289 protein-coding genes, 1 pseudogene and 2 riboswitches are annotated in these 324,558 nt (G+C 67.8%); of the genes and pseudogenes, 168 read left to right on the forward strand and 122 right to left on the reverse strand.

What is annotated here, in order from left to right; translation table 11 throughout:
* Window positions 1-805: dimethylsulfone monooxygenase SfnG (gene sfnG / locus DTA15_RS09095; RefSeq protein ID WP_111990719.1), on the forward strand; the 805-nt coding region annotated here is incomplete at its 5' end.
* Between the two features lie 69 nt (window positions 806-874).
* Here the strand turns inward: sfnG and DTA15_RS09100 are convergent.
* The gene (locus DTA15_RS09100; RefSeq protein WP_006490923.1) at window positions 875-1,522 is read right to left on the reverse strand and encodes a LysE family translocator; all 648 of its coding nucleotides are present in this window, start codon (window positions 1,520-1,522) and stop codon (window positions 875-877) included.
* 111 nt (window positions 1,523-1,633) lie between these two features.
* On the opposite strand from DTA15_RS09100, the gene DTA15_RS09105 reads away from it, so the two are divergent.
* The gene (locus DTA15_RS09105; RefSeq protein WP_006490930.1) at window positions 1,634-2,482 is read left to right on the forward strand and encodes a LysR substrate-binding domain-containing protein; all 849 of its coding nucleotides are present in this window, start codon (window positions 1,634-1,636) and stop codon (window positions 2,480-2,482) included.
* A gap of 20 nt (window positions 2,483-2,502) precedes the next feature.
* On the opposite strand, the gene DTA15_RS09110 is transcribed toward DTA15_RS09105, so the two are convergent.
* Entirely contained in the window at window positions 2,503-3,393 is an 891-nt protein-coding gene (locus tag DTA15_RS09110; protein ID WP_006492443.1) for a LysR substrate-binding domain-containing protein, read from the reverse strand.
* Between the two features lie 153 nt (window positions 3,394-3,546).
* Between DTA15_RS09110 and ydiJ the strand changes: the two genes are divergently transcribed.
* Entirely contained in the window at window positions 3,547-6,594 is a 3,048-nt protein-coding gene (ydiJ, locus tag DTA15_RS09115; RefSeq protein ID WP_006490961.1) for a D-2-hydroxyglutarate dehydrogenase YdiJ, read from the forward strand.
* Between the two features lie 86 nt (window positions 6,595-6,680).
* Here ydiJ and DTA15_RS09120 read toward each other — a convergent pair whose 3' ends face one another.
* From DTA15_RS09120 to DTA15_RS09130, 3 genes are all read right to left on the reverse strand, one after another.
* Window positions 6,681-6,983, reverse strand: a complete 303-nt coding sequence (locus tag DTA15_RS09120; protein ID WP_006490931.1) for a hypothetical protein — start codon at window positions 6,981-6,983, stop codon at window positions 6,681-6,683.
* Window positions 6,984-7,070: 87 nt separating this feature from the next.
* Window positions 7,071-8,225 carry a branched-chain amino acid ABC transporter substrate-binding protein gene (locus tag DTA15_RS09125; protein ID WP_006490927.1) on the reverse strand — a complete coding sequence of 385 codons (1,155 nt, stop codon included), beginning with the start codon at window positions 8,223-8,225 and terminating at the stop codon, window positions 7,071-7,073.
* A gap of 652 nt (window positions 8,226-8,877) precedes the next feature.
* Window positions 8,878-9,777 carry a DMT family transporter gene (locus DTA15_RS09130; protein WP_006490937.1) on the reverse strand — a complete coding sequence of 300 codons (900 nt, stop codon included), beginning with the start codon at window positions 9,775-9,777 and terminating at the stop codon, window positions 8,878-8,880.
* Window positions 9,778-9,834: 57 nt separating this feature from the next.
* Between DTA15_RS09130 and DTA15_RS09135 the strand changes: the two genes are divergently transcribed.
* The 3 genes from DTA15_RS09135 to DTA15_RS09145 all read left to right on the forward strand — a co-directional run bounded on the left by DTA15_RS09135 (window position 9,835) and on the right by DTA15_RS09145 (window position 12,224).
* Window positions 9,835-10,812 (forward strand): LysR substrate-binding domain-containing protein, encoded by a 978-nt coding sequence (locus DTA15_RS09135; protein ID WP_034178557.1) that lies wholly within the window; start codon window positions 9,835-9,837, stop codon window positions 10,810-10,812.
* Between the two features lie 221 nt (window positions 10,813-11,033).
* A complete protein-coding gene (locus DTA15_RS09140; RefSeq protein ID WP_006490963.1) occupies window positions 11,034-11,699 on the forward strand; it encodes a hypothetical protein in 666 nt (221 codons plus the stop codon).
* 57 nt (window positions 11,700-11,756) lie between these two features.
* Window positions 11,757-12,224 carry a hypothetical protein gene (locus DTA15_RS09145; protein WP_006490948.1) on the forward strand — a complete coding sequence of 156 codons (468 nt, stop codon included), beginning with the start codon at window positions 11,757-11,759 and terminating at the stop codon, window positions 12,222-12,224.
* A gap of 117 nt (window positions 12,225-12,341) precedes the next feature.
* Here the strand turns inward: DTA15_RS09145 and DTA15_RS09150 are convergent, their stop codons facing one another.
* Together DTA15_RS09150 and DTA15_RS09155 are read right to left on the reverse strand one after the other, a co-directional pair.
* On the reverse strand, window positions 12,342-12,986 hold the full coding sequence (locus DTA15_RS09150) for a glutathione S-transferase family protein (RefSeq protein ID WP_006490953.1): 645 nt from the start codon (window positions 12,984-12,986) through the stop codon (window positions 12,342-12,344).
* Window positions 12,987-13,088: 102 nt separating this feature from the next.
* Window positions 13,089-14,261 carry a porin gene (locus DTA15_RS09155; protein WP_006490934.1) on the reverse strand — a complete coding sequence of 391 codons (1,173 nt, stop codon included), beginning with the start codon at window positions 14,259-14,261 and terminating at the stop codon, window positions 13,089-13,091.
* A gap of 485 nt (window positions 14,262-14,746) precedes the next feature.
* Here DTA15_RS09155 and DTA15_RS09165 point away from each other — a divergent pair, with 485 nt between their 5' ends.
* The gene (locus DTA15_RS09165) at window positions 14,747-15,700 is read left to right on the forward strand and encodes a GlxA family transcriptional regulator (protein WP_006490968.1); all 954 of its coding nucleotides are present in this window, start codon (window positions 14,747-14,749) and stop codon (window positions 15,698-15,700) included.
* A gap of 16 nt (window positions 15,701-15,716) precedes the next feature.
* Here the strand turns inward: DTA15_RS09165 and DTA15_RS09170 are convergent, their stop codons facing one another.
* Entirely contained in the window at window positions 15,717-16,682 is a 966-nt protein-coding gene (locus DTA15_RS09170) for an IS110-like element ISBcen8 family transposase (protein ID WP_006476181.1), read from the reverse strand.
* Between the two features lie 680 nt (window positions 16,683-17,362).
* On the opposite strand from DTA15_RS09170, the gene DTA15_RS09175 reads away from it, so the two are divergent.
* On the forward strand, window positions 17,363-17,998 hold the full coding sequence (locus tag DTA15_RS09175; protein ID WP_012493665.1) for a response regulator transcription factor: 636 nt from the start codon (window positions 17,363-17,365) through the stop codon (window positions 17,996-17,998).
* Between the two features lie 18 nt (window positions 17,999-18,016).
* On the opposite strand, the gene DTA15_RS09180 is transcribed toward DTA15_RS09175, so the two are convergent.
* Window positions 18,017-19,366 carry a PAS domain-containing sensor histidine kinase gene (locus DTA15_RS09180; RefSeq protein WP_006490924.1) on the reverse strand — a complete coding sequence of 450 codons (1,350 nt, stop codon included), beginning with the start codon at window positions 19,364-19,366 and terminating at the stop codon, window positions 18,017-18,019.
* Window positions 19,367-19,671: 305 nt separating this feature from the next.
* Between DTA15_RS09180 and DTA15_RS09185 the strand changes: the two genes are divergently transcribed.
* The 10 genes from DTA15_RS09185 (at window position 19,672) to DTA15_RS09230 (ending at window position 28,297) form a co-directional block, all read left to right on the forward strand.
* The gene (locus DTA15_RS09185) at window positions 19,672-20,049 is read left to right on the forward strand and encodes a DUF3331 domain-containing protein (protein WP_020979990.1); all 378 of its coding nucleotides are present in this window, start codon (window positions 19,672-19,674) and stop codon (window positions 20,047-20,049) included.
* A 180-nt stretch (window positions 20,050-20,229) separates the two neighbouring features.
* Window positions 20,230-20,556, forward strand: a complete 327-nt coding sequence (locus DTA15_RS09190; protein WP_229699545.1) for a response regulator transcription factor — start codon at window positions 20,230-20,232, stop codon at window positions 20,554-20,556.
* A 105-nt stretch (window positions 20,557-20,661) separates the two neighbouring features.
* On the forward strand, window positions 20,662-21,516 hold the full coding sequence (locus DTA15_RS09195; protein ID WP_006490933.1) for an alpha/beta fold hydrolase: 855 nt from the start codon (window positions 20,662-20,664) through the stop codon (window positions 21,514-21,516).
* Window positions 21,517-21,629: 113 nt separating this feature from the next.
* On the forward strand, window positions 21,630-22,307 hold the full coding sequence (locus DTA15_RS09200) for a hypothetical protein (protein ID WP_227743136.1): 678 nt from the start codon (window positions 21,630-21,632) through the stop codon (window positions 22,305-22,307).
* A gap of 10 nt (window positions 22,308-22,317) precedes the next feature.
* Entirely contained in the window at window positions 22,318-23,364 is a 1,047-nt protein-coding gene (locus DTA15_RS09205) for an alcohol dehydrogenase (RefSeq protein ID WP_006490967.1), read from the forward strand.
* Window positions 23,361-24,080: a hypothetical protein gene (locus DTA15_RS09210; protein WP_006490962.1), complete on the forward strand. Its 720-nt coding sequence runs from the start codon at window positions 23,361-23,363 to the stop codon at window positions 24,078-24,080. Before DTA15_RS09205 ends, DTA15_RS09210 begins: the two co-directional genes overlap by 4 nt.
* A gap of 45 nt (window positions 24,081-24,125) precedes the next feature.
* On the forward strand, window positions 24,126-24,980 hold the full coding sequence (locus DTA15_RS09215; RefSeq protein ID WP_006490929.1) for an alpha/beta fold hydrolase: 855 nt from the start codon (window positions 24,126-24,128) through the stop codon (window positions 24,978-24,980).
* 31 nt (window positions 24,981-25,011) lie between these two features.
* On the forward strand, window positions 25,012-26,019 hold the full coding sequence (locus DTA15_RS09220) for a zinc-binding alcohol dehydrogenase family protein (protein WP_006490957.1): 1,008 nt from the start codon (window positions 25,012-25,014) through the stop codon (window positions 26,017-26,019).
* Between the two features lie 32 nt (window positions 26,020-26,051).
* Window positions 26,052-26,873 (forward strand): alpha/beta fold hydrolase, encoded by an 822-nt coding sequence (locus DTA15_RS09225; RefSeq protein ID WP_006490960.1) that lies wholly within the window; start codon window positions 26,052-26,054, stop codon window positions 26,871-26,873.
* 59 nt (window positions 26,874-26,932) lie between these two features.
* Window positions 26,933-28,297: an FAD-dependent oxidoreductase gene (locus tag DTA15_RS09230; protein ID WP_006490954.1), complete on the forward strand. Its 1,365-nt coding sequence runs from the start codon at window positions 26,933-26,935 to the stop codon at window positions 28,295-28,297.
* An 88-nt stretch (window positions 28,298-28,385) separates the two neighbouring features.
* On the opposite strand, the gene DTA15_RS09235 is transcribed toward DTA15_RS09230, so the two are convergent.
* Both DTA15_RS09235 and DTA15_RS09240 read right to left on the reverse strand, forming a co-directional pair.
* Entirely contained in the window at window positions 28,386-30,239 is a 1,854-nt protein-coding gene (locus DTA15_RS09235) for an ABC transporter ATP-binding protein (protein WP_006490970.1), read from the reverse strand.
* A 93-nt stretch (window positions 30,240-30,332) separates the two neighbouring features.
* Entirely contained in the window at window positions 30,333-31,352 is a 1,020-nt protein-coding gene (locus tag DTA15_RS09240) for an alpha/beta hydrolase family protein (RefSeq protein WP_006490969.1), read from the reverse strand.
* Window positions 31,353-31,500: 148 nt separating this feature from the next.
* Between DTA15_RS09240 and DTA15_RS09245 the strand changes: the two genes are divergently transcribed.
* The 7 genes from DTA15_RS09245 (at window position 31,501) to DTA15_RS09275 (ending at window position 36,424) form a co-directional block, all read left to right on the forward strand.
* Window positions 31,501-32,097, forward strand: a complete 597-nt coding sequence (locus DTA15_RS09245; protein ID WP_006490952.1) for a TetR/AcrR family transcriptional regulator — start codon at window positions 31,501-31,503, stop codon at window positions 32,095-32,097.
* 126 nt (window positions 32,098-32,223) lie between these two features.
* The gene (locus DTA15_RS09250) at window positions 32,224-32,790 is read left to right on the forward strand and encodes a TetR/AcrR family transcriptional regulator (RefSeq protein WP_006490955.1); all 567 of its coding nucleotides are present in this window, start codon (window positions 32,224-32,226) and stop codon (window positions 32,788-32,790) included.
* Window positions 32,791-33,013: 223 nt separating this feature from the next.
* Entirely contained in the window at window positions 33,014-33,439 is a 426-nt protein-coding gene (locus DTA15_RS09255) for an organic hydroperoxide resistance protein (protein ID WP_006481042.1), read from the forward strand.
* 57 nt (window positions 33,440-33,496) lie between these two features.
* Window positions 33,497-34,531 carry an alpha/beta hydrolase gene (locus tag DTA15_RS09260; protein ID WP_006490920.1) on the forward strand — a complete coding sequence of 345 codons (1,035 nt, stop codon included), beginning with the start codon at window positions 33,497-33,499 and terminating at the stop codon, window positions 34,529-34,531.
* Window positions 34,532-34,786: 255 nt separating this feature from the next.
* Window positions 34,787-35,158 carry a CidA/LrgA family protein gene (locus DTA15_RS09265; RefSeq protein WP_006490951.1) on the forward strand — a complete coding sequence of 124 codons (372 nt, stop codon included), beginning with the start codon at window positions 34,787-34,789 and terminating at the stop codon, window positions 35,156-35,158.
* On the forward strand, window positions 35,155-35,889 hold the full coding sequence (locus tag DTA15_RS09270) for an LrgB family protein (RefSeq protein WP_006490940.1): 735 nt from the start codon (window positions 35,155-35,157) through the stop codon (window positions 35,887-35,889). The genes DTA15_RS09265 and DTA15_RS09270 overlap by 4 nt, the downstream gene beginning before the upstream one ends.
* Before the next feature lie 229 nt (window positions 35,890-36,118).
* On the forward strand, window positions 36,119-36,424 hold the full coding sequence (locus tag DTA15_RS09275; protein WP_006490956.1) for a hypothetical protein: 306 nt from the start codon (window positions 36,119-36,121) through the stop codon (window positions 36,422-36,424).
* A 105-nt stretch (window positions 36,425-36,529) separates the two neighbouring features.
* Here the strand turns inward: DTA15_RS09275 and wrbA are convergent, their stop codons facing one another.
* Together wrbA and DTA15_RS09285 are read right to left on the reverse strand one after the other, a co-directional pair.
* Window positions 36,530-37,132: an NAD(P)H:quinone oxidoreductase gene (gene wrbA / locus DTA15_RS09280; RefSeq protein WP_006490964.1), complete on the reverse strand. Its 603-nt coding sequence runs from the start codon at window positions 37,130-37,132 to the stop codon at window positions 36,530-36,532.
* A gap of 61 nt (window positions 37,133-37,193) precedes the next feature.
* A complete protein-coding gene (locus DTA15_RS09285; RefSeq protein ID WP_006490939.1) occupies window positions 37,194-37,919 on the reverse strand; it encodes a pirin family protein in 726 nt (241 codons plus the stop codon).
* A gap of 126 nt (window positions 37,920-38,045) precedes the next feature.
* Here DTA15_RS09285 and DTA15_RS09290 point away from each other — a divergent pair, with 126 nt between their 5' ends.
* From DTA15_RS09290 to DTA15_RS09320, 7 genes are all read left to right on the forward strand, one after another.
* The gene (locus DTA15_RS09290) at window positions 38,046-38,963 is read left to right on the forward strand and encodes a LysR family transcriptional regulator (protein ID WP_006490943.1); all 918 of its coding nucleotides are present in this window, start codon (window positions 38,046-38,048) and stop codon (window positions 38,961-38,963) included.
* Window positions 38,964-39,053: 90 nt separating this feature from the next.
* Window positions 39,054-40,178 carry a Fic family protein gene (locus DTA15_RS09295; protein WP_012493668.1) on the forward strand — a complete coding sequence of 375 codons (1,125 nt, stop codon included), beginning with the start codon at window positions 39,054-39,056 and terminating at the stop codon, window positions 40,176-40,178.
* Window positions 40,179-40,410: 232 nt separating this feature from the next.
* Window positions 40,411-40,608 (forward strand): DUF3311 domain-containing protein, encoded by a 198-nt coding sequence (locus DTA15_RS09300; RefSeq protein ID WP_006490947.1) that lies wholly within the window; start codon window positions 40,411-40,413, stop codon window positions 40,606-40,608.
* Between the two features lie 82 nt (window positions 40,609-40,690).
* Window positions 40,691-42,085 carry a sodium:solute symporter family protein gene (locus tag DTA15_RS09305; RefSeq protein ID WP_006490932.1) on the forward strand — a complete coding sequence of 465 codons (1,395 nt, stop codon included), beginning with the start codon at window positions 40,691-40,693 and terminating at the stop codon, window positions 42,083-42,085.
* 21 nt (window positions 42,086-42,106) lie between these two features.
* On the forward strand, window positions 42,107-43,774 hold the full coding sequence (locus tag DTA15_RS09310) for an amidohydrolase (RefSeq protein ID WP_006490926.1): 1,668 nt from the start codon (window positions 42,107-42,109) through the stop codon (window positions 43,772-43,774).
* Window positions 43,771-44,799, forward strand: a complete 1,029-nt coding sequence (locus tag DTA15_RS09315) for a CobW family GTP-binding protein (protein WP_034178555.1) — start codon at window positions 43,771-43,773, stop codon at window positions 44,797-44,799. Before DTA15_RS09310 ends, DTA15_RS09315 begins: the two co-directional genes overlap by 4 nt.
* A 131-nt stretch (window positions 44,800-44,930) precedes the next feature.
* A complete protein-coding gene (locus DTA15_RS09320) occupies window positions 44,931-46,001 on the forward strand; it encodes a lysozyme inhibitor LprI family protein (protein WP_006490959.1) in 1,071 nt (356 codons plus the stop codon).
* A 15-nt stretch (window positions 46,002-46,016) separates the two neighbouring features.
* On the opposite strand, the gene DTA15_RS09325 is transcribed toward DTA15_RS09320, so the two are convergent.
* The gene (locus tag DTA15_RS09325; RefSeq protein ID WP_006490950.1) at window positions 46,017-47,108 is read right to left on the reverse strand and encodes a LacI family DNA-binding transcriptional regulator; all 1,092 of its coding nucleotides are present in this window, start codon (window positions 47,106-47,108) and stop codon (window positions 46,017-46,019) included.
* A 240-nt stretch (window positions 47,109-47,348) separates the two neighbouring features.
* Between DTA15_RS09325 and rbsK the strand changes: the two genes are divergently transcribed.
* Genes rbsK through DTA15_RS09340 form a run of 3 tightly spaced genes read left to right on the forward strand, consistent with a single transcriptional unit; the run spans window position 47,349 to window position 50,646 of the window.
* Entirely contained in the window at window positions 47,349-48,275 is a 927-nt protein-coding gene (gene rbsK, locus DTA15_RS09330; RefSeq protein ID WP_041494545.1) for a ribokinase, read from the forward strand.
* A gap of 60 nt (window positions 48,276-48,335) precedes the next feature.
* Entirely contained in the window at window positions 48,336-49,655 is a 1,320-nt protein-coding gene (locus tag DTA15_RS09335; RefSeq protein ID WP_006485868.1) for an MFS transporter, read from the forward strand.
* 43 nt (window positions 49,656-49,698) lie between these two features.
* Entirely contained in the window at window positions 49,699-50,646 is a 948-nt protein-coding gene (locus DTA15_RS09340) for a dihydrodipicolinate synthase family protein (protein ID WP_006485867.1), read from the forward strand.
* A 185-nt stretch (window positions 50,647-50,831) separates the two neighbouring features.
* On the opposite strand, the gene DTA15_RS38990 is transcribed toward DTA15_RS09340, so the two are convergent.
* Window positions 50,832-51,122: a hypothetical protein gene (locus tag DTA15_RS38990; RefSeq protein ID WP_226245005.1), complete on the reverse strand. Its 291-nt coding sequence runs from the start codon at window positions 51,120-51,122 to the stop codon at window positions 50,832-50,834.
* On the opposite strand from DTA15_RS38990, the gene DTA15_RS09350 reads away from it, so the two are divergent.
* A complete protein-coding gene (locus DTA15_RS09350; protein WP_012493672.1) occupies window positions 51,064-51,711 on the forward strand; it encodes a hypothetical protein in 648 nt (215 codons plus the stop codon). The genes DTA15_RS38990 and DTA15_RS09350 overlap by 59 nt on opposite strands.
* A gap of 126 nt (window positions 51,712-51,837) precedes the next feature.
* Here DTA15_RS09350 and fliD read toward each other — a convergent pair whose 3' ends face one another.
* A complete protein-coding gene (fliD, locus tag DTA15_RS09355) occupies window positions 51,838-53,352 on the reverse strand; it encodes a flagellar filament capping protein FliD (protein WP_006485861.1) in 1,515 nt (504 codons plus the stop codon).
* A gap of 337 nt (window positions 53,353-53,689) precedes the next feature.
* On the opposite strand from fliD, the gene DTA15_RS09360 reads away from it, so the two are divergent.
* The 18 genes from DTA15_RS09360 (at window position 53,690) to DTA15_RS09445 (ending at window position 71,553) form a co-directional block, all read left to right on the forward strand.
* Entirely contained in the window at window positions 53,690-53,893 is a 204-nt protein-coding gene (locus DTA15_RS09360; protein WP_006485863.1) for a hypothetical protein, read from the forward strand.
* Window positions 53,894-53,927: 34 nt separating this feature from the next.
* Window positions 53,928-54,128 carry a hypothetical protein gene (locus DTA15_RS38225; RefSeq protein ID WP_077020527.1) on the forward strand — a complete coding sequence of 67 codons (201 nt, stop codon included), beginning with the start codon at window positions 53,928-53,930 and terminating at the stop codon, window positions 54,126-54,128.
* A 216-nt stretch (window positions 54,129-54,344) separates the two neighbouring features.
* Window positions 54,345-55,310, forward strand: coding sequence for a dTDP-4-dehydrorhamnose reductase family protein (locus DTA15_RS09365; RefSeq protein WP_006485864.1), 966 nt, complete (start codon window positions 54,345-54,347; stop codon window positions 55,308-55,310).
* Window positions 55,311-55,449: 139 nt separating this feature from the next.
* Window positions 55,450-56,847 (forward strand): DUF389 domain-containing protein, encoded by a 1,398-nt coding sequence (locus DTA15_RS09370; RefSeq protein ID WP_006485862.1) that lies wholly within the window; start codon window positions 55,450-55,452, stop codon window positions 56,845-56,847.
* 60 nt (window positions 56,848-56,907) lie between these two features.
* On the forward strand, window positions 56,908-57,825 hold the full coding sequence (locus tag DTA15_RS09375) for a LysR family transcriptional regulator (RefSeq protein ID WP_006491816.1): 918 nt from the start codon (window positions 56,908-56,910) through the stop codon (window positions 57,823-57,825).
* 183 nt (window positions 57,826-58,008) lie between these two features.
* On the forward strand, window positions 58,009-59,337 hold the full coding sequence (locus DTA15_RS09380) for an MFS transporter (RefSeq protein ID WP_006484828.1): 1,329 nt from the start codon (window positions 58,009-58,011) through the stop codon (window positions 59,335-59,337).
* A gap of 90 nt (window positions 59,338-59,427) precedes the next feature.
* Window positions 59,428-60,411: a M14 family metallopeptidase gene (locus tag DTA15_RS09385; protein ID WP_006484839.1), complete on the forward strand. Its 984-nt coding sequence runs from the start codon at window positions 59,428-59,430 to the stop codon at window positions 60,409-60,411.
* Between the two features lie 363 nt (window positions 60,412-60,774).
* Window positions 60,775-61,635, forward strand: a complete 861-nt coding sequence (locus DTA15_RS09390) for a transporter substrate-binding domain-containing protein (protein WP_012493673.1) — start codon at window positions 60,775-60,777, stop codon at window positions 61,633-61,635.
* Window positions 61,636-61,727: 92 nt separating this feature from the next.
* Window positions 61,728-62,450 carry an ABC transporter permease gene (locus DTA15_RS09395; protein ID WP_006481063.1) on the forward strand — a complete coding sequence of 241 codons (723 nt, stop codon included), beginning with the start codon at window positions 61,728-61,730 and terminating at the stop codon, window positions 62,448-62,450.
* Window positions 62,451-62,462: 12 nt separating this feature from the next.
* A complete protein-coding gene (locus DTA15_RS09400) occupies window positions 62,463-63,209 on the forward strand; it encodes an ABC transporter permease (protein ID WP_006484844.1) in 747 nt (248 codons plus the stop codon).
* A 27-nt stretch (window positions 63,210-63,236) separates the two neighbouring features.
* Window positions 63,237-64,028: an ABC transporter ATP-binding protein gene (locus DTA15_RS09405; RefSeq protein ID WP_006484818.1), complete on the forward strand. Its 792-nt coding sequence runs from the start codon at window positions 63,237-63,239 to the stop codon at window positions 64,026-64,028.
* Window positions 64,029-64,035: 7 nt separating this feature from the next.
* Window positions 64,036-65,529, forward strand: a complete 1,494-nt coding sequence (locus DTA15_RS09410; protein WP_006484825.1) for an HAL/PAL/TAL family ammonia-lyase — start codon at window positions 64,036-64,038, stop codon at window positions 65,527-65,529.
* 50 nt (window positions 65,530-65,579) lie between these two features.
* Window positions 65,580-66,335 carry a histidine utilization transcriptional repressor HutC gene (gene hutC / locus DTA15_RS09415; RefSeq protein WP_006484819.1) on the forward strand — a complete coding sequence of 252 codons (756 nt, stop codon included), beginning with the start codon at window positions 65,580-65,582 and terminating at the stop codon, window positions 66,333-66,335.
* Window positions 66,336-66,569: 234 nt separating this feature from the next.
* Window positions 66,570-67,142 (forward strand): plasmid fertility inhibition factor family protein, encoded by a 573-nt coding sequence (locus DTA15_RS09420; protein ID WP_006491826.1) that lies wholly within the window; start codon window positions 66,570-66,572, stop codon window positions 67,140-67,142.
* A gap of 253 nt (window positions 67,143-67,395) precedes the next feature.
* Complete coding sequence (locus tag DTA15_RS09425; RefSeq protein WP_006484833.1) at window positions 67,396-68,745, forward strand: reverse transcriptase family protein; 1,350 nt, start codon at window positions 67,396-67,398, stop codon at window positions 68,743-68,745.
* A 325-nt stretch (window positions 68,746-69,070) separates the two neighbouring features.
* Window positions 69,071-69,400 (forward strand): H-NS histone family protein, encoded by a 330-nt coding sequence (locus tag DTA15_RS09435; RefSeq protein ID WP_006484840.1) that lies wholly within the window; start codon window positions 69,071-69,073, stop codon window positions 69,398-69,400.
* 303 nt (window positions 69,401-69,703) lie between these two features.
* The gene (locus DTA15_RS09440; RefSeq protein WP_006484831.1) at window positions 69,704-70,951 is read left to right on the forward strand and encodes an MFS transporter; all 1,248 of its coding nucleotides are present in this window, start codon (window positions 69,704-69,706) and stop codon (window positions 70,949-70,951) included.
* Window positions 70,948-71,553: an SLOG cluster 4 domain-containing protein gene (locus DTA15_RS09445; protein WP_006484848.1), complete on the forward strand. Its 606-nt coding sequence runs from the start codon at window positions 70,948-70,950 to the stop codon at window positions 71,551-71,553. The genes DTA15_RS09440 and DTA15_RS09445 overlap by 4 nt, the downstream gene beginning before the upstream one ends.
* Before the next feature lie 212 nt (window positions 71,554-71,765).
* Here DTA15_RS09445 and DTA15_RS09450 read toward each other — a convergent pair whose 3' ends face one another.
* A complete protein-coding gene (locus tag DTA15_RS09450; protein WP_006484850.1) occupies window positions 71,766-72,854 on the reverse strand; it encodes a porin in 1,089 nt (362 codons plus the stop codon).
* Between the two features lie 236 nt (window positions 72,855-73,090).
* Between DTA15_RS09450 and DTA15_RS09455 the strand changes: the two genes are divergently transcribed.
* Entirely contained in the window at window positions 73,091-74,437 is a 1,347-nt protein-coding gene (locus tag DTA15_RS09455; RefSeq protein WP_227739750.1) for an MFS transporter, read from the forward strand.
* Window positions 74,438-74,452: 15 nt separating this feature from the next.
* Window positions 74,453-75,292 carry an IclR family transcriptional regulator gene (locus DTA15_RS09460; protein ID WP_006484835.1) on the forward strand — a complete coding sequence of 280 codons (840 nt, stop codon included), beginning with the start codon at window positions 74,453-74,455 and terminating at the stop codon, window positions 75,290-75,292.
* Window positions 75,293-75,329: 37 nt separating this feature from the next.
* On the opposite strand, the gene DTA15_RS09465 is transcribed toward DTA15_RS09460, so the two are convergent.
* From DTA15_RS09465 to DTA15_RS09480, 4 genes are all read right to left on the reverse strand, one after another.
* On the reverse strand, window positions 75,330-76,436 hold the full coding sequence (locus DTA15_RS09465) for a polyamine ABC transporter substrate-binding protein (RefSeq protein ID WP_012493677.1): 1,107 nt from the start codon (window positions 76,434-76,436) through the stop codon (window positions 75,330-75,332).
* 240 nt (window positions 76,437-76,676) lie between these two features.
* Window positions 76,677-76,898, reverse strand: a complete 222-nt coding sequence (locus tag DTA15_RS38995; protein ID WP_077176053.1) for a hypothetical protein — start codon at window positions 76,896-76,898, stop codon at window positions 76,677-76,679.
* Between the two features lie 368 nt (window positions 76,899-77,266).
* A complete protein-coding gene (locus tag DTA15_RS09475; RefSeq protein WP_012493678.1) occupies window positions 77,267-77,995 on the reverse strand; it encodes a pentapeptide repeat-containing protein in 729 nt (242 codons plus the stop codon).
* A gap of 93 nt (window positions 77,996-78,088) precedes the next feature.
* Entirely contained in the window at window positions 78,089-79,069 is a 981-nt protein-coding gene (locus DTA15_RS09480; protein ID WP_012493679.1) for a bifunctional helix-turn-helix transcriptional regulator/GNAT family N-acetyltransferase, read from the reverse strand.
* A 244-nt stretch (window positions 79,070-79,313) separates the two neighbouring features.
* Between DTA15_RS09480 and DTA15_RS09485 the strand changes: the two genes are divergently transcribed.
* Entirely contained in the window at window positions 79,314-79,691 is a 378-nt protein-coding gene (locus DTA15_RS09485) for a hypothetical protein (RefSeq protein WP_006484823.1), read from the forward strand.
* 81 nt (window positions 79,692-79,772) lie between these two features.
* Here the strand turns inward: DTA15_RS09485 and DTA15_RS09490 are convergent, their stop codons facing one another.
* From DTA15_RS09490 to DTA15_RS09505, 4 genes are read right to left on the reverse strand one after another with little or no spacing between them, the layout of a single operon-like run.
* Window positions 79,773-80,948: an ABC transporter ATP-binding protein gene (locus DTA15_RS09490; RefSeq protein WP_006484826.1), complete on the reverse strand. Its 1,176-nt coding sequence runs from the start codon at window positions 80,946-80,948 to the stop codon at window positions 79,773-79,775.
* Complete coding sequence (locus tag DTA15_RS09495) at window positions 80,945-81,598, reverse strand: ABC transporter permease (RefSeq protein ID WP_006484832.1); 654 nt, start codon at window positions 81,596-81,598, stop codon at window positions 80,945-80,947. The genes DTA15_RS09490 and DTA15_RS09495 overlap by 4 nt, the downstream gene beginning before the upstream one ends.
* Before the next feature lie 10 nt (window positions 81,599-81,608).
* Window positions 81,609-82,520 (reverse strand): glycine betaine ABC transporter substrate-binding protein, encoded by a 912-nt coding sequence (locus DTA15_RS09500; RefSeq protein WP_006484838.1) that lies wholly within the window; start codon window positions 82,518-82,520, stop codon window positions 81,609-81,611.
* Window positions 82,517-83,233: an ABC transporter permease gene (locus tag DTA15_RS09505; RefSeq protein ID WP_006484827.1), complete on the reverse strand. Its 717-nt coding sequence runs from the start codon at window positions 83,231-83,233 to the stop codon at window positions 82,517-82,519. The genes DTA15_RS09500 and DTA15_RS09505 overlap by 4 nt, the downstream gene beginning before the upstream one ends.
* Between DTA15_RS09505 and DTA15_RS09510 the strand changes: the two genes are divergently transcribed.
* Entirely contained in the window at window positions 83,232-83,414 is a 183-nt protein-coding gene (locus DTA15_RS09510) for a hypothetical protein (protein WP_006484836.1), read from the forward strand. The genes DTA15_RS09505 and DTA15_RS09510 overlap by 2 nt on opposite strands.
* 382 nt (window positions 83,415-83,796) lie before the next feature.
* Here DTA15_RS09510 and DTA15_RS09520 read toward each other — a convergent pair whose 3' ends face one another.
* A complete protein-coding gene (locus DTA15_RS09520) occupies window positions 83,797-84,726 on the reverse strand; it encodes an agmatinase (protein ID WP_006484846.1) in 930 nt (309 codons plus the stop codon).
* A 48-nt stretch (window positions 84,727-84,774) separates the two neighbouring features.
* Window positions 84,775-86,076, reverse strand: coding sequence for an MFS transporter (locus tag DTA15_RS09525; RefSeq protein ID WP_006484820.1), 1,302 nt, complete (start codon window positions 86,074-86,076; stop codon window positions 84,775-84,777).
* 163 nt (window positions 86,077-86,239) lie between these two features.
* On the opposite strand from DTA15_RS09525, the gene DTA15_RS09530 reads away from it, so the two are divergent.
* A complete protein-coding gene (locus DTA15_RS09530; protein WP_006484834.1) occupies window positions 86,240-87,190 on the forward strand; it encodes a LysR family transcriptional regulator in 951 nt (316 codons plus the stop codon).
* A gap of 10 nt (window positions 87,191-87,200) precedes the next feature.
* Here the strand turns inward: DTA15_RS09530 and DTA15_RS09535 are convergent, their stop codons facing one another.
* Window positions 87,201-88,295 carry an AraC family transcriptional regulator gene (locus DTA15_RS09535; RefSeq protein WP_006484842.1) on the reverse strand — a complete coding sequence of 365 codons (1,095 nt, stop codon included), beginning with the start codon at window positions 88,293-88,295 and terminating at the stop codon, window positions 87,201-87,203.
* A gap of 293 nt (window positions 88,296-88,588) precedes the next feature.
* Between DTA15_RS09535 and DTA15_RS09540 the strand changes: the two genes are divergently transcribed.
* The 3 genes from DTA15_RS09540 to DTA15_RS09550 are packed head-to-tail and all read left to right on the forward strand — an operon-like array spanning window position 88,589 to window position 92,853.
* Window positions 88,589-89,935 (forward strand): APC family permease, encoded by a 1,347-nt coding sequence (locus tag DTA15_RS09540; protein ID WP_043033095.1) that lies wholly within the window; start codon window positions 88,589-88,591, stop codon window positions 89,933-89,935.
* A 50-nt stretch (window positions 89,936-89,985) separates the two neighbouring features.
* Entirely contained in the window at window positions 89,986-91,383 is a 1,398-nt protein-coding gene (locus DTA15_RS09545; RefSeq protein ID WP_006484830.1) for an aspartate aminotransferase family protein, read from the forward strand.
* Between the two features lie 30 nt (window positions 91,384-91,413).
* Entirely contained in the window at window positions 91,414-92,853 is a 1,440-nt protein-coding gene (locus DTA15_RS09550) for an aldehyde dehydrogenase family protein (RefSeq protein WP_006484845.1), read from the forward strand.
* 78 nt (window positions 92,854-92,931) lie between these two features.
* Here DTA15_RS09550 and DTA15_RS09555 read toward each other — a convergent pair whose 3' ends face one another.
* A complete protein-coding gene (locus DTA15_RS09555) occupies window positions 92,932-93,789 on the reverse strand; it encodes a FadR/GntR family transcriptional regulator (protein WP_006485201.1) in 858 nt (285 codons plus the stop codon).
* 229 nt (window positions 93,790-94,018) lie between these two features.
* Here DTA15_RS09555 and DTA15_RS09565 point away from each other — a divergent pair, with 229 nt between their 5' ends.
* The 10 genes from DTA15_RS09565 (at window position 94,019) to DTA15_RS09610 (ending at window position 106,317) form a co-directional block, all read left to right on the forward strand.
* Window positions 94,019-95,227 (forward strand): ABC transporter substrate-binding protein, encoded by a 1,209-nt coding sequence (locus DTA15_RS09565; RefSeq protein ID WP_006485185.1) that lies wholly within the window; start codon window positions 94,019-94,021, stop codon window positions 95,225-95,227.
* Window positions 95,228-95,297: 70 nt separating this feature from the next.
* Complete coding sequence (locus DTA15_RS09570) at window positions 95,298-96,158, forward strand: branched-chain amino acid ABC transporter permease (RefSeq protein ID WP_012493680.1); 861 nt, start codon at window positions 95,298-95,300, stop codon at window positions 96,156-96,158.
* Window positions 96,155-97,198, forward strand: a complete 1,044-nt coding sequence (locus tag DTA15_RS09575; RefSeq protein ID WP_006485208.1) for a branched-chain amino acid ABC transporter permease — start codon at window positions 96,155-96,157, stop codon at window positions 97,196-97,198. The genes DTA15_RS09570 and DTA15_RS09575 overlap by 4 nt, the downstream gene beginning before the upstream one ends.
* Window positions 97,195-97,962, forward strand: coding sequence for an ABC transporter ATP-binding protein (locus DTA15_RS09580; protein ID WP_006485184.1), 768 nt, complete (start codon window positions 97,195-97,197; stop codon window positions 97,960-97,962). Before DTA15_RS09575 ends, DTA15_RS09580 begins: the two co-directional genes overlap by 4 nt.
* The gene (locus DTA15_RS09585; protein ID WP_006485194.1) at window positions 97,959-98,660 is read left to right on the forward strand and encodes an ABC transporter ATP-binding protein; all 702 of its coding nucleotides are present in this window, start codon (window positions 97,959-97,961) and stop codon (window positions 98,658-98,660) included. The genes DTA15_RS09580 and DTA15_RS09585 overlap by 4 nt, the downstream gene beginning before the upstream one ends.
* Before the next feature lie 34 nt (window positions 98,661-98,694).
* Entirely contained in the window at window positions 98,695-99,984 is a 1,290-nt protein-coding gene (locus tag DTA15_RS09590) for a Zn-dependent hydrolase (protein ID WP_006485190.1), read from the forward strand.
* Window positions 99,981-101,483, forward strand: a complete 1,503-nt coding sequence (locus DTA15_RS09595; protein WP_006485205.1) for a M81 family metallopeptidase — start codon at window positions 99,981-99,983, stop codon at window positions 101,481-101,483. Before DTA15_RS09590 ends, DTA15_RS09595 begins: the two co-directional genes overlap by 4 nt.
* A 127-nt stretch (window positions 101,484-101,610) precedes the next feature.
* Window positions 101,611-102,798: a beta-propeller fold lactonase family protein gene (locus tag DTA15_RS09600; RefSeq protein WP_006485203.1), complete on the forward strand. Its 1,188-nt coding sequence runs from the start codon at window positions 101,611-101,613 to the stop codon at window positions 102,796-102,798.
* A 653-nt stretch (window positions 102,799-103,451) separates the two neighbouring features.
* A complete protein-coding gene (locus DTA15_RS09605; protein ID WP_006485191.1) occupies window positions 103,452-105,947 on the forward strand; it encodes a GH92 family glycosyl hydrolase in 2,496 nt (831 codons plus the stop codon).
* 28 nt (window positions 105,948-105,975) lie between these two features.
* Complete coding sequence (locus DTA15_RS09610) at window positions 105,976-106,317, forward strand: beta-mannosidase (protein WP_227743143.1); 342 nt, start codon at window positions 105,976-105,978, stop codon at window positions 106,315-106,317.
* Here the strand turns inward: DTA15_RS09610 and DTA15_RS39000 are convergent.
* Entirely contained in the window at window positions 106,271-106,405 is a 135-nt protein-coding gene (locus DTA15_RS39000; RefSeq protein WP_006767081.1) for a hypothetical protein, read from the reverse strand. The genes DTA15_RS09610 and DTA15_RS39000 overlap by 47 nt on opposite strands.
* Window positions 106,406-106,817: 412 nt before the next feature.
* On the opposite strand from DTA15_RS39000, the gene DTA15_RS09620 reads away from it, so the two are divergent.
* Window positions 106,818-107,294: a hypothetical protein gene (locus tag DTA15_RS09620; RefSeq protein WP_006485202.1), complete on the forward strand. Its 477-nt coding sequence runs from the start codon at window positions 106,818-106,820 to the stop codon at window positions 107,292-107,294.
* Between the two features lie 72 nt (window positions 107,295-107,366).
* A complete protein-coding gene (locus DTA15_RS09625; RefSeq protein WP_006485207.1) occupies window positions 107,367-108,176 on the forward strand; it encodes an alpha/beta fold hydrolase in 810 nt (269 codons plus the stop codon).
* 46 nt (window positions 108,177-108,222) lie between these two features.
* On the opposite strand, the gene DTA15_RS09630 is transcribed toward DTA15_RS09625, so the two are convergent.
* The 3 genes from DTA15_RS09630 to DTA15_RS09640 are packed head-to-tail and all read right to left on the reverse strand — an operon-like array spanning window position 108,223 to window position 112,309.
* Window positions 108,223-110,211: a DUF4034 domain-containing protein gene (locus tag DTA15_RS09630; RefSeq protein ID WP_227743137.1), complete on the reverse strand. Its 1,989-nt coding sequence runs from the start codon at window positions 110,209-110,211 to the stop codon at window positions 108,223-108,225.
* Window positions 110,212-110,225: 14 nt separating this feature from the next.
* Entirely contained in the window at window positions 110,226-111,008 is a 783-nt protein-coding gene (locus tag DTA15_RS09635; protein ID WP_006485199.1) for a DUF1266 domain-containing protein, read from the reverse strand.
* On the reverse strand, window positions 111,002-112,309 hold the full coding sequence (locus DTA15_RS09640; RefSeq protein ID WP_006485195.1) for a hypothetical protein: 1,308 nt from the start codon (window positions 112,307-112,309) through the stop codon (window positions 111,002-111,004). Before DTA15_RS09640 ends, DTA15_RS09635 begins: the two co-directional genes overlap by 7 nt.
* Before the next feature lie 611 nt (window positions 112,310-112,920).
* Between DTA15_RS09640 and ampC the strand changes: the two genes are divergently transcribed.
* On the forward strand, window positions 112,921-114,090 hold the full coding sequence (ampC, locus tag DTA15_RS09645) for a class C beta-lactamase (RefSeq protein ID WP_006485212.1): 1,170 nt from the start codon (window positions 112,921-112,923) through the stop codon (window positions 114,088-114,090).
* Between the two features lie 91 nt (window positions 114,091-114,181).
* Window positions 114,182-114,844 carry an ankyrin repeat domain-containing protein gene (locus DTA15_RS09650; protein ID WP_006485182.1) on the forward strand — a complete coding sequence of 221 codons (663 nt, stop codon included), beginning with the start codon at window positions 114,182-114,184 and terminating at the stop codon, window positions 114,842-114,844.
* A 207-nt stretch (window positions 114,845-115,051) separates the two neighbouring features.
* Here DTA15_RS09650 and DTA15_RS09655 read toward each other — a convergent pair whose 3' ends face one another.
* Window positions 115,052-115,396 (reverse strand): DUF4148 domain-containing protein, encoded by a 345-nt coding sequence (locus DTA15_RS09655; protein WP_006485188.1) that lies wholly within the window; start codon window positions 115,394-115,396, stop codon window positions 115,052-115,054.
* A 330-nt stretch (window positions 115,397-115,726) separates the two neighbouring features.
* Between DTA15_RS09655 and DTA15_RS09660 the strand changes: the two genes are divergently transcribed.
* Together DTA15_RS09660 and DTA15_RS09665 are read left to right on the forward strand one after the other, a co-directional pair.
* Complete coding sequence (locus DTA15_RS09660) at window positions 115,727-116,746, forward strand: aldo/keto reductase (RefSeq protein WP_006485206.1); 1,020 nt, start codon at window positions 115,727-115,729, stop codon at window positions 116,744-116,746.
* A 17-nt stretch (window positions 116,747-116,763) separates the two neighbouring features.
* Window positions 116,764-117,180, forward strand: a complete 417-nt coding sequence (locus DTA15_RS09665; RefSeq protein ID WP_006491822.1) for an SRPBCC family protein — start codon at window positions 116,764-116,766, stop codon at window positions 117,178-117,180.
* 224 nt (window positions 117,181-117,404) lie between these two features.
* On the opposite strand, the gene DTA15_RS09670 is transcribed toward DTA15_RS09665, so the two are convergent.
* From DTA15_RS09670 to DTA15_RS09690, 5 genes are all read right to left on the reverse strand, one after another.
* Window positions 117,405-118,316, reverse strand: coding sequence for a LysR family transcriptional regulator (locus DTA15_RS09670; RefSeq protein ID WP_006485193.1), 912 nt, complete (start codon window positions 118,314-118,316; stop codon window positions 117,405-117,407).
* A 137-nt stretch (window positions 118,317-118,453) separates the two neighbouring features.
* Window positions 118,454-119,236 (reverse strand): ABC transporter substrate-binding protein, encoded by a 783-nt coding sequence (locus DTA15_RS09675; RefSeq protein ID WP_006485210.1) that lies wholly within the window; start codon window positions 119,234-119,236, stop codon window positions 118,454-118,456.
* A gap of 40 nt (window positions 119,237-119,276) precedes the next feature.
* Entirely contained in the window at window positions 119,277-120,713 is a 1,437-nt protein-coding gene (locus DTA15_RS09680) for an FAD/NAD(P)-dependent oxidoreductase (protein WP_012493683.1), read from the reverse strand.
* Window positions 120,710-121,009, reverse strand: coding sequence for a (2Fe-2S)-binding protein (locus DTA15_RS09685; protein ID WP_006485198.1), 300 nt, complete (start codon window positions 121,007-121,009; stop codon window positions 120,710-120,712). The genes DTA15_RS09680 and DTA15_RS09685 overlap by 4 nt, the downstream gene beginning before the upstream one ends.
* Window positions 121,002-122,126 carry an NAD(P)/FAD-dependent oxidoreductase gene (locus DTA15_RS09690; protein ID WP_006485211.1) on the reverse strand — a complete coding sequence of 375 codons (1,125 nt, stop codon included), beginning with the start codon at window positions 122,124-122,126 and terminating at the stop codon, window positions 121,002-121,004. The genes DTA15_RS09685 and DTA15_RS09690 overlap by 8 nt, the downstream gene beginning before the upstream one ends.
* Window positions 122,127-122,275: 149 nt before the next feature.
* Between DTA15_RS09690 and DTA15_RS09695 the strand changes: the two genes are divergently transcribed.
* Entirely contained in the window at window positions 122,276-123,190 is a 915-nt protein-coding gene (locus tag DTA15_RS09695; protein ID WP_006485209.1) for a LysR substrate-binding domain-containing protein, read from the forward strand.
* 67 nt (window positions 123,191-123,257) lie between these two features.
* Here DTA15_RS09695 and shc read toward each other — a convergent pair whose 3' ends face one another.
* Window positions 123,258-125,297 (reverse strand): squalene--hopene cyclase, encoded by a 2,040-nt coding sequence (gene shc / locus DTA15_RS09700; protein ID WP_012493685.1) that lies wholly within the window; start codon window positions 125,295-125,297, stop codon window positions 123,258-123,260.
* 52 nt (window positions 125,298-125,349) lie between these two features.
* On the opposite strand from shc, the gene DTA15_RS09705 reads away from it, so the two are divergent.
* Window positions 125,350-126,036, forward strand: coding sequence for a TetR/AcrR family transcriptional regulator (locus tag DTA15_RS09705; RefSeq protein ID WP_006483360.1), 687 nt, complete (start codon window positions 125,350-125,352; stop codon window positions 126,034-126,036).
* 197 nt (window positions 126,037-126,233) lie between these two features.
* Here DTA15_RS09705 and DTA15_RS09710 read toward each other — a convergent pair whose 3' ends face one another.
* Window positions 126,234-127,142, reverse strand: coding sequence for a LysR family transcriptional regulator (locus DTA15_RS09710; protein ID WP_006483380.1), 909 nt, complete (start codon window positions 127,140-127,142; stop codon window positions 126,234-126,236).
* Between the two features lie 130 nt (window positions 127,143-127,272).
* Between DTA15_RS09710 and DTA15_RS09715 the strand changes: the two genes are divergently transcribed.
* The 5 genes and pseudogenes from DTA15_RS09715 to DTA15_RS39430 form a co-directional block, all read left to right on the forward strand.
* Window positions 127,273-127,683 (forward strand): (R)-mandelonitrile lyase, encoded by a 411-nt coding sequence (locus DTA15_RS09715; RefSeq protein ID WP_012493687.1) that lies wholly within the window; start codon window positions 127,273-127,275, stop codon window positions 127,681-127,683.
* Window positions 127,680-128,606, forward strand: coding sequence for a carboxymuconolactone decarboxylase family protein (locus tag DTA15_RS09720; protein WP_338010763.1), 927 nt, complete (start codon window positions 127,680-127,682; stop codon window positions 128,604-128,606). Before DTA15_RS09715 ends, DTA15_RS09720 begins: the two co-directional genes overlap by 4 nt.
* 28 nt (window positions 128,607-128,634) lie before the next feature.
* Window positions 128,635-129,372: an SDR family oxidoreductase gene (locus DTA15_RS09725; protein ID WP_006483394.1), complete on the forward strand. Its 738-nt coding sequence runs from the start codon at window positions 128,635-128,637 to the stop codon at window positions 129,370-129,372.
* A 48-nt stretch (window positions 129,373-129,420) separates the two neighbouring features.
* Window positions 129,421-129,648, forward strand: a complete 228-nt coding sequence (locus DTA15_RS09730; RefSeq protein WP_006483372.1) for a tautomerase family protein — start codon at window positions 129,421-129,423, stop codon at window positions 129,646-129,648.
* Window positions 129,649-129,748: 100 nt separating this feature from the next.
* Window positions 129,749-129,894: pseudogene (locus tag DTA15_RS39430) on the forward strand (LysR family transcriptional regulator); the annotation flags it as partial.
* 41 nt (window positions 129,895-129,935) lie between these two features.
* Here the strand turns inward: DTA15_RS39430 and DTA15_RS09740 are convergent.
* From DTA15_RS09740 to DTA15_RS09750, 3 genes are read right to left on the reverse strand one after another with little or no spacing between them, the layout of a single operon-like run.
* A complete protein-coding gene (locus DTA15_RS09740) occupies window positions 129,936-130,301 on the reverse strand; it encodes a hypothetical protein (RefSeq protein WP_006483389.1) in 366 nt (121 codons plus the stop codon).
* A complete protein-coding gene (locus tag DTA15_RS09745) occupies window positions 130,298-131,245 on the reverse strand; it encodes an alpha/beta hydrolase (RefSeq protein ID WP_006483376.1) in 948 nt (315 codons plus the stop codon). Before DTA15_RS09745 ends, DTA15_RS09740 begins: the two co-directional genes overlap by 4 nt.
* Before the next feature lie 49 nt (window positions 131,246-131,294).
* Window positions 131,295-132,188, reverse strand: a complete 894-nt coding sequence (locus DTA15_RS09750) for a LysR substrate-binding domain-containing protein (RefSeq protein ID WP_006483383.1) — start codon at window positions 132,186-132,188, stop codon at window positions 131,295-131,297.
* A gap of 167 nt (window positions 132,189-132,355) precedes the next feature.
* Between DTA15_RS09750 and DTA15_RS09755 the strand changes: the two genes are divergently transcribed.
* From DTA15_RS09755 to DTA15_RS09780, 5 genes are all read left to right on the forward strand, one after another.
* Window positions 132,356-132,886 carry a hypothetical protein gene (locus tag DTA15_RS09755; RefSeq protein ID WP_006483378.1) on the forward strand — a complete coding sequence of 177 codons (531 nt, stop codon included), beginning with the start codon at window positions 132,356-132,358 and terminating at the stop codon, window positions 132,884-132,886.
* Window positions 132,879-133,205: a hypothetical protein gene (locus DTA15_RS09760; protein ID WP_006483371.1), complete on the forward strand. Its 327-nt coding sequence runs from the start codon at window positions 132,879-132,881 to the stop codon at window positions 133,203-133,205. Before DTA15_RS09755 ends, DTA15_RS09760 begins: the two co-directional genes overlap by 8 nt.
* Before the next feature lie 18 nt (window positions 133,206-133,223).
* Window positions 133,224-134,069: an MBL fold metallo-hydrolase gene (locus DTA15_RS09765; protein WP_006483377.1), complete on the forward strand. Its 846-nt coding sequence runs from the start codon at window positions 133,224-133,226 to the stop codon at window positions 134,067-134,069.
* A gap of 257 nt (window positions 134,070-134,326) precedes the next feature.
* Window positions 134,327-134,581: a VOC family protein gene (locus tag DTA15_RS09775; RefSeq protein ID WP_006491564.1), complete on the forward strand. Its 255-nt coding sequence runs from the start codon at window positions 134,327-134,329 to the stop codon at window positions 134,579-134,581.
* A gap of 191 nt (window positions 134,582-134,772) precedes the next feature.
* A complete protein-coding gene (locus DTA15_RS09780; RefSeq protein ID WP_006483390.1) occupies window positions 134,773-136,338 on the forward strand; it encodes a methyl-accepting chemotaxis protein in 1,566 nt (521 codons plus the stop codon).
* 9 nt (window positions 136,339-136,347) lie between these two features.
* On the opposite strand, the gene DTA15_RS09785 is transcribed toward DTA15_RS09780, so the two are convergent.
* Window positions 136,348-136,755 carry a DUF3224 domain-containing protein gene (locus DTA15_RS09785; protein ID WP_006483387.1) on the reverse strand — a complete coding sequence of 136 codons (408 nt, stop codon included), beginning with the start codon at window positions 136,753-136,755 and terminating at the stop codon, window positions 136,348-136,350.
* Between the two features lie 239 nt (window positions 136,756-136,994).
* Here DTA15_RS09785 and DTA15_RS09790 point away from each other — a divergent pair, with 239 nt between their 5' ends.
* The gene (locus DTA15_RS09790; RefSeq protein WP_006483364.1) at window positions 136,995-137,912 is read left to right on the forward strand and encodes an acetoacetate decarboxylase family protein; all 918 of its coding nucleotides are present in this window, start codon (window positions 136,995-136,997) and stop codon (window positions 137,910-137,912) included.
* Window positions 137,913-137,955: 43 nt separating this feature from the next.
* On the forward strand, window positions 137,956-139,206 hold the full coding sequence (locus DTA15_RS09795; protein WP_006483363.1) for a saccharopine dehydrogenase family protein: 1,251 nt from the start codon (window positions 137,956-137,958) through the stop codon (window positions 139,204-139,206).
* An 82-nt stretch (window positions 139,207-139,288) separates the two neighbouring features.
* On the opposite strand, the gene DTA15_RS09800 is transcribed toward DTA15_RS09795, so the two are convergent.
* Window positions 139,289-140,170, reverse strand: a complete 882-nt coding sequence (locus DTA15_RS09800) for a LysR substrate-binding domain-containing protein (protein WP_012493689.1) — start codon at window positions 140,168-140,170, stop codon at window positions 139,289-139,291.
* A gap of 128 nt (window positions 140,171-140,298) precedes the next feature.
* Between DTA15_RS09800 and DTA15_RS09805 the strand changes: the two genes are divergently transcribed.
* Entirely contained in the window at window positions 140,299-140,928 is a 630-nt protein-coding gene (locus tag DTA15_RS09805; protein ID WP_006483359.1) for an FMN-dependent NADH-azoreductase, read from the forward strand.
* A gap of 34 nt (window positions 140,929-140,962) precedes the next feature.
* Here DTA15_RS09805 and DTA15_RS09810 read toward each other — a convergent pair whose 3' ends face one another.
* Window positions 140,963-141,580, reverse strand: a complete 618-nt coding sequence (locus tag DTA15_RS09810; protein WP_006483366.1) for a LysE family translocator — start codon at window positions 141,578-141,580, stop codon at window positions 140,963-140,965.
* 67 nt (window positions 141,581-141,647) lie between these two features.
* Between DTA15_RS09810 and DTA15_RS09815 the strand changes: the two genes are divergently transcribed.
* Window positions 141,648-142,571 (forward strand): LysR family transcriptional regulator, encoded by a 924-nt coding sequence (locus DTA15_RS09815; protein WP_006483361.1) that lies wholly within the window; start codon window positions 141,648-141,650, stop codon window positions 142,569-142,571.
* 98 nt (window positions 142,572-142,669) lie between these two features.
* Here the strand turns inward: DTA15_RS09815 and DTA15_RS09820 are convergent, their stop codons facing one another.
* Entirely contained in the window at window positions 142,670-142,903 is a 234-nt protein-coding gene (locus DTA15_RS09820; RefSeq protein ID WP_006483382.1) for a hypothetical protein, read from the reverse strand.
* Window positions 142,904-143,470: 567 nt separating this feature from the next.
* Here DTA15_RS09820 and DTA15_RS09825 point away from each other — a divergent pair.
* Complete coding sequence (locus DTA15_RS09825; protein ID WP_006483368.1) at window positions 143,471-143,803, forward strand: cupin domain-containing protein; 333 nt, start codon at window positions 143,471-143,473, stop codon at window positions 143,801-143,803.
* A gap of 172 nt (window positions 143,804-143,975) precedes the next feature.
* Here the strand turns inward: DTA15_RS09825 and DTA15_RS09830 are convergent, their stop codons facing one another.
* Complete coding sequence (locus DTA15_RS09830) at window positions 143,976-144,275, reverse strand: H-NS histone family protein (protein ID WP_006483375.1); 300 nt, start codon at window positions 144,273-144,275, stop codon at window positions 143,976-143,978.
* Between the two features lie 228 nt (window positions 144,276-144,503).
* Here DTA15_RS09830 and DTA15_RS09835 point away from each other — a divergent pair, with 228 nt between their 5' ends.
* The gene (locus tag DTA15_RS09835; protein WP_006483369.1) at window positions 144,504-144,992 is read left to right on the forward strand and encodes a RidA family protein; all 489 of its coding nucleotides are present in this window, start codon (window positions 144,504-144,506) and stop codon (window positions 144,990-144,992) included.
* Window positions 144,993-145,033: 41 nt separating this feature from the next.
* On the opposite strand, the gene DTA15_RS09840 is transcribed toward DTA15_RS09835, so the two are convergent.
* Together DTA15_RS09840 and DTA15_RS09845 are read right to left on the reverse strand one after the other, a co-directional pair.
* A complete protein-coding gene (locus DTA15_RS09840) occupies window positions 145,034-146,023 on the reverse strand; it encodes an AraC family transcriptional regulator (protein ID WP_006483393.1) in 990 nt (329 codons plus the stop codon).
* Complete coding sequence (locus tag DTA15_RS09845; protein WP_006483392.1) at window positions 146,020-147,078, reverse strand: NAD-dependent epimerase/dehydratase family protein; 1,059 nt, start codon at window positions 147,076-147,078, stop codon at window positions 146,020-146,022. The genes DTA15_RS09840 and DTA15_RS09845 overlap by 4 nt, the downstream gene beginning before the upstream one ends.
* Before the next feature lie 155 nt (window positions 147,079-147,233).
* Here DTA15_RS09845 and DTA15_RS39005 point away from each other — a divergent pair, with 155 nt between their 5' ends.
* The 3 genes from DTA15_RS39005 to DTA15_RS09860 all read left to right on the forward strand — a co-directional run bounded on the left by DTA15_RS39005 (window position 147,234) and on the right by DTA15_RS09860 (window position 149,471).
* On the forward strand, window positions 147,234-147,428 hold the full coding sequence (locus DTA15_RS39005) for a hypothetical protein (protein WP_020980006.1): 195 nt from the start codon (window positions 147,234-147,236) through the stop codon (window positions 147,426-147,428).
* Between the two features lie 389 nt (window positions 147,429-147,817).
* The gene (locus tag DTA15_RS09855; RefSeq protein WP_006483379.1) at window positions 147,818-148,069 is read left to right on the forward strand and encodes a hypothetical protein; all 252 of its coding nucleotides are present in this window, start codon (window positions 147,818-147,820) and stop codon (window positions 148,067-148,069) included.
* Window positions 148,070-148,385: 316 nt separating this feature from the next.
* On the forward strand, window positions 148,386-149,471 hold the full coding sequence (locus tag DTA15_RS09860) for a helix-turn-helix transcriptional regulator (RefSeq protein ID WP_227743139.1): 1,086 nt from the start codon (window positions 148,386-148,388) through the stop codon (window positions 149,469-149,471).
* 35 nt (window positions 149,472-149,506) lie between these two features.
* On the opposite strand, the gene DTA15_RS09865 is transcribed toward DTA15_RS09860, so the two are convergent.
* Complete coding sequence (locus DTA15_RS09865) at window positions 149,507-149,701, reverse strand: hypothetical protein (RefSeq protein ID WP_006483370.1); 195 nt, start codon at window positions 149,699-149,701, stop codon at window positions 149,507-149,509.
* A 90-nt stretch (window positions 149,702-149,791) separates the two neighbouring features.
* Window positions 149,792-151,969, reverse strand: coding sequence for a glycoside hydrolase family 28 protein (locus tag DTA15_RS09870; protein WP_012493691.1), 2,178 nt, complete (start codon window positions 151,967-151,969; stop codon window positions 149,792-149,794).
* A 577-nt stretch (window positions 151,970-152,546) separates the two neighbouring features.
* Between DTA15_RS09870 and DTA15_RS09875 the strand changes: the two genes are divergently transcribed.
* Genes DTA15_RS09875 through DTA15_RS09885 form a run of 3 tightly spaced genes read left to right on the forward strand, consistent with a single transcriptional unit; the run spans window position 152,547 to window position 155,459 of the window.
* Window positions 152,547-153,533, forward strand: coding sequence for a TRAP transporter substrate-binding protein (locus DTA15_RS09875; protein ID WP_006481984.1), 987 nt, complete (start codon window positions 152,547-152,549; stop codon window positions 153,531-153,533).
* The gene (locus tag DTA15_RS09880) at window positions 153,530-154,102 is read left to right on the forward strand and encodes a TRAP transporter small permease (protein ID WP_012493692.1); all 573 of its coding nucleotides are present in this window, start codon (window positions 153,530-153,532) and stop codon (window positions 154,100-154,102) included. The genes DTA15_RS09875 and DTA15_RS09880 overlap by 4 nt, the downstream gene beginning before the upstream one ends.
* Before the next feature lie 4 nt (window positions 154,103-154,106).
* Entirely contained in the window at window positions 154,107-155,459 is a 1,353-nt protein-coding gene (locus DTA15_RS09885; protein ID WP_006482542.1) for a TRAP transporter large permease, read from the forward strand.
* 102 nt (window positions 155,460-155,561) lie between these two features.
* Here the strand turns inward: DTA15_RS09885 and DTA15_RS09890 are convergent, their stop codons facing one another.
* From DTA15_RS09890 to DTA15_RS10000, 23 genes are all read right to left on the reverse strand, one after another.
* Window positions 155,562-155,804 carry a hypothetical protein gene (locus DTA15_RS09890; protein WP_006482540.1) on the reverse strand — a complete coding sequence of 81 codons (243 nt, stop codon included), beginning with the start codon at window positions 155,802-155,804 and terminating at the stop codon, window positions 155,562-155,564.
* Between the two features lie 32 nt (window positions 155,805-155,836).
* Window positions 155,837-157,255 carry an FAD-binding oxidoreductase gene (locus DTA15_RS09895; protein ID WP_012493693.1) on the reverse strand — a complete coding sequence of 473 codons (1,419 nt, stop codon included), beginning with the start codon at window positions 157,253-157,255 and terminating at the stop codon, window positions 155,837-155,839.
* Between the two features lie 2 nt (window positions 157,256-157,257).
* Window positions 157,258-157,800: a hypothetical protein gene (locus DTA15_RS09900; RefSeq protein WP_006491295.1), complete on the reverse strand. Its 543-nt coding sequence runs from the start codon at window positions 157,798-157,800 to the stop codon at window positions 157,258-157,260.
* Between the two features lie 37 nt (window positions 157,801-157,837).
* Entirely contained in the window at window positions 157,838-158,917 is a 1,080-nt protein-coding gene (locus tag DTA15_RS09905; RefSeq protein ID WP_012493694.1) for an ABC transporter permease, read from the reverse strand.
* Window positions 158,910-159,923 carry an ATP-binding cassette domain-containing protein gene (locus tag DTA15_RS09910; RefSeq protein ID WP_020980038.1) on the reverse strand — a complete coding sequence of 338 codons (1,014 nt, stop codon included), beginning with the start codon at window positions 159,921-159,923 and terminating at the stop codon, window positions 158,910-158,912. The genes DTA15_RS09905 and DTA15_RS09910 overlap by 8 nt, the downstream gene beginning before the upstream one ends.
* 11 nt (window positions 159,924-159,934) lie before the next feature.
* A complete protein-coding gene (locus DTA15_RS09915) occupies window positions 159,935-160,999 on the reverse strand; it encodes a TauD/TfdA family dioxygenase (RefSeq protein ID WP_006490906.1) in 1,065 nt (354 codons plus the stop codon).
* 3 nt (window positions 161,000-161,002) lie between these two features.
* Window positions 161,003-161,665, reverse strand: a complete 663-nt coding sequence (locus DTA15_RS09920; RefSeq protein ID WP_006490905.1) for a class I SAM-dependent methyltransferase — start codon at window positions 161,663-161,665, stop codon at window positions 161,003-161,005.
* A 29-nt stretch (window positions 161,666-161,694) separates the two neighbouring features.
* A complete protein-coding gene (locus tag DTA15_RS09925; protein ID WP_012493696.1) occupies window positions 161,695-162,939 on the reverse strand; it encodes a citrate/2-methylcitrate synthase in 1,245 nt (414 codons plus the stop codon).
* 1 nt (window position 162,940) lies between these two features.
* Window positions 162,941-164,791 (reverse strand): acyl-CoA dehydrogenase family protein, encoded by a 1,851-nt coding sequence (locus DTA15_RS09930; RefSeq protein WP_012493697.1) that lies wholly within the window; start codon window positions 164,789-164,791, stop codon window positions 162,941-162,943.
* Entirely contained in the window at window positions 164,791-165,882 is a 1,092-nt protein-coding gene (locus DTA15_RS09935) for a hypothetical protein (protein ID WP_012493698.1), read from the reverse strand. The genes DTA15_RS09930 and DTA15_RS09935 overlap by 1 nt, the downstream gene beginning before the upstream one ends.
* Window positions 165,879-167,462, reverse strand: a complete 1,584-nt coding sequence (locus tag DTA15_RS09940) for an acyl-CoA ligase (AMP-forming), exosortase A system-associated (RefSeq protein ID WP_006487272.1) — start codon at window positions 167,460-167,462, stop codon at window positions 165,879-165,881. Before DTA15_RS09940 ends, DTA15_RS09935 begins: the two co-directional genes overlap by 4 nt.
* A 16-nt stretch (window positions 167,463-167,478) precedes the next feature.
* On the reverse strand, window positions 167,479-168,654 hold the full coding sequence (locus DTA15_RS09945; RefSeq protein WP_006493646.1) for a PLP-dependent decarboxylase: 1,176 nt from the start codon (window positions 168,652-168,654) through the stop codon (window positions 167,479-167,481).
* The gene (locus tag DTA15_RS09950; RefSeq protein WP_006487266.1) at window positions 168,644-169,627 is read right to left on the reverse strand and encodes a beta-ketoacyl-[acyl-carrier-protein] synthase family protein; all 984 of its coding nucleotides are present in this window, start codon (window positions 169,625-169,627) and stop codon (window positions 168,644-168,646) included. The genes DTA15_RS09945 and DTA15_RS09950 overlap by 11 nt, the downstream gene beginning before the upstream one ends.
* Window positions 169,628-169,630: 3 nt before the next feature.
* Window positions 169,631-170,614, reverse strand: a complete 984-nt coding sequence (locus tag DTA15_RS09955) for a ferritin-like domain-containing protein (protein ID WP_006487258.1) — start codon at window positions 170,612-170,614, stop codon at window positions 169,631-169,633.
* 1 nt (window position 170,615) lies between these two features.
* Window positions 170,616-171,245: a hypothetical protein gene (locus DTA15_RS09960; protein WP_006487268.1), complete on the reverse strand. Its 630-nt coding sequence runs from the start codon at window positions 171,243-171,245 to the stop codon at window positions 170,616-170,618.
* A 1-nt stretch (window position 171,246) separates the two neighbouring features.
* A complete protein-coding gene (locus DTA15_RS09965) occupies window positions 171,247-172,122 on the reverse strand; it encodes a hypothetical protein (RefSeq protein ID WP_006493647.1) in 876 nt (291 codons plus the stop codon).
* Between the two features lie 7 nt (window positions 172,123-172,129).
* A complete protein-coding gene (locus DTA15_RS09970; protein ID WP_006481176.1) occupies window positions 172,130-172,384 on the reverse strand; it encodes an acyl carrier protein in 255 nt (84 codons plus the stop codon).
* Window positions 172,385-172,442: 58 nt separating this feature from the next.
* A complete protein-coding gene (locus tag DTA15_RS09975; RefSeq protein WP_006482239.1) occupies window positions 172,443-173,528 on the reverse strand; it encodes a hypothetical protein in 1,086 nt (361 codons plus the stop codon).
* 13 nt (window positions 173,529-173,541) lie between these two features.
* Complete coding sequence (locus tag DTA15_RS09980; protein ID WP_012493699.1) at window positions 173,542-174,870, reverse strand: hypothetical protein; 1,329 nt, start codon at window positions 174,868-174,870, stop codon at window positions 173,542-173,544.
* On the reverse strand, window positions 174,860-175,603 hold the full coding sequence (locus DTA15_RS09985; RefSeq protein ID WP_006482245.1) for an outer membrane lipoprotein-sorting protein: 744 nt from the start codon (window positions 175,601-175,603) through the stop codon (window positions 174,860-174,862). Before DTA15_RS09985 ends, DTA15_RS09980 begins: the two co-directional genes overlap by 11 nt.
* A complete protein-coding gene (locus DTA15_RS09990) occupies window positions 175,600-176,817 on the reverse strand; it encodes an ABC transporter permease (RefSeq protein ID WP_006482237.1) in 1,218 nt (405 codons plus the stop codon). The genes DTA15_RS09985 and DTA15_RS09990 overlap by 4 nt, the downstream gene beginning before the upstream one ends.
* Window positions 176,789-177,418, reverse strand: coding sequence for an ABC transporter ATP-binding protein (locus DTA15_RS09995; RefSeq protein WP_006482229.1), 630 nt, complete (start codon window positions 177,416-177,418; stop codon window positions 176,789-176,791). Before DTA15_RS09995 ends, DTA15_RS09990 begins: the two co-directional genes overlap by 29 nt.
* A gap of 76 nt (window positions 177,419-177,494) precedes the next feature.
* Window positions 177,495-179,258, reverse strand: coding sequence for a fatty acyl-AMP ligase (locus DTA15_RS10000; RefSeq protein WP_006482233.1), 1,764 nt, complete (start codon window positions 179,256-179,258; stop codon window positions 177,495-177,497).
* 380 nt (window positions 179,259-179,638) lie between these two features.
* On the opposite strand from DTA15_RS10000, the gene DTA15_RS10010 reads away from it, so the two are divergent.
* From DTA15_RS10010 to DTA15_RS10025, 4 genes are all read left to right on the forward strand, one after another.
* A complete protein-coding gene (locus tag DTA15_RS10010; protein ID WP_006482247.1) occupies window positions 179,639-180,586 on the forward strand; it encodes a fatty acid desaturase family protein in 948 nt (315 codons plus the stop codon).
* A 23-nt stretch (window positions 180,587-180,609) separates the two neighbouring features.
* Entirely contained in the window at window positions 180,610-181,470 is an 861-nt protein-coding gene (locus tag DTA15_RS10015) for a ferritin family protein (protein WP_034178508.1), read from the forward strand.
* Window positions 181,471-182,088: 618 nt separating this feature from the next.
* Window positions 182,089-183,081 carry a LysR substrate-binding domain-containing protein gene (locus DTA15_RS10020; RefSeq protein WP_006482230.1) on the forward strand — a complete coding sequence of 331 codons (993 nt, stop codon included), beginning with the start codon at window positions 182,089-182,091 and terminating at the stop codon, window positions 183,079-183,081.
* 148 nt (window positions 183,082-183,229) lie between these two features.
* Complete coding sequence (locus DTA15_RS10025; RefSeq protein WP_006482236.1) at window positions 183,230-184,054, forward strand: alpha/beta fold hydrolase; 825 nt, start codon at window positions 183,230-183,232, stop codon at window positions 184,052-184,054.
* Between the two features lie 55 nt (window positions 184,055-184,109).
* Here the strand turns inward: DTA15_RS10025 and proP are convergent, their stop codons facing one another.
* Complete coding sequence (gene proP / locus DTA15_RS10030) at window positions 184,110-185,579, reverse strand: glycine betaine/L-proline transporter ProP (RefSeq protein WP_006482246.1); 1,470 nt, start codon at window positions 185,577-185,579, stop codon at window positions 184,110-184,112.
* A gap of 273 nt (window positions 185,580-185,852) precedes the next feature.
* Window positions 185,853-186,881 (reverse strand): DNA topoisomerase IB, encoded by a 1,029-nt coding sequence (locus tag DTA15_RS10035; RefSeq protein WP_006482240.1) that lies wholly within the window; start codon window positions 186,879-186,881, stop codon window positions 185,853-185,855.
* 373 nt (window positions 186,882-187,254) lie between these two features.
* Between DTA15_RS10035 and DTA15_RS10040 the strand changes: the two genes are divergently transcribed.
* From DTA15_RS10040 to DTA15_RS10060, 5 genes are read left to right on the forward strand one after another with little or no spacing between them, the layout of a single operon-like run.
* A complete protein-coding gene (locus DTA15_RS10040) occupies window positions 187,255-188,217 on the forward strand; it encodes an ABC transporter substrate-binding protein (RefSeq protein ID WP_006482235.1) in 963 nt (320 codons plus the stop codon).
* 60 nt (window positions 188,218-188,277) lie between these two features.
* Entirely contained in the window at window positions 188,278-189,792 is a 1,515-nt protein-coding gene (locus DTA15_RS10045) for a sugar ABC transporter ATP-binding protein (protein WP_006482243.1), read from the forward strand.
* The gene (locus DTA15_RS10050) at window positions 189,789-190,832 is read left to right on the forward strand and encodes an ABC transporter permease (protein WP_006482238.1); all 1,044 of its coding nucleotides are present in this window, start codon (window positions 189,789-189,791) and stop codon (window positions 190,830-190,832) included. Before DTA15_RS10045 ends, DTA15_RS10050 begins: the two co-directional genes overlap by 4 nt.
* Window positions 190,829-191,917 carry a galactofuranose ABC transporter, permease protein YjfF gene (gene yjfF / locus DTA15_RS10055; RefSeq protein ID WP_006498029.1) on the forward strand — a complete coding sequence of 363 codons (1,089 nt, stop codon included), beginning with the start codon at window positions 190,829-190,831 and terminating at the stop codon, window positions 191,915-191,917. Before DTA15_RS10050 ends, yjfF begins: the two co-directional genes overlap by 4 nt.
* A 16-nt stretch (window positions 191,918-191,933) precedes the next feature.
* Window positions 191,934-192,239 (forward strand): hypothetical protein, encoded by a 306-nt coding sequence (locus DTA15_RS10060; RefSeq protein WP_226244984.1) that lies wholly within the window; start codon window positions 191,934-191,936, stop codon window positions 192,237-192,239.
* Window positions 192,240-192,258: 19 nt separating this feature from the next.
* Here DTA15_RS10060 and DTA15_RS10065 read toward each other — a convergent pair whose 3' ends face one another.
* Both DTA15_RS10065 and DTA15_RS10070 read right to left on the reverse strand, forming a co-directional pair.
* Window positions 192,259-194,601, reverse strand: a complete 2,343-nt coding sequence (locus DTA15_RS10065; RefSeq protein WP_034178505.1) for a sensor histidine kinase — start codon at window positions 194,599-194,601, stop codon at window positions 192,259-192,261.
* Window positions 194,594-195,427: a response regulator transcription factor gene (locus DTA15_RS10070; protein WP_006485588.1), complete on the reverse strand. Its 834-nt coding sequence runs from the start codon at window positions 195,425-195,427 to the stop codon at window positions 194,594-194,596. The genes DTA15_RS10065 and DTA15_RS10070 overlap by 8 nt, the downstream gene beginning before the upstream one ends.
* A gap of 23 nt (window positions 195,428-195,450) precedes the next feature.
* Between DTA15_RS10070 and DTA15_RS10075 the strand changes: the two genes are divergently transcribed.
* The 3 genes from DTA15_RS10075 to DTA15_RS10090 all read left to right on the forward strand — a co-directional run bounded on the left by DTA15_RS10075 (window position 195,451) and on the right by DTA15_RS10090 (window position 202,179).
* On the forward strand, window positions 195,451-195,738 hold the full coding sequence (locus tag DTA15_RS10075; RefSeq protein ID WP_143275515.1) for a hypothetical protein: 288 nt from the start codon (window positions 195,451-195,453) through the stop codon (window positions 195,736-195,738).
* A 1,163-nt stretch (window positions 195,739-196,901) separates the two neighbouring features.
* A complete protein-coding gene (locus DTA15_RS10085; protein WP_006485575.1) occupies window positions 196,902-201,392 on the forward strand; it encodes a YadA-like family protein in 4,491 nt (1,496 codons plus the stop codon).
* A 124-nt stretch (window positions 201,393-201,516) separates the two neighbouring features.
* Window positions 201,517-202,179, forward strand: a complete 663-nt coding sequence (locus DTA15_RS10090; protein ID WP_006485570.1) for an OmpA family protein — start codon at window positions 201,517-201,519, stop codon at window positions 202,177-202,179.
* Window positions 202,180-202,382: 203 nt separating this feature from the next.
* Here DTA15_RS10090 and DTA15_RS10095 read toward each other — a convergent pair whose 3' ends face one another.
* Entirely contained in the window at window positions 202,383-202,571 is a 189-nt protein-coding gene (locus tag DTA15_RS10095) for a hypothetical protein (protein ID WP_020980031.1), read from the reverse strand.
* Window positions 202,572-202,730: 159 nt separating this feature from the next.
* On the opposite strand from DTA15_RS10095, the gene DTA15_RS10100 reads away from it, so the two are divergent.
* Complete coding sequence (locus DTA15_RS10100; RefSeq protein WP_012336985.1) at window positions 202,731-202,946, forward strand: DUF3820 family protein; 216 nt, start codon at window positions 202,731-202,733, stop codon at window positions 202,944-202,946.
* A 276-nt stretch (window positions 202,947-203,222) separates the two neighbouring features.
* Complete coding sequence (gene uvrA / locus DTA15_RS10110) at window positions 203,223-209,117, forward strand: excinuclease ABC subunit UvrA (RefSeq protein ID WP_006485580.1); 5,895 nt, start codon at window positions 203,223-203,225, stop codon at window positions 209,115-209,117.
* Between the two features lie 80 nt (window positions 209,118-209,197).
* Here uvrA and DTA15_RS10115 read toward each other — a convergent pair whose 3' ends face one another.
* The 3 genes from DTA15_RS10115 to DTA15_RS10130 all read right to left on the reverse strand — a co-directional run bounded on the left by DTA15_RS10115 (window position 209,198) and on the right by DTA15_RS10130 (window position 212,565).
* A complete protein-coding gene (locus DTA15_RS10115; protein ID WP_006485578.1) occupies window positions 209,198-210,139 on the reverse strand; it encodes an amino acid ABC transporter substrate-binding protein in 942 nt (313 codons plus the stop codon).
* A 13-nt stretch (window positions 210,140-210,152) separates the two neighbouring features.
* Window positions 210,153-211,460 carry a dicarboxylate/amino acid:cation symporter gene (locus tag DTA15_RS10120; RefSeq protein WP_006485551.1) on the reverse strand — a complete coding sequence of 436 codons (1,308 nt, stop codon included), beginning with the start codon at window positions 211,458-211,460 and terminating at the stop codon, window positions 210,153-210,155.
* Between the two features lie 370 nt (window positions 211,461-211,830).
* On the reverse strand, window positions 211,831-212,565 hold the full coding sequence (locus tag DTA15_RS10130; protein ID WP_006498040.1) for an ABC transporter substrate-binding protein: 735 nt from the start codon (window positions 212,563-212,565) through the stop codon (window positions 211,831-211,833).
* 131 nt (window positions 212,566-212,696) lie between these two features.
* Between DTA15_RS10130 and DTA15_RS10135 the strand changes: the two genes are divergently transcribed.
* Complete coding sequence (locus DTA15_RS10135) at window positions 212,697-212,963, forward strand: hypothetical protein (RefSeq protein WP_034178504.1); 267 nt, start codon at window positions 212,697-212,699, stop codon at window positions 212,961-212,963.
* On the opposite strand, the gene DTA15_RS10140 is transcribed toward DTA15_RS10135, so the two are convergent.
* From DTA15_RS10140 to DTA15_RS10160, 5 genes are all read right to left on the reverse strand, one after another.
* Window positions 212,947-213,153 carry a hypothetical protein gene (locus tag DTA15_RS10140; protein WP_006485583.1) on the reverse strand — a complete coding sequence of 69 codons (207 nt, stop codon included), beginning with the start codon at window positions 213,151-213,153 and terminating at the stop codon, window positions 212,947-212,949. The two genes, DTA15_RS10135 and DTA15_RS10140, sit on opposite strands and share 17 nt — an antisense overlap.
* Before the next feature lie 9 nt (window positions 213,154-213,162).
* Window positions 213,163-213,375: a 30S ribosomal protein S21 gene (gene rpsU / locus DTA15_RS10145; RefSeq protein ID WP_006485562.1), complete on the reverse strand. Its 213-nt coding sequence runs from the start codon at window positions 213,373-213,375 to the stop codon at window positions 213,163-213,165.
* A 35-nt stretch (window positions 213,376-213,410) separates the two neighbouring features.
* Window positions 213,411-213,620 carry a hypothetical protein gene (locus DTA15_RS10150; RefSeq protein WP_006485579.1) on the reverse strand — a complete coding sequence of 70 codons (210 nt, stop codon included), beginning with the start codon at window positions 213,618-213,620 and terminating at the stop codon, window positions 213,411-213,413.
* A gap of 47 nt (window positions 213,621-213,667) precedes the next feature.
* Entirely contained in the window at window positions 213,668-213,952 is a 285-nt protein-coding gene (locus DTA15_RS10155) for a hypothetical protein (protein ID WP_034178507.1), read from the reverse strand.
* A 260-nt stretch (window positions 213,953-214,212) separates the two neighbouring features.
* Window positions 214,213-214,497 (reverse strand): hypothetical protein, encoded by a 285-nt coding sequence (locus DTA15_RS10160; RefSeq protein WP_006485538.1) that lies wholly within the window; start codon window positions 214,495-214,497, stop codon window positions 214,213-214,215.
* 334 nt (window positions 214,498-214,831) lie between these two features.
* On the opposite strand from DTA15_RS10160, the gene DTA15_RS10165 reads away from it, so the two are divergent.
* The 3 genes from DTA15_RS10165 to DTA15_RS10175 are packed head-to-tail and all read left to right on the forward strand — an operon-like array spanning window position 214,832 to window position 217,462.
* On the forward strand, window positions 214,832-215,794 hold the full coding sequence (locus tag DTA15_RS10165) for a chromate resistance protein ChrB domain-containing protein (protein ID WP_012493704.1): 963 nt from the start codon (window positions 214,832-214,834) through the stop codon (window positions 215,792-215,794).
* A gap of 19 nt (window positions 215,795-215,813) precedes the next feature.
* Window positions 215,814-216,986 (forward strand): chromate transporter, encoded by a 1,173-nt coding sequence (locus tag DTA15_RS10170; RefSeq protein ID WP_006485582.1) that lies wholly within the window; start codon window positions 215,814-215,816, stop codon window positions 216,984-216,986.
* Between the two features lie 14 nt (window positions 216,987-217,000).
* Window positions 217,001-217,462 carry a chromate resistance protein ChrB domain-containing protein gene (locus tag DTA15_RS10175; RefSeq protein WP_006485541.1) on the forward strand — a complete coding sequence of 154 codons (462 nt, stop codon included), beginning with the start codon at window positions 217,001-217,003 and terminating at the stop codon, window positions 217,460-217,462.
* 96 nt (window positions 217,463-217,558) lie between these two features.
* On the opposite strand, the gene DTA15_RS10180 is transcribed toward DTA15_RS10175, so the two are convergent.
* Window positions 217,559-217,720 (reverse strand): hypothetical protein, encoded by a 162-nt coding sequence (locus DTA15_RS10180; RefSeq protein ID WP_085964409.1) that lies wholly within the window; start codon window positions 217,718-217,720, stop codon window positions 217,559-217,561.
* 60 nt (window positions 217,721-217,780) lie between these two features.
* A complete protein-coding gene (locus tag DTA15_RS10185; RefSeq protein WP_006485553.1) occupies window positions 217,781-218,938 on the reverse strand; it encodes a DUF4382 domain-containing protein in 1,158 nt (385 codons plus the stop codon).
* Between the two features lie 431 nt (window positions 218,939-219,369).
* On the opposite strand from DTA15_RS10185, the gene DTA15_RS10190 reads away from it, so the two are divergent.
* Window positions 219,370-219,969, forward strand: a complete 600-nt coding sequence (locus DTA15_RS10190; protein WP_006485564.1) for a DJ-1/PfpI family protein — start codon at window positions 219,370-219,372, stop codon at window positions 219,967-219,969.
* 135 nt (window positions 219,970-220,104) lie between these two features.
* On the opposite strand, the gene DTA15_RS10195 is transcribed toward DTA15_RS10190, so the two are convergent.
* The gene (locus tag DTA15_RS10195) at window positions 220,105-221,001 is read right to left on the reverse strand and encodes an oxidoreductase (RefSeq protein ID WP_006485534.1); all 897 of its coding nucleotides are present in this window, start codon (window positions 220,999-221,001) and stop codon (window positions 220,105-220,107) included.
* Window positions 220,998-222,221 (reverse strand): MFS transporter, encoded by a 1,224-nt coding sequence (locus tag DTA15_RS10200; RefSeq protein ID WP_006485556.1) that lies wholly within the window; start codon window positions 222,219-222,221, stop codon window positions 220,998-221,000. Before DTA15_RS10200 ends, DTA15_RS10195 begins: the two co-directional genes overlap by 4 nt.
* A 138-nt stretch (window positions 222,222-222,359) precedes the next feature.
* On the opposite strand from DTA15_RS10200, the gene gcvA reads away from it, so the two are divergent.
* A complete protein-coding gene (gcvA, locus tag DTA15_RS10205; RefSeq protein WP_006485586.1) occupies window positions 222,360-223,292 on the forward strand; it encodes a transcriptional regulator GcvA in 933 nt (310 codons plus the stop codon).
* Between the two features lie 98 nt (window positions 223,293-223,390).
* Here the strand turns inward: gcvA and DTA15_RS10210 are convergent, their stop codons facing one another.
* Window positions 223,391-224,557 carry a porin gene (locus DTA15_RS10210; RefSeq protein WP_006485558.1) on the reverse strand — a complete coding sequence of 389 codons (1,167 nt, stop codon included), beginning with the start codon at window positions 224,555-224,557 and terminating at the stop codon, window positions 223,391-223,393.
* Window positions 224,558-225,400: 843 nt separating this feature from the next.
* A complete protein-coding gene (locus DTA15_RS10220; RefSeq protein WP_012493705.1) occupies window positions 225,401-225,865 on the reverse strand; it encodes a GNAT family N-acetyltransferase in 465 nt (154 codons plus the stop codon).
* Window positions 225,866-226,015: 150 nt separating this feature from the next.
* On the opposite strand from DTA15_RS10220, the gene DTA15_RS10225 reads away from it, so the two are divergent.
* The 6 genes from DTA15_RS10225 (at window position 226,016) to DTA15_RS10250 (ending at window position 232,719) form a co-directional block, all read left to right on the forward strand.
* Entirely contained in the window at window positions 226,016-226,678 is a 663-nt protein-coding gene (locus DTA15_RS10225; protein ID WP_006485559.1) for a GntR family transcriptional regulator, read from the forward strand.
* Entirely contained in the window at window positions 226,662-227,900 is a 1,239-nt protein-coding gene (locus DTA15_RS10230; protein WP_006485544.1) for a dicarboxylate/amino acid:cation symporter, read from the forward strand. Before DTA15_RS10225 ends, DTA15_RS10230 begins: the two co-directional genes overlap by 17 nt.
* Before the next feature lie 173 nt (window positions 227,901-228,073).
* Entirely contained in the window at window positions 228,074-228,478 is a 405-nt protein-coding gene (locus DTA15_RS10235) for a hypothetical protein (RefSeq protein ID WP_006485531.1), read from the forward strand.
* A gap of 400 nt (window positions 228,479-228,878) precedes the next feature.
* Window positions 228,879-229,328 carry a GNAT family N-acetyltransferase gene (locus DTA15_RS10240; RefSeq protein WP_006485568.1) on the forward strand — a complete coding sequence of 150 codons (450 nt, stop codon included), beginning with the start codon at window positions 228,879-228,881 and terminating at the stop codon, window positions 229,326-229,328.
* Between the two features lie 121 nt (window positions 229,329-229,449).
* Window positions 229,450-230,862, forward strand: a complete 1,413-nt coding sequence (nosR, locus tag DTA15_RS10245) for a response regulator c-di-GMP phosphodiesterase, NosR family (RefSeq protein WP_006485550.1) — start codon at window positions 229,450-229,452, stop codon at window positions 230,860-230,862.
* 87 nt (window positions 230,863-230,949) lie between these two features.
* Window positions 230,950-232,719 carry a histidine kinase gene (locus tag DTA15_RS10250; RefSeq protein ID WP_006485591.1) on the forward strand — a complete coding sequence of 590 codons (1,770 nt, stop codon included), beginning with the start codon at window positions 230,950-230,952 and terminating at the stop codon, window positions 232,717-232,719.
* 47 nt (window positions 232,720-232,766) lie between these two features.
* Here the strand turns inward: DTA15_RS10250 and DTA15_RS10255 are convergent, their stop codons facing one another.
* Entirely contained in the window at window positions 232,767-233,882 is a 1,116-nt protein-coding gene (locus DTA15_RS10255; RefSeq protein ID WP_006485585.1) for an extracellular catalytic domain type 1 short-chain-length polyhydroxyalkanoate depolymerase, read from the reverse strand.
* Window positions 233,883-234,277: 395 nt separating this feature from the next.
* Here DTA15_RS10255 and DTA15_RS10260 point away from each other — a divergent pair, with 395 nt between their 5' ends.
* A complete protein-coding gene (locus tag DTA15_RS10260; RefSeq protein WP_006485565.1) occupies window positions 234,278-235,399 on the forward strand; it encodes a sensor histidine kinase in 1,122 nt (373 codons plus the stop codon).
* A 262-nt stretch (window positions 235,400-235,661) separates the two neighbouring features.
* Complete coding sequence (locus DTA15_RS10265; protein ID WP_006485584.1) at window positions 235,662-236,462, forward strand: phosphodiesterase; 801 nt, start codon at window positions 235,662-235,664, stop codon at window positions 236,460-236,462.
* A gap of 142 nt (window positions 236,463-236,604) precedes the next feature.
* Here the strand turns inward: DTA15_RS10265 and DTA15_RS10270 are convergent, their stop codons facing one another.
* Complete coding sequence (locus DTA15_RS10270) at window positions 236,605-237,627, reverse strand: ABC transporter substrate-binding protein (protein ID WP_006485590.1); 1,023 nt, start codon at window positions 237,625-237,627, stop codon at window positions 236,605-236,607.
* Between the two features lie 140 nt (window positions 237,628-237,767).
* Window positions 237,768-237,889, reverse strand: a riboswitch (guanidine-I (ykkC/yxkD leader).
* Between the two features lie 432 nt (window positions 237,890-238,321).
* A riboswitch (guanidine-I (ykkC/yxkD leader) is annotated at window positions 238,322-238,453 on the forward strand.
* A 56-nt stretch (window positions 238,454-238,509) separates the two neighbouring features.
* On the opposite strand from DTA15_RS10270, the gene DTA15_RS10280 reads away from it, so the two are divergent.
* The 7 genes from DTA15_RS10280 (at window position 238,510) to DTA15_RS10310 (ending at window position 248,452) form a co-directional block, all read left to right on the forward strand.
* The gene (locus DTA15_RS10280) at window positions 238,510-239,265 is read left to right on the forward strand and encodes an urea amidolyase associated protein UAAP1 (RefSeq protein ID WP_006485567.1); all 756 of its coding nucleotides are present in this window, start codon (window positions 238,510-238,512) and stop codon (window positions 239,263-239,265) included.
* An 11-nt stretch (window positions 239,266-239,276) separates the two neighbouring features.
* Complete coding sequence (locus tag DTA15_RS10285) at window positions 239,277-239,933, forward strand: urea amidolyase associated protein UAAP2 (RefSeq protein WP_006485537.1); 657 nt, start codon at window positions 239,277-239,279, stop codon at window positions 239,931-239,933.
* 88 nt (window positions 239,934-240,021) lie between these two features.
* Window positions 240,022-243,642 (forward strand): urea carboxylase, encoded by a 3,621-nt coding sequence (uca, locus tag DTA15_RS10290; RefSeq protein ID WP_006485552.1) that lies wholly within the window; start codon window positions 240,022-240,024, stop codon window positions 243,640-243,642.
* Window positions 243,639-245,510, forward strand: a complete 1,872-nt coding sequence (gene atzF, locus DTA15_RS10295) for an allophanate hydrolase (protein WP_006485576.1) — start codon at window positions 243,639-243,641, stop codon at window positions 245,508-245,510. The genes uca and atzF overlap by 4 nt, the downstream gene beginning before the upstream one ends.
* A 64-nt stretch (window positions 245,511-245,574) precedes the next feature.
* The gene (locus DTA15_RS10300; protein ID WP_006485545.1) at window positions 245,575-246,549 is read left to right on the forward strand and encodes an ABC transporter permease; all 975 of its coding nucleotides are present in this window, start codon (window positions 245,575-245,577) and stop codon (window positions 246,547-246,549) included.
* Window positions 246,550-246,594: 45 nt separating this feature from the next.
* Window positions 246,595-247,506 carry an ABC transporter ATP-binding protein gene (locus tag DTA15_RS10305; protein WP_006485561.1) on the forward strand — a complete coding sequence of 304 codons (912 nt, stop codon included), beginning with the start codon at window positions 246,595-246,597 and terminating at the stop codon, window positions 247,504-247,506.
* Between the two features lie 208 nt (window positions 247,507-247,714).
* Entirely contained in the window at window positions 247,715-248,452 is a 738-nt protein-coding gene (locus tag DTA15_RS10310) for a transporter substrate-binding domain-containing protein (protein ID WP_006485530.1), read from the forward strand.
* A 257-nt stretch (window positions 248,453-248,709) separates the two neighbouring features.
* Here DTA15_RS10310 and DTA15_RS10320 read toward each other — a convergent pair whose 3' ends face one another.
* From DTA15_RS10320 to DTA15_RS10330, 3 genes are all read right to left on the reverse strand, one after another.
* Window positions 248,710-250,158, reverse strand: a complete 1,449-nt coding sequence (locus tag DTA15_RS10320; RefSeq protein ID WP_006485571.1) for an aldehyde dehydrogenase family protein — start codon at window positions 250,156-250,158, stop codon at window positions 248,710-248,712.
* 3 nt (window positions 250,159-250,161) lie between these two features.
* Complete coding sequence (locus DTA15_RS10325) at window positions 250,162-251,265, reverse strand: tartrate dehydrogenase (protein WP_006493819.1); 1,104 nt, start codon at window positions 251,263-251,265, stop codon at window positions 250,162-250,164.
* A gap of 296 nt (window positions 251,266-251,561) precedes the next feature.
* Window positions 251,562-252,482 carry a LysR family transcriptional regulator gene (locus tag DTA15_RS10330; protein ID WP_006485547.1) on the reverse strand — a complete coding sequence of 307 codons (921 nt, stop codon included), beginning with the start codon at window positions 252,480-252,482 and terminating at the stop codon, window positions 251,562-251,564.
* A 365-nt stretch (window positions 252,483-252,847) separates the two neighbouring features.
* Here DTA15_RS10330 and DTA15_RS10340 point away from each other — a divergent pair, with 365 nt between their 5' ends.
* The 3 genes from DTA15_RS10340 to DTA15_RS10350 all read left to right on the forward strand — a co-directional run bounded on the left by DTA15_RS10340 (window position 252,848) and on the right by DTA15_RS10350 (window position 255,474).
* Window positions 252,848-254,176: an MFS transporter gene (locus tag DTA15_RS10340; RefSeq protein WP_006485577.1), complete on the forward strand. Its 1,329-nt coding sequence runs from the start codon at window positions 252,848-252,850 to the stop codon at window positions 254,174-254,176.
* A gap of 56 nt (window positions 254,177-254,232) precedes the next feature.
* Window positions 254,233-255,135, forward strand: a complete 903-nt coding sequence (locus tag DTA15_RS10345) for an NAD(P)-dependent oxidoreductase (protein WP_006493817.1) — start codon at window positions 254,233-254,235, stop codon at window positions 255,133-255,135.
* Window positions 255,136-255,240: 105 nt separating this feature from the next.
* Window positions 255,241-255,474, forward strand: a complete 234-nt coding sequence (locus DTA15_RS10350) for a hypothetical protein (protein ID WP_006493818.1) — start codon at window positions 255,241-255,243, stop codon at window positions 255,472-255,474.
* 150 nt (window positions 255,475-255,624) lie between these two features.
* Here DTA15_RS10350 and DTA15_RS10355 read toward each other — a convergent pair whose 3' ends face one another.
* Complete coding sequence (locus tag DTA15_RS10355; RefSeq protein ID WP_006485560.1) at window positions 255,625-256,518, reverse strand: LysR substrate-binding domain-containing protein; 894 nt, start codon at window positions 256,516-256,518, stop codon at window positions 255,625-255,627.
* Between the two features lie 95 nt (window positions 256,519-256,613).
* On the opposite strand from DTA15_RS10355, the gene DTA15_RS10360 reads away from it, so the two are divergent.
* Window positions 256,614-257,810: an MFS transporter gene (locus DTA15_RS10360; protein ID WP_006485566.1), complete on the forward strand. Its 1,197-nt coding sequence runs from the start codon at window positions 256,614-256,616 to the stop codon at window positions 257,808-257,810.
* Here DTA15_RS10360 and DTA15_RS10365 read toward each other — a convergent pair.
* Both DTA15_RS10365 and DTA15_RS10370 read right to left on the reverse strand, forming a co-directional pair.
* Window positions 257,794-259,002, reverse strand: coding sequence for an ATP-grasp domain-containing protein (locus DTA15_RS10365; protein WP_006493816.1), 1,209 nt, complete (start codon window positions 259,000-259,002; stop codon window positions 257,794-257,796). The genes DTA15_RS10360 and DTA15_RS10365 overlap by 17 nt on opposite strands.
* A gap of 37 nt (window positions 259,003-259,039) precedes the next feature.
* On the reverse strand, window positions 259,040-259,984 hold the full coding sequence (locus DTA15_RS10370) for a hypothetical protein (RefSeq protein WP_006493813.1): 945 nt from the start codon (window positions 259,982-259,984) through the stop codon (window positions 259,040-259,042).
* 166 nt (window positions 259,985-260,150) lie between these two features.
* On the opposite strand from DTA15_RS10370, the gene DTA15_RS10375 reads away from it, so the two are divergent.
* Complete coding sequence (locus tag DTA15_RS10375; protein ID WP_006491158.1) at window positions 260,151-261,026, forward strand: LysR family transcriptional regulator; 876 nt, start codon at window positions 260,151-260,153, stop codon at window positions 261,024-261,026.
* A 17-nt stretch (window positions 261,027-261,043) separates the two neighbouring features.
* On the opposite strand, the gene DTA15_RS10380 is transcribed toward DTA15_RS10375, so the two are convergent.
* Entirely contained in the window at window positions 261,044-262,312 is a 1,269-nt protein-coding gene (locus DTA15_RS10380) for an ATP-grasp domain-containing protein (protein ID WP_006491160.1), read from the reverse strand.
* Between the two features lie 51 nt (window positions 262,313-262,363).
* The gene (locus DTA15_RS10385) at window positions 262,364-263,806 is read right to left on the reverse strand and encodes an MFS transporter (protein ID WP_012493709.1); all 1,443 of its coding nucleotides are present in this window, start codon (window positions 263,804-263,806) and stop codon (window positions 262,364-262,366) included.
* Between the two features lie 405 nt (window positions 263,807-264,211).
* On the opposite strand from DTA15_RS10385, the gene DTA15_RS10395 reads away from it, so the two are divergent.
* Window positions 264,212-265,333, forward strand: a complete 1,122-nt coding sequence (locus tag DTA15_RS10395) for a TauD/TfdA family dioxygenase (RefSeq protein WP_006483186.1) — start codon at window positions 264,212-264,214, stop codon at window positions 265,331-265,333.
* Window positions 265,334-265,429: 96 nt separating this feature from the next.
* Window positions 265,430-266,371, forward strand: coding sequence for an ABC transporter substrate-binding protein (locus DTA15_RS10400; protein ID WP_006483190.1), 942 nt, complete (start codon window positions 265,430-265,432; stop codon window positions 266,369-266,371).
* Between the two features lie 72 nt (window positions 266,372-266,443).
* On the opposite strand, the gene DTA15_RS10405 is transcribed toward DTA15_RS10400, so the two are convergent.
* The 6 genes from DTA15_RS10405 to DTA15_RS10430 all read right to left on the reverse strand — a co-directional run bounded on the left by DTA15_RS10405 (window position 266,444) and on the right by DTA15_RS10430 (window position 271,927).
* Window positions 266,444-266,983 carry an AidA/PixA family protein gene (locus tag DTA15_RS10405; protein ID WP_006483188.1) on the reverse strand — a complete coding sequence of 180 codons (540 nt, stop codon included), beginning with the start codon at window positions 266,981-266,983 and terminating at the stop codon, window positions 266,444-266,446.
* A 65-nt stretch (window positions 266,984-267,048) separates the two neighbouring features.
* Window positions 267,049-267,552: an inclusion body family protein gene (locus DTA15_RS10410; protein WP_006483191.1), complete on the reverse strand. Its 504-nt coding sequence runs from the start codon at window positions 267,550-267,552 to the stop codon at window positions 267,049-267,051.
* 295 nt (window positions 267,553-267,847) lie between these two features.
* Entirely contained in the window at window positions 267,848-268,231 is a 384-nt protein-coding gene (locus tag DTA15_RS10415) for a GtrA family protein (RefSeq protein WP_006483189.1), read from the reverse strand.
* Window positions 268,232-268,244: 13 nt separating this feature from the next.
* The gene (locus tag DTA15_RS10420; RefSeq protein WP_006492870.1) at window positions 268,245-269,288 is read right to left on the reverse strand and encodes a glycosyltransferase family 2 protein; all 1,044 of its coding nucleotides are present in this window, start codon (window positions 269,286-269,288) and stop codon (window positions 268,245-268,247) included.
* 24 nt (window positions 269,289-269,312) lie between these two features.
* Window positions 269,313-270,692 carry a glycosyltransferase family 87 protein gene (locus DTA15_RS10425; protein ID WP_006481986.1) on the reverse strand — a complete coding sequence of 460 codons (1,380 nt, stop codon included), beginning with the start codon at window positions 270,690-270,692 and terminating at the stop codon, window positions 269,313-269,315.
* Window positions 270,689-271,927, reverse strand: coding sequence for a glycosyltransferase family 87 protein (locus DTA15_RS10430; RefSeq protein ID WP_012493711.1), 1,239 nt, complete (start codon window positions 271,925-271,927; stop codon window positions 270,689-270,691). Before DTA15_RS10430 ends, DTA15_RS10425 begins: the two co-directional genes overlap by 4 nt.
* Window positions 271,928-272,979: 1,052 nt before the next feature.
* Between DTA15_RS10430 and DTA15_RS10435 the strand changes: the two genes are divergently transcribed.
* From DTA15_RS10435 to DTA15_RS10505, 15 genes are all read left to right on the forward strand, one after another.
* Window positions 272,980-273,171: a Flp family type IVb pilin gene (locus tag DTA15_RS10435; protein WP_006483618.1), complete on the forward strand. Its 192-nt coding sequence runs from the start codon at window positions 272,980-272,982 to the stop codon at window positions 273,169-273,171.
* 140 nt (window positions 273,172-273,311) lie between these two features.
* Window positions 273,312-273,503, forward strand: a complete 192-nt coding sequence (locus DTA15_RS10440; protein ID WP_006483622.1) for a Flp family type IVb pilin — start codon at window positions 273,312-273,314, stop codon at window positions 273,501-273,503.
* A gap of 82 nt (window positions 273,504-273,585) precedes the next feature.
* Window positions 273,586-273,804, forward strand: a complete 219-nt coding sequence (locus DTA15_RS10445) for a Flp family type IVb pilin (RefSeq protein ID WP_006498088.1) — start codon at window positions 273,586-273,588, stop codon at window positions 273,802-273,804.
* A gap of 28 nt (window positions 273,805-273,832) precedes the next feature.
* Window positions 273,833-274,372 (forward strand): A24 family peptidase, encoded by a 540-nt coding sequence (locus DTA15_RS10450; RefSeq protein WP_006483615.1) that lies wholly within the window; start codon window positions 273,833-273,835, stop codon window positions 274,370-274,372.
* Between the two features lie 43 nt (window positions 274,373-274,415).
* A complete protein-coding gene (locus DTA15_RS10455) occupies window positions 274,416-275,816 on the forward strand; it encodes a DUF8689 domain-containing protein (protein ID WP_006483623.1) in 1,401 nt (466 codons plus the stop codon).
* Between the two features lie 35 nt (window positions 275,817-275,851).
* Window positions 275,852-276,691 (forward strand): Flp pilus assembly protein CpaB, encoded by an 840-nt coding sequence (gene cpaB / locus DTA15_RS10460; RefSeq protein WP_006483619.1) that lies wholly within the window; start codon window positions 275,852-275,854, stop codon window positions 276,689-276,691.
* A gap of 104 nt (window positions 276,692-276,795) precedes the next feature.
* Complete coding sequence (locus tag DTA15_RS10465) at window positions 276,796-278,730, forward strand: type II and III secretion system protein family protein (protein WP_012493712.1); 1,935 nt, start codon at window positions 276,796-276,798, stop codon at window positions 278,728-278,730.
* Window positions 278,731-278,750: 20 nt separating this feature from the next.
* Window positions 278,751-279,047 (forward strand): hypothetical protein, encoded by a 297-nt coding sequence (locus tag DTA15_RS10470; RefSeq protein ID WP_006486293.1) that lies wholly within the window; start codon window positions 278,751-278,753, stop codon window positions 279,045-279,047.
* Between the two features lie 25 nt (window positions 279,048-279,072).
* Complete coding sequence (locus DTA15_RS10475) at window positions 279,073-280,344, forward strand: pilus assembly protein TadG-related protein (protein WP_006486279.1); 1,272 nt, start codon at window positions 279,073-279,075, stop codon at window positions 280,342-280,344.
* A gap of 13 nt (window positions 280,345-280,357) precedes the next feature.
* On the forward strand, window positions 280,358-280,894 hold the full coding sequence (locus tag DTA15_RS10480; RefSeq protein ID WP_006486283.1) for a TadE/TadG family type IV pilus assembly protein: 537 nt from the start codon (window positions 280,358-280,360) through the stop codon (window positions 280,892-280,894).
* Window positions 280,891-281,334, forward strand: coding sequence for a TadE/TadG family type IV pilus assembly protein (locus DTA15_RS10485; RefSeq protein ID WP_006486285.1), 444 nt, complete (start codon window positions 280,891-280,893; stop codon window positions 281,332-281,334). The genes DTA15_RS10480 and DTA15_RS10485 overlap by 4 nt, the downstream gene beginning before the upstream one ends.
* Window positions 281,335-281,356: 22 nt before the next feature.
* Complete coding sequence (locus DTA15_RS10490) at window positions 281,357-282,565, forward strand: CpaE/TadZ family protein (RefSeq protein WP_006486290.1); 1,209 nt, start codon at window positions 281,357-281,359, stop codon at window positions 282,563-282,565.
* A gap of 18 nt (window positions 282,566-282,583) precedes the next feature.
* Entirely contained in the window at window positions 282,584-283,951 is a 1,368-nt protein-coding gene (locus tag DTA15_RS10495; RefSeq protein ID WP_006486287.1) for a TadA family conjugal transfer-associated ATPase, read from the forward strand.
* 35 nt (window positions 283,952-283,986) lie between these two features.
* Window positions 283,987-284,964 (forward strand): type II secretion system F family protein, encoded by a 978-nt coding sequence (locus tag DTA15_RS10500; RefSeq protein WP_006486281.1) that lies wholly within the window; start codon window positions 283,987-283,989, stop codon window positions 284,962-284,964.
* 36 nt (window positions 284,965-285,000) lie between these two features.
* Entirely contained in the window at window positions 285,001-285,975 is a 975-nt protein-coding gene (locus tag DTA15_RS10505; protein WP_006486292.1) for a type II secretion system F family protein, read from the forward strand.
* Window positions 285,976-286,254: 279 nt separating this feature from the next.
* On the opposite strand, the gene DTA15_RS10510 is transcribed toward DTA15_RS10505, so the two are convergent.
* The 5 genes from DTA15_RS10510 to DTA15_RS10530 form a co-directional block, all read right to left on the reverse strand.
* Complete coding sequence (locus DTA15_RS10510) at window positions 286,255-287,205, reverse strand: SphA family protein (protein WP_012493713.1); 951 nt, start codon at window positions 287,203-287,205, stop codon at window positions 286,255-286,257.
* 36 nt (window positions 287,206-287,241) lie between these two features.
* Entirely contained in the window at window positions 287,242-287,769 is a 528-nt protein-coding gene (locus DTA15_RS10515; RefSeq protein ID WP_006486282.1) for a flavin reductase family protein, read from the reverse strand.
* A 5-nt stretch (window positions 287,770-287,774) separates the two neighbouring features.
* Window positions 287,775-289,013: a styrene monooxygenase/indole monooxygenase family protein gene (locus tag DTA15_RS10520; protein WP_006486286.1), complete on the reverse strand. Its 1,239-nt coding sequence runs from the start codon at window positions 289,011-289,013 to the stop codon at window positions 287,775-287,777.
* Window positions 289,014-289,080: 67 nt separating this feature from the next.
* Window positions 289,081-289,869 carry an SDR family oxidoreductase gene (locus tag DTA15_RS10525; RefSeq protein ID WP_006486288.1) on the reverse strand — a complete coding sequence of 263 codons (789 nt, stop codon included), beginning with the start codon at window positions 289,867-289,869 and terminating at the stop codon, window positions 289,081-289,083.
* Window positions 289,870-289,909: 40 nt separating this feature from the next.
* On the reverse strand, window positions 289,910-291,157 hold the full coding sequence (locus tag DTA15_RS10530) for a dienelactone hydrolase family protein (protein ID WP_006486280.1): 1,248 nt from the start codon (window positions 291,155-291,157) through the stop codon (window positions 289,910-289,912).
* 350 nt (window positions 291,158-291,507) lie between these two features.
* Here DTA15_RS10530 and DTA15_RS10535 point away from each other — a divergent pair, with 350 nt between their 5' ends.
* Window positions 291,508-292,533 carry an AraC family transcriptional regulator gene (locus tag DTA15_RS10535; protein ID WP_012493714.1) on the forward strand — a complete coding sequence of 342 codons (1,026 nt, stop codon included), beginning with the start codon at window positions 291,508-291,510 and terminating at the stop codon, window positions 292,531-292,533.
* Window positions 292,534-292,729: 196 nt separating this feature from the next.
* On the opposite strand, the gene DTA15_RS10540 is transcribed toward DTA15_RS10535, so the two are convergent.
* Window positions 292,730-295,222, reverse strand: coding sequence for a xanthine dehydrogenase family protein molybdopterin-binding subunit (locus tag DTA15_RS10540; protein ID WP_012493715.1), 2,493 nt, complete (start codon window positions 295,220-295,222; stop codon window positions 292,730-292,732).
* 21 nt (window positions 295,223-295,243) lie between these two features.
* Window positions 295,244-295,702 carry a (2Fe-2S)-binding protein gene (locus DTA15_RS10545; RefSeq protein ID WP_006489065.1) on the reverse strand — a complete coding sequence of 153 codons (459 nt, stop codon included), beginning with the start codon at window positions 295,700-295,702 and terminating at the stop codon, window positions 295,244-295,246.
* Between the two features lie 736 nt (window positions 295,703-296,438).
* Between DTA15_RS10545 and DTA15_RS10550 the strand changes: the two genes are divergently transcribed.
* Together DTA15_RS10550 and DTA15_RS10555 are read left to right on the forward strand one after the other, a co-directional pair.
* Complete coding sequence (locus DTA15_RS10550) at window positions 296,439-309,155, forward strand: autotransporter-associated beta strand repeat-containing protein (protein WP_041494546.1); 12,717 nt, start codon at window positions 296,439-296,441, stop codon at window positions 309,153-309,155.
* A 285-nt stretch (window positions 309,156-309,440) separates the two neighbouring features.
* Window positions 309,441-313,238, forward strand: coding sequence for a beta strand repeat-containing protein (locus DTA15_RS10555; RefSeq protein ID WP_012493717.1), 3,798 nt, complete (start codon window positions 309,441-309,443; stop codon window positions 313,236-313,238).
* Between the two features lie 337 nt (window positions 313,239-313,575).
* On the opposite strand, the gene DTA15_RS10560 is transcribed toward DTA15_RS10555, so the two are convergent.
* Window positions 313,576-314,589 carry a LacI family DNA-binding transcriptional regulator gene (locus DTA15_RS10560; RefSeq protein ID WP_006490776.1) on the reverse strand — a complete coding sequence of 338 codons (1,014 nt, stop codon included), beginning with the start codon at window positions 314,587-314,589 and terminating at the stop codon, window positions 313,576-313,578.
* Between the two features lie 235 nt (window positions 314,590-314,824).
* Here DTA15_RS10560 and DTA15_RS10565 point away from each other — a divergent pair, with 235 nt between their 5' ends.
* From DTA15_RS10565 to DTA15_RS10590, 6 genes are all read left to right on the forward strand, one after another.
* Complete coding sequence (locus DTA15_RS10565) at window positions 314,825-315,979, forward strand: ABC transporter ATP-binding protein (RefSeq protein ID WP_006490778.1); 1,155 nt, start codon at window positions 314,825-314,827, stop codon at window positions 315,977-315,979.
* 64 nt (window positions 315,980-316,043) lie between these two features.
* Entirely contained in the window at window positions 316,044-317,282 is a 1,239-nt protein-coding gene (locus tag DTA15_RS10570) for an ABC transporter substrate-binding protein (RefSeq protein ID WP_006490779.1), read from the forward strand.
* Between the two features lie 77 nt (window positions 317,283-317,359).
* Complete coding sequence (locus tag DTA15_RS10575; RefSeq protein ID WP_012493718.1) at window positions 317,360-318,277, forward strand: carbohydrate ABC transporter permease; 918 nt, start codon at window positions 317,360-317,362, stop codon at window positions 318,275-318,277.
* A 23-nt stretch (window positions 318,278-318,300) separates the two neighbouring features.
* Window positions 318,301-319,152, forward strand: a complete 852-nt coding sequence (locus DTA15_RS10580) for a carbohydrate ABC transporter permease (RefSeq protein ID WP_006482010.1) — start codon at window positions 318,301-318,303, stop codon at window positions 319,150-319,152.
* A 36-nt stretch (window positions 319,153-319,188) separates the two neighbouring features.
* Window positions 319,189-321,159, forward strand: a complete 1,971-nt coding sequence (locus tag DTA15_RS10585; protein WP_006482009.1) for a beta-galactosidase — start codon at window positions 319,189-319,191, stop codon at window positions 321,157-321,159.
* A gap of 4 nt (window positions 321,160-321,163) precedes the next feature.
* Complete coding sequence (locus DTA15_RS10590) at window positions 321,164-322,453, forward strand: sugar efflux transporter (protein ID WP_006482007.1); 1,290 nt, start codon at window positions 321,164-321,166, stop codon at window positions 322,451-322,453.
* Between the two features lie 43 nt (window positions 322,454-322,496).
* Here the strand turns inward: DTA15_RS10590 and DTA15_RS10595 are convergent, their stop codons facing one another.
* The 3 genes from DTA15_RS10595 to DTA15_RS10605 form a co-directional block, all read right to left on the reverse strand.
* Window positions 322,497-323,660 carry a glycoside hydrolase family 53 protein gene (locus DTA15_RS10595; protein WP_006482011.1) on the reverse strand — a complete coding sequence of 388 codons (1,164 nt, stop codon included), beginning with the start codon at window positions 323,658-323,660 and terminating at the stop codon, window positions 322,497-322,499.
* 301 nt (window positions 323,661-323,961) lie between these two features.
* Window positions 323,962-324,132 (reverse strand): hypothetical protein, encoded by a 171-nt coding sequence (locus tag DTA15_RS38525; RefSeq protein WP_006397039.1) that lies wholly within the window; start codon window positions 324,130-324,132, stop codon window positions 323,962-323,964.
* Window positions 324,133-324,303: 171 nt separating this feature from the next.
* Window positions 324,304-324,558 (reverse strand): DUF72 domain-containing protein (locus DTA15_RS10605; protein WP_146774342.1); only part of this gene is annotated, 255 nt, incomplete at its 5' end.

Raw genomic sequence — 324,558 nt, forward strand, 5'->3', positions numbered from 1 at the left:
GGGCGTGGTCGCGAAACAGCTCGCGACGATCGACCACATCTCGAACGGGCGCATCGCGATCAACGTCGTGAGCGGCTGGTTCAAGGGCGAATTCACCGCGATCGGCGAGCCGTGGCTCGAGCACGACGAACGCTATCGGCGCTCGAAGGAATTCATCCAGGCGCTCAAGGGTATCTGGACCCAGGACAACTTCACGTTCAAGGGCGATTTCTATCGCTTCAACGATTACACGCTGAGCCCGAAGCCGGTGCAGAAGCCGCATCCGGAAATCTTCCAGGGCGGCAGCTCGCGCGCGGCGCGCGACAACGCGGCGAGCGTGTCCGACTGGTATTTCACGAACGGCAATACGCCGGAGAACCTGAAGGCGCAGATCGACGACATCCGCGCGAAGGCGGCCGCGAACAACCATCGCGTGCGGATCGGCGTCAACGCGTTCGTGATCGCGCGCGACACCGAGGAAGAAGCGCAGGCCGTGCTCGACGACATCATCCGGCATGCGCACGTCGAGGCCGTGCACGCGTTCGGCGATGCGGTGAAGCAGGCCGGCAAGGCGTCGCCCGAAGGCGAGGGCAACTGGGCGAAGTCGACGTTCGAGGATCTGGTGCAGTACAACGACGGCTTCCGCACGAACCTGATCGGCACGCCGCAGCAGATCGCCGAGCGGATCGTCGCCCTGAAGGCAATCGGCGTCGATCTCGTGCTGGCCGGGTTCCTGCACTTCATCGAGGAAGTCGAATACTTCGGCAAGCGCGTGCTGCCGCTCGTGCGCGAACTGGAGGCGCAGCGGCAGGCCATCGCCGCGTGACGCTTACGCTGCTTGTCCGCCGCACGCGCGCGGCCCGCGACTGTGCGGGAGCGTGCGGCGGCGTGACGCTCACGCGACGCCCGCGAGCTTCGATGCTTCGATCACCATCTGCACGCCGAGGCTGCCGAGGATGATGCCCATCACCCAGCGCTGCGCGAGCAGCAGCGCCGGGCGGCCGTGCAGGAACGTCGCGAGGCTGCCCGAGCAGATCGCCACCAGCCCGTTGGCCGACGCGAATGCGGCAATCAGCAGCGAGCCGAGAAACAGCGACTGGCCGAACACGCTGCCATGCCCGTAGTCGATGAACTGCGGCAACAGCGACACGAACAGCATCGCGAGCTTCGGGTTCAGCACGCTGGTCGTCGCGCCCATCGCGAGCAGCCGCAGCGGCTGCTCGTTCGGCAGCGTCTTCACCTCGAACGGCGAGCGGCCGCCGGGCCGCACCGCCTGCCATGCGAGGTACAGCAGATAGGTCGCCCCGACCGCGCCCAGCACGCTGCCCGCATAGGGCACGCTCATGAACAGCGTCGTGATGCCGAACGCCGCGGCGAACATGTAGAACAGGTAGCCGATCATCACGCCGGCGAGCGAAATGAGTCCGGCCGCCCGCCCTTGCGCGATCGAGCGCGACATCACGTAGACCATGTTCGGCCCCGGCGTCACCGCGAGCATGCCGCCGATGACGAGAAACCCGTAGAGCGATCCGGACGTATGCATGTTTTCTGCTTCCTGCATCGAGTGAGTGCCGACGGAATGCATTGTCCGGCGATGGAGATGAACAGTAAAACGGGATAAACTGAATCGATTGATCAGTTTTTCTGAATCGACATGAAGAAGCTCGACCTCGATGTGCTCGCGATGGTGGTCGCCGTCGCGGATTCCGGATCGTTCGCGCAGGGCGCGCAGGCCGTGCATCGGTCGCCGTCGGCGGTGAGCATGCAGATCAGGACGCTGGAAGACGCGCTCGGCAAGCCGCTGTTCATCCGCGACACGCGCAACGTGACGGCGACCGACGACGGCAGGATGCTCGCCGACTACGGCCGCCGGATGCTCGCGATGCGCGACGAGGCGTGGGCGTCGGTCGTGCGCCCGGAGATCCGCGGCCGCGTGACGATCGGCGTGCCCGACGACTACATCTCGTCGCTGCTGCCGCAGGTGCTCGGCAAGTTCGCCGCGATGCATCCGCGCGTGGAAGTGCGCGTGATCGGCCAGCCGAGCAGCGCGCTCGTGCCGATGCTGAAGGACAACACGGTCGACCTCGCGTGCCTGACCCGCGTCAAGGGCGTGTCCGGCGAGTTGATCCGGCTCGAACCGATCGTCTGGACCGGATCGGCGAAGCGCAACGTGTGGGAAGAGCGGCCGCTGCCGGTTGCGCTGTTCTCGCACGGCAGCATGGCGCGCGATCATGCGATCAAGGCGCTGAACCGGCGGAAGATTCCGTACCGGATGTCATACGAAAGCCCGAGCTTTCTCGGGCTGCTCAGCATGGTCGAGGCCGGCCTCGCCATCGCGCCGCTTGCGCGCTGCTGCGTGCCCGATCACCTGTTGCAGCTGTCGGAGAGCCACGGGCTGCCGTCACTCGGCGAACTCGAGGTCGTGCTCGCGCGCAGCGCGCAGTCTGCGCGCCCGCCGTGCGACTACCTGGCCGAGCAGATCCTCGGCGAGTGGCGTGCCTGAAGCCCGCTACGGGCGGCACGTCAGCACGACGTCAGCAGCCATTCGCGGAACGCGACGAGCGACGGCAGCGTCTCGTTGCCCGGCGGATAGACGAGGTAATAGCTGCGCTGGCTGGTGATCGCGTCGCCGATCGAGTCGAGTTCGCCGCGGCTCAATTCATCCTCCACCAGCACCTTCGGCACCAGCCCGATCCCCATTCCGGCGCGCACGGCCTGGATCAGGTGCGACGTCAGCTCGAAACTCGGACCGATCCGCATCTGGCGATGATCGAGCCGATAGTGCGAGAACCACTCGGCCCAGGCCTGCTGATTGCTCGTCACGCCCAGCAGCGTCTGCTTCGCCGCCCATGCCGGCGTGCGCGCGTCGGCCTTGCGGCGGCCGCCGGCGTCGGGCGGCGCGATCGCGATCAGGAACTCGTTGTACAGCCGGTGCGCGTGCAGGCCCGGCCAGTCGCCCGCGCCGACGGTGATCGCCGCGTCGAGGTCGTCGTTGAGGAAATCGAGCGCGCCGATCCGCGAATGAAGGTGCACGGTCACGCCCGGATGCGCGGCGTAGAAGCCGTGCAGGTGCGGCAGCAGCCATTTCGACCCGAACGTCGGCAGGGTGGCCAGCCGCAGCGTGCCGGCGCCGGCCTGATGCGACATCGCCTGCAGCGTCGCGCCGCGAATGCGCCCGAGCGCGCCGCTCAGCTCGGCGAAGTAGCGGCGGCCGACTTCGGTCAGCTTGACCGAACGGCCTTCACGCCGGAACAGCGGCACGCCGAGCTGATCCTCGAGCGTCTGGACCTGCCGGCTGATCGCGCTCTGGCTCAGTGACAGCTCGTCGGCCGCGCGCGTATAGCTTTCATGCCGGGCGGCGGCCTCGAACACGAGCAGCAGCGACATCGACGGGGTGAGACGGCGGTAATTCATGAGTTTTATGCAAGCTTCGCCGGGTAAGAATTCGTTTGTTTCTGAAGGAATATCCAAAGATACTGGAATTCCCGGTCGAGCGGAAACTTGCCAAAAAATCATGTTTTGGCGTGCGCGAACCGGCCGGCCCCACCCACATTGCGCCTTTGCCCCATGTCGATCGTCCCGTTGCCCCGTCCCGCCAGCCCGTCCACGACCGTTTACCGCGATTTTCTCGTCGCGCTGCAGGCCGCCGGCTTCGCCGGGGAAATCCGCGCGGACCATGCGAACCGGACCGTGCAGGCCACCGACAACTCGATCTATCAGCGCCTGCCGCAGGCGGTGATCTGCCCCGCGCACGCGGATGACGTCCAGCTGCTGGCCCGGCTGCTGGCCGAGCCCGCGCACCGCGACGTCGCGGTGGCCGCGCGCGGCGGCGGCACCGGCACCAACGGGCAGTCGCTGACCGACGGCATCGTCGTCGACCTGTCGCGCAACATGAACCGGATCCTCGAAATCAACGCGCAAGCGCGCTGGGTGCGCGTGGAGGCGGGCGTCGTCAAGGATCAGCTCAATGCGGCGCTGAAGCCGCACGGGCTGTTCTTCGCGCCGGAGCTGTCCACGTCGAACCGCGCGACCGTCGGCGGGATGATCAACACCGACGCGAGCGGGCAGGGCAGTTGCACGTACGGCAAGACGCGCGACCACGTGCTCGAACTCGATTTCGTGCTGATGGGCGGCGAGCGGCTGCACAGCGACGCGCTCGACGAAGCAGAACTGGAGCGCCGCTGCGCGCGGCAGGACCGCGTCGGCAAGGTATATCGCACCGCGCGGCGCATCCGCGACGACAAGGCCGCGTTGATCGACGCGAAGTTTCCGAAACTCAACCGCTGCCTGACCGGCTACGACCTCGCGCACCTGCGCGAAGCGGACGGCCGCTTCAACCTGAACAGCGTACTGTGCGGCGCGGAAGGGTCGCTCGGCTTCGTCGTCGAGGCGAAGCTCAACGTGCTGCCGATCCCGAAGTTTTCGGTGCTGGTCAACGTGCGTTACGCGGGCTTCATGGACGCGCTGCGCGACGCGCGCGCGCTGCTCGAACACCGGCCGCTGTCGATCGAGACGGTCGACTCGAAGGTGCTGATGCTCGCGATGAAGGACTTCGTGTGGAGCAGCGTGGCCGAGTATTTCCCGCAGGACGACGCGCGTCCGACGCTCGGCATCAACCTGATCGAATTCAGCGGCGACGACGAACACGACGTCGATGCGCAGGTGCGCGCGTTCGTCGAGCATCTGCGCACCGATACGAGCGTGGAGCGTCTCGGCCATACGCTGGCGGCCGGCGACGATGCGGTGAAGCGCGTGTATGCGATGCGCAAGCGCGCGGTCGGCCTGCTCGGCAACGTGCAGGGCGAAGCGCGTCCGCAACCGTTCGTCGAGGACACCGCGGTGCCGCCGGAGAACCTCGCCGCGTACATCGCCGAATTTCGCGCGCTGCTCGACGGCCACGGGCTGCAGTACGGGATGTTCGGCCACGTCGACGCGGGCGTGCTGCACGTGCGTCCGGCGCTCGACATGAAGGACCCGAAGCAGGCGGCGCTGGTGCGGCCGGTGTCGGATGCGGTGGCCGAACTCACGCAGCGTCACGGCGGCTTGCTGTGGGGCGAGCACGGCAAGGGCGTGCGCTCCGAATATGCGCCGGCGTTTTTCGGCGAGCTGTATCCGTCGCTGCAGCAGTTGAAGGCCGCGTTCGATCCGCACAACCAGTTCAACCCGGGCAAGATCGCGACGCCGCCGGACCCCACGCTGCGGCTGCTGAAGATCGACGAGGTGCCGACGCGCGGCGACCACGACCGGCAGATCGACGAGCGCGTGTGGCAGAGCTACGGCACCGCGATGCATTGCAACGGCAACGGTGCGTGCTACAACTTCGATCCCGACGACGCGATGTGCCCGTCGTGGAAGGCGACGCGCGAACGCGTGCAGTCGCCGAAGGGGCGCGCGTCGCTGATGCGCGAATGGTTGCGCCTGCAAGGGCAGGCCGGCGTCGACGTCGTCGCGGCGGCGCGCACGCGGCAGCCGTTGCTGCGCGGTCTGGCCGAGCGCTGGCGCAACAGCCGCAACGCGCGTCGTCGCGACGCGGATTTCTCGCACGAGGTGTACGACGCGATGGCCGGATGTCTCGCATGCAAATCGTGCGCGGGGCAGTGCCCGGTCAAGGTGAACGTACCCGAGTTTCGCTCGCGCTTTCTCGAGCTGTATCACCAGCGCTACCTGCGACCGCTGCGCGATTACCTGATCGGCTCGCTCGAATTCACGATGCCGTGGATGGCGCGCGTGCCCGCGCTGTACAACGGGTTGATGGGCGCCAACTGGGTAAGGACGCTGCTCGAGCGCCAGGTCGGCATGGTCGACAGCCCGCTGCTGAGCCGCTTCGATCTCGCGGCCGTGATCCGCGCATGGAACGTGAAGCCGGCCGATCCGCATGCGCTCGCCGCGCTGAGCGAGGCGCAGCGCGCGCGCAGCGTCGTCATCGTGCAGGACACGTTCACGCGCTATTTCGATACCGAGCAACTGGCGACGCTGATCGAGCTGGCGGCGCGCGTCGGTTTCCAGGTGTGGCTCGCGCCGCTCGCTCCGAACGGCAAGGCGCTGCACGTGCAGGGCTTTCTTCACGCATTCGCGAAGGCGGCGATCCGCAACGCGACGCAACTGGCCGCACTGGCGCGCTCGGGCGTCGCGCTGGTCGGTCTCGATCCGGCGATGACGCTGACGTATCGGCAGGAATACCTGAAGGTGACGGGGCTCGCCGATGTGCCGACCGTCGCGCTGCCGCAGGAGTGGCTGCTGGGCGCGTTGCCGGAAGCCGGTGCGGGCAAGGCGACGGTTTCATATCGGTTGCTGCCGCACTGCACGGAGAAGACCAATGCGCCGGACAGCGGCAAGCAATGGGCGCAGGTGTTCGCGCGTCGCGGGTTGCGCTTGCAGGTTCAGGCGACCGGGTGTTGCGGGATGTCGGGCACGTACGGGCACGAGGCGCGCAATCTCGCGACGTCGAAGACGATCTATGCGCAGTCGTGGGCCGCGCACGTCGACGGGCCGGAGCAGGAGGGCGAGGCGCTGGCGACCGGGTATTCGTGTCGCAGCCAGGTGAAACGCCTGTCGTCGAAGCAGGTGCGCCATCCGTTGCAGGCGCTGCTCGATCATGTGCGCGCGGTAGGGTGATGCGGTAGCGGTGCGGCGCGTAAGGGCGCGTCGATCGCGCGTCGAGCGGCCATCCCCGTGCCGCTTTCGACCTGGGCCGGCGCGGGTCAGGCGTCGGCTTTCGCCGCTTTCCGCGGACGCGGTTTTTCCGCGGCGGGAAACACGCCGACGCCGCGCGGCCGTTTCGGCTCGATCCGCATTTGCCGGATCACGCGCCGGAAGTCGATCTCGTGCGCGGCCAGCGTGCCGATCAGTTTCGCGATGACCGCGAGGTGGGAAGGAACGGTGCCCTTGCTCGAATAGTTGGTGATCGAACTTTCGTTCATCCGGATCAGGCGGGCGAACTCGCGCGCCGTCAACTGCGCCTTCTTCAACTCCTGTTGGAATTCCGCATACGCCATTGCACACATGATGCTTCGTCTCCGTGAATCAGAATCCGGCCCGCGCGGCGCCGGCGCCGACGGGTGGCGTTCCCGTCGTGCCGACGCCGCGTCGGGTTACATCTTCACCTGGTCGAGGAAGGTCTTCTTGCCGCTCTTGTAGCCGTAGATCGAGATGATCCCGTGCGTCAGGTCGCCCTTCGCGTCGAACGTCGTCGTGCCGATCACGCCGTCGTACTTGGTCGCCGGCATCGCCGCGAGGATCTTCGCCGGGTCCGTCGAATTCGCGCGCTTCATCGCGTCGACCGCGATATAGACCGCGTCATACGCGAACGGCGCATCGAACTTGATGCCCTGGTTGAAGCGCTTCTGGTACTTCGCGAGGAAGTCCGCGCCGCCCGGCATCTTCTCGAGCGCAGCGCCTGCCTGCGAGCACAGCACGTTGTCGGCCGCCGGGCCGGCCAACTCGGCCAGCGAGTCGGTGCACACGCCGTCGCCGGACAGGATCTTCGCGCGCAGGCCGAGCTGCTTCGCCTGCTTCGCGAGCGGGCCGCCGGTGGCGTCCATGCCGCCGTACATGATCGCGTCGGGGTTCTCGCCCTTGATCTTCGTCAGGATCGCGCGGAAGTCGACCGCCTTGTCGTTGGTCGCGTCGTGCGACAGCACCTTCAGGCCGAGCGCCTTCGCCTTCTTCTCGAATTCGTTCGCGAGGCCCTGGCCGTACGCGGTCGAATCGTCGATCACCGCGACGCTCTTCACGCCCTTCGACTGCGCATAGCTCGCGAGCGCCGGGCCCTGCTGCGCGTCGGTCGCGACGACGCGGTAGGTCGTTTTGAAACCTTGCTGCGTGTAGGTCGGGTTCGTGGCCGACGGCGAGATCTGCACGATGCCCGCGTCGCTGTAGATCTTCGACGCCGGGATCGACGTGCCCGAGTTCAGGTGGCCGATCACGGCGACGACCTTGTCGTCGACCAGCTTCTGCGCCACCTGCGTGGCCTGGCGCGGGTCGGCCGCGTCATCCTGCGCGTCGAGTTGCAGCGTGATCTTCTTGCCGCCGATCGTCAGGCCCTTCGCATTGATTTCCTCGACCGCGAGGCGCGCGCCGTTCTCGTTGTCCTTGCCGAGGTGCGAGATGCCACCCGTCGTCGGTTCGACGCTGCCGATCTTCACGACCTGGTCGGCCAGCGCGGTCGACGCGGCCGCGAACGCGGCGGCGGCCAGTGCAACGGTGATCAGGGGTTTGCAGCGCATGCCGACAGTGCTTCGTTCCATCTGCCATCTCCGAATTGAATGTCTTTCTATTGACGTCTCGACCGGCCGGCTGCGGGGCCGGGGCGATCGGACGAGTCTCCATACCCTCGCGGGCTTCACTTGCATCGCGCCGGGCCGCATGACGTGCCGCCCGGGGCGAGCGGGCAGGCCGGTACCCGACGCGGTGCAATTCATATGAATATATCTGAAGCCGGTTTTGCGCGCTGCGGCGAATCCCGTAGCGGGCCGGCGCGACACGGGTCGGCGCCCGGAGATCGAAGGTGCCGGATGCCGGAAATCGTGCGCTGCGGCGGCCCGAAGGCTGCGATTCGCTGTCGTCGGCCTTACGGCCACATCCATTATTCGGCCGGTCGCCGGGGCGAAGCCATGGACACTGACGCGCGGTCAATCGGGAACTGTTCGGTCGATTTGTCTGCACAGTTTGGTCACGCGAGAATCGTGTATCCCGTTTCATCCGCCGTGCCGCATCGAGCGCGATGTCCGTCTTTATGCAACTAACGGTCAAGTTCGGCACGCGCCCACGAGTGGGTGCCGATTCCACGGGCCGGACCGTTCATCCGGATCGGCAGAAGCCGAGGCGTTTTGGGACCGGCTCGCTTCTGCCGTCGGATCGTCGCGTCAGCCGCGCAATTCGCTGCCGGCTCGACTTCAGCTAGGCACGTCCGCGCAACGCGACGACGATCACTCCCGCAATCGCGAGCAGGCCGCCGCACGCCGTCGCGATGCCCGGCCGCTCGCCCGTCAGCACCACCGACAGGAGCGTCGCGACCGCCGGCGTCAGGTAGAGAAAGCTGGCCGCGCGCGCCGCGCCGAAGTAGCCGAGCGCGAAGGTCCAGGTGGCGTAACCGAGCGCGGCGGGAAAGACGCCGAGTACGACGACGGCCAGCGCCGTATCGCGCGATCCGCCGCCGAGCGACACGAGCGCGCCGGGCAGCCAGGGCGCGAGCAGGACCGCGCCGGCCAGCAGCGTGTACGCGGTGCACGGCAGCGCGCCGTACACGGGGATCAGCCGCCGCTGCAGCACGAAATAGCTGGCCGAACACAGCGCCGCGCCGAGGATCAGCGTGCTTCCCGAGCCGAGGACGAGGCCGCCGGGCTGCCCTTGCGCGATCACCGCGATGCCGGCCAGGCTGACCAGCGAACCGAGCCAGCCCCAGCGATTGAAGCGCTCGCGCAGGAACACGGCGGCCAGCAGCGCGGTGAAGATCGGCAGCGTATTCACGATGAAACTCGCGGCGCCGGCCGACACGGTCTGTTCGCCGGTATTGAGCAGCGCGTTGTAGAGTGCGATGCCGAGCAGGCCGCACGCGAGAAAGCGCCACGCATCGGCTTTCGTCGGCCGCGGTGGCCGTCGCCACGCGAGCCATGCGATCACGAGCAACGCGGCGGTCGCGAAGCGCGCCGCCGCGAGCTGCAGCGGTGCGAGGCCGTGCAGGCCGATGCGGATGAACGGGAACGCGGACGCCCACGAGACGATCGTGAACGCAACCGCGGCTGCCGCGACGAGCGGTTGTCGCGCGCTGCGCGACGTCGGTGACGAAACGGTATTCATGCGGCAATGGTGCGGTGTGCCGAGATGCTAAGCTAGCGCACAGATCAACACCCGGATATGAATATGGCTCACAGCTCGGGCGCGCGGCGCGCCGGCGGTCCGGCGCGGGTGCGCCAGATGGCCGGCGGGTTGGCGGCCGCCGCGTCGATGCCGGTCCCGCGGCCGCCGCTCGCGAGCCTGGAGACGGTCTGCACGGTGGCGCGCGAAGGGTCGTTTCTCGCGGCTGCCGACGTCTCCGGCGTCACGCACGGTGCGATCAGCCGACGGGTGGCCGCCGTCGAAAACTGGCTCGGGATGGCGCTGTTCGAGCGGCATGCGCGCGGCGTGCGCCTGACGCCGGACGGGCAGCGCTTCGTCGGCCGGATCGAGCAGGCGTTCGCGATCATCGACAGCGCGGCCGATCAGTGGCGCTCGCCGCGCACGCCGCGACTCGTCCGGATGAGTGTGGTGCCCGCATTCGCGCAGCTGTGGCTGTTCGAGCGGCAACCCGCGCTCGAAAGCGAAGCGCCCGCGCTGCGCATCGAACTCGGCATCGAGCTGCGCAACGTGGATATCGCCGGCGGCGAAGCGGATCTGTCGATCCGTTACGGTCGCGGCAACTGGCGTCAGCTCGAAACCCGCCCGTTCATGCCGGAACGGCTGTATCCGGTCGCGCATCCGCGGCTCGCCGCGCAACTGGCAAGGATGCGCCGAGGAACAGGCGACGCGGCGTTGCTCGACATGCCGTTGCTGCACGATTCCGACGTGACCGGCTGGCGTACGTGGTTCGATGCGCTCGGCATTCCGTTCAAGCCGCGTGCGCAGGATCGCCGGTTCGAGGATTACAACCTCGTGCTGGCGGCGGCCGAAGCCGGGCTCGGCGTGGCGCTCGCGCGCACGCCGCTTGCTGATGCGTATCTGCAGCGCAGCGCACTCGTGCGCGTGAGCCGTCACGAGGTCGATTCGTTGCTCAGCTATCACTTCGTGCATGCGAAGGGCGAGAATCGGCCGGAGGTCCTCGCGTTGATGGAGCGCATGGTGAAGGCGCTGCGCTAGCGCGCAGCCGCGGCTCGCGCGGGCAAGCGCTTCGGCACGCGCGTCACGAATGCGGGCGGCCACGCGTTCCGGTTCGTTCGGCCGCTACCGCCAAATCGTTACAATGCAGCCGCGGAAAACGGCGAGATCGCCGGAGTGAGGCAGAATCGCGCCTTTGGCCAGCGGATGGGCCAATCACCAACCATTGCAGTACGGGTTCAAATTTGCACAAAAGGGAACCGATGAATAGACCAGACAAATCGTCGAAGGCGCGTGCGGCGCTGGATCAGCTTTTTTCCGGCCTGGCGCCTGCGGACGCGAAGCGCGAATCGCCGCGTCCGGGCAATCCGTTCGAAGCGGACGACGAGGTGTCGAGCGCATCCGGCGGTCGCGGCGGGGTGGAAGTCACGCTGTCGACCCGCATCCAGCTGCGCGGTTATCCGAGCGCCGACGCGTTCATGAAGCGCATGGCCGAAGCGTGGGGCCTCGAGTGGGGCACCTACGACAGCGTCCGTGCGGTGGCGACGCTACCCGCCGGATGGCGCTCGCGCCGGCTTCCGGAAGTCACGCAGATCGTCGACGAGCGCGACGTGCTGCGCGCGGAGAGCAGCCTGCAGGGCGGCGAGATGTCGTATCTGAAGGTGCATCCGCGCTACTACATCGATGCGCGCAAGCGTTTCGGCTGGAGCAAGTCGTCGAAGGCATCCGACGATCCGGATCTCGACGGCCCGGACTGGAACTGCTTCGTGATGGATCGGGAAAAGTCCATCGAACTGCACGAACTGACGACGTCGTCGTTGAAGGCCGACATCGACAATGCGCGGGCGACGCTGCTGAAATGGCTCGACGAGCACTATCCGAAACATCGTGATCCGTTCGCGTACTGGTCGGACTGTGAAGGGGCGTAAGCCATATTGCATGGCGGCCGCCTCGATCCGTCGACTCGTTCGCCACGAGGGCGACCATTGAAACGAGCGAGTGCGGTCCCGATTCTCTGCGCGGCGGTTGGCGCGGCGATCGCATCGACCGTCATCGAGTTGCTGCTCTGGGCGATGAGCGGCGATGACGCCGTCCGGAACCTGTTGCGCGACGCGCGCCTCACGGCCGCGATCGTGATGGGGCCGCGCGTGCTCGGTGCGCCCGGCGGGTTCGATCCGCTGGTCATGGGCGTGGCGACGCTCGTGCATGCGGTGCTTTCGCTGGTCTATGCGGCCGTGCTGGTACGTGTCATCCGGCACCTGTCGCTCGGGCCCGCGTTACTCGCCGGCGACGTGTTCGGGCTCCTTCTGTACGGCGTGAACCTGTACGGGTTCACGACGATCTTTCCGTGGTTCACCGCGGTTCGCGACACGATCACGCTGATCGCTCATCTGATGTTCGGGATCACGGCGGCGGCCGTTTATTGCGTTGCCCAGCGCCACGCTACGCGCTGATCCCGGCATCGACCGCCGCGGGCGTCAGCCATCTTCATCGGTGTCCCGACCTGCCGAAGCGAGAGGCGGGAAATCAGGCAGTACGCGACATGCCGATGCGACCGGCCTCGCACCCGCTCAGTCGAGCTTGCCGCGCAGCTCGTCGAACGGGATCATCACGTGCGCGCGATACGCAGGCCGCGCCTTCAATCGTTCATACCACGCCGTGACGTGCGGCACGTCGGGTCGCGCGATATCGAGCTCGAAATACCGGTAGAGGTGCGTGCCGACCGCGATGTCGGCGAGCGTGATCGCGTCGCCCGCGAGAAACGGCTGCCCGGCCAGCACGGTGTCGAGCAGCCGGAAATACTGCGCGCATTGCGCGATGCTCTGTTCGACGCGCACGGTGTCGCGTTGCTCGGGCGGCGTGCGGTAGTAGCCGCGGAACACGCCGTTGAGGAACGCCGGCTGCAGGGTCGTCTGCGCCCAGTCCATCCAGCGGTCGGCGCGCGACTGCTCGGCGGGATCGTCGCGCCAGAAGCCCGGGCGCCCGTGACGCGCGGCGAGGTAGCGCAGGATGCTGTGCGATTCCCAGACGACGGTTCCGTCGTCGTCGATCACCGGGATGCGCCCGTGCGGGTTCATCGCGAGGAAGTCGGGCGTATCGAGCACGCCGAACCCGCCGCCGGCCGGTACGTGCCGATGCGGGAGCGCGAGCTCGTCGACGAGCCACATCACCTTCTGGACATTGAACGCGTTGCGTCGTCCCCATACCGTCAGCATCGCGGGCTCCCTGTGTCGTGACGAACGTGAAGATGGACAGTGTAAACGCAGCAGGCGCGCCTCGTGGTGCGCGCCTGCGGCGATCGTCGTGCGCCGGGACGATCAGAACTTGTGGCGGATGCCGACGATCGCGAGCTCCTGCGTATCGGTGCCGGAGTTCATGCCGTACGCGCCCACCGATGCGGCGGCCTTCACGGTCGCGCCGCTCGCGTCGAGCGTGTTGCCGCTCGCCTTCTGGTAGCCGAACAGCGCATACAGGTCGGTGCGCTTCGACAGCGCATAGTCCGCGCCGAGGTTGACCTGGTTGTAGTGCGCGGAAGCCGGGCCCGTCAGCGACGTGTAGTTGTAGCCGACGCCCGCGCGCAGCGCCGGCGTGAACTGCCAGTTGAAGAACGCCGAGCCGTTGTTGAACTTCGCGTTCCGGTTGAACGCCGACAGCGTGTCCGCGCCGTACTGCGTGTTCGAATACGCGAGGCCGAAGGTCGCCGGCCCGGCCACGTACTGGCCAGCCACGCGCACGATCTGGATCGACTTCGCGCTCGAGAAGCCCTGGTTGATCACGGTGTTGAACAGCGTGTCGGAGCTGCTCGACCACGTCCGCACGCCATTGGCGAGCGTCGTGCCGCCGTTCGCGTAGAAGTAGCCGGCGCCGAGCGACAGCGGGCCGTTCGCGTAGCTCGCGCCGAAGCTGTAGGTGCGGCCGCTGCCGGTCGCGCCCGCGACGCCGCCGAAGCCGTACAGCGCGGCGAACTGGAAGCCGGAGATCAGCGGGCTCGTGTATTTCACCGAGTTGCTGACGCGCAGGCTGTTGTCGTAGTTGTCGAGGTCGCCCGGCGTCGCGAACACGCCGCCGAAGTAGTTGTCTTCGGTGAGGCCCTGTACGAGATCGACGATCGGATCGTACTGGCGGCCGAGCGTCACGGTGCCGTAGGTGCTGCTCGCGAGGCCGACGACGGCCTTGCGGCCGAATTCGCGCTGGCCCTGGCCGAGCGCGCCGGTGCCGATGTTGAAGCCGTTCTCGAGCTGGAACAGCGCGGACAGGCCGCTGCCGAGATCCTCGATGCCGCGCAGTCCCCAGCGGCTGCCCGACAGGTTGCCGCTGCCGAACTTGACGAGGTTCGACGCGTTGCTGCCGTTCGCGTTCTGCGCGTTGTGGACGTACGCGATGCCCGCGTCGGCGATGCCGTACAACGTGACGCTGCTTTGTGCGTGGGCGCCCGCGACGAAGAGCGCGGCCGGCAGCGCGAGCAACGCGAATGACCGGATCTGTTTCATTGTTGAATTCCCCCGTTGGTCGATTGGTCTGACGAATCGGTGAACGATACGGACGGCGCATCGTCAAGGGAACCAATAAATTGTCGGATCGTTATGAGGCGGCGCGGCGATGGGTGTGCGCGCAACGAGCCGGCGCCTCGCGCGGGCGCCTGCGCGTCGTGGCGTTTCGTACCCGGGCATCCGCTCGATCCGTCGGAGACGATCGATGCGATCGTCGATCGCGCGCAACTCGATCGCGCGGTGGGGTATATCGGGCTCGGGCGAGATGAAGGCCGCCGGCACGCGCCCGCCGGCAGTCGTCGCGCGACGGGCCGGCCCGAACGCGCGGCCATGTGCGCAGCATGGCCATTCTTTCCCGTCTCGAAAATCTTGTAGCATCGCCGGAGTGCCGGTTGGCATGCCGCGATCACAGCCGCATGCCCGCTTTTCCGTTTGTTGTGACCCCGCCGCCATGCGTCGGCGGGGTCGATTCGCATGAGGTCAATATGCGTCGCATTGGGCTTGTCCTCGTTCCTCAGTTTCAGGTAATGAGCCTGCTCGCGTTGTCCGTGTTCGACATCGCCAATCTCCGCGCGGGCCGCTCGCTCTATGAAGTGAGCGTGATCTCGGAGGATGGCGGCCCCGTGGAGGCGTCGTTCGGCATGTACGCATCAACGCAACCGGCGCGGCTGTCGGAATTGCACACGGTATTCGTCGGCGCTTCACTGTCGACGCCGCCGCTCACGGACCGCATGCGCGAACTGCTGGTCGATCTGTCCGGCAAGGTCGAACGCATGGCGTCGATCTGCCTCGGTGCGTTTCTGCTAGCCGAGGCGGGCCTGCTGGACGGGCGCCGCGCAACGACGCATTGGGCGTTTCTCGATCGGTTCAGGGATCGCTATCCCGCGGTATCGGTGGAGAAGGATTGCATCTTCGTGCGCGACGGCATGCTGTGGAGTTCGGCAGGAATGAGCACGGCCATGGACATGGCGCTCGCGATGCTCGAAGAGGATCTCGGCCCGGACGCCGCATTGCAGGTCGCGAAAGACCTGGTGCTCGAGCGCTGGAGGCGCTCGGGGTCGCAGCCGCAGTCGTCCGTGCTGATCGACCACCCCGCACGCAGCAATCGGATCCACGACGTCATCACGCACATCCGGGCGAATCTCGGCACCGATCTGACCGTCGACAAGCTCGCTGACGTGGCGAGGATGAGCAAGCGGCAGTTTACGCGCCGCTTCAAGGATGAAACCGGCCTGACGCCTGCAAAGGCAGTCGAGCGCATCCGGCTCGAAACGGCCCGGGATTTCGTGACGAGTTCGTCGTGGACCATCGACACGATCGCACGGGAAACCGGTTATGCGGATACCGAGCGGATGAGGCGGTCGTTCGTGCGTGCGTTTGGCCATCCGCCACAGGTCTTGCGGCGGCAGCGCAAGCCGGAACACGCGGACGCCGACTGAGTAACCGTCTTCCGAGTCAAGCCCGATGAAGTGAATCGTCCCAAGGCGTGTTGGTTTTGACCATGGCATTGAGCATGGTTAGGAGCTTGCGCATGCAGGCAACAAGCGCGACCTTGGACAGTTTGCCGGCGGCCTTCAGGCGTTGATAGAAGGCTCTGATGGCGGGGTTGTAGCGTGTGGCAGTCAATGTAGCCATGTACAGCACGCGACGGATCGCGAAGCGGCCACCTTGAACCCGTCGTCGCCCATTACGTAAGCCGGAATCGCAAGCAATGGGAGCGACGCCAACGAGGGCTGCAATCTGACGGCGATTGAGCCGGCCCAATTCGGGCAGTTCTGCGATCAGGCAGGCGCTGGATACCGGGCCAATTCCATGTGTGGACTGCAACAGGCGGTCGAGTTCACCGAAGTGCTGGCGTACATGAGCGACCATCTGAGCGTCAATGTCATCGAGTTGTGCCTGGATGGCGGCAATGATAGCCAGCAGACTTGAATGCAGACCAACCGGCGTGATCTGGAGCCGCTGTCGCTCCGAAAGGAGCATGGTGAGTAGTTGGCGCCGTCGGGTCACCAGTGCAGCCAGCCACTGCTGCCGCTCGTCGGGAACGGGACGTAGCAAGCGGGACAGATCGTCCCGACGCAGTAGCACGGAAGCCAGTTCGGCAAGCATACGTGCGTCGATGGCGTCGGTTTTGGCCAGACGTCCCATCGAGCGGGCAAAATCGCGTGCTTGCCGAGGGTTGACGACAGCGACCGGCAAACCCGCACCTTGCAAGGCGCACGCCAGCTCGGTCTCGTAGCCACCGGTCGCCTCCATCACGACCAACTGCACGTTCAGCGGCTGAAGGGCAACAGCCAGGGCCGAGTGGCCCTCGGCATCGTTGTTGAATCGACGGATGTCCAGATTGGCACCCAGTACGGAAACATCGACGTGAGCTTTTGCGACGTCAATGCCGACCGTTACGGCAGAAGGAGCAGACATGATCTTCGGATCCCATGCTTGTACATGCGCACTCGATGTAAATGGCGCGCGTAACCGTTCGGGCTTCAGGAAGACCAGCACGGCAACCGTGCGTTTTGTACTCAGTCACGGGCTCCAACACCCAAGCGCGGGGCAAACTGCACGGTCTCGTCTGGCTACCACCAGACTTTACCGTACTGGTCAGTACTGAACATACAAGCGCGGCCGGCCGATACCGGGTCCCGCGCTGCAACATCATGGCACGAAAGGAGGGAACTGCGTCCCTCCACGCGCGCCCATCGTCAATAGAATGTTCTTTGGGCGGTACCTGCTCGGGTAAGCCGAACCGAAGACTCGTCGACAGCGGACCGCACGCTCGTCCGCCCGCGGTTTTGCGAACCGTCCCTTGCAGCCCGCGTCATGTCGCCAGGCTGGAATCGTCCGTGTGTGCCGCAAGGACGCGCCCGGTCGCCGATTGCGTTGCCGCACGTGCGAAGCGTGTCCGGCATGTGCAGGCACGCCGTGCCGGCGCGCCGCGCGACGCGAATGACGCAACCGCCGAAGTGGCGCGGATCGGCGAAGCGCTGCACGGGTGGCGGTCGGCCTCGCGGGTGGCCGGGACGGCGCGCGTCGTCGGCGCCGTGTCGGGCGACACGCGGTTCGCGATGATGAAAACTGAACGGACGGTTGGGGCGCAGGATATGTCAGATGCAGCGATGAAAGACGACTCGTCGCCTGTTGTATATGTCGTCGACGACGATCCGGCCATACGCGCATCGCTCGATACGTTGTTGCGATCGCTGGGCCTGCGCGTCGTGACCTTCGCGAGTACCGCGGAGCTGCGCGCGACGCACCGGGAGAATGTCACGAGCTGCCTGTTGCTCGATGTGCGGCTGCGCGGGGAGAGCGGGCTGGTGTTTCAGCAGGCGTCGGACCGGCCGTCGATCCCGATCGTCGTCATCACGGGGTTCGCGGACGTCGAAGTGTGTCGCAAGGCGCTGAAGGGCGGCGCGGTCGATTTTCTCGTGAAGCCGTTCACCGACCACGAGTTGATCGACGCCGTGAACCTGGCGCTGTCGCTGGATGCGGCACGGCGAGTCCGCAACGACACGCACGACGAGTTGCGGCAGTCGTTCGAGTTGCTCACGCGCCGCGAGCGCGAAGTGCTTGCGTACGTCGTCAGCGGCGCGCTGAACAAGCAGATCGCGTCGCATCTCGGATTGAGCCTGATCACCATCAAGCAGCATCGCGCAGCGGTGATGCGCAAGATGAATGCGTCGTCGCTTGCGGATCTCGTGCGCAAGTCCGAGGCGATCGGCGTGCAACTGGCGACATGACGCCGCGCGCCGCGAGCGTCATGCGGCCGGGTCGGTCGTGCGCGGGTGGGCCGGCAGTGCGAACGAGAAGCAGCAGCCGGCGCCCGGTTCGCCGCGTGCCCAGATGCGCCCGTGATGGGCGTCGACGATCGAGCGTGCGACCGTGAGACCCATTCCCATGCCGTCGTATTTGCTCGTGAAAAACGGATCGAAAAGCCGATCGATCGATTGCTGTTCGATACCCGGCCCCGTGTCGCATACGTCGAACACGACTTCGGCGTCGCTCAGCCTGGCCGAGACCGTCAGCATGCGCGCGTGCGACGGGCCGCTTTCGATCGCCTGGATGCCGTTCATCATCAGGTTCGCGAGCACCTGCTGGACCTGCACGGGATCGGCGAACAGGCGCGCGTCGGCATCGATGTTGCTGTCGACGCGAACGTTGCGTGCAGCGGCTTCCGGCGCGATCAGGAACAGCGCAGCGTGCACGGCGTCGGCGGCCGCGAAGTCGACGCACTTCGCCGGCGCCTTGCCGATGAAGCCGCGAATCTTGCGGCAGATTTCCGTCGCATCGCGCGCCCACCGGGCGGCCTGCGTGATCGCGGCAGCGGCCTCGGCGACGTCGGGCTCGTCGCGCTCGAGCCAGCGCAGCGCCGCTTCGGCCGACGAACCGACGGCCGACAGCGGCTGGCTGACCTCATGCAGGATCGAGGCCGACATCTCCGCAAACAGCGACACGCGGGCCGCGCGTGCGGCTTCCGCGCGCAATATCGCGAGCCGGTCGCTGTTCTCCTTCTGCTCGGTCACGTCGAACGCATAGAAATGCAGGCGCCGGTAGCCGTCCTCGTGCTTCGGCAGCGAGCAGCGCCATACGATCGGTACGCGGCGCCCCTTGAACGTCACGAGCGTGCGCTCGCCCTGGCAGGCGGTCCGGTTTTCGTAGATCGCGCGCAGCACCGCGCTGTTGCTGAGCCGGTCGGCCGGCAACAGGATCTCCGCGTGCTGTAGGAAATGCTCTTTCGATTCGGCGTCGAAGAGTTGCACCACCGCGTCGTTGGCCGCCACGAACGCATGCAGCGCGCGCAGCCGGGCGACGGCCTGCGGATGCTCGTCGAAATAGCGGTCGATATCCGAGACCCCGGCCATCTTCAGTTCCTTCACCGCGCGATAAACGCGCGACCAGTCTTCGATCAGGATCGGTATCGGCGCCGACAGGAAGAGCTCGCTTTCCGCTGGATGAGGGGCGTCAGGCGGTGCGATCGTCGGGGCTGCGGACGTGGACATGGGGACGTGGTGCTCGCTGAGGTTCGCGCGCGGCGCGAAACCGGATGACCGGAAGTGACGCATCGGGACGACGAACGACGTGCGCGTCCGACGTCGATGTAGCTGCAACTATAAAGCAGATCGCCGCGTGCTGCTGACCGCGACCGCGGGCGGATGCAGGCCGGCGCGACGGTCAGACTTTGGTATGGGAAGGCATCGACCACGGTCTGATGGATCGAAAAAAACCGTTCCTCTAGACTCGATTCCAACGTGAGTGAAGCGCGCGGCGCGGCCGATGGCGAAGCGGCAATGTTCGCGATGCGTCGGTGCGACGGATTGATCGCGCGAGCCGCGCATGCGCATCCAATGCGAGGGGAACGGTAGAGATGACGCAGCCAACGTGTGCATACGACGATGTATTCGAACGCGCGCTGATGGGCCTGCTGGATCCGTCGAGAACGGCGGGCGTGCCCGGCTCGCACCGGCGGCGCGTGCGCGGCAAGCGCAATGACGGCGCGCGCGAGACCGGCGCGCCGGTGGCCTCGCGGATCAGGATCGTCGAGATTCTGTCGGATACCGCTGTCAGCGTGCGCTGGAGCGACCCGAGGTACGGGCATTTCGGCGAACAGCTGTGGCATTGCGTGACCGCGAGAACGGCGTCGCGCTGCGTGCTGACCGGTGCGCCGATCAAGCCGGGCGATCGCGTGTATCGGCCGCGGGGGCGCGGCCGCACCGTTCCGTGCAACTGGGACAGGATGATCCATGCCGCGGCAGTCGCCCCGGCGCCGTGCGCCGGCGCGGACGGCCGGTGACGCGCGAGCGGGTGCGGTCGGTATCGGCTGCACCATACCTCGGCATGATTGTCGGCACCGGGGGCGGTCGGTACGCTGTCCGAAATCCGGTTGCGTTCCCGGCCCTGCCAGCGAGCGTGGCGTCACGCGAGACACTCTGTGCACGACAAGACGGTTTGCATCATCGACGATGAATTGGCGATGAGACAGTCGCTGGAATCGCTCGTGCGCTCGATGGGCGTGCGCGCGAGGCTGTACGCATCGGCCGAGGCGTTTCTCGAACACGGCGCGAGCGGGACGTCGCACTGCATCGTGTGCGATATCCAGATGGCCGGGATGTCGGGCATCGAGCTGCTCGCCGTGCTGCGGGGGGGGTGTTGCGACGTGCCGATCATCTTCGTGACCGCGCACCCGAGCGCGCGCCGGGTGCTCGAGGCGAGACGGCTCGGCGCATTGTGCGTGCTGGAGAAGCCCTTTGATCCGCGCGAACTCGTGCAGTGGGTGATGCGCGCGCTCACGGGATGCTGAAGGGGCGGCACGATGGCCCAGGGCGTAGCGACGCTGCGTTCGTGCCGCGTCATCGCGCCCGGGCATGTCCATTACGCGGTTTTGTATAGAACGATAGGAGAACTTATGGAAAGCGATAGTCCGAGCCTCGGCGCCAGCACGCAGTTCGTCGACGTCGACGGTCGACGCCTCGCGTATCGCACATTCGGCAGCGGTACGCCGCTCGTGTTGTGCGTGCGTTTTCGCGGCACCATGGACACGTGGGATCCGCTGTTCCTCGACACGCTCGTCGGACAGGGCTTCCAGGTCACGATCTTCGATTACAGCGGACTCGGGCAGTCGAGCGGCGAGCGAACCTATCATCCTGCGTCGCTCGCCAAGGACGCGATCGACCTGATCGTCGCGCTCGAGCTCGGCAAGGCGGTGATCGGCGGCTGGTCGGTCGGCGGAATGGCCGCGCAGATCGTGCTCGCAAAGGCGCCGCAGCTCGTCACGCACGCGGTGCTGATCGCGACCACGCCGCCGGGCCAGTTGGTCAGGGCCGGCGAACCGCTGTTCTACACGATGGCGAAGCGCGAAAACGACTTCGAGGATTTCGTCACGCTGTTCTTCGAGCCGGCCTCCGCGGCGAGCCGCACGGCGGCCGAGCTTGCGGCCGCGCGCGTCGCGCAGCGCAAGGTCGACCTGAGCCCGGCGGTACCGGTCGCGTGGGCCAGTGAGCAGGTCGGAGACGGCCCGCGGAACCCGGCCTTCCCGGTCGATGCCGTGCTCGATGCGTTGCGCTCGACGTCGATTCCGGTTCTTCATGTCGGCGGCGATCACGACATCGTGTTCCCGGTGGAGAACTGGTATGCGCTCAACGGCCAGCTGCCGACGCTGCATCTCGTGACGCTGCCGCGTACCGGGCACGGGCCGCAACTTGAGTATCCGGTGGCTTGCGCGAGGCACATCGCGGCGTTCGTCGGCGTGCACGCCGGCTGATCGCGCGCGGCGCCGCCCGGGCCGCGCGGCAGAAGAATGAGGAAGACTTTTCATATCGTTTAGGATGACAAATGGAAGATCTGGTTGATTTGGCGATTCGCGCCGCAGGGGGAATGGAACGCTTCAAGCGCTTTCGCAGCGTATCGGCGCAGTTGCATCACACGGGCGCGATCTGGGCGCTGAAGCAGCGCGACGGCGTGCTCACCGATTCGCGTGTGACGGTGCAGCTGCACGAGCAGCATGTCTCGCATGCTCCGTTCGCCCCAACGACGGATCACTCCGTCTACACGCCCGCGCGCGTCGAGATCCGCCGGGACGACGGTACCGTGGTCGATACGCTCGACGCCCCTCGCGCGTCGTTCGACGGCTACGAAATGGAGACACCGTGGTCCAACGCACAGCTGGCGTACTTCGCCGGCTACACGATGTGGACGTATCTGACGTCGCCGTTCCTGCTGCGCCACGGCGGCGTTCGCAGCCGCGAAATCAAGCCGTGGATCGTCGACGGGCTGCCGTGGCGGCGTCTGCATGTCGAGTTTGCGCCGGAGATCGCCACGCATAGCGCCGTGCAGACGTTCTACTTCGACGCGGACGGGCTGCTGCGCCGGCACGACTACGAGGTCGACATCCAGGGGCGCAACGCGGCTGCGCGGTACATCAGCGACTACGTCGACGTGCAAGGCATCCTGATGCCGACGCGCTTCCGGATTTATCCGCGCACCGATGCGAACGTGGCGCTGCCCGCCCCGTTGATCGTCGGTGTCGATCTGTCGAATTTCCGTTTCGAGTAACGAGGCAATCATGACGAATCAAGCGACTTATCGCGCGGCGGTAGTCAAGGCGCCTGGGCAACTGGAACTGGTCGAGCGGCCGATTCCCGCGCCGGCGCAGGGGCAGGTGCGCATTCGCGTCGAAGCCTGCGGCGTATGCCATTCCGACAGCGCAACCGTGGAGCGCGAAGCGCCTGACGGCGCGCCGCCGCGCGTACCGGGGCATGAAGTCGTCGGCCGAATCGACGCGCTCGGCGAAGGGGTGTCCGGCTGGCGGCTCGGCGAACGTGTCGGCGTCGGCTTTCTCGCCGGTGAAGATCGCACGTGCCCGTCGTGCCGGCACGGCGATGTCGTGAACTGCCAGAACCCGGTCATCACCGGGATGACGACGGACGGCGGCTACGCGGAAATCATGCTGGCCGAAGCTCGCGGGCTCGTGCGCGTGCCGGACGATCTCGACGCGGCCGAGGCTGCGCCGCTGTTGTGCGCGGGGCTCACCACGTTCAACGCGCTGCGCAATGCCGGCGCGCGGGCCGGCGACGTGGTCGCCATCCATGGCCTCGGCGGGCTCGGCCATCTCGCCGTGCAGTTTGCGAACAAGATGGGTTTTCACACCGTCGTGATCGCCCGCGGAGCCGACAAGGCCGCGCTTGCCGCGCAGCTCGGCGCGCATCGCTACATCGACGGGCGGACCGAGGACGTGGCCGCTGCGCTGCGCGCGCTCGGCGGCGCGAAGGTCGTGCTCGGCACGGCGCCGACGGGCTCGGCCATGGCCGACACCGTCGCGGGCCTGTCCGCGCGCGGCAAGCTGATCGTCGTTGCCGTGCCGGGCGAGCCGATCGCCGTGAATGCGGTCGATCTCGTGTTCGGCGGCCGCTCCGTGGTCGGCGCATTGACGGGAACGGTGACGGACAACGAAGAGACGCTCGCGTTCGCGCGGCTGCAGAACGTGCGGCCGATGATCGAAACGTTTCCGCTCGAGCAGGCGCAGGCGGCATACGACCGCATGATGCGCGCGGATGTCCGGTTCCGCGCGGTACTGACCATGAATTACGCATCCAACGGAGCTTCCGCATGAACGCAATCGCCCAATCCATCCTCGACGCCCACGGCGGGCTCGCGCAGTGGCGCAAGTTTCGGCAGGTGCGCGCGCGCCTCGTACAAGGCGGTGCGCTGTGGGGCCTCAAAGGTCACGCCGGCGTGCTCGACGACACCATGGTCACCGTCGCGACGGATCGCCAATGGGCGTCGCATGCGCCGTTCGGTGCGCCGGCCGCGCGCAGCGAATTCACCGGCGAGCGCATTGCGCTGCTCGATTCGGCCGGGCACGTGCTCGCGGCGCGCGAGCAGCCGCGCGGGTCGTTCGACGGGCATACGCTCGAGACGCCATGGGACGAACTTCAACTGGCGTTTTTCGCCGGATGCGCGATGTGGACGTACCTGAACGCGCCGTTCGTGCTTGCATGGGACGGTGTGCATTGCGAAGAAGACGGTGTCTGGAACGAACAGGGCGAAGCATGGCGCCGGATTCGCGTTCACTACCCCGACACGCTCGAAGTGTTCAGCAAAGCGCAGACCATCTACGTCGGGCCGGACGGCCTCGTGCGCCGGCTCGACTACGACGTCGAAATCGCAGGCAACACGCCGGGCGCGCATTACGTCAGCGACTATGTGACCGTGTCGGGGATCCGCTTCCCGACGAAGCGGCGCATCTACCCGCGTGCAGCCGACGGGCAGGCCGTGCCGGAACCGCTCGTCGTCTCGATCGACCTGCACGACATCGCGCTGAGCTGAGCGCGAACCACGGCGCGCGTCGCGCGCCCATCGAGGGAACTCATCATGACGCAATCTGCATCATCCGCCGCTCCGACCCGCTACGTCGATGCAGCCGGCGTGCGCTACGCGTATCGCCGCTTCGGCAACGAAAAGGGTGGGCGGCCGCTTCTGTGCCTTCAGCACTTCACCGGCACGCTCGACAACTGGGATCCGGCGATCGTCGACGTGCTGGCCCGCGATCGCGAAATCATCCTGTTCGACAACGCCGGCGTCGGCCGCTCCGGCGGACAGGTTCCGACGTCGATCGCGCACATGGCGCAGCACGTGCTGCACTTCGTCGACGCGCTGTCGATCGACCGGCTGCATATCCTCGGGTTTTCGCTCGGCGGCTTTCTCGCGCAGGACATTGCGATCGCGCGACCGGAGCTGGTCGAGCGGATGATCCTGTCCGGCACCGCGCCTGAAGGCGGCGAAGGCGCGGGGATGGACCGGCCGGAACTGCTCGCGATCTACACGGACGGCGAGATGCCGATGAGCGAAAAGCTCAAGCGGCTGTTTTTCCCGGCAACGCCCGCGGGCCAGACGGCCGCCGCCGCATTCGTCGACCGCCTCGCCGCGCGCACCGCCGAGCCCGATTTGCCGGCCGGCCCCGAAGTGGCGTCCGCCCAGCTGCAGGCGATGATCGCGTGGGCGAACTGGAGCGGTGACGTGGCAGGCAAGCTGGGCCGGATCAAGCAGCCGGCCCTCGTCACCAACGGCAACGACGACCGCATGATCCCCACCGCGAACAGCTTCGTGCTCGCGCAGGGGTTGCCGAATGCGACGCTGATCGTCTATCCGGATTCAGGCCACGGCGCGCTGTTCCAGCATGCGAGTGCGTATGTCGCGCACGTCGCGGAATTCCTGCGCGGCGCGTGAACGCGTCGCCGCCCCCTTCAAGGAGCCCATCATGAAAGCCATCGTATATGCAAAGGCCGGCGTACCGATCGACGATCCGACGTCGCTGTACGACACGGAGTTGCCCGTGCCGACACCTGGCCCGCGCGATCTGCTCGTGCGGATCGACGCGATTGCCGTCAACCCGGTCGATTCGAAGCTGCGGCTCGGCGTGCAGCCGAGCGGCCCGCGCGTTCTCGGCTGGGACGCGGCGGGAACGGTCGAGGCGGTCGGCGCCGACGTCGAGCTGTTCGCGCCGGGCGACAAGGTCTGGTATGCGGGCGACATCACGCGGCCCGGCAGCTACGCGGAATATGGTCTCGTCGACGAGCGGATTGCGAGCCGCCGCCCGACGACACTGGGCGCTGCCGACGCCGCGGCCCTGCCGTTGACTGCGATTACCGCGTGGGAACTGCTGTTCGACCGGCTGAAGATCGCCGAGCGCGGCGGCGCCGGGCAGAGCGTGCTGGTGATCGGCGCGGGCGGCGGCGTCGGGTCCATTCTCGTGCAACTCGCGCGCCGGCTGACCGAGCTGACAGTGATCGGCACGGCGTCGCGGCCGGCCACGCACGCGTGGGTCGCCGAGCTCGGCGCACACCACGTGATCGATCACGGCCAGCCGTTGCAACCGCAACTGAAGTCACTGGGCATCGACGACGTGGACCACGTGATCAGCCTCACGCATACCGACGCGTACTACGCGCAGATCGTCGACGTACTGAAGCCGCAGGGCCAGCTCGCGCTGATCGACGATCCGGACACGCTCGATGCGATGCCGCTCAAACGCAAGGCCATCTCGCTGCATTGGGAATTCATGTTCACGCGCTCGATGTTCCGCACGCCCGACATGGACCGTCAGCACGCGCTGCTCGCGCGCGTGGCGACGCTGATCGACGACGGCGTGCTCAAGAGCACCGTCGGCGAGCACCTCGGCAAGATCGACGCGGCGAACCTGCGACGCGCGCATGCGCTGCTGGAAGGCGGCCGCGCGAAGGGCAAGATCGTGCTCGAAGGCTTCTGAGCGCACACCGCTACCATTCCAACGGAATCACCATGACCACCATCACCACGCGAGACGGCACCCGGATTTTCTACAAGGACTGGGGCGTCGGTCGCCCGGTCGTGTTCTCGCACGGCTGGCCGCTGAACGCCGATGCATGGGACGCACAGATGCTGTTCCTCGTGCAGCACGGCTACCGCGTGATCGCGCACGACAGGCGCGGTCACGGCCGTTCGGGGCAACCGTTCGCCGGCAACGACATGAACACTTATGCAGACGATCTCGCGGCACTCCTCGACACGCTCGACGTGCGCGAGGCCACGCTGGTCGGCCATTCGACGGGCGGCGGCGAGGTCGCGCGTTACATCGGCCGTCACGGGACGAAACGAGTCGCGAAGGCCGTGCTGATCGGCGCCGTGCCGCCGATCATGCTGAAGACCGATGCGTATCCGGGCGGCTTGCCGCTGGACGTGTTCGACGGCATTCGACGCGGCGTGGCCGCCAACCGGTCGCAGTTCTATCGCGATCTCGCGGTGCCGTTCTTCGGCTTCAACCGGCCGGGCGCGACCGTGTCGGCGGGCACCGTTGACGCATTCTGGGCACAGGGGATGACGGGCGGCATCCACGGCCAGTACCAGTGCATCCGCGAATTCTCCGAAGTCGACTACACGGAGGATCTGAAGAAGATCGACGTGCCCACGCTGATCCTGCACGGCGACGACGACCAGATCGTGCCGATCGACAATGCAGGCCGGCTGTCCGCGCAGATCGTGAAGCACGCGACGCTGAAGGTGTATGAGCGTGCATCGCATGGCATGTGCGTCGTCGATGCCGATCGCGTCAATGCGGATCTGCTCGCCTTTTTGCAATCGTGACGCGGGAACTTGCGCGACTCACACACTTCGAGCGGGACGAACGGAACCTGGAGAGCAGCATGGCAGAGGTCAAACGGGTCGAATACCTGTTTCTGGGCGGCGGCAAGGGCGGAAAATCGCTTGCGATGGAGATGGCCCGGCAAGGCAAGCGCGTCGCGGTGATCGAGCGCGGGATGATCGGCGGCTCGTGCATCAACGTCGCGTGCATCCCGAGCAAGGCATTGATACACCGTGCGCGCGCGACGCATGCGTGGCGGGATGCGGCGCAACGGGAAGACGTGACGGCCGACATGGCGGGCGTTTCCGCGTATGTCGCGTCGGTCGTGAACGGGATGGTCGACGTCAATCGCCGCGCATTCGAGCAGTCGGGTCTCGAACTCGTGATCGGGGCGGGGCGGTTCGTCGCGCCGCGCACCGTCGCGGTGCGCGGCGCCGACGGGGCCGAAACGATCTACGAGGGCGAGAACGTCTACATCAACACGGGTACGGTCGCGTCGATCCCGGACGTGCCGGGACTGCGCGATGCGCAGCCGCTCACGCACGTGGAGGCGTTGCGGCTGACGACGCTTCCCGGGCATCTGGTTGTCATCGGCGGCGGTTATATCGGGCTCGAGATGGCGCAGGCGTTTCGGCGGCTCGGCAGCGCGGTTACGCTCGTCAGCGATACGCCGCGCGTCGCGATGCGCGAAGACGAGGACGTCAGCACGGTCATCCAGCAGGCGCTGACCGACGACGGCATTCGCCTCGAACTCGCCGCGCGGCTCGTCGGCGTCGAAGGCAGAAGCGGCGAGCGCGTCACGGTGCGGCTGGCCGACGGTCGTGCGATCGAAGGTTCGCACGTGCTCGTGGCAACCGGGCGCACGCCGCAGGCGGCCGGCATCGGGCTCGAGCTCGCCGGCGTCGAGACGAACGAGCGCGGGTTCATCAAGGTCGACCACCGGCTCGCGACGACGGCGGAGCGCACGTGGGCGATCGGCGAAGTCGCGGGTACGCCGATGTTCACGCATGCGTCGTTCGACGACTACCGTGTGCTGAAAGCCGGTATCGAAGGCCGTCCGGCGAACACCGCGGAGCGCGTCATTCCTTATGCACTGTTCATCGACCCGGAACTCGGTCGAATCGGCTTGAACGAAACGGACGCGAATGCCCGACAGATCGACGTCGGGGTCGCGAAGCTGCCGATGGCTTCCGTGCCGCGGGCGCGCACCGACGGCAACACGCGCGGGTTCATGAAGGCGCTCGTGCATCCGGGCACCGGCGCGATTCTCGGGTTCACGATGGTCGGCACGGGCGCCGGCGATGTGACGACCGTGGTCCAGATGGCGATGCTCGGGGGCCTGCCGTACACGGCGGTGCGCGATGCGATCATCGGTCATCCGATTGTTTCGGAAGGACTGAACCTGCTGTTCGCGACGTTGCATTGACCGGGCGGCGGAGGGGGCACGCATTGTGCCCCCGGTTCGTCCGACCGGCGATGATCGAAGTGCCGCCATGTTGCCATGGCGGCCCCGCTCACTGCTCGACGCTTTCCGCTTCCGCCGTCTCCCCGAGGAACCCACCGCTCTGGTGCGCCCACAGCGCGGCGTAAATGCCACCCGCCTGCAGCAACTGCTGGTGCGTGCCTTCCTCCACGATGCGCCCTTCGTCGAGCACGATCAGCCGGTCCATCGCGGCGATCGTCGACAGCCGGTGCGCGATCGCGATCACCGTCTTGCCGCTCATCAGGCTGTCGAGGCTGCGCTGGATCGCGACTTCGACCTCGGAATCGAGCGCGCTGGTCGCTTCGTCGAGCACGAGGATCGGCGCGTCCTTGAGCATCACGCGCGCGATCGCGACGCGTTGCCGCTGGCCGCCCGACAGCTTCACGCCGCGCTCGCCGACCTCGACGTCGTAGCCGCTGCGGCCGTGGCGGTCGCGCAGCCGGTCGATGAACTCGGACGCTTCCGCGCGCACGGCCGCGTCCTGCATCTCGCGCTCGGTCGCGTCGGGGCGGCCGTACAGCAGGTTCTCGCGCATCGTCCGGTGCAGCAGCGACGTATCCTGCGTGACCATCCCGATCGCGCCGCGCAGGCTGTCCTGCGTCACGTGCGCGATGTCCTGCCCGTCGATCCGGATCGCGCCGCCGCCGACGTCGTAGAAACGCAGCAGCAGGTTCACGAGCGTCGACTTGCCGGCGCCCGAGCGGCCGATCAGGCCGATCCGCTCGCCCGGCCGGATCGTCAGGTTCAGCCCGTCGAATACCGCGCGATCGTTGTCCTCGTGCGCGAACTGCACGTTGTCGAACACGATTTCGCCGCGCTGCACCACGAGCGGCTTCGCATCGGGCGCGTCGACCACACTGCGCACCTTCGTCAGCGTGTTGATGCCGTCCTGGATCGTGCCGACGTTCTCGAACAGTTCGGTCATTTCCCACATGATCCAGTGCGAATAGCTCGACAGGCGCAGTGCCATCGCGATCACGGCCGCGACCACGCCCGCGCTCGCCTCGCCGTGCATCCACAGCACGAGGGCGAGGCCGGCCGAGCCGATCAGCAGCAGCGTCGACAGCAGGTGGTTGACGATCTCGAACGCGCTGACGAGCCGCATCTGCGCGTCGCCGGTCGCCTTGAACGCTTCCATCGCGCGCCGCGCGTGGTCGGCTTCGCGCCGCGTATGCGAGAACAGCTTCACGGTCGTGATGTTCGAATACGCGTCGGTGATGCGGCCCGTCATCAGCGCGCGCGCGTCGGCCTGCCGGCTGCCGACCGCACCGAGACGCGGCACGAAATACGCGCACGCCGCGCCGTAGCCGAGCGCCCACAGCGCGAGCGGAATCATCAGCCGCCAGTCGAAGCTGGCGGCGAGCACGAGGATGCCGATCAGGTAGGCGGTGACGCCGATCACGACGTCGACCGACATGAACAGCGCGTCGCGCACCGCGAGCGCGGTCTGCATGATCTTGGTCGTCACGCGGCCCGCGAACTCGTTCGCATAGAACGACAGGCTCTGGTCGAGCATCAGCCGGTGAAACAGCCAGCGCAACCGCATCGGAAAGTTGATCGCGAGCACCTGGTGCTTGACCATCGTGTGCAGTGCGATCAACAGCGCGCTGCCGGCGAGGATCGCCGCGAAGCCCGCGAGCGCGCCGAAGTGGCGACCGCCGAATTCGGCCGGCGTCGACGACGACAACCAGTCGACCACGTGCCCCATCATCGCGAACAGCGCGGCTTCGTACGCGGCCAGCGCGGCCGACGTCAGCGCGATCAGCAGGAGCCAGCCGCGCGCGCCTTTCGTGCACGCCCAGACGAACGAGAAGAATCCCTTCGGCGGCGTGACGGGATCTTCGAGCGGGAAAGTCGGCAGGCGCCGTTCAAACCACGAATACATTGAAAACCTCTCCTTGATGCGATCGCGCGAGCGGGCGCGACCGATATTGCCTGATGCCTGTTCCATGTGCGGCGGCGCGCGCGGCGCACGCGTTCACTGCGACCGGATCCACGCTTCGATCGGACCGAGCGTGTCCGGCGCGTACGCGTGGCGCCCGAGCGCCATGTACAGCCACGTCTTCCATTTCGGCCAGTCGGACTCGAGCTGATAGTCGAACCAGCGGCCGAGCAGCAACGCATGCGTCGCGCCCGGCACCACGACGACGCGCCGGTCGGGCCGGTTCCCGAAGGCGTGCGCATAGGCATTCGCTTCGTCGGCCGGATCGACGTTGCGGTCCAGTGCGCCCCACACGGCCAGCACCGGCCCTTGCATCGTCGCCAGCGCCTGCGATGCGTCTTCCAGGTAGTTGAGCGCGATGAAACCGAAGCGGCGCGGCTCGATGTCCGGGCGCCGGGCCGGATCGGCCGGCGCGTCCGCCCGGCCGAAGATGGCGTCGTTCTCGCGTCGCTCGGCGGCCAGTGTCGCATCGATTCGATCCGGCTGCAGGCCCGTTGCCGCGAGTTGCTGGCGCGTCAGGTAGGTGCCTTGGCGGCGCCAGTTGACGGCGCCGCCGACGATCACCGAGAACGCGGGCCGCACCGCATTCGCCACGCGCGGAATCACCCAGCTGCCCTGCGAGAAGCCGAGCAGGCCGATCTTGTGCGCGGGGCCGGCCGCGGCGCGCACGCGCGCCATCGCGGCGACCGTTTCGTTCGCGCGGTCCTGCATCGATTGCGCGAGCCAGTCGCCGCTGCTGCGGCCGGTGCCCTGCTTGTCCCACGCGAATACGCCGATGCCGGCGTCGAGCAGGCTGTTGACGAGCGGCAGCATCGCGTCGTCCGCGAAGCGCGTGCGCGGCCCGTCGCCGTGCACGAGCAGCGCGATCGGCGCGTCGGGGGCGTGCGCCGGCAGCGCAAGCGTGCCGACGAGGTGGGCGTCGCCCGCATGGAACGTCAGCGTCGACACGGTCGCGCCCTTCAGCTCGAAGTCGGACAGGCCGCGTAGCGCAAGCGCGCCCGCCGCGACGCAAGCGAACGCGACGAGCGCGATACCGACGATGACGATGCGTTTCATGGGCCCTCTGATTGTTCGTGTGAGCGGATGTCGTGAGCGACGCATGCGAAGCGCACGCTGCCTTGACGGTTCCGAGATCTCGCAGAGATAATAGATCGACTGATCAGTCTAATAAATATTTGAGCCATCGTCGAGCACGGAGTTCCCGTTGAGAAAGATCGATCCTGAAAGAGTGGAAGCGAAGCGGCGCCAGATCCTGGATGCCGCGATCGACTGTTTTGCGCGCGACGGCTTCCATGCGACGTCCACGGCCGCGATCTGCAAGGCGGCCGGGATGAGCCCGGGCAACCTGTTTCACTATTTCCCGACCAAGGCGGCGATCATCGAGGCGATCGCGCAGGACGACCAGCGCGAGATGGCCGAGTTGTTCGCGAAGCATGCGGACGCCGACGATGCGCTGGCCGCGATCGAGGAGATCGCACTGACGTTGATGGAACTGTCGAGCGATCCCGTCTATGCGCGCATCTGCGTCGAGACCGCGGCGGAGGCGACGCGCAATCCGGACGTCGCCGCGTTGTTCGCGGCGAACGAGGCGCAGGTGAAGGGGCGCATGGTCGCGCTGATCAAGCGGGGTGTCGCGCAAGGGCGGATCGACGGGAGCCTGAAGCCGGATCTCGTCGCGACCTGGCTACTCGCGCTGGCGGAAGGGGCGGTCGGGCGCGTCGTGTTCGAGCCGGGATTCAAGCCGCGCGCGCATCGCGCGATGCTGCGGACGATCATTCGGCGGATGTTGAAGCCGCAGTGAGCGGAAGGGCGCGGCCCGGACCCGATTTGCGCGGGACACGGCCCACCGGCAGCCATCGACACGCATTCCGCCGGGGCCGTAAAAAAGTGCTTGACTATCTATCTATGAGTAGATAAAGTTCGACCCATGGAAACGAAACCGACCGTCCGCGAACAGATTCTCGACCACGCGATCACGCTGATGATGCAGCGCGGTTACAACGGCTTCAGCTATCGAGACCTGTCCGACCTGGTGGGCGTGAAGACGTCGAGCATCCACTACTACTTCCCGTCGAAGGACGATCTCGTGCTGGAAGCGGTGGCGGCTTATAGCGACGAAGTCCTCGCGGCCATGCGGGCGATCGATCCGGCGTTGCCGGCCGACGTGAAGCTGAGCCTGTACACGAAGATGTTCGGCCGCACGCTCGGCGACGGCCACCTGATCTGCCTGTGCGGGATGCTCGCGGCCGACATCGAGACGTTGCCGGACAACGTGCGGCAGGCCGTGCAGGCGTTCTTCAGCGCCAACGAGCGCTGGCTCGCGGAATTGCTGGCGCAAGGCGCGAAGGAAGGCACGCTGCAGTTCAGCGGCGAGCCCGACACGGCGGCGCGCACGTTGTACGCGGCGTTCCAGGGCAGCGTGCTGGCCAGCCGGCTGTTTCACACGCGGGCGCGTCTCGAGGATGTCGAGGCCGTCTGGAAAACGCGGTCCTGACGGACGGCGCCAGCAGTCAGGCGGTTCGCCGCCTTTTATTGGATCTCGTTATCTATCATGTAGTAGATAGATGGCTGGCGCAGATGGATCGACCATCTGCATTTTTTGGGGATATTTGTCTATCTATGAGTAGATAAATTAACGCAATGTCGGCGAGAACCCGCCGGCACGCGGTCCCCGGTTCGAAGGCTGTTTCATTCATTTGCTGAAAAAGGAGTCTGTCATGTCGATCGAAAAAGTGCTGTACCGCGCCCATGCAAAAGCCACCGGCGGCCGTGACGGCCGTGCGACGGTGCCCGAAAGCGGTCTGGACCTGAAGCTGACCACGCCGCGCGAACTCGGCGGCGCGGGCGGGGCGGGCGCGAACCCCGAGCAACTGTTCGCCGCCGGCTACAGCGCGTGCTTCATCGGCGCGATGAAGTTCGTCGCGGCGCGCGACAAGATCGCGATCCCCGCGGACGCGGCGATCGAGGGCAGCGTCGGCATCGGCGCGATCCCGAACGGGTTCGGCATCGAAGTCGAACTGAAGATCTCGCTGCCCGGCCTCGATCGCGATATCGCGCAAACGCTGATCGACCGCGCGCACGTCGTCTGCCCGTACTCGAACGCGACGCGCGGCAACATCGACGTCACGCTCACGCTCGTCTGATCGATCGCAGCACCAAACATTCATCGCCATTCGAAGCATCAACCAAGGAGTTGCACCATGAAGATCGTCAAGCCGCTGCTGATCGCCGCCGCCGTTGCAGCCGCGCTGTCCACCGCACCTGCCGCGTTCGCCGCGGGCGCCGACGCCGTCCGTCCCGATACGAAGACGAGCGCGTTCCTCGCCGCGCTGAACGGCCAGAAGGGCCCGGGCCTCGAAACGCTGAGCCCCGCGAAGGCGCGCCAGGTGCTGGTCGACGCGCAAAACGGCGTGAAGGTCGATCTGTCCGGCATCGACGTGTCGAACCGCACGATCGAGCAGGACGGCCTGTCGGTGCCGGTCACGATCGTGCGCCCGCAAGGCGTGACGGGTACGCCGCCGGTATTCGTGTTCATCCACGGCGGCGGCTGGGTGCTCGGCGATTTTCCGACGCACGAGCGGCTCGTGCGCGATCTCGTCGTGCAGTCGGGCGCCGTCGCGGTGTTCGTGAACTACACGCCGTCGCCGGAAGCGCGTTACCCGGTCGCGATCAACCAGGCGTATGCGGCGACCAAGTGGGTGGCCGCGCACGGCGCGGAGATCGGCGTCGACGGCAGCCGCCTCGCGGTGGTCGGCAACAGCGTCGGCGGGAACATGTCGGCTGTCGTCGCGCTGATGGCGAAGGACAAGGGCGGTCCCGCGATCCGCTTCCAGGGGCTGATGTGGCCGGTCACGGACCACGACTTCAACACCGGTTCGTACAACGCGTATCAGCAGGGCCACTTCCTGACGCGGCCGATGATGAAGTGGTTCTGGGACGCCTATACGAAGAACGAAGCGCAACGCAACGAGATCTATGCGTCGCCGCTGCGCGCGAGCATCGCGCAGTTGAAGGGCCTGCCGCCCGCGCTGATCCAGGTCGCGCAGTTCGACGTGCTGCGTGACGAAGGCGAAGCGTACGGCCGCAAGCTCGACGCGGCTGGCGTGGAGGCGACGACCACGCGCTACGACGGCACGATTCACGATTTCGGCTTGCTGAACGCGCTGGCCGACGATGCGCCGACGAAGGCCGCGACGAAGGCGATGGCCAACGAAATCGCGACGCGGTTGAAGTAACGCGACCGGTGGTCGTTCGAACCTGAACGGTGGGACGGCGGGCATCTGCCCGCCGTTTTTCCGTATGTGGGCGTTTCATCGCTGCCCGCAGCGTGTCGCGCGCAACGGTGGAATGGCGATCGCGAAATCGGGCGACCGCGAAGGCCCGCGCCGCCGTCATTGTTGGTACGATCGCGCGTATCGTTCACGCCGGCGTCGCACGCCGCCGGCTCATCGGCCGCACGGTCGCGCGGCCACGTTCGGGAGAAGCGGTTCATGTTGCAGGCGTTCGCGGTCTTGCTGATCTTCCAGTGTCTCGGGGAAGGCGTGTCCTATCTGTTCGGCCTGCCGGTGCCGGGCCCGGTGATCGGCATGCTGTTGCTGTTCGGCTTCGTGATGCTGCGTCCGCAGGTGGCCGATGCGATCGAGCCGACCGCGCTCGAGCTGCTGCGTCACCTGTCGCTGCTGTTCGTGCCGGCCGGCGTCGGCATCATGGTGTCGGCCGACCGCGTGCGCGGCGACGCGGTCGCGGTCGTCGTCGCGCTGGCCGTCAGCACCACGCTCGCGATCGCGGTGACGGCGCTCGTCACGCGCGCGCTGCTGCGGCGCCAGCGCCACGCGGGCGACACCGCGGAGGGCGCGCAATGACGGCCTTCCCGAAGCTCGGCGCGATCTGGGTCTATCTCGCCGCGAGCCCGTTGCTTGGCCTGACGATCACGCTGGTCGCGTATCTGTTCGCACAGGCCGTCTATGCGCGGGCACGTTTCAATCCGCTGGCGAATCCGGTGCTGATCGCGGTCGCGGTGATCGTCGTGCTGCTGACGCTCACGCATACGCCGTATCCGACGTATTTCGAAGGCGCGCAGTTCGTCCACTTCCTGCTCGGCCCGGCGACCGTCGCGCTCGCGCTGCCGCTGTACCGCCAGTGGTCGAAGCTGCGGCGTACCGCGCTGCCGCTGCTCGTCGGCCTGCTCGCGGGCTCGCTGACCGCGATCGTGTCGGCGGTCGGCATCGCCGCGCTGTTCGGGGCGTCGCACCAGACGATCGCGTCGCTCGCGCCGAAATCGGCGACGACACCGATCGCGATGGCCGTCGCCGCCGAGATCGGCGGCATTCCGTCGCTCACGGCCGTGCTGGTGATCTCGACCGGGATCTTCGGCGCGGTGTGCGCACGCGGGATTCTCAATCTGCTGCGGATCGACGAGCCGGCCGTGCGCGGTTTCGCACTCGGCGTCGCGTCGCACGGCATCGGCACCGCGCGCGCGTTCCAGGTCAGCGAGGAAGCCGGCGCGTTCGCGGGGCTCGGGATGGGCTTGAACGGCGTGCTGACGGCATTCGTCGTGCCGATCCTGCTGCCGGTGCTGTCGCGCTGGATCTGAGGGCGCCGGCCGGCCGCGGGGTATCGGTTTCCCTGATGGCGCGCATGACAGGCCGAAAGGACGGCGCATACGGCGCGCATGTATCGTAGGCGTTATCAGGAGAATTCAGGAATCCGCGGGGACATTTGCGTAGCGATCGGCTAACGTTGCATCGGCGCCGTTTGTCGCAAGCCGTCGCGTGCGCACTGGTGTCCGATCCACATTCAACAATCGACAAGGAGATCCGGCCATGAAGCAGTCTCGCGTGGTTTCGGTGGCAGTAGCAGTAGCGGCGTCGTTCGGTCTGTCGTTGATCGCCGCGCCGGCGGCCTATGCGCAGGACCCGGCGTCCGCGCCGGCGCAGAAGCAGCTCGACAAGGCGCAGAAGAAAGCGGCGCGCAAGGCGGCCCGCGCGCGGCACGCGTCGGACCTGAAGGCGATCGGCACCGGCAGCGGTTACCGGCTGACCAACGACCAGAGCAACTATCCGCAGAACGCCGTGCAGCAGGCGCCCGCGACGAAGGCGGCGCCGGCCGTGCCGGCTTCGGGCCAGTAACGGCTGAACGCGTTGCACAGGACGAACGGCGCCGGTCGAACCGGCGCCGTTCGTTCATCTGCGAACGGCAGCGCGACGGAAAGGTGGGGCCGCGAGGCCGCCGCGTTACGACGCGAGCTTGTTCGCGAGTTCCGCCACGTGCTTGCCCTGGTAGCGCGCGATGTCGAGCTCGTTCGCGCTCGGCTGGCGGCTGCCGTCCGCACCGGCGAGCGTGGTCGCGCCGTACGGCGTGCCGCCGGTGATTTCGTTCATGTTGACGAGGCCGCTGCACGCATACGGCACGCCCACGATCACCATCCCGTGATGCAGCAGCGTCGTATGGAACGACGTGATCGTCGTTTCCTGGCCGCCGTGCTGCGTGCCGGTCGACGCGAACACGCTGCCGATCTTGCCGACGAGCGCGCCTTTCATCCACAGGCCGCCGGTCTGGTCGAGGAACGTGCGCATCTGGCCGGCCATGTTGCCGAAGCGGGTCGGCGTGCCGAAGATGATCGCATCGTAGTCGGCGAGTTCGTCCACCGTGGCGACCGGCGCGGCCTGGTCGACCTTCACGCCGATCGCGCGGGCCTGGTCGACGGGGATCGTTTCCGGCACGCGCTTGAGCGTGACCTCGACGCCGGGCACCGATTTCGCGCCCTCCACGATGTGCTGCGCCATCGTTTCGACGTGCCCGTAGGACGAGTAGTAAAGAACGAGAACCTTGGCCATGTTGCGAATCTCCGATTAAAAGGGCCCCGCACTCAGCGGGGCCCGGTTTCCCGAACGGGCGTCACGCCCATTCGGCCGTCACTTCGACCGGACGCAGGTCGAACACCAGCACTTCGGCATCCTTGCCGTCGGCGATCGTCAGCGCCTGTTCGCCGCGGATGCGCGCGCCGTCGCCTTCGCCGAGCGTCACGCCGTTGACCGTCACGCTGCCGCGTGCCACGTGCACGTAAGCAAAACGGCTCGGATCCAGTTCCAGCGTAGTGCTTTCGTCGCCATCGAACAGGCCCGCGTAAATCCGAGTGTCCTGCCGGATCTTCAGCGAACCGGCGTCACCGTTCGGCGATACCACGAGCGCGAGCTTGCCGCGCTTGTCGTCGGCCGCGACATTCGTCTGCTGATAACGCGGCTCGGCACCCTTTTCGGCCGGCCCGACCCAGATCTGCAGGAAGTGGACCGGCGCGTCCGGCGAGTGGTTGAACTCGCTGTGGCGCACGCCCGTGCCCGCGCTCATCAGTTGCACGTCGCCCGGCACGATTACCGAACCGGTGCCCATCGAGTCCTTGTGTTCGAGCGCGCCGTCGAGCACGTACGACAGGATTTCCATGTCGCGGTGCGGGTGCGTGCCGAAGCCGCGGCCCGGGGCGACCCGGTCGTCGTTGATCACGAGCAGGTCGGAGAAGCCGACTTGCTTCGGATCGTAGTAATTCGCGAACGAAAACGTATGACGGGAACTGAGCCAGCCATGCTCCGCACGGCCACGTTGGTTTGCTGCACGGATTTCGATCATGATTTTTTCCTTAAGTCGCCGGACCTCGGAAGTGGGCCCGGCCGTTCGTTGAGATGAATCTTAGGTCAATCGATTTGACAAATAAATCGCCGTGAAGATAATGACTGTCGCTATGGAGTGGACAATATGGAACTCAACGACCTGCGGATCTTCGTCGCGACCGTCGATGCGGGCAGCTTCACGGCGGCGGCCGACCAGCTGATGCTGTCCAAGCAGTTCGTCAGCCGGCGCACGATGGCGCTGGAGGCGTCGCTCGGCGTGCGGCTGCTGCACCGGAATACGCGCAATCTCGCGGTGACCGAATCGGGGCAGGAGTTTTACGTGCGCGCGCAGCGCATCCTCGCGGAGATCGCCGACGCCGAGCAGGCGATGTCGGTACGCAGCACCGAGCTGCATGGTTCGCTGAAGATCAGCGCGCCGCTGTCGTTCGGGATCACGCACGTGTCGCCGCTGATCGCCGAATTCCTGTCCGCGCACCCGGCCGTGCGGCTGAACCTCGATCTGACCGACCGGCGCGTCGACCTGATCGGCGAGGGCTTCGACCTCGTGCTGCGGATCGGCTCGCTCGAGGATTCGACGCTGATCGCGCGTCCGCTGGGTGCATGGCGGATGGTCGCGTGCGCGAGCCCCGCGTACCTGAAGCGGCACGGCATGCCGCAGACGCCGGCCGATCTCGCTGGCCACACGTGCGTGCTGTACGGGCGCGAGCGGCGGGTCGGCTGGGAATTCCGCGTCGACGGCGCGGTGCGGACGTTCGACGTGCAGGGGCCGCTCGTCGCGAACAACGGCGAAGTGGTGCGCGATGCGGCGATCGCGGGGCTCGGCATCGCGCTGCTGCCGCACTTCATCATCGGCGCGGCGCTCGACAGCGGTGCGCTCGTGCCGGTGCTCGACGCCTACGTGCCGCCGCCCATCACGCTCAATGCGGTGTTTCCGCAGCATCGGGAAGGGTTCGTCACGCTGCGTACGTTCATCGGCTTTCTCGCGGAGCGGCTCGCGGAGCCGGCGCCGACGGGGGCGAGCGGGGCAGGCCGGGTACGGTAGCGGGCCGCGTTGCGGTGAATAGGGTGAATAATCACCGCAAAATATGCGGATATTGTTGAGTCGTGCGGCGAATGCGTGGATAATCTGCGCATGATGAGCGGAGATTACACCTTTATCTGGGAATCGGCCGACTGGCCGGCATGGCGCTTCGACCTCGCGGCCCTCGCCACGCCGCTCGCCGACGTCAGCCGTGCGCAAGGCATGCTGGCCGGGCGACTGGCGGATATCGGCCTTGCGCTGCGCGACGAAGCGAGCCTCGCCGCGCTCACGGATGACGTCGTCAAGACCAGCGCGATCGAGGGCGAGAACCTGAATGTCGCCTCGGTCCGGTCGTCGATCGCGCGCCGGCTCGGCGTCGACATCGGCGCGCTGGCGCCGGTCGATCGGCACGTCGAAGGCGTCGTCGACATGGTGCTGGATGCGACGACCCACTCGGCCGCGCCGGTCACCGAGGCGCGGCTGTTCGGATGGCATGCCGCGCTGTTCCCGACCGGCTATTCGGGGCTGTCGCGGATCACGGTCGGCGGCTGGCGCTCGGACGCGAGCGGGCCGATGCAGGTGGTTTCCGGGCCGATCGGCCGGCAGCGCGTGCATTTCGAGGCGCCGCCGGCCGCGCGGTTGACGCACGAGATCGGGCGCTTTCTCGCGTGGCTCAATGCGCCGCCGGCCGAGCCGTTGCTGATCCGGGCCGGGCTCGCCCATCTGTGGTTCGTCACGCTTCACCCGTTCGACGACGGCAACGGTCGTATCGCGCGTGCGCTCGGCGATCTGGTCCTGGCGCGCGCCGATCGGAGTCCGCAGCGTTTCTACAGCCTGTCCGCGCAGATCCAGCGCGAGCGCAATGCGTATTACGACGTGCTGGAGCGCACCCAACGCGGCTCGCTCGACGTCACCGAGTGGCTCGCGTGGTTTCTGAATACGCTGGGCCGGGCCATCGATCACGCGCACACGACGCTCGACGCGGTGCTGATCAAGGCGCGTTTCTGGCAGCGATACGCCGGCGTCGCGATGAACGAACGCCAGATCAAGGTCATGAATCGCCTGCTCGACGGCTTCGAAGGGAAGCTGACGACCACCAAGTGGGCCGCCCTCGCGAAATGTTCGCAAGACACGGCGCTGCGCGACATCACGGAGCTCGTCGAGCGCGGCATGCTGCGTCGCTCGTCGTCCGGCGGCCGGAGCACGAGCTACGAACGGGTGCCGTTCGACGGCTGACGTCGTCGCGGCGGCTCGCACCGGCCGAGGTGGCCTGCCGTGGCGGTGTGCCGCCGATCGCTCCCGCGCCGCGCCGGCGGCCCGTCGCTGGCCCAAGCGATTGCCCGCGTCTGGCACTATCGCGCGCCTTTTTGTCTTCGAATACTGGGTTCGCCGCCGGATGTCGCGCAGGCGCCGCCTGCCGCGTCCGCGCACCGGCTTTCCGTACGAACCCGCATTCGAGGAGACACGCATGCTCAGGTATCTGATCGGCATCGGTATTCCGTATCTCGGCGTGATGGGCGTGCTGCCGTGGGTGGCCGCGCAGGATCGCTACGTGCTGGGCGTGCCGTTCATCTTCATGTGGATCTTCGCGTGGTTCGTGCTGACGTCCGGCTGCCTGTTCGCATGCTGGATGCTGTTCGACCGCCGCGCGGGCGGCGCAGCGTAGCGCTCGTCGTGTCGCGGTCCGCCGGCCGCTCCCCGCGCTTTCCGGCGAACCCCGTGCTTTCCGTCCTTTCGCAGAGGTGCGCATGTCAACGGTCGTCTTCGCCGCGCTGATCGCGCTGTCGCTCTATCTCGCCGTTCGATCCGGCCGCGGCCGCGGCCAGCAGAGCGTGCATGACTTCTTCGTCGCGTCGCGCCAGTTCGGCACGGCGCTCGTGTTCTTCCTGACCGCCGGCGAGATCTACAGCATCGGCACGATGGTCGGCTTCCCCGGCGGCATCTACGCGAAAGGCCCGACCTACGGCGTGTGGTTCCTCGGCTACATCCTGCTGGCCTACCCGATCGGGTATTTCGTCGGCCCGAAGATCTGGGAGGCCGGCAAGCGCCACAACGCGATCACGCTGCCCGATCTGTTCAAGGGCCACTATCGCAGCCGCGGGCTCGAACTAGTGGTTGCGTGCGCATCGATCCTGTTCCTGATTCCGTGGGGGCAACTGCAGTTCACGGGGCTCGTCGCGGCGCTCAAGGGGCTCGGCTGGCACGTCGAGCCGCTGTACCTGATCCTCGTGTGCGCGGCGCTCGCGTTCACGTACATCGCGATTTCCGGCGTGCGCGCGTCGGCCTATATCGCGATCCTGAAGGACATCCTGATGCTGCTCGCGATCGTCGTGACGGGCATCGCCGTCGCGTGGCAGGTCGGCGGCGTGCATCCGGTGTTCGACGCCGCGAGCCGGCAGGTCAGCAACACGATGAGCGGCTCGCAGTTGCGCTTCTCGATGAGCACGATGCTGTTCCAGTCGCTCGGTTTCTACCTGATGCCGTTCGCCGCGCAGAATTTCTTCACCGCGCGCGGGCCGAACGCGATCCGGCGCACGCAGGTCGTGATGCCGCTGTACATGCTGATGTATCCGTTCCTCGTGATCGCGTCGTACTACGCGATCACCGCGAACCTGACGCTCGCATCGCCGAACGACGCGTTCTTCGCGGCCGTCACGCACCTGTTGCCCGGCTGGCTGATCGGCCTCGTCGCGGCCGGCGCCGCGCTGTCGGGATTGCTGGTGCTGGCCGGCATCTGCCTCGCGATCGGGCCGATCGTCACGCGCAACCTGATGCCGAACCTGCCCGAGTCGCGCCAGAAGCGCGCGGCGAAATACGTGATCGTCGGCTACCTGCTGCTGTCGATCGCGACCACGCTGCTCACGCCGAACCTGATGCTCACGCTGATCAACACCACGTACTACGGCGTCACGCAGTTCCTGCCGGGCGTGCTGATCCTGCTCGCGCGGCGCCAGGTGCGGCCGGTCGCGGTGGGCGCCGGGATGATCTGCGGCCAGGTGCTCGCGATGGTGTTCTACGTGTTCCATGTCGATTTCGGCGGCATCAACCTCGGGCTCGTGTGCCTCGTCGTCAACGTGCTCGTCGTCGTGGCCGTGCATGCGATGCTGCATGGCCGCCCCGTCAAGCAATACGCCGTATCCTGACGCAAAGGAGAAACGCGCCCCATGCACGCATTCGCAACTTCGGCCGCGCCCGTGACGATCTTCACGGCGCGCCGCATCCTGACGATGAACCCGGCGCAACCGTCGGCCACGCACGTCGCCGTGCGCGACGGTCGCATTCTCGCGGTCGGCGACGCCGCCGACGCGGCTGCATGGCCCACACGCTTCGGCGCCTGCGCGGCGGACGACACGCTGCGCGACAAGGTGCTGATGCCAGGGCTCGTCGAAGGGCACTGTCATTTGATGGAAGGCGCGATGTGGGACGCCGTGTACGTCGGCTACTACGACCGGCGCGGCCCCGACGGCACGCTGTGGCCGGGCCTGCGCTCGCTCGACGCGGTGCTCGACCGGCTCATGGAAGCCGAACGCGCGATCACCGACGACGGTCCGCTGCTCGCATGGGGTTTCGATCCGATCTTCTTCGGTACCGCGCGGCTGACGGTGCGCGAACTCGATCGCGTTTCGGCGGCACGGCCGATCGCGATCCTGCATGCGAGCGTGCACCTGATGAACGTGAACGGCGCGATGCTCGCGCGTGCGGGCATCGACGAGGATACCGACATCGATGGCGTGTCGCGCGACGCCGACGGTCGCCCGACCGGCGAGCTGCAGGAGTTCGCGGCGATGCTGCCGGTGTATCAGACGATCGGCGGCAAGCTCGCGATTTCCGCGAGCGAGAAGCCGCACGCGGTCTGGAATTTCGGGCGCGTCGCGCAGCTCGCGGGCGTGACGACGGCCACGGATCTCGTCAACGACCTGTCGCCCGACGGCAATCGCACGCTGCACGAGGTGACCGCCGATCCCGACTACCCGGTGCGGATCGTGCCGGCGTTCGCGCCGCAGCGCAATCCGGCGCGCTCCGTCGACAGCGTGCTCGCGGAGATCGAACGCAATACCGACAAGCTGCATGTCGGGCCGGTGAAGTTCATCGTCGACGGCTCGATCCAGGGCTTCACCGCGCGCGTGCGCTGGCCCGGCTACGCGGGCGGGCAACCGAACGGGCTGTGGCTGATCCCGCCCGCGCAGCTCGTCGACGTGTTCGAGCCGTTTCATCGCGCCGGGCTGCAACTGCACGTGCACACCAACGGCGACGAGGCGACCGACGTCGTGCTCGATGCGATGACGACGCTGCTCGCCCGCCATCCGCGCCCCGACCATCGCCATACGCTGCAGCATTGCCAGATGGCGGACGCCGCGCAGCTCAAGCGCGTGCGCGCACTCGGGATGTGCGTGAACTTCTTCGCGAATCACCTGTACTACTGGGGCGACGCGCACTACAGCCAGACCATCGGCCCCGATCGCGCGAACCGGATGGACGCGGCCGGCTCCGCGCGGCGGCTCGGCATTCCGTTCGCGCTGCACTCGGATGCGCCGATCACGCCGCTGAACCCGCTGTTCACCGCGTGGTGCGCGGTGCAGCGCGAGACGGCGTCAGGGCGCGTGCTCGGCGAAGGCGAACGGCTGTCGGTGGACGACGCGCTGCATGCGATCACGCTCGGCGTGGCCTATACGTTGCGGATGGATCATCTCGTCGGTAGCATCGAGGTCGGCAAGTTCGCGGATTTCGCGGTGCTCGACGACGATCCGTCGGTGTGCGCGCCCGCCCGCCTCAAGGAACTCGCGGTGTGGGGCACCGTGCTCGGCGGGCGCGTGTTCCGGTCGCCGCGATGAATGCGCACGCCGATGCAGCCGGGGTGACTGCTCGCACGCCGATCGACCTCGCGGTGATCGGCGGTTATCTCGGCGCGGGCAAGACGACGGTCGTCAACGCTATCCTGCAGGCGCCGCACGGCCGGCGCATCGCGGTGCTCGTCAACGATTTCGGTGCGGTGAACATCGACGCGCGTCTCGTGCGAGCCCGCGGCGACGACGTGATCGAACTCGACAACGGCTGCATCTGCTGCACGATCGGCGGCGCGCTCGTCGATGCGCTGACGCGCGTCGCGACGCGCGACGTGCAGCCCGACCTGCTGCTCGTCGAAGCGAGCGGCGTGGCGGATCCCGCGAAGATCGCACAGATCGGACTGCTGAACGGTGCGTTCCGGCTGACGTCGGTGCTCGTCGTCGCCGACGCGCTCGCGTGGCGCGACACGCTGGCCGACCCGCTGGTCGGCGCGATGGCGCAGCGCCAGCTCGACGGCGCGGGCGCGATCGTCGTGACCAAGCTCGATCTCGTGGCGCCCGAGCGGCGCGATGCGGTGCTCGACGACGTGCGTGCCCATGCGTCGACCGACATCGTCGTTGCGGCACGACATGGCGAGATTCCGCTCGCGTTGCTGTTCGATGGGGCCGTGCCGGATCGTCGCGCGACGACCGACCTCGCGCGTTCGCACCGGGCGATCGGGCATCACGCGATGCCGGCGTTCGCGAGTCTCACCGTCACCGTGCGGGCCGTGCTCGACAAGGCGCGGCTGCGCGCATGGCTGAAGGCGTTGCCACGCACGATCCTGCGTGCGAAGGGCATCGTGCGCGTGGCCGATGCAGACGGGGCGATCGCCACGCGCGCGTGTCAGGTCGCCGCGCGGCGCATCCGGTTTTCATCGCTGGAAGACGAAGGCTTGACCGCGCGCGACGGCGACGGCGTGATGGTGTTCATCGGGTTCATCGACCCCGCGACGGAAGCGGCGTTGCGCGACGGCATCGCGCACTGCGGCGTGGCTGACGAAGCGGTTGCGACGGCATCGAACGTCGATTGATCGGCGTCGCGCATTCGGGTTACGCTTCGGCGGGGCGGCCGCATGCGCTGCATGCCGGGCCGGGTGTTTTTACCTCGAATGTCGCGCACCGGTAGCTTCTACGGGCGCGCGACCCAGCGACGATCAAGCCGATGACCATCCACAACCGATCGAATGTGCGCGGGCAAGTCGCGATTCCCGCATGTGAAACGCAGCGTCCGCACTGGCCATCCGTCGCGGCGGCCGCGCTGCTGATGCTGCTGCCGGTCGCCGCGCATGCGGCCGGCTTCGACTGCGCGAAGGCCGCGTCGCCCACCGAGAAGACGATCTGCGCGAACCCCGCGCTGTCGAAGCTCGACGGCGAGCTGTCGACGGCGTGGAAGCGGGCGCTCGCGCAGGGCGGCGATACGGCCGCGCTGAAGCAGGCGCAATTGAAGTGGCTCAAGCAGCGCGACCAGTGCGGCGGTGATGCGTCGTGCCTGCGCGACCGTTATCGCGAACGGCTTGCGAGCCTGAACGGCACGCCGCTCGCGGCCGATCGCTGGCAGCAGACGTGGTATCTCGACAGCGACAACCCATCGTTGGGCGGTGTGCTGACGTTCACCGGCACGGCGCCGCGCCTGCATTTCGCGTTGAGCGCCAACAACGGCGCGCACGATGGCGGGCTCGACGGTGACATCGTGCTGCACGGCGAAAGCGGCACCTATCGCCGGGACAAGTGCCGGCTCGATTTCGACCGGAAGGGCGGACGCATCCGCGTCACGCAGCAGGGTGCCGATATCGATTGCGGCGCAGGCATGGGCGTCATGTACGCAGGCGACTACGTGACCGCCGCGCAGTCGCAGTCAAAGCCGCCGGCCGACCTGCTGAGCCTCAAGGTCGTCGCCGACGCACAGCAGAACGCGACCGCGCACAAGCTGCTCGGCGCCGACTATCAGACGCTCGTCGACGTGGTCAATCTCAGCGCGGACGAAAAGGATCTCGACGGCCTCAACGCACAGGTGACGTCGTACTGGGTGCGCGGCATCGCGACGACGAACGCGGCGATCGTGATGCGCCGCGGCACCGATCTGTGGATCGGGCTGCTGGTGTTCGATGCGAAGAACAACGTCCGGATGCGTTATTACTCGAACGTGCCGGCGTGGAAGAAAACCGTGCCGAAGACGATCAACGCGTGGCACGACCGTCTCGACAAGACACTGCCGATCGACGTGATGCAGTAAGCACGCGCTGCTTCGCTATTTCTTGCGTGCCGCACGCGCGCGGGTCTGCGCCGGCGCCGCCGCGGATGCCCGGATGCGCAACTCGGGCTGGACCGCGTGGCCAGGCCCCGTAGCGCCGTTCTCGAGCGCATCGAGCAGCGCATGCGCGGCCTGGCGCCCGATCGCGTCGGTGTCGACCCACATCGTCGTCAGCGGCGGCTGGATCTCGCGCGCGAGCGCGATGTCGTCGAATCCAGTGATCGACAACTGCGCGGGCACGTCGATGCCGAGCGCCTGTGCTTCGAGCAACGCGCCGAGCGCGAGCGCGTCGTTGCCGCAGATCACCGCGGTCGGCCGCGTCGCCGCGTCGCTGCCGACGATCGCGCGCAGGCTCGCCCGCCCGAACGCGATCGTGGCCGCGCCTTCATGCTGATGCACGGGGCGCACCGCGAGCCCATGCGCGGCAAGCGTGTCGTGAATGCCGCGCAGGCGAGCCTGGACGCGGTCGTTGTCCGTCGACGGCTGCATGATGATCGCGAAATCGCGGTGGCCGAGGTCGAGCAGATGGGTGGTGAGCCGCGCGAATGCCGCGCGGTTGTCGAAGCCGATGCAGCAGTGCGGGCTGTCGTCGCGATACGCATACGTGACGACGTACGGTACGCGATGCATCGCCAGGAGTTCGAACAGTTCCGGCGGATACGCTTCGCCGACCAGCGACACGGCCTCCACGCCGCGCGACAGCATCGCGCGCACCTGCGAGAGCGCCTGCGCGGGGTCGTAGTTCGAGCAACCGAGGAACAGCGTGATGCCGTGCTCGGCCATGACCGTCTGCATGCCGGCGACCTGCGATGCGAACACCTGGTCGTCTAGCGTCGGGATGATCGCGCCGGTGATGTGGGTGCGCGTGGACGCCAGCGCGCGGCCGGCCGCATTCGGGATCCAGTTCAGCGCGAGCGCCGCGTCGCGCACGCGCTGTTGCACGTCGGCCGAGACCTTGCCGGGATCGTTGTACACGCGCGAGACGGTCGCGGTCGACACGCCGGCCAGTTTCGCGACGTCGCCGAGTACCGAGCGGCCGCTGCCGCGGCGTGCCCGCGACGCGCCACCGCGGGACGGGGGCGAGCTCATCGGCGGTCTCCCGGCGGCGTGGGCCTGCCGGCGCGGTGCGTTGCCAGTCGCGTCATTGTTTACCCTCGATTCATGGTGGTCCCGCTTGCATCCTCATTCGATCCTGTGAGAATGTAAGCGCTATCTTGCTGCTATCCGTATTATGTCAGACATGGATTTCACCCGCATCGCGGAATTTTCAGAGGCGATGGCCTGTCCGGCCATTTTGTCGGCTTTAAATGTAAGCGGTTACATTTGAGCATGAGCGACACCACGTCACCGCGTATCGCCGTCGTCGGCAGCATTAACATCGACCTCGTCACGCGCGCGCCGCGCCTGCCGGTGCCGGGCGAAACGCTGCTCGGCACGACGTTCGAGACCGTCCACGGCGGCAAGGGTGCGAACCAGGCGGTCGCGGCCGCGCGCCTCGGTGCATCGGTCACGATGATCGGTTGCGTCGGCGACGACGCGTTCGGTGCGCGCCTGCACGGCGCGCTGGCGGCAGAGCGCATCGACGTGACGCACCTGCACCGGATCGGCGGCACGGCGACCGGAGTCGCGACGATCACGGTCGACGACGGCGGCGCGAACAGCATCGTCGTCGTGCCCGGCGCGAATGCATGCGTCGATGCCGACCGGATCGATGCGGCGCGCGACGCGATCGCCGGGGCCGCGCTGCTCGTGTGTCAGCTCGAGGTGCCGGTCGCCACCGTGGCGCGCGCGATTGCCTGTGCAAGCGCGCACCACACGCAGGTGCTGCTGAATCCCGCCCCCGCACGGCCGCTCTTCGATGCGTTGCTGGCGCGGGTCGACTATCTGGTCGTCAACGAAACCGAGGCCGAGTCGCTGACCGGCATCGCGGTCGGCGACGACGCGTCGGCCGCGCGCGCCGCCGAGGCGCTGTGCGCGAAGGGCGTCGGCAACGTGCTCGTCACGCTCGGCGCGCGCGGCGTCTGCTGGCGCGGCAGCGCAGGCAGCGGCCGCCATCCGGCGATCGCGGTGGCGGCCGTCGATACGACCGCGGCCGGCGACACGTTCGTCGGCGGGTTCGCGGCCGCGCGAGCCGGCGGCGCGTCGATGGACGACGCGATCGGCTTCGGCCAGCGTGCGGCCGCGATCAGCGTCACGCGCCACGGCGCGCAGACGTCGATTCCGACGAGCGACGAAGTCGACCGTATGGAGAGCTGAATTCCGCATGCGACGGAACGGCCGAATCCGGCCGAAACCAGTGACATGGAGACAATCGACATGAACGACAACCCACCTGTTCCGCACGCGCCGCCACGGATTCGACGCGGTCAACGCATCGCGCTCGCGCTGTTGATGGCGAGCGGGATCGTCAACTATCTCGATCGCGGCACGCTGGCCGTCGCGAGTTCGGCGATCCGCGGCGATCTCGGCCTGTCGCTCGCGCAGATGGGGCTGCTGCTGTCGGCCTTCTCGTGGAGCTATGCGCTGTGCCAGTTTCCGGTCGGCGGGCTGGTCGACCGCATCGGCCCGCGCCGGCTGCTCGGCATCGGGCTGATCGTCTGGTCGTTCGCGCAGGCGGCGGGCGGCATCGTGTCCACCTTCGGCTGGTTCATCGTCGCGCGCATCGTGCTCGGCATCGGCGAGGCGCCGCAATTCCCGTCGGCCGCGCGCGTGGTGAGCAACTGGTTTCCGCTGCGCGCGCGCGGCACGCCGACCGGCATTTTCAATGCCGCGTCGCCGCTCGGTACCGCGCTTGCGCCGCTGCTGCTGTCGGTTCTCGTCGCCTCGTTCGACTGGCGCTGGGCGTTCATCGTGACCGGGGCGCTCGGTCTCGTCGTCGCCGTCGTGTGGTTCGCGCTGTATCGCGACCCGGTGCGCGCGGAACTGTCCGTCGCCGAACGCGGTTATCTCGATGCCGATGCGCAAAGCGTCGTCGCCGCGCCGAAACTGACCTTCGTCGAATGGCGCAGCCTGTTCTCGCACGGCACGACCTGGGGCATGCTGATCGGCTTCTTCGGCTCCGTGTACCTGAACTGGGTCTACCTGACCTGGCTGCCGGGCTACCTGACGATGGAGCGGCACATGAGCCTGGTTCGCACGGGGTTTGCCGCATCGGTGCCGTTCCTGTGCGGGTTCGTCGGTTCGCTGGTCGCGGGCTGGCTGTCGGATTTCGTCACGCGCCGCAGCCGGTCGCCGGTCGCGAGCCGGCGCAATGCGGTCGTGGCTGCGATGCTCGGGATGGTCGCGTTCACGATTCCGGCCGCGCTCGTGCAGAGCAATACGGTTGCGCTCGCATGCATTTCGGTCGTGATCTTTCTCGCCAACGCGGCGTCGGCGTGCTCGTGGGCGCTCGCGACGGCGGCCGCGCCGCCGAGCCGCATCGCGTCGCTCGGCGCGATCCAGAATTTCGGTGGCTTCATCGGCGGTGCGCTGGCGCCGATCCTGACCGGCATCATCGCGCAGAGGTGGTCGTTCGTGCCCGCGCTGCTCACCGCGGCCGCGATCGCGTTCACCGGTGCGATGGCGTACCTGCTGCTCGTGCGCAAGCCGATTCCCGAACAGGCCGCGAACGCCGCGCCCGGGCCGTTGCCGGCTTGAGCATGCCGCCTGCATCCGCATTCATTGAAGCAAGGAGAAACAGATGCAACACCCGCAGCAATCGAACGTGACCATCGAAGGGATCGTGCCGGTGATGCTGACGCCGTTCGACGACGCCGGTGCGATCGACTACGCCGGACTCGAGCGGCTCATCGAATGGTATCTGGCGCACGGCTCGGACGCATTGTTCGCGGTCGCGCAGTCGAGCGAGATGCAGTTCCTGAGCCTGGCCGAACGCGCGGCACTCGCGCGCTTCGTGGTCGAACGGGTGGGCGGGCGTGTGCCGGTCGTCGCGTCCGGGCACATCAGCGACGATCTCGATGCGCAGGTCGCCGAACTGTGCGCGGCGGCCGAATCGGGCGCGCAGGGCGTCGTGCTCGTGACCAACCGGCTCGATCCGCAACGCAAGGGCAGCGCCGCATTGCTCGACCATCTGCACCGGCTGCTTGCGCGGTTACCGTCGGATCTCCCGCTCGGTCTGTACGAATGTCCGGCGCCGTACCGGCGGCTTCTGTCGGATGACGAACTGCGCGCGTGCATCGACACGGGCCGGTTCGTGATGCTCAAGGACGTGAGCTGCGATCTCGCGACGGTGAAGCGCCGCGTCGCGCTCGCCGCAGGATCGCCGCTGAAGATCCTGAACGCGAACGCCGCGATCGCCTGGGACGCGATGAAGGCCGGGTCGGCCGGTTTCAACGGTGTGTTCACCAACTTCCATCCCGATCTCTACCAGTGGCTGCGCACGCGGGGCGAGTCGAATCCGGCGCTGGCCGACGAACTGTCGACGTTCCTGGTCGTCTCGGCGGTATCGGAGGCGCTGGGCTACCCGGCGCTCGCGAAGCTCTATCACCAGCGGATCGGTACGTTCGGGTCGATCAAATGCCGTGCGATCGACTACGACGTGCGCGAACGCTTCTGGGCGCTCGACGCGGTGCTCGACAAGATCGTGGCCGGCACCGAACATTTCCGCCGGCGGATTGCCGGGTCATAACGGAGGGCGCGTGCCGCGCCAGCCGCGCGGCGCGTGATCGCATCGCGTGCCGTGCATGCGGCGGCACGCTCGGTGCCTGCAAGCACGAGCCGCTTTGCGCGATGCGCCGCAATCGCGGCGCACTCGTTGCGATCCCCTTCCGTCGATGGCGGCAACGCCTGCCGCCGCGCCCCTCCTGCCGTCAGTCACGACATCACGAACTCGAACCGCCCACGGTCCGCGAGCGCGCTGTCGACGTTCGTCTCGTCCATCCGCCACGCCGCGCATTTGCCGTGTCCGACGAACTGTCGACATGTCTTGCGCGAGGCGACGAAAGCGCACAAATCTGCGCAATTCCGCGGCCGTGCGTTGTAACGGTTCGTCATACCATGCTCCGGAGTGATTTTTGCCGATGAACCGCTGAAGCCGCATTCGCCCATGCAACACGTGACGACGACAAGCCAGCCGCCGATCCTGGCGGCGCCGGTTGATCCCATGCTGCACGCCGTGATCGATGAAGTCGTCCACCGGAGCGTGTCGGAAGCGACGACGCGTAGCGGCTACATGCGCTGCGCCGACTATGCGATCGTCGGCGCGCGGGTGCTGACGCTGTTGACCGGCCAGTCTTATCGGCCGTTCGCCGGCGGTGAAGTGATGGATTTCGGCGGCGGCAACCTGTACGCGCTGTGCACGACGCGCGAGCGGCGCCGCACCGCGCGGCATCTGTCGCAACTCGCGCGGTATCACTGCTGGATCGAGGCGCGCCACGACGACGTGAGCGGCCGCACGCGCAAGGAGATCGTCGACTTCACGCTGCGCCATGACGAGACCGTCGCGCAACAGCTGGGCATGCCGTTCGCCCGTGCCTACCAGGCCTATTTCTGGGGCTGGGAGGACGAGCACGCGGTGCCTGCCGAGTTGCGCGACCATCCGGTATTCGAGAAGCAGGGGCCGGTGTGGCGCTGGGCCGAGCGCGAATGCACGTCGCTGCTGCGCGCGTACGAGCACGAACGTCCCGGCTATTTCGGGCGTCAGGTATCACGTGCAATCGATTGGTTCGCCGATCGCGTCGAAGGTCTCGGCTGACGCGCGCCTGCGTCGAGGACGACTGCGGGCCGGCTGCCGGCCGCGGTGACGTCGATCCGGCGGCCGCTGGCGCGCCGCCGGGCATGGGCGACGTCTGCGGGGCCGCGCGTACCGCGACCCGGCCGTTCACCTCTTGGACAGCGTACCGTTACTGTTCGCACCACCAAACAAACGCGTCAGGTATTGCGAGTTGGTATTCATCCGGGTCATCAGCGTATTGAGCGCGGTGAACTGGGCCTGATACTGCTTGGTCAATTGCGCGGCATAGTCGGACAGATCCGACTGCTGCTGCGCGACACGTTTCAGATCGGCGTTCAGCGCGGTCGTGCGCACGTCGATCATTCCGTTCTTCCTCGTGAACTGCGTGATCTGGTCGGCCAGGCGCGTGCCGATCCCGTTCTCCGGATTGAACAGGCGCGCGACGCCCGACGGATTGGCGGATAGCGCGCTATCGAGCTTTGCACTGTCGACGTTCAGCGTGCCGTCCCGCTCGAGCTTGATGCCGATCGACAACAGGTTCACGTGTCCGTTGCCCTTTTCGGTGGCGCCGCCGCCGTCGACGCCGCGCGCGACGATCGACGCCAGCGCGTTGCGGATCGTGTTCAGCGTCGAATCGCCGATCAGCGCGCCTTGCGAGCTCGCGCCGGCCGTGTAGCTCGACAGTGCGCCCATCGTCTTGACGACCGTGTTGTACAGGCTCACGAAATTCGTGATCGTGGCGGCCTGCGATTTCGTGTCGGTGCTGACCGTCAGCGTCTGCGTATCGGTCGCGCTGACCGCGGCCGCCGACAGGTTCAGCGTGATGCCGGTCAGCACGCCCGACACCGTGTTGCTCGCGCTGGTCGATGCGATCCCGTTGAGCGTGAATTTCGCATCCTGCGCGACGGCGCTCTGCCGCCAGGCGGCCGCGCCGTTTGCCGAATCGATCTTCGACGCGCCACCCGACGGATCGGCCGTCGACGTGACGCCGAGGTTCGACAGGCCGCTGTCATTGGCAACGTTGGCCACGGCGACGCTGATCGCGTTCGCCGAGCCCGTCTTCGACGACGCGAGCACGAGGTGCGCGCCGTCCGTGCCGTTGATGACCGTCGCGCTGATTCCCGGGTTGCCCGACGCGCCGTTGATCGCCGCCGCGATGCCCGCCAGCGTGTTGTTGGTGCTGCCGACCTCGACCTTGAACGACTGGCTGCCGAGCGACAGTGTCAGCGTGCCGGTGCCGAGCGCCTTGCTGCCGTTGAAGCCCGAGGACGACAGCGCCTGCGCGGTCGCGATCTGCGTGACGCCGACCGTGTAGGTGCCGGCCACCGCGCCCGCGCCCGCCGTCGCGGTCAACCCCTTGCCGCTCGCGACGGCATTGAACGTCGACTGCAGTGCGCCGTTCTTCAGCGACGTCAGGCCCGCCTCGAGCGCGCCGAGCGCCGACGACAACGCGCCGAACGCGGAAATCCGCGTGTTGCCGCTCGCTTGCGAAGCGGCCAGCGTCGCGACCCGGCCAGCTGTTTTCGCGTTCACCAGCGTCTTGACGAGCGCGCCGACGTCCATCGCCGGATTGCCGGTCGAGCCGTTGATGATCGACTGCGCCGCCTGTTGCATCAGGCTGTTCGCGTTCGCGCTGCTGTTGACGGGCGTGTTCGTTGGCATGGGTGGGCTCCGGGTTGAAAGGCGATCCAGTCGCGAACGGCGGTCCAGCCGGCCGGCGGCGATCCGGGCGGGCGCGTGGCGATCCGCGTGCATGCCGCTTCTCGCGCGCCGCGGATGGCTGGGGTGTCGGGGAAACGTAAGAATGAATCGGTGCGCTATCGTATTCTTAAATCGGTATTGGTTGGTAATTTTTTGTAATGACTCTTGCGGAAAGTGTGGCCGGGGGAAGGGTTGGTGCAGGTTCGGTGAAAACGAGCGGCGTTTCAGTCCAAGTGCATGATTATGTTTGTATTTATCAAGGAATTTCGCCGGATTTTAAAACCTGCCGGAAACATGAATGTTCGATGACATGTTTTTCGTCGATTTTGCTAAACAGCACGCGGATGGGCGGTGTGCTGAAGGGGAGTCATTTCTTGCGAGTATTCGATACGCTCTCGGATTCGAGGTATCCGTCGTCTTTGAATCATATGGATTTTTTATCAAAAATATTTCATCGTGGTTCGACCCACTGGGATACTTCTTCTTCGCTGGCGTCGATTGACCGAGTGTGACCCTTAGGACAAGGAGCGTAAAGAATGCGATACGAGGTGTTGAGTGGCGGTCCGACCAAAACCGCGGGTGAAACGGTGGTGGCTCTCCAACGCAAGGTCAACGAAGCGGTGAGCATCGGAGCGGTATTAGTGGGTGGGATTAGCGTTGTTTTTGGGCGTGCACCGGGATTCATCGCCAAGGACGCACATGAAGCATTTCAGGCCGTCACATATCCGGACCAATAGGGGAAAAGTGCCAGTTGGCCCTACCGAAGGGGCAGGCCGGGGCTGTTACAGTGGATACGCCTCAGGCGAAGATGAAACCATTCCGGATCGAGCGTTGACGTTGGCGGTCGCGACGCCGCTGGACACCTCGTTCCGTATCCTGCCGAACCGGCGCACGGCCAATGTACCGACCACGAAGGTGCGTTGATCCGCGCGGCTTTTACACGAATGCACTCAATGACAGCAATCGATTCGTCGACTTCTCTCCCCACCATCCTCCTCGTCGGCGCCTCCGGCCTGCTCGGCCGCGCGGTCGCCGCGTCCTTGTCCCGCGAACCGTCGCTGACGCTGCTCGCGACCATCCGGAACCCGCAAGGCGCCGGTGCGAAACGGCTCGCATTGCCGCCGGACAACATCGCCGAACTCGACGTCCTCGACTCGCCGTCCCTCGAACGCCTTTTTGAAATCCACAAGCCGGCAGCGGTGATTCTTTGCGCCGCCGAACGTCGCCCCGACGTCTGCGAACGCGACCCGGCCGCCGCCCGCGCCATCAACGTCACGGCGCCGGCCCGCATCGGCGCACTCGCCGCGCGATACGGCGCATGGACGCTCGGCATTTCGACCGACTACGTCTTCGACGGCAAGGCCGCCCCCTACAGCGAGGACGCCACCCCGAACCCGCTGAACATCTACGGTCGCACCAAGCTGGAAGGCGAGGCCGCGCTGCTCGCCGCCTCGCCGCTGTCGTGCGTGCTGCGTCTGCCGTTGCTGTTCGGCCCGATCGTCGACTGGAGCGAATCGGCCGTCACGAGCCTCGTTCCGGCCGTCGTCGCGTCGGCGCGCCCGGGCGCCGACGCGGTCGGCATGGACGCATGGGCGATCCGTTACCCGACCTACACGCCCGACGTCGCGCAGGTCATCCGCGATCTGACGCTGCGCCATCTCGCGGGTGACACGGTCACGGGCATTCGCCATTGGTCGAGCGAGGAGCCGATGACGAAGTACGCCATCGCGCAGCGAATCGCGGCCGCGCTCGGCATCGAGGCGTCGCTCACGCCGATCACCCAGCCGACCGACGCGACGCCGCGTCCGTACGACTGCCATCTCGACGCGACACGCGTGCGCGCGCTCGGGATCGATTACGCGACGCCGTTCGATACGGCGCTGCACGCGATCCTGCACGACGGCCGCCCGATGCCGTAAAGCCGCACGCGGGCGGCCGATTGTGCGAACGCCGCCCCTATGCGATGCTTGTCGCGCTGCGCGCGCGGGTTCCCGCGGGTCGCGCGACGCAGGATGACGCGATACCCGCGCCGTTCCCACGGCTCAACGAACAACAACCATGACCACCGTATCCCCCCGTCCGACGACGCGCACGCTGGCGCGTGTGCGTACCACGTTTCGCCAGTACTTCAGCCTGCGCGAAGGCCAGGCCGACCGGGAAACGATCGATCAGGACATCCGCGGCGGCGTCGGATTGCGCGGGACCAACCTGTGGATCCTGATGTCCGCGATTTTCATTGCGTCGATCGGCCTCGACGTGAACTCGACGGCCGTCATCATCGGCGCGATGCTGATCTCTCCGCTCATGGGGCCGATCATGGGCCTGGGCTACGGGATCGGCATCTACGACTTCGCGTTGATCCGGCGCTCGCTGAAGACGCTGGCCGTCGCCACGCTGATCAGCCTTGCGACTTCGGCGCTGTATTTCTCGCTGAGTCCGCTGACGGGCGAACACTCCGAACTTCTCGCGCGCACGTCGCCGAGCATCTGGGACGTGTTGATCGCGCTGTTCGGCGGGCTCGTCGGGATGGTCGGCGCGACGCGCAGCGAAAAGACCAACGTGATCCCCGGCGTCGCGATCGCGACCGCGCTGATGCCGCCGTTGTGCACGGCCGGCTACGGGCTCGCGCATGGCAGCCTCGCGTATTTCGCGGGCGCGTTCTACCTGTTCTCGATCAACTGCGTGTTCATCGCGTTCGCGACCGTGGTGGTCACGTGGGTGATTCGCGCGAAGCCGGCCGCGCGCGTGGACGAGGCGATGCAGCGGCGCGTGCGGCGCTTCGTGCTCGCGGCGGTCGTCCTGACCGCCGTGCCGAGCGTGATCCTCGCGTACCGGCTCGTCACGCAGGAAGTGTTCAACGCGCGTGCCGACCAGTTCATCAAGGCCGAACTGTCGCTGCCGTTGTCGGTGGTCGCGAGCCGGCATATCGATCCGCGCGGCCGCGTGATCGAGGCGATGCTGGTCGGCCGGCGTGTCGACCAGGCGATGCTCGACCGGCTGGCGGACAAACTGCCGGCCTACGGTTTGCCGAACAGCCGGCTCGTCGTGCGGCAGGCCGGCGACGAACGCATCGACACCGGGGCGCTCGCGTCGTCGCTGAAGGCGAGCATCGCGCAGGACCTGATCGCCGCGAACCATGCCACGCGCACCGAGATGGACGTGAAGGACCAGACCATCGCGCGCCTGCAGCACGAAATCGACGGCCGAGCGGCGCAGCAGGCCGAACTGGCGCGCGTCGCGCGCGAACTGCGCACGCAGTATCCGCAGATCCGCGAGATCCTGTATGGCGCGACCGATGCGTGGGACAGCGGCGCAAGCGCGCCGGACGCCGAGCCGCTCGTGACCTTCGTGGTGTCGACCGCGAAGCCGCTGCCGCGCACCGACCGGCAGCGAATCGAACGCTGGCTGAGCGTGCGGCTCGATTCGCCGCGCGTGCGGGTCGTGACGGCCGGCTGATGCGACGCGCATGCCGATGATTCAGCGTCGCCCCGTGCCGTTGACTGCAGGAGCCCTGCCATGCAACTGAAATGGCTCGAAGACTTCGTCGAACTCGCGCGCACGCGCAGTTTCACGCGTGCAGCGGAAAACCGCTTCGTCACGCACCCGGCGTTCGGCCGCCGCATCCGTTCGCTCGAGGAATGGGTCGGCACGCGCCTGATCGCGCGCACGAAGCCGCTCGAACTGACGGCGGCCGGCACCGTGTTCCTCGATGCCGCATCGAACGCGCTCGACATCCTGCACGGTGCGCGCACGCAACTGCAGGAAGCGTCGCCGGTGCCGGAAAACACCCTCCGGATCGCGACCGGCCGCACGCTGTCGGCCACCTTCTTCCCCGACTGGTACGACGAGACGGTTGCGCGCGCAGGCTTTTTCACGGCGACCGTGTCGACCGGCAGCGCGGAGGAGGCGATCCTGCAGCTGACGGCCGGCGAGGCCGACATGCTGATCGTCTATTCGAGCCCGCACACGCGGCTGCTGATCGACCGCGACCGCTTCGACTGGCTGTCGGTCGCGCGCGAGGTGCTGGTGCCCGTCAGCGCGCTCGATGCGCGCGGCAGCGCGCGCTACCGGCTGCCGGCCGGGCAGGCGCCGGTGCCGTGGCTCGCGTTCGCCCGTACGCTGACGCTGCGCGCGGTGCTCGCGCGCCATCTCGCCGAAATGCCGAACCGGCCGACGTTGCGCCCGGTGTACCAGGCCGACTCCTACGAAGCGATCCTCGCGATGGCGCGGCGCGGGCTCGGCCTCGCGTGGCTGCCGCAGCGGCTCGTCGCGGACGACGTGCGGCGCGGCGAACTCGCGATCGTCGGCGGCGCGGACTGGCAGATCGGTTTCGACGTCGCGCTGTATCGCCGCCGGAACGAATCGCATCCGGTCCTCGACGCGATCTGGCGCACCGCGCCGTCCCGCGACGAGGGCGAGGTGCCGGCCGGCTGAACCCGCGGCCCGGGTCGCCCCGGCGCGCGATGCACCGATCAGCACGATCGCGTGCCGAAACGGCACGAACGCACGCGCCGCGGTGCCTACACTCCGCGCTTGACTGGCCCGGACGCACGCCGGCAACCGCCGCGCGCCGTCTTTCACAATCCTGACGGCCAGCATCAACGGAGGAGCACAGGCATGACCCGCAACCCGCACGCCGCGCAGCCGGCCCCGCACAATCCGTGGCGCGAGATCTGCGCCGCGAGCATCGGCAACGCGCTGGAATTCTACGATCTGCTGATCTACGGCTATTTCGCGATCGTCATCGGTCAACTGTTTTTCCCGACGCACGACGCGGCCACCTCGCTGCTGCTGTCGGTCGGCACGTTCGGCATCTCGTTCGTCACGCGGCCGCTCGGCTCGATCGTGCTCGGCAGCTATGCGGATCGCGCGGGCCGCAAGGCATCGCTGACGATTTCGATCGGGCTGATGATGCTCGGCACCGCGATGATCGCGTTCGCGCCGACGTATGCGCAGATCGGCATCGCGTCGCCGCTGCTGATCATCGTCGCGCGGATGCTGCAAGGCTTCTCGACGGGCGGCGAATTCGGCGCGGCGACCGCGTTCATGGTCGAGCAGGCCGACGCGAGGCGGCGCGGCTTCTTCGCGAGCTGGCAGATGTCGACGCAGGGGCTCGCGACGGTGCTCGCGGCCGGCGTGTCCGCGCTGCTGAGCCTGCTGCTGACCGCCGACCAGCTGCATGCGTGGGGCTGGCGCGTCGCGTTCGCGGTCGGACTGCTGATCGGCCCGGTCGGGCTGTATATCCGCCGCAACATCGACGAACCGGCCGATTTCCGCCGGCTCGGCGAGGCGGGGCGCGCGAAGTCGCCGCTGCGCGACGTGTTCGTGCGCGACCGCGCGAACATGCTGCTCGGCGCGGGCGTGGTTGCGACGGCCACGGCGTTCAACTACGTGCACAAGCTCTACATGCCGACGTACGCGGTGAAGCAGCTGCATATCCCGGCTACGTCGTCGTATCTCGGCGCGGTCGTCACGGGCGCGATGCTGATGATCGCGGCGCCGGTCGTCGGGCACCTGTCGGATCGGTTCGGCCGTATTCGCGTGATGCTGATCGCGCTGATTCTCGTGGGCGTGACGACGTGGCCGCTGTTCGTCCTGCTGAACCGCTATCCGACGGTCGAAACGCTGCTCGCGGTGCAGGCGCTGGTCGGGCTGCTGATCGCGGTGAGCCTGGCGCCGCTGCCGGCGCTGCTCGCGGACATCTTCCCGACCAGCACGCGCGGCACGGGCCTCGCGCTGTCGTACAACTTCTCGGTGACGCTGTTCGGCGGCTTCGCGCCGCTGATCGTGACCTGGCTGATCGACGCGACGCACGACAAGCTGGCGCCGAGTTTCTACGTGATGGCGACGGCCGTGCTCGGCATCACGTCGGTGATCTCGCTCGGCCGCCGGATGCGCGGCGCGGCGGCCGGTTCCGCGCCGGCGACGCGCGCGACCGAGGCGTGATCCGTCACGCCCGAACCCGATTCCGGCGCAGCCGGCCGACGCCGGTCGCGCCTTTCCCGAACCCAGACGAATCCTTCCGACACTTCCGACATGACCACGCTTGAAGCCATCCGCGCCGCGCTGCCGGCCTATCCGATCGAAGTGACGTTCCCGGACATCTCGCGCTGGCGCGCGGGCAACACGGGCATCGACTATCTGCACACGTTCGACAGCGGCAAGCCCGGCAAGCACGTGATGATCCTCGCGCTGACGCACGGCAACGAAGTCAGCGGCGCGATCGCGGTGGACGCGCTGCTGACGGCCGGCCTGCGGCCGGTCGCGGGCCGGCTGTCGCTCGGCTTCGGCAACGTCGGCGCGTACGAGCATTTCAGCGCGGAGAATGCCGACGCGACGCGCTACCTCGACGAAGACATGAACCGCGTATGGACGCCGGCCGCGCTCGACGGCACGCGCGACAGCCGCGAGCTCGCGCGGGCGCGGGCGATGCGGCCGCTGCTGGATACGGTCGACCTGCTGCTCGACATTCATTCGATGCACGAAGCATCCGCGCCGCTGATGATGACGGGGCCGCTCGACAAGGCGATCGCGCTGGCCGCCGCGCTCGGCACGCCGGAGCACGTGATCGTCGATCGCGGCCATGCGAACGGCACGCGGCTGCGCGACTACGGCGGCTTCGGCGATCCGGCGAGCGCGAAGAACGCGCTGCTGATCGAGACGGGCCAGCACTTCGCGGCGAGCGCGCGCGCGGTCGCGCTCGACAGCGCCGCGCGCTTCCTGCTGCACGCGGGCGTCGTCGCACGCGACGACGTCGCGGCGTTCCTGACGCAGGCCGCGCCGGTGCGGCAGAAGTTCATCGAGATCACGCAGCCGGTCGTCGCGCGCTCGATGGATTTCCGGTTCTCGCAGCCGTTCACCGGGCTCGAAGTGATCGCGAAGGCGGGCACCGAGATCGCCCGCGACGGCGACGACGTGATCGTCACGCCGTACGACGACTGCGTGATCGTGCAGCCGTCGATGCGCCATCTCGGCGTGAACGTCACGATGATGCGGCTCGGGCGCCTGCTCGAACGCTGAGCCGGGCGGGTCGGCGCCGGCCCGTGTCGACATGCTGCAATGCAGCGCTTGCGATGCTCCCGGCAAGCGCGCATTTGTCGTCGGGTCGAAAAGCGGCCGGAGGGGCATGGCCTGACGATCGAATTCGGAATTTGTCTAGTCATCCTTGCGATTCGGCCACCCGAACTGCACCAAACATGTGCCGGAATTCCCCGCGACGGCGCACGCCGGATGCCTGTAATTAGGGGATTTCCCGCGTTTGCTTCGTTTTTATTGATCGCTGCTTGTCGCGCTGTTTTTCTTCTTGCATGCTTGTATAGACAAATTCCTGAGGCGGCTTGCTGCACCGAAGGGATGGCGAACTTCAACGCAAGGAGAAATCTCGTGAATGGCAAGCGCATCAAGTGGGCAATCAGGACGATCGGCATCATCGCGGCTGCGGCGGCCACGCTCGCGGCACCGGTGCAGGCAAAGGAATGGAAGACGGTGACGGTCGCGCTCGAAGGCGGCTACGCGCCGTGGAACCTCACGCTGCCGGGCGGCAAGCTGGGCGGTTTCGAACCGGAGCTGCTCGCCAACGTGTGCGAGCGCATCAAGGTGCAGTGCAACATGGTCGCGCAGGACTGGGACGGGATGATCCTCGGCCTGCAAGCCGGCAAGTTCGATGTCCTGATGGATGCGATTTCCATCACGCCGGAGCGCGAAAAGATCCTGCTGTTCTCGCGCCCGTATGCGGCGACGCCGGCGACGTTCGCCGTCACCGATACGAAGATCCTGCCGAAGGCCGCGCCCGGCGCGCCGATCGTCAAGCTGACGGGTGACGCCAACGCGGACAAGCCGACCGTCGACACGCTGCGCAAGCAGCTGAAGGGCAAGACGATCGGCATCCAGTCGGGCACCGTCTACACGAAATTCATCAACGACAGCTTCAAGGACATCGCGTCGATTCGCGTATACAAGACGTCGCCCGAACGCGATCTCGATCTGGTCGCCGGGCGCATCGACGCATCGTTTGACGACGTCACGTACTACGCGGCGAACAACGCGAAGAAGGACAACGCGTCGATCGTGCTCGCGGGGCCGAAGCTCGGCGGCCCGATCTGGGGGCCGGGCGAGGGGCTCGCGTTCCGCAAGCAGGATGCCGACCTGAAGACGAAGTTCGATACGGCGATCGCCGCGGCGCTCGCGGACGGCACCGTGAAGAAGCTCGCCGACAAGTGGTTCAAGACCGACGTCACGCCGTAAGCGCGTGTTCGGCTGCCGCCGCGTGAGCCGGTCGAACGGCACACGGCGGCACGCATCCAGTGGCTTCACCCAACGCATGCCGGGAGGCACGCATGGCGATTCTTGAAATGCTCGGTTTCGGAACCGAAGGCTGGGGCGGTGTGCTGCTGCTCGCCGCACTGATGACGGTCGCGCTGACGCTTGCCGCGCTCGCGGTCGGGGCGGTGATCGGCGCGGCGATCGCGGCCGCGAAGCTGTCGCGCTACCGCACCCTCCGCCTGCTCGGCGATCTGTATACGACGGTATTTCGCGGCGTGCCCGAACTGCTCGTCATCTATCTGTTCTACTTCGGCGGCTCGACGCTCGTGACGGCCGTCGGCCAGTGGTTCGGCGCGGAAGGCTTCATCGGCGTGCCGCCGTTCGTGATCGGTGCGCTCGCGGTCGGGATGATCTCGGGCGCCTATCAGGCAGAGGTCTATCGCGCGGCGGTGCTCGCCGTGTCGAAAGGCGAGCTCGAGGCGGCGCGCTCGATCGGCATGCCGCGCAGCATGGTGCTGCGGCGCATCCTGGTTCCCCAGGTGCTGCGCTTCGCGTTGCCCGGGATCGGCAACGTGTGGCAACTGAGCCTGAAGGATTCCGCACTGATCTCGGTCACCGGTCTTGCCGAGTTGCTCCGCACGAGCCAGATCGCGGCCAATTCGACGCACCAGTACTTCGTGTTCTTCGTCGCGGGCGGTGCGTTGTATCTGCTGATGACGGGCTTGTCGAACCGCGTGTTCAACCGGGCGGAAGCGATCGTCGGCCGGTCGTTCCGCCGCAATTTCGCGCGCAACTGACGGAGAACGGGCATGTCCATCGATTTCGCTTTTCTCGTCGATACGCTGCGCCAGTTGCTCGCGGCCGTGCCGACCACGCTCGGCCTGTTCTTCGCGTCGCTCGTGCTCGGCGGCCTGCTGTCGCTCGTGATCGTCACGATGCGCGTATCGCCGCGCTGGTTGCCGAACCGTTTCGCGCGTGCCTATATCCTCGTGTTTCGCGGCTCGCCGCTGCTGATCCAGATGTTCCTCGTGTATTACGGGCTCGGCCAGTTCGGCGTGATCCGCGAGAGCTTCATGTGGCCGCTGCTGCGCGAGCCGTACGTTTGCGCGGTATTGTCGCTCGCGCTGTGCACGGCCGGCTACACGGCCGAAATCCTGCGCGGCGGGCTGATGGCCGTGCCGATCGGGCAGATCGAGGCCGGCTATTCGATCGGCCTGTCGGGCTTCGCGCTGCTGCGGCGCGTGATCGGCCCGATCGCGCTGCGCCAGTGTCTGCCCGCGTATTCGACCGAAGCCGTGCTGCTGGTCAAGTCGACCGCGCTGGCGAGCCTCGTCACCGTATGGGAAGTGACGGGCGTCGCGCAGCAGATCATCCAGCAAACCTACCGGACGACCGAAGTATTCGTCTGCGCGGCCGTCATCTATCTGGGCCTGAACTTCATCGTCGTGCGCCTGCTCGGCGCGCTCGAATGGCGGCTCTCGGGGCACCTGCGTGCGCCGAAGCCGTCCGGTGCGCCAGCCGCCGCGACCCGAAATGCCCGGCGCGTCGCGTCCTGAGCGCGCCATTCCTTCCAGGAGAATCCGATGAACACCGCTGCTCCCGTTGCGCTGTCGGTCAGAAACATCCACAAGTCGTTCGGCGATCATCATGTGCTGAAGGGCATTTCGCTCGACGCGCACGAGGGCGACGTCATCTCGATCCTCGGCGCGAGCGGATCGGGCAAGAGTACGTTCCTGCGTTGCCTGAACCTGCTCGAGACCCCCGATGACGGTTCCGTCGCCCTGGCCGGGGAGGAACTGGCGATGAAGCGCGCGCGCGACGGCAAGCTGCATCCGCGCGACCGGCGCCAGGTCGACCGGATCCGCTCGCAGCTCGGGATGGTGTTTCAGAACTTCAATCTGTGGTCCCACATGACGGTGCTCGACAACCTCGTCGAGGGGCCGCTGCGCGTGCAGAAGCGCAGTCGCGCAGAAGCGGTGGAGGAGGCCGAGGCGCTGCTGGCGCGCGTGGGCCTCGCGGACAAGCGTGGCTACTATCCCGCGCACCTGTCGGGCGGCCAGCAGCAGCGGGTCGCGATTGCACGCGCGCTCGCGATGCATCCGAAAGTGATGCTGTTCGACGAACCGACGTCGGCGCTGGACCCGGAACTGGTGGGCGAGGTGCTGCGCGTGATGCGCTCGCTCGCGGAGGAGGGGCGCACGATGCTGGTCGTCACGCATGAAATGGGATTCGCGCGCCACGTGTCGAATCGCGTGATGTTCCTGCATCAGGGCGAGGTCGATACGGACGGCACACCCGACGAAGTCTTCGGCGGCCAGACATCCGAGCGCTTCCGGCAATTCGTGTCGAGCCACCACGACCGCACCGCGAACTGAGGCTGCCATGACCGTATTCCGTGCGGCTCGGCCGCTTGACTGGCGGCAGGTTGCGGCGGTGGCGGCCGGCGCGCCGCTGGCGTTGGCCGACGATACGCGCGCGCGCGTCGTGGCCGCTCGCGAACTCGTCGACGAGATCGTCGCGCGCGGGATTCGCGCCTACGGCGTCAATACCGGCGTCGGTGCGCTGTGCGACGTGATCGTGTCGCCGGCGCAGCAGAGCACGCTGTCGCACAACATCCTGATGAGTCACGCGGTGGGCGTCGGCATGCCGCTCGGCGCAGCCGAAACCCGCGCGATCATCGCGGCCGCGATCAACAACTATGCGCACGGGCATTCGGGCGTCCGTCCCGATGTCGTCGAACAGCTCGTCGCGCTGCTCGAGCACGATTGCCTGCCGGAAGTGCCGGCGCACGGCTCGGTCGGGTACTTGACCCACATGGCGCATGTCGCGCTCGTGTGCGTCGGGCACGGCCATGCGCGCCATCGCGGCGAACGCATGCGCGGCGACGAGGCGCTGCGGCGTATCGGCCGCGAACCGCTGGTGCTCGGCGCGAAGGAGGGGTTGAGCCTGGTCAACGGAACGCCGTGCGTCACGGGGCTGGCTGCGCTCGCGCTCGCCCGCGCCGAACGGTTGCTCGACTGGGCCGACTGGATCGCGGCGATGAGCTTCGAGAACCTGGGCGGGCAACTCGCCGCATTCGATCCGGCTTCGCTCGCGCTGCGGATTTCCCCCGGTATCGGGCAGGTCGGCGCCCGTGTGCGTGCGCTGCTGGCGGACAGCGGCATGCTTGCCGCGGCGAGCGGCCGGCATACGCAGGATCCGCTCAGCCTGCGCACGATTCCGCACGTGCATGGCGCGGCGCGCGACGTGTTCGACGTCACGGCGGAGGTCGTCGATCGCGAACTCGCATCCGTGACCGACAATCCGGTCGTGGCCGGCACGCGAGACGCGCCGGCCGTGCATTCGCAGGCGCACGCGGTCGGCGCCGGCATCGCGCTCGCGATGGACAGCCTCGCGGCGGCGATGGCGCAAGTCGCCGCGATCGCCGAGCGGCGTCTCGACCGGCTCGTGAATCCGCTCGTCAGCGGGCTGCCGGCGTTTCTTGCCGCGCCGGGCGGCAGCTGTTCGGGTTTCATGATCGCGCAGTACACGGCGGTCGCGCTGGTCGCGCAGAATCAGCGGCTTGCCGCGCCGGCGAGTCTCGACGGCGGCATCACGTCGGGGCTGCAGGAAGATCACCTGTGTCATGCGACGCCGGCCGCGCTGAAGGCGCTCGACATCATCGAGAATACGACCCGCGTGCTCGCGATCGAGCTATTGGCCGCCGCGCAGGCGTACGACCTGCAGCCGGGCGACACCGCGCGGGCCGCATCGACGGACGCGCTGTGGCGGCATGTACGCACGCGCGTGCCGGTCTATCGCGACGACCGGCCGCTCGCGGACGATATCGCGATCGCGGCCGGCATCGTCGCAGGCGTGCCGCCTTCGTTGCAGTGACGACAGGCGAGGACGGGCCGATTACCCAACATTCATTCGGTCGAGGGCGCATGAGCGAAACGGAACGCAAGCTTTTCGCACGGCCGGCGCAGGCGTCGGCCGGCACCGTGCCGGCGCGGGCACTACCGGCCTATCAGCAGATCAAGCGCTACGTCGTCGAGCGGATCGCGAAGGGCGACTGGAAGCCCGGCGCCGCGATCCCGACCGAGGCCGAACTGGTCAAGGAATTCGGCGTGGCCCGGATGACGGTGTCGCGCGCGCTGCGCGAACTGACGGCCGAGCGCGTGCTGACCCGCATCCAGGGGGCCGGCACGTTCGTCGAGCGCCGGCATTACGAGTCGACGGTGCTGGAGATCCGCAACATCGCGGACGAGATCGCCGAGCGCGGCCATCGGCACAGCGCGCGTGTGCTGCTGATCGAGCGCAGCGTCGAGCCGGACGCGATCGATGCGCTCGGACTGCGCGCCGGGCCCGTGTTTCATTCGCGTATCGTGCATTACGAGGAAGACGAGCCGATCCAGTTCGAGGATCGCTACGTCAATCCGGCCTTGTTTCCCGCGTATCTGGAACAGGACTTCACGCTCGAGACGCCGAATCATTACATGGTGCGACTCGCGCCGATCCAGCGGGCGGAGTTCCGGATCTACGCGGAGAAGCCCAACGCGCAGGTGCGTCGGCATCTCGTGATGGAAATCGGTGAACCGTGTTTGCTGCTACGACGCCGCACGTGGGTCGGCGAGCATGTCGCCACGTCGGTCAGGCTGTGGCATCCGGCGTCGCGGTTCCATCTGGCGGGCAAGATGTAGGGACGTGCGGCGGCCCTGGGCGGGGCGCACATTTGCCGCTGCGGCCGGCGCTGGCGATGTACCCGTATGGGTCGTGATGGCGCGATGTCGCACCTGCATCGAAAGGCGATACACTGCGCGGGTTCCCGATCCGGTCGGGAGCGTCGGGGAACCGGGCGACCGCATCGCGGCACCCGCGCGGAGCATGCCACGGGCCCGGACTCATTCGAAAAAATCGAGAGAAAGAGAGGGCCCATGCTGACACGTCTTCGTAACGGCATCCTTCGTGCACAGGACCTGCGCGAATCCGGAGCCGCTTCACCCACCCAGCGCCCGTCGATGGCGTGCGAACTGGTCGAGCTGAGCGCGAAGCGCGCGACGTGGCGCGTCCCCGTGCCGAATCAGGCGGACTGCTATCTGAAGGCCGAGCCGGGTGGACCCGAGCGGTTTGTCGTCCATATCGACGCGGAGACGTTCTATCGCCGCTGGCTCGAGACGAGCCCCACGTTCCCGAAACAGAATTCGCAGGATTGCGTACCGCGCCGGGCCATGTCGCTCGACAGCAAGTTCGCGGTAGCGGCCACCGCGTTCAGGGGCGGCCGCGACGCACCTGTGACGCTGCCGTCGGTCGGCTACTGGGCGGCGGCAAGCGGCTACGAGGTCGCGATGAGCGACGGCATAACGCGCACCTTCTGGCTGCTCGCCCATCGCGTGCGGTCGTTTCCCGTCAGCGTGGCCGACGCGAGCTGGGCGACGATACTGAACGGCATGGCCGGCATCGGCGTGGCGCCGATCGCGTTCAGCGAACTGTTCGCCCGGCGCGCATAAGCGCGCCGCCGCCGCGCAGCGCGCATCGTCCGGCTCGATTTGACACCTGGCGTCGCCGCCCATTAAAGTCGCGACGCGGGGCGGTGGGTCAAGCACACGCCCGGAACAGGCAGCCGATGTTCCAGGACTACGGGGCTACCCCGTGGATCAGATCGATACGCCGATGCGTCGCAAGTGCGCAAGTTGCGCGTTGCGCAACGACCGCTCTCGCAGCACCAGCCACGTTGGCTCATCGTCCCGCCTTCCTTTTCCCATGCACTCATCCCTGCGCGATACCACCCGCACGATTGCCGAGGCGATGCTCGCCGGTCCGCCCGAACGCGACGGCGTCGTCGCGCGGATGGCCGCCGTGCTCGGCGAGGCACAGCCGTGGGCGCCCGAATGCGCGGGCACCGCGCTCGCCCGCTTCGGCGCGGACTGGGCCGATACCGACACCGACGCGCTCGCGGCGCTCCTGGCCGAGGCGCCCGCGTTCGTGCGCGCATGGTATGGCGAGCGTCGGCCGGTGGTGATCCGCATCGTGCGGCGGCCGCTGGTCCAGCGACCGTTGCCGGCGCCGCTCGCGGGCTGCGATGTGCCGCAATGGCCGACGCCCGGCGATCTCGCCGGCTGGCTCGGGGTGAGCGCGCCGGAGCTCGACTGGCTGTCCGACCACTGGCGCGTCGACGCGCGCAGCGGCGCCACGCCGCTGCATCACTACACATACGTCGCGGTCGACAAGCGCAGCGGCGGGTGCCGCCTCGTCGAAATCCCGAAGGGGCGGCTGCGCGAAGCGCAGCGCCGCATCCTGCGCGGGCTGCTCGATCGCATCGCGCCGCATGGCGCGGTCCACGGTTTTCGCAAGGGGCACGGGATCGTGTCGTTCGCGACGCCGCATGCGGATCGCGATGTCGTCGTGCGTTTCGATCTCGCGGACTTCTTCGTGTCGGTGCGCGCCGCGCGCGTCCATGCGCTGTTCGCGACGCTCGGCTATCCGGCCGAAGTCGCGCGGATCCTCACCGGGCTCTGCACCAATCGCGTGCCGTCGGCGCGGCTGCTCGCGCCGGACCTGCGCGACCGGTTCGACTGGATCGGCCGTCAGCGCTATCGCGAACGGCATCTGCCGCAGGGCGCGCCGACGTCGCCGGCGCTCGCGAACCTGTGCGCGTTCCGGCTCGACCTGCGGCTCGCCGCGCTCGCGCGTTCGGTCGATGCGACCTATACGCGCTATGCGGACGATCTCGCGTTTTCCGGCGGCGGCGCGCTTGCGCGCGACGTCGAGCGGCTGCAAGTCCGGGTCGCCGCGATCGCGCTCGAGGAAGGGTTCGCGCTGCAATTGCGCAAGACCCGCGTGATGCGGCGGGGCACGCGGCAGCAACTGGCCGGCGTGGTCGTCAACCGGCATCCGAACCTGTCGCGCGACGCATTCGATCGACTGAAAGCGATCCTGACCAACTGCATCCGGCGCGGCCCGGCGTCGCAGAATCGCGATGCGCATCCGGATTTCCGTGCGCATCTGGCCGGGCGCGTCGCGCATGCGACGGCGCTGAATGCGGCGCGCGGCGCGAAGCTGCGCGCGCTGTTCGACCGGATCGTGTGGGACGCCGGCGGCGCGGGCCGCTGACCCGTCGGCCCGCGTCGGCGCCGGTCGGCAGACTTCTGCAACACGACGCCGCGCACTGCTATCATTCGCGCCATGCCGCGCCCGTGCCAGGGGCGGCGAATCACTTGCCGCCGCCGTTCGCTTCATGCATGCGTACGCGGCGTGCCGCCCGTTGCCGGCTTGGTTCAAGCTGCCAGTGACGCACGACGTCGTTTAGTGCGCATCGCGCAAATCACGCCGGCTCAGGTGGACGATTCACCTATTTGACAGCCCCGATCGGCGGAACTTCGTGGTAGGTTCGGCCATCGGAGCTTTTTGCAAAAACATGCCCAAAGAGGATGAATACATGACCCAGGCCCTGCAGGAACTCGAAGCACAACTTCGGGACCTGAACATCAAGCTGTCAGAGGCGAAGCAGAAGGAGAAGCAAGCCGCGCTCGCGGCCTTCAAGGAACAGGTCGAGCTTTTGGGAATTTCGCAGCAGGAAGTGCTGAGCGCGCTCGGCTACATCGTCCAGCGCAAGCGCAAGGCGCCTGCCAAGTACTACGATCCGTCGACCGGCCGCTCGTGGTCGGGGCGCGGCCCGCGGCCGAAATGGCTCGAAGGCAAGGATCTCGAAGCGCTGGCGGTCGATCGCGAGGCCAAGACCTGGTGGCCCGGGGACGATCAGGGCTGAAGCCCGGCGCGCCGCAAGGCGATCGGGCGCCGTCCGGTTCGCGCAGGCGGGCCGGCCGGCAATTCGCCGCCCGCCCGCCATCTTTCATTCGGTGTCCGGCCTGATCGCGACATCGCCGGCCTCGCCGCCGACACCGGATCGACGTTTTCCCTTTTCTTTTCTTTTCCTTTTCCCGCTCGTTGCCTCCGTTGTTGCCTCCGTTGCCCGCGCGCCGTCCGGCCAGCGCGGGCGCGACGCGCGTCCGCCGCCGTCGTTCGCCGGCACAGGCCTTAGAATGTCGCCGGACATTCGTGGCAGGACACCATGGCAGCAAACATGAAATCTTCGACGCTCGGCGGCCCATCGGCCCCGCGCGTGGAGCAGGTCGGCGCGTACGCGTGGAAAGCGCTGGCCGGATCGGCGATCGGCTACGCGATGGACGGCTTCGACCTGCTGATCCTCGGCTTCATGCTGCCGGCGATCACGGCGGCGCTGCACCTGACGCCCGGACAGGGCGGCGCGCTAGTCACGTGGACACTGATCGGCGCGGTCGCGGGCGGCATCGTGTTCGGCGCGCTGAGCGATCGCTACGGACGCGTGCGCGTGCTGACCTGGACGATCCTGCTGTTCGCGATCTTCACCGGCTTGTGCGCATTCGCGCGCGGCTTCGAGGATCTGCTCGTCTATCGCACCATCGCGGGCATCGGCCTCGGCGGCGAATTTGGGATCGGCATGGCCCTCGCGGCCGAAGCGTGGCCTGCAGCCAAGCGCGCCCGCGTGTCGTGCTACGTCGCGCTCGGCTGGCAGGCCGGCGTGCTGCTGGCCGCGCTGCTGACGCCGTTTCTGCTGCTCCACATCGGCTGGCGCGGCATGTTCGTGGTCGGCGTGCTGCCCGCGCTGCTCGCGTGGGTGATGCGCAACAAGCTGCACGAGCCGGAAGCGTTCGTGCAGCGCGCGACGCAGCCCACGTCCAACGCGTTCCGCATGCTCGTCGCCGACGGCCGCACCGCGCGCACGAGCCTCGGCATCGTGATCCTGTGTTCGGTCCAGAATTTCGGCTACTACGGGATCATGATCTGGCTGCCGACCTTCCTGTCGAAGCAGATGGGCTTCTCGTTGACGAAATCGGGGCTGTGGACGGCGGCGACCGTCGTCGGGATGATGATCGGCGTCTGGGTGTTCGGCCAACTGGCCGATCGCATCGGCCGCAAGCCGACGTTCCTGCTGTATCAGCTCGGCTCGGTCGTGACGGTCATCGCGTATGCGCGGCTGTCGCACCCGACGACGATGCTGTGGGCCGGCGCGCTGATGGGGATGTTCGTCAACGGGATGGTCGGCGGCTACGGGACGCTGATGTCGGAAGGCTATCCGACGGCCGCACGCGCGACCGCGCAGAACGTGCTGTGGAACATCGGCCGCGCGGTCGGCGGCTTCGGCCCGGTCGCGGTCGGCGCGCTCGCCGCGCACTACGGGTTCCAGACGGCCATCGCGCTGCTCGCCGGCCTGTACGTGCTCGACATGATCGCGACGCTGTTCCTGATCCCCGAGCTCAAGGGCGTCGAGCTCGAATGAGCGCGGCGCGCGTACGCGCCGCCACGATTTCACCGGAAACCACGATGCAACGGAAAACCAGGACGATTGGCGTGATGGGCTCGGGCAAGGAGCCGTGGGCCGCATTTTCGGAACCGCTCGGCGCGTGGCTCGCGCAGGCCGGGTTCAACCTGCTGACGGGCGGCGGGCAGGGCGTGATGCTGGCGGTCGCGCGCGCGTTCGCCGGCGTGCCCGGTCGGACCGGACGATCGATCGGCATCGTGCCGACGCAGGCCGATCCGGTCGCGGGCTTCGTGCCGCTCGACGGCTATCCGCATCCGTTCGTCGACATTCCGGTCCTCACGCCGCTGCCGCGCCGCGAGCCGGGCGCGGCTCCGGACACGATCAACCGCAACTACGTGAACGTGCTGAGCAGCGACCTGATCGTGGCCCTGCCGGGCGGGCACGGGACGGCGGAAGAGATCGCGCTCGCGCAGCGCTGGCGCAAGCCGCTCGTCTGCTTCGGGCCGGACGGTGCGTTTCGGTCGCTTGCCGCGGACGCGGTGTGCACGTCGTCGCTCGACGACGTGATCCGGTTCGTTGGCGATGCGTTTGCGGCGGAGCGGGGGCAGGCGTTGCGGTAGGTCAGGGCCGGTGTCACCGCATCGAGGTCGATGAAGGTCGACCCGGGCCGCATGCATGCAACCAAGGCTTCGACGACGTCGGCCGCGGACGCCGCCGCGACGGCGGAAACGATCCACCATGCGTCGCGATTGCCATGCACTTGCCCGATCGCACGAGACAGTGTGCGGCGCGCGCGAATGGTCGTCCGTCGCACCCGGCCCGGTCGATGGGCTCAGAATGAATGCGTCATCCCCACATGCGCGAGCAGTTGCGAGCGCCCCGACGACGGGCCGTTCGGATAGGTCGCCGCCGTCGCCCCGTTGCCCGATGCGAGCTGCCACGTCAGCGTCGCCTGCAATTGCGTGCGTTTCGACAGCGCGTACAGGTTGCCGGCCTCGAGCGTGTTCCAGTGCATGCCGTCCAGGCGCGAATACGTGTAATCGAGCGTGACCGCTTCCGCCGCGGTGAACTGGTAAAGCGTGCCGACGTCGATGTTCTGCATGTGCGTGGCCGTGCGTGCGCCCTTGATGTCCGTCCGCGTGTACAGCACGTTGACGTGCCACGGTTCCGTGATCCGGTACGTGAGCCCGATACCCAGGTTGTTGACCTCGTTCGACTGGAAAGTCTTTTGCGCGGATAGCGTCTGGTCGAGGAACCGGGTCCAGCCGAAGTAGTTGTACAGGTCGAGCACGCGACGCTGGGTCGTCATGTACGTGACGCCGACCGACAGCGGGCCGCGATCGTAGGTGGCGTACGCGCCCGCACTGTGGCCGGTCGCGTCCGACCCGGTGAAGCCGTACAGGGCACCGACGCGTATGCCGTACCATTCCGGACTCCGATATTTCACCGCATTCTCGATCTGGTAGCCGTTGGTCAGGCTGTCCAGGTTACCCGCATGGAACGCGTACAGGCTGCGATTCCAGAACGCGTTCGAATAGCGGATCGCGACGTCGTCCATCAGGTCGGCCTGGCGGCCGAACGTGATCGTGCCGAACGGACCGTCGAGGCCGACATACGCCTGCCGGTCGAATAACGTGTTGGACTTGATCAGCATGCCCGTATTGACGTTGAAGCCGCTCTCCAGCGCGAACACCGCGCGATAGCCGCCGCCGAGCGCCTCGTTGCCGCGCAGTCCCCAGCGCGTCGGCGCGCCGATCCCGGACGCCGTGCCCCACGACGCGCCACCGCGCTTGTTGCTGATGTAGGTAACGCCGGAATCCACCTGGCCCCACATGGTGACCGAACTGCTTTGTGCGTGTGCGAGCGAAACCAGCGAGGCGCCGCATCCGGCGATCAGAAAGGTGCGAGGCAGGATTTTCATGTGTCAGGGACCGGGAAGCGGGCGGACAGACCAACCGAGCGATATATACAAATGACCACTGGTGGACATTTTGTTATCAGGTGGAAAAATCATAGGGCCCGGTTTTGATATGAATCAAGCGGAAAATAATTAAACGCGCCTTGACCCGTGCTTTTGTCCACGCGATCATCGCGTCTCATATGGTCGAAATGTCCATTCATGGACATGTGGGACCAGGAAAAGACAAGGGACGACCGATGCCTGACACCTCCTCCCGGAAGCCCACCCGCATCCGCTTCCTGATGCTGTTTCTCGTGTTCGTCGGCACGGTCGTCAACTACGTCGATCGCGCGAACCTGTCGGTCGCGGCGCCGCTGCTCAAGCACGAATTCGGGCTCGACCCGGTGGCGATCGGCGTGCTGTTCTCCGCGTACTCGTGGACCTACGTGCTGGCCAACCTGCCGGGCGGCTGGGTCGTCGACCGTTTCGGCTCGCGCGTGATGTACGCGGTGGCGCTGCTGACCTGGTCGAGCTTCACGCTGCTGCAGGGTTTCGCGGGCCGCTTCGCGACGCTGTTCGGGCTGCGCCTGGGCGTCGGCATCGCGGAGGCGCCGACCTTCCCGATCAACAACCGCGTCGTGTCGATCTGGTTTGCGCAGCGCGAACGCGGCATCGCGACCAGCGTGTATCTGGTCGGCCAGTACGTCGGCATGGCCGCGCTGACGCCGGTGCTGTTCTGGATCGCCGGCACGTTCGGTTGGCGCGAGATATTCTTCGCGACGGGCCTCGTCGGCGTCCTGTGGGCCGGCGTCTGGTATCTGCTGTATCGCGACCCCGAGCAGTGCAAGTGGGCGAACGATGCCGAACTCGAGCACATCCGCACCGGCGGCGCGGTGGTCGAGATCGGCAAGCCCGCGCGCGGCGAGCCGTTCCCGTGGCGCAAGCTCGCGATCGTGTTCCGCAACCGCCAGATCATCGCGATCTGCGCGGGCAAATTCGCGTCGCTATCGTCGTTGTATTTCTTCCTGACGTGGTTCCCGAGCTACCTGATCACCGAGCGTCACATGACCGTGCTGAAAGCGGGCGGCGCGGCGTCGGTCCCGTTCATCTCCGCATCGGTCGGCGTGCTTGCGGGCGGCGCATTGTCCGACTGGCTGCTGCGGCGCGGCGCGAGCGTCGGTGCCGCGCGCAAGACGCCGATCATCACCGGTCTGCTGCTGGTCCCGACGATGTCGTTGGCGGTGCTGACGGACACCAACTGGGTCGTGATCGCGATCATGTCGTTCGCGTTCTTTGCGCAGGGCGTCGCGTCGGCATCGTGGTCACTGATCGGCGACATCGCGCCGCGCAGCATGCTCGGGGTCACGGGCGGCGCGGTCAACTTCGTCGGCAACCTGTCTGGTATCGTTACGCCCATCGCCATCGGCTTCATCGTTCGCGAGACGGGTTCGTTCGGATGGGCGCTCGGGTTGATCAGCGTGTTCGCGGTGATCGGCGCGTTGTGCTACACGTTCCTGCTCGGCGAGGTCAAGCGCATCGAGCTCGATCCGCCGGCCACGGGCGGCAGCGCGCCCGAACCGCTGAAGTCGACGGTGCAGGACTGACGACGCAAGGCCACGATGAACCCAGATACGCCCGATACCACCGGCACGCTTTCCGACGACGACACCTATCTCGTTCCCGCGCTCGAGCGCGGCCTGCGGATCCTCGAACTGTTCAACGCACGCGATCCGGTTCTGACGCCGAACCTGATCGCGCAGCGGCTGGGCTTGCCGCGCACTACGGCGCTGCGACTCGTGCAGACGCTGCAGACGCTCGGCTATCTTGAACGCGCGAACCGCGATCGCGACGTGCGGCTCGGCGCGCGCGTCATGAAGCTCGGCTTCGATTACCTGAGCTCGCTCGCGTTGACCGACATCGGCACGCCGGTGATCGAGCGGCTGCGTGATGCGACCGGTTTCGCGAGTCATCTGGTGGTGCGCGACGGCCGCGACGTCGTGTTCGTCGCGAAGGCGTGGACGCACGATTCGGTGATGAGCGCGATCAAGGTCAACATCGGTACGCGCATTCCCGCACATGCTTCGGTGCACGGCCACGTGCTGCTTGGCGATCTCGACCAGGCGGAACTCGACGCGCTGTTCCCGGAGCCGATGCTGCCGACCTATACGCCGCACACGCCGCGTACCGCGACGGAAGTATATGCGCGCGCGCAGAAGTATGCGGCCGACGGCTACGCGCTCAGCGAATCGTCGTTCGAGCCCGGCATCTCGGTGATCAGCGCGCCGGTGCGCGACAGCAGCGGCTTGATCGTCGCCGCGGTCACGCTGACGGTCGCGCGGCCGTTCCTCGAGAAGTCGATGATCGACCAGGGGCTCGTCGGGCAGGTCCGGCAGGCGGCCGCCGATCTGTCGGCGCGGCTCAACTACCACGCTGCCGAGCACGGCGCCGACCACGACTGAGCCGGCGACCGGGCTGGTGCCTCGCGTCGCCCCGCGCTCACCGCCCCGTCTTCAACTGCGCCCACAACCGGTTCTGCAGCCGGCGAATCTCGGGCGGCATCGGCTTGAGCAACGTCATCCTGCTCAATACCTCGTCGGACGGATACACTGACGGATCGCGCGCGATCGCGGGCTTCACGTACTGACGCGCGGCCTTGTTCGCGGTCGGGTAGAACACCGCGTTGGTGATGCCCGCATTGACCTTCGGGTCCTGCAGGTAGTTGATCCACTTCAGCGCGGCATCGCGGTTCGGCGCGTCCTTCGGGATCACCATCATGTCGAACCACAGCAGGCCGCCTTCCTTCGGATTCGCGAAGCGGATCTCGTACGGGCGTTTCGCTTCGGCCGCGCGGCGGTGCGCGATGCCGACGTCGCCCGAGTAGCCGAACGACACGCACAGGTCGTTGTTCGCGAGATCGTTGATGTAGCCCGACGAGTTGAACTGCGTGATGTACGGGCGCACCTTCTTCAGCACGTCGTAGGCGGCGCGGTAGTCGGCCGGGTTCGTGCTGTTCGGATCCTTGCCCATGTACTGCAGCGTCGCGGCGAACACGTCGACGGCCTGGTCGAGGAACGACACGCCGCACCCCTTCAGCTTCGCCATATTGGCCGGATCGAACACCAGCGCCCAGCTGTCGACCGGCGCCTTGTCGCCGAGCGCCTTCTTCACGGCCTGCACGTTGTAGCCGATGCCGTCGGTGCCGTAGGCCCACGGCACGCCGTACTGGTTGCCCGGGTCGGCGTCGGCGACCATCTTCATCAGCAGCGGGTCGAGATGCGACAGGTTCGGCAGCTTCGATTTGTCGAGCGGCTGGTAGACGCTCGCCTGAATCTGCTTGGCCATGTAGTTCGACGTCGGCACGACGATGTCGTAGCCGGAGTTGCCGGACAGCAGCTTCGCCTGCAGCGTGTCGTCGCTGTCGTAGTTGTCGTAGCGAACGTGAAGGCCGGTCTGTTTCTGGAAGTTCGGGATCGTGTCCGGCGCGATGTAGTCGGACCAGTTGTAGATGTTCAGTTCGCCGGCTGCGTGGGCGGCAGTGCCGGCGGCGGCGATCGACAGGATGGCGGCGGCTGAAAGGGTACGGTGGAGCGGGCGGATTCGCATGACGAAGTCTTTCCTGGCGGAGCGCGTCGAGCCCGGCGTACGGGCCATCGCGCGACGGTTCATCGGATGGAACAGGCGTGCGTGATCCGTGCTGTCGACGAGCACGGGCAGTGCAATGCAATCAGGAGTGCGTTCGATGTCGCGCGGGGCTTGCGGCCAAACGCGGCGCGAGCCGATCCCGTCGCCGCTCGGGCGACACGATGCGCAGGTCGAACGGACACGAAGAAGGGGAAAGGCGCGCTAAGGCAGCAGCGACGCCACGTCGTCGGTATGGATCGCGACGGACGCACGGGCGGCGACGGCGTTGTGACGGCGAACGGAACGGCGGGACAGGATGGTGTAGATCGACGGAGACAGGCGAGGACTTCGCCAGCCGTCACGGTCGTCGAGGGACGGCAGCGCGGCGCGCAGGTTTCGCGCATCGCCTCGTCTCCATCGCACCAGCGGGCCACGGATTCTCACGATTACTCTCGACCGGGTTGTTGAAAGTATTGAACACCCGACGCTTCGCCAACGGCTGCCGTTTCAGGCTGCGGTCATCGCGATTGCCGCGGGGCGGCATCGGCTGCATGGCGCGGACTGAAAGCTTGGCATTCAGCGAAATCGCCGAAACATGACGCTCTCGTGAATCATCGGATAAATCGCTGTAAGGATGTCTCCGGATTTTCCCTAGTGATGGGCAGGGTGGCGACGCGGTGCGGCAGCGTGCACATCGCGCTTGCGAGCGTACTGGCGGTGGCCGGAATGCGGTCGAAGTGATGAGAATATTAGACGGCTGGATAGCCCGCGCCGTCTCGCGACGACGAAGCGGGCGCGGGTGTGGCGGCGCGTTATGCGACCCGAATCCCGAAGTTCTCGATCAGCATGGCCGCCTGATCGTAGGAGACGGTCGCGCCGCGTAGCACGCCGGACGCGAGCAGCCTGGGCGTGCCGCCCAGATCCACGTCGCGCAGGTCGGCACCCTCGAAGCGGGCGTCGTTCAGATGTGCGTTGCGCAGGCTGCCGCCTTCGAACACGGCATCGCGGAAGTCCGCGCCGGCGAGATCGGCGTCCGAGAAATCGAGCGCCACGAGCCGGGTTTTACGGAACGAAAAGCGCCGCAGGCTCGCACCGACCAGCAGCGTGCTGGCGAATTCGAGTCCAAGCGATTTGCATTCCTCAAAATCGGCACCGGTCAGCCGGCATTCGTTGAAGCGGACCGATCCGAGCTTGCTGCGCCGCCAGCTCGTATTGTTGAGGTCGCACGACCGGAACGCGGCGTCCTCGAGATCCGACGACGCAAAGTCGGTTTGGCGGGCCCGGCAGCGAATCCACGTGGTGTGCGCGAGCGTGGCGCCGACGAACGACGCTTCCGCGAGCGCGCAGCGCTCGAATCGCGCGCCGCGCAGATCCAGGCGCGACAGATCGGCGCTTTCGAGGTCGCAATCCTCCAGGTGGAGGGGCGCAGGTGAGCCTTCGATGAGCTGCATCAATTCGGCGCGATCCAGCGTGCGGCCGGTCACGAGGACACCGGGAGTCATGAGCGGATCCATTGTCGGGCGAATGTTCGGGGCAGACATTATCCGGATTTCGCGCGCGTCGTGCATCGGGCGGCGTGCGACAGCTAACGCCGGGCTGCTGCCCCCCACGCACGGCGAAGCTGTCCGCCGATATCAATCGCCGGACGGCCCGGGCCGGCTGAAGCGCTGCTCGACGACCTTGGTTCCCCAGTGCGTGCCTGCCGACTCGTTCGTCAACGCAAAGCCGAACGACTCGTACAGATGGCGCGCCGCATCGAGCCCCTTGAAGGTCCACAGGTAGGTTTCGCGAAACCGGTGTTCGTCGACGAAACGCATCGCCAGCGTCATCAATTGACGCCCGACGCCAGAGCCGCGCAACGCGTCGTTGACGATGAACCAGCGCAGGTGCGCGACGCCCGTCGCCGGGTCGCCGTCGATCGCGAGCGACGCGAGTGTCCGGCCGTCTTCCTGGCACAGCCACAGCGCCTTGCCGGCGGCCGGCAGCGTGCCCGCGAAGGCGGCCAGCTCGGTCGCCACCCGCTGTTCGAAGAAGGCGCCGAAACCCCAGTGTTCCGCATAGAAGCGCGCATGCAGGCTCGCGATGTCGCCGATGCAGCCCGGCTGATAGCCTTCGCGAATCGACGGCGCATCGGTGGGTGCGACGGGCGCGCGGGCCGCGTTGTCCTGGGCGAGCGCATCGGCATACAGCGCGAGCGAACGCAGCAGCGCCTGCTGGTCGGCCGGAATCATCCGGCGCAGCGCGTTCGACACCTGATCGGTCGCGAACGTATCGATTCTTTTTCGGAGCTTTTTGCCTTCGGCGGTCAGGTACAGCTCGATCGCCCGCGCGTCTTCGCTCGACACGCGCCGCTCCACGATACCGGCGGCTTCGAGCCGCGCGAGTTGCCGGCTCGTGTTCGATTTGTCGAGCCGCAGGATGGCGCCCAGATCCTTCGCGTTGATGCCGGGCGCCATCCCGATCTCGAGGATCGCGTGCACGGCCGACGGCGCCCAGTCGCTGTCGGCCAGCGTCGCGCGCATGAAGCCGAGCTCGCGCACCAGTTTGCGCGAGAAGTCGCGCAATTCGAGGATGGTCGCATCGCGCGGCTTGGCCGGCGCGTCGATGAGGTCCATGGTCTGCCCCTGAAAAGGTTGCGTATCGCAATCGATAATAGTTGCGGGTCGCAACTTGATCAAGGCGGATTTTCACGTAATCGATTGCTTCGGGGCGGCGCATCCGTGCGGCCGCCACCGCGACGGGTACTGAAGCGGATGGCCGGGCGCGGCGAAGTGGCTGCATACTGGGCGGCGCTGGCCGAACTGCGAGCAGGGGCATCGACCGATTCTCGATCGACGACCGCGGACCACGGAGATCACCATGAACAAGCTGTTGCCGATGACGATCGCGTTGCTGGCCGGGAGTGGCCTCGGCGCGGTGCCGCTCCATGCGGCCGGCGTGATGGATGCGGCGCCGTGCAGCGCCGCGCATGCGGCGGATCAGCGCGGCGGGAACGCCGCGATGCCGGGCACGTCGGTCCGCAGCTTCTCGACCGCCGGTTGTTCGGGTGCGGTTTTGCAAGGCGACCGGGCCACGGCGACCGTCAACGGCGACAGGGTGGAGTTGCGCGACGGCGTCGTCTATGTGAACGGCCGATCGTATGGTGCCGTTACACCCGCGCAGACCGTCGAATACGAAGTCGCGCGCGATCGGCGCACATTGAAGGTCGACGGAAAAACGCGCGCGCCGCTGCGCTGATGCGTCTGGTTGCTTTCTGCAACGCGCGATGTCGATTCACTTCCCGAAGCCGGTGCAACGAAGCACCGGCCCGGGCGCGACTCAGGACGTGGCGACCGAGGCGACCGTCTCGGCCGGGCTGCCCGGCGGCTGGCCGGTTTGCCGGCGCGAGCGGCCCGAGCTGAGGTACGCGGCGATCGAGTCCTGCGTGATCTCGCCGAGCCACGCACCGTCGGGGTCGAGCACCGGCATCCACGACGCGCTGTACTGGTACATCTTCGACAGCACGATGCGCAGGTTGTCGTCCGCCGCGACGCCGGCCGGGAACGGCGTCACGCGTTCGCCGCACACGCCGCCGTCGGTGCGTGCCGCGCGGCGCGTCACGTAGCCGAGCGCCCGGCCCGCGTCGTCGAGCACGGTCAGGTAGCGGCAGTCGGTTTCGTCCATCACCGCCAGTGCGTGTGCGAGCGGCGTATCGACGCGCGCGGTTTCGGGTTGCGTGGCGGCGTCGCCGGCCTTCACGAGCAGCAGGCGCTTGAGCGTGCTGTCCTGGCCGACGAACTGCGCGACGAATTCGTCGCGCGGGCGGGCGAGCAGCGTGTCGGGGTGATCGTACTGAACGAGCTGGCCGCGCCGGAACACGGCGATGCGATCGCCGAGCTTGATCGCTTCGTCGATGTCGTGGCTCACCATGATCACGGTCTTGTTCAGTTGCCGCTGCATCTGGAAGAACTCGTTCTGGATCGATTCGCGATTGATCGGATCGACCGCGCCGAACGGCTCGTCCATCAGCAGCACGGGCGGATCGGCGGCCAGCGCGCGAATCACGCCGATGCGCTGCTGCTGCCCGCCCGACAGCTCGCGCGGATAGCGCTTCAGGTACAGCTTCGGATCGAGCGCGACCATCGACATCAGGTCGCGCGCGCGTTCGGCGCAGCGCTTCTTGTCCCAGCCGAGCAGGCGCGGCACGACGGTGATGTTCTCCTCGATCGTCATGTTCGGGAACAGGCCGATCTGCTGGATCACGTAGCCGATGTGGCGCCGCAGGTCGACTTCGTTCAGCTGCGCCGTGTCCTCGCCGTTGATGAGCACGCGGCCCGACGTGGCGGCGATGAGCCGGTTGATCATCTTGAGCGTGGTGGTCTTGCCGCAACCCGACGGGCCGAGGAACACGCAGATTTCCCCTTCGGGCACCGACAGGCTCACGGAGTCGACCGCGCGCACGGCCTGGCCGTCCTTGCGCGTGAAGGTCTTGGTCAGTTGGTCGAGTTCGATCATGTCTTCTGCACTCCCTTCGGTGTCAATGCACGTTGCAGCATCTGCAGCAGCCGGTCGGCGACGATCGCGAGCAGGCTCACGAGCACCGCGCCGACCAGCAGCTTCATCATGCTGCTCTGCCCGATCGCACGCAGGATCAGCGTGCCGAGGCCGCCCGCGCCGATCACGGCGGCGATCGTCATCACGCCGATGTTCATTACGACCGCGGTGCGCACGCCCGCGAGAATCACCGGCACCGCGAGCGGCAAGTCGACGAGACGCAGGCGCTGCCACGAGGTCATCCCGATGCCGGTGCCGGCTTCCTTGATCCCCGCATCCACGTTGTGCAAGGCCAGGTACGTGTTGCGCATGATCGGCAGCAGCGAGTAGAGGAATACGGCCGTGATCGCGGGCGCGGCGCCGATGCCCTGGCCGAAGCGCGAGAAGAACGGGATCATCAGGCCGAACAGCGCGATGGACGGCAGCGTGAGCACGAGCGTGGCGATGCCGAGCAGCGGCCCGGCGAGCCAGTCGTGGCGATTGATCAGGATGCCGAGCGGTACGCCGGCGACGATCGCGCAACCTACGGCGATCGCGACGAGCCACACGTGCTGCAGCGTGAGCTGCAGCAACTCGGGCCAGCTCGAAGCGAGATAGTCGAATACGTTCATCGGTTCTCCTTCATGGCAGCGGGTGGGTGCGCAGGAACGCATCGGCGACGTCGCGCGGCGACTTGCCGTCGAGATCGACGGCCTTGGCCATCGCCTGCATCGCGTCGTTGTCGAGCGCGGCCGACAGCGCGTTGAGCTGCGTCGCGAGCTTCGGATTGCTTTCAAGCGTGCCCTTGCGGACCACGGGCGTCGCGTTGTACGGCGGGAAGAAGTGCTTGTCGTCCTCGAGCGGCACGATGCCGAAGCCCTTCACGCGGCCGTCGGTCGTGTAGACGAGGCCGATCTTCAGCTGATTGTTGTGCAGGGCCGTATAGACGAGCCCCGGATCCATCTGCTTCAGTTGCGCGCGGCTGAACTGCATGCCGTAGGCGGCGAGCAGCGGCTTCAGGCCGTCGGGGCGATTCGCGAATTCCGCATCCATGCCGAATACGTAATGCTTCGCGGCGGGATCGTTCTTCAGGTGCTCGGCGAGCTGCGACACCGTGCGGATGCCGGTGGCCTGCGCGAGTTCGCTCGGCAGGCCGATCGCATAGGTGTCGTTGAGCGGCGACGCATCGAGCCACACGAGCCCGCGCGGCACGTCGAGCGCCTTGACGCGCCGGTACATCTCCTCGGGCGACAGCTTGTCCTGGATCTTGTTGTAGACGAGCGCCGCCGTGCCCGTGTAGTCCCACATCAGGTCGAACTGGCCGTTCTCCAGCGCGCTGCGCGCGAGCGTGCTGCCGAGCCCGGCGCGGACTTCGACGTCGTAGCCGCGCGAGCGCAGGTATTGCGACGTGAGTTCCGCCAGCACGTACTGCTCGGTGAAGTTCTTCGCGCCCAGCACGAGCTTCGCGGCGAACGCCGGCGTGCTCGCGGCGACGCACAGCGCGCCGACGGTGCACAGGCGTGCGAACGATCGAAGGATGCGATGAAGCGTCATGCGGCACCTCCGTGGCGTGCCAGCCAGTGACGGCTGCCGGCCGCGACGATGCCGTCCAGCACCAGTGCCAGGATCGCGGTGAGCGACGCGCCGAGCAGCAGCAGCGGCTGGTTGTCGAGGTAGATGCCGGGAAAGATCAGCGAGCCGAGACTGTCCGCGCCGATCAGGTAGGCGAGCGGCGCCGTGCCGACGTTGATCGCGAGCGCGGTGCGCACGCCGCCGACGATGATCGGCAAGGCGTTGGGCAATTCCACGCGAACCAGCGATTGCCAGCCCGTCATGCCGATGCCCTTGGCGGCTTCGCGCAGCGCGGCCGGTACGTTCTTCATCCCTTCGTAGGCGTTACGCGTGACGGGCAGCAGCGAGGCGAGAAACAGCGCGACGATCGCCGGCACGTTGCCGATGCCGAAGATGCCGAGCGCGATGGCGAGCACCGCGAGCGACGGGATCGTATTGCCGATGTTGAAGACCTGCATGAAGCGCTCGGCCTGGCGCTGGAATCGCGGCCGGCTCAGCAGCACGCCGGCCGGCACGCCCACGGCGATGGCCAGTGTCATCGAATAGACGACCAGCAGCATGTGCTGGCCCGCGTAGTAGGCGAGATCGTCCGAGCGCTGCTTGAACGTCTCGGCGCCGATGCCGCGCGCCAATGCCCATCCCACGGCGATGATGGCCACCAGGCTGCCCACCAGCTGGACAGTGCGTCGAGTCATGAAGATACGCCTCCTCGATTCGGTGCGGCGCGCGCAGGCGCACGCCGCGATGACGCCGCATGGCGTCGCGATGGAAGTTCGTGATCCCGGCATGGCCGCGATTGAACTGACGGAAACAGTGCTGCCGGCTGCACCGAGGTGCGGCTGGCGGTCGGTTGAACGCGACGACGCGTTCGTCTGATTGTCAGGTTCAGCCCGGCGGCGCCGTAACGGCGAGGCGCGTTCGAGCAGGGCACCGTCCTGTGAAGACGGCATGGATGCGGGCGGCTTGGCGCCGACCGCTGGGGCCGGAGGCCCCTTTGACGTGGCGAAACGGATGCATGCGCAACGAAGTGCGAAATGACATCACGTTGCGCACGAGATCATGCGTTTTGTGATGAAGTTGAGGCGAGTATAGAACAATCGATCGAACGCGTCTACCGTGGGGAGCGATCGCGGCGATGCGTGGCCGGTCGTGCGAGGGCCACGAGCAGGGTGCGTGAAAATTGATTCGAAGCCCGAATCAGTGCACGAGACCGGCGTGGCGACGGGCGATGCGCGAGCGGTCTCGCCGCATGAAATCGTTACCGCGCGATGCGGCGCGCGGTGGTGCCGATCACGTTGGTCAGCAGCCGCACGATCGTCAGCGCGGTCATCTCGCGCACATCGAGCGCCGGGTGATATTCGACGACGTCGATTCCCGCGAGGCGCGTGTTCGCGCACAGGTGCCGCAGTACGCCGCGCGTCTGGTGGAACGTCAGGCCGCCCGGCATCGGCGCGACCACGCCCGGCGCGATGCTCGGGTCGAGGCCGTCGATGTCGACGGTCACGAACCACGGCGCGTCGTCCACGAGGTGCCGCGTGACGGCTTCGATGCCTTCATCGTGCACGACGTCGGCCGGCACGAGCACGTTGCCCGAGCGCAGCGCGTCCTCCACGTCGCTCGGGCGCGCGCTGCCGCTGCCGCGCAGGCCGACCTGGACGATCCGCCTGACGAACGGCATCTCGCGGATGCGCCGGATCGGGCTCGAATAGCCGTGCCGTTCGCCGTTCACTTCGTCGCGGAAGTCGAGATGCGCGTCGAACTGCAGCACGTTCAGCGGTCCGTACGCGTCGAACGCGCGCACGCACAGCGCCGGAATCGAATCGTCGCCGCCGAGCACCACCGGAATCGCGCCGCGCTCGAGCAGCGACGCGACGGCGGACGTCACGGCCGCCGCGTTGCGCGCGACGTCCAGCGTGCCGGGCAGGTTGCCGCAATCGACGCAGGTCGCGCCCGTGTCGCCGAACAGCGTGCCTTGCAGGTCGAAGTCATAGTGTCCGATCTGGCGCCCGTAGCGGAAGCTGCGCTCGCGCACCTTGTCGGGCGCGTTGGACGCGTCGCAGTGCAGCAGCGCCGGGCCGTACGGCACGCCGTACGGCGCGCCGAGGACGGCGAACGTGGCGGAGACTCGCTCCGTATCCGGCTCGCAACCCTGAGCAAGAAACGGCACCTTCGGTGAATCGCAAAGCATGTTTTCCTCGTTGAATAAGCGGGCCGAACGCGTGTGAACGTGTGACCGTCAGTCGGCGACCACGTGTTCGAGCACGTCGGAGCGGATCGGCCCGAGCATGAAGATGTAGATCAGGCATCCGATGATCGCCATGATCGACGCCGAGATCAGGCCGGGCGTGAACGAGCCGGTCGCGTCCTTCAGCAGGCCGATCACGGCCGGGCTCGCGATGCCCGCGAGATTGGAGATGCAGTTCTGGAACCCGGCGACCGTGCCGGCCACCGAGCGTTCGCCGCGTGCGGACACGTCGGCCGGCAGCGCGAGAATGCTCGACGTGGCGACCGACACGCCGAAGAACGCGATCGACAGGAGCAGCAGCGCGAGCCATGCCTGCGACGCGAGCCCCGCCAGACCGATCGTCGCGCTCAGCGCCATCCCGACGACGATGCAGAACTTGCGCGCAAAGTTCAGGCCGTAGTGGCTTGCCGCGATGCGGTCGGAGATCCAGCCGCCGACCCACGAGCCGACCAGCCCCGCGAGGCCCGGCAGGATGCCGTAGAAACCGAGCTGCAGCAGGCTGAAACCGCGTTCCTTCACCAGGTAGGTCGGGTACCACGTGATGAAGAAGTAGACGACGTAGCCCTGGCAGGCGAAGCCGAGCGACATTGCCCACACCACACGCGACGTGAACAGCCGGCCCCACTTGATGCGGACCGGTGCGTGCTTTTCGGTGGGTGCGTCCTGGTCGACGTGCTTGGCTTCGGCCGCGTTGACGAAGCGGTTCTGCGACGGAAACTCGCTCGCGACCAGCAGCCAGACGACGACCCACACGAGGCCGATCGCGCCGGTGAAGATGAACGACGCGCGCCAGCCGTACGCGGTGATGATCGCGGTGCAGATCGGCAGCGCGATCAGTGTGCCGCCGCGCGCGCCGCAATCGTAGATGCCGGACGCGAGGCCGCGTTCGGTCGGCGGGAACCAGCGCTCGACGAATTTCGTCGCGGACGGGAACGCGCCGGCTTCGCCGACGCCGAGCAGGAAACGCAGGCCGAGCAGCGACGCGCCGCCGCGCGCGAGGCTCGTCGCCATCGTGAATGCCGACCACCACACGACCGCGCCCGCGAACACGAGTTTCGCGCCGAACCGGTCGACGAGCATGCCGGCCGGGATCTGGCAGGCCGCATAAGTCCAGAAGAACGCCCCGAGGATCAGGCCCGATTCGGCGGACGACAGGTGCAGCTCCGTATTCATGTACGGCAGCGCGACCGCCAGGTTGGCGCGGTCCATGTAGTTGGTGACGATCGCGAGAAACGCGAGGAACACCATGAACCAGCGGAATTTGGTGGGCTTGTGCGCCCGTGAGCTCGACATTGTCTGCATCGTAGTGTCCCCTGACCTGCCCGTTGCGGCCGCTTTTGTGTTCAAAGCCGTGATTTCATCGAATTCCGGCCTGTTCCGCCAATACATTGTCGGACCGCGACCTATAACCGTGGGTTATGCTCTCGCGATCGTGCGGCGTCGAAAGGAGGGGAACATGGCAAGGCGAACGCTGAACTATCACCAGGTCGAACTGCTGTACGAGGTGGTCCGGTGCCGGACACTGACGGCGGCGGCGCGCAATCTGCACATCTCTCAGCCGGCGGTCACGAAGCAGTTGAAGGTGCTGGAAGAAAGCCTCGGCGTCGAGCTGTTCAAGCGCGAGAAAGGCCGGTTGCTGCCGACGGCCGAAGCGATCCTGCTGTTCGAGCAGACCGAGCGGACCAACGCGAGCCTGCATGCGCTCAACGAACTCGCGGACGGCTTGCGCGCGGGCACGCTCGGCCGCCTCGGCATCTGCGCGTATCCGGCGGTCACCGAACGGCTGCTGCCGGAAGCGATCACCGTGTTCCAGGCGAAGTACCCGAAGGTGTTCGTCGAAGTCGCGATCGAGAACGCGGAGCGGATGCTCGATCTCGTCGAGAGCCAGCAAGTGGATCTCGGCATCTGCGCGCCGTTTCGCGCGATGCGCAACGTCACCGAACAGCATCTGCTCGATTCGACGATCGTCTGCGCGATGCGCGCCGACGATCCGCTGGCCGTGCGGCAGACGGTGACGCTCGCCGATCTCGAAGCCGGCGGGCTGACGAGCGTCGATGCGCTGGAAGGCATCCCCGAACTGGAGGCGCTGCTGTCGGCGTCCGAGAACCGGCACACGATTCACGCGCGCGTGTCGAGTTCGGCGCTTGCGTGCCGGATGGTGCAACTGGCCGGGCGGCGCGCGATCGTCGACAGCCTGACCGCCGCGTCGATCGATGCGGCCGGCCTCGCGTTCGTGCCGATCGACACGATTCCGCCGCGCCGTATCGCGATGCTGCGCCCGTCGCTGCGGCCGGGTAGTGCGTTCACCGAAGCGTTCTGCCGGATCCTCGAAAGCCAGGCGAAGCGACTTCAGGTCGACATGACGCGCCGGTGCGCGAGCCGGCGGCGCGTCAGGGCGAAGCGGTAACGCATCCCCGTCACGCGTCGGTGTCCGACGCCGAGCGCGGCGTTTTGCCGGTCCAGCGCCGGTACGCGTGACGAAAGCTGCGCGGTTCGCTGTAACCGAGTCGCTCGGCGATCGCGGCGACGCTCAACGCATGATCGTCGAGCAACCGCACGGCTTCGTCGCGACGCACGTCGTCGAGCAACGACTGGAACGTGATGCCGTCCTTGTCGAGCCGCCGGCGCAACGTGCGTTCGGTCAGGTGCAGCGCGCCGGCGAGCGCCGTCATCGACTTGAACCGCACGAGGTCGCGCGCCATCAATTCCTTCGCGCGATCGGCGAAGCGCGTGCCGACCGACGCGGCCCACTGCCGTTCGAGCACCTCGCACTGGCCGTGCAGCGCATTGAAGCTGACTTCGTTCGCGAGGCGCGGCGCTTCCGTGCCGTTCACCGACGTGAACACGAGCCGGTTGTCGGCCGCATTGAAGACGACCGGGCAGCCGAAGTGGCGCGCGTAGTCGGCCGCGTTGCGCGGCGTGCGGCGCGCGAGCTGAACCTGCTCGGGCCACACCGGCTTGCCGACGAGGTCGGACACGATCAGGCGCAGGCTCGACAGGCACATGTCGGCCTGGAACACCTCGAGATCGGGCTCGCCGTTGTAGCGGCCGATGGTCACGCTCATGCCGCCGGCATGCGCGTCGATACGCACGTCGAAATACAGCCCCATGAACAGCGGAAACTGGCCCATGCAGCGGAACGCCTGCATCACCGAGCCGCTGATCAGCATCGCGTAGCCGGCGAGACCCAGCGTCGACACATGCAGCCGCGCGCCGATCGACAGCCCGATCGACGGCACGCCGCTGCAGCGCAGCAGGTTGCGAAAGCAACGTTGCTCCTGGCCGCGATTCACGTGCAGGTTCGGCGATGCGACTTCGTCCGCGCCGAGCCCGGTGCCTTCGAGCAGTGCGGCGCCGTCGATGCGCCGCACGCGGCACTCGTCCAGCGCGACAGCGATCGCGTGAACCGTGGCGGGAATATCCTCCTGGCGTCCGGCCGGACGCGCGAGGCCGAGCGCCGAACGCAGGCTGCGTTCGGCCCGGCTCTGGTTTCGTTGGGAACGGCTGTCCATGGTGCCGATGCGGTGACGGGGTCGCACAGAACATAGCCGGAATGTCCGCAAAACGCCAGTGCCGCACAGCAGCATGCAGGGCGGCAGGGCACCATGCCCGACGATGTGTCCGGAAATATCCCTCGATTACGTCCGCTTTTCTCATTCGTCGTCGATTTTTTGGCGCACCACACTTTCTTCCAGTCGTGCCCCGCCGGCAGCGCCGGACGCACGCGTGTTGAAGTCATGGACGCCACCCACGTGAGGACAGCATGGACAACGACAGGCCAGGTCGAACCGCATCAGCCGCCGCGATGCACGAGTTCGAGGCGTACGCGCCGCGCGGCGACACCGACGCACGCAAGCCGCACCTGCTCGGACTCTCGACGCTGGTGATCTTCGGCCTCGCGTACATGCTGCCGATGACGGTGTTCACGACCTACGGCCTCGTCACGAGCGAGACGAACGGGCATCTGACGGCCGCGTACGCGGTCACGCTGATCGCGATGCTGTTTACCGCGCGCAGCTACGGCCACATGGCGCGGCTGATGCCGAGCGCCGGCTCGGCCTACACGTTCGCGAGCCGCAACTTCGGCACGTCGGCCGGTTTCATGGTCGGCTGGGCGTTGCTGATGGATTACCTGTTCATTCCGATGATCAGCTATCTCGCGATCGGCATCTACATGAAACAGATTTTTCCGACGGTGCCGGCCAGCGTGTGGATCATCGGCAGCATCGCGCTGATCACCGGGCTGAACATCGTCGGCATCCGGCTCGTCAATCGCGTGAACCTGATCCTGATCGCGAGCCAGCTCGTGTTCATCGCGGTCTTCGTGATCGCGTCGGCGCACGTCGCGGCGGGCGAAGGGCTGTCGATTGCCATCGCGTTGCCGTCGTCCGGCGATGCACGCGCGATCTTCGCCGGCGCCGCGATTTTGTGCCTGTCGTTCCTCGGCTTCGATGCGGTCACCACGCTGTCGGAGGAAACGCGCGAGCCGCGGCGCACGGTGCCGCGCGCGATCCTGCTCTGCACGCTCGCGAGCGGCCTGCTGTTCATGCTGATCGCGTATGTCGGTCAAGTGGTGTTTCCTGACTGGCACGCGTTCAAGGATCTCGATTCGGCGAGCCTCGAACTGATGCGGCGGGTCGGCGGCCGCACGCTGTCGGCGTTCTTCGTCGCGGTGTACGTGGCCGGCTGCTTCGCGAGCGCGATGGCGGGCCAGGCGAGCGTGACGCGCGTGCTGTTCGCGATGGGCCGCGACCGCGTGCTGCCCGGATGCGTGTTCGGCCATCTGCATGCGCGGTTGCATACGCCGGTGCGGGCGACGCTCGCGGTCGGCGTCGTGTCGCTGTCCGCGCTCTTCATCACGCTCGATCTCGCGTCGACGATGATCAGTTTCGGCGCGCTCGTCGCGTTCGCGATCGTGAACCTGTGCGTGATGCGCAGCTATCTGGGCCGGCCCGAGCATCGCCACGCAGCGGGCTGGATTGCATACGGCCTGATGCCGGCGATCGGCTTCGCGATGAACGTGTGGCTCTGGTCGGGGCTGTCGCGCCAGACGTTCTACGTCGGCATCGGCTGGCTCGTGGTCGGGCTCTGCCAGCTCGTCTGGCTGACGCGCGGTTTCACGCGGCCGGCGCCGACGCTGTCGATGAATTGAATGACCGGCTGCGCGATGCCGGTTTTGAAACCCTGAAGGAGGAGTGATCCATGCACGCTGTTGACGTCAATCTCGATGCGGACCTGCAGGCGCTCGGCAAGCGCCATCTGCTGATGCACTTCACGCATGCCGATGCATACCGCGAGAACGCGCTGACCGTGTTCGACCGCGGCGAAGGCTGCTGGCTCGTCGACCGCAGCGGCAAGCGCTATTTCGACGGGCTGGCCGGGCTGTACTGCGTGCAGGTCGGCTACAGCCACGGCGCGGAGATCGGCGATGCGATTCGCGAGCAGATGGTGCGGCTGCCATTCGCGACCAACTGGGGCTACGGGCACGAACCGGCGATCCGGCTCGCGCACCGGCTCGCGGCGCTCGCGCCCGAGGGCCTGAACCGCGTGTTCTTCACGTCGAGCGGCTCGGAGTCGAACGAATCGGCGATCAAGCTGGTGCGCCAGTATCACCAGTCGCGCGGCGAGCCGCAGCGGCGCAAGTTCATCGCGCGGCGCGTCGCGTATCACGGCACGTCGTTCGGCGCGCTCGCGCTGAACGGGATGACGAACTTCCGCAAGCATTTCGAGCCGCTGATGTCGGGCGTGCGGCACGTGGGCAACACGAAACGCTACGGCCGCCCGGCGGGCGAGACGGAGGCGCAGTTCACGCGCCATCTGCTCGACGAAATCGAATCGCTGATCGTGCAGGAGGGGCCGGACACGGTCGCCGCGATCGTCGTCGAGCCGCTGCAGAACGCGGGCGGCAGCCTGACGCCGCCGGCCGGCTACGCGGCCGGGCTGCGCGACATCTGCGACCGGCACGGCGTGCTGCTCGTGGCCGACGAGGTGATCTGCGGGTTCGGCCGGCTCGGCGAGTATTTCGGGTCGGCGCGCTACGGGCTGAAGCCGGACATCATCACGTTCGCGAAGGGCATCGCGTCGGGCTACGTGCCGCTCGGCGGCGTGATCGCGAGCGACGCGGTCGTCGACACGGTGCTCGACGGGCCGCAGCAGATGTTCCTGCACGGCGCGACCTACGGCGGCCATCCGGTCGCGTGCACGGCCGCGCTCGCGAACCTCGCGATCATGGAGCGCGAAGGAGTGCTCGCGAACGTTCGCGACAACGAAGCGGTGTTTCGCCGGACGCTCGACGGGCTGCTCGAACTGCCGTGCGTCGGCGACGTGCGCGGCGACGGCTATCACTACTCGCTCGAGCTCGTGACCGACAAGGTCGCGCGCCGCTGGGCGGCCGGCATCAGCGCGCAGGCGTTCGTGTCGACGCTGCTCGCGCCGGCGATCTTCGACGCGGGGCTGCTGTGCCGCGCGGGCGTGGATCACGAAGGCACGCCGATCGTGCAGTTTTCGCCGCCGCTGGTGATGTCGCGCGACGAGATCGCATGGTTCGTCGCGCAGATCCGCGACATCCTCGTCGAGACCTACGCGCGGGCGACGCGCTGAGCGCGGCATCCGTCATTCCGGGAGCATTCGATGCGAACCTCACAGCAGTCCTATATCGACGGCCAGTGGCGCGATCCGGCCGAGGCGCGATCGATCGACGTGATCGATCCGGCCACCGCGCGGCCGTATGCACGGCTCGCGATCGGCGGTGCGACCGAGGTCGACCGTGCGGTCGACGCGGCGAAGCACGCGTTCGACACGTATTCGCGCTGGTCGGTGGACGAGCGCGTCGCGTTGCTGAAGCGCGTCCTCGAGATCTACCAGCGCCGCTACGAAGAAGTCGCGCAGACGATCAGCCAGGAGATGGGCGCGCCGATCGCGTTCGCGCGGGCGATGCAGGCCGCGGTCGGCACCGCGCATCTCGAACAGACGATCCGCGCGCTGCAGTCGTTCCGCTTCAGCACGCAGACCGGCTCGCTGCTGGTGTCGCACGAGCCGATCGGCGTGTGCGCGCTGATCACGCCGTGGAACTGGCCGATCAACCAGATCGTGTGCAAGGTCGCGCCGGCGCTCGCGGCCGGCTGCACGATGGTGCTCAAGCCGAGCGAGATCGCGCCGTTCAGCGCGATCCTGTTCGCGGAGATCCTGCACGAAGCCGGTGTGCCGGCCGGCGTGTTCAACCTCGTGCACGGCTACGGACAGGAAGTGGGCGACGCGTTGTCGCGGCATCCGGACGTCGACATGGTGTCGTTCACGGGCTCGACGCGCGCGGGCGTCGAGGTCGCGAAGGCGGCGGCCGATACCGTGAAGCGCGTGCACCAGGAGCTCGGCAGCAAGAGCCCGAACCTGATCCTGCCCGATGCCGACATCGAGGATGCCGTCACGCGCGGCGCGCGCAGCTGCTTCAGCAACAGCGGCCAGTCGTGCAACGCGCCGACGCGCATGCTGGTGCACGTCGATCATCTGGCGCGGGCCGAGCAGGCGGCGCGCCGGGAAGCGGAACGCACCGTCGTCGGCGATCCGCGTTCGACGGAAACCGGCATCGGGCCGGTGGTCAGCCGCACGCAGTTCGAGCGCATCCAGCACTTCATCCGGCTCGGGATCGAAGAGGGCGCGACGCTCGTCGCCGGCGGCCCCGGCCGGCCGGAGGGGCTCGCGGACGGGTTCTACGTGCGGCCGACGGTGTTTTCGAACGTCACGCCGGGCATGACGATCGCCACGGAGGAAATCTTCGGACCGGTGCTGTCGATCATGACCTACCGGACCGAGGACGAGGCCGTCGCGCTCGCGAACGATTCGGTCTACGGGCTCGCGGCGTACGTGCAGTCGAAGGATCTCGAGCGCGCGCGCCGGATCGCCGCGCGGTTGCGCGTCGGCAACGTCCACATCAACTACCCGACATGGAACCCGGCCGCGCCGTTCGGCGGCTACAAGCGCTCGGGGAACGGGCGCGAGTACGCGGAGTTCGGCCTCGTCGAGTATCTGGAAACGAAGGGCACGACCGGGTACACGGAAGGCGACGCGCGATGATGGCCTGAGCGCGCGGAAGAAGTCCGCGGGGCCGCCGCGCAGCGGCCGGCCCCGACGCCACGCCGCCGGTGCCGCCGCTCAGCGCTCTTCCGCGTCCGCCTCGGCCGCATCGGGTCCCGCAACCGGCGCGGCGGCGGCCCGCCGGCGAATCTCGGAATCGAGGATCAACCGCCCGCGCAGCTTCCCTTTCATCCGCTTCACATGCTTGGGCGCCTCGGTCATGTGCTCGACCATCAGCGCCCGGACGCGCTCGGCGTCCCGCTCGCGCGCGGCCTGCAGGATCGCCTTGTGAATCGACACGTTCGCTTCGCCGAAGCGCTTGTGCTCGACGAGCGGCGTATCGTTCCGGAACTCGATCAACTGCCGGATCATCTCGTTGATCAGTTCGCAACTGAAGCGCAGGAACGGATTCGGATTCGCGGCCGCGAGGATATCGTGGAACGTCGTGTCCTCCTGCCGCTGACGCAGCATGTGGCCGCGATCGTGCACGCCCGACGCGCCGTCGCAGCACGCGATGTTCGCTTCCAGCGCCGCGAAGTCGCGCTCCGTCAGGTGCGGCACGGCGCCGGCGGCCAGCTCGGGTTCGAGCAGCTTGCGCACCGTATAGATGTCGTCGATCGTCACGTCCTTGAAGAACAGGTAGTTCTGCAACAGCTGAAGCGCGCGGTCGAGCGGCACCTCGACGACCATCCCGCCGCCCGACGGCCCCGTCGTGACCTTGATGAGCCCCTGCACCTCGAGCGATTTCAGCGCTTCCCGGATCGTGCTCTTGCTCACCGCATAGAGCTGCTGCAGCTCGGCTTCGCGCGGCAGGCGGTCGCCGGGCTTCAGGTCCTTCTCGGTGATCAGCCGCTTGATCTCCTCGGCGACGAGGTCGGCCCGCTTCGGCTGCTTGATTTCGACCGCGAGGCCCGCCCTGGCTCGGTCCATGACCATCTTCACGACTCCTTTGTCTGACCGCGCGCCGCGTCATCGTCGACGATCGGTCCCGGCGCGGGTACGGAATTTTGCCTGATTGACACCAATTTTGATCAACTCTAGCATCAGGTTCATTCTATTTATCATGATAAATAGAATGAACCGGCGGCGCGCATCCAGGAGTGGCGTGGGCACGGTTTGGCAGTCGGTCGTATCGCGTGTGTCCCCCATCATGAGGAGCGTCAACTTGAATCGCCGAGAACTGTTGAAACTGGCCGCGCTGTCGGCCGTGCCGGGCGCGCTCGGCAGCATGTCGTCCCGTGTCGCGTTCGCGCAGGGCTCGCCCATCCAGCTCGCCTGCCCGGTGCCGATGTCCGGCCCGTTCGCCGCCAACGGCAAGTACGCCGATCTCGGCATGCAACTGGTCGTCAAGCAATACGGCAAGGTGCTCGGCGCGCCGCTCGCCTATACGGCGCTCGATACCGAGGGCAAGCCCGCGACCGCCGTGCGGCGCGTGCAGGAGATCGCGCAGCAGAAGGGCGTGCGATTCTTCGCGGGCGGCATCCTGTCGTCCGAATCGCTGGCGATGGGCAAGGAAGTCCAGAAGGCGGGCGGCGTGTTCATCACGACGGCCGGCGCGGACGAGATCACCGGCAAGGACTGCAACGCGGCGACCTTCCGCTGGTCGGTGCCGACCTTCGGCGCGATCGAGCAGACGGTGCGCCCGTTGATCCAGATGCTGCCGAAGGCGAAGCGCTGGTACACGATCACGCCGCAATACGTGTTCGGCGACGGGCTGCTGTCGGCCGCGAAGGCGATCTTCAAGGAAAAGGGCATCGAGCACGTCGGCAACAGCTACCACTCGCTCGCCGAGAAGGAGTTCAGCGGTTACCTGACGAACGCGGCCGCCGCGCAGCCCGACGTGCTGCTGATCCTGAACTTCGGCTCGCAATCGTCGGACACGCTGCGTCAGGCCGTCAGCTTCGGGATGAAGCGCAACTGCACGATCCTGCTCGCGTGGGCGTCGGGCCTCGAACAGTTCGAGGCGCTCGGGCCGGACATCTGCGACGGCGTGTATTTCGGCGCGCAGTACTGGCACGGCATCGATTCGCCGCTGAACCGCGATCTGGTGAAGCGCGCGAACGCCGCGTTCAAGGCGAACCCGAACTACAGCCTCGCGGGTTCGTACATCTGCTCGAAGATCCTGATCGACGCGATGGTGAAGGCCGGCAGCGCCGATCCGAAGAAGGTCGTCGCCGCGATGGAAGGGATGAAGTACGACGGCCTCACGGGGCCGGAGGAAATCCGCAAGGGCGACCACCAGGTGCTGAAGAACTACTACCTGCTGAAAGGCAAGCCGAAGGCCCGGATGAAGAACGCGGACGACTATGCGGACATCGTCAGCTCGGGCCAGTCGTTCCTGCCGCTCGACAAGACGGGCTGCAAGCTCGCTTGACGCCGTGCATGCGTTCGCGGCGCATCGCGCGCCGCGGGCGTCCGTTACCTTCCTTTCCGACACGGAAGCCATGAACGTCTATCTGCTGCAGATCGTCAACGGCATCGGCGTGGGCATGCTGTATTTCCTGCTCGCCGTCGGCCTGTCGATCGTGTTCGGCCTGCTGCGCTTCGTGAATTTCGCTCACGGCGCGTTCTATTTGCTCGGTGCGTATCTCTGCTACCAGGCGCTGCAATGGTCGGCGAATTTCTGGGTCGCGCTCGCGATCGTGCCGCTCGTGGTCGGCGCGTTCGCGTGGGGCGTCGAAAAACTCGTGCTGCGCCACGTGTACGCGCAGCAGCACGAATTCCACATCCTCGCGACGGTGGGGCTCGCGCTCGTGCTGCAGGAGTGCGCGATCCTCGCGTGGGGGCCGCTCGGCGACAACGTGCCGCCGCCCGACGCACTGAACGGCGTCGTGATCTGGGGCGGCTTCGTCTATCCGAAGTACCGGCTGTTCGTGATCGGGTTCACGGCCGTGCTCGCCGCGCTGCTGTGGTGGGTGCTCGACGGCACGCGGCTCGGCAGTACGGTGCGCGCGGGCAGCGAGTCGACGGAGATGGTGTCGCTGCTCGGCATCAACGTGACGCGCGTGTTCAGCCTCGTGTTCGCGCTCGGCGCGGCGACGGCCGCGCTGGCCGGCGTGCTCGCCGCGCCGATCCGCGGCGTCGATCCGTTCATGGGGATCGAGGCGCTCGGCATTGCATTCGTCGTGGTGGTCGTCGGCGGAATGGGGAATTTTCTCGGCGCGCTCGTCGGCGGCCTGCTGGTCGGCATCGTGCAGAGCCTGATGAGCACGCTGTGGCCGGAAGGCGCGCGGCTGATGATCTATGTCGCGATGGCCGCCGTGCTGCTGCTGCGTCCGAACGGTTTGCTGGGGAGGGCCGCATGATCGAATCGTCGAAACCGCTGCCGCCGGGCGCGGCGGCGTCGCAACGCCCGCGGCCGTGGCGCGGAGCGCTGCAGCGGCCGGAAGGCTGGCTCGCGGTGGTGGCCGCGTGCGTGTTGCCGCTCGTGTTGAGTTCGGGCTCGCTCGCGACCGAAGTGCTGGTGTTCGCGCTCGCCGCGCTCGGCTGCAACCTGCTGCTCGGCTACACGGGGCTGCTGTCGTTCGGGCAGGGCATCTTCTTCGGGCTCGGCAGTTACACGGCGGGGCTGGTGCTGACGCGCGGCGTCGCGTCCGTGACGGCCGCGCTGGTCGCGGCCGCGGTGTTCGGCGCGATCGCGGCCGCACTCGTCGGCTGGTTCTCGATCCGGCAGCGCGGTACGTACTTCGTGATGCTGACGCTCGCGTTCGGGCAACTGTTCTACTTCCTCGCGTATACGACGCCGGATGTGACGGGCGGCGACAACGGGTTGCTCGACATCCCGCGTCCGGCGCTGTCCGCGTTCGGCCATCCGCTCGTGTCGCTCGATTCGCCGTGGCGCTACTACGGCTTCGTCGCGGTGCTGTTCGTCGCGGTGTTCTGGCTGCTGCTGCGCGTATCGCGCTCGGTATTCGGCCGGACGCTGCTCGCGATTCGCGACAACGAGGCGCGCGCGGCGGCGGCCGGCTACGACGTGAAGCGCTTCAAGCTCGCGGCGTTCGTGATCTCGGGCGCGGTCACGGGCCTTGCGGGCGCGCTGCACGCGCTGATGACGGGCATCGCGCCGCTGTCGAACATCGACTATCACACGAGCGAGATGATCCTCGTGATGACGGTGATCGGCGGCACGGGCAACCTGTTCGCGTCGGTGCTCGGCGCGGCGTTCTACGTGCTGTTCGCGGACTGGCTGTCGACGCTGTGGCCGCGCTGGCTGCTGCTGCTCGGCCTCGTGCTGATCGCGGTCAGCCTGTTCATGCAGCGCGGGTTGTGGGGGCTGGGCGAACGAGTCGTGGCGTCGCTGCGGCGTGGCGATCGCACGGTGGTCACGGTCAAGGAGCGGCAATGAGCGAAGCGATTCTCGAAGCGCGCGGCATCGTCAAGCGCTACGGCAAGTTCACCGCGCTGGGCGGCGTCGATCTGCGCATCATGCCGCGCACCGTGCATTCGGTGATCGGCCCGAACGGCGCGGGCAAGACGACGCTGTTCCATACGCTGACCGGCACGCTGCCGATCACGTCGGGCTCGATCCTGTTCGACGGGCACGACGTGTCGCACGAACCCGATCACAAGCGCGTGCGGCGCGGCATCGCCCGCTCGTTCCAGGTGACGAGCCTGTTTCCGAACCTGAGCGTGCGCGAAAACCTGCGCGTCGCCGCGCAGGGCGTCGAATCGCGGCGGGCGCTCAATCCGTGGACGCCGCCGCGCGGGGCGCTCGCGCACGACGGCATCATCGACGACGTACTCGAGCGGCTCGGCCTGCAGCGCTTCGCCGACACGGCGTCCGGCGTGCTGTCGCATGGGCAGCAGCGCCGGCTCGAGGTCGGCATGGCGCTGGCGGCGCGGCCGCGCGCGATCTTTCTCGACGAGCCGACGTCGGGCATGGGCATCGACGATCTCGACGACATGAAGGCGCTGATCCGCGGCCTGCGCGACGACTACACGGTCGTGCTGATCGAACACAACATGGGCATCGTGATGGACATCTCGGACACGATCACGGTGATGCAGCAGGGACGCGTGCTGGTCGAAGGCCGACCCGATGCGATTCGCGGCGACGCGCGCGTGCGCAGTGCGTATCTCGGCAACATGATCACGGGAGGCCGCGCATGATGCTCGACGTGAAGGAGGTGCACGCGTGCTACGGCAAGAGCCACGTGCTGCAGGGCATTTCGCTGAACGTGAACGAAGGCGAGACGGTGACGCTGCTCGGCCGCAACGGCGCGGGCAAGTCGACGACGCTCAAGACGATCGCCGGCGTCGTCGCGCCGACCGGCGGCACGGTGACGTTCGCGGGCCGGCCGGTGTCCGGGCAGCCGGCGCACCGGATCGCCGCGCGCGGCCTGTGCTTCGTGCCCGAGCATCGCGGGATTTTCCGGCTGCTGTCGGTCGAGGAAAACCTGCGGCTCGGCGCGCGTCGCGATTCGCCGTGGCAGCTCGACGACATCTACCGGATCTTTCCGCGGCTGAAGGAGCGTCGCCGCAACGGCGGCGCGCAGTTGTCCGGCGGCGAGCAGCAGATGCTCGCGATCGGCCGCGCGCTGATGAATCATCCGCGGCTGCTGATGCTCGACGAACCGGTCGAGGGGCTTGCGCCGGTGATCGTCGAGGAGATCGTCGCGCAGTTGAAGCAGATCAAGGCGGCCGGTGTCGCGATCCTGCTCGTCGAACAGAACCTCGAAGTGTGCACGCAGCTCGCGGATCGCCACTTCGTGATCGAACAGGGCGTGATCGTCTACGAAGGCAGCAACGCGGCGTTCGCGGCCGACCATGACGTGAAGGACCGCTACCTGGGCGTCGGTGTCGCATGAGCGCCGGGCCCTTTCAATGCGAGGAATGGCAACGATGCAAGTACAGGATGTGACTCCGGGCGTCGCGGCGTCCGGCTTGCGCGTCGATGGCGCGCGGCTGTGGGACAGCCTGATGCGGCTCGCGCGGATCGGCGCGACCGACAAGGGCGGCGTGTGCCGCCTCGCGCTCACGGACCTCGATCGCCAGGCGCGCGACCTGTTCGTCGCGTGGGCGAAGGACATCGGTTGCACGGTGCGCGTCGATGCGATCGGCAATATCTTCGCGCGGCGCGCGGGCGAGCGGGACGACCTGCCGCCCGTGGCGACGGGCAGCCATATCGACACGCAGCCGACCGGCGGCAAGTTCGACGGCAACTACGGCGTGCTGGCCGGCCTCGAGGTGCTGCGTACGCTCGACGCCGCCGGGGTGCGCACGCGCGCGCCGCTCGAGGTGGCCGTCTGGACCAACGAAGAAGGGTCGCGCTTCGTCCCGGTGATGATGGGCTCCGGCGTATTCGCGGGCGCGTTCACGCTCGACCATGCGCTCGCGCAATGCGATCGCGATGGCGTGTCGGTGCGCGATGCGCTGGCCGCGATCGGGTACGCGGGCAGTGCGGACGACGGGCGCGGCGCGCATCCCGTCGGCGCGTATTTCGAAGCGCATATCGAGCAGGGGCCGGTGCTGGAGGCGCACGACACGACGATCGGCGTGGTCGAGGGCGCGCTCGGACAACGCTGGTACGACGTGACCGTGCACGGGATGGAGGCGCATGCCGGCCCCACGCCGATGGAACTGCGCCGCGATGCGCTGCTGGTCGCGGCCGATCTCGTGCGCGCCGTGAACGGCATCGCGCGCGCGCATCCGCCGCACGGACGCGGCACGGTCGGCTGGATCGACGTGCACCCGAATTCGCGCAACGTGATTCCCGGCCGCGTGACGCTGACCGTCGACCTGCGCGCGGCCGACGACGCGACGCTGACGGCGATGGACGCGCAACTGCGCGCGGCATGCGCCGACCTGGGCGCGGCGGCCGGGATGCGGATCGACATCGAGCCGGTCGTGTATTTTCCGCCGCAGCCGTTCGATCCGGCGCTGGTCGAGCAGGTCCGCGCCGGCGCGCGCGCGCTCGGGCTGTCGTCGATGAACGTGATCAGCGGCGCGGGCCACGATGCGGTGTATCTCGCGCGCGTGGCGCCGACCGCGATGATCTTCGTGCCGTGCAAGGACGGCATCAGCCACAACGAGATCGAAGATGCCGATCCGGCGCATCTGGAAGCCGGCTGCAACGTGCTGCTGCACGCGATGCTGGGCGCCGCCGGGATCGCGGGGGGCCAAGCGCGATGAAGATCCTGATCGCCCGGATGAACCACGAGACCAACACGTTCTCGCCGGTGCCGACGCCGCTCGCCGCGTTCGGCCGCAACGGCCCCGACCGGGGCGACGACGCGTATCGCGCGAATCGCGGGATGCGCACCGCGATGGCCGCGTTCATCGATGCGGCCGAGCGCGAAGGCGCCGATATCGTGACGCCGGTGTCGGCCGCCGCGAACCCGAGCGGGCCGGTCGCGGCCGACGCGTATGCGGCGATCTGCGATGCGATCGTCGCCGCCGCGCCAGGCTGCGACGCGGTGATGCTCGACCTGCACGGCGCGATGGTCGCCGAGCAGAGCGCGGACGGCGAGGGCGACCTGCTCGCGCGGGTGCGTGCGGCGCTGCCGGCTGCGCCGATCGCGGTCGCGCTCGACCTGCATGCGAACGTCACGCAGAAGATGATCGACAACGCGGACGTGATCGTCAGTTTCAAGACGTATCCGCACGTCGACATGTACGAGACCGGCGAGCATGCGGCGCGGCTGCTGCTGGACCGACTGCACGGCCGCGCGCGGCCCGTGCTCGCGTGGCGGCAGCCGCCGCTGATGACGTCGACGCTGCGCAGCGCGAGCGCCGAAGGCGCGATGCGGCGCGCGGTGGAAGCCGCATGCGCGGCCGAGGCGGACGGCATGCTCGCGGTCTCGGTGCTGCCCGGTTTCTCGCTCGCGGATATTCCCGCGCCGTGCATCAGCGTGGTCGTAGTAGCCGACGGCGATCGCGCCGCGGCCGACGCCGTCGCCGAACGCATCGCGCGGCAGATCTGGGATGCGCGCGACGAATTCGTCTATCGCAGCGCGCCGCTCGCCGAATCGGTCGCCCAGGCCGCGGCGCTCGCCGACGGTGCGGACCGCCCGGTGCTGATGCTCGATCACGGCGACAACTGCATGTCGGGCGGCCCGTGCGACACGATGGACCTGCTCGAAGCCGCGCTCGCGCACGGGCTCGACGGAATCGTCAGCGGGCCGTTGTGCGACCCCGAAGCCGTCGCGGCGCTGATCGACGCGGGCGTCGGCGCTACCGTCACGGTGCCGGTCGGCAACCGTCTGCCGTCGCACGGCGGCGTGCGGCGCGAACCGTTCCGCGCGACGGGCATCGTGCGCGCGATCACCGACGGCGAGTACGTGATCACGGGGCCGACGTACACCGGGCAGCGTGCGTACATGGGCCGCGCGGCGGTGCTTGACATCGGCACGGCCACGCTCGTCGTCACCGAGCGCACGCAGGAGCCGTGGGATCTCGGCGTGTTCGAGAGCGTGGGTGTCGATCCGCGGCGCGCGCGCTTCCTGCTGCTGAAGTCGCGGATGTATTGCCGGCCGGTGTTCGTGCCGATTTCGTCCGCGCTGGTCGAATGCGACAGCCGCGGCGTGACGGGCTCGGACTTCGGGCTGTTTCGCTACGCGCGGCTCGCGCGGCCGGTGTATCCGCTCGACGACGTCGTCGAGTGGTCATCGGGGATGCGACGCACGGATTGACGGAACCGGACCGGGCGCGAGACGCCGGGTCGGCCCGCTTTCGGGCATCATCCGATAGCGCCGGCCCGTCGAGCAGCAGGGCCGGGCAATCCATTGCGTCCGCAACCGATCCGGAGAACCGACCGCCATGCATTCGAATCCTTTCCGCCTGCGCAGCGCGCGCCTGCTCGCCGCGCTGACCCTCGCTACGACGGCCGTTGCCGTGCACGCCGCCGACTGGATCGTGTCCGGCAACGACGGCAAGTACCAGCGCGTCGAGGGCCGCGACACCTATCTGCCTGCCCCGCCCGCCGACACGCTGACGCTGCTCGACGCCAGCACCTTCCCGCCGAAGGTCGCCCTGCAGGTCGACGTCGAGAACGGTATCCAGGGGCCGCCGCAGGCCGTCGCGATCACGCCCGATGCGAAGCTCGCGCTCGTCGGTGCGCCGACGCGCTACGACACGGCCGCGAAGCAGCTCGTATTCGACACGTTTCTACAAGTCGTGAATCTCGACAGCGCGCCGCCGGCGATCACGCGCATCGAGCTCGGCACGCATCCGCAAGGGATCGCGATCGACCGCTCGGGCCGGCTCGCGCTCGTCGCCAACGTCGACGGCAGCGTGTCGATCGTGCGTATCGACGGCACCCACGTGACGCTCGACAGCAACCTGAAAATCGGCAAGAAGCGGCTGGCCGGGATCAGCTTCACGCACGACGGCAAGCATGCGCTCGTGTCGCTGCGCGACGAGCAGGGCATCGCGGTACTGAACGTCGACGACGGCAAGGTGACCGACAGCGGCACGCGCCTGAGCACCGGCGTCGCGCCGTATACGATCGACGTGTCGAGCGACAACCGCTGGGCCGTCGTCAGCAACGTCGGGCTCGCCGGGCTGCCCGGTTACTCCGGCACGCTCGCGGGCGACGCCGATTCGGTCGTGCTGATCGACGTGTCGCGCGTGCCGTTCCGCACGGTCCAGTACCTGACGGTGCCGTCGCTGCCGGAAGGCGTCGCGATTTCGCCGAACGGCAAGTGGATCGCCGTGCAGGCGATGGACGGTTCGAACCTGACGGCCGACAACCCGGGCCGCCACAAACTCGGCAAGGTGCTGCTGTTCGAGATCCGCGACGGGCGGGCCGTGAAGGTGAGCGAGGCGCCCGGCGGCGAAGCCGCGCAGGGCATCGTGTTTACCGCCGACAGCCGGCACGTGATCGTGCAGTTCAACGTCGAACGGCAGCTTGCGCTGTATGCGGTCGACGGCGGCAAGCTGCGCGATACGGGCAAGCGGATCGCGCTGACCGGCGGCCCGTCTTCGCTGAGGACATTGCCGCGCTGACGCGCCGCCGCGCGCTTCGTCAATTCTTTCGCATCCCTGAGTGAACGGGGCGCCCGGATTCGCCGGGCGCCCGTCGCCGCACATCCCGCTCCGGCTGGTTGCAACGCAACAAACGCCGGCAATTTGTGCTCAAAGCCACTTAACTCCCAATTGTTTAGTTAAACAAACTGAAAATTCGGGAAACTTCTTGTGGTGAATAAACAGTCGTTACGGCACTGTAAGTCCCCGGGAAGGGAGAGCCGGATGCGGTGGCGATTCGGTGGGTAGCACGCCCGCGCCCGCCGCGGTAGCGGCGGGCACCGGAAATTCGCAAGCGGAAGTCTGCGCGGCGCCGATTGGGGGACCAGCCGGCGTCGCGCCGCGCAAGGTGGCAAGCCTGGCGGCGCGTCGGAACATCGTCGACGCCGGATGATTCGTTTAATTAACGGTACTAAACGAAAATGAAAAATCCACGACTCTTGATCGTCGCTGCACTGACGTGTGCGGCGCTCGCCGCGTGTGGCGGCGATGACGTGAACGGTACGTCGACCGCCGGCAACGGCGGCACGGACGGGCCATCGACATCGGGGCCATCGCAACCGGGACAAGTGGGACAACCGGGGCAGCCAGCGCAACCGGGCCAGCCGTCCACGCCGACGCCCACGCGTACCAACATGCAATTGACGCAGTTCGTCAATCCGCTGATCGGCACGCAGGTCAACGGCGACTCCGGCTACGCGGGCAACGTGAACCCGGGCGCCACGGTGCCGTTCGGGATGGTCGGTTTCGGGCCGAACACGCCGCGCTACAACTTCAACGGGTCGGGCGGCTACCTGTCGTCGGGCAGATCGACCGGTACGATCGATTTCTTCAGCATCACGCACCTGAGCGGCGTCGGCTGCCCGGGGCAGGGCGCAGTCGCGATGCTGCCCACCGACGGGGCGAACGCCATCGCGCCGGGCGGCAGACCGGCCGGCGTCGGATACAGCTATGCGGATGAAGTGGCTCAACCGGGCTACTACAAGGTGCGCCTCGCGAACGGCATCACGACGGAACTGAGCGCGACCGCGCGTTCCGGCCTCGCGCGCTTCACGTACACGGACAAGAACAAGGGCTTTTTCTCGATCGATGCGAAGCTGAACGGCAACAGCGATTCGGGCAGCACGAGCATCACCGCGAACAACGTGGCGCTCGCGCTCGCCAGCGACGGCCGGTCGATGAGCGGGCAGGCGGTCGCGCCGGCGTTCTGCACGCCGTACGGCACGATCTGGAATGCTCCCGTGTATTTCTATGCGACCTTCGACAAGCCGCTGCGCAAGCAAACGGGTACGTCGTCGGTGAATACCGCGAGCAACGGTGCAGCGACACTGCAGTTCGACCTGACCGATGCGGACAAGACCGTGACCGTGAAGGTCGGCATCTCGTCCGTCAGCGTGTCGAATGCGCAGGCCAACCTCGCGGCCGAGGGCGAAAAACTGGCGTTCGACGATGCGCGGACGAAGGCCTCCGCGGCGTGGAACGACCGGCTCAACACGATCCAGATCGATCAGGCGAAGGACCCGGCTGCGCTGAACGCCACGCAGAAGGCGAACCTCACGAAGTTCTACACGGCGCTGTATCACGTGTTCAGCGCGCCGACGCTCTACAGCGACACGAATGGCGAGTTCCGCAGCATGCGTCAGCCGAAGAACGCGAACGGCAGCTATCCGACCTCGGTGGACCGGACCGGCACCGTCCCGCAGCGTGCCACCGCGAACGTCAAGGACTATGCGTACAAACGTCCGGACGGCTCGCAAGGCGGCGGCGCCAATCACTACACGGGTTTCTCGCTGTGGGATACGTATCGCTCCCAGGCGCAGTTGCTTGCGATGCTCGCGCCGCAGGAAGCGAGCGACATGATGCAGTCGCTCGTCGTCGACGGGCTTCAGTGCGGCGCGTTTCCGCACTGGGTCGACGGCAGTGACGATTCGACGCCGATGGCGGGCGACAACGCGCTGAACGTGATTGCCGGTTCCTACAAATTCGGCGCGACCGATTTCGATCTGGTGTCGGCCGCGCGCCTGACGAAGCAGTCGGTGTTCGATCCGTCGAGCGCGTGCAACGACCGCGCGAGCGCGCCGGGGCTCGCCAATTTCCTGACGGCCCATTATCTGTCGCAGAGCGACGACGGCCACTCGTCGTCGGCGACCATCGAGCGCGTGCTGAGCGACCGCTCGGCGGCCGCGTTCCTGCAGGCGCTGCCTGCCAGCGTGCTGAACGCGCCGTCGGTCGGCGTGACGGCGGACAACATCGGCACGCTGTACACGCGCGCATCGTGGTGGCGCAACATCTTCGACTACCCGAACAAGGTGATCGCCGCGCGTAACGCGCCGCCGGCCGGTGCGGCGCCCGGCACGCTGGGCGCGCTCGTGCCGGGTTCGTTCCACGAATCGACGGAGCCGAACTACTTCTGGTCCTTCGCGCAGGACTGGTCCGCGCTGATCGATGCGATCGGCGGCAAGCAGGCGGCCGTCGCGCGGCTGAACAAGCTGTTCGCGATCACGACGCCGTATTCGACGGTGCCGACTTCGGGCAGCCTGAACGGCGGCGAATCGTCGAACGGCCTCTATATCGGCAACGAACCGTCGTTCCAGTCGCCATGGGGCTACAACTGGGCCGGGCAACCGAGCGGGGCGCAGTACATCCTGCCGATCATCATGGCGCAGACGTTCGGCACCGGCCGCGACGGCCTGCCGGGCAACGACGACATGGGCGCGACGTCGAGCTGGTACGTGTGGGCGACGCTCGGCATGTTCCCGGTCATTCCGTCGGAAGCGGGTCTTGCGTTGTCCACGCCGCAATTCAGCGGCATCACGGTCTGGCTCGGCAACGGCAAGACGCTGCGGCTCGAAAGCGATCAGCAGGTCGCGGCGGACGATACCGGCCGTGCCGCGTTCCCGTATATCCAGTCGCTGAAGGTCAATGGAGCCGACTATGCCGGGTCATGGCTGCCGCTGGGCAAGATCGCCAACGGTGGGACGATGCGCTACGCGCTGTCCGCGACGCCGACGCAATGGGCGGCCGCCGACAACCTGACGCCGCCGTCCGGGCCGAACGCGGACTATACGCAGATGACCGCCGGCGGCGCGTCGACTGCGATGCGCACGCAGCGCCAGGTCGGCGCGCGATAAAGGCAGGGATGCCCGCAGGGCAGCTGCGCTGCGCGCATCCGCGGAGACGATGCCATCACGGAGGACAACTACAATCCTGCCGGCGTTCTGCAGCGACAACTGTCTGAACCTGATGCCGGGCGCGAAGCGGCAGATCACGATCGACCTGCCGCATGCGAACGGCGCCCCGATATCGCGCGTCGCGTTGCGGATCGACGGGTGGCGACTCGATCGGCCGAACTGCAGGCTCGGGCTCGGCGGTGTGCCGGTCGTGTTCAACGAGCGCACGCTGGCGGTCGACCAGGCGGTGGCGACGTTCGCGAGTGCCCGCGTCGCGACGTGCGTCAGGGACGCAGCAGATCGAACCCGCCGAAGACCACGACACCGCTGAGCACGATCATCGCGACGGAGTGCTGGCCGAAGTAGAGAATCGCGGCGGCAAGCCACGTCGTGATGCAGAAGGCGCCGATGCGGGCCATCGTGTGTTCCTCGAATGCGTGATGAAGCGAATGCATGCCGCACGGCGTTCGCCGCTCGCGTGGATGAGCGGGGGGACGCAGGGCAGACGAACGGAAAAGGCGACCCGGAAAGCCGCGATTGCGGCGTCGGCACAGGGTGCATGCCGCGTGCAACGGGGCGGAGAGTCGAAGCCGGCGGCCGTGGCGCGTTCGGGCCCGACGGAGGCGTTCGACGTGCGTATCCTGCCGGCGAAGCAGCGATTCTACCAGCGCCGCCCGCCTGCCAATCTGGCCCTTTCGCGGTCGATTGAAGTGCGCGCGGGGGCAATCCACCCGGCCCCGATATTCAAGTTTCGTGTGACGAATGCCGTAAACGAACTGGAAGGCGATTTTCGCCCTTGTCACTTCGTTTACCGACACACGGACCGACACGATGCAGATCGATTTCTCCACGACCGCGCGATCCCCGCTCGCGGACAGCGGCGTGACCGCGAACGCACCCGCCGCGACGTCGTCCAGCGGCGGCACGACGGATGCAGCGAGCACGACGGGCACGACCGGCGCCACGGGCGCGACCGACACGACCCGTACCACCGGCACGAAGGATTCGACCGGCGCCACCGGCGAAACGCTCGGCGCGGCGGGCGCATCGTCGGAAGACCCGGCGGTCGCGCAGTTGAAGGCGCTGATCGAGCGGCTGCAGAAGCAGCTCGCGACGCTGGAGCGGCAGATGGCCACCGCGGCGCAGCGCGCGAAGGACGACCCGGCCGCGGCCGTCGAACAGCAGTCGCTGAGCGCGGAAGCCAGCGCGATTTCGGCTGCGCTCGCGACGGCCATCTCGCAACTCGCGGCGGCGCTCGAAAAATCCGGCGGCTCGCCGTCGGGCGGGCTGGTGTCGACGCAGGCCTGAGCGCCCGCGGCGGCACGTCGGCCGCCCGCATTACAATCGCAAGCTCGTCTCCCTCTCGAGGACGGCTGAACGATGCATGCGGAACCCGACGACGAACTCGTTCGCTTCGACGCGCACGGCGGCACGCCGCTGCCGGCGGCCGACGCGGAAGGATGGATCGACCACGACGGCGCGCGCATGTGGCACGCGTCGTTCGGCCAGGGGCCGGCGGTCGTGCTGCTGCACGGCGGCCTCGGCCACGGCGGCAACTGGGGCAACCAGGTGCCGGCGCTGCTCGCGGCCGGCTACCGCGCGATCGTGATCGACAGCCGCGGGCACGGTCGCAGCACGCGCGACGACCGACCCTATTCGTACGAACGCATGGCATCGGACGTGCTGGCCGTGCTCGACGCGCTGCACGTCGACCGTGCACGCTTCGTCGGCTGGAGCGACGGCGCGTGCATCGCGCTCGTGCTGGCCGCCCGCGCACCGGAACGCGCGGCCGGCGTGTTCTTCTTCGCGTGCAACATGGATCCGGGCGGCACGAAGGAGATGGTGCCGAGCCCGCTGATCGACCACTGTTTCGCGCGGCATCGCAAGGACTATGCGCGACTGTCCGCGACACCGGACCAGTTCGATGCGTTCGTCGCGGCCGTCAGCGAAATGATGCGCACGCAACCCGATTACACCGCGCAGGACCTCGCGGCGATCGCCGTGCCGGTGGCGATCGTGCAGGGCGAGCACGACGAATTCATCCGGCCCGAGCATGCGGCGTACTTGGCACGCACGATCCCCGGCGCGACGCTGACGATCCTGCCCGGCGTGAGCCATTTCGCGCCGCTGCAGCGGCCCGAACGGTTCAACGCGGCGATGCTGGCGTTTCTCGAGCGGCTGCCGGGATGATGCACGCACGGCCCGCCGGCGAGCGGGCGCGTGCGTCGGCCCGGGTTCAGACCATCGCGTTGTCGGCGCCCGGAATTTCGTGCGCCTTGATCTGCTTGCGCTGCAGCTTGTAGCGCAGCTTCCCGAGCATGCCGTCCTCGTGGCTGACGCGCGTGATGTTCTGCACGTATTCGTCGTCCGGTGCGATGGCCTGCGCGCCCATGATCCATCGCACGCTTTCGCGATAGTCGTACAGCGACTTGTCGTTGATGTCCGCAAGGAAGAACGACAGCGCGGCCATCGCGGCAGGGTGACCGGCTTCGGCATGTCGGCGCAGTTCGTCGACGTAGCGATGGCGCGACGGATAATCCTCGATGTCGCCGATGAACATCAGCATGCACTCGAGGCCGTCCGTATGCCCCATCTCGTGCGCCTTGCGCGCGGCCTCGACGGCCTCGGCCTGCATGCGCACGCGTTCGGCACGGTCCGTGCTGGTCTGCCCGATGTGATGGTACGTGTAGCCGAGCCGGTACGCAGCCATGTTGCCGCCGGCCTCCATCGATTCGCGGAAGTAGTGGGCGGCGCGGTACGGGTCGGCCTCGACATGCGTGCCGTCCTTGTAGAAGCAGCCGAGCAAGTAGCCGCACGAATCGCCGCCCGCCTCGTAGCCGAGCTTGCAGATGGCGAGGGCATCGGCGGGGCGCCGGTTCTCATATTCGAACGCGGTGGCGATCTGGTTCCATGCGAGCGAGCCGGGCTCGTTCTCGCGCGCGGCTTCGAGCCAGGCGTCGCCGCGCGCGTCGTCCCGCGCGAAGCCGAACGTGCCGGTGCGATGCGCATAGCCGCGCAGGATCATCGCCGAGGTGCAGGCGCGCGCGTCCGACGCACGTTCGATCGCGCGGGGCAGCCAGTCGCCCTGTGGATCGAGGCCGAGCGCCAGCCGCAAGCCCATCGCCATCGCGCGGTTGTCGTCGATCGGCTCGTTGCGTTCGGCTTCCTGCAGCCGCGCGTAGGCTTGTTCGTACTCGCTGCGCTTGAAGTGGCTGTACGCGAGCCAGTGCAGCGTTTCCCACCGATGATACGGATGCAGCGCGGCCTGCGCACGCGCGAGCGTCGCGGTCATCGCGTGGCGTGCGTCGTCTTCGTCGTCATTCGCATCGAGCGTGTTGCCGGCGTAGTCGTCGCGCCAGATCTCGTGCAGCAGCCGGTCCTTTTCGACCGCATCGAGGTGCGCGCACGCGTCGGACGCGACGAACGCGCGGATGTGATCGTGCGAGCCGCCCCAGCGCGGCTGCATGTACCAGATGAACGTGCGCATCGGGAAGAACAGCTTCGGGTGGACGTGCAGCGTCGCCTCCATCCAGTACCACTTCTCCTTGCGCAGCTTCTTGCCCTGGACCGGGCCCGGCAACGCGTCCGGAAATGCCGGCGGGCAGGCGACCGGCACGTCGGGATTCAGCCCCGAACGCGCGAACATCTGCTGCAGTTCGGCGCGCGTGGCTTCGTCGTCGGCGCCGGCGTTCAGCTGCAGTTCGGTGACGGGCCAGCGGCGCTCGCGCACGAGCTGCGCGAGCCACTCGGGTTCGCCGAACGACGACACGCTCGTGAAGATCACCATCGGCGCGCTCCACATCGTCGGCGCGAGCGCCAGCGCGCGCAGCGCGGCGACGAGCGTCAGCGTCGCGCACGCATGCGCGCCGATCCAGCCGGCTTCGGTCACCGTTTCGGCCCAGCCGCCGCCGCGGTATTCGTAGGCCCAGTGGTGCCAGTAATGCGCTTCGCACAGCCACGCGTGCGCGGAGCGCGGGTTCGCGGCCTGCCACGCGCGCAGGCGCGCGAGGCCCTCGGCGCCGGCATCGAGGCACGGTTGCACGTCGGCCGGCAGCGCGTCGACGTACCGCCCTTCGGCGATGCGATCGTCGAAGCTCGCGGCGAGCGCGGCATCGAGTTGCGCGTCGAGCGCGGCGAACTCGCCCGCGCGCAGCAGCGCGTCGACGTCGCAAATGAACCAGCGGGATGTCGCGGGCGGAATCAGGTCGGCGGAGGCGGAGGACATGTCGGTATCGGCGGTCATGACGAAACGGGTTGAGGATCGAAGATGCGGTAGCGCTTCCACGGCAGCGAAAGCCAGTTTCCGGACGGATTGCGCAGGTACTCGCGCACTTCCTGCGTGGCGCGCGACGACGCGGGGCCGTCCTGGCCGCTGCCGCGCAGCCACTGCTGGCGCGCCCGCGCATACGCGAGTCCGAAGTCTTCCCAGCTGTCGAAGCTGTCCTGCGCGCGCTGGGCGTTGAGCAGCAGCACGACCCACGCGTGCTGTTCGGACGTCCAGCCGAGCAGCGCGATGCAGCGCACGAGAAATGCGGTGCGCGCGCAGTCGAACGCGAGTGCGTCGCGCACGCGCCCGACGGCGGCGAGTTGTTCGTAGAAGCCGTCGTGCGAGCGGCCGACGCCGCGGATCCAGCCCGCGAGGATCGACGGCACGCGCTGCACGATCTGCCACTCGGGCAGGTCGGCCGGCAGGTCGAGTTCGCGCCTGACCTGGCGCGCGAGCCGTTCGCGCTGCGAATCGGGCAGCGCATGGACGAGATCGTCGCAATCGCAGCGCAGCCCGTTGCGGATCAACAGGATGTCGGCCAGCGCGAGCGCCCAGCGACGGCGGTTCGGCGGCGCCTGCTCGGCCTGCGCATGCGCGAGACGAACGGCCGTGGTTTGCCGCACCGGCACCGCGCTGTCGGCGCCCGCGGCCTGGTCGGCGTCGACTTCGCGCACCATCCGCGCGGCGACCCGGAACGAGCGCCACACGTACCACACGAGCCACAGCGCGACCGCGCCGAGCAGCAGTTTCAGCATGACGGGCTCCCGTCCGCCGGCACGGGCAACGCGAACGCCGCGCACAGCGAGGGATCGATCGCGATGCCTTCGATTTCGAATGCGGTCGTGGCCGGTGGTGCATTCGGTGCGCGCGCGGCCGGCAGCGCATCGGCCGGCAATGCGTGGCGCGCGGACGCCGCGACGGCCGGATCGATCTGCCGCAGCTGGCCGAGCGCATAGGGCGCGTTGCGCAGCAGCAGCCATTGCAGCACGGCCGGCGGCTGCTCGAAATGCTCGATCAGGTGGAAGTTGTCGCTCATCACGCTCAGCAGATGGTCGGGCGAGCGCACGTCGGTGACGAAGGTCCAGGCGCCGGTGGCCGCGCCCGGCGCGTCCGGCTCGAACACGAGGCCCATGCCCTCGCAATCCGGATGGCGCTCGCCGCGCGGCGCGAGCGCGCGCAGGAACTGGCGGACGTCGTCGGCATAGCGGCGCACCGGATGACGATTCTGCTTGCCCTTGATCTGGTCGATGCGCAGGCCGTCGCCGCTGACCTGCAGGCTGATCGTCACGTGCGGCTGGTTGCCCGCGCCGCGCAGCGTGAACAGGCGCAGCCGGCCGTCCTGCGCGGCTTGCGCGTACTGCTCGCCGTAGCCGCCGCGCAACCGGCGGCGATCCGCGAACTGGCCGAGGCAGTGCTGCATGTAGTACGACTCGTACGCGAGCTCCTCGCGCAGCGCCGCATGGCTGCCGACGAATTCGAACACGATTCCGTTCGGCGTGCGCAGCACCTCGCGCAGCGCGAGGCCGCTGCTCGGCACCCAGCCCTTGTCGCGGCGCGCCTGCATCCGCTGGTGCTCGCGTTCCCACATGTCGAGCGCCATCGCGCAGGTGATGCGCTGCAGTTTCTGCGCGAGCCGCGTGCCGGCGCGCGAGCGCAGGAATTCGACCAGCACGCGTTCGCGGTCGATCAGCAGCATGTGCTCGGGATCGATGAAGTAGAGCGGCGCGGGCTCGGCGGCGGGTAGCGGCACAGCGTTGGCCGCCGGGCCGGGAGCGGCAGACGCCGCGGACGCCGGTTGCGCGCGGAACCGGCGCACGAGCCATTCGGGTGCCGGCCGGTCGGCGCCGGCGAGTGCGCGGTAATCGGCGAGCGAATCGAGCGGCTGCGCCTGCTCGAACGCACCGACGACCCAGCGGAAGAAATGGTTGCCGAGCCACGCACGGATCTCGGCGGGATCGTCGCGCTCGGTGCTGCGGCGGGCGATCGCCGCCTTGATGTCGGGTGCATTGACGACGTCGCGCGGCCGATAGGCCGACGCGGCCACGGTTTCGGTCACGGGCTGACTCTCCGGTCGGGCAGGGCGTGCGCGGGCGGTGCGCGCAGGACCCTGACGGTTCTTTTGGCTCAACGGCGAAACGGCGAACATGCGCGCGCAAGAACGCGCTGGCGTCGCGTATTCCGGTTCAGGTCGATCGGTGCGTGAACGTCACGCGAGCGCGCGGGAGCCGATGACGCGGGAGCGGGCGAGCGGGATAGGGCGATTCATGGATTCTCTCAGGTCGGATTTTATTTTTGGCTTTCGCGAGTCTACTTCGATCCGTGCGGATGAATCAATCACGCGGCTGGCCGGCGCCGCTGGATCTGACAAGACTTATCTCTTTTTCATCGATTTTCGACGCGGCGCCACCCGGCCGCCGGATTCGATACTGTTAAAACCGGCAGGTTTTCCCGGAAAACGGGTGAGTGGCCCGGCCATGACGGCGGCCTCGTTCCCGCCTTCCACTTATCTCATAAGTTTTTCTTTCGGCTCGCGCAACATATCGTCGATTGTTGGCGGCCGGGCGGTAGCGGATAGTCCTGCTTCGACAGGCCGGTCGCCACCTTTTTCGCGCGGCGCGGCCGGATCTGTTGTCCATGCAACCATCGGAAAGAGTAGGAACCGCCCCCATGCGATTCAATGCGACACGCTTCGCCGCGACCCTGCTGGTCGCCGCATGCGCGACCGCCACGGCCGGTCGCGCGGCCGCCGTCACGCAGGACGACCTCCGCGACACCGTCACGCGCCAGATCGCGCCGCTGATGAAGCAGTACGCGATTCCCGGCATGGCGATCGGCATCGTCGCCGACGGCAAGCCGTACGTGTTCGACTACGGTGTGATGTCCAAGCAAACCGGCAAGCCGGTGACCGGCGACACGCTGTTCGAGATCGGCTCGGTCAGCAAGACGCTGACCGCGACATTGGCGTCGGACGCGCAGGAGGGCGGCGAACTGTCGCTCGCGGACCCTGCAGGCAAATATCTGCCCGAGCTGCAGGGCAAGCCGTTCGGCGTCGTGACGCTGCTCCAGCTCGGCACGCACACGCCCGGCGGAACGCCCCTGCAGGTGCCGGACAGCATCCGCGACGACGCGGGCCTGATCCGCTATCTCGACGCGTGGCGGCCCGCGTATGCGCCGGGCACGCACCGCAAGTATTCGAACGTCGCGATCGGCATGCTCGGCTGGCTCACCGCGAAGGCGATGCACCAGGATTTCGCGACGCTGATGGAGCAGCGGCTCTTTCCCGCGATCGGGATGACGCATACGTACATCAACGTGCCCGCCGCGCGCATGGCCGACTATGCGCAGGGCTACACGAAGGACGGCAAGCCGGTGCGGATGACGGAAGGCATGCTGTGGCAACCGGCTTACGGCGTGCGGACCACGGCGGCCGACCTGCTGCGCTTCGTGCAGGCGAACATGGGGATGATCCACACCGCGCCGCGCTTGCAGCGCGCGATCGAACGCACGCACACCGGCTACTTCCGCGCGGGGCCGCTGACGCAGGACCTGATCTGGGAACAGTACCCGTACCCGGTCGCGCTGCCGACGCTGCTGGCGGGCAACGCGCCGAAGATGCTGTTCGATGCGGTGCCGGCCAGCGCGATCCAGCCGCCGCTCGCGCCGAACCCGGCGACCTGGATCAACAAGACGGGCTCGACCGGCGGTTTCAGCACGTACGTCGCGTTCGTTCCCGCGAAGCGGATCGGGATCGTGATGCTCGCGAACGGCAACGTGCCGATCGAGGAGCGCGTGAAGGCCGCCTACCGGATTCTCGGGTCGCTCGGCGACGCGCGGTAACGTTGTCGCGCCCGCCCGTCGGGAAATGCTTATGATGGGCGGGCAATCCGGTGGTCGGTGGGCGAGACGCCGGGCGACGGAGGACAGCCGATTGAGCATCGCATGGGACGGAATCACGGGCGCGGACGTGCTCGACGACGCGCAGCTGGCGAGCCGGCATGCGCTGGCCGACGCGGCGCGCGATGGCGCATGGGCGACGCTGCTCGCGCGTATCGCGCAACAGCCCGCGCTCGTCAACGCGACGCGGCCGGGCGGCACGTCGCTTGATGCGCCGCTGCATCAGGCCGCGTATGGCGGCGCGCCGCAGGAGGTCGTCGCCGAACTGCTGCGGCTCGGTGCATCGCGCATGCTGCGCGATGCGCGCCGCGAGCGCGCGGTCGATATCGCCGCGCGGTGCGGACATCGGCATCTGGTCGAGCCGTTGACGCCGCAACCGCGACGCTTCGTGCCCGACGACACGCTGCGCGCCATTCAACGCCATTTCCACGACATGATCGTCGGCCGCATCGCACACCTGCGGGTTGACGCGCTGCGCTTGCCCGAACTCGAACCGCTGCTCGAATACGACGAGCAGGCCGACCGCATGTGGTTCGCGGTGCCCGGCATGTACGGCGGATTCGACTACGCGCTGCGCACGGACGGCGATGCCGCTGTGCTCATGTCCGCGAGCTGGAGCCGCGTGGTCGGCGGCTCGGGCCAGCGACACGAGATCACGGCCGACGGCTGCACGCTGGTCGAAGAAGGATTCGTCTGACGCGCCCCCTCGTTGCGCCGGGCAGTGTCGCGCGATGCATTCGCGCACGTCGTCAACCGTCTGCGTTCCTCCCTTTGTATTTCAAGCCTGACGGTGTGCTGCCCACGGCATTCCACCACGCACGACGCGCGGCCCGAATGCCTGTTCAGGCAATTCGGGCCAGCACTACGGACGGCATGGACGAGTGTCTGCGCGCGTTGAGGCGACTCAATGCCCGCGATAGATCGAGTCGCGGCCGTTGACCGACATCGCGCGGCCGGATTCGCCGGCCGTGCGGGTTTCGCTGCCGTAACCGGTCGCGTCCGCGGCCGGGGTGGCGTTCGGGGCGGATTGCGCGACGGCGTTTTCGCGCACACGCTGTTCGGCGGCGAGGATCGCGGCCGGATACTGGTTGTGATCCAGCGCCGGGGTATAGCCGACGGCCGCGAGGCGGGCCATCTCGGCCTTCACTTCGGCGCGGGTCAGCTGATGGTCGGCCTGCTGCGCGAACGACAGCGCCGCTGCGGCAAGGATCAGGACGGCAAGGGTGGAAGAAACGAGCGTTTTCATCATGGGTACCTGTGTGGTTGAGTGAGCCGCAACCAACGTCGACCACGTCGATGTCGTTGCGCGTGCAGCCAATATAGGTACGCCGACGCCCGGGAAAACGGCTGCCGGACCAAATCATTTTTGATTCTGAGTCACGAATCGAACGTGAATTCGGTCGGCAGCCTTGCCGGCCGGGCGTCTGGCCCGAGCAGCGGCTAGGGGCCGGTGATCGAAACAGGCCGCCAATCGGCCCATTAGACCTCGCGGGACTCAAGTGTGTCGAATTCCGTCTTGGACAGACTTAACCCGTCTCCCTAGACTGAACTCGCTTTCCTTTACTCCCTGGAGAAAATCATGAGTCTCAAAGACAAGCTGCCCGGCAACAAGATCCTCGGTTTCGGTACCGCCCCGCTCGGCAACATGTTCCGCGACATCCCCGACGCGGAAGCCGCGGCCACCGTCGAAGCCGCGTGGCAACACGGCATCCGCTATTTCGATTCGGCCCCGTTCTACGGCGCCGGCCTGGCGGAAATCCGCCTCGGCGACGCGCTCGCGAACCATCCGCGTGACGAGTACGTGCTGAGCACGAAGGTCGGCCGCGTGATCCTCGACGAAATCGAAGACGTGTCGGCGCGCGATCTCGGCGAAAAGGGCGGCCTGTTCGAACACGGCCGGCCGAACCGCATCGTCAACGACTACTCGGCCGACGCGACGCTGCGCTCGATCGAGGACAGCCTGAAGCGTCTGCGCACCGACCGCCTCGATATCGTGTGGGTGCACGACATCGCGCAGGACTTCTACGGCGACGAATGGCTCGCGCAATTCGAAGTGGCGCGCAAGGGCGCATTCCGCGTGCTGAGCAAGCTGCGCGAGGAAGGCGTGATCAAGGCGTGGGGCCTCGGCGTGAACCGCGTCGAACCGATCGAACTGGTGCTCGACCTCGCCGAACCGCAACCGGACGGCATGCTGCTGGCCGGCCGCTACACGCTGCTCGATCACGAGCGCGCGCTGCAACGCGTGATGCCGGCGGCGGCCGCGCAGAACGTCGGGATCGTCGTCGGCGGCCCGTACAGCTCGGGCGTGCTCGCGGGCGGCACGCACTTCGAATACCAGAAGGCGTCGCCGGAAATCCTCGCGAAGGTCGACCGGATCAAGGCGATCGCCGCGCGCTACGACGTGCCGATCAAGGCCGCCGCGCTGCAGTTCTCGATGTCGCATCCGGCGACCGTCGCGGTGATCCCGGGCGCGAGCCGTCCGGAGCGGATCGCGGAAGACCAGGCCGCGCTGAACGTGGCGATTCCGGCCGACTTCTGGCGCGAGATGCGTGAACAAGGCCTGATCGCGGCCAATGCGCCGCTGCCGACCGATCGTTGATCCTGAAAGGTGATGACATGGCACAGGCACATGCAAGTATCGAGATCGCGGCTTCGGCCGACACGGTCTGGCAACTGATCGGCGGCTTCGGGTCGCTGCCCGACTGGCTTTCGTACATTCCGGCCAGCGAGCTGAGCGAGGGCGGGCGCGTGCGGCGTCTCGCGAATCCGGCGGGCGATGCGATCGTCGAGCGGCTGGTCGCGTTCGACGAAGCGGAGCGCAGCTATACGTACGCGATCCTCGAAGCACCGTTCCCGGTCGTGAACTATCGCTCCACGCTGCGCGTGCGCGAGAACGGCCCGAACGCGTCGAAGGTCGAGTGGTCCGGCACGTTCACGCCGCACGGCGCGACCGACGACGAAACGATCCGGCTGTTCCGCGGCATCTACGAAGACGGCCTCGCGGAACTGGCGAAGCGCTTCGCGGTGGCCTGACGGCGACATGTCGCATCGTGTGACGGAGGCGGGACGCGATCGCCAGCCGCCAGCGCCTTCGTTGCGGGCTTCGGCCCGCTGCGAAGGCGTCGGCGCATCTGTTCGTGTGTGTCGATCAGAAGTCGTGCGCCGTGCAAAGAAGGTAAGGGTTGCGAAGCGATCGGTACACGCGCTGTTGACGTGTACGGCGCCGCAATGCAACGGCGCTCCGAGCACTCATGGATTCATTTTCCGACTGTCGCGACGACGTCCTCGCCGGTCAGGATCTCGCGGAAGATGCCGACCAGCGGCCGCAGGTTGACCTTGTGCCACGCGGCCCACAGTGGCGTGCGGTAGCTGAACCACGGCAATTCGCGCAGCACGACGCCTTCCGGCACCTGGTGCCGCAGGCTCTGCTGGATCATCGTCACGCCGAGCCCCGCGGCGACGAGGCCGAGTGCGGCGAGCGGCTCGGTCGCCTCCACCGAAATGTCCGGCGAGAAGCCGGCCTTCGCGCAGGCCGCGACGAATGCGCCGTGACGCGGCGCGCTGTCCTGCTGCGTGACGCCGATCCACGCCTGCGCGGCGAGATCGTCGGCGACGAGCTTTTTTTTCTTCGCGAGCGGATGCCCGTCGGGCATCGCGAGCAGCATCGGATCGTCCAGCACTTTCGTCGATTCGAGTTCGGGATCATCCGATGCGGGCGGCTCGGTGACGAGCGCGATGTCGAGGCTGCGCTCGCGCAAGCCTTCGAGTTGCGCGGCAGATTGATAGTTGTACAGAGCGATATGAACGGACGGGCGCTCGGCGCGCAGCGTTTTCAGCGCGCGCGGCAGCACGCCCGAGTGCGTGGCCGTTTCGAGGTAGCCGATGCACAGGCCGCCTTCGTCGCCCCGGCCGAGCCGGCGCGCGAGCGATTCGAGCCGGTTTGCGTGGCGCAGGAACGCGTGCGCTTCGCTGAGGAACGTGCGCCCGTCGCGCGTCAGACGGATGCGCTGCTGGCTGCGTTCAAACAGCGTGAGGCCCAGCTTTTCCTCGAGCTGGGCGATCTGGCGGCTGAGCGGCGATTGCGAGATGTGCAGGCGTTCGGCGGCACGGCCGACGTGTTCCTCTTCCGCGACCGCGATGAAGTACTGAAGCTGGCGGATGTCGAGCATGTCAGACCTTATGGGACTCAAGTTGTAAATATTATGTCTCAAATGGACTTATTCATGCAACCCGGACCGGATCCATCTGCCTGCCACGACGCGGCGCGCGCGAGCCTCACGAGCGGGGGCCGAGCCCGCCCGCGGCGTCAGTTCCCGTACATGTCGAAGTCGAAATACTTCGACTGGATCGCGTTGTACGTGCCGTCGCCGCGAATCTGCGCGATGGCGCGATTCAGTGCGTCACGCAGGTCGGTGTCGGCCTTGCGCACGCCGGCCGCATCGCCGTTACCCATGATCTTCGCGTCGTACACCACGCCGCCCGCGAACGAGAAGCCCTTGCCGCGCGGCGTCGCCAGGAACCCGAGCTGGCCCTGCACGGCATCCATCAGCACGCCGTCGACGCGCCCGGTGACGAGATCCGCATACGCCTGGTCGTAGCTCGGATACGGCACGACCTCGACCTTCGCGGCCGCCCACTTCTCGCGCGCATAGGTTTCCTGGACCGTGCCCTGTTCGACCGCGACGCGCTTGCCGGCGAGCTTCGCCGCGTCCGGCAGCAGCCCCGACCCGGTACGCGCGATCAGCCGCGTCTGGTTGCGGTACAGGCGGTCGGTGAAGTCGATCTGCTGGCGCCGCTGTTCGGTCGCGGCCATCGACGACAGGATCACGTCGAACTTGCGCGCCTGCAGCCCCGGAATCAGCCCGTCGAAGCTGCTCGACACCCACACGCATTTCGCATTCAGCTTCGCGCACAGCGCGTTGCCGAGGTCGATGTCGAAGCCCTTCACGCTGCCGTCGGTCGCGGTCGACTCGAACGGCGGGTAGGTCGGGTCGACACCGATGCGGATGGTCGTCCATTCCTTCGCCGACGCTAGCGACGCGACAGCCATCGCGGCGGCGGAAAGGAGAATCGTGAGGCGCGTCTTCATGGTCTGGCTCCGTTCGTGTGGGGAAGAGTGGGCGTGCGCGTCAGCTCGGGAATTCGCCGCGCTGAAAATCGTTCGACAGTTCGAGGGCGTCGGCCATCTCGCCGACGGTGACCGGCTTGATCGGCGCGCGGATCCGGTAGTGACCGACGTCGCCGACGCCGCGCTGCTGCACGTCGGCGATCAGTTCGCCGACCGTCGTGCCGCACCAGCGCCCCTGGCACGGACCCATTCCGCAGCGCGTAAACGCCTTCATCTGGTTCGGCCCCTGGCAGCCGAGCGCCGCGAGCTGGCGAATCTCGCCGGCCGTGACTTCCTCGCAGCGGCACACGATCGTGTCGTCGTCGGGGCGGCGCAGCGCGGCGGGCGGCGTATACAGCGCGTCGAGCAGCGGGCGCACCGCGAGATGGCGGCGCCATGCACGCAGCACCGGGCGTTCGCGTGCGGCCTGCCGTTGCGCGTCGAGCGCACCGAGTTGCCGGGCGATGTCGAGCGCCGCCACTTCGCCGGCGAGTGCCGCCGCCTGTGCGCCGCCGATCCCTGCGCCGTCGCCCGCGATCCAGACGTGCGGCACGCTGCTGCGGCCGCGCGCGTCGCGCTGCGGGCGCCAGCATGCCGACGCTTCGTCCCATTCATGCGCGCAGCCGAGCGCGCGCGCGAGCTGCGTCGACGGAATGACGCCCTGATGCAGCAGCACGAGGGACGTGTCGAGCGCTTGCACGACGCCTTCCGCGTCGCGAAAGCGGATGCGTTCGGCGCGATCGTCGCCGTCGATGCGGATGTCGGTGGCGCCGCGATAGACGGGAATCCCGGCGTCGCGCACCGCACGCAGCATGCGCCAGCCCTTGAGCAGATAGTCGACGCCGCGCAGTGCCGGCAGCGCATGGGGAAGCGCGCGGCGCCACGCGTCGCGCGGTGTCGTATCGACCAGCGCGCGCACGCGCCGGCCCGCATTCAGCAATTGCGCGGCGAACAGCCACAGCAGCGGGCCGCTGCCCGCCAGCACGGCGTCGGCCGACGGCGCGAGGCCCGACGCTTTCAGCAGCGTTTGCGCGGCGCCGACGCCCATCACGCCGGGCAACGTCCAGCCGGGCACCGGCCACGGCCGCTCCTGCGCGCCGGTCGCGATCAGCACCGCGCGCGCGCCGATTTCGAGCGTGCCGCGCGACGGGCCGCTCTGCGTGAGCATCGCGACGGGTGTCGGTTCGAATGCGACCTGCCACACGACGCTGCGCGGCAGGTAATGCGCGCCGCTGGCGAGCAGGCCGTCGACGAGCGGCCGGCCGGCCGCATAGTCGGCGCCAAGCCATTGCGCGAGCGGCGCCGGCGCATCGGCCACGTTGCGGTAGATCTGGCCGCCGGGCGCGCGGCCTTCGTCCGCGACGACGACCGACAAGCCGGCCGCACGCGCGGCGATGGCTGCCGCCATCCCGGCCGGCCCGGCGCCGACGATCAGCAGGTCGCACTGGCGGCGCGTCATGCGAGCCTCGCCTTGCCGTGCATCGCGCGCACCTGCATGCCGTCGGCGACGGGCGTCATGCAGCCTTGCACGTTCGGGACGCCGTCGATTTCGACGAGGCAGTCGAAGCACACGCCCATCATGCAGAACGGGCCGCGCGGCGCGCCGCTCACGGCGCTCGTGCGGCACGCGGCCGAACCGGCGGCGAGCATCGCGGCCGCGACGCTGTATTGCGCGGGCACGTCGTGCGGCGTGCCGTCGATATGGATGCGCACGCGTTCGAGCGTCGCGGCGGCGGGAACGAGGGATTCAAACATGCCGGGCTTCCGTGGGCGCGTCAAAGCGCGCGGTGGTAAAGGCGGACAGGTCGGCCGGCGCGGCGCCGCCGGCGATCCACGGCGCGACGAGATCGGCGTGGGTTGCCGCGAGCGTCACGCCGCTGTGGCAGATCGCGATGAACGCGCCGGGATGCGTGGTCGACGCCTCGTAGACGGGCAGGCCGTCGGGCGTCATGATGCGCAGCGCGCCCCACGCGCGCACGATGCGTGCATGCGCGAGCGCGGGGAAGGCGGTGCGTGCGCGACGCGCGATGTCGACCATCGCCGGGCGCGTCTGGCCGTCGTCGAAGCCGACGTCTTCGGCCGAGTCGCCGAGCAGCACCGAGCCTTCCGGCGTCTGCCGGACGACGAGCGTCGGATAGTCGAGAAACGGCGCGAGCCGTTCGGTGACCATGATCTGGCCGCGCAACGGCGAGATCGGTGCGCGCAGGTCGACCATCGGCGCGAGCCGCGCGTTGTCGAGGCCGGCCGCGAGCACCACGCGCCCGGCTTCGAGCCGCGCGTGGCGCGTGTCGATCTCGAAGCGCCCGGCGTGCGGGCGGATTTCGCTGACCTCGCTGCGCGGCAGATAGACACCGCCGCACCGCTGAAACGCCTGCAGCATCGCGCGCAGCGTATAGAGCGGATTCGCGTGACCGTCGTTCGGCGACCACAGCGCGCCGGCCAGCGACGGCGACGCCGACGGAATGCGCCGGCGCAGCGCCGCCGGATCGAGGACTTCGTACGACAGCGCGGCTTCCTGCCGGCGCAGCGATTCGAGCAGGTCGGTCGCGCCGTCGAGTTCCGCGCGGTGTTCGAACAGCTCGATGCCGCCCGGGCGTTCGAACGCGCAGTCGACGCCGGTTTCGCGCTGCAACTGCGCCCCGAACGCATGCCAGCGCTCGGACGATTCGCGCGACCAGCGCGCATAGGGCACGCAGCGGCCGCCTTTGCCCTGCACCCACACGAGCCCGAAATTGCCGCGCGCCGCGCGAAACGCGATGTCGTCGCCGTCGCACACCGCGACGCGCTGGCCGAGACGCGCGATGCCCCACGCGATGGCCATGCCGACGAGACCGCCGCCGGCCACGACGACGTCGAAGCGGCGCACGGTCATGCGCGGCTCCGGTGTCGCGGGTGAGGCGGTTGCGTGTTATATCCCATGGCGGCGCGGCTCCTTGCTTTCGGTACGTTGCGGAACCGATGTTCGGACAGGCAAAATGTGCTGTCCAATACAGCTTGATCAACGCTCCATAATCCAGTGTTATGACCACGCCCTCGCTCAGGATTCGTCAGATCGAAGCGTTTCGCGCGGTGATGCAGCGCCATACCGTCACACGCGCGGCACGCGATCTCCATATCTCGCAGCCGGCCGTGAGCCGGCTGATCGCCGATCTCGAGGACCGGATCGGCTTCGTGCTGTTCGAGCGGCAGCAGGGGCGTTTCACGCCGACCGCGCAGGCGCGCGTGCTGTACGAGGAGGTCGAACGCGCGTTCGTCGGGCTCGACCGCGTCGCGCACGCCGCCGAGCAGATCCGCGCGATGCGGCGCGGCACGCTGCGCGTGGCCGGCTCGCCCGCCGTCGCGCTCGATCTGCTGCCCGAACTCGTCACGCGTTTCTCGCACGCGCATCCGGGTGTCGACATCACGCTGCTCGCGCACAGCGCGTCCACCGTCGTCGACAAGGTCGCGTCCGGGCAATGCGATGTGGGGCTGATCGCGGAACCCGTCCCGCACCCGGCGGTGCGTGGCGAGCGGCTCGCGGAAGCCGCGATGTGCTGCATCGTGCCGCGCGGGCACCGGCTCGCGCGCAAGCGCGTCGTGCAGCCGGCCGACCTGCGCGACGAAGCGTTCATCTCGTTTCCGCCGAGCTTCGAGGCGCGCAGCGCGATCGATCGCGTATTCGTGGAAGTCGGCGTGTCGCGCGTGCTGTCGATCGAGGCGCAACTGTCGCAGACGATCGTCGCGTTCGTCGCGAACGGCGCGGGCGTCGCGCTGATCGATCCGGTGACGGCCGCGTATGCGGGCCAGCGCGTGGCCGTCAAGCCGTTCGAGCCGGCCGTGCCCGATCACTTCTATCTGGTGACGTCCGCGTCGCAGCCGCTGTCGATGATCGGCGACGCGTTCTGCGCGGATTTGCGCGACGCGTTCGCCAGGATGCGGGAGCAGGGGGCCGGGTGATCCGGCCGGGAAGGAATGGCCGCGGCGGTCGCGCCGGGGGCGTCGGCGCACCCCGGCGCGCGACCGCTCAGGCGAGCGCCGTGTCGGCGGCCACCAGCGCGGCCGGGGGCGCCGCGGCAGCACCCGCCAGCCGCCGATAACGCGCGAGCGCCCACAGCGGGAAGTACGCGGTATAGCCGTGATACTTCAGGTAGAAGATGCGCGGGAAGCCCGGCGCATTGTGCGAGCGGTGCCACCAGAAGCCGTCTTCCTGCTGCACCGACTGCAGATACGCGATGCCGCGCTTCACCGAATCGGATTCGCAGTCGCCGAACGCCATCTGCGCGAGCAGCGCCCACGCGGTGCAGTTCGACGTGCTCTCGCCGCCGTTCGTGCCGGCCAGCGTCGGGTCGAGGTAGCTGTCGTTCGTCTCGCCCCAGCCGCCGTCCGCGTGCTGCCGCGCGCGCAGCCAGTCGAGCGCGCGGGCGATATAGGGCTGCGACTTGTCCTCGCCCGCGAGCGCGAGACCGGCCAGCACGCTCCACGTGCCATAGAGGTAGTTCGTGCCCCAGCGCCCCCACCAACTGCCGTCGGGCTGTTGCGTGCGCTTCACGTAGTCGATGCAGCGCGCGAGCGACGCGCGGTCTTCCGCGCGCTTCGTCACGCCGAAGCACAGCAGTACGCGGCCCGATACGTCCTCGGTGGGCGGGTCGAGCAGCGCGCCGTGATCGGCGAACGGGATCGCGTTCAGATACATGCGGTCGCAGTCGGCGTCGAACGCCGCGAAGCCGCCGTTGCGCGATTGCAGCCCGCGCATCCAGTCCAGCGCGCGTGCGACGCGCGGCGCGTACGGATTCGTGCCGTCCGCGTGGCGATGCGTGCGGCCGCGGCGATCGAGCATCGCGGTGACGAGCGCGCTGTCGTCGATGTCCGGGTAGTACGGGTTCGCGTACTGGAACGCCCAGCCGCCCGGTTCGACGTCGGCCGGGACGTTCTCGATCCAGTCGCCGCGCAGGTCGTTCACCTGCCGCGCGGCCAGCCAGTCGTACGCGCGTGCGATGCGCTCGTCGAGTTCGCGCAGCGTGCCGGCAGCCGTCTCGCCGGTTTCCGGCGCCGCGACACCGCGCGCCTGCTCGAGCGCCATCGTGCTCCAGGCGGTATCCCAGACCGGCGACAGGCACGGCTGGCAATACACGCTGCCGTCCGGCCGCGTGACCAGCAGCTTTTCCAGCGCGTTTTCGCAATCGCGACGCAGCGGATGGTCGTCCGGATAGCCGAGCACCTGCATCATCTGGTAGCTGTAGACGATCGGCGGGAAGATGCCGCCGAGCCCGTCCTCGCCGTTCATCCGTTCCGCGCACCACGCTTGCGCATGCCGGATCGCGCGCTGCCGCAGGCGCTTCGGCATCAGCGGCTCGATATGCCGTACCGCGCGGTCGAGCGCGAGGAACAGCCGGCGCATGCCGCGCGCGGGCGGGAAGTAGCGGCGTTCCTGTTCCGGCGGCGTGACGAACAGCTCGCGGATCGAGACGTTGCGCGGATTGCGTGCACGCGCCTTCAGCGAGCACAGCACCAGCAGCGGCACCATCGTCGTGCGCGCCCAGTACGCGACCTTGTACATCGAGATCGGCACCCACTTCGGGAACAGCACGAATTCGATCGGCATGAACGGCGCCGCGCGCCACGGCACCTGGCCGAACGTCGCGAGCAGGATGCGGGTGAACACGTTCGAGCGCGCCGCGCCGCCGAGCTTCAGGATCGCGTCGCGCGCGCGGATCATGTGCGGCGCCTGTTCGCTGTCGCCGGCCGCCTTCAGCGCGAAGTACGCCTTCACGCTGCACGACACGTCCGGCGCGCCGTCGACGTACAGATCCCAGGCGCCGTGCGTGTCGAGCCGCTGGTTCGCGCGCAGGTAGCGCGCCATCTTCTCCTGGCGCACGTCGTCGATCCGGTCCATGAAATGCATCATCAGGATGTATTCCGCGGTGATCGTCGCGTCGGATTCGAGTTCGAAACACCAGCTGCCGTCGGGCTGCTGAAGGCGCACGAGTGCGTCGCGTCCACGGGCGATGGCAGTGTCGAGCGTGGACCAGGGAGAGGGGGCCGATTTGTTCATGCGGCGGATCATACCATCCAGCCGGAATGTTTATCTCGAGACGTGCAGTGCTACCATCCGCACCATGAAAAAACGCCTCGAACCCGCGCCGCGCGACGTGTCCGCGCCCGTCGAACCGACCGGAGCGCCCGACGCACGGGCCCCTGAAGGATCATCGGCGCCGCCGGCTGCCGCCGTGGCCGGCGTGCGGCGAAAAAAAGCGCCGGACCAGGTGCGCGCGCAATTGCTGGCGGCTGCATCGGAGATCGCGACGCATCACGGCGTGGCCGCATTGACGCTCGATGCGGTGGCCGAGCGTGCCGGCGTGACGAAAGGCGCGCTGCAATATCACTTCGCGAACAAGCAGGGGCTGCTGGATGCGCTGTTCGGGCAGGCGACCGAGCGGTTCGGCGCGCAGATGGCCGCGCGGATGGCGACGGATTCCGGCGGCGACGGCGCGGCGGCGCGCGCGTATCTGCATGCGGTGCTCGATGCGGCCAATCCGGCCGCGAGTACCGACGTGCTGCGCGTGCTGGTCGCGTCGATGATCACCGAGCAGGACACGCGCGCGCGCTGGTCGGTGCCGATGCGCGAATGGACGCGGCCCGACCCGGTGCCGCTCGAGCAGGCCGCGACGCTGATGATCTGCCGGCTCGCGGCCGACGGGTTGTGGATTTCCGAACTGCTCGACAGCATCGAGATATCGGACGAATTGCGCGCGGAAATCGTCCGGCAGCTCGATGCGATGAGCCGGGGCGTGTTTCCGAAGTGATGCGCGGCACGGGATCGATGTCGTCAGGCGAGATTCTGTCGCGCGACGGCGGGTTCGACGTGCCACGCGTATCGAGGTCGTGATGGCCGATCACGTTTGGCCGGGACTCCACCCCGTTCCGTTCGATCCCGCGGCAGCGCGTGCATGGGGCATGGCCTTTCGGAAGCTGCCGGCTACTGAACCACGGGCGTGACCGCTCATCCTTGCCGCGGGTTGCGCTGATACCCGGCCCTGAGCGCGTCGACCACGAGTTCCACCGCCCGCGACGATTTGCGCCGGCTCGGGTAATAGACGTGATGCCCGACAAACGTCGGAAACCAGTCCTCCAGCACCCAGCCGAGCCGGCCGGCTTCGACGTGATGCGCGACCAGATCCTTCGGCACATATGCGAGCCCGAAGCCGGCGAGCGCCGCGTCGACCATCTGATAGACGTTGTTGAACGTCAACTGCCCTTCGACGCGAACCTGCAACTCGCGGCGTCCCTTACTCAACTCCCACGATAGCAGCGCGTTTCTGGTCGGCAACCGCAGATTGATGCAGTTGTGTTGTGTCAGGTCCTGCGGCGTTTTCGTCGCGGGCCGGGACGCGAGGTAATCGGGAGAACCGATGATCGACATCGTCATGTCCGGCGCGATACGCTGCGCGATCATGTCCTTGGCAACCTGGTCGCCGAGCCGTATGCCGATGTCGTAGCGACCCGCGACGAGGTCGGTCAGACCATAGTCGTTCACCAGCTCGACCTTGAGCGCCGGATACCGGCGCAGCAGCGGTTGCAGCCGTGGCCACACGTACTCGTTCGCCGCATAGTCGGTCGCGGTGATCCGGACGTTGCCGGCCGGCTGGTCCGTCATCGCGCGCAGCGATTCCAGTTCCACCTCGATTTCCTGAAAGCGTGGGGCGATCGATTCCAGCAACCGCTGGCCGGCCTCGGTCGGCGACACGCTGCGCGTCGTGCGCGTCAGCAACGGAATGCCCATGCGCCCCTCCAGCGCGCGCACCGTTCGGCTCAACGCCGATTGAGACACGCCGAGTTGCGCGGCCGCCCGCGTGAAATTGCGCTCGCGCGCGACGGTCATGAACGCCGCCAGATCGTTGAAGTCTTCCATTGATTCATGCACCACAGCATAGGCCTATGCCGATTTTGCCATCTAGTCGCATGAATCGCGAGTCATTAAAGTGGGATGGCTGGCCGCCGGAGCGATCCATGCGGCACCTTTTTCGGCAGAGGACGACATCATGGAACTGAAGCGCGCGGGCTCGCAGCCCTCGATCAAGGGCCCCGACGAATGGTTCACCGGCGCGGTCCGGATCGACCCGCTGAACGCACCGCCGCCGCCGGCGCGCGTGTCGTGCGCCAGCGTGACGTTCGAGCCGGGCGCACGCACCGCATGGCACACGCATCCGCTCGGCCAGACGCTGCTCGTGACCGCCGGCTGCGGCTGGACGCAATGCGACGGCGAGCCGCGCGTCGAGATCCGCGCGGGCGACGTGATCTGGTGCCCGCCCGGTCACAAGCACTGGCACGGCGCGACGTCGACCACCGCGATGACCCATATCGCGATTCAGGAAGCGCTCGACGGCAAGAACGTCGACTGGCTGGACAAGGTGACGGACGAGCAATACCTCGGTAGCGGCGAACCGCAATGAACGCGCCCGCTGCCCTGACTCCGATGCCAGCTGGAGGTCGTTGGCCGCGTCGGTTGGCGGGGCGAAAAGCGATGGACGCAACGTCAACCGGCCCGAACCCGTCACCGATGTGCAATACGGCGCACGGTGACGATCGCACGCGTCGCCCGTTGCGGTTCGTCGCCGCGACGGGCCTGGCGCTGCTCGCCGCCGCGTGCACTCACATGCAAAGGACCGACACCATGCAGGAACCCTTGTCTTCCCCCGATTTGAAAGCGGTCGCCCCGGCCTTCGAGCGATACACGACGCACACCGTGTTCGACGGCTTGTGGAAGCGGCCGCACCTGTCGCCGCGCGATCGCAGCATCGTGACGCTGTCGGTGCTGATCGCCCGCGGCCAGACCGTCGAGATGCCGCTGCATGTCCGCCTCGCGCTGGATCACGGCGTGAAGCCCGCGGAAATATCGGAAATGATCGCGCACCTGGCCTTTTACGCGGGATGGGCCAACGCGAGCGCCGCGTCGATCGTCGTCAAGCACGTCTATGACGAACGCGGCATCGGGCCCGATCAGCTTGCGCCGGCGGACGCCACGCCGCTGCCGCTGAACGAGGCGGCCGAGGCGCAGCGCGCACGGACGGTCGCGGAAAACTTCGGCGCCGTCGCGCCGGGCGTGGTCGAGTACACGACCGATGCGCTGTTTCGCGACCTGTGGCTTCGCCCGGGGCTCGCGCCGCGCGACCGCAGCCTGGTGACGGTGAGTGCGCTCGTCGCCAACGGCCAGGTGGCGCAGATCCCGTATCACCTGAACCGCGCGATGGACAACGGGCTCACGCAGGCCGAGGCATCCGAGGCGTTGACGCAACTGGCGTTCTACGCGGGATGGCCGAACGTCTTTTCGGCGATGCCCGTGTTCAAGGATGTGTTTTCACGGCGCGCGGCGTGACCTGCGCGCAACTGAAGAGAGGAACATCATGACCGACAACATCGACGGCAAGGTCGTCGTTATTACCGGCGCGAGCAGCGGCCTCGGCGAAGAAACCGCGCGGCATCTGGCGCAACGTGGTGCGAAGCTGGTGCTCGGCGCGCGTCGCGTGGACCGGCTGGAGCGGCTCGCCGACGAAATCGGCGCGGGACGGCAAGCGATGCTCGAAACGGACGTCACCGAACGCGACGCAGTCCAGCGCCTGGTCGACCGCGCGGTCGACCTGCACGGCCGCATCGACGTGATGCTGAACAACGCGGGGCTGATGCCGAGCTCGATGCTCGAACGCCTGCACGTCGACGAATGGGACCGGATGATCGACGTCAACATCAAGGGCGTGCTGTATGGCATCGCCGCCGCGCTGCCGCACATGATCCGGCAGAAGGGCGGGCACATCATCAACGTGTCGTCCGTGGCCGGGCACAAGGTCGGCCCGGGCGGCGCCGTGTACGCGGCGACCAAGCATGCGGTGCGCGCGCTGACCGAAGGCTTGCGGCAGGAGGTCAAGCCGCACAACATCCGCACGACCATCCTGTCGCCGGGGGCGGTGGCGACCGAGCTGACCCGGACCATTACCGACCCGGACGTCGCGAAGGGCATGAGCCAGGTGTATCAGCAGGCCATCCCGGCATCGGCGTTCGCGCGCGCGGTGGAATACGCGATGAGCCAGCCCGACGACGTGGACATCAACGAAGTGCTGTTCCGGCCCACGAATCAGGCCTATTGAGTACGGCCGCGCGCATGCGGCCGTTGTCGAATGTCGGAGAAGAACGCTATGCCCCACATCATCGTCAAAGCGTGGCCCGGGAAAACCGAGGAGCAGAAGCAACGTCTGGCGGACGCCATCACACGCGACGTGATGACGATACTCGGTTATGGTCAGGAGTCCGTGTCAGTCGGCTTCGAGGAAATTCCCTCGGATAGGTGGAAGGAAGAAGTCTATCGTCCGGATATCGAGGCGCGTGCCGCAACGCTGTACAAAAAACCGGGCTACCGGATGTAAGCGCGCATCGCAGGCACGCCGGCTTTGACACGGGTCGCTCTGCAAGTGCAAGTCCCCGTGCCGAAGCCACGATGAAGTGCGGCTGCGCCTATGTCGACGCGGCGCGCTCGTCGAGGTGTTGCCGGGGACTGGCGGCCCGAGCCGCTCGCCGCATCGCTCGCCGTCGCTCATCGGCGTAACCTTTCGCCGTGCGTGCGGGCTTTCATGGACTGGATCGGGGGCGTATTGGCGCCGTATCTGGATTAGCGGGGTAGGGGCGACGTGTCGGGGGATGTGGTCCGTTGGCGTTATGCAAACTTGCCGACATCCGCGGCTTCCTTGACGAATCGTCCGGTCGCCAGCAGCGCCTGTTCGATGTCAGCGACGATGGCCCGATTGTTGACCGGCGCGGTCACGCACCATCCCCAGAGATCGTCGTCGATTTCATAGTGGCCGCGGGCATACGACCAATAGCTGAAATAGCGGTCCTGCGACCCGGCGATCTGCGGGTCGTCGAGGCCGTCCGGATGCGCGAGCCGGACGGAATGCAGCGCATCCCGGAGCATGGCGGCGACGTCGGGAAAGTCGGCCGCACGATGGTCGTCGAGTATTTCGACCAGCAGATCGCTACCGTGATAAACCGGTCGAACCCGGAATCGAATCGTGTGGATCATCGCTCGGTTTTTTGTTGCGGAAACGCGTGGCGCGCGCACCGATCGTCTGGCGATGCCTGAACGAACGCCGCAATGGCTTCCACCACACCGCTTGCCAAAGGGAGATCCGGGTTCGAATACGCGGCAAGATTGTCGTCGAGCGTATCCGTGTGAACGGCCTTGAGCACGTGATTGGCATTCGCGACGATCGTCAGCCGGGCGCCTGGACTCGCGTCCTTCAACCGTTGCGCGTCCTGCACGCCCACCTGAATATCGCGCGCGCCCTGCACGATCAGCACCGGTTTCGCATACCCGGCCAGAAGGGCCGCCGGATCGATGGCCAGTTCGCTCATCAGGAACCGCTGAACCTGCGGCCTGAACAACGGCATCAGTGCAGGATCGATCGTGGCTGCGTCGACCGTCTTCCCGGCTTCGAGCGATTCGAGTATCGACATCGCGTTGCCCAGAACGGCGGCATTCGCGGGGTTCGACCGCAGTTGCTGCGTCAACACCTGTGCGAGCGGCCGCCCCGGCGTGGACACGAGGATCAGGCCGTGGATGTCGGCGGTTTGCCGCGCCGCCGACAACGCGACCCATCCTCCCTCGCTATGCCCCAGCACCCATACGCGGCGCGCACCGGTCCGCGCACGGATGGCCGCCACCCACGCGCGGACGTCTGCCGCGTAGTCGTCGATCGTGACGTCGTCCGCTTCCGCGATCGCCGAAGCGCTACCGTACATGCCGCGCTTGTCGATGCGAACCGACGCGATACCTTGGCCGAGCAATCCTTCGGCGAGCAACCGGTAAGTCGATGCCTGAAGGCCGTTTGGTCCGTTGCCGTTCCGGTCGGTCGGACCCGATCCCGGCACGATCAGCACCACCGGAGCATCGCCCGCCGCTGGAGACGACAGCGTGCCGCTCAGCGGGCCGACAGGCCCCGGTATTTCGATTTCCGTCTGCATCATGTGTGAATGACGTTCCTGATCCGTGTGGTGATGAACTTCGGGCACGGCATCAACGTACCGAATCCCGCGCCTCGCCAAGCACCCATTCCGCAAACGCCTGTACCGGCGCCGCGCTCAATTCGATCGGCTCGGGCAGCACGAGGCAGAAGTTTTTTGTCACCGCTTTGCCGTCCGGCCAGGGCGCGACCAGACGCCCTTGCTCAAGCTCGGCCCCGATGTAAAGGCGCGGCACCAGTGCGACACCGAGGCCGGCCAGCGCGGCCTCGATCAGCATCGAATGGAGATCGTATCGCGGGCCGACCGCCGAATTGGTCAGCACGATGCCGGCCTCCTGCGCATAGATCTGCCACGCATCCGGATTCTGCCGCCGGTGAAGGCGCGGGAGCGCATCCAGCGACGGGTTCGCGCCAGCGTCTTCGAGCAGCGACGGGCTGCAGACGGGCACCAGCACCTCTTCCAGCAGCGGATGCAGATGCATGCCGGCCCACGCCGGATGCGCGAAATGAATGGCTGCGTCGAATCCGCTGCCGGCCAGGAGGAACGGCTCCATCCGTTCGGCGATGTGCACGGTGATGGTCGGATGCCGATCCTGAAAGCGCTTCAGCCGGGGGATCAGCCAGCGGGTCGCGAAGGTCGGAATCGCGGCGATATCGAGACTCGCGCCTGCCACGGGCTGGCCCATCAGATACAGGCTGTCCCGTTCCAGCCGATCGAGAATCTCGCGCACCTGCACCGCGTATCGCGTGCCGTTGGGCGCCAGCCGCACGCGGTTGCCGACGCGCTCGAACAGCGTCACGCCCAGAAACGCCTCCAGCCGGCCGATCTGGCGACTGACGGCGCCCTCGGTGCGGGCCAGTTCGTCGGCGGCGCGGGCGAAACTGCCGTGTCGGGCCGCCGCCTCGAAGGCCAGGAGCGCGGAATTGCTCGGAATCTTGCGTCGCATCGGGATCGAGTTGGTGAGTGCGCTCGACGGCCTGCTTGATCAAATATCACTGAAGGCTGATTTTAAGTCGATATCTGCGCGGAAAACAGCAGATTAGCATTACGTCACTGCACTGAATATCCCGCATTCGAAGCCCAGGATGCACATCCGTCACGAAGGACAATCCGATGATCTACACCGTGGAATGCAGCTTCGCCGACCCTGCCAGCGAAGCCGAATGGAATGACTTCTACAGTGCCGACAAGCTGCCGGCCCTCATCTCGGTGACCGGCTTCCACACGTCGCAGCGTTTCAGGGCGGTAAGCGACGGCTGCCCCGTCTACCTGGCCATTCACACGATCGACGGCCTCGACGTGCTGACCGGAGACGAATATCGGCAGAAGGGCGGCGGCAATTTCGCGCGCTGGCAGCAACACATCACCGACTGGCACCGCAATCTCTACGGCGATATCGGTCGGGCACCGGCGGTCGATGCCGGCGAATTGCTCGCGCTGAGTGCCGGCGGGCCCGATCCGCTGATCGGGCTGGGCCTGAAGCCGCTGGCCATGCAAGCCGTGGCGCTGGCGCAGTGCCCGGCGCGTCGCTGGCTCGCGGTCCTGCCGCGCCGCGACGCCGCGCTTGCCGGGAACCTGCCGGCCGGCCTCGACCTGTATGCGCCGATGACGCCGCAACTGACGAAGCAGGCCCGCGATGCCTAACGTGACGTTCCATATCGATGCGGACCGCATGCCGCCCGATGCGCGCCTCGCCGAACTGTCCGCCGACTGCGTCGAACTCTGTACGGCGGTTCTCCAGGCAGAAGTCCGGAACGTCCACGTCATTTACGTGGCGGTCCGGCACGGATGCGGGCATCCGGTTTACGCGGAAATCCAGTATCGCGAGGCGTCGTGTCGCCCGCTCGCGGTCATGAGCGCGTTCATGGAAGCGCTGGATCGCGCGATCGTTCGCCGCACGGGCCTGACGGCGCGCATCCGTTGTTTCGGTCATGCCGCGCCGAACCTTCACGCCCGAAACTAGCCGCTGCGGAGAAGCAGGATGTCCAACGTTACGTTTCCCGGCCGGCGTGTCGGGGATTTCACGATCACCGCGATCAGCGACGGCTACCTCACGGCCAGCCTCGATTTCCTGTCGAATATCGACGTGTCCGACGCTACCGCGATGCAGCGCGCGGCCGGGCAGCACGAGCCGTCCGCCGTGCATATCAACTGCTACGTGGTGCGCGGTGCGGGCCGCACGATTCTCGTCGACGCCGGGGCCGGCGGCATCAGGCAATGGGGCGGCCGCCTGATGGACAATTTGCGGCTGGCCGGCATCGACGCTGCCGCGATCGACACCGTCCTGCTCACCCACGCCCATCCCGACCATGTCGGCGGGCTGCTCAATGCCGCCGGACAGGTTGCGTTTCCGAATGCGGAACTCGTCGCGCATCGACGCGAGGTCGGATTCTGGCGCGACGACGGCAACCTGAGCCGCGCAAGCGAGCGCGCCCGCGGCAATTTCCGGATCGCGCGTCACGCATTCGATGCTTACGGCGACGCGCTCCGGACCGTCGACGAAGGCGAGGTGCTTCCGGGGATTGCTGCGATATCCCTACCGGGACATACCGACGGACACACCGGCTACCTGCTCGAATCCGGCGATCGGGGCCTGCTCGTGTGGGGCGATATCGTGCATTTTCCGCACATCCAGATCGAACGACCGGACGTCGCGATCGCATTCGATCAGGATGCGTCGCAAGCGGCGACGACGCGTTCGCGGCTGCTGGATCGGGTCAGCTCGGAAGGGCTGCTGATCGCCGGCATGCATCTGGGCGAACCCGGCTTCGCGCGCATCAGGCGAACGCACGGCGAATACGGGCTGTTTTACGAGACCGACGCATGAGGCGATGCACGCGGACGTGCGTGGTCGATACCCGGTGCCCGTGTTGCAGGCTGCCGCTCGAGGAGGACAATCCAGCCTGGACCCTCGTCGGCGGTCGCACGTCATGGCCCCATTCCAGCCCGATGGACGGCATACCGTCACGCCGCGGATCGTCGTTGCGGATCCGCGCAACCTGATCGTCTTCATCCGCGCGGTGTTCGACGCGGGAGGCGAATTCCGTACCGGTTTGCCTGCCGAGATCCGGATCGGCCGCCGTCGTGGTGATCAGCGGCGCAGACGGCCTGCGCGGTCCGATGCCGGCGTTTTTGCACGTGTATGTCCAGGACACCGATTCGACTTGTGGACGGGCGCTCGCGGCGCAAGCGATCCCGCTGGAAGCGCCCGCCGACATGCCGTACCGCGACCGGCGGCCGATGGTGAAGGATGCGTGGAGAAACGTCTGGCAGATCGCCACGCACCAGCGCGACCTGTCGATCGACGAGATTCGTTCCAGGCTCGGCGACGGCCGGTAGCCGCGCTGCTGCCTCCTTCCCTCTGTCGCAATCGTCAAGATTCGCGTCGCGTGCGGATAAAAGCCGCCCGTTCCCCGCGCCGTTAACCCGTTCGCAGCCTTCGCGCCTCGTCTTGCGTCACGGCGCGCGTCGTTCGTGTTCCGGAATTCACATCCGCCGCTGGCCGTGCCCGGCCGGCTCAAGGGAACGTCATGCGAAAACAACTCACTATCCGTGGTGGACTCGTCGCGACCATCGCCGGCTACACCGTGCTGCTCGTGCTGGTGGTCGGCGCAGGCATCGCGGCGCTTTATATGGGCAACGGTTCGCTCGAGGCGATGTACCGCGACGATACCGCGTCGCTGCTGCATCTGAAGACCAGCTCCGAGCGGATGCTGGTGCTGCGCGAACGCATGAGCGACGTCGCGCAGATCATCAGCGCCGGCCAGCCCGCGAAGGCGGAAGTCGCGCAACTCCACACGCTGCTCAAGCAGAGCGACGACGAGCTGGACGCGTACATGCGCCTGCATCCGCGCGACGCCGGCGAGCAGGCGCTGTTCGACACGCTGCAGAATCGCCGGCGCGCGCTGCTCGATCGCGTGTTCCTGAAGGCGCTGTCGCAGCTCGACGGCGACGACGCGTTCAACTTCCTCGACACCCAGCGCACCGCGCCGCCGGCATTGTTCGCCGCCTACCAGGAGGCGATCGATGCGCTCGAATCGTTCCAGGTCACGCGTCAGAAGGCGCGCTACGATGCGGCCGGTGCGAATTTCCACCGGATCGTATGGGGGATGGGGGCGGTCGCGGTGCTGGCGCTCGTCGTCGGCTTCGTTGCGCAGCGCGTGCTCGCGAAGGCGATCATCGGGCCGATCAATCTCGCGGTCGACCAGTTCGAAAAGATCTCGAAGGGCGACCTGACCGGCACCGTCGTCGTGCCGGGCGAGAACGAGATGGCGTATCTGCTGAATGCGCTGAAGCGGATGCAGGACGGCCTCGTCGAGACCGTCAGCCAGGTGCGCGCGAGCACCGAGACGATCGTCGGCGACGTGCGCACGATCGCGAGCGGCAACGTAGACCTGTCCGCGCGCACCGAGCAGCAGGCCGTGTCGCTGCAGCAGGCGGCCGCGAGCGTCGAGCAACTGACGGCGGCCGTGCGCCAGAACGCGGACAACGCGCGCGATGCGCGCACCTACGTCGAGGGCGCGGCCGGCATTGCATCGCGCGGCGGCGAAGCGATGCAGCGCGTCGTCGAGACGATGTCGGAAATCTCGCACAGCTCGACACGCATCTCCGGCATCGTCGGCGTGATCGAGAGCATCGCGTTCCAGACCAACATCCTCGCGCTGAACGCCGCCGTCGAAGCCGCGCGCGCGGGTGAGCAAGGGCGCGGTTTCGCGGTTGTCGCGAGCGAGGTGCGCGGGCTCGCGCAACGTTGCGCGGCGGCGGCGAAGGAAATCCGCGATCTGATCGGCCATTCCGCGCGACGCGTCGAAGACGGCAGCGGCCTCGTCGCCCTGGCCGGCTCGGCGATGGCCGAGCTGGTTGCGGCGGTCGAGCGCGTCAACACGATCATGGGCGAAACCAGCCAGGCATTCGACGAGCAGTCGTCGGGCATCGAACAGGTGAACGCCGCGGTGATCCAGATGGAGCAGACGATGCAGCGCAATGCCGCACTGGTCGAGGAGGCGGCGGCCGCGGCGCTGTCGCTCGACGAACAGGGCGCGCGGCTGAGTGCGGCGGTCGCGCAGTTCCGTCTGCGCGAAGCGGCGCTCGCGTGACGGGCGCGCTTATTGCGGTGCGTCGGGCAACGCGTAGTCGAAGCGGTACGCATGCCGGCCGTTGTCGATGTCGATGTGCATCGAACCGGACAGCCCGAGCAACTCGTCCGTGCCGGAATCGGGCACGACCGTGATCGACTGCGCCGGCTGCCCGCGCGTCATGGTGGAGCTGTGCTGCAGGACAAAACTGCCCTTGCGTCCGCCGAGCACGCCTGTGACGGTTTCCATCGCCACGTACCCGGCCGAACCCTGAACGCTGCTGCGAAACGCGAGCATTTCGCCTTGGCTGACGGCTTCCAGATCGCCGTGAAAATGCTTGCCCAGCGACATGCGGCCGAGCCCGCTGGGTTCGGCGACGCGACTCAGGGATTCCGGATTCAGCTTCACTTCGAATGGACCGCTGGCCTGCAGTTTCATTGGCGTTCTCCTCGTTGAATGGGCACTCCGCACTATAAGCCAAGCGGGTTCCGCCGACGGTGACCGAATGCCGGCCGTGTACGGGACGAGCCGTCGCGCCACCGCAGTCCGACATCTTCCTCTACTCATCGCCTTGACCTTGAAGCTGACTTGAAGCTTAGAGTCCTTGCTGAGGGCAGTGAATCGGCAGGCCGAGGATTTCGCCTGCCACGGTCGAGCATCGACGAGAGGCGACGAACATGGACAGACGTTTTACACAGGTCGAATTCGGGCCGCACACGGTCGACGTGCCCGAGGGCGGGTACTACGACCGGTTCCGGATGAATCCGGACCTGGACGCGGTGGCGCGCGATCCCGCGGCGGGGAACATCGATTTTTTCCGGCGAATTCCGAAGCGTCAGGTGGCGTCACGCGTGGGCCCGACCTGGGCGCCGAACTTCTACTACCGTTCCAGCAGCATTCAACTGCTGTTCCTTGCACCGCTCGACCGCTTGCGGACCATGCTGCCGATCCCGCTCGAACCGCTGCGGGCGCTGCCCGGATACGGGCTCGTCGCGCTGACGTTCTTTTCGTATTCGGTCTGCGACAACGATCCGTATGACGAAGTATCGGTCGCGGTGGTCATTCGCCGGCCCGGCGCGACAGGTTCGCACGCGCTGGAACTGATCGACTCGATGCGGCGCCGGAGTTTCTTCGCGCACGTGCTGGCGCTGCCGGTCACGACGGACATTGCGCGGGTACGTGGCGTACACGGCTATCAGTTGCCGAAGTGGCTCGCCGAGATCGACGTGAACATCGATGCCACCGCGCGCGCGCGTATCGCCGGCCCGGGCGGGCGGCCGGATCTGAGCCTGAGCGTGCCGCTGCCGACGCTGACCCACGTCCCGTCGCAATCGCACATGGGTACGACGACGATGGTCAATCGCATCGACGGCGAATGGCATCAGTCGTCGGTGCAGACCAACATGCTGTCGTTCGCGCAGCGCCTGTTGCCGCGCAACGTCGAGCTGGTGCGGCACGGCGGGCCGCTGAGCCAGTTGCTCGACGGGCTTGGCGCATCCACAATCATGCGTCTCGACGTGGTCAAGGATGCGCAACTGGTCCTGAATCTGCCGACGCCTTTGAGGGCGTTCGACGAATCCGGAAAGCCACGCTAACGATACGGATGCGTGCGACGTGCGCGCACGGAAGGAGTCGTCCATGCCTCAACCGACCTACGATCTCGTCGTATTTGGCGCCACCAGTTTCGTCGGGCAAATCCTGACCCGCTATCTGTCCGACTACCTGTCGGACGCGGGCGCCGGCGATACGTTGCGCTGGGCGATCGCGGGCCGCTCCGACGCGAAGCTCAGGCAGGTCCGGGATACGCTCGGCGCGGCCGGGCAGTCGGTGCCGATCATCGTCGCCGACGCGGCCGACGAAGCGCAGCTTCAGGCACTGTGCGCGCAAACGCGGGTGGTCGTGTCCACCGTCGGCCCCTACGCGCTGTACGGCGAGCCGCTGGTCAGGGTCTGCGCGCAAACCGGCACCGACTATTGCGATCTCACCGGCGAGACGCAGTGGATCAGGCGGATGATCGACCGGTACGAAGCCGCGGCCCGGCAATCGGGCGCGCGCATCGTGCATTGCTGCGGCTTCGATTCGGTGCCTTCCGACATGGGCGTGTTCTTCCTGCAGCAACAGGCGCGGCAGCAATGGGGCGAGCCGGCCGCTCATGTGAAGATGCGCGTCAAAACGCTGAAGGGCGGTGCGTCGGGCGGCACCGTGGCCAGCGTGATCAACGTCGTGCGCGAGGCGGCGGCGGATCCGGCATTGCGCCGCGAACTGCTCGATCCTTATTCGTTGTGCCCGCAACGGCATGGTTTCACGGTGCGGCAGCACGCGGTGCGATCCGCCGAATTCGATCGCGACTGCGGCGCGTGGATTGCACCGTTCGTGATGGCCGCGATCAACGAGCGCGTCGTGCACCGCTCCAATGCGCTGGCGGGCAATGCGTACGGCAGCCGCTTCACCTATGACGAAGCCGTGATGACGGGCACGGGCCTGAAAGGACGCGTGACCGCGCTGACGATGGTGGCGGGCCTCGGCGCATTCATGGTGGGCGTCCTCATCGGGCCGGTGCGCGGCCTGATGGCGCGCTTCCTGCTGCCGAAACCCGGCGAGGGGCCGAGCGTCGACGCCCAACGGGCCGGCCGCTACGATTTGCGCTTCTTCGGTCGCACCGACGACGGGCGAACCTTGCGCGTGAAAGTCACCGGCGATCGCGATCCCGGCTACGGCTCCACCGGCAAGATGCTCGGTCAGGCCGCGCTCGGCCTCGCGCTCGATTGCCGCCGCGACGGCGTGAAGACCGGCCGCGGTGGCGGTTTCTGGACGCCCGCGACGATGTTCGACGAGCGCTATATCGAGCGCCTGGTTCGCCATGCCGGGTTGTGTTTCGAGGTGATTTGAAGGCAGTCGCCATCCGCTATTCGAGCCGGGCGGGACGCCATGCAGGGGCCGGCGCCGGCGAGACGCCCGCGGGCGCTGCCCGCTACGCCCGGTTGCGCGTGCTTGCTCCGGTGCGGGCGGCCGTTTCGTCCAGGATCATTGCGGCGAATTCGACGGCCGCCGGCATCCGCGCGTCGTGCATCATCACGAATTCCATCTCCGGCAGTGCCGGCAAGCCGTCGGGCAAGCCGAGTTCGCGAAGCGTGTCGTCGATCGCGCTGCGCGGCACCGGTGCGATCGCGATGCCGGCCCGTGCGAAGGTGCGGATGCCGGTCACGCTCGGGCTTTCGCACGCGATCCGGTAACGCATGCCGGCCAGCGCGAGCGCCGTGATGGCGGCGCCGCGATACGGGCACGGATCGGGGAAGCACGCGAGCGGCACGTCGCCTTCCGGCAGCGGCTCATGCCGCGCGAACGCCCAGACGAGCGGCTCTTGCCACAACGTCGCGCCATGGCCCGAGTGCGAGCACCGGCTGCCGATCACGAGATCGAATTCGCCGTCGGCATGCCGTCGAAACAGGCTGTCGCCGATATCGACGACGAGCTCCAGCCGCAGGCCGCGTCGCGCGGCGCCATGGCGGCGCATCAGGTCCGGCAGCCAGCCGCCTGCGAAATCCTCCGACACGCCGATCCGCAGCTTGACGTCGACCGCGTTACCCGTTCCCAGCCTGGCGCGCGCTTCCGCGCTCAGGTTGAGCATCGCACGCGCGTAGCCGAGCAGCGTTTCGCCGTGCGGGGTGAGCGTCACGCTGCGCGTATTGCGCACGAGCAGTGTCTGGTCGACCTGTTGCTCGAGGCGCACGATCTGCGCGCTGACCGCGGACTGGCTGAGGTTCAGCCGGCGCCCGGCGCCGGTGAAGCTGCGCACGTCGGCGACTGCAACGAACGTATGAAGCAGCGCGGTGTCGAGAGGGGGGGCATTCATCACCAATCCGGGTTAATTCGATCAATTAATATCGTTTCCGGATTATAGGCCGACCCGCTAGGCTGCGAAGTGCAGTGGGCGAGCGCGCATCCCGCGCGCCGTCGTCACTTCTGGCAAGGACCGGCGTCATGACACGCGTGCTCTATATCGAAGGCTCACCCAACAAGGCATATTCGGCGTCCATCGAGGTATGCGACGCGTTTCTCGACACATACCGGCAAGTGCATCCCGATCACGAGATTCGGAAGCTCGATATCTGGGATCTGCCGATGCCTGAATTCGATGCCGCCGCGCTGGCCGCGAAATATGCGGGATTGAGCGGCACGGCATTGACGCCGGAGCAGGCGGCAGCGTGGCGGCAGATCGAGCGGCTCGCGGCGCCGTTCCACGCAGCGGACAAGTTCCTGTTCGGCGTGCCGCTGTGGAATTTCAGCATTCCGTACAAACTCAAGCACCTGATCGACGTGATCTCGCAGAAGGATGTGTTGTTCACGTTCGATGCAGCGGGTTTTGCCGGCAAGCTGATCGGCAAAAAGGCGGCGGTGGTCTACGCGCGCGGGCTGGCCTATCAGTCGCCGGGGTCGTTGACGCCGGCTGCCGAGTTCGATCTGCAGCGCCCTTACATGGAAACGTGGCTCAGGTTCGTGGGCGTGACGGACGTCACCGGGATCGTCGTCGAGCGCACGTTGTTCCCGGACGGGAAGGTCGACCGCAGCCGCGCGATCGACGAAGCGCGGGCGATTGCGCGCACGTTCTGACGTCGCCGCGCGCTGCATCCGCGCGGGCCGAGGGTCAGCGCCCGCCGCGTGCGATGGCGAGCGCGACGCCGAAGCCCACCAGCAGGCATCCGAACGTGCGATCGATCCAGTGCCGCAGCGCCAGCAGGCGATCGCGGACGGCCGTGGCGGAGAAACAGATCGCCACGAGGCTGAACCAGCCGGCATGTGCGGCCGCGATGAATGCGCCGTAACCGATCTGCACGATCAGCGGCGTGTCGGGGCGCACGGCCTGCATGAACAGGCTGACGATGAACACCGTGGTTTTGGGATTCAGCGCGTTGGTCAGAAAGCCCGTGCGCAGCGCGGCGAGATCGGACAGCGGCGCCACGCGGGTGTCTGCTTGCGCGTCGCCGGCTTTCGTCATGAGCATCTTTGCGCCGAGGTAGATCAGGTACATCGCGCCGATCAGCTTGACGGCGTTGAAGAGCCACAGCGATTGTCGGATCAGGAGCCCGACGCCCAGCAGCGTGTAGCTCACGTGGACCGTCACGCCGAGCCCGATCCCGCATGCGGTGAACACGCCGGAACGACGCGACAGCATCAGGCTGTTGCGCGTGACCATCGCGAAGTCAGGCCCCGGGCTGATGACGGCCAGCAGCGTAATGGTGACTACGACTATCAGTTCGGTCATGGTGTTGCTCCAGCGATGAATGGGTTGATGGCACAATCGTATCCATCGTGCTTCATCGGGGAAAACGATGTTTTCTGACCAGAATGGTGAGTCTGGATCACAGTCGATTCGGACGAACCTGCCGTCGCTGATGGCGCTGCGTTGTTTCGAGGCGGCGGCGCGTCACGAGAATTTCAGCCGCGCGGCCGACGAGCTGTACCTGACCCATGGCGCGGTCAGCCGCGCGGTACGTCTGCTCGAGGACGACCTGGGCGTGGCGCTGTTCGTGCGACGCAGTCGTCGCGTGTTCCTGACCGATGCCGGCCGCACGCTCGCCCAGGCCGTCCATGATGGCCTGGGGCTGATGCGTCACGCCGCCCACGCATTGCGCACCGAGGCCGCCCGTGCGCGACGTCCGGTCCTGTCGTGCGAGCCGACGCTCCTGATGCGCTGGCTGATTCCGCGCTGGCCGGATTTCCAGGCGCGGCATGCGGGCGTCGATATCCATCTGGCCGCCGCGGGCGGGCCGTTCTCGTTCGACGACGGTATCGACATGGCGATTCGTCGCAACGATTTCGCGTGGCCGGCCGGGTATCACGCGGAACGTCTGTTCGCCGAACGGGTGGGGCCGGTTTGCCGGCCGGACAAGGTCGGCGCATGGTTTGCGTCGCGTCGCGGCGGCCGCGCGTTGAAGCCCGACGCTGCGCTGCTGCATACGCAGACCCGGCCGGACGCATGGCACGCGTGGGCGGCGGCGGCGAAGCAGCCGGCCGCGAACGGGCGCGGGCAGCGGTTCGATCACTTCTACTTCAGTCTGCAGGCGGCCGTCGCGGGGCTTGGGGTGGCGATCGGGCCGTGGCATCTGGTGCGCGACGACATCGAAAGCGGTGTGCTGGTTGCGCCGATGGGGTTCGTCGAGGATGGATCGGATTACTACCTGTTGACGCCGGCGCCGGTGGCGGACGGGAGTGCGCAGGCGGCGTTGCTGGGCTGGTTGAGGGGGCGGGTTTGACGGCGGTTGCCAGGCGGGCCTTCAAACAGGCGGCGAAGCGTGTGCCCGAAGCGCCGGGGTGATTCAGGCGATGGCAGGCGTGGCATGCCTCGCCGCTGTCAACGGACCGGCACGGACCGGTCGTCGCGTTGAACCAGGACTCGTGCCGCCCGCACGAGATGGCGATTGATCGTCGGAATCAGCGAGACGGGAATCTCGTGAGGGCCGGCAGTTCGAAAATCGGCTACGTGCATGATATGAACCAACCCGACGTTGAACTGAACGAATGCTTCGATGTCCGGGTCGTCCCGGATCGCGCTGCCCGAGCGCAAGGAAAGTTCAGTCGACGACATAGCGCTCGCGGATTTTTTGGATTGTGGCAAGTTTCGTCGAGCGGCTTCAAGGTCGCCTTGGGCAGGGAGCGACGACTGTCTCTGTATCCGGAATGGGCAGCGCAGTGGTTCCGCGCTACGCTCGTCGGCATTGATCGACGCAGATGCCAGACTGGTCTTTGCCGAATTCAATTGCACGCGACGCGGGGTTTCCCGGGAACAAGCCGTCGCGATCGACATTGCAGGCGACGAACAGAGTTGGCGCAAAGATCGACATCGTCACCATTGCGTGCAAACCTGAGTGTTGCAAGGGCAATACCGGATAGCCGGCCAGACGCACGGGCGTGGCAGATTTCGACCGGCTTTGCCGAAATGGCGCATGATGGCGTGCGCGTCGCTAAAAGATCGTTGCGATGTGCTTTATCGCACCTGTGAATGAGCGTGGATAAAGTTGCACTCATTCTTCATCTTTTTTACAAAACATTTAACGACGCGCGTGCAACCCCGGGCGATGTCGGGCCGCAGCGAACATTTCCCGTCGCCTTTAAACCCGCATCTTTACCCGACCATCCACGACGAGGCGCGGCGATGCTACTTCAAACCGGTAATTTATTCAGCGCCGAAGGGCGGCGCGGCGGCGACGAGCGAATCGACATGCTGGTCACGGGCCCGCACGTGAACGTCGAGCGAATCGTATCGATGGGGCATGCGAGCCCGGACGGGTTTTGGTATGACGACTCGCGCGCCGAATGGGTCGTGCTGCTGTCCGGCGCGGCCGTGCTCGAATTCGAAGCGGATGCAACGCGGCTCGATATGCGCGCGGGAGATTACGTGCTGATCGAGCCGCATTGCCGTCATCGTGTCGCGTGGACGCATGACGAAATGCAAACCGTCTGGCTTGCGATCTATTACGAACGCTGAAGAAAGGATTGGCGTGCGGCACGATCGGTCGATTGACCCGTGCGCGACACGCCGATCGTGCAAAACCTCGTCAACCGGAACGGCCTTGGAAACCCGCCGGTATCGATGCCCGACTCAATGCCCAAATCGCCGGACAGCGCGTTGAATCGCGCGCCGGATCATGCCGGCAATCTTATTCCTGGATCAGGAATCGATTGCGATTCTTCGCATCCTTGATCCATGCGGGCGCGCGACCGCGGCCCGACCAGGTCGCGCCGGTCTTCGGATCGCGATACTTTGCCTGCACGGGAGCGCCCGCTTGTTTGGCCGGCCGACCGCGGCGCGTACCGAAAATGTCTTTTTCGGTAATGCCGTATTCCGCGACTTTGGTGCGGATGTCGTCGACGATCGCCTGGAATTCAGCGACGCGCGCTGCTTCGGCTTTCTCGGCCAAAGCGTCCATTTGAGCTTTCAGTTCCTTGTAAGTTGCCATATATCACTCTTCAGGTTGTGTCCATACATGATAGCGGTTTCAACCGGAAATGATAAAGAAAATTGCGCCGACTACGAATTCCATTGCCGATATGGCAATGCACGACTGCTTCGAACACCTGAGAAGTGGTTTGACTTGAATCGTTTGCGTCCGATCTTCTCCGGCGAGACACGCTGCGGAGACTCAATTATTCTTTATCTTTTTTCAGAGGGATTGGGGAATTCACTGATGAACAGGGATGACACGCTGAAACAAGTTGCAGCCGAATTCGGATTCGATCCGGACGAAACGATCAGGATCGGCGGAAAGTACACGCCCGTGCTGGTCGACGGAAGCACGGCCTACATTGCCGGCCAGGTGCCGCGTATCGGGGAAGTGGTGCATTTCGTCGGCGTCGTGGGCGAATCCGTTTCGCTGGACGATGGCCGCCGCGCGGCCGGCATCTCGGCGCTGCGCGCGCTGTCGCTGATCCGCAAGCATTGCGGCACGCTCGATGCGATCGCGACGGTGCCGCGCATGACCGTGTACGTGCGCAGCGCGCCCGGCTTCACGATGCAAAGCGAAGTGGCCGACGGCGCGTCCGACGTGTTGTACGCGGTGCTCGGCGACGCCGGCGTCCATACGCGTTCGTCGGTCGGCGTGCTGCAATTGCCGAAGGGTGCATCGGTCGAAGCGGATTTCATTTTCGGGCTGAACCGCGGCGGTGCCGCCGGTTGATTCGCCGTGGCTGGCCGACGGAACGCGCCGCCTGGCGTCGATCAGCGCGCCGTGCGCGAACGGGCGGCTTCGGGCGTCATTCCGGTCCATTCACTGAATGCGCGGAAGAACGAATTCGGATCCTGGTAGCCGAGCAGGAAAGCGATCTGACTGTAGGGCAGATCCGAGCGATCGAGGTAATGCCACGCGAGCTTCTCGCGAACTTCCGCGAGCAGCGTTTTGAAGTTCGCGCCTTCATCGCCGAGCCGCCGCTGCAGCGTCCGCTTGCTGATCGCGAGCGTTCGGGCGACGCCGTCCGTGGTGGCGAGCCCGCCCGGGATCAATTCGAGCAGCGCCGCGCGCACGCGCTCGACGATGCCGGCTTCGGCCGACAACGCGTCGAGGCGGCGGCGCAGGTCGGGCTCGAAAATCTGCCACATCGCATGGTTCGCGGTCACGAACGGACGCCGCGCATCCTGCAGCGCCATGCTGACGGAAGGCGCATCGCCGTACTGTGGCGTCACGCCGAAAAAGCGCGCATAGCCGGGGTGCGGGCGAACGTCGCGCGGCAGCGTGACGGCGCGCGCCGGCAACTCGGTGCGGGTCGCGAGCCGTGCCAGTTTCACGAAGAAGCCGAGTTCGGCCGCGACCAGCATGCCGGGCGGCGGCACCTCACGTTCCAGGAAGTCGACGGCGAGGGTGAGTGCGTCGGCCTCGTGCGATACACGCAACCGGATCGGGCCGATCAGCGGCTTGAACTGGCTGATCCGCCGGATCGCGATCTCCAGGTTGGGACTGCACAACGCGGCGAACAGCGGCGGATCGAAGGCTTCGACCGAGAGCAGATCGAGGATGCGCAGTGCGACGGCCGGCATGTTCGCCATGTCCTCCATCGCACGCCACATGCGGAAGTACTCACGGGTCGTCAGCCCGTTCTCCGGCCGCGTGAACAGATCGGCGGGCAATTGCGCGTGCCGCAGCAGTTCGTCGGCGCGCAGGCCGAGATCGACCATCACGACCTGCCAGCCCGGCGAAATCGCGAAGCGGTTCATCGCCGCAATTGCCCGGTTTCGACGAGTTGCTGAAAGAAATCGTTCATCGACTCGGCGAGCGGGCGATAGCGGATCCCCAGTTCGTTGCGGCTGCGGCTGTTGTCGGCGCGCCAGGGCAGCCCGATGTTGCGGGCGACCACGCGGCGCGTCACGCTCTTGTTCGCGAGCGGGCCGACCAACCACACCAGCCATTTGGGCAGGATGCGCCGCGGAATCGGGTAGTCGGCGCCATACCGATCCAGCAGCGTGGCGGCCATCGCCGGCAGGCTCGTGTCGTGCGCCGACACGATGTAGCGGCCGTTGGCGTTCGGCAGGAACGCCGCACGCAGATGCGCGTCGGCCACGTCGCGGACATCCACGGCGCCCAGGCCGAGATCCGGCACGCCGGCCTTCATCGTGCCGTTGCCCATCTGCCGCACGATCTCGAAGCTTTCCGATGTCGCATACGGGTTGATGCCGGACCCGATCACGAGCGACGGGTTGACGGTCACGAGATCCCAGCGTTGCTGCTGGCGGGCGATCTTCCACGCTTCGCGCTCGGCAACCGTCTTCGAATACGAATAGGGCTGATGGGTCAGCGACGAACTGGTGTTCCAGATCGCTTCGGTGAACACACCACCGGGTGTTGCGGCGAGATCGGCGTTGTCGCCGTAGATCGCGGCGCAACTGCTGGTCAGCACGACGCGCCGCACCGACGGCGTGCGGTTGGCCGTCTCGAGCACGTTGCGCGTGCCCAGCAGCGCCGGATCGACCAGCTCCTTCTGCGGATCGGTGACCGTGACGGTGAACGGCGACGCGGTATGGAACACGGTCCCGCAACCGGCCATTGCGTCGGCATATGACCCGGGTTCGAGCAGGTCGGCGCGGAAATAGCGGATCGTGCCGGGCTTGCCGGCCGCGATGCGCTGCAGATGCTCGAGCTTGTCGGGGCTGTCGGGGTCGCGCACGGCCGCGTGGACCGTCAGGCCGGCCTCGAGCAGCCGCTGCACGAGCCAGCCCGCGACGTAGCCGGTTGCGCCCGTCACCATGACGGGCAGGTCGGTATCGATATTCATGGACGGGATTCCGTTGCAGAGATGATGCGCCATGATGCCGCCTTTTGCGCGCCACTTCACTCGCAAAGCGCGCCAATCGACATGCAGGGCGCGACAGCATCGCGACGTACGCAGGCTCATGCGAGCGCCATTCACGCGATCGGATCGACGGCGTCATGCGCATCGGACCGTCTCTGTACGACGCGCTCGCGAGCGACGGCGGGAAATTCCGCGGCGCGCTGTTTCGCGCCAATGCTCGGCCTTCCTATCGAGTGGATGACGACTGGAACGATGCCGCGCTGGAACATCACGAACCTGGTGGTGCATCCGGGCCCCCGGACGGGCGGGAAAGGCTGGAGCCGCGGGACTGACGTGTGACGTGCGCGGCATCGCGTGCGACGAAAAGGCACGTCGTTCTCGGCGGTCGATTCGTCAGATGTGAAAGCGCGCGATTCGTCGTGCGGTAGCGTCCCGCTCCTGTCTTCATCTCCGTCATTTCCGGAAGCCGCGACCTGACCGATATCAACCGGCATCCCCACTTTTGGGGATGCCGGCGCCGCGCGGTACGCCTACGATGATCAACAAGGCACCGGGGACCGGATATCACCAGAACAATCGAGCAGGCCTGTCGTTCCGTGTCGATCGCCACAGTCGTCGCGTAAGCTGATGTGCAACGTAGGCGGTGCGTCGTTGGCGCCGCGAACGACGGCGCGTTGATGACGGAAGGCCTGATGTCGTATTTCGGGGAATTTCGATCAATATGCTCGCACGAGACTATGTGGAACGAGAGCTCTCGCATATCCAGCGCATGGTGGCGCTGCTGGACAGCGAGACGGACGTCGACGACGTGTCGATGTCGGGCGCGGGACGCGTCAGGCATCCGAGTTACTGGCGCGGGCGCATCGAGGAACTGCTGTCGACGCCCGACGTGCCGCGTCACGTCCGAAAGCTGAGCGAAGCGGTGCTCGCGAAGATCGACGAGATGGAAGCGCGATTCGCGACGATGAAGTAAGTGCATCGTCGGGAGCCGGCGCCGAACCGCGTGCCATCGCATCACGATCGGCCTCGAACGCCGCCACTTGCGACAACCTTTCGTTCCGCGCCACCCGCGCCACCCGCGCCACTCGCGCAGGCCGCCATCCGCCGTCTGCGTCAACGCCGATTCCACGGCCGCCGTGTCAAAAACGACCATTACGTCAGACGAGAAACGGTAACAAACGTGGTATTTCGATCAAACCCGCATCGGCAATTTGAACAATGAGGCCGATTGAGTAAGATGCCCGAACGACGTTCGACGAAAACGCACGGCGCGGGGTGGCCAGATGCAGATGAACGGGTTGATTCCATCGGCATGGATCGATGACATCTACGCCGCGGCACTGGGCGATCAACGATGGGAAGCGGTGCTGGACGGGCTGCGCTTGTCGGTCGGCGCACGCATGGCCACATTGCTGTCGTTCGACGATGCGGCGAGGCTGCCGGCGATCGAACAGGCGGCCGGCGACGATCCGTCGTGGGTCGCCGCGTGCCACCACAGCTACAACACCGAGTTCTACCTGTACGACCCGGTCGTGCCGGTTGCCGCCGACTGGCCGGCGGGGCGCTGGTTCGAGGACGTCAAGCACCTGTCGGTGCGCGAGCGCACACATGGCGTGTTCTACCGGGAATTCCTGCAGCCGTTCGGGCTCGGCAGCATCTCGGGCCTGTACATTCATCGCGGCGAAGGCGCCGGCGCGTTCCTGAGCGTACAGGGCGGCCCGGAAGCGCAAGGGCTGTCCGACGCGCAGCGCCGCACCATCGAAATCATGGGCGCTCACATCAGCCGCGCGCTGCGCATCCACGCACGCATCGGCGAGCTCGAAGCGCGCGTGGCCGCCGCGGAGTCGGCGCTCGATGCGGTGCCGGTGCCGGTATTCCTGCTCGGCGCGCAGCGCGAGCTGCGCTATATGAATCGCGCCGCCCAGCAGCTGATCGCCGCTGAACCGGCGCTGCGGATCGTGAACGGACGGTTCGCGCCGGAAGGCTGCGTCGACGATGCGCAATGGCGGCACGCGTTCGCGCGCGGCGGGCTGTTGCTGCGGCGTACCACTGGCGAACCGCTGCCGCTCGCGCTGATTCCCGTTCCCGAACAGTCGCGCCTCGCGCGCGAACGGCCCGGCGTCGCGGCGCTGATGACGGCCGCCGACCTGCGCTCGCCGGTGGCGCGCGCGCAGCGCTTGCGGGTGTTCTACGGGCTGTCGTCGGCCGAAGCCGATCTCGCCGTGCTGCTGTGCTGCGACGGGCATTCGCCGCAGGAATGCGCGGCGCTGCGCGGCGTGTCGATCGGCACGGTCCGCGCGCAGATCAAATCGATCTACACAAAGACGGACGTCGCGCGCGCCGCGCAACTGACGTCGCTCGTCATGCAGACCTGAACGATCGATGCACGCGCGCGCGGCGGCGTTTTGACCTATCCGCCGCCGATTCCCTGCAGTATCTTGCCGGTCCCGCCGCAGACGGTGCATGGCTGACCCTCCACCCGGCCGGTGCCGCGGCAGACGCGGCACGTGTCCTCGCCGATGCCCGGCGCGTCGGCCGGGCCTTCGTCGCCGGCGTTCGGCGAGGCAGCCGGGTCGGGGGTCGCTGATGGCTTCGTGGTCGACATCACAGGCTCCTTTCGCGTTGCGTGATGTCACGGCGAGCATCGCGCGTGCCCACGAGCCGGCACGCGCGACGGCGACGGCAGGGCCGCGCGTTACAGCGCCGGCGCCCACGTCGACCCGAACGGGTTCGACTGGTCGATGCCCGGGAAGTCGACGAACGCCTTGCTGCAGTCGAGCACGCTGGCCGGATCGATCGCATGGACCGCGCTGCCGTTGACGACCACCCGGTTCGCGGTCGACGGGAACACCGGCAGGTTCACGTTGCGCAGCGTGAGGTTCGCGTCGGACGCGATCGTCGCGATGCCGTCGGGCGTATCGGCCACCACGTCGGTCAGCGACATCACGAGCGGGAACGCCGGCTCGCCGTAGCCGCCGGTGTTCGCCTCGAAGCCCTGCAGCTTCACGCCGGCCGCGCCCTCGATCACGACGTTCGCGAGCGAGATGTCGTGGAAGTTCGGATACAGCGGGCCGCTCGCGGGCACGGCCTTGGTGCTGTAGTACGGCGTGAACAGCAGCGCGTTCTTCGCATCGCGGATGCAGATATTCGCGTAGTGGATGTTGCTCACTTCGCCGCCGCGCGCATAGTCGGACTTGATGCGCAGTCCTTCTTCCGAATCGCGGAACGCGTTGTCGTACACCTGAACGTTGGTCACGCCGCCGTTGGTCTCGCTGCCGATCGAGATGCCGTGCCCCCAGTAGATGTGGTTGTGCGCGATCACGACGCCCCATTTGCGATCGGCGCGCACGTCGCGATTGCCGTCGATGCCGAACAGCCCCGAGCCGGCGGGCGCCGGATTGTTGCTGCCCTTGAGCGCGATGTCGTCGTCGCCGGTGCTCACGTAGTTGTACGCGAACACGAAGTTCTTCAGGTAGCCGTCGAACGAGATCGCGGCGGCGGACGTCGTCGTGCTGCCGGTCGACAGCGCCACCGACGTCGGCTTCGACGCGGAGCCCGGGTCGAACGCGTCGGTGTTCTTCACGTTGTCCGCGTTGAACGTCTGCCCGTTGTACAGCGGGTTGCCGTTGCCGGCCGGGTTCGCGAACGCGGCGAGCGTCGGCGTCTGCACCTTCACGTTCCAGATCGTCAGCCCGTCGACGCCGCTCGGCACCACGTGGAAATTCGGGCTGTTGTTCAGCGTGATGCGGTACAGCGTGAGGTTCTTCGCGTAGTTGAACACCATCAGCCGGAAATTCGACTGCGAGCCGAAGCCGGTCGTGCCGTTCTGCACCATGTTGCCGAGATACGCGAGATCCCACCACGTCATGTTGCGCACCGTCGATTTCGAATCGACGACCGTGCCGCCGTCGTCGCATGCGGTGCCGTCGGGCGCCACGGTGCCGCTCTTGTACGCCGCGTAGGTGTTCGAGCAGGTCAGGTCGACCTTCATCAGCGGGTATTTCGCATCGGACGTCACGAGCTCCGCGTAGCCGCGCCCGTCAATCCGGCCGTCGCCGACCACGGCCGCGTTGACGAGGTTGGTGCCGGTGATCAGCGCGGCGCAGTTCGACGAGCTGCCGGCTTTCGTCGCGCTGACGGCCGTGTTGCCGCAGTACGGGCCGGCGGCGTTCGGCGAATACGCCTTCACGTCGCGCGACGCATACAGCGTGGCGCCCTTGTCGATCCACAGCGTGACGCCGGACGGCAGCGTCAGCGGCCCGCTGATGAAGCCGTTGCCGGGCCCCGCGCGATTGACGACGAGCCGCACCGCGAACTTGCTCGCGCGGTACTTCGGCTTCGCGAGTTCCTCGCCGGACGCGCCGGCGAGGTTCGCGTTCGGCGCGGCGGCCGTCTTCTGCGCGGCGGTGGCCGCGGCGTCCGCCGCCGCGATCGTCGCGCCCACTTCGGCGTCGACCGCCGCGCCGCAGGCGTCGAGCGCGGCCTGGATGCGCGCCTGGTCGGGGTTGGCCGTCGCGGTCGACACGGCCTTGCCGACGCCGGCCGTCGACGGATCGGCCTCCGGCGGCAGCGAGCCGTCGGGGCGGCTCACGAGCGTATTGGCGGCTTCGAGCGTGCTGCACACCTGCGTGTCGGCGGGCAACGCCGGTTCGGGTGGCAGGTTCGGGTCGACGGTCGTCGTGCCGACCTGGAACACGCTGGTCGCGGGCGGTGCGGTCGACGCCGCGCCGCCGCCGGTACTCGCGTCGCCGCCGCCGCACGCGGTGAGCGCGGCGGCGGTGGCGAGCAGCGCGGCGAGCAGGCCGAGCGCACGCGGGCGTCGGCTGGGCGGGGAATCCGGCCGGGAATGTGGCCGGGCAACGGAAAGTGTCATGACGGAGATCTCCTGAAGAGGCATCGGCTGCGCGATGCCGGGCTGGTATCGGGTCGTTCGGGCGGCGCGGGTCGCCGCGACGCGAGCGCGGGCGGTGACGGGCAGCGGGCAACGCTGAAGCGGGGGAGAGCGGCCGCCGGCGCGGTTCGTCGGGCCGCGCGCCACGGGCGCGAATCGCGTCGTGCGGGATGCGGGCCGGCGCGCGCTCGTGGCGCCGCGGCGGCGTGACAACATCGTGATCAGTCATCCTATAACGACGGCAAGCGAAGCGAAACAAGGCCGCCGGATGTCGGGAAACCGCCACGTCGGTATCCCGTTTGCATGCCGACCCGTTTCCGGAAAACGTTTCGCGAAAAAGCGCGGAAACAGAGAATGCGATTCCTCGATTCCCGTCAAAAGCCCTTGATAGCAGCGGTTATAGGGGTATGCACCAAGTGAGTTAAACGGTTAACCGACGTACATTCGCTCGACACGTCATACGACGTATGACTCTGCGGTTCAAGGAAGCGTACCGGCGACGCAGGCGCCTGCCGACGGATCGCCGCACAACAACGATCGACCATCAAGGAGACTCACCATGAAGCACCGATTCACCGGCTCCCGTACCGCCCTGGCCGTCGCACTGATGGCCGGTTTCGCGATGTCCGCGCAGGCGCGCGTGTTCCGTTCGGCGGACGTGCACGGCGACACCTTCCCGACCAACATGGCCGTGAAGTTCATGGGCGAGGAACTGTCGAAGCAGACGGGCGGCAAGGATTCGATCAAGGTGTTCGGCAACAGCGCGCTCGGCTCCGAGAAGGACACGGTCGACCAGGTGCGGATCGGCGCGATCGACATGGCGCGCGTGAACGGCGCGTCGTTCAACGAGATCGTGCCGGAATCGCTGATTCCGTCGTTCCCGTTCCTGTTCCGCGACGTCGCGCACTTCCGCAAGGCGATGTACGGGCCGGCCGGCCAGAAGATCCTCGATGCGTTCACCGCGAAGGGGATGATCGCACTGACGTTCTACGAGAGCGGCGCGCGCTCGATCTACGCGAAGCGCCCGGTGCGCTCGCCGGCCGACATGAAGGGGCTGAAGGTGCGCGTGCAACCGTCCGACCTGATGGTCGACGAGATCAAGGCGATGGGCGGCACGCCGACGCCGATGCCGTTCGCCGAGGTGTACACGGGCCTGAAGACGGGCCTCGTCGATGCGGCGGAAAACAACCTGCCGTCGTACGAGGAAACCAAGCACTACGAAGTCGCGCCCGATTACTCGGAGACGCAGCACGCGATGACGCCGGAAGTGCTGGTGTTCTCGAAGAAGATCTGGGACACGCTGTCGCCGCAGGAGCAGGCGGCGATCCGCAAGGCGGCGGCCGATTCGGTGCCGTACTACCAGAAGCTGTGGACCGCGCGCGAGGCGTCCGCGCAGCAGCTGGTGACGAAGGGCGGCGCGAAGATCCTGCCGGCCGCGCAGATCGACCGCGCGGCGTTCGTGAAGGCGATGCAGCCGCTGTGGACCAAGTATGAAAAGACGCCGCAGATGAAGCAGATCGTCGACGAGATCGAGGCCACCAAGTGACGCGTCGCACTTCCCTGAACAGCGCGGCGGCCGCGGGCGCGTCGGCCGCCGCCCCCGACGGCGCGGCGCCGGCGCGGCCGCACGCCGCGCCGCTGCTGCGCTGCGTGAACGACGTGCTGTTCCGCGTGCTGGCGGGAATCGCTTCAGCATGCCTCGCGGTACTCACGGTGCTGGTGTTCTATGCGGTCGTGATGCGCTACGTGTTCGAGAATGCGCCGGATTTCGTCGAGCCGATCGCGCTGTTGCTCGTGATCGTGATCGCGATGTTCGGCGCGGCGATGAAGGTGCGCGACGGCGGCCATATCGGCCTCGATTCGCTGGTGCGCCGGCTGTCGCCGAAGGCGCGCACGGTCGTCATCGCGATCCAGCACCTGAGCCTGATCGCGTTCGCGATCATGATCATGATCGGCTGCGGCAGCATGGCCGCCGAGACGATGGGCGACCGCATCCCGATCATCGGGCTGCCCGAAGGCGTGCGCTACCTGATCACGATGCCCGCGGCGGTTGCGATCATCTTCTTCTCGCTCGAGCACCTGCTCGCGCTTCGTCGTACTTCGTCGGGACAATAACGCCATGGAACTCGCGATCCTGTCCGTCAGTTTTCTGATCTTCCTCGTGCTCGGCGTGCCCGTGTCGTTCGCGCTCGGCATTGCGTGCGTGCTCACCTACCTGGTCGAAGGCCTGCCGATCGCGACCGCGATGCAGGCGATGATCTCGGGGATGAACGCGTTCTCGTTCCTCGCGGTGCCGTTCTTCATCTTTTCCGGCGAACTGATGCTGCACGGCGGCATCGCGGACCGGATCCTGCGCTTCGCGCAGGCGACCGTCGGCCACTTCCGCGGCGGCCTCGGGATGGCGAACGTCGTCGCATGCACGCTGTTCGGCGGCGTGTCGGGCTCGCCGACCGCCGATACGTCGGCGATGGGCGGCGTGGTGATTCCGCTGATGAAGCGCGAAGGCTACAGCGCCGCGTACGCGGTCAACGTGACCACGCACGCGTCGCTCGCCGGCGCGCTGATGCCGACGTCGACCAACATGATCATCTACGCGTTCGCCGCGCAGGGCATCACCGGGATGCTGCACGGCCAGCCGGTGAGCGGCGTGTCGATCGGCGACCTGCTGTTCTCGGGCCTCCTGCCGGTGTTGTGGGTGATGGGCTTCGTGCTCGCCGCCGCGTACTGGCAGGCCGTGCGTCACGGCTATCCGCGCCGCGAGGACGGCTCGTCCGCGCTGCCGCGGTTTCCCGGCTGGTATGCGGTGCTGCGCAGCTTCGTCGGCGCGGTGCCCGGGCTGATGGTGATCGCGATCATCCTCGTGTGCGTCGCGAAGGGCATCGCCACAGCGACCGAGGCGGCCGCGATCGCCGTCGTGTACTCGCTCGTGTTGACCGCGGTGGTCTACCGGACGCTGACGGCCGAGAAGCTGCGCCGCGCGCTGTCGCATGCGGCGCGCACGACGGGCGTCGTGCTGCTGCTGATCGCGGTGTCCAACATGCTGCGCTTCCAGATGTCGTACCTGGAGATCCCGGATGCGATCGAAGGGCTGCTGAAGCAGTCGACCGCCGCGCCGTGGCTGATGCTGCTGTACATCAACATCATCCAGGTGTTCCTCGGCACGTTCGTCGACATGGCCGCGCACATCCTGATCACGACGCCGCTGTTCCTGCCGATCGCAATGGCGTGCGGCGTCGGCCCGGTGCAGTTCGGGATCATGCTGCTGCTGAACTGCTCGCTCGGCCTCGTGCATCCGCCGATCGGGTCGGTGCAGTTCGTCGGCTGCGCGATCGGCAACGTATCGATCGGCGAGACCACGAAGATGGCGTGGCCGTACTACCTCGCGATCTTCAGCGCGATCAACATCGTCACGTACATGCCGTTCTTCTCGACGTGGCTGCCGAGCCTGATCAGCGGGCACGCGGTGTTCTGATTGCGTTGCGCGTTTCGCCCGTCGCGGCGCCGGACGACCGAGGTGGTCCGGCGCCGCGGTTGCATGCGCGGCGCGCTTGCCGCGCCGTCGCGAGCCGGCTGCTCAATCCTGCCGTCCATCCGGTTCGAGGTCGCGAGCGATCGACCGTTCGTCGCGCCAGTCCGCCAATTCGCGCCACAGCGCCGGGCGCGCATGGTCGCGCGGCGGCAACGGGATCACGCAAGCGACGCCCCGCACGTTGACCACCACGCCCGAGTCGGGCAGCGTGGCCGGGATGCCTGAGGACGAAGGATCGGCGTCGGGTTCGGAAGGCGTGCCCGGGCCGGGCGGGTGTCGAAACATCATGCGAAATCTCCGTGGCGCCGTGAAGCGGCGCATCAGTAACGGACCCGCCCGACCAGCCCGAGCGGGTCGATCGCTTGCTGGACGGCGCCGGCGAGTTGCCGGTGCGCGGCCGGCACGTGCTTGCGGTAGTACGCGATATTGACCGGCCCGACGCCATGTTCCGCGCTGAAGCAGCCGCCCGCGCGCACGACGCGGTCGTACAGCGCGCCGCGCAGCGCCACCTGCTGCAGCGGCCCGTAGCGTTCTGCTTCGGCGTGCGGAATCGATACGACGAGATGGCAGCCGCCGTCGCCGAAATGCCCGAACGCATGGCAGCGCAGCGCCGGATGCGCGGCGGCGAGCCATTGCTCGGCGTCGGCGACGAATCCGGCCAGCGCGCCGCGCGGAAACGACACGTCGAACGACAGCGGCACGCCGTCCTGCGCGACCGCGACCGGCAACGCGTCGCGAATCCGCCAGAACCGTTCCGCCGGCGCACACGCCGCGTCGAGCACCCGCCGTTCGCTTGCGAGCGCGTCGAGCGTCGCGACCGTGCGTTCCTCGAGCAGCGCATCGAGCCCCGGCATGCCGGTCGCGGTCTCGACGAGCGCGTAGCACGCGGCAGCGCTCGCGTCGAACGGCGCGCGCAACGCGGGAAACGCGGCGGCGACGCAACCGACCGCCGCCGCCGACATGAATTCGAACGCCGACAGCATCTCGCCGAACGCGCGTTCGAATGCGAGCAGGCCGGCGAGCGCCGCGTCGTACGACGCGAACGCGACGAACGCCGCGCACGACGACCGTTCGAGCGGCGCGAGCGCGAACGACACGGCCGTCACGAGCCCGTTCGCGCCATTCGCGCCGATGAAGCACTGCGCGACGTCGAAGCCCGCGTTGCGCTTGCGCAGCGGCGCGAGCGCGTCGATCACGGTGCCGGCTTCATCCGCAAGAACCACTTCGACGCCGAGCACGTGACGGCGCACGTCGCCGTACTTGATCAGGCGGCTGCCGCCCGCGTTTGCGCCGACGAGGCCGCCGGCCGCCGGATCGCTGCCGAGATCGATCGGCACGCAGAGCCCGGCTTCGCCCGCCACGCGATTGATGTCGGACAGCCGCACGCCGGCGTCGACCGTGATGCTGCGATTCGAAGGATCGAACCCGCGAACGGCGCGCATCCGCTCGAACGACACCACGCATTGCGTGCCGCTGCGATCGGGCACGGCGGCGCCGACGAGCCCGGTGCGCGCCCCCTGGGCGACGAGCACGATCCGGTGCGCGACGGCGACGCGGACGAGCGCGCGCACGTCGGCGGTCGACGCCGGCCGCGCGACGCCGAGCGGCACGCCGCCGTATCGCGCGACGTCGGTCGCATACGGCTCGCAGGCCGCGCCGTCGAGCCAGCCGTCGCCGAGTGCCGCGGCGAGCGCGTGCCGCTGCGCGGCGTGGGCTGCGTGTGCGGGCAGCGCGTTCATCGTCAGCTTGCCCGCGCGAGCTGCTTGCGCAGCCGGCCGCGCACGACGACCAGCGCGATCAGCGGCACGACGCCGCCCCACAGCGGGCTGTGGCGCATCGTGATCGACACCGCGAGCGCGACGACGGTGACGGCGAGCAGCACGAGCGACAGCGAACGCGCGCGCGCATGGTCGACGAACGTGCCGTCGACGAAGCCGCCGTCCGACCACGCGGTATGCACGATGCCGACCACCAGCACGCAGACGAGCATCGCGGCCGGCCCGAGTTCCTCGCCCCACAGACGGCTACCTGTCGGCGAGACGAGCGCGAGCACCGCACCGATCACGAGGAACAGGTCGACGCCGAGCGCGATGCTGTTGCGTTCCGCGCGGCGCATCAGCCACGCGCCGTGCACGAGCGCGAGCACGCCGCCGATCAGGAACGCGTGGGTCCAGCGCAGGTCCGGCTGCTCCGGGCCGAGCCGGCCGTAGAACAGGAACACGATCGCCGGCAGGAAATTGCTCGCGTGCAGCAGGTAGCCGGTTATGGGATGGTTCGATTTCATCGATGATTCTCCTTCGTCGAAACAGCGGGGCGACGCGTCAAGCGTCGTGCCAGCGGAACAGCCGCACGGCGGCGAACAGGAACAGCGCGGTGCACGCGGTCATGCCGAGCAGTTGCGGCGCGAGCTGCGCGTACGGCGCGCCGTCGACCAGCGCGCCGCGCAGCGCGACTGCGAACTGGTTGGTCGGCAGGAACGCGAGCCCGGCCTTCAGCCACGCGGGCGCGTCGTGCATCGGGATCGTCAGGTCGCTGAAGAACAGCAGCGGGTAGTAGGTGACGTTGCACGCGAGTTCGGCCGCGGCGAGCGAGCGGGCGCGGCTCGCCAGCAGCACGCCGATGCTCAGCACCATCGCCGCGCCGAGCAGCACGATCGGCAACGCGCGCAGCCCGTCCGGCGTCGCGATCGGCAGCGCGATGCCGAACGCGACGCGCGCGACCGTCAGCAGCACGAGCGCCGACAGCGCCATCATCGCCATCCGCGCGACGATCAGCGCGGCGAGGAACACGCCGCGCGACACCGGAAAGCACACGTACAGCTTGAACGTATTGCGCTCGCGCAGCGCGGCGATCGCGGTGGTCGTCGAATTGAGGCCGATCGCCATGAACGCCATCACGAGAATGCCGGTCGCGAAGAACGCGCCGTAGTCGAACGGCCGGCGCGTCGGCGCGGCATTCTCGAAGCGCGCCTGCGCGGCCGGCAGCCCGAGCCGCTGCGCGGCGCAGCGCGCAAGCGCGATCTCGACGACCCGCGATGCGGCCTTCACCGCGAGCGGGCCGTTGAAGTCGTAGCGGATCGTCGCCGGCGTGCGCTCGTCGGCGCCGAGCACGACGGTCACGCGATCGGCCGGCGCGCCGCGGCCGCTGAAGGTCGCCTTCACCGTGTCGCTGTGCGACAGGCTGGCGACGATCTGCGCTTCGCATGCGCGGCTGTACGGCGTTGCGCCGCCGGGTACGTCGAACGCGATGTCGGCCGTGCCGAGCGAGCCCGAGCCGCCGAACGCGAACAGCATCACGCTCAGCAGGAACACCGGGAACACGAGCGTCCAGAACAGCGACGAGCGGCTGCGCAGATAGCCGAGCAGCTCGTTGCGCACGAGGATCAGGAACACCTTAGTCATGGGTCGGGCCCTCGGTGCACAGGCGCAGCAGGTCGCCCGGCGTGCTCGGCGCGAGCGCCAGATGCTGGATGCCGCGTTCGCCGACGATCCGGTGCACGTTCGGATGCAGCGTCGCGTCGCCGAACGCCTCGACCACGTGCGCGGCCGACACGCGCACGCCGGTCACGCCGGGCAGCGCCGCGAGCCGCTTGCGCAGCGCGCGCGCATCGGCTTCGTCGCGGCAATGCAGCACCGCGCGCGCGTCGCCGACGAGCTCGGCGCGCAGCGTGTCCTGGTCGCCCTGGTAGCGCACGCCGCCGTCGCGCACCCAGACGAGATCGTCGACCACGCTCAGTTCTTCCTCGGAATGGCAGATCATCGCGACGCTCGTGCCGCTTGCGCGGTGGCGCAGCAGATCGATCACGACGCCCGCATAGCGGCGGTCGAGGCCCGTGAACGGCTCGTCGAGCACGGCCAGCTCGGGCCGGTGCGCGAGCGCGACGTACAGGTCGACGCGCTGGCGCTGCCCCTTCGACAGCGCGCGGCACGGCTTGTCGAGCAGTTCGGCGATGCCGAGCGCGTCGGCGATCGCCGCATCGGTGTGCGCGTACATCGCGCGGTGCAGCGCGACGATCTCGGATACACGCAGATGATCGGGATACTCGACCTTCTGCAATTGCGCGCCGATTCGCTGCAGCGAGCGCGAATCGCGCATGAAGCGTTCGGCCGGCACGTCGAGCACGCGCACGTCGCTGCCGCCGCGCCGGAAGCCGAGCAGCGTTTCGAGCAGCGTGGTCTTGCCCGAGCCGTTCGGCCCGACGATCGCGGTGATCGCGCCGAGCCGGAAGCGCACGTGGCGCGCGGACAAGCGGAAATCGCCGGCCGCGACGTCGATCGCGCGCGCGCCGAGCGCCGCGCCCGGCGCATGCGCGTCGGGCCGCGGCGGCGTGCCCGCGCGCTGCGGTCGATCGAACGCGGGGGACGGGCCGAACATCGCGCGCACGGACGCAAGAAACGAAACGCTCATCGTCGGCATCCTCAGTCGAACAGCATGACCTGCGTGTCGCGCGCGCCCCGGTACGGGTTGCGGCCGTGCGCGACCAGCATGTTGTCGACGACGAGCACGTCGCCGGCCTGCCACGGGAACGCGAATTCCTCGTCGTCGAGCGCGTCGTAGATCGCCACCAGATCGTCGAACGGCATCGGCGCGCCGTCGCCGTAGCGGATCTCGTACGGGAACGCGGCGCGCGCGCCGTACATGCGCTGCAGGTAACGATAGCTGAGCTCGCCCATCGAGCGCGGGTTCGGGTGCTGCGCGCTCGCCTGGTTGAACCACACCGTCTCGCCGGTGCGCGGATGCGTGCGCAGCGCGCTGCCGACGTGCGACACGGTCACGCTGCCGTCGTCGAGCCAGCGGCAGCCGACGCCGCGTTCCGCGCACAGCCGCTCGACTTCGTCGCGCTCGGTCGTCCCGAATGCGTCGTCCCACGGCCGGTGGTACGCGGCGAACGGCAGGTTCGGGTTCGCGTCCACGCGGTCGCCCGGCGCCGCGAAATTGCGCAGGTACATCACGCCGCGTTCGGCGAACCGCTCGCGCAGCGCGGCCGGCACGCGCGCGGTCACGCGCCGCATGTCGCAGATCGGCGTTTCGCCGCCGGCTTCCGCCGGCAGCCGGCAGTAGAACGCGACGAGGCGCGGGAACGCGGGCATGTAGGCCATTTCCTGATGCAGCCCGATCCTGAACGGCGGCGGCATGCGGGTCGACTCGTAGACCTGGCCGTCGATCTGCCGGCGCGGCGCGGCGCCGGCCGTGTAGCCGTTCGCGTGCGGCGGATACAGCGCGCCGAGGCGGCCGAACGCGGCGGTGTCGGGCACCGCGAAGCCGCGCCACAGCAGCGCGCCGCATGCGTCGAGCAGCGTGTCGATCGTGTCGAGCCGCGAGCGGTACCACGCGACGAACATCTCCGGCGACGTCGCGAGTTCGGCGCTGCGCGGCGTCACGCACAGCGGCAGCGTCGCGCCGGGCGCAACCGGCGCGCAGTGCACGTCGTCGGCGCCGAGCCGCACGGCGGCGTGCGCGGCGAGGAAGGCGAGATCGGTCATCGCTCAGGCCAGTGCCGGTTTCTTCAGCAGGATTTCGAAGCCGAGCGCGCCGAGCCCCATGCTCGGGCTGTAGATCGACGCGACTTCTGCCAGACCGGCCTCGGCGACGAGCGCATGCGCTTCGTCGAGCGTGATCTTTTCCTCGACGTGGGTCGGCGGATAGTCGGCGGCCGCGCGCATCGCGGTGAAGCGGTCGAGCAGGTGCTGCGGCGCGTCGCGGCGCATGTCGTGCACGAGCGCGATGCCGCCCGGCGCCAGCACGCGGTACATCTCGGTCAGGCTGAGCGCCTTGTCGGGCAGGTGGTGCAGCGTCGCGCGGCCGACCGCCATCGTCAGCGTGCCGTCGTCGAACGGCAGCGCGAGCGCGTCGCCGACGCGCATCTCGATCGTGTCGTCGAGCCCGAGTTCGTGGATGCGCGGGCGGCCTTCGTCGAGCATCGCCGGATCGAGGTCGATGCCGACGTAGCGCCAGCCGCGCATCGCCGGATCGGTCGCGAGCCGCACCGGCACGACGCCGGTGGCCGTGCCGATGTCGGCGATCGTGCCGGCCGTCATCCCGCGCGCCAGCTGGCGGATGCGGCTGATGAACAGCAGGTCCCACGGTTCGAGCGTTTCGGTGGCGAAGCGATCGTAGTCGTTCGCCGGGCGCAGGTTCTTGAGCAGCATGACGTTCCTTGTGCGAAAAGGGTGAGGGTTCACAGCCAGCCGACCGGCACGGCGGCCAGGAGCCGCCGCGCGGTCGCGCTGTTGACGCCGAACGCCGGGCGGCGGCGCCGTTCCACCGCATGCGCGGCCATCGCCGCGATGCGCGCGCCGAGTCCGACGCCAACGCCCCACGACGGCGCGGCGACACCGAGTTCGAGCAGCGTCGCGGCGGTCAGGAAATCGATGTTCGGCCGCAGTGCGCGGCGCGCGTCGGCCTGTACGCAGCACGCGTCGAACAGCGTCACGTAGCCGCCGTCGAAGCCGCATGCGGCGAACCGGCCGCGCATGTGCGGCGGACGCGGATCGGCGACGAACAGCGGATGGCCGAAGCCGTACAGCGTGCGTTTCGCGTCGAGCGCCGCATCGATCGCCGCGCGGCCGGCCGCGTCGAGCGCGGCGGCCGGCGCGCCGGCGCCGCCCGGTATGGATCGCGCGAGTGTCGTGAGCCACTGCATCGCTTCGAGCGCCGCCCCGACGTGCGACGGCCCGCTCGCGAGGAAGCCGGACGCGATCGCCTGCGTCAGCGTGACGCCGGTGCCGATCGCGACGCGCGGCGCGAGCACGGTCGGCGTGATGTAGCCGAAGCCGGCGTGCCACGCGACGAGCAGCATGTCCATCGCCGCTTGCGCCGGCGAGTCGTGGCGTGTCGCGCCGGTCAGCACGAGCATGCGTTGCGCGTGCGTCCGCGCTGCATCGAGCGCGGTGCCGCCGCGGGCGTGCGGGCCGGCGGCGAACGGCCGCCCCTCGATCGCCGCATGCAGCAGGAACGGCGCGGCGGCCGCGCACAGCAGCATCGTGTCGAGATCGGCATCGTCCGGCGCCGGGCCGCGCACGCGTTCGATCACGTCGGCCAGGCCGCGCAGCAGGCCGGACGCGGCCGCGAACACCGGCGCGACGCCGGCCGCGCCGAGCTCGGCTGCGATCGACTGCGCGACCGAGCCCGGCGCGAGCGCGTCGGCGAACGCCGTGAGCCGCGCACTGATCGTCGCCTCGTGCGCGCGATGGTCGGTGCTGCCGGGCGCGACGTCGAACCACAGATGCGCGAGCGCGCCTTCGAACGTCGTCGCGCCGGTCAGCGCGTTCAGGTCGAGATCGCGCACGCGCAGCGCTTCGGGGTCGAGCGTCGCACCGTCGATGTCGGTGCCGCGATGGCGCGTCGTCGGCCGGCCGAGCAGGTTGCGCGGCGCATCGCCGGTCTTCGCGGCGGGGACGCTGGAGTCGAGTGTCGTATCCATGTCATTCCACCGCGGCGAGTTCGTCGCTGCTGACGCTGATCGCCGCGTGCGCCATCGCGGCGATCACGGCCGCGTGCTGGTCGACGACGGGCAGCACATTCGCGAAGTAGTAGCGCGCGCTTTTCAGCTTGCCGCGATAGAACGCGAGTTCGGCCGGTGCATCGGCCGTCTCCGGCGCATCGAGCCGGCGCGCGGCGATCGTCGCCGATTCGAGCAGCACCCACGCCGACGTGACCACGCCGAACATCTCCAGGAAGCGCGTGTAGAACTGGCTGCTGCGATGCGTGTGGCCGTCCTGCACGTCGCGCGCGATGTCGTCGAGCGCGGCGGCGATGCGGTCGGCGCCCGCGCGCAGCGCATCGAACAGCGGCCGCAATTCCGCATGCGTGGCGGTGTGATGCTGCTGCGCGAGGAACGCGTCGAGTTCGTCGCGGTAGTACTGGATCAGCCGCGAATGACGGCCGAAGCCGAGCTTGTCGCGCACGAGATCCTGCGCCTGGATGTAGTTCGTGCCTTCCCAGATCGACAGGATTTTCACGTCGCGCGCGTTCTGCTCGACGGGGCTCGCATCGGTATAGCCGAGCCCGCCGTGCACCTGGATCGCCGTTTCGCAGATGCGCCACGCCTGGTCGGAGATGAACGCCTTGCAGATCGGCGTCAGCAGCAGTTGCAGCTTGCGATGGCGTTCGATCTCGGCCGGGTCGGCGTCGGGCGTCGCCTCGAGCATCGCCGCGCGCGTCGCGGTCGCCGCGAGCTTGCCGAGCAGGCCGCGGCAGCCGTCGACGCGGCTTTTCATGTCGACCAGCATGCGCTGCACGTCCGCGTGCTCGACGATCGCGACGCGCGCGGCATTGGTGTTCGACGCGCGCTCGATCGGCCGGCCCTGCAGCCGGCGGCCCGCATACTCGACCGCGTGCAGGTACGCGCTCGACGCGACGCCGACGCCGAACATCCCGGTGCTCATCCGCGCCTGGTTCATCAGCGGCATCAGCTGCAGCAGGCCGACGTTGCGCCGGCCGCCGAGCAGCCAGCCTTTCGTCGTGCCGTTCGCGCCGAATACCAGATGCGTGTTCGCGCAGCCCTTCAGCCCCATCTTGCGCGGCAGGCCGATGCAGTCGACATGGTTCGGCTGCAGCTCGCCGGTTTCGTCGTCCGGCCAGAAGCGCGGCACGACGAGGCACGACAGCGAGAACGAATCCGGCGACGCGGTATCGATGCGCCCGAGCACGAAATACAGCGTGTTTTCCGTCAGTTCGTGCATGCCGGCCGAGATGTAGACCTTCTCGCCGTCGATCGCGTAGACGTCGCGTTCGAGCGGTGTCGCGCGCAGCGCCACGGCGGTGAGGTCGGTGCCGGCCTGCGGTTCGGTCGCGCAGAAGCACGCGTCCCAGCGGTACGCTTCGAGCGGCGCAATCAGCGCCTTCTGGTGCGGCGTGCCGTGCATCTGCAGCAGCTTGATCGCGGGGCGCGTGAAGCCGCCGTAGGTCATGAAAGACGGATTCGCGCCCATGAACATCTCGTAGATCATCTGCGTGACGATCGGCGGCAGCCCGTGCGCGGTGCCGAACAGCGTGTTCGACCATTCGTCGCGAAAGCGCGCCCACAGCGCGTGGAAATGCGACGGAATCCGGACCTGGCCGTCGTCGAGCAGCGTGCAGCCCTCGACGTCGGCCTGCTGATAGCTGCGGCCGAGGTCGAGCGCGAAGTCGCGCGCGCGTTCGAGCAGCGCGTCGATCGATGCACGATCGTGCGTGCCGTACAGGCCGTGCTCCGCCAGGAACCGCTTGTCGGCCTCGAACAGTTCCCACAGAAAGAAGCGCAGCTCGCGCAGGCTCACCTTGTATGCGCTCATCATGCGTCTCCTTCGATGTCGAGCGCGGCGTCGAGGCCGCCGGCCAGGTCGACCACGGCGGCGGCGGCCCCGCCATGCAGCGCCGCGTCCCAGACGAGCACCGTGCGGCGCTCGCCTTCGTCGAGCGCGCCCGCGAGCCGGATCAGCGCGGCGGCCGATTCGGCCGACGACAGATGGCCCGAGCCGTCGTGCTGGATACGTGCGCCGACCGGAATCGACGCGGCGTCGGCCACACGCGCCGCGAAACCGGGATCGAAGCCGGGCGGCACGCACCAGTCGATCTGGTTCGCACGCAGGTTCGCCTGCTCGAGCGCGCGGCGGATCGCGCGGGCCGCGACCGGCGCGAGCGTGTCGCGCAGCGCGGCCGGCGCATCGGCCCACGGGTCCGTGACCGACGGCCCGAATTCGAGCGCGACGGCGCGCACGCCGCCCCACGCAGCCGGCTCCGGCGCGGGGCCCGCGCGCGATACGAGCAATGCGGCGGCCGCGTCGCCGTAGCCGACCAGGTCGCCGAACTGGCGGAAGAACGGGTAGAGCCACTTGTCGCTGAGGATCACGAGCGCCTGGTCGCCCTCGTCGAGCAGCCCGTCGAGCAGCATCAGCGCCGAATACCAGCCGAGCGTGCCGTTCTGGCCGAGCGCGAACGGCGTCACGCGCTGCAGCCCGAGTTCGTACTGCATGCGGCCGACGACCGAGTCGCCGATCCCTTCGTTGAGCGCGCAGCTCGCGACGATCACGTGCGTGGTGCGCGCCAGCGCGCCGGAGCCGAGCTGGTCGCGCAGGTCGAGCGCCGCGTCGGCGGCGAGGTCGGCGAGGCTGCGCCCGGGCGGCGCGACGCGCAGCGCGGGCCGGCCGCCGGGCGCGAGGCGCGTGCCTTCGTCGGGCGTCAGCGCGCCCATGCCGCGCGGCCGCGCAAAGCGCGCCTGCGGCAGCAACAGGTGCCGGTAGCCGGGGTGGCGCTCCTGCGCCTGGATCGCGCTGAACACGACGGCGGGCGGCAGCACCACGACGCCGCCGGACAACGCGAGCGTACCGGGCGCGGCGATGCGCGGCGCGCCGATACAGGTTTCATCGAGCGTCGACAGGGTCATGCGGCGGTCTCCTCGAGGTTCGGGCGCGCGAACGCGTCGCGATACTGCGCTTTCAGCGCCGGTCGGTCGATCTTGCCGTTCGGGTTGCGCGGCAACGCCGGCAGCGGCTCGACGACGAGCGGGTTCATGTAGGTGGGCAACGCATCGCGGCACGCGCGGGCGATGTCGGCGCGGCACGCGTCGGCGTCGAGCGTCGATACGACGCATGCGGCGATCGCTTCTCCGAGTGCGGGATGCGGGACGCTGAACACCGCGGCCTCGCGGATGTGCGGCAGCGCGAACAGCACGTCCTCGACCTCGGTCGGGCTCACGCGATAGCCGGACGTCTTGATCATGTCGTCGCCGCGTGCGACGAAGTACAGGTAGCCGTCCGCGTCGCGTCGCACGATGTCGCCCGACCACACGGCGACGTCCGGGCGCGGAATCTCGCCGTGCCGACGCGGCAGCGGACGAAAGCGCTGCGCGGTCAGCTCGGGCCGGTTCCAGTAGCCGAGCGTGACGAACGCGCCGCGATGCACGAGTTCGCCGGGTTCGTCGGCCGCGCATTCGCTGCCGTCCGCGCGCAGCACGAGGATCTCCGCGTTCGGCACGGCCTTGCCGATCGACGTCGGGCGCAGCGCCGCGTCGGCCGGCGCCAGGTAGGTCGAGCGGAATGCCTCGGTCAGCCCGTACATCAGGTACGGCGAAGCTTGCGTGAACAGCGCCTGCAGGCGGTGCAGCAGCGGCGTCGCGAGATGGCCGCCGGTGTTCGCGAAGCGGCGGAGCCGCGTGCGCGCGGTGTCGCTCCAGCCGGCCGACGCGATCTGCATCCACAGCGGCGGCACGCCGGTGATCGACGTGACGCCGAACGCGTCGCAATGGCGCGGCACTTCGGCCGGCTGCAGGAAGTCGAGCGGCGTGTAGCATGCGCCGGACGCCAGCGCGGTCGTGAGCTGGCTCAGGCCCGCATCGAAGCTGAGCGGCAGCACGCCGAGCACGACGTCGTCGGCGGCGAGCCGCTGGTACGCGGCGACACTGAATGCGCCCGACACCAGGTTGCGGTGCGATACGACGACGCCCTTCGGCTTGCCGGTGGAGCCGGACGTGTAGAGCAGCGCGGCCGGATCGTCGTCGACCGGCCGGCCGGCGGGGGCCGCTGCCGACGCCGGCGTGTCGGTGGCCGGCGAATCGATCGCATCGGCCAGTTCCTCGATCAGCAGCGTGCGCGCGCCGACGAGCGCGGCGAGCGCCGGCAGGCGCTTGAGCCGTTGCGCGCCGGTCACGAACAGCGCGGCGCCGCTGTCGGCGACGATGTGTTCGATCTGCGCTTCCTTCAACTGTGGATTGACCGGCACGAAGATCGCGCCGAGTGCATTGGCCGCGAGCATCGCGACCACGGTTTCGATGCGCTTCGGCGCGTAGATCGCGACGCGTTCGCCGGGCTGCACGCCGCGCGCCGCGAGCGCGGCGGCGGCGCGGCGGACCGCGCGGGCGAGCTGGTCGTAAGTCAGGGTGCCGCCGCCGTCGGCATACGCCGGATGATGCGGCCAGCGCTCGGCGCCGTGTTCGAGCAGGTCGGCGATGCTGATCAATGCGTTCATGATCGGCTCCTCGGGTTCAGGCCGGCCGCACGTACACGTGCGCGGCTTCGTGGGACAGGAAATGTGCCATCGAGTACGTGCGGTGATACGCGCCGCAGCGTTCGAACACCGCGATGTCGCCGACCTGCGGCGGCGCGCCCGCGTCGTCGCGGCCGATCACATCCGCGCGGCTGCAGGTGCTGCCGACGTAGAGCGTCGGCACGCCGCGCGACGGCGGCGCGGGCATGCGGCGCACGAGCGACGGCGCGGCCAGGCGGCGCATCACCGATTCGGTCTGCGCGAGCAGGAACGCATGCGACAGGCCGCCGTCGCAGACGGCGATCGTGCGGTCCTGCCACGTCTTGACCGCGACGACGCGCGTCGCGAACACGCCCGCATCGGCGAAGATCGCGCGGCCCGATTCGTGCGCGAGCGAATACCGGCCGGCCAGCGGCGCGAGCGCGGCGGCATAGCGTTCGAACGCGGCATCGCCCGGGTGATCGTCGGCAAATCCGCCGCCGAGGCTCAACGAACCGAGCGGTGCGCCGTTGGCGGGCGCGAGATCGCGGGCCAGCGCCGCGAGCCGCTCGGGCAGCACGAGCGTGTCGGGCTGCGTCGGGTCCTGGCGGATGAACGAATGCGGGCCGGAGAACACGTGCAGCCCGGCCACCGGCAGGCCGGCGGCGGCGAGCGTGCGCACCGCGTCGTGCGCCTCGTTCGGCGTCATCCCGAAGTGGTCGTGCCACTGCGCGCGGGCGTGAACGCCTGCCAGCGCGCCGGCATTCACGCGCAGCAGGACGGCGCCCGGCGTGCTGCCGCCGGCCGCCGCTTCGCGGGCGAGCGGCACGAAACGGGCGACCGCGTCGGGGTTGTCGAGCACGAAATGGCAGCGCGACGCGAGCCCGGCACGCATGAACATCTCGTCCATCGACGGATTGTTCAGGTAGCGCGCCGTCTTGATTCGGCCAATCACCGCGTCGAGTTCGCCGCGGCTCGCGAGTTCGACGCCGTCCTCGTACGCATGCGCGCAGCGCGCGAGCATGTCCTGGTTCGGGTTCGCCTTCAGCGACACGATCAGCCGCGTGCCGAGGCGCGCCTTCAGCGACCGGTAGCGGGCGATCGCGACCTCCGGCTCGTACACGTAGCACGGCGTGCGCAGATCGGCGATCCACGCGTGATCGCCGGCGGATGGAAGCGGGCGCTCAGGCGTCATGGCGGCCCACCGGATGGAGCGTGGCGGCCGCATACGCGCCGCAGTTCGACTGCATCACGCCGAGCACGCGCTTGCCGTGCGCGACCGCGTCGAGCCCGACGTCGGCCAGGTTGATCGGAAAATCCGAACAGCACGCGTGGCCGCGCGCATGGATGTTGTCCGCATACAGCCGCTCGGCCGGCACGCGCATCGCGCGGCACAGCGCGTTCCAGCCGGGCAGGTCGGCATTGTGCGGCAGCACGAGGTCGTACGCGTCGAGCGCATGCGGCTCGAGCGCGACGGCCGCGTCGATCGCGCGGCGCGTGTACGGCCACTCCATCATGATCAGGTCGGCCTCGTTCGCGGCGACGGTGTCCGACCCGCGATGCCATTTCGCGTGCGTCTCGATCGCGATGCCGCCGAGCCGGTTCTTCGTGCTGTTGCGCGCGATCAGCATCGCGGCCGCGCCGTCGCACTGCACGCCCGTCATCTGCCGCATCCGGTAATCCTCGCCGTACACGCGGTCGGACGACACGACGAGCGCCGCGTCGAGCTGCGGATGGCGGCACATCAGCGCGCGCACGGTCTCGATGCCGGCCGCGACCGACACGCAGTTCAGTTGCGCGACGGAGCCGAGCCACAGCGGCTCGATGCCGAATTGCGCGGCCACTTCGTGCGGCAGGCTGCGCGGCGCGGGCGGCACGCTGAATTGCTGCGTGTGGACGTGCACGATCGCACCGACGTCGGACGGATGCACGCGCGCGGTGTCGAGCAGCCGGCCGACCGCCGCGATCGCGAGATCGGTCTCGCTCGTGTCGAGCGCCATGTGGAAATAGCGGCTGCCCGACTGCGCGATCGCGGCCGCCCGCTGCGCCGGATAGTCGCGTTCGGCGGCCCAGGCCTCGATATCGACGGGCGGGCCCGGCAGCTCGTAGGCCACCGCGTCGATGCCGATCCAGAAATCGCGTGACGCTTGGGAGGAGGTCGTCGTCATGGTTCAGTTGAGCGGCATCGCCGCGTAGTCGAGGACGTCGAGCTTTTCGAAGGTCGCCTGCACGGTCGGCGTGAGCAGCCCCATCTCGCGGATCGTCGGCACCAGGCGCCGGAAGATCGAGCGGCGGATCGAGCTCGACACCGGCGATTCGCGCACCATCGCGCTGCATTCGCGCCTGGACAGACCCATCGGTTCCCAGATGTCGTCCGCGCACAGGTGCTCGTACAGCACGGCCGCGCCTTCGCAGATGAACTCCTCGCGCTCGCGCAGTTCGTGCGAACTCATCTCCGCGTACACGCGGCACAGCGTGATCCGGCCGACCGCGAAGTGGCGTGCTTCGTCGCGCTGGATTCGCAGGAACAGGTCCTTGATGAACGGATCGGTGCTGTACGCGACGACGCTCTGGAAGATCGACAGCGCGATGCCCTCGACCAGCACCTGCATCCCGAGGTTCGTCATGTCGAGCGCGCTGCTCGTGATCGTGTCGTGCAGCAGCCCCTTCAGCGAGCGGCTCATCGGGTAGCTGACGTCGAGCTTCTCGTTGACGAGCTTCGCGTAGGCCTCGACGTGGCGCGCTTCGTCCATCATCTGCGCGGCTGCGCACAACCGCGCGCTCAGACCATTCTCGGCCGACGCGAGCTTCGACGCACAGATCAGCGCGGCCTGCTCGCCATGCAGGATCTGCGACAACAGCCAGCCCTGCGCGTGATGGCGCACCTCGCGCTTGTCCGCGTCGGCCAGCTTGCCCCACAGCTCGGTGCCGTAGATCAAGAGTGTCGGATCGGGCATGCCGAGCGGGTTCGCCGGGTCGAGGTCGTGGCGCCAGTCGACGTCGGTCGCGACGTCCCACTGCGCGGCCTTCGCCTTCTCGTACAGCCGGTTCAGCGCCTCTTCGCGCAGTGCGTAGTCGTTCGACATCAGCGCGTCGACGGGCATCGACCAGCGGATATCGGCCGTGTCCTGCATCACGGTAAGCGTGTCATTCATGTCAGGGTCTCCCCGGCCGCGCGGCGGCGCCGGAATGATGGGCGGAATCGGTGAACGGGGCGGCGGCGCGCGACGCGCCCGGGTGCGGCTCGACGCGGATCGCGAACGACGGCCACGCGCCGCGCAGTTGCGCGTCGAACGCGTCGGCGAGCCGCGCGGGCCAGATCGCGCAGCACACGCGGTTATCGCCGGCGAATTCCGCGTCGCGCAGGATGCGGTCGCCGATCCACACGACCGGCGCGCCGCGCGATGCGTCGCGCAATGCTTCGTCGTACAGGTGCACGCCGAGCAGCACGTGCGGCGCGAGCAGTTCGGCCGGCAGCGCGCCGAAATACGGTGCGCAGACTTCGATGAAGAGCCGCGCATCCGGATGCACGGCGTCGCGAATCCGCGCGGTGATTTCTGCGAGGAACGCGAAATACTGCACGTGATCGAGCAGCACGCGGCGCTCGCCGCCGGCCACGTCGTACGTATTGCCCGCGTCGTACGCATCGCCGGCCGCTTCCGCGAGCGCGGCGCGTGCGTAATCGGCCGGCGTGTCGAGCGGCATCCGGTACGCGCTGGCCGCGACCGCCACAGGCTGCCGCGCGTCGCGCTCGATCCGGTACGTGAAGTGAACGGGTCGCACCATGTCACGCCTCGCCGTCGAGAGAAAACGTCACGTCCGGCGCGAACGCGACGTCGGCGATCGCGTAATAGCCGTTCAGCGCGAGCGAGCAGACGGCCGCGCGGCGCGGCGTATCGCCGTCGCGGTGCGCGAGCAGCACCGACAGCCACGGGTCGCTGCCGAACGCATGACCGAACACGCCGTGGCCGTCCGGCAGCAGCGGCGTCTTGCCGACCGACGCGAGCAGCGCGCGGCGCGACGTGGCCGGAAAGAACGGCAGCGCCGCGTGCAGGCCGGGGCGCGCCGCGCAGAACGTGCGGATGTCGCGGCCGAGCCGCACGACTGCGCTCGCCGGCGGCGCGGCGTCGGCGAGCACCGACTGCGCCGGTTCGCGGCCGACGTCGACGAGCAGCGTGCACACGCCGAAGCCCGAGCGCCCCCAGGCGGGGTTGCCGTGCCAGTACGTGTAGCCGTGCACGTCGATGTCGACGATCTGCAGCAGCAGCGTGCGCGGCCCGGTTTCCGCCGCGGTCGCGAGCGTGCGGCGCAGCACGTAGCCCCAGCCCGCGCATTCGTACGAGCAGGTCATCCAGTCGGGCGTGTAGTCGTTCGCGCCGGCAAGGGCCTGCGCGAACACGCGATGCTGCGGCGAATCGTTCATCAGCAGCATCGACAGGATCGTCGAGCTGACCACGTAGTCGTCCGCGCCGATCGCACCGCACAGCCGCTCGCGTTCGGCGCACGCGAGCGTGCCGATCGCGCGGGCCGTGTCGTCGAGCGGCACGGCCGCGCCGTCGCGCGACGGCGCGACGCGCCGGTACGCGAGCGCCTGCACGGTCAGCGCGGTCGCCGGGACCGGCTGGACGGCGGGGGCCGCCACGGGGGCAAGGGGCGCGAGCATGGTCGGATCAGGCCGCGTGCTGCTGGCTGCGCAGTTGCGCATCGAGCTGCTGCAGCGTCGTGTATTGCGTGATGTTCAGCGCTTCCGGATCGATCGAGCCGTAAAGCTGTTCGCAGAACACGATCAGCTCGACGATGTTCAGCGAATCGATGCCGAGTTCGCCGATGCCGGCGTCGGTGTCGACGGTTTCGACATTGAGGATCTTCGCGACTTCGCGGGACAGGATGTCGAGCGCGTCGGCCGGAACGTTCTGGGTCGTCATGAGGGGAGCTCCTGAAGTTGAGTGGATTGGATCGGGATCGATCGGCCTGTCGCGTGGATCAACTGCCGGCTTCGCAGCGCAGGCTCTTGCGAAGCTCGTGATAACAACGGTACGAACTGCCTTCCATCTTCGAAAACGCCAGCAGGTCGCGCTGGTCGTCGAACAGCGGCACCTTGCCGTCGCGCACGAGCGCGCTCAGGAACTCGTTCGACAGCAGCTTGATCGCGAGCACGCGCTGCACCTTGCCGAAGCTGTAGTGCGCATCGTCGGTCTGGCTGCGCGCGGCGTCCGCGATGAAGCGGTGCACGGCGCGCGCATCGGCATCGAGCTCGACGCGGCCGGTCCGCTCGAGCCAGCCGACGTGCGCCATCAGCGCGCGGACGAAGTACGGCCGCACGACGGTCAGGTATTTGTTGAACACGGTGGGGCCGCCGATCCGCAGGCGGTCCTCGGCGGCGACGCGCACCTGGCCGCCGACGTTCGCGAGCTGCAGGTTGCCCGCGAGGAACGGCGCGCCGCAGGTCGTGCGGGTCAGCTTCCGGTATTCGTCGGGCCATACGAGATAAGCGGCCGGGAACATCACGCCAGGCAGGCGCGCGGCGACGACGGCCATGCAGTCGCGGTGCGCCTCGATGCCCCACACCTTGTCGACGGTCAGCGCGAGGCCGTGGTCGTCGCTGCGCACGACGGTGCGCCACGCGGCGAGCGTCGGGCCGCCGCCGTCGCTCATCAGGAACGCGAAGTTGTGGCCGGCGTCGATGCACTCGCAGGCGCGGCGGTTCTGGTCGTCGGAGAAGAACAGCCCGAACATGATGCGGATGAACGCGCGCATGAACGGCTTGAACAGGTGATGAAACCCTTCGCGGCCGATCTGTTCGAGCAGCGCTTCGGTGAGTGGCGCCTCGTCGTGCCGCAGCGGGGTCGAGGCGGACGCATCGGGCAGCACGTCCGGCGTGGCGGTGCGCAGCGCGATCACCATCTCGCTGTCGAGCAGCCGCACGGTGGCGGCTTCGACGAGCCGGGCCGCCGCATGCGGCGGCGTGCTGATCGCGTCGAGGTGGCGCAGCACCGGGAACGCGGCCTGATCGGCCACGCGCAGGCGCAGCGGGGAGGCGACCGGGGCGGGGGCGGAAAGCGTGGACATGGCAGGGTTCCTGTCAGAAACGCACGCGCACGGCGGCGTCGATGCGGGTGCCGAGACCGACCATCCGGTACTCGGACTGGCTGTCGGAGAAGGCATGGGTGAGCGCGACATCGACGCTCACGCGTGTGTTCACGTCGGCGACGACCTGCGCGATCGCGAGCAGGCCCTTGTCCTGCGGCGAATAGACGCCGCGCAGCGAATACTCGATGCGGCCAACCTTCTTGCCGAGCCGCGCGAACAGGTAGTCGCGCAGGCTGCCGTCGACGCTCACGAAGCTGGCCGTGCCGCCGAGGCCGGCCAGCGCGGCGCCGGGCGCGACGGGCAGCAGCGCATTGTTCGCCTGCACCGCGCCGACCATCCGGCGCCACTGGCTCGCGTCGTAACGCGCTTCGTCGTGCGACCACTCGACGATCAGCGACAGGTTGCCGGGCAGCGCGCTCTGCATGCCGAGCGCGCTGCGCCACATATATTGGCGATCGTTGCGGCGATCGACGGCGTCGTACGCAGCCGCCGAATCGAGCGACGTGCCGTTCGCGATGAAGGCGGGCAGCGGCCGCGTCGTGCCGCGTTCGAGCCACGCGCTCGCGTAGACGGTGTTCGAGCGCGCGACGTCGAACGACAGCGTCGCGCCCGCGCCGCCGCGGCCCGCGTGACGGCCGGCGAGCAGCGCGGCGGAGCCGCCCGACCAGTTGTACGCGCCGCGCACCAGCTGCGTCGCGCCTTCGACGTCGCGGTTGTCGACGTCGTTGCGCAGCGTGCGGTTCTCGCCGGCGATGAACTGCAGCGTGGTCTGCTCGCCGGCCCATTTCGCTTCGACGAGCGGTGTGCCTTCGACGTCGCCGTAGCGATCGTAGATGTCGGCCGTCGCGGCCCGTTTCTGGAAGAAGCCGAGCGGGAAGAACGCCTGCGACGTGTCGAGCGTATCGATCCGCTTGCCGGCCGTGAGCGTGATGCCGTTGTCGAACGCGTAGCGCACGCCGGCTTCGTTGAAGCGGCTCGCCTGCGCGCCGAGCGAATGGTTGCTGGCGACCACGCGCGCATTCACGAACAGGTTCTCGCCGTCGATGCGCGCGAGCAGCCCGGCTTCCTGCTGGTTGCGCGGCGAATCTCCGATCAGGCGGCCGAGCAGCGCGTGGCCGTCCATGCTGTCGACGGAGCGCGCGTAGCCGATCCCGTTGAGCGTGCCGAGCTGGTCCATCAGCGATTCTCCGTGCGCGAGCGTGCAGCCGAGCGCGAGCGGGATGGCGAGCGCCACACCGGGCCAGCCGCGCCGGGCGCGCTCGGGCGATGAACGAAGGTGGTCACGATGAGCGTCGGCATCGGCGTCGTACTCACTGGCCATCGGCGAGCGTGTCGGGATTGAACCAGCCCGACGGAATCTTGCGCGGCTGGCCGTCGAGGATGTCGACGACGCTCGCGCGCTGCTTCTCGACCTCGTTGCGATACGTGATCTTGCGGATCACCTTGCGGCCGTTCGCGTCGACCGGCGCGGAGAAATCCGCACTGCGAAACAGCAGGCCGCTCGCGAGGAAGAACTGCGCGCGCAGCGGCACGTCGGTATCGGGCGTGACCCACAGCTTGATCGTCGGGTAGACGTTGTCGGGATCGGTCGCGGTCAGGTCGAGCTCGGTGGCCGGCTTGCCGGCGATCGGCGTCGTGCCGGGCGCGACCGTCGCGCGATAGCTGTCCGCCCAGTGCGTGCGCGTGATGTCGCTGATCACGACTTCGCCCTGCAGCCGCTGCATTCCGTTGATGCGCACCGCGCTGCGCGTGTTCGGCACGTAGAACCAGTGCCCGCGCGTCGTCGCGAGGTATTTCTGGCCGTCGTTCTCGCCGCTGCGCGTCAGCGCGAGCGTGTCGCCGTTGCCGCGCGTGTAGACGAGATAGCGCGTCGCGTCGCCGGATTGTCCGCCGACTTCGTTGGTGATCTCGATGTTGGTCTGCGTATCGGCGGCCGTGCTGCGGTAAGCGTCGGCACGGGCGAGCATGGTCTGCGCCGGCGGCGCGTCGGCCGCGTGGGCGGCGAGCGGCACGCACGCGACGAACGCGGCGAACGTGAGACGAATGCGATTCATGGGGCGAGTCCTTCGAGGATGTTGCGTTTCGCGAGCCCGAGCGTCGCGAGCAGCGCCGCGGCCACGCCGAGCACGACGAACGCGGCTTCGACGGCAGCCACGGCGACGGGCGACACGGTGAATTCGAGCAGGATCGGTTTCACGCGGCCGGGCGGCGCTGGCAGGTGGATCTGCGCGTGATTGAGCGCGACCATCGTCAGCAGCGCGAGCGCGATGCCGGCGGCCGCGCCGAGCAGGCCGAGCAGCGCGGTTTCCTGGATCAGTACGCTGCGCACCGTCGCGGCCGGCACGCCGAGCGCGCGCAGCGTCGCGATCTCGCGGCGGCGCTCGACGATGCTCATCAGGATCCAGTTGCTCATCGACAGCAGGATCGTCACGCAGAGGATCGCGCCGAACACCGAGAACTGGTTCTTGTACAGCGCGACGACCTGGTGATAGAGCGATACCAGCTGGTCCCAGGTCCGCACGTCGAGCGTCGGCAGCGCGGCGCGCAGCGTCGCGGCGGCGGCCGGCGTGCCGGCGGTGTCCTTGAGGAACACCGCGATGCGCGACGCGCGGTCGGTGCGCAGCAGCGCCTGCGCGGCCGCGAACGTCACGTTGACGATCCGCTCGTCGACGTCCTTGTTGCCGGTGCTCATCACACCGACGATCTGCGCGTCGGTCGCGTTGATCCCGCCGTGCGCGGTCGACGCCATCAGCTGCACGACCGAGCCGACGTGCACACCGAGCTTGCGCGCGAGCTCGGCGCCGACGACGACTTCGGTGCCGGCGTTCGTCGGCGACAGGTAGCGGCCCGACAGCACCGTGTGATAGTCGAAGAAGCCGGGCGGTTCGCGGTTCGGCTCGATCCCTTCACCGACGAACCCGTAACTGAGATCGCCGTTCGACACGAGTCCGTCGAAGTCGATGCCGCGCGCGGTCGTCGCGACTCCGGGCAGCTTTGCAATCGCCTGCGTGGCGGCAGCCTGTTCGTCGGCGCTCAGCCCGTACTGCAGCGGCCGTTCGCCGATCAGGTCGAGATAGCCGTGATGCAGCACCTGCACGTGGCCGACGCCGCTGTCGATCGAGCCTTCGCGCACCGCGTCGAACGTCGCGATCACGTAGCCGAGCGCGAGGCTCGACGCGAACGCGGCGACGCCGATCATCGCCATCGTCAGCACGGTGCGGCGCCGGTTGCGCCAGAGGTTACGCCACGCAAACGTCGACCAGTTCACGATTCACTCCCGGTACGCCGTCGCGCATCTCGATGCGGCGCGGCAGGTGCGCGCACAGACGATCGTCGTGCGACGCAATCAGAAAGGCGGTGCCCAGCGTGCGCTGGGTGTCGAGGATCAGCTCGGCGACCGCCCGCGCGTTGGCGCTGTCGAGGCTCGCGGTCGGCTCGTCCGCGATCACGATGGCCGGCTCCTTGGCGAGCGCGCGGGCCAGCGCGACGCGCTGTTGCTCGCCGCCGGACAGCTCGCCGGGGCGGTGCCGTTCGCGCGCGGCGAGCCCCACCGCGTCGAGCATCGCGCGGGCGCGTTCGCGCCGCGTGCGCGGCGTGCCCCACGCGAAGCAGCCGAGCTCGACGTTCTCGAGCGCCGACATCACCGGAATCAGGTTGAATTGCTGGAACACGAAGCCGATGCGCTCGCGGCGAATCCGTTCGAGCGTGTCCGGCGCGTCGTCGATCCGGCGGCCTTCGAGCCAGCGTTCGCCGCTGCTCGGCACGTCCAGAAAGCCGGCGAGGTTGAGCAGCGTGCTCTTGCCGCTGCCCGACGGCCCGACGAGCGCGACGACGTCGCGCCGGCCGATCGAGATCGTCGCGCCGCGCACCGCGAGACGCGGCCCGCGCCTTCGTACACGCGGGTGACGTCGCGCAGTTCGAGCACGGAGTCGAGCGGGGCGGCCGTCATGCGAACGCTCCCTGGCCCGCTTCGACGGCGGCCGATGCCGGGATCACCGGCAACGCGCCGTTCGCATAGAGATCGCGGCACTTCAGGCGCTGCAGCTTGCCGCTCGTCGTGCGCGGCAGCGAGCCGGGCTCGACGAAACACAGATCCTGCGCGGCGAAGCCGATGCGCGACGCGAGCAGTTGCTGGCACTCGGTGCGCGTTTGCGGCGTCGCGTCGACCGGCCGCGCCTCGATCGCGACGACCAGCCGCTCGGTGCCGGTTTCGGGATCGGGCAGGCCGAACGCGATGCAGGTGCTCTTGCGCAGCGCGCTGTGCGAGGCCAACGCTTCCTCGATCTCGTGCGGGAAATAGTTGCTGCCGCGAATGATGATGACTTCCTTCTTGCGGCCGAGGATATGCAACTGGCCGTCCGCGACGTAGCCGATGTCGCCGGTGCGGAACCAGCCGTCGGCCGTCAGCGGCGCGGCGATCGTGCCGTCGTCGGGGTTCAGGTAGCCGAGCATCACCGACGTGCCGCGGATCGCGACTTCGCCGACCGCGCGATTGGCCAGCGCGTGGTCGCCGTCGTCGAGGATGCGGAACGCCATCCCGTCGATCGGCGTGCCCATCGCGAGCACCGTTTCGGTCTCCGTGTCCTGGCCATCGTTCGCGGCGGCCGGCTGCGCGTCGCGGCGCTCGATCAGCGCGCGCCGGTCGAGCGTATCGGCGATCACGTACGGCGCGCCGTCGACCGCGCCTTCGTGCCAAGCACGATGCATCGATACCGCGAGCGTCGATTCGGCCATCCCGTAGCACGGTTGCAGCGCCGACGCCGCGAGGCCGTACGGCGCGAACGTCGCGGCGAAATCGCGCAGCGTCGCGTCGTCGACGCGTTCGCCGCCGATGAAGATGTTGCGGCACGCGGACAGGTCGACGCCATCCATCGCGGCGGCATTGAAGCGGCGCACGCAGTAGCGCAGCGCGAAGGTCGGCACCGACGTCGTCGTCGCGCGCGCCGACGCGATGCGCTTGAGCCAGCCGAGCGGATTTCGGATGAAGCTGTTCGGCTGCATCATCAGCAACGGCGCGCGGTAATGCAGGTTCGACAGCAGCGTGAGCAGCCCCATGTCGTGATAGAGCGGCAGCCACGACGCGGTGCCGTCGCCGGCCGCGATGTCGAAGCGCACCGACCCGCCGATGCCGAGCACGTTCGCGATCACGTTCTCGTGACTGAGCACCGCGGCTTTCGGATGCGACGTCGAACCCGACGTGAGCTGCACATGATGCGGATCGCGGCCGCTCTTCGAACTGATCAGTGCGCGCGCGCCGGCATCCGCCGCGCTCGACAGCGTCGCGAGATCGACGACGCGCGTGGCGGCCGCGGGAAACGCGTCGTCGCGCCAGGCCGCGGCCTGCGCGTCGGCGGCGATGACGAGGCGCGGCCGGTACAGCTCGCACGCGACGTCCGCCACCTGCCGCCCGGCCGCGGCACGCCGCGCGGGAACGGGCACGGTGCACGGCAGCGCGCCCGTCATCACGCACGCCATCATCGCGACCGCATGCTCGACCGACGCCGGCAGCGCAAGCATCACCAGGTCGTTCTCGCGCACCCCGAGCTCGCGCAGCGCGCCGGCCTGGCGAAACACCGCTTCCGCGAAGTGCCGGTACGTGATGCCCGCTTCGTGGCCCGCGTCGTCGACGAACGTCATGCGATGCATGGCGCCCGCGACGTCCTCGAGCGATTCGATCAGACGGTGAATGGTGGAAGCGCACTTCGTCACGAGGATTCTCCCCTTGAGGAACACGGCCGCTCGCGCCACGGTGCCGGCGGCGCCGTTCGTCGAGTGAGGAGGATTCTTGCCGGATCGATCGGCGGCGACAAACGGAATCTATGCAGGCTATGCATGAGCAGCGCGCATCCACGAGGTGACTGGTCGGTCTCATTCGACCGGTCGTCTAGTTCACGATGTGGTGCGCTCATGCGCAGGCGTCATGCAATGCGTTCGGAAAATTCGTTTGTCCGAAACATCGACTCACAGAAGAATTGCAACCCGGCAGCGCGCCAGCGTCGCCGCGTCATCGTGCCGGGGCAGTCCGGCTCAAGGAGAGCGTCTTGTCCGTCACCTCATCGCTTGTCGCCCGTCCGAAACCGGTTGCGGACATGAAGAGCCGCCCGAGCGGCGTGGTCTTCTCGCTGAAGCTGGCGGTCTACGTCGCGCTCATCGCGCACGGGATGATGTTCGCGCTGTCGACGCTCGTGATCCTGAAGATCGTCGGCATCCTGCTGATCGGCGCGATGTACGCGCACGGCGTCGAGCTGCAGCATCAGGCGCTGCATTACCAGGGGTTCCGCAGCAAGCGGCTGAACATGGTGTTCGGCGTGCTGCTCGGCATGCCGATGCTCGTGTCGTTTCATGCGTACCAGGACAGCCACCTGCGGCATCACCGGCTGCTCGGCACACCGGAGAACAAGGAGTTCTTCGACTACGGCGACCAGTACGGCGCACGCCCCGTCGTCAACGTCGGGCTGTGGATGTGGCGGCTGTCGATGGCCGCGCACTATATCCAGTTCGCGAAGAGCGTCGCGAAGCTCGTCGTGCCGGGCGCGCGCTTCGGCGACAATGCGCTCGTGTCGCGCGCGATCCGCCGCGACTACCTACTAATGGCCGCCGCGATCGCGCTGCTGGCCGCGCTGTCGTTCGCGTTGCACACGTGGTTCGTCGTCTGGGTGTGGGTCGTGCCGCTCGTATCGGTCGCGGCGCCCGTGCATGCGCTGGTCGAGATGCCCGAACACTACCGCTGCGACCTGACGAGCACCGACCCGTTCCGCAACACGCGGACGATCGAGAGCAACGCGTTCATGACGTGGTTCACGAACGGCAACAACTATCACGTCGAGCATCACATGATGCCGAACCTGCCGATCGAGCGGCTGCACGACCTGCATGGCGCGATCGCGCCGCGCATCCGCTATTACCACCGCACGTATCGGCAGTTCTACTCTGCGTTGCTGCGCGGCCGGCTGTCGCCGCGTGCGGTGGACGACGACCGGGACGATCGCGAGCCCGATGCCGAAGCGGCCGCGCCGGCCTCGACCCAATCGGCATGACCGCGCCACGCGTTGCGACGACGGTGACGACGATGCTCTATCCGGAATTGTTCAGGTCGCTCGAAGCTGTCCGCTGGGACATGGAGAAGGACATTCCGTGGGACAAGTTCGACGCTTCGCTGCTCACCGACGAGCAGGCGAAGACGATCAAGATGAACGCGATCACCGAATGGTCGGCGCTGCCCGCGACGGAAATGTTCCTGCGCGACAACCAGCACGACAGCGACTTTTCCGCGTTCATGAGCGTGTGGTTCTTCGAGGAGCAGAAGCATTCGCTGGTGCTGATGGAATACCTGCGCCGCTTCAAGCCGGAGATGGTGCCGACCGAAGAGGAACTGCACGCGGTGCGCTTCCAGTTCGATCCGGCGCCGCCGCTCGAGACGCTGATGCTGCACTTCTGCGGCGAGATCCGCCTGAACCACTGGTACCGCTGCGCGGCCGACTGGCACACCGAGCCCGTCATCAAGCAGATCTACGAAACGATTTCGCGCGACGAAGCGCGTCATGGTGGCGCGTACCTGCGCTACATGAAGAAGGCGTTGAACAACTGCGGCGACGTCGCCCGTGCCGCATTCGCGAAGATCGGCGTGCTGATGGCGTCGGCGCGCCGCACCGAGAAGCCGCTACACCCGACCAACCTGCACGTGAACCAGGCGCTGTTCCCGCGCGACACCGTGCAGTCGCGTCTGCCGGATCCGGAATGGCTCGAGCGCTGGCTCGACGAGCAGATCCGGTTCGACGGCGAGTGGGAGAAGAAGGTCGTCGAGCGGATCCTGCACAACCTGTCGATCCTGTTCGAGCGCACGTTCGCGACCGCGCAGGAATTGAACCGCTATCGCCGCGAAGTGACCGCGCGCGCGAATGGCGCGGCGGACGGTCCGTAGCGGATTCATCTTGACGGTCGTCGCGCGGCGCGGCCCGAATTCCGCCCGACATGCGCATCGAATGCACACCGACCGGCGCTGCCGGCCGGCGCATTATGCATTTCCGGACATAATCGGCTCGTCAGTTTCACGAGGCGGCATGAAAATACCGGATTTCATCCGTTTAGTATATTTTAATAAACGCTAAATTCCGGATTTGAATGGCATTTTGTATGTATGTTGCAGACTGTTTGTTTTCGCAATCCGGAAAATAAAATGAAAAGTCGGCTGATTGAAATCGATTTGTAGGCATCGGATGATTCCTCTGTCATGACGTCGATATGGATGTGATGACGTCGAATTTTGCCGGCAATCGCCTGTTTTTACGCCAATTTATCAACCCGTTTGGTACGCTCGATTCGTTCGCATATTAATTTACAAAATCACTACTTGATAATGTTCGTGTAAGCGTATCGATGCGATAAAAATGATAGATAAATACAAGTGTCACGATTGAAAATAAGAATGATATGCATCCATGCTTCAATATAAAATCGTTTCCGAATCCAAATAGGAGAGACGATCCAGGGAGACGAACGGCAACTTGTCTGTCGATGGGTGCAACTTTGAGGCGGCGGTATGGCTAATGTGAGATTGGCAAAGCGATTGAGAAGTCTGCCTTCGCTGGATTTCCTGAGAGGCTTCGAATGCGCGGCGCGCCATTTAAGCTTCACGCGTGCGGGGCAGGAGCTCAACGTCACGCAATCGGCCGTGAGTCGGCAGGTCAAGGCGCTCGAAGAGCAGCTCCGGATCGAGCTGTTTCATCGGCACATTCGTTCGCTCACGCTGACCGACAAGGGGCGCGAGTTGTACGACGCGATCTCGTTCGCGTTGTCCGATCTGGAATCGGTGGTCGGCAAGCTGTCGTCGAGCGTCGGCCAGCGCGCCATTTCGTTGTCGACCACCGTTTCGTTCGCCGCGCTGTGGCTGATTCCGCGCCTCGGTTCGTTCCGCGCCAGCTATCCGGACATCGACGTGCGCGTGTCGGCAACGAGCGAAATTGAAGATCTTAAACGCAAACGTTTGCACCTGGCGGTGCGTTATGCCGGCCCGTATACGTCGACCGACGATACGGACGTGTTGTTTCGCGAGCGTGTCGTGGCGGTGTGCAGCCCGAGCCTGTTGACGGCGATGGGCGACGCCGCATCGATGAAGCCGGCCGATCTCGACAAGCACGTGCTGCTGCATCTCGACGACCCGCGCGGCGAATGGCCGTGGCACGGGTGGAGCCATTTGCTGAAGGAGCTCGGCGTGCCGCGGCTGCGGCCGGCCGGCGCGCTGCACTTCAGCCAGTACGATCAGCTGGTCCAGGCCGCGGTCGACGGGCACGGCATCGCGATCGGCAGGCGGCCGCTGGTCGACGGGCTGCTGAAGCAGGGGCGGCTCGTCGAGCTGTTCCCGCATTGCACCGTTGCGTCGGGCAGCTACGTGCTCGTGCAGAACCCCGATGCGTGCAACGAATTCGATATCGCGGTGCTGACCAACTGGCTGCTCGATCAGGCGTGCCCCGCGCTCGCGCCGGAGCAGGACACGGCCGGCAGCAACGTGCTGCCGATGTATCGCGTCGGATAGCGCGGCCCGGCGAATGCGTCGTGCGCGGCGTCATGCGCAATACCTGCAACCTGTGCGATGATGCGCCGCTTCGCGTTCGTCACGGAACGCCGCCGACCGCGACGCCCGGTTCCGGGCCACCGCCGAGTCCTGACCTCCCGGAGACAGCATGCCCGCACACGGCATTCAAGGCAGTACCCTGCATTACCTCGATCACGGCACCGGGTTTCCGGTGCTGCTCGGGCACAGCTATCTGTGGGATGCCACGATGTGGGCGCCGCAGATCGACGCACTGTCGCGCCGGTATCGCGTGATCGTGCCGGACCTCTGGGGGCATGGCGCATCGGGCGCGCTGCCGGACGGCACGCACACGCTCGACGATCTCGCCACGCAGGCGAGCGCGCTGCTCGACGCGCTGGAAATCGAACAGTGCGCGGTCGTCGGCCTCAGCGTCGGCGGCATGTGGGGCGCACGGCTCGCGTTGCGCGAGCCGCAGCGCGTGCGCTCGCTGGTGATCATGGACGCGTCGCTCGACGCCGAGCCGGATGCGACGCGCGCCCGCTACTTCGGAATGCTCGATGCGATCGAGGCCGCGGGCCGCATCGCGCCGCCGCTGCTCGACGCGATCGTGCCGCTGTTCTTCCGGCCGGACGTGAATCTGGAAGATCCGGTGCCGACCGCGTTTCGCGATGCGCTGGCGAACCTGCCCGCCGACCGGTTGCGGCAATCGATCGCGCCGCTCGGTCGGCTGATCTTCGGCCGGCCCGACACGCTGTCCGCACTGGCCGAACTCGACGCGGAACGCACGCTGCTGATGTGCGGCGCGGGCGACATGGCGCGCCCGCCGTCGGAAACCGTGAAGATGGCGAGCGTGATCGGCTGCGCGCATGCGCTGGTGCCGGACGCCGGCCATATTTCGAACCTGGAAAATCCCGCGTTCGTCACGCGCACGTTGCTCGACTGGTTCGACGCGCAGCCACTGCACGCGAACTGACGACCGCGCGACCGGCGACATGCGCGCAGGCCGCGCGGCGTCGCATCGACCTGCGTTACGCGCGCTCGCTGGCCGGTGTGAACCTCCGGTCGCGCACACGCGCTTCGTCGGCGCCGCCGCGCACGAGGCTCAACGCTTCCGCGCGGCTCGCCACGCACGGCCCGGAGCCGGGCAGCGGCTGGCGCGCGGTCTCGCGTAGCGCAAGCACCGACACGATGCCGATGAACGACGCGCCCATCAGGTAGTACGCGGGCATCATCAGGTCGCCGGTGCGATCGACGAGCCACGCGGTGACGAGCGGCGTCGTGCCGCCGAACAGCGACACCGACACGTTGAAGCCGATCGCGAGCGCGCCGTAGCGGATCCGCGTCGGGAACAGCGCGGGCAGCGCGGACGGCATCACGCCCGTGAACGTCGACAGCAGGACGCCGTAGATCAGCATCCCGCCGAAGATCGGCAGCATGCCGCCGGTGCGGATCAGCATCAGCGCCGGCACCGACAGCGCGAGCAGGCCCACGCAGCCGGCCATCATCACCGGCTTGCGGCCGACCTTGTCCGACAGGTGCCCGGCGTACAGCGTCATCGGCATCATCAGCACCATCACGAGCAGCACCATGAAGAGCCCGTGCGATTCGCGAACGTGCAGCGTCGCCGACAGGTAGCTCGGCAGGTACGACAGCGCCATGTAGTCGGTCACGTTGAAGATCAGCACGAGGCCCACGCATTGCAGCAGCGGCTTCCACTGTTCGACGAGCAGCGTCGCGAAGCGCTGCTTCGGCCGCGCGCGTTCGTCCGCTTCGCGTGCTTCCGCCTCGTTCTTGAACGCCGGCGTTTCCTCGAGCTTGAGCCGCACGTAGAGGCCGACGAGGCCGAGCGGACCGGCGATGAAGAACGGTACGCGCCAGCCCCACGACAGCAGCGCGTCCTGCGACAGCGTGGCCGTCAGCAGCGCGACCGTGGCCGCGCCGAGCGTATAGCCGATCAGCGTGCCGAATTCGAGGAAGCTGCCCATGAAGCCGCGACGCTTGTCGGTCGCGAACTCGGCGATGAAGGTTGCCGCGCCGCCGTATTCGCCGCCCGTCGAGAAGCCCTGCACGAGGCGGGCGACGAGCAACAGGATCGGGGCCATGATGCCGATCGACGCATAGCTCGGAATCAGGCCGATCGCGAAGGTGCCGACGGCCATCATGATCATCGTCGCGGCGAGCACGCGCTGGCGGCCGATGCGGTCGCCGAGCGGGCCGAACACCATGCCGCCGAGCGGGCGCACGAGGAACGCGGCCGCGAACGTGCCGAAGGTCGCGAGCAGCTGCGCGGACGGGCTGCTGGACGGGAAGAACACCTTGCCGAGCGTGACGGCGATATAGCTGTAGACGCCAAAGTCGAACCATTCCATCGCATTGCCGAACGCCATCGCGCCGACCGCGCGCTTGAGGACGGCAGGGTCGACGATCGTGATGTCATCCAGCTTGACGGACTTGCGCGAAGACCGGGCTTTCGCGGGGTGCGCTTGCGACGGGCTCAATGAACTCTCCTGGAATGGCCTTGGCAACCGGCCGGCGGGAATGCAGCGGGGTCGTGCGGGCCGGCGGACTGCGAAGGTGGATGTCTCGGGGATGCCTCGATGCCGGTGGCGTGACGCGCGCAGCGGGACGACACCGGGCAGGTGTATTGTGCGAACCAGTTTAGAGAAACGGGCGCGAGCGGCTATCGGTCATGCGCCCGGAAACCGGTGGTAAACGACACGCGGGGACGTCGCCCGGATTGCACCCCGGCGGGCGGGGCGCGGCGTGGACGGTCATCTCGCCGCGCGCCGGCTCGCGGACACCAGCAACGCGACGAACGCCGCTTCATCCGCGCGCAGGCCGCGCGGCGAGCGCCGGACCGCCAGCGTGGCGAGCGCGCCCGACTCGAACGCGTCGAGCACGACCGGATGGATGTAGCAGCGCCGGCACACGGCCGGCGTGTTGCGCAGCAGGTCCGCCACCGCGCGCACCGTTTCGACGATCTGCTTGCGGGCATGCGTGACGCCGCGGTGCTCCACGCGCCGCAGCAACCCGAGCGCGTGCACGCTGCCGGCCCACGTCCGGTAATCCTTCGCGGTGAAATCGGCGCCGCCGGCTTCGCGCAGGTAGTCGTTCACGTCGGACGACCCGACCGGATGGCGCACGCCGTCGTCGTCCACATACTGGAACAGCTCGTGACCGGGCAGTTCCGCGCAGCGCCGCACGATCCGCGCGACCCGCGCATCGTCGACCGTCACGTCGTGTTCGATCCCGCTCTTGCCGGTGAAGCGCAGCCGCACCTGGCCGGGCTGGATCTTCAAATGGCGCTTGCGCAGCGTAGTCAGCCCGTACGAGCCGTTTTCGCGTGCGTATTCCGCGTTGCCGATCCGCGCGAGCGTCGTGTCGAGCAAGCGGACGATCGTCGCGACGACCTTGTCGCGCGGCATGCCCGGCAACGCCAGGTCGCGCGTGACGCGCGCGCGGATGCGCGGCAGCGCCCGCGCGAACGCGGCCATTCGTGCGTACTTGTTCGCGTCGCGGGTCGCCCGCCACTGCGGGTGGTAGCGATACTGCTTGCGGCCGCGCGCGTCGCGGCCCGTCGCCTGCAGGTGGCCGAGCGGGTCCGCGCAGATCCACACGTCGGTGTAGGCAGGGGGAATCGCGAGCGCGTCGATGCGGGCGATTTCCGCGGCATCGCGAATCCGCGTGCCGTCTTGCGCGTAATACGCGAAGCCGTTGCGCAGGCGGCGGCGCGTGTAGCCGGGCTGGCGGTCGTCGACGTGGCGCAGCGCCGCAACGCCATTTGAAGCGGGCCGCTTCATGTCGCGACGCGCGGGCCGGTAGCGGCGGTGCGCGGCGATCCGCGCTCACGGGCAGCGATCATGCTTGTCTCCTTTGGGTTCGCGTAAAGGGCAGCCGCCCGACATGGGGTGCGAACCGCCATCGCACGGAGCAAGAACCGTGCGCCGCGGCGCACGACGCGGGTCGGTTGTTTAGGTGTTTATACGTATGCCGATTCCGACATCGGCTCAATCCAATATTTCATTGGAAGGTTATCGGACTTGTTTCTAGACTGATGCGGGGCCTGTATACCGCGCCGGCCGAACACGCCGGCCGGTGCAGCCCGATCCGCGCCAGCGCCACGCAGAAACACAACAGCGCCGCGGCACACAACGACATCATCGGAGACGGACCATGACATTCATCAGGAAGCTGGCGGCCGGCGCGATCGTCGCCGCGGCGACGGTGCTGGCAGGCGGCGCGCACGCGCAGCAAAAGCCGATCACGCTCGGGTTCTCGCAGGTCGGCGCGGAAAGCGCATGGCGCACCGCGAACACCGTGTCGGTGAAGAGCGCGGCGAAGGACGCCGGCATCAACCTGAAGTTTTCCGACGCGCAGCAGAAACAGGAGAACCAGATTCGCGCGATCCGCTCGTTCATCGCGCAGAAGGTCGACGTGATCGCGTTCTCGCCGGTCGTCGAATCGGGCTGGGAGCCGGTGCTGACCGAAGCGAAGGCCGCGCATATCCCGGTGATCCTGACCGATCGCGGCGTCGACGTGAAGGACCCGTCGCTGTACGTGACGATGATCGGCTCCGACTTCCTCGAGGAAGGGCGGCGCGCCGGCCACTGGCTGGAAGAGCGCTACAAGAACGACGCGGGCCCGATCAACATCGTCGAGCTGCAGGGCACGGTCGGTTCCGCGCCGGCCAACGACCGCCGCGCGGGCCTGCTCGAAGTGATCAAGAACAATCCGAAATTCAAGGTGATCGCGTCGCAAAGCGGCGACTTCACGCTCGCCGGCGGCAAGCAGGTGATGGAAGCATTCGCGAAGACCTACGGCAAGCAGATCAACGTCGTCTACGCGCACAACGACGACATGGCGCTCGGCGCGATCCAGGCGATGGAAGAGGCCGGCATCAAGCCCGGCAAGGACGTGAGCGTCGTGTCGTTCGACGCGACCAAGGGCGGCTTCCAGGCGATGGTCGCGGGCAAGATCAACGTCGACGTCGAATGCAGCCCGCTGCTCGGCCCGCAGCTGATGACCGCGGTGAAGGACGTCGTCGCCGGCAAGCAGTTGCCCAAGCGCATCGTGACCAACGAAACGGTGTTTCCGATGAACGTCGCGGCGCAGGTGCTGCCGACCCGCAAGTACTGACCTGTCCGCCCGGGCGGCGGCCTGGCGGCCACCGTCCGGCGGCGCTTCGAGGGAGGCTGCATGCAGAGTTCGCCGGTGGTCGAGATGATCGGCATCGACAAGTCGTTTCCGGGCGTCAGCGCGCTGCAGCGCGTGGACTTCCGGTTGTTTCCGGGCGAGATCCACGCGCTGATGGGCCAGAACGGCGCGGGCAAGTCGACGCTGATCAACGTGCTCACCGGCGTGCACGCGCACGATGCGGGCGAGATTCGCGTCGGCGGCGCGCCGGTGAATTTCGCCGCGCCGCGCGAGGCCGAGGCGGCCGGCATCCAGACGCTCTACCAGGAAGTGAACCTGTGCGCGAACCTGTCGGTTGCCGAGAACATCTTCGCGGGCCGGCAGCCGATGCGGCGTGGCGCGATCGACTGGAAGACGATCCATGCGCGCTCGCGCGACGCGCTCGCCGAACTCGACCTGGCGCTCGACGTCACGCGTTCGCTCGATTCGTATCCGATCGCGGTACAGCAGATGGTCGCGATCGCGCGTGCGGTGTCGGTCGACGCGCGCGTGCTGATTCTCGACGAACCGACCTCGAGCCTCGACGACGGCGAGGTCGCGCGCCTGTTCGACGTGCTGCGCCGGCTGAAGGCGTCGGGCATCGCGATCCTGTTCGTCACGCATTTTCTCGAGCAGACCTATGCGGTGTCCGACCGGATCACCGTGATGCGCAACGGCGAGCGCGAAGGCGAGTATCTCGCGCGCGACCTGCCGGTCGACCTGCTGGTCGCGAAGATGACCGGCCGCGAGCGCATGTCCGAGACGCTGCAGGCGGGCGCCGCGGCGGTCGAGCGCGACACCGCGACCCCCGCGCCGTTCCTGTCGATGCAGCAGGTCGGCCGGCGCGGGATGATGAGCGCGCTCGATCTGGACGTGCGCCCCGGCGAGATCGTCGGGCTGGCCGGGCTGCTCGGCTCGGGCCGCACCGAAACCGCGCAACTGGCGTTCGCCGCCGCGCGTCCCGATACCGGTGCGATCGAGATCGGCGGCGCGCGCACGCGGCTCGCATCGCCGCACGATGCGGTGCGCCACGGCATCGCGTACTGCCCGGAGGACCGCAAGAAGGAGGGCATCGTCGCCGCGCTGTCGATCCGCGAGAACATCGTCCTCGCGCTGCAGGCGCGGCGCGGCTGGTGGCGGCTGATCGGGCGGGCGCGCCAGCGCGAGATCGCCGACACGTACATCGCCCGGCTCGGCATCAAGGCGCGCGACGCGGAGCAGCCGATCGGGCTGCTGTCGGGCGGCAACCAGCAGAAGGTGCTGCTCGCGCGCTGGCTCGCGACGGACCCGAAGCTGCTGATTCTCGACGAGCCGACGCGCGGCATCGACGTCGCCGCGAAATTCGACATCATGGAGCGTGTGCTCGCGCTGTGCGCGCAGGGGCTCGCGATCCTGTTCATCTCGTCGGAGATCGGCGAGGTCGTACGCGTGAGCCACCGGATCGCGGTGCTGCGCGACCGCCGCAAGGTCGCCGAATTGACGGGCGCCGATGCGTCCGAGGAGCAGGTTTACCGGTTGATCGCGGGAGGCCAGTCATGACGCGGTTACGCACGCTGTTTCGTCATCCGCTCGCGTGGCCGGTGCTGACGCTCGCGCTGCTGTTCGCGCTGGACGTCGCGCATCGCCCGGGCTTCCTGTCGATCGCATTGCTCGACGGCCACCTGTTCGGCGCGCCGATCGACATCCTCAATCGCGCGGCGCCGCTCGTGATCGTGTCGCTCGGGATGACGCTCGTGATCGCGACGCGCGGGATCGACATCTCGGTGGGCGCGATCGTCGCGATCGCCGGCGCGGCGGCCGCGATCGTGCTCGAGGCGGATCCGTCGCGGGTCGGCATGGCGCTGGCCGCCGCGCTCGGCGTCGGGCTGCTGGCCGGCGCGTGGAACGGGCTGCTGGTCGCATTCGTCGGGATGCAGCCGATCATCGCGACGCTGATCCTGATGGTCGCGGGGCGCGGCGTCGCGCAACTGCTGACGGGCGGCCAGATCATCCCGATCGGCGCGCCCGGCTATCTCGCGCTCGGCGGCGGCTATCTCGCGACCGTGCCGTGCGCGGTGTGGATCGCGCTCGCGACGATCGGGGCGAGCGCGCTGCTGGTGAACCGCACGGCGCTCGGGCTGTTCATTCGCGCGATCGGCGTGAACCCGGTCGCGACGCGGCTCGTCGGGCTGCGTTCGGGCGCGGTCGTGTTCGGCGTGTATCTGTGCTCGGGCGTGATGTCGGCGCTCGCGGGCATCCTCGCCAGTTCGAACGTGCGCAGCGCCGACGGCAACAACGCGGGGCTGCTGCTCGAACTCGACGCGATCCTCGCGGTGACGCTCGGCGGCACGTCGCTGCTCGGCGGCCGCTTCAGTCTCGCGGGCTCGGTGCTCGGCGCGCTGATCATCCAGACGCTCACCTACACGACCTACTCGATCGGCGTGCCGCCGGAGGCGACGCTCGTCGTCAAGGCGGTCGTCGTGATCGTCGTGACGCTGATCCAGTCGGACGCGGCGCGCGCGCTGCTGGTCCGGCACGCGTCGCGGCTGCTGCCTTCCGCGCGATCGCGCGCCACCACCACCGGAGCGACGCCGCGATGACCCGTTTCCTTGGTCGCCTCGCCGATCCGCGCACGCTGCCGATCGTCGTGACGATCGTGCTGTTCGTCGCCCTGTTCGGTTTCGGGTCCGTGATGTACACGGGCTTTTTCTCGATGCAGGTGCTGACCGGGCTGCTCGTCGACAACGCGTTCCTGCTGATCGTCGCGATCGGGATGACGTTCGTGATCGTATCCGGCGGCATCGACCTGTCGGTCGGCTCGGTCGTTGCGCTGACAACGATCTTCTGCGCGGTGGGCGCCGAACGGCTGCACTGGCCGGTATGGGTGATCGTGCCGCTCGTGCTCGCATTCGGCGCGCTGTACGGCGCCGCGATGGGCGCGCTGATCCACTATTTCCGGTTGCAGCCGTTCATCGTCACGCTCGCCGGCATGTTTCTCGCGCGCGGCGCCTGCTTCCTGATCACGACGCAGTCGATCACGATCAACCAGCCGGCGTTTCATGCGATCGCCGGCATCAGCGTGCCGGTCGGCGGCGGCACGCTGAGCGCCGGGGCGCTGATCGCGCTCGCGACGCTGGCCGTCGCGATCTACGTCGCGCATTTCACGCGCTTCGGCCGCAACGTGTATGCGGTAGGCGGCAACGAACGCTCGGCGCTGCTGATGGGCTTGCCGGTCGCGCGCACGAAGATCGGCGTCTACGCGCTGAGCGGCTTTTGTTCGGCGCTCGGCGGCGTGGTATTCACGCTGTACGTGCTGTCGGGTTACGGGTTGCAGGCGCAGGGAATGGAGCTCGACGCGATCGCCGCGACCGTGATCGGCGGCACGCTGCTGACGGGTGGCGTGGGCTACGTGATCGGTTCGGTGTTCGGGGTCGGCATCCTCGGCACGATCCAGGTGCTGATCACGTTCGACGGCACGCTGAGTTCATGGTGGACGCGGATCGTGATCGGCGCGCTGCTGTGCGTGTTCTGCGTGTTGCAGCGGGTCATCGAGCGGCACGCGACGCGGCGGCGCACCGGCGGCACCGGGCTCGGCGCGCAGCGGCCGACGCGCGATACTGCCCCCGCGCGGCCGGCGCCGCCGGAAGAGGACATCGCGCTGGTCTCGACGATGCGGCGGTCGTAGTGCGACCGCGCCCCCTTTGCGCGAGGAGAACGGCATGAAGCGTGATGACATGACGGCGGGCGTGGCCGATACGCTGGCTATCGAGCACGGCCGCCGGCCGCTGCTCGACCTGGGCGACGCGCGCGACTGCCGGATCGTGGCCGATGCGCTGCGGGTGCTGCTGCGCGAACGTTCCGAAGCGCTGGCGTTCGCGATGCGCGTGGCCGACGAGCATGGTCGCCCGCGCCCGGATGCCGGCGAATTCGGCCTGACCGACATCATTCGGTTGACCCGCGTGGTCGAGCGGGCCGATCGGCAGCGCGAGCGTACCGCGGTGAAATGAAGCGTACGGGTTCGCGCCGTCAGGCCGGCCCGGTCGCGTCCGTCTCGGTGTCGAACGACGTATCCGCGACGCGCGTGCGTTTCAGCGAGCCGGCCAGTTTTTCGATCGCGTGCAAGTCCAGTGCGTCGAGGTGTGCGCGCATTTCGTGCACGAACGGCGCGTGATCCGGCTCGTCCACATACTGGCCGAGCCATTCCTCGATATCGGTCAGCCGGCCTTCGCCGGCGAGCGCGATCAGTTCCGCGAGTGCATCGGCGGGCGGGCTGCGCATCGCGGGCGCGGCGCGGGCCGGCGGCGCTTCGTCGGCCGGATGAAACCGCCTGACGAGCCCCGACGCTGGTGCGAGCGCATGGCCGAGGGCCGGCGCGACGACCGCGAACGAGAACGACGTGCCGACGCCCGGCTGGCTCGCGACGGCCAGCTCGCCGCCCATCGCGGCGACGATCCGCTGCGCGATGAACAGGCCGAGCCCGGTGCCGCCGTTCACGGCCTGCACCTGCTGGTACGCGCGGAAGATGTCGGTGGTCGCGGTGATGTCGATGCCGATGCCCGTATCGGCGACCTCGAACAGCAGGCGCCACGCGTCGCCTTCGCGCGACGCGTGAACCGACAGCGTGACCGTGCCGCTGCGCGTGAATTTCGATGCGTTGGACAGCAGGTTCAACAGCACCTGTTGCAGCCGGATGCCGTCGATCAGCACCGTGCGCGGCAGCGCCGTGACCGGTTGGTAGACGAACCGGTTGTCCTGCTGCGCGCACAGCGCGAGCGCGTAGTGGCCGATGTCGTCCAGCAGCCCGGGCAGGTCGGTGCGGTCGGGCGCGACGCCGAGCGGCTGCAGTTCGGCCTTCGTGAACGCGAGCAATTCGTCGATCAGCGCGAGCTGGTAGCGGATGCTGCGGTCGATCGACCGGATCAGCCGCGCCTGGCCGCGCGTCGCGCCTTGCAGTAGCAGCTTCGCATAGCCGTTGATCGTCGACAGCGGCGCGCGCAGGTCGTGGCTGACGTAGCCGAGCGTCTCGATCTTCTGCTGCAGGTGCGTCTTCGACTGTTGCAACGCATCGTTGAGCGCCACCGTGCGCCGCGCGACTTCGTCGCGTAGCCGGTCCTGTTCGGTGAGCTGCCAGTGTTCGAGCCGCTTGCGCGCCTCGGTGCGTTGTTTGCCCACGTGGTGAATCCACGCGGCCAGCACCAGCAGGTGCGTCGCGAGCCCGATGATCGCGATGACGGGGTTCGGAAAGACGTCGGACCGGATCCATGACAGCACGGACGGCAACGCGTCGCGGCCATCGAGCATGCGGATCAGCATGTTGAACGTCGCGAACGCGACCGCGATCAGCATCACGCGGCCCGTCGGCGTGCGCCGGATCACGAGCATCAGCGCCAGGCTGATGTTGACGATCGCGAGCGCGGTGTTCAGCCATAGGCAGAACCGTGCGAAGGTCGCCAGATCGCCGAACGCCGCGCCGGCGATTCCCGCGCATTCGAGCGCGAGAAACACCACGTACACCGCGCGCATCGGAATCTTCGCCTTCTCGCGATGCGCGACCATCAGGATGAAGACGATGAAGCACGCGACCGACAAGTACGCGAAGATCGTTTCGCCGCGCGTCGACCATTCTCGCGCGGCGGGGGACAGGGCCATCGCGAGATAGCCACGGTACGCGGCTTCGAACAGCGCGGTGTTCAGGGTCAGCACGGCCAGCACGTGGAACACGCCGCTGCGCGAGAAAAAGCCGATCAGCAGCGCGCACCACACGAGTGCAAGCAGCCCGCCGAAGAAGCCGAAGTTCCACATCGACGCGTGCAACTCCTGCGCGACCCACGCGTCGCGGGTGAACGCGATCGGCGCGAGCCGCATTTCCTTGCGCGACGTGATGCGGATCAGCACGGGGAGCTGTTCGCCCGCGCGCAGCGTGGCGTCGAGGGTCGGGTAGCGCGACGGCGCCTCGCGCGCGTCGCCGCGATCGGCCGGGAAGCTGTGGTCGGGCAGCCAGCGACCGTGCCGCTCGACATAGAAGTCGGCCCGGTCGACGCGCGCATCGCGAATCGCCAGCACCAGCGGGCGCGTTTCGCTGTCGCGATTGATCAGCGTCGCGCGGACCCACCACGCCGAGCGCGAGAACGTCACGTTGAACGACGGGCGGGATGCCGTGGCCGCGTCGCGGCGCGCATCGTCGAGCCGGGCGGCCACGTCGGCGACGGACAGCGTCGTGCCGGCGTCTTCGAACACCGCGACGGCTTCGAGTTGCGCGGGATTCGGCGCCGTTGCGGCACGAGCCGTCGCGCACGTGACGGCCAGCGCCGCCAGCAGCAGGAGCAATCCGCGACATCCCGCTGCCCATGCCGCGTATTGCCTACGCATCGCCGTGGTGCCCCCCGGGTGCGACCGGCGCGCCGACCGCGTGGCGCTGGCGCCGCCAGTCGGACGGCGTGATGCCGAAGCGTTCGCGGAACGCCGTCGCGAAATTGCCGGGCGTGGAGAAGCCGATTTCCTCGGCGATGTCGCCGATCCCCATCGACGTTTCCGACAGGAAGTGCATCGCGGCGCGCAGCCGCGTGTCGCGCAGGTACTCGAACACGGTCTGGCCGAGATGATCGCGGAACACGCGCGACAGCCGCTTTTCGTGTGTGCCGACCTGCCGGGCGAGTTCCTCGAGCGCCGGCGGATGGCGCAGGTCGCGCAGCAGCACGTCGCTCGCGGCGCGCACGAGCGCCGCGTCGGGGTTGTCGGGCAATTCGGGCAGATGCGCGAACGGCTGGCTGCGCCGCCCGCGCTTCAGGTGATTGCGGATGCGCGCGATGACTTCCGCCGGTTCGAACGGCTTGACGATGTAGTCGAGCGCCCCCGTTTCGAGCCCCGCGATGCGATCCTCGAGATCGCCGGCGGCCGTCAGGATGATTACCGGAATGGATTGCGTCGACGGGGTCGACGCCAGCAGCCGGCTCGCGGCGAAGCCGTCCATGCGCGGCATGCGCACGTCCATCAGGATCAGGTCGGGCGCGATGGCCTGCGCGCGGTGATAGGCCTGCAGCCCGTCGAACGCGACGCTGATCCGGCACTGCGCGGCGCGCAGGATTTCGGTCAGGAGCCGCAGGTCGTTCGGGCGATCGTCGACGATGAGGATATGTGCGCCAGCGAGATCCGGCGTGGTGCGTGGCGACGCCGAACTGGACAAGCGGGATGGCATGGTTGCGAACGCGTTGGAAGGGAATGGCCTGTCAGGTCGGAGGCATCGCTATCTGCACGATTGTTGCAAAAAATTATATGCCGACAACAGTATCGCCTGTGAGGATTCCGTGCGGCGCGTGGGGACTTGTCGGGCGGGCGCGGGGACGGCCCGGCGAGGTGGTTCGCTGTCGACGAAATGATTCGGAAAAATGTGCCGAAGCGATTTTGATAATTCCGGTCTTTATTTCCGGTCAAATGGACTGGTGGAATCGAAATGGCCCGAATGATGAATTTGTGAGCGTGCTGTCGAAATTCGATGGCGCGGTCTGAATTGAATCTGCTAATTCATTGTCGTGGTGATTAAGTTTTCGTTGATGTCGCGGGGATATTCCGCTTTCCGGAAAATCGAATGTCCTGCGAATGTGTATGAATGTAAATGCTGTCCGCTCGGGAAAAGGATTTGTCCGCTGCGGAAAAGGTTTGTTTGAACGAATGCCGGCACACTAGCCCAGACGCGGCTGGAATCGGTTCTTTCCCCGACTTCGGTTGCCACGAAAATTGCTGTTGCCGTCGCCTCCATGGCAGCCGATATTCAATGTCACATTGAATGATGGCATTCTCAGATGATGAGAGGGCGATGACAAAAGAATAACAGGCACGAGAGTAATGAAAACGTCATGATTCGTGAAATGCTAGATATACAAGGCGAATCGAGAAATGACGGCGTGGGTGTGAGTGAAAGGCATCGAGCGAGAAGAAATCGTCAAGCAAATTCGATCGATTAATTCGATGCCGGGGTCGTTCGTCGAGTAGCCGGTTTTTTTCCGGAAATCCGGAAGAACGGGTCGCCCGTCGGACGGAAAGGGGTGAGTGGTTTCGCGTGGGCCGCCGGGCGGTTTGATCGATCCGAAGGCCGTGCGCGGCGCTCTATCGAATCAGGCGGATACGAAAAATATGAATACGACAAGCATGGCAGGTCAGGGCGTCGGGTCGATCGATCCGGTGCCGGCTGTCAGCGTCAGCGATCCGGCGGCGCATGCTTCAGACCCGGGGACAGCATGGCGCCTTTCGCCGCCTGAATGACACATGACGGGCCGCCCGCGATGCGGGCCGGCCTCCGTTCGTCCAGCGTCCGAGCGACGCTTTTCCGATGAGATTCGAAGTCGCCCGTCGGCGGGTGCGACGGTGGACGCGCGTGCGGTCTCGCAGCGCGGCATGCACCGTGTCGCCGCCGGGCCGGCGAAGTCGATTTCCATGAGCCGCTAACCGGCGATCGTGATCGCGTGTCGTGCCGAACGGGCACGCGCGTCGATCGGCCGTGCCGTTGCGATGGTATCGAGCGTGTCGAGCAACGCTGTTCGTAGTTTTTATTAGTTATGCGAAGTAGCAAGCGGAGCGTCGCGGGGCAGGCGAAAGCGGAGAGGGTCCGCGCCGCGCCTGATGTCGCGTTCGCTGTTGCGTCATCCAGCACATGAGAACCGAGGGAACACGAGATGAACAAGTCGTTCAAGTCGATCTGGAACGAAGCACTGGGAGCCTGGGTTGCGGCTTCGGAACTTGACCGGGCGCGCGGGAAGCGGGTGGCGTCGTCGAGAAGGGTGGCCGAGCACGTCGCGCAGGCGGGCGCCGCGGTGCGCCCGGGCGCGCATGCAGGGTTGTCGCCGCGGCGTATCGTGATGACGCTGGCGGCCGCGTATCTCGGGCTGTTTCAGGCTGGCGCGCACGCGCAGTATTCGGCGGGCGGCGGCTCCGCGACCGGCGGCGCCAGTTCGATCTCGGTCGGTAACGGTTCGGTGGCCACGCAGGTGAATTCAACCGCGTTCGGTAACCTGTCCACGGCGGCAGGCACATCGGCCACGGCACTGGGCCCGGGTGCGCACGCGATGGGTGACGGATCGACGGCCGTCGGCATCAATGCGCAAGCGACCGGCGTCGACAGTGCATCGCTCGGCGTGCAGGCGATCGGTTCGGGCGCGTATTCGGTTGCCATCGGCAACCTGTCGAGCGCGACCCAAAGCGGTGCGGTGGCGATGGGCAGCGGCGCGGCGGCGACCGGTGTTGCCGCCATCGGGCTCGGCAACAATGCGTTCGCGTCCGGTCAGTATGCGGCCGCGCTGGGTCTCGGGGCGAGTGCGGCCGGGGCGCAAAGCGTCGCGCTCGGCTATGCGACGCATGCGACTGATACCGGCACCGTCGCAATCGGCAACCAAGCGACGAGTACGGGCTCGGCAGGCGTGGCCGTCGGCAGCGGTGCACTGGCGACCGGCAATTCCGGCGTTGCAATGGGCGTCAACAGCGGCGCAAAGGGCACCAGCTCGATCGCGATCGGCTGGGGCGGCACCGCAGGCGTGCCCGGGTCGGGCACGCAGTCGCTCGGCACGAGTTCGATCGCGATGGGCTCGAACACGACGGCCGGCGCGGACAATGCGCTGGCATTCGGCCTGAACGCGAACGCGTCGGGCGTCAGCTCGATCGCGATGGGCGTGCAATCGACCGCGACGGCGCTGTTCGGCGTCGCGCTCGGCAATCTCGCGCTCGCGACCGGCACGTCGGCAACCGCACTAGGCCCCGGCGCGACTGCATCCGCCGTCGGGGCAACCTCGATCGGCATCAACAGCGTGGCGGCGGCGGACTGGACCGTCGCGATCGGTGCGTCCAACTCGGTCGCGGCCGGCGCGGGCGCCGGTTCGATCGCCGGCGGCAACAACTCGAAGGTGCTGGGCGGGACCGGCGCCGTGGCGCTCGGCCAGGGCCAGACGGTGAGCGGTGACGGCGCCGTCGCGATCGGCGATCCGAGCAGCGCGATCGGCACCGGCGCGGTCACGATGGGTTCGAACAATACCGCGAACGGCAACGGCGCGGTGGCGATCGGCAATACGAACAATGCGCAGGGCACGGGTTCACTCGCACTCGGCAACACGTCGACCGCCGCAGCCGCGGGCGCGATCGCGTTCGGTGCGTCGGCCGTCGCGAACAATGCAAACGATGTCGCGCTCGGCTCCGGTTCAGTGACGGACGTGCCGCATCCGACGGCGACCGGTACGCTCGGCGGCGTCACGTACAACTACAACGGTACGAATCCGACGAGCGTCGTCAGCGTCGGCGCGGCGGGCACCGAGCGCCAGATCACCAACGTCGCGGCCGGGCGCGTCAATTCGGCGAGCACGGATGCGATCAACGGTTCGCAGCTTGCCGCGACGAACACGGCGCTCGATTCGCTATCGACGTCGACGGCGTCGAGCATCACGTCGTTGTCGACCGGGGTTTCGTCGTTGTCGACGGGCCTGAGTTCGACCAACAGCGCGGTGACGTCGCTGTCCACGTCGACGTCGACCGGTATCAGCTCGTTGTCGACGGGGCTCAGTTCGACCAACAGCGCGGTGACGTCGTTGTCCACGTCGACGTCGACCGGCATCAGCTCGTTGTCGACGGGCCTCAGCTCGACCGACAGCACGGTCACGTCGCTGTCGACCTCCACATCGACGGGCCTGTCGTCGGCCAATAGTTCGATCACGTCGCTGTCCACGTCGACCTCGACGGGTATCAATTCGCTGTCCACCGGGTTGAGTTCGACCGACAGCACGGTCACGTCGCTGTCGACTTCCACGTCGACGGGCCTGTCGTCGGCCAATAGTTCGATCACGTCGCTGTCCACGTCGACGTCCACGGGTATCGGTTCGTTGTCCACCGGCCTGAGTTCGACCAATAGCGCGGTGACGTCGCTGTCCACGTCGACGTCCACGGGCATCGGTTCGTTGTCCACCGGCCTCAGTTCGACCAACAGTTCGGTGACGTCGTTGTCCACGTCGACCTCGACGGGCATCAGCTCGTTGTCGACGGGCCTGAGTTCGACCAACAGCACGGTGACGTCGCTGTCGACGTCGACCTCGACGGGCATCAGCTCGCTGTCCACCGGCCTGTCGAGCACGAACAGTTCGATCACGTCGCTGTCCACGTCGACCTCGACCGTCGTCGGCTCGCTGTCCACCGGCCTGAGTTCGACGAACAGCAACCTGACGTCGCTGTCCACGTCGACGTCGACCGTCGTCGGCTCGTTGTCCACCGGCTTGAGCTCGACCAACAGCTCGATCACGTCGCTGTCCACGTCGACCTCGACGGTCGTCGGCTCGCTGTCGACCGGCCTGAGCTCGACGAACAGCAACCTGACCTCGCTGTCGACCGCCACGTCGACCGGGATCAGTTCGTTGTCGACGGGCCTGAGCTCGATCGCGAACAACAACACGAACCTCGGCAACAGCACGGCCGGCGCGATCGGCGGCGGGGCCACCTACGATCCGACCACCGGCACGATCTCGGCGCCGTCGTACGTGACCTACAACAGCGACGGGTCGACCACGATCAACAACAACGTCGGCTCGGCGATCGACAACATCAACGCGCACGGCATCAAGTACTTCCACGCGAATTCGACCGCGCCGGACAGCCAGGCGGTGGGCGTCGACAGCGTCGCGATCGGCCCGAACGCGATTTCCAAGGTCGACGGCAGCATCGCGCTCGGCTCGGGCTCGGTGGCCGACCGCGCGGTAGTGCCATCGTCGGGCATCCTGCGCAACGGCAGCGCGTCGATCCCGTTCGACACGACCGACCAGACGCTGCTCGGCGCGGTGTCGGTCGGCGATGCGACGAACAAGACGTACCGCCAAATCACCAACGTCGCGGACGGCACCGGCCAGCAGGACGCGGTGACGGTGCGGCAGCTGACCGGCGCGCTGCAGTCGTTCGCGGTCACGGGCCAGAAGTACTTCCACGCGAATTCGACCGCGGCGGATTCGCTCGCGGCCGGCGCGGAATCGGTCGCGGTGGGGCCGACGACGGTCGTCAACGGCGACCACGGCGTGGGCATCGGCAACGGCGCGATCGTCGACCAGACCGCGCCGGGCGGCGTGGCGATCGGGCAGGCGGCGAGCTCCGCGCAGGCCGACGCAATCGCGCTGGGCAGCGGCGCGACGGCGACCGGCGCGCAGTCGGTCGCGCAGGGCGCCAACGCGGTAGCGGTCAGCGTGGGCAGCGTCGCGCTCGGCTCGGGTGCGCGCAGCACGGCGACCGATGCGCTCGCGCTCGGCGCCGGTGCGTCGGCGACGTTCGCGAACAGCGTGGCGCTGGGCGCCGGTTCGCTGACCACGGTCGGCGCGCTGACGAACTACGTCGCGTACGGGCTGAGCAGCCCGCAGTCGTCGGCCGGCGAAGTGAACGTCGGCAACCGGCAGATCACGGGGCTCGCGGCCGGCAAGAACGGCACGGATGCGGTGAACGTGTCGCAGCTCGATTCGATCGCGAACCAGTTGACGACGCTGATCGACCAGCGCACGACCAATCTCGGCGGGCAGTACACGACGAACCCGAACGGCGCGAACGTGCCGCCGGGCTCGACCGGGGCGAACTCGTCGGCGGGCGGTTCGGGCGCGGTGGCATCGGGCTCGAACAGCACGGCGGTCGGCAACAGTTCGCTCGCATCGGGCAACGGTTCTACGGCGATCGGTGTCGGCTCGACGGCATCGGGCAACAACTCGACGGCGCTCGGCACGGGCAGCAACGACGGCGGCCGCTCGAACGTCGTTGCGGTCGGCTCGGCCGATTCGGCGCGGCAGGTCGTGAACGTCGCGGCGGGCACGCAGGGCACGGACGCCGTGAACGTGAATCAGCTGAATGCGGTATCGAACCAGTTCACGCAGTCGCTGAACACGGTCAACAACCAGCTCACGCAGATGCAGCAGCAGATCCAGCAGACCGATTCGATGGCCCGCGAGGGGATCGCCGCGACCGCCGCGATGGCGTCGATCCCGCACATGGACCGCGATTCGAACTTCGCGATGGGGGTCGGCACGGCGACGTTCCAGGGCCAGAAGGCCATGGCGGTCGGCGTGCAGGCGCGCGTCACGGAGAACCTGAAGGCGACGCTGAACGGCGGTTTCGCCGGCAGCCAGCGCGTCGTCGGCGCGGGCATGCTGTATCAGTGGAAGTGATCGCGCGCAGCGGTTCGTTCCGGCACGCGCTGCCGGAGCGGACCGCGCCGAACGCAAACGTGCGCGGATGCGTCGCGACCTCGCGCCGCACGCGCCGTGCTCATCGCATTCTCGGAGTCATCAAGTGAAAAAACACCATCTTGTCCTGCTGGCGTCCGTCGTTTCCCTCACGGCCTGCTCGAGTGCGTCGGGGCCGACGTACAACGCATACGAACTACAGTCGCGAAACGGCATCCGGACATTCCAGGTCGACTGCCACGGCATCCTGTCGACCGCGAAGACCTGCATGAAGGTCGCGACGCGCATGTGCGGCAACGAACCCGTGCGCCTGGTCGACACCACCACGCCGTACCGCGACGGCGCCGATCCGCATTCGATCGTGTTCCAGTGCGGTGCGGCGCCCGCGCCGGCCGCCGCGGCCGTCGCGCCGGCGCCCGCGCCGGTCGAGAAGGTGAGCCTGACCGGCGATGCGTACTTCGCGACCGACTCGGCCGTGCTGACGCCCGCGGCCACCGCCACGCTCGACAAGCTGCTGAACCAGCAAGGCGACCGCCATTTCGCGCGCGTGGAAGTGGACGGCTATACCGACGCGACCGGTTCGGATGCGCACAATCAGGCGCTGTCGAAGCGCCGGGCGGATGCGGTCGCCGGATATTTGCGCGAGCACGGGCTGAAAGCGGATTCGTTTGCCGCGAACGGTCACGGCGAAGCGAATCCGGCGGCATCGAACGATACGGTCGAAGGACGGGCGCGCAATCGTCGCGTGGAAATCTCGCTGCAGAAGTAGGGCGCTGCGACAAAATTGCCGCAAGCGTGGCCGTCGAAGCCTGGCGGCTCGCTTGCGGCGATGATGCACGACGCAGACGGCGGCGGGAGGGAAGATCCGTCGCTGCGTGTGCATGCGGAGTCCGTCGCCTGGCGACGACGCCCCGCATGCTGCCTTGCGTCCGGCACGCGGATCGCCATTCGCACCGGGCCGTGGATCGACGCTCAGTGCCTGATCACGCAGACGGCCACGATCTCGTAGCCCGGGTCGGCATGCGCGCTCGCGGCCTTCTCCGCTTCGTCATACGAACCAAAGGAGGCGGCATCCTCGATGGCCGGCGCCATGCCGATGTCGCCGTCCTCGGCGGTGCAGAGGAACTGCTCGCCGGTCTTCACGACATAGATGGACATCATGATTCCCTCCAGGGTTTGCAGGCGGAAATTTCAGTCTAGCAGGCCGGACGCGGGGCGGCGGCCCGCTTTCAGCACGCGCGACGGGGCGGTTTTACGACCGTCGGTCGACCCAGGTCGGCTTGCATGCCATGGCAGCGGAAAGCCGTGCACAATACCCGCATGCGATCCCTCGACCTCGAATGCCTCGTCACCGTCACAATGCCCTTCGGTAAGTACAAGGACCGGCTCCTTGCCGACCTGCCGGGCAACTATCTCAATTGGCTAGCCCGCGAAGGGTTTCCGCGCGGCGAGCTCGGCCGACAGCTCGCGCTGATGCACGAAATCGATCACAACGGCCTGAGAGGCTTGCTGGACCCGCTGCGCAAGCGCGGCTAGCTGCACGGCGGCGCGCCGCTGAAGCCGCACGCCGTTTCGACCCCGCATCGCAGGCAACGCGATTCCGGATGGTCGATGCCGACGGGGATCCCCCGCCGCCTGTCCATGATGCCCGCAGGGTCGTCATGGAAAACTGTATGAATATACAGTATAGTAGCCGTCGAACTCGAGCCGCGCAGGTCCAACCCTTGCGGCCCGTGCGCCGCGCCTGCGGGCATCCGCCGCAGCGTTCCGGCACCGTGAACTCTGGCTAACTCATTCAGACGGGCAGGCAAATTGTCATCCAGCAATCTGATCCGCATTCGCGGAGCACGTCAGCACAACCTCAAGAATCTCGATCTCGACCTGCGCACCGGTGAAATGACGGTCGTGACCGGCCCGTCGGGCTCCGGCAAGTCGAGTCTCGTGTTCGACACGCTGTACGCGGAAGGCCAGCGGCGCTACGTCGAAACCTTCAGCGCGTACGCGCGGCAGTTCCTCGACCGGATGGATCGCCCGCAGGTCGAGCGCGTCGACGGCGTGCCGCCTGCGATCGCGATCGACCAGACCAACCCGGTGCGCAGCTCGCGGTCGACCGTCGGCACGATGACCGAGCTGAACGACCACCTGAAGCTGCTGTACGCGCGCGCGGCCGAGCTGTTCGACCGCAAGACCGCGCGGCAGGTGCGGCACGACACGCCGGAGACGATTTACGCGGAGCTCGTCGCGCGCACGCAGGCGGACGATCCGCGCGTCGTCGTCACGTTCCCGGTCGAATTGCCGGAAGCGGTGTCCGACGAGGAAATCGCGCAGTGGCTGTCGGCGAGCGGCTACACGCGCGTGCAGGCGCAGCGCGAAGTCGCGTCGCCCACCGGGCCGCGCAAGATGCTCGACGTGGTGGCCGACCGCTTTCGCGTGCAGCAGGCCGACAAGGTGCGGGTGGTCGAGGCGATCGAGGCGTCGCTGAAGCGCGGCGGCGGCCGCGTGAACGTGTACGTGCTGGCGGCGGACGCGGAAAACGCAACGGCCGAGCCGTTGATCTGGCGCTTCTCCACCGGGCTCCACGATCCCGACAGCGACCTGCGCTACGCGGAGCCGCAAGCCGCGCTGTTCTCGTTCAACTCGGCGTACGGCGCGTGCGAAACCTGCCGCGGCTTCGGCCGCGTGATCGGCGTCGATCTCGGCCTCGTGATTCCCGACGCGCGCAAGACGTTGCGTGGCGGCGCGATCAAGCCGATGCAGACGCCCGCATGGAAAGAGTGCCAGGACGACCTGATGCGCTACGCGGCGAAGGCCGGCATCCGGCGCGACGTGGCGTGGTCCGAGCTGACGGACGCCGAGCGCGACTGGGTCGTCAACGGGTCGCCGGACTGGAACGGCAAGTGGCAAAGCCAGTGGTACGGCGTGAAGCGCTTCTTCGGTTATCTCGAATCGAAAGCGTACAAGATGCACATCCGCGTGCTGCTGTCGAAATACCGCAGTTATACGCCGTGCGACGTGTGCGGCGGCGCGCGCCTGAAGACGGAGTCGCTGCAATGGCGGCTCGGCTCGAAAGAGAATGCGGACGCCGTGCTCGCGCCGGCCGACCGCTTCATGCCGCGCGGCGTCGACTGGAGCCGCGCGCAGCTCGAAGCGCTGCCTGGCCTGACCGTCCACGACCTGATGCTGCTGCCGATCGAGCGCATCCGGCGCTTCTTCGACGACATCGTCCTGCCGAGCGCGCTGCTCGACGACGCATTGAAGCTGTTGCTCGCCGAGGTGCGCACGCGCCTGAAATATCTGTGCGACGTCGGGCTCGGCTACCTGACGCTCGACCGGCAAAGCCGCACGCTGTCGGGCGGCGAGGTGCAGCGGATCAACCTGACGACGGCGCTCGGCACGTCGCTCACGAAAACCCTGTTCGTGCTCGACGAACCGAGCATCGGGCTGCATCCGCGCGACCTCACGCGGATCGTCGAGGCGATGCAGCGGCTGCGCGACGCGGGCAATACGCTGGTCGTGGTCGAGCACGATCCGTCGGTGATGCTCGCGGCCGATCGCTTGATCGACATGGGCCCCGGCCCGGGCGAGCGCGGCGGCACGATCGTCTATGACGGCACGCCGGCCGACATCCGGTCCGCGCACACGCTGACGGGCGAGTATCTCGGCGGCCGCAAGCAGGTCGCGCATGCGTCGAACTGGGCGCGCCGCGTGGTCGACGCCAACACGCCGCGCATCGTGCTCGAAGGCGCGACCGAACACAACCTGCGCGACGTCAGGGTCGAGATTCCGCTGCAGCGGCTCGTGTGCGTGACGGGCGTGTCCGGCTCCGGCAAATCCACGCTGCTGCAGGACGTGCTGTATCCGGCGATGGCGCGGCACCACGGCAAGGCGACCGAGTCGCCGGGCGCGTACCGCAGCCTCACGGGCGCCGACCAGGTCGGCGACGTCGTGTTCGTCGACCAGTCGCCGATCGGCAAGACCACACGCTCGAACCCGGCTAGCTACGTCGGCGCATTCGACGAAATCCGCAAGTTGTTCGCGAAGGCGCCGCTCGCGCTGCAGCGCGGCTACGGCGCCGGCACGTTCAGCTTCAACTCGGGCGACGGTCGTTGCCCGACCTGCGGCGGCTCGGGCTTCGAACACATCGAAATGCAGTTCCTGAGCGACGTCTACCTGCGTTGCCCGGATTGCGACGGCAGCCGCTACCGCGCCGAGATTCTCGAAGTGCGCATCGAGCGCGACGGCCGCGCGCTGAACATCGCCGACGTGCTCGATCTCACCGTCAGCGAGGCAGCCGCGTTCTTCGCGACCGACGCCGAGGTGCTGCGCGTGCTGCAGCCGATCGTCGACGTCGGCCTCGAGTACGTGAAGCTCGGCCAGCCGGTGCCGACGCTGTCGGGCGGGGAAGCACAGCGCCTGAAGCTCGCCGGCTTCCTCGCCGAATCGGCGGCGGCGGCCAACGGGCGCCGGGTCGCGACGGAAGAAGCGCGCATCGCGCGCGCGAAGCTGTTCATGTTCGACGAGCCGACCACCGGGCTGCACTTCGACGACATCGCGAAGCTGATGCAGGCGTTCGGCAAGCTGCTCGCGGCCGGCCATTCGCTGATCGTGATCGAGCACAACCTCGACGTGATCCGCGCGGCCGACTGGCTGATCGACCTCGGCCCGGAAGGCGGCGACGGCGGCGGCCTCGTGCTGTGCGCGGGCACGCCCGACGACGTGAAGGCCTGCGCCGCATCGCATACCGGCGTGGCGCTGCTGCAGTACGACCGCGAGATGGATGGCGAGGCGGTGCACGCCGACGAAGGCGTGCCGCTGCAGGCCGTGCTGAACGCGGCGCGCGCGCGCCGGGCGATCGAAGGCGAGGACGTCGTGCGGATCGTCAATGCGCGCGAGCACAACCTGAAGTCGCTCGACGTCGACATCCCGCACGGCAAGTTCAACGTGATCACCGGCGTATCGGGTTCCGGCAAGTCGACGCTCGCGTTCGACATCCTGTTCCACGAAGGCCAGCGCCGCTACCTCGAATCGCTGAACGCGTATGCGCGCTCGATCGTGCAGCCGGCCGGCCGCCCCGAGGTCGACGCGGTGTACGGTATCCCGCCGACCGTCGCGATCGAGCAGCGGCTGTCGCGCGGCGGGCGCAAGAGCACGGTCGCGACCACGTCCGAGGTGTGGCATTTCCTGCGGCTGCTGTACGTGAAGCTCGGCCTGCAGCACTGCATCCACGACGGCACGCCGGTCACGTCGCAATCCGTCGAATCGATCGTCGCCCAGTTGCTGCGCGATCATCGCGGCGAGCACGTCGGGCTGCTCGCGCCGCTCGTCGTCAACCGCAAGGGCGTGTATACGGATCTCGCGAAGTGGGCGAAGGCGCGCGGCAGCACGCATCTGCGGGTGGACGGCGAGTTCGTCACGGTCGACCCGTGGCCGAAGCTCGACCGCTTCCGCGAGCACACGATCGAATTGCCCGTGGCCGATATCGTCGTGGCGCCGGACAACGAAGCCGAGTTGCGGCGCAGGCTCGACGAGACGCTCGAGCTCGGCAAGGGCGTGATGCACCTGCTCGCGCCGCTCGACGGGCTGCACGATGCGATGCGGAACGATCATTCGACCGCGCAGGTCGGCGCGGTCAAGGTGCTGTCGGTCAAGCGCGCGTGCCCGGTGTGCGGCACGAGCTATCCGGAGCTCGACCCGCGGATGTTCTCGTACAACAGCAAGCACGGCTGGTGCACGACCTGTGTCGGCACCGGCGTCACGCTCACGCGCGAACAGCGCGCCGCGTACGACGACACGGTGCTCGCCGGCGACGATCGCGGCCGCGAGCAAACCTTGCCGTCGGACGAACAGGAACCGGAAGGCGTCGGCAACGAGCCGTGCCCGGACTGCCACGGCACGCGGCTGAATCCGTCCGCACGCGCGGTCACGTTCGACGCGCATCCGATCGTCGAGGTCGCGCAATGGACGGTGTCGGATACGCGCCGCTGGATCGATGCGCTCGAACTCACCGGGCGCGACGCGCAGATCGCGCGCGACATCGTCAGCGAGATCGGCAGCCGCCTCGCGTTTCTCGAGGAGGTCGGGCTCGGCTATCTGAGCCTCGATCGTGCGGCGCCGAGCCTGTCGGGCGGCGAAGCGCAGCGCATCCGGCTCGCCGCGCAGCTCGGCAGCAACCTGCAGGGCGTGTGCTACGTGCTCGACGAGCCGACGATCGGCCTGCATCCGCGCGACAACCAGATCCTGCTCGACGCATTGCGCAAGCTCGGCGACAAGGGCAATACTCTGGTCGTCGTCGAGCATGACGAGGACACGATCCGCCGCGCGGATCACATCATCGACGTCGGCCCGGGCGCCGGCAAGCGCGGCGGCACGCTGGTCGCGCAAGGCGCGGTCGCCGACCTCGCGGCGCAGGCCGATTCGGTGACGGGGCGCCTGCTCGCGCAGCCGATGACGCATCCGTTGCAGCCGCGCCGCAGCGTGAGCCTGCCGGGCAAGAAGGGCGGTGCGGCCGTGCCGGAAGCGTGGCTGACCGTCCATGGCGCCCGGCTGCACAACCTGCGCGACGTCACGGTCGGCATTCCGCTCGCGCGGCTCGTCGCGGTGACGGGCGTCAGCGGGTCGGGCAAGTCGACGCTCGCGCGCGACGTGCTGATGACGAACCTGCTGGATGCGGTCGGCCGCTCGGTGCTGTCGTCGCCGGCCACGCGGCGTGCGCGCAAGGCCGCGCAGCAGGACGCGCCGGCCACCAATCGCCGTTCGAGCGTCCTGGCGCGCAGCGCACCGCGGCCGTCGCTGAACGTCACGCACGCATGGCAGGGTTGCGAATCGCTGAGCGGCTGGGAGCAGATCGATCGCGTGCTCGAAGTCGACCAGACGCCGATCGGCAAGACGCCGCGTTCGTGTCCGGCCACCTATATCGGCGTGTGGGACACGATCCGCAAGCTGTTCGCCGATACGCTCGAGGCGCGCGCACGCGGCTATACGGCATCGCGTTTCTCGTTCAATACCGGCGATGGGCGCTGCCCTGCCTGCGAAGGGCAAGGCGTGCGCACGATCGGCATGAGTTTCCTGCCCGACGTCAAGGTGCCGTGCGACGTGTGCCACGGGCAGCGCTTCAATCCGGAAACGCTCGCCGTCACGTGGCGCGGCCGGAACATCGGCGACGTGTTGACGATGGAGATCGACGAGGCGGTGGAGTTCTTCGCGCCGATCTCGAACATCGCGCATCCGTTGCAATTGATGAAGGACGTCGGGCTCGGCTATCTGACGCTCGGTCAGCCGTCGCCGACGCTGTCCGGCGGCGAAGCACAGCGCATCAAGCTCGTCACCGAGCTGACGAAGGTGCGCGACGACATCACGCGGCGCGGCCAGAAGGCGCCGCATACGCTGTACGTGCTCGACGAGCCGACGGTCGGCCTGCATATGGCCGACGTCGCGAAGCTGATCCGTGTGCTGCATCGGCTGGTCGATGCGGGGCATAGCGTCGTCGTGATCGAGCACGACCTCGACGTGATCGCGGAAGCCGACTGGATCATCGATCTTGGGCCGGAAGGCGGCGTGGGCGGCGGCACGATCGTCGCGGCGGCGCCGCCGGAAGCGCTCGCGAAGGTGAGCGCGAGCCATACGGGGCAGGCGTTGAAGCCGGTGCTCGCACGAACGGCCAGCGAAGACGATGAAGCGGAGCAGCAGGGCGCGGCGCGGGTCGGCTGAACGCGTCGTGTCCGGTGAGCGGCCCCGGTGCCTGGCGAGGCATCGGGGCCGCGCGTGTTTCGTCGTTCATGTCGACGCGCTCAACTCCCGTTGACGCCGATCGTCTCGATGATGGTCTCCAGTTGCGGGCTCATCGGCAGGTTCAGACTCAAGCCCGACGGAAGCGGGCGCAGGAACCAGCGCTTGTACTGACGCGCGATCTCGCCGTCGGCGGCCAATTCCTGGAACGTGGTTTTCACGACCTGCGCGAGTTGCGGATCGTCCTTGCGGAACATGATTCCGTACGGGTCGTACGAAAGAAAGTCGCCGACCACGTCGTACTGGCCGCCCTTGCCCGCATTCTCGGCAATGAGGCCGTACAGCAGCACGTCGTCCGTCGCGAACGCGTCGGCGCCGCCATTCGCGACGAGCGCGAAACCCTGCGCATGGTCCGGCACCACCTGTAGCTGGATCCCGAGCCGGAACTTGTCGTTCAGGTCGCGCAGCGTCTTCTCGTTGGTCGTACCGGCCGTCACCGCGACTTTCTTGCCCGCGAGGTCGCGGAACGAGCGGATCGGCGCGCCGCGTTTCACCATCACCTTCGTGCCGGCCACGAAGATGATCGGCGAGAACGCCACGCGTTTCTGGCGCTCGAGGTTGCTGGTCGTGGAGCCGCATTCCAGATCGACTTTCCCGCTGACCACCGCGTCGATGCGGGTGTCGGACGTGACCGGCACCCAGCGGATCGTCAGGCTCCGGTTGATCGCATCCTCGATCGACGACACGAGCGCCTTGCATAGCTCGATCGAATAGCCGATCGGCTGGTTGCGCGCGTTCAGGTACGAAAACGGTATCGACGCGTCGCGATAGCCGAGCGCGATCGTCCCGCTGCCGCGCACTTTCGCGAGCGTGCCGGTCAGTTGGGCCGGCGCGAACGGCTCGACGCGCGGCAGCGTCGAAGGCGCATCTTCCGCGCGCGCGGTCGTGCCCGTCGCAAGCAGGCCCGCGAGCGCGAGCGCACGCCAGAATCGCTGCATCTTCATCGCCGGGCCTCCGTCAGACTTCCGTCGGATGTGCGATCGTCGCTTCCTGTTCCGCTTCGATGCGCGCCGCGTTGGCTTCGGCTTCCGCTTCCGACAGGAGTTGGCCTTCCCATTTCGCGACCACCGCGCTCGCGATCGAGTTGCCCACCGCATTGGTGGCCGAGCGGCCCATGTCGAGGAACGTGTCGACACCGAGAATCAGCAGCAGCCCGGCCTCCGGAAGCCCGAACTGGTGCAGCGTGGCCGCGATCACGACGAGCGATGCGCGCGGCACGCCGGCCATCCCCTTCGACGTGAGCATCAGGACAAGCAGCATCGTGATCTGCGTGCCGAGCGACAGGTGCATGTTGTACGCCTGCGCGATGAACAGCGACGCGAACGTGCAGTACATCATCGAGCCGTCGAGGTTGAACGAATAGCCCATCGGCATCACGAAGCTCGAGATCTTGCGCTTCACGCCGAAGCGGTCGAGCGCGTCGAGGATCTTCGGGTACGCGGCTTCGGAGCTGGCCGTCGCGAACGACAGCATGAACGCTTCCTTGATCAGCACCAGCAGCTTGAACACGCGCGGCCCGAGGAACACGAGCCCCGCACAGACGAGCAGTGCCCAGAGCAGGAACAGGCTCACGTAGAAGTCGCCCATGAACACCGCGAACTTCAGCAGTACCGACAGCCCGTTGACCGCGACGGTCGCGGCCATCGCGGCCATCACCGCGAGCGGCGCGAGCTTCATCACGTAGCCGGTGATCTTGAGCATCACGTGCGACAGCTGGTCGATCGCGGCGATGAGGACCTTGCCGCGGTCGCCGAGTGCGGCGAGCGCGACGCCGAAGAACATCGAGAACACGACGATCTGCAGGATCTCGTTGTTCGCCATCGCCTCGGCGAACGATTTCGGCACCATGTGGCCGACGAAATCCTTCAGCGTGAACTTGGACGTCGCGAGGTTCGCGGAGGCGCCGATGTCCGGCAGCGGCAAGCCGAGATTGTCGCCGGGCCGCAGCAGGTTCGCCATCAGCAGCCCGAGCAGCAGCGAAACCAGCGACGCGGTGATGAACCAGGCGATCGATTTCGCGAACACGCGTCCGACCGACGCCGCGTCGCCCATGTGCGCGATGCCGACGACCAGCGTGGAGAAGACGAGCGGCCCGATCACCATCTTGATCAGGCGCAGGAACACGTCGGAGACGAGCGAGATGTACCCGGCGACTTCGGCGGCGGCCTTCTTGTCCGGAAAGCTCGTGAAGACCATGTAGCCGATCGCGATGCCTGCCACCATCGCGATCAGGATCCAGACGGCTGCAGCATTCTTTTTGCGCATCGTGAGCCTCCCATGCAGCGGTTTCGCAATCGGGGGATGGAAGGACGATACAGGACCAGAATGGCGATGAACAGTGCAACCGGGTTCGGGTTTGCGCTAGCGCCGGGTGATGGCCGGTCCGGGCGACGGCGATTGCACCGGTGGCGCTTCGTGCCCGACGCCGGTGCAACCCGATGCCGGTTTGTGCGGAGCAGCACGTCGCCGGTATGAAGGCCGCCGCATTGCGACGACCGGCGCCGCGCGTTTCGCCCCGGTCATGCGCACGGAGATCCCGCTGCCTCGTGCTGAAATCGCGGGCCTGCGCCACGCACCGGACGATCCCGGCGGTCGGCGAATGCGCGCGTTGCGCGCGGCGGCCCACGGTTTTCGATCAGCCGGCCGGCGCGACCGATGCACCCGTGATGCCGTGCCGGCGCAGCGAATCGGCGACGAAGCCGGACGCCTTCATGTCTTCCACGAATGCGTTCAGGGCCGCCGCGGCCGCGTCGCCGCGGCTCTTCGGCACGCCCATCGCCTGCCGGATCACCATGAAGCGCTCGTCGAGCAGGCGCAGGCCGGGTGTTTTCGCGGCGTCGGCTTCGAGCTGCTGCTTCACGCCGGCCGCCACCTCCAGTTGCTGCTCGACGAACGTCGACACGACGGCTTGCGACGTCGGCGCGCGCACGATCCGCGCGGCTTTCAGTTCGCGGGTGAGGAACAGGTCGTACGCGCTGCCGTTGCCGACGGCCACGCGGTTGTGCGGCTGGTCGACGTCCGCGTTGGTGCGGATCGGCGAGGCGTCGGGAACGAGATAGAAGCCTTCGATCAGCACGTACGGCGCGGTGAACGCGACCGTTTCGCCGCGCAGCGGATCGACCGCGAAGAAGCCGAAATCGGCGCGCTCGTCGGTCAGCGCCTGCACCGATTTGCCGGCGGCGTCGAACACCACGAGTTCCAGGTCGGCCGACAGGCGCTCGGCGAAGGCGCGGGCGAGGTCGATCGAGACGCCGAACGGTTCGCCCGTCGCCGGGTCGCGGTTCGCGAGGATCGGATTGCCGAGGTTGATCGAGGCGCGGAGCTTGCCGGTGGGCGTGAAGGCGGAGACGACAGCGGGAGCGATGGGCATGAGCGGACTCGCGGGAGGCATAGGGTCGGTCGGGTGACGGACGCGCGACGGTGCGTCGATGCCGAGCTTATCACCGGACGTCGTGGATCGCATGTGCGGGCGTGCCTGCGCGGAGACGACGAGACGTCGAGTTGGCCCGCGGCCTTCATGGGCGGTCGCTGCATCCTGTCACCGGGCTGCACACGTATCCGCAGGGGAAGCGGACGCCGGACGGCGAGCAACATGCGATCAACGCAGGCTGCAGCATGATCGGCAACGACAACGAGGCGCTTCTGTCGGCGGCGCGTGTCGGGCTGGGGATTCTCGCGCGCGGCGACTGCCTGATGATGCAGGACATCGACACCGGCAATCCGACGAGCGGGCTGCCGTGCCGGTGCCGGCTCACTCCTGCACGCTGAGCGCCTTCTCGAGCGCGGCAATCAGCTTGAATGCATCGCCGCGCGCGATCAGAAACCCGCGGCTGGTGTACTCGCACCCGAAGGCATAGAAGCTCGGCAGCAGTGTCACCATGTCGTTCTGCCGATCGAAATCGACTTCGCATTTCGTCAACGGGAAGAACGGAAGCGCGTCGGCCGGCATGTCGTACACGATGGGCTCCTAGTACATTTTTCGGGGCGGAAGCAGGCGCTTCGTCTGCAAGCGCTGTCGGGCAACGGCGCTGGCCTTTTTTCGCTTGCGCTCCGTCGTGGGCTTCTCATAGCTCGTGCGACTGCGCAGCTCGCGAATCAGCCCGGTTTTCTCGATGTCGCGCCGGAATCGCCGCAGTGCGACATCGATCGGTTCGTTGAGCTTCGGCGTAATTGTCGTCATGTAGATCCTGTCTGGAAAGCGGTTGGAACGGAAGGCTAGCCGAGCCGTGTCATGACGGCGCTGGCTATCTCGTCGGATTCGAATTCCGAATAGCCTGCTCCGATCGATAGCGCACGTACCGCCATGAACATGTGCAGCTCCGGTTGATGGCACATCGCTGAATCGGCGATTCCGGCGGGCACGGCGGTGTCGAGCCGGGTGACTTCACGCCGTCTGATCAAGCCGAGCAGTTCGTCGATGATCATTTCGACCTCCAAAATACCGAAAAAGTGTTTGGCATTGACGAGCCGCGTCAGCTCGCGTTGGCGAAGAATCCCTGTTTGCCGCGATTGTCGTCGATGATGTTCTCGGCATAGCGGACCGACGCACGACGCGCGTCACCGGCGTTGTCGAAGGGGGACGTGTCGCGCAATCTGAAGGTCTGGCTCTGCGTCAGCGTATCGGTGGTGCCGCGCAGGCAAATCTTGACTGCCGCGTCGAACCCGGCGTCGTAGTTGTGCGGGCAGCCATGCGGCGCGGCCACGTGAGAGTAAATCAGTGGATAAATCTCGAATCCACGATAGACGTGCATGCTCATGACGAACTCCTGGCGTTCGGCCACGACGAGTCGCATGGGCGAACACATCCGGCCTGTATTTCCGTTGTGGGACGGGCCAGTGGGTGAAGGGGACAACGTTGCAGCGCGAAGGCGGGGCGATGCAGCAAGCGGGCGGGTGGAGGGGCGAACGGCCAAAGGACGGCTGATCGCGCGGATGGACCCATCATACGCGCATCGTTTGCCGAGCGGTCGATTTATTCGGTGGCCGCAAGTACGCAGCGGCACGCCCGGCGACGACGTCAGAGCGTCGTCAGCAAATGCAACTGACGTTCGGTCTCGTCGCCCGCGACCAGCGAAAAGAACCCGGTCTCGCGACGTTCGACTACCGTGAGCCCCTCGCTGTCGGAGAAGACGTTCCACGCGCTGTCGTCGACATGCGCGATCGCGCCGCGCGTGCGCGCGAATGCCAGCAATAGCGGACTCGCCTGGCGGCGCAGCACTTGACGATCCGAATTCAGCACATACGGTGGCCAGCCGGCCCGAAGGACGAGATAGTAAGGAATGGAGCCGGGATCGATTGTCATTGGAGCGGTTTCGTAGATGGGCCTGCGTTTGCCGCCCGGCTGCATTCGGAACGGCGGCGGGGAAAGCGTGCGATGGAGTGACGGGCGTTCGCCGTGATGTGTGTTCAGTCTATGCGTTGAACCGCTCGATTCGCAGGATATCGTAACGATCCCGTGCGGGGGCGATTGCGTATCCGGGTTCGGTCGGCGTGCGCGTTGCGGTCCGGCGACGAGAGCGATCCGGTCGTCAGGTGCGGCGCGCGCGCCACGCGTCGAGTGGGGCTTCCGGCTGACGAAACGTTGTAGCGATCTCTACTGAATTGCAGTGTTCGTGACGGCCCATTATGCTGCCTTCATGAATCCGGTCCCGACTTCCTGGCTCCTGTTGATCGTCAGTCTGCCGACTGCCGGCGCGACCGCGCGCATGCGCATCTGGCGTACCGTCAAGGCGCTCGGCTGCGGCGCACTGCGGGACGGCGCTTACCTGTTGCCCGCGCATGCCGAGCAGGCGGCGCAGTTGCGTAACCTCGCCGACGAGGCCCGTAACGGCGAAGGGCAGGCGTGGTTGCTGGATGTCCGTGCGGACGACCCCGCGGACGAAGACGCGTACAAGGCGCTGTTCGATCGCGCGGCCGATTACACGGGCTGGCTCGCCGAGCTTTCGGAGGCTCGCAAGACGCTGCCCGAACTGGCGGCAGCCGATCTCAATCGCATGCAACGCCGCCACGCTCGCACGTACGAGGCCATTCGACGCATCGATTTCTTTCCTGGTGAAACCTCGCTGCGCGCGGATGCGCAATGGCGGGACTTCACCGCCGCGATCGAAGCGTTGCGCTCGCCCGGCGAGCCGCATGCCGCCCAGCGCGGCATTCCACGCCGCGACCCTGCGCAGTATCAGGGCAGGCTGTGGGCGACGCGCCGTCACCTGTGGGTGGATCGCGTCGCCAGCGCGTGGCTGATTCAGCGTTTCATCGATCCGCATGCACGCTTCGTGTGGCTGGACAACCTCGCCGATTGCCCGCCCGACGCGCTCGGTTTCGATTTCGACGGCGCGCCGTTCACGCACGTGGGCGACCGCGTGTCGTTCGAGGTACTGGTCGCCAGCTTCGGGCTCGGCGACAACGACGGACTCGTCCGGCTGGGCGCCATGGTGCATGCGCTGGATGTGGGCGGCGCGACCGTGCCGGAAGCCGGCGGATTCGAGGCCATTCTCGCCGGTGCCCGAAAGCGTCTCGCCGACGACGATGCGCTGTTGACGGAGATCGGCGCCGTACTCGATTCGTTGTACGTGCATTTCCGCGGCAACCGCCAACCCTGACCTTGTTGCTCGCCCGAACATGAACACACATCGCGACCGCCCGGCTTATACGTTGTGGCAACTGATCAGGTACTTCGCGTGGCTCGGCGCGACGGGTTTCGGCGGACCGGTCGCGCTCGCCGGCTACATGCATCGCGATCTCGTGGACACGCGTCGATGGATCGCCGACGCGGACTACAAGGAAGGCCTGGCGCTCGCGCAACTCGCGCCGGGCCCGCTTGCCGCGCAACTGGCGATCTATCTCGGCTACGTGCACTACCGCATCGTCGGCGCGACGCTGGTCGGGATCGCGTTCGTGCTGCCGTCGTTCCTGATGGTGGTGGGGCTCGGCTACGCGTACACGCGATTCGGCGGCCTGACGTGGATGCAGTCGGTGTTCTACGGTGTCGGCGCGGCGGTGATCGGCATCATCGCGATCAGCGCGCGCAAGCTGACCGCGAAAAGCATCGGCCACGACAAGCTGCTGTGGGCGATCTATCTCGCGCTGGTCGCCGTGACGGTGATCACCGAATCGGAAGTGGCGTGGCTGTTTCTCGCGGCGGGCCTGCTCGTCTGGTTCACGCGCGCGCCGCCCAGGTGGCTACGCCAACGGCGCGTCAATGCGGCGATGGCGTTGCCCGTCTCCGCCACCGGCGCGTGGCTCGGTATCGTCGACTGGCCGCAGCTCGCGCAACTTGCCGCGTTCTTTGCGAAGGCCGGCGCGTTCGTGTTCGGCTCGGGGCTCGCCATCGTGCCGTTCCTCTATGGCGGCGTCGTCACCGAGCACCATTGGCTCGACGAGAAGCAGTTCGTCGACGCCGTGGCGGTCGCGATGATCACGCCGGGCCCGGTCGTGATCACGGTGGGCTTCATCGGCTATCTGGTGGCCGGGCTGCCCGGTGCGTGCGTGGCGGCTGCCGGCACGTTCCTGCCGTGCTATCTGTTCACGGTGCTGCCGGCCCCGTACTTCAAGAAGTACGGCAGGCTGCCGGCGATTCTGGCGTTCGTCGACGGCGTGACGGCCGCGGCCGTCGGCGCGATCACGGGGTCGGTGATCGTGCTGGCCCGACGTTCGATCGTCGATGTGCCGACCGCGTTGGTGGCGCTCGCGACGATCGTGTTGCTGGTCAGGTTCAAGAAGCTGTCGGAGCCGGTGGTCGTGGGCGGAGCCGCCGTGCTGGGCCTGATCGTGTATCCGCTGTTGCATCATTGACCGTGGAGGCCACCATGCAATGGATTACGCGACAACGTCCGAAAATCGACCGGGTGGCGTGTCCCTGGCTCATTGCCCGGTTCATCGACGAGACACCCGAATTTCTGTACGTTGCGCCGGCCGACGTGCTGCGGATCGCCGACGAGACCGGTGCGATTCCGTACGACATTCCGGGGGTGGAGCTGACGCACGTCGGCGAGCAATGCAGCTTCGATGCGTTTCTCGACAAATATGGTCTGGCCGACGATCGCGCGTTGCAGCACATGGCCCGCATCATTCGCGGCGCGGATACGTCGCGACTCGATCTGACGCCGCAGTCCAGCGGGCTTTATGCCATCTCGCTCGGGCTGTCGGACATGTTTTCCGACGATCACGACATGCTCGAACATGGTCTCGTCATGTACGACGCGCTGTATGCGTGGTGCCGGCATTGCCAGGCCGAAGGCCATGCGTGGCCACCGAAGATGGCGGAGTGACGAGCGGGAAAGCGGGGATGCGTGCAGACGACCGGCGTGGCCGCCGGTCGGCGCGCTAGACGGACGAAACAAAGCCCGCGAGGCGCGGGCTTTTCGTCAACAGTTGCCTTTCTTGGCCTGTCCCGGCGGACAGAATCCATTTCCCGGCCCGCCTTGCGGCGCGACCACGACCGGCGCGCCAGGAACATAGGCGACGCACCCGCCGAGCGCGCCCACCATGCTCGCCGCTGCGAGCAATGCGATCACCCCTTTTTTCACTTCGTTCTCCCGTTATTGATGAAAGGGCCCTTCGGCCCTTTCGATGATGCCGTCAGCGCGTCAGAAACTGAAGTTGACGTTGGACTGACTGGTCGTTGCGTTGACGTTTGCCGATTGGGTCGCCCCCGATGCCGCGTCGGCCTCGATCGTATATTGACCCGCGGCGGCCGGCGCCGCGGCCAGCGCGACCGGCAGCGAACCCGAGTAGGTGCCGACGATGGGCGCCGCGGCGGGCACGGACAGCGAATAGGCGCCGGTGTCCATGTTCGCGTTGATCGACGTGATCTCGTAGGCGTTCGCATCGATCGTCTGCAGCGCACGCACGAAGGCGTTCGCGCTCGCCGTCACCGTACCGCCGACGGTGCTCATCGTCGAGGCCGGCAGCGTGATCGGCGCGTTCGACGCCGACACCGCCGTGGTCGTGTTCACGACGACCGGAACCGAGCGGACGATGCCCGATGCGAAGTTGTTCTGCACGATCACGACATCGTAGTTGCCCTGCGTCGAGCTCTGGATCAGCGGCGACAGCACGAACTTGCCGGAACTGTCGGCCACCGTGCCGCGGACGACCTTGCCGCCTTGCTCGGCATAGACGGTCGCGCCGGCTTCGGCCGCTGCGACGTAGCCGGAAATCGCACCGCTCACGACGGTCGGAATCGCGGTGACGACGGGTTTCAGCGCATACGAGCCGTTGCCGCGCTGGACGATCGACTTGCAGGCGTTGAAGTCGAGCACGAGATCGACGAGCGTATTGGGCTGAACCGTGAACGGCTGGATGATCTTGTAGCCGCTTTGCGTCGCGCTCGGCGTCGCGAGCGCCTGTTCGGTGCCGCCGCTCGGGACGACCGAGTTCGCGAGCGTGTTGCCCTGGTTCTGCGCGAGCACCAACCGAACTTGCTGATACTGGCCGGCGGGCAGCGCGGTCTGGCCGAGATCGGCGAGCACGCCGTTGGTCAGCGACAGCAGGTCGATCTTCTGCGGCGTCGCGAGGGAAACGGTCGACCAGCCACCGTCGTTGTCGGCGGCGTTCGCGTTGGCGTTGACGCGGACTTGCGAAACGGTGACGTACACATGGTCGAAGCCGCACGATGGCGCATCCGTCATCGCGACGTGCAGCGTACCGGTTTGCGTGCCGCCACCGTCGTCGCCGCCGCCGCAACCTGCAAGGACGAATGGTACGAAGGCGGCGCACAGGGCGCTTTTGATGATGTTGTTCATATGTCACCCCCCAAGTGGGATCGTTATTGTGGGTGACGGAAGAATAGCGAGGCGGCAGCCTACTATTTGGGAATCTTTGAAACCGACGGTAACAATTTGTTCGATCCGTCAATTTTTACCGGGATTGATGTCGCTTCGGATGGCCCGGGCCGGGTGGCGGCGGGCAATTACGTCGTACGGCATGGCCGCACGTTCTTTCGTCGTATGTTTGTATCGCCTGGGGCACGGGGCACGGGGCACGGGGCACGGGGGACTCATGGAGCGGCGAGAAATTGCCTGGGCGGCGCGAGTGTGCCCGCCCGGGATGTATCGGGATGAAGTCGACCATCAGGGCAAGCCGGCCGGCTGTAACACTGAGTTGTCAGCAAAGCACGGCCGTTCGCGGCGGCAATCTGGCAAGATGCGTCGACTGACTGGATACAGGGTGTCCCATGCATATCGCGATCGTGACCTTCCAGGGCTTCAACGAGCTCGACTCCCTCATTGCGCTCGGCGTGCTCAATCGAATCAGGAAGCCGGGCTGGCGGGTAACCCTTTCTTGTCCGGAGCCTGCCGTCACCTCGATGAACGGGGTGACCGTGCAGGCGCAGTCAACGTTGGCGGACGCTTGCACGGCCGATGCCGTCCTCATCGGCAGCGGTATGCAAACCCGCCAGGTCGTCAATGACGCGGCACTGATGGCGCAGCTCGAGTTCGACCCTGCCCGGCAGCTCATCGGCGCGCAATGTTCGGGCACGTTGGTTCTGGCGAAGCTCGGCTTGCTCGGCAACATCCCGGCCTGCACCGATCTCACGACCAAACCGTGGGTGCTCGAGGCGGGCGTCGACGTCCTGGATCAGCCATTCTTCGCTCGAGGCAACGTCGCCACGGCGGGTGGCTGCTTTGCTTCGCAGTATCTGGCCGCGTGGCTCATCGCGCGCCTGGAAGGCGAGGACGCCGCGCGCAGCGCGCTGCACTACGTCGCGCCGGTCGGGGAGAAGGACGAGTACGTTTCACGCGCGCTGACGAACATCAAGCCCTACTTGGGGTAGCTCGACGAGCAATGACGCCGCCTCCATCGCAGCAAGCCGGGCGCGGCGGGTTGACGGGCCGCTGTGGTGTTCCTCACGGGAGGCGTCGGCGACGACGATTCGCGCCGGTCAGGCTGGATAGCGGTTGATGCGCGATCAACCCGGCCCGTCGCTCGCTGCCGCGAGCAGCGGCACGACCAGATCGCTGATCGGCGTCGGAATGCCGTGGGTGCGTCCGTACCGCTGCACGACGCCATTCCGGCAGTCCCACTCGAGGGGGCGGTTGCCCTGTCGGTCGGCAAGAATCGACGTACCCAGATCGGGTGGAAAGCCATGGAATCCATCGACGATTTCCTGCGGCACGTCATCGCCCAGCTTCGCGCCCTCCGCACGCGCGACCTCGAGACATTCCCGCAGGTAGGCGAGCGCCAGGGCCGTGATGTCGCTGCGCGAGAACATGCCGGCGCGGCGGCCGGTCAGCACCATGAGTCCCGCCACGGCATTCTGCAAAAGCTTTCGCCACGCGAGCGAGATGAAATCCTCCGCGACCTCGGGCGAGCAGCGCGTGCCGCGTAAAGCCGACACCACCACATCGCTCGCCGGCGTATCGGGCAGCGTGAGCCGGGGCTTGCCCCGCAGCCACACCGACGCGTCCGGTTCGCGTTGCGCCGGAAACCAGACGACCGACGGCACCACCGCGGCGCCGGCCGCATACGGTGCGAACGCGGTCTTTTGCTCGACGCCGTTTTGCAGCACGCAGACGACGGTATTCGCATCGCATAGCGCGGAGATCCAGGGTGCGGCGCTCGCCACCTGCGTCGCCTTGACCGCGACGAAGACAAGATCGACCCGTTCGTTGATCGCGTGCGGATCGGTCAGTACGGGCCCGGGCACGACGATCTCGCCGCCATCGAAGCGCAACGTCAACTGCGCGTGCGCCGAGCGGCCGCAGATCACCGGCGTGCGGCCGGCTTCGTGAAGGGCGGCGGCGACCGTCGTTCCGATCGCGCCCGGACCGACGAGGGCGACGCGCGGGTGCGGGGATTTCGTCATGGTGTTCGTCCTGTCGAGTCGTGTGCCAGATGCGGGCGCAGTGCGAGCGCGAGCGGGAAAATCGCGACGGCGGTCAACGCGGTCGCATACGTGGCGCCGTGCACACCGATCCTGTCGCCCAGAAAACCGTAGAGCACGGGCGATATCGCGCCCGATGCGATCGTTCCCGTATAGAAAATCGCGAATGCGCGCTCGGTGTGCTCGGGCGCGGACATCTCCGGAACGGTGCCGTACAGCACCGACGAGGTGCCGTTCAGCATCATGCCCAGAATCGGCAGCAGCACCATGGTCGGCGCCAGCGGGAGATACATCACCGCGACGATGCACGCCGCCGTACCGCCCTCCGTGAACAGCACCGTACTGACCATACCCATGCGCGCGCCGAGCCAGCCGCACATGAACTTGCCGGCCGCGCCGCCGATGAAAACGAGTGCAAGAGCCGTTCCCAACAGCTGAGGGGAGACACCCTTTGCGTTGAGCAGGAAAGGCAGGAAGGTGAGGAGTCCCATGCGTACGGCCGTATCGAGCACGCCGATGGAAAACAGCGCGGCGAATCCGCTTGCTCCGGTGCCACTGCGTTGAGTGGACGCTCGTACCTTGGCTGTCGTCTTTGCGGCGGCGCCACGTGGCACGGCGGGAAACCACAACGCGATGACGGCAGCCACGACGCAGCCCAGTCCGGCGACGATCCATAGCGCGTGGCGCCACGGCATCAGGGTCACGAGCAGCGAAATGGCGGCCGGCAGCGCGGATTTCCCCAGATCGCCGGAAAAGTTGTAGATGCTCAGCGGGCCCCGTGCGTCGCGCCCGTAGATGCGAGACAGGGCGCCCGACGCGATCGGATGCTGCGTGCTCGATCCGCCGCCCGAAATCGCCAGCGCCACGCCCAATCCGAGCAGGCCGCCCGACAGGCCCGCGATCGCATAGCCGAGCGCGGCGAGCAACGTACCGAGTGCGAGGGTCGTGCGGCTGCCCAGACGCTGGGCAAGCCGCCCGGCAGACAACTGCAGCGTCGCCATCGTGCCGGCGTAGATGCCGCGCAGGATCGCCAGCGCCGCAAAGTCGAGCCCGAATTCCGACTGCCACACGGGTAGCAACGCATAGATCATGTCCGTATAGCCATCGTGCATCGCGTGTGCAATGCAGGATAGCCATAGCACGCGCCGTCGGGATGGCGCGGTTTCCGACATGACGGGTGGGGAAAAAACCGGCAGGCGCATCGTTGTTCGCTCCGTGCGAGCGGGTCATGGAAGCCGCGCGCGGTATCGTTTTCAGGCTCGATGGGTGAATTTTATGGCTGACGGGACAGCCATTTCAATTGAGCTAAAATCGCGTCAATGGAGAGAAAAAGTCACGTCATGAACGAGAGCCGGGATGCTGCGACGCACCGCGGGGAGTTGCCCCCGCTCAATGCGCTGCGCGCGTTCGATGCGGTCGCGCGGCACGGCAGCTTCGCGGGGGCCGCGGCGGAACTGCATGTCACCCACTGGGCCGTCGGCAAGCAGATCCGGTTGCTGGAGGACTGGTTCGGCCTGCCGTTGTTCGACCGTCGTCCGCGCGGTGTCGTGCTGACCGACGAAGGGGCCGCGTTGCTGAACGACGTCAGCCACGCGTTCGAGCGCCTCGGCACCGCGGTGGTGCGGCTGCGCCACAACACGTTCACGCAGCGGATATCGGGTGTCGTGCGCGTGAATGTGCCGATGAGCTTCGCGCTTTGCTGGCTGCTGCCGCGGCTCGCCGATTTTCACGCGCGGTATCCCGACATCGACGTCAGGGTGTCGACGACCTCGCGCAAGCTGCGCTATGTCGCCGACGCTTTCGATATCGGCGTGCGTTCCGGTCCCGAGCAAGGCGCGGGCGTCGTATCGCGCCCGTTGATGCCCGACCTGCGCGTGCCGGCCTGCAATCCGGCCTTGCTGCGCCAGCATCCGATACAGAGCGTGGCCGACCTGCGTCATCACACCCTGCTGCATTCGGCCACGACGCGCTCCGCGTGGTCGCACTGGTTGAAGGAAGCGGGGGCTGCCGATCTGCGGGCGGCGCGCCATGTCGAATTCGATCACGTGAATCTTCAGCTCGGCGCGGCCATCGAGGGGCTCGGCGTCGCGCTGGCGTCGCTGCCGCTGATCGGGCGCGATCTCGCCGAGGGGCGCCTCGTGTGTCCCATCGCAGCGCCCGTATGGCGTGCCGACGACTACATGCTGGTGACGAACGCCGATCGCGCCGACGAGGCGGCGGTGTCCGCGTTCGAGGAATGGATGGAAGGCATGGCGAGCCAGGAGGGTGGCTAGGCTCGCCGGTCAGATCGGGCGGCAAGGGGCGACGAAACTGGCGGAAGCCTTCGTCGCCGGCGTCGTGCGCCCACTCGTCCGGACTGGCGAGTCGGCGATCAAAAGCCGTGGAACATGCCGATGTTGACCTGCACCTGGTTGCCGCCCGACGAGGTGTTGCCAAAGTCGGCAGCCGACGCCTGCGCGCCCTTCGCGTGAACGTAGGCCCCCATCGCGTACAGCGCGGTACTCTTCGACAGCGAGTACGTGGCACCCAGCGACACCTGGTTGATCGAAGCCATCGTGCGACCTTCGGCCGCTTGCTTGGGCGTGGCCGCGGAACCGTACACATACGTGTAGCCGGTCGCCAGCGACAGCGCCGGCGTGACCCGGTACTGCAGCAGCGCACCCAGCACGTTGAAGTGGATCGACGGCTGGCCATCGTTGCCGTGGTACTGGGCGTTCGAGTAGCGCAGGCCGGCCGTGTACGGCCCTACCTGGTATTGCGCGGCGATTTGCGCGATGCCCGCGCTCTTGAACGCATTGCCGCCGTTGTAGCCCGAACTCGGATAGCCGAGCGCACCCCCGAAACTCGGTTGTGCCGTTGCGTTCAACCAGCCGTTCTCGCCCTGGTTGACCGCACGAAAGTAGCCGCCGGCGACCGTCAGGCCGCCTTGAGCGTAGGTCGCGGCCGCCGACCACGATTGACCCGAACCGGTTGCGCCGGCCACGCCGCCGAACGAGTACGCGCCTTCAGCCTGGAAGCCGTGGATGATCGGCGAAATGTACTTCACGGCGTTGTTCTGGTTCGTCGTGTTGTCGTTGTTGTCGACGTCGCCCGGGGTCGAGAAGGTCGATGCCGAAATGACGTCACCCGTCAGGGCCTGAACCATCTCCGTCACGGCGTCGAGCTGGCGCCCCATGCGCAGTGCGCCGTACTGTTCGGACGCGAGGCCGACGTAGGCCTGGCGGTTGAACAGCGAACGCGTGGTGCCGATCGGCCCTTGGCCGCCGATGCCGCCGGTGCCGATGTTGAAACCATTCTCGATCTTGAATACCGCCTGGAGACCGCCCCCGAGATCCTCTTGCCCCCTGAGGCCCCACTTGTTCGAACCGGCGGCGCCGCCATCGAGGCCGAACCGGCTGTGACCATTGATGTTCGACGTATAGCCGATGCCCGCATCGAGCATGCCATACAGGGTGACCGACGACTGCGCCATTGCTGCCGACGATGCTGCGAAGGCGGCAACCGCGATAACGCTGATGTTGATTTTCTTGTTTTTCATCTGCATTTCACTGTCAGGAGTGGGTTTCGGGATGGGTTGAAACGGCTTTGTTGTATTCGAATGCAGGTGACGCGCACGGCTTGCGCATCGTTTCGGTCGCGACGGTCAGCGTCGTATTCGCCACAGCGGCGGACCAGATTCACTCATTTCGTGATCCTTACAATCTTGTGTGGAGAACGCCGTATTGCCAGAGCGATCCGGCACCCGCTCGATTGGAACGATCGTGGTGCCACGACGTGAACGAAAGCTGCTGCCTTGCTACGTTGTCGCTTCAGCCGTGCTGCCGCGGCGCGCGCCACGCCCCTGCAACGTGGTCGCACTTTGCAGGTGGAAAAACCATATCAGGAACATAAATTTCCGTCAAAATTAGTTTGATATAAGTTAATCTCGTTTGATGACCTCGCGCCTTACGGAGTTTCCCTTATAGGAACTGCCATCAGGGCGACGTGCTGTCGATGTCCGCGCCATCATGCCGATGATCTCGACAAGGGCAAGCGAATGCGCGCTATGTGGCGGAGGACGATATCCGGCTGAAAGGGGCGGCCGCGATGGGCGACAATCGGGGGCGGAAAGTACCGGTCGGCAGATCTCGCTGATTGCGCGGCGCCGGTCGAATGAGGTCCGTTCGAGAAGCCGAAAGCCATCGCGGAAAATCGGTCACCAAGCGTGGTGCTCGGTAACCGGTCCATTTGCGCGTCGATTGCGATAATCGAAACGGAGAAGGGGATTATTGAATGTCGCGCGTTAGCCGTGCGTGAGCTTTCGTGTGTCGCACTGTTTTCGGACCAGCTACCAGTACCTTACAGGTTCCGATTCCGACCGAACGTCAGTCGCGGACGAAACTCAGCATTCGATCTCGCGCTGCATTAGATAGAATTTCATGTCGTCGCGGCCCTGCATTGAAATCGGCACCGGATCGCGATTAAAGCCGAGCATTTCGTAGAATCGATACGCCGACTCGCGGGCCGTGCACCACAGCAGCGTGCCATGCTGTTCGCGTACATGGCGAAGGGAGAGATTCACCAGCAGGCGTCCGAACCCCAGCCCGCGTACCGACGGATGGACGGCCATGCCGCGCAGGCGCCAGGCCCCGGCGTTCGAAACGCCGGATTGTGCTTCTTTACACACCGATGCCACGGCAACGATCGTATCGTTATCGCGAACGGCAAAATGCATTGTCGTGGGGGCGAGATCGCCGTGTAAAGCACTTCCTTCCTCATCTCCCGCCATCAGGATGGCGGCCCTGAGGGGATAGGTTTCTTCCGCACGGACGGCACAGATGGTGAAGCGCACATCTTGTGAAATCATATAATTATCGGCTCTTTTCGTGACGCAGATTTTCTTGCAGTTCTCTTTCGGTATACCCACTCGCAAAATTAGCAGTTGCCGGATATTGCCGGTAAGGGTAATTTCCTATCCGCCACTTCTTTTCCAATCATACGCTAACTGCGATCACAGATGACGTCGAAAGTCTCGACAGATGCAGAGCTTGCCTACGACGAGATCCGATCGAGGATCTTTGACGGCCGCCTTGCGCCTGGACAGAAAGTATCTCACCGCGGCCTGTCCGACGAACTGGGTTTCGGCCAAATGCCGGTGCGCAGCGCATTGCATTTGCTCGAATCCGAAGGGCTGGTCGTCGTCATCGAAAAGAGTGGAACCTATGTTGCCTCGCCCACGACGAGCGATCTCCGCGAAATTTTTGAAATGCGGCTGGCGCTGGAGAGTACCGCGGCGTTTCTTGCCGCGAGATCGGGCGTCACGCCAGGTCTTTGCGAGGCGGCGGGGAAGATGCGGGAACTGATCGACCGGGACGTCGCGGACATCATGCTCGAGCAACGTATCGGCTGGGTGTTTCATCAAGAGCTGTTCGCTGCCGCACGGAACGTTCGAATCTCGTCGGCGTATGGTTTGTTGCGGGCCCAGACGCTCGCCTTGAACGAACTCCCGCGTGGCGACGCCGAAACCGTCCGGCGCGGCACGATCGAGCATCTGCACATCTTTCAGGCAATCGAAGCGAACAACGGCGAGCTGGCGCGTCAGCACATGTGGAACCACATCGTTGACGGTACGCCGGCACGGATAAAACTGCTAAAGGCGCGGCATGAACACGAAAAATAAAGGGCTTTCCCTCCCGATGCAAATGCTTGGCGGACTTGTCCTGGGCGCCGCTTGCGGCGTGCTTGCTCCGGGCTTTGCCGCGAAGCTGGGCTTCTTGAGCACGATGTTCGGCCACGCGATCAAGATGGTCGTGATGCCGTTGATCTTCCTGTCGGTCACGGTCGGTGTCTTTCGCGCGGGCAAGCTTCGCGAGCGGCTTGGGAAGGTCGCGCTATCCAGTATCGCCTTCTTCGTGTTGATGACCGGCCTGGCTGCGTCGCTCGGCCTGCTGCTCAACTTCGCATTTCGACCGGGGCTCGGTGCGAGCATGGCGCAGTCGGGATCGATGCCGGCAGCGCTCGCGTCCAGCATCGACTGGACGAAGTTTCTCGTTGACCTGATTCCCGCGAACATCGTTGCGGCGCTCGCCGCGGGGAATTCTCTGCCGGTGCTCGTTTTCGGCGTCATTTTCGGCGCGGCATTGGCGGCTGCACCGGAGCGTGCCGAGCCTGCGATCGCCGTTTTCGAGGCGCTGCTGTCGGGGCTGTTCAAGATGGTCCAGTGGGTGATCGCATGGTCGCCGCTCGCGATCTTCGCCGCGATCGCGCAACTGCTGGCGGCCAAGGGCTTTACCGGCGCGCACTCGCTCATCGAACTGCTGGGCGTGGCCTATCTCGGCATGGCGGTGCTGGCCGTCGTACTCACGATCGTCATTCGCATTGCCGGTCAGTCGCCGGTCGCCGTTCTCAGGAAGGTGAAGGAACCGCTGATCCTCGGTTTCACGACGCGTTCGTCCGAAATTACCTACCCGTTGCACCTGAAGAAGCTGGTTGAACTGGGTGTGCCGTACGGCGTCGCGTCCACGATTTTGCCGCTCGCCTATATTTTCAATCGCGACGGCGCCGTGCTCTATACGGCCCTTGCGGTCGGCTATCTGGCCGACGCGTACCACCTGGCCTGGTCCTGGCCGCTGGTGATCACGATCTTGATCCTGACGATCATCACCATCGACGGAGCGGCCAATGTGCCGTCCGGGGCGATCGTCGCCATCACCATCGTCCTCACGTCGATCGGGTTGCCGGCCGATGCGGTGCTGCTGCTGTTGGGCGTCGACGCCTTTTTCGACATGGGGAGAACCGCGCTCAACGTGTACGGGAGCACGACGGCGGCCGCTGTCGCGGTGAGGCTTTCCGGTTCAGACGACATGGCCGCGGAAACCGTGACGCGTCAGGCAAGCGTGTAGGTGCTTCGGAAGCGACGGGCGGCGGGCGTTTTTCAATGTCGCGCCCGGCGAATGTCACGCATTGGGGGGCGCCCGCTCGGCCATCCAGGCGCCGAGAGGAGAACAAGACTGGACGAGCGCGCGTTCTTGTCGAGTTTCAGTGGGTAGGACGACGTATTTTTTGCCGGAGAAAGATGATGGTTGGTTCAGCGTCCGCAGATTTTTTCATGCTGCGCTTAGGCACGCCGCATCCGTCGTGGACATTCACCGATGACAGCAACATGCTCGGCATCGGCGATTGCGACGGGGTGATGAGTGCCATGTTCGAACTGGATCGCAACCAGGTCGCACGGATCAGAGGCTTGGGCCAATCGGTGGGGAGAATCAGGTGTACTTGCGAACGCGGTGGCCGGGAGCTGCAGTTTTATCTCCATGGCAAACAGGTGTCGCAAGGCGTGTGGGTCGGGGTCGCGTCGGCTGATCCCGACTATCTTCCGACGGCGGCGACGATCGCAACGTGGGAAGTGCCGAATCGCGACGATGTCTTCGCGTTTCCGGGCGCGCGGGCAGACCTGATCGCCTCCGCCAGCCTGGCCTGAACTGCGATCACAGATTGTTGCGCGGGCGCGGTCCGGGACCGCTCCGATTCTGGGGACGCGGTCGTCTGACGAGCCCGTCCGTCTGTACGCGCAGGCCGTCTAATGCATGTGGTTCTGGCACGCACCAACCTCGGATCGCCAGAACCAATTTGCTGGCCAGTTCACTGGCCAGCGTTTTTTATTCCTCGAGCCGATCTCGTCGGCTCGTTTGCCGGGCGCTTATCCGGACAAACCGAAAGACCGTTTTGTTCGGGAATTTCGTTCAGAGCGAGGCGAGCGGTGGCTGGATGACCGCTCGCTTTGCGCGCGATCCTTTATCGGGTAAGGTCAGGCAACGCTGCATCGTCGGTAGCGGCACATCGGACACTGTCCCACGCATCGCGTCAATCGCGTCAGCTCCATGCCCCTGATCTTCGTCCCCGTCACGCACGCCGACGCCGAAGCGCTCGTCGCGATCCGCATCGCCGCGATGCGCGACAGCCTCGCGCGCATCGGCCGTTTCGATCCGCAGCGTGCGCGCGAGCGGTTTCTCGCGTCGTTCGATCCGGCGCGATGCCGTTTCGTCGAAGTCGACCATTCGCGTGCGGGTTTCTACACGCTTCGCCCGAGGGCGGATCACTGGTTGCTCGACCATCTGTACATCGTGCCCGCGCATCAGGGGAAGGGCATCGGCGCCGCCGTGCTGCGCGAGATTTTGGCCGAAGCCGACGAACACCGGATGCCCGTTCACGTCGGCGCGCTGCGCGGCAGCGACTCGAACCGCTTCTACGAACGGCATGGCTTCGTGCGAACCGGCGAAGCGGAATGGGACATCTACTACCGGCGCGAACCGGGCACGGCGACGACGTAGCGCTCGCGTGATGGATTCCGAATGAAATCGACACGCACGTATTAGCGTTTCCACCAATGTGGAAAACGCGGGGCCGGCCGATGTCGCAGAGAGGGCGTGAATAATTGATCCGAGGCCGATTATGACGACATCTGCAACAAACGACCTGAATGCCGTGTCGCCCGAAACGTCCGACACCGCGGTGGCATCCGGTGAAGCGGCCCGCGTACCGTCGATCCTGCTCGTCGACGACGAACCGAACGTGCTGTCGGCGCTCAGGCGCGTATTCCGGCCCACCGGCTACGACATCGCGACGGCCGACAGCGGCGAGGCCGCGCTCGAGATCCTGGCGTCGACCGACATCGACCTGATCGTGTCCGACATGCGGATGCCGCACATGAGCGGCGCGGAATTCCTGGCGCGCGCGCGGGCGCTGTACCCGGACACGATGCGCATCCTGCTGACCGGCTATGCGGAGATCGCGTCGGTCGTGCAGGCCGTCAACGAAGGCGGCGTGTATCGCTACCTGAACAAGCCGTGGGACGATCACGACCTGCTGCTGACCATCGAGCAGGCGCTGGAGCAGCGCCGTCTGCGTCGCGAAGCGGCGCGGCTGGCGGCCCTCACCGAAGCGCAGAACGACGCGCTGCGCCGGTTCAATACCGACCTCGAAACGCAGGTTCGCGCGCGCACCGAGGAGCTTGGCCAGACCGTGATGTTTCTCGAAGCGGCGCAGAGCGACCTGAAAAGCAGTTTCACCGCGATGGTCCAGGTGTGCGCGAGCATGATCGAGCTGCGCTGCGGGGCCGCGAGCGGGCATGCGATGCGGGTCGGCGAGATCGCGCGGCGGCTCGCGCTGGCGTCCGGGATGAGCGAACTGCACGCGCAGGACGTCTATTTCGCGGGGCTGTTGCACGGCATCGGCAAGCTGTCGCTGCCGGACGAATTGCTGCACAAGCCGCTCGCGCGGATGACGACCGACGAGCACCGCGTGTTCCAGGAGCATCCGCTGCGTGCGCAGATGGTGCTGACGCCGGTCGCCCAGTTGCACAAGGTCGCGTCGATCGTGCTGCACCAGTACGAGCGCTTCAACGGCCGCGGCACGCCGGACGGACTGGTCGGCGACGCGATCCCGGTCGGGTCGCGGATCGTCGCGATCGCGCGCGATTTCGAAGGGCTGCGCCACGGCGAAATCGGCGCGCCGCATTCGATCGAGCAGGCGATCGACGTGTTGCGTTCGCAGGCGAACGTGCGTTACGACCCGCAACTGGTCGCGCGCTTCATCGAGTTGATGCGGGATCCGGCGAGCCTCGGCATCGCGGCGTCCGTCGCGGAGATCCGGTCGGCGCAACTGCGCGAAGGGATGGAGCTTGCCGACGATCTGCGCACGCATCGCGGCGTGTTGTTGATGACGAAGGGCAGCGTGATGTCCGCGCATCAGATCGAGCTCGTGCGCCGCTTCGAGGCGCGCGAGGGCACGCCGTTCGACATTCTCGTGCTGGCCCGTCCGGCCGGGCAGGCGCACGCACCCAATGGAGGGGCGCCGCCGGCCTGATATCGAACGTCGACCGGATGACGACCGCGGGGCGCGCGACCGCCCGCACCGCGACGCTGCATTCAACTCGTTGCGGGCGCCCCGATCATGCATGGCATCTACAACCTTCCGCTCGTCCTGCTGTCGCTCGCGATCGCGACGCTGGCTTCCTATACGACGCTCGACCTCGCCGCGTTCATTTCGCTGCTCGACAATCCCAAGCTCAAGCGCGCGTGGCTCGGCGGCGGCGCGGCGGCGATGGGCACCGGAATCTGGTCGATGCATTTCGTCGGCATGCTCGCGTTTTCGTTGCCGGTGCCGCTCGGCTATGCGTGGCAGGAAACGGGCGCCTCGCTCGCGATCGCGGTGCTCGTGTCGTATTTCGCGCTGAACGTCGTCACGCGCGCCCGGCTGGGCTGGCGGCGTCTGTGCGCGGGCGGCGTGCTGATGGGCGGCGGGATCGCCGGCATGCACTACACGGGGATGGCCGCGCTGCACATGCAGCCCGGCATTCGCTACGACGCCGCGCTGTTCGCCGCGTCGATCGGCATCGCGGTGGTCGCGTCGACGGCCGCGCTGTGGATCGCGCAGGCGTTGCGCATGCAGCAGGCGCGCCACGCGACCGCGCAGCGCATCGGCGCGGCCGCCATCATGGGCATCGCGATTACCGGCATGCACTACACGGCGATGGCGGCCGCGCATTTCGCCCCGGACGCGCGGTGCGGCGCCGCGAACGGCGTCGACGCGCCGTGGCTGGCGACGACCGTCGCGCTGTTTACGATGGCAACGCTGGTCGTCACGCTGCTCGTGTGCCGTTTCGATGCGCGCACCACTTTCCTGCGCGGCATGACCGATACGCTCGAACGGCTCGTGCGGGTGCGAACCAGCGAACTCGAACGCGCGCTGCACAGCTACGAGCAGACGACGCAGATGCTGCAACGCACGCGTGAGAACATGGCGACCGAGATCGACGAGCGCAAGGCCGCGCACGCGCTGCTCGAACAGGAGAAGGACGAGCAGCGACGCCTGCTGCATGCGCTCGAGGAAACGCACGAGCAGTTGCTGCAGTCGGAAAAACTCGCGTCGATCGGCCAGCTCGCGGCCGGCGTCGCGCACGAGATCAACAATCCGATCGGCTTCGTCAGCGCGAACCTCAACACGTTGAAGACGTGGGTGCGCAGCCTGCTCGACGTGGTCGCGGCGCATGAAGCCGCGCTGCCGCAGCTCGATCCGGCCACCCGCGACGCGCTGACGGCCGCGCACCGCGCGGCGGATCTCGACTACGTCCGCGACGAGATCGCGACGCTGATCGACGAATCGATCGACGGCGCGCTGCGCGTGCGGCGCATCGTGCAGGACCTGCGCGATTTCTCGCGCCCGGCCAGCGACGAATGGAGCGTGGTCGATCTCCATGCGGGCCTCGAGAGCACGCTCAACGTCGTTCACAACGAGCTCAAGTACAAGGCCGACATCGTGCGCGATTACGGCGACGTCCCGCACGTCGAATGCCTGCCGTCGCAGTTGAACCAGGTGTTCATGAACCTGCTGGTCAACGCCGCGCAGGCGATTCCCGAGCGCGGCGTGATCACGATCCGCACGTCGAGCGATGGCGAACAGGTGTCGATCGCGATCAGCGATACCGGCGCCGGCATGACACCCGACGTCGTGCGGCGGATCTTCGATCCGTTCTTCACCACGAAGCCGGTCGGGCAGGGCACGGGGCTCGGGCTGTCGGTCTCGCACGGCATCGTCGAGCGTCATCGCGGCGCGATCGACGTGACCAGCGAGCCGGGGCGCGGCACGACCTTCCGGATACGGTTGCCGGTTCGGCGTGCCGGCGACCGCGCGGACGCCGCAGCGCTGGAGCAGCGGGTTTGACGTCATGACGGCGGCCGTTCGCGAGCGGCCGCTGCGAGCGTCGCGCGTCACGCCGATCGCTTGCGGCGCTGACGACGAAAGAAATGCCAGAACATCGCGGTCGCGTCCGGCCCCTTGGCGGAATGGAACGGCTCGCTCGGGTCCCCGCCGCTCCACGCATGCGGCAGCCGGCGGACGATGCACACCCTGACGACCAGCCGCCCCCCCTTCAGATAATCGACGTAGTCCGCATCGTCCTGCGCGTAGCTGCGTTGCTCGCCGACGCGGATCGCACTGTGTTCGTCGACGAGCCGGTTGAGCCGCGCGAACGCGATGCCGAGCTGCGTCGCGTTCCGGTCGGTCACGACCGTATCGAGCGCGCCGTGGATGACGAGGGCCGGCATGCCGGGATAGGACGCGACGTCGGCGCACGCGTCGAGCGCGGCGATCGGATCGTCGCGGAGCCCGCGACGCATCAGGCTCATCGCGGCCATCGTCGACGACGGCGGCGCGATGGCCGGGCCGGAGTGCAGGCCGACGGCCGCGAAACGGTCGGGATACCGGAGCGCCAGCACCGCGGCGAGCCCGGCGCCGGCGGACAGGCCGGCCACGTAGATCCGGTCGCGATCGAAGCCGTGGCGCCGCACGATGGCATCGACCAGCGATGCGACGGCCGCGGCTTCGGACTCGGTCGCATCGCCATGCCAGTGCCAGCAGCGGTGCGCATGGGTCGTCTTGGCCTGTTCGGGAAACAGCACGGCGAACCCCGCTCGCTCGGCCAGACGGCAGATGCGCGTGCCCGCGGCGAACGATTCGGCGGTCTGCTTGCAGCCGTGCAGCATGACGATGGCTGGCATGCCTGCTGTCTTGGCAGGCGCGGCGGGAAGATACAGCGCATACGCAAGATGGTTCACGAGCCGGCCGGCGCTCGGGCCGGCGGAATGAAACGAGCGCAGCCAGGTGCCGGGCAGCTCGACCGACGGCGCGCGTGCGGCGGGCGCGGTGCCCGTCCGTTTGGCGGCAGGGGCGGCGACGGCCGGCTTGATGGTGCGTTGAACGACTTTTTTGGCGGCTTCTTGGGTGGCTGGTCGCGGCTTGCCGGCCCGCTTCTTCGGCCGCGCACCGGTCGCGATGGAAAACAGTTCGAGATGCCGTAACCAGAGGCTGGATTTTTTCCTGGGCATGTGCGGTTTCGTGCGGGCGGCCGGCCGTGGCGGGAAGAGGCGGCCGACTCCACCGTCGGATGGAAGTCGAACGGGCGCGAAGCAAGGTTCGTGCTGCCGATGCCGCGGCAACCGAAAGGCGGCGTCCGGCTGAACGGGGGTGACGCGCATCGATTATCGGCGATGCTAGCCGCCCGACGTGACGAGCGTGCGAATCGAAGCCTCCTTCGGCCCTGAAAAGGACCATCGCGCATCGGGAATCGTCCGGTTCGCCGGGCTTTGGCCGCCGGGCATTCACCGCCCACGCGGCCGGAAATGACGACGGCGGCGATCGAATCGTCGGATAACGCCGTTGTTCAGTGATATCGTGCGGTTCGACAGAAGCGTTCACCGTTCATTCCGTTGTGAGGGGCGACATGCGTCTTGCTGATTTCATCGTACGGAACATGGAACCGATCCTGGTGCAGTGGGAAGCGTTTGCCGCCACGTTGTTACCGGCTGCGAGGCACATGAACTCGCAGGGGCTACGCGACCACGCGCGCGAGATCCTGACCGCCGTCGCCAAGGACATCGCGACGCCGCAAACGAGGGAGGAGCAGCACGAGAAATCGCTGGGGCGCGCGCCCCAGCCGGCGAACGCCAGCGAGACGGCCGCCCAGACGCATGCCGTTCTGCGCGCCCGGCGGGGTTTCAACATCAACCAGCTGGCAGCCGAGTATCGGGCGCTGCGTGCCAGTGTGCTGCGGCTGTGGATCGATGCGTGTCACCCGGCGCCGCCTGATATGGGCGACATGATTCGCTTCAACGAAGCGATCGACCAAGCGCTGGCGGAATCCGTGGCTTTCTTTACCGACCAGGTCGAGCAGGCGCGCAACTTGCTGCTCGGCATGCTGAGCCACGACATGCGCACGCCGCTGCAGACCATCCAGCTCACGGCGTCGTATCTTGCCGCCCTCAATGCGGGTGAGGCCGTATCGGAGGCCGCCGCTCGGCTGATCCGAAGCGGCGGCCGCATGCAGGGCCTTCTCGACGATCTCTGCGATTTCAATCGAACCCAGCTCGGGCTGGGCATCAACGTCGTTCCCCGCAATATCGATCTCGCGCACGTGCTCGTCAATGTGGTGGACGAGTTGCGGGCCGGTCATCCGGATCGCGAAATTACCGTCGATATGCGCGGTGATCTCCGGGGTGAGTGGGACGAGCAGAGAATGCAGCAGTTGCTGAGCAACCTGGTGGGCAATGCCATCAAGTATGGCGCGCGCGATACACCGGTGCGGGTGGTGGCCACGACGACCGGTGATGAAGTGTTCGTCGAGGTCGGCAACAGCGGGCCGGCGATCGATCCGCGCATGCTCGACCGCATTTTCGATCCGCTCGAGCGCGGGGAAGAGCGTCAGGGACGGACGGGTGACGATGCCGGCCTGGGGCTCGGCTTGTTCATCGCGAGGGAAATCGCCAAGGCGCATCGCGGCCGGATCGACGCGCGCTCCGATCAGACGGAAACCGTGTTTGCGGTGCGGCTGCCGAGACGTGGGTGAAGCGGGGAGGGCGGGTCGGGGGATGATTCGCCGTCGGGCTTGCGGTCGGCGGTGGCGAGAGGCCGCTACCGGCCAGAAGCCGCCTTTCGTGCTTCGCCACCCGGCGTCTGCTTGTCATCCCGCATCAGCCACGCTGACGCACGATTGAGCGCGCGTGGCGCACGACCGTTGTCACCGAACGCCTCTGTCGATGGGCGAATTTTGTCCGGCCTAAAATCTCCTCGATCGATGTACGGGCAGGTCAAAGCCAACGGAGCGCTGAGTGACGGTCATCGCACAACTTTCCGATATTCATGTCCGGCCTCACGGCGTCCTGTATCAAGACGCCGTGGATTCCAATGTCATGTTTTCGGCAGCCGTCGATTCGCTGAACCGCATTCGACCTGAGCCAGATCTGGTCGTCATCTCCGGCGACCTGACGGACGAGGGCACCGAAGACGAGTATCGAAAACTTCGCGAACTGCTCGTCGAGTTGAGGCGACCGTTCGTGGTTCTGCCGGGTAATCACGACGACCGTGGCAATCTGCGAGCCGCGTTCCCGGATCACGCGTGGCTTCCGGACGAGGGCGCACTCTCGTTCGCGCTGGACGTGGGCGAACTACGCGTCGTGGCGTTGGACACCTCCGTTCCAGGGCTACATCACGGTGAACTGGACGCCGAAACCCTGGCGTGGCTCGACACTGAACTTGCCGAGCATCGCAATCGGACGGTGGTTATCGTCATGCACCATCCACCGTTCATGACCGGCATTCCTTATCTCGACATCTACGGGTTGCGAAATGCGGAGGCATTTGCCGCGGTTCTTGCGCGGCATAGCAACGTAGATCGCATTCTTGCCGGGCACGTCCACCGGTCGATGCAGACGCGTCTTGGGCGCGTTCCGGTACTCACCTGCCCGAGCACGACCACTCAGATTGCGCTGCGCGTTGAAGCGGACGCGCAGCCCGCTTCCTTTCTCGAACCCCCTGCATACATGCTGCATCGCTGGGCAGGTCGAGGTCAGCCAGCGGTCTCCCACTTGTGTTACGTGGGGCACTTCGAGGGCCCGTTCCCCTTCGCGTAAGCGTCCCCGTCGAGGACACGGCGGTCGATGACGTACGAGGCATTGGCACGACATGGACAGGCCATGACCGCTTGTTACCCCGGAGCAGGCGATCGACCGGCGTTACCACCGGCGCGTCGCCGCGCCGGCAGGCGCGCCGCCGTCAATGCGCGTCGACGAGCCGCGGATCGATATACGCGTCGACGTCCTGCGACTGCTTGTACACGGCGTTACGCACGTTGAACGCATTCGCGTTGCGCGTCGAGCCGTAGATCGAATCGAGCCCGTCGCCCTTGCGGAACGCGCGCTTCGCGGCCGCTTCGTCGAGCAGATGCGTGCCCTTCAGCAGCGGAAGGTATTGCGCCGGCGCGAGCCCGACGCGTGCCGACATGATCTTGACCGCATCGGCCTGCGTCTTCGGATCGTTGATGTAGGCGACGCAGCGATACCAGACCTTGACCACCTTCGCCCAGTCGGCCCGGCGCGCGGCGAGGCTCGCCGGCGCGACGGTGATCGCATCGTAGATCAGCCCCGGCGCATCCGCCGACGTGAAGATCGCGCGTGCGCCCGGCGCGCGTTTCAACGCCTCGCCCGCATTCGGTTGCCACGCGGCCACCGCCGCGATGTCGGCCGACGAACCGAGCACCTGCGGCAACTCGTTGGTTTTCGCATTCACGAGCGTGACGTCGCCGTCCTTGAGCCCGTGCTTCTGCAGCGCGGTTTCGAGCAGCAGGTGATCGACCAGGCCGAGCTCGACGCCGACCTTCTTGCCCTTCAGCGCCTCGACGGTGCGCAAGGGCGGCTTCGCGACGATCATGTCGTTGCCGGCCGAGTAGTCGGTCAGCAGGATCATCACGTTCTTCGCGCCGGACGCGCCTGTTACCAGCGCATCGCCGTTGGTCGCCGCGACCGCATCGAGCTTGCCTGCGGAAAACGCGTCGAGCGACGCCGAATAATCGAACCACTCGAAATCGACGTCGACGCCGGCCTCCTTGAACCAGCCCTTGTCGAGCGCGACCTGGAAGGCGACCCAGCCGGGCCAGTCGCTGTAGCCGATCTTCAGCGGTGCGGCAGCCTGCGCGGCAGGCGCCGCCCATAGCGTGGCGGCCGCAACGGCGGCGCCCAATGCATGACGGATGAAACGGAAGGACGGCAGGCGGCGGAACGCCGGGGCGGGACGGGTCATCGTTGTTCTCCAGGAGACCGGGATCGGGATCGTCGATACGGATCGTGCGTGAGCACACGTTCCGACTGCATGGCCGGTTCCTGCGGATGCGGAACGAACGAGGCGGCCACGGAGAGGCGCGACGGCCGTTGCCATCGCCAATCTCCCGGGCTTTTGTCCCGCCGTGTAGCGCGTGCGCATCCGGTCTCGCGAACGGATGAACCCGCGCCGGGCTGCTCTCGGACCAGACGCTCGATGAACCGGAACCCTAGCACCCCTAAGATGCGACGCCGCCGCACCTCTCGGCGTCATGCCGAGCGAGAAGCGTGCCAATGGCACGCGGCCATCCGATTCAACGTCGGCGCAAGGGGCGCTGAAGTTCGATGAAACGGGCGGCGAACAGCGCGTGCAGTACGCGTCGGAGCAGGTCGAGCTTGTTCATGAAGGATCGTGCGTGAGATGACGGTGCACGGATTCAGCAATAGCCATGCCATCGCGGAGCGCGCAGTGTGCGAGCACGCGACGCGCACTGCGCCGGTGCGCGGTTGCGTGCGCATGGTGCGCCGCACGCCCGCCGCGAGGGCAAGAAAATGCGTCCGCCATTCGGATGCCATGCGTCATCGCGCCGCCGAGCCGCGTCGTGTGGTCATTGGGCAGCGCCTGGCACGCAACTCGCTTATTCGACGCTCGAGAGGTGCGAAGCAATTTGCATCATCTTCAGGATCGCTAGGGTTCCGGTCGTGCGGCATGTGCCGTGCGATGTCTGGTCCGAGAGCAATCCGGTCTTGCCTTCGCCTCGATGAGAGGAAACGGCGAGGCTCCACGGAGGGATAAAAGCCCGGGAGGTCGCGATGTCGTTCGGTCGCCCTCTCACGCCTTTTATCAACCGATCCCGGAGCCGTCATGTCGCCGAGCCCCCAAGCCATTCTTGCCCCGCCGCCGCACGTCGCGTGGGAAACGCTGATTCCCGCCGGAACCCACTGGTCCGGCATCCTGCGGCGCGGCCTCGCGCTGCGCATCGTCGACGTCGACGGCGGCGCGAACCTGTCCGCCGTCTTTCATCGCCAGGAAGACCTGCTCGAACGCTACAACATGGCCGATACGCTGAAGGCGCAGCACACCGCGCATCTCACGCGCGGCCATGCGCTGTATACGGACATGGGGCGCGTGATCGCGTCGATCACGGCCGACACGCTCGGCTGGCACGATCCGCTCGGCGGCGTCGGCGATGCGCGGTTGTTCGCGCACAAGTACGGCGCGTCGTCGTACCAGGCCGATCGCAACGCGATGATCCGCAACGGCCGCGACAGCCTCGTGCTCGAGCTCGCGAAATACGGGCTGTCGGCACGCGACCTCGCCGCGAACGTCAACTTCTTCAGCAAGCTGGACACGCGCGACGACGGCGCGCTCGATTTCGTTTCCGGACATTCGCCGGCCGGCAGCGCGTTCGACCTGCGCTTCGAGATGAATACGCTCGCGGCGTTCTCGACCGCGCCGCATCCGCTCGATCCGCGTCCGGACTATGCGCCCAAAGCCGTGAAGCTGATCGCGTACCGCGCGTATCCGGCCGACGGTGCCGCGCCCGACGACGACCCGTGCCGGCGCGCATGCGCGGAGAACACGCGCGGCTTCGCCAACACCGACCGTCTGTTCGCATGAGGAGCGAGACCATGCCGATCACCGAAAGCCGTCTCGATCCGCGCGACGCGATCCACGACGTCACGCTGAACGCGGGCGACCCGTGGCTGCACGACCTGAAGCGCGGGCAGACTTTCCGCATTCTCGACCTGGAAGGCAACCAGGCCGTCGACACGCTGTTCTACCGCACCGACGCTCCCGAAGAGCGCTACAGCGCGCAGGACACGATCCGCGCGCACCGCAACCTGTACCTGAGCGCGGGCAGCGTGCTCGTGTCGAACCACGGCAACCCGATGGCGACGATCGTCGCCGACACGTGCGGCCGTCACGATACGCTCGGCGGCGCGTGCGCGGCCGAGAGCAACACGGTGCGCTATGCGCTCGACAAGCGCTACATGCACAACTGCCGCGACAGCTTCCTCAACGCGATCGCGCACTGCACGTGCGGCGCCGGCGCGCGGCTCACCAAGCGCGACCTGGTCGGCAACGTCAACTTCTTCATGAACGTGCCCGTCACGCCGCTCGGCGGGCTCACGTTCGAGGACGGCATCTCCGCACCCGGCAAGTACGTCGAGATGCGTGCGGAGATGGACGTCACGGTGCTGATCTCGAACTGCCCGCAACTCAACAATCCGTGCAACGGCTACAACCCGACACCCGTGCGCCTGATGGTGTGGGAGGCGGAATGAACGGCCCCCACGCGCACTTGCTTGGCATGGGGCCGGAGTATGCGCTGAAGCGCTACTCCGGGCCGACACGTTCGCTGCGGGAGGCAACATGAGATTCGCCAAAGTCCTCGTCGCGAACCGCGGCGAAATTGCCTGCCGCGTGATTCGCACGCTGAAGCGCCTCGGTATCGCATCGGTCGCGATCTATTCGGATGCCGATCGCGACGCGCGCCACGTGGCGCTCGCCGACGAAGCCGTACGCGTCGGGCCCGCGCCGGCGGCCGACAGCTATCTGAACGTCGCGGCGATCCTCGCCGCCGCGCGCGAGACCGGCGCGCAGGCCGTGCACCCCGGCTACGGTTTCCTGTCCGAGCATGCCGCCTTTGCCGACGCATGCGAAGCGGCAGGCCTGCGCTTCATCGGGCCGCGCGGCGACCACATGCGCGCGTTCGGCCTCAAGCACACCGCCCGCGAACTCGCGGCCGCGCACGGCGTCGCGTTGCTGCCCGGCACCGGACTGCTCGACGACGTCGCGACGGCGCTTGCCGAAGCCGACGCGATCGGCTATCCGGTGATGCTGAAAAGCACCGCGGGCGGCGGCGGCATCGGCATGTCGCTGTGCCGCGATGCCGCGCAGCTCGGCGCGGCGTTCGAATCCGTCGCGCGGCTCGGCGCCGCGAACTTCGCGCATGCGGGCGTCTATCTCGAGAAGTTCGTCGAACATGCGCGACACATCGAAGTGCAGATCTTCGGCGACGGTCGCGGCGGGGCGCTCGCGCTCGGCGAACGCGATTGCTCCGTGCAGCGGCGCAACCAGAAGGTGATCGAGGAAACCCCCGCGCCCGACCTGACCGACGCCGAACGCGACGCGCTGCACGCGAGCGCGGTGCGGCTCGCCCGCGCGGTGGGCTACGCGTCGGCCGGCACGGTCGAATTCGTGTTCGACGCGAGCACGCGGCAATTCTATTTCCTCGAAGTGAACACGCGGCTGCAGGTCGAGCATTGCGTGACCGAGGCCGTGACGGGCGTCGATCTCGTGGAATGGATGATCCTGCAGGCCGAGGGCGACCTGCCGCCGCTCGACACGCTCGCCGTCGCACCACGCGGCGCGAGCATCCAGGTGCGGCTGTATGCGGAGGATCCGCACAAGCAGTTCCAGCCGAGCGCCGGGCTGCTCACGCACGTGGCGTTTCCGGACAACGTGCGGGTCGACGGCTGGATCGAGGCAGGCACGGAGATCAGCGCGCATTACGATCCGCTGCTCGCGAAGCTGATCGTGCGCGGCGACACGCGGCGCGACGCGCTGGCCGCGCTGCGTGCCGCGCTCGACCAGACCGAGCTGTACGGGATCGAGACCAACCTCGACTACCTGCGTGCCGTCGTCGGCTCCGACGCGTTCGCGCGCGGCGCGCCGACGACCGCCTTCCTGTCGCGCTTCGCGTTCGCGCCGCATACGATCGACGTGCTCGACGGCGGCGTGCAGACCACCGTTCAGCAGGCCCCCGGGCGGGTCGGCTACTGGAGCGTCGGTGTGCCGCCGTCAGGGCCGATGGATGACCGCGCATTCGACCTTGCTAACGCGCTGCTCGGCAACCCGCGTGACGCGGCCGGGTTGGAATTCACGATGGTCGGCGCGACGCTGCGCTTCAATACCGCGACGCTGTTCGTGCTCGGCGGTGCGCCGCTCGCGGCCACGCTCGACGGCGAAGCGGCGCCGTTCTGGCAGGTCGTGCGCGCACGAGCGGGCGCGGTCCTGAAGCTGGGCGGCGTGACGGGCGCGGGCGTGCGCGCGTGTCTCGCCGTCAAGGGCGGGCTGCAGGTGCCCGACTATCTCGGCAGCAAGGCGACCTTCACGCTCGGCCAGTTCGGCGGCCATGCCGGCCGCGCGCTGCGCAAGGGCGACGTGCTGCATCTGCACGCGCAAGCGGGGCGCGGCGATGCCGGCGCGATGCTGGCCGCGGCCGACATTCCCGCGCTGACGCATGCATGGACGCTCGGCGTGCTCGACGGTCCGCATGGCGCACCGGATTTCTTCACGCCGGACGACATCGCGATGCTGTACGGCACGCAGTGGACCGTCCATTACAACTCCAGCCGCACCGGCGTGCGGCTGATCGGCCCGAAGCCTCGATGGGCGCGTGCGGACGGCGGCGAGGCGGGGCTGCATCCATCGAACATCCACGACAACGCGTATGCGATCGGGGCCGTCGATTTCACCGGCGACATGCCGGTGATCCTTGGCCCCGACGGGCCGAGCCTCGGTGGCTTCGTCTGTCCAGTGACGGTCGTGCGCGACGAGTTGTGGAAGCTCGGGCAGTTGCGGCCGGGCGATACCGTGCAGTTCGTGCGCGCGGGCGTGTCGTCCGGAATATCGGCCGGGGAACCGGCTGCCGCGGTCGTGGAGGCGGCACATGACGTTGCCGCGGCTGCATCCGGCTCGTTCGACGATTGCGTGCTGCATCGCGATCCGTCGGCTGGCGGCGGCATCGGCGTCGTCTACCGGCGCTCGGGCGATCGCAACGTGCTGGTCGAATACGGGCCGCTCGTGCTCGACCTGAACCTGCGTTTTCGCGTGCACGCGCTGATGGGCTGGCTCGACGCGCACCGGTTGCCCGGCATGCTCGACCTGACGCCGGGCATCCGGTCGCTTCAGGTGCAGTTCGACGCGCGGACGCTGCCGCTTGCCGCGCTGCTCGCGCATCTGCAGACCGCCGAGCGCGAACTCGCCGACGTGGCCGACATGCGCGTGCCGAACCGCATCGTGCATCTGCCGCTGTCGTGGGACGACCCGTCGACGCGCGTCGCGATCGAGCGCTACATGCAGTCGGTGCGGCCCGATGCGCCGTGGTGCCCGAGCAATATCGAATTCATCCGGCGCATCAACGGCCTGGCGAGCATCGACGACGTGAAGCGCATCGTGTTCGATGCGCGCTATCTGGTGATGGGGCTCGGCGACGTCTACCTCGGTGCGCCCGTCGCGACGCCGATCGATCCGCGGCACCGGCTGGTGACGACGAAGTACAACCCCGCGCGCACCTGGACGCCGGAGAACGCGGTCGGCATCGGCGGCGCGTATCTGTGCGTGTACGGGATGGAAGGGCCGGGCGGCTATCAGTTCGTCGGCCGCACCGTGCAGATGTGGAATCGCCACCGCACCACGCGCGAATTCGAGGCCGGCAAGCCGTGGCTGCTGCGCTTCTTCGACGAGATCCGCTTCTACGAAGTTAGCGAGGCCGAGCTGCGTGCGCTGCGAGAGGATTTCATCGCGGGCCGCGCGACGCTGAAGATCGAGGAATCGGTGTTCGACCTGCGCGCCTACAACCGCTTCCTGCACGACGAGGCGGAGTCGATCGCCGCGTTCAAGGCGACGCAGCAGGCCGCGTTCGACGCGGAGCGCGAGCGGTGGCGCGTGGCCGGCCATGCGGAATACGTCGGCGAGGGGGAGCCGGGCGATGCGCAAGCGGAACGGGTAGCGGGCGCGCTCGACGACACGCAGCGGGCGATCGCCGCGGACGTGTCGGGCAGCGTGTGGAAAGTGCTGGTCGAAGCCGGCGAGCGCGTGAGCGCGGGGCAGGTCGTCGCGATCGTCGAATCGATGAAGATGGAGGTGGCGGTGACGGCAACGGAAGACGGCGCGATCGAGACGATCGATTGCGCGCCCGGCATGGCGGTGGTGGCCGGCCAGCGGCTGATGGTGATGAAGGCGGGCGCCGCCGAGGAGGTCGCATGAGCACGACGGAACGCTCGATCCTGCGCGGAGTGCATGCGATTGCCGCGCTGCGCGCCCGCTACGCGGCGGGGGACCTGACGCCGCCTGCGCTCGTCGACGCGATCGCTGCGCACTTCGATGCGGGCGACCCGCACCATGCGTGGATCCGGCCGCTCACGCGCGACGAGATGATGCCGTACGCCGACGCGCTGGCCGGACGCGACATCGCGTCGTTGCCGCTGTACGGCGTGCCGTTCGCGATCAAGGACAACATCGACCTCGCCGGCATCCCGACGACGGCCGGCTGCCCCGCCTACGCGTACACGCCGGCACGCAGCGCGCCCGTCGTCGAGCGGCTGATCGCGGCCGGTGCGATTCCGGTCGGCAAGACGAATCTCGACCAGTTCGCGACCGGGCTCTCAGGGCAGCGCTCGCCTTACGGCGCGTGCCGCAATGCGCTCGACCCGCGCTACGCGTCGGGCGGCTCGAGTTCCGGGTCGGCGGTGGCCGTCGCGCTCGGGGTCGCGACGTTCTCGCTCGGCACCGACACGGCCGGCTCCGGGCGCGTGCCGGCCGCCTTCCACGGGCTCGTCGGGCTCAAGCCGACACGGGGCGTGCTGAGCACGCTCGGCGTGGTGCCGGCCTGCCGGTCGCTCGATTGCGTGTCGGTGTTCGCGCGTTCGGCGGACGACGCGCGCGTCGTGTTCGCCGCTGCGCACGGCGTGACGGAAGGCGATCCGTACGGGCGCGCATGGCAGCCGCTGCTGGGTGCGGACGGGTTGCGGGCACAGCCGGCGCGGCCGCTCGGGCAAGTGCGGTTCGGCACGCCGCGTGCCGATCAGCTCGAATTCTTCGGCGACGCATCGTATCGAGCGGCGTGGGGCGCGGCGCTCGAACGGCTGCGCGCGACCGGCGCGCGGCTCGTCGAGATCGACTTCGCACCGTTCCTGGCCGCCGCGCGGCTGCTGTACGACGGCCCGTGGGTCGCCGAGCGGCTCGCCGCGATCGGCGCATTCGCCGCGCGCGAGCCCGACGCGCTGCATCCGGTGATCCGCGAAATCGTCGGCGGGGCGTCGCGCTTCAGCGCCGCCGACGCGTTCGCCGCATTCGACCGGCTGGCGGCGCTGCGCGTCGACGCAGCCCGCGCGTGGGACGGCCTCGATGCGATCGTGATGCCGACCTCGGCGACGACCGCGACCGTCGATGCGCTCGAAGCCGATCCGATCGCGATCAATTCGCGCTTCGGCTACTACACGAACTTCGTGAACCTGCTCGACCTGTCGGCGATCGCGGTGCCGGCGGGCACGTGCCCGACCGGGCCGCATGCGGGCTTGCCGTTCGGCATCACGTTCGTCGGGCGCGCACACGACGATGCGCGGCTGCTCGATCTCGCACACGCGTGGGGCGACGGCGTTGCCGCTGTCGATGACGGTCGGCCGCCTGCGGCCACAGTGTCGGCGCGTGCCGCAGCCCCGGGTGTCGTGCGGGTGGCCGTTGTCGGCGCGCATCTGCGCGGCGAACCGTTGAACGGGCAGCTCACGCAGCGCGGCGCGCGCTTCGTCACCGCGACCACCACCGCGCCGGCCTATCGCCTCTACGCGCTGTCCGCGGAAGCAAGCGGCGGTGTCGCGAAACCGGGCCTCGTGCGTGTGCCGAACGATGGCGCGCCGATCGCGGTCGAGGTCTGGGAGATGCCGGTCGACGCCTACGGCAGCTTCGTCGCCGGAATTGCGGCGCCGCTCGGCATCGGCACGCTGACGCTCGCCGACGGTACGCGCGTGCAGGGCTTCCTGTGCGAAAGCGTGGCGCTCGACGATGCGCAGGACATCACGCGGTTCGGCGGCTGGCGGGCCTACCGCGCGCAGGCCGCCAGCGGCGCGCTGCAATGAACGCCCGGTCGCGCGATGCCGCGGTATCCGCGCGACCGGCACCTGAAACGATACGGAGATTCCGATGACAACGACCCGCAACACGACCGGCTGGCTCGCGGTGCGCCGCGAGCTGACGACGCGCGGCCAATGGACGCTCGGGCTGGCGTCCTTCCTGCTGCCGTTCGCCGTCTGGTGCCTGATCAGCTACGTCCCGTTCGTCTGGCATCCGCAGATGCGCATCACGAATCCGGGCAGCGTCGACTATTTCCAGACCGGCATGCAGATCGACCGCGACGTGTTCGACGACGAGCTCGCGCATGCGCGTGCGGCGCACGCGGCGGTGCCCGAGGGCGAGCGCGCGAATCCGGTCTACCTGCCGGCGCCGCACCAGGTATTGCGCGCGTTCTACACGGCGTTCACGACGCCGCCCGCGTCGCGCGATGGCGTGTGGCTGCACGAAAGCCTGTGGCACAGCATCCGCATCATCTTCTGGGGCTTCGTGATTTCGTCCGCGATCGGCGTGCCGCTCGGCATCGTCTGCGGCACCTTCAGTGCGCTCGCGCGGCTGCAGGAGCCGTTCCTGGAGTTCTTCCGCTACCTGCCCGCGCCGGCGTTCGGCGCGCTGATGGTCGCGATTCTCGGCATCTATGACGCGCCGAAGATCGCGATCATCGTGATCGGTACGCTGTTCCAGCAGGTGCTGATCATCGCGAACACCACGCGCAAGCTCGAATACGGGCTGTTCGAGGCCGCGATGACGCTCGGCACGAAGAAGCTGAAGCTGCTCACGCACGTCGTGATTCCGGGCGTGCTGCCCGACCTGTATCGCGATCAGCGGATCCTGCTCGGTTGGGCGTGGACCTACCTGATCGTCGCCGAACTGGTCGGCACGAGTTCGGGCATCACGTGGTACATCAGCCAGCAGGCGCGCTACCAGCATTTCGACAACGTATATGCGGCAATCCTGATGATCGGGATCATCGGCCTCGGCACCGACATCGTGCTCGGGCTGCTCGGCCGCCGGCTCTTTCCGTGGGACCGCACGCTGAAAGCGTGACGTCCGCTCCCACGTCCCCATCGACCGATTTCCGCAGAGGGCATCATGCAGAACCCGCAAGCCGTCCCCGATTACCTGATTCAATCCGACGCGGTGCGCGAGCGCTTCGCGCGGCTGAAGGCCCGCGACGTGATCCTCGACGTGCGACACGTCGGCAAGCGTTTCGCGACGCCGCAGGGCGAGTGCGTCGCGCTCGACGACATCAGTTTCCGCACGCACCGGCGCGAATTCGTGTGCGTGATCGGCCCGTCCGGCTGCGGCAAGTCGACGTTGATCCGGATCCTCGCCGGGCTCGACGCGCAGACGAGCGGCGACGTGCTGCTCGACGGCAAGCCGGTCGACGGGCCGGGCGCCGATCGCGGGATGGTGTTCCAGGGCTATACGCTGTTTCCATGGCTCACGGTGAAGAAGAACGTGATGTTCGGCCTGCGCATGAACGGCAGCAGCAGCGGCGCGGCCGAGCGCGAGGCGCTGCAGTGGCTCGATCTCGTCGGGCTGACGCGTTTTGCCGACGTGTATCCGCACCAGTTGTCGGGCGGCATGAAGCAGCGCGTGGCGATTGCCCGTGCGCTCGCGAACCGTCCGCGCATCCTGCTGATGGACGAACCGTTCGGCGCGCTGGACGCCCAGACGCGGGCAAGGATGCAGACGCACCTGCTCGACATCTGGCGCAACATCGACGTGACGATCCTATTCATCACGCACGACCTCGACGAGGCGATCTTTCTGGCCGACCGGATCCTGGTGCTGAAGGCGAATCCGGGCGGGGTGCAGGAGTTGATCGAAGTGCCGGTGCCGCGGCCGCGCGATTATTCGCAGGTCAATACGCCCGAGTTCATCGCTACGAAGGCGCGACTCGAAGCGCTGATTCATCCGAAGGAGACCGCGACGGCCGAAGACGACGGCATCAAGCCGCACATGATCCGGATGACGGACGTGACGGATAGCGTCGAGTAGCGTGGCGCCGGCTCATGCCGTCACGCCAGAACGCCTGTCGCATCGGGCCTGCGATGTTTCGGGTTGATGACTGCATCGACGGGCGCGTCAGGAAAATGCCGCCAACTTGCTTACATCCGGATTAATTTTGTCCACGCTGAGTGGACCTCGACTTCCCACGGTAAGCTGATGCATTCCTGATCGATTCTTCGGCTTGCGAGAGAAAGCGATGAAGGTGACCATTGCGTACATCGAAGAACCGCCATTCGGCTGGACCGAAGCGGATGGCACCGCGACCGGTGCCGATCTAGAGCTCGCGGCGACAATCCTCCGGCAGATAGGCGTGACCCGGATCGAGTATTGCCCGGCGACGTTCGGCGAATTGCTGCCCGGCCTCGCATCAGGTCACTGGGACATGAACGTGCCGCTTTTCGTGACACCGCAGCGTGCCGATACCGTCGCGTTCAGCGTGCCGGTGTGGGGGATCGAAGACGGTTTTCTGGTTCGCCCGGGAAATCCGAAGGCGCTCAGGCGTTATGCGTCGATCGCCGAACGTCCTGACGCGCGCCTCGGCATCATTGCCGGACAGGTCCAGCACGATTCCGCGATCGCGGCGGGCGTGAGCCGGCGGCAAATCGTCGTCTTCGAACAGCAGGCCGACGCGATCGCGGCCGTTCTTTCCGGCGTGGTCGATGCGTATGCGAGCACCGCGTTGGGGAATCGAATCGTGGCGGGCCGGATAGGCAGCGCGCTGATCGAGGCCGTCGCGCACGAGTCGGATGTCGACGGCAGCCCGCGGACGCCTCCGCTGGGCGCGTTTTCATTCAACCGGGAAAACGGGGATCTGCTGGCGGCGTTCAATCAGCGACTTCGCTCGTATCTCGGCTCGCCGGACCATCGCGCTCGCATGGCGAGATTCGGGCTGACGGCGCGCGAGATCGATCCGGCCGTCTTGCAGACGGGATAGGTCGGCACTCGGCCGGCAAGCGTCGCTCGATAGCGACGCATCGCTCGACGAATGATGGAACGGTCGGCCGGCGCCGACGAATTCCACGGCGGCGGCGCGCGCGATGTCGCGATCGTGGATCTGCAACACGTCGACGACACGGTTCACGACGATCAGGTTGCCGAACCTCTTACCGACGTGGCCGGCACCCACGATGGTCAGCCGAGATATCGCGATTCCCCGGCGACGGCCCGAAGGCCGTCGCGCCGTTGTGGCCGTCAATCGTGCCTGATCGCGATGGTCTTGAGCGCGGTAAAGCCGAGCAACGCTTCAAAGCCTTTCTCGCGGCCATATCCGCTTGCCTTCACGCCGCCGAACGGCAGTTCCACGCCGCCGCCCGCGCCATAGTTGTTGATGAAGACCTGTCCGGCCTGCAGCTTGCGCGCGAGGCGCAGCGCACGTGCGCCATCCCGCGTCCAGACGCCGGCGACGAGGCCGTACTGCGTGCCGTTCGCGAGCGCGACCGCCGCGTTCTCGTCGTCGAACGGCATGGCCGCGAGCACGGGGCCGAACACCTCTTCCTGCGCGAGTTCGCTGTCGGGCGGTACGTCGCGGAACAGCACCGCTTCCTGGTAGTACCCCGAACCCGATGCGCCGGCCGCGATGGTGCCGCGCGCCGCCACCCGAATGCCGTCGGCCTGCGCGCGCTCGACGATGGCCCGGACCCGCGCATGCTGCCTGGCGTTGACGAGCGGTCCCATCTCCAGATTCATCGACGGCGGCCCGGAACGCAGCCGCGCGAACTGCTGCGCGAGACGATCGAGCACGCGCTCGTAGACGGTGCGCTGGACGAGCAGGCGGCTGCCGGCCGAGCAGGTCTGGCCCGCGTTCTGCACGATTGCGTTGACAATGACCGGCAGCGCCTGGTCGAGGTCGGCATCGTCGAACAGCAATTGCGGCGACTTGCCGCCCAGCTCGAGCACCGCGGGGCAGTGACGCTCGGCCGCCGCGCGCCCGACCAGCGCGCCCGTTCCGGTCGACCCGGTAAACGAGATGTGACGAATGCCGGGATGGGCCGACAATGCCGCGCCGGCTTCGCCGCCCAACCCCGTGACGACGTTGACCGCGCCGGCCGGAAAGCCGACCTCCGCCGCGATTTCGGCCAGCCGCAGAATGGACAGGCTCGCATCCTCCGCCGGCTTGACCACGCACGCATTGCCGGCGGCGAGCGACGCACCGACCGAGCGGCCGTAGATCTGCATCGGGTAATTCCACGGAACGATGTGTCCCGTCACGCCGATCGGTTCGCGCACCGTCAATACCGTGAACCCGGCGGTGTAGGGCAGTGTGTCGCCGTGCAGCTTGTCGACGCAGCCGGCGTAGTACTGGAGGTAGCGCGCGAGCACCGCCGCGTCGGTACGCGCGGTGTTCAGCGCCTTGCCCGTGTCGCGCGCTTCGAGCTGCGCGAGTTCGTCCGCATGCTGCGTGACGGCCGCGGCGTACGCGAACAGCAGGTTGCTGCGCTCGACCGGCGACAGCTTCGCCCACGGGCCGTCGAGCGTGTCGCCCATCGCGCGCTGGGCGGCGGAAACGGCGCGCTGCACGTCGGTCGCGTCGCCGCGCGCGATCGTCGCGAACGCTTCGCCGGTGCTCGGGTCGACGACGTCGATCCGCTCGCCGGTCGTCGGCGCGACGCGGGCGTTGTCGATGTAGTGATCACATTGCATGGGTCATTCCTCGATCGATGCGGGATTCGCGATGGTGTGCGCTATCGCGGCGCCCAGTTCCGCGGTGCTGGCCGTGCCGCCCATGTCGCGGGTGCGCGGGCCGGCGACGAGCACGGATTCGATCGCCGCGACGATTTCGGCGGCCGCGGCTTCGTAGCGCGATTCGCCGCGACCGAGGTGCTGGAGCAGCAACGCGGCCGACCAGATCTGCCCGATCGGATTGGCGATGCCGCGGCCGGCGATGTCGGGCGCCGAGCCGTGCACCGGCTCGAACAGCGACGGGAAGCGGCGCTCGGGGTTCAGGTTCGCGGACGGCGCGATGCCGATCGTGCCGGTACAGGCGGGGCCGAGGTCGGACAGGATGTCGCCGAACAGGTTGGAGGCGACGACGACGTCGAAGCGATCCGGATTCTGGACGAAGTGTGCGCACAGTATGTCGATGTGATATTTGCGCGTTTCGATGTCCGGGAACGACCGCGCGATTTCCGCGAGGCGCTCGTCCCAGAACGGCATGGTGATCGAGATGCCGTTGGATTTCGTCGCGGCCGTCAGCTGCTTGCGCGGGCGCGAGCGGGCGAGCTCGAACGCGAACCGGAGCACGCGGTCGACGCCGACACGCGAGAAAACCGACTGCTGCACGGCGATTTCGCGGTCGGTCCCGGTGAACATCCGGCCGCCCACCGACGAATATTCGCCTTCCGTGTTCTCGCGCACGACGATGAAATCGATGTCGCCGGGCCGGCGTCCGGCGAGCGGCGCGGGCACGCCCGGCATCAGGCGCACCGGACGCAGGTTCACGTATTGATCGAACTCGCGCCGGATCTTGATCAGCGATTCCCATACCGCGACGTGATCCGGCACGATGTCGGGCGCGCCAACCGCGCCGAAGAAGATCGCGTCGTGCGCGCCGATCTGCCGCGCCCAGTCGGCCGGCATCATCGTGCCGTGGCGAACGTAGTGATCGGTACACCAGTCGCCGAACTCGTCGAACGCGAGCGGAATGTCGAAACGGTCGGCGGCAGCGCGCAACACGCGCATGCCTTCGGGCATCACTTCCTTGCCGATGCCGTCGCCGGCGATGACGGCGATGCGGTGCGGGTTCTTCATATGGCGGGAAGCCTCCATGACGAAGCTGGCGTCCCGCACGGGAGGGGCTGACACGGGGAGCGGCGTGAACCGCGCAGCGTCGAACGGCCGCGCGACCTGCGATACGCGACGCTGCACCGCTCACGTCGGATCGCGTCGCCGTGTCTCCTGCGTCTCTTCCGTTGCGGTAACCGGCGGACTGTTGAATCTGTCCGTCGAATCTACTTCGTCGCAGGCGCGGGCAGGAAGTGCGGATCCGCGAACGGGACCTTCGAAAATCTGCAACACGCCGGCGAGCGCGGGCGCGGGGCGGTGTATCAGTCGCCCGCCTGCCCGGCCTCGCCGGACACGAGCGAAGGCGGCGCGAAGGACGCGAGGAACTCGAACAGCTTGCGCGTCGGCAGCGGCACGGCGCCCGCGCGGATGCCGACCGACATGACGCGGTTGGCCCACGGATCGTTCAGGCGAATGAAGCGCAGGCGCATCGGTTCGCGAAACAGCGCGACCGCGCGCTCGGGCAGGATGCCGATGCCTTGCCCCGCGGCGATCAATCGGCACATCGCCTCGAAGCTCTGCACCTGCACGCGGAAGCGGACCGACTTGCCGAGCAGCGCCGCTTCCCTGACGAGCGAGCGCGTCAGTTCCGAGCGGTCGTCGAGCGCGACCAGATCGTGGTCGAGCAACGCGCTGAAATCGATCGACTCGCCGGTCAGCGGGTAGTCGTCGGGCACGACCACGCTGGCCCGGTCCATGCAGTAGGGCGCGAGATGGATCCCTTCGGTCGCGGTGCGCGACGTGACGATCCCGACGTCCGCGCGGCCTTCGCGCAGCGCCTGCAGGATGTCGGCGCTTCGCAGTTCGCTGATCTGCAGCTTGATGTCGCGATAGCGCTGCGAGAACGCGCGCAACTGATCGGGAAGATCCTGGCTGATCGCCGAGATGTTCGCGAAGACGCGGACGCGGCCGACCGCGCCTTTCGTATAGTCGGACAACTCGCTGTAGATCGCATCGGTGCGCAGCAGCAGGTCGGTCGCGTGACGCAACAGCGCTTCGCCGGCCGGCGTGAGTTCGACGCCCGCCACCGTGCGGTTCAGCAGTACCACGCGAAAGTGATGCTCGAGCAGCGCGATGCGGCGGCTCGCGGTGGAAAGCGACATGTGCGACTGCTGCGCGGCGCGCGACAGGCTGCCCAGCTCGGATGCACGGACGAACAGGGCGAGGGACGTGAGATCGAACAAGCGCGGACTCCGATTGACACTGCGGCCAGTATGTCATCCATCGATGCGCTCCATGGTGCCGGGCGAAGTGGTGCTAACCCTGAGCGGCCGCGAATGGTGCGCCGCACACCGCGACGCCGCGATCATCCCGAGGCTGCCCGTGTCGCGCGGGCGATCGGCGCTAGAATCCGTTTTTCCGGTGGCTTGTGCATTGCACCGTACGATGGCCGGCGCGGGCATGCGTTCGAGATATTCGAAGTGCCGCTTGAAGGATTTCGCATATCGGGCGGCCGGGGCAACCGGTAGATTCGAACGGTCCCCTGTCGCACACACTTATCTCGACAGCGACTGCACGCGGGGCCATCCATGAACTTTCGGAGACAAACGTGGAAATCGACGCGACCTGCGATCCGGGCGACCTCGCCGCCCCGGCATCGGCGCACGACCTCGCGCAGGAGGACCGGATCTTTCGTCGGCTGGCCGTGCAGATCCTGCCCATCCTGATGTTCGCGTACGTCACTTCGTACATCGACCGCGTGAACGTCAGCTTCGCCAAGCTGCAGATGAGCCAGCACCTGGGCTTTTCGGATGCGGTGTTCGGCTTCGGCGCCGGAATATTCTTTCTGGGCTACGTGATCTTCGAGGTGCCGAGCAACATGCTGCTGGTGCGGGTCGGGCCGCGGCGCTGGATCACGCGGATCGTCGTGTCGTGGGGCATCGTGTCGGGATTGACCGCGTTCGTGTCCACGCCGATGCAGTTCTACGTGATGCGCTTCCTGCTCGGCGTCGCCGAGGCTGGCTTCATCCCGGCCATCGTGCTGTACATGGCGCGTTCGTTCCCGGGGCGGCGGCGCGCGCGGATCCTGTCGATGTTCTATGCGGCGCTGGCGCTGGCCGGCCTGATCGGATCGCCGTTGACCGGCTTCATCCTGCAGTATTTCGACGGGGCGATGCAGATACCGGGCTGGAAATGGATCTTCATTCTCGAGGCGTTGCCGGCATTCCTGGCCGCGCTGTACGTATGGAAAGACCTCGACGACGACGTCACGCGCAGCGCGCGCTTCTCGCACGCGGAGCGCGCCGTCCTCGCACGCGTACTGGCGGAAGACCGCGCGACGACCGAGTCCGTCGTGCACCGCGGCCTGTTCTCGAGCTGGCTCGTGTGGGCGTTCTGCGTGATCTACTTTCTCGACGTCTTCGCGATTTACGGCTATACGTTCTGGGCGCCGACGATGATCAAGCAGATGGGCATCGGCAGCGATTTCGTGATCGGCCTGCTCGCCGCGCTGCCGAACGCGGTGGCCGTGGTCGTGATGGTCCTGTTCGGGCGCAGCGCGGACCGGCGCGGCGGACGGCGGCTGCACGTCGCCACGCTTTTGCTGATGGGCGCGACGGGGCTCGGGCTGTCGGTCGTCTGGCACGATCAGCTGTGGCTCGGGATGTTCGCGCTTTGCATTGCGAACGCGGGGCTCATCTCGTTTCCGCCGCTGTTCTGGAGCATGCCGACCGCGGCGCTCGGCGCCGCATCGGTATCGATGGGCATCGCGGTGATCAGCTCGTTCGGCAACCTCGGCGGTTTCTTCGGCCCCTATGCGGTCGGCTACCTGAAGCAGCTGTCCGGCAATCTCGCCGTGCCGCTGTTCCTGATGGTCGGGTGCCTGTTGCTGGGCCTCGTCCTCACGATGCTGCTGCCGGCGCGGCTGGTCGAGCGGTAACGACAATCCGGTTCGCCGCGGCGCAGCGCCGCGGCGCCTTTTTTGACGGGAATGACATGAAACAGCAGATTGGCCTGATCGGCGTGGGTTTGATGGGGCATGGTATTGCGCGCAACGTGCTGAAGCACGGCTATCCGCTCACGGTCGTCGAGCATCCGGGCAACCAGCCGCTCGACGAACTGCTGCAGGGCGGCGTCCGGACCGTGCGGACCGCGCGCGAACTGGCCGCGCAAGCGGACGTCGTCATCCTCTGCGTGACGGGTTCCCCCGAAGTGGAAGCGGTGCTCACCGGCGAGGACGGTGTGTTGGCCGGCCTGAAGGACAACGCGATCGTCGTCGATTGTTCGACCGCGGTTCCCGAGTCGACCGTCCGGATGGCGCGGCTCGTCGAAGCGGCAGGCGGGCGCTTCGTCGATGCGCCGATGACGCGCGGCGCCAGGGAGGCTCACGAGGGCCGGCTGAACCTGCTGGTCGGCGCGACGCCCGGGTTGTTCGCGGAGATCCGGCCGGTGCTCGCGTGCTTCGCCGAAAACATCACGCGCGTCGGCGATGTCGGGGCCGGCCACAGCATGAAGCTGCTGCACAACTATGTTTCGCTCGGGACCATCGCGCTGCTGTCGGAAGCCGTCGCGTGCGCGAAGCGCGCGGGCGTGGACGTCGCGGTGCTCGCCGACGTGCTCGCCAACGGCGGTGGCGGCGGCGCCGCGCTGAACCGGCTGCGTCCGTTCCTGGAGTCCGGCGACACGTCCGCGCTGCCGTTCCATATGGCGAATGCGCTGAAGGATCTGTCGTACTACTCGGCGATGGCCGAAGGCGTCGATGCGGCCCATGCGATCGCGGCGGCCGTCACGGATACGTACCGCGATGCCGTTGCCGGGGCCGGCGCGCATTGTCCGGTGCTGAAACTGACCGATGTGCTGATGGCGGGGCCCACGCGCGACGACGGCGCGTCGCTTTGAGTAGGCGGGCGGTCGTGCGTGCGGGGCAGGATCGCCGGAAAAAATCCGGGAACCCGTTTGTAGCGGGTGCGATGACCGATGACAAAAAGAACGAAATCGATTGCCGTGGTAGCCGTACTGATCTGCGTCGGCCTGTTCCTCATGACCAAGGTGCACCACGGGTATTACTCGCATGACAAGGCCATTGCCGACGATGCCGAAAAGATCGCGATTCAGCGCTTCAACAGCAAGCAGTTCGATGCGATCTACGACAGCTTCGCCGAGAACGAGAAGCAGGCTATTCCGAGGAAACAGGCGCTGGAAGCCATGCACGCCACCTTTGATCGTTTCGGGACATAGCCCGGTCGATCCGGAAATCGTCCGTGCGCACGCATGCTCCGGCCGCGCGTATGGTGCACCGCTTAGTCGGGTCTCGTAGCGTATGCACATACGTACGACGTCAACGTATGCGTCTCGGATATCGTGGTACGTGCAGCAGGAGCGGGAAGCCTAGTCCGGCGCGACCGACCGGGCGAACTCGACGAATTGCTCGACGCAGGTCGACGAAAACGGTTCGGACCACGTGACGACCAGCTCGAGCACGTGCGGCCTCGCCAGCGGCACGTAAGCGACGCCCGGGCGGTGCAACGTCGACGTGAAGCCGGGCACGATGGCGACGCCGCGTTCCGCCGCCACCAGCGACACCAGTGTCGTGATCTGCGACGCGGTCGGTCCTATCCGCGGCGTCACGCCTTCATGCGCGCACAGATCCTCGAGCGCGGCGTTCAGCGCGGAACCGTACCCGGAAGGGAACGTGACGAAGTTCTCCATCGCGAGTTCGCGGAACGCGATCGTCGCGTTGCCTGCGTATCGGCTCCGGGCCGGCACCGCGGCGACGAGTGGTTCCCGCGACACGACGAGGGAGCGGATGCGCTCGCCGGACGTCGTCGCCGCTGACCAGCCGAAGCCGATGTCCAGCGTGCCGTCGGCGATCTGCTGGCGCTGACTGGCGGTCGATACCTCCCGAAACGCCAACTCGACTTCCGGCATGCTGCGGCTCACGTTGCGGATGATGTCCGAAAACGCGTCGGACATCGGGATGGAGCTTGCATAGCCGATCACGACACGGCCGACCATACCCTGCGCCATCTTGCGCGCGGTCGCCTCCGCCTCGTCGACCGCATGAACGACGGTTCTCGCCTGTTCGAGAAACAGCGCGCCGGCCGGCGTGAGCTGCACCGCGCGCGTGGACCGCTCGAACAGCCGGATGCCGAGGTCGGCTTCCAGCGCGGCGATATGGCGCGTCAAAGGCGGCTGGGCGATACGCAAACGCAACGCCGCGCGTCCGAAGTGCAATTCGTCGGCGACGGTCACGAAATAGCGGAGGCGGCGTAGGTCGAGCATTTTTGTCGTTTCGGTATCAGTGGCCACGAAAACAGTATTGGCACGCGTGCCGCCCGCTCGTCAGACTGTCACCCACATCAGAGAGGGCATCACCCGTGGGCAACAGAACCATCCGATTCGCATTTTTCCTGTGCGGGTTCGCGGCATTTATCAATCTTTATTCGACGCAGGGCATCCTGCACGAACTCGCCGCGGCCTTCAACGTGAGCGCCGAACAGGCCGGCCAGGGCATCAGCGCCACTACCTTGGCGGTTGCCATTATCGCTCCGTTCGTCGGTACGCTGGCCGCCCGCTTCGATCGCCGGACGGTCATTTCGTGCGCCGCCGTGGCGTGTGCGCTTCCCGTCCTGTGGTCGGGGCACGCGGCGCACTTTTCATCGTTTCTCGCCGCCCGCTTTGCCGCGGGCATGCTGATGCCGTTCATTTTCGCGATCTCGATCGCCTGTATCGGCGAGATCTTCAGCCACGACGCGGCGACGGAGGTCAGCGCACTGTTCGTCGCCGGTACGACGCTCGGCGGATTCGCCGGGCGCTTCGTGACCAATATCCTGACGTCCGCGTTCGGCTGGCGTCACGCGCTCGATTTCATCGCGTTCCTGTGTCTCGCGACGGGCCTCGCGATCCACGCGTGCCTGCCGAGGTCCGACGTCGCGCGTCCGGATGGCGATGGCGTGGCGATGCCGCGCCGGAAGCTCTTGACACGCGGCCCGCTGCTGGCGTCGTTTCTGGTCGGCGCATGCGTGCTCGCATCGCAGGTCGCGACGTTCACGTTTGTCGGACTGCGGCTGGCCGGTGCGCCATTTGGCTTCGATACGGTCGAGATCGGCGCGATCTATGCGGTATTTCTCGTCGCGGTGGTCGTCACACCGCTCGCGGGCCGCGTCGCGGCGCAACGCGGCCCGCGCGATCTCGCGCTTGCGGCGACCGGGCTCGCGATCGTCGGTGCATTGCTCACGCTGTCGAGCAGCGTCAGTGCGATCCTGACCGGTCTCGCGCTCAGTTCAACCGCGGTGTTCGTCGAGCAGGCGTCGGCCAATGCGTTCATCTCGCGGGTGGCACGCGGGGCACGATCGACGGCGATCGGCATCTACCTTTCCTTCTATTACCTTGGCGGAAGTCTCGGCTCGGTCCTGCCTGTTCCCGCATGGAATCGCTGGGGCTGGGCGGGCTGCGTCGCGTTCGTCGTCGGCGCACAGGCGATCGCGGGCGCGCTCGTGTTTTTCTTCTGGCGCGGGACGCCGCCTGCCGGCGCAAGCAAATCTGGCTCGCCCGAAGTCAGGCCGACTCGGTAGTCGATTTCAACTCGCCGCGCGCACCCGCCGCCCTCACGCTGTCCGCCGGATCATACCCGGCCGGCAACGCCACCCGCACATAAAGAAACGCACGCCGTTCCCGATCGGGCAGCACTTGCGGTCCGTAGCTGATCCTGACCGCTCCGTCGTCGATCTCCCCGGCCTGCGCGAAGCGCCACGCGCCGGGATCGCTGTCGAGCAGGAATTCGGCGCGCGCATACGTGTGCGGCTCGAACAGCTCGGGAATCGTCACCGTCCTGCCGTCGAGCTTGTCGAGCAACGCTTCGACCACGTTGAAGCCGTACCCGTCGCGCACGATGTCGCAGATGAAGCTGCCCGCGATACGCGGGTTCAGTTCGATCACGTGCGGCACGCGATCATGCACGATGCAGTCGAGATGCACGGGCCCCCACGTGAGCCCGGCGGCGGCCGTCGCACGCGTGCCGACGTCGATCAGCGCGCGCAGCGTGTCGGCGTCGAGATCGAGTTCGGACGTATAGCCGCGTTCGAGAAAGCCGGCGCCATGCCGCTTCAGCTTGCGCAACGCGCCGACATAGCGGCCGTCGAAATACTCGACGCAGTATTCGCTGCCGTCCAGGAACTCCTCGATGACGACGCGTTCGGTCGCAAGCGACGGGGCATCGGCCCGCACGGCAGCGAGCGCGTCGAGCTGCGCGCGCACGGCGGCGATGTCCTCGCAGCGGCGCACGCCGTCGCTCGCGGAGCCTTCCGCTGGCTTGACGACGACCGGAAAGCGCAACGGCGCGGCCGCGGCCGCGAGCGCCGCCGGCGCGGCCAGCGTGCCCGCGACGAACTGCGCGGCCGGGATGCCGTGCGCGGCGAGCAGCGCCTTCTGGTTGGACTTCGACACCACGTGCGCGACGTGCCGTGCATCGGGGCCGGGCAGCCCGAGCGCATCGGCGACCCACGCGGCGGTGCGCGCATAGGTGTCGTGCGCGGTCGTCACGCGCAGCGTGTCGAGTTCGTCCGGATAGCGCGCGCGCAGCCAGCCGGCGAGCTGGCCGGCGTCGGGCGCGAGGTTGACCGTCTCGACGCCGTCCGGAAACACGCCGTCGAGACGATGGCCGGGCGCGGTGACGACGGTCACGGCCACCTGGCGTGCGAGGGCGCCGCGCACCAGCGCGATGCTGCTGCCGGTGGCGCGTGCGCCGATCACGATGAGTCGCTTCATGAGGAATCCTTGATCGAGGGCGAAAGAGGAAAGCCGGCTAGCGTGCGCGCCTGCGCAGGCGCTGGGCTTCGAGGCGCGGCAGCAGATGCTGGACGACGCGCGGCAGCGTATAGATCGGCAACTGCGCGCACGCGAACACGAGCGCCATGGTCGGCGTGGCGGCCAGCCCGAGCGCGGCCCACATCAGCCCGACGTTGCGGTTGGCGACGATCAGCGCGACGTTCAGGCGCGTGCGGACGTCGCCGGGCGTGAGCCCGTACGCGACGATCTGGAAACCCGCGTTGACGGCGAACGCAACGGCGATCGCGGCCAGTGCGCGGTGCGGTGCGTCGATGATCGACTGCTGCATGCCGGCCATCGTGCCGAGCGCGAATATCAGCAGCGCGACGACGACGATCGCGTCGATCGGCGTCGCATGGCGTGCGAGCCGCGCGCCGGCAAGGCGGCGCACGAGCAGCGCGACGCCCTCGGCGCTGCCGATCAGCAGCGCGAGCCGCAGCGCGAGGCTCGACGGCGAGATCGACACGGCCGCGTCGTGACTGAACCACGCGGTCAACAGCGGTGCGGTCAGCGGCACGAACACCATCGACGCGAGGGTCGCGACGAGCGCGACGCTTGCGTCGAGCGACAGCATCCGCGCGATCGTCGACGTACCGCTCGACGGCGGCGCGCAGTATGCGATCACCAGCGCGACGACCCAGTCGTACGGCAGGCCGGCGAGCCGCGCGGCGATGCCGAGCGCGACCGGGCACGCGATCATCGTTACGGCGGGCAGCAGCAGCGACACGGCCGGCCGCCGCGCGACCGCGCGCACCGCGCTCGGCTCGACCCGCAGCAGCGTGCCGAGCACGAACAGGAACACGGTAACGGGCATCAACGGCCGCGCGAGCGCCGCGAGCGGCGGCACCAGCAGCCCGAGGCCGACGCCGCACGCGAGCACGGTCGGGCCACGCCGCACCAGCGCGGCGATCAGTGCGCGCACGGACGAACCTCGAGCCGGCGGCGAACGGGGGTGAAGCCGAAGCAGGCAGCGAATGGCATGCGGATTCCTTGAAAAGGGCCGGCCGGCAGGGAATACCCGCTAGGCTAATCCGGATGATTGGCGAAGTAAAATGATATAAACTGAATCGGTAACAAGAGAAACCGATATGAACATCCCTCTGCTCGAAACTTTCCGGGCCGTCGTGCAGGAAGGCAGCGCGCTGCGCGCGGCCGAACGGCTCGGCTGCACGCAATCGAACGTCACGGCGCGGCTGCGCCAGCTCGAAGAGTCGCTCGACGCGCCGCTGTTCGACCGGCACGGCAAGCGGCTGGTGCTGAACGACGCCGGGCGCCGGCTGATGCCGTATTGCGACCGCATCCTGCGCCTCGTCGACGAAGCGACGCAGGTGGTGCGCGAAACGCCGGTCGCCCGCAGCTTCCGGCTGGGATCGATGGAGAGCACCGCCGCCACGCGGCTGCCGGCGCTGGCCGCCGCGCTGAAGGAGCGCGACCCGGCGCTCGGCCTCGCGGTGCAGATCGGCAGCGAGCCCGATCTGGCCGAGGCGCTGTTGCGCGGCCGGATCGACGCGGCGTTGACCGCTCGCGCGGTTGTCCGGCCCGGGCTGCGTTACGAGCCTGCATTCGCGGAAGACATGGTGCTGGTGAGCGCGGCGACCGTCACGCGCCGGCAGTTGCTGGCCGACAACACGGTGCGCTTGCTCGCGTTTCACGACGGCTGTCCGTATCGCGCGGTCGCGGAACACTGGCTGAAGGCGCGCGGCGTCGCGATCGAGTCGGTGTCGTCGTTCGGCACGTTCGGCGCGATTCTCGGCTGCGTGGCGGCCGGGATGGGCGTCGCGATCCTGCCGAAACGGATCACGACCGAGCACGTGGCGCGCAAGGAACTGCGCACGCACGCGTTCGACGATCTCGACAGCGTGACGACCTATCTCGTCACGCCCGACGAAGCGCCCGCGCTGCCCGAACTCGACGCGTTGCGCGCGGTGCTCGGCCGGCAGGCGGGTGCGCTGCTCGCGCGCTGACGCGAGACGATCCGGCCCTAGGCCGGCGCGACCGCGCGTTCGTCCGCGAAGAAGTCGGCCTCGATTTCGCGAATCCGCCGGCAATCCTCGAGCAGCCGCTCGAAGGTCGGGCTGTACAGGCCGACCGTGCCGAGGGCGGTCTGCAGGTCGGTGGTCACGCGCAGCGTGTCGCCGACCTTGATCCACTGCTTGAGCCCGACGAACGACGGTAGCGCCTGGATCGCCTGCCACGTGAAATCCTGCCGCAGCACGCCGTTGCGCGACGACAGCAGCAGCACGTGCCCGCAGTAGCCGCGAAAATCCGTCGGCGTGGTGATCTCGCCGAACAGCCGTTCCGGATGCAGCACCGCTTCGACGGCGGCCGACACGTGATTCTCGCCGCTGACCGCGCTCGTCAGCCGTGGATCGAGACTGCCGTGCAGCCGCGCGTTCAGCTCGACGATCGTCGGCCCGTCGACCGTATCGAACAGCTCCAGATGGGTCGGCCCGAAGCGCACGTCCAGCGCGTCGAGCACGTCGGCCGCGTAGTCGAGCAGCGGTGCGTGGCGCGGGTCGGCATGGTTCAGCACCAGCATCTTGTCGAGCCGCGGCGCGTGCGTGCGGTCGCGATGCACCTCCCACAGGCTGACCACGCGATGGCGGCCCTCGAACGACACCGAGTCGACGATGTATTCCTGCCCTTCGGAATAGCTCTGGATCACGATGTCGTCGTTCGGCTGGTTGTACAGCGAACGGGTCGCCAGCACGTCGCGCGCGGCGGCCTCGACCTGCGCGAGCGTCCGGCAGATCTTCACGCCGGTCACGCCCGCGCTGCGCGCCGGCTTCACGACGAGCGGCAGCGTGCCCTGCGCGCGCGCCCAAGCGAGCGCTTCGTCGACCGACGTGCTGTGGAAGTGCGCCGGCGCACGCAACCCGGCCGCGCGAATGCGCTCGTTCATCGCGAACTTGTCGCGTCGTGCGGCGGAGGTCGCGAGCGGGTTGCGATAGGGCACGTCGAGCCGCTCGGCGAGCGTGTCGGCCAGCTCGAGCGCCGCGTCGAGGCCGTGCAGCACCGCGCCGATCCGCAGGTCGGCCAGTTGCGCGAGCGTCGCGTCGATGTCGCCGCGATGCTGGACCTGGCGGACGTAGTCGGACGGCACGAACTGGTTCCGGTAGATTGCGGGCAGATCGGGGTCGCTGATCACATGCGCGCAACGGATGCCGTATGCGCGAAACGCGGGGGCCAGATAGGCGGCGGTCGACGCGCCGTCGACGATCAGGACGGTATCGATGAAGCGATGCTGCATGGATTCCTCGCTCGGATGGGGGCGGTTGAAGGACGTCGTGCGGCAGCGCGCTCAGGCCCGCGTGCCGGTAACGGGGGTGTCGCGGGGCCAGCGCACGGCCAGCACGACGCAGATCGCGACGAGCCCGGCCGCGACGGCGAACGCATGCGCGGCGCCGGCCACGATGGCCGCGCCCTGGCCGGCGACCAGCGCGCCGAGTGCCGCGACGCCGATCGCGGCGCCGACCTGGCGCGCGGTATTGAGAATCGCGGACGCGGTGCCCGAGCGGCCGGCCTCGACGCTGCCGAGCAGCGTCGACGTCAGCGCGGGAATCGCGATGCCGCCGCCGATCGCCATCGCCGCGAGCCCGGGCGCCAGCAGCGCATACGGCGTGTGCGCGGCGAGCGTTTGCCACAGCCACACGTAGCCGGCGAGCGACACGGCGAGCCCGACGATCACGGTCGCGCGAAACCCGTAGCGGACCGCGAGCCGTGCGCTCGCGATATTGGCGAGCATGATGATCGTGAGCGGCGCGAGCGCGAGCCCCGATTCGGTCGCCGTGAAGCCGCGCGCGTTCTGGAAATAGAGGCTGAGCGAGAAGATCAGCCCGTAGAACGCCGCATTCGTGATCGCGCCGATCGCGAGCACGCCCGGCACGCGGGCGATCCGGAAGAACGCGAGCTGCAGCATCGGCGCGGCCACGCGCCGTTCGATCGCGACGAACAGCGCACCGAGTGCGGCCGACGCGAGCAGCGCGCCGGCCGCATACGGGTCGCTGATCCCGTGCGCACCGGCGCGGATGATTCCGCCCGTCAGCAACCCGAGCACGAGTACCGCAACGATCTGGCCGGCCGGATCGAACAGCCGGGTGCGCGCGGCGGCCGAATCCCGCACGTGGCGCAGCGTGAGCCACAGCCCGAGCGCGCAGATCGGCAGGTTGATGAAGAAGATCGCGCGCCAGCCGAGCGAATCGATCAGCAGGCCACCGAGCGTCGGGCCGGCCGCGCTGATGGCGCCGCCCGTCGCGCTCCACCACGCGACGGCTTTCACGCGCGCGGCGGCGTCGTTGGCGCACGCATGCGTGATGAGCGCGAGCGACGTGGGCAGGATCATCGCGGCGCCGACGCCTTGCGCGACCCGCGCGGCGACCAGCGCCGCCAGCGACGGCGCGAGCGCGCAGCCGAGCGACGCGAGCAGGAACAGCGCAAGACCGTACGCGAACAGCCGGCGGCTGCCGAAGCGGTCGGCCAGCGTGCCCGACGTCAACAGCAGCGCGGCGAACGACAGCGTGTACGCATCGACGATCCACTGCAGCCCATGAACGCTCGATCCGAACGCCTGACCGAGGCTCGGAATCGCGACGTTGACGACGGTCACGTCGAGCTGGACGATCGCGAAGCCCAGGCTCGCGGCCGCGACGGTCGGGAAGATGGCGCGCAGCGACGTATGCGGCACAGCCGCGGCGGCGGCCGGTGGATGGTCGACGCGGTCGAGCGCCGGGGCGCGATCGTTCATCGCGGCTCCCGGTGCGGGCCGGACGTGTGCGACGTCGGGTGCGGCAGGCGGTATCGATTCATCTGGCGGGTTCCCGTAGGGCGGATAGAGGAAGCCGGCCGCCCGTCGGGCGCCGGCCGCATCGTCGAATCCGACAGAAAACTAGCATCGACCCATTGGCGAATACAAATAATAAGCAGTGATTTTTTAACAAGTATTCGTGTTAAGGGCAGGTGCAAACGACGTGAACCGGTTCCGCCCGCATTGCTGAACTTATATCGATAATTTTCGTTTGCAATCGAATTAATATCATTTCGCAATGCAATGACGGTCTCCTAGTCTTGTCGAGCGCTTCGCCCCGAGGACGGTGGAGCGCGGCGGTGATGCCACGCCGCTCTTCGAACCAGATCTTTATACGAGAGACCTATGACCTATCTCGCAGATGAACGCATCGCTTTGACGGCAGTGGAATCCGCTCATATCCGCGCGACGCTCGGCGCGCTCGACTACGACCCGGCCGGCGGCGCCGGTTATATCAGCGCGGTCCGCAAGCTCGCCTACAACGCGTTTCCCGACCGGGTCGTCGACGCATTCGATCGGGCGAAGGCGCCGACCGCCGACGCGCACGGCTCGATCGAGATCGACAACCTGCCGATCGACGACGGCGTGACGGGCAGCCCGCGGTTCGAGGAAACCGGCCGCTCGTTCAAGGCCGGCGTGTTGAGCGAGAACGTGCTGGTCGCGTTGAGCACGCTGGCCGGCGAGCCGTACTCGATCGCGCACGAAGGCCGCGAGCTGGTGAACAACCTGACGCCGCACAAGGCGACCGCGCGCGACTACACGGGCCTCGGTTCCGAGGTCGAGCTCGACTTCCACATCGAGAACGCCGCGCAGGCGCACATGCCGGAAGGCGACACGTCGCCGTTCGCGCTGCTGCTGCTCGGCGTGCGCAGCGAGGCGGGCGGCGGCCCGTACACGCGGCTCGCCGATGCGCGTCGCGCGCTGCAACTGCTGTCGCCGGACGACATTGCCCAACTCTACGGCGAGCACTACATCATCCGCGTGCCGTACCGGTGGCGCGGCGCGGCGCCGACGCCGCGCGACAACACCGACCTGAGCGCGGTGCTGTCGGGGCCGCTCGATGCGCCGCGCGTGACGGTCGCGTTCTATCCGGACATGGTGCTGGCGGTCAACCCGCGCGCGCAGGAAGCGCTGGCCAACCTGTATCGCGCGGTGCGCGAGGTGTCGTTCGGCGTGCAGGTGTCGCCGGGCAAGCTGGTGCTGATCAACAACCACTTCACGCTGCATTCGCGCGACCGCTTCGACCCGCAGTACGACGAGAACGATCGCGCGTTCCGCTGGGTGCAGCGTGTGTTCGTCGCGCGCAGCCTGTGGAATTTCCGTGCGTTCACGCCGCTGCAGGCGCGCGTGTTCGACCCGAAGGCGCTGTATGCGGGCGAGTCGGCGCAGGCGAGGCAGCCGGCGCCCGTCGTGCAACCGGCGCCGCGGCGTGCGGCCGCGGTCGAACTCGAAGCGACGCCTGCATAAAGGAGCCGGGCCGGGCGGCAAGGTACGCGGAACGTCACCGAACCGCCGCCCGCGCGTGCGCCACGCATCATCGAATAAAAAGGGATTCCACCAGACATGAGAAGCAGCGCTTTTCCCGTGACACACGTTGCCCGCTTGCTGGCCGCCGCGCTGATCGCCGGCAGCGCCTTCGCCGCGCAGGCCGCGTCGTTCGACCTGAGCCCCGAGCAGCCGGCCCGGCAGCGCGGCGCCGTGAACCCGGCGGTCGAGCAGGCGTTGCCGGCCGGTTTCCGGTTTGCCGAAGCGAACACGCTGACGATCGGCATCGCGCCGAACCTGCCGCCGCTCAGTACCTATGCGACCGACGCGCGCACGGTGGTCGGCTTCGATCCCGATCTCGCGCAACTGATCGCGGACAGCCTCGGCCGCAAGCTGAAGATCGTGCCGCTCGCGTGGGCCGACTGGCCGCTCGCGCTGCAGTCCGGCAAGGTCGACGCGGTGATCTCGAACGTGACGGTCACCGAGCAGCGCAAGGAGAAGTTCGACTTCTCGACCTACCGCAAGGACCAGCTCGGCTTTTACGTGAAAACCGGCAGCAGGCTGGCCGCGATCCGCGAGCCGAAGGATGTCGCCGGGCTGCGCGTCGTGACCGATTCGGGCACGAACCAGGAAAAGATCCTGCTCGAATGGAACCGGCAGAACGTCGCGCGCGGCCTCGCGCCGGTCGAGATCCAGTATTACGCGGATGCGGCCGAGCGGTGGGTCGCGCTGCAGTCGGGCCGGGTCGACACGATCTTCAGCGTGAACTCGATGCTCGCGTACCAGGCGTCGCTGCGCGGCGATGCGAAGCTGATCGGCACCGTCAGCGGCGGCTGGCCGCGCACCGCGGACATCGCGATCACGACCCGCAAGGGCAGCGGCCTGGCCGAGCCGCTGACGCTCGCGATCAATGCGCTGATCGCGAACGGCAGTTACCGGAAAGCGCTCGATCACTGGCAGCTGGATGCCGAGGCGATCGACCGGTCGCAGACCAATCCGCCGGGGTTGCCGCGCACCTGAACACGGTACGCGGCGGCGCTTGCGTGATCGGCCGCCGTTCGGCTGCACCGTGAAATGGCGGTTGCGATCCGGCTACGGTTCGACGCCGGGCTGTTTCGTGTCCGGCCGGCTGCCCGCGATCTCGATCGCCGTTTCCCAGCGGAAGTAGCCCGATACGGCGCCGTCGCGATCGAGCACGGCGAAATCGGCCGTGCACGTGGTGATACCCGGGGCCAGCACCTCGCTGCGCCAGAAATGGTCTTTCATCGGCCGGCACGACGGATGCAGCAGGTCGTCGCCGTCCGGCACCGGGGTGGCGGCGTCGCGGATTTCCGCTTCGATCGGCGCGACGATGCCGGCGTCCTTCAGCGCGAACCGGATGAACAGCACGGTCACCTCCGCCCGCAGCGCCAGCGCGGTTTCGCGCAAATGCAGCTGGTCGCCGGGCGACAGGCCGGCAAAGAGCCGGTTGTCGTTGTGGCCGACCTGCCCGGCGTCGCCGGGGCGCAACACGTAGATGTGCCGGCCGTCGATCACGGTCGGCGCGTCGGCGTCCCGGCTCGCATCGGGGTAGGCCGACAGCAGCGTGACGGCGTCGACGATCGCGAGACCATCGCAACGAACACCAGACATGAGCACGTCCTCCGCAACAAGGGAGCGGCACGGGCGGCCGTCGTGCGGCCGCCCGCGTGCCGCGATCAGTTATGGATCGAGATGAACGGATCCCACGAGAAGCAGCCCTGGCTCTGGCAGTTGCGATCAATGATCTGGAACTGGAAGTGGTAGGTCACGCGGCCGACCTTCAGGCATTCCGACGACCAGTAGTAGTTCGCGACCTTCTGGCACGTCGGCACTTCGGGCTTGCTGGTGTTCGGCACCGGGATCGACGCTTCCGCGACGCGCGGCGTCGGCGTCGAGATCAGGTCGTTGCCGACGTTGCCGATGAACTTGTAGAACACCACCTGGTTTTCGAAGCCCAGCGACAGGCTCGTTTCGCGCCAGCGGATCAGGTCGCCGACCTGCGCCTTCAGGTCGAGCTCGCCGCCCGCCTGCCCGGAAATGACGTTGTCCTGGTTAGTCACCATATAGACATAGCGCCAGTCGATCAGTGTCGGCGCCGCCGGATTCTTGCTGGGATTCGGATATTTTTTGAGAATGGTTTCGGTATCGAACGAAACGAGCACATCGGTAACGCGTGACATAGAAGCTCCCGTTTGAAGTAATGGGAATCATCGTTGCGCGAATTGCTTCGTGCAGCCGCCATCGCCTTGTGAGGCAAGGGTTTGCGCCGGTATCGGCACGTGCGGAGGCGACGGCTAATGCAGATTAGTCCGTTTGGTTAATCATGGAAGCTGTAAAAGTAAACAGGTCGGGAAAATGATTTTTAGAGTTAATTTTAAAATCGGAATCAATCGAGTCGATGCGTGACATAAATATCGCGACATTGAATCTGTTAATCGATCGACCGATTATCGGCGGGGGCGGGAAGGCGGCTGTTTACCGGTAGGTCCAGAGCCGGTGCAGCACGAACGTCGTCGGCGGGATCAGCAGTGCGATCGCGACGACGCCCATCGCGCGCGACGCACCCAGCGCCTCGGCGGCACGCGCGAGCAGCATCGTCTCGACGAAGCCGGCCAGCGTGACCGCGAGAAAGCGCAGCGCGTTGCGGGGGCGCACCGTCGACGAGAAGCTCCACAGCGTATTCGCCAGATACGAGAACGCAGTCGCGCAGAGGAACGCGATGGCATTCGCGGTCACCGGCGTCGCGTCGCGTAGCGCGAACAGCGCCGTCGCGACCAGCGTGTGGAGCGCGGTCGAGCCGAGCCCGGACACGCCGAAGCGCACGAGCCGCGTGCGCTCGGCCTGCAGCAGCCCGTTCATGGCGAGCGCGCGTTCAGCGCACGCCGATGCGCGCCCGGACCGGCTGCACGCGCCGGCGGGCCGGCTGGCGGCGGGCGTCGCGCGCGACCGGCAGTTCGATCACCTTGCCGTGCGCCTGGTAGCGGCGGCGGATCAGGTAGACGGGCCGTTGCTTCGATTCGTCGTAGATCCGCCCGACGTATTCGCCGACTACGCCGATCCCGATCAGCTCGATGCCGCCGATGAACAGCGTGACCGAGATCAGCGACGCGTAGCCGAGTACCGGATTGCCGAACAGCAGCGTGCGCAGGATGATGAACGAACCGTACACGAACGCGAGCGCCGCGATGCCGACGCCGATGTAGGTCCAGCTGCGCAGCGGCACGGTGCTGAAGCTGGTGATGCCTTCCAGCGCGAAATTCCACAGCTTCCAGCCGGAGAATTTCGAGTGCCCGGCGCTGCGCGGATCGCGCTGGTACTCGACGATCACGGTCTTGTAGCCGACCCACGCGAACAGCCCCTTCATGAAGCGGTGCCGCTCGGGCAGGTTGCGCAGCGCGTTCACGACCTTGCGGTCCATCAGCCGGAAATCGCCGACGTTCTCCGGCAGCTTCACGTCCGACAGCAGGTTGTGCACGCGGTAGTAGATCGCGGCGGCGGTGCGCTTCGCGAACGAATCGCACGCGCGGTTGCTGCGCTTGGCCGCGACGACCTCCGCGCCGTCGCGCCAGTGGTCGATCATCACCGGAATCAGGCTCGGCGGGTCCTGCAGGTCCGCGTCGAGCGGAATCACCGCATCGCCCGCGGCTTCGTCGAGGCCGGCCGTCAGCGCGGCTTCCTTGCCGAAGTTGCGGGTCAGGTCGATGACGCGTACGCGCCGTTCGGCGGCGCCGATCCGGACCAGGCGTTCCAGCGTGTCGTCGCGGCTGCCGTCGTTTACGCAGACGATCTCGAAGCGGATCGCGTCGATCGCGCTCAGCAACGGAATCACGACGTCGAAGAAGCGTTCGACGGCTTCGCCTTCGTTGTAGAACGGCACGACCAGCGAAACGAGCGGCGTGTAGATGGGTTCCCGCATGATGATTCCCCTTGTGATGGCGCTTTACCGGCCGGCGCCGAGCGTCGGGCGGCCGGTGCGGCGCAGGCCGTGCGCCGGGCGGTGGTGCGGTCGGAGCGGGTGGGTGAACCCGGTCTCGGTCGAGGTGTCGCGCGCGTCGGGCAGCGACGGCACGTCACGTCTTTCCCGGGCGATGCGGCTGACGAGCAGCGCGAGCGATGCGAGCGTCACGAGCGGCATGAACTGGAACGACAGGTGCGGCACGATCGCGAGGCCCGCGAGCGGCATCGGCCACAGCAGCATCAGCCATTCGCGATCGAAGTGCCGCCAGCCGTGCGTCCATGCATAGCGCGCGTACCACGCGATCACGATGCCGTACCACGTGAGGTCGTAGTCGTACAGATACGGGCTGACGAGCAGGCACGCGCACGCGAGGGTCGCGGCGCGCAGCGCGTACGAACACGCGCCGCGCCACGCGTAGACGACGGCGCTCGCGGCGGCCGCGGCCGACAGCAGCTGAAGGCCGCGTGCGACGAGCGCGGGCCAGCCGGCCATCGTCGCGAGCGCGAACACGGTCGGCATGCGGGCGAGCTTCGCGTGGCCCGCATCGACGATCGCGTAGACGTTGCCGATCACGTGCATGAACGTGAGCCACGGGCCGATCCCGAACGCGAGCGTCGCGAGCGCGACGCTGACGGCGATCGTCGCGGCCCACGCGGCCAGCGCGCGCCATTGGCCCGCACACAGCAGCGCGAGCGGGAACAGCACCGCGAGCTGCGGCTTCATCGTCAGCAAACCGAAGCAGATTCCGGCGCAGACGGGCCGCCGGTTCAACGCGAGCAGGCCGAGTGCGGCGAGCGTCGCGGTGAAGAGGCTCGTCTGCCCGACGATCACCGTGAGGAACGCACCGGGAAACGCGAGCGCGCACAGCCAAGCGGCGTCGCGCTGCACCGTGGCGCGCATCGTCGCCGCGAACAGCATGATCGTGATGCCGAGCCACAGCACGACCGCCAGCGTGTACGGCAGCCAGCCGAGCGGCAGCACGAACAGCAGCATCGTCGGCGGATAGAGCCACGGCAGCGTGCCGTCCGCGAGCGTCATCGTCGGGACCGCGAGCTTCTGGACCGCGAACAGCGCGGGGAAATGCCACGCGTTCGCGCCGTGACCGTGCGCGGCGAGCCACGCGGCGCTCCAGACCGGCGAGAAGTCCTGCGACAGCGGTTCCAGCGCGCCGTGGCGCGACAGGAGGACGCGGGTCAGGTAGATCGCGATGAACAGCAGCTCGGTCAGCAGCACGGCGGCCGCATAGAGGCGCACGCGATCGCGGTTGAGCCAGTGCGGATGGCGGCGCGGGCCGGCGATCGGGAGTTCCGGATGCACGTCGGCGGCCGAATGCGCGTGGCGGGCGAACGACGGCGCTTTCATCGTGCGCTCCGGGATGCGAGCGCCGTGCGGCGCACGACGACGAACAGCACCGCGAGCAGCACGACCGGCCCGATCTGCGGCAGCTTCATCAGCCGGTTCAGCATTTCGAAGATCGGCAGCAGCCACGCCAGCACGAGAATGCCCTGGTCGCCGGGCAGCCAGCCTTCGTCGAGGCCGTGTGCGATCAGGCAGAAGATCGCGATGCCGAGCCACGTCAGTTCGTAGTTCCACAGATATGGCGTCGTCAGCAGCGTGGCGACCGCCAGTACCGCCCCGCGCAGCCGCATGTCACGCGTGCGGCGCCAGACGTCGACGGCCGCGGCGAGCGCGACGAGCGCGACCGCCGCCTGGGCGGCCAGCGCGGCCGCCACCGGCGCGCCGGCGAGCCGCAACGCGGCGAACGGCGTCGGCGACGCGAGCCAGTACGATGCGAGCATGAAGTGCTGCGCGCGTACCGTCGACAGTGCGTGACTCAAGCCGTGCAGCGCGGCGGGGCCGGCCAGCGCCACGCCGGCCGCCGCGAACAGCGTCGCGCTGATCGCCGCCGCCGCGAAGGTGCGCCACGCACGCGTCGCGATCAGCACGAACGGGAACACGACGGCGAGTTGCGGCTTGATCGCGAGCAGCCCGATCAGCACGCCCGCCAGGACCGGACGCTTGCCGAGCAGATGCAGCGCGAGCGCGGCGAGGCCGGCGGTCAGGATGCTGTTCTGGCCGAACAGCGCGGACATGCACACCGCCGAATACGCGACGACGACGAGCGCCGCGGCGCGCGGCACGGGAAGATGCGCGCGCAGCCCCGACAACCGCGAGACGGCGAGCGCGTAGCATAAAAGACTGCCCGCGAAAAAGAGGAAGTAAGCGGGCAGGAAAGGCACGAGGGCAACCGGCGCGATGAACAGCAGCATCGTCGGCGGATACAGCCAGGGAAGCGGCCGGTTTTGCAGATACGCACCGAAGTGCGCGAACTCGGCCTGCAGGAATGAGGACGTGTCGTAAGCCGCCGCGGCATGGCCTTGCAACACGAGATGCGATGCGGTCCAGAAGACCGAGAAGTCGGTGCCGGGGCGGGCGGTGGCGTTCGACGTGAAGCCGTCGGTCACGACCGCCCAGACGATCAGCAGCGCAGCGAAGAGCATCAGCATGATGCAGCTGTACGGAATGATCCGGTCGGCCGTCAGCCATTGAGCACAGCGTATTGCGCGATCGCGCGTTCCACGATTGGCTGTGTACATGATGCCCCGTCTGTCGTGTGGCCGCGTGGTCTGTCGCGGCCGTTTGATGTTGTGGTGCCTGCGGATCGAATCGCTCTGAAATGGCGTTGTCCGGTGAATTCATTGTTGAAGAAAAAATCGCGTGATGCAAACCACGCACGGCCGGCCGGCATTTAATGTGTTCAGCGATTCGGGTGAAAACCGCCATTTCTGGTATGAGAAAACGCCGCCGCCGGGATCCGTGTTTCTGGCCTGAAACATTCCGCGATTTTTACCGGCTGTGCGTGCCGCCGAACCCGCGGCGCGCGGGCGGTCTGCCGCGTTCGGGAAAATCCCGAGAAAATTTTTTAGGTCCTTCGTGCAGCGCCACGACGGGCTTTCGTGTCGGCCGCATGCGCCCGAACCGCATATATCAAAGTTGAAACATTTCGGCGGTCGGGCGTTTGGCGGAGGTTTGCATATATCGCTGAAACCCTTGATGCGTCTCGATTCCGACCGGGATGGTCCGCTCTTTGCGTAAGCGTTGGCACGGCAGTCGACGACGTGACGACCGGGCGGTTCCGGCAGGCAGCAGAGGAACCGGCTCGCGAATCACCTGCGGAACAGACAGTCCGGAGCGCGTCGGGGAACACGCAGCTCCAGTCCGATCAACCGCGGCAACCGTCGTCGAACGACCCAAGAGACCCGGTGGATTCAGGGCAATAAGAAATCGGCATGGCAGTACATGGGGAATAAAAATGAAAGACCACAGCACGTCGCGGATCGCAAGCCGCGTTAAAGACACACTGCAGCTTTGCCGGGAGTTCATCTCCCGTTCAACTGGATTCCATGCGTCGAACGGCCGTCGCGCCGTTCCGGTCGATCGACTCGTCCGGTTCATCCGGCCGGTCGAACCGTACACGCGTCTCTCATGCTCCGCCTCGCCGATACCCGTTCGCACGGACAACGCTGGTCCACCCCGTTGCCGCGACTGATCGTCGGCTTCCGATTTTTCGAGTAGTGCCGGTGGTGCCCACCCCCCGACGTCCTGACCGACGAAGGGTATTTCATAGCAGTCCGAAAGGAGAATGCTCATGTCAAGAATCATCGAAAAGATCGCGTGGTTCGTCCAGGATCAGGACGGCGTGACGGCCATCGAGTACGGCCTGATCGCCGCGCTGATCGCGATCGGCATCGTCGCCGCGCTGGCGACGGTCGGTACGGATCTGAAGACCGTGTTCAGCACGATCGCCGCGGATCTGGACTCGGCGGTAGCAGGCATCTGATGGACGGTACGACGAACGGCTCGTTCGAATCGTTCGTCGGCGCCACACGGCATCAACGACATTCCTCGACGTATCGAAGCACGGTCATCCGACCAGCCGGTGCGCGAGGATTTTGAAAGTCACCACGCAAGGAGATCACCATGTCCAAGCTCATTCAACAAGCCAGCCGTTTCGTTCGCGATGAAGATGGCGTGACCGCCATCGAATACGGCCTGATCGCCGCGCTGATCGCAGTCGGCATCATCCTCGCGCTGTCGACCATCGGGAAGGACCTCAAGACCGTGTTCAGCACGATCGCGGCCGACCTCGATTCGGCGGTGGCAGGCATCTGATGGAGCGTGCCGCGGACGGCTCGGCTGGTGCAGCGTTCGAGCCGTCCCCGGCCATCCGACCAACCGGAAACCGGAGACCATCATGCAAGCCATCATGCGTGTCGCACGTTGCTGGATCGCCGACGAACGAGGCGTGACGTCGATCGAATATGCGCTGCTCGCGTCGATGTTCGCCATCGCGGTACTGGGTAGCGTCGTCACGCTGAAGGGCTCGCTCGGCGCTGCGTACGAGATGATCGCCGCGGCCGTGACGGCTGCCGTGACCACCGCCGTGACCACCGCGCTGTCCATGGTTTCCTGATCCACCGATTCGATTCGCGAGGTTCGCCATGTTTCCCGTTGCGCCGCCTTACCCGGTTCCGTTGTGCGTGACGCTGCTCGCGGTCGCCGCGGCCAGCACGGACATCGCGACCCGTCGCATTCCGAATCGTCTCGTCTTGCTCGGCCTGGTCGGCGCATTGATCGCCCAGTGCCTGTTGCACGGCGTGCCGGCGGGCGTGCTCGGCTGGCTCGCCGGGGCGGCAACCGGCTTCGGCCTGCTGCTGCCGTTCTACCTGTTGCGCGGAATGGCGGCGGGCGACGTGAAGCTGATGCTCGCGATCGGCGCGTGGGTCGGCGCGGAAATGACCTTTTACATCGTGCTGGCCACGTTCCTGGCCGGCGGGATCGGCGCCATCGCCTACGCGCTGCTGCGCGGGCGGATGCGCCAGATGTGGGCGAACGTGCGCACGCTGATCGTGCGGCGCTCGCCAGCGGCGCGCGCCGAGGCCGACGACGGCCCCGCCGGGATCACATCGGTCGGCACGCTGCCGTACGGTGTGGCGATCGCGGCCGGCACGCTGGGCATGCTGTTCGCGTCGTGCGCATAGCGCGGCGGTTCCGTCACGAAGACGCAACGAGGACGCAACGATCATGAACACGAACCACACCGAACCGAGACGCGACGCGCAGGTGGCACACCTGCCCGATCCGCTGCCGTCGCGGGAGGTCCATACGAAGCTGGGCGCGCAGCTGCCGTCGGCGCCGCGCTCGCTCGCGGAAACCGGGCTGAGCATGGCGTTCGTCGGCGGCCTCGTGCTGAAGTCGACGCTGGTGCTCGGTCGCCCGTCTTACGGCGATCTGGTCGAGCGGCACTGCCTGCCGCTCGCGGTGCTCGACGAAGTCTTCGCGTTCCTGGTGCGCGAGCATCTGGTCGAGTTGACCCATCGCGGCGCGACTGATCTCGACGTGACGTTCCGCCTGACCGATGCAGGCCGCGTGCTCGCGCTCGAGGAACGGGAACGCAGCGGCTACAGCGGGCCCGCGCCGGTGACGCTGGATGCGTACCTCGCGAGCGTGGCCGCGCATTCGGTGCGCAAGCTGCACATCGGCCAGAGCGACGTGTGGGCCGCATTCGAAGGCGTCGTGATCGACACGGCGGTGCTCGATGCGGCGGCCGCCGCGCTGAACGCGGGCCGGCCGCTGCTGATCTACGGTCCGGCCGGCAGCGGCAAGACCTTTCTCGCCGAACGGCTCGGCGCGCTGATGCACGGCCGCGTGCCGGTGCCGTACGCGATCTGCGCGGCCGGCGAAGTGATCCAGGTCTACGACCCGCTCGTGCACGTCGACGCGGAAGCCGCGGGCGCCGGCCAGTCGGTCGATCGCCGGTGGCGCCTGTGCGAACGGCCGGTCGTGATGTCGGGCGGCGAGCTGACGCTCGACGAGCTCGACCTGCGGCGCGACGAAGCGGCCGGCTTCTATCAGGCGCCGCCGCACATGAAGGCGAACATGGGCATGTACGTCGTCGACGATCTCGGTCGCCAGCGCGTCGAGCCGCGCGACCTGCTCAATCGCTGGCTGCGTCCGCTCGATCGCGGCGTCGATTTCATGACGCTCGAATCCGGCAACCGCTTCGTGCTGCCGTTCGACGTGTGGCCGGTGTTCTCGAGCAACCTCGCGCCGGAGCAGTTCTGCGACGACGCGTTCATGCGCCGCCTCGGCTCGAAGCTGCACGTCGGCGCGATGTCGATCGACGACTACCGCGCGGTGTACGACGCCGCTTGCGCAGCGCTCGGGCTCGTGTCGGCGAGCGATGCGTTCGAGTTCCTGCTGCATCGGCTGCATCTGCCGACCGGCAAGGCGTTTCTCGCGTGCTTTCCGGCGGACCTGCTGCGCCTCGTGGCCGCCGGCGCGCGTTACCGCGGCGATCCGCCCGAGGTGACGCACGACGCGCTGTACGACGCGTGGGCGAGTTACTTCGGCGCGGCGCCTGAACGGGACGGCAGCCATCCGCCGCCCGTCGAGCGCGGAGGCCGTACGTTCGTCACCGGTTGAGCGGTTTCTTTCACGATTCGTCGAGGAGCATTGCCATGAAAAACAGTCGAGCGGTCATGATGCTGGTCGTCGCGATGATCGCGGGTCTTGCCGCGGTCGTATTCGCTTCCCACTGGCTGATGCAGACATCCACGAACTCGGTCACGTCCGTCGCGGTGGCCACCACCGACCTGAACCTGGGCGAGCCGCTCGGGCCGAACCAGATCCACATGGTGAGCTGGCCGTCCGGCAGCGTGCCGACCGGCGCGTTCACCGACACGAAGGCGCTCGAAGGGCGGGTCGTGCGCACCAGCCTGTCGCGCGGCGAGCCGGTGATCGAATCGAAGCTCGCGCCGGTCGGCACGAAGGGCGGGCTGTCCGCGGTGATCGCCGACGGCAGCCGCGCGATCACGGTGCGCGTGAACGACGTGGTCGGCGTCGCGGGCTTCGCGCTGCCGGGCAACTACGTCGACGTGATCGTCAACACGCAGGAACAGCAGGGCAAGACCGACGGGCAGAGCATCTCGAAGATCGTGCTCGAGCACATCCTCGTGCTCGCCGTCGCGCAGCAGGTCAGCCGCGACGACACGGCGCCGAAGGTGGTCAACGCGGTGACGCTGGAAGTCACGCCCGACCAGGCCGAACGGCTCGACCTCGCGCGCAGCGTCGGCACGCTGTCGCTCGTGCTGCGCAACCAGGTCGACCAGAAGACGCTGAACACCGACGGTGCGACCAAGCTCACGCTGCTCGGCAAGGAGCCCGCACCGGCAGCGCCGCCGGCGCCCGTCCACGTACGGCCGGTCCGCGTGCACGTCGCCTCGCACGCGGCGCCGGACGTGCGGCGCGACTGCGTCGGCGTGCTGACCGGCGTGAAGGGCAGCGTCGAATGTTTCTGAAGCAGATCGAACCAGCCAGACCAACAAACCGGCCGCCGGCAACGCGCGGCGGCCTTGGAAGTCGATAACCGGCACGGCGCCGGTCTCTCGGGGGATCAGACGAAATGAAGATCAAACCGCAACGCACAGGTACCGGCCCACTGCGCACACGCGTCGCACGGGGCACGATGATGACCGCGATCCTCTGTTCGGGATGGCTGACCGTGTATGGCGCGCTCGCGCAGGAAGGCATCGAATCGGCGGTGCTGACGAAGGGCGGCGCCAGCGCGCCGGCCGCGGTCGGCAAGGGGCCGATGCAGATGACGATCAGCATGGCGCCGGTGCCGGCCGCCGCGCCCGCCGCATCGGCGGGGCCGCTGCGCGGGCCGAACTGCGTGGGCGCCGTGCGCGAATCGACCAGCGTCGCCGTGCCGCTCGGCAAGTCGCTGCTGGTGCCGATGCCGGAGCCGGTGCGCAACCGGACGATCGGCAATCCGGCCGTCGCGCAGGCGACGATGGTATCGCCGCAGACGCTGTACATCCTCGGGCTGGCGGTCGGCACGACCAACATGATCGTGCAGGGCAAGAGCGGTGCGTGCCGCGTGATCGACGTCGCGGTCGGCGCGGATGCCGGCGGCCTGCAGGCGTCGCTGCTGCAGCTGATGCCGAACGAGCGCGACATCCACGTGTCGACCGCGGCCGGCACGATCGTGCTGGCCGGCACCGTGTCGAGCTCGCAGGCCGCGCAGCAGGCCGTGCAGATCGCCCATGCGTACGGCGACAGCGCGGGCGATGCTGCGGGCGGCGGCAAGCAGGGCGGCGGCGTGCTCAACATGCTGAATGTCACGTCGCCGCAGCAGGTGATGCTCGAGGTGAAGGTGGCCGAGGTGTCGAAGACGCTGATCAACCAGATGGGCAGCGCATTCAACATCCAGGGCGGCTTCGGTTCGTGGAGCGGTGCGCTGGTCAGCAACCTGCTCGCGGGCGTCGCGAGCGGCGCGGTGTTCAACAAGGCGAACAACCGGCCGTTCAGCATCGCGGCCGACGCGCAGAACACCGACAACCTCGTCAAGATCCTCGCGGAGCCGAATCTCGTGACGATCAGCGGCCAGGAAGCGACGTTCCTCGCCGGCGGCAAGATCTTCATCCCGATCCCGCAGAGCAGCGGCAACGGCACGTCGTCGATCACGCTGCAGGAAGAGGAATTCGGCGTCGCGCTGAAGTTCACGCCGACCGTGCTGGCCAACGGCCGGATCAGCCTGAAGGTCGCGCCGGAAGTGTCGGAGCTGTCGCAGACGGGCGTCACGCTGAGCGCGACCAACATCGGCGGCACGTCGATCCTGCCGCTGATCACGACGCGGCGCGCATCGACGACGGTGCAGATGAGCGACGGCGAATCGTTCGCGATCGGCGGGCTGATCAAGGACAACGCGACCGGCGCGCTGAAGGCGATCCCGGGTGTCGGCGAAGTGCCGGTGCTCGGCGCGCTGTTCCGCAGCACGTCGTTCCAGCAGGATCGCACCGAGTTGATCTTCCTGATCACGCCGCACCTGGTGAAGCCGCTGCAGACCGCGGACGTCGCGCTGCCGACCGACAGCTTCTCGAAGCCGAACGAAGTCGACGTGTATGCGACCGGCAACATGGAAGGCCGTGGCGGCGTGCGCAAGGCAGGCGCGCAGCCGATGCAACCCGCGAACGGCGCGGCCGCCGCCCCGCAGACCCCGGCCCAGGCCCCGGCGCCCGCGCCGACGCCGCACTCGGAAGCCCCGGGCGCACCGGCCGCGCTGCCCGCGCCGCGTGCTCCGCAGGACGCCGACGTGCAGCCGCCGGCGCCGGCCGAGCCGCCGAAGGCGCCGGCGCCGGTCGCGGCCGCCGCCCCGCAGCCCGACCCGGCCACCGCGGCGCGTGTCGCGCGCATCGAAGCCGCCGCCGCGCGCCTCGCGGCAGCGGGCGCCGAACCGTCGGCCCAGCCGGCGGCGCGCCAGAAGCACCGGATCGCGGCGGCGCCCAAGGCGCAGATCGCGCGCGCCGGCGCGGAACCCCAGTCCACCGATCGTTGAAGCCATCCAAGGGGAAGCTCATGAAATCCGCCTACCTCGTATTCGTGCGCCGCGCGGCGCTCGCCGTCCCGCTCGCGTTCGCGCTTGCCGGCTGCATGTCGTCGACCCCGGTGTGGGACAGCCGCTTCGGCGACTCGGTCCGCACCGTGATGCAGGCCCAGATCATCGATCCGCATGCCGGCGAGCATCCGGCGTCGGCGTCGGGGATCGACGGCAGCGCCGCCGCGGCCGCGCTCGACAACTACGACAAGTCGTTCAAGCAGACCGTGCCGCCCGCCAATGCGTTCGTGATCGGCATCGGCAAGGCTACCCAGTAACGACACCACGCTCAGGGAGAACGCCATGAACAGCGCAGCCCGCCATCCGAAAGTCACGCGTCGCGGCCTGCATCGCCAGCGCGGTGCCGTCGCGATCATCGTCGGCCTTTCGCTGGCGGTGATGATCGGATTCGTCGGGCTCGCGCTGGATCTTGGCAAGCTGTACGTCACGCGCAGCGAACTGCAGAACAGCGCCGATGCCTGCGCGCTGTCCGCCGCGCGCGACCTGACTTCGGCGATCAGCCTGTCGGTGGCCGAGGCCGACGGCATCGCCGCCGGCCACCTGAATTTCGTGTTTTTCCAGAAAACGTCGGTGCAGATGTCGACGAATGCGAACGTCACGTTCAGCGATTCGCTGACCAACCCGTTCCTGACCAAGAGCGCGGTCACGAAGCCGGCGAGCATCAAGTACGTGCAGTGCACCGCGACGCTGAGCAACATCGCGCACTGGTTCATCGAGGTGCTGAACGTGCTGCCGGGCACGAAGCTCGCGAATGCGGCGGAAGTGTCGGCGAGCGCGATCGCGACCGTCGGCGGCGGGCAGACGACCTGCGCGATTCCCGTGTTCGTGTGCCGCGGCCCGTCCGATCCGGCCTACAAGGTCGGCGACTGGATCTCGTCGCCGTCCGGGTCGTCGTCGACCTACGGGCCCGGCAACTTCGGCTGGGCGGCGCTCGACGGCTCGACGAACGAGACGACGCTCGCGAGCGAGCTGTCGGGCAATACCTGCAACATCACGAGCCCGCCGGACCTGAGCACCACGGGCTTGAAGTCGGCGGCGCAGCGGGCCTGGAACACGCGCTTCGGGATCTATACGAACGGCGCGAACGGCTCGAGCGGCCAGCCCGACTTCACCGGCTACGCGTACGTCGGGCCGAACTACGGGCCGCCGGGAACACCGGGCATCAAGGGTGACGCGTACACGCAGTTCGTGGCCGACCGCGCGAGCTTCAAGCCTTACCAGGGCGACGGCGCACCGCCGTCGGGCAGCGGCATCGCGACCAACGGCACGGCGACGGCGAGCAACTACCAGACGTTCGGCGGCGATCGCCGCGTCGCGCTCGCGCCGGAGGGCGACTGCTCGACGCTGTCCGGCAGCAGCGGCAAGGTGCACATCACGCAATGGGATTGCGTGCTGATGCTCGATCCGCTGCCGTTCAGCGCCGGCAGCGGCCCCGTGGTGGCGCACCTCGAATACCTCGGCTCGTCGGTTTCCGGCAACAACCCGTGCGCGACGCACGGCTTGCCCGGCAGCGGCAGCGCGTCCGGAACCCAGGTTCCGATGCTCGTTCGATAACGGAGAGACGATCATGAAGAAGCCGTCGATTCGTCGTTCGCGCGCCCGCGGCGCCGTCGCCGTCGAGTTCGCGCTCGTGCTGATGCCGATGATCATGCTGGCGACCGGCGTGGCGGAGTTCGGCCGCGCGATCTACCAGTACGAGACGCTGACCAAGGCGACCCGCGACGCGGCGCGCTACCTGTCGGTCTGGCTGCCGACCGACAGCGCGTATCCGGTGGCGCAGGCGCAGTGCCTGGTCGTGTACGGCAGCACGACGTGCGGCTCGGCCGGCAGCGAGCTGGTGCCCGGGCTCAAGACGTCGATGGTCACGATCTGCGACGCACAGCACACGACCGGCTGCAGCGACGCATCCGACCCGTCGCAGTTCGCGAACCTGCCGACCTACGACGCGGACAACAACAGTTCGTCGAGCGGCTCGGCGGCGGGCGCGATCAACGTCGTCGAAGTGAAGATCAGCGGCTACAAGTACCAGCCGATTCCCGCGTACCCGGGACTGCCGTCGATCACCTTCGGCAACATCGTCACCGTGATGAGGCAAGTGTCATGAACGCACGCCGCTTTCCGCCATCACACCGGCGCGCCCAGCGCGGCGTCGCGATCGTCGAGTTCGCCCTCATCGCGTCGGTGCTGATCATGCTGCTGATCGGCATCTTCGAATTCGGTCGCGTGCTGTTCTACTGGAATACCGCGAGCGAGGCCGTGCGTCTCGGCGCGCGCACGGCGGTCGTCTGCGACGTGAACGCCGCCGGCGTCGTGAAGCGCGTGCGGTCGCTGCTGCCGCTGCTGTCGGACGCGAACGTGTCGGTCAGCTACACGCCGACGAGTTGCGACATCAACACGTGCTCGTTCGTGACGGTGAGCGTCACGAACGTCACCGTCAAGACCATGATCCCGTTCGTGAACGTCACGGTCAGGATGCCGCCGTTCACGACGACGCTGCCGCGCGAAAGCCTGAGCTCCGCGACGGGCGGCTCCGCCTGCAACTAATCGAACACACGAGGCACACGACATGATCAACATCCTCGTAGCTTCCGACGATACCGCGCGGCTCACGCAGATCGCGCGTCTCGTGGCCGACTGCGGACGCTATCGCACGACCCGTGCGACCGGCCGCCCGTCGCAGATCGAGCATCGCACCGACGGGCTCGACGCGTTCGACATCCTGCTGGTCGACGGCACGTCGCTCGAGCCGTCCGAGCTGCCGGCGATCGAGCGCATCTGCCGCGCGCACGCGGGCCTGACCTGCATCCTCGTGACGGCCGACGCGTCGCCGCACGTGCTGCTCGACGCGATGCGCGCCGGCGCACGCGACGTGCTGCAGTGGCCGCTCGACCCGCAGGCGCTCGGCCACGCGCTCGGACGGGCGGTCGCGCAAAGCACGCGGCGCGATACCGACGACACGCGGATCGTGTCGTTCATGTCGTGCAAGGGCGGGGCCGGCACGAGCTTCGCGGCCGGCAACGTCGCGTTCGAGATCGCCGAGGGCTTCAAGCGCCGCGTGCTGCTGATCGACGTGAACCAGCAGTTCGCCGACGCGGCGTTCCTCGTCAGCGACGAAACCCCGCCGTCGACGCTGCCGCAGCTGTGCGCGCAGATCGAGCGGCTCGACAGCGCGTTTCTCGACGCGAGCGTCGCGCACGTGACGGAAAACTTCCACGTGCTCGCGGGCGCCGGCGACCCGGTCAAGGCCGCCGAGATGCGCGAGGACGCGCTCGAGTGGATTCTCGGCGTCGCCGCGCCGCGCTACGACTTCGTGATCTTCGACGTCGGCGTCGGCATCAACCCGCTGTCGATGGTCGCGCTCGATCGCAGCGACCAGATCCAGATCGTGCTGCAGCCCGCGATGCCGCACGTGCGCGCCGGCCGCCGGCTGCTGGAGATCCTCGTGTCGCTCGGCTACTCGACCGACCAGCTGCGGCTGATCGTGAACCGCGCGACGCGCGCGAGCGAGCGGACCCGCACCGCGCTCGAGGAAGTGCTCGGCCTGCAGGCGGCCTGCACGATTCCCGACGACGCCGAGACCGTGCTCGAAGCGATCAACCAGGGCCATCCGGTGTCGCGGCTCGCGCGCGGCTCGGCGGTCGCGCGTGCGTTGCAGGGCTGCGCGAAGCAACTCGTCGACGGCGACGTGCGCGCGGGACGCAGCGCGACGCACAGCGAACCGTTGATGTCCCGGCTGTTCGGCCGCAAGGCCACGCCGAAGCTCAAGTCGATGTAATTCTTTCGGGGAATCATCATGTCATTGCGCGAACAGATGTCCTTGCACCGGGCCCAGCCGCTGGCGGCAGGCAACGAACCGGCCGGCCCGGCGCATTCGTCGGTGCGCGACGCATACCAGAAGCTGCGTCGCGAAATCCACCTGGCCGTGCTCGAGCGCGTCGAGCTCGAGCGCCTGTCGCGGCTGCACCAGGATCAGGTCCGCATGGAGATCGGCGCGCTGATCGCGCGCATCCTCGACGAGGAGCGGCTGCCGGCGAACGACATCGAGCGGCGCCAGCTCGCGATCGACGTGTACGACGAGATGTTCGGCTTCGGCCCGCTCGAGGCGCTGCTGCGCGACCCCGGCATTTCCGACATCCTCGTGAACACCTACCGGCAGGTCTACGTCGAGCGCTGCGGCCAGCTCGAACTGACCGACGTGACGTTCTACGACGACGCGCACCTGATGAAGGTGATCGAGAAGATCGTGTCGCGCGTCGGGCGCCGCATCGACGAATCGAGCCCGATGGTCGACGCGCGGCTGCCGGACGGTTCGCGCGTGAACGCGATCATCCCGCCGTCCGCGATCGACGGGCCGCTGATGTCGATCCGGCGTTTCGCGGTCAACCCGCTGAAGATGGACGACCTGGTGCGCTTCCACAGCCTGACGCCGCCGATGGCCGAGCTGCTCGACGCGCTGTCGCGCGCGAAGGTGAACGTGCTGGTGTCGGGCGGCACCGGCAGCGGCAAGACGACGCTGCTCAACATCCTGTCCGGCTTCATTCCGCGCAACGAGCGGATCGTGACGATCGAGGACGCCGCCGAGCTGCAACTGCAGCAGCCGCACGTGCTGCGGCTCGAAACGCGTCCGCCGAACATCGAAGGCAAGGGCGAGATCACGCAGCGCACGCTGGTGCGCAACGCGCTGCGGATGCGCCCGGACCGGATCATCCTCGGCGAAGTGCGCGGCGCCGAAGCGCTCGACATGCTCAACGCGATGAACACCGGCCACGAAGGCTCGCTCGCGACGATTCACGCGAACACGCCGCGCGACGCGCTGACGCGGCTCGAGAACATGGTCAGCGTCTCCGGCCTCACGCTGCCGCCGAAGACGATGCGCCAGCAGATCGCGTCGGCGATCTCGGTGGTCGTGCAGGCGGCGCGGCTGACCGACGGCAAGCGCAAGATCATCAGCATCCAGGAACTGACCGGAATGGAAGGCGACATTATCAACATGCAGGAGATCTTCACGTTCAAGCGCACCGGCGTGGACCGCGACGGCTCGGTGCGCGGCCACTTCTGCGCGACCGGCGTGCGGCCGAAGTTCGTCGAGCGGCTGCAGGCGTTCGGCATCAACCTGCCGGATTCGCTGTACGACCCGTCCGTGCGTTACGAGACGGATTGACGCCAGGGCGCCGTGTGCTGCCGGGGAGAGGCCTCATGAATGCGATCTTTTACGGTTTTGTGATTCTCACCTTCGTCGCGGTCGTGCTGTCGATCGAAGGCATCTATCAATGGTGGAACGCGCGGCACGGCACCGCCGCGCGCCGGATCGAATCGCGCATTCGGGCGATGTCGGCCGGCGGCAACGTCCAGCAGGAGCGGCTGTCGATCCTGAAGAAGCGGATGCTCGACGAGTCGAAACCGTTCGACCGGCTGCTGCTGCGCCTGCCGCGCGTGCATACGCTCGATCTCGTGATCCAGCAGTCGGGCCTCGACTGGACGCTGCCGAAGCTCATCACGCTCAGCGCGACGTTCGCGGCGCTCACGTGGTTCGTGGCCAGTTTCATGCGGTTGCCGCAGCTCGTCGCGGTGCCGCTCGCGCTGTTCGCCGGCTGGCTGCCGATGCTGTACGTGCTGCGCTGCCGCGCCCGGCGGATGCGCAAGCTCGAGCGGCAATTGCCGGACATCTGCGACATGATCGCGCGCGCGCTGCGTTCCGGTCATTCGTTCACGAGCACGCTCGGGATGGTCGGCGACGAGTTTTCCGAGCCGATGGGCGGCGAATTCCGCGTCACGTTCGACGAGGTCAACTACGGCGTGTCGTTGCACGACGCACTGATGAATCTCGCGACGCGCGTGCCGGTGCAGGATCTGCGCTACTTCGTGATCGCGGTGCTGATCCAGCGCGAGACGGGCGGCAACCTCGCCGAGTTGCTCGACAGCATCGCCGGGTTGATCCGCGAGCGCTTCAAGCTGTTCGACAAGGTGCGCGTGCTGTCGGCGGAAGGGCGGCTGTCCGCGTGGATTCTCGGGCTGCTGCCGTTCGGCACCGCGGCGGTGATGGCGCTGCTGAACCGCGAATTCCTGTCGGTGCTCTGGGAGGATCCGGCCGGGATCCGGATGGTCGGCACGATGCTGGTGTCGATGCTGTTCGGCCTGTTCTGGATCCGCCGTATCGTCCGCATTCGCGTCTGACGCGCGAGCCGAATAACGAACCGTTGCGAGGTTGTCATGCAAAACCTGAGCGTGGTCCAGGCCGTGATGCTGGGCGGCTTGTTCATCTTCGTGGCCGGCGGCGTGCTCGTCGCGATGCTGCTGTTCGCGCCGCGCAGCATCCAGCGCCGGATCGAGCAGGCGGGCGGCGCCGGGGCGGGCGCCATCGCCGGCCCGGGCGACGGCGACGACCTGGCGTCGCGCTGGGTCGCGAAGCTGGTCGAGTTGTCCACCCCGATCTCGAAGCTGTCGGTGCCGAAGGAGGGCTGGGAGAATTCGCCGCTGCGCATCCGGCTGATGAATGCCGGCTGGCGCAACCCGAGCGCGGCCGCGCTGTACTTCACCGCGAAGACGATGCTCGCGCTCGGCCTGCCGTGCGCGGCGCTGCTGGTGCTGATCACGACGTCGCTTGGCGACGAGCGCGCGCTGCTGTCGGTGATCCTCGTGGCGCTCGCGGGAATCGGCTACTACATCCCGAACGTGGTGCTGTCGCAGCGGGTCAAGGTGCGCCAGCAGAAGATCTTCGAGGATTTCCCGGACGCGCTCGACCTGCTGACGGTGTGCGTCGAAGCGGGGCTCGGGCTCGACGCGGCGCTGATGAAGGTGAGCGAGGAGCTGCGGTTTCGCAGCGAGGTGGTCGCGAGCGAACTCGACCTGCTGCTGCTCGAGATGCGCTCCGGCTTCACGAAGGAGACGGCGCTGCGCAATCTCGCGCTGCGCACCGGCGTGGAGGACATCGAGTCGTTCTGCGCGATGCTGATCCAGGCCGACCGGTTCGGCACGAGCATCAGCGAATCGCTGCGCGTGCTGTCCGACATGCTGCGCACGCGGCGCCGGATGCGCGCGGAGGAACGGGCGGCGAAGATCGCGCTGAAGCTGCTGTTCCCGCTGATCTTCTGCATCTTCCCCGCGCTGATGGTGGTGCTGCTCGGCCCGGCGATGATTCACGTCTATCGCGTGCTGCTGCCGACGTTCGTTGGCATCGCGCAGTGAGCGGCGCGCGGATGCGGCTTCGCGCGCATCGATAAAGGCTGGATGTGCCGGCCCCCGGGCCACCCGCTGGCCATCCGGCGGCCGGCACGGCAACAGGCTTCATGGAGGCTCCCTCCCCAGGCGGCGCCGCGAGACAGGTCGACCATAGCGGCGTCAATGCATCCTGGACCCATGGTCGGCCATGGAACAAGCCGTAGTCCACCGCCTTCACGGCTGCCCCCTACTGCTAACCCGTTGAAGCGGCGGCGCCCCGTAGCGGGGCAGCCGGCGCGCCGCGCGTCACTGGAAGTGATGCACGTAGCGCAGCACCATCCGCGTGCCCTGCGGCCGGTTGCGTGCATAGGTCTCGAAGTACGCGTTGAACAGCAGGTGATCGTGCGGCGAGAAGCTGATCATCGCCCCCGGCCCGATCGCGAATACTGCTTCGCGCGTGCCCGGCACGTCCTGCCCGTTGGCCTTCATGTCGGTGGTCTGGCGCAGCCAGTAGCCGTTGAGCCCCAGCCGCAGGCCGGGCCGCACTTCGTACTCGGTCGCGAAGTTCACGTGGAGCGCCTGGCCGGCCTGCGTCGACGTCACGTCCGGGCCGAGTGCCGTGGCCGGCTGATGGTTGGTCGCGTTCCACAGATAGTGCAGCCGCCACGACACGGTCCATTTCGGCGTGAGCCACAGCGTCGCCGCCCAGTACGGATCGAACGACCAGAAATGGCTGCCGGGATTGATCGCGCGCGACGGATCGTACGCGCCGGTCGGCACGATGAACTGGAATTCGACGCGCTGCGCGAAGCGCGGGCCCTGCGCACCCATCACCGGGTCGAACTGGATGAACGGGCCGATCAGCAGATCGCCGAAGCCGGCGCGCGCATTCAGCGCGACGTTGCCGATGCCGTCGTCGGTGCGCGCGGACGCAATCCACGGCAGGATCACGTCGAGGCCCGGATGCATGCCCGCGAACGTCAGCGGCGACTGATAGACGAGCTGGCTCAATCCGGCGAACAGGTCGATGTCCTGCTTCGGCAACCCGACCTTGTTGCCCGCATTGTCGTTGACGCGGCCGGCCGTGTAGTACTGCAGATACTGCGTGCCGTACCAGCCGGCGCCGGCCGGCGGCATCCCGTCGAGGAAACTGGTCATGCCGAGGTTGACCGCGGGCAGGTCGGCCGCCCGCGCGGGGCCGGCGAGGCCGGCGATCGCGAAGCCTGCGGCGACGAGCAGGCGAGAGCCGATTTTCATGTTCACCACCTTCTGGTTATTCGTTTGTATGACTAATTAAAAGGAACGTAAAAGATCGGGATGATCGGTGATCGCGCGATACTGGCCGGCATGGAACACGAGCGGCGCCTTGCCGAATGCGTCGAACCGTTCGATCTCGCCGATGAAGAGCAGGTGGTCGCCGCCTGCGTAGTGGCCGACGTTGCGGCACACGAAGCGCGCGCTCGCGCCGGCGAGGCACGGCACGCCGCCGCTCTCCGATGCGACGTGCGGCACGCCGTCGAACTTGTCGGCGCTGGGTGTCGCGAAGCGCCGCGACAGGTCGATCTGGTCGTGCGCGAGGATGTTGATCGCGAAGTGCGTGGCCGCGACGAAATCCGGGCGGCTCGGCGCGACCTTGCGCAGGCTCCACAGCACGAGCGGCGGATCGAGCGACAGCGACGAGAACGAATTCGCGGTGAGGCCCACCTTGCGCCCGTCGGCCGCGCACGTGGTGATCACGGTGACGCCGGTCGGGAACTGCCCGAACGCGGCGCGCAACTGCATCGGGTCGAGGGCCGCGCGGTCGGTAACGGTCGTTTCCATGGCGGTTACTCCGCACGCACGCTGTGTTCGCGGATCAGCGCCGCGCAGGCCGACGGTTCGAACCACCACGGCGCGAACCGGCGCGGGTCGTCGAAGCCGTCGACGATCGTTTTCGCGAGCGACGGCGACTGGCCGGCCGCGCCGAGCAGTTCGAGAATGTGCGGCGGCGGCGGGGTGAGCAGCGAGTTGGTCCAGCGCACGACATGCTGCGCATAGGCCCAATAGCCTTCGAAGGTCTGCTGCATCCAGTCTTCGCCGAACGGCGCGGCGCCGCGCGCGACGATCGCGTCGAAATACGCGTTCGCGCATTTCGCGGCGTTGTTCGAGCCCTGGCCGGTGATCGGATCGTTCACCACCACCGCATCGGCCATCCCGAACACGGTGCGGCCCGACGGCAAGCGGAAGAACGGCTTTCGCACGGTCGGCGCGAAACGTCCGGCCAACGTGCCGTTCGGATCGGTGAGTTCGACGTCGCGGCAGCGTTCGAATTCCCACGGCACGTACTGCTGCAGGAACGACAGGCTGCGGTCCAGATGCTGCTCGGGCGTCTTCACGTCGGCCCAGCAGTCGAGCGGGCCGCCCGGGATGCCTTCGAACACCATGATTTCGCACGGGCCCGTGGTGGTCAGCGCGGGAAACACGAAGTACTCGCCGATGCCCGGCAGCAGGTTGAAGCGCACGCGCGAATACGGCTCGCTCGGCGTCATCCCTTTCACGTAGGTGAGGGCCAGCGCGCGCTGCGGGCGGTCGAACGGGCTGCGTGCGTCGTCGCGTCCGAGCAGGCCGACGATGTCGCCCTTGCCGGCCGCGAGCAGCACGAGGTCGTGGCTGCGCGCGAGTGCCTCGAGTTCGGGCACGCCGATGTCGGCGATGCGCACGTCCGCGCCGCGGCGGCGCACGCCGTCGAGCCAGTCGGCCATCTTCACGCGCTGGTCGACCGACTGCGCGTAGCGGGTGAGGCGCGACGACCAGTCGATCGCCTTGCGGCCGTGGCCGTCCGGGTGCGGCACCGCGATGCCGATGCCTTCGACGGCCGGGCACGCTTCCTCCCACGTATTCAGGCCGAGATCGCGCTCGATCTGCAACGACGTGTGGAACATGCACTGGCTCGACATGACCTTGCCCGTGCGAATCTGCTCCGCATCGCGGTTGGTCGCGAGCGTGACGTGGTAGCCCTGGTCGAGCAGGGCGAAGGCGAGTTGCAGGCCGGACTGGCCGGCGCCGACGATAGCGATGCGTCTCATGGGAATGTCCTCGGTTGGCCGCGTGACGGCCGGAATGGTTGCGGGAAGCAGCGGCGACGCGGCACGGTCACTCCGCGAGCCGCGGAATCGCCGGCACCGCCTGTTCGGGGCCCATCGCGGCATAGCCGCCGTCCACCGCGTAGTCGGCGCCCGTCACGAAGCTCGCCGCGTCGCTGCACAGGAACGTGACGACCTGCGCGACTTCCGACGGATCGCCGACGCGCCCGAGCAGGTGGAACGGCGCGGCGACGCGATCGGTCTTCGCGCGGTCGCCGCGCGTCATCTCGTCCATCACGCGCGACCAGGTCCAGCCCGGCGATACCGAGTTGACGCGGATGCGATCGGGCGCGAGATCCATCGCCATGCTGCGCGTGAGCTGGCGGATCGCGGCCTTCGAGGTCGGATACAGCCAGCGGCCGGTTTGCGCGCACTGCGCGGAGATCGAGCTGAAGTTCACGATCGCGCCGCCGCCGCGCCGGGCCATGTGCGGATGCACGGCCTTCGCGAGCATCGCGGCCGACACGACGTTGACGTCCATCGCGGCAAGCCAGTCGTTGCGGGTCGCGTGGATGCCGTTGTCGACATAGCTGCACGCGAGGTTGACGAGCACGTCGATCGCGCCGAACCGCTCGACGATCGCCGCGACCGCGCGCTCGATCGCACGGTCGTCGGTGATGTCGAGCGCGAGGAACAGCGCCCGTTCGCCGAGCGACGCGGCCACGCGTGCGCCGTTGTCCGCATCGAGATCGAGGATCGCGACGCATGCACCGGCGCGGCTCAGGTCCTGCGCGACCGCGGCGCCGATCAGCGTGGCGCCGCCGGTGACGAGCGCGACTTTGCCAGCAAGGGCATTCATGGAGTGTCTCCGGGCATCGTGGGGTGAGGGAAGGGGCGCGTCAGTGCGCATCCGCCGATGGCGTGCTGTCGTGCCAGCGGCGCATCAGGCCGTTCGACGGGACGGTTTCGTCGAGCAGCTTGCGGGCCGTGTCGACGCCCGCCACCGGCAGGCCGGCCGGGTCGAGCAGGCCGATCTGCACGAGCACGCTCGCCTGGTCCCAGTAGATGTGCTCGTGATAGAGCTTGTCGCCGCGAAACTTGACGATCGCGACGAGCGGAATCTCGACGCGCTTGCCGGTCGGCGCGACGCCCGGCAGCATCCAGTCGATCTCGGTGGTGTGCGTGAAGCGGAACAGCAGCTCGTCGACGATCTGGCTCGCGCCGATCGTGCGCGAGATCGGCGTGATCGTCGTGTCGGGCGGATTCGCATGCACGAAGTGATGCGTGTAGAAGCGCTTGAGCTCGTCGTGGCCGACGCCGCCCGTCAGCGTCGGAATATGGTTGACGTACGGCTCGGCGACCATCGTGGCCATCGTCGCGTCGACGTTGCGCGTGTCGAACTCGTGCTTCAGGTGCGTTTCCCACAGCGCGGACAGGTCGTAGCGCGGGCCGAGCGCGGCGCGGAACGCGGCGATCGCGCGCTGGTGGGCCATGACCGCGGCGGCCTTGTCGAAATGATCGCCGCCGGCGCGGGCGAATGCATGATCGACGCCGGGGTAGACGTAGACTTCGACGCCGTCGCGGCCCGCCAGCGCAGCCGCGATGCGCTGCTGCGCGTCGGGCGGGCAGAAGCGGTCCAGCTCCGCGATCTGCAGCACCAGCCGCCCGTGCAGGTGCGCGGCTTCGTCCAGCGCGTGCTCGATGCCCACGCCGTAGTAGCTGACCGCCGCGGCCACGTCCGGCAGCCGGCACGCGGCGAGATACGCGAGCTTGCCGCCGAGGCAGTAGCCGAGCACGCCGGCCTCACCCGTGCATTCCGGCCGGCGGCGGAGCACGGCCAGCGCGGCGCCGATGTCCTCGACGCCCTTGTTTTCGTCGTATTCGCGGTAAAGGGCCATCGCGCGCTCGAAATCGGCCGCCGTATCATCGAGCTCGATGCCCGGGGCCTGGCGCCAGAACAGGTCCGGCACGAGCACCGTATAGCCTTCCTCGGCGTAATAGTCGGCCACGTCGCGCATCGTCGCGTTCGCGCCGAAGATCTCGTGACAGAGCACGATGCCCGGCCCGGTGCCGCCGGCCGGCGTGCTCAGGTACGCGCGGAACGCGCCGCCGTCCGGCGATGGAATCTCGATGTGACGTCCGTTCATGGGTCCCTCCATGCGGTTGGTTTCGGTGACGGCCCAGTATTGGCGGCCGAAATGGGCGTTTCTATCCGCTTTCTTCGGCCGGTATCCGCGAATTCCGGAAACCTGCGGCAGCGGCTGCCACAGGCCGGCGGGCCGGGGCCGAGTGCGGGTATGTGCGGATGCGGAAGGCCCGCACAGTTTTCTACGATGCGCGAACGGTCTGCTTCTTGCGTGGCTTGCGCGGGACTTGCGTGTTTCGTAGGACGGACTGTCCGGATACTCCGGACGCTGTCCGGATCGTGCGACGGATTCCCCGATAGCGGGAATGCATGCACGGCGCGAGTGCGATCGAGCACGACGGGAGAACTTCGATGGCGCAATTTTTCGAAACCGGCTGGCTGGCCGATGCCGCCTGTTTCAATCACGACACGCTGCTGCTGCAGTCGAACGACGTCGACGAGGTGCGCGCACGCGTGGCCGATGTGTTCAAGCCGCACCGGCTCACGCCGACCGGCGAATCGCGCGCGCTGCACAGCTGCATGCACCATGCGCGCTGGGGCAACCTGTCGTTGAACCTGCTCGATTACGGTGGCGGCGTCAGCATCGAGCCGGGGCCGCTCGAACATTTCTTCCTGCTGCAGATTCCGCTGCGCGGCGACGCCGAGATCGAATGCGGCGCGACGCGCTTCGTGTCGTCACCGGGCACCGCGTCACTGCTTTCGCCGACGCTGCCGTTGAAGATGCGCTGGGGCGACGCGTGCCCGCAAGTAATCCTGCGCATCGAGCGCGAAGTGATGGAGCATCACGCGCAGCGGCATTTCGGCGACGACCGGCGTGCGAGCGTCGAATTCGAACCGGAATTCAGCCTGTCGTCGCCGCAGGGCGCCTGTCTCGCGCAACTACTGCCGGTGCTCGCCGGCGCGATCGCGACGGACGCGCATCCGTTGCGCCATCCGCTCGCGTTCGAGCAGCTCGAATCGACGCTGCTCAACCTGCTGCTGCACGGCCACCCGAACAGCGCACGCGACGGTGCGCGGCCTCGGCCGACCGCGCTCGCGCCGTTCTATGTGCGACGCGTCGAGGAATACATTCGCGCGCATCTCGACGAGCCGCTGACGATCGAACGGCTCGCCGATCTCGCCGGCGTCAGCCCTAGCACGCTGTTCGCCGGCTTTCGCAATCGCCACGGAATCACGCCGATGGGCTTCGTGCGGCAGTTGCGGCTGCAACATGTCCGCGAGGAACTGCTGGCCGACGACACGCCGGGGCTCGCGTCGGTCACCGATATCGCGCTGAAATGGGGTTTCGCGCACCTCGGGCGCTTCGCGATCGAGTACAAGCGGGTGTTCGGCGAATCGCCGTCGGCGACGCTCAGGATGCGGCGCGTGCGGGGGTGAACGCGACGGCGGGCGCGCTGTCCCGCCGTGGCTAAGGGCTAAGGGCTAAGGGCTAAGGGCTAAGGGCTAGGGGCTAAGGGCTAAGGGCTAAGGGCTAAGGGCTAAGGGCTAAGGGCTAAGGGCTAAGGGCTAAGGGCAATGCGGCCGGCGGCCCGGCGGGGTGCGCCGGGCGCGGCCGCTTGCCGGAACGTCTACGTCACACCGTGCCTTTCTTCAGATCCTCGATACACGGAATGCCCGCGCGCCGTTTCGGCCGCAGGAATTTCGGCACCGTGGGCGCCTGGCCGACGCCCGCGTGGCTTTGATCGGCCTTGGGCTTCAACGCGGCCGGCTTGACCTTGTGCGGCAACCGGCAGCCGCCGGCCGGCAGGTCGCCGTACGGATCCTCGTCGGCCGCCGCCGCGGGGGCCGCCGGCATCGCGGGCGCGGCCGCCGCGACCAGCATCGGCGCGAACGGCAACGCATGCACCCGCTCGCCGGTCAGCACGAACGCCCCGTTGGCCACCGCCGGCGCGATCGGCGGCACGCCGGCGTCGCTCAGCCCGGTCGGCTGAGCGTCCGACGGAACGAAGAAGACATCCACCGGCGGCGCTTCCTGCATGCGTATCGGCGAATAGTCGGCGAACCCGGCGTTGCGGACCGCGCCATGGTCGACGTCGATCGCGAAGCCCGGCTTCGTCGTCGCGAGACCGAACAGCGCGCCGCCCTGGATCTGCGCTTCCGCACCGGTCGGGTTGACGATGCGCCCCGCATACACGCCGGCCGTCACGCGATGCACGTGCGGTTGTTGCGCTTCGATCGACACTTCCGTCACGTACGCGACGACCGAGCCGGCCGTTTCGTGCATCGCGACCCCCCACGCGTGCCCGGCCGGCAGCGTGCGGATGCCGTAGCCGGACTTGTCGACGGCCAGCGCGAGCGCCTGGCGATGCGCGGTGTGCTCGGGGCCGGCCAGCCGCGCCATCCGGTACGCGACCGGATCCTGCCGCGCCGAGTGCGCGAGCTCGTCGACCAGCGTTTCCATCACGAACGCCGTATGCGTGTTGCCGCCCGAGCGCCAGGTCTGGACCGGCACGTCGGCGTCGGTCTGATGGACCGATACCTGCATCGGGAAGCCGTACGGGCTGTTCGCGACGCCTTCGGTCAGGTTGGGATCGGTGCCGCGCTTGAGCATCGTCGTGCGCTCGAGCGGCGAGCCCTTCAGCACCGACTGGCCGACGACCACATGCTGCCAGTCGCGCACCGCGCCGCTGCCGTCCACGCCGATGTCGACGCGATGCAGCACCATCGGGCGGTAATAGCCGCCGCGCAGATCGTCCTCGCGCGTCCAGATCGTCTTGACCGGGCCGAGATGGCCGGCCGCGAGGTACGCGGCGGACACGTGGGCGGCTTCGACCACGTAGTCCGACGTCGGCGTCGAGCGCCGGCCATAGTCGCCGCCCGACGTCAGCGTGAAGATCTGGACTTTCTCCGGCGCGACGCCGAGCGCCTTCGCGACCGCCGCGCGGTCGCTCGTCTGCAGCGACGAGCCGCCCCAGATCTTGATCCCGCACGCACAGTTGGCGGGACCGACGTCCACCGTGCAACTGAGCGGCTCCATCGCCGCATGCGCGAGATACGGAAATTCGTAATCCTTCCGAATGCGCGCGGCCGCCGGCGGCGCGCTGCCCGCGTCGGTCGTGCGCACCACGGTGCCCGGCGTGCCGGCGAGCTGCTTGTACGCCTGCATCTGTTCGGATGACGTGACGGTCGAGCCGGCGTCCTTCCACGTGATCTTCAGCGCATCGCGGCCGAGCTTGGCCGGCCAGTAGCCGTTCGCGATCACGGCCACGCCGGTGCCGCCGCGATCGGTCGGAATCTCGACGACCTCGACCACGCCCTTGACGGCGCGGGCCGCGGCCGCGTCGTAGCTCGCGACCTTGCCGCCGAAGCGCGGCGGGCGCGCGACCACGGCCACCATCGTGTCCGGCAGACGCCAATCCATCCCGTACTTGAGCGTGCCGTCGAGCATCCCGCGCGCGTCGATGCGCGGCGTCGGCTTGCCGATGATGCGGAACTGGTCCGGCGACTTCAACGACACCCGCTGCGGTACCGGCATCGCCATCGCGGCCGGTGCGAGTTCGCCGTAGGTCGCGCGGTAGTTGCCGGACGTCACGACACCGTTCGCCGTCCGGCAGGTGGCGGGATCGACGTTCCAGCGCTGCGCGGCCGCGGCGACGAGCATCGCGCGAGCGGAGGCGCCGAGTTCGCGGTACTGCGCGAACGAGTGATTGACCGACGTCGAGCCGGCCGTCATCTGGATACCCGTCACCGGGTCCTTGTACGGCTCGCCCGCCGGCGCGAGCACGGTGCGCACGTTGCGCCAGTCGGCATCGAGTTCGTCGGCCAGCGCCATCGGCAGCGCGGTGCTGACGCCCTGGCCGGACTCGGTGCGGTTGACGGCAACGGTCACGGTGTTGTCCGGCGCAATGATCAGGAATGCTTGAGGTGGCGAAGGCTGAACGGTTCTGCCGGCTTCGGCCCGCGCCCGCGTCGGCGCGATGCCGAGCGCGAGGCAGCCGCTCGCCGCCATCGTCAGCTTCAGGAAGCCGCGCCGGCCGGGCATCGGAGCATCGGCTCCGGTGACGGAGGATGCATCGCGGTGGGGGGCGTCGGCGCTTGCCGGACGCCCGAAAGTGCGGATACGCATGGTCAAAGTCTCCCGGCAGGCTCAGGCAAGCGCGCGAGCCGCATCGTGAATCGCGGCACGGATGCGCTGGTAAGTCGCGCAACGGCACAGGTTGCCGGCCATCGCACGGTCGATGTCGGCGTCGGTCGGCGCCTTGTTGCCGCGTAGCAGGCCGGCCGCGCTCATCATCTGGCCGCTCTGGCAGTAGCCGCATTGCGCGACGTCGTGCCGGAGCCACGCGTCGAGGACGGCCTTGCCGACCGCATCGTCGGCGAGATGTTCGGACGTCGTGATGCGCGCATTCCCGACCGCCGACAGCGCCAGCGTGCAGCTTCGGGCCGGGCGGCCGTCGACATGCACGGTGCAGGCGCCGCAGTCGCCGGTGCCGCATCCGAACTTGGTGCTGGTCAACCCGAGGTTGTCGCGCAGCACCCAGAGCACCGGCGTCGACGGATCGGCGTCGATCTCGGCCGGCCGGTCGTTGATATTCAACGTCACCATCGTGAAGTTCTCCCTTGGACACCTCGTTATCGCCCGCGGACCAAAAAGACAATGCGGCGGATCTGAATCAATTAAAGCAGATCCGGTAAAAAATCGGCATCCGGGAATTTGAGTTTTTTGCCTTTCTTAATAATTTGCGTGATTAATTTAATAAGAATCGCTTTCATCCGGAATGAAAAGTAGTTAATGAAGATGAAAGAGTGTTGAGTTTTGCCAAAAAAATGTCGGCCCCATGGAAAACGTTTGCGAGTCGGGCCTATATTTGACTCGCGATCACTCCGGGAGACACGTGGATCGGACGGCAGATACCGACCAAACGACAGGCGGGGCAAGGGACGCACGGTTGTCCGACGGCACCGGGCCGGCGTTTGATTGTCGGGCGGGAGGCCCCGTCGCTGCAGGATTTCGGCGTGGAGGCCTCGTTGGCCTGTATAGACAGAGGTGCGAGGAAAGCCGCTCGCCGGGGCAATGCCTCGGTTTGATGAAAAACAATCGTTTCTAATTAGTGGAAAATTTACCGGGTGACGAGGGGGGCTTAAAAGTAAAATATGCCGATTCAATAATTCTCGCCGATTGATTCTCGTTTGTTTTTAATTCGGCCATCCGCTTCGGACTGGTGACGGGACAGTGTTTTTCCAAAAAACATCGAATAGCGTATTCCGGTATTTACCTCCGGCATTTTGAATGCGGCGAGGAATGCCCGGTGTCGTCGATTCTCTTATGGGAAGGTGTGATTATGCGTATGCGCATGGGCTCGAACAAAAAGCGCGCGGAAGCACGTCCGAAACTCCTCGTGCCGACCGGCATGCTGGTCGCGCTGGTCGGCGCCGGGATCGTTCCCGCCGATGCACTGGCCGCCTGCGTCGGAACCACGACCGTCAGTTGTACCGGAGCCACCACCACCTATTCGAACGGCGCGAACAATCTCAACCTGACCGTCGGGTCCGGCGCGACCGTCTCCGTGGTGCCGCTGATCGGCGGCACCGCGCTGTCGCTGACGGGCAGCGGCGTCACGCTGACCAACAACGGCAGGATCGACCCCGCGTTGTCCGGCTTGAGCCTCGTGTCGAACGGCACGGTCGTCGGCAATATCGCGTCGGCGAGCACGGTCAACGTCACGAACGCCAGCACGGGCGTGATGATGGGCTCGACGAGCTCGCTGCTCAACGGGCCCGCGCTGACGGTCTACAACGGTATCGGCGGCACGACGAACATCACGAACGCCGGCACGATCGGAACGACCGGCCTGCTCGGCTTCAGCGCGGGGCCCACCGCGCAGGTCGTGACCACGTCGGGCGGTGCACAGGTCAACTTCACCAACGCGAGCGGCGGCGCGATCAACGGTTCGGTGGTGCTCGCACCCAGCGGGACACCGGGCGCGGGGAACACGTTCACCAACGCCGGCACCGTCACGGGCAACGTGTCGCTGGGCGCGGCGCTCGGCACGTCGAACACGTTCAATGCGCAGACCGGGTCGTCGGTCGGGCTCGGCGTCGATGCCGGGCTGGGCGGCAACAACACGCTCAACCTGCAACTGAACCCGGCCGCCGGCAGCTCCGCGAGCGGCACCCTGGCGGTCGATACGTACGGCAATTTCACGCATCTCGCGGTGCAGGGCGGGACGTGGAACATCACCGGCGCGTCGAGCGCGGCCGACGCGTCGCTTGCGGGCGGCACCGCGATCATCAACAACAGCGCGGGGCTGGGTCTCGGGACGATCGCGGCCGGCGGCGGCACGCTGGAAGCCGGCACGGCCGGTCTCAACCTGCTCAACAACGTGACGCTCGGCGCGGACCTGACGGTGGATGGCGCGACAGGGCTCGCGTTGTCGGGCACGATCGCGGGCGGCGGTGCGCTGAAAGCGAGCGGCACCGGCACGCTGACGCTGAACGGCGCCAATTCGTTCACGGGCGGAACGAACCTGACGGGCGGCGGCGGGCTCGTGGTCGGCACCGACACGGCGCTCGGCGGCGGCGCGCTGAACGTGTCGGGCGCGGGCGGCACGCTTGGCACGAGCGTCGGCGGCACGCTGCTCGGCAACGCGATCAATATCGATACCGGCGTCACGCTGGGCCTGAACGGCTCGGCCGGTCTCGGGCTGAGCGGCGCGATCGCCGGCAACGGCGGGCTGGCGCAAACCGGCCCGGGCATCACGACGCTGCTCGGCCCGAACACGTTCGCGGGCGGCACGACGCTGAGCGGCGGCGGGATCGTCGCCGGCACGGGCGCGGCGCTCGGCACGGGCGCGCTGCATGTGACCGGCACGGGCGGCTCGCTCGCGACGAACGCCGGCGGCACGCTGCTCGGCAATGCGGTCAATCTCGATGCAGGCGCCACGCTCGGCCTGAACGGGGCGAACGGCCTGAGCCTCGGCGGCACGATCGCCGGTAACGGCGGCCTTGCGCAAAGCGGCACGGGCACGACGACGCTGCTCGGCGCGAACACGTTCTCGGGCGGCACGGCGCTGAGCGGCGGCGGGTTGATCGCCGGCAATGGCGCGGCGCTCGGCACAGGCGCGCTGAACGTATCCGGGACGGGCGGCACGCTCGCCACGAACGTCGGCGGCACCGTGCTCGGCAATGCGGTGAATCTTGGCGCGGGCGCGACGCTCGGCCTGAACGGCGCGGTCGACCTGAGCCTCGGCGGCGCGATCGGCGGGAGTGGCCAACTGGCGCAAACCGGTGCCGGCACGACCACGCTGCTCGGGACGAACACCTTCACGGGCGGCACGACGCTGAGCGGCGGCGGCCTCGTCGCCGGCAACGGCGCGGCGCTCGGCACGGGCGCGCTGAACGTATCCGGCACAGGCGGCACGCTCGCGACGAACGTCGGCGGCACCGTGCTCGGCAATGTGGTCAACCTGGGCGCGGGCGCGACGCTCGGCCTGAACGGCGCAGCCGATCTCGGCCTGAGCGGCGCGATCTCGGGCGCGGGCGGCCTGGCGCTCGGCGGCACCGGCGCCACGACGCTGTCCGGCGCGAACACGTTCACGGGCGGCGCGAGCCTGACGGGCGGCGGCAGCCTGATCGTCGAAGGCGGCAGTGCGCTCGGTATCGGCGGCGCGTTGAACGTGAGCGGCCTCGGCGGTTCGCTAAGCGCGGATCTGGCCGCCGGCGCGGCACTCGCGAACGGCATCAACCTGAACGGCGCATCGCTGACGCTGAACGGCGCGAACGACCTCGGCCTGAGCGGCGCGATCGGCGGCACCGGCGGTCTCGTGCTGAGCGGCACGGGGACGACGACGCTGTCCGGCGCGAACACCTTCGGCGGCGGCACGACGCTGAGCGCCGGCACGCTGCTCGCCGGCAGCAATACGGCGCTCGGCAGCGGCGCGCTGAACGTCGCCGGTACGGGCGGTGCGCTCGGCGCGAGCGTGAACGGCACCGCGCTGGGCAACGCGGTGAATCTCGGCGCAGGCGCGACGCTCGCGTTGACCGGCGCGAACGATCTGGGCCTGAACGGCGTGATCGCCGGGAGTGGCGGTCTCGCGCAAATCGGCTCGGGCATCACGACGTTGAGCGGCGCGAACACGTTCTCGGGCGGCACGACGCTGAGCGGCGGCGGACTCCTCGCCGGCAACGGCGCCGCACTGGGCACGGGAGCGTTGAACGTGACGGGCACGGGCGGCTCGCTCGGCACGACCGTCGGCGGCACCGTGCTCGGCAACGCGATCCAGCTCGGCGCGGGCGCGGCGCTGACGGTTGGCGGCCCGAACGATCTCGGCCTGAGCGGGCTCATCTCCGGCGCCGGCGGCCTGTCCGTGAGCGGCCCGGGCACGACGACGCTCACCGCGGCCGAGACGTTCACCGGCGGCACCACGATCGGCAGCGGCACGCTCGCGATCGGCGCGGGCGGCAGTCTTGCCGCGTCGAGTCCCGTCAACCTGACGGGCGCCGGTGCGCGCTTCAACATCGGCGGCGCGACCACGCCGCAGTCGATCGGCACGCTGTCGGGTGTCGCGGGTTCGACGATCGATCTCGGGGCGAACAACCTGACGCTGGCCGGCAGCGGCAGCGGCGTCTTCGCGGGCGACATCGGCGGGGCGGGCGGGCTGACGCTTGCCGGCACCGGCTCGCAGGCGCTCACCGGCAACAACACGTATGCGGGCGGCACCGCGCTGACGGGCGGCAGCCTGGTGGTCGGAAGCGGGACTGCGCTCGGCCTCGGCGCACTCGACGTCAACGGCTCGGCTTCGCTCGGCGCGAGCGTGCCGGGCGTGACGCTCGGCAACGCGGTGAACCTCGGCACCGGCGTCACGCTGGGGCTGAACGGCGCGAACGATCTCGGCCTGAGCGGCACGATCGCCGGGAACGGCGGCCTCGCGCAAACCGGCACGGGCACGACGACGCTGCTCGGCGCGAACACGTTCTCGGGCGGCACCACGCTCACCGGCGGCGGGCTGATCGCCGGCAACGGCGCGGCGCTCGGCACGGGCGCGCTGACGGTCGCGGGCACGGGCGGCACGCTCGCCACGAACGTCGCCGGTACCTTGCTCGGCAACGCGGTGAATCTCGGCGCGGGCGCGACGCTCGGCCTGAACGGCGCGGCCGACCTGAGCCTGGGCGGCGTGATCGCCGGCGACGGCGGGCTCGCGCAAACCGGCAGCGGCACGACGACGCTGCTCGGCGCGAACACGTTCACCGGCGGCACGACGCTGAGCGGCGGCGGGCTCATTGCAGGCAACGGCAGCGCACTCGGTTCCGGCGCGCTGAACGTGACGGGCGCGGGCGGTTCGCTCGGCACGAGCGTCGGCGGCACGGTGCTCGGCAACGCGGTGAATCTGGGCGCGGGTTCGACGCTGACGGTTGGCGGTGCGAACAATCTGGGCCTCGGCGGCGCGATTTCGGGCGGCGGCAATCTGTCGGTGACCGGCCCGTCGATCACGACGCTCACGGGCGCGGGCAGCTACACCGGCAACACGACGATCGGCAACGGCAGCACGCTCGCGGTCGGCGCGAGCGGCGCGCTGTCGGGCGGCAGTGTGTTCGATCTGGCCGGCGCGGGCGCGACGCTCGACCTGAGCGCGGCCACGTCGCCGCAGACGACGGGCGGGCTGGTCGGCGCGGCCGGCTCGGCGGTGAATCTCGGCGGCAACACCCTGACGCTCGGCGGTTCCGGCAACGGCACGTTCGGCGGCACGATCGGCGGTGCCGGCGGGCTGACGATGGCCGGCACCGGCACGGAGACGCTGACCGGCGCGAACACGTACGGCGGCGGCACGACGATCAACAGCGGCACGCTCGCGATCGGCGCGGGCGGCAGCCTGGCCGCGGGCGGCGCAGTGAATCTGGGCGGCGCCGGCGCAACCTTCGACCTGAGCGGCGCAGGGCTGCCGCAGGCGATCGGCGCGCTGTCGGGCGTAGCCGGTTCGACGGTGAATCTCGGCGGCAACGGCCTGACGCTGGGCGGCGCCGGCAGCGGCACGTTCGGCGGCACGATCGCGGGGGCAGGCGGCAGCCTGACGCTGTCGGGCACGGGCAGCGAAACGCTGACCGGCATCAACACGTACACGGGCGGCACGAACCTGACGGGCGGCGGCACGCTGGTCGCCGGCAACGGCGCGGCGCTCGGTACCGGCGCGTTGAACCTCGCCGGCGCAGGCGGCACGCTGGCCGCGAGCGTCGCCGGCACGACGCTGAACAATGCCGTCAATCTCGGCACGGGTTCGGCGCTGACGCTCGGCGGCACGAACGACCTGGGCCTCGGCGGCATCATCGCCGGCGGCGGCAGCCTCGCGCAAACCGGCAGCGGCACGACCACACTCACCGGCGCGAACCTCTACACGGGCGGCACGACGCTCGGTGCCGGCGGCTTGTCGGTCGGCAACAACACGGCGCTCGGCACGGGCACGCTCAACGTCACCGGCAGCGGTGGCGCGCTCAGCGCAAGCACGGCGAACCTGCTGCTGGCGAACGCCGTCGATCTGGGCATCGGTTCGACGCTGAATCTCGGCGGCGCGTTCGACTTCGGCCTGGGCGGCACGATCTCCGGCGCGGGCGGCGTCGTGCAGTCCGGCTCGGGCACGACCACGCTCGGCGGCGCGAACACCTACGGCGGCGGGACGACGTTGAGCAGCGGCGGACTGAGCGTGGGCAGCAATACGGCGCTCGGGTCCGGCGCGTTGAACGTGACCGGCAACGGCACGCTGAGCGCGAGCGTAAACGGCACGACGCTCGGCAACGCGGTCACGCTCGGCGCGGGCGCGACGCTCGGGCTGAACGGCGCGAACGATCTCGGCCTGAGCGGCACGATTTCCGGCAGCGGCGGCCTCGCGCAAACCGGCGCGGGCACCACGACGCTCACCGGCACGAACACCTATGACGGCGGCACCACGTTGAGCGGCGGCGGGCTCGTCGCCGGCAACGGCAGCGCGCTGGGTACCGGCGCGCTGAACGTCACGGGCGCGGGCGGCTCGCTCGGCACGAGCGTCGGCGGCACGACGCTCGGCAATGCGGTGAATCTCGGCGCGGGGGCGACGCTGACCGTTGGGGGTGCGAACGATCTCGGGCTCGGCGGCGGGATCTCGGGCAGCGGCGGCCTGTCGGTCAGCGGCCCGTCGACGACCACGCTCACCGGCGTGAACACCTATACCGGCAACACGACGATCGGCGGCGGTAGCACGCTGGCGGTCGGCGCGGGCGGCAGCCTGTCGGCAGGCAGCGCGCTCGATCTCGCGGGCACGGGCGCGGCGCTCGACATCAGCGCGGCGACCACGCCGCAAACGAGCGGGATGCTGTCCGGCGTGGCGGGCACGAACGTGAATCTCGGCGGCAACACGCTGACGCTGGCCGGTACCGGCAACGGTAACTATGCAGGGACGATCGGCGGCACCGGCGGGTTGACGATGGCAGGCACCGGCACGGAAACGCTGACCGGCACCAACACGTACACGGGCGCGACGACGATCAACAGCGGCACGCTCGCGATCGGCGCGGGAGGCAGCCTGTCCGCGAGCAGCCCGGTAAATCTGGCCGGTGCGGGCGCAACCTTCGACGTCAGCGGCGCGACCACGCCGCAGACGACGGGCACGCTGTCGGGTGTCGCGGGTTCGACGGTGAACCTCGGCGGCAACAACCTGACGCTCGGCGGCACGGGTAGCGGCACGTATGACGGCACGATCGCGGGTGCGGGCGGCAGCCTGACGCTGTCGGGAACCGGCACCGAAACGCTGACGGGCAACAACACGTACACGGGCGGCACGACCCTGAACGGCGGCGGCACGTTGATCGCGGGCAGCGGCTCGGCGCTCGGCACCGGCACGCTGCACACCAGTGGCGCGGGCGGCACGCTCGGCACCAGCGTGGCCGGCACGACGCTGACCAACGGGATCGATCTCGGCGGGGGTTCGACGCTGACGGTTGGCGGTGCGAACAATCTGGGTCTCGGTGGCGCGATCTCGGGCAGCGGCAACCTCGCGGTGAACGGCCCGTCGACGACGACGCTCACGGGGGCCAGCTCGTACACCGGCAACACGACGATCGGCGGCGGCAGCACGCTGGCGGTCGGCGCGGGCGGCAGCCTGTCGTCGGGCAGTGCGATCGATCTGGCCGGCGCGGGCTCGACGCTGGACGTGAGCGCGGCCACGTCGCCGCAGACGACCGGCACGTTGTCGGGCGCGGCGGGTTCGGCGGTGAACCTCGGCGGCAACACGCTGACGCTCGGCGGGTCGGGCAACGGCACGTTCGGCGGAACGGTCGGCGGCACGGGCGGGTTGACGCTGTCGGGCACCGGCACCGAAACGCTGACGGGGACCAACACGTACACCGGCGCGACGACGATCAACAGCGGCACGCTCGCGATCGGCGCGGGCGGCAGCCTGTCCGCGAGCAGCCCGGTGAACCTGACCGGTGCGGGCGCAACCTTCGACGTCAGCGGCGCGACCACGCCGCAGACGACGGGCACGCTGTCGGGTGTCGCGGGTTCGACGGTGAACCTCGGCGGCAACAACCTGACGCTCGGCGGCACGGGCAACGGCACGTATGGCGGCACGATCGCCGGCGCGGGCGGCAGCCTCACGTTGTCGGGCACCGGCACCGAGACGTTGACCGGCAACAACACGTACACGGGCGGCACGACCCTGAGCGGCGGCGGCACGTTGATCGCGGGCAGCGGCTCGGCGCTCGGCACCGGTGCGCTGAACACGAGCGGTGCAGGCGGCACGCTGGCCGCGAGCACGCCGGGCACGACGCTCGGCAACGCGGTGAATCTCGGCGCGGGGTCGACGCTGACGGTCGGCGGTGCGAACGATCTCGGCCTCGGCGGCGCGATCTCGGGCGGCGGCAACCTCGCGGTGAACGGTCCGTCGACGACGACGCTGTCGGGCGCGAACACCTACACCGGCAGCACGACGATCGGCGGCGGCAGCACGCTGGCGGTCGGCGCGGGCGGCAGCCTGTCGGCAGGCAGCGCGATTGACCTGTCCGGCACCGGCGCGACGCTCGACCTGAGCGCCGCCACGTCGCCGCAGACGAGCGGCGCGCTGTCCGGCGGCACGGGCACGAACGTCAACCTGGGCGGCAATACGTTGACGCTCGGCGGCGCAGGCAGCGGCACGTATGGCGGCGTGATCGGCGGCACGGGCGGGTTGACGCTGTCGGGCACCGGCACCGAAACGCTGACGGGGACCAACACGTACACCGGCGCGACCACGATCAACAGCGGCACGCTCGCGATCGGCGGCAACGGCAGCCTGTCGTCGAGCAGCCCGGTCAGCCTGACGGCGGCCGGCGCGACGCTCGACCTGAGCGGCGCCGCCTCGCCGCAATCGACCGGCGCGATCTCTGGCGTGGCCGGCTCGACGGTGAACCTGGGCAACAACAACCTGACGCTCGGCGGGTCGGCCAGCGGCACCTACGCGGGCAACATCGCCGGCACCGGTGGCGTGACGATGTCGGGTACCGGCACCGAAACGCTGACGGGCAGCAATACGTACACCGGCGCGACCACGATCAACAGCGGCACGCTGGCGATCGGCGCGGGCGGCAGCCTGTCGGGGACGACGCCGGTGAGCCTGACGGGTGCGGGCGCAACCTTCGACCTGAGCGGCGCGACCACGCCGCAGACGACGGGCACGCTGTCGGGTGTCGCCGGTTCGACGGTGAACCTCGGCGGCAACAACCTGACGCTCGGCGGTTCGGGTAGTGGTACTTACGACGGCACGATCGCGGGTGCGGGCGGCAGCCTGACGCTGGGCGGCACGGGCACCGAGACGCTGAACGGGACGAACACGTACACGGGCGGCACGAGCCTGACGGGTGGCGGCACGCTGATCGCGGGCAACGGTTCGGCGCTTGGCTCGGGCGCGCTGAACACGAGCGGCGCGGGCGGCACGCTCGGCACGAGCGTGGCCGGCACGACGCTCGGCAACGCGGTGAATCTCGGTGCGGGATCGACGCTGACGGTTGGCGGTGCGAACAATCTCGGCCTCGGCGGCGCGATCAGCGGAAGCGGCAACCTCGCGGTGAATGGCCCGTCGACGACGACGCTCACCGGCGCCAGCTCGTACACCGGCAACACGACGATCGGCAACGGCAGCACGCTGGTGGTTGGCGCGAGCGGCAGCCTGTCGGGCGGCAGTGCGGTCGATCTGGCCGGTGCAGGGGCGACGCTCGATCTGAGCGCCGCCACGACGCCGCAGTCGACTGGCGCGTTGTCGGGCGTAGCGGGTTCGACGGTGAACCTCGGCGGCAATGCGCTGACGCTCGGCGGTTCCGCCAACGGGACGTTCGGCGGCACGATCGCCGGCACGGGCGGCAGCCTGACGCTGTCGGGCACGGGCACCGAAACGCTGAACGGGACGAACACGTACACGGGCGGCACGACCCTGAGCGGCGGCGGCACGCTGCTCGCGGGCAACGGTTCGGCGCTCGGCACGGGCGCGCTGACTACGACCGGCGCAGGCGGTTCGCTCGGCACGAGCGTGGCCGGCACGACGCTGACCAACGCGATCGGTCTCGGCGCGGGGTCGACGCTGACGGTGGGCGGTGCGAACAATCTGGGCCTGGGCGGCGCGATCGTCGGCAGCGGCAATCTCGCGGTGAACGGTCCGTCGACGACGACGCTCACCGGCGCCAGCTCGTACACCGGCAACACGACGATCGGCAACGGCAGCACGCTGGCGGTCGGCGCGGGCGGCAGCCTGTCGGCGGGCAGCGCGGTCGATCTGTCGGGTACGGGCGCCACGCTGGACTTGAGCGCCGCGACGACGCCGCAGACCACGGGCGCAGTGTCGGGTGTGTCGGGTTCGACCGTGAACCTGGGCAGCAACACGCTGACGCTGGGCGGCGCCGGTAACGGCACGTACGGCGGCACCGTCGCCGGCACGGGCGGGTTGACGCTGTCGGGCAGCGGCACGCAGACGCTGACGGGCACCAACACGTACACCGGCGCGACGACGATCAACAGCGGCACGCTGGCGATCGGCGCGGGCGGCAGCCTGTCCGGCAGCAGCCCGCTGAACCTGGCCGGTGCGGGCGCAACCTTCGACGTCAGCGGTGCGACGACGCCGCAAACGACGACCGCGTTGTCGGGTGTCGCCGGTTCGACGGTGAACCTCGGCGGCAACACCCTGACGCTCGGCGGGTCGGGCAGCGGCACGTACGGCGGCACGATCGCCGGCACGGGCGGCAGTCTGACGCTGGGCGGCACGGGCACCGAAACGCTGACCGGCGCGAACACGTATTCGGGCGGCACGAACCTCACCGGTGGCGGCACGCTGGTCGCGGGGAATAACACGGCGCTCGGTACCGGCGTGCTGAATGCGAGCGGTGCGGGCGGCACGCTGGCTGCCGGCACGCCGGGCACGACGTTGAACAACACGGTGAACCTCGGTACGGGATCGACGCTGACGGTCGGCGGCGCGAACAACCTCGGCCTGGGCGGCGCGATCTCGGGTGGCGGCACGCTCGCGGTCAACGGTCCGGCGACGACGACGCTGTCGGGTGCCAACACCTACACCGGTGGCACGAGCGTCACCGGGGGCGGCACGCTGGTCGCCGGCACGCCGACCGCACTCGGCAGCGGCACGCTGAGCGTCGGCGGCAACGGCGGCACGCTCGGCACCAGCGTCGCGGGCACGACGCTCGGCAACGCGGTGAATCTTGGCGCGGGTTCGACGCTGACGGTGGGCGGCGCCAACAACCTCGGCCTGAGCGGCCCGATCTCCGGTGGCGGCAACCTGGCGGTGAGCGGCCCGTCGACGACGACCCTCAGCGGCGCGAACGCGTACACGGGCGGCACGACGATCGGCAACGGCAGCACGCTGGCGGTCGCCGGCAACGGCGGCCTGTCGGCGGGCAGCGCACTGACGTTGGCCGGCAACGGCGCGACGCTCGATGTCAGCGCGGCCACGACACCGCAGACGGCGAGCGCGCTGTCGGGCGCCGCCGGTTCGACCGTGAATCTCGGCGGCAATACGCTGACCGTGGCCGGTCCGACGGGCGGTTCGTTCGGCGGCACGATCGCCGGCACCGGCGGCTTCGCGGTGCAGGGCAGCGGCACGCAGACGCTGACGGGCGCCAACACGTACACCGGCGGCACGACGATCGGCAGCGGCAGCATGCTCGCACTTGCCGGCGCAGGCAGCCTTGCGCCGACGAGCCCGGTGATTCTCGCGGGCAGCGGCGCGACGCTGGACTTCACGGGTTCGGCCGCACCGCAGTCGATCGGCACGCTGTCGGGCACGACGGGTTCGAACGTGAACCTCGGCGCGACGCCGCTGACCGTCAATACCGCCGGCACCAGCTCGTTCGCGGGCACGCTGTCGGGTACCGGTCCGCTGACGCTGGCCGGCACGGGTGCACAGGTGCTGAGCGGGACCAACACGCTGTCCGGGCCGACCACCGTGACGGGCGGCACGCTCGCGGTCACCGGTTCGCTGGCCAACTCGCCGGTGACCGTCGGCAGCGGCGCGACCGTCACCGGGACGGGCACGATCGGCGGCTTGGTCGTGTCGGGCGGCGGCACCGCATCGGTCCTCCAGCTCGGGCAGCCGCTGAAGGTCGCGGGCAACGCGACCTTCCAGCCGGGCTCGACGCTGCAGGTCGGCGCCACGCCGCAACAGAGCGGCGGTCTCGACGTGACCGGCTCCGCCACGCTCAACGGTGGATCGGTACAGGTCGTCGCGGCCACCGGGCAATACCAGCCGGGCAAGCTCTACACCATCGTGAATGCCGGTGCGGGCGTGCAAGGGCAGTTCAGCGCGGTGAACTCGACGTATGCGTTCCTCACGCCGACGCTCACGTACAACCCGGCGCAGGTGCTGATGTCGCTGACGCCGAACGGCACGCCGTTCTCGTCGGTCGCGACGACACCCGACGGGCAAGCGGTGGCGGGTGCGGTCGGCACGCTCGGCGCCGGCAACCCGCTGTTCGATACGGTGCTGACGTCGGATGCGCCGACCGCGAACCGCGCGTTCACGCAACTGGCCGGCGATCTGTATCCGAGTACGCGCAGCGTGCTGTTGTCGGATAGCCGCTACGTGCGCGATGCGGTGCTCGATCGTGCGCGGCTCGGTTCGCAGCCGGGCGGGGCGCTGTGCGGATGCGAGGCGTCGGTGTCGGCGGACGATCATTCGGTGGCGCTCGACCGGCGCATGGCCGCGGAGAACGGCTGCACGCCGGCCAAGTCGTACAAGCCCGCGGTGTGGGGCCGGCTGTACGGTTCGCATAGCCGGTTCGACGGCGACGGCGTCGCGTCGATCGATCGCAACCTGTATGGCTTCGTCGTCGGCACCGATGCGGAAGTCAGCAGCCACTGGCGCGTCGGTATCGCGGGCGGTGCGTCGCGCAGCCAGCTCAATACCGACCAGAACGAGTCGGCGAAGGTCAACGGCGAGACGATCGCGCTGTACGCGAGCGGCCGGTACAACGCGTGGAACGTGCGCGGTGGCGTGTCGCAGTCGTGGTACCGCGTGCATAGCGAGCGCAATCCGTCGTTCGGCAGCTTCTCCGATCACGATACCGCCAGCTACGACGCGAACGCGACGCAGGTGTTCACCGAGATCGGCTACTCGATGGCGTTCCGTAACGTCGCGCTCGAACCGTTCGTCGGGCTCGCGTACGCCAGCCTGCACACCGACGGCTTCAAGGAGAACGGCGGCGCGGCGGCGCTGCAGGGCGATTCCGATACGACGGGCCTCGGCTTCTCGACACTCGGCGTGCGGGCCTCGACCGACGTCGCGGTCACGACGAAGGGCAAGGTCACGGCGTTCGGCACCGTCGGCTGGCGGCACGCGTTCGGCAATACGCAGCCGGCGTCGAGGCTGTCGTTCGCGAGCGGCGGCTCGCCGTTCAGCGTCACCGGCGTGCCGGTCGCGCGTGATGCCGCGGTGCTCGAGGTCGGTGTCGATGCGGCCATCACGAAGAACCTGTCGCTCGGGCTGTCTTACAGCGGCCAGATCGGCGGCAGCATCAGCGACCACGCGCTGTACGGCAATCTGTTGTGGAAGTTCTGAGGAGAGGGGCGGCCGCCGCTTGCGATGGAATCGTCGTGAGCGGCCGATCGTTCGATGATCGTCAGATTGTTGATTCGTTTTACAGAAGTTTCGTGATGCAGATCGATTTTCATGAAGTGCGTCACGCGGTGTCCGGTATCCCGTTGTATCGGCGTGTTTAGACCTGTTTCAACGCTTTGCCATATCGGGCAATCCGCGAACGATTCGCGCCCCCTTCGCGGCGGCAGGGTCCACGCGTCATCGCTCGAGCTGTTCCGCGGTTGTCCAACCGAAATGAGGTTTCTCATGAAAACGAAAGCGAAAGCGAACGTGAAATTGACAGGCATCGCCTTGTCGGTCGCGGCCTTGTTCAGCCTGGCCGCCTCGGTGTCCCAGGCGGGGGTGCTGGCTTCCCCGCTGGGAAGTGTCAGCAAATCCGACGGCGTGATCGTCGCAGGCGGATCTCCCGCGCCCGGGGAACTCGTCGGCACCGTGGCGGGATGGGGGAACGGGGTGGTGACGGTCGGCAGCCCGAATGCAGGCGGTATCTCGATCGGGCTGGCAGGGACGGGGACAGGAAGCGCGACCATCGATATCGGTAGCGGATTGCTCGAGCCGGTCGCAGGCGTGGCCGGTACGGTGACGGGTGCGTTGGGTGGTATCGGCGGTGGTGGTGGCGGGACCGGTGGTCTTGGTGGCGTGGTCGGCACGGTAGCGAACACGGCCACCGGTGCAGTCGGAACGCTGACTGGCGCACTGGGTGGTGTTGGCGGCGGGACCGGCGGTCTCGGCGGTGTTGTCGGGACGGTGGGCAACGCGGCAAGCGGTGCAGTGGGTACGGTGACGGGTGCCTTGGGTGGCGTCGGTGATCCGACCGGTGGGCTTGGTGGTGTGGTCGGTACGGTAACCGGTGCACTGGGTGGGATCGGTGGCGGTAATCCGACGGGCGGCCTTGGTGGCGTCGTTGGCACGGTAGCGAACACGGCCACAGGTGCGGTCGCGACGTTGACTGGCGCACTGGGTGGTGTCGGCGGCGGGACCGGCGGTCTCGGCGGTGTTGTCGGGACGGTGGGCAACGCCGCAAGCGGCGCAGTCGGTACGGTGACGGGCGCTCTGGGTGGCGTCGGCGATCCGACCGGCGGTCTCGGTGGCGTGGTTGGCACGGTAACCGGTGCACTGGGTGGCATCGGTGGTGGTAACCCGACGGGTGGACTTGGTGGCGTTGTCGGCACGGTAGCGAATACGGCGACGGGTGCAGTCGGAGCACTGACTGGCGCACTGGGCGGTGTCGGCGGCGGGGCCGGTGGTCTCGGCGGCGTTGTCGGGACAGTGGGTAACGCGGCAAGCGGTGCAGTGGGTACGGTGACGGGTGCCTTGGGTGGCGTCGGCGATCCGACCGGCGGTCTCGGTGGTGTGGTCGGTACGGTAACCGGTGCACTGGGTGGCATCGGTGGCGGCAACCCGACGGGTGGCCTTGGTGGCGTTGTCGGCACGGTCGCGAATACGGCGACGGGCGCAGTCGGAACACTGACCGGGGCACTGGGCGGTGTCGGCGGCGGGACCGGCGGTCTCGGTGGCGTCGTCGGGACGGTGGGCAACGTGGCAAGCGGTGCAGTGGGTACGGTGACGGGTGCCTTGGGTGGCGTCGGCGATCCGACCGGCGGACTTGGTGGTGTAGTCGGTACGGTAACCGGTGCACTGGGTGGCATCGGTGGCGGGACTGGTGGCCTCGGCGGGGTTGTCGGGACAGTGGGCAACGCGGCAAGCGGTGCAGTCGGTACGGTGACCGGTACACTGGGTGGCATCGGCGGCGGGACCGGCGGTCTCGGCGGTGTTATCGGGACAGTGGGCAACGCGGCAAGCGGCGCAGTCGGCACGGTGATGGGTGCCTTGGGTGGTGTCGGTGATCCGACCGGTGGGCTTGGTGGTGTGGTCGGTACGGTAACCGGCGCACTGGGCGGTGTTGGCGGCGGGACCGGCGGTCTCGGCGGTGTTATCGGGACAGTGGGCAACGCGGCAAGCGGTGCAGTCGGTACGGTGACCGGTGCACTGGGTGGCATCGGCGGCGGGACCGGCGGCCTCGGCGGCGTTGTCGGCACGGTGGCGAACACGGCAACCGGTGCAGTCGGAACGCTGACGGGCGCACTGGGTGGTGCTGGCGGCGCGACCGGCGGTCTCGGTGACATCGTTGGCACGGTGGGTAACACGGCAACGGGTGCAATTGGAACGGTGACGGGTGCCTTGGGCGGTGCCGGTGGTGCGACCGGGGGGCTCGGCGGCATCGCTGGCACGGTCGCCAACTCGGCAACTGGTGCAGTCGCGACGTTGGCCGGTGCAGCGGGTGGTCTCGGTGGTGTCGTGGGCGCGGTCGGCAACTCGGCAACCGGCGCAGTCGGGACGTTGGCCGGCGCAGTCGGCGGTGTCGGCGGGGGCGCGACTGGTGGCCTCGGCAGTCTCGGTGGCGTCGTGGGCACAGTCGCTAATTCGGCAACCGGTGCGGTCGGGACGTTGGCCGGTGCAGTGAGCGGTGTCGGCGGAGGCGCGACCGGTGGCCTCGGCGGTCTCGGTGGCGTCGTAGGCGCGGTCGGCAATACGGCAACCGGCGCAGTCGGGACGTTGGCCGGTGCAGTGGGTGGTGCCGGCGGCGCGACTGGCGGCCTCGGTGGCATCGTCGGCACGGTAGCCAACTCGGCAACTGACGCAGCCGGAACGTTGGCCGGTGCGGCGGGTGGTCTCGGTGGTGTCGTGGGCGCGGTCGGCAATACGGCAACCGGCGCAGTCGGAACGTTGGCAGGCGCAGCGGGCGGTGCTGGTGGCGTGGCCGGCGGCCTCGGTGGCATCGTTGGCACGGTAGCCAACTCGGCAACCGGTGCACTCGGAACGTTGGCCGGAGCAGCGGGTGGTGTCGGCGGCGCGACCGGCGGTCTCGGTGGCATCGTGGGCACGGTAGCCAACTCGGCAACCGGCGCAGTCGGAACACTGGCAGGCGCAGCGGGTGGTGTCGGCGGCGCGACCGGCGGTCTTGGTGGCATCGTGGGCACGGTAGCCAACTCGGCAACCGGCGCAGTCGGAACCCTGGCCGGTGCAGCAGGTGGTGTCGCCGGAGGCGCGACCGGCGGCCTCGGCAGTCTCGGTGGCGTCGTTGGTACGGTCGCTAACTCGGCAACGGGTGCAGTGGGGACGTTGGCCGGCGCAGCGGGTGGTATCGGCGGCGTGACCGGCGGCCTCGGTGGCATCGTTGGCACGGTAGCCAACACGGCAACCGGTGCAGTTGGAACGCTGGCAGGCGCAGCGGGTGGTGTCGGCGGCGCGACCGGTGGTCTCGGCGGAATCGTCGGCACGGTAGCCAACTCGGCAACGGGTGCGGTGGGAGCGCTGACCGGCGCAGCAGGTGGTGTCGGCGGCGCGACCGGCGGTCTCGGCGGCATCGTCGGCACGGTCGCCAACGCCGGTCCGGGCGTCATCAACGCCGTCACCGGTGTCGCGGGCAACGGCGGCGCGCTGATCACGCCGATCACGAGCATCGTCGGCAATCTCGGCGGCGCGTTGCCGGTCGGTGCAGCCACCGGTGCGATCGGCGCAGCGTCCGGCGCGGTAACCGGCCTCGCCGGCAGCGGCACCGCGGCGATCACGCCGATCGCATCGACCGTCACGTCGCTGATCGGATCCGCCACGGGCGGCGCCGGCAACGTCGTTGGCTCGGGCGCCGGTGCGCTCTCTGGCGCAACCGGTGCGGCGGGCTCGCTCGCGACGGTCGCCACTGGTCTGACGGGCTCGCTCGCGCACACCGTGACCGGCACCGCCGGCGCGGTCGCCGGGACCCTTCCGGCACTGAGCGTCGCGCTCAACGGCGGCACGGCAGCCGGTGCGGTCGGCGGGGTAACGAACGCCGCGGGGGCGCTCATCTCCGGCGGCGCGACGATCGCCAACGCGGCGGTGCAATCGGTCGGTTCGGCCGTCGGGTCGGTGGCCGGCGTCGTTCCCGCGCTGGCGGTCTCGCTGAACGGCAATTCCGCGCAAGGGGGCAGTAGCGCGTCGGGGGGTCTGTTGGCACCCGTGACGTCGCTCGTCACTTCGCTCACCGTTCCGGTGATCAAGAAGTAGGCGACGTCGACACCGCGGCCGCCACATGCTCCGGGCGGCCGCGAATCTTCACGCGTCAGGCGCGTCACCCGTGACGCCCGCGGAACGACGAACCATGTCGAATCGCGCGGCGTTGCCTCGGTGACGCGCCATTTTGCATTTGGGGAGTCGCGGCATCGGATGCCGCCGTCCCGGATTTCCCGATCGCTTCCCGCCTGCATCGATTCGCCGTGCCTGGAAGGTGGCGATGTGCCGATTTGCGTCGTGGTCGAACGAGAAACCCGAAACCGCGCGACCGACGCCGTGCGAGCCATTCCGACGCATGCGCCGCACCCGCATACGTGAGCACACCGAAGCGTCAGTCCGGCGCCGTCCCGGTCGATTCGCGCACGACCAGCTCCGGTGCGCCGATCGTATGCACGGCCGTGCTCGGCTCGATCCCGTCGATCATGTCGAGCGTCAGCGCGATCGCCCGCGCGGCGATCTGCGACGTCGGGAACCTCACCGTCGTCAGCGCGGGGCGGAACTGGTGCGCGAGCTGGATATCAGTCATGCCGACCACCGACAGATCGGCCGGCACGCGCAGCCCGAGATCGGCGGCGGCCTGCATCGCGCCGATCGCCATCAGGTCGTTGGTCGCGAACAGCGCGGTGAGGCCGGGCTTCTCGCGCAACAGCGCGGCGGCGGCTTCGTAGCCGCCTTCGATCGAGTCGTGCGTCGACGCGGTCGTCAGCGCGCCGGCCGGATGGCCGCGCGCCGCGAGTTCGTCGGCGAACCCGCGCAGCCGCACCGACTGCGGACCGCCCGACCCCTTGCCGACCAGCGCGCCGAACGCGCGATGCCGCAGCCCGGACAGATGCGCGGCCGCCAGCGCCCCCGCCGCCGCGAAATCGACGGTCACGCACGGCAGCGTGCGCGACGCATGCACGTGTTCCCACATGCACAGCACGATCGATGCGCCGTGACGCGCGATGTCGGCGAGTTCGGCCTCGGCGAGATCGGTGTTCATCACGATCGCACCGGCCGCGAGCGTGCCGGCGATCCGCTCGAGGTAGTTGCGCGTGATCGCCGGATCGTCGTCGGTATTGGATACGAGCAGGTAATGGCCGCGCTTGCGCGCCTCGCGTTCGGCGGCCAGCACGAACTCCGGATAGAACGGGTTCGTGATGTTCGACAGCATCAGCGCGAGCGTCGACGTGCGGCCCTCGGCGAGCGCCCGCGCGGTCAGGTTCGGCCGATAGCCGAGTTCGCGGATCGCGGCCATCACGCGCTCGACGGTGGCGGGCTTCACCTTCTGCGGATTGCGCAGCACGTTCGAGACGGTCGCCGCCGTGACGTTCGCGCGCTGCGCGACTTGCGCGAGCGTCACCATGCGCGGCCTCTGGTCGGCCGATCAGCGTGGTACAGCGGAAGTGAAGCGGGAGAGTGTCTGCTCATATTCTGGGAGTGCGTCCCACAAGTTGCACAGGGACGGCCGATACGCTAATTTCTCGACACATCAGAGGAAGGAGACGACATGGTACGGCGAACCGGGCGAATCGCGCCACCAAAATTTAAGCGTTTAAATTTTCTGGTCCGATGCGTGTGACCGGCGAGAGGAGAGCGCGATGACCGCCATTTCAATGAAGGACGTCTCGAAGCGCTACGGCGACCATGCGCCGGTGCTGCGCGACGTGAACCTCGAGATCGCGTCGCACGAATTCTGCGTGTTTCTCGGTCCGTCGGGCTGCGGAAAATCCACGCTGTTGCGGATGATCGCCGGGCTCGAGGACGTGACCGAAGGCGAGCTGCGGATCGGCGGCGCACGGATGAACGACACGCCACCCGCGGAGCGTGGCGTCGCGATGGTGTTCCAGAGCTATGCGCTGTTTCCGCACATGACTGTGTTCGACAACATCGGTTTCGGGCTGCGAATCGCCGGCACGCCGAAGGACGAAATCCGCCGCCGCGTGACTGAGGCCGCGCGCGTGCTGCAGCTCGAAGCGCTGCTCGATCGCAAGCCGAAGGCGTTGTCTGGCGGGCAGCGCCAGCGCGTCGCGATCGGCCGCGCGATCGTGCGCGAGCCGCGCGTGTTCCTGTTCGACGAGCCGCTGTCGAACCTCGACGCGACGCTGCGCGGCCAGACGCGCGTCGAAATCGCGCGGCTGCACGCGCGCTTCACGCAATCGAGTTCGGTCTACGTCACGCACGACCAGATCGAGGCGATGACGCTCGCCGACCGGATCGTGCTGCTGCATGCGGGCGACGACGTCGCGCGCTTCGGCAGCATCGCGCAGGCCGGTGCGCCGCTCGAGTTGTATCACCGGCCGGCCAACCGCTTCGTCGCGGGCTTCATCGGCTCGCCGCGGATGAATTTTCTGCCGGCCGTCGTCGACGCGGGCGATGCGCACGGCTGCCGGCTGACGCTGGAAGGCACCGGCGAGACGCTGACGCTGCGCGATCGCGCGTTGCCGCGCCACGTCGGCCGCGGCGCGCGCGTGACGCTCGGCGTTCGCCCCGAGCACCTGACGATCGGGGCGGCAAGCGACACCGACCTGCCGGCGCTCGTGCGCGACGTCGCGCTCGTCGAGCAGCTCGGCGAAGCCGCATACGTCCACCTCGACCAGCCCGGCGGCGTGCCGCTGCTCGCGAAACTGCCGGGGCAGGCGACGTTGCGGCGCGGCGAGCGGCATGCGTTCCACGTGCCGCCTTCGCGCTGCCATCTGTTCGACGAAGCCGGCATCGCGGTGCCGGCGCTTCACGCCGAAGCGGCGTTCGCCTAGCGGGCGCGGCGCAGACCGGCCGCGCGCGACGCGGCACCCATCACACCAATACCAGGAGACAACGATGAGACTTCGTGCGAGCCGACTGCTGCTTGCGCTGACGACCGCCGCGGCGTGCGCCGCAGGTATGGCCGACGCGGGCACGCTGAAAGTGAACGTCGCGGCGCGCGGCAACCAGCGCGCGACGTGGCAGGCCGTGTTCGACCAGTTCCACAAGGCGAATCCCGACGTGGACCTGAAGATCAGCTACGTCGGCGAGGAGGCGTACAAGGTGCAGATGTCCGGCTGGCTCGCGACCGATCCGCCCGACGTGCTGAGCTGGAACAACGGCGAGCGGCTCGCGTATTTCGCGAAGCGCGGGCTGATCGAGGACCTGGGCGCGGACTGGCAGAAGAACGGCTGGAACGACACGTATGCGTCCGTGAAGCAATCGTCGACGTATGGCGGCAAGGTTTACAGCCTGCCGCTCGGCTACGACGCGTACGGCCTGTTCTACCGCAAGGACCTGTTCGAGAAGGCCGGCATCCACGGCGAGCCGGCCGACTGGCCGCAGTTTCTCGATGCGTGCCGCAAGCTGAAGGCGGCCGGCATCGCGCCGATCGCGGTGGCCGCGCGCGATGCGTGGACCCTCGCCGCGTGGTTCGACTATCTCGACCTGCGGATCAACGGCTATGCGTTCCACCAGAAGCTGATGGCCGGCGACGTCGCGTACACCGATCCGCGCGTGCGTGCGGTGTATGCGGCCTGGAAGAAGCTGATCGACGACAAGTATTTCATCGACAACGCGCTGTCCTACGACGTCGATTCGCTGAGCCCGCTGATCGTGAACGGCCAGGCCGCGATGACGCTGATGGGCACCTGGTATTCGGCAGGACTGCTGGGCGCGGCGCGCAACCCGATCGGCTTCTTCCGCTTCCCGGTGATCGATGCATCGGTGCCGCTCGCCGAGGACGGCCCGGTCAACGTGCTGATCGTTCCCGCGAAAGCGCACAACAAGGCCGATGCGCGGCGCTTCCTCGCGTTCATGGGGCAGCCGGCGGTCAACGGCGAGTTCGCGAAGGGGATGGGGCAACTGCCGTCGAACAACAAGGCGCCCGAGCCGCAGGACCCGATCTCGAAGATCGGCTTCCGCACGCTCGCGACGACGCCCGGCGGCATCGCGCAGTTCTACGACCGCGACATGACGAAGGAAATGGCCGACGAGGGGATGAAGGCGATGCAGCAGTTCCTGTCCGACCCGACGCAGCTCGACGCGATCCTGCAGCGCCTCGAACAGACCCGCAAGCGCATCTACCGCAAGTAGCGCGCGGCCGGGCCGGCGTGGGTGCCGGCCCGGTGCGTCGTTGTCACTGTCACGTTCGTTTCATCGAAGGCCATCTCATGTCGACCAGCCTGTCCGAAAGCGCCGCGCGCCGCGATGCCGGCCCGCGGCGGCCTGCGCGCGCGTCGCTCGCGCGGCGGCGCAACCGCGCGGCCCTGTGGTTCGTGCTGCCGGGTTTCGCGCTCTTCACCGTGTTCGTGCTGTATCCGATCGTCAGCAGCATCTGGCTGAGCTTCCATCACTGGGACGGGATGACGCCGATGACGTTCGCCGGGCTCGACAACTATCGCGAGCTGCTGCAGTCGGACACGTTCACCGTCGCGCTGAAGAACAACGTGCTGTGGCTCGTGCTGTTTCTCGCCGCGCCGCCGCTCGGCCTCGCGCTCGCGCTGTACCTGAACCAGAACGTGTTCGGCATCCGGCTCGTGAAGTCGCTGTTCTTCGCGCCGTTCGTGCTGCCGGGTGTGGTGGTCGGCCTCGTGTTCTCGTGGTTCTACGACCCGACGTTCGGGCTGCTGAAGCTGATCGTCGGGCACGGAATCCCGGTGCTCGGCGATCCGCGCTATGCGACCTACGGCGTGATCGCGGCCGCGCTGTGGCCGCAGATTCCGTTCTGCATGATCCTGTACCTGACCGGGCTGACCGGCATCAACGGCGAGATCGTCGAGGCGGCGCGAATGGAAGGCGCGCGCGGCTTCACGCTGCTGTGGCACGTGATCCTGCCGCAACTGCGGCCCGCGACGTTCATGGCCGTCGTGCTGACCGTGATCGGCGCGCTGCGCAGCTTCGACCTGATCTCGGTGATGACGGGCGGCGGCCCGTTCGACAGCTCGACCGTGCTCGCGTACTTCATGGTCGACCAGGCGATCAAGTACTACCGCGAAGGCTATTCGGCCGCGATCGCCGTCGTGCTGTTCGCGATCATGCTCGTCTATATCGTGTGGCAGCTGCGCAAGCTGGTGCGCGTCGAGTCGTAAGGACCACAGCAAGGACCACCAACATGTACCCGATGCCCGTGTCCCGCTGGGGACGTCCCGCCCGCCTGCTGTACCGGTTGTCGTTGCCGTGCGCGCTCGCGCTGTGGCTCGTGCCGCTGCTCGCGGTGCTCGTCACGTCGATCCGCTCGACCGACGAGATCGTGGCCGGCGATTACTGGCGCTGGCCGAAGCAGTTCGCGCTCGTCGACAACTACGGTGCCGCGCTCACGCAAACGCCGATGCTCCATTATTTCGCGAACAGCCTCCTGATCACGGTGCCGTCGGTCGCCGCGTCGATCCTGCTGGCGTCGCTCGCCGGGCATGCGCTCGCGAACTACCGGTTCCGCGGCAATCTCGTGCTGCTCGGCCTGTTCGTCGCCGGCAATTTCGTGCCGATCCAGATCCTGATGATTCCGGTGCGGCAGATCATGCTCGGCGTCGGCCTGTACAACACCGTGTGGGCGCTCGTGCTGTTCCACACCGCGTTCCAGACCGGCTTCTGCACGCTGTTCCTGCGCAACTTCATCCGCGAGCTGCCGTTCGAGCTGATCGAGGCCGCGCGCGTCGAAGGCGCGTCCGAGTGGGCGATCTACTGGCGCGTCGTGCTGCCGCTCGTGCGGCCCGCGCTCGCGGCGCTCGCGATCCTCGTGTTCACGTTCGTGTGGAACGACTACTTCTGGGCACTGTGCCTCACGCAAGGCGACGACGCGGCACCGATCACCGTCGGCGTCGCCGCGCTCAAAGGGCAGTGGACGACCGCCTGGAACATCGTGTCGGCCGGCTCCGTGCTCGCGGCGCTGCCGTCCGTCGCGATGTTCTTCGCGATGCAGAGGCACTTCGTCGCGGGGCTCACGTTCGGCGCGACGAAGGGTTGATCCGTCCCATCCTCTTTCTTCAGCAAGGAATCCACGATGCATCTCGGCGTTTGCTATTACCCCGAACACTGGCCGCGCGAACAATGGGCGCGCGATGCGCGGCGGATGGCCGAACTCGGCCTGACGCGCGTGCGGATCGCCGAATTCGCGTGGAGCCGGATGGAGCCGGCGCCCGGCCGCTACGACTGGGCGTGGCTCGACGAAGCGATCGACACGCTCGCCGGCCAGCACCTGAAGATCGTGCTCGGCACGCCGACCGCCGCACCGCCGAAATGGCTCGTCGATCGCCATCCGGAGATCCTGCCGGTGGGCGCGGACGGCGCGGTGCGGCAGTTCGGTTCGCGTCGCCATTACGACATCGCGAGCCCGGCGTATCGCGAGCACTGCGTGCGCATCGTCGACGCGATGGCGCGGCGCTACGGCGCGCATCCGGCCGTGATCGCGTGGCAGACGGACAACGAAATCGGCTGTCACAACACGCTGCCGAGCTATACGCGTGCGGCGCTCCACGGCTTTCGTGCGTGGCTCGCCGCGCGTTACGGCGATATCGGCGCGCTGAACCGCGCGTGGGGCAACGTGTTCTGGAGCATGGAGTATCGCGGCTTCGACGAGATCGAGCTGCCGCGCCATACGCCGACCGACGCGAATCCCGCGCATCTGCTCGATTTCCGGCGCTACCAGTCGGACGAGGTCGCGCGGTTCCATGCGGTGCAGGTCGATGCGATCCGCCCGCACGCGCCCGGCCGCGACGTGCTGCACAACTTCATGGGGTTTTTCACCGAATTCGATCATTACGCATTCGCGCGAAGCGGGCTCGACGTCGCCGCGTGGGACAGTTATCCGGTGCCGCGTACCGAAGTGCTGCCGCTCGACGAAGCGGACAAGCAACGCTGGGCCCGCACCGGGCATCCGGACGTCTCCGCGTTCTCGCACGACCTGTATCGTGGCGTCGGCAACGGCCGGATGTGGGTGATGGAGCAGCAGGCGGGGCCGGTCAACTGGGGGCCGTACAACCCGGTGCCGCACGCCGGCGCGGTGCGGCTTTGGACGTGGGAAGCGTTCGCGCATGGCGCGGAGCTCGTGTCGTATTTTCGCTGGCGGCAGTATCCGCATGCGCAGGAGCAACTGCACTCGGGGCTCAACGCGCCGGACGACCGGCTGGCGCCGGGCGGCCACGAAGTGGCGCGCGTCGCACGCGAAATCGCCGCGCTGGATCCCGCGCTCGTCGCCGGCGAGTGTGATGCGGCCTGTGTCGCGCTGCTGTTCGACTACGAGGCCGACTGGATGATCCGGATCCAGCCGCACGGCGCCGATTTCGACTATCAGCAGCATGCGTTCGACTGGTATCGCGCGCTGCGCGAACTGGGCCTCGACGTCGACATCGTCGCGGCCGGCGCCGACGTGTCGCGTTACGCGCTCGTCGTCGCGCCGACGCTGCCGGTCGTCACGGATCGCATCGTCGAGCAGGCCGCGAGCGGACACGCACACTGGCTGTTCGGGCCGCGCACGGGTTCACGCACCGCTGAATTCGCGATCGCGCCGGGTCTCGCACCGGGCAAGCTGCGCGATGTGCTACCGGTGCGGATCGGCCAGGTCGAGTCGCTACGGCCGTCGCTCGCGCCGCGTGTGTCGTTCGAAGGCATCGACGGCCATGCGCTGAAATGGCGCGATCACGTCGATATGGAGGCGGCGCGCGGCGCAGACGTGCTGGCCGCCTGCGACGACGGCGTGCCCGCACTCGTGCGGCGCGGTCGCGTGACGATGGCGACGGCCTGTTTCGACCGCACGCTGTTGCGCGCGATCGTCGCCCGCTGTGCGAGCGATGCCGGCCTGTTGGTGCGCGCGATGCCGGACGGTGTGCGGTTGCGCCGACGCGGTCGCGTGACGTTCGCGTTCAACTACGGCGACACGCCGTGCATGCTGCCCGCGCCGGGCGGTGCCACGTTCGTCCTCGGCAATCGCGACCTCGGCGCGGTCGACGTCGCCGCGTGGGTCGAGCCGGACTGACTCGATGCAGTCGTTGCGGCCGCTGCTGTTGCATTTCGCGCGCCTGGCGGGAATCGCGCACTTCGTGCCGCTGTCCGCGGCGGCGCTGATGCTCGGCGTCGCGATGTCGTTTACGGCGCCGTACCTGTCGCTGTTCGGCGTCGAGGCGGCGGGCATGTCGCCGTTTCTGGCCGGCATCTTCATGACGTCGATCGCGGCGAGCGGCGTCGTCGCGAGCACGTGGGCCGGGCGCTGGTCGGATCGACGCGAGCGGCACCGGCCGCTGCTCGTGGTGTCGCTCGGGGCGGCCGCGCTCGGCTTCGCGCTGCTGTGCGTGCTGCGCGCGCATGGGCCGGTGATCGCCGCCGGCACGATCCTGCTCGGCGCGGGCGCCGTGTCGCTGTCGCAGATCTTCTCGTTCGCGCGTGCGGTGCTGCCCGTCGCCGACGATGCGCAGCGCGAACTCGCGTCGGCCGCGCTGCGCACGATGCTGTCGATCGCGTGGGTGTTCGGCCCCGCGCTCGGTGCGCTGATTCTCGCGCAGACGGGTTTTACCGGACTCTTTCTGGCGGCTGCCGCGGGCTTCGTCGCGTGCGCGGCGATCGTCGCGCGGATTCCGGAGCCGGCGCGGCGGCCCGTGGCGGCTCACGTGCAAGCCCCGGACCGCGTTGCACCGCCGCCTGACGCTGCGCGTGTAGCGGTCGTCGTCGTCGCAACGCGTGCAAGCGTGCTGCGCACACTCTTCGCGCTGACGCTGATCGGGCTCGCGGCGAACGCAACGATGATCGTGCTGCCGCTCTACATCGTGCACGCGCTCGGCGGCACGCCGGCGAACGTGTCGGCCGCGCTCGGGCTCGCCGCGCTGCTCGAGATTCCGATGATGCTGTGGCTCGGCATCCGTTCGACGCGCCTCGACAAGGCGCGCTGGCTGACCGCGTGCGCGCTCGTGCATGCGGCGTATTTCGTCGGCCTCGCGACGGTGACGCGCGTGAACCTGATCCTGCCGCTGCAACTGCTGAGCGCATGCGTGGTCGCGATCACGTCGTGTCTCGGGATGACGCGCGTGTGCGACCTGATGCCCACGCGCCCTGGCACCGCGACCGCGATGTTCTTCAGCACCGCGCGGGTCGGCTCGATCGCATCCGGTGTGCTGTCGGGCGCGTGCGTCGATCTGTTCGGCTATCGCGCGACGTTCGCCGGATGCGGCGGGCTCGCGCTCGTGGCGTGCGTGCTGCTCGCCGTGGATGCGTACGGCGAGCGGGGCGGCGCACGCCGCACGAGCGGGGCGCGCCACGGCTTCGATTCACCGCACTGACGCGGCATGCGCCGGTGCGGTGAAGCCGCGACGCGGTGACGCGTCAGCGCTGCCGGAACGCGCCGAGCGACGGCAGCGCGCGACCGTGGAAATCGAACAGCGTGTTGTTGTCCCACTGGTCGCCCGCGCCGAGCTTCCAGCCGACACCGGGCGTCGGGATCCATTCCGGTTCCCACCAGAACACGCCCTTGCCGCGATTGCCGGGCACGCCTTTCACGATATCGACGACCGCCGCGAGAAATTGCGCCTGGCCGGCCGGCGACGGCGGGAAGGTTGTCGAGCCGGTGTTCGTCATCGCGTTCGGCTCCGAATCGCCGTCGCTCGTGGTCCACGGATAGGCGGTCTCCACGACGATCAGCTCCTTGTCGTAGCGCACCGCGAGATCGTTCGCGTTGTTGCGCAGATCGTCGAGCGCGCCTTGCCATTGCGGGTAGTACGACAGGCCGATCACGTCGAACGCGACGCCGCGCTGCTTCGCGCTGTCGAACCACCAGCGGCTCTTGCCGTTGTCGCCGCCGCTGTCGATATGCAGCATCACCTTGATGCGCGGATCGACCGCCTTCACCGCGTCGTGACCGGTTTTCAGCAACTGCGCGAGGTTGTCCCACTGATCGTAGCGGCCGAGCGGCCACAGCATGCCGCCCGTGATCTCGTTGCCGATCTGCACCCACTCGGGCCGCACGCCGGCGCGCTGCAACTGGCGCAGCACGTCGGTCGTATAGGCCGACAGCAGCGCGCACGTCTCGGCGAGATTCTTGCCGGCCCACGCATGCGGCGGGTATTGCTTGCCGGGGTCGGCCCACCAGTCGCTGTAGTGGAAATCGATCAGGATGCGCATCCCGAGCGCGGCCGCGCGCTGCGCGAGTGCCACGACGTGCGTGGCATTGTTGTAGCCCGCCGCAGCGCTCTGGTTCGCGGGGAAGAAATCCGGATTGCCGGGATCGTTCCACACCTTGATCCGGATCGAATCGACGCCGTGCGCGCGGAGAATCTTCAGGCAGTCGCGCGGCGCGCCGCCGCCGTCGAAGAAGGCCGCGCCATGCGCTTCGAGTTCGGGTAGCGTCGAGATGTCGGCCCCCATCGCGAAGCCGCCGGCCGTCGCACTGCGTGGCGCGGGTCGTGCGAAGGCAGGCAGCGGGCCAGCCAGGTCGAGGCACGCAAGCGCCGCGCTCGAGATGCTCCAGCGCAGCATCGATCGTCTGTTCATCGTCATCCTCCATGTCATGGACCCCGTCGTGCGTGGGGTCGGCTTCGGTGATTTTAAGCGCTTAAATTTCGGCCTGCGAGACGAGGCCGAATGGAGCGTAGCGCACCTGTCGCCGCCGATGCAAAGAACCCGCGCGTTGCCTACTATCTGGCGAGCGCCGTCACGCGTTGCTCGTCGTCGCAGTGCGGCTCGACGGACGGCACGATTGGCGCGGACGGCGCTCGCGTGGCCGTCGGCGGACTCCGGCGCTGTGTCGCGGTCGGCCGCTCGCGGCGTACGCGCTCGCAGCATGCGCGCCGCGCTAGGACCGGTCGCGATTGCGAGCGCGCGTCGCTCCGGTGATGACCGCGATGCCGAACAGGATGACGGCCACGATCTCGATGATGTGCTGAGAGACGTGCAGCGTCATCAAACCCCAGGCGACGCCGCCGATGAAAATGATCCATCCGACCAGGTAGATGAGCAGGGTCATCGTTCTTCTCCTTGCAGTGTTGGCCCGTGACGCCGATTGCCGGTCGTGCAAAATTTACCGCTCGCGCGGCGAGGCGCGATGAAAGGCGCGATCCGCGCATGCGGGAGCATGTTGCGAGCCCGGCTTGGCCGCGCCGGCAGCATTTCCCGGCTACGCAGCTCGCCGAGTGTTTCACTCCGCCGCATCCTGCGCATGCAGCCCCAGCCGCGCCATCAGCCGTCCGGCATCGAACGGCGCTTGCGTTTTCGTATCGTTGTCGAAGTAGCAGTACACGTCGCGCGTCTGCGCACGCGGCGGTTGCAGCGCCGGTGCGGCGAGACGCGCATCGGCCGGTTGCGCGCCCCGGCTCCACGCGTCGATTCTTTGCGCCCATCGTTCGAGCGCCGCATCGGCGTATTCGCCCGAATACTTCGTTTCGGTGCCGTG

Origin of the sequence: Burkholderia cenocepacia, from assembly GCF_900446215.1 — a bacterium.
GTDB classification, from domain to species: domain Bacteria; phylum Pseudomonadota; class Gammaproteobacteria; order Burkholderiales; family Burkholderiaceae; genus Burkholderia; species Burkholderia cenocepacia.

Coding starts and splice junctions, on each gene's coding strand:
- DTA15_RS10305 (WP_006485561.1), top strand. CDS start 246,595: ATGCAGAACCCGCAAGCCGTCCCCGATTACCTGATTCAATCCGACGCG.
- DTA15_RS09420 (WP_006491826.1), top strand. CDS start 66,570: ATGCTGACACGTCTTCGTAACGGCATCCTTCGTGCACAGGACCTGCGC.
- DTA15_RS09200 (WP_227743136.1), top strand. CDS start 21,630: ATGGAACGCTTCAAGCGCTTTCGCAGCGTATCGGCGCAGTTGCATCAC.
- DTA15_RS09220 (WP_006490957.1), top strand. CDS start 25,012: ATGAAAGCCATCGTATATGCAAAGGCCGGCGTACCGATCGACGATCCG.
- DTA15_RS09765 (WP_006483377.1), top strand. CDS start 133,224: ATGTCCAACGTTACGTTTCCCGGCCGGCGTGTCGGGGATTTCACGATC.
- DTA15_RS09325 (WP_006490950.1), bottom strand. CDS start 47,108: ATGAGCTCGCCCCCGTCCCGCGGTGGCGCGTCGCGGGCACGCCGCGGC.
- DTA15_RS09175 (WP_012493665.1), top strand. CDS start 17,363: ATGTCAGATGCAGCGATGAAAGACGACTCGTCGCCTGTTGTATATGTC.
- DTA15_RS09210 (WP_006490962.1), top strand. CDS start 23,361: ATGAACGCAATCGCCCAATCCATCCTCGACGCCCACGGCGGGCTCGCG.
- DTA15_RS09550 (WP_006484845.1), top strand. CDS start 91,414: ATGCGAACCTCACAGCAGTCCTATATCGACGGCCAGTGGCGCGATCCG.
- DTA15_RS09800 (WP_012493689.1), bottom strand. CDS start 140,170: ATGAATGCCCCCCCTCTCGACACCGCGCTGCTTCATACGTTCGTTGCA.
- DTA15_RS09720 (WP_338010763.1), top strand. CDS start 127,680: ATGAACGCGCCCGCTGCCCTGACTCCGATGCCAGCTGGAGGTCGTTGG.
- DTA15_RS09845 (WP_006483392.1), bottom strand. CDS start 147,078: ATGAATATCGATACCGACCTGCCCGTCATGGTGACGGGCGCAACCGGC.
- DTA15_RS10235 (WP_006485531.1), top strand. CDS start 228,074: ATGATGGTTGGTTCAGCGTCCGCAGATTTTTTCATGCTGCGCTTAGGC.
- DTA15_RS09755 (WP_006483378.1), top strand. CDS start 132,356: ATGATCTACACCGTGGAATGCAGCTTCGCCGACCCTGCCAGCGAAGCC.
- DTA15_RS09205 (WP_006490967.1), top strand. CDS start 22,318: ATGACGAATCAAGCGACTTATCGCGCGGCGGTAGTCAAGGCGCCTGGG.
- DTA15_RS09725 (WP_006483394.1), top strand. CDS start 128,635: ATGACCGACAACATCGACGGCAAGGTCGTCGTTATTACCGGCGCGAGC.
- yjfF (WP_006498029.1), top strand. CDS start 190,829: ATGACCCGTTTCCTTGGTCGCCTCGCCGATCCGCGCACGCTGCCGATC.
- DTA15_RS09350 (WP_012493672.1), top strand. CDS start 51,064: ATGCAACACGTGACGACGACAAGCCAGCCGCCGATCCTGGCGGCGCCG.
- DTA15_RS09920 (WP_006490905.1), bottom strand. CDS start 161,665: ATGCTGCTCAAGAACCTGCGCCCGGCGAACGACTACGATCGCTTCGCC.
- DTA15_RS09315 (WP_034178555.1), top strand. CDS start 43,771: ATGAATGCGCACGCCGATGCAGCCGGGGTGACTGCTCGCACGCCGATC.
- DTA15_RS09135 (WP_034178557.1), top strand. CDS start 9,835: ATGAATATGGCTCACAGCTCGGGCGCGCGGCGCGCCGGCGGTCCGGCG.
- DTA15_RS09385 (WP_006484839.1), top strand. CDS start 59,428: ATGACCACGCTTGAAGCCATCCGCGCCGCGCTGCCGGCCTATCCGATC.
- DTA15_RS09435 (WP_006484840.1), top strand. CDS start 69,071: ATGACCCAGGCCCTGCAGGAACTCGAAGCACAACTTCGGGACCTGAAC.
- DTA15_RS09960 (WP_006487268.1), bottom strand. CDS start 171,245: ATGGTGCGACCCGTTCACTTCACGTACCGGATCGAGCGCGACGCGCGG.
- DTA15_RS09425 (WP_006484833.1), top strand. CDS start 67,396: ATGCACTCATCCCTGCGCGATACCACCCGCACGATTGCCGAGGCGATG.
- DTA15_RS09100 (WP_006490923.1), bottom strand. CDS start 1,522: ATGCATACGTCCGGATCGCTCTACGGGTTTCTCGTCATCGGCGGCATG.
- DTA15_RS09810 (WP_006483366.1), bottom strand. CDS start 141,580: ATGACCGAACTGATAGTCGTAGTCACCATTACGCTGCTGGCCGTCATC.
- rbsK (WP_041494545.1), top strand. CDS start 47,349: ATGAGCGACACCACGTCACCGCGTATCGCCGTCGTCGGCAGCATTAAC.
- DTA15_RS10190 (WP_006485564.1), top strand. CDS start 219,370: ATGCATATCGCGATCGTGACCTTCCAGGGCTTCAACGAGCTCGACTCC.
- DTA15_RS10505 (WP_006486292.1), top strand. CDS start 285,001: ATGCAAAACCTGAGCGTGGTCCAGGCCGTGATGCTGGGCGGCTTGTTC.
- DTA15_RS09695 (WP_006485209.1), top strand. CDS start 122,276: ATGACCACGCCCTCGCTCAGGATTCGTCAGATCGAAGCGTTTCGCGCG.
- fliD (WP_006485861.1), bottom strand. CDS start 53,352: ATGCCAACGAACACGCCCGTCAACAGCAGCGCGAACGCGAACAGCCTG.
- DTA15_RS09955 (WP_006487258.1), bottom strand. CDS start 170,614: ATGAATGACACGCTTACCGTGATGCAGGACACGGCCGATATCCGCTGG.
- DTA15_RS09760 (WP_006483371.1), top strand. CDS start 132,879: ATGCCTAACGTGACGTTCCATATCGATGCGGACCGCATGCCGCCCGAT.
- DTA15_RS10575 (WP_012493718.1), top strand. CDS start 317,360: ATGTCGACCAGCCTGTCCGAAAGCGCCGCGCGCCGCGATGCCGGCCCG.
- DTA15_RS09620 (WP_006485202.1), top strand. CDS start 106,818: ATGCAGATCGATTTCTCCACGACCGCGCGATCCCCGCTCGCGGACAGC.
- DTA15_RS09310 (WP_006490926.1), top strand. CDS start 42,107: ATGCACGCATTCGCAACTTCGGCCGCGCCCGTGACGATCTTCACGGCG.
- DTA15_RS38225 (WP_077020527.1), top strand. CDS start 53,928: ATGCGATACGAGGTGTTGAGTGGCGGTCCGACCAAAACCGCGGGTGAA.
- DTA15_RS10230 (WP_006485544.1), top strand. CDS start 226,662: ATGAACACGAAAAATAAAGGGCTTTCCCTCCCGATGCAAATGCTTGGC.
- DTA15_RS09140 (WP_006490963.1), top strand. CDS start 11,034: ATGAATAGACCAGACAAATCGTCGAAGGCGCGTGCGGCGCTGGATCAG.
- DTA15_RS10175 (WP_006485541.1), top strand. CDS start 217,001: ATGCAATGGATTACGCGACAACGTCCGAAAATCGACCGGGTGGCGTGT.
- DTA15_RS09185 (WP_020979990.1), top strand. CDS start 19,672: ATGGGCCTGCTGGATCCGTCGAGAACGGCGGGCGTGCCCGGCTCGCAC.
- DTA15_RS10380 (WP_006491160.1), bottom strand. CDS start 262,312: ATGCAGCATCGCTTCATCGATACCGTCCTGATCGTCGACGGCGCGTCG.
- DTA15_RS09590 (WP_006485190.1), top strand. CDS start 98,695: ATGCAAGTACAGGATGTGACTCCGGGCGTCGCGGCGTCCGGCTTGCGC.
- DTA15_RS39005 (WP_020980006.1), top strand. CDS start 147,234: ATGCGCATCGGACCGTCTCTGTACGACGCGCTCGCGAGCGACGGCGGG.
- DTA15_RS09440 (WP_006484831.1), top strand. CDS start 69,704: ATGGCAGCAAACATGAAATCTTCGACGCTCGGCGGCCCATCGGCCCCG.
- DTA15_RS09360 (WP_006485863.1), top strand. CDS start 53,690: ATGTTCGATGACATGTTTTTCGTCGATTTTGCTAAACAGCACGCGGAT.
- DTA15_RS09155 (WP_006490934.1), bottom strand. CDS start 14,261: ATGAAACAGATCCGGTCATTCGCGTTGCTCGCGCTGCCGGCCGCGCTC.
- DTA15_RS09380 (WP_006484828.1), top strand. CDS start 58,009: ATGACCCGCAACCCGCACGCCGCGCAGCCGGCCCCGCACAATCCGTGG.
- DTA15_RS10415 (WP_006483189.1), bottom strand. CDS start 268,231: ATGAACGGGCTGCTGCAGGCCGAGCGCACGCGGCTCGTGCGCTTCGGC.
- DTA15_RS10500 (WP_006486281.1), top strand. CDS start 283,987: ATGAATGCGATCTTTTACGGTTTTGTGATTCTCACCTTCGTCGCGGTC.
- DTA15_RS10255 (WP_006485585.1), bottom strand. CDS start 233,882: ATGCCCAGGAAAAAATCCAGCCTCTGGTTACGGCATCTCGAACTGTTT.
- DTA15_RS09895 (WP_012493693.1), bottom strand. CDS start 157,255: ATGAACGCGCTGCCCGCACACGCAGCCCACGCCGCGCAGCGGCACGCG.
- DTA15_RS10555 (WP_012493717.1), top strand. CDS start 309,441: ATGAAAACGAAAGCGAAAGCGAACGTGAAATTGACAGGCATCGCCTTG.
- DTA15_RS09890 (WP_006482540.1), bottom strand. CDS start 155,804: ATGATGTTTCGACACCCGCCCGGCCCGGGCACGCCTTCCGAACCCGAC.
- DTA15_RS09460 (WP_006484835.1), top strand. CDS start 74,453: ATGAACCCAGATACGCCCGATACCACCGGCACGCTTTCCGACGACGAC.
- DTA15_RS09685 (WP_006485198.1), bottom strand. CDS start 121,009: ATGTTTGAATCCCTCGTTCCCGCCGCCGCGACGCTCGAACGCGTGCGC.
- DTA15_RS09230 (WP_006490954.1), top strand. CDS start 26,933: ATGGCAGAGGTCAAACGGGTCGAATACCTGTTTCTGGGCGGCGGCAAG.
- DTA15_RS09305 (WP_006490932.1), top strand. CDS start 40,691: ATGTCAACGGTCGTCTTCGCCGCGCTGATCGCGCTGTCGCTCTATCTC.
- DTA15_RS10225 (WP_006485559.1), top strand. CDS start 226,016: ATGACGTCGAAAGTCTCGACAGATGCAGAGCTTGCCTACGACGAGATC.
- DTA15_RS10120 (WP_006485551.1), bottom strand. CDS start 211,460: ATGCGCAAAAAGAATGCTGCAGCCGTCTGGATCCTGATCGCGATGGTG.
- DTA15_RS10590 (WP_006482007.1), top strand. CDS start 321,164: ATGCAGTCGTTGCGGCCGCTGCTGTTGCATTTCGCGCGCCTGGCGGGA.
- DTA15_RS09885 (WP_006482542.1), top strand. CDS start 154,107: ATGGAACTCGCGATCCTGTCCGTCAGTTTTCTGATCTTCCTCGTGCTC.
- DTA15_RS09635 (WP_006485199.1), bottom strand. CDS start 111,008: ATGCTGAAACTGCTGCTCGGCGCGGTCGCGCTGTGGCTCGTGTGGTAC.
- DTA15_RS10425 (WP_006481986.1), bottom strand. CDS start 270,692: ATGAAAGCGCCGTCGTTCGCCCGCCACGCGCATTCGGCCGCCGACGTG.
- DTA15_RS09235 (WP_006490970.1), bottom strand. CDS start 30,239: ATGTATTCGTGGTTTGAACGGCGCCTGCCGACTTTCCCGCTCGAAGAT.
- DTA15_RS09840 (WP_006483393.1), bottom strand. CDS start 146,023: ATGAACCGCTTCGCGATTTCGCCGGGCTGGCAGGTCGTGATGGTCGAT.
- DTA15_RS09780 (WP_006483390.1), top strand. CDS start 134,773: ATGCGAAAACAACTCACTATCCGTGGTGGACTCGTCGCGACCATCGCC.
- DTA15_RS10280 (WP_006485567.1), top strand. CDS start 238,510: ATGTCGCCGAGCCCCCAAGCCATTCTTGCCCCGCCGCCGCACGTCGCG.
- DTA15_RS09970 (WP_006481176.1), bottom strand. CDS start 172,384: ATGACGACCCAGAACGTTCCGGCCGACGCGCTCGACATCCTGTCCCGC.
- DTA15_RS10585 (WP_006482009.1), top strand. CDS start 319,189: ATGCATCTCGGCGTTTGCTATTACCCCGAACACTGGCCGCGCGAACAA.
- DTA15_RS10410 (WP_006483191.1), bottom strand. CDS start 267,552: ATGTCACGCGTTACCGATGTGCTCGTTTCGTTCGATACCGAAACCATT.
- gcvA (WP_006485586.1), top strand. CDS start 222,360: ATGAACGAGAGCCGGGATGCTGCGACGCACCGCGGGGAGTTGCCCCCG.
- DTA15_RS09690 (WP_006485211.1), bottom strand. CDS start 122,126: ATGACCGTGCGCCGCTTCGACGTCGTCGTGGCCGGCGGCGGTCTCGTC.
- DTA15_RS09525 (WP_006484820.1), bottom strand. CDS start 86,076: ATGTCGAGCTCACGGGCGCACAAGCCCACCAAATTCCGCTGGTTCATG.
- DTA15_RS09905 (WP_012493694.1), bottom strand. CDS start 158,917: ATGACTAAGGTGTTCCTGATCCTCGTGCGCAACGAGCTGCTCGGCTAT.
- DTA15_RS10170 (WP_006485582.1), top strand. CDS start 215,814: ATGAACACACATCGCGACCGCCCGGCTTATACGTTGTGGCAACTGATC.
- DTA15_RS09745 (WP_006483376.1), bottom strand. CDS start 131,245: ATGATGCAGACGGAAATCGAAATACCGGGGCCTGTCGGCCCGCTGAGC.
- DTA15_RS10445 (WP_006498088.1), top strand. CDS start 273,586: ATGCAAGCCATCATGCGTGTCGCACGTTGCTGGATCGCCGACGAACGA.
- DTA15_RS10470 (WP_006486293.1), top strand. CDS start 278,751: ATGAAATCCGCCTACCTCGTATTCGTGCGCCGCGCGGCGCTCGCCGTC.
- DTA15_RS09535 (WP_006484842.1), bottom strand. CDS start 88,295: ATGGACAGCCGTTCCCAACGAAACCAGAGCCGGGCCGAACGCAGCCTG.
- DTA15_RS09215 (WP_006490929.1), top strand. CDS start 24,126: ATGACGCAATCTGCATCATCCGCCGCTCCGACCCGCTACGTCGATGCA.
- DTA15_RS10565 (WP_006490778.1), top strand. CDS start 314,825: ATGACCGCCATTTCAATGAAGGACGTCTCGAAGCGCTACGGCGACCAT.
- DTA15_RS10395 (WP_006483186.1), top strand. CDS start 264,212: ATGACCTATCTCGCAGATGAACGCATCGCTTTGACGGCAGTGGAATCC.
- DTA15_RS10430 (WP_012493711.1), bottom strand. CDS start 271,927: ATGTACACAGCCAATCGTGGAACGCGCGATCGCGCAATACGCTGTGCT.
- DTA15_RS09520 (WP_006484846.1), bottom strand. CDS start 84,726: ATGCTTTGCGATTCACCGAAGGTGCCGTTTCTTGCTCAGGGTTGCGAG.
- DTA15_RS10400 (WP_006483190.1), top strand. CDS start 265,430: ATGAGAAGCAGCGCTTTTCCCGTGACACACGTTGCCCGCTTGCTGGCC.
- DTA15_RS10075 (WP_143275515.1), top strand. CDS start 195,451: ATGGCCTGTCAGGTCGGAGGCATCGCTATCTGCACGATTGTTGCAAAA.
- DTA15_RS09505 (WP_006484827.1), bottom strand. CDS start 83,233: ATGACTCGACGCACTGTCCAGCTGGTGGGCAGCCTGGTGGCCATCATC.
- DTA15_RS38525 (WP_006397039.1), bottom strand. CDS start 324,132: ATGACCCTGCTCATCTACCTGGTCGGATGGATCATTTTCATCGGCGGC.
- DTA15_RS09110 (WP_006492443.1), bottom strand. CDS start 3,393: ATGAATTACCGCCGTCTCACCCCGTCGATGTCGCTGCTGCTCGTGTTC.
- DTA15_RS10160 (WP_006485538.1), bottom strand. CDS start 214,497: ATGACAATCGATCCCGGCTCCATTCCTTACTATCTCGTCCTTCGGGCC.
- DTA15_RS09965 (WP_006493647.1), bottom strand. CDS start 172,122: ATGCTCGCGCCCCTTGCCCCCGTGGCGGCCCCCGCCGTCCAGCCGGTC.
- DTA15_RS09950 (WP_006487266.1), bottom strand. CDS start 169,627: ATGACGACGACCTCCTCCCAAGCGTCACGCGATTTCTGGATCGGCATC.
- DTA15_RS10440 (WP_006483622.1), top strand. CDS start 273,312: ATGTCCAAGCTCATTCAACAAGCCAGCCGTTTCGTTCGCGATGAAGAT.
- DTA15_RS10375 (WP_006491158.1), top strand. CDS start 260,151: ATGAACATCCCTCTGCTCGAAACTTTCCGGGCCGTCGTGCAGGAAGGC.
- DTA15_RS09665 (WP_006491822.1), top strand. CDS start 116,764: ATGGCACAGGCACATGCAAGTATCGAGATCGCGGCTTCGGCCGACACG.
- DTA15_RS10320 (WP_006485571.1), bottom strand. CDS start 250,158: ATGCAATGTGATCACTACATCGACAACGCCCGCGTCGCGCCGACGACC.
- DTA15_RS09320 (WP_006490959.1), top strand. CDS start 44,931: ATGACCATCCACAACCGATCGAATGTGCGCGGGCAAGTCGCGATTCCC.
- DTA15_RS09395 (WP_006481063.1), top strand. CDS start 61,728: ATGGCGATTCTTGAAATGCTCGGTTTCGGAACCGAAGGCTGGGGCGGT.
- DTA15_RS09545 (WP_006484830.1), top strand. CDS start 89,986: ATGCACGCTGTTGACGTCAATCTCGATGCGGACCTGCAGGCGCTCGGC.
- DTA15_RS09125 (WP_006490927.1), bottom strand. CDS start 8,225: ATGGAACGAAGCACTGTCGGCATGCGCTGCAAACCCCTGATCACCGTT.
- nosR (WP_006485550.1), top strand. CDS start 229,450: ATGACGACATCTGCAACAAACGACCTGAATGCCGTGTCGCCCGAAACG.
- DTA15_RS10220 (WP_012493705.1), bottom strand. CDS start 225,865: ATGATTTCACAAGATGTGCGCTTCACCATCTGTGCCGTCCGTGCGGAA.
- DTA15_RS09915 (WP_006490906.1), bottom strand. CDS start 160,999: ATGACCGATCTCGCCTTCCTCGCCGCGCACGCCGCCGTGCGGCTCGGC.
- DTA15_RS09260 (WP_006490920.1), top strand. CDS start 33,497: ATGAAGATCGTCAAGCCGCTGCTGATCGCCGCCGCCGTTGCAGCCGCG.
- DTA15_RS09495 (WP_006484832.1), bottom strand. CDS start 81,598: ATGAACGTATTCGACTATCTCGCTTCGAGCTGGCCCGAGTTGCTGCAG.
- DTA15_RS10270 (WP_006485590.1), bottom strand. CDS start 237,627: ATGACCCGTCCCGCCCCGGCGTTCCGCCGCCTGCCGTCCTTCCGTTTC.
- shc (WP_012493685.1), bottom strand. CDS start 125,297: ATGATCCGCCGCATGAACAAATCGGCCCCCTCTCCCTGGTCCACGCTC.
- wrbA (WP_006490964.1), bottom strand. CDS start 37,132: ATGGCCAAGGTTCTCGTTCTTTACTACTCGTCCTACGGGCACGTCGAA.
- DTA15_RS09340 (WP_006485867.1), top strand. CDS start 49,699: ATGCAACACCCGCAGCAATCGAACGTGACCATCGAAGGGATCGTGCCG.
- DTA15_RS09830 (WP_006483375.1), bottom strand. CDS start 144,275: ATGGCAACTTACAAGGAACTGAAAGCTCAAATGGACGCTTTGGCCGAG.
- DTA15_RS10130 (WP_006498040.1), bottom strand. CDS start 212,565: ATGCCCATCGCTCCCGCTGTCGTCTCCGCCTTCACGCCCACCGGCAAG.
- DTA15_RS09195 (WP_006490933.1), top strand. CDS start 20,662: ATGGAAAGCGATAGTCCGAGCCTCGGCGCCAGCACGCAGTTCGTCGAC.
- DTA15_RS10095 (WP_020980031.1), bottom strand. CDS start 202,571: ATGATGTCCATCTATGTCGTGAAGACCGGCGAGCAGTTCCTCTGCACC.
- DTA15_RS09365 (WP_006485864.1), top strand. CDS start 54,345: ATGACAGCAATCGATTCGTCGACTTCTCTCCCCACCATCCTCCTCGTC.
- DTA15_RS09400 (WP_006484844.1), top strand. CDS start 62,463: ATGTCCATCGATTTCGCTTTTCTCGTCGATACGCTGCGCCAGTTGCTC.
- DTA15_RS10185 (WP_006485553.1), bottom strand. CDS start 218,938: ATGAACAACATCATCAAAAGCGCCCTGTGCGCCGCCTTCGTACCATTC.
- DTA15_RS10050 (WP_006482238.1), top strand. CDS start 189,789: ATGACGCGGTTACGCACGCTGTTTCGTCATCCGCTCGCGTGGCCGGTG.
- DTA15_RS10420 (WP_006492870.1), bottom strand. CDS start 269,288: ATGCGGGAACCCATCTACACGCCGCTCGTTTCGCTGGTCGTGCCGTTC.
- DTA15_RS09300 (WP_006490947.1), top strand. CDS start 40,411: ATGCTCAGGTATCTGATCGGCATCGGTATTCCGTATCTCGGCGTGATG.
- DTA15_RS09285 (WP_006490939.1), bottom strand. CDS start 37,919: ATGATCGAAATCCGTGCAGCAAACCAACGTGGCCGTGCGGAGCATGGC.
- DTA15_RS09860 (WP_227743139.1), top strand. CDS start 148,386: ATGAACGGGTTGATTCCATCGGCATGGATCGATGACATCTACGCCGCG.
- DTA15_RS10580 (WP_006482010.1), top strand. CDS start 318,301: ATGTACCCGATGCCCGTGTCCCGCTGGGGACGTCCCGCCCGCCTGCTG.
- DTA15_RS10530 (WP_006486280.1), bottom strand. CDS start 291,157: ATGAACGGACGTCACATCGAGATTCCATCGCCGGACGGCGGCGCGTTC.
- DTA15_RS09510 (WP_006484836.1), top strand. CDS start 83,232: ATGAAGATACGCCTCCTCGATTCGGTGCGGCGCGCGCAGGCGCACGCC.
- DTA15_RS10490 (WP_006486290.1), top strand. CDS start 281,357: ATGATCAACATCCTCGTAGCTTCCGACGATACCGCGCGGCTCACGCAG.
- DTA15_RS10570 (WP_006490779.1), top strand. CDS start 316,044: ATGAGACTTCGTGCGAGCCGACTGCTGCTTGCGCTGACGACCGCCGCG.
- DTA15_RS09815 (WP_006483361.1), top strand. CDS start 141,648: ATGTTTTCTGACCAGAATGGTGAGTCTGGATCACAGTCGATTCGGACG.
- DTA15_RS38990 (WP_226245005.1), bottom strand. CDS start 51,122: ATGGGATCAACCGGCGCCGCCAGGATCGGCGGCTGGCTTGTCGTCGTC.
- DTA15_RS09925 (WP_012493696.1), bottom strand. CDS start 162,939: ATGGATACGACACTCGACTCCAGCGTCCCCGCCGCGAAGACCGGCGAT.
- DTA15_RS10535 (WP_012493714.1), top strand. CDS start 291,508: ATGGCGCAATTTTTCGAAACCGGCTGGCTGGCCGATGCCGCCTGTTTC.
- DTA15_RS09795 (WP_006483363.1), top strand. CDS start 137,956: ATGCCTCAACCGACCTACGATCTCGTCGTATTTGGCGCCACCAGTTTC.
- DTA15_RS09465 (WP_012493677.1), bottom strand. CDS start 76,436: ATGCGAATCCGCCCGCTCCACCGTACCCTTTCAGCCGCCGCCATCCTG.
- DTA15_RS09480 (WP_012493679.1), bottom strand. CDS start 79,069: ATGGACCTCATCGACGCGCCGGCCAAGCCGCGCGATGCGACCATCCTC.
- ydiJ (WP_006490961.1), top strand. CDS start 3,547: ATGTCGATCGTCCCGTTGCCCCGTCCCGCCAGCCCGTCCACGACCGTT.
- DTA15_RS09275 (WP_006490956.1), top strand. CDS start 36,119: ATGAAGCAGTCTCGCGTGGTTTCGGTGGCAGTAGCAGTAGCGGCGTCG.
- DTA15_RS09105 (WP_006490930.1), top strand. CDS start 1,634: ATGAAGAAGCTCGACCTCGATGTGCTCGCGATGGTGGTCGCCGTCGCG.
- hutC (WP_006484819.1), top strand. CDS start 65,580: ATGAGCGAAACGGAACGCAAGCTTTTCGCACGGCCGGCGCAGGCGTCG.
- DTA15_RS09835 (WP_006483369.1), top strand. CDS start 144,504: ATGAACAGGGATGACACGCTGAAACAAGTTGCAGCCGAATTCGGATTC.
- DTA15_RS10525 (WP_006486288.1), bottom strand. CDS start 289,869: ATGAATGCCCTTGCTGGCAAAGTCGCGCTCGTCACCGGCGGCGCCACG.
- DTA15_RS09630 (WP_227743137.1), bottom strand. CDS start 110,211: ATGTCCTCCGCCTCCGCCGACCTGATTCCGCCCGCGACATCCCGCTGG.
- DTA15_RS09255 (WP_006481042.1), top strand. CDS start 33,014: ATGTCGATCGAAAAAGTGCTGTACCGCGCCCATGCAAAAGCCACCGGC.
- DTA15_RS09625 (WP_006485207.1), top strand. CDS start 107,367: ATGCATGCGGAACCCGACGACGAACTCGTTCGCTTCGACGCGCACGGC.
- DTA15_RS09940 (WP_006487272.1), bottom strand. CDS start 167,462: ATGAACGCATTGATCAGCATCGCCGACCTGCTCGAACACGGCGCCGAG.
- DTA15_RS09450 (WP_006484850.1), bottom strand. CDS start 72,854: ATGAAAATCCTGCCTCGCACCTTTCTGATCGCCGGATGCGGCGCCTCG.
- DTA15_RS39000 (WP_006767081.1), bottom strand. CDS start 106,405: ATGGCCCGCATCGGCGCCTTCTGCATCACGACGTGGCTTGCCGCCGCG.
- DTA15_RS10025 (WP_006482236.1), top strand. CDS start 183,230: ATGCCCGCACACGGCATTCAAGGCAGTACCCTGCATTACCTCGATCAC.
- DTA15_RS09875 (WP_006481984.1), top strand. CDS start 152,547: ATGAAGCACCGATTCACCGGCTCCCGTACCGCCCTGGCCGTCGCACTG.
- DTA15_RS09150 (WP_006490953.1), bottom strand. CDS start 12,986: ATGCTGACGGTATGGGGACGACGCAACGCGTTCAATGTCCAGAAGGTG.
- DTA15_RS09375 (WP_006491816.1), top strand. CDS start 56,908: ATGCAACTGAAATGGCTCGAAGACTTCGTCGAACTCGCGCGCACGCGC.
- atzF (WP_006485576.1), top strand. CDS start 243,639: ATGAGCACGACGGAACGCTCGATCCTGCGCGGAGTGCATGCGATTGCC.
- DTA15_RS10070 (WP_006485588.1), bottom strand. CDS start 195,427: ATGCCATCCCGCTTGTCCAGTTCGGCGTCGCCACGCACCACGCCGGAT.
- DTA15_RS09675 (WP_006485210.1), bottom strand. CDS start 119,236: ATGAAGACGCGCCTCACGATTCTCCTTTCCGCCGCCGCGATGGCTGTC.
- DTA15_RS09975 (WP_006482239.1), bottom strand. CDS start 173,528: ATGTCCACGCTTTCCGCCCCCGCCCCGGTCGCCTCCCCGCTGCGCCTG.
- DTA15_RS09530 (WP_006484834.1), top strand. CDS start 86,240: ATGGCAAGGCGAACGCTGAACTATCACCAGGTCGAACTGCTGTACGAG.
- cpaB (WP_006483619.1), top strand. CDS start 275,852: ATGAAAAACAGTCGAGCGGTCATGATGCTGGTCGTCGCGATGATCGCG.
- DTA15_RS09410 (WP_006484825.1), top strand. CDS start 64,036: ATGACCGTATTCCGTGCGGCTCGGCCGCTTGACTGGCGGCAGGTTGCG.
- DTA15_RS09680 (WP_012493683.1), bottom strand. CDS start 120,713: ATGACGCGCCGCCAGTGCGACCTGCTGATCGTCGGCGCCGGGCCGGCC.
- DTA15_RS09165 (WP_006490968.1), top strand. CDS start 14,747: ATGCGTCGCATTGGGCTTGTCCTCGTTCCTCAGTTTCAGGTAATGAGC.
- DTA15_RS10435 (WP_006483618.1), top strand. CDS start 272,980: ATGTCAAGAATCATCGAAAAGATCGCGTGGTTCGTCCAGGATCAGGAC.
- DTA15_RS09790 (WP_006483364.1), top strand. CDS start 136,995: ATGGACAGACGTTTTACACAGGTCGAATTCGGGCCGCACACGGTCGAC.
- DTA15_RS09475 (WP_012493678.1), bottom strand. CDS start 77,995: ATGTCTGCCCCGAACATTCGCCCGACAATGGATCCGCTCATGACTCCC.
- DTA15_RS10155 (WP_034178507.1), bottom strand. CDS start 213,952: ATGAGCATGCACGTCTATCGTGGATTCGAGATTTATCCACTGATTTAC.
- DTA15_RS09190 (WP_229699545.1), top strand. CDS start 20,230: ATGAGACAGTCGCTGGAATCGCTCGTGCGCTCGATGGGCGTGCGCGCG.
- rpsU (WP_006485562.1), bottom strand. CDS start 213,375: ATGACGACAATTACGCCGAAGCTCAACGAACCGATCGATGTCGCACTG.
- DTA15_RS10355 (WP_006485560.1), bottom strand. CDS start 256,518: ATGCTCGACCTACGCCGCCTCCGCTATTTCGTGACCGTCGCCGACGAA.
- DTA15_RS10260 (WP_006485565.1), top strand. CDS start 234,278: ATGCGTCTTGCTGATTTCATCGTACGGAACATGGAACCGATCCTGGTG.
- DTA15_RS09575 (WP_006485208.1), top strand. CDS start 96,155: ATGATCGAATCGTCGAAACCGCTGCCGCCGGGCGCGGCGGCGTCGCAA.
- DTA15_RS09820 (WP_006483382.1), bottom strand. CDS start 142,903: ATGTCGTCGACTGAACTTTCCTTGCGCTCGGGCAGCGCGATCCGGGAC.
- DTA15_RS09290 (WP_006490943.1), top strand. CDS start 38,046: ATGGAACTCAACGACCTGCGGATCTTCGTCGCGACCGTCGATGCGGGC.
- DTA15_RS10325 (WP_006493819.1), bottom strand. CDS start 251,265: ATGAAGAACCCGCACCGCATCGCCGTCATCGCCGGCGACGGCATCGGC.
- DTA15_RS09295 (WP_012493668.1), top strand. CDS start 39,054: ATGATGAGCGGAGATTACACCTTTATCTGGGAATCGGCCGACTGGCCG.
- DTA15_RS09865 (WP_006483370.1), bottom strand. CDS start 149,701: ATGTCGACCACGAAGCCATCAGCGACCCCCGACCCGGCTGCCTCGCCG.
- DTA15_RS10455 (WP_006483623.1), top strand. CDS start 274,416: ATGAACACGAACCACACCGAACCGAGACGCGACGCGCAGGTGGCACAC.
- DTA15_RS10210 (WP_006485558.1), bottom strand. CDS start 224,557: ATGAAAAACAAGAAAATCAACATCAGCGTTATCGCGGTTGCCGCCTTC.
- DTA15_RS09485 (WP_006484823.1), top strand. CDS start 79,314: ATGAACAAGCTGTTGCCGATGACGATCGCGTTGCTGGCCGGGAGTGGC.
- DTA15_RS10540 (WP_012493715.1), bottom strand. CDS start 295,222: ATGCGTATCCGCACTTTCGGGCGTCCGGCAAGCGCCGACGCCCCCCAC.
- DTA15_RS09405 (WP_006484818.1), top strand. CDS start 63,237: ATGAACACCGCTGCTCCCGTTGCGCTGTCGGTCAGAAACATCCACAAG.
- DTA15_RS09930 (WP_012493697.1), bottom strand. CDS start 164,791: ATGAGCGCATACAAGGTGAGCCTGCGCGAGCTGCGCTTCTTTCTGTGG.
- DTA15_RS09555 (WP_006485201.1), bottom strand. CDS start 93,789: ATGGTCATGGACCGAGCCAGGGCGGGCCTCGCGGTCGAAATCAAGCAG.
- DTA15_RS09935 (WP_012493698.1), bottom strand. CDS start 165,882: ATGACCCTGTCGACGCTCGATGAAACCTGTATCGGCGCGCCGCGCATC.
- DTA15_RS09570 (WP_012493680.1), top strand. CDS start 95,298: ATGAACGTCTATCTGCTGCAGATCGTCAACGGCATCGGCGTGGGCATG.
- DTA15_RS10100 (WP_012336985.1), top strand. CDS start 202,731: ATGCGATCCCTCGACCTCGAATGCCTCGTCACCGTCACAATGCCCTTC.
- DTA15_RS09270 (WP_006490940.1), top strand. CDS start 35,155: ATGACGGCCTTCCCGAAGCTCGGCGCGATCTGGGTCTATCTCGCCGCG.
- DTA15_RS10085 (WP_006485575.1), top strand. CDS start 196,902: ATGAACAAGTCGTTCAAGTCGATCTGGAACGAAGCACTGGGAGCCTGG.
- DTA15_RS09855 (WP_006483379.1), top strand. CDS start 147,818: ATGCTCGCACGAGACTATGTGGAACGAGAGCTCTCGCATATCCAGCGC.
- DTA15_RS09170 (WP_006476181.1), bottom strand. CDS start 16,682: ATGTCTGCTCCTTCTGCCGTAACGGTCGGCATTGACGTCGCAAAAGCT.
- DTA15_RS09740 (WP_006483389.1), bottom strand. CDS start 130,301: ATGATCCACACGATTCGATTCCGGGTTCGACCGGTTTATCACGGTAGC.
- DTA15_RS10010 (WP_006482247.1), top strand. CDS start 179,639: ATGAAGAGCCGCCCGAGCGGCGTGGTCTTCTCGCTGAAGCTGGCGGTC.
- DTA15_RS09490 (WP_006484826.1), bottom strand. CDS start 80,948: ATGATCGAACTCGACCAACTGACCAAGACCTTCACGCGCAAGGACGGC.
- DTA15_RS10515 (WP_006486282.1), bottom strand. CDS start 287,769: ATGGAAACGACCGTTACCGACCGCGCGGCCCTCGACCCGATGCAGTTG.
- DTA15_RS10550 (WP_041494546.1), top strand. CDS start 296,439: ATGCGTATGCGCATGGGCTCGAACAAAAAGCGCGCGGAAGCACGTCCG.
- DTA15_RS10495 (WP_006486287.1), top strand. CDS start 282,584: ATGTCATTGCGCGAACAGATGTCCTTGCACCGGGCCCAGCCGCTGGCG.
- DTA15_RS09805 (WP_006483359.1), top strand. CDS start 140,299: ATGACACGCGTGCTCTATATCGAAGGCTCACCCAACAAGGCATATTCG.
- DTA15_RS09580 (WP_006485184.1), top strand. CDS start 97,195: ATGAGCGAAGCGATTCTCGAAGCGCGCGGCATCGTCAAGCGCTACGGC.
- DTA15_RS10250 (WP_006485591.1), top strand. CDS start 230,950: ATGCATGGCATCTACAACCTTCCGCTCGTCCTGCTGTCGCTCGCGATC.
- DTA15_RS10310 (WP_006485530.1), top strand. CDS start 247,715: ATGAAGGTGACCATTGCGTACATCGAAGAACCGCCATTCGGCTGGACC.
- DTA15_RS10195 (WP_006485534.1), bottom strand. CDS start 221,001: ATGACGAAATCCCCGCACCCGCGCGTCGCCCTCGTCGGTCCGGGCGCG.
- DTA15_RS10040 (WP_006482235.1), top strand. CDS start 187,255: ATGACATTCATCAGGAAGCTGGCGGCCGGCGCGATCGTCGCCGCGGCG.
- DTA15_RS09710 (WP_006483380.1), bottom strand. CDS start 127,142: ATGGAAGACTTCAACGATCTGGCGGCGTTCATGACCGTCGCGCGCGAG.
- DTA15_RS10405 (WP_006483188.1), bottom strand. CDS start 266,983: ATGTCTGGTGTTCGTTGCGATGGTCTCGCGATCGTCGACGCCGTCACG.
- DTA15_RS10150 (WP_006485579.1), bottom strand. CDS start 213,620: ATGATCATCGACGAACTGCTCGGCTTGATCAGACGGCGTGAAGTCACC.
- DTA15_RS09585 (WP_006485194.1), top strand. CDS start 97,959: ATGATGCTCGACGTGAAGGAGGTGCACGCGTGCTACGGCAAGAGCCAC.
- DTA15_RS09600 (WP_006485203.1), top strand. CDS start 101,611: ATGCATTCGAATCCTTTCCGCCTGCGCAGCGCGCGCCTGCTCGCCGCG.
- DTA15_RS09730 (WP_006483372.1), top strand. CDS start 129,421: ATGCCCCACATCATCGTCAAAGCGTGGCCCGGGAAAACCGAGGAGCAG.
- DTA15_RS09670 (WP_006485193.1), bottom strand. CDS start 118,316: ATGCTCGACATCCGCCAGCTTCAGTACTTCATCGCGGTCGCGGAAGAG.
- DTA15_RS10450 (WP_006483615.1), top strand. CDS start 273,833: ATGTTTCCCGTTGCGCCGCCTTACCCGGTTCCGTTGTGCGTGACGCTG.
- DTA15_RS09945 (WP_006493646.1), bottom strand. CDS start 168,654: ATGACGCCTGAGCGCCCGCTTCCATCCGCCGGCGATCACGCGTGGATC.
- DTA15_RS10240 (WP_006485568.1), top strand. CDS start 228,879: ATGCCCCTGATCTTCGTCCCCGTCACGCACGCCGACGCCGAAGCGCTC.
- DTA15_RS10165 (WP_012493704.1), top strand. CDS start 214,832: ATGAATCCGGTCCCGACTTCCTGGCTCCTGTTGATCGTCAGTCTGCCG.
- DTA15_RS10595 (WP_006482011.1), bottom strand. CDS start 323,660: ATGAACAGACGATCGATGCTGCGCTGGAGCATCTCGAGCGCGGCGCTT.
- DTA15_RS10115 (WP_006485578.1), bottom strand. CDS start 210,139: ATGAAGATGCAGCGATTCTGGCGTGCGCTCGCGCTCGCGGGCCTGCTT.
- DTA15_RS10300 (WP_006485545.1), top strand. CDS start 245,575: ATGACAACGACCCGCAACACGACCGGCTGGCTCGCGGTGCGCCGCGAG.
- DTA15_RS10020 (WP_006482230.1), top strand. CDS start 182,089: ATGGCTAATGTGAGATTGGCAAAGCGATTGAGAAGTCTGCCTTCGCTG.
- DTA15_RS09130 (WP_006490937.1), bottom strand. CDS start 9,777: ATGAATACCGTTTCGTCACCGACGTCGCGCAGCGCGCGACAACCGCTC.
- DTA15_RS10365 (WP_006493816.1), bottom strand. CDS start 259,002: ATGAAGCGACTCATCGTGATCGGCGCACGCGCCACCGGCAGCAGCATC.
- DTA15_RS09660 (WP_006485206.1), top strand. CDS start 115,727: ATGAGTCTCAAAGACAAGCTGCCCGGCAACAAGATCCTCGGTTTCGGT.
- DTA15_RS10560 (WP_006490776.1), bottom strand. CDS start 314,589: ATGGTGACGCTCGCGCAAGTCGCGCAGCGCGCGAACGTCACGGCGGCG.
- DTA15_RS10480 (WP_006486283.1), top strand. CDS start 280,358: ATGAAGAAGCCGTCGATTCGTCGTTCGCGCGCCCGCGGCGCCGTCGCC.
- DTA15_RS10285 (WP_006485537.1), top strand. CDS start 239,277: ATGCCGATCACCGAAAGCCGTCTCGATCCGCGCGACGCGATCCACGAC.
- DTA15_RS09225 (WP_006490960.1), top strand. CDS start 26,052: ATGACCACCATCACCACGCGAGACGGCACCCGGATTTTCTACAAGGAC.
- DTA15_RS10345 (WP_006493817.1), top strand. CDS start 254,233: ATGAAACAGCAGATTGGCCTGATCGGCGTGGGTTTGATGGGGCATGGT.
- DTA15_RS09980 (WP_012493699.1), bottom strand. CDS start 174,870: ATGGCCAGTGAGTACGACGCCGATGCCGACGCTCATCGTGACCACCTT.
- DTA15_RS09250 (WP_006490955.1), top strand. CDS start 32,224: ATGGAAACGAAACCGACCGTCCGCGAACAGATTCTCGACCACGCGATC.
- DTA15_RS09985 (WP_006482245.1), bottom strand. CDS start 175,603: ATGAATCGCATTCGTCTCACGTTCGCCGCGTTCGTCGCGTGCGTGCCG.
- DTA15_RS10510 (WP_012493713.1), bottom strand. CDS start 287,205: ATGAAAATCGGCTCTCGCCTGCTCGTCGCCGCAGGCTTCGCGATCGCC.
- DTA15_RS10035 (WP_006482240.1), bottom strand. CDS start 186,881: ATGAAGCGGCCCGCTTCAAATGGCGTTGCGGCGCTGCGCCACGTCGAC.
- uca (WP_006485552.1), top strand. CDS start 240,022: ATGAGATTCGCCAAAGTCCTCGTCGCGAACCGCGGCGAAATTGCCTGC.
- DTA15_RS09705 (WP_006483360.1), top strand. CDS start 125,350: ATGAAAAAACGCCTCGAACCCGCGCCGCGCGACGTGTCCGCGCCCGTC.
- DTA15_RS09825 (WP_006483368.1), top strand. CDS start 143,471: ATGCTACTTCAAACCGGTAATTTATTCAGCGCCGAAGGGCGGCGCGGC.
- DTA15_RS09120 (WP_006490931.1), bottom strand. CDS start 6,983: ATGTGTGCAATGGCGTATGCGGAATTCCAACAGGAGTTGAAGAAGGCG.
- ampC (WP_006485212.1), top strand. CDS start 112,921: ATGCGATTCAATGCGACACGCTTCGCCGCGACCCTGCTGGTCGCCGCA.
- DTA15_RS09655 (WP_006485188.1), bottom strand. CDS start 115,396: ATGATGAAAACGCTCGTTTCTTCCACCCTTGCCGTCCTGATCCTTGCC.
- DTA15_RS09900 (WP_006491295.1), bottom strand. CDS start 157,800: ATGAAATCGAACCATCCCATAACCGGCTACCTGCTGCACGCGAGCAAT.
- DTA15_RS09715 (WP_012493687.1), top strand. CDS start 127,273: ATGGAACTGAAGCGCGCGGGCTCGCAGCCCTCGATCAAGGGCCCCGAC.
- DTA15_RS09500 (WP_006484838.1), bottom strand. CDS start 82,520: ATGACGCTTCATCGCATCCTTCGATCGTTCGCACGCCTGTGCACCGTC.
- DTA15_RS09240 (WP_006490969.1), bottom strand. CDS start 31,352: ATGAAACGCATCGTCATCGTCGGTATCGCGCTCGTCGCGTTCGCTTGC.
- DTA15_RS09370 (WP_006485862.1), top strand. CDS start 55,450: ATGACCACCGTATCCCCCCGTCCGACGACGCGCACGCTGGCGCGTGTG.
- DTA15_RS09605 (WP_006485191.1), top strand. CDS start 103,452: ATGCAATTGACGCAGTTCGTCAATCCGCTGATCGGCACGCAGGTCAAC.
- DTA15_RS09910 (WP_020980038.1), bottom strand. CDS start 159,923: ATGAGCGTTTCGTTTCTTGCGTCCGTGCGCGCGATGTTCGGCCCGTCC.
- DTA15_RS10520 (WP_006486286.1), bottom strand. CDS start 289,013: ATGAGACGCATCGCTATCGTCGGCGCCGGCCAGTCCGGCCTGCAACTC.
- DTA15_RS10465 (WP_012493712.1), top strand. CDS start 276,796: ATGAAGATCAAACCGCAACGCACAGGTACCGGCCCACTGCGCACACGC.
- DTA15_RS10065 (WP_034178505.1), bottom strand. CDS start 194,601: ATGCGTAGGCAATACGCGGCATGGGCAGCGGGATGTCGCGGATTGCTC.
- DTA15_RS09445 (WP_006484848.1), top strand. CDS start 70,948: ATGAGCGCGGCGCGCGTACGCGCCGCCACGATTTCACCGGAAACCACG.
- DTA15_RS10485 (WP_006486285.1), top strand. CDS start 280,891: ATGAACGCACGCCGCTTTCCGCCATCACACCGGCGCGCCCAGCGCGGC.
- DTA15_RS10385 (WP_012493709.1), bottom strand. CDS start 263,806: ATGAACGATCGCGCCCCGGCGCTCGACCGCGTCGACCATCCACCGGCC.
- DTA15_RS09335 (WP_006485868.1), top strand. CDS start 48,336: ATGAACGACAACCCACCTGTTCCGCACGCGCCGCCACGGATTCGACGC.
- DTA15_RS09750 (WP_006483383.1), bottom strand. CDS start 132,188: ATGCGACGCAAGATTCCGAGCAATTCCGCGCTCCTGGCCTTCGAGGCG.
- DTA15_RS09595 (WP_006485205.1), top strand. CDS start 99,981: ATGAAGATCCTGATCGCCCGGATGAACCACGAGACCAACACGTTCTCG.
- DTA15_RS09785 (WP_006483387.1), bottom strand. CDS start 136,755: ATGAAACTGCAGGCCAGCGGTCCATTCGAAGTGAAGCTGAATCCGGAA.
- DTA15_RS10200 (WP_006485556.1), bottom strand. CDS start 222,221: ATGCGCCTGCCGGTTTTTTCCCCACCCGTCATGTCGGAAACCGCGCCA.
- DTA15_RS09540 (WP_043033095.1), top strand. CDS start 88,589: ATGCACGAGTTCGAGGCGTACGCGCCGCGCGGCGACACCGACGCACGC.
- DTA15_RS09455 (WP_227739750.1), top strand. CDS start 73,091: ATGCCTGACACCTCCTCCCGGAAGCCCACCCGCATCCGCTTCCTGATG.
- DTA15_RS09265 (WP_006490951.1), top strand. CDS start 34,787: ATGTTGCAGGCGTTCGCGGTCTTGCTGATCTTCCAGTGTCTCGGGGAA.
- DTA15_RS10045 (WP_006482243.1), top strand. CDS start 188,278: ATGCAGAGTTCGCCGGTGGTCGAGATGATCGGCATCGACAAGTCGTTT.
- DTA15_RS10475 (WP_006486279.1), top strand. CDS start 279,073: ATGAACAGCGCAGCCCGCCATCCGAAAGTCACGCGTCGCGGCCTGCAT.
- DTA15_RS10545 (WP_006489065.1), bottom strand. CDS start 295,702: ATGGTGACGTTGAATATCAACGACCGGCCGGCCGAGATCGACGCCGAT.
- DTA15_RS09870 (WP_012493691.1), bottom strand. CDS start 151,969: ATGACACTTTCCGTTGCCCGGCCACATTCCCGGCCGGATTCCCCGCCC.